The following is a 380,534-nucleotide window of genomic DNA, read 5'->3' as shown; positions in this document are numbered from 1 at the left end:
AAGGAACGGACGCTTCCTTTGTACTCACCCTCTCGGGCTTTCCTCCGGGCTTCCCTTCGGTATTTCGTGTTTCCGACTCTATCAGATCTTTCCGATCCGATTTCCTCGGTGCTTTCCGGTCCCTTTTGTTTTCACTCCGGGGGCCTTTCGGCGGTTCCGACTTTATCAGATGATCTGAGTCGGTTTTCCCGCCTCCCGGAGAAGGTTCCTGGCGCACGGCGGCGCTGGAGCTTCCCGTTCTGGCGGAGCCGTAAACGTACTGGAGCGGGGCGCCCCGATGCAAATCGAGGGGCCCCGCTCCGGTGTGGCGCAGGTCGGACGATCAGACCTCTACGACGACCGGGAGGATCATCGGGCGCCGGCGATACGTGTCGGAGACCCACTTGCCGACGCTGCGGCGGATCAGCTGCTGGAGCTGGTGGGGTTCGACGACGCCGTCCTGGAACGACTTGTTGAGGGCCTGGTCGATCTTCGGAAGCACCGCGTCGAACGCGGAGTCGTCGATGCCGGAGCCTCGGGCGTGGACGTGCGGGCCGCCCACGATCTTGCCGGTCGAGGAGTCGACCACGACGAAGACCGAGATGATGCCCTCCTCGCCCAGGATGCGGCGGTCCTTGAGGGAGGTCTCGGTGACGTCGCCGACCGAGAGGCCGTCGACGTACACGTAACCCGCCTGGACCTTGCCGGTGATCCGGGCGCGGCCGTCGACCAGGTCGACGACGACGCCGTCCTCGGCGATGACGATGTGGTCCTTGGGGATACCCGTCATCGCGCCGAGCTCGGCGTTGGCGCGCAGGTGGCGCCATTCGCCGTGGACCGGCATGAGGTTCTTCGGGCGGCAGATGTTGTAGAAGTACAGCAGCTCGCCGGCCGAGGCGTGGCCCGAGACGTGGACCTTGGCGTTGCCCTTGTGGACGACGTGCGCGCCCCAGCGGGTCAGGCCGTTGATCACGCGGTAGACCGCGTTCTCGTTGCCCGGGATCAGGGAGGACGCCAGGATCACGGTGTCGCCGGGGACGATCCGGATCTGGTGGTCGCGGTTGGCCATGCGGGACAGGGCCGCCATCGGCTCGCCCTGGGAACCCGTGCAGACCAGCACGACCTCGTCGTCCGGCAGGTCGTCGAGGGTCTTCACGTCCACGACGAGGCCGGCCGGGACCCGGAGGTAGCCCAGGTCACGGGCGATGCCCATGTTGCGGACCATCGAGCGGCCGACGAAGGCGACCCTGCGGCCGTACTCGTGGGCGGCGTCGAGGATCTGCTGGATGCGGTGCACGTGGCTGGCGAAGCTGGCCACGATGATGCGCTTCTGGGCGTTCGCGAAGACCGTGCGCAGGACGTTGGAGATGTCCTTCTCCGGCGGCACGAAGCCCGGGACCTCGGCGTTCGTCGAGTCGGACAGCAGGAGGTCGATGCCCTCCTCGCTGAGCCGCGCGAACGCGTGCAGGTCGGTGAGGCGGCCGTCCAGCGGGAGCTGGTCCATCTTGAAGTCGCCGGTGGCGACGGCCATGCCCGCGGGGGTGCGGATGGCGACCGCGAGCGCGTCCGGGATGGAGTGGTTGACCGCGATGAACTCGCAGTCGAACGAGCCCAGGACCTCGCGGTCGCCCTCCTTCACCTCAAGGGTGTAGGGGCGGATGCGGTGCTCCTGGAGCTTGGCCTCGATCAGCGCGAGGGTCAGCTTGGAGCCGATCAGCGGGATGTCCGGCTTGAGCCGGAGCAGGTAGGGGACGGCACCGATGTGGTCCTCGTGGCCGTGCGTGAGCACGATGCCTTCGATGTCGTCGAGACGGTCCCGGATGATGGTGAAGTCCGGCAGGATCAGGTCGACGCCGGGCTGCTCCTCCTCGGGGAAGAGGACGCCGCAGTCGACGATGAGCAGACGGCCGTCGAACTCGAAGACCGTCATGTTCCGGCCGATTTCGCCGAGCCCGCCGAGCGGGATGACGCGCAGGGCGCCCTTCGGCAGCTTCGGCGGGGCGCCGAGTTCAGGATGCGGATGACTCAAAAGACTCTCCTCACCACGCACGCCACGTACCTCTTGGCACGTGGCGCGCATGACATTCGTGCACTTGCTGTTGTCAGTGTTCAGTTGTGAAGTCCGTTGTCAGAGCTCTACCCCACCGGCGGCCAGGTCGACCTTGAGCTGCTCGGTCTCCTGGGGGGAGAGCTCCACGAGCGGCAGCCGCAGCGGGCCGGCCGGGAGGCCCCGGAGGGCGAGGGCGGCCTTGGTGGTCATGACGCCCTGGGTGCGGAACATGCCGGTGTAGACCGGCAGCAGCCTCTGGTGGATCTCGGTGGCCTTCTGTACCTCGCCGCCCAGGTGGGCGTCGAGGAGGGCCCGGAGCTCCGGGGTGACGACGTGGCCCACGACGGAGACGAAGCCGCAGGCTCCGACGGAGAGCAGGGGGAGGTTGAGCATGTCGTCGCCGGAGTACCAGGCGAGGCCGGAGCGGGCGATGGCCCAGCTGGCGCGGCCGAGATCGCCCTTGGCGTCCTTGTTGGCGACGATGCGCGGGTGCTCCGCGAGCCGGACGAGCGTCTCGGTGTCGATCGGGACGCCGCTGCGGCCGGGGATGTCGTACAGCATCACCGGGAGCTCGGTGGAGTCGGCGATGGCCGAGAAGTGCTGGTACAGGCCCTCCTGCGAGGGCTTGTTGTAGTACGGCGTGACGGCGAGCAGACCGTGTGCGCCGTCACGCTCGGCGGTGCGGGCGAGTTCGATCGAGTGGTGGGTGTCGTTGGTGCCGATGCCGGCCACGATGTGGGCGCGGTCGCCGACCGCCTCCAGTACCGCTCGTACCAGCTCCGATTTCTCCGCGTCGCTGGTGGTGGGGGACTCGCCGGTGGTGCCGTTGACGACGAGGCCGTCGTTGCCTGCGTCCACCAGGTGGGTGGCCAGTCGCCGGGCACCGTCGAGGTCGAGTGCGCCGTCCGCCGTGAAGGGCGTGACCATGGCGGTGAGGACCCGCCCGAAGGGGGTCTGCGGAGTGGAGATCGGAGCCATGGGTAACACGCTACTCGCTGCTCAGCACCGGGTGCCCCTGAGGGGCACAGGAGAAAGGGAGCCCGGCGCTGCCTGCTCGGGGGTTCAGGCAGCGCCGGGTCCGTTTGATCAGCCTAGATGAACTTCGTGAAACGTCGCAATACGGACACTTCACACGGGTGGTTCGGACATGTGTGCCCTACGGGGCCACACGGCCGTTCTTGTTGAAGGCCGCATGGGTCAGCGGCATCAGCCGGGCCCAGTGCTCCTCCATCTTCTCGCCGACCATCTCGATCTCCCGCTGCGGGAAGGACGGGACCGCGGCGAGCTCGTGCTGGGTGCGCAGCCCGAGGAAGTGCATCAGCGAGCGCGCGTTGCACGTGGCGTACATCGAGGAGAAGAGGCCGACGGGAAGGACCGAGCGGGCGACCTCGCGGGCGACGCCGGCGGCCAGCATCTCCTGGTAGGTGGCGTACGCCTGACGGTACGAGTCCTCCATCGTGCGGCTGACCAGGTCGTGCTGCTCCTGGGTGCCGTCGACGAAGACGTACTTGCCGGGGCGGCCCTCCTGGACGAGCTTGCGGGAGGTGTCCGGGACGTAGAAGACCGGCTGGAGCTCCCTGTAGCGGCCCGATTCCTCGTTGTACGACCAGCCGACGCGGTGCCGCATGAACTCGCGGAACACGAAGATCGGGGCGCTGATGAAGAACGTCATCGAGTTGTGCTCGAAGGGGCTGCCGTGACGGTCCCGCATCAGGTAGTTGATGAGGCCCTTCGAGCGCTCCGGGTCCTTCTGGAGCTCTTCGAGGGACTGCTCGCCCGCCGTGGAGACCCGGGCCGCCCAGAGGACGTCGGAGTCGGCCGCCGCGCTCTTGACCAGATCAACGGTGACGTCGCTCCGGAAGTCGATCTTCACGTTCTCGGTGGGGCTGTCGGTCACCAGCGGTCCTTCCAATCGGCTGTTGCAGTCGCCCACTCTAACGACGTCCTACCGGGGGATGAGATTCGGCTGCTTTGGTGAAATAGGGCACCAAAACCTCGGTTCTGTCGTCTGTACCTATGACGCATGACAACGACCCGAGGAGAGTGGCCCTGATGTTCAGCCGGAAAGAGGCCGTACCGTTCGCGTTCGTCGCGGAGGCCGACCACTTTCGCAGTAACGTCACTCCACCACCCCGGGAGCGGCTGAACGCCTCACAGATCGTGGGCCGTACCCTGCTCGGACTGACCGTCGTGGCCGGTCTCGTCGGGTCTCTGATCTTCGGGATGCCGTCCCTGCAGTCGGGTGACTCCGCCACTCGTCAGCAGCAGTCCGAAGCCTCCGACAACCGCTGAGGTAGCCTCACCGGGCACTGCCCCTTCGAGCGTGCTTGTGAGTGAGGACCTGTCGTGCCCCTGCCCTTTCTGACGGCCGACCGTGCTTTTGACACGACCGACCACGTCGCCCTGCCGTTCGACGACCACGACCAGTGGCGTCGTCCCTACCGGCCGGGTTCCTGGCGGGTCGGCGCGGCGGCACTCGCCCTGCTGCTCGCCTCGTTCGTGCTGCTCGCCGCGGTGGTCATCGCCGCCGCCGGAGCGTTCGACGGCGCGGGCGCCACCCTGGGCATCGCCGTGCTCGTCATCCTGGCCGCCCTGCGCATGCTGCGCATGGGCACCTGGGTGAGCCGCGCCGGGGTGCGCCGCGTGGCCTTCTTCTCGACCGCCACCGTGCCGTGGGCGAAGGTGACGGCCGTACGGACCGTGCAGCAGCCGGTGCGCTGGCTGGGACTCCCCCGTACCGTCCAGGGCCAGGCCCTGGTGCTCGGCCGGCAGAGTGGTGAGCAGCTGCTGCTGCTCACCGACCACAACGCCGACTTCCTCTCCCGCGTCGAGGCCTTCGACCGGGCGTCCGACACGGTCGAGGCGTGGAACGCCGAATACGGCGTCGCCCCCGCCGCTACACGCTGACCGGACGCCCCTCGTGGAGCGCGATGGCCCGCTGCATCGCCTTGCGGGCCCGGGGGGTGTCGCGGGCGTCGTGGTACGCGACCGCGAGCCGGAACCAGCAGCGCCAGTCGTCCGGCGAGTCCTCCGTCTCGGCCTTGCGCCGGGCGAAGACCTCGTCGGCCGAGTCGCGGTCGATACGGCCGCCCTCGGTGCGCTTCAGTTCGTCGACGGGCAGGCCGCCCTCCGCCTCGAGCTCGGTGGCGAGGCGGCCCGCCTGTCGTGCGAACCGGGTGTTCTGCCAGAGGAACCAGCCGCCGACGCCGGGCAGCAGGAACGCCACCGCGCCCATGCCCATGGCGGCCGGTTCACCCGTGAGGAGCAGTAGGACGCCCTCCATGGCCACCACCCCGAAGACGAGGACGAGCACCGTGGCCAGGAAGACGTACGTGATCTTTCCGCCCATGGCCGTCAGCCCAGGTCCAGGAAGTGCTCCAGGCCGAAGGTGAGGCCGGGAGTGCTGGTCACGCGGCGGGCGCCCAGGAGGATGCCCGGCATGAAGCTGGAGTGGTGCAGCGAGTCGTGGCGGACCGTGAGGGTCTCGCCCTCGCCGCCGAGCAGCACCTCCTGGTGGGCCAGGAGGCCCGACAGGCGTACCGAGTGGACCCGGACGCCGTCGACGTCCGCGCCGCGCGCGCCTTCCAGGCCGCTCGCGGTGGCGTCCGGCTGGGCGCCGAGACCGGCCTCGGCGCGGGCGGCCGCGATCAGCTGGGCCGTACGGGTCGCGGTGCCGGAGGGGGCGTCCACCTTGTGCGGGTGGTGCAGCTCGACGACCTCGACCGACTCGAAGTACGGGGCCGCGAGCTGGGCGAACCTCATGGTGAGGACCGCGCCGATGGAGAAGTTCGGAGCGATGAGGACGCCGGTCTCCGGGGAGGCGGCGAGCCAGGTCCGCAGCTGCGCGAGGCGCTCCTCGGTCCAGCCGGTGGTGCCGACGACCGCGTGGATGCCGTGGCGCACGCAGAAGTCGAGGTTCTCCATGACCGAGGCGGGGGTGGTCAGCTCGACGACGGCCTGGGCACCCGACTCGGTGAGCGTCTCCAGCTTGTCGCCCCGCCCGAGGGCGGCGACCAGTTCCATGTCCTCGGCGGCCTCGACGGCCTTCACGGCCTCGGAGCCGATACGGCCCTGTGCACCGAGGACCGCCACGCGCAGCTTGCTCATTGCTCTGAATTCCTTAGGGATCGGGGTCAGGAGACCGCTTGGTGGAGGCGGTCCGCCTGCTTGTCCTTCAGCGGGCCGATCACCGAGAGCGAGGGCCGCTGGTCCAGTACATCGCGGGCGACCTCCCGGACCTCGTCCGGGGTGACGGCCGCGATCCGGTCCAGCATGTCGTCGACCGACATCTGGGTGCCCCAGCACAGCTCGCTCTTGCCGATGCGGTTCATCAGGGCGCCGGTGTCCTCGAGGCCCAGCACGGTCGAACCGGAGAGCTGGCCGACGGCGCGCGCGATCTCGTCGTCGGTGAGACCGTCCGACGCGACCTTGTGGAGCTCGTCCCGGCAGATCTTGAGGACGTCGTGCACCTGGCCGGGCCGGCAGCCCGCGTACACCCCGAAGAGGCCGCAGTCGGCGAAGCCCGAGGTGTACGAGTACACGCTGTAGGCCAGGCCGCGCTTCTCGCGGACCTCCTGGAAGAGACGGGAGGACATACCGCCGCCGAGGGCGGTGTTCAGTACGCCGAGGGCCCAGCGGCGCTCGTCCGTGCGGGCCAGACCCGGCATGCCGAGGACCACGTGGGCCTGCTCGGTCTTGCGGTTCAGGAGCTCGACACGGCCCGCCGTGCGCAGGGTGCGCAGGCCGTCGCGCGGGGCGACCGGGACGGCGTCGGTACGGGTGAGGGCGCCGGCCTTCTCGAAGGCGCGGCGGACCTGGCGTACCACCGTGGCGTGATCGACGTTGCCGGCCGCGGCCACGACCAGGTGGGTCGGGTCGTAGTGCTTCTTGTAGAAGCGGGCGATCTGGCCGCGGCTGAGGGCGTTGACCGTGTCGACGGTGCCGAGGACCGGGCGGCCCAGCGGGGTGTCGCCGAACATGGTCTGCGCGAACAGCTCGTGCACGACGTCACCGGGGTCGTCCTCGGTCATCGCGATCTCTTCGAGGATGACACCGCGCTCGGCGTCCACGTCCTCGTCGAGGATGAGCGAGCCCGTGAGCATGTCGCAGACGACGTCGATCGCCAGCGGCAGGTCGGTGTCGAGGACCCGGGCGTAGTAGCAGGTGTACTCCTTCGCCGTGAAGGCGTTCATCTCGCCGCCGACCGCGTCGATCGCGGCGGAGATGTCGAGGGCGGACCGCTTGTGGGTGCCCTTGAAGAGGAGGTGCTCCAGGTAGTGGGTCGCGCCGTTGAGCGCCGGCGTCTCGTCGCGGGATCCGACGTGCGCCCAGATGCCGAAGGTGGCGGAGCGCACGGAGGGGAGGGTCTCGGTGACGATCCGGAGGCCGCCGGGGAGGGTCGTCCGGCGGACCGTGCCGATGCCGTCCTTGCCCGGGAGAAGCGTTTGGGTACGGGCGACGGCCCGCCCCTCCGAAGAGGGGCGGGCCGTCGCGCGGGAACTACGGGACGTCACTTGGCAGCGTCGTCCTTGTCACCCTCGGCAGCGTCCTCGTCCGCGATCACGGGGATCAGGGACAGCTTGCCGCGCTGGTCGATCTCGGCGATCTCGACCTGGACCTTGGAGCCGATCGCGAGCACGTCCTCGACGTTCTCCACACGCTTGCCACCGGCGAGCTTGCGGATCTGCGAGATGTGCAGCAGGCCGTCCTTGCCGGGCATGAGGGAGACGAAGGCACCGAAGGTGGTGGTCTTGACGACCGTACCCAGGTACCGCTCGCCGACCTCCGGCATGGTCGGGTTGGCGATCGCGTTGATCGTGGCGCGGGCGGCCTCGGCCTGCGAGCCCTGCTGGGCACCGATGTAGATGGTGCCGTCGTCCTCGATCGTGATGTCGGCGCCGGTGTCCTCCTGGATCTGGTTGATCATCTTGCCCTTGGGGCCGATGACCTCACCGATCTTGTCCACCGGGATCTTGACGGTGATGATGCGCGGCGCGTTCGGGGACATCTCGTCCGGAACGTCGATCGCCTCGTTCATCACGTCGAGGATGTGCAGACGCGCGTCGCGGGCCTGCTTCAGCGCGGCGGCCAGGACCGAGGCGGGGATGCCGTCGAGCTTGGTGTCGAGCTGGAGCGCGGTCACGAACTGCTTCGTACCGGCGACCTTGAAGTCCATGTCGCCGAAGGCGTCCTCCGCACCGAGGATGTCGGTGAGGGCGACGTAGTGCGTCTGGCCGTCGATCTCCTCGGAGATCAGACCCATGGCGATACCGGCGACGGCGGCCTTCAGCGGCACACCGGCGTTCAGCAGCGACATGGTGGAGGCGCAGACCGAACCCATGGACGTCGAACCGTTGGAGCCGAGGGCCTCGGACACCTGGCGGATCGCGTAGGGGAACTCCTCGCGCGTCGGCAGCACCGGCACGATGGCGCGCTCGGCGAGCGCGCCGTGGCCGATCTCGCGGCGCTTGGGCGAGCCCACGCGGCCGGTCTCACCGACGGAGTACGGCGGGAAGTTGTAGTTGTGCATGTAGCGCTTGCGGGTCACCGGGGAGAGGGTGTCCAGCTGCTGCTCCATACGGAGCATGTTGAGGGTGGTGACGCCCAGGATCTGGGTCTCGCCACGCTCGAACAGCGCCGAACCGTGCACGCGCGGGATGGCCTCGACCTCGGCCGCGAGCGTACGGATGTCCGTCAGGCCACGGCCGTCGATGCGGACCTTGTCCTTGATGACGCGCTCGCGGACCAGCTTCTTGGTCAGCGCGCGGTAGGCGCCCGAGATCTCCTTCTCGCGGCCTTCGAAGGCCGGGAGGAGCTTCTCGGCGGCGAGCTCCTTGATGCGGTCGAGCTCGGCCTCGCGCTCCTGCTTGCCGGCGATGGTGAGCGCCTTGGTGAGCTCACCCTTGACGGCGGCGGTGAGCGCCTCGAGGACGTCGTCCTGGTAGTCCAGGAAGACCGGGAACTCGCCGGTGGGCTTGGCGGCCTTGGCGGCGAGGTCCGACTGGGCCTTGCAGAGGGCCTTGATGAAGGGCTTCGCGGCCTCGAGACCGGCGGCGACGATCTCCTCGGTCGGCGCCTCGGCGCCGTCCTTGACGAGGTCGATGGTCTTCTCGGTGGCCTCGGCCTCGACCATCATGATCGCGACGTCGCCGTCCTCCAGGACGCGACCGGCGACGACCATGTCGAAGACGGCGTCCTCGAGCTCGGTGTGCGTCGGGAACGCGACCCACTGGCCCTTGATCAGGGCGACGCGTGTGGCGCCGATGGGGCCGGAGAAGGGCAGGCCCGCCAGGATCGTGGAAGCGGAGGCGGCGTTGATCGCGACCACGTCGTACAGGTGGTCGGGGTTGAGCGCCATGATCGTCTCGACGATCTGGATCTCGTTGCGCAGGCCCTTCTTGAAGGAGGGGCGCAGCGGCCTGTCGATCAGGCGGCAGGTGAGGATCGCGTCCTCGGAGGGGCGGCCCTCCCGGCGGAAGAAGGAGCCGGGGATCTTGCCGGCCGCGTACTGCCGCTCCTCGACGTCCACCGTGAGGGGGAAGAAGTCGAGCTGGTCCTTGGGGCGCTTCGAGGCGGTGGTCGCCGAGAGGACCATCGTGTCGTCGTCCAGGTAGGCGACGGCGGAGCCGGCGGCCTGCTTGGCCAGACGGCCGGTCTCGAAGCGGATGGTGCGGGTACCGAAGGTGCCATTGTCGATGACGGCCTCGGCGTAGTGGGTCTCGTTCTCCACTAGCGGTTTCTCCTACGTGTTCGTCTTTGCGTCCGGGGCCCGTGTGGCCGGGGACGGTGTTCGACGGTGGCGGAGAGGCGCGCCTCGGGTGCGGGCCGGTCTTCGATCGAAGCACCCGGTGATTCGTCCGGGGGCCACTACCGAGGACCGGCGGCTGGCCGGCGGCTTCTCGCTCGTCGTATGGGGTTGTGCGACCAGACTAAGCCGGTGCGCACACTTTGTGCACGTACGGCAAAGGGAGCGGCCCCCTGAAAGTGGGAACCGCTCCCTCCACGGCGTCTTACTTGGCGCCGCCGGCCGCACCGCGGCGGATGCCGAGGCGGTCGACCAGCGCACGGAAGCGCTGGATGTCCTTCTTGGCCAGGTACTGCAGCAGGCGGCGGCGCTGGCCGACCAGGATCAGCAGACCACGGCGGGAGTGGTGGTCGTGCTTGTGCTGCTTGAGGTGCTCGGTCAGGTCCGAGATGCGGCGGGAAAGCATGGCGACCTGGACCTCGGGGGAGCCGGTGTCGCCCTCCTTGGTGCCGAACTCGGTCATGATCTGCTTCTTGACAGCGGCGTCGAGAGCCACGCGGATCTCCTCTTGGTCTTCGTGCGCCCACGAGTGCCCCTGGTCTAGGTCTCAGGGGAAGCTTCCGTGACTCGATGGGCGAAGGTCCGATGGGCGCAGCTTCCAGGTGCTTCCGAGTGATCTCGGGCGCATTCCGGGAGCGCGTACACAAACGGCCGTCACACAGCGTACCAGCTCGACGGAGCGCGTCCGGTTGTGGCCCCCGCGCTCCGCCGGACGGCTCCCTACTTGCTGGTGAGCGAGCGGACCGTGGTGAAGATGTCGAGGACGGCGAGGCAGAGCGGGACGAGGGAGAGCAGGACGAAGCCCTCGGCCAGGTCGAGGAGGCGGCCCCAGAACGGGGAGAGGCCCTTCCTCGGGATGATCAGGCCGATCGCGGTGATCAGCGCGGCGCCGGCGGCGACGGACGCGGTGAGCCAGATCGTCCGGATGTCCAGGCCGCCCCGGTCCCCGTACATGAGGAAGTCCTTGACCAGGTCGGCCGGCGGGTTGAGGGAGAGGCCGAGGACGAGCAGCGCGATGGCGGCGATTCCGGCGACGAGGACGCAGGCGACCTGCGAGGTGTAGCGGAAGAGGCGGGCGCGCAGCAGCATCGCCAGGCCGGCGGCGAGGGCGAGGAGCTGGCCCCAGACGTTTCCGGCGAAGCCGAGGACGGCGGCGGAGCCGACGACCACGGCCGCGCAGCCGCCGACCAGACCGAGGAGCATCTCGTGGCCGCGGCGGGCCTGGAGCGCGATGCGCTCGCCGTCGACGGGCTGGGCGTCCTCGCCGGCCGGCTGCTGCGGGTCGCCGAGGAACTCGTCGTCGGCGGCGCTGCGCGGGGCGGCGTAGCCGATGGGGAGCCGGGCGAAGCGGGCGGAGAGGCCGGGCAGGAAGGCGACGAGGCCGATGGCGACGGGGGCGCAGACGGCGGCCGTCTCGGTGGCGGTGGTCTCGGTGAGGATCGCCAGGAACGTCGCCAGGGTGCCGACGGTGGCGAGGAAGGTGGCCGCGACGAAGGGCGCGTCACCGCTGGGGGTGAGCGCGACCAGCGCCACGGAGGCGACGAGGACGGTGACGCAGCCGAGCAGGAACTGCAGACGGCCGGGGCCCTGACCGAGGTCGGGGCCGACGATGCCGGAGCCGGCGATGAGCAGCAGCGGCAGCGCGCCGAGGCCGAGGGCTACGGCGGTCGCCCGGTCTCCGTACACCCGGGCCCTTACTCCGGCGAAGGCCGTGAGGAGGAAGCCGGCGGCACCCGCGATGATCCCGGGCAGGCTGTGCATGTCGTGGCGGACCGGGTCGGCGAACCAGAGGACGAAGCCCATCAGGACGAGGAGCAGCACGCCGCCGAGGAGTCCGGCGCCGCGCAGCAGCTCGTCGCTCCACAGGTGCCGGTCGCGGGTGACGGCGGAGGCGACGGCGTCGGACACGTCGTCGTAGACGGCCGGCGGCAGGGACTGGGCGAAGGGGCGCAGGGAGAGCACCTCGCCGTCGAGGACCTGCTGGGCCGCGAGGGTGCGTGCCCCGTCGAGGACGGATCCGTCCCGGCGGACCAGGTGGTATCCCGTGGGCGTACCGGCGGCCTGTGTCTGTCCGGTGAGCCGCAGGATCTCCGGGTAGACGTCGGCGACGGCGATGTCCTCCGGGAGCGCGACGTCGATGCGGCTGTCCGGCGCCACGACGGTGACGCGGCAGAAACCGGTCGCTGCGGTCGTACTCACGTGTCTGGACCCCCTGATTCGCGGTTGCGCACGATGCGCGCGCCACCCTACCGGGGACGGCCGGTGGGAGCTGCAAGTAGGATCGCCGTCCCATGGGGGAAGTCCGAACGCCCGGCTGCCGACAGGGGTGCCGAGCGGATGCTCCCGCCACGAGCCCGCCTCCAACGAGGGATTGATGCGCCGGTGAGCCAGATCGTCGTCAAACGCCCGCCGAGGTCTCTTCCGCCGGAAGTGCCCGGTGAGGAACTGATCCTGGAGTCTCCGCCGGAACTCCCGCGGGGACAACAGGAGTCGGCGTTGATGCAGCTCCTGCCGATGCTCGGCATGGGCTCCTCGGTCGTCTTCTTCTTCATGACACCGTCACCGATCATGCGGATCATGGGCACGCTGATGCTCGCTTCGACGCTCGCGATGGCCGTCGCCCAGTTCGTCAGATTCCGTCGCGGTACGCAGGGGCAAATGTCCGATGTCCGCCGCGACTACCTCAAATACCTCGCGCAGACCCGGCGTACGGTCCGCCGCACGGCCCGCAAGCAGCGGGACGCGCAGCTGTATCTGCACCCCTCCCCCGAGCAGTTGTGGTCGGTGGTCGCCGAGGGCTCGCGGATGTGGGAGCGCCGGGTCGGCGACCACGACTTCGGGCAGGCTCGGATAGGGCTCGGGGCCCAGCAGTTGGCGACGCCGCTCGTGGCGCCGGACACGGCTCCGGTGGACGAGCTGGAGCCGCTGTGTGCGGGTGCGATGCAGCAGTTCCTCGCGGTGCACGGGACCCTGGACGGGCTGCCGATGGCGGTCTCGATGCGGGCGTTCTACCACGTGACGGTGTCGGGTGAGCCGGAGTCGGCGCAGGCGGCGGCGCGTGCCCTGGTGGCGCAGCTGGTGACCCTGCACTCCCCCGACGACCTGATGCTGGCGGTGGTCGCGGCGCGGCCCGCGCAGGAGCGCTGGGACTGGACGAAGTGGCTGCCGCACACCCAGGTGCCGGGGCAGGTCGACGGGGCGGGCACGAAGCGTCTGTTCGGCGACGACCTCGGTGAGCTGGAGCAGTTGGTCCGCTCGAAGCTGGACGGGCGGCCGCGTTTCTCCCGGGAGAACCAGCCGGTGCTCGACCAGCCGCATGTGGTCGTGGTCCTGGACTCCGATTCCACCCGCGGTGGTCTGGTGCCGCCGGACTCGCTGCTCGCGGCGGCCGAGGGTCTTCAGGGCGTGACGATCGTGGAGGTGGTCTCCGGCGAGCTGGAGGAGCCGCGCGGTGGTCTTTCCGTGGTGGTGCGGCCGGGACGGCTGCGACTGGAGTCGGGAGGCGGCTTCGCGTACGAAGGACTGCCGGACGGCATCTCGCTGCCGGCGGCGGAGGCGCTCGCCCGCCAGCTGGCGCCGCTGCGGATGGGCGGCGGGGACGACGACGAGCCGCTGCTCGCCAATCTGGACTTCACGGATCTGCTGAACCTGGGCGACGCCGCCTCGGTGGACGTGGCCCGTACCTGGCGGCCGCGGTCGGTGGCCGAGCGGCTTCGGGTGCCGATCGGTGTCGGCGAGGACGGCCAGCCGGTCATGCTCGACCTGAAGGAGGCCGCGCAGGAGGGTATGGGCCCGCACGGTCTGTGCGTGGGCGCCACGGGTTCCGGCAAGTCGGAGCTGCTGCGGACGCTGGTGCTCGGTCTCGCGGTGACGCACTCCTCGGAGACGCTGAACTTCGTCCTCGCGGACTTCAAGGGCGGCGCGACCTTCGCGGGCATGTCGCAGATGCCGCACGTGGCGGCGGTCATCACCAACCTCTCCGACGACCTGACGCTCGTCGACCGCATGGGCGACGCGATCCGCGGTGAGCTCCAGCGGCGCCAGGAGCTGCTGCGGTCCGCGGGCAACTACGCGAACATCCACGACTACGAGAAGGCACGTGCGGCGGGTGCTCCGCTCGAACCGCTGGCCTCGCTCGTCCTTGTGATCGACGAGTTCTCCGAACTCCTCACCGCCAAGCCGGACTTCATCGACATGTTCATCCAGATCGGCCGCATCGGCCGTTCCCTGGGTGTGCATCTGCTGCTCGCCTCGCAGCGTCTGGAGGAGGGCAAGCTCCGCGGCCTCGACACGTACCTCTCGTACCGGATCGGTCTGCGGACCTTCTCGGCGGCGGAGTCGCGGACGGCGATCGGTGTGCCGGACGCGTACCACCTGCCGTCGGTGCCCGGTTCGGGCTATCTGAAGTTCGGTACGGACGAGATGACCCGCTTCAAGGCGGCGTACGTCTCGGGCACCTACCGGACGGGCGGGCCGCGTCTGGAGATCGGCCAGATGCCGGTGGAGCGGCGTCCCGCCGTGTTCACGGCCGCGCCGGTGCCGGTGGTGTACGCGGCGCCGGACCCGGCGTACCTCACGGCGCAGCGCGCGGAGGAGGACGACGCTCTCGCGGACACCGTCCTCGACGTGATCGTGCGCCGTCTGGAGGGTCAGGGGGTGCCGGCGCACCAGGTGTGGCTGCCGCCGCTCGACCAGGCGCCGTCTCTCGACCAGCTGCTGCCGGGGCTCGCGCAGACCGCGGACCGGGGGCTCACGGCGACGGAGTACACGCGTCAGGGCGGGCTCACGGTGCCGCTCGGCCTCATCGACAAGCCGTTCGAGCAGCGGCGCGAGGTGCTGTACCGGGACTTCTCCGGCGCGGCGGGCCACATGATGGTGGTCGGCGGTCCGCAGTCCGGCAAGTCGACGATGATGCGGACGCTGATCTCGTCGTTCGCGCTCACCCACACCCCGGCCGAGGTCCAGTTCTACTGTCTGGACTTCGGTGGCGGCAGCATGGTGGCGCTCGCCGATCTGCCGCACGTCGGCGGAGTGGCGTCCCGGCTCGACCCGGAGCGGGTGCGGCGTACGGTCGCCGAGGTGATGGGCGTGCTGAACCGGCGGGAGGAGTTCTTCCGCTCGCACTCCATCGACTCCATCGCGACCTACCGGCGCAAGCGCGCCGCGGGCGAACTGCCGGGCGAGGCCTGGGGCGACGTGTTCCTGGTCGTCGACGGCTGGGGCGGTTTCCGCAACGACTACGACATGCTGGAGCCGGTCGTCGCCGACATCGCGGCGCGCGGTCTGGGCTACGGCATCCACGTGGTGATCACCGCCGCCCGGTACATGGAGGTACGGGCGGCCCTCAAGGACCAGATGCTGGGCCGGCTCGAACTGCGGCTCGGTGACGTCATGGACTCCGAGTTCGACCGCAAGGTCGCGGCGAACGTGCCGGCCGGGGTGCCCGGACGCGGTCAGGTGGCGGAGAAGCTGCACTTCATGGGGGCCCTGCCGCGGATCGACGGGTCGAGTTCGGCCGCGGACCTGTCGGACGGCACGACGGCGTTCGTACGGTCGGTGCAGGCGTCCTGGACGGGGGCCCCGGCTCCCGCGGTGCGGCTGCTGCCGCGCAAGCTGCCGGCGGAGCGGCTGCCGAAGGGCTTCGAGTACCCGCAGCACGGCATCGCGATCGGTATCGACGAGGCGAACCTGGAGCCGGTGTTCGTCGACTTCGAGTCGGACCCGTTCTTCCTGATCTTCGGTGAGAGCGAGTCCGGCAAGACGGCGCTGCTCAGGCTCATCGCCAAGCAGCTGTGCGAGCGGTACACGCCGGAGCAGGCGCGGATCGTGGTGGGCGACTACCGGCGGACGATGCTGGAGGCGGTGGCTCCCTCGCACCTCCTGGAGTACGCGCCGATGGCCTCCGCGATGCAGATGCACATGGAGGCCATCAACACGGTGATGACGAAGCGGGCGCCGAAGCCCGACATCACTCCGCAGCAGCTGCGGGACCGCAGCTGGTGGACGGGTCCGCAACTGTTCGTCCTGGTGGACGACTTCGAGCTGGTGGCCACCAACTCGGGGAATCCGCTGGCGGTCCTGGTGGAGAACCTGCCGTTCGCGCGGGACGTCGGCATCCGGTTCATCGTGGCGCGCAGCGCCGCGGGTGCGTCCCGGGCGATGTACGAGCCGTTCATGCAGCGCACGAAGGAGATGGGCGCGCAGGGCGTGATCCTCTCCGGCGATCCGCAGGAGGGCGACATCCTGGGCAGCGTCCGGGCGCGGCCGATGCCGCCGGGCCGGGGCACGTTCGTGTCGCGGAAGCGGGGCACGCCGCTGGTGCAGCTGGGCTGGCTGCCGGAACAGCACTGACGGAGCGGGTACGACGGGTGGGTTCATTCCCGCCGATCGGGTACGGCGGTCCCACTACTGTGGGAGGGACCGCCGTACCACCGCGAAGGGAACGCGCCGATGACCGACGCAGGCACCAGCACGAGCAGCACCGACAGCGCCGCGGACACGGCCGTGGAGAGTGCCGTGGGCAGCGCCGCCGTGGGCAGCAGCGTGGACAGCGCTCCGGACAGCGCTCCGGCCAGTGCTCCTGCCGCCGAGAAGGAGCGCCAGAAGGAGCAGCTGTACGCGCTCGACATCTCCGGCGTCGCGTGGGAGGGCGCTCCGGGGACGAGCCCGGACGAGGAGCGGGTCGAGATCGCCCGGCTGCCCGAGGGCGCGGTGGCGATGCGTTCGTCCCTCGACAAGGACACGGTGCTGCGTTACACGAAGGCCGAGTGGGACGCGTTCGTCCTCGGCGCCCGGGACGGCGAGTTCGACCTGCGGTAGGCGCCGGACACGCGAGAGGGGGTGGCCCGTCGGGAAACGGGCCACCCCCTCACGTACGTCCGCGGGATGTCACATGCGGAACCGGGCGGCGTTGCCCCGGTCGGTGTCCTGGTAGCCGACGACCGACTCGTCGAGGAGCTGGGCGATGCGCGCCAGGTCCTGGTTCATGCCGGCCATGTCGCGGGTCAGGCGGTCCTGGGTCTCGCGGTACGCGATCTTGGCCTCACCCTCCCAGTTGTTGGCGACCCGGTTGACCTCGGCCATGAGGTCGTCGAGCTTCTGGGTGAGCGTGCTGGAGGTCAGGCGGGTGTCGGCCGCCGCCTGCGTCACGGTGTCGTAATTGACCGCAGTGGTCATGGTGTTGACTCCTGGAGTGAGAGTGGCGCGGAGGACTGGTCGAGTGGCTCAGACGCCGAGGATGGCGCTCTGGTTGCCGCCGCCGGCACCGTCGCCACCACTCGTGTCCATCGAGCGGAAGGACCGCAGACGGTCCTCCTCCTCGCGCGAGAACCCGTCGGCGCTCATGCGCATCATCTCTTCGAGATTCGCGAGCTCCTGGCGCATGCTGCGCAGACGCTGGTTCAGGTCGTTCTGGACCCGGTCGTACTCCTTGCTCGCAGCGCCCTGCCAGCCCGCCTGAACGCGGTCCACCACACCGTTGAGGGAGGTGATGCGGGACTGGAGCTCGTCGGAGAAGTCCTGGATCCGGCCGGCGAGCTTGACTTGTTCGGCACTGGTTACGTTCAGGTCTTTCGACATCTTGCCCCTTCTTCCTTCGGTGACGTCGACGGCTGAGCCGTCGGGCCATCCGGTCGTGATGCGGACGGGAATCTTCTGATGCCGCCCCCGTGCTGGGATCGCACTCTCGTACGCCCAGCGGTCACTTTAGCCATTGACGGCGGCAGTTCCAACTGCAAAGGACGGTCCGGATACTTGACCGTCGCGCGGGTCAACGAACCGCCCCTCGACGGCGGCTGTCGCGGATCACGACGGCGACCCCGGCGACCACGGCCACCAGGACGACACCGATCCCCAACGTGTAGGTGGCGAGCCGTTCGGAGCGCTCCTGGGGCGTCTCCGACAGCGTCAGACGGGCCGGCTCGGGTGCCGGCGGCTTGGGCGGCCCCGGGTCGGCCGAGGGTGCGGAGGGTGCCGTCCCCGGGGCGTCCGAGAGCGCCCGCACCGGGTCGACGACTCCCCAACCGACGTAGTTGTCGCGTCCGTTGACGGAGCGGACGGCGGTCTGCTGGATCCGGGCGACGATCTGGGCCGCGGTCCAGTCCTTGTGCTCGGCGCGGAGCAGGGCGGCGACACCGGCGACGTACGGCGCGGAGAAGCTGGTGCCGTTGTCGACGCACTGGCCTCCGCCGGGGACCGTGGAGACGATGTCGACGCCGGGGGCGGCGACGCCCACGAAGGTGCCGGCCTGGGAGAACACGGCGCGCTCGTTGTTCCGGTCGGAGGAGGCGACGGCGAGGACGCCGGGGAAGGCGGCCGGGAAGGTCGTCTTGAGGGCGCCGTCCATGCCGTCGTTGCCTGCGGAGGCGACGACGACGACGTCCTTCTTGATCGCCTCGGCCACCGCCCTGCCCATGGGCGAGTCCGGGCCCAGCGGCTGGGTGGTGTCCTGGGAGATGTTGATGACGTGCGCGCCCTTGGCGACCGCCCACTTGATGGCCTCCGCCATCGTGTCGGACTTGCCGCTGTTCTTCTCGTCGTTCTGCCGGATCGGGATGATCGTCGCCTCGGGCGCGAGGCCGACGAAGCCGGTGCCCTTGCGGGGGCGGGCGGCGATGATCCCGGCGACCTTGGTGCCGTGGCCGACCTGGTCGACGGTGCCGTCGGTCTTGCCGCGCTGCTCGTCGCCGAGGCCGGGGTTGTCCTTGTCGGGCTTGAGGTAGTCCTTGCCCGCCTTGGCGTCGACGGCGTCACTCAGCTGCGGGTTGACGTCGTCGACGCCCGTGTCGATGACGGCGACCCGGACCCCCTTGCCCTTGGTGTCCTGCCACAGCTCGTCGAGGAGGACCCGCTGGAGCGGCCAGGGGGTCTCCTCGATCTGCTTCTTCATGGGGAAGGTGCATTCGCCGCTGCCGTCGAGGACGGGGCCGTCACGGTGCTCCGGGGCGGCGGCCCCGGCGGCCGAGGCCGCGCCCGGGGCCGCGAGAAGAGCGGTGAGGGTGCCCGCGGCGAGGAGGGCCGCCGTACGGGACGTCGTGCGGTACGTCGTCGTCACCGGTGCCACCCCCTAGGAACCCTGCGGCTGGGCCGCGCTGTTGGAGTCGAGTCGGGGCCCCTTCGACAGGAACTCCGACCATTCGATCGGGACGAGGGCCGGTACGACCTTCTCGTAGCCGAGACGCTTCTGGGCGTCGCTGGGTTGCGGGCGTCCGTCGGTCGGCTTCGCCTTGTCCCCCGCGCCGATCTCGGAGCGGGCGGCGTCGCTGTCGCCGTTGGCCTGGACCGCGTAGCGGAGTCCCGTGTCGGTGACGAGGAACAGCGAGCCGTCGGGCGCCTTCTGCTTGCCCTGGATCTGGGTGTAGAGCAGACCGGTGCCGGGGGTGACGTACGTGCTGCTGCCGCCCGCCGAGATGTCGGCGGGGTACTTGGTGCCGGCCCAGGTGGTGAGGGTCGTCTCGCCCTTCTCGCCGACGTTGGTGAGCACGCTGCACACCGTGTCACGGGCGTCCGCGCCGGCGAGCCCGTTGACCTGCTTGGACTGCGTCCTCGGCCACTTCGCCGTGCCGTGGAAGACGGTGGGGTCCGGGACGAAGGAGGACGCGTCGGCGGGGGTGGCCTTGCCGTCCATGTCGAGCTCACGGGTCTGCGGGGCGTTGATGAGCAGCCAGGCGGTGAACGGCGTGACCGGCTGCACCTTGCCGGGCAGCACGACGTAGTGCTGCGGCCCGGAGCCGGTCTGGGCGAGGAGGACGTTGCCGATCCGGCTCTCGGTCTCCGTCAGCGTGGCACCGGGGATCCGGGTGGAGCGGCCGACCTCGCCGCCCTCGATGCGCGGGAAGTCGACCTCGTCGCCGGTCTTCAGGGTGGCGAGCCAGTCGTCGGTGACCGGCTGCGGTTCCTTGCCGAGGCCGACGAGGACGGTGAGCAGTCCGGTGGAGTCGGCCTTCACCGGGTACTTGGTGCCGGTGTGGTCGACGAGGAACTGGGCGGCGCCCTTCTGTCCCTTGACGTACAGGACCTCCCCGTCGGTGAGCCGGCCGGCGCCCTCGGTGAGTCTCACGTCCCGCTCGGCGAAGAGGAACGTCGCCTTCTGGACGCTGGCGCCCGTACCGCCGCCGGGCTGCTCGCAGACGGCCCAGCGCTTGGCCTTGCCCGCGTCGTCCGCGGTGGGCAGCCGGTCGGGGGCGTACGGGATGCCGATGATCGGGCCGCGCGGCAGTTTGCCCTCGTCGAGCGTCTTGTCGGCGACCTGGACGACCTGGAACTGGTCCGGGTTGAGGAGGAGTCGTGCGGAGGCGAGGTTGAGGACCGGGTGGAGCAGGGTCTTCTTGTCCTTGCCCTGGCCCGTCTCCAGGACCACGTACCGGGTCGTCGACTGCTTGCCGATGATGACCCGAGTGCCGGGAGTGTCCCAGCCCTTGGGGGCCTGCGGCTTGAACATGCCCCAGGCGCCGAAGCCGGCGACGACGAGCGCGGCGACGATCAGCCCCGGAAGGACCGCGCGCAGCGGCTTCGGTGCCCCCTCCTCCGTACCGGAGGGCGAGGGTTGGAGGAATGCCGCCACCGTGCGCTTCTTCGCAAAGGTGTACGCGTTGAGCTCGTCCCGCCGCGATGCCATGAGTCCCCATTCTCGTCAGGCGCGATCTTCGCGCGGGAGCCGGGGAGGTGACACCCGGGCCCCGGCCGTCGGACCGGCCCCCTACTATGCCTGCTGTCCCGTGGGGTTCGTGGGGCGGGTAGGGTGATCCGGCCGTCAAAGCCCTGGCGAGCCAGGGTGATCGGGACGAATTGAGGGGGATTCTCCATCATGGCTTCCGCGACGCGGACGCGGCCAGCCGCGGCAACCGCCTCCGCACCCCCGTCCACGGGACCCGTTTCCTCGGTCTCACCGAGGCTCCAGGCACGCCCGGGACACTTCGGTTCGTTCCAATTGCAACAACTCGTACTGATCGAGGTGGCGGCGGCACTGCTCGTCGGCGCCTGGGCCGTCGAGCGGATGCTGTTGGTACCCGCGGGCGTGGTCGCCGTCGTGCTCGTCCTGCTGGCGGTCGTCCGCCGGCACCACCGTTCCCTGCCCGAGTGGCTGGGGACCTTCCTCGCGCTGCGGGCCCGCTCCCGCCGGGCGTCCTCGTTCACGGTGCCGGAGGGCACCGAGCCGGGGCTCGCGCCGGTCGTGGAGTGCGATCCGGCGCTGCGCACCTACGCGTACAGCGACCGCGACCGGCGCCCGGTCGGCATGGTCGGCGACGGCACCTTCCTGACCGCGGTCCTGCGGGTCGAGTCGGACGGCACGGCGCTGCGTGCCGACCGCGCGGCGCGGCCGCTGCCCGTCGGGCTGGTCCGGGACGTCCTGAGCGTGGACGGCATCCGGCTGGAGTCGGCGCAGATCGTGCAGCACACGCAGCCGGCGCCCGCGCCGCACCTGCCCGCGCAGTCGATGGCCGCGCGCAACTACGGTCCGCTCCAGGCGCAGACGGGTTCGCCCGCGGTCCGGATCACCTGGATCGCGCTCAAGCTCGATCCGGAGCTGTGTCCGGAGGCGGTCGCCGCGCGCGGCGGCGGCATGGCGGGCGCGCAGAAGTGTGTGGTGCGGGCGGCGGACCAGTTGGCGAGCCGGCTCGCGGGCGCCGGGTTCCGGGCGAACGTGCTGACGGAGCAGGAGCTCGTCTCGGCGCTCGCCACCTCGACCTGCGCGAGCCCGATGGCGATAGCGCAGGCGGGCCGGGGGCAGCCGCAGGTGCGCAGGACCCAGGAGACCGCGCGGACCTGGCGGGTGGACGACCGGCGGCACACGACGTACTGGGTGGGGCGGTGGCCCCAGCTGGGCGGCCAGGGCGGCGCGGGGGCCTCGATGCCTCAGCTGGTCGCGCTGCTGACCTCGCTGCCCGCGCTCGCGACGACGTTCAGTCTGACGCTGAGCGGCGGTGACCGGCAGGAGGTCACGGTGGCCGGACATGTACGGATCACCGGGCGCAGCGACGAGGAACTGGTGGCCGCGCGGCACGAACTGGAGCGCGCGGCACGCGGGGTGAGGACGGGCCTTGTGAGACTCGACCGTGAACAGGTGCCCGGCATCCTGGCGACGCTTCCGCTGGGGGGTGCGCGCTGATGTCCCACTCCGCCCCCTCCTTCGGTACGCCGGCCCGTTCCGGCGGCTCCGGCAGGTCCGCCTCCCGGGGCACGGGTTCCCGGGGTACGGGCCGGGCCGCGAAGCCCCGGTTCGGTTTCGGGCTCGTCGGGCCGCGCCGCGACCGGCACTCCGTACCCCTCGACCAACTCGAAGCGCTGTCCCTGCCGGTGGGCGACGACGGCATGGTGATCGGTGTCGACGCCGAGAGCCGGCCCGCCGTGCTCGGCATCAACCGGCCCGTCCCGTACGACGTGACGCTCATCGGCGGTCTGTGGACCGCGCAGGTGCTGGCCCTGCGGGCGGCGGCGACGGGCGCGCGGGTGGCGGTCGAGACCGGCCGTGCGCAGGCCTGGACGGCGCTCGCGCAGGCCGCGGGCGGCGGACAGCCGTGCATCGCGCTGCACGACGTGGGGCGGGTGCCGCCGCAGGGCGCGTCCGCGGGCAGTCCGGTGGTCGTGGTGCGCGACTGCGGCATCCGGCCGCCGCGCGGCCGGGTCGTGTCGGCGCCCTGGCAGTCGGTGGTGACGCTGCTGCCCTATCTGAGCCCGGTCGCGCCCCGGCTCCTGGAGAAGTCCTCCCTGGTCGGCGTGCAGCGGGTGTCTCCCGACGAGGCCGCGCAGATCGGCCGCATCATGAGCCTGCCGCGCCATGAGTACGAGGCGCTGTCCACGCTCGCGGACGGGGTGACCCTGTGGTGCACGCCGAGCGACCGCCAGTTCGTGATGACGCAGGGGACCGACGCCGAGACCGGATTGTTGGGCGCTGCGCGCAGGATGGACTGAACGGCACGAAGTCGTTCAAGTACGTCCGTTTTTGCATCGTTTTGGACGGTCTGGTTTCTCACTCTGTGGCGCGGCCGGGTCACTTGAGGACCGGACCGTGTCACGGGGGCAGGCGCGGAGGGGCTGTCGGGCCTGCCCGGGGGTTGCTCGCGCCGTTTAGGGTGGAAGGGCCCCGCCCACAACGGCACAAGGGTGCTCGACCACACCAGGAGGCAAAGTGAACGGCGATCGCGACGAGATCCACGGGGGCTGGAGTCCGCCCGCCGACGATCAGTCCGACGCGGATCCCGCCGAGATGACGGGTGAGTTCACCATCGACTACACCCCGCCGGCCTGGTACACGCAGAACGCGTCGGGCGGTGCGGGGGCGGGCGGTGCCACTCCCCCGCCGCCGAGCGGAGCGCCGGTCCCCGTACCGGGCCTCCCCGCGGGCAGCGGCTTCGAGCCCAGCTGGAACACGCCGGCGGCGGGTTCGCCGGCCGGTGCGCCGCCGGTGGGCGGACCCGGTGCGGGTGCGCCTCCGACGGCCGGGCCCGGTGCGGGTGTTCCTCCGGTCGCGGGGGCCGGGGTCCACGGTTCCGCGCTGCCTCCGGTGGGTGTGCCTCCCGTGGGTGTGCCTCCCGTGGCGGGGCCGCCGGTCGGTGCTCCTCCCGTTGCCACCCCGCCCGCCGTCGCACCTCCGGCTTTCGCTCCTCCCGCGGCCGTGCCTCCGGCCGCCATGCCTCCCGTCTCCGGTACTCCTGCGGCCGGTATTCCTACCGCCGGTACTCCTGCCGCCGGTACTCCTGCCGCCGCGGCCGACGGTTCGCTGCCGGGTGCCTTCCCCCCGCCGTCTCCGCTGCCGGGCACATCCGTGCCGCCGACCACGGCCTCGCCCGAGATGTCCGCGCCGCCGACGCCGTTCGGCGGCGGCGACGTCGAGAGCGGCGCGACCATGCGCTTCTCCCCCGCCGCACTCCAGCGAGAGATCGCCGAGCGCGCGGCGGAGGCCTCCGCCGCCCCGACGGCACCGGACGCGGCCGAGGCCGTGAACGCCCCCGCGAGCACGGGACCCGTGCCGCTCCCCGGGACTCCGGAGACCGGCGCGACGGACCCGGGCCCGGAGCAGGCCGACCGTACGGCTCCGGCCGGGTCCGCCGCCGAGGAGCCGAGCGAGGCCGGGACCGCCGAGTCCGTCGACCCCGCCGAGGGTGCGGACGGCAACGCGTCGGTGGAGGCCGGGACTCCCGACGACACCGCGGCGGAAGCCGCGGGCGCCGTCCCCGCGGAAACGCCCGCGGACGCCCCGACGGCCCACGACGAGGCGGCCGCCGCGTCGACCGCCGACGGCTCCGCGCGTGCGGACGAGCCGCACTCCCCCCACGCCACGGACACCCCGGCCGCCGACGCGACCCCCGGGACGGTCACCGACTCCGTTCCCGTGGACGGCGCCGACGACCCCGCGGGCGCGGAGGCCCCCTTCGCCGCGGCCGAGGCCGTGTCGGAGCCCGTGGCTCCCGCCCCCTACCCGCCGGCCGACACCCCGCAGGCCTTCGGCCCCGGTGCGCCCGCCGCCCCGTACCCCGGTGCCGCTCCCGCGCCCGCTCCCGGTCAGCCCTTCCCGGCCGCCGGGCCGCAGGCCGGGGCGGGACTGCCGCCGCTTCCGCCGTCGTTCCAGCCGGCCGCCCCCGGACCCGCCCAGCAGTGGCCCGCCCAGCCGGCGCCGGGTGCCCAGCCGGTGCCCCAGGCCGCACCGCTGCCGCCCGCCGCCGCCTGGCCGCCGCCCACTGCTCCGGGTACGCCCGGCCCCGTACCGCCGCAGGCCCAGCCGCAGCCCCAGGCCCCCGGTGCCTACGGCTATCCGCAGGCTCCGCACGCGCCGCAGACACCGCACGTGCCGCAGGCCCAGCCGCAGCCCGGGGCTCCCGGCGCGTACGGCTATCCGCACGCCCAGCCGCAGCCCCAGCAGCCCGGCGCGTACGGCTATCCGCAGCCCCCGCAGGCGGCCCGGGCCCCGCAGCCCCAGCCCTCGGCGCCCGCGCCGCAGGGCGGTTACGGCTTCCCGCAGCCCGGGACGCCGCCGCGGCAGGACGGTTACGGCTACCCCCAGCAGCCCGGCGCCCCCGCCGGCGTGCCGCCGCAGGCCCAGGCTCCGGGCGGGTACGGCTACCCGCACCCCGCCGCCGTGCCCCCGCAGGGGCCCGCCCCCCAGCAGCCGTACGAGGCGCAGCCGCCCGTCGATCCGCGGACCGGGGCCGCCTGGCCCTCGCCCGTGACGCACGATCAGCGGGAGCGGTCCGTGCCGGGCGCCCCGCTCGGGTACAACGCGGCGGTCGAGCTCTCCTCCGACCGGCTCCTGCGGAACAACAAGCAGAAGCCCAAGTCCAGCCGGACGCCCGGCGGTCCCGGCGCCCGCTTCAAGCTGGGCGGGAAGAAGGAGGAGGCGGAGCGGCAGCGCAAGCTGGAGCTGATCCGGACGCCGGTCCTCTCCTGCTACCGGATCGCGGTCATCTCGCTCAAGGGCGGTGTCGGCAAGACCACGACGACCACCGCGCTCGGGGCGACCCTGGCGACCGAGCGGCAGGACAAGATCCTGGCGATCGACGCCAACCCGGACGCCGGCACCCTGGGCCGCCGGGTGCGGCGCGAGACCGGGGCGACCATCCGTGACCTGGTGCAGGCGATCCCGTACCTGCACTCGTACATGGACATCCGCCGGTTCACCTCGCAGGCGCCGTCCGGTCTGGAGATCCTCGCCAACGACGTGGACCCGGCCGTCTCGACGACGTTCAACGACGAGGACTACCGGCGGGCGATCGACGTCCTGGGCAAGCAGTACCCGATCATCCTCACGGACTCCGGTACGGGTCTGCTGTACAGCGCCATGCGCGGGGTGCTCGACCTCGCCGACCAGCTGATCATCATCTCCACGCCCTCCGTGGACGGTGCGTCCAGCGCGTCGACGACGCTGGACTGGCTCTCCGCGCACGGCTACGCGGACCTGGTGCAGCGCTCGATCACCGTCATCTCCGGGGTCCGCGAGACCGGCAAGATGATCAAGGTCGAGGACATCGTGCAGCACTTCCAGACCCGCTGCCGCGGTGTCGTGGTCGTGCCCTTCGACGAGCACCTGTCGGCGGGTGCCGAGGTGGACCTCGACATGATGCGGCCGAAGACCCGGGAGGCGTACTTCCACCTCTCGGCGATGGTGGCCGAGGACTTCGTACGGGCGCAGCAGGTCCAGGGCCTGTGGACCGGCGACGGCCAGGGCGCGATGCCGCCGCACATGGCCCCGCCGATGCCCGGCGGCCAGCAGATGCCGGGGCAGCCGATGCCCGGTCAGCCGCTGCCGGGGCAGTTCGCGCCCGGTCAGCCCGTACCGGGTCAGCCGTACGGCGGCCAGCCCGCGCCCGGCCGGCAGGTCCCCGGGCAGCCGTACCCGCCGCAGCAGCCCTATGGGCAGCAGCCGGCGCCCGGACAGCCGTACGGGGCCCAGCCCGCGCCCGGTCAGCCGATGCCGGGTCAGCCGTACGGCGGTCAGCCCGCGCCCGGTCAGCCCGCGCCGGGTCAGCCGTACGGAGCACAGCCCGCCCCCGGACAGCCGTACGGCGCGCCTCCCGGCCAGCCCGGCATGCCGCAGGGCTGGCAGCAGCCGCAGCCCGGTCAGCCGCTGCCCCCGCACGCGGATCCCCAGGATCCCGGCCAGGGTCAGGGCCAGGCGTACGACCAGGGACAGGGGCAGGTGCCGCCGCCCGACTGGCACCGCCAGCAGCCTCCGCAGGCTCCGCCAGCCCCTCAGCAGTAAGGCGTCACAGGAGTAGACCAATGAGGCCCCGCACCGGCTCCCCGGTGCGGGGCCTCCTGGCGTTCCCGCAGCCCACAAGGGGTTTGAGGGATCGTTGACGACGGCAGACCACCGCTGATAAACCTTCGCTTCACTCACCGTCAGCCCAAGATCCACGACAGATCCCCCGACGCGAGGTCACGTCCCATGGTCATGGTCACGAAGGCTCCACCCCGTCCCGCCCCCGCCGCCCACAGAGCGCTCCGCCTGCTGCTCGCCTCCGGTGTCACCGCCGTCTCCCTCGTGGCCGTCCCCAGTACCGCCGCCGCGGAGGACGACAAGTCCGCCGGGAACACGCTCACCGTCGCCGTCTCGCAGAGCATCGACTCGCTGAGCCCGTTCCTCGCCCAGAAGCTCACCTCGACCAGCATCCACCGGCTGGCCTACGAGTACCTCACCAACTACGACGCCAAGGACGCCCGCACGGTCCCGGGCCTGGCGACCGCGTGGAGCCCCTCGGCGGACAAGCTGACGTGGACGTACACGATCCGTGAGAACTCGACCTGGTCCGACGGGAAGCCGGCCACCGCCGAGGACGCGGCCTGGACCTTCAACAAGATGATGACCGACCCGAACGCCGCCACCGCCAACGGCAGCTTCACGGCCAACTTCGACAAGGTCACCGCCCCCGACCCTCGGACGCTCGTCATCCGGCTGAAGAAGCCTCAGGCGACGATGACGGCGCTGGACGTGCCGATCGTGCCGAAGCACGTCTGGGAGAAGGTCGGCGACTTCTCCAAGTTCAACAACGACAAGCAGTTCCCCATCGTGGGCAACGGACCCTTCGTCATCACCGACTTCAAGGTCGACCAGTACATCAAGCTCAAGCCGAACAAGAAGTTCTGGCGGGGCGCCCCGAAGTTCGACGAGCTGGTCTTCAAGTACTACAAGGACGGGGACGCCGCCGTCGCCGCCCTCCAGAAGGGCGAGGTGTCCTTCGTACCGAACCTGACACCCGCCCAGGCCGCCGCGCTGGGGGCCCAGAAGAACATCAAGGTCAACGACGCCCCCGGCCGGCGCTTCTACGCCCTGGCCACCAACCCCGGCGCGAAGGCCCAGGACGGCAAGACCTTCGGCAACGGCCACAAGGCACTGCTCGACCCCGAGGTGCGCAAGGCGCTCTTCCTCGCCGTCGACCGCACCACCCTCGTCGACAAGGTCTTCCAGGGCCACGCGGTCGAGGGCGAGGGCTACATCCCGCCCCGCTTCGGCTCGTACTTCTGGAAGCCCGAGGGCGGGCAGAAGCGGACGTACGACCCCGCCGCGGCGGAGAAGATCCTGGACGCCGCCGGCTACCGGAAGAACGCCGACGGCAAGCGGACCGGCAAGGACGGCAGGCCGCTGGACTTCCGGATCCTCTGTCACGCCACCGACCCGAACGACAAGGCGGTCGGCAAGTACCTCCAGGAGTGGTGGGGCAAGCTGGGCATCGGCCTGAAGGTCGAATGCCTGGACAGCGTCTCGGACCCCTGGGTCAAGGGGGACTACGACCTCGCGTTCGACGGCTGGTCGGTCAACCCCGACCCGGACTACGTCCTGTCGATCCACACCTGCGGCACGCTCCCGGAGACGCCGAAGGACTCCGGCGCCACCGACAACTTCATCTGCGACCAGCAGTTCGACGGCCTCTACGCGCAGCAGGCGGTGGAGTACGACGCCGCCAAGCGGGCGGATCTGGTGAAGCGGATGCAGTCCCGGCTGTACGACACGGGGTACATGAACATCATGGCCTACCCGAACGCCCTGGAGGCGTACCGCACGGACCAGATCCGGTCCATCACCACCATGCCCGAGGCCGCCGGCAATCTCTGGGGCCAGGACGGCTACTGGAGCTGGTGGTCCGCCGTGCCCGCGGCATCCGCGTCCGACAGCGACAGCTCCGGCTCCTCGACGAACATCTGGCTGATCCTCGGCCCCGCCGCACTGGTCCTCGTCGCGGTGGGCGTCTGGACCGCCCGCCGCCGTCGCTCCACCGCCGACGACCGCGAGTAGTCGTGACGACGGCAAGCACCCCCGCCGACGTGGCGCGGGCCGAGAAGGCCCCCGCCACGGACGGCGCACCCCGCACCGGTTCCTCCCTCGGCTATCTCCGCCACGCGGCGGGGAAGCTGGGCGGCGCGCTCGTCTCGCTCTTCGCCGTCCTCGTCACCAGCTTCTTCCTCTTCCGGATCATCCCCGGGGACCCGGTGAAGGCGATGACGCACGGCATCCCGACCTCGGCGGAACAACTCGCCACGCTGCGCCGCCAGTTCGGGCTCGACCTGCCCCTGTGGCAACAGTTCGCCGACTACTGCGCCAAGGCCCTGAGCGGTGATCTCGGCACCTCGTTCCAGTTCCGCGCGCCCGTCGGGGAGCTGATCGCGGAGAAGCTTCCCGCGACCCTGCTGCTCACCGGCGTCGCCGTGGTGATCTACTCGGCGCTCGGGCTCTGGCTCGGCACCCGCTCGGCCTGGCGCCACGGCGGCCTCGGCGACAGGCTGAACACCGGGCTCGCGCTGACCCTGTGGTCGGTGCCCTCCTTCTGGCTCGGCCTGCTGCTCATCATCGTGTTCTCCGTCGGCATGGGCCCGATCCCGGGACTCTTCCCCACCGGCGGCATGGAGTCGGGCACGGGCGAGACCGGCTTCGCCTACGTCCTCGACGTCGCCCACCATCTCGTCCTGCCCGTCGTCACGCTCGTGGCCGTCGGATACGCGCAGACCCTGCTGGTGATGCGCTCCTCGCTCCTCGACGAGATGGGCGGCGACTATCTGACGACGGCGCGGGCGAAGGGGCTCCGCGACGACGACGTACGCCGCCGGCACGCCGTGCCGAACGCACTCCTGCCGACCGTCACCATGATCTTCATCAACCTGGGCCATGTGGCGGCCGGATCGATCCTGGTGGAGACGGTGTTCTCCTGGCCCGGCCTCGGCGGACTGTTCTACCAGGCGCTGAGCGTGCCCGACCTGCCACTCGTCCAGGGGCTGTTCGTGGTCTTCGCCGGAGCGATGATCCTGATGAACCTGATCGCCGACCTCCTCTATCCGCTGCTCGACCCCCGGGTGGGCCGATGACCTCGACCAAGCCGCCGGCCTCCTCGGGGACCACCGCCCCCTCCGAGCCCGCACCCTCCTCGAAGCCGACGCCCTCCTCGGCGTCGTCACTGGCATGGGCGCGCCGCCGGAACACGGTGGCGCGCTTCTGGCAGGCGTACCGCGGCCATCGCGCCGGGCTCCTCGGCCTCGCCGGACTCGCCCTCATCGCGCTGCTCGCCCTCACCGCCCCGTGGACCGTCGGCGCCGACGTGCAGTCGGTGACCCAGGCCCCGGGTACGGCCCTGGAGCCGCCGAGCGCCGAGTTCCCGCTGGGCACCGACCAGTTCGGCCGCTCGCTGCTCGGCCTGCTGATCTGGGGGGCGCGGATCTCGCTGCTCGTCGGTCTGCTCGCGGCGACCCTCTCGGTCGCCATCGGCACCCTGGTGGGCATCATCGCCGGTCACTACGGCGGCTGGTTCTCGACCGTCGTCATGCGGATCACCGACTGGTTCCTGGTGATGCCGACGCTGGCCCTCGCGATCGTCCTCGCCACCGTCATGTCCCGGTCGATGTGGACGGTGGTCCTGGCCATCGGCGTGACCTCCTGGCCGACCACCGCCCGCCTGGTGCGGGCCCAGACCATCGCGGTCGAGTCCCGCCCGTACATCGAGCGGGCGACCGCGCTCGGCGGCGGCCACGGGCACGTCATGAGCAAGCACGTGCTGCCGAACGTGATGCCGCTGGTGCTCGCCCAGACCACGCTCGGCATCTCGACCGCCATCCTCACCGAGGCGACGCTCGCCTTCCTCGGGCTCGGCGACCCGACGGTCGTCTCCTGGGGCGGCATGCTCCAGGACGCCCGTGACGCGGGCGCGGTCTCCTCGGGGCACTGGTGGTATCTGGCCCCGCCCGGCATCGCCATCGCCCTGGTCGCGCTGGCGTTCACACTCTGCGGCCGGGCCGTCGAGTCCGTGCTCAACCCGAAGCTGGGGGTGGGGCGATGAGCCTCCTGGAAGTACGGGACCTGAGGGTGACGTACGGGTCGGGCCCGGCCGCCGTGCCCGCCGTACGCGGGGTCGACCTGACCCTGGAGACGGGCACCAAGCTGGGCGTGGCCGGCGAGTCCGGCTGCGGCAAGTCCACGCTCGCGCTCGCCCTGCTGCGGCTCCTTCCGGCCTCGGCGCGGATCGAGGGGCGGATCCTGCTCGACGGCGACGACGTCCTCGCCATGAAGTGGGGAGCCCTGCGGGCCGTGCGCTGGGCGGGCGCGTCGATCGTCTTCCAGGGCGCGATGCACTCGCTCAACGCGGTGCACCGGATCGGGGACCAGATCGCCGAGCCGCTGCTCGTGCACGGCCGGGCGACCCCGGCGGCGGCCCGCAGACGGGCCGGGGAGCTGCTCGAACACGTCGGTCTGCCCGCCGCGCGGGCGGCCGCCTATCCGCACGAGCTGTCCGGCGGGCAGCGCCAGCGCGTGATGATCGCGATGGCGCTCGCCTGCGATCCCCGGCTGATCGTCGCGGACGAGCCGACGACCGCGCTCGACGTGATGATCCAGGCGCAGATCCTGCGGCTGATCGAGCGGCTCGTCGCCGAGCAGTCCATCAGCCTCCTGATGATCAGCCACGATCTCGCGGTCCTCGCCGACACCTGCGACCGGCTCGCCGTGATGTACGCGGGGCGGGTCGTCGAGGAGGGACCGGCGCGGGCGGTCTACGAGGCGGCCGAGCACCCCTACGGGCGGGCGCTGTCCTCGGCGTTCCCGCGCGTCGGGGACCCGGCCTCCCGGCGGGCCCCGCGCGGTCTGCCGGGCGACCCGCCGGACCCGGCGGACCTGCCCGGCGGCTGCACCTTCCACCCCCGCTGCCCGGTGGCGGTGGCGGCCTGCTCGGAACTCGACCAGGAACTGCGGCAGGCGGGCGCGGGCCACCGGGCCGCCTGCGTCCATGTAGGTCATGCGGAACAGGTGGGACACGTGGGGAGTGCGTCATGAGTACGGAGACGTCCGCGGGTACGAGGACGTCCGCGGGGTCGCTGCTTTCGGCGCGCGGACTGCACGTCACCTTCCCCGGGCGGCGGGGCGCACCGCCCGCGCGCGCCGTGGACGGGGTGGACCTCGACATCGGCGCGGGCGAGATCGTGGCCCTCGTCGGGGAGTCGGGCTGCGGCAAGACGACCCTGGCCCGCTCGCTCCTCGGCCTCGTCCGGCCCACCGCCGGGACGGTCGCCTTCGACGGGCAGCCGCTCGGCTACTCCGCCGGGGCCCTGAAGGCCTACCGGAAGCGCGCCCAGCTGGTCCTCCAGGACCCGAGCGGCTCGCTGAACCCCCGGCACACCGTGTACGACGCGGTGGCGGAGGGGCTGCGGATCCACGGATACGCGGGCGACGAGCGGGAGGCGGTCGCCGGGGCCCTCACCCGGGCCGGGCTGCGGCCCCCGGAGCGGTTCTTCCTGCGCTACCCGCACGAACTGTCCGGTGGGCAGCGGCAGCGGGTGGTGATCGCGGGCGCGCTGGTCCTGGAGCCCGAACTCATCGTCGCCGACGAGCCGGTGGCCTCCCTCGACGCGTCCGTACGCGGCGAGATCCTGGCGCTGCTGCTGCGGCTGAGGGACGAACTCGGGCTGTCCGCCCTGGTGGTGACGCACGACCTGGGACTCGCGTGGAACATCGCGGACCGGGTGGCGGTGATGTACCTGGGCCGGGTCGTGGAGACCGGCACGGTGGAGTCCGTCCTGACCCGGCCCCGACACCCGTACACACAGGCGCTGTTGTCGGTGCTCCCGGAGTCCGGAGGTGCTCCGGTGGTGCTGACCGGTGAGCCCCCGGACCCGTCCCGCATCCCGTCCGGCTGCCGCTTCCACGCCCGCTGCCAGGTCCTCGCCTCGGGCGAGGCGGCGGCGGTCGCGGACCGCTGCCGCGGCGAGAGCCTGCCGGTCCTGGGCGGCGGGGAACAGGAGGTGGCCTGCCACTGGGTGACGCGGCAGGCGCTGGTCTGAGCCGGCCGGCCTCCGAGCCGTACGGGGCAGAGGCGGCGTGCCTCTGAGCCGGCCGGCTCGGGGAGGGGCGTGCTGGTGGACGTACCGGTGGAGTCCGGCTCCGCCGGTGAGCGGAGCGGCGGATCAGACGGCCGGGGGGTTCTCCCGGTCGTACGTCTCCGTCAGCTCCCGACAGCGCTTCACATCGCCGGCCATCGCCTCGAGCAGGTCGTCCAGGGTGTCGAACTTGAGCATCCCGCGGACGTACTCCAGGAACTCGACGGCCACGTGCAGCCCGTACAGATCGAGCCCCTCGCGGTCGATCGCGTACGCCTCGACCGTCCGCTCCGTGCCGTTGAACTGCGGGTTCGTGCCGACCGAGATGGCCGCCGGCATCCGCTCCCCCGCGGCCGTCAGCCAGCCGGCGTAGACGCCGTCCGCCGGGATCGCGGTGTGCGGCAGGGTCTCGACGTTGGCCGTCGGGAAGCCCAGCTCGCGGCCGCGCTGCGCGCCGCGGACCACGATGCCCTCGACCTGGTGCGGACGGCCGAGGATCTCGGACGCCCCGGCCAGGTCGCCCTCGGCGACGAGCCGCCGGGTGAGGGTGGAGGAGAAGGGCTGACCGCCGCCCGCCGAACCGCTGACGAACAGGTCGATGACCTCGACCTCGTAGTCGTAGGTGGCGCCGAGCTCGGACAGGAACGCGACATTGCCCGCGGCCCGGTGCCCGAAGCGGAAGTTGGGGCCCTCGATGACGGCCTTCGCGTGCAGCTTGTCGACGAGCACCTTGACGATGAAGTCCGCCGGGGACAGCTGGGAGAACTCGGCGGTGAACGGCAGGACGAGCACCGCGTCGACTCCGAGGCCGGCCATCAGTTCGGCACGCCGGTGGTGCGGGGCGAGCAGCGGCGGATGGCTGCCCGGCCGGACGACCTCCGAGGGGTGCGGGTCGAAGGTGACCACCACGGCCGGGACGCCGAGTTCCCGGGCCCGCTCGACGGCACGCCCGATGATCAGCTGGTGCCCGCGGTGCACCCCGTCGTAGGAGCCGATGGTGACGACGCTGCGCCCCCAGTCCTGGGGGATGTCCTCCAAGCCACGCCAGCGCTGCACTGTGACCGCTCCTCGTCCGCCTGTTCGCCGATTACGCAGGTCTAAGACTGCCATGCCCACGGCCGTCGGTTCGCATCGGCATGGAAGTGCCGTGGCTCCGCATCGCCCGGAGGGTCTCCGGACCGAGCAGCGGCGCCCAGTCCCCGGGGGCGGCGACCGTCCAGCCGACGAGCAGCGCGGCGAAGACGGGCCGGTCGCGGACGAGCCCCGCCAGTGCGGGATCGAGCCGCCCCGCGCCCTCGGGGGTACGGGCCCACAGGGCGCCGACCCGGTGCGCGAGCTGCCTGGTGCGCGGCTCGCTGCGCCGCCCGGCGCCCTCGGCGGCGGCCGTCAGCAGGGCGTCCAGGACGGTGAACTCCCCCGTCTCGGACTCGTACCGCTCGTGCTCCAGGAGGACGTCGAGCAGCTCGGCCCGCAGATGGCGGGAGGCTCCGGTGCCGGGGGCCGCGAGGACGGGGGCGAGGGCCCGGCGCACCTGTGCGGGGCGGCCCCGGATCAGGCCCGTGACCAGTGGGAAGAGCACGGACCTGGCGGCCGGACCGTCCTCGAACCGCCGGTCGACGAAGACGGCCACATGGCCGGCGCCCTCGGGGTGGCGGGCGATGTATTCGCGGACGAGGGCGGTGACGCGGCGGGCGAGCGCGGGCGTGTCGACCTCGGCGAGCGCCCGCAGGGCGGCGGCCGGAACCTCGCCCGTGCCGTGCAGCCGGGCCCCGAAGGCGGCGAGCACCGGCCCGGGGTCGGCCGCCAGGGCCTCGGCGAGGGCGGCCGCGGGCACCCGGGGCTCGGCCAGGGCGCGGGGCAGATGGCGGGCGCGGGTGTGCGGGTCGCGGATCAGCAGGCCGAGGGCGGCGCCGTGGAGGGGCTGGTCGCCGGGGCGGGCGAGCAGGGCGAGGGCGGCGAAGCGGAGGAGTTCCCGGTCGGCGGCGCCGGTGGCGTGTCCCGCGACCAGATGCCCGTACGTGGCGGCCGCGACGCGCCGCTCGGGGCGCCCGTCGTCATGGGCCCAGCGGTCGACGGCCCGGCAGACGGCGGTGGGCTCGTCCTCGGCGAGGGCGGCGAGGAGGCCGTCGGCGAGCGGGTGGGCGGTGGCGACGAGCGCCTCGCACAGGTCGTCGACGGCGAGCGCCCGATGGGTGTGGAGCAGCGCCTGGGCGGCGGTGCCGACGGTGGCGTGCGGGGCGGCGGGGAGGGGACGGTCGTCCACGAACCAGCGGCAGAGCAGCGGCTGGACTCCCCTGGGGTCGGCGGCGAGGAGGCCGGCGACGGCGTCGAGCGACCGGTCGTCGCCGGATTCCGGGCCGGCCTGCGGGTCGGCCGATGGGCCGGCCGGCGGATCAGCCGATGGATCGGCCGGCGGGTCGGCCGGCACGAGCCGCCGCAGCAGATCGATCCGCTCGTCCTCCCCGAGCGGGAGCCCCAGCCAGAACTCCGGTCCGAATCCGGCGAAGACGGGGTGACGTCCGGCGCGGGCCCCGATGCGGTCGGCGAGCAGCCTGAGCACGGGCAGATACGGCCGGGGGTCCCCCAGCCGCCGCACGCTCTCCCCGAACAGCCGGGCGGCCCACCAGGGCCCGTCGCCCGGGTCCCCGCCCTCCCGCTCGGCGAAGCCGTCGAGGGCCTCGGCGAGCGCGGCCAAGCGGGGGCCGAGGGCGGCCGGTCCGCGCTCGCGGTGGAGCAGCAGGAGTGCCTGGAGCACCGGGCCGATGCGGTGGCGCGGGACGGGCGGCGGCGCTTCGGCCGGGGTCCGCTGCCGGGGGACGCCGGGCACGGTGCCGGACGCGGGGGGCGCGGGGGGATCGGAGGCGGCGGCCGGGGAGCCGAAGGGGATCGCGGGGGACCCGCCCTGGCCCGCCGGAGGGCGGTCTCCGGACGCCGCCGGAGGGCGGTCTCCGGCCTCCGTGCCGAGCAGGGCCCGGAGCGCGCCGTCCAGGTCCAGGTGGGCCGCCTGCACCCAGTCGGCCAGTTCCTCGTGGGCGAAGCGGTAGCCGGAGCCCGCGGGGACGAGCAGCCCTTCGGTGAGGACGGCCGAGGCCCAGCCCTCCCGCCAGGGGAAGAGCTCCTCGAAGGAGGCCCGGTCGAGGACCCCGTGTCCCGGGCCGAGACAGCGGCGGGCCGCCTCGTGGACCTGGCCGGTCACCCGGGCGGCGAGCCGGCGTACGGCGGCCCCCCGGACGAGGGGCCGGGAGCCCGCGGCGATCCGGACGGCCGTCCGCAGACACATCAGGTCCAGATAGGCGGTGAAGATCTCCTCGCGCCCCGGCCGGCCCGGCACGTCCCCCGGCAGCGCGGTCCGGACCTCGGCGAGCAGCCGCAGGGCGAGCGGGTGGCGGGCGTCGGCCTCGGCGAGGTCCGTCTCCCCGAACCCGTACCCCTCCCGTACGGCCCGTGCCTCCGTCTCCGAGTACGGCCCGAGGACGAGGGCGGCGGGCAGCCGGGCGCCGGGGCCGGTCGCCGGCCGGTGCAGGGCGCCCGGGCCGTAGAGGGCGCCGGCGAGTTCCCAGTGCTCGGGGCGGCAGGCGGTGACGAGGAGGGCGTGGTGGGCGCGGAGCCAGCCCTCGGTGGCCGTCGTCCACTCGGCGAGCCGGTGGGCGAGGAGCGGTGGCATCTCCTCGGGGCCGTCGAGGACGACGAGCAGCGGGCGGCCCGCCGTGTGGGCGAGGGCGGCGGCCCGTTCCGGGGTGGCGGTGGTGGTGTCGCCGAGGGCCCCGGAGGCCGCGACGATCCGGCCCGCCTGGTGCAGGGCGCGGCCGACGGCGTCGGCGAGCGAGCCGTCCTCGGCGCGGAGGTCGGCGCCGCGCAGCCGGACGGTGGGGGCGGGTGCGACACCCCGGGCTCGGCGGGCGCAGAGGGCGGCGAGGGCCGTGGTGCGGCCGGTGCCGGGGGCGCCGACGAGGGCGAGGACCGGCACGTCTCCGGCGGTGAAGCGGGCGAACTCCCGGACACACTCGGGGCGTTCGACGGGCTCGGGCCAGGGGTCGGGTTCGGCTGCGGGGCCGGTGGAGGTGGCGGCGAGCTCCAGGATTCCGGCGAGGTTGAGGTCGGGTCCGTAGGCGGGGACGGTGGCCGCGTTGCGCCGCAGGAGGGCGGAGAGGGGGCCGTCGGGCCGCAACGGCACCGCGTATCCGGCGGCCTGGCCGGCGCCGTGCAGGGCGGTGCCGAGGACGGCGAGGACGGTGCCGGTGGTGGTGTCGAGGACGGGGCCGCCGGCGGCGTGTCCGCCGAGACGGAGGGCTTCGGCGCCCTCGGTGCCGATGGCGAGTTCGAGGGCGTCGCCGAGAGAGTGGAAGCGGTCGGTGGCGGTGTAGGTGACGGCGGCGGGGCCGAGGACGCGGGCCTCGCGCCAGCCGTGGGCGGCGATCCGTACGTATGTGCCGGGTTCGACCTCGGTCCGGGTCGCGACCGGCAGCGGGCGGACGCCGAGCCCTTCGGTCCGTACGAGCGCGAGGCCGCGCTCCGGCAGGGCGGTGACGGCCTCGGCCTCGGCGAGCCAGGTCCTCTCGCCGGGGGCGTGCAGGACGACACGGCTGAGCCCGTCGACGGCTTCGTGACTGGTGACGACCGTTCCGTGGTGGTCGGCGAGGAATCCGGTGCCGCGAGGCCGGCCCGCCAGATCGCAGATCCGTACCAGCGTCGCCAGGTCCCCGCGTCCCATGGAGTCGACGGTAGGTGTCCGGTGATCAGGCGAAGAACCAGGAAGGCAAACGCGCCCCCTGGCACTCCCCCGTTCACTCCGAGCGCCTCCCTGATCGGGTGATTCTTCGGCGTTCCGCCGGACAGGCTCTCGCAGGGGGAGACAAGTGGGGGCGGGCACGCGCGCGGGCCCGCCCCGAACTTTCGCCGGGAACCGTCCGGATCAGCCGAAGACGGCGAGGCTCTTGGCCTTGCCCCGCTGGTCCTCCACGAGCGCGAGCAGCGTCCCCTCGGGACCGAAGACCGCGACCGGACCCGCCGGGTACTCCGGCATCTCCAGGCGGACGCCGTTGAGCAGCAGCTTGGCCCGCTTCTCGTCGACGTCCCACCGGGGGAACGCCGCCGAGGCCGCGTCGGCGACCGGCATGACCGTGAGCTCCGCCTGGAGCTGGTCGAGCGTCTTCGCCGAGTCCAGCTTGTACGGACCGACCCGGGTGCGGCGCAGCGCCGTCAGATGGCCGCCCACGCCGAGTCCCGCGCCGAGGTCCCGGGCGAGCGCCCGGATGTACGTACCGGAGGAGCAGACGACGGAGACGACCAGGTCGACGACGGGGGTGCCGTCCTCGGCGGTCGCCTCACGGACGTCGTACACCTGGAAGGAGGAGACGGTCACCGGGCGGGCCGGGATCTCGAACTCCTCACCGCCGCGCACGCGCGCGTACGACCGCTTGCCGTCGATCTTGATCGCGGAGACCTTCGACGGCACCTGCATGATGGCGCCGGTCAGCTCGGCGACGCCCGCGTCGATGCCCTCGCGGGTCACCCCTGAGGCGTCGACGGAGGCCGTGATCTCGCCCTCGGCGTCGTCGGTGACCGTCGTCTGCCCCAGGCGGATGGTGCCCAGGTACTCCTTCTCGGTCAGCGCGAGGTGACCGAGCAGCTTGGTCGCCCGCTCCACACCGAGGACGAGGACGCCGGTGGCCATGGGGTCGAGCGTGCCGGCGTGGCCCACCCGGCGGGTCTTCGCGATCCCGCGCATCTTGGCCACGACGTCGTGCGAAGTGAAGCCCGACGGCTTGTCGACGATGACAAGGCCGTCGGGCGTGGTTGCTGCGTTGCTCATTCGGCGGCTTCGTCCTCGCCCGGCTTCTTGTAGGGGTCGGCCTCGCCCGCGAAGGCGGCGCCCGAGGACGCCTCCCGCACCTGGGCGTCCGAGGCCCGCGCCTTGTCGAGGAGGTCCTCGATCGTCTTGGCGTTCTCCGGGAGGGCGTCGGCCACGAAGGCCAGGGTCGGGGTGAACTTGGTCCCCGCCGCGCGGCCCACGGCCGAACGGAGGATGCCCTTGGCGCTCTCCAGGCCCGCCGCGGCACTCGCCCGCTCCTCGTCGTCGCCGTAGACCGTGTAGAAGACCGTGGCCTCCCGCAGGTCGCCGGTGACACGGGTGTCCGTGATGGTCACGTGCGTGCCCAGGCGGGGGTCCTTGATGCCGCGCTGCAGCTTCTCGGCGACCACCTCCTGGATGAGGTCTGCCAGCTTCTTCGCCCGCGCGTTGTCGGCCACTGGTCCTTCTCCTTCTTTGCCTTGCTCAAATCAGTCTTCATCAGTGTGGAGCCTGCGGCGCACCGAAAGCAGCTCCACCTCGGGACGCGCGGCGACGAGCCGCTCGCACCGGTCCAGTACGTCGCTGAGGTGCCCCGGCTCCCCCGACACCATCGCGACGCCGATCTCGGCCCGCCGATGGAGGTTCTGGCCGCCGACCTCCGCCACGCTCACCGCGAATTTGCGCTGGAGCTCGGCCAGGATCGGCTTGACGACGGAGCGTTTCTCCTTCAACGAACGTACGTCGCCGAGGAGCAGATCGAAGGACAGTGTCCCCACATACATGTATGTCCGGATGTCCCGCCGGTTCGGGTTCGGTGTGCCCGCCGACCACTCGGCGGGGACACCGAAACCGTACACGCAACGGCCGGGGCCGATCGACGGAATACTTTCCGCCGACCGGCCCCGGCTCACTGCTGCGATCGGACGCGATCAGGCGCGCGGCTTCTCGCGCATCTCGTACGTCGCGATGACGTCGTCGATCTTGATGTCGTTGAAGTTTCCGAGGTTGATACCGCCCTCGAAGCCTTCGCGGATCTCGGTGACGTCGTCCTTGAAGCGGCGCAGACCGTGGATCGTGAGGTCCTCGGCGATGACCTTGCCGTCGCGGACGAGACGCGCCTTGGTGTTGCGCTTGACCTCGCCGGAGCGGATGAGGACACCGGCGATGTTGCCCAGCTTGGACGAGCGGAAGACCTCGCGGATCTCCGCCGTACCGAGCTCGACCTCTTCGTACTCCGGCTTGAGGAGGCCCTTGAGCGCCGCCTCGATCTCCTCGATCGCCTGGTAGATGACCGAGTAGTACCGGACGTCGACGCCCTCGCGCTCCGCCATCTGCGCGGCACGGCCGGCCGCACGGACGTTGTAGCCGATGACGATGGCGTCGGAGCCCATGGCCAGGTCGATGTCCGACTCGGTGACCGCACCCACACCGCGGTGCAGGACACGGATGTCGACCTCTTCGCCGACGTCGAGCTGGAGCAGCGAGGCCTCGAGAGCCTCGACCGCACCGGACGCGTCGCCCTTGATGATGAGGTTGAGTTCCTGGACGAGACCGGCCTTGAGCACCTTGTCGAGGTCCTCGAGGGACACCCGGCGGACGCGCTTGGCGAAGGCGGCGTTGCGCTCACGCGCAGCGCGCTTCTCGGCGATCTGACGGGCCGTACGGTCCTCGTCGACAACCAGGAGGTTGTCGCCGGCACCCGGCACGTTGGTGAGACCGAGCACCAGGACGGGAGTCGACGGGGTCGCCTCCTCGACGTTGTTGCCCTTGTCGTCGAGCATCGCCCGGACACGGCCGTACGCGTCGCCGACCACCACGGTGTCGCCGATGCGCAGCGTTCCGCGCTGGACCAGGACGGTCGAGACGGCACCGCGACCGCGGTCGAGGTGGGACTCGATCGCAATACCCTGCGCGTCCTGGTTCGGGTTGGCCCGCAGGTCGAGCGAGGCGTCCGCGGTGAGGACCACGGCCTCCAGCAGGGAGTCGATGTGCAGACCCTGCTTGGCGGAGATGTCGACGAACATCGTGTCGCCGCCGTACTCCTCGGCCACCAGACCGAACTCGGTCAGCTGACCGCGGACCTTGGTCGGGTCCGCGCCCTCGACGTCGATCTTGTTGACCGCGACGACGATCGGGACGCCGGCGGCCTTGGCGTGGTTGAGCGCCTCGATCGTCTGCGGCATGACGCCGTCGTTGGCCGCGACCACGAGGATCGCGATGTCGGTCGACTTCGCACCACGGGCACGCATGGCGGTGAACGCCTCGTGACCCGGGGTGTCGATGAAGGTGATGCGACGCTCTTCGCCGTTGACCTCGGTACCCACCTGGTAGGCACCGATGTGCTGGGTGATGCCGCCGGCCTCGCCCGCGACGACGTTCGTCTTGCGGATCGCGTCGAGAAGTCGGGTCTTACCGTGGTCGACGTGACCCATGACGGTGACGACCGGCGGACGGGAGACCAGAGCCTCTTCGCCGCCCTCGTCCTCGCCGAACTCGATGTCGAAGGACTCGAGGAGCTCGCGGTCCTCTTCCTCCGGCGAGACGATCTGAACGGTGTAGTTCATCTCGTCGCCGAGCATCGACAGCGTGTCGTCGGACACGGACTGCGTGGCCGTGACCATCTCGCCGAGGTTCATCATCACCGCGACGAGCGACGCCGGGTTGGCGCCGATCTTCTCGGCGAAGTCGGTGAGGGACGCACCGCGCGACAGGCGAATGGTCTCGCCGTGGCCGCGAGGCAGCATCACGCCGCCCACGGACGGGGCCTGCATGGCCTCGTACTCCTGGCGCCTCTGACGCTTCGACTTGCGACCGCGACGCGCGGGACCGCCGGGACGACCGAAGGCGCCCTGCGTGCCACCACGGCCACCCGGACCGCCGGGACGGCCACCGAAGCCACCGGGACGACCGCCGAAGCCGCCGCCACCGCCGCCGGGACCACCCGGACGACCGCCGCCGCCACCGGGACCACCGGGACGACCGGCGAAGCCGCCGCCGCCACCGCCGGGACCGGCCGGACGACCGGCGAAGCCGGGACGACCGCCGCCACCGCCACCGCCGGGACCACCCGGACGGCCGCCGGGGCCACCGGGACCGCGGCCACCGCCGCCGCCAGGACCGGGACGCGGGCCGGCAGCGGGACGCTGCGGCATCATGCCCGGGTTCGGACGGTTACCGCCGGGCGCGCCGCCCGGACGGGGAGCCTGCGGGCGAGGCATGCCACCGGGGGTCGGACGAGCGCCGCCCTGACCCTGCGGACGCGGAGCGCCACCGGGGCCACCCTGCGGACGCGGGGCGCCCGGAGCGGCACCGGAGCCGCCGGGACGGGGAGCGCCGCCACCCGGACGCGGCGACTGCGGCCGCGCCATTCCGGTGGAGCCACCCGAGGTGAAGGGGTTGTTGCCCGGACGGGGACCGGCCGGACGGGCACCGCCCGGACGCGGAGCGCCCTGGCCCTGCGGACGCGGGGCACCCTGGCCCTGCGGACGCGGCGCGCCCTGACCCGGACGGGCCGGACGCTCGCCGGCGGGACGAGGTGCCTGGGCGCCGCCGGAGGGGCGCTGACCGGCGGCGGGAGCCGACGGGGGCGCGGTGAACTCGGGGGCGGCCGGAGCCGGGGTGACCGGCTTGGGCGCGGGCTTCGGGCCCGGGCGGGGGCCCGAGGCGGCCGGAGCCTGAGAGGGGGTGCTGCTCGCGGCGGGCGCGGCCGGAGTGACCGGGGCCGGCGCCGCAGGCGCGGCGGGGGCCGGCTTGGGGGCCGGGGCGCCGGGCTTCGGGGCAGCGGGACGAGCCGCGGCGGCCGGAGACGGCGCCGCGGGGGAGGGCGCCGCCTTGCGGGGCGCGCCGGGCTTGGCAGCGGTCTTGCCGGCGTTGCCGCCGGGACCCTGCAAAGCGTCAGTCAACTTGCGCACGACCGGCGCCTCGATCGTCGAGGACGCCGAACGGACGAATTCACCGAGTTCTTGGAGCTTGGCCATGACGACCTTGCTCTCCACACCGAACTCCTTGGCGAGTTCGTATACCCGGACCTTAGCCACTTTGCTCCTTTGTGAGGTCCGGGTTACCGCCGGACCGTCGCTACTTCATGGGCGTACTCATCGCGTACTCATCGAGTGCTCATCGCAATCTCGACCTACTTCCAACTCGCGAGGTACCTGACCGCACGGTGTTCCGTGCCGTACTTCTTGTTCACTGCGGTGCCGGCTGTTCGACGTGATGACGTAGTTCCGCTGTTTCGAGCGGGCCCTGGACCTTGAAGGCCCTCGGGAACGCTCGGCGGCGGACCGCCAGATCGAGACAAGCCACGACGGGGTGCAGGTACGCACCCCGGCCGGGCAGCGTACCGCGATGATCAGGAACGCACTCGTCCTTGCTCACCACGATCCGCAGCAGATCGCTCTTGGCCGCTCGCTCCCGGCACCCCACACAGGTTCGCTCAGGGCACGCGCAGGCATGCGTCCGGCCAGACACGATTAAGTCTACCTCCCCGTACCGACCTCACCTGTTTGGGGCAAGAATCGAACAGCTGTTGGCCAAAAACGGTCTCAGTCCTCGGGACCGTTCAGCTCCGTGTCCGGGCGGATGTCGATCCGCCAGCCGGTGAGGCGCGCGGCCAGGCGGGCGTTCTGGCCCTCCTTGCCGATCGCCAGCGACAGCTGGTAGTCCGGCACCGTCACCCGCGCGGAGCGGGCGGCCATGTCGACGACCTCGACCCTGGAGACCCGGGCCGGGGAGAGCGCGTTCGCCACCATCTCGGCCGGGTCGTCCGACCAGTCGACGATGTCGATCTTCTCGCCGAGGAGCTCCGCCATCACGTTGCGGACACGGCTGCCCATCGGGCCGATGCAGGCGCCCTTGGGGTTCAGGCCCGAACGGGTGGACCGGACGGCGATCTTGGTGCGGTGACCGGCCTCACGGGCGATCGCCGCGATCTCGACCGAACCGTCGGCGATCTCCGGCACCTCGAGGGCGAAGAGCTTCTTCACCAGATTGGGGTGGGTACGCGAAAGGGTGACGGACGGACCGCGCACACCCTTCGCCACCCGGACGACGTACGTCCGCAGCCGCAGACCGTGCGTGTAGTCCTCGCCCGGCACCTGCTCCTGCACCGGGAGAATGGCCTCCAGCTTGTCGTCCAGCCGGACCAGGACGTTCTTCGGGTCCTTGCCCTGCTGCACCACACCGGCGACGACATCGCCCTCACGGCGCGCGTACTCACCGAAGGTCACATCGTTCTCGGCGTCGCGAAGACGCTGCTGGATCACCTGGCGGGCGGTGCTCGCGGCGATCCGGCCGAAGTCCGACGGGGTGTCGTCGAAGTCCTTGGGCTCCTGGCCCTCCTCCAGCTCGGAGGGGTCTTCCTTCGCCCACACCGTCACGTGACCGGTGTGCCGGTCCAGCTCCACGCGCGCGTGGCGGCGGGCGTCGGGAGTGCGGTGGTACGCGATGAGGAGGGCCGACTCGATCGCCTCGACCAGCAGGTCGAAGGAGATCTCCTTCTCATTCGCCAAGCCCTTGAGCAGCTTCACGTCGATGTCCACGGCTACGCCTCCTCTTCCTTCTTGTCCTTGCGGTTGAACTCGATCTCGACACGCGCCTTGACGATGTCGGCGAACTCGACCCGGCGGGCGGTGGGCTTGCGCCCCTTCACGCCCGGCACTTCGAGGTCGAGGCCGTTCTCGTCCACGGCGAGAATCCGTGCGACCAGTTCTTCGGTCTCGGCGAACTGCAGCTTGACCAGACGACCGGTGGCGCGCACGTAGTGGCGGTACTGGGTCAGGGGGCGGTCGGCGCCGGGAGAGCTGACTTCGAGGACGTACTCGCCCTCGCCCATCGCGTCGGTCTCGTCGAGCTTCTCGGAGATCGCGCGGCTCAGCTCGGCACAGGCGTCCAGCTCCACGCCCTCGTCCGAATCGACGACGATCCTCACCAGTCCACGACGGCCGGCCCGGGACACCTCGATCTCTTCCAGATCCAGGTCCTTCGCGTGGACCAGCGGCTCCACGAGTCCGCGCAGCCTGTCGCTCTGGGTGGTGCTCATCCGGGTGACTCCTCGGCCGCGTGTGCTGTTGTGGGTTCGCCGCGTGTTCGTCGCGTGTCAGACCAAAGGGTATCCGGTCCCGGAGGGTGTTGCCGTCCACCGCCCCGGGGGCCGCGGGTACGCTCGCCTGCGGTGATCCGGACGATCTTCGACGACGTACCACGGCCGAGGGAGAGAGTGTGACGACGACGGGCAGGCGCGCACTCCTGACGGCGGGGATCTCGGCCGCCGCCGCGGCGGCACTGTCGGGCTGCACCTCCGAGGAGCCCGCCCCGAGGAAGCCCTCCGCCGCCGAACGGGAGGCCGAACGGGTGGCCCGCGCCGAGGCGGCCCTGCGGCTGCGCTCCGTGACCGCCTCCAGGACCCTGCTGGAACGTTACGACGCCGCCCTCGCCGCGCACCCGGCCCTCGGCCCCCGGCTGAGCCCGCTGCGGCGCTCGGTGGCGGCGCACACCGAGGCCCTCGGCGAGGGCGGTACGACGGTACGGCCCGCCACGGCCGCCCCCACCGACCCGGCCGCCCCGGCCAAGGCCTCCGCGAAGCCCACGGTCTCCCCCGCGCCCGTGCCGGCGCCGGTGGCCACCGACCCCCGGGCGGCCCTCAAGGAGCTCGCGACGGCCGAACGCACCGCCTCCGACGCGCACACCGCCGCGCTGCTCACCGCCCCGCCCGAATACGCCCGGCTGCTCGCCTCCGTGGCCGCCGCCGGCGCCGCGCACGCCTATCTGCTGACCGAAGGAGCACGGGCATGAGCGCCCTCGACGCGACCCAGGCCGCACTGGCCGCCGAGCACGCCGCGGTGTACGGGTACGGGGTCGTCGGCGGCCGGATCGGTACGGAACGACGGGCCGAGGCCACCGCCGCGTACGAGGCCCACCGGGCACGCCGGGACGCGCTGCGCCGGACCGTACGCGACCTCGGCGGCACACCGGTGGCGGCGGCGGCCGCGTACGAGCTGCCGTTCCGGGTCGCGGACCCGGCCGGCGCCGTACGACTCGCCGCCGTCCTGGAGGACCGGGTGGCCGGGGTCTACTCCGACCTCGTCCGGGCCTCCGAGGGTCCCCGGCGGCGCGAGGCGGCCGCCGCGCTCAGGGAGGCGGCGGTACGCGCCGTCCGCTGGCGCGGCAGCGACGTAACCTTTCCTGGGCTCGCCGAGCGGGTGTGAGTCCGGCCCCGACCGAAGGAACAACGTACGCATGGGTTTCGAACCGCCGCAGCGACTGGTCAGGACGCTCGGTGAGACGTACGGGGACGCCGTCGCGGCCGAGTGGCTCGGAAAGCTGCCCGAGCTCGCCGGACAGGTGCTGGACCACGCGTCCCTGGAGACCGAACGGGTGATGGCACCCGGCGGACGGAGCAGCCTGGTCGTGCTCGTCCGCCGGCCCGACGGCTCCCCCGCCGCGCTCAAGATCGCTCCCCCGTTCGCCCGGCCGGACCGGGAACGGGACGCGCTCGCGCACTGGAACGGCTGGGGCGCGGTCCAGCTCCTCGACACCGCCGAGGAGGACGCGCTCGTCCTCGAACGGCTGCACCCCGAGGTCTCCCTCCGCTCCCTGCCGGAGGCGAAGGCGCTCCTGGAAGCGGCGGGAACCGTACGCAAACTGTGGGTCGAGCCCGCGCCGGAACACGACTTCGAGACGGTGACCGAGCGGACGGCCCGGCAGACCGAGGCCATGGCCCCCCACCTGTCCGATGCGGCGACCGCCGAGCTGACGGCGGCGGCGCTCGCCGCCCGCGAGGAGCTCGTGACCGCCTCCGCCGAGTCGCTGCTGCTGCACGGGAACTTCCGGCAGGGCAAGGTGCTCGCCGGTGACCGGGCGCCCTGGCTGGCCGTCGGCCCGGAACCGCTGGTCGGCGAGCGGGCCTACGACCTGGCCCGGCTGGTACGGGACCGGGTCGAGGACCTGGTCGCCGCCTCCTCGGGCGCCTCGGCGGCCCGGCGGCGGGTCAACAAACTGGCGGACTCCCTGGACCTGGACCGGGAGCGGCTGCGCGGCTGGACCCTGTTCCGCGCGGTCGAATCGGGGACACGGGCGCTGACGGCGGGGCGCCGGCAGGATGCCGAGCTGCTCCTGGAGTTCGCGAGCTGGCTGTAAGGGAATACCCTTTTTGTACCGTTCGGCTCAAGTGCAGGGGGCCGTGATGATCGAAGAACTGCTGATGGCGGCGGCCGGCGCGGCCGCGGCGACCGCCGTGTACGCGGGCGCGGCGGCACGCGTCGTGAAGCAGTACGAGCGAGGCGTCGTCTTCCGCTTCGGGCGGCTGCGCGACGACGTGCGATCGCCTGGATTCACGATGATCGTGCCGGTCGTCGAGCGCCTGCACAAAGTGAACATGCAGATCGTCACCATGCCCGTTCCCGCGCAGGAGGGCATCACCCGGGACAACGTGACGGTACGGGTCGACGCGGTCGTGTACTTCAAGGTGGTCGACGCGGCGGACGCGCTGGTGCGGGTCGAGGACTACAAGTTCGCGGTCTCCCAGATGGCGCAGACCTCACTGCGGTCCATCATCGGCAAGAGCGACCTCGACGACCTGCTGTCCAACCGCGAGAAGCTCAACCAGGGACTCGAGCTCATGCTCGACAGCCCGGCGATGGGCTGGGGCGTCGCCATCGACCGCGTCGAGATCAAGGACGTCTCCCTGCCCGAGACCATGAAGCGGTCGATGGCCCGGCAGGCGGAGGCGGACCGTGAACGCCGGGCACGGGTCATCAACGCGGACGCGGAACTCCAGGCGTCGAAGAAGCTGGCGGAGGCGGCGGAGGTCATGTCCGACCAGCCCGCGGCGCTTCAGCTGAGGCTGCTGCAGACGGTGGTCGCGGTGGCGGCGGAGAAGAACTCGACGCTGGTGCTGCCGTTCCCGGTGGAACTGCTGCGGTTCCTGGAACGCTCGACGGCGGGGCCGGTCGCCGGGGCGGGCGCCGACGCCGGCGCCGGCGTCGCGAAGGAGGCGCCTGTGGTGACGACTCCGGTCAGCAACGCGTACCTCAAGGGGGCGGCGCACGCGGCGGAGGGGGTGGAGCCGGTGGAGGACCTGGCGGGCGCGTCGGTCGAACCGACACCACAGGAGGACGGCGCCTGACCCGCCCCGGGCCGCGGGCGCCCGTGTTCCGCCGCGCCACCCCGTTGTGGGCGTTGGTTCCGCTGAGACGGAACCGGAGGTCACAACGGGCGACGTCGCCACCCCGTTGTGGGCAGCTGTTCCGCCGGGCCGGAACGGGCGGACACGACGTGCGTCGTCGCCACCCCGTTGTGGGCAACTGTTCCGCTGGGGCGGAACGGGCGGACACGACGTGCGTCGTCGCCACCCCGTTGTGGGCAACTGTTCCGCTGGGGCGGAACGGGTGGGCACAACGGAACGTCGCCCCTTGCCGGGCCCAGGCTTCCGCGCCGTAACCCGCACCCGGGGTGCGCCGCACTGTTGCTGCGGGTCCAGGCACAAGGGGCGGACGCGCCGCCAAGCGCGCGTCCCGTGTGCCCACCCGTCCCGCCCCAGCGGGACGATCGCCCACACGGGCAGTGGGTGAGCGGCCGGAGCCGGCGGGCGTGCCCCGCACGGGCGGTGGTCCGAGGCGCGAGCCCCGTGGGCGGGCCCGAACGGCGGCGGGCGGGGGCAACGCGCGCGTGCGCACGCGGTGGCGGGCAAGGGCAGCGCGGGCGTGCCCACGCGGTGGTGGGCCTGGCCGACGTGGGCGGGCCTACACGGCGGTGGCTCCGGCGGGGCAGGCTGCCGTGCCCGCACGGCGGGGGCCGGGGCAACGTGCGCGTGCGCACACGACGGTGGCCCGGGCGGGCGGGCCCGCACGGCGGTGGGCCGGGCGCGTGGGCGGGCCCGGGCGGCGGTGGGGCGGAGTGTGCATGAGCAGCCGCACAGGCGGACTGGCCGCGCGGCCCGCACAGGCGGGAGGGTCGTGCAGGCCGCGCGGGCGGCGTCGTGGTGGGTGCGAGGGGGTGGCCCCGCACCCGCGCGGGGTCAGGCGGTGAGGCGGGTGATCGCCTCGTCGACCGTCATCTCCTCGCGCTCGCCCGTCCGGCGGTCCTTCAGCTCCACGACGCCCTCGCCCGAGCGGCGGCCCGCGACCAGGATCTTCGGGACGCCCATGAGCTCCGCGTCGGTGAACTTGACGCCCGGGGAGACACCCGCGCGGTCGTCGACCAGGACGCGGAGGCCGGCGGCGGACAGCTTGTCGGAGACCTCCAGGGCCAGTTCCGTCTGGAGGGCCTTGCCGGCGGCGACGACGTGGACGTCGGCCGGGGCGACCTCGGCCGGCCAGCAGAGGCCCTTGTCGTCGGCGGTCTGCTCGGCGAGCGCGGCGACGGCGCGCGAGACGCCGATGCCGTACGAGCCCATGGTGACGCGGACGGGCTTGCCGTTCTGGCCGAGGACGTCGAGCTTGAGGGCGTCCGCGTACTTGCGGCCCAGCTGGAAGATGTGGCCGATCTCGATGGCACGGTCCAGCTTCAGGCCGGTGCCGCACTTGGGGCACGGGTCGCCTTCCTGGACGACCACGACGTCGACGTACTCGGAGACCTCGAAGTCACGGCCCGCGACGACGTTCTTCGCGTGCGTGCCGTTCTTGTTGGCGCCCGTGATCCACGCGGTGCCGGGGGCCACGCGCGGGTCGGCGATGTAGGTGACCTTCTCCAGGCCCTGGGGGCCGACGTAGCCGCGGACGAGGTCCGCGCGCTCGGCGAAGTCGGTCTCGGTGACCATTTCGACGGTCGCGGGGGCGAAGTGCTCCTCGACCTTGCCCAGGTCGACCTCGCGGTCGCCGGGGACGCCGACGGCGACGATCTCGCCGTCGACCTTCACCAGGAGGTTCTTGAGCGTGGCGGAGGCCGGGACGCCGAGGGAGGCGGCGAGGGTCTCGATGGTCGGGGTGTCGGGGGTGGGGATCTCCTCGGCGGCCGGGACGGCGGAGCCGTCGACCGTCTGCAGCTCGTAGGAGATCGCCTCGGTGTTCGCCGCGAAGTCGCAGTTCGGGCAGTCGGCGAAGGTGTCCTCGCCGGCCTCGGCCGGGGCGAGGAACTCCTCGGACTTCGAGCCGCCCATGGCGCCGGCGGTGGCGGCGACGATGCGGTAGTCGAGGCCGAGGCGCTCGAAGACGCGCTGGTAGGCCTGGCGGTGCAGGGCGTAGGACTGGGCGAGGCCCTCGTCCTCCGTGTCGAAGGAGTACGAGTCCTTCATCAGGAACTCGCGGCCGCGCAGGATGCCGGCGCGGGGGCGGGCCTCGTCGCGGAACTTGTTCTGGATCTGGTAGAGGATGACCGGCAGGTCCTTGTAGGACGAGCACTGGTCCTTGACGAGGAGGGTGAAGATCTCCTCGTGCGTCGGGCCGAGGAGGTAGTCGCCGCCCTTGCGGTCCTGGAGGCGGAAGAGCTCGGCGCCGTACTCGTCCCAGCGGCCGGTCGCCTCGTAGGGCTCACGCGGCAGCAGCGCGGGGAGGGTGACCTCCTGGGCGCCGATGGCGTCCATCTCCTCGCGGACGATGCGCTCGATGTTGGTGAGGACCTTCTTGCCCAGGGGCAGCCAGCTCCAGATGCCGGCGGCGGTGCGGCGCACGTATCCGGCGCGGACGAGGAGCTTGTGACTGAGGACCTCGGCGTCGGCCGGGTCGTCGCGCAGCGTCTTCGCCATCAACTGGGACATGCGCTGGACCGGTGCGTTGGCCATGGTTCTCGTACTCCTGCCGGGACTGACGGTGATGGCCCCGAGGTTAGCCGGGTGGCCCCTGGTCGGAGAAATCAGTTCCGGCGCTTGAGCGGCAGGGGTGCGCCCATCACGGCGTACGGGCGGACGGCGCTCGGGAAGTGCACCTGGCGGGCGAGGTCCTCGTAGCCGAGGGAGCGGTAGAGGCCGCGGGCCGGGCTTTCGGTGTCGATCGCGGAGAGGATCGAGCGTGGTTCGGCGGCCCCGTCGGTGATGGTGGTGATCAGTTCGCGGCCCAGGCCGCGGCCCTGGTGGGCGGGGTGGACGTGGAGTTCGGTGATCACGAAGGAGTCCTCGAGCCAGTCGGCGGTGCCGGTGGCGCGCAGGTACGACTCGACGACGGTGGACCACCAGTGGGTGCGGTCGTTGGGCATCCCGTACACGAATCCGACGAGCTTCCCCTCGGGGGTGGTGGCCCCGTAGGCACGGGCGCCGGGGCTCAGCAGGTGGCGCAGCACGATGTGGCGGCGTACGGCGATCTCGTCGTCGTCCAGGCCGAAGGCGAGCGCCTGCACGGCGAGCGCCTCGTCCACCCGGGCGGCGAGATTGACCGGTCCGATCATGACTTCTGCGTCATCCATGCGGCGCACCCTACAAGCGGCCGGGGCCTCAGAACAGCACGCTCATGAAGGCGCCGGTCTCCTGGAAGCCGACGCGGCGGTAGGAGGCCCTCGCCGGGGTGTTGTAGTCGTTCACGTACAGGCTGACGAGGGGTGCGATGTCGGCCAGGGCGTACTGGAGGACGGCGGCCATGCCCGTCTCGGAGAGGCCCTTGCCGCGGTGCTCGGGGGCGACCCAGACGCCCTGGATCTGGCAGGCCTGGCGGGTGGCGGCGCCGATCTCGGCCTTGAAGACGACCTTGCCGTCCTGGATGCGGGCGAAGGAGCGGCCGCTGCCGACGAGTTCGGCGACCCGGGCCTGGTAGAGCAGTCCGCCGTCGTTGGCGAGCGGGGAGACGCCGACCTCCTCGGTGAACATGGCCACGCAGGCGGGCATGATCACGTCCATCTCGTCCTTGCGGACGCGGCGCACCAGCGGATCGGGCGTGACGGTGGTGGAGGGCCCCTCGGCGACCATCAGCGGCTGGCGGGCGCGGACGTCGCGCGCGGGGCCCCAGCTGGGCTCCAGGAGCCGCCACAGCTCGGTGGTGGGCTCGGCGGGGCCGACGATCGAGGAACAGCGGCGGCCGATCCTGCGGGCCCGGTCGGCGAAGGCGCGGACGGCCTCGGGCGTCGCGCAGAGGGGCACGAGGTTGGCGCCGGAGTAGCAGAGGGACCGCAGCCGGCCCTCGCTGTACCAGCCCCACATCTCGCCGCCGAGGCGCCAGGGGTCGAGTCCGGCGACCTGGACGCGGGCGGTCACGAAGGCGTTCTCGACGGGGGCGCTCTCCAGAACGGCGAGGGCGGCGCCGAGGTCGGCGGGTTCGAGGACCCGGGTGGCGGGGTGTGTCAGCACGAAGGGGGCCTCACCGTACGGTTCTGCGTGGTCCCCGCACTTTACCTCTCTCGCCTGTGGCGGGGCCCTGCACGCACGCGAAGCCCCTCCGCCCGTCGGGGCGGAGGGGCTTCGGCGTCGGGGTGCGGGGCTCAGCCGGCGACGGCGACGGACGGTTCGCCGCTGGCGACGCCGTCCTTCTCCATCTGCTCGGCGATCTTCAGCGCCTCTTCGATGAGGGTCTCGACGATCTTCGACTCGGGGACGGTCTTGATGACCTCGCCCTTCACGAAGATCTGGCCCTTGCCGTTGCCGGAGGCGACGCCGAGGTCGGCCTCGCGGGCCTCGCCCGGGCCGTTGACGACGCAGCCCATGACGGCCACGCGCAGCGGGACGGTCATGCCGTCGAGGCCGGCGGTGACCTCCTCCGCGAGCTTGTAGACGTCGACCTGGGCGCGGCCGCAGGACGGGCAGGAGACGATCTCCAGGCGGCGCTGGCGGAGGTTCAGCGACTCCAGGATCTGGATGCCGACCTTGATCTCCTCGGCCGGCGGCGCGGAGAGCGAGACGCGGATGGTGTCGCCGATGCCCTGGGCGAGGAGCGCGCCGAAGGCGACGGCCGACTTGATGGTGCCCTGGAAGGCGGGGCCCGCCTCGGTGACGCCGAGGTGCAGCGGGTAGTCGCACTGGGCGGCGAGCTGGCGGTAGGCCTCGACCATGACGACCGGGTCGTTGTGCTTGACCGAGATCTTGATGTCGCGGAAGCCGTGCTCCTCGAAGAGGCCGGCCTCCCAGAGGGCGGACTCGACGAGCGCCTCGGGGGTGGCCTTGCCGTACTTCTTCAGCAGACGGGCGTCGAGCGAGCCGGCGTTGACGCCGATGCGGATCGGGGTCCCGGCGTCGGAGGCCGCCTTGGCGATCTCCTTGACCTTGTCGTCGAACTGCTTGATGTTGCCCGGGTTGACGCGGACGGCGGCGCAGCCGGCGTCGATCGCGGCGAAGACGTACTTCGGCTGGAAGTGGATGTCGGCGATGACCGGGATCTGCGACTTCCGCGCGATGACCGCGAGGGCGTCGGCGTCGTCCTGGGTGGGGCAGGCCACGCGGACGATCTGGCAGCCGGAGGCCGTCAGCTCGGCGATCTGCTGCAGCGTGGCGCCGATGTCGGACGTGCGGGTGGTGGTCATCGACTGCACGGAGACGGGTGCGTCACCGCCGACGGCCACGGTGCCGACCTGGATCTTCCGGCTCTTGCGCCGCTCGGCGAGCCGGGTCGGGACGGTCGGGATACCGAGAGAAATCGCGGTCATCTTTTGTGCAACCTCAAGGTTGTGCGTCGGCGGGCTCAGGTCTCCGAGGTTACCGCCCCGGGCGCGGGAGGCCGGACACCGATGGGTCCGGCCCCCCTGTGGGCTACGTGATCTTCACCGGGTTGACGAGGTCGGCGGCGAGGACGAGCAGCGTGAAACAGACGAAGACTCCGGCCACCACGTACGCGGCGGGCATCAGCTTCGCCACGTCGAAGGGGCCCGGGTCGGGGCGCTTGAAGATCCGGGCCGTGTGACGGCGTACGGACTCCCACAGGGCGCCCGCGATGTGACCGCCGTCGAGCGGCAGCAGCGGGAGCATGTTGAACAGGAACAGCGACACGTTGAACCCGACGAGCAGGTTCATGAACATCACGAGGATCGTCGAGGGCGGGGCCTCGACGGTCATCAGCTCGCCGGTGATGCGGGCGGCTCCGACGACGCCGACCGGGGAGTCGTCGGCGCGCTCGCCGTCCCCGAAGGTGGCGTCCCACAGGCCGGGGATCTTGCCGGGGAGGGCGATGACCGAGTGGACGCCGTTCTCCAGCAGGTCGCCCATGCGGTCGGTGGTCTCGACGAAGGTGAGGGGCGCGACCTCGGTCTTGGAGGCGAAGCCGAGGTAGCCGGCGGGTCCGTAGTCGAGCGGCTGGACGACCTTGCCGTCCTTGTCCTTCTTCGGCACCTCGTTGGAGACGAGGGTGGGGTGCAGCTCGACCCGCTGCCCGGCCCGCTCGACGGTGACCGTCGCCGGGCCGATGGTGGCGCGGATGCGGTCCGAGAGGGTGTCCCAGTCGCTCACCGGCGTGCCGTTGAAGGCGACGATCTTGTCGCCTTCCTTCAGGCCGGCCTTGAACGCCGGGGAGACGGGGTCGCCCGCCGCGCACTTCTCGCGCTTCTCGCTCTGCTTGATGACGCACTTCTGGACGCCGGCCACCTGCGTCGTCTGGCCCTGGATGCCCAGCGTCATCATCGAGCCGAAGAACAGCGCCACCGCCAGGACCAGGTTCATGAACGGTCCGGCGAACATCACGATCACGCGCTTCCACGGCTTGCGCGTGTAGAAGAGCCGGGTCTCGTCGCCGGGCTTGAGCTCCTCGTACGAGGCCTCCCGGGCGTCCTCGATCATCGACCGCCAGGGCGAGGTGGAGCGGGCCTCGATCTTGCCGTCCTCGCCGGGCGGGAACATGCCGATCATGCGGATGTAGCCGCCGGCCGGGATGGCCTTGATGCCGTACTCGGTCTCGCCGCGCTTCCTCGACCAGATCGTGGGACCGAAGCCGACCATGTACTGCGGCACGCGGATGCCGAAGAGCTTGGCCGTGGAGAGGTGGCCCAGCTCGTGCCACGCGATGGAGACGAGAAGGCCGAAGGCGAACAGCACGATGCCCAGGATGTACAGGACCACTTCGTTCATGCGCGGGCCTCCGCTGTTGCCTTCGCTGCGAGCTCTCGGGCCCGGGCGCGCGCCCAGGTCTCCGCTTCGAGGACGTCCGGCACGGTGAGAGAGGTTCCCGTGGCGGGAACGCCGTGCTCCGTGACGACCGCTGTGACCGTATCCATGATTCCGTTGAACGGCAGCCGTCCGGCGAGAAACGCCTCGACGCACTCCTCGTTCGCCGCGTTGAAGACGGCGGGGGCGGTGCCGCCCAGTTCGCCGACGTGCCGGGCCAGGCCGACCGACGGGAAGGCCTCGGTGTCGAGCGGGAAGAACTCCCAGGTGGAGGCCTTGGTCCAGTCGAAGGCGGGGGCCGCGTCCGGGACCCGCTCGGGCCAGCCGATGCCGATGGCGATCGGGCCGCCCATGTCGGGCGGGGTGGCCTGGGCGAGCGTGGAGCCGTCCGTGAACTCGACCATCGAGTGCACGTACGACTGCGGGTGGACGACGACCTCGATGCGGTCGAAGGGGATGTCGTAGAGGAGGTGCGCCTCGATGACCTCCAGGCCCTTGTTCACCAGGGTGGCGCTGTTCACCGTGATCACCGGGCCCATGGCCCAGGTCGGGTGGGCGAGCGCGTCCTCGCGGGTGACGCCGGCGAGCTCCGCGCGCGTACGGCCGCGGAAGGGGCCGCCGGACGCGGTGACGACCAGCTTGCGGACGTCGGCGCGGGTGCCCGCGGCGAGCGCCTGGAAGAGGGCGGCGTGCTCGGAGTCCACCGGGATGATCTGACCCGGCTTCGCGAGCGCCTTCACCAGCGGGCCGCCGACGATCAGCGACTCCTTGTTGGCGAGGGCGAGGGTCCGGCCGGCTTCGAGGGCGGCCAGGGTGGGTGCGAGGCCGATGGAGCCGGTGATGCCGTTGAGAACGGTGTGGCACGGCGAGGCGGCGAGCTGGGTGGCCGCGTCGGGGCCGGTGAGGAGCTCGGGCAGCGGCTCGGAGCCGTACAGCGCCTTCAGCGCGTCACGCAGCTCCGGCAGCACCTCCTCGCGGGCCACGGCGACCGCGGCGACCTTCAGCTTGTGCGCCTGCTCGGCGAGCAGCGCGACCCGGCCGCCCGAGGCGGCCAGGGCGGTGACCCGGAAGCGGTCGGGGTTGCGCAGCACCAGGTCGATGGCCTGGGTGCCGATGGACCCGGTCGAGCCGAGGACGACGATGTCCCGGCGTCCTTCGGAGACGTCGAAGGCGATATGGGGATCGGCGAGAGGAGAGGGGCGGTCGCTCATGCCCCCCATTCTTGCCGCAAACGCTGTGCGGTCTTCACGGGGGCGGTCTTCACGGGGTGTGGACGAACGTGTCGAAGACCCGGTGGAAGTCGGGGAACGTCTTCTTCACACAGCCGGGGTCGTCGAAGGTGATGCCGGGGGTGCGCAGGGCGGTGACCGCGAAGGACATGACGATCCGGTGGTCGCCGTGGGTGGCGATCTCCACCGGCCCGCTGGGGGTGCCCGGGTGGATCTCGATCCAGTCGGGGCCGGTCAGGACGGTGATGCCGAGGCGGCGCAGGTTCTCGGCGCAGGCGTCGAGGCGGTCGCACTCCTTGACCCGGGTGTTGGCGACGTCCTCGATGCGGACGGGCCCGTCGGCGAAGGGCGCGATCGCGGCGAGGGTCGGCATCGTGTCGGAGATGTCCCGCATGTTGACCGTGAGGCCGCGCAGGGTGCCGGTGGAACGGACGGTGGTGCCCGTCCCGGTGATCTCGACGTCGGCGCCCATCCGGCGCAGTACGTCGACGAAGCCCAGGTCGCCCTGGAGGGCACCGGTACCGAGGCCGGGGACGGTGACCGAGCGGCCGGGTTCCAGGGCGGCCGCCGCGAAGAAGTAGCTGGCGGTGGAGGCGTCGGGCTCGATGCCGTACGTCCGGGCCCGGTAGCCGGTCGGGGCGACCCGGTACGTACGCCCCTCCTGGCGGATCTCGGCGCCGAAGCTCCGCATCATCGCCAGGGTGATCTCGACGTACGGCTCCGAGACCAGGTCGGTGACGGTGATGTCGAGGCCCTCGGCCGTGAGCGGGCCCAGCATGAGCAGGGCCGTCAGGTACTGGGACGACTGCCCGGCGTCGAGGCTGAGCGCGCCGCCCTTCACGCCGTGCGCGTGGACGGCGAGCGGGTGGTGGCCCTCCTTCTCGCCGTGCCGCAGGTCGACGCCGAGGGTGCGCAGGGCCTCCGTCAGCGGGGCGAGGGGGCGCCGGCGCATCTGCGCGGAGGCGTCGAAACGGAAGGTGCCGTGGCCCGCGGCGGCGAGGGTGGGCAGGAAGCGGGCGGTGGTGGCGCCGTCACGGCAGTAGACCTCGGCGGTGTCCGCGCCGGGGCCGGCGGGGCGGCCCTCGATGTGCCAGGCGCCGGGCTCGCGGCGGACGGCGTATCCGAGGGCGGTGAGGCCCTCCGCGAAGCCCTCGGTGTCGTCGGAGACGAGGGGCCTGAGGAGGGTGGTGGTGCCCTCGGCCGCCGCGGCGAGGAAGAGCGCGCGGGCGGTGACGGACTTGGAGCCGGGGATGTCGATGACGGTCACGGGTCCATGGTGCCGGGCTTTCCCCTCCGGGCGGCCGGCGTTCCGCATGGCGGAACGCCGGGTCCGTGCCGGGTCCGTGCCGGGTCCGTGCCGGGTCCGTCCGCGCCGGGCCGCTCGGCTCGTCCCGTGGGCCCGCGCCGTCGGCCCGTCCCGTCGGCCCATCCTGTCGGCCCGTCCCGTCGGCCCGTCCCGTCGGCCCGTCGGCTCGGCCCGTCGGTTCACCCCGTACGTCCCTCGTCCCGCCCGCCCCTCACCCCGAGGTCGTCGGTACGACCGCCACCCCGGTCAGGAACCTGAATTCACCGCCGGAGGAGAGCACCTGCTGCTCCCCCGTCGCCGGGTTCACCCGGAACAGGGTCCCCACGCCGCTCAGGGCCTCGTTGTCGGTGAGCAGCAGGCTGCCGTCGGCCTCGACCGCGAGCGCGCGCGGGCCGACGAAGCCGCCGCCGGAGGCCACGGTGGTCTGGGCCCCGCTGACCGGATCCACCCTGATCACGCCGCCGCCGAAGCCGGCGAAGGCATTGGCGTCGGCGATCAGGATGCCGCCGTCGCCGGCCACGGCCAGTCCGATCGGGCTGCGCAGTTCGCCTCCCGAGGTCACCGTCGTCCGTGCCCCGGTGACCGGGTCGACCCGGACCGTGTGGTCCGGGTCGACCCGGACCACACGGGACGAGAGGTCCTCGCCGCCCACCATGGCCTGTTCGACGACGAGGATCGTGCCGTCCGGGGCCGTGCACAGCTTCACGGGCCGCGGCGGGGTGTCGCCCTCGCCGTCGCCCCGGGACAGGACGGTCTGCTCGCCCGTGGCGGGGTCGACGCGGAGCACCGCGCCGGAACCTCCGGAGAAGGCGTCGGCGATCAGGATGCGGCCGTCGGCCTCGACGGCCACGTCGGCCGGCGCGGCGAACCTTCCGCCCGACGTCACCTCGGTCTGTGTCCCGGTGCCCGCGGGCAGCCGCAGCAGGGCCCCGGTCCCGGGGAAGAACCGGTCCTTGCTGACCAGGACGCTGCCATCGGCCTCCAGGGCGATCCCGCTCGCCCCCTGGAGGTCGCCCGCCACGGAGAGCATGTGCTGCTCCCCGGTCGCCGGGTCGACGCGGAACACCGCGCCGGCGCAGCCGAAGGCCCGGGAGTCGCTGAGCAGGATCGTGCCGGCGGGGAGGCGGTCCTGGGCGGCCATGGCGGCTCCTCGGAAGTGCGGAAGGGGAGGGGGGACGGGCCCCGCCACTGCGGGGCCGGTGAGCGGGGGGCCGGTGAGCGGGGGCCGGTGAGCGGGGGGCCGGTGAGCGGGGCATCCCCCGGGCGGGGCAGGACACCCCCTAGGACGGGCGGCTCTCGATCGGGTCGCCCAGCCGGACCTCGGCCCATTTGGCCGGAGTCCCCTCCCGCGCCTCGACGCACAGGTAGAGGCGGCAGGTCACGGTGTCGTCGCTGAGGGCGGCGAGCTGTCCGAGCCGTCCCGCCTCGGGCAGCCGGGCGGTGGTCTCCGGGGGTTCGGCCCGCAGCGGCACGAGCTCGATCTGCGCGGCCTTCGCGGAACCGAAGAGTCCGCCGACCTCCGCCGCGGACTCGGCGCGGAGACCGACGTCGCCCTGGCTCTGGGCCATGACTCCGGGGCCGTCCTTGCTCTCCCCCACGACTCCCGCGCCGGTCGCCTTCGACACCCCGTGAACGCCTTCGCTGAAGAGCGTCTCGCCCCGCACACCGGTCTCCCCGCGGCCGCGCACACCGCACTGGGTCCCTCTGCCGATCACGCCGATCTCGCCGAAACCGGCCACTCCCGGGGAGTGCGCGCCGGCGTCGCCGACGCCGAGGACGCCCGCGCGTGTCTCCCGTTCCTTGGCCTCGTCCCGGGGGGCCGGCCGGGCGTATCCGGCGACTCCGGTCACCCCCAGTCCGACCAGGCCACTGGTGTCGTCCGGGGCCGTCTCGGCCATCGCGTCGGTGTCCGCCATCGTGGGTCTCCTGGTGTCCCGGTGTTCGTGGAGTTGCTCCACCGACGCCAGGAGCGGCCCCGGACGGCGACCACCGGAGCTGCTCCAAGCGGCCGAGCGACGCGCCGGGCGGTCAGGGGACGCGGCGGTGGACGTCCTCCTCGGTCGAGGGGCCGGGGGTGGCGTCCGCGATCCAGGGGCCGTCGTCGCCCGGGTCGACGATGCCCTCCTCCAGCCAGGTGTAGCGGCCGGCGAGGACCCCGTCGACGACCCGTCGGTCGAGGTCGTCGGTGTTGGACCAGAGGCGCCCGAAGAGCTCCTCGATCCGCAGCCGGGCCTGGTGGCAGAAGGCGTCCGCGAGCTGGTGCGCCTCACGGCCGTGGTCGCCGGTGGTACGGAGCAGTTCGGCCCGCACGCAGGCGGCGCTCATCGCGAAGAGCTCGGCGCCGATGTCGACGATCCGGCCGAGGAAGGCCTGCTTGAGCTCCATCCGGCCCTGCCAGCGGGACATCGCGTAGAAGGTGGAGCGGGCGAGCTTGCGGGAGGTCCGCTCGACGTACCGGAGGTGGACGGCGAGGCCGCCGAACTCCCCGTACGCCCCCGGCCGCTGCCCTGGTCCCGTGACGAGTCCGGGCAGCCAGCGGGCGTAGAAGCCGCCGGCCCGCGCGCCGGCCTTCGCCTTCTCGGAGAGGGACTTCCCGGGGTCGATGAGGTCCCCGGCGACGGAGAGGTGGGCGTCGACGGCCTCGCGGGCGATCAGCAGATGCATGATCTCGGTCGAGCCCTCGAAGATCCGGTTGATCCGGAGATCGCGCAGGACCTGCTCGGCGGGGACCGCGCGTTCGCCGCGGGCGGCGAGCGAGTCGGCGGTCTCGTAGCCGCGGCCGCCCCGGATCTGGACGAGCTCGTCGGCGATGAGCCAGGCCATCTCGGAGCCGTACAGCTTGGCGAGGGCGGCCTCGATGCGGATGTCGTTGCGGTCCTCGTCGGCCATCTGGGAGGCCAGGTCGACGACCGCCTCCAGGGCGAAGGTGGTGGCCGCGATGAAGGAGATCTTGGTGCCGACGGCCTCGTGCCGGGCGACCGGCCCGCCCCACTGCTCACGGACGCCCGCCCATTCACGGGCGATCCTCAGGCACCACTTCCCCGCTCCGGCGCACACCGCCGGGAGCGAGAGACGGCCGGTGTTGAGGGTGGTGAGGGCGATCTTGAGGCCGGCGCCCTCGGCGCCGATCCGGTTCGCCGCGGGCACCCGTACGGAGTGGAGGCGGGTGACGCCGTTCTCCAGGCCGCGCAGGCCCATGAAGGCGTTGCGGTGCTCGACGGTGATGCCGGGCGAGTCGGCTTCGACGACGAAGGCGGTGATGCCGCCGGGGTGGCCTTCCGAGACCGGGACGCGGGCCATGACGACGAGGAGGTCGGCGACGACGCCGTTGGTGGTCCAGAGCTTCACACCGTCGAGGACGTACGCGTCCCCGTCCGGTACGGCGGTGGTGGCGAGGCGCGCCGGGTCGGAGCCGACGTCGGGCTCGGTGAGCAGGAAGGCGGAGATGTCGGTACGGGCGAGCCGGGGCAGGAAGGCGTCCTTCTGCTCCTGGGTGCCGAAGATTTTCAGCGGCTGCGGTACGCCGATCGACTGATGCGCCGAGAGCAGGGCGCCGACGGCGGGGCTGGCGGAGCCGACGAGAGCGAGGGCGCGGTTGTAGTACAGCTGGGTGAGGCCGAGGCCGCCGTACTTCCGGTCGATCTTCATCCCCAGCGCGCCGAGCTCCTTCAGCCCGGTGAGCGTCTCGTCGGGGATGCGGGCCTCGCGTTCGATGCGGGCGCCGTCGATCCGGGTCTCGCAGAAGTCGCGGAGGGACGCCAGAAAGGCCTCGCCGCGCCGGGCGTCCTCCTCGGCGGGGAGCGGGTGGGGATGGACGAGGTCCAGCCGGAACCGGCCGAGGAAGAGTTCCTTGGCGAAGCTGGGCTTGTGCCAGTCACGCTCACGTGCGGCCTCGGCGGTCTGCCGGGCCTCGTGCGCGGTGACCTTGGGCCGCTGGGTGGGGGCGGACATGGACACCTCCTCGGTCTCTGTGTCCGTCGTACCCGATTTCCGGAGGTCCGGACAGGCGAAAGGCGGCCCGAACCCCCGCACAGTGGGTTCGGACCGCCTGGTCCGTGAGGCGTGCGCCCGAGGGCGTCGCGCGGCGGTACGCCTTAGAGGGCGAGGCCCGTCAGGACGAGCACGCGCTCGTAGGTGTAGTCGTCCATCGCGTACTTGACGCCCTCGCGGCCGACGCCGGAACGCTTGGCGCCGCCGTACGGCATCTGGTCGGCGCGGTACGAGGGGACGTCGCCGACGATCACGCCGCCGACCTCCAGGGCGCGGTGGGCGCGGAAGGCGGCCTGCAGGTCGTGGGTGAAGACACCCGCCTGGAGGCCGAAGTCCGAGTCGTTGACCGCGGCGAAGGCCTCGGCCTCGCCGTCCACCCGGGTGATGGTCAGGACCGGGCCGAAGACCTCGGCGCGGGCCAGGGTGACGTCCGCCGGGAGGTCGGTGAGCACGGTCGGGGCGTAGGTCGCGCCCTCGCGCTTGCCGCCCGCGAGGAGCTTGGCGCCGGCGGCGACGGCCTCGTCCACCCAGGCCTCGACGCGCTGGGCGGCGGCCTCGTCGACCAGCGGGCCGACGTCGGTGGCGGCGTCGGACGGGTCACCGGTGACCTGGGCCTCGACGGCGGCGACGATCTTCGGCAGCAGGCGGTCGTGGACGGAGGAGTCGACGATCACGCGCTGGACGGAGATGCAGGACTGGCCGCCCTGGTAGTTGGAGAAGGTGGCGATACGGCTCGCCGCCCAGTCCAGGTCCTCCTCGGAGGACCAGTCGGGGAGGACGACGGCGGCGGCGTTGCCGCCGAGCTCCAGGGTGCAGTGCTTGTGGGGCACCGACTGCTGGATGGCGTAGCCGACCTTGTCGGAGCCGGTGAACGAGATGACCGGGAGGCGCTCGTCCTTGACGAGGGCGGGCATCCGGTCGTTCGGCACGGTCAGGATCGACCAGGAGCCGGCCGGCAGGTCGGTCTCGGCCAGGATCTCGCCCAGGATCAGGGAGGAGATCGGGGTCGACGGGGCCGGCTTGAGGATGATCGGGGCGCCGACGGCGATGGCCGGGGCGACCTTGTGGGCGCTGAGGTTCAGCGGGAAGTTGAAGGGCGCGATGCCGAGGACGACACCCGTGGGGATGCGGCGGGTGAGGGCGAGGCGGCCCGCGCCGCCGGCCTCGGTGTCCAGGCGCTGGGCCTCGCCGGCGTTCCAGCGGCGGGCCTCCTCGGCGGCGAAACGGAAGACGGAGACGGCACGGCCGACCTCACCGCGGGCCCACTTGATGGGCTTGCCGTTCTCGGCGGAGATCACCAGGGCGATCTCCTCGGTGCGCTCGGCGAGCCGCTTCGACACGTGGTCGAGGGCGGCGGCTCGCACGTGCGCCGGGGTCGCGGCGAACTCGTCGACGACGGCGTGCGCGGCGGCGACGGCCTCCTCGACCTGGGCCTCGGTGGGCACGCTGACCTTGCCGACCAGACGTCCGTCGAAGGAGTTCGTGACGTCGAAGGTGGCCTCGCCGGTGGCCTCGCGGCCGGCGAGCCAGAAGGCGTGGGTGGTCGTCATTGCGTCCCGGCCCTTTCCGTTTCGGGGAGCGAGCGATTGCTCTCGTGACACGTTAGGGCCGGGAGGCCGAAGCGGCGTTTGTCCGGTGTGGAGTGGTGGGGGCGAGCCCCTGTCCGCTTTGGCCGAAGGAGCCCCGGGTACGGCCTTCCGTCACCAGCGCTCGTACGCCGAGAAGGGCCCCACTGGCCGCACCTCGTCACCCCGGCGCGCGATGACGACCCGGTCCCCGTACAGGAGCGGGTCCGCGAGCAGGGGAGAGTTGATCAACCGCGCCGTTCGGTCGAGACGATGAGACAGACACCGCCGACGACGATCGCGCCGCCGAGCACGATCGGCCACGACAGGGCCTCGTTCAGGACGAGGGCCCCGAGGGCGACCGCGACGACGGGGTTCACGTACGCGTACGTCGCGACGAGCGACAGCGGGGCGGCCTGGAGGAGCCAGGCGTACGCGGTGAAGGCGATCAGGGAGCCGAAGACGATCAGATAGGCGAGCGCGCCCCAGGAGCGGCCCGAGATGTCGCCCAGGTCGAGGCCGTGCTGCTCGCCCCGGACCAGGCCGATGGCGAGGCCGGCCAGACCGCCCACGATCATCTCGTACGCGCTGGCCGTGAAGGGGTTGGCGGGCATCGGGAGACGCGCGGAGGAGAACGAGCCGATGGACCACAGCAGCGTCGCGACCACCACGAGGACGACGCCGATCACCTTCACGTCACCGCTGAGCCCCGGCAGGGTGAGCACCGCGAGCCCCACGAGACCCAGGAGCACACCGGCGATCCCGCCGACGGTCGGCCGCTGCCCGGTGGTGGCCTTCAGGATCACGACCCAGGCGGGGACGACGGAGATGAGCAGGGCGGCCAGGCCGGACGGGATGGAGGTCTCGGCGAGGACGACGAGCCCGTTGCCGCCGGGTATCAGGAGCAGACCGACGAGGACGGCCGAGCCGAGCTGCCGGCGGGTGACCTTGAGGGCCGCGGGGCCCTGGCGCCAGGCGATGATCCCGGTGAGGAGCAGGCCGGCGGTGATGAAGCGGGCGCCGGAGGAGAGGAACGGCGGCATCGTCTCGACGGCGATCCGGATGCCGAGGTACGTGGAACCCCACACGACGTAGACGATGCCGAGCGCGGCCCACACCGCTCCGGTGATCCGGCGGGCGGGCACGACGGGGGTGACGGCGACGGGGGTGATGAGCTCGGAGGCGCTCCGGGGCGCCTCGGGGGCCGGATCGACGGCGGGGCTTGTCATGAGCAGGAGAGTAAGGAGTCGGAGGCCCGACGACCAAGAAAACTGCCCGCGTTCGGGCAGGCGGGAGCGGTTGGGCGGCCGTGCGGAGTCCCTTCCGGGGAATGGCAGGATGTGCGCACCGCAGCGGACCACGACCACCGCTCCGTACAACCAGGGGGAATCACATGATGAAGCTCGCCTTGATCGGCGTTCTCGTGCTCGTCGTCGGAGGATGCGTGTGCGTGGTGTGGGCCTCGCGCGGCGGACCCCGGTGGGTCCGCGCGGTCGCCGCCGTCACGCTGGAGCTCGCGAAGGCGGTCGGGAAGAGCAACCGCCGGAGCACGGGATCCGGCAACAACGGCAACAACGGCGACACCGGCGGGGACAGCGGCGGCAGCTGACGGCGGACGGGGCGGGCGTCCGACGAGGGCGAGCGTCCGACAAGGGCTGACGTCCGCCAAGGGCGAGCGGCGCCGACGGACGTCGGCCGGTGCCCGGCACCAGCACCGGCACCAGCACCAGCACCAGCACCGGGCGACGGCGTGCGCGCGGAGACCGGCCGCTACTCCGTGCCCTCCGCCGTCGCCTTCAACGCCAGCCACAACTCCATCCGTACGTCCGGGTCGTCGAGCGAGCGGCCGAGGATCTCCTCCACCCGCCGCATCCGGTAGCGCAGGGTGTGCCGGTGGACGCCCAGGTCGGCCGCCGCCGCGTCCCACTGGCCGTGCCGGCCGAGCCAGGCCCGCAGCGAGGCCACCAGGTCGCCCCGGCCCGTCGCGTCGTGGTCCCGGAGGGCGCGGAGCATCCCGTCGGCGAAGGCGCGGACGGCGTCGTCGGCGAGGAGCGGCAGGACCGAGCCCGCCGCCAGGTCCTCGTGCTCCACGAGCGCCTTCCCCCGCCGTCTGGCCACCGAGATCGCCTGCTCCGCCTGCTTGTACGCGGCGGCGGCCACGATCGGCCCGGCGGGGGCCGAGAGTCCGATGGTCACACCGGCGTCCTCCGCGTCCCGCTCCGCGTACGTCTCGCAGGCGGCGACGACCGCGCCGCCGTCCGCGGCGAGGACGACGAGCCGCTGCTCGCTCTCGGGGACGGCGAGCACCGCCTCGCCCGCCCGGGCCGCCGCCGCCTCCAGGGCCTCGGCGAGGATCGGCAGGGCCGGTTCGGCGGCGGTGTCGCCACCGGCGGGTTCGGCGACGAGCAGCCGGAAGGGGGCGTCGAGCAGCCCCCCGTACACATCGCCCGCCACCGCGCGCGCGTGGTCCGGCTGGCCCGCGAGCATCATCCGCAGGACCGCCGCGCCGAGCCGCTGTTCGGCCGCCTGGAGCGAACGGGACCGTTCCGTCGTGAGGGTGAGCAGGGCGATCGCCGAGTGGACGGCGTACCGCTCGGCCGTCCCGAGGGGCGCGCCCGTGCCGACCGCGAGGGCGCCCCGGACCCGGCGCCCGGTGCCGAGCGACTGGAGTTCGACGCGGTCGTCCGTACCGCCGACGACGGCGCTCGCGGGGGTGGGCCGGTCGCGCAGCCGCTCCACGTCGGGGGTGAGCCGGGCGGCCCGGCGCGCCGCCCAGTCGGGCGAGACGGCGACGACCGTGCCGGAGGTGTCGTAGAGCGCGGCCCAGCCGTCGACGTGCGCGGCGAGCCGGGCGACGACGGCCTCGGGTCCCTCGGCGAGCGCGGCCCTGGTGAGCTCGCGCTGCGCCTCGAAACCGGCGGTGACGGCGCGGTACTGGTCGGCGGAGATGGCGGCCGACACGGCCTTGCTGATGGCGAGGAACGGGGTCCGGCGCGGCACTTCGAGGAGCGGCAGGTGCTCCTCGCGGGCCGCCTCGAGGAGGGCGGCCGGGATCTCCTCGTAGTTGACGCCCACGGCGAAGCCGAGCCCGACGACTCCCGCGCCGAGCAGCCGCCGTACGTAGCGGCGCATCGCCTCCAGGTCCTCCGCGTCGAGCGTGAGCGCGGTGGTGAGGAGGAGTTCGCCGCCCTCCATGTAGGGGACGGGGTCGGTGAGCTCGCTGACGTGCGCCCAGCGGACAGGCGTGTCCAGGCGGTCCTCACCGGCCCGGACGACGAGCTTCAGGGAGGAGTGCTGGACGAGCGAGGCGAGGGTGGGCGGCATTGGGGACCGTCGGACCTTTGGGCGAGGGGGCGCCACTCAGCCGAGCGGCGCCCCCGATTGTGCCAGGGCGGATGGCCGCCCGCTCAGCCGCGCGGGCCGCGCCGGGGCCGTTGGGACGCCCGCTCGCCCTCGCGAGCCGAACACGAGCCGAGCGGGAGCCGAGCAGGAGCCGAACGCGAGCCGAGCGGAGGCGCCCGTCGGCGGCACGGGTCGGGCGGGCGGCCCGGGCGGGTCAGCCGCGCAGGTCGACGAGCAGGGGCGGTGTGTGCTCGCCGCGCACATGGGTGAGGGAGAGGACGGCGTGCCCCGGCGGCACGGCGTGGGCGAGGTCGGAGGCCGACCAGCGCTGCCGCTCCACCTCCCGGACGGTGACGGCCTCGGTGGTCACGGCCTTGCCGGTCACCAGTTTGCGCAGGGCGTGGAAGGCCCGGGTCATCGGCTGGTCGGCGAAGACGGTGTGGTGGGCCACCTCGGTGGTCTCCACCCGTTCGGTGCCCCACGCCTCGGCGAAGGCGCGGCCGTCCCAGGTGGGCAGCCCCGCGAACGCCATCCGGCAGCCGACCACCGCGAGGAGCGGCCCGTGCAGCGCCTCGGGCACCTCCGCGAGGGTACGGAGGGCGAGCACGACGGCCGCCTTCTGCGGGCGCAGCCGCTGGAGCGCCCGTACGGTCCCGGGCGTGAGCGCGCTCGCCGCGTCGTCGAGCACCAGGAACGCGGCGTGGCCGCGGCCGGTCCGGTCCCGGGTGACGGACTGGAACTGGGCGAGGAGCAGCCGGTTCAGGAGCCGCGCGGCCTCCTCGTGGCCGCCCTCCGGCAGGCTGATCCTCACCCGCATCGGGTGCTGGGCGACGGCCGCGAGGGAGAAGGGCCGGGTGTCCCGGCCGCCGCCGAAGAACTCGGCGAAGACGGGCCGGTCGAGGGCGGCGAGCCGGTCGGCGAGCACCGGGCCCAGATCGGTCGCGGTGCCGACCTGGCGGATCCGGGAGTCCAGCTCGCGGCGCATGGCCTGCGCTCCGTCGGCCGGCAGCAGGTCGAGCAGGTCCCGGAGGGTCTCGGCGTGGGCTTCGAGCAGCTCGCGCAGGACCGGGACGGTCGGGAAGCGGCCGTAGGCGGTCCGGTACGGGCCGAGGAGCTGTGCGAGGACGGTGGCGGCGCGCCGGGTCTCCACGCCCTCCAGGTCGCCGACGAGTCCTTCGGCGAGGAAGCCGGCGGCCTCGTCGGGGTCGGTGGCCCCGGCGTACAGGTCGAGGTCGTACCGGGAGGCGGGGTCGCCGAGCCGGACGACGACGTCGTACGCCTCTTCGGCACCGAGCGGGGCCGAGGCGGCGCCGACGGCGACGACGGCGCAGGTGCCGGTGAGCGCCTGGAGGGTGAGCGCCTCGACGACGGGCGCGACGAGCGCGCGGGTCTTGCCGGCGCCGGAGGGGCCGACCGCGAGGAGGGAGGTGCCGAGGAGTCCGGGGTCGAGCGCGAGCCCGGCGCCGTGGTAGGCGTCCGGGGTGCGCTCGGCGGGCACGTACCGGCCGATCCTGACCTGGTCCACGAGCAGGTCGTGGGTGGCCGAGCGGCGGGGCAGGTCACGGGCGCCGGACGGGTGGGCGCCCGCGGCGGCGCCCTGCTCGACCAGCTTGTCGACGAGGGCGGCGCGGCGTGCGGCGTCCCGTTCGGTGTCGCGCCAGGCGCGGCGGAGGCGGGCGCAGTCGACGTCGTTCATGCGGCCGGTGACCAGTTCGCCGTGGAGCACCTCGGCCGCGCGGTGCACGCCCGCCTCCCGCAGCTCGGGCCACTGGGAACGGGGGACGCCCGGTGCGGCGGCGGGGGCCGGTGCGGTGGCACCGGTGGCGGAGCGGGTGCGCCGGGCGCGGTAGAGGTCGGGCCATCCGCCGACGCGGGCGAAGGGCCACACCACGAGCGCGGTGACGGCCGCGTAGAGCGGATAGACGAGGAAGGGCGATTCCAGGACGTCGTAGCCGCCCCCGACGAGGGAGACGAGGGAGAGCACGGGCGAGGCGACGGGCAGCGGGTCCCAGCCGAGTCCGAAGGCCTCCGGCCAGACGAACGCCAGGGCGATGAGGGCTCCGGCGCCCGCGAGCGCGGCGCGGACGGGTGCGCGGAACCGGCCGAGGTAGTGGCGGACGATCCTGCCCCAGGCGCCGAGCGCGGCGATCGCGCAGATGAGCCCGACGAAGACGGCGCCGCCGAAGACGTCGTGCGCCGCGACCCCGTGCCAGTCCCGTGGTGCGGTGGTGCCGTGATACCACCAGTCGCCGGGGGTGAGGGTCTGGAGCACGGCGTACATGTACGGGAGCGTGCCGCGCCGGTAGGCGGACCAGATGAGCAGGCCGACGGCCACGGGGATCAGCATCCCGGCGACCGTGGCGGGCGCGAGGCGCGCGGGCGTGCCGGGCGGCGGCGGGACGTGCCGGAACCGCCAGATGCCGAGACCGGCCTCGGTGCGCGGGGCGTCCAGCCACTCGACGACGGGGTGGCGTGCCCCGGGGGCGTCGGCGGGCCGCGGCGGGACCACCGGGGCGGAGGCCGGGGCCGGGGCCGGGGTGTGCGCGGGAACGGGCGGTACGGGCGGGAGCCCGGCGGACGGACCGGTGGGCGGACCCGTGGGCGGACCGGCGGACGCGCCCCCGGCGGCCGGTCGCCCGGCCCGGCCGGCGGACGGCGGAGCGGCCGGTGGACGCCCCGGCGACGGCGGTCCCGCCGGGCGCGGCACCGGCGGGAACTCCTTCGCGGGCGGCGGTACGGGGGGTGGTGCCGCACCGCCGAACGGGTCGCGCGACTCGTACGTGCCGTCGGTCTCCATGAACCCCTGCCCCCTGAACAGCCAGGTCGCCGTCTCTGTGCCACCGTCAATCTAGTGGGCCGGGGACGCCCCGGAGGGGTTTCACCCACCCGTGTGCCCGCGTACCCGCGGACGCGGGCACGAGACGCTCCCGAGGCGCGTAACCGGGCCCGTCATATCCATCCCGGACAACGACACACCCACCACCACTCCCGATCGGCGCATGCCTCCGCGCCTCCCCCGCACCTAGCCTGCGGAGGAAACCCGCAAGTGCGTCCAGAACACCCCAGGAGTCCCGCATGAACGCTGTCCCGCAGGAGCGGCGCATCGTCACCGCCATCCCCGGTCCGAAGTCGCAGGAGCTTCAGGCCCGCCGTCTCGACACGGTCGCCGGTGGCGTGGGCTCCACGCTCCCCGTCTTCACGAAGCGGGCCGGCGGCGGCATCATCGAGGACGTCGACGGCAACCGTCTGATCGACTTCGGCTCCGGCATCGCCGTGACCTCGGTCGGCGCCTCCGCCGAGGCCGTCGTGCGCCGCGCCTCCGCGCAGCTCCAGGACTTCACCCACACCTGTTTCATGGTGACGCCGTACGAGGGTTACGTGGAGGTCTGCGAGGCGCTCGCCGAGCTGACCCCGGGCGACCACGCCAAGAAGTCCGCGCTGTTCAACTCCGGCGCCGAGGCCGTCGAGAACGCGGTCAAGATCGCCCGTTCGTACACCAAGCGCCAGGCCGTCGTCGTCTTCGACCACGGCTACCACGGCCGTACGAACCTCACGATGGCCCTGACGTCGAAGAACATGCCGTACAAGCAGGGCTTCGGTCCGTTCGCGCCCGAGGTCTACCGCGTGCCGGTGGCCTACGGCTACCGCTGGCCCACCGGTGCCGAGAACTGCGGCCCCGAGGCCGCCGCCCAGGCGATCGACAACATCAACAAGCAGATCGGCGCCGACAACGTCGCCGCGATCATCATCGAGCCGGTCCTCGGCGAGGGCGGCTTCATCGAGCCGGCCAAGGGCTTCCTGCCGGCGATCGTGAAGTTCGCCAACGACAACGGCATCGTCTTCGTCGCCGACGAGATCCAGTCCGGCTTCTGCCGTACCGGCCAGTGGTTCGCGTGCGAGGACGAGGGCATCGTCCCGGACCTCATCACCACCGCCAAGGGCATCGCGGGCGGTCTGCCGCTCGCCGCCGTCACCGGCCACGCCGAGATCATGGACTCCGTCCACGGCGGCGGTCTGGGCGGCACCTACGGCGGCAACCCGGTGGCCTGCGCCGCCGCGCTGGGCTCCATCGAGACGATGAAGGAGCTCGACCTCAACGCCAAGGCCAAGCGCATCGAGGAGGTCATGAAGGCCCGCCTCACCGCCATGCAGGAGAAGTTCCCCGCCATCGGCGAGATCCGCGGCCGCGGCGCCATGATCGCCATCGAGCTGGTCAGGGACCCGGTGACGAAGGAGCCGTACGCGGAGGCCGCCGCCGCGCTGGCGAAGGCCTGCCACGCCGAGGGCGTGCTGGTCCTGACCTGTGGCACCTACGGCAACGTGCTGCGCTTCCTGCCGCCGCTGGTCATGGGCGAGGACCTGCTGAACGAGGGCCTCGACGTCATCGAGAACGCGTTCGCCCAGATCTGATCAGGTGTTGATCGATGCCCGGTCGGACCTTGGTCGGAATCCAATCAAGGTCTGACCGGAATCCGACGACGGTCCGATCGGGGTCCCTCGGGAGCGGGTCCGGACCCGGTCTCCGACCGGATCGTGGATCTGACACTCCGTGTGAAGACTCTGTGGGGGGCCGATGGCGGGATGGGTTTCCGGCTGTCGGTCCCCTCTTCTCTGACGTACGGTTTCTGCAGATGAGAGAAACACCCCGGGCGGAGCCTCCCCAGCCCCGCCCACACCGTGCCGTCGCGCACACCACCGGGGCCTCGTGCTCCGGGCCTCCTCACCGATCGGACGGCCGCCCGCCCCACACCCCCCGGGGCGCGCGGCGACCCGATCTCCTCGGCCGCCCTGGAACCACCCCCCCTGTTCCAGGGCGGCCGGCTCTCTTCTCGGCGCTCGTCGCCCTCGTCGTCGTGACCTGGCAGGTGCTCGTCCACGGCCCCTTGGCCAGGCTCGACGAGCGGGTGTCCCGGGCCCTGGTGGACACGGTCCCCCGGCCCCTCACGGAACTCGCCTCCGACCTCGGCAACATGACCGTCGCCCTCCCCGTCCTCGGCTGCGCGATGGCGTACGCGGTATGGCGCGGCCGGCGCGCCGCCGCCCTGTGCGCGGGCCTCGCGATGGCCCTGGTACCACTCCTGGTGATTCCCCTGAAGGAGTGGACGGCCCGCCCCGGCCCCCTGGAGCCCTGGGCCCACGGCTACTACCCCTCGGGCCACACGGCCACCGCCGCCGTCGCCTACTTCGGCGCGGCCATCCTGGTCTCGAACCGACTGATCCCCGTCGCCGCCGTACTGACGGCGGTGACGGGGACCGGGCTGATCCTGCGGGGCTACCACTGGCCGCTGGACGTCGTGGCCTCGCTCGCCCTCTGTCTCCCTCTGCTGCGGTGGCCGGTCCTGGCGGCGCGGTACGGTCGTCCGGGCCGCGCGGCGGGCGCGCGGGAGTGAGACTCCGGGGGGACACGGATGGCGGGTACGCGGTTCTCGGTCACGTTCGACGGGCGCGCCCACGAACTGAGGCCGTCGGGCGGGCAGATCATCCTCCCGGCCCAGGGTTCCAAGATCCATCATGATCCCGGCTGCGCCCATCTGACGGACTCCGGGGACCTCGACCGGTACGCCGACAAGGACGGTCTGACCTGGCGTCGGCTGCTCGACGCCGAGGACCCGGTGGGCTGGTCCGCGTCCGTAGCCCTGCTGAACGGCCGGAACAGGCCTCTGAAGGGCGTCTGCTCCTGCGCCCTGCGGCCCGTCGCGAACGACCACGCCGACGGTCTGCCCTACTGGCCCCTCGACGAGGCCCTCGACGCGTTCGACGTCGAGCGGCACAGGGACGCCCTCGACGCCGCGGACCGCCGGGCCGAGGAGATCCGACGCGAGTTCCCCCTCGAAGCGTGGCCCGGCCTGGAGCTGGATCGCTACGCCCTCGGCGTCCACAAGATCCGTCCCGATCTCCCCCCGCCGTACTGCCACGCGCTGGAGTACGGCAGCGGCGAGCTGGGCAGCATCACCGGCGGCTCCGCCATGAAGCACCTGATCTACCGCCGGGACGACGGCCGCTGGTGGCACGACTCCGGCTACCCGGACCCGGCCACCGCCTGGAGCGCGGTACGGCAGGGCATCGTCGACGCCGTGACGGCGGCCCACGACGGCAGGGTCGGGGACATCGACGACATCGTCGCCGTCCGGGCGGCGAACACGCTGATCGCCAAGACCCTGCGGATCTACGCACCGGACGCGATCGTCCCTGTGTACGCGGACAGCTACACCCGGCACTACATCGCGATGCTCTCGGACGACGTGCCGGCGCGGATGCGCCCCTTCGCCCGCAAGGAGTACCTGCGGTGGCTGGTGAGGCAGCACCCCCGGCTGAAGGACTGGCCGACCCCGCTCGTCTACCGCTTCCTGGCGTGGTGGGCTCCGCCGCGGGTGGCGCCCCGCGTGTTCGCCATGGGCGTCCACCCCGACGCCGGCCTCGGGCCGGAAGGTCTCGCGGAGGGCTACGCGGCCGTCGGCTTCGACGCACTCGGCGATCTGCACGACTTCGCCGACAAGGAGGAGTTCGCCAGGGCCGTACGCGACCGGTTCCCGGCACAGGACGCGCGGGACGCGGCCGACGTCTGGCGGCTTCTGGAGATGCGGCCCGGCGACCGCGTCCTCGGGCACTCCGCCGGCGACCGGATCCTCGCGGTCGGCCGCGTCACCGGGGACGGCTACTGCTGGCGGCCCGAGCGGCCGGACCGCCGGCACACCGTCTCGGTGGAGTGGGACCCGTCCCACCAGGTGGCCCTCGACCGCCCGGTACCGGGATGGAGGCCGGACCGGATCGCCGAGGTCAAGCCCGCGTTCTGGACGAAGATCAAGCAGTTGCGCGCCGAACAGCTGAAGCGCGGGGCCCTGGAGGAACCGGACGCCGAGCCCGTCGAGGACACCCCCGCCCTCCAGCCGCTCGACCCCGAACTGCGGCGCGTCGACGACGCGCTGACCCGCCGGGGCCAGGCGATCCTGTACGGCCCGCCGGGCACCGGGAAGACCTACCAGGCCCTGCGCTACGCCGTGCAGCGGCTCGGCGCGCTCTCCGACGACCTCCCCGGCCTCACCCCCTGGGCCGAGCCGGAGAGCGCCGAGTACCGCGCGACCCTGAAGGCGCTCCAGGACGCCGGCCGGCTCACCCTCGTCACCTTCCACCCCAGTTACGGGTACGAGGACTTCGTCGAGGGCCTGAGGCCGGTGAAGGGACAGACGGGGCTGGCCCTGGAACCCCGCGCGGGTGTCTTCAAGCGCGTCTGCGAGCAGGCGGCGGAGGATCCCGACCACACGTACCTCGTGATCGTCGACGAGTTCAACCGGGGCAACGTGCCGAAGGTCCTCGGCGAACTGATCACCGTCCTGGAGAAGGACAAGCGCGGGCTGTCCGTCACGCTCCCGCTGAGCGAGCGGCCGTTCGCCGTCCCGCGCAACGTGCTGCTGCTCGGCACCATGAACACCGCCGACCGGTCCATCCGGATGCTCGACTCCGCGATACGCCGTCGCTTCGCGTTCGTGGAGCTGCTCCCCGACGCGAGGCCCCTGCACGGCTTCAACGTCGACCAGCTCGACCTGGGCGTGTTCCTGGAGGCGCTCAACGCGCGGGTCCGCAGGACACTGGACCGGGAGAAGCAGATCGGCCACGCCTTCCTGCTGCCCGGGGGAGAACCGGTGGCGACGGCGCAGGAGCTGGCCGCGATCGTCCGGGACGAGATCATGCCGCTGCTCCAGGAGTACGCGTACGACGACTACGGGCTGCTGACCTCGTTCCTCGGTGAGGCCGTCGTCGATCCCGTGAACCACTGTCTGCGCGAGCTCGACGACGAGAAGCTCGTGTCCGCGCTGTACTCCGAGCTCCAGGTCGACGCCGATGCCGACCCCGCGTGAGCACGGACGGTCCGTCCCCCGGGAGAACGCGCGGTACGTCCTGCGCGAGTACGGGCAGCACGTCCTCCCCGGCATCCGTCTGACCGACGCCGACCGGCGGCTCCTGGAGGACCGCGCGCTCGACGGACGGCTGCGCGTGCGGGAACTGACGGGTGACCGGCTGGAGGTGACCGCAGGACCGTACGTCGGCGTCGTCCGGCTCGACGCCTGCGAGCTGCGCGTGCTGCCGAAGTACCTCGGCGGGGACCTCGACGTGCTGCGGATGCTCGACTACGCCTGGGGCGGCACGGGCGCCGCCCTTCCGCTGGGGCAGGACTTCACCGGCGGCACCCCCCATCTGCGGGATCTCGTCGCGCTGATGGTGACCGAGCACGCCGAGCGGCTGCTTCGTCACGGCGTCCGCGGCGACTACCTCACACGGGAGGACGATCTGCCCGTCGTGCGCGGCCGGCTGCTGCCCGACCGGCAGCTGATCCGCCACCACGGCCGGCTGGACCGGCTGGCCTGCCGGTTCGACGAGCACGACGCCGACATCGTCGACAACCGGCTGTGCGCCCACGCCGTCGAGCGGGCGGCGCGCACGGCGCGCTCCCCCGAGGTGCGGAGCCGGGCTCGGCGCGCGGCGGCACGCTTCGCGGGGTACGCGCCGGGTCCGTTGGGAGACCTGCGGTCGGCGGTCTCCCAGCTGGTCTATCACCGGCAGAACGAGCACTACCGGCCCGCCCACCTCTGGGCGCGGCTGCTGCTCTCGGGCGGCGGGATCCAGGATCTGTTCACCGCGGGACCGCTGGCGTCCCGGGCCTTCCTCGTCGACATGAACCAGCTGTTCGAGGCCTTCGTGACCCGGCTGCTGCGGGAGGGTGCGGCAGCCGCCGGGGTGCGCGCCGACGCGCAGTCGCGGCAGCGGCGGGTGCTCTTCGACGAGGTGACGGGGGCGCCGTACTCCGAGGTGCGTCCTGACGTGCTGATCTCGGGGACCCGGGACGGCGCTCCGTTCCGGCTGCCCGTGGACGTGAAGTACAAGCTGTACGACCGGCGGAAGCTCTCCACGCAGGACCTGTACCAGGCGTTTCTCTACGCCCACGCGCTGTCGGGCAGTCCGGGGCGGTGTTCGCTGGTCCATCCGGGGGACGCGGGTGCGTCCGGGGCGACGGTGTCCGTGCGGGGTGCGGACGGCGGGGTGTCCGCGGTCGTACGGGCGGTGCCGGTGGATCTGCGGGCGGTCCTCGGCGAACTGGCCGGGCCGGAACCCGTGAAGGCTCCGGCCCGGCTGTTCGGCGAGGTACTGGGCTGACCGGTGGTTCCGGTCGGCGGCTCTACGGGAAGTACGCGTCGAAGTTCTGCGAGAACTGCCACTGGTTGTAGCGGTCCCAGTTGATCGACCAGGTCATCAGGCCGCGCAGGGCGGGCCAGGTGCCGTGGGTCTGGTAGGAGCCGCAGTTGACCTTCTTCGTCAGGCAGTCCAGGGCCTTGTTCACCTCGGCGGGGGCCGTGTGGCCGTTGCCCGCCTGGGTGGAGGCCGGGAGGCCGATCGCGACCTGGTCGGCGCGGAGGGCCGGGAAGAAGCGCTCGGTGTTGCCGGCGACGGGGAAGCCGGTGAGGAGCATGTCGGTCATGGCGATGTGGAAGTCGGCGCCGCCCATGGAGTGGTACTGGTTGTCCAGGCCCATGATGGAGCCCGAGTTGTAGTCCTGGACGTGCAGCAGGGTGAGGTCGTCGCGCAGGGCGTGGATGACCGGCAGGTAGGCGCCGGCGCGCGGGTCCTGGCCGCCCCAGGGGCCGGAGCCGTAGTACTGGTAGCCGAGCTGGACGAAGAAGGTCTCGGGGGCCATCGTCAGGACGAAGTTCTGGCCGTACTTGGCCTTGAGCGTCTTCACGGCGGAGATCAGGTTGACGATGACCGGGCTCGTCGGGCTCCGGAAGTCGTTGTCGCCGGTCTGGAGCGACAGCGAGTGGCCCTCGAAGTCGATGTCGAGGCCGTCGAGGCCGTACTCGTCGATGATCTTCGAGACGGAGGAGACGAAGGTGTCACGGGCGGCCGTGGTGGAGAGCTGGACCTGGCCGTTCTGGCCGCCGATGGAGATCAGGACCTTCTTGCCGGCGGCCTGCTTGGCCTTGATCGCGGCCTTGAACTCGGCGACGGACTCCACGTTCGGGCACTCGGTGGCCGGGCAGAGGCTGAAGCGGATGTCACCGGAGGTCACCGAGGTCGGCTCGCCGAAGGCGAGGTTGATGACGTCCCAGGAGGCGGGGACGTCGGCCATCCGGGTGTAGCCGGAGCCGTTGGCGAAGCTGGCGTGGAGGTAGCCGACGAGGGCGTGGGCGGGCAGCCCGGGGTTGCCGCCCCCGCCGCCGCTGGTCGTCGTCGCGCTCACGGTGGCCGACTTCGCGGACTCGCCGGCGCTGTTCACGGCGCTGACCTGGAAGGTGTACGCGGTGGAGGCGGTGAGTCCGGTGACGGTGGCCGAGGTGCCGCCGACCGTCTGGACCTTGGTGGTTCCCCGGTAGACGTTGTACGAGGTGGCGCCGGAGACGGCGGACCAGGTCAGCGGCACGGAGGTGGAGGTCGGGGAGCCCGCCGCGAGGCCGGCGGGGGCGGCCGGGAGCTGTACCGGGTCGCCGCCGGGGCCGACGAGGGAGAGGTCGTCGGCCTGGTAGGCGGGGGTGCCGTACCAGCCGTGGGTGTAGAGGGTGACCGAGGTGGTCGAGGCGCCCGTCGTGAACGAGGTGCTGAGCTTCTGCCAGTCGGGGGCGGAGCCGGTCCAGGTGGAGACGTCGGTGGTGCCGGTGCCGGAGGCGCCGAGGTAGACGTAGCTGCCGCGCACCCAGCCGCTGAGCGTGTAGGCGGAGTTGGGCTTGACGGTGACGGTCTGCGAGCAGCGGGCGTTGTCGCTGCCGGCGGGGGTCGCCTGGAGCGCCTTCGTCCCGCTGTGGACGGGCGAGGTGACGGCGGTGCCACTGCCCGCCGTGCAGGTCCAGCCGTCGAGGCCGGCCTCGAAGCCGCCGTTGCGGGCGAGTTCGGCGTCGGCGGCCTGGGCGGCGGGGCCGAGTGCGGCGAGTCCTCCGGCGGCGAGGACACCCGCGAGGAGCAGGGTGAGAGGTCTGGCGCGGTCCACAACTGCCTCCGGGGATGGGGGAATCGAGGTGGGAGCGCGGCTCAGCATGGTCCAGACCAATCAAGTGGTCAAGACCTCTGTCCCCAGCGTCCGCACGGCGGACGAAGCGATCCGCCCACCGTACGGACCACGCCCCTACACCGCTCCTCCCGCGCGCCCGATCCGCCCCGCCGCCTCGTGCATCGCCAGCTCCAGGAGGGCGGCGTCGGTGAGGGTGCCCACGCCGTCCGGCGCCACCAGCCAGCGCACCCCGCCGGTCACCCGGCCCGGGTACGGGACCACGATCCAGGTCCCGGCCCCCGCGCCGCGCACCCCGGTTCCGAGCCAGCGGGTCGCGGTGCCGGGCGGGACGAAGAAGCCCATCCTGGCGTCGCCGAAGTCGGCGAGGACCGGACCCGGCCGGTCCACCAGGCGGGTCAGCACGTCGAGGGTGGGGTACCCGAGCTCCGCCGGCAGGATCAGGACGTCCCAGCGCCTGCCGGCGGGCAGCAGCGCGACCCCGTGCGGGTTGCGCTCCCACTCCCACCGGCAGGCGTCGGGATCGGGCGCGACCGAAGCCAGCCACTCCACCGCGCCCTTGGCGCCCGAGGCCCCCGTACCAGTCATCGCAACGGTCTCCTTCCGTGTGGACACGGTGTCCGTACGGAGAGAGCGATTCGGGCGGCCGCTCTTACGCGGTTTCAGCTATCGATCAGTTGTGATGTAGGTCACACAAGGGACTCGTGGGGACTCAGCTGTCGAAGCCCAGCCCCATCCGGTCCATCGCCTTCAGCCACAGATTGCGCCGGCCGCCGTTCTCGTCGGCGCGCGCCATCGCCCACTTGGTGATGCCGATGCCGGCCCAGGCGATCGGCTCGGGCGGGAAGGGCAGCGGCTTGTGGCGGACCATCTCCAACTCGGTGCGCTCGGTGCGCTCCCCCGCCAGCAGGTCGAGCATCACGTCGCCGCCGAAGCGGGTGGCGCCGACGCCCAGGCCGGTGAACCCGGCCGCGTAGGCCACCTTGCCCTGGTACGCCGTACCGAAGAAGGCCGAGAAGCGGGAGCAGGTGTCGATGGCGCCGCCCCAGGCGTGGCTGAAGCGCAGCCCCTCCAGCTGCGGGAAGCAGTGGAAGAAGTGCTCGGCGAGCTTGAGGTACGTCTCCGGGCGGTGGTCCATCTCGGCGCTGACCTTGCCGCCGAAGGGGTAGATCGCGTCGTAGCCGCCCCAGAGGATGCGGTGGTCGGCGGTGATCCGGAAGTAGTGGAACTGGTTGGCCGAGTCGCCGAGGCCCTGCCGGTTCTTCCAGCCGACCGAGGCGAGCTGCTCGGGGCTGAGCGGCTCGGTCATCAGGGCGTAGTCGTAGACCGGGACGGTGTACGCGCGGACGCGCTTGACCAGCGACGGGAAGACATTGGTGCCGAGGGCGACCCGGCGGGCGACGACCTTGCCGTACGGGGTGCGCACGCCCATGCCGGCGCCGACGGAGACCAGCTCGAGCCCCGGGGTGTTCTCGAAGATGCGGACACCGAGGTCCTGGCAGGCCCGCTTCAGGCCCCAGGCCAGCTTGGCGGGGTTGAGCATGGCGACGCCGCGGCGGTCCCAGAGGCCGCCGAGGAAGGTCGGCGAGTCGACCTCGGCGCGTACGGCGTCGCGGTCGAGGAGTTCGAGACCGTCCGCGAGGCCGAGCCGGTCGATCTCCGCGTACATCTCGTGGAGTTCCTCGAGCTGGTGCGGCTCGGTGGCCACGTCGATCTCGCCGGTGCGCTCGAAGTCGCAGTCCAGGGAGTAGCGGGCGACCGCCTCCTCGATGCCGTCGAGGTTGCGCTCGCCGAGCTCCTCCAGCTTCGGCAGCTCGCCCGGCCAGCGGGCGAGTCCGTTGCCGAAGCCGTGGGTGAGGGAGGCGGCGCAGAAGCCTCCGTTGCGGCCCGAGGCGGCCCAGCCCACCTCGCGGCCTTCGATCAGTACGACATCCCGGGCGGGGTCGCGCTCCTTGGCGAGGAGCGCGGTCCACAGTCCGCTGTAGCCGCCGCCGACGACGAGAAGATCGCACTTCTCGGTGCCGGTGAGGGCGGGCAGGGCGCCGGGCTTGCCCGGGTCTTCCAGCCAGAAGGGGACGGGCTGGGCGTCGGAGAGAGATTGTGCAGCGAGACGCATGGCGACTGGGGCCATGGTTTCCAACTCCTTCGGTGCCTGGGCTGCGTTCTGCTCAGGCTGTTGCTGTTTTCTTGCGCCGGTTCGTAATGATTTGACCGGCCACGACCACCAGTACCGCAAGGGCGAACATCGCGGTGCCGATGACGTTGATCTGAACGGGGGTTCCGCGCTGTGCCGAGCCCCAGACGAACATGGGGAAGGTGACGGTGGAGCCCGCGTTGAAGTTGGTGATGATGAAGTCGTCGAACGAGAGGGCGAAGGCGAGCAGGGCGCCGGCGGCGATGCCGGGCGCCGCGATCGGCAGGGTCACCCGCAGGAAGGTCTGCGTCGGTCCCGCGTAGAGATCGCGGGCCGCCTCCTCCAGACGCGGGTCCATCGACATGACCCGGGCCTTCACCGCCGTCACGACGAACGACAGACAGAACATGATGTGGGCGATCAGGACCGTCCAGAAGCCGAGCTCGATACCCATGTTGAGGAAGAGGGTGAGCAGCGAGGCGGCCATGACGACCTCGGGCATCGCCATCGGCAGGAAGATCAGCGAGTTGATCGCGCCGCGCGCCCGGAAGCGGTAGCGGACGAGCGCGAAGGCGATCATCGTGCCGAGGACGACGGCGCCGACGGTGGCCCAGGCGGCGAGCTGGAGCGAGAGGGAGAGCGACTCGCACATGTCGGCGACGCCGCAGGGGTCCTTCCAGGCGTCGAGGGAGAACTCCTGCCAGGAGTAGTTGAAGCGGCCCTTCGGCTTGTTGAAGGAGAACGCCATGACGACGAGGTTCGGCAGGATCATGTACGCGAGCGTCAGCAGGCCCGCGATGACGACGAGGTTCCGGCGTATCCAGCGCATCAGACCAGGTCCTCCGTTCCCGCTCGGCGGATGTAGACGGTGACCATGACCAGCACGATCGCCATGAGGATGAAGGAGAGCGCGGCCGCCGTCGGGTAGTCGAGGACCCGCAGGAACTGCGACTGGATGACGTTGCCGACCATCTTGGTGTCGGTGGAGCCCAGCAGTTCGGCGTTGACGTAGTCGCCGCTCGCCGGGATGAAGGTGAGCAGGGTGCCGGAGACGACGCCGGGCATCGACAGCGGGAAGGTCACCTTGCGGAAGGTGGTGGCCGGGGAGGCGTACAGGTCCTGCGCGGCCTCGTGGAGCCGGCCGTCGATCCGCTCCAGGGAGGTGTAGAGGGGCAGGATCATGAAGGGCAGGAAGTTGTACGTGAGACCGCAGACGACCGCCATCGGGGTGGCGAGGACGCGGTCGCCCTCGGTCCAGCCGATCCAGCTGGTCACGTCGAGGACGTGCAGCGCGTTCAGCGCGTCGACGACGAGGCTGTCGTCGGCGAGGATCGTCTTCCACGCCAGCGTCCGGATGAGGAAGCTGGTGAAGAAGGGCGCGATGACGAGGACGAGGAGCAGGTTGCGCCAGCGGCCCGCCTTGAAGGCGATCAGGTACGCGAGCGGGTAGCCGAGCAGCAGGCAGAGCAGGGTCGCGGTCCCGGCGTAGAGCAGGGAGCGGACGAACTGCGGCCAGTACTCGACGAAGGCGTCCCAGTAGGTCTGGAAGTGCCAGGTGACCTGGAAGCCCGCTTCGAGGGAGCCGGTCTGGACCGAGGTCGAGGCCTGGTAGACCAGCGGCAGCGCGAAGAAGACGAGCAGCCAGATGATGCCGGGCAGCAGCAGCCAGTACGGGACGAGCCGCTTACGGGTGGAGGGCTTGCGCAGAACCGGTTCCTCGGTCGGCGGCGCGTCCTTCACTAGGGTCGCGGTCATGCGGCGTCCTCCACCGTCTCCACGCCCGCGTCGATGTCCTGCGCCGCGTCGAGTCCGAAGGTGTGCGCCGGGTTCCAGTGCAGGACGACCTCGGCGCCGGGAACGAGCCGGGTGTCCCTCTCTATGTTCTGCTCGTACACCTGAAGCTCCGCGCCCGCCGGCGAGTTCACCACGTACTGGGTGGAGACGCCGATGAACGAGGAGTCGACGATCCGGCCGGTGACCCGGTTACGGCCGTCGGCTATCGATCCCGCGTCGTCCTTGTGCGTCAGCGAGATCTTCTCGGGGCGGACGCCCACGAGGACCTTGCCGCCCTGGCGGACGGCGGAGGTACAGCGGTCGCCGGGGACGCGGAGCTTGCCGCCGCCCGCCGTGACCAGCACGTCCGCGCTGCCGGAGCCCGTCTCCAGGACCTCGGCCTCGATGAGGTTGGAGGTGCCGAGGAAGTTGGCGACGAAGGTGGTCCGCGGGTTCTCGTAGAGGTCGGCGGGGTTGCCGAGCTGCTCGACGCGGCCGCCGTTCATCACCGCGACCTGGTCGGCCATCGTCATGGCCTCCTCCTGGTCGTGGGTGACGTGCACGAAGGTGATGCCGACCTCGGTCTGGATCCGCTTGAGCTCCAGCTGCATCTGACGGCGCAGCTTGAGGTCGAGGGCGCCGAGCGGCTCGTCGAGGAGCAGCACCTGCGGGTGGTTGATGAGCGCCCGGGCGACGGCGACGCGCTGCTGCTGGCCGCCGGAGAGCTGGTGCGGCTTGTGCCGGGCCTTGTCGCCGAGCTGGACGAGCTCCAGCATGTCGTCGACCTGCTTCTTCACCGACTTGATGCCGCGGCGGCGCAGTCCGAAGGCGATGTTCTCGGTGATGTCCATGTGCGGGAAGAGCGCGTACGACTGGAAGACCGTGTTGACCGGCCGCTTGTACGGCGGAAGGTCGGTGACGTCCTTGTCGCCGAGGAAGACGGTGCCGGTGCTGGGGTCCTCCAGGCCGGCGATCATGCGCAGGGTGGTCGTCTTGCCGCAGCCCGAGGCGCCGAGGAGGGCGAAGAAGGAGCCCTGCGGAACGGTCAGGTCCAGCGGGTGGACGGCGGTGAAGGAGCCGTAGGCCTTGCTGATCCCGGTGAGACGGACGTCGCCGCCGCCAGTGTTCTTTCCGGTGTGAGCAGTCTTGTCAGTCATGGGTTGTGGTCCCAGGGGAGTGAGAGAGGTGGACGACGGGGCCTCAGGCGCCGATGAGCTTGGCGAACTTCTCCTCGTACGCCGTCTCCTCCGCGCTGGTGAGCGAGCGGAAGGCGCGCGACTTCTTGGCCATGGCCTTGTCCGGGAGGATCAGCGTGTTGTTCGCGAGCTCGGGGTCGATCTTGGCGAGCTCGTCCTTCACTCCGTCGACGGGGCACACGTAGTTGATGTACGCGGCGAGCTGGGCGGCGACGGGAAGCTCGTAGTAGTGGTCGATCAGCCGCTCGGCGTTCGTCTTGTGCCGGGCCTGGGCGGGGACGAGCAGGTTGTCGCTGGAGGTGATGTAACCGGCGGACGGGATGGAGAACCTGATGTCCGGGTTGTCCGCCTGGAGCTGGATGATGTCGCCGGCCCAGGCGAGGCAGGCGGCGATGTCGCCCTTGTCCAGGTCGGAGGTGTAGTCGTTGCCCGTGAAGCGGCGGATCTGCTTCTTGTCGACGCCCTTCCGGAGGCGTCCGATCGCCGCGTCGTAGTCGGCGTCGGTGAACTTCCCCGGGTCCTTGCCCATGTCGAGCAGGGTCATGCCGACGGAGTCGCGCATCTCGGTGAGGAAGCCGACCCGGCCCTTGAGCGAGGGGTCGTCCAGGAGCTGGGTGACCGAGTCGACCTTCTTCCCGCCGGTCGCCTTCACGTTGTACGCGATGACGGTGGAGATGCCGGTCCACGGGTACGAGTAGGCGCGGCCCGGGTCCCAGTCGGGGCTGCGGAACTGGGCGGAGAGGTTCGCGTACGCGTGGGGGAGGTTGGCGGCGTCGAGCTTCTGCGCCCAGCCGAGCCGGATGATGCGGGCCGCGAGCCAGTCGGTGACGCAGATCAGGTCGCGGCCGGTGTCCTGGCCGGCCGCGAGCTGCGGCTTGACCTTGCCGAAGAACTCGACGTTGTCGTTGATGTCCTCGGTGTACTTGACCTTGATCCCGGTGCGCCGCGTGAACGCCTCCAGGCTCGGGCGGGACTTCTCGTCCTCGCTGACGTCCATGTACTCGGTCCAGTTGGAGAAGGAGAGGCTCTTCTCCTTCGCCGAGACGTCCGTGGAGGCGGGTCCCTGGCCCTCCCGCTTCGCCGGCGGGATGCCGCAGGCGCTCAGCGCCGCCAGGCCGCCGACGGTGAGCGCGCCGACGCCGCCCGCGCGCAGCATCGAACGACGGCTGAGGGCGCCCCGGCCGCTCGTCAGGCTGCGACGTATCGCGGCCGTCTGCGCGGCGGAGAGGCTTTCGGGCTCGTACTGCTCCATGCGCTGTGCCCTTTCGGGATGGTGAGTGCGCCGCCGGTCGGGCGGCAGATGGCTATCGGTCCCCGAAGATCGTGCGGTGCCAGTCCTTCGCGGCGACCGCGGTGTTGTCGTACATCACGTGCTTGACCTGCGTGTACTCCTCGAAGGAGTAGGCGGACATGTCCTTCCCGTACCCCGATGCCTTGGTGCCGCCGTGGGGCATCTCGCTGATGATCGGGATGTGGTCGTTGACCCAGACGCAGCCGGCCTTGATCTCCCGGGTGGCGCGGCCGGCCCGGTAGACGTCGCGGCTCCAGGCCGAGGCGGCCAGGCCGTAGGGGGTGTCGTTGGCGAGCCGGATGCCCTCGTCGTCGCTGTCGAAGGGCAGGGCCACCAGGACCGGGCCGAAGATCTCCGACTGCACGACCTCGCTGTCCTGCGCGGCGCCGGTGATCAGGGTCGGACGGTAGTACGCACCGTCGGCGAGCTCTCCTCCCGGGGCTTCGCCGCCGGTGACGACGGTGGCGTAGCCGCGGGCGCGCTCCACGAAGGCGGCGACGCTGTCGCGGTGGCGGTGGCTGACGAGCGGACCGAGGTCGGTGGTCGGCGCGAAGGGGTCGCCGAGCCGGACGGTCTCCATCAGCTCGGCCACGCGCGCGACGAAGGCGTCGAAGAGCGGCCGCTGGACGTACGCGCGGGTGGCGGCGGTGCAGTCCTGGCCGCTGTTGATGAGGGAGGCGGCGACGGCGCCGTGGGCGGCGGCCTCCAGGTCGGCGTCGTCGAAGACCACGAAGGGTGCCTTGCCGCCGAGTTCGAGGTGGAGGCGCTTCACGGTGGCGGTGGCGATCTCGGCGACGCGCTTGCCGACGGGGGTGGAGCCGGTGAAGGAGGTCATGACGACGTCGGGGTGGCCGACGAGGTGTTCGCCGACGGTCCGCCCGGCGCCGTTGACGATGTTGACGACGCCGTCGGGGATGCCGGCCTCCTTCGCCGCCTGCGCGAACATCAGGGAGGTCAGCGGGGTGAGCTCGGCGGGCTTGAGGACGATCGTGTTGCCGGCGGCGATGGCCGGGAGGATCTTCCAGGCGGCCATCTGGAGCGGGTAGTTCCAGGGGGCGATGGAGCCGACGACGCCGATCGGCTCGCGCCGGACGTACGAGGTGTGGTCGCCGCTGTACTCGCCGGCCGACTGGCCCTGGAGGTGGCGGGCCGCGCCCGCGAAGAAGGCGGCGTTGTCGACGGTGCCCGGTACGTCGAACTCGGTGGTGAGCTTGAGCGGCTTGCCGCACTGGAGGGACTCGACGCGGGCGAAGTCCTCGGCCCACTCGGCGAGGACTCCGGCGAAGCGGTGCAGGGCGTCGGAGCGCTCGCCCGGGGTGGCGGCGGCCCAGCCGGGGAAGGCGGCCTTGGCGGCGGCGACGGCCTCGTCGACGTCGGCCGTGGAGGCGAGCGTGTAGGTGTACACGGCCTTCCCGGTCGCCGGGTCGATCACGCTGTGTTCCTGACCGGAGGTTCCGGCCCGGAGCCGCCCGCCGATGTACTGTGCGCCGTCCGCGAAGCGGTCCGTCACCTGGAAGCGGTTGCCCATGACGCTCTCCGTTGTCCCAGCTCGATTTGAGTGCCGATCCTGACATGACGACAGTGGTGCAACAAGTGATTCCGTTGTTGCCTTTTGGTTACGCGACGGAATCGGTCGACCATGTGTCGAGGCGCCCCGAAAATCTCCGTACGGAGTGTCCGTGGCGGATGCCACACTCGCATGCATGAGCGAGATCGAAGCCCTGACACAGCAGGTCAACAGGGGTGACAGGGTGAAGTGGCTGCACTTCTGGGGGCACCGGCCGCACCCGGACGGACGCCTCACGGCGAGCTGCCTCAGCCAGTGGTGGCAGGCCCCGTTCGTGGTCGACGGCGTCTCGTACGCGACGGCCGAGCACTGGATGATGGCGGCCAAGGCGCGCCTCTTCGGGGACGCGGAGGCCGAGCGGGCGGCGCTGACCGCCCGTACCCCGGCGGAGGCCAAGAAGGCCGGCCGGCTGGTGCGGAACTTCGACCAGACGGTGTGGGCGCGGGAGCGCTTCGGGATCGTCGTCGAGGGCAGCGTCCACAAGTTCTCCTCGGACGAGGCCCTGCGCGGCTACCTCCTGGGCACCGGCACCCGCGTCCTGGTGGAGGCCAGCCCGCTGGACCGGATCTGGGGCATCGGCCTCGCGGCCGACGACCCGCGCGCCCACGACCCCGCCCGCTGGCTCGGCGAGAACCTCCTGGGCTTCGCCCTGATGGAGGCCCGGGAGCGGCTGCTGCGGGGCGAGTGAGAAGCACGAGGGCCCCGCACCTCATGGGACATGAGGTGCGGGGCCCTTCGGCCGTGTGCCGCTCAGCGGCCGCTCTCGACCACCAGGCTCGACGCGAACGGGTCCTCGTCGTACCCGGAGTCGTCGAAGGAGGTGGAGTCCTGGGAGATCGCCCAGATCATGAAGCCCAGGAAGACGGCGCTGATCAGGGTGCCGATCGCACCGAGCACGATGCCCGCGATCGCCATGCCCCGGTTGGTCGCCTCGCCCCGGCCCGCCTTCTTCAGGCCGATGATGCCGAAGATCAGCGCCAGGATGCCGAGGATCGCGCCCAGGCCGTACAGGCAGAAGCCCGCCACCGCGATGATGCCGAGCACCATCGAGGTCGTCCCCATGCCGTTGGACGGGGACTGCGGGTAGCCGGTCTGGCCGGCATAGCCGCCGCCGTACGACGGATAGCCGGGGTAGCCGTACCCGGAGGCCGCCGGCGGCGGGGTCGCGGCCGTCGGATAGCCGTACCCGCCGGAGGTGTCCGCCGCGGGGTAGCCGTACGCGCCGGGCGTGGCCGCCGGGCCGCCGGGGGCGACCGGGGGCGGCGGCACCGCGCCGCCGGGCTCCGCGAGCGGCACGGACGTGACGGTCTGCTGGTCGTGCACCGGCGACGGCGTCACCGGCTTGCTGAGTTCCACCCCGTCGCGGTTCGGCGGAGCCCACGGGTCCGTCGGGTCGTACCCGTCCCGCGACTGGTCTCGATTGTCAGACATGGGCCTCCCCCATCATGGTCCCGCCATGCTACGGCCTCCCCCCTGAGGGGGAACCTTCCGGCCTACGATGATCCGATGACCGATCTCCATCCCTTCATCGCGGGCCTCCCCAAGGCCGAGCTGCACGTCCACCACGTCGGTTCGGCCTCGCCCCGGATCGTCGCCGAGCTCGCGGCCCGGCACCCCGACTCCAAGGTCCCCACGGACCCGGAGGCGCTGACCGACTACTTCTCGTTCACCGACTTCGCGCACTTCATCGACGTCTACCTGTCGGTCGTCGACCTGGTCCGCACCCCCGAGGACGTCCGGCTGCTGACCTTCGAGGTCGCCCGTGACATGGCCCGGCAGAACATCCGGTACGCCGAGCTGACCATCACCCCCTACTCCTCCACCCGCCGGGGCATCGACGAGCACGCCTTCATGGCGGCGATCGAGGACGCCCGCAAGTCGGCCGAGGCCGAGTTCGGCACCGTCCTGCGCTGGTGCTTCGACATCCCGGGCGAGGCCGGCCTCGTCTCCGCCGAGGAGACCGCCCGGCTCGCCACCACCGACGGGCTGCGCCCCGACGGACTGGTCTCCTTCGGCCTCGGCGGCCCGGAGATCGGCGTGCCTCGTCCCCAGTTCAAGCCGTTCTTCGACCGCGCCAGGGCGGCCGGTCTGCACTCCGTCCCGCACGCGGGCGAGACGACCGGCCCGCAGACGATCTGGGACGCGATCAACGACCTGGGCGCCGAGCGGATCGGCCACGGCACCAGCTCGGTCCAGGACCCGGCGCTCCTCGCGCACCTGGCGGAGCACCGCATCGCCCTGGAGGTCTGCCCGACCTCGAACATCGCCACCCGCGCCGTCGCCACCCTGGACGAGCACCCGCTCCGGCGGATGGTGGACGCCGGCGTCCTCGTCACGATCAACAGCGACGACCCGCCGATGTTCGGCACCGACCTCAACAACGAGTACGCGGTCGCCGCCCGACTCCTCGGTCTCGACGAGCGCGGTGTCGCCGGCCTCGCCAAGAACGCGGTGGAGGCCTCCTTCCTCGACGCGGCCGGGAAGGCCCGGATCGCCGCCGAGATCGACACGTACACCGACAACTGGCTCGCCCGCTGACGACGGCGAGAATGGGGGCCATGGACTCCGACACCGCCATGGACCCCCTCGCCGCCGTGCGGACCGCCGCGGAAACCACAGCGGAAGCCGCGGACAGCACGGCCCTCGTCACCGTCGTGGGCCATCGCGGCGACCCGTACCGCGTCCGCGAGAACACGCTCCGCTCGATCGCCTCGGCGATCGAGCGGGGGGCGGACGCCGTCGAGATCGACGTCCGGCTGACGAAGGACGGAGTGCCCGTCCTCCTCCACGACGACACCCTGAAACGCCTCTGGGGCCACGACCGGCCCCTCTCCACGCTCTCGCACGAGCAGGTCCGCGAGCTCACGTACGACGGCGTCCCGACCCTGCGCGAGGCGCTGCTCACGGCCGGGGAGAACCGGCTGATGCTGGATCTGCCGGGCGGCGACGAGGACTCGGTCCGCACCATCGTCCGTACGGTCCGCGAGTGCGGCGCCGGGGAGCGGGTGTACTACTGCGCAGGCGCCGTCGCCATGCTCCAGGTGCGCGCCGCCGACCCCGCCGCCGAGATCGCCCTGACATGGACCTCGCTCGCCCCGCCCCGGCCGGTGCTGCTCGACGCGGTGCGCCCGCGATGGCTCAACTACCGCTTCGGTCTGGTGAGTCGGGAGCTGACCGAGCGGGTGCACCGGGACGGACTGCTCGTCTCGGCCTGGACCGCGGACACCTCGCGCACCATGCGTAAGCTGATCAAGAACGGGGTCGACTCGGTCACCACGAACAGGGTCGACGCACTCGCCTCCGTCCTGCGAAAGGCTCGCCCATGAACGACCGGATCCGGACCGACATCGCCCACAACGCCCGGGTGTGGAACTACTGGCTGGGCGGCAAGGACAACTACCCGGTCGACCGCGCGGTCGGCGACCAGGTCACGGGCTTCTACCCGAGCATCGGCGAAGTGGCGCGCGCCGACCGGGCGTTCCTCGGCCGCGCCGTGACCCATCTGGCCGCCGAGCGGGGCGTACGCCAGTTCCTCGACATCGGTACGGGCCTGCCGACCGCCGACAACACCCACGAGGTGGCGCAGCGGTCCGCGCCCGACGCCCGGATCGTCTACGTCGACAACGACCCCATCGTCCTCACCCACGCCCGCGCCCTCCTGACCAGCGCGCCGGAGGGGATCACCGAGTACGTGGACGCCGACGCGCACGACCCGGAGAAGATCCTGGCGGCGGCCGACGCGACGCTCGACCTCTCCCGGCCGGTCGCGGTCATGATGCTCGGCATCCTCAACTTCGTCCTGGACACCGAAGCGGCCCGGACGATCGTCCGCACCCTGATGGACGCCGTCCCCTCCGGCAGCTATCTGGTGCTGACCCACCCCACCCTGGAGCCGGAGCTCGGCGGCGAGGGCAACAAGGCCGCGATGGCCTTCTGGAACGAGAACGCGACCCCGCCGATCACCGCCCGCAGCCGGGACGAGTTCCTCTCCTTCTTCGAGGGCCTCGACCTCCTGGAGCCGGGCGTCGTCTCCTGCTCCCGCTGGCGCACCACCGCCGAAGAGGCCTATGTGGTCGCGCAGTTCGGCGCGGTGGGCCGCAAGCCGTAATGGACGCACGGGGGGAGATACGCGCCCGGTGGGAGCGGGCGCGGAACTGGGGCGCGGCGAACCCGTGGGCCGTGGACCTCGGCATCGCGCTGCTCGTCCAGGCGGCGATGACCATGCCGTTCGTGGTGCCGCGCCCGCCCGAGATCGAACCGGCGACCTGGAGCGCGTACGGGCTGACGACCCTCACCGTGCTGCCGCTCGTCTGGCGGCGACGCGCGCCGCTCACCGTGCTGCTGGCGATCATGGCGGCGAGCGCACTGTACAAACTGGCCCTGGAGGGGCCGGGACAGCCCCTGCCGTACACCGGGCTCGTCGGCGTCTACACGATCGCGCTCCTCTCCCCGGCGTGGAAGCGGCTCGTGACGGCGGGGCTGCTGCTGGTCGCGGTACCGGCCTCCGTCTGGCTCAACACCCAGTCCGCGCGTGAACTGACCTTCTCGCTCTTCGTGTTCGGCGCCGCCTATGTCTTCGGCCGGCTCCAGGACGCCCGGCAGCGCGCCCACCGCATCGAGGCCGAACGGGCCGCCGCGCGCGAACGGGCCAGGATCGCGCGGGAGATGCACGACATCCTGTCGCACGCCGTCAGCCTGATGATCGTGCAGGCGGAGGCGGGGCCGGTGGCGGTACGGACGGCGCCGGAGCGCGCGGAGGCCGCGTTCGAGGCGATCTCGGAGACGGGCCGCGAGGCGATGACCCAGCTCCGGCAGATGCTGGGGCTGCTGCGGGACGGCTCCGAGGGCGCGCCGCCGCGCGAGCCCCAGCCGGGCATCTCCGGGATCCCCGAACTGGTGGAGCGGGTGAAGGCCGGCGGTCTGCTGGTGGAGTACACGACGGAGGGCGGGGTACGGGCGCTGCCCGCGGCGACCGGCGCGAGCGCCTACCGGATCGTCCAGGAGGCGCTGACGAACGTCGTCAGACACGCGGGCGCCCACAGGGCCGACGTGCGGCTCACCCACGCGGACGGCGTCCTGCGGGTCACGGTGACGGACGACGGCCGCGGCCCCAGGACGGCCGGCTCCAGGACGGCCGGCCCCGGGACGGCGGGCGCCGGGGCCACCGGCTCCGGCGGGCACGGCCTGACCGGCATCAGGGAGCGGGCCGCCGCCCACGGCGGGACGGCGACGACCGGCACGGGACCGGACGGCCGGGGGTTCGAGGTGCGGGTCCTGCTCCCCGTACCCTCCACGGCGGAGGTGGGGAGATGACGACGATCCGGGTGGTGGTCGCGGACGACCAGGAACTGGTCCGCAGCGGCTTCGCGATGATCCTCGACGCGCAGCCGGACATCGAGGTGGTGGCGGAGGCCGGGGACGGGGCGGAGGCGATCGAGGCGGTGCGCCGGCACGCCCCCGACGTGGCGCTGCTCGACGTCCGGATGCCGGGGACCGACGGCATCGAGGCCTGCCGGGTGATCGGCGCGGAGTCCGGCTGCCGGACGGTGATCCTGACGACCTTCGACACCGACGCGTATGTGTACGAGGCGCTGCACGCGGGCGCGAGCGGTTTCCTCCTCAAGGACGTGCGCCGGGACGACCTGGTGCACGCGGTACGGGTGGTGGCGGCCGGCGACTCACTGCTCGCCCCGTCCGTGGCCCGCCGGCTGGTGGAGCAGTACACCGCGGGCGGCCCCCGCCGGACGGCCCCCGACCCCCGGCTCGACGTGCTGACCGGCCGGGAGCGGGAGACGCTGCTGCTGCTCGCCCGGGGCCTTTCCAACGCCGAGATCGCGGCGGAGCTGGTGGTCAGCGACCACACGGTGAAGACCCACGTCGGGAACGTCCTGGCCAAGCTGGGCCTGCGCGACCGCATCCAGGCGGTGATCTGCGCGTACGAGACGGGGCTGGTCGCGGCGGGCTCTCCCCCGCCCGGGGGAGCCGAGGGGCGGGGTTCCTCCCCCGCGTCGGCGAGGAACTGACCCGCGGAAGACCACCGGTGCGGGCGATCCGCCGATCGCCGCAGGTCAGCAGGATGGAGCCATCGAGAACAACGGCTCACACCACCGGAGTTGACCATGAGGAAGTCCACCCGCACGCTGCTCGCCGCGGCCCTGGTGCTCGGCGTCGCAGCGGGCCCGGCCCTGACCCCGGCCTTCGCGACGGCCCCGGCGGCCCCGGCCGCCGCCTCCACGGCGCCGTCGGCGGACTCGGCCCTGGAGAAGGTGATCGCGGGTCTCCCCCGCGCCGACGCCACGGCCGCGCTCGTCCGGGTCGGCGGCACCGAGGGTTCCTGGCAGGGCAGCGCGGGCGTCCACGACCTGGAGTCCGGTGCGCCGGCGGACCCGGCCGCCCGCTTCCGGGCCGGTTCCGTGACGAAGGTGTTCACGGCGGCGACCGTCCTCCAGCTCGCGGCCGAGGGCCGGATCGACCTGGACCGCACCGCCCGCTCGTACCTGCCGGAGCTGATCCCGGGCCGCTACGGCCGGGTGACCGTCCGCCAGCTCCTGAACCACACCCACGGCATCCCGGCCGCCGACATGCCGGGCGAGACGGTGGAGGAGTGGTACGCCCACCGCTTCGACATCCACGACCCGCGGGAGATGGTCCGGTCGGCGACCGCGAAGCCGCGCGAGTTCCGGCCCGGTACCCGCCAGCACTACCTCAACATCGGGTACACGATCGCCGGACTGATCGTGGAGCGGGTCACGGGCGACACGTACGAGCACCAGGTGGAACGCCGGATCCTGCGCCCGCTGGGCCTGCGGAACACGTACTTCCCCCGGCAGGCCGCCGAGATCACCGGGCCGTACAACCACGGCTATCAGACGATGCGGCTCGACGACGGCACGACCGGTCTGCGTGACGCCTCCGTGTGGCGGGCGACGGACGGCTGGGCGGCGGGGGACATCGTCTCGACCACCGTCGACCTGGAGCGCTTAGTCCGGGCGCTGTTCGCGGGCCGGGTGGTGCGCGGACCGCTCCTGGAGGAGATGTTCACGCTGCCGAAGGTGCCGGACGCGCAGAGCGGCGCCCCGGCCGCGTACTCCGTCGGCCTGTCGATGAAGCGGCTCGGCGGGCGTGAGGTGTGGGGCAAGACCGGCGGCCGCTGGGGGTACAACACGGCCGTCGCCTCGACCCGCGACGGCGCGCGCACGCTCGTCTACAGCGTGAACTCCACCGACGCGAAGGGCCAGGACATGAACCCGACGGCGCTGAAGCTCATGGTGGCCACGTACGGCCTCCCGGAGTGACCCGCGAGGCCGCGGGAGGCGGTTACGCGGGTACGGCCTCCCGGGTCGCCGTCGCCGTGACGGCCTCCAGGCGCTTGATCATCCGGCGTACGTGGAGCAGCGGCAGGATCCCGACGACGCCGAAGGACATGTCGATGACCGACCACCAGAAGGGGATGCCCCGGAGGGGTCCGCAGATCAGGGCGAGCGGGATGACGCCGACGCAGGCGATCATGCCGAACTCGACGACCCAGATGTTGCGGGCGGGGTCGCGGTACACACCGTGGAAGGCGACCGCGATGACGAGGTGGGCGAAGGCGAGCCAGTCGGTTCCGTAGAGGACGTACGGAGCCTCGCTGTCGGTGGTCTCCAGCCCTTCCCGGACCCGGTGGATCCATTCGGCGAGCCCGGGGAGCAGGTCGGCGACGGGGGCGGCCCGGCCGGTCAGCGCGGAGTCGAGGAGGCGGAGTTCGGTGACGAGCGGGAAGGCGGTGATCCCGCTCAGCACCAGACAGACGACGAAGACGATCAGCCAGACGCGGATGCGCTTGAGAAGGGCTCTCGGCCCGTTCGTGTCGCTCATGGGGCCAGCGTACGCCTGTCTTGAACGCGTTCAGAAACAGGGTGCCAGCCGTCGCGCCACCGCGTGCGCGAGGACGGTGGCGCCCGCCGCGACCCCCAGTCCCGCGACCACGTCCAGGAGCCCGGAGGGGCGGAGCACCCCCGCGCGCCGCAGCCGGCCGCGCGCCCAGAGGGTGAAGGGAACGACGACGAGCGGGGAGGTGACGGAGCCGGGAGTCACCCCCCGCACGGCGGCGGCCTGGGCGAGATGGACGAGGCCGTGCAGTCCGAATCCGTTCAACGCCCCCTGGTAGAAGGCGGACCGGCCGCCGGACCGGGCCCCGGCCACGGCGGCGGCGCCGACGACGGCCGCCATCACCCCGACGGCGAGGGTGAACTCGCGCTCGTCGACGGACTCGGCGGCCCGCCACACCGCCTCCGGCACCCCGGGGAACCGCTCGCGCAGCAGGGGCACGTTCTCCCGCAGCCAGCGCGGCCCGAAGGCCAGTTCCTCGACGTCGTGGACGGCCCAGGCGAGGAACAGCCCGTAGGTGGCGAGCGCGTCGACGCCCGCGCTCTCGTTCGTCTGCACATTCGATGTGGTCACGTCCGGCTCAACTCACAGCCCCACGATCGCGTTCCACCTCTTCGTGAACCCCTGCCGCTCCCGGGCCGTGATGTCCCGGGCGATGGCGAGCCGCTCCCGCATGGCGCCGTCCGGGAAGATCAACGGGTCCTCGGCGAGAGCCACGAGCTCCTCGTCGCCGGAGTCCGCGAGGACCTGCTGGGCGGCGGGCACCGGGCAGACGTAGTTGACCCAGGCGGCGAGCTCGGCCGCGACCTCGGGCTCGTAGTAGTAGTCGACGAGCTTCTCGGCGTTGGTCTTGTGGTGCGCGAGGTTGGGGATCATGAGGGACTCGGCCCACAGCTCGGCGCCCTCCTCGGGGACGACGAACTCGATGTCCGGGTTGTCGGCCTGGAGTTGGATGACATCGCCTGAGTACGCCTGACAGGCCAGCACATCGCCGGTCGACAGGTCCTTGATGTAGTCGTTGCCGGTGAAGCGGCGGATGTGCCGCTTCCTCACGAGACCCTCGACCTGCTCGCACAGGGCGTGGAAGTCGTCGCCGGTCCACCGGGTGACGTCGACGCCCCTGCCCATCATGAGCAGCGCGAAGGACTCGTCGAGCCCGGACAGCAGGGTGACCTTGCCGCGCAGGTCGTCGGCCCACAGCTCCTTGGTGGAGCGCAGTTCCCGGCCGAGCTTCCTGCGGTTGTACGCGATGCCGGTGATCCCGGACTGCCAGGGGACGCTGTGCAGCCGGCCCGGGTCGAAGGCGGGCGACCTCAGCTGCGGGTTGAGGTGTTCGGCGACGTGCGGCTGGGCGGCGCGGTCCATCTCCTGGACCCAGCCGAGGCGGACGAAGCGGGCGGCCATCCAGTCGCTGACGACGATCAGGTCGCGTCCGGTCTCCTGGTGGTTCATCAGGGACGGGCTGATCTTGCCGAAGAACTCGTCGTTGTCGTTGATCTCCTCGGTGTACCGGACGGAGATCCCGGTGCGCTTCCGGAAGGCGTCGAGGGTGGGGCGCTTCCTGGCGTCCTCGTCATCGGTGTCGATGTAGAGCGGCCAGTTGGCGAAGTCGAGCGTCCGGTCCCGGGCGGAGAGGTCGCGGCCCGCCCGGTCGCCCTCGTCGACGTACGCGGCGGGGACCCCGCAACCGGCGGCGAGCAGGGTCGCGGCCCCGGCACCGCCGATGCCGCGGAGCAGGGACCGGCGGGACATGGTGTTCCTGGCTGTCGCTCTCACCCGTGCAGCATCCCGGCCCGCCACCACCTGCGGCAATGGACGGTCCGTCGAGCGACACGGCGCGGCCCCGACACCCTGTCGACCGGGGTGCCGGGGCCGTGTGGCGCGTGCGGGCCGAGGATCAGCCGAGGGAGGTCATGACGTGCTTGATGCGCGTGTAGTCCTCGAAGCCGTAGGCGGAGAGGTCCTTGCCGTAGCCGGACTTCTTGTAGCCGCCGTGGGGCATCTCGGCGACCAGCGGGATGTGGGTGTTGATCCACACGCAGCCGAAGTCGAGCGCCTTGGACATGCGCATCGCGCGGGCGTGGTCCTTGGTCCAGACGGAGGAGGCGAGGGCGTACTCGACGCCGTTCGCGTACTCCAGCGCCTGGGCCTCGTCCGTGAAGGACTGGACGGTGATGACCGGGCCGAAGACCTCGTTCTGGACGATCTCGTCGTCCTGGTTGAGTCCGGAGACGACGGTCGGGGCGTAGAAGTAGCCCTTGTCACCGACGCGGTGACCGCCGGCCTCGACCTTGGCGTGGGCCGGGAGGCGGTCGATGAAGCCGGTGACCTGCTTCAGCTGGTTGGCGTTGTTGAGCGGGCCGTACAGCACGTCCTCGTCGTCCGGCTGGCCGGTCTTGGTCGCGGCGGCGGCCTTGGCGAGGGCGGCGACGAACTCGTCGTGGATGGACGAGTGGACGAGTACGCGGGTGGCGGCCGTACAGTCCTGGCCGGCGTTGAAGAAGCCGGCGACGGAGATGTCCTCGACGGCCTTGTCGATGTCGGTGTCCTCGAAGACGACGACCGGCGCCTTGCCGCCCAGCTCCAGGTGGACGCGCTTGACGTCCTTGGCCGCCGACTCGGCGACCTGCATGCCGGCGCGGACGGAGCCGGTGATGGAGGCCATGGCGGGGGTCGGGTGCTCGACCATCGCCTTGCCCGTCTCGCGGTCGCCGCAGACGACGTTGAAGACGCCCTTGGGGACGATCTGTCCGATGATCTCGGCCATCAGGACGGTCGACGCGGGGGTCGTGTCCGAGGGCTTGAGGACGACGGTGTTGCCCGCGGCGAGCGCCGGGGCGAACTTCCACACGGCCATCATCATCGGGTAGTTCCACGGCGCGACCTGGGCGCAGACGCCCACGGGCTCGCGGCGGACGATGGAGGTCATGCCCTCCATGTACTCGCCGGCCGAACGGCCTTCGAGCAGCCGGGCGGCACCCGCGAAGAAGCGGATCTGGTCCACCATCGGCGGGATCTCCTCGCTCGCGGTGAGGGCGACCGGCTTGCCGGTGTTCTCGACCTCGGCGGCGATCAGGTCCTCGGCGCGCTCCTCGAAGGCGTCCGCGATCTTGAGGAGTACCTTCTGGCGCTCGGACGGCGTGCTGTCACGCCAGGCGGGGAAGGCGGCCGCGGCGGCCTCCATGGCGGCGTCGACGTCGTCCTGGCCGGAGAGCGGGGAGGTGGCGTACACCTCGCCGGTCGCCGGGTTGACCACGTCGATGGTGCGGCCGTCGGCCGCGTCGCGGAACTCCCCGTTGATGTAGTTACGCAGCCGGCGCAGCTCGGTGGTCACTTGCCACCCCTCCTGTCACGTTCTGTCTTCGCACGTCCTTGTGCGGCGTCCCGATGGGCGAGACACCTCAGCCTAGTCGCTCGACTGACGCTTTCAACAGGCCCACCCCCCTCCAACTTCGGATTCCGCGAGATTCGAGCCCCTCGGCAACGAATTACATCGATCCGGGGTTGCAAGACTGACATTCTCGGTGCACAGTGAAGCCGTGGCCAGTCGAAGCGCAGACTCCAGAACCGGAACCGGTTCGTCCCCGACGATCGACGCCGTCTCCCTGGCGATCATCGAACAGCTCCAGGAGGACGGTCGCCGTCCCTACGCGGCGATCGGCAAGGCCGTAGGCCTCTCCGAAGCCGCCGTACGGCAGCGCGTCCAGAAGCTGCTCGATCAGGGCGTCATGCAGATCGTCGCCGTCACCGACCCGCTCACCGTGGGTTTCCGACGGCAGGCGATGGTCGGCATCAACGTCGAGGGGGACCTGGATCCGGTTGCGGAAGCCCTGACAGCCATGGCCGAATGCGAGTACGTGGTGATGACCGCGGGCTCCTTCGACCTCATGGTGGAAATCGTCTGCGAGGACGACGACCACCTGCTGGATGTGATCAACAGGCGCATCCGCACCCTCCCCGGCGTGCGCTCCACCGAGAGCTTCGTCTACCTCAAGCTCAAGAAGCAGACCTATATGTGGGGAACTCGATAATCGTGACCCAGTCCCGAAGTGACATGTCAAAGTCCGCGTACGACCACCTGTGGATGCACTTCACCCGCATGTCGTCGTACGAGAACTCGCCCGTTCCCACCATCGTGCGTGGTGAGGGCACCTACATCTTCGACGACAAGGGCAAGCGCTACCTCGACGGTCTCGCGGGTCTCTTCGTCGTCAACGCCGGACACGGCCGCGAGGAGCTGGCCGAGGTCGCGTACAAGCAGGCCAAGGAGCTCGCGTTCTTCCCCGTGTGGTCGTACGCGCACCCCAAGGCCGTCGAGCTCGCCGAGCGTCTCGCGGACTACGCCCCGGGCGACCTGAACAAGGTCTTCTTCACCACCGGTGGCGGAGAGGCCGTCGAGACCGCCTGGAAGCTGGCCAAGCAGTACTTCAAGCTGCAGGGCAAGCCCACCAAGTACAAGGTCATCTCGCGTGCGGTCGCCTACCACGGCACCCCGCAGGGCGCCCTGTCCATCACCGGCCTGCCGGCCCTGAAGGCCCCCTTCGAGCCGCTGGTCCCCGGCGCGCACAAGGTGCCGAACACCAACATCTACCGCGCCCCGATCTACGGCGACGACCCCGAGGCCTTCGGCCGCTGGGCCGCCGACCAGATCGAGCAGGAGATCCTCTTCGAGGGCGCCGACACCGTCGCCGCCGTCTTCCTGGAGCCGGTGCAGAACGCCGGCGGCTGCTTCCCGCCGCCGCCCGGCTACTTCCAGCGCGTCCGCGAGATCTGCGACCAGTACGACGTCCTGCTCGTCTCCGACGAGACGATCTGCGCCTTCGGCCGGCTCGGCACGATGTTCGCCTGTGACAAGTTCGGCTACGTGCCCGACATGATCACCTGCGCCAAGGGCATGACCTCGGGCTACTCCCCGATCGGCGCCTGCATCGTCTCCGACCGCATCGCGGAGCCCTTCTACAAGGGCGACAACACCTTCCTCCACGGCTACACCTTCGGTGGCCACCCGGTGTCGTCGGCGGTCGCGATCGCCAACCTCGACATCTTCGACAAGGAAGGCCTGAACCAGCACGTCCTCGACCAGGAGGGCAACTTCTTCAACACCCTGAAGAAGCTGCACGACCTCCCGATCGTCGGCGACGTCCGCGGCAACGGCTTCTTCTACGGCATCGAGCTCGTCAAGGACAAGGTCACCAAGGAGTCCTTCACGGACGAGGAGACCGAGCGCGTCCTGTACGGCTTCCTCTCCAAGGCGCTCTTCGAGAACGGCCTGTACTGCCGTGCCGACGACCGTGGCGACCCGGTCATCCAGCTGGCCCCGCCGCTCATCGCCGACCAGGGCACCTTCGACGAGATCGAAGGCATCCTGCGCTCGGTGCTGACCGAGGCGTGGACCAAGCTCTGATCGTCCCCGCCGCCGTCCCCGCCCTCACGGGAGACGGCGACGGACCCCACGCCACCCTCATGGCGTGACCCCGGCCCGGGTGTGCGGCCATCCGAGTGGATGGCCGCGCCCCGGGCCGTGTGCTGTCCGTACAAACGGATCTGAATCCTTACGGTGCCCAGTGACCGACAGGCCCGTCCCTTCGTTCCCCCGGACGGGGGAACTCAGATCGGATCCGACATCGAGGTGTACGCGATGGCCCCACCGGACAACGACGTGCTCTGGGCGCGTTCCCTGCACTGCGCCCTGGGCGGTTCGGACGCCCTCAGCGGCGTCTCCCTCGGCATCCGCGAGAGCGAGATCCTCGCCCTCGTCGGACCGCGCGGCAGCGGCAAGACCACCCTCATGCGCTGCCTGTCCGGCCAGCTCCTCGCCCAGCAGGGCGAAGTCTGGTTCAACAGCAGCCCCGTCCACACCCTCGGCCCCGCCGAACGCGAACGGCTCCGCCGCGACCGCTTCGGCTGGATCGACCCCGAGCCCGGACTCGTCCCCGAGCTCACCGGCTGGGAGAACACCGCCCTGCCCCTGCTGCTGCGCGGCGTCTCCCACCGGGCCGCGAAGACCGCCGCCCTGGAATGGCTGGAACGCCTCGACATCGGCGGCTGCGCCCGCAGTCGCCCGCACGCCCTCACCCACTCCCAGCGCCAGCGCATCGCCATCGCCCGCGCCCTGGTCACCACCCCGTCGGTGCTCTTCGCCGACGAACCCACCGCGACCCTGCACCGGGCCGACGGCGCACAGGTCCTGCGCACCCTGACGGCCGCCGCCCGCTCCCACGGCATCACCGTGCTCCTCGCCACCCACGACGCCGAGGTCGCGGCGTTCGCCGACCGCACGGTCGCCCTGCTCGACGGACGCCGGGTCGGCACCGTACCCCCGGCGTCAGGGGCGGAGGGCGTCGCCGCGTGCTCGCTCTCCGTCTAGCCCGCGGGGCCCACCCCCTCGTCCTCACGCGCCGGCTCCTCGTCGCCGCCGCGGCCGCGGGGGTGGGCTTCCTCCTGCTCTGCACCCTCGGTTACGCCGTCGGGCATCCCGACCGGTCCTCGGCGTCCGTCCTGCGACTCCTCTGGTGCGCCCTGCCGCTCGCCGCCACCGTCCAGTTCGCCGTCGCGGTGGCCCGCACCGACCCCAGCACCCGCCCGCGCCCCGGACTCTCGGCGATCGGCCTCGGCCCCGCCCGGCTCACCGCGATCGCCGCCGCCTCGACCGCCGTCGCCTGCACCCTCGGCTCCATGGTCGCGCTGCTGTTCTATCTGCACCTGCGCGGCGACATCACGGGACTGCCCTTCGACGGGGCCGCCGCCGAGCTCCTCGCCGCCGACCAGCCGATCCCGCTCGCCGCCGCCCTCACCCTGCTCGCCGTGCTCCCGGTCGCCGCCGCCACCGCCGCCGGCCTCGCCCTACGCCCCCGCACCGCGCCCGCCGAACCGCAGGGCGCGGAGAAGCCCGTGCCGTCCGGACTGCCGTGGGGCATCGCCCTGGTCGCGGTCGGCCTGGCGATCGAGACATACGCGGGCCGCAGCGGCGCCGCCGACGGACTCCCGCTGCCCGGCCGCTTCGACGGCAACCCGGCGGGCGTCCTGGCCGGCTGGGTCCTCACCGCCCTCGGCCTCGCCATGGCGGGCCCGGGCATCACCCACGGCTGCGGCCGGCTCCTCCAGGCCGTCCGGCCGGGCGCCGTCCGGCTGCTCGCCGGCCGCGTCCTGATGGACGAGTCGCGCCGTATCGGCCGCCCCCTCGGCGTGGTCAGCGCGGTGATCTCCGGAATCCTCGCCGCCGCGGCCCTGTACGACGCGGACACCGGCTCCGACGCCTTCGGCCCGCTCACCGGCCTCGGCGCGGCCCTCATCCTGGCCTGCACGACGGCCACCCTGCTGACCGCCGCGCTGGAATCGAAGCAGGGCCGCGCCCACACCACCGAGGCACTCCTCCGCATCGGCGCCCCGCCGACGGTGCTCCGCTCGGCGGCCCTGATGCGCGCGGGCGTCCTGCTCGCCGTCTTCCTCCCGCTGACCTGGCTGGTCGCGCGACTGGCGGCACTGCCGCTGACGGGCTGACACCGCGGCCCGCGGCCCGCGGGGGCGGCACCACCGGTGCCGCCCCTATCGTGGGCCCATGGCGACGCTTCCACCGGCACACCGGCCGCCCGGACCCCGCGGGCACGGGCGCGAGATCCACACGCTCGACGAGTTCGACGAGGCGCTCGCCCGGCCGGGCTCGCTCGCCGGACACCGGGTGCAGTCGGTCGACCTCACCGGCCGGACCTTCGCCCTCCTCACCGCGGTCACCACCGAAGCCGTCTTCCTCGGCTGCCCCATGGAGCCCGAGGCCGCGGCCAAGGTCCGCGCCGACGGGGCGCTCGTCTTCCCGCCCGTGCCCGACCTGCCCTTCGACCCGTACCGGGCCGCGCTCTACTCCCCCGGGGAACTGTTCGACGGGATCATGGACCAGGGATACGAGACGACGCCGGACGCCCTCGCCCACGAGTGGTTCGGCCGGACCACGGCCGACGGCGACATCCTCGCCTCGATGCTCCGCTCGATCCACGACGACGCCATCTCCGACGCCCTCGACGAACTCCTCGACGGCGCCCGGGTCGTCGGCGTCATGGGCGGGCACGCCATGGGCCGGGGCACGGAGGCGTACGCGGGCGCCGCCCGCCTCGGCCGATCGCTGGCGCGCGCCGGCCTCACCGTGGCGAGCGGCGGCGGCCCCGGCGCGATGGAGGCCGCGAACCTCGGCGCGTACCTGGCGCCGCTCCCCGACGAATCCCTGACCGAGGCCCTCACCCTGCTCGCCGACGTCCCGTCGTTCGAACCGTCGGTGACGGAGTGGGCCCGCGCGGCCTTCACGGTACGGGCCCGGCTGCCCCACGGCGGCGACTCGATCGGCATCCCCACCTGGTTCTACGGCCATGAGCCGCCGAACGCCTTCGCCGGCCACATCGGCAAGTACTTCGCCAACGCCACCCGGGAGGACGGCCTGCTCGCCCGCTGCACCGCGGGCGTCGTCTTCCTGCCGGGCGCGGCGGGCACGGTCCAGGAGATCTTCGACAACGCGACCCCGAACTACTACGGCTCGCGGGGCACCCCGACCCCGATGGTCCTGGTCGACCGCGCCCACTGGACCGAACACCTCCCGGCCTGGCCCCTCCTGAAGTCCCTCGCCGGAAACCGTCCGATGGCCGCCCGGATCGCACTGGTCGACTCGATCGACGAGGCCCCCGACGCCCTGGAACGCCTGACGAAGGAGTGACCCCGGCGCCTCCCGTCTCCCCCGCGCGGCGGAGCGGGACCCGACCACGGGCCGACGACCACCGGGGCCCTCCCCCGGGAGGCTCGGACCTTGACGCCGAAGAGACTCCTGGCCGACGGCCCGTCCCGGACCGACGGACCCCCCTGGGCCGACCGGCCCTCCTGGACGGGTCGCGCCGCCCTCCTCTGGTCACTCCTGTACGCGGCGGGCGCGGCCCTCGCCGCCCTCACCGGGCCCGCGTTCGGCTACGCGCTCCTCACCAAGGGGACGGGCACCGCCGCCGAGGCGACCGCGGCGGTGCTGTACGGGACCGCCGCCGTCCTCGCGTACGCACTGCTCCGCCGCCCGGCCGCGAGGTGGCTGTCCACGGCGGCGTGGGCGGTCGTCGCACTCTGCCTGACCTCGGGTTTCGCCGCCCTCCTCAGCCCCCTCCATCTGCTGTTCCTCCTGTCCCGCAACCAGCCGCCGATCGACTGGGCCGCTCTGGCGAACCAGGGTCTCGCCGTCCTCGGCGCGGTCCTCTGGGGCAACGCGGCCCTCGCCCACCGCCGAAGGGCGCGCGGCACCTGCCTCCACTGCGGCGGACGCGCCCCCGCCGCGTCGGCGCGGGAGAGCGGCACCCGGGCGGGCCCGGTCGCCGTCGCCGCCCTCGTCCCGTACGCCACGCTGAAGACGGCCTGGGCGCTCGGCGTGACCCCCGGATTCACCGGCACCGGCCGCCCCGGCGCCGACCCGGAGTACACGAGCGACCTGGGCCTCCGGCTGTACGACCACGGGGTCGACGTCACCGCGGTCCTCGCCGTCCTCGGCATGGTCCTCGCGCTCGCGCTGACCCGCCCCTGGGGGCGCCGGCTGCCCCGGCTGCCGCTGCTCGCGCTCGGCTGGGCCGGGGCGGGCGCGCTCGCACCGTTCGGGGCGTTCCTGGCCGCGACCGGCGTACTGGTCTGGACGGGGGCGGTCGACCTGGACCTCGCCGACCACGCCCCCTGGGTGTTCGCCGTCGCCTACGGCGGCTTCTCCTGCTACGGCCTGGCCCTGGGCCGCGCCACCCTCCTGTACCAGCGGGCGGCGCGCGGGGCCTGCGACCGCTGCCGGTGAGGCTCCCGGGTCACTTCCGCCAGTAGATGTGGTGCGTGACCGCACCGCCCGGGCTGGGCACGACGTCGCGGTGGAACCGGTCGAGCAGCTCGTCGGGCGACTCCCAGAGCCGTACCCCCGCGCCGAGCTTCACCGGCGCCACCGCGACGTGCAGGGCGTCGACCAGGCCGGCGTCGAGGAACTCCCGGATGACGGTGGCCCCGCCTCCGAGCCGGACGTCCTTGCCGTCCGCCGCCTCCTTCGCCCGCGCGAGAACGCTCGCCGGCTCGTCGTCGACGAAGTGGAACGTGGTGTCGGAGAGCGTGAACGACGGGCGCGGATGATGGGTCATGACGAACACCGGCGTGTGGAACGGAGGCTCGTCACCCCACCAGCCCTGCCACTCGTGGTCCTGCCAGGGTCCCCGCTGGGGCCCGAACTTGTTGCGGCCCATGATCTCGGCACCGATGTTGTGGGAGAAGTCCCGGGTGAAGTAGTCGTCGAGACCGCGGCTGCCACCGGGCTCGGTCCGGTTGGGCCAGCTCGCCGTGGCACCCGCCCAGGAGAACATGGCCCCGGGATCCGCGTGCCCGAAGGGATGTTCGAGGCTCTGCCCCTCACCGGTACCGAAACCGTCGGACGAGACCATGAAGTTCTGGACTCTGAGCAGCTGCTCGCCCATGACTTTCCTCCTGTGCGTGAGACAACGAGACGACGGAACACCACCAAGGAGACTCCCCCGGAGGGAAAAACTCATCGCACCCACCACGAGGCGCCGCTACGGCGTGTCGTCACCCAGCACGACCACGTCCTCCGCCCGGAAGGCCACCCCCACCTCGGCGCCCACTTCCGGCACCTCCCGCAGCGGAAGCTCGGCGTCCAGCACCGGCCCGTCCGCCGGACGGAGCCGTACCGCCACATGGCTGCCCCGGAAGGTCCGCGACTCCACCGTCCACGCCGGCCCCCCTTCCGCGGGCACCGGCCGCACCCCGCCCGGCCGGACGAGAAGCCGCCGCTCGCCCTGCGGCGAGTCCTCGGGCACCGGGACCTTCCCCCACACCGTGTCCGCGACGACCCCGGTCACCCGCGCCGCCACCACGTTGTCGAAGCCGAGGAAACGGGCCACGAACTCCGACGCCGGCCGCGACCACACCTCGACGGGCGCACCCGCCTGGGCGATGCGCCCGTCCCGCATGACCACCACCCGGTCGGCGAGCGCGAACGCCTCGCCCTGATCGTGGGTCACCGCGAGAACCGTCGTACCGAGCCGCCCGAAAAGCTGCCGCAGCTCCACCACCAGCCGCTCCCGCAGCCCCCGGTCGAGCTGGCCGAGAGGCTCGTCCAGCATCAGCAGCCGCGGCCGGGGCGCCAGCGCCCTGGCCAGCGCCACCCGCTGCTGCTCACCCCCGGAGAGCGCGGCGACGGACCGCGCCTGCGCCCCCGGCAGACCCACGAGGTCGAGCAGCTCCCGCACCCGCTCGGTCCGCTCGGCCTTCCCCTCACCCCGCATCCGCAGCCCGAAGGCGACATTGCCGCCGACGTCCCGCTGCGGGAACAGCTGATGGTCCTGGAACATCAGACCGACGCCCCGCCGGTGCACCGGCACCCCGCTCTGGTCGGCGCCGCCGAGCAGCACCCGCCCACTGTCGAGGACCTGGAGCCCGGCCACCGCCCGCAGCAGCGTCGACTTGCCGCTGCCGCTCGGCCCGAGCACACACACGATCTCGTGCTCCTCGACCTCCAGGTCCACGGCGTCCAGCACCGCCCGCTCCCCGAACCGCACGGTCGCCCCGTCGAGCCTCAGCATCAGAACTCCCCCGAGGTGCGCTCGGTCCGGAGCCGTTCGAGCAGCAGCAGGGACACCGCGCACACCACCATCAGAATCGTCGAGAGGGCCATCGCCTGGCCGTAGTTGAGTTCACCGGGCCGGCCCAGCAGCCGGGCCACCGCCACCGGCAGCGTCGGACTGTCGGGCCGGGCGATGAACACCGTCGCACCGAACTCGCCCAGTGAGACGGCGAACGCGAACCCGGCGGCGATCAGCAGCGCCCGCCGCACCAGCGGCAGATCCACCTCCCGCCAGGCCCGCCACGGCGACGCCCCGAGCACGGCCGCCGCCTCCCGCAGCCGCTCGTCCACCGCCCGCAGCACCGGCAGCATCGTCCGCACCACGAACGGCACACCCACCAGGGCCTGCGCGAGCGGTACGAGGATCCAGCTCGCCCGCAGATCGAACGGCGGCTCGTCGAGCGTGATGAGAAAACCGAAACCGACGGTCACCGCGGACACCCCGAGCGGCAGCATCAACAGCGCGTCGAAGCCCCGCACGAGCCGGCCCGCCCGCCGGGTCAGCGCCGCCGCCGCGAGCCCGCCGATGACCAGGGCGATCAGCGTGGCGACGACCGCGTACCGGAGCGAGTTGCCGATCGTGTCCAGCAGCGGAACGAGGAACGTGCCGGAGGGATCCGGGGTCTGCAGCGCCCGGTAGTAGTCGAGCCCGTACCCGTGGGAGGTGGCGAAGGACCGCTCGACGAGCACCCCGAGCGGCAGCACGATCAGCAGGGCGACGGACACCAGGACGACCGCGAACAGCGCCCACTGGCCGACGCCCCGGGGCCGGCGCGCGGTCTCCTCCGGCGCGACCAGCTTCAGCGCGGTCTCCCGCCGGCGCACGGTCCTGGCGTGCACGGCGAGTACGACGCCGACCGCGACGAACTGCACCATCGTGAGCACGGCGGCCGTCGTCAGATCGAAGCGGACGACGGTCTGCCGGTAGATCTCCGTCTCCAGGGTGGAGTACGTGGAACCGCCGAGGATCTGGACGACGGCGAAGGAACTCGCCGTGAACAGGAACACCATCAGCGCCGCCGCGGCCACGGACGGGGCGAGCGCCGGCAGGGTCACGGTCCGCCACGCCCTCCAACGGGACGCCCCGAGGACCCGGGCGGCCTCCTCCTGACGCGGATCGAGCTGCGCCCACAGCCCTCCGACGGTCCGGACCACCACGGCGTAGTTGAAGAACACATGGGCGATCAGGATCGCCCAGACCGTGTTGTCGAGCCGCACGCCCCACAGCCCGTCGAGGAGCCCGCCGCGCCCGACCAGCGCGAGGAAGGCCGTACCCACCATGACGGTCGGCATCACGAACGGGACGGTGACGACGGCCCGCAGCAGCCCCTTGCCGCGAAAGTCGAAGCGCGCGAAGACGAACGCCCCGGGCAGCGCGATCAGCAGCGTCAGCCCGGTGGAGGCGAGCGCCTGCCAGAACGTGAACCACAGGACGTCGAGGATCTCCGGCCGGCTCAGCGTCTCGCCGAACCGGCCGAACTGCCACGCCCCGTCGACCCGCAGCCCGCGCTCGACGATCGAGACGACGGGCCAGGCGAAGAAGAGCGCGAAGAAGACGACGGGCACGACCATCAGGCCGAGCCGCGCCGCGCTTCCCCCGCGGTCGGGGACTACTTCAGAACGAGCGACGACCACTGCTGGATCCACGGGTCACGCTTCTCTGCGATCTTCTCGGGCGCCATGGTCTCCGGCTTGTCGACGACCACACCGTGCTTGGTGAACAGCTCCGGCAGCGCCGCGTCCTTCGCCACCGGGTTGACGAACATCTGCAGCGGCATGTCCTCCTGGAACTTCTTCGAGATCAGGAAGTCGATCAGCGCCTTGCCGCCCTCGGGGTTCTTCGCCCCGTTCAGCAGGCCCGCGAACTCCGTCTGCCGGAAGCAGGTGCCCGTGGAGACCCCGGTGGGCGCCACCTTCGGCTGCGGCTCGCCGTACAGCACCTCCACCGGCGGGCTGGAGGCGTACGACACGACCAGCGGCCGGTCGCCCTTCGCCTGCTTGCCACCGGCCGAACCGGAGAACTCCTGGTTGTACGCCAGCTCCCAGCTGTCGACGGTCTTCACACCGTTCGCCCTGAGCTTCGTCCAGTACGCCTGCCAGCCGTCGTCGCCGTACTTCGCGGCCGTACCGAGCAGGAAGCCGAGACCCGGGGAGGACCGCTCCGGGTTCTCGACCACGAGCAGGTCCTTGTACGCGGGCTTCGCCAGGTCGTCGAAGGTCACCGGCGGCGCCAGCTTCTTGTCGGCGAAGTACTTCTTGTCGTAGTTGACGCAGATGTCACCCGAGTCGATCGGCGTGACCCGGTGCTCCTTGTCCAGCTGGTACGCGGCCGGGACCCGGTCCAGGCCCTTCGCCTCGTACGGCACGAAGATGCCGTTGTCGAGGGCGCGGGACAGCAGGGTGTTGTCGACACCGAAGAAGACATCGCCCTGCGGAGAGCCCTTGGTCAGGATCTCCTTGTTGACGGCCTCGCCCGCGTCGCCGCTCTTCAGGACCTTGACGGTGAAACCCGTCTGCTTCGTGAACGCGGCCAGCACCTCCTTGGAGGCGTTGAACGAGTCGTGACTCACGAGGGTCACGGTCTTCGGCGCGGGCGCGCCGGACTTGCCGGCCGCCTCACGGACGTCGTCCGTGCCGCAGGCGGCAAGGGTGGTGACGCCCAGCGCCGCGACGAGCGCGGCGGCGGCGGCCTTCTTGATGCTCACCGGATTGGTGCTCACTGAGATTCCTCCTGGGTATGACCAGGAAGAGACGCGGCCCTGCCCACGACCGGCGAACCGGGCGCGGGCAGGGCGCAACAGCTTGAGTTAACGACCGAACTTCCTACCCAGAATGACCTGGGCAAGGTTCAGAGGGTCTGCGGTCCTACGGTGACCGCACTCTCAGCGCTGTGGCGCTCCCCTGTCGGAATATGGAGATGTGTTCGAGCTCAGACTACAAGGTCAGCGCTCGGCGGCCGCCAGCTGTCCACAGGCACCGTCGATCTCCTGACCTCGGGTGTCCCGCACGGTCACCGGCACGCCATGGCGCGCGATGGCCTCCACGAAGGCCTTCTCGTCCTCCGGACGAGACGCCGTCCACTTCGAACCCGGCGTCGGGTTCAGCGGGATCAGGTTGACGTGCACCCGACGGCCCTTGAGCAGCCGGCCGAGCAGGTCACCCCGCCACGCCTGGTCGTTGATGTCCCGGATGAGGGCGTACTCGATGGAGATCCGGCGCCCGGACTTCTCCGCGTACTCCCAGGCCGCGTCGAGAACCTCACGCACCTTCCAGCGCGTGTTCACCGGCACCAGCGTGTCCCGCAGCTCGTCGTCGGGAGCGTGCAGCGAGACCGCGAGGCGGCACTTGAAGCCCTCGTCGGCGAACCGCAGCATCGCCGGCACCAGACCCACCGTGGACACGGTGATCCCGCGCTGCGAGAGCCCCAGACCGTCCGGCTCGGGGTCGGTCAGCCGACGGATCGAGCCGACGACCCGCTTGTAGTTCGCGAGCGGCTCCCCCATGCCCATGAACACGATGTTGGAGAGCCGCGCCGGTCCTCCGGGCACCTCCCCGTCCCGCAGGGACCGCATACCGTCCACGATCTGGTGCACGATCTCGGCGGTCGACAGGTTCCGGTCGAGCCCCGCCTGCCCCGTCGCGCAGAACGGGCAGTTCATCCCGCAGCCGGCCTGCGAGGAGATGCACATGGTCACCCGGTCCGGGTAGCGCATGAGCACCGACTCGACGAGCGTGCCGTCGTGCAGCCGCCACAGGGTCTTACGGGTGGTGTCGTCGTCGCACGAGATGTGCCGCACCACGGACATCAGATCGGGCAGCAGCTCCCCGGCCAGCTTCTCCCGCGAGGCGGCCGGAATGTCCGTCCACTCGGCGGGATCGTGCGCGTACCGCGCGAAGTAGTGGGTGGACAGCTGCTTGGCGCGGAAGGGCTTCTCGCCGATCGCGGCGACGGCCTCCTTCCGCTCGGCGGGCGTGAGGTCGGCCAGGTGCCGCGGCGGCTTCTTGGCTCCGCGGGGGGCGACGAAAGTGAGTTCTCCGGGCTTGGGCATGGTGCTACCAGTGTCGCAGACAGTTCCCGGTCCCCAGGGCTTCCGGCCCCCGGCCCTGATCGCCCCGGGGGCCCCGGGGCCGTCTCCGACGGCCCTCGCACGGCCCGCACCGGTCCGCTCTCACGTGATCAGGCTCACCGCGGGGCATCGAGCCCGCTCCCCTCCCGCCCACCCGCCCGCGAGGGACGAGCGCGGTGTCGTCAGCCCATCCATCCCCGTCCAGCCCTGACACGGAATCCCCCGCCCCGCCCGACCGACTACGCCGCGCGCCAGGCCCGGGCGCTCAGCCGGCCGGCTCTCACGGCGGAGGCTGCTGGAGCGTGCTCCTCGTTTGCCGCGCCTGCCGTGATTGGTTGACGCTCTCGATGACTCGTTCCGGCGGATTGATCTGGCGGAGGAGTTCCTCGTGCTCGGTGTTCAGAATGTCGAAAAGCCGAGAAACGGACTCCTTGGTCACCTCCAGCGCTCTCGCATCCTTTTCGGGTTCGGCAGAGAAGTGCAACTCGAGTAGGCTCAGTTCCCATTCGCTGATCTCTCGCCGAATTGCCACCCTCTGGGCGCGATACGTCCACCACCCCTCATGCCACCCCCAGAACAGCTTCAAGGCGGTGGAGAGGGAGATGGTCACGCTGACGGTCGCCAGGAGCCACGTCTTCGTCTGGGTCTCCTGGTAGATGAAGAGCAGGGGAAGTACGACACTGAGGCAGATTTCGACCGTTCCGAAAACGCGGAACCAGATTCCGGACGCCCGAGCCAGGAAGTTCGATCTGCTGTGATGCGTCGTCAGCAGTCGATGCACGACTTCCGAGCATTCCTTGAATTCGTCAGTGACTGTCTGGTGCCATATGTAGACAGGCTCGCGCCCTCTGAAAATGCCCATGGGTCCCCCTCGCTGCGGCGGCTAGATGCTAGCGCCCCCGCTCCCCGCTCGTCGGGCCGTCCGCACATCTCGCCATGCGGTGCCGCGACAGGGAGAACCGCCTCGCCTCGCGAGAGGTGGGTGTACGTGGAGGGTGCCGCCGGCAGCCGCTCGGCAGGCCGCGGGCATCGCCGTCTCAGCGTGCGGGCATCGCCGTCCTCAGGGTGCGGGGGAGCGGGGCTGGGTCCGGGGGATCCGGCGGGTGAAGAAGAGCGCCACGACGGACGCGCCGGCGAGGATCGCGAGGGCGGCCTTCAGGCCGTCGAGCCGGGCGGCCTCGTTCGCTTCCAGGGCCGCCTGCGTCACCTCCTCGCTGGTGCCCGCCTCGTCGAGGGCGGTCGTCAGCTGGGCGTCCGAGAGGAACGGGACACCGCTCTGCAGCTCGACGACGGCCTGGCTCTTGACCTCGGCCGGGATCGCCTCGTTCCGCTCCACGGCGCCCAGGAACGAGGAGGTGAGCGCGGCGATCATCAGCGAGCCCGCGAGCGCCGTGCCCATGGAGGAGCCGAGGTTGGTGACGGCGTTCTGGATGCCGCCGACCTCCGCGCTCTGCCGGTCAGGGACCGCGGACACCGTGACCGATCCGAGCTGGGACGCCAGTGCCCCCATGCCGAGCCCGATCAGCAGCAGCGGGACGGTGACGATCTCCGCTCCGGCCTCCGCGTCCAGCGCGGCCATCAGGATGACCGCGCCGGCGAGCAGCGCCACCACCCCGAGCCGTACCACCCGCCGCGGCGAGACGTCGGGGAGGAAGCGCGGGATCAGGACCGCGGCGGCCAGCAGCGTCAGCGAGAGCGGCAGGATCCGCGCGCCGGTCTGCAGGGCGGACAGGCCCAGGGCCACGGAGAGGTAGAGCGGGACGACGAAGAAGACGCCCATCTGCACGAGGTACTGGAAGAAGAACATCGTCAGCCCGCCGGTGAGCTGCTTGTTCTGCAGCATGGCCGGGTGGACGAGCGGCTCCCTGCCCCGCTTGACGAGCCGGGCCTCCCAGTGGAGGAACAGATAGATCAGAAGCAGTCCCGCCATCATCAGCCACACGGTCATCGACACCCCGAGCCATGCGGGCGCGTCGGACTTCGGCTGCACCCAGCCCCATTCGTCCGAGCGCAGCACGCCGTAGACGAAGACCCCGAGCCCGGCGGCGGACAGGACGGCGCCCACCAGATCGATGCGCGGGCGTTCCTCGTCGACGGTGTCGGTGATGCGGCGGGCGAACACCAGGATGACGAGTACCACCAGGACCTCGCCGGCGAAGACCCAGCGCCAGGAGAAGTAGGTCGTGGCGACACCGCCGATGAGCGGCCCGAGCCCGATGGCCACGGCGCCCGCCGCCGCCACGATGCCGTACGCCGCGGCACGGCGTTCGGTGGGGAAGTTGCCGGCCACCAGCGCCACGATCGACGGCAGGATGAGCGCCGCCCCGATGCCTTCGAGGAAGGACCAGCCGAGCAGCAGTACGGGAAGGTTCGGCGCGAGCGCGGTGGTCAGTGAGCCACAGCCGTAGATCACACAGCCGATCATGAACGCGCGCCTGCGGCCGATCAGCACCCCGACCTTGCCCCCGGGGATCATGAACATCGCCATGACCAGCGTGTAGGCGGTGATGGCTCCCTGGATCCCGGTCACCGTCGTGCCCACGTCGTCGGCCACGGTCGCGATCGCGACGTTCATGACGGAGCTGTCGAGGGCCATCAGGAACTGGCCCGCCGCGAGCGTCAGCAGGACGAGACGTGCCCCTGCGGGTGCGCCACCGGCGCCTACCTTGGGTGTCATGACCGCATTGTCCCCAGATCCGGTGCTTTCGGCTCGGCGATCGCGCGCATATGCGTCAGGGCCCGCCACCCCGAAGGGTGACGGGCCCTGACGGCTCACACCTACGGATCAGGCGGAACCGACGAAGATCACGAACAGCAGCCACACGACCGGCGCGGTCGGCAGCAGCGAATCCAGCCGGTCCATGATGCCGCCGTGGCCCGGCAGCAACGTGCCCATGTCCTTGATGCCCAGGTCACGCTTGATCATCGACTCACCCAGGTCGCCGAGCGTCGCACTCGCCGCCACCGCGAGACCCAGCAGCAGACCCTGCCACCAGATCCCGTCGTCGATCATGAACTGCATGCACAGCGCACCCGCCGCCATCGCGAAGGCCACCGCCCCGAACAGACCCTCGCGGGTCTTCCCCGGGCTGATCCTCGGCGCCAGCTTGTGCTTGCCGAAGCGCCAGCCGATCGCGTACGCCCCGGTGTCGCTGACCACCGTCAGCAGCAGGAACGTCAGCACCCGCCGCGGGCCGTCGTCGGCGGTGAGCATCATCGCGACGAACGTCGCCAGGAACGGCACGTAGAACGCCGCGAACACACCCGCCGTGACGTCCTTCAGATAGCCCTCGGGAGGCTCCGTCATCCGCCAGACGAGCACCGCGAGCGCCGTCAGCGCCATCGCCACCCAGGCACCCTCGGCACCCCGGACGTAACCGGCGACGACCATCGCCGCACCGCCGACCGCGAGCGGCACCAGCGGAGCCTTGATCGCCTTGCGCTCCTGGAGACGGGAGGTCAGCTCCCAGAGCCCGACCACCACGGCGACCGCGATCACCCCGACGAACGCCGGCTTCCAGATGAACAGCGACGCGATGATCACGGCACCGAGACCGACCCCGACCCCTATGGCCGCGCCCAGGTCACGCCCCGCGCTCTTCTTCTGCCGGGGCGCCGGCGGCGGAGGCGGGGTGGGGCTGGACATGGGCTCCTGCGGGTGCTCGTGCGGCGTCTCGTCACGGAACAGGGGACCGCTCGGGTGAGCGGCCCCCCGGCCGTGACCGTCCTGGAATCCGCCGGCGGGAACGTCGGGCACGATGGGCATGGGCCGAGTCTGCGCCGCCTGATGCCGATCGTATGCGGGACCCGCCGGGGCGGGCCCCTGGTCGGGTCCCCCACGGCCGGAACCGGCCGGGGCCCCCCAGGAAGAGTCGTTCATCAGACCTCGAGCAGCTCGGCTTCCTTGTGCTTCAGCAGCTCGTCCACCTGCGAGACGTACTTCGCGGTGGTGTCGTCGAGCTCCTTCTCGGCGCGGCGGCCCTCGTCCTCGCCGACCTCGCCGTCCTTGACGAGCTTGTCGATGGTCTCCTTGGCCTTGCGGCGGACCGAGCGGATCGAGATCTTCGAGTCCTCGGCCTTGCCCTTGGCGACCTTGATGTACTCCCGGCGGCGCTCCTCCGTCAGCTCGGGGAACACCACCCGGATGATGTTGCCGTCGTTGCTCGGGTTGACGCCGAGGTCCGAGTCACGGATCGCCTGCTCGATGTTGCGCAGCGCGCTCTTGTCGAACGGGGTCACCACTGCCATCCGAGGCTCCGGGACGGAGAAGGACGCCAGCTGGTTGATGGGGGTGATGGCACCGTAGTAGTCCGCCACGATCTTGTTGAACATCGCCGGGTGCGCACGGCCGGTGCGGATCGCGGCGAAGTCCTCCTTGGCGACCACGACGGCCTTCTCCATCTTCTCCTCGGCCTCGAGGAGGGTCTCTTCGATCACCACATGCTCCTGCGTGTCGTCGCGTTGTGTCCTGCACGGTGTACGACCGGCAGGGCTCTGTCCATCCCCTTGCGGGGCGGTTCCCCGGTTCGGGTCAGGCCCGGGTGCCCTGGTCGCTCACGAGCGTGCCGATCTTCTCACCCTTCACCGCGCGCGCGATATTGCCCTCGGTGAGCAGTTCGAAGACGAGGATCGGGAGGTTGTTGTCCCGGCACAGGGTGATGGCGGTGGCGTCGGCGACCTTGAGGTCGCGGGACAGCACCTCGCTGTACTCCAGTGCGTCGAACTTGACCGCGTCTGGGTTGGCCTTCGGGTCGGAGTCGTAGACGCCGTCCACGCCGTTCTTGCCCATCAGCAGGGCTTCGGCGTCGATCTCCAGTGCGCGCTGGGCGGCGGTGGTGTCCGTGGAGAAGTACGGCATGCCCATGCCCGCACCGAAGATGACCACACGGCCCTTCTCCAGGTGACGCACGGCGCGCAGCGGAATGTACGGCTCGGCGACCTGGCCCATGGTGATGGCGGTCTGGACGCGGGAGTCGATGCCCTCCTTCTCCAGGAAGTCCTGGAGGGCGAGGCAGTTCATCACGGTGCCGAGCATGCCCATGTAGTCGGAGCGGGCCCGGTCCATGCCGCGCTGCTGGAGCTCGGCGCCGCGGAAGAAGTTGCCGCCGCCGATCACCACCGCGATCTCCGAGCCGTCGCGGACGACGGCCGCGATCTCACGCGCGATGGCGTGCACGACGTTGGGGTCGACACCCAGGCCGGTACCGCCGGAGAAGGCTTCCCCGGACAGCTTCAGCATGTAGCGGCCGGCCTTGTTGCCGTTGTTGTCGCCCTGTACGGCGTCCTGGTTCATGGAGATCTCCTCGTGCACATACGAAGGAGGCCATTGCCTTGGGTCCTCGCGGTATCCCGTACGGCAATGGCCTCCTCGTCAGATCTGCGGTCGTCCTGCGCGTGCGCGGACGACTGCCTCAGACCCTACCGGGGTCCGGTGTCCGTCGCTGTTCGCGTACGGACTCAGATGCCGACCTTGATGCGGGTGAAGCGCTTCAGGGTGACACCGGCCTCGTCCAGGATCTGCTGGACGGACTTCTTGTTGTCAAGGGCGTACGGCTGACCGAGCAGCGTCGCGTCCTTGAAGAAGCCGTTCACGCGACCCTCGACGATCTTCGGGAGCGCGGCCTCGGGCTTGCCCTCGGCGCGGGTGGTCTCCTCGGCGACGCGACGCTCGGTCTCGACGACCTCGGCCGGAACGTCCTCACGGGTGAGGTACTTCGGCGCGAAGGCGGCGATGTGCTGCGCGATGCCCTTGGCGACGTCGGCGTCGGCCTTGTCGAACTCGACGAGGACACCGATCTGCGGCGGGAGGTCCGGCATCGTGCGGTGCATGTACGCGTAGACGAAGCCGTCCGTGTACTGCGCGAAGCGGTCCAGGACGATCTTCTCGCCGAGGTTGGCGTTGGCCTCGTCGACGTACGCCTGCACGGTCTTGCCGGCCTCGATCTCGGAGGCGAGCAGCGCGGCGAGGTCGGCCGGAGCGGTCGCGGCGACGTGCGCGGCGAGGGCGTTGGCGACGGCGCTGAACTTCTCACCCTTGGCGACGAAGTCCGTCTCGCACTTCAGCTCGACGAGGACACCGGAGGTGTTGTCGTCGGCGATGAGGGAGACCACGGCGCCGTTCTCGGCAGAGCGGCCCTCGCGCTTGGCGACGCCCTTCTGGCCCTTGATGCGCAGGGCCTCGACGGCCTTGTCGACGTCGCCGTCGGCCTCGTCCAGGGCCTTCTTGCAGTCCATCATGCCGGCGCCGGTGAGCTCGCGGAGCTTCTTGACGTCAGCGGCGGTGTAGTTCGCCATGAGTCTGTTTCTCTCTCGAAGTCTGAAAGATCGGGCGGGTCCACGGGTGGACGGCGGGGGCTTCGTGGGCCCCCGCCGTCGTCACCCGAAGGTCCTGAAGGGTCAGGCCTGCTCGGCGTCCGCGTCCGCGGCCGGAGCCTCGGCCTCGACGACCTCGGTGGCCTCGGTGGCCTCGGCGACGACCTCGGTGACCTCGGCAGCCTCGGCGTCCGCGACCTTCTCGGTCTCGGCGGAGGTCTGGACCTCGGCGTCGTCGGCCTTCTTCTCACCCTCGAGCAGGTCGCGCTCCCACTCGGCGAGGGGCTCGCCGGCGGCCTTCTCGCCCGGCTTCGAGTCGCCGGTCGCGGCACCGGAGCGGGCGATGAGGCCCTCGGCGACGGCGTCGGCGATCACGCGGGTGAGCAGGGTGACGGAGCGGATCGCGTCGTCGTTGCCCGGGATCTTGTAGTCGACCTCGTCGGGGTCACAGTTGGTGTCGAGGATCGCGACGACCGGGATCTTCAGCTTGCGCGCCTCGCCGACGGCGATGTGCTCCTTCTTGGTGTCCACGATCCAGACGGCGCTGGGCACCTTGGACATCTCGCGGATACCACCGAGGGTCTTCTCCAGCTTGGCCTTCTCGCGCGAGAGCACGAGAAGCTCCTTCTTGGTGAGACCGGAAGCGGCGACGTCGTCGAAGTCGATCTGCTCGAGCTCCTTGAGGCGCTGCAGACGCTTGTAGACGGTGGAGAAGTTGGTGAGCATGCCACCGAGCCAACGCTGGTTGACGTACGGCATGCCGACACGCGTCGCCTGCTCGGCGATGGCCTCCTGGGCCTGCTTCTTCGTACCGACGAACATGATGGAGCCGCCGTGGGCGACGGTCTCCTTGACGAACTCGAAGGCGCGGTCGATGTACGACAGCGACTGGAGCAGGTCGATGATGTAGATGCCGTTGCGCTCCGTGAAGATGAAGCGCTTCATCTTCGGGTTCCAACGACGGGTCTGGTGACCGAAGTGGACGCCGCTCTCCAGCAGCTCCCGCATCGTGACGACGGCCATGGCCATCTCCTTGGGTTCTCGGTTTTGTGTTCCTGACGCCCCGACGCGCCATGCCCGCAAGGGACCGAAAGGCGCTGCCACGACCGGTGAGGGGAGTGGCGGGGCGTGCGAAGTCGACCCGGTGACCCGGGTCGCCATAGAAAGTGTACGGGACCCCGGGAGCGGCGGGTGACGGCACTGTCCACAACCCGCGAGTACTCCACAGAAACCCTCCCCCACCCCTATGAACAGGACAGCCCGGAGAGCCTTCTCCCATGCACCTGACGACACTGATCCTGACCCTCGGCCTGCTGTGGCCCGTGGGCCCGCCACCCCCGGAGATCCTCCGCGGCTGGCATCCCCCGCCCGGCCCCTACGCCGCCGGCCACCGCGGCATCGACCTCGCGGCCCCACCGGGCACCCAGGTCCTCGCCCCCACCGCGGGAACCGTCACCTTCGCGGGCCCCGTCGGCGGCCGAGGAACCCTCACCCTCACGCTCCCGGGCACGGGCACTCCCCCATTCCGCACCACCTTCACCCCGGTGACCCCCCTGGTGACCGCCGGCACCCGGGTCCACGCGGGCACCCCCCTCGCCCGGGTCGCCCCAGGAACCCACTGCCCGGAGAGCTGCCTCCACTGGGGCCTCCTCAGAGGCGACCACTACCTGAACCCCCTGCTCCTCACCGAACGCGCCCCGTCACGCCTCCTGCCCCTCGGAAGCTGACGAACCGAGCGGACGGACGGACCGGGCTCCGCGGCAGGGCGATCAGGTCGGGGAGCCGTTGACGCCGTGGAGGGCCATCGTGACCGCCGCCTCGGCGATCGCCGTCGGGTCCTCGGCCGCGCCGAGCTCGATGCGGCGGACGGCGGCGTCGACGACGCCCTGGAGGAGCATGGCGCCCAGGCGGGGCTGGGGCTGGCCCAGGGCGGCGAGCGCTTCGACGATCATGGCGACGAGGCCGCCGTGGGCGGCGCGGATCTTCTCGCGGGCGCCGTCGTCGAGCTCGCTCGCCGAGATGGCGACGACCGCGCGGTGGCGCCGGTCGCCGACCAGCTCCAGTTGCTTGCGGACATAGGCCTCGACCTTGCCCTGGGGGGTCTCCGCCCGGTCCATGGCGACCTCGACCTCGGCGGCCCAGACGGGGAAGTCGACGGCGCACAGCTCTTCGACGACGGCCGCGCGCGATCGGAAGTACTCGTACACCGAGGAGCGGGCGAGGCCCGTGCGCTCGGCGAGTGCGGGGAAGGTCAGCGCCTCCGTACCGCCCTCGGACAGCAGGGAACGCGCGGCGTCCAGGAGGGCGCCGCGCTGCATCGTCCGGTGCTCGGCCACCGAGGCCGCTCGAATCCTGGGCACGGCTCCACTGTACGACCGGCTCGCGCCGGTCAGCGTCCGACGTCGGCCAGCTTGGCGCGGAGCTGGAGAACGGACTTGGTGTGGATCTGGCTGACGCGGCTCTCGGTGACGCCGAGGACGTGGCCGATCTCGGCGAGGGTGAGGCCCTCGTAGTAGTAGAGCGTGACGACGGTCTTCTCCCGCTCGGGGAGGGTGTTGATGGCGCGGGCGAGCAGCCGGCGCAGCTCGCGGTCCTCGGCGACCTCGACGGGGTTGTCGGCGGCCGTGTCCTCCAGGGTGTCCATGAGGCTGAGCCGGTCACCGCCCTCGCCGCCGACATGCAGCAGCTCTTCGAGGGCGACGACGTTCGCCAGGGACAACTGGCTGAAAACCGCGTGCAGTTCCTCCAGCGTGATCTCCATCTCGGCGGCGACCTCGGTCTCGGAGGGGGTGCGCCGGAGCTGGGCTTCGAGGGTGGCGTAGGCGCGCTCGACGTTGCGTGCCTTCTGGCGGACGGAGCGCGGGATCCAGTCGAGGGCGCGGAGTTCGTCGATCATGGCGCCGCGGATGCGGGTGATGGCGTACGTCTCGAATTTGATGGCGCGCTCGACGTCGAACTTCTCGATGGCGTCGATGAGGCCGAAGACGCCGGAGGAGACGAAGTCGGCCTGTTCCACATTGGACGGCAGCCCGACGCTGACGCGTCCGGCGACGTATTTGACGAGGGGCGAGTAGTGCAGGATCAGCTGCTCCCGCAGCCGCTCGTCGCCGGTGTCCTTGTACGACCGCCACAGTTCGTCGAGGGAGGTCGGTGCGGGTGGTCGCACGGCGCCCCGGGCTGCTGGGGGCACCACAGCGCGGTCAGACCCGGAGGTGTGCTGGGGCATGCGTTGCCTTGAGCCGTTCTGCTGTCGGGTGTGTCGGTGTGGGTGTCCTGGACGGAATCCTGGTGAGCGTAGCGTGAGTGCGCGGTCGCGGTGCGCGAACATCGGTGGATCGCGCCGCTCCGGGTGGACGCCGTCGGCCACATCTTCGAACCCGGGCCGTGGCGCATCTCGGCCCCTCGGGTGCGGCCGAGAGAACTCGATTGTTCATCGGCTTCAGCCTTTCACCCGAATGCTCCAGGTCAAGTACCGCCTCGCCGCGCGTTCGACGTGGGCGTTGTCGTGTTCGTCAACTGCCAGCCCTCCCCGCGTCGTTCGGCGAAGCCGAGGGAGTGGAGTTCGTACAGCTTGGCGAGGGTGTCGTCGGGGGTGGTGCCGGCACGGTGGGCGATGACGGTGGTCGGAGTGGGGCCGCGGGCGGGGATCGCTTCGAGGACGTGTGCCGTGGCGGGGGCGAGGAGGTCGCGGGGAAGGACGGGTCCTCGGCGCGTCGGAGCGAGCTGACCCATGTCGCCGATGAGTTCGACGACCTCGTCGGCGTCGGTGACGAGGGTGGCGTCGCCGCGGAGGAGTTCGTGGACACCCGCGGAGAGTGTGCTGGTGACGGGGCCGGGGACGCCCATGGTGTGGCGGCCGAGGCGGGCGGCGGCGCGGGCGGTGACGAGGGAGCCGCTGCGGTGCTGGGCTTCGATCACGACGGTGCCTCGGGTGAGGGCCGCGATGACGCGGTTTCGGAGGATGAAGCGGCTGGGGGTGGGGTGGCTGTCGGGTGGCAGCTCCCCTACGACGAGGCCTTGTTCGGCGATGCGTCGGATGAGTTGGTCGTGGCCGCGGGGGTACGGGGTGTCGACGCCGCAGGCGAGGACGGCGACGGTGGCTCCGCCGGCGGCGAGTGCGCCGCGGTGGGCGGCGCCGTCGATGCCGTACGCGGCGCCGGAGACGACGACCCAGCCGTGGCGGGCGAGGCCGGTGGCGAGGTCGGTGGCGGTGTGGGCGCCGTAGGGGGTGCAGGCGCGGGCGCCGACGAGGGCGACGGAGCGGAGGGCCCAGGTGCGGAGGTCCGCGGGGCCTCGGACCCAGAGGCCGAGGGGGCGGGCATCTTCGAGGTCGTCGAGTTGACGGGGCCATTCGGTGTCGCCGGGGATGAGGAAGCGGCCGCCGAGGTCGTGGATGGTGGTGAGGTCGCGGGTGGGGTCGGCGGCGGCGGCGCGGAGTCGCCAGGAGGCGACGCGCTTGTGTCCGGTGCCGGGGAAGGGGTCGGTGCCGGTGCCGGGGAGGCGATCGGTGCCGGTGCCGGTGCCGGGGAGGCGATCGGTGCCGGTGCCGCTGTCGTCATGGCGGGTGGTGCGGAGGAGGCGGTCGAGGAAGCCGGTGGCTCCGTAGCGCTGGAGCCAGCGGCCGGCGTGTTCGTCGCCTGGTTCGACGGTTCGGCTGAGGGCGGCGCGGGCCAGCCGCTCGTCCGAGGAGGCGGAAGCGGGCGTGGAGGCGGGGGTGGTCATGCGCGCTCTCCCGCCGCGACGGGCACTCCGCGTGTGATGCCGGTGCGTAGTTCGAGGGCGAGCGCGATGTCCTGACTGTCGGGTCGGTCGTGTCCGGCGAGGTCGGCGGCGGTCCAGGCGACGCGGAGGACGCGGTCGAGGCCGCGGGCGGTGAGGAGGCCGCGTTCGATGTCGCGTTCGGCGGCGGCGAGGGCCCCGGGTGCGGCGCGGTAGCGGGTACGGAGTTCGTGGCCGGGGATGTCGCTGTTGACGTTCCAGGGGGTGTCGGCGAGGCGGGCGGCGGCGCGGGCGCGGGCTTCGCGGACGCGGGCGGCGACGGCCGCCGTGGTTTCGCCGCGGCCGCCCTGGCCGAGGAGGTCGGCGCGGGTGACGGGTTCGGCTTCCACGCGGAGGTCGACGCGGTCGAGGAGGGGTCCGGAGAGGCGTGCCTGGTAGCGGCGGACGAGTGCGGCGGGGCATTCGCAGCCGGCGCCGTTCCGGGTGTGCTGTCCGCAGGGGCAGGGGTTGGCGGCGAGGGCGAGGAGGAAGCGGGCGGGGAGGCGGACGACTCCGGCGGCGCGGGCGATGACGACGTGTCCGGATTCGAGGGGTTGGCGGAGGGCGTCGAGGGCCTTTCCGGAGAATTCGGGCGCTTCGTCGAGGAAGAGGATGCCGCGGTGTGCGAGGGAGACGGCGCCGGGCCTGGGGAGGCCGTTCCCGCCGCCGACGAGGGATTGCATGGTGGCGGAGTGGTGGGGCGCGCAGTAGGGGGCGCGGCGGACGAGGGGTTCGCCGGGCGGGAGGAGGCCGGCGACGGAGTGGACGGCGGTGACTTCGAGGGATTCCTGTCGGGTGAGGGGCGGGAGGATGCCGGGGAGCCGTTCGGCGAGCATGGTTTTGCCCGCGCCGGGTGGGCCGGAGAGCAGGAGGTGGTGGCTGCCGGCGGCGGCTACTTCCAGGGCGCGGCGGGCACGGTGCTGGCCGGCGACGTCGGCGAGGTCGGGTCCTTCGGCGGGGTCGACGGGGTCGGGGCCGAGTCCGGTGCCGAGGCCGGCGCCGGGGATGAGGAGTCCGGCGAGCATGGCGTCGGGTCGGCCGGGTTCGGTGGGTTCTTCTTCGGGGACGGGTTCGTCGGTGAGGACGGCGATGAGTTGGCGGAGGCTGCGGACGCCGAGGACGGAGACTCCGGGGACGAGGGCGGCTTCGCCGGCGGTCTGTTCGGGGACGACGACGTGGCGGTATCCGGCGTCGGCGGCGGCGAGGACGGCGGGCAGGATGCCGCGGACGGGGCGGGCGCGTCCGTCGAGGCCGAGTTCGCCGATGAGGACGAGGTCGGCGATGGCGCGGGGGTCGATGCGTTCGGCGGCGCCGAGCACGGCGGCTGCGACGGCGAGGTCGAATCCCGAGCCGCTCTTGGGGACGGATGCGGGGCTGAGTCCGACGGTGAGTTTCTTCTGGGGCCATTCGGCGCCGGAGTTGACGACGGCGGCGCGGACCCGGTCGCGGCTTTCGGTGAGGCTTTTGTCGGGGAGGCCGACGAGGGTGAAGGCGGCGACGCCGGGTTCGAGGTCGGCCTGGACTTCGACGACGACGCCTTCGACGCCGACGAGGGCGACGGAGCAGGTGCGGGCGAATCCCATCTCAGGCCACCCCTTGGGCGTGGGTGAGGACGGGGGCGCCGCGGTTCGGCAGGACGATGCCGACGAGGTCGATGCGGACGCCGCCGGGTGGGGCGGGGGTGTCGTGGTGGTCGAGCCAGCAGGCGGCGAGGCGGCGGAGCCGGTCGGTCTTGCGGGGTGTGACGGCGGCCATCGGGTGTTCGTAGGCGCCGTGGCGTCGGGTTTTGACCTCGCAGATGACGAGGGTGTCGCCGTGGCGGGCGACGATGTCGATCTCGCCGGTGCGGCCGCAGCGCCAGTTGCGGGCGAGGATGTGCATGCCGGTCGCGGTGAGCAGGCGGGTGGCGAGCTCTTCTCCGTACCGTCCGAGTGCTTGGGTCTTGTTCATGCGGTACCACCTCCGTCGCCGACTGTGACGGAGGCGGGTGGGCCGCGTGCGGCGCTGTGGACGGGCGAGGGGGTGTGGAAAACCCGCTCACTCCTGGGGGTGAGCGGGCGTCCTCGGGGTGAGGTGGTTCAGCTGCCGGGGAGTTCGAGGTCGCTCTTGTTGAGCTCCTCGATGTTCACGTCCTTGAAGGTGAGGACGCGTACCTGCTTGACGAACCTGGCCGGCCTGTACATGTCCCAGACCCAGGCGTCGGCCATGCTGACCTCGAAGAAGACCTCGCCCTGCACCGAGTGCACCTGCATCTCGTAGTCGTTGGTGAGGTAGAAGCGCCGCTCGGTCTCGATCACGTATTTGAACAGACCGACGACATCGCGGTACTCCCGGTAGAGCTTCAGCTCCATCTCGGTCTCGTACTTCTCGAGGTCCTCGGCGCTCATGGCATGTTCCCCTTCAGCCGTGCGTCCCCCTATTGTGCGCCTGCCGAACGCGCCCCTAAACGATTTCCGGGGCGAGAACCACCGGTGCACTCGGAGGTCCCTCGTCGAGCAGCGTGCGCAGCAGCCCGGCGAGTCTGGTCGGGTACACCGTCTCACGGGCCGCCGACAGTTCGGCGGAGGTCCACCATCTCAGGCCCGCGAGGCTGCGGTTCTCCAGTTCGGTGAGGGCCTGGGGGCGGGGTGCGGCCTCGGTGCGGCGGGTGCGGGCGAGGTAGTACCACTCGTCCTGGTCCCAGCGGCGTCCGTCGAAGGGGAAGGAGCAGTACCGCGTCCAGAGCACGGGGCCGAGGTCGATGTCGGTGATGCCGGTCTCCTCGGCGAGTTCGCGCCGCGCCGCCTCTTCGCGGGTCTCGTCGCCCTCCAGGCCGCCGCCGGGGGTGAACCACCAGGTCCGGCCGGGGTCGTCGGGCTCGTAACCGTGCAGGAGGAGGATGCGGTCGTCGGGGTCGAGCAGCACGATCCGGGCGACCCGGCGCGGTTCGGGCCCTGCTGCGGAGTCCGTCATGTGCGCGCCTTCTCCTTCGCCTTCTCCCCCGTCCGCGTTCCCGCCGCGGGCCGCCTGGTGAAGAGCCGTGTCACCGGCCCGTACGCGGCTCCGGCCAGGACGAGCAGGGCTCCCGCTCCGATCGCGGTGAGGAGGGGTCGTACGGGGCCGGGCTCCGAGATCCCGCCGGGGAGTCCGGCGAAGCCCGTCGGGGGCTCCAGGAGGCCCTTGACGGGCCAGACGACGGCGTCGACCCTGGCGACGACGCTGGAGCGGGGCACGGTGCCCTGTCCGGCTTCCTGCATATGGGTCCGGGAGTCGAGGGAGGTGTGCCGGTCGTCGCCGAGGAGGAAGAGGTTGCCCTCGGGGACGGTGACGGAGAACTCGGTGCCGGAGGCGATGATCCGGCCGCTGGGTCCCGGTCGCAGGTACGGCTCGTCGACGGGCTCGCCGTTGACGGTGAGGTGTCCGTTCCGGTCGCAGCAGGCGACGGTGTCGCCGCCGACGGCGGCGACCCGCTTGACCATGGGTGCGTCGCCCCAGAGCCGGTCGGTGAAGACGACGACGTCTCCGCGCCGCACCTGGTCGCCGTCGACGCGCTGGGCGAGGATCTTGGACCCGACGTCGAGGGTGGGGGTCATGGAGTCGGTGGGGACGGAGTAGGGCTGGTAGAGCAGGGCTCCCCAGACGAAGCCGCCGAGGAAGAGCACACAGCCGACGGCCACGGCCAGCCCCGACAGCGCACTGCCGAGGCGGCCGCGGCCGCTGTTGGTCCGTATGTTTCCGCTCATGTGCGCACCCCGTAGGTCTGTCGGCGGACCGTTGGTCTGTCGAAGGTCCGGGACGGCACCCTACCCGCGGGTCACTACTCGGCGGTATGGCGTGCGGCGACCTTCTTGCGGCGCCACAGGACCAGCGGGAGTGCTCCGGCGAGGCCGGCCGCGCCGAGGGGGGCGGCACTCATGGCCTTGTTGAGCGCGGGGTTGTCGAAGATGTCGGGCACGGGGAGGGTGGCCCAGCGGGTGACGGGCCAGGCGATGACGACGGCGCGGCCGACGACCTCGTCGTTGGAGACGGTGCCGCCACCGGGGAGCTGCTGGTGGAAGCGGGAGTCCAGGGAGTTCTGGCGGTTGTCGCCCATGACCCAGATGCGGCCCTCGGGGACCTTGATGGGGCCGAAGGAGTCCTGGCAGGGGACGGAGCCGGGGTAGAGGTACGAGGTCTCGTCCAGGGCGACGCCGTTGAGGGTGACCTTGCCGCCCTCCTTGCAGGAGACGGTGTCGCCGCCGACGGCGATGACCCGCTTGATGAGGTCCTTCTCCTCGGCGGACGGCATGAGGCCGATGAAGCTGAGGAACTTCTGCACGACGTTCGGTGTGGGCGCCGTCTGGCCTTCGAGCCAGCCGCCCGGGTCGTGGAAGACGACGACCTCGCCGCGCTCGGGCTCGGAGCCGAACCAGGGGGTCAGCTTGTCGACGAGGACCCGGTCGCCCTTCTGGAGGGTGTTCATCATCGATTCCGAGGGGATCGAGAACGCCTGCACCAGGAAGGTCTTGATCAGCAGGGCGAGGACGAGCGCGATGCCGACGAGGAGAGGCAGTTCCTTCCAGAAGGAACGCGGCTTCTTGGGGGTCCGGCTGGAGCCGACCACCCCTTCGTCGGCGCCATCGCCCGGCGTACCGCTGCCGGGCGGGTTCGCCTGCTGGTCACCCGTCACGTCGTCACCCGTCGTGTCATCGCCGAAGGCCCCGCCGGCCCTCTTGTCGGGCTCATCGTGTCCGGATCGTGCGCCGACGGCCAAATCCCCCACATCCACTCCTCAGTCCGTGCGATCGCCTGCCCCGGAACAGGGACAGGCCCACCACTCCCATAACGAGCAGAAGTTCCGCAGGGGTCGGGAGTCCGGGGAATCCGTTCAGATTCCGCTGGGACACACTATGCGACAGACCGAGTGCGGACTCGGAACTCGCACTGCCGTCCGGTACGGCGGCGAAGGTCTCGCGTTCCTCCAGGCCACGCCAGTGTCCGATCGGCCAGGCGATCACCACGGCGCGCCCCACGATCTGCTCCTCGGAGACGGTTCCGTGGTCCTTCTCGTCGAGGTGGAAGCGGGAGTCCGCGGAGTCGGAGCGGTGGTCGCCGAGGACGAAGATCCGGCCCTGCGGGACCTTCACCTCGAAGGGGATGGTGGACGGCTGGTTCCCGGGGTACAGGTAGGGCTCGGTCAGGGGTACGCCGTTGACGGTGAGCCGGCCGTCCTCGCCGCAGCAGCGGACGGTGTCGCCGCCGACGGCGACGACGCGCTTGATGAGGTCGCGGTCGTCGGCGGAGGGCAGCAGTCCGATGAAGGTGAGGGCCTGTTTGGCCTGCTTGATGCCGACGGGGTCGTCGGCGGGCGGGGTGACGTCCTGCTGGAGCCAGTTGCCGGGGTCCTTGAAGACGACGACGTCGCCGCGCCGGGGCCGGGAGCCGAACCAGGGGGTGAGCTTGTCGACGAGGACCCGGTCGGAGATGCGGATCGTCTGTTCCATGGAGCCGGACGGGATGACGAACGCCTGGACGAGGAAGGTCTTGAGGACGAGCGCGATGAGGACGGCCACCGTGATCAGGACGGGGATCTCGCGGATCGCGGAGCGCTGTCGGCGCCGTTTGACCTTGCGGGCGAGTCTGCGCCGCTCGGCCCGGCCCGGGAGGGGCGCGGTCTGGCCGGGTCCCTGCTCGGAGGTGTGGCCGGTGCCGCCGGGCGGTCGTCCTCGGCTACCCATGGGGCCCTGCCCCGTGTCCGCCGGCCGGCGCGGCCGGTACGGCGTCGAAGGCGTCGGTCTCCTGGACGGTGGTCCAGCGGCCGAAGGGCCAGGCGATCCAGTCGGCACGGCCGACGACCTTGTCGACCGGGACCATGCCGCCGCCGGGGTTGCCGAGGTGGTCGCGGCTGTCGCTGGACTGGCTGCGGTGGTCGCCCATGACCCAGAGCCGGTCCTGCGGGACGACGATGTCGAAGGGCACGCTCGACGGCTGGTCGCCGAGCATCACGTACCGCTCCTCGACGGGGACGCCGTTGACGGTGAGCCGGCCGTTCTTGTCGCAGCAGATCACCCGGTCGCCGCCGATGCCGACGACCCGCTTCACGAAGTCGGTCTCGTCGGGTTCGGCGAGACCGAGAGCGGCCGCGCCGTCGTGGAGGAGACCGGTGACGGGGTTGTCCTGGGGCTGTTCCCGTACGAAGGAGCCGGTGCCGTCGAAGACGACGACGTCGCCCCGGCCCGGCTCGCTGCCGAAACGGTACGCCAGCTTGTTGACGAGGATCCGGTCGCCGACCTGGAGCGTGGGCTCCATGGAGCCGCTCGGGATCAGGAAGGGCTGCAGTACGAAGTGGCTCAGGAGCAGCAGGAACGCCACGCAGGCGCCGCCGACGAGGGCGGTGCGCCGCCAGGAGGGCGTACTCCTGGCGTCCTCGGAAACGCGCGCGGAGCGCGACCCGTCCTCCGCGTGGGAAGAGGGGTCGCGCTCCGTGTGCTGTGCTTCGGTGTCCATCGGGGGCAGAGCCTATCCGGCCTGCCTGTGCGAGGGCTCGGAAGCGTCGAGCGTGCCGGGAGCCGAAGCTCAGCGGTCGCGCTTCTCCTTGATCTTGGCGGCCTTGCCGCGCAGCTCACGGAGGTAGTAGAGCTTGGCGCGACGGACGTCACCGCGGGTCACGAGCTCGATCTTCTCGAAGATCGGGCTGTTCACCGGGAAGGTGCGCTCGACACCGACGGAGAACGAGACCTTGCGGACCGTGAAGGTCTCGCTGACGCCCGAACCCTGGCGGCGGATGACGACACCCTTGAACTGCTGGATACGGGAGCGGCTGCCCTCGATGACGCGCACGTGGACGTTCACGGTGTCGCCGGGACGGAAGGCGGGGAGGTCGGAGCGGAGCGAACCCGCGTTGACCTGGTCGAGCAGGGAGGCCATGGAGGTCTCTTTCCTCGCTGATGCCACAGGTCATCAGCGGTACGTTCGAGGATGATTCGGATCGCCGTCCGCTCCTGGCGGCGTCTTCCCCCTGTGGCAGGGGCGCGCGCCGGACGGACGACAGCGGCCTATTCTTCCACGCCGTGGACCCGGTGCCAAAATCGGCCGCCGGGTTCGGGCGCCCAGCCCATCATGGAGAGGATCTCGCGGTCCTTCTTGTCGAAGGCCGCCGGGTCGCAGCGCTCGATGAGATCGGGCCGGTGGGCGGCGGTGCGCCGGAAGGCCTCGTCGCGTCGCCAGCGGGCGATCCTGCCGTGGTGGCCGCTGAGGAGGACGTCGGGGATGCCCCGGCCGCGCCACTCGGGGGGCTTGGTGTAGACGGGGCCTTCCAGGAGGTTGGCCATGGCGCCGGGGGCGAAGGAGTCGTCCCGGTGGGACTCGGCGTTGCCGAGGACGCCGGGCAGGAGGCGGGCGACGGCCTCGGTGACGACGAGGACGGCGGCCTCTCCGCCGGCGAGGACGTAGTCCCCGATGGAGACCTCGTAGACCGGCATCCGGGTGGCGTACTCGTCCACGACCCGGCGGTCGATGCCCTCGTAGCGGGCCGGGGTGAAGATCAGCCAGGGCCGCTCGGAGAGCTCGACGGCCAGTTCCTGGGTGAAGGGGCGGCCGCTGGGGGTGGGGACGACGAGGACGGGGCCGTGGGCGCCGCCCTCGTAGCCGTCGGCGAGCGTCTGGTCGAGCGCGTCGCCCCAGGGGTCGGTCTTCATGACCATGCCGGGGCCGCCGCCGTAGGGGGTGTCGTCGACGGTGTTGTGCCGGTCGTACGTCCATTCCCGCAGGTCGTGGACGTGGACGTCGAGCTGTCCGCGGGCGCGGGCCTTGCCGACCAGGGAGACGTTCAGCGGTTCGAGGTACTCGGGGAAGATCGTGACGACGTCGAGCCTCATGCCGTCTCCTCGCCGGTCTTCTCGCCGGTCCTGTCGGCGCCGCCTTCGCCCGAGTCCTCGCCGGACTCCTCGTCGGACTCCTCGCCGGACTCCTCGTCCGAGTCCTCGCCGGACTCGTCGCGGGAGGAGGCGATCTCGGCGCGGTCGTCGATCAGGCCGGGCGGCGGGTCGATGACGGCCCGCTGCTCCTCCAGGTCGATCTCGGTGACGATCTCCCCGACGAACGGGATCATCAGCTCGGTGCCGTCGGGGCACTCGACGATGAAGAGGTCCTGGGACGGCAGGTGGGAGATCTCCGTGATGCGGCCGATCTCGGTGCCGTCGGCGAGGACCACGTCCAGGTCGATGAGCTGGTGGTCGTAGTACTCGTCCTCCTCCTCGGGCATCTCCGTGGGGTCGACCTCGGCGATGAGGAGGGTGTTGCGCAGGGCCTCGGCGCCGGTGCGGTCACGGACGCCCTCGAAGCGCAGCAGCAGCTTGCCGCTGTGCACCCGGCCGGTCTCGATGGTCAGCGGCCCGGCGGAGGCCGGGTCCGTGCGCAGGACGGCGCCGGGGCCGAGCCTGAGCTCGGGCTCGTCCGTCCGCACCTCGACGGTGACCTCGCCCTTGATGCCGTGGGCGCGGCCGATCCGCGCGACTACCAACTGCACTGCTCCACACTCTCCTGTCACACGGTTCGTACGACGCGAACGACAACGGGCCGGGGTGGGCTGGTAAGCCCTCCCCGGCCCGTGCCGGCACTACTAAGGTGATGCTGCCGGCCTGCTCAGCGGACCTGGTCCACGTCGACGAGGTCGACCCGGATGCCACGTCCGCCGATGGCGCCCACGACGGTGCGCAGCGCGCGTGCGGTGCGGCCGTTGCGGCCGATCACCTTACCGAGGTCGTCGGGGTGGACCCGGACCTCCAGCACGCGGCCACGACGCAGGGTGCGCGAGGCGACCTGCACGTCGTCGGGGTTGTCGACGATGCCCTTCACGAGGTGCTCGAGAGCCTCCTCGAGCATGATCAGGCCTCGGTCGACTCGGTGGACGCGGCCTCGGCCTCGTCCGCCTTCTTGTCGGCCTTCTTGGCCTTCGGGGTGATGGCCTCACCCTTGGCGTCGTCGCCCTCGAGGGCCTTGGCGAACTCGTCGAACGTGGCGCGCTTGGCTTCCTTCGTCGCCGGGACGAGCAGGGCCTTCTCGGGGGCCGGGAGGCCCTTGGCCTTCTGCCAGTCACCGGTGAGCTTCAGGATGGCGAGAACCGGCTCGGTCGGCTGGGCGCCGACGGACAGCCAGTACTGCGCACGCTCGGAGTCGACCTCGATACGCGACGGGTTGTACGTCGGGTGGTAGAGGCCGATCTCCTCGATCGCGCGACCGTCCCGACGGGTGCGGGAGTCGGCGACGACGATGCGGTAGTGGGGCTGGCGGATCTTGCCGAGGCGCTTGAGCTTGATCTTGACTGCCACTGGAGTGGTGTCTCCTGGTCTTGACGTGGTTGGGCACTTTGAGATGCCACGTGGGGTTGCGGTACTCGGATGCCCGATGGACGCGTCAGCCGGAGGAGAGAGGGGTCCTGTGCGACTGTCGAGTACAGCTAGCCATTGTGCCACACACCGCGAGGTCAGCTCGCGGCGCCCACGGTCTCCGGGATGCGGAAGGGCTTGCCGCAGCCTCCGCAGACGATCGGGGCCTGGGCCAGGACCGACGGGACCACGCGCACGTTCCGCCCGCAGTCGCAGACGGCCTTGACGCGGACGCCGCCGCCCGAGGAGCCGTGCCGGGCGGCCGGTCCGCGGAAGGAGCGCTTGGTGTCGGCCGCGGTGGCCACCGTGTGGGCCTTGAGGGCGCGCTGGAGCCGCTCGATGGTGGGGCGGTAGCGCCGCCTCGCCTCGGGGTTGAGCGTGACCAGGGAGAAGCCGCTGCTGGCGTGTGGCTCCTCGGGGTGATCGAGGCCCATCTCCTCGGCGATCGCGAGGAATCTGCGGTTGTGATAGCGGCCGGCGCGGGAGGTGTCGCGGACACCCCGGGCGGCGGCGATGCCGTGGACTGCCTCGTGGAGCAGTCGTTCGAAGGAGAGTTCGGCGCCGCAGGCGGACGAGGACTCTCCGATCAGGGACTCGGGCGCGGCAAGATCGGGCAGCTCGGGGTGGTGCCGCTGAATGTCGGCCCACGCCTGTGCCAGCTCTGCGGCGAGAACAGGTGGTGTCGTGCTCACGTCGCGTACAACGAGCCGAAGTGCCCCCGGGTTCCATTCCGGGGCATCCCAAATATTTTGCACGTACCCGTCAGTTGCCGTTGATGTGTCGTGACGAGGGCCAGTGCGCCGATCTGCGGAGAAGTCACGCGGGCGGCGTCAAGCTGGTGCGTAGTAGCGCATACGCCCCGGCGTGCGGCGGTGGTGCGCGCGCTCTCCTGAGGGGGACGTCCGCCGATCCGGGCGGGAAGCGTGGCAGGGACACTACCGGGTCGGGGCGCACGGTCGCGCACACATCCCTCTCCGGGGCGAATCGGTGCGGTGCGAGCACTGGACGCGACCCGGGATGCGCAGTTCCCTGACTACGGGGGGCTGTCGTCCGAGCACGGATTGGGGCACTTTTCCATGACACCTACGCTCGTCCCGCACCACCCCGCGCGCGACTGGGCCGAGATCCAGGAACGGATGCTCGTCCCGCTCTACGAGGCGGTGTACGACCGTCTCGGTGTGGGCGCCGGGACCCGGGTCCTGGGCCTCCGCTGCGGCTCCGGCCTGGCCCTTCTCATGGCGGCGGCGCGCGGCGCCCGGGTGGCCGGCGCGGACCGTGACCACGCGCGCGTGGAACTCGCCAGGGAGCGGCTCCCGGAGGACGTGACGGTCACGGAGGAACCCCCGGAGGGTGTCCCGTACGACGTGGTCACGGCCTTCCACACGACGGACGGGCTTCTCCCCGAGCTGGCGGCGTTCACCCGGACGGCGCAGTCGGGCACGGTGGTCGTGCTCGCCGGGTGGGGGCCGCCGGAACGGTGCTCCACGGAGCCGGTGCTGCGGGTCGGCGCGCGTCTCGCGGACCGCCGGCCGCCGCTGCGGACGGACCTGGACGGTCTGGTGGCCGGTGCGGGGCTGCGGGTGGACGGTTCGGGGCGGGTCGCCTGCCCCTTCGGGTACGCGAACGAGGGCAGCGCGGTACGCGGGCTGCTGTCGACGGGTGTCTTCGACGAGGCCGTACGGGCGACCGAGCTCTCCCAGGTGGAGAAGGAGATCGAGGAGGCGCTCGCCCCGTACGTGCGCGCGGACGGCACGGTGTGGATGCCGAACGTCTTCCGGTACGTCGTCGCCCGGGTGCGGTAGGAGTTCGTCAGGTGCGGCCGGTGCGGCGGGTGCGGCGGGGGCCGTAGGGGTGCGGCGGGGGCCGCAGGAGCGCGTCAGGTGCGGCCGCCGGCGCGGCGGGTGCCCGCTCAGTCCTCGCGGCCCGCGCGGGTGATGCCCGCCGCTCGGTAGGCGGCGGCCTCCTCCAGGGTCTCGTTCTCCAGGAGCGCGGCGGCCAGTGCGTCCAGCTGGTCGCGGTGCTCGCGGAGCTGGCGCAGGGCGCGCTCGTAGCACTCGTCGACGATGCGGCGCATCTCGGCGTCGACGGTGTCGAGGGTCGCGGGGGCCGCCGAGAGCCCGTACGCCTGCTGGGCGTCGCTCGGGATGGCGGTGAGGCGGCCGACGCGCTCGCTCATGCCCCAGCGTCCCGCCATGCCCCGGGCGATGTTGGTGACCTGCTCCAGGTCGCTCTCGGCGCCGGTGGTGATCACGCCGAACACGACCTGTTCGGCGGCCATGCCGCCGAGGGCGCCGATGATCCGGCCGCGCAGATAGTCCTCGGTGTAGGCGTACTTGTCGGAGTCCGGGGTGGAGAGGGTGACGCCGAGGGCGCGGCCGCGCGGCACGATGGTGATCTTGCGGACGGGGTCGGCGCCGGGCTGGAGCATGCCGAGGAGGGCGTGGCCGCTCTCGTGGTAGGCGGTGCGGCGGCGTTCCTCCGCGGGCATCACGAGGGGGCGTTCCGCGCCGAGCTGGACCTTCTCCAGGGCGTCGGAGAGGTCGGAACGGGTGACGGCCCGCTGGTCGCGTTTGACCGCGAGGAGGGCGGCCTCGTTGGCGAGGTTGGCGAGTTCGGCGCCGGTCATGCCGGGGGTGGTGCGGGCGACGTGTGCCAGGTCGACGTCCTTGGCGAGCGGGATCTCCCGGGTGTGGATCTTGAGGATGGCCTCGCGGCCGCCTCGGTCGGGCGGGTTGACGTGCACGATCCGGTCGAAGCGGCCGGGGCGGGTGAGGGCGGGGTCGAGGACGTCGGCGCGGTTGGTGGCGGCGAGGACGATGACCCCTTCGGAGCCGGTGAAGCCGTCCATCTCGGTGAGGATCTGGTTGAGGGTCTGTTCGCGTTCGTCGTGCCCGCCCATGCCGGAGCCGCCGCCGCGGGCCCGGCCGATGGTGTCGATCTCGTCGATGAAGATGATCGCGGGGGCGACCTTGCGGGCCTCGGCGAAGAGTTCGCGCACCCGGGAGGCGCCGACGCCCACGATCATCTCGATGAACCCGGAGGCGGAGGCGGAGAAGAACGGCACTCCGGCCTCGCCGGCGACGGCGCGGGCGAGGAGGGTCTTGCCGGTGCCGGGCGGGCCGGCGAGGAGCACGCCGCGGGGCATCTTGGCGCCCATCTCGCGGTAGGCCTGCGGGTTCTTGAGGAAGTCGACGACGTCGTTGAGCTCGCCCTCGACCTCGTCGATGCCGGCCACGTCGGCGAAGGTGGTGCGCTGGGCGCCGGCCTCCAGCTCGACGGGTTTGGGCGGGGCCTTGCGGCCGAGCATGCCGCCCGCGCCGCCCATGCCGGAGCTCATGCGGCGGGCGATGAACACCCACAGCAGGACGAGCAGCAGCATCGGCGCGAGCGAGATGAGGAGGTTGGCGAGGAAGCTGCGCTCCTGGACGACCGGCTCGGCGGTGACGACGACGTTCTGCTTGGTCAGCTGCGCCCACAGGTCGTCGTCGGCGAAGGCGGGGCGCTGGGTGGTGAACTTGGTGTAGTCGCCGTCGCCGTCGGGGACGGGCTGTTTGTTCTTGAGCTGCCCCTGGATCGCGTCGCCCTTGGAGTAGATCTTGGTGACGTTCCCGGCGGCGACCTGCTTGTCGAACTCGGTGTACGAGATCGTCGGCCCGTCGCCCTCGTTGAAGAACGACAGGACGATGTTGGCGATGAGGTACACGACGAGCGCGGTGAGGATGAGACCGCCCCAGCCGCCCGGCATCTTCCGCTTCGGTGACGGGGGCGGCGGTGCCCCTTCCGAGCGCCAGGGCTGGTCGGTCCGGTCGCGCGGCGGTACGGGGTTGGCCACAGGGCTCTCCTCGGGGCGGCTGTGGCCCCAGTATCGAAGAGCGGGACGAACCCGGCATCGCGGACGGTGCGCAGGGGTGAGAAGGGGCCCGGGGCGGTTTCGCACCGCCCCGGGCCCCTCCACACGCGGCCGGCCGGATCGGCATCGAGCCGGCCGACGACGTCTTCGGCCCGATGCCGAAGGCCGACCGAGGTCAGCTCATGAACTTCTTGAACTCGTCGGGCAGCTCGAAGTCCTTCGGGGCCTGCCCGGGCGCCGGGAGGCCGAAGGCGCCGCCCTGCTGCGCCTGGTCGCGGCGCTCGGCGGCGGCCTGCTCCTCGGCCTTGCGCTTCATCGGGTTGCCGCTCTTGCGCTTGCCCTTGGCCTGCTTGATCTGCTTCTTCTGACGGCCGGGGCCGCCACCCATGCCCGGCATGCCCGGCATGCCGGGGAGGCCGCCGCCCTGGGCCATGCGGGACATCATCTTGCGGGCCTCGAAGAACCGCTCGACCAGACCCTTGACCGCGCTGACCTCGACGCCCGAACCCTTGGCGATACGGGCGCGGCGGGAGCCGTTGATGACGGTCGGGTCGTGGCGCTCGGCCGGGGTCATCGACTTGATGATCGCGGCCGTGCGGTCGACGTCCCGCTCGTCGATGTTGGCGATCTGCTCCTTCATCTGGCCCATGCCGGGGAGCATGCCGAGCAGCTTCGAGATGGAGCCCATCTTGCGGACCTGCTCCATCTGCGCCAGGAAGTCGTCGAGCGTGAACTCCTGGCCCTTCTTCGACGCGAGCTTGGAGGCCATCTTGGCGGCCTCTTCCTCGTCGAAGGTCTGCTGCGCCTTCTCGATGAGGGAGAGCATGTCGCCCATGCCGAGGATGCGGGACGCCATGCGGTCCGGGTGGAACGCGTCGAACTCGTCCAGCTTCTCGCCGTTGGAGGCGAACATGATCTGCTTGCCGGTGACGTGCGCGATGGAGAGCGCGGCACCACCGCGCGCGTCGCCGTCGAGCTTGGAGAGCACGACGCCGTCGAAGCCGACGCCGTCGCGGAAGGCCTCGGCGGTGTTGACCGCGTCCTGGCCGATCATGGCGTCGACGACGAAGAGGACCTCGTCGGGGCTGACGGCGTCGCGGATGTCCGCGGCCTGCTGCATCAGCTCCTGGTCGATGCCGAGGCGGCCGGCGGTGTCGACGACGACGACGTCGAACATCTTGGTGCGGGCGTACTCGATCGAGTCCTTCGCGACCTGGACCGGGTCGCCGACGCCGTTGCCCGGCTGGGGGCCGTAGAAGGCGACGCCCGCGCGCTCGGCGACCACGCCGAGCTGGGTGACGGCGTTGGGGCGCTGGAGGTCGCAGGCGACGAGCAGCGGGGAGTGGCCCTGGCTCTTGAGCCAGAGGCCGAGCTTTCCGGCGAGGGTGGTCTTACCGGCACCCTGGAGACCGGCGAGCATGATCACGGTCGGGGCGGTCTTGGCGAACCGCAGGCGTCGGGTCTCGCCGCCGAGGATGCCGATGAGCTCCTCGTTGACGATCTTGATGACCTGCTGGGCCGGGTTCAGGGCCTGGGAGACCTCGATCCCGGAGGCGCGCTCCTTGACCTGCTTGATGAAGGACCGGACGACCGGCAGGGCGACATCCGCTTCGAGCAGCGCGATACGGATTTCGCGCGCGGTGGCGTCGATGTCCGCCTCGGACAGACGGCCCTTGCCGCGGAGGTTCTTGAAGGTCGCTGCAAGGCGGTCGGAGAGGGTATCGAACACGGCGGTCGCGGATCCTCGGTGTCGGGGGCGGTCGGACTGCCCTCCAGGGTATCGGGCCGCTCGAAGTGTGTGCCCCCGCCCGCCGAATCCGGCGCGCGGGGGCGTGTGGACCGGGGCATCGGTCCGGGAGATCAGCGGAGCGCCGACTCCAGGGTCCGGGCCAGGTCGATCGCCTCCTCGTCGGGGAGGAGGGAGCCGTCGGGCCGGGTCACGTACAGGGTGTCGACGGCGTTCGCGCCGAGTGTCGACACATGTGCGCTGCGCACCCGGACCTCGGCGCCCTCAAGCGCGCGGCCGATGCGGTGGAGGAGGCCGGGGGCGTCCTGGGCGCGGACTTCGATGACGGTGGCGAGGCGTGAGTCGGCGGCGGCGACGGTGACGCGGGGCGGCGGGGCGGTGAGGCCGCGGCGGCGGGGGTAGGCGGCCTCGCGTTCGGCGAGGCGGGCGGGGATGTCGAGGGAGCCGTCGAGGGCGCGGACGAGGTCGGCGCGGAGGCGGGCGGCCTCGGGCAGGGAGCCGTACTCGGCGGCGACCCGCCAGTCGAGGACGAGGACGGGTCCGGAGCCGGTGCCGAGTCCGGTGGGGAGCTCGACGGCGCGGAGGTCGGCGGCGCGGACGGTGAGCCGGTGCAGGGCGAGGACTCCGGCGACGGCGGGGAGGACTCCGGGCTGGTCGGGCAGGGCGATGACGAGTTCCACGCCGACGGGTTCGGAGCCGTCGGCGTCGGCCTCGGGTTCCACGGGCTGTTCGGTCCGGGTGTGGAGGGCGAGGACGGGTTCGCCGGTGCGCAGGGCCTCGATGGCGAGGCGTTCCTGTTCGGCGCTGGGGGCGGCGGCCTCGGGGTCGGGCGGGGTTTCGCCGGCGAGGACTCCGGCGACGCGTTTGACGAGGTCGGCGACGAGTGAGGCGCGCCAGGAGGACCAGGCCGCGGGTCCGGTGGCGAGGGCGTCGGCCTCGGTGAGGGCGTGCAGGAGTTCCAGGGTGCCGACGGTGCCGACGGCGGTGGCGACGGCACGGACGGTGGCGGGGTCGTCGAGGTCGCGGCGGGTGGCGGTCTCGACGAGGAGCAGGTGGTGGCGGACGGCGGTGGCGAGGGTGGCGACGTCGGTGCGGTCGAAGCCGATGCGGGTGGCGAGGTCGCGGGCGATGGTCTCGCCGGCGACGGAGTGGTCGCCGGGCCAGCCCTTGCCGATGTCGTGGAGGAGGGCGGCGACGAGGAGGAGGTCGGGGCGGCCGACGCGGCGGGTGAGCGAGGAGGCGCGGACGGCGGTCTCGACGAGGTGGCGGTCGACGGTCCAGGTGTGGACGGGGTTGCGCTGGGGGCGGCAGCGGACGCGTTCCCAGTCGGGGAGGAGCTGGGTGACGATCCCCTCGGCTTCGAGGGCTTCCCAGACGGGGACGGTGGCCTCGCCGGCGCCGAGGAGGGTGACGAGCTCCTCGCGGGCCTCGGCGGGCCAGGGCACGGGGAGGGGTTTGGCGGTGGCGGCGAGGCGGCGTACGGCGTGGAGGGAGATCGGCAGGGCGGACTGGGCGGCCGCGGCGGCGGCCCGCAGGGGCAGGACGGGGTCGCGTTCGGGCCGTGCGGTGCGGGCGAGGACGACTTCGCCGTCCATCTCGACGACGCCTTCGGCGAGCGGGGTGCGTTCCACGGGTGGTTTTCCGGCGCCGGCGCGGCCGCCGGAGCGACCGCCGAGGAGGGTGCGGAGGCGGGGCCGGGCGGAGCGGGCCTTGAGGACGCGGTTGACCTCGCGCCAGGTGACGTCGGTGGCGTACGAGATGGTCCGGGCGGCCTCGTAGACCTCGCGGAGCAGGGTGTCGGCGTCGAGGAGGCCGAGTTCGCGGGCGACGGCGTCCTGTTCCTGGAGGGCGAGGCGGTCGGTGGCGCGGCCGGTGGTGAGGTGGAGGGCGTCGCGGGCGTCGAGGAGGCGTCGGCGGGCGCCGTCGAGGCCTTCGCGGGGTGCGTCGGCGAGCCAGGAGGCGGCGACGGCGCGGAGGGCCTGGGCGTCGCGGAGTCCGCCTCTGGCCTCCTTGAGGTCGGGTTCGAGGAGGAACTGCAGTTCGCCCATGCGTTCGGCGCGTTCCCGGCAGAGTTCGTCGAGTTCGGGCAGCCGTCCGGGGGCCTGGTTGCGCCAGTCGGCGAGGACGGTGGTGCGGAGGGCGGCGACGAGTCCGTGGTCTCCGGCGACGGGCCGGGCGTCGAGGAGCCCGAGGTGGACCTTGAGGTCCTCGGTGGCGGTGGCGCGGGCTTCGGCGGGGGTGCGGACGGAGTGGTCGAGGGCGAGCCCGAGGTCCCAGACGGGGTACCAGATCCGGTCGGCGAGGGCGGCGATCGCGGCCTTGTCGGCGCTGCCGTCGTGGAGCAGGAGGAGGTCGAGGTCGCTGCGGGGGGAGAGTTCGCCGCGGCCGTAGCCGCCGACGGCGACGAGGGCGACTCCTCGGGGTGGCGCGGCGGCCGTGAAGAGTCCGGACAGCCAGTCGTCGGTGAGCCGGGAGAGGGCGGTACGGCGCGGCGGCCCGGACCGCTCCTTCTCGTGGAGGAGGAGCAGCCGGGCCGCCGCGTAACCGCCGGGTCCCGATTCTTCGGTCTCTTCGCTGACTTCGAGGCTCGTCACCCGGCGGCTCCTTCGTGTGCTTACAGTGCGTCCGGACCGCGCTCGCCGGTGCGGACCCTTACGGCGGTCTCGACCGGCACGCTCCACACCTTGCCGTCTCCGATCTTGCCGGTTCGGGCGGCCTTCACGACGACGTCGATGAGCTGTTCGGCGTCCTCGTCCTCGACGAGGACCTCGATGCGGATCTTGGGGACCAGGTCGACGGTGTACTCGGCGCCCCGGTAGACCTCGGTGTGGCCGCGCTGGCGGCCGTAGCCGCTGGCTTCGGTGACGGTGAGGCCCTGGACGCCGAACGCCTGGAGGGCCTCCTTGATCTCGTCGAGCCGGTGCGGCTTCACGACCGCGGTGATGAGCTTCATGCGTCCACCTTCTTGTTCTCCGTGACGGCCGGGGCGGGGGCGGCGGTGGAGCGCGAGGACGCGCCGCCGCCGGCTCCGCTGAAGTCGTACGCGGTCTCGGCGTGCTCGACCTGGTCGATGCCGGAGACCTCGTCGTCCTCGCTGACCCTCATGCCCATCGTCTTGTCGATGATCAGCGCGAGGATCGCGGAGGCGATCAGAGAGTAGGCGAGGACGGCGAAGACGCCGACGGCCTGCTTGCCGAGCTGGTCGAGGCCGCCGCCGTAGAAGAGGCCCTTGGCGTCGGACTGGACGCCGCCGGTGGCGAAGAGGCCGACGAGGAGGGAGCCGAGGACACCGCCGACGAGGTGGACGCCGATGACGTCGAGGGAGTCGTCGTAGCCGAACTTGTACTTGAGGCCGACGGCCATGGCGCAGAGCAGGCCGGCGATGACGCCGATGGCGATCGCGCCGAGGGGGCTGACGGCGCCGCCGGACGGGGTGATGGCGACGAGGCCGGCGACGGCGCCGGAGGCGGCGCCGAGGGTGGTGAAGGAGCCGTGGCGGATCTTCTCGTAGGCGAGCCAGGCGAGCATGGCGGCGGCGGTGGCGACCTGGGTGTTGACGAACATCACGGCGCCGACGCCGTCGTCGTTGCCGAGCCACGAGCCGGCGTTGAAGCCGAACCAGCCGAACCAGAGGAGACCGGCGCCGAGCATCACCAGGGGGAGGCTGTGCGGGCGCATCGGGTCCTTCTTGAAGCCGACGCGCTTGCCGATGACGAGGATCACGCCGAGGGCCGCGGCACCGGCGTTGATGTGGACCGCCGTGCCGCCGGCGAAGTCGATGACGCCCATCTCGAAGAGCCAGCCGCCCGCGCCCCAGACCCAGTGGGCGACGGGGAAGTAGACGACGGTGACCCAGAGGGTGATGAAGAGGGCCCAGGCGGTGAACTTGACGCGGTCGGCGAGGGCGCCGCTGATGAGGGCCGGGGTGAGGATGGCGAACATCAGCTGGAAGACGGCGAAGACGTACACCGGGATGGTGTAGCCGTCCCACAGTTCGGTGACGCCGATGCCGCTGAGACCGACGTAGTCGGAGGACCAGCCGATGATCGAGCCGACGTCGGTGCCGAAGGCGAGGCTGAAGCCGAAGAGCACCCAGAGGATCGTGACGATCCCGAGGCTGATGAAGCTCATCATCAGCATGTTGAGGGTGGACTTGACGCGGACCATGCCTCCGTAGAAGAAGGCGAGTGCCGGGGTCATCAGCATGACCAGGGCGGAGCAGATGAGCATGAACCCGGTGTTGGCGGCAGACAGCTCGGGGGCGTCTGCTGCCAGGGTCGTGATGGCTGGTGCCATCGGCGTCTCCTCGTCGTCGGATGCGGCCTGTGCGGGGGCGGGGCCGGAGAGCGGTTCGGCCGTGAGGGGTGGCCGGTTATGCGCCAGAGATTCGCGCAGCGCGGTTTCCGTCGATGCCGCACGATGTTTCGGAGCCGTGACGAAGGGGTGGGGCGTGTTACGCGACCGTGAACGGCTGTGTCACGGCGAGGTGACGCCGGGGCCGTGTGCACAAGGGAAACCGACCGCGCCGGGCGTCCGTGTGACCTTGCGGCGGGGGAGCCGAGTCGGGCAGTACGGGACGTCCGGCGCGGCCGGAGTACGGGGGCGTGGGGGCGCCGGGTGGGGTCAGACCGCTTCGGCGGCCTCGGGCAGGAGCTGGGTGAGCCGGTCGGTGAGCTGGACGACCTCGGCGACGTCGCTGTAGTTGCGGGCGGCGTGGTCGACGGTCTTGCGGAGTCGGGTGTTGACCCGCTCGGACCGGATGCTCCGGGCGACGCCGAGGGCCTTCTCGGCGAGGACGACGGACTGCTCGGGCTCGCGCTTGAGGAGGTGGACGGTGGCCATGCCGATGAGGTTGAGGGCGTACGACCGCTGGTGGTCGGCGTCCTTCTCGAAGAGTTCGACGGCCCGCTCCATGACGGGCTCGGCGAGCGAGGCGTAGGTCGGGGAGCGTCCGGCGACGTAGGCGAGGTCGCGGTAGGAGTGGGAGTTCTCGCCGTTGAGCTCGGCCTCGGAGAAGAAGCCGATCCAGTCGGGCTCGGGCTCGCCGTCGAGGCCGACGTCGGAGAAGGTGTCCTCGGCCATCCGAACGGCCCGCTTGCACTTGGAGGGCTGGCCCATGTTGGCGTAGGCGCGGGCTTCCATCGCATACAGCATGGCCTGGGTGCGGGCGGTGGCGCAGTCCCGACTGCCGTACTGGGCGAGATGGATGAGTTCGAGGGCGTCGTCGGGCCGGCCGAGGTGGATCATCTGGCGGCTCATCGAGGACAGGATGTACGAGCCGAGGGGCTTGTCGCCGGCTTCCTTGGCGGCGTGCAGGGCGAGCACGAAGTACTTCTGGGCGGTGGGCTGGAGGCCCACGTCGTAGCTCATCCAGCCGGCGAGTTCGGCGAGTTCGGCGGCGCAGGTGAAGAGGCGCCTTGCGGTGGCGGCGGGCTGGGGTTCCTGGAGGAGGTCGGTGACCTCGTGGAGTTGTCCGACGACGGCCTTGCGGCGCAGTCCGCCGCCGCACTGGGCGTCCCACTTACGGAACATGGCGGTGGTGGATTCGAGGAGGTCGAGCTCGATCTCGGAGAGCCGGTTGGGGCGGCGGGCGTCGGCGAGCGTGTCGGGGCGCTCGATGTCGCCGACGGGGGTGGGGACGAGCCAGCGCTGCATCGGTTCGATGAGGGCGGGTCCCGCGGCGAGCGACAGGGACGAGCCGAGGAAGCCGCGGCGGGCGAGCATCAGGTCGCTGCGGGAGAACTCGCTGAGCAGGGCGACGGTCTGCGGTCCGGCCCAGGGCAGGTCGACGCCGGAGACGGAGGGCGACTGGTGGGCGGTGCGCAGACCGAGGTCCTCGACGGCGACGACGGAGCCGAAGCGCTCGGAGAACAGCTCGGAGAGGATGCGCGGGATGGGTTCGCGCGGCTGCTCGCCGTCGAGCCAGCGGCGTACGCGCGAGGTGTCGGTGGAGATGTGGTGGGCGCCCATCTGGCGCGCCCGCCGGTTCACCTGACGTGCGAGTTCGCCCTTGGACCAGCCGCTGCGCACGAACCACGAGCCCAGCTGCTCGTTCGGGCGCTTGCCGGCAGTCGTACCGTCTGCGCCGTTGCCGCCCACTGGAACGCCCCCATCCACCTGATTGCCTGTCGTGCGAACCCCTATCAGAATGCCGTGTCTCGCGGCAGGCGTCCGGAGTTCGCACTCCTTCGAACTGGAAACCGGGTTGCCTCCGGCATACCCGCGTGCGCAAGCGGCCCCGGGGTTCGAGTACCGAAAGTAATCCTACGATCACCCGTCCACGAGGGCGATTCAAGAAGCGCCACCATTCGCCACCCCTTCGAATGAACTCGCCGCCCTCGGAACACGATTCACTTGACATGCGACGAACCGGAGTCGGCGGACGGATGCGCGGAGAGGCGCGCGCTCCGGCCCGCACCACCCCCAGCACGACCGCACGCCACATGGGGCGACGGATTCGTGACGAAGGGTGACGACGGTGCTCCGGGTCGTAACCACCGGCGCGCTCGACCCGTTGGAGGGGGCATGGGTTTCACGATCGGCGGCATTCGTGAGATGCGGTCCGGCGCACGCCGCCGCGTACGCACCACGGAGTGCACCGCGGTGGCGGAGTACACAGGACTGTGGGGCTGGGACGTGGTCCCCGGGGCTCGGGCCGTCTCCGGCCAGTGCTCGTGCGGGGATCCGGCGTGTACGGCCCCGGGAGCGCACCCCCTCTCCTTCGCGGAACCGGTCCCGGCGGGCGCCGGCCTCGACGACGCGACCAAGGCGTGGGCGGAGTACCCCGGCGCGGCGCTGATGCTGCCGGTGGGCAGGGCCTTCGACGTGATCGAGGTCGCCGAGGCGGCGGGCCGGCGGGCGCTCGTGCGCCTGGAGCGCATGGGGCTGCCGCTGGGGCCGGTGTGCGCGACACCGACCGGCCGGGCGCGGTTCTTCGTGGCGCCCGGGGCGGCGGCGGAGCTGCCGCAGCTGCTCTACCGGATGGGCTGGGACGACGCCGATCTGGACCTGCACTGTCTGGGGCCGGGGAGTCACATCACCGCTCCCCCGTCGGATCTGGGCGGGCTGGGGCCGGTGCGCTGGCTGCGGCCGCCGACCCTGGACACGGCGGGCGCACCGCCGCAGGCGCGGCTGCTGCTCGGCACCCTGGCGTACATCTGCCACCGCACCCACTTCTGAGACCCCGCTACGTGGAAGGGCCCTCGCCACCTGGTGGCGAGGGCCCTTCCACGTAGCGTACGAGGCGTCAGTCGCCGATCAGGGCGTCGACGAAGGCGCCCGGCTCGAAGGGGGCCAGGTCGTCCGGGCCCTCGCCCAGGCCGATCAGCTTGACCGGGACGCCCAGCTCGCGCTGGACGGCGACGACGATGCCGCCCTTGGCGGTGCCGTCGAGCTTGGTCAGCACGATGCCGGTGATGTCGACGACCTCGGCGAAGACCCGGGCCTGGGTCAGGCCGTTCTGGCCGGTGGTGGCGTCGAGGACGAGCAGGATCTCGTCGAGCGGGCCGTGCTTCTCGACGACCCGCTTGACCTTGCCGAGCTCGTCCATGAGGCCGGTCTTGGTGTGGAGCCGGCCCGCGGTGTCGATGAGGACGACGTCGGCGCCCTCCGCGATGCCCTCCTTGACCGCGTCGAAGGCGATCGACGCCGGGTCGCCGCCCTCCGGGCCGCGGACGGTGCGGGCGCCGACGCGCTCGCCCCAGGTCTGTAGCTGGTCGGCGGCGGCGGCACGGAAGGTGTCGGCCGCGCCGAGGACGACGGACTTGCCATCGGCGACGAGGACGCGGGCCAGCTTGCCGGTGGTGGTGGTCTTGCCGGTGCCGTTGACCCCGACGACCATGACCACGCCCGGGACGTCCGCCGGGCTGTCGGTCCTCACCGTGCGGTCGAGGTCGGGGCCGAGGAGCGCGACGAGCTCCTCGCGGAGCAGACCGCGCAGCTCCTCGGGGGTGCGGGTGCCGAGGACCCGGACCCGCTCGCGCAGCCGCTCGACGAGCTCCTGGGTGGGAGCGACGCCCACGTCGGCCGTGAGAAGGGTCTCCTCGATCTCCTCCCAGGTGTCCTCGTCGAGGTGCTCGCGGGACAGGAGCGTGAGCAGCCCCTTGCCGAGCGAGTTCTGCGAGCGGGCGAGCCGGGCCCGGAGCCGTACGAGACGGCCGGCGGTGGGCTCCGGGATCTCGATCTCGGGAGCGACGGGCTCGGCGACGACGGGGTCCTCGACGGCGGCCGGCGTCTCGACGGCCTCCTCGGCGGGGAGTTCGACCTCCTCGACCGTGCGGCGTGGTTCCTCCCGCGGCGTCTCCGCCTCCTCGCCGACATGCGGTTCGGCGGGCGGAGCGGTGATGGTCGGCGTGGTGGACGGCGGCTCGGCCGGCGGCAGCTGCTTCTTCTTGCGGCCGCTGATCACGAGCCCGCTCGTCACGGCGACCGCGACGACCAGAGCGATGACTACAGCAAGGATGAGTTCCATAACCTGACCAGTATCGGCCAAGAAGCGTCCGGAGACGGAGCACGTACGCTGGGTGGGTTCCCCCCACATCTGTACGGAGTACCCCCATGCCCCACGACGCCTCCGAAGCCGCAGGCGCGACGCACGACGGCGCCATGGAGACCCGAGGTCTCGAACCCGTCCCCGACGCCGAGCGGACCGGCCGGGTCCGCGAGCTGTTCCCGACCTGGGTCGCCGCCAACATCAGTGTGCTGCTGCTCACGATGGGCGCGGGCCTGATCGTCTTCAACGGACTGAACTTCTGGCAGGTCCTGACCGTGGCGATCGCCGCGCCCGTGCTGTCGTACGGGATCGTCGGTCTGATCTCGATCGCGGGGAAGCGGGGCGGCGCGCCCGGGATGGCGCTGTCGCGGGCCGTCTTCGGCCAGCGCGGAAACCTTTTTCCCGGGGCGTTGATCTGGGTGGCCCGCTGGGGCTGGGAGACCATCAACGCGGTGACCGGCGCCTACGCGGTGCTGACCGTCCTCGACCTGCTCTTCGGCGTGAAGTCGAACACCCTCCTCATCGTGGTGACGCTGCTGCTCTTCGTCACCTGCACGTTCCTGGTCTCGGGGCTCGGGATCAACGCGCTGCGGCTGTGCAGCAAGTGGTCCACCTACCTCTTCGGCGCCTTCTCGGTGCTCGTCCTCGTCTATCTGGTGGCGAACACGGAGTGGTCGGCGGTCTTCGACAAGCCGGCCGGTTCGACGGCCATGATGGTCGCGGGCATCGGCACGATCGCGGCCGGCGGCATCAGCTGGGTCCCCTCGGGCCCGGACTTCACCCGCTATCTGCCCCGTACGGCCTCGTCGAGGGCGATGGTCGGCTCGACGGTCGGCGGCGCCGGGATCGTGGTCCTGCCGATGGTGCTCATGGGTGCGGTGATGGCGGTGTCCACGCCGGACCTGGCCTCGGCGCAGGACCCGGTCTCCTTCATCGGCGAGCTGCTGCCGATGTGGATCTCGGTGCCGTACCTGGTGATCGCCCTGCTCGGGATGCTGCTGATCAACTCGATGTCGATGTACTCGGCCGGGTTCACCGCGCAGACCCTGGGCATCAAGGTGTCGCGTGCGGCGGCGGTCAGCGTGAACGCGGTGATCAGCCTGGTCTTCGGCTTCCTGCTGATGGTGGTGGCGACCAGCTTCATCGGTTCGTTCATCTCCTTCCTGACGCTGCTCGCGGTGGCGTTCTCGGCCTGGATCGGCGTCTTCGGCGTGGACATGCTGCGGCGGCGGTCGTACGACGCGGTGGCGCTGATGGACACCACCCGGACCAGTGCGTACTGGTACCGGGGCGGATTCGCCTGGCAGGCGATGACGGCGTGGGCGGTCGCCCTGCTCGTGGGGCTGCTGTTCACGAAGGTCGACTGGTTCTCCGGTCCGCTCGCCTCCTCGTGGATCGGCGAGAACGGTCTGGGCTGGGCGGCGACGATCGTGGTGGCGGGCGTGCTGTACGCCGTACTGCCGCGGACGCCCGGGAAGGCTCCGGTGGAGCCGGCCGGGGTGCGCGAGACCGTTTCCGTCTGACCGTTCTCATCTGACGCTGCGTCAGATACTGTCCCCCCTTCGCCGGCATCCCACTCGCGGAGGGGGACTTCCCATGCCCTTCACAGTCGTACGGTTCAACCTCGTCGACCCGCACGCGACCCCCGAATCCCTCTCGGCCCGCTACCGGGCCGCCGTCGGGATGGCCGCCCACGCCGACCGGCACGGGGTCGACACCGTGCAGACCGAGGAGCACCACGGGGTCGCGAACAACTGGCTGCCCTCCCCCTTCGCCTTCGCGGGCGCGGTCTTCGGCGCCACGGAGCGGATCGCGGTGACGGTGTCGGCGATCATCGGGCCGCTGCACGACCCGCTGCGGCTCGCCGAGGACATCGCGGTCCTCGACCTGCTGAGCGGCGGACGCCTGGTGACCGTGGCGGGGATCGGCTACCGGCCGGAGGAGTACGAGGAGCGCGGGGTCGACTGGGGGCGGCGCGGCAAGCTCCAGGACCTGCTCCTGGAGACCCTGCTCACGGCCTGGACCGGGGAGCCGTTCACCTATCGGGGCCGGACCGTACGGGTCACCCCGCGGCCCTTCACCCAGCCGCATCCGATGCTCCTGGTCGGGGGTTCCTCACGGGCGGCGGCGCGGCGGGCGGCCCGGCTCGGGCTGCCGTTCTTCCCGAGCGCGCATCTGCCGGAGCTGGAGACGTACTACCGGGAGCGGTGCGCGGAGTACGGCACGGAGGGCTGGACGATGATGCCGGCCGAGGTGACCCCTCTGCTGCACCTCTCGGAGGACCCGGACCGGACCTGGGCGGAGTACGGGGAGCACTTCCTGCACGAGGCGCGGACGTACGCCTCCTGGCAGTCGAAGGACATCCGCTCGGCGGTGCGGTCGGCGGCGACGACGGTGGCGGAGCTGCGGGCGGAGGGGGTGTACCGGGTCGTGACCCCGGACGAGTGCCTGACGCTCGGTCTGGAGAGTCTGGTGCTGCATCCGCTGTGCGGCGGGATGCCGGTCGAGGAGGGGTGGCGGAGCCTGCGGCTGTTCTGCGAGGACGTACTGCCCCGGCTGGAGGCGTGAGGGCGTCCGGTCACGGCGCACCGCCGAGAGGCCCCGGGTGACGGCGTACTGCCCCGGCTCAAGGCGTGAGGCCTCGGGCCGGGGCAGTTCCGTGGGTGAGGAGAGGGGCAGCGGGGATTAGCCCATCTCCTCCAACGCCTTGCCCTTGGTCTCCTTGACGTACCTGAGCACGAAGGGGATCGAGAGCACGGCGAAGACCGTGTAGATGATGTAGGTCCCGGAGAGGTTCCAGTCCGCGAGGGACGGGAAGCTGGCGGTGATGGCCCAGTTGGCGATCCACTGGGCGGAGGCGGCGACGCCGAGGGCGGCGGCGCGGATCCGGTTGGGGAACATCTCGCCGAGGAAGACCCAGACCACCACGCCCCACGAGAGGGCGAAGAAGAGCACGAAGACATGGGCGGCGACGAGGGCGACGACGCCCTGGGTCTCGGGCAGTTTGCCGTCGACGAGGTCGGCGGAGAAGGCCCAGGCCTCGACGGCGAGGGCGATCGCCATGCCGACGGAGCCGACGAGGGCGAGCGGCTTGCGGCCGACCCGGTCGACCAGGACCATCGCGATCACGGTGCCGATGATGTTGATGATCGACGTGGTGAACGAGTAGAAGAACGAGCTCGACGGGTCGATGCCGACGGACTGCCAGAGGGTCGAGGAGTAGTAGAACGCGACGTTGATGCCGACGAGCTGCTGGAAGACCGAGAGTCCGATGCCGACCCAGACGATGGGCAGCAGCTTGAAGCGGGAGCCCGCGGTCATCAGGTCCTTGAAGGTGGACTTGTGCTCGCTGCGCATGGCCTTGTCGATCTCGGCGACGCGGTGGTCGAGGTCGACGCCCTTGCCCTCGACCTCGGCGAGCACCTCCTTGGCCCGGTCGATCCTGCCCACGGAGATCAGGAAGCGGGGGGACTCCGGGATCGCGAAGGAGAGCATGCCGTAGAGGAGCGCGGGCACGACCATCACGCCGAGCATCCACTGCCAGGCTTCCAGGCCGCCGATCTCGCCGCGCTGGTCGCCGTCGGCGAGCTGGAGGATGCCGTAGTTGACCAGCTGGGAGATGGCGATGCCGATGACGATCGCGGCCTGCTGGAAGGAGCCGAGGCGGCCGCGGTAGGCGGCGGGGGCGACCTCGGCGATGTACGCGGGGCCGATGACGGAGGCCATGCCGATGGCGAAGCCGCCGATGATCCGCCAGAGGGCCAGGTCCCAGAGGGCGAAGGGCAGTGCGGAGCCCACGGCGCTGACGGCGAAGAGCACCGCGGAGATCTGCATGCAGCGGATGCGGCCGATGCGGTCGGCGATCCGCCCCGCGGTGGCGGCGCCGATGGCACAGCCGATGAGGGCGATGGCGATGACCTGGGCGAGGGTGCCGGAGCCGATGTCGTAGCGGTCGCGGATCGCCTCGACGGCACCGTTGATGACGGAGCTGTCGTAGCCGAAGAGGAAGCCGCCCATCGCGGCGGAGGCCGTGATGAAGATGACGTGGCCGAGGTGGTCGGGGTGAGCCGCCCGGCCTTCGGACGGCGGCGGGGGCGCCTGCGCGGTGCTGGTCACATGGACTCCTACGGGCTCCGGCGGGTTAGCCGGAACGGTGGGGGGCAAGCCCTTCCAGTGGCGCACAACTTCACGCCGCCCACCACGTGAAGGTAAAAGCAACGTTGCAGAGACTATGCCTTCAAGTTTCGAAGTCAAGAGGCGATGTCATGTGACTTAATCAGCACTACGAGATGGATTGAGTTCAATACTTGAACAAGATGCTGCTCAGCGGAGACGCTGACTGATGACCTTCGAGACGCCGTCACCCTGCATGGACACTCCGTACAGCGCGTCCGCGACCTCCATCGTCCGCTTCTGGTGGGTGATCACGATCAGCTGCGAGGACTCCTGGAGTTCCCGCATGAGCCGGATCAGCCGCTGGAGGTTGGTGTCGTCGAGCGCCGCCTCGACCTCGTCCATCACATAGAACGGGCTGGGGCGCGCCTTGAAGATCGAGACGAGCAGCGCCACGGCCGTGAGGGAGCGCTCGCCGCCGGAGAGCAGCGACAGCCGCTTGACCTTCTTGCCGGGCGGACGGGCCTCCACCTCGACACCGGTGGTGAGCATGTTGTCGGGGTCGGTCAGGACCAGCCGGCCCTCGCCGCCCGGGAAGAGCCGCGAGAAGACTCCCTCGAACTCCCGGGCCGTGTCCCGGTACGCCTCGGTGAAGACCTGCTCGACCCTCAGGTCGACCTCCTTCACGACCTGAAGCAGATCGGTCCGGGTCTTCTTCAGGTCCTCCAGCTGCTCGGAGAGGAAGCGGTGCCGCTCCTCCAGGGCCGCGAACTCCTCCAGGGCCAGCGGGTTGACCTTGCCGAGCTGGTGGTACGCCCGTTCGGCGGCCCTGAGACGCTTCTCCTGCTCCGAACGGATGAAGGGGCGCGGCTCGTCGGCTCCCGCGTCCTCCCCCTCGACGGCGGGCGAGGGCGGTACGAGCTGCTCCGGACCGTACTCGGCGACCAGCGCGGCCGCCTCCACACCGAACTCCTCCAGGGCCTTCGCCTCCAGCTGCTCGATCCTCAGGCGCTTCTCGGCGCCGAGCACCTCGCCCCGGTGGACGGAGTCGGTCAGCTTGTCGAGCTCGGACTTGAGATCCCGGCCCCGGTTCCGGGCGGCCGTCAGGCCCTCCTCCCGGTCGGCCCTGGCCGACTGGGCCGCGACCCGCTCCCGCTCGGCGCGGACGAGGGAGACCTCGACATGGGCCAGGAGTCCGCGGGCTCCGGCGGCGACCGCTCCCGCCACCCGCTCCTCGTGGCGCAGCCGTGCCCTGCGCCGCTCGGCACGCGCGCGTGCCTCCCGTTCGGCGCGGGCGGCCCGGTCGAGCGAGTCGGCCCGCCCGGCGAGTGCCTTGACCCGCTCCTCGTGGGTGCGGACCTGGAGTCGTGCCTCCATCTCGGTCTGGCGCGCGTTGGAGCCGTCGATCGCGAGCCGGTCCCGGGTGGCGGTGTCGGGCTCCTCGTCCCCGCCCTCCCCGAAGGCGGCCGCCTCCTGGGCCACGAGCAGCCGCTCGGCCAGCTCCTCCGCCTCGGCGGTCGCCCGCTCCAGGGCCTCCTGGGCGCGGGCGGCGGCCGCCGCGGTCCGCTCGGCCTCCCCCGCCGCTCCCCTGGCCTGTCCGGCGAGCCTCCCGAGCTGCTGGGCGACGGTGGACTTCTCGCGTTCGGCGGTACGGCGTCGGGTGTCGAGTTCCTCGACGAGCGCGGCGGCGGTACGGCGACGGTCGTCGGCCTCGGCCTGCGCGGTCGCCGACTCCTCGCATCGTACGGCCAGTTCGTCGAGCTCGGCGGCGGCCTCGGCGACCGAGGCCTGGACTTCGAGGAGGCTCGGCGCCCCGGCGGAGCCGCCCTGGGCGAAGTGCGCCCCGAGCAGGTCGCCCTCGGCGGTGACGGCGGTCAGCGCGGGCCGGGTCCTGACCAGTTCGGCGGCCTCGTCCAGGTCGCCGACGACCACGACACCGGCGAGCAACCGGCGGACGGCGCCCATGAGTTCACCGGGTCCCCGCACGAGGTCGGCGGCGTAGGCGTGTCCCCCGGCGGCGGGGAACCTCGCCTCGTGGGAGGGGTCGGGTTCCGGGGCTCCGGCCAGGAGGAGCGAGGCGCGGCCCGCGTCCTGCTTGCGCAGCAGGCGAAGGGCCTCGGCGGCGGCGGAGGGCCCGGAGGCGGCGACCGCGTCGGCGGCGGCGCCGAGGGCCGCGGCGACGGGGATCTCGTACCCCGGGGTGACGGTGAGGAGTTCGGCCGCGGGGCCGAGGAGTCCGCTGAGTCCGGCGGTGAGCAGCGCGCCCGTGCCGTCCTTGCGGCGCAGTCCGAGGGCGAGGGTCTCGTGCCGGGCCCGGGTCGCGGCGCGGCGGCGTTCGGCGGTGGCGGCGGCCTCGCGGGCGGCGCTCAGCGCGGTCTCCGCCTCGGCCAGTTCGCGGCGGGCGGCCTCGTACCGCTCGCCCTGTTCGGTGTCCGCCGCGTCGAGGCCGTCCACCTCCGCCTTGAGCTGCTCGTACTCCTCCTGGGCGGTGACCGCCCGCTCCCCCGCCTCGTCGCGGGCGGCGGCGAGCCGGTCGATCTCGGCCTGGGCGGAGGAGGCCCGCGAGCGGGCGGCGTTGACCTGGCCGTGGAGGCGGGCGAGTCCCTCGCGCCGGTCGGCGAGGGCGCGGGCGAGGTCCTTGAGGCGGCGTTCCTCGGCCGCCAGCGCCTGTTCGAGCTCGGCGCGGTGGGCGACGGTGTCCTCCAGGGCGCGTTCGGCCGCCTCCAGGGCGGCTTCCAGCTCCGCCTCCTGTTCGCGGACGCGGGACGCCTCGCGCTCCAGGTCCTCGGGGTCGCGGCCGCGGCGCTCCTCGGCGGGCGCGGCGGCGGCGCTCTTCACGCGCGCGTCGGCCAGGGAGACCGTGCCGCGGACGCGTTCGGCGAGCTGGGAGAGGGCGTACCAGTTCTGCCGGGCCCGTTCGAGGCGGGGCACCAGGGCGCGGGCCTCCGCGTCGAGCTCGGCCTCGCGGGCGAGTGCGGCCCGGAGCTCGTTCTCGGTGGCCTGTTTGCGGGCGAGGAGGGCGGCCTCGTCGGCGACCTCGGCGGTCAGGGCCCGCTGGAGGTGGGCGAGGTCGTCGGCGAGGAGGCGGAGCCGCGCGTCGCGCAGGTCGGCCTGGATGACGACGGCGCGGCGGGCGACGGCGGCCTGCCGGCCGAGGGGCTTGAGCTGGCGGCGCAGTTCGTCGGTGAGGTCCTGCACGCGCGCGAGGTTGGCCTGCATCGCGTCCAGCTTCCGCAGCGCCTTCTCCTTGCGCTTGCGGTGCTTGAGGACGCCGGCGGCCTCCTCGATGAAGGCGCGGCGGCCCATCGGGTCGGCGTGCAGCACGGAGTCGAGCTGGCCCTGCCCGACGATGACGTGCATCTCGCGTCCGATGCCGGAGTCGGAGAGCAGGTCCTGGAAGTCGAGCAGCCGGCAGGTGTCGCCGTTGATCTGGTACTCGCTGCTGCCGCCGCGGAACATGATCCGGGTGAGGGTGACCTCGGCGTAGTCGATGGGCAGCGCGCCGTCGGAGTTGTCGATGGTGAGGGAGACCTCGGCACGGCCGAGCGGCGGGCGCCCGGTCGTGCCGGCGAAGATGACGTCCTCCATCTTGCCGCCGCGCAGCGACTTGGCGCCCTGCTCGCCCATGACCCAGGACAGGGCGTCCACCACATTGGACTTGCCCGATCCGTTCGGGCCCACGACACAGGTGATTCCTGGTTCGAACCGCAGGGTCGTGGCCGAGGCGAACGATTTGAATCCGCGGAGGGTCAGGGCCTTGAGGTGCACCCCGGGGACTCTACCGGGGCGTGTGCGTTTCACCCGCGAAGGTGCAGGGCAGATCCTCGGATGAGGAGGGGTGGGACGTGGGGGAAACGGCGGGTGAAAGAAAGAAGGGACGCCGAAGCGCCCCTTGCATGTCGGGCTCAGCCGGCATGAGTGTCCAGGCCGGCCGTGCCGGCGAGAGTGTTTCCCACCTGGCCCCGCGGGGCTGGGTTGTCAGGTGAGCGCAGGCTCCGCCTGGGGTACGTCGAGGTCGATGCTGTTCAGCAGTGACTCTCCCTGGTGCTGAGCGGCGGCAGCGGCAAGCGAGTCGTTCTCGGACTGGATCCGTACCAGCTCGGATTCCAGGTCCTGGACGCGCTGCTGAAGCCGTCGCATCTCGGCGAGGAGTCGCGGGTCGGAGCCGCCGACGTAACCGAGAAGCGCCTTTGCCATGATGGATGGTCCTCCACAATGAGTGACCGACCGAAGCGGTTGGGTCGTGAGGGATTTCGCACCCGCGGTGCTCGGCAGTACTGCTTGTCGTGCCGGTTCCACTGCCAAACAGCTAAGGTGCGCGGGGATTCCAGAGTCTCACCAAAAAGTTTGACGGTCAACACGATCACGCCCCGTTTGAAGGGGCGACCGAGGAGTCCAGGGCCGCTCAGGGGGCGGCGGGGCCTCGCAGACTCGGTGCCTCAGGGCGGCGCGATCTTCCTTACCGGGCAGCCTTCCACGACGGGCGCTTCTTGGCAACCACCAGGAGGTTTCCCCTCCGCACGCCTGTTACCGCGTGTCCGTTCGACGCCTCTCCCGGTCACCGGAAGAGGGTTCGGAGCGTGATCGTCAGCGGATGGCGAAGCCGTCGTAGCCGCCGCGCGGGGTGGCCCAGATCTCAGTGACGCCGTCCACGCGCCCGGGAGTGTCGGCGGAGTGGAGCCAGGCGAGCAGACGGTGGCAATTCTCACGCGCCCCTTCGGCCACGATCTGCACCCGGCCGTCGTCGAGGTTCAGGGCGAAGCCCACCAGGCCTCCGATCTCCAGTGCGTTTGCCCTGGTGAACCAGCGGAAGCCCACTCCCTGTACCCGGCCGCGTACCCAGGCGGTCATCCGTACGTCGTCGCTCATGCCTGCACGCTAACGGGCGGATTGCCAGATCAGCACATCGCCCCCGGCTCTCATGGACTACAGTCCCGACCGAACACGCCTCACCCGTTCGGGCGCGCGCTGTTCGACTGACGGTCCGCAAAGGTACCGACAGCAAAGATCAGCAAAGGCCAGCAGGACCAGCAGAGGAAGGCAGACCAGATGGGACGCCACCGTCGCGCCGGAGCCGCACCCGCCGCAGAAGACTACGCGGACGGCACGGACCGCCGGCAGCGGGGTACCCGCCGCAAGCGGCGCGGTGCACCCGTGCGCACCGGCCTGCTCGGAGCCTCCGCGGCCGTCGCGCTCGGCGCCGTCGCCGTCGCCTCCGGCCTGCTCCCCGGCGGGGACACGTTCACGGTCGGCAGCGCCGGCGCGAGCGAGCGCCCGAGCCAGTCCCGGCAGGCCCCGGAACTGACGACGCAGGGCGGGTCCACGGAGACCCCGGCCGACGGCTCGGGCACCACGCGGACGAAGGCCGGCACGGGTACGGGCACCGGCAAGGCGGCCTCGCCGTCGGCCACCCCGTCCAAGAAGCCGACCCCGAAGGCCACCCCGAAGGCCACCCCGAAGGCGAAGCCCAAGGTGACGCCCAAGGCCACGCCGACCCCGACGAAGGCCGCGAGCACCAGGCCCGCGCCCCCGAGGGTCACGGCCGCGCCCTCCACGAAGGCCCCCGCGCCGAAGCCGGACCCCACGACCGAGGCGCCGGTCGAGACGACCTCGGCCCCCTCCACCGCCGACCGCGGCGTGGCCGCCGAGGCGGAGGTCCTCCGCCTGGTCAACGCCGAGCGCGCCAAGGTGGGCTGCACGCCGGTCAGCGCGGACGCGCGGCTCGCGGCGCTGGCCGGTGCGTTCAGCTCGGACATGGCGGCCCGCGGCTTCTTCGACCACACGGACCCGGACGGGAACACTCCGTGGGCACGCGCGGAGAAGGCGGGCGTCCCGGGCCTGGGCGGCGAGAACATCGCCCGCGGTCAGGCGGACGCGGCGGCGGTGATGGAGTCCTGGATGAACAGCGACGGTCACCGCGCCAACATCCTGAACTGCGACTTCACCACGCTCGGTGTCGGCGTCCACTTCGGTGACGGCGGCCCCTGGTGGACCCAGGACTTCGGCCGCTGAGCCGGTAGAAGAGCCTGATACGCGGCTGGACGTCCGAAAGGGCCCCGTCACCTTCCCGGTGACGGGGCCCTTTCGCGTACGGACGGAGCCGCCGTGCACGAACGGCGCCGCCGTGGACGGAGGGCGCCGGGCGTACGGAGGCGTCAGACGGCGGCCTTGCCGGCCGCGAAGGTGCGGGCCGTCAGGGCGACGCGGCGGCCGAGGTGTTCGGCGGTGGCGACATCCGCCTTGTGGACGCCCTCGGGGCCGACGTCGCTGAACGTCTGGGCGCCGGCGCCGGAGAAGAAGCCGAGACGGTTGAGGTCGTTCTCGGAGGAGTCGCTGGTGTTCCAGCCGGGCTTGAGGCCGAGGTTGACCCAGGTCATGCCGTGCTGACCGGCGAGGGTCTGGAAGAACTGCAGGGTGTGGAGCTTGTCGCCGCTCTTGGAGCCGGAGTTGGTGAAGCCGGCGGCGAGCTTGTCCAGCCAGGCGTCGGCGAACCAGCGCTTCGAGGTGGCCTCGGCGAACTGGTGGAAGGCGCCGGAGGCGGTGCCCATGTAGGTCGGGGAGCCGAAGACGATCGCGTCGGAGGAGTCGAGCAGCTCCCACTCGGCCTCGGTGATTCCGTCGACCTTGATCAGGTGGACGGTGGCGCCCGCGTCGGCGGCGCCGTCCCGGACGGCCTCGGCCAGGACGGCGGTGTGGCCGTAGCCGGAGTGGTAGGCGATGGAGACGACGGGGGTGGTCACAAGGGGCTCCTCGAACGGGTCTGGGGGGACGACCAGAAGTAGAACACTAACTTTTCGACAGCGCAACCCTGAAGTTAGCGCCATCCTGGCAGTGAGCGCTGCGCGGGAGTACGGTGGACGGCATGACTGACGACCTCGCCTACGACGTGTTCGCGCGGGCCTGTCCCTCGCGCGGCACGCTGGAGCATGTGACGGGCCGATGGGGCAGCCTGACGCTGGGCGCCCTGTACGACGGGACGTTCCGCTTCAACGAGCTGCGGCGCCGGGTCGACGGCGTGAGCGAGAAGATGCTGTCCCAGACCCTGCACGCCCTGGAGCGCGACGGCCTCGTCCATCGCGAGGCGCAGCCCACCAACCCGCCGCGGGTCGACTACCGGCTCACCCCGCTCGGCCGCGAGATCGCGGAGCGGCTGATCGGTCTGATCGAGCTGGTGGAGGGCCGGATGCCGCAGGTCGAGGCGGCCCGGGAGCATTACGACGCGGAGCGCGAGGCCCCGGTCTGCGCCTGAGCGTCAGGCGCTCGCGCGCGGCGGGCGCTGACAGCGCGGGCAGAAATAGCTGGAGCGGTTCATCCACGCCCGGCGCCGCATCGGCGTACCGCACCGGTGGCATGGCTCGTCCTCGCGCCCGTAGGCGTCAAGCGAGCGGTCGAAGTAGCCGGACTCGCCGTTGACGTTCACGTAGAGGCTGTCGAAGCTGGTGCCGCCGACCTCCAGGGCCGCGTTCATCACGTCCCGGACGTGCCCGAGGAGTTCCGCCGAGCGCGGTCGGGTCAGGGTGGCGGTCGGCCGGTCGTAGTGGAGCCGGGACCGCCAGAGCGCCTCGTCGGCGTAGATGTTGCCGACGCCGCTGATCAGCGACTGGTCCAGCAGAGCCCGCTTGACCGTCGTACGGCGCAGCCGCAGCGCGCTCTGGAAGGCGGCGTCGTCGAACTCGGGGTCCAGCGGGTCACGGGCGATGTGCCCGATGACGTCCGGCAGCCCGTCGGGGGTCTGGTCGTGGAGCGAGAGTCCGCCGAAGGTGCGCTGGTCGACGAATCGGAGCTCGGTGCCGGCGGTGTCGTCGAAGCGGACACGGATCCGCAGGTGCTTCTCGTCCGCGGCGTCCTCCGGCTGGACGAGCAGCTGCCCGCTCATCCCGAGGTGCCCGAGGACGGAGGTGCCGGTGTCGGCCAGCGGCAGCCAGAGGTACTTGCCGCGCCGCCGCGCCACCTCGAACCGCTGCCCCTTCAGCCGGGCCGCGAAGTCCGCGCCGCCCGCCGGATGGCGCCGTACGGCCCTCGGGTGCAGCACCTCGACCTCGGTCACGGTCCGTCCGGCGACCCAGCGTTCCAGTCCGCGGCGGACGACCTCGACCTCGGGCAGCTCGGGCACGGGACTCCTCCGGACGACGTCTTCTTCGGCGCTTCAACCCTACCGGGGGCGGGTCCGCGAAGAGGACGGGAATAGACGAGAACCCCGCCCTGGGGCGGGGTTCTCGGGAAGCGGGGAGGACGACCGTCAGGCCGACGCCCGGTCGGCGGTCGTGGAGGGGTCGGTGACCTCTCCCGTTCCCGCCTCGGCCGCGGCTTTCGCCGCCGCCGCGCGCTCGTCCGCGGCCGCGCGAATCTCGCGCCACGCGGACTCCGCCGCCTGCTGTTCCGCTTCCTTCTTGCTGCGGCCGGTGCCGGTGCCGTACGAGACACCACCGACGCGGGCGGCAGCAGTAAAGGTCTTCTCGTGGTCCGGGCCCTCTTCGGAGACGAGGTACTCCGGCACACCCAGGCCCTCGGCCGCGGTGAGTTCCTGGAGACTGGTCTTCCAGTCCAGGCCGGCACCGAGGTTCGAGGACTTCTCGATCAGCGGGTCGAAGAGCCGGTGCACCAGCTCACCCGCCGCGTCGAGACCCTGGTCGAGATAGACCGCGCCGATCACCGCTTCAAGGGTGTCGGCGAGGATGGACGCCTTGTCCCGGCCCCCCGTGCCCTCTTCGCCCCGGCCGAGCCGGATGAAGGAGCCGAGTTCGAGTTCGCGCCCCACGTCCGCCAGCGCACGTGAGTTGACCACCGCGGCCCGCAGTTTGGCCAGCTGGCCTTCCGGCAGGTCGGGGTGGGTCCGGTACAGCGTGTCCGTGACCACCAGGCCGAGCACGGAGTCCCCGAGGAACTCCAGACGCTCGTTGGTGGGCAGACCGCCGTTCTCGTACGCGTACGAACGGTGGGTCAGCGCACGCACCAGAAGGGCGGACTCGAGCTGATAGCCGAGCCGCCCTTCCAGAAGCGTGTGGGACGAGGCATGGTCCGTCTTGTCGTCCGTCTTGCGGGACTCAGACATTGCGCCTCTCACCAGCCCAATCAGACCGAGAGGACCTGGCGCTTGTTGTAGGTGCCGCAGCTCGGGCACGCGATGTGCTGCAGCTTCGGCTCCTGGCAACGCTCACACGAAACCAGGGTGGGGACCGCAGCCTTCCACTGCGACCGGCGGTGGCGCGTGTTGCTGCGCGACATCTTCCGCTTCGGAACAGCCACGGCTACTTCTCCTGCTTCTCGGCGGCGCTTCGGACGTCCCCGTCAGAGGCTTTGCCGCTCATGTTGTCCTTCTCATCGGTTCCCAGCGAACCGGCGAGTCCCTGCAGTGCCGCCCAACGAATGTCGACGGCGTCGTGGTGGTGGTCCGGGTTCTCGTTCAGGTTGGTTCCACACTCGGAACACAGACCCGCACAGTCCTCCCGGCACACCGGCTGCATCGGCAGTGCGAGCACCACCGCATCACGCAGCATGGGTTCGAGGTCGAACATGCCGTCCTCGAGGGGGATCATGTCCTCGTCAGCCTCGGCTTCGTCGTCCGCGGCCGCCTTGGAGCGGCCCCGGTCGTCGGAGTCGGGGTACGAGAACATCTCCTGGAAATCCACGTCGAGCGACAGCTCGACGGGCTCCAGACACCTTACGCACTCCCCCTCGGCCGATGCACGGGCGGTGCCTGTGACAAGCACCCCTTCCATGACCGACTCAAGACGGAGATCGATTTCCACCGGAGAGCCCTCGGGCACTCCGATCACTCCTTCGACGCCCAGGTCCCTGGGGGACTCGACCGAACGCGAGATCCGCTGGAGGGCACCAGGACGCCGCCCCAGCTCGTGTGTGTCGAACACGAGGGGGTTGCGGTGGTCGAGGCGCGTGCTCAGGGCTCTTCCTGCTTTCGAATCGTTCTGCGTCGTGGGGAGGCTGCCAGACGTGGGCAGCAAGGATCGCGGACATACGCGCGACCGAAGAGCCAGGATACTGGACGCTTCACTCAGGGCCCAATCCGGGCCTTGAGGACCATACGGCCCCCGTACTACTGCCCCTGCTCGTAGCGGCGCAGCTGCTCCAGGTCGATCATGCCCGTGTCGAAGAAGCTGGTCTCGTCGAGCGCGGCGGCCTGCTGCTGCTGGTGGACGGGCTGCTGCTGGTACGCGTACGGGTCCTGCTGCTGGTAGCCGTAGGGGTCGGGCTGCTGCGGCTGCTGGTACGCGTACGGGTCGGGCTGCTGCTGGACCTGCTGGTAGGCGGCGTACGGGTCCGGCTGCTGCTGCACCTGCTGGTAGGCCGCGTACGGGTCGGGCTGCTGCTGCGCCTGCTGCTGGGCCGGGATCTGGACCGGCTCCGGGTCGGAGAGCTCCGCGAGTCCGGCCAGGTAGTCGGAGTCGCTGGTGTGCACGGTGCCGCCGAGACCCTCCTGGGCGGCCATGTGCTCGCCCAGGGCGTCGCTCGCGATCCGGCCGTGCAGCTTCTGCCGGCCCCGGCCGACGGCTTCCAGGGTCTTGCTGAGCACCGCCTCGAAGGCGCCGAGCTTGGCGTCGACGTACTCGTCGGCCCGGTGGATCAGCGTCTGCGGGTCGGCGCTGTACTCGGGGGCGTCCTCGTCGGCGTAGCCGTTCTGGTCGAGGCCGGGACCGCGGCCGAGGAGCTTCTCGCGTCCCCGGTCGACGGATCCGATGGTCTTGTTGAGGACGACCTCGAAGTTGGCGAGCTTGGAGTCGACGTAGTCGTCGGCCTCGGCGCGGACCTCCTCGGCCTCGCGGCGGGCCTCGGAGAGGATCCGGTCGGCCTCCTCCTGCGACTGCCGGGCGACCTGGGTGTCGGAGACGATCGAGCCGCGCTCGGCGTGGGCGGCATCGATGATCCGCTCGGCCTCCTGGCGGGCCTGCTCGACCATGTGCTCGCGGCCGCCGATCAGCTCCTGGGCCTGGGCCAGGGAGCCGGGCAGGGCCTGCCGTACCTCTTCGAGCAGGGCGAGCAGCTCGGCCCGGTTGACCACGCAGGATGCCGACATGGGCATGGAGCGGGCGCCCTGCACGGTCGCGACGATCTCGTCGAGCTTCTTCTGTACGTCCACCGGGTGCTCGCCACTCTCTACAGCTGGATGGAGACGGACGGGACGACTGTAAGGGCAGTCGGCGCCCGTCCGACACCAGGTGACGGAGCGTCAGCGGCGGTGGCCGCGCGTCACTTCCGCGCGAGGCGCTCGGTGAGCCGGGGAAGGACCGTCGGCGGTACCAGGTGGGAGACGTCGCCGCCCCAGGTGGCGACCTCCTTGACCAGCGAGGAGGACAGGAAGCTGTAGGTCGGGTTGGTGGGGACGAACAGCGTCTCCACGCCCGTGAGGCCGTTGTTCATCTGGGCCATCTGCAGCTCGTAGTCGAAGTCGCTGACGGCGCGCAGCCCCTTGACGATGGCGGGGATGTCGCGCTGCTTGCAGAAGTCGACGAGCAGCCCGTGGAAGGACTCCACCTCGACGTTGCCGAAGTCGGCGGTCACCTCGCGGATCAGCTCGATCCGCTCGTCGACGGTGAACAGGCCCTTCTTCGACTGGTTGATCATCACCGCGACGTGTACGACGTCGTACAGCTTGGAGGCGCGGGCGATGATGTCGAGGTGTCCGTTGGTGATGGGGTCGAATGACCCCGGACAGACGGCGCGGCGCAACTTGGGTCCCTCGCTCTCCGGTCCGGTCATCGTGCGTCTTCGCACGTAGAGGCGGCGCGACCGTACCAAAACGTTCCCTCGCCGTAACGACGGGCCCGCATGGGCTCGAATCCGGCCGGCCAGCCGAATTCGCCGCCTCTGGTGCTGCGCTCCACGGTGACGAGGGCATCCTCGCTCAGCCAGCCCCCGGAGCGCAGTGTGAGGAGAATCTCGCGGAGCTCCTCGTCCGAGACGGCGTACGGCGGGTCGAGGAAGACCAGGTCGTACGGGTCGGAGGGCGCCGGGCCCGTCACGATCTGCTCCGCTTTGCCGGTACGGAGTTCGGCGCCGGGAAGGCCGAGCGAGGCGATGTTCTCGCGGATGGTCCTCGCGGCGCGCGGTTCCGCCTCGACGAGGAGGGCGTGGGCGGCTCCCCGGGAGAGTGCTTCGAGGCCGACGGCGCCGGAGCCCGCGTACAGGTCGGCGACCCTTGCCCCGTCGAGGGTGCCGAGGAACGCTCCCCATGTGGAGAAGAGGCCCTCGCGCGCCCGGTCGGAGGTGGGTCGGGTGCCGGTGCCGGGCGGCACTGCCAGGCGGCGCCCGCCGGCGGTGCCGGCGATCACGCGAGTCATCGGTGTCCTCGTCCTGCGTCGTCCAGTGCGTACGTCTCAGGATATGACCGCGGTCCACACCGCGCGGTCAGCCCTTCTCCAGGTACTCCTCGCGGTCCTTGTCGAGCAGGGCGTCGAGCGCGGTGCGCAGCCCGGGGTGGGCGGTGAGGTCGGGGTCGGCGAGGACGACGGCGGTGGCCTCCTCGCGGGCGGCGGCGATGACCTCCTCGTCGTCGATGACGGTGAGGACCCGCAGGGAGGAGCGGACGCCGGACTGGGCCTGGCCGAGGACGTCGCCCTCGCGTCGCTGTTCGAGGTCGATCCGGGAGAGCTCGAAGCCGTCGAGGGTGGCGGCGACGGCGGCGAGGCGCTGGCGGGCGGGGGTCGCCTCGGGCATCTCGCTGACGAGGAGGCAGAGGCCGGGGGCGGAGCCGCGGCCGACGCGGCCGCGGAGCTGGTGGAGCTGGGAGACACCGAAGCGGTCGGCGTCCATGATCACCATGGCGGTGGCGTTGGGGACGTTGACGCCGACCTCGATGACGGTGGTGGCGACGAGGACGTCGAGCTCGCCGGCGGCGAAGCGGCGCATGACGTCGTCCTTGTCGTCGGGGTGCATCCGGCCGTGCAGGACGGCGATGCGGAGCCCGTCGAGGGGACCGGCGCCGAGCTTCTCTGCGATGTCGAGGACGGCGAGCGGCGGGCGCTTCTCGGCCTCGTCGGCGGCGGACGGCTTGGCCTTCTTCTTCTGGTCCTCCTCGTCGCCGATGCGCGGGCAGACCACGTACGCCTGGTGCCCCTTCCCGACCTCCTCGCGGACCCGCTCCCACGCGCGCGCGAGGAAGTGCGGCTTGTCGGCGGCGGGGACGACATGGCTGGCGATCGGGGAGCGTCCGGCGGGGAGCTGGTCGAGGACGGAGGTCTCCAGATCGCCGAAGACGGTCATGGCGACGGTGCGCGGGATGGGCGTGGCGGTCATCACCAGGAGGTGCGGGGGCTGCTTGCCCTTGCCCCTGAGGGCGTCGCGCTGCTCGACGCCGAAGCGGTGCTGCTCGTCGACGACGACCAGGCCCAGATCGTGGAACTGGACCTTGTCCTCGATCAGCGCGTGGGTGCCGATGACGAGGCCGGCCTCCCCGGTGACCAGGTCGAGCAGGGCCTGCCGGCGGGCGGCGACGCCCATGGATCCGGTGAGCAGGACGACCTTGGTGGCCCGCTCGGCTCCCCCGAGCATCCCTCCCTCGGCGAGCTCGCCCATCATCTCGGTGACCGAGCGGTGGTGCTGCTGGGCGAGGACCTCGGTGGGAGCGAGCATCGCGGCCTGGCCCCCGGAGTCGACGACCGCGAGCATGGCGCGCAGCGCGACCATAGTCTTGCCCGAACCGACCTCGCCCTGGAGGAGGCGGTGCATGGGGTGTTCGGTGGCGAGGTCGTCGAAGATCTCCTTGGAGACCTTCTTCTGGCCGTCGGTGAGGGTGAAGGGCAGCTTGGCGTCGAAGGCGTCGAGGATGCCGTCGGGGGCGGGTCGCCGGGCGACGGCGGGGAGTTGGGTGTCGGCGTGCCGGCGGCGGGCGAGGGCGACCTGGAGGACGAAGGCCTCGTCCCACTTGAGGCGCTCGCGTGCGGTGGCGATGTCGGCCTTGGTGCGGGGCCGGTGGATGAGCCGCAGGGCGTCGGGGAGCTCGGCGAGGCCGCGGCCCTCGCGCAGGGCGTCGGGGAGCGGGTCGACGGCGTCGACGGCGCTGGGCAGGACGGCGTCGACGGCCTTGGCGATCTTCCAGGACTCCAGCTTGGTGGTGGCCGGGTAGATCGGGATGAGGGCCCCGGCCCAGGTGTCCACGGCCTCCTCGCTGTCGCCGCGGAGGAGTTCGTACGACGGATGGGCGAGCTGGAGGCGCCGGTTGAAGAGCGAGACCTTGCCGGCGAACATCGCCCGGGTGCCGGGCAGCAGGTCGTGGTGCGGCTTGTGCACGCCCTTGCCGAAGAAGACCAGCTGGAGGCGGCCGCTGCCGTCGGTGATGGTCACTTCGAGGCGCTGGCCGCGCCCCTTGGAGCCGTTGAAGGTGAGCACACGGGCGTCGGCGACCTGCGCGACCACCGTGACGTGCTCGTCGAGCGGCAGGTCGGCGAGGGTGGTCAGCTCCCCGCGCTCGGCGTACCGGCGGGGGTAGTGGTGGAGCAGGTCACCGACCGTGTGCAGATCGAGTGCCTCGGCCATGACCTTGGCGGTGGCGGGGCCGAGGGACTTCTTGAGTGGTTCGTCGAGCGCGGGCACGCGTTCCATTGCACACCACCGGACCGACAGTCGCGTCCAGGTGGTGGACGACGCGGCCCGTACCGGCCTCCCGGCGGGGGTTCACTCCACGCCGATGAGGAGCGGCGGGGCGCCCGCGCCCGCGTGGTACGTGGTGGTGTCGACGGCCAGGTAGCCGCGCCGGACGTGGGCCTCCAGGTCGGTGGCGAGCGCGGGCGGGGTGTCGTCGGCGACGACCAGGGTGACGAGTTCGCCGCCCGCGGAGAGCATCCGGTCGAGGACGGTGCGGGCGGTCTCGGTGAGGTCCTTGCCGATGACGGCGACGTCGCCCTCGATGAGGCCGAGGACGTCTCCGGCCTGGCAGACGCCGGCGGAGGTGAAGGACTGGCGTTCGGCGACGGCGAGTTCGGCGTAGCGGGTGGCTCCGGCGGCGGCCGTCATGGCGACGACGTCCTCGTCGAAGCGCCGGTCGGGTTCGTGGACGGCGAGGGCGGCGATGCCCTGGACGGCGGCCCGGGTCGGGATGAGGGCGACGCGGATGCCCTCGGCCCTGGCGCGTTCGGCGGCGGCCGTCGCGGTCTGCCGCAGGTCGGTGTCGTTGGGCAGGAGCACGACCTCGCGGGCGTGGGCCCGGCGGATCGCGTCGAGGAGTTCGTCCCCGGCGGGCTGTTCGCCGGGCCGGGTCCGTACGGTCGTCGCTCCCGCCTCGGCGCAGAGTCCGGCGAGGCCCTCGCCGGGGACGACGGCGACGACCGCGCGCTGGGCGCGCTCCCCGCGCCCGGAGACGGTGGTCGCCTCGGCGGCGAAGTGGGTGATCCGGATGCGGTGGGGCCGGCCGGCCTCGACGCCGGCCTCGACGGCGGCGCCCGCGTCGTCGACGTGGACGTGGACGTTCCACAGCCCGTCGCCGCCGACGACGACGAGGGACTCCCCCAGGGCGTCGAGCCGGCCGGTCAGCAGCTCGACGGCGGCGTCCTCGGCCTCCAGGAGGTAGATCACCTCGTAGGCGGGTCCGTCCTCGGTGGGGCAGTGCTCGCGGGGGGCGGGCGCGGCCGGTGTGGTTCCGGCGGGGGGCGGGGTCTGTCCGGTCACGGTTTCGAGGAGGGCGCCGAGGACGGTGACGAGGCCCCTGCCGCCCGCGTCGACGACTCCGGCGCGTTCGAGGACGTCGAGCTGGCCCGGGGTGGCGCCGAGGGCGGTCCTGGCCCCTTCGTGGGCGTTCCTGGCCACGTCGACGAGTCCGCCGCCGGCGGCGCAGGCCGTGGCCGCCGCGGAGGCGACGGTGAGGATGGTGCCCTCCACGGGGTGGGCGACGGCGCGTCGCGCGGCGGCGGCGGCCTCGGTGAGGGCGCGGGCGAGGTGAGCACCGTCACCCCCCTCGGCGAGGACGCCCGCCATGCCGCGCAGCAGCTGGGAGAGGATCGTTCCGGAGTTGCCGCGGGCGCCGAGCAGGGCGCCGTGCGCCATGGCCCGTACGGTCTCGGCGGTGTCGGGCGCGGAGGCCGCGAAGACGGCCTCGACGGCCTGGTGGGCGGCTTCCGCCGTCAGGTACAGATTGGTGCCGGTGTCCCCGTCCGCCACGGGATAGACGTTGATCGCGTCGATCTCCTCGCGCTCCCGGCCGAGGGCGTCCAGTGTCCGCGCGCACCAGGACCTGACCGCTTCGGCGTCGAGCTCGACGAGCTCCTCGAAGGGCTGAAGGGCTCGCGACAACGGGGGGTCCTCCTTCGGCGGTGAGTTCACCGCAGGGTAGACCCGGGGTGTCCCGCTCGTGACCTGGGCCCGGGGCGAGATCCGCCCAGACCATGGTAGTTTCGTTCCACCGATGCAGGCGTTGTATGCTGCTTCGGTTGCCCGGTTCCACGCCGGGCCATCCCCCGGCAAGCCACTTCAGACTCCTGATTCCGGTGCGCCGGATTTCACTGTAATTCTGAAGCTTTTGGAGTGACCCGTGGCTGCCAACTGCGACGTCTGCGGCAAGGGGCCGGGCTTCGGCAACAACATTTCGCACTCGCACCGCCGTACGCCCCGTCGCTGGAACCCGAACATCCAGCGTGTGCGTGCCGTGGTCGGTCGGACGCCGAAGCGGCTCAACGTCTGCACCTCGTGCATCAAGGCCGGCAAGGTCTCGCGCTAATTGCGACGCGTGTCATGTCGTAGCGCAGCCCCTGCGGTTGCCTTGAAAGGCCGGTTCACCTAGGTGAACCGGCCTTTTGCCTTGCCCGGAGGCATTTCCGCCCCGCCCGTGGACGGCCGAGTCGCCGAAGGCCCGGGTCGCAGGCCCCCGGAGACCCTCAGCCCCTGAACCGCCAGCCGTGGTCGACCGGACCGATGCCCGTACCGAGGGCGAATCCGGCGGCGATGGCCCCGGTCACGTACTCCTTGGCCTCCCGTACCGCCTCCGGCACCGTGAGCCCCTTGGCGAGCCCGGACGCGACCGCGGAGGCGAGCGTGCAGCCCGTCCCGTGGGTGTGCCGGTTGTCGTGGCGGGGGGCGCGCAGCCAGTGCTCCTCGGAGCCGTCCGTGAGCAGGTCCACGGCCTCCCGGCCGGTGGGCAGGTGCCCGCCCTTGATCAGGACCCAGCGCGGCCCGTACGACAGGACCGCCTCGGCCGCGACCCGCATGTCCGCCTCGTGGACGACGTGGACGCCCGTGAGCTGTGTCACCTCGTCCAGGTTCGGGGTGGCGACGGTGGCCCGGGGCAGCAGCCTCGTGCGTACGGAGTCGAGCGCGCTCTCGGCGAGCAGGGAGTCGCCGTGCTTGGAGACGCCGACCGGGTCGACGACGACCGGGGCCCCGGTGTCCGCGAGGAGGCCGGCGACGGTCTCCACGAGCGCCGCCGAGGCCAGCATGCCGGTCTTCACCGCCTGGACGCCGATGTCGTCGACGACGGCCCGGTACTGGGCCCGTACGGCCTCCTCGGGCAGCTCCCAGACGCCCTGGACGCCCCTCGAGTTCTGGGCGGTGACGGCGGTGAGCACGCTCATGCCGTGGACGCCCAGTGCGAGCATCGTCTTCAGGTCGGCCTGGATGCCGGCGCCGCCGCCGGAGTCCGATCCGGCGACGGTCAGCACCAGCGGGGGGCCGGAGGTCACTCCGTCTCCCCGAAGTGGTCCCAGCCGCCCACGCTGTGCCAGGGCGCGCCGTCGACGGTGACCTGCGGCAGCGCGGAGGGGTTGAGGACCTCGCCGATGACCTTCCAGCGGGCGGGGAGCTTCACGTCGGGCGGGAAGGTGGCCACGATGGCGTGGTCCTCTCCCCCGGTGAGCACCCACTGCATGGGGTCCACGCCGACGGCCTGGCCGATGTCGTTCATCTGGGTCGGGATGTCGATGAGGCCGGAGCGCAGGTCGATCCGGACCTTGCTGGCCTCGGCGATGTGCCCGAGGTCGGCGATGAGGCCGTCGCTGACGTCGCACATGGCGGTGGCGCCGAGACCGGCCGCCGCGGGGCCCGCGTGGTACGGCGGTTCGGGCCTGCGGTGGGCCTCGACGAAGGCCCGGGGGGAGCGGAAGCCCCGGGAGAGGACCGCGTATCCGGCGGCGGACCAGCCGAGCCAGCCGGTGTAGGCGACCACGTCGCCCGGCTGGGCGCCGCCGCGGGTGACCGGGTCGTGGTTGCGGAGGTCGCCGAGGGCGGTGATGGAGACCATGATCGTGTCGCCGCGGACGACGTCGCCGCCGACCACCGCCGCGCCCGCGACCTGACATTCGTCGCGCAGGCCGTCCATGAGTTCGGTGGGCCAGGTGACGGGGAGTTCGGCGGGGACGACGAGGCCGAGGAGGAGCGCGGTGGGGACCGCGCCCATGGCGGCGATGTCGGCGAGGTTCTGTGCCGCGGCCTTGCGGCCGACGTCGTACGCCGTCGACCAGTCGCGGCGGAAGTGACGTCCTTCGAGGAGGATGTCCGTGCTGGCCACCACGCGCCGGTCGGGGGCGGAGACGACCGCGGCGTCGTCGCCCGGCCCGATCCGTACCGCCGGGGTGGAGGTGAGCCGGGACGTGAGCTCCCTGATGAGCCCGAACTCGCCCAGCTCTCCGACTGTGCCCTTCACCGCGCCTCACCTCGTGTCTTCGTGCCGGCCGGCGGGCGGCGGCGCGTCTGTTCGCGCCGCGGGTCGCGGGCCGTCACCGTGCTGGGTACCGTCAAGTAGACCGTCAACTTCTGTCCTGCGTACGCCACCCCGCGAGCGCCTCGGGACACGCAGGTCTCCCCGCGGCCCGCGGCGACGCGGTACCGTGGCGTCCCTTTCTCCCACAAGATCCTCGTGGTCGCCCTGGAGGTTCCGTGGTTCAGGCGTACATCCTTATTCAGACCGAGGTGGGCAAGGCGTCGATCGTCGCCGACACCATCTCCAAGATCCCGGGGGTGCTCCAGGCGGAAGACGTGACCGGTCCGTACGACGTCATCGTGCGCGCGCAGGCCGACACGGTCGACGAGCTCGGCCGCATGGTGGTCGCCAAGGTCCAGCAAGTGGACGGCATCACGCGCACCCTCACCTGCCCGGTCGTTCATCTGTAGCCCCCGTCTACGCTTGGCCGGTGAAGTCTTCCCACCGGCCCTTCGGCCTGCCCGCCGCCGTCGCGGCAGCTGTTCTGCTGCTGGCCGCCGCCGGCTGCTCCTCGTCGGACGCCGCGGCGTCCGTCGTGGTTCCCAGCCCCCCGGCGGCGGAGGCCGCCTTCTGCCAGGCCCTGGCGAAGGAGCTTCCCGACACCGTGGCGGGGCTGGAACGGAGTGACCCGGAGCCCGGCTCCGAGCTGACCGCCGGTTGGGGTGACGGTGCGATCGTACTGCGCTGCGGGGTGCCCCGGCCCGAAAAGATGAGCGATCCCAAGGCTCAGGGCATCGAGGCGAACGGCGTGAACTGGATGCTGGAGCGCCCCGGGGACAGCGGGCCCCGTTTCACCTCGACGTACCGGAAGACGTACGTCGAGGTGACGCTCGACGAGCGGTACGCGCACGACATGACGCCGCTCGCGGATCTCGCCGCACCCGTGCGGAAGACCGTGCCGCCCAGCCTCTGAGAGGCGGCGGCACGGTCTTTCGGGTTCCGGTCCGGTCAGCGCAGGCCCGTGGAGCGGTTCAGGGCGGCCTGGATGAGCCGGTCGACCAGCTCGGGGTAGCTCACGCCGCTCTCCTGCCACATGCGCGGGTACATGGAGATGGGTGTGAAGCCCGGCATCGTGTTGACCTCGTTGATGACGAAGTCGCCCTCCTCGGTGAGGAAGAAGTCGGCGCGGACCAGGCCCTCGCAGGAGATCGCCTCGTACGCGGCGACGGCCAGGCGCTGGATCTCGGCGGTGGCCTCGTCCCCGATCGGGGCGGGCACGATACCGGAGGCCGAGTCGATGTACTTGGCCTCGAAGTCGTAGAAGTCGTGGTCGGTGACCGGCGGGATCTCGGCCGGCACGCTGGCGCGCGGACCGTCCTCGAACTCCAGGACACCGCACTCGATCTCGCGGCCGCGCAGCAGCGACTCGACGAGGATCTTGGGGTCGTGGCGACGGGCCTCCTCGATGGCCTCGTCGAGGCCGGAGAGGTCATCGACCTTGGTGATGCCCATGGAGGAGCCGCCGCGGGCCGGCTTCACGAAGAGCGGCCAGCCGTGTTCGGCGGCGAACTCGACGATCTTCTTGCGGGCGGCGGCCGGGTTCTGCTCCCACTCGCGCGGCCGGACGACCTCGTACGGGCCGACCGGGAGGCCGAAGGAGACGAAGACGCGCTTCATGTACTCCTTGTCCTGGCCGACGGCGGAGGCGAGGACGCCCGCGCCGACGTAGGGGACGCCGGAGAGCTCCAGGAGGCCCTGGAGGGTGCCGTCCTCGCCGTACGGGCCGTGGAGCATGGGGAAGACGACGTCGACCTCGCCGAGGGCCTTCGGCACGGTGCCGGGCTCGGTGAGGACGACCTCGCGGTTGGCCGGGTCGACGGAGAGGACGACACCGCCCTCCTCGGACTCGGCCAGGTCGGCGACGTTCGGCAGGGCGCGGTCGGCGATGGCCATGCGCTCGGGGGCGTCGGCGGTGAGCGCCCAGCGCCCGTCCGTCGTGATGCCGATGGGCAGCACGTCGTACTTGTCCCGGTCGATGGCGCTCAGGACGGCGCCCGCCGTGACGACGGAGATGGCGTGCTCGGAGCTGCGTCCGCCGAAGACGACGGCCACGCGCGGCTTGCGGGGGCTCTGGGTGTTCTCGCTCATATCGCGATGAGCGTACCTTGCGACTCCCGAACGGCTTTGCGCCCCGCTCCCCTCGCGCGCGTCCGGCTCAGCGGTGCGCGGGAGGTGCGGGGCGGGCCCGGTGCCGGTCGGCGACGCTCAGCGGCGCTCGGCCTTGGCGCTGCGCGACATCAGTTCCTTGAGGGCGACGATCGGCGGCTTTCCGTCGTGGACGATCGAGACGACGGTCTCGGTGATGGGCATGTCGACGCCGTGACGGCGGCCCAGATCGAGCACGGACTCGCAGGACTTGACGCCCTCGGCGGTCTGCTTGGTGGCCGCGATGGTCTCCTGGAGGGTCATCCCGCGGCCGAGGTTGGTGCCGAAGGTGTTGTTCCGGGAGAGCGGCGAGGAGCAGGTGGCGACGAGGTCGCCGAGACCCGCGAGACCGGAGAAGGTCAGCGGGTCGGCGCCCATGGCGAGGCCGAGCCGGGTGGTCTCGGCGAGGCCCCGGGTGATGAGCGTGGCCTTGGAGTTGTCGCCGAGGCCCATGCCGTTGGCGATGCCCACGGCGAGGCCGATGACGTTCTTGACCGCTCCGCCGAGCTCGCAGCCCACCACGTCGGTGTTGGTGTAGGGGCGGAAGTACGGGGTCATGCAGGCGGTCTGGATCCGCTGGGCGACCGTCTCGTCGACGCAGGCGACGACGGCGGCGGCGGGCTGCCGGGCGGCGATCTCCTTGGCCAGGTTGGGGCCGGTGAGGACGGCCACGCGCTCGGCGGGCACGTCGGCGACCTCGGTGACGACCTCGCTCATCCGCTTGGCGGTGCCGAGTTCGACGCCCTTCATGAGGGAGACGAGGACGGTGTCGGGCGCGAGCATCGGCGCCCAGGCGGCGAGGTTGCCGCGGAGGGTCTGGGAGGGCACGACGAGGACGGTGAAGTCGGCGGCGTGGGCGGCCTCCGCGGGGTCGGCGGTGGCCGTGATCGCCGCGGGGAGTTCGACGCCGGGCAGATAGTCGGGGTTGACCCGGGTGGCGTTGATCTCCTTGGCGAGTTCGGCGCGGCGGCCCCAGAGGCTCACCTCGCAGCCCGCGTCGGCGAGCACCATCGCGAAGGCGGTGCCCCAGGATCCGTTGCCGAAGACTGCTGCCTTGGTCACTTGGTGCCCCCTTCGGCGGCCTTGCGCCGCTGCTCCAGGCGCGCCCTGCGGTGGTCGTACGGTTCGGCGGGCGCCCGCTCGCCGCGGATCTGCTCCAGGATGGCGGTGACGGCGGCCATGATGACCTCGGTGGCCTCGCGGAGCACCTCGGGCGTGGGCTCGAGTCCGTAGAAGCGGGAGAGGTCGACGGGCGGACCGGCCTGCACGGTCAGCGTCTTGCGGGGGAACAGGCTGAGCTTGTTCTCCTTGGCGTACGGCGGCATCGCCAGGTTGGCGCCCCACTGGGCCACCGGGATGACGGGGGCCCGGGTGAGCAGCGCGACGCGCGCGGCACCCGTCTTGCCCGCCATGGGCCACTGGTCGGGGTCCCGGGTCAGGGTGCCCTCGGGGTAGAAGGCGACGCACTCGCCGCGCTCGATGGCGTCGACGGCGGCGCGGAACGCGTCGAGCGCGTTGGTCGTCTCCCGGTAGACGGGGATCTGTCCGGTGCCGCGGAGCATCATGCCGACGAAGGGGGCCTTGAAGAGGCCCGCCTTGGCGAGAAGGCGCGGGACCCGGCCGGTGTTGTACTGGTAGTGCGCGTAGGACAGCGGGTCCAGGTAGGAGTTGTGGTTGACCGCGGTGATGAAACCGCCGTCGGCCGGAATGTGCTCCATACCGCGCCAGTCCCGCTTGAACAGAACCACCAGGGGGGGTTTGGCGATGACCGCCGCGAGGCGGTACCAGAAGCCGATTCTGCGGCGGGGCACTCGGACACCTTTCTCCGGGGCTGGCTGGCAGGGGGTCAAGTGTCGCCCCATGCTCCTGCTCTGTCGAGTGACACCGTACGCCCCGGGCCCTTCGGCGGACCGCATGGGCGGGACAGAATAGGCCCCGATGAAGACACTGCGCCCGATGCACACGGCCGTGGACGACGGCTGGTCCCTGGTCGTGCCCCTGAAGCCGCTCGCCCTGGCGAAGAGCAGGCTGGCAGCGGCGGCCGGGGCCCGGTTGCGCCCCCGGCTCGCGCTGGCGTTCGCCGAGGACACGGTCGGGGCGGTGCTGAACTGCGTGCTGGTACGGGATGTGGCGGTCGTCACGGACGATGCCACCGCCTCGGAGGCGCTCGCGGCCCTGGGCGCGCGGATCGTGCCGGACACCCCGGCGGCGGGGCTCAACGCGGCGCTCGCGCACGGGGTCCGTGCCGTGCGGTCCCTGCGGCCGTACGCGCGGGTGGCCGCGCTCAACGCGGACCTGCCGGCGCTTCGGCCGGAGGAGCTGACCCGGGTCCTGGACGTGGCGGGGAAATTTCCGAGGGCTTTTCTCGCGGATGCCGCCGAAATAGGTACGACATTCCTCTCGGCGGGTCCGGGGGTGGAATTGGAACCGGCATTCGGGGGCGCGTCGCGGCTCCGGCATTTGTCTTCGGGAGCGGTGGAAATCAGGCTGGCCGGGGTGGATTCCGTACGCCGGGACGTGGACACCGGTGAGGATCTGGCGGCGGCCCGGGAGCTGGGGCTCGGCCCGCGGACGGCCGCCCGGTGGCTGCCGGCGGCCGGATAGGCTGCGGTCCATGCAGGCGACCGCGTTCACGTACGACTCCGAGACCCGCAGCGGCAGTGTGCTGCTCGACGACGGCACCCCCGTGGAGTTCGGGGCGGAGGCCTTCGAGGCGGGTGGGCTGCGGCTGCTGCGGCCGGGGCAGCGGGTACGGATCGAGGCGGAGCCGGGCACGTCCGGGGCGGACCTGCGGATCACCCTGGTGACACTCCAGACCTTCTGATCCCGGGACCCCTGACGCGGGCCCCCGGTGACGCGGGCTTCTCCCGACCCGGTGCTCCTGTCCCGCGGCTCCCGACCCGGTGCTCCTGACCTGCGGTCTTTCGCGCCCTCCGGACTTCCGGCCGCCCCGCGGCCCAGCCGTCACCGGTCCCGGACGCGCCGCGGGCCGGGCTCCCTGGGGGAAGCCCGGCCCGGCGGGTGTCTACCGCTCGTCCTACTTCTTGGCGGCGGTCTTCTTGGCGGTCGTCTTGCGCGCCGTCGTCTTCTTGGCGGGCGCCTTCGTCGCCGTGGCCTTCTTCGCGGCCGGCGCGGTCTTCTTGGCCGTGACCTTGGTCGTCTTCTTCGCGGCGGCCGTGGTGGTCTTCTTGGCGGCGGCGGAGGTCTTCTTCGCCGCGGCCGTGGTGGCCTTCTTCGCGGGGGTCGCCTTCTTGGCGGCCGCGGTGGTGGTCTTCTTCGCGGGGGTCGCCTTCTTCGCGGCGGCCGTCGTGACCTTCTTCGCCGGGGTCGCCTTCTTCGCGGCGGCCCTCTTGGCAGTGGCCTTCTTGGCGGCGGCCTTCTTCACGGTCGCCGAGGCGGCCCCACCGGTCAGGCTGCCCTTGGGCGCCTTCTTGACGGAGACCTCGCCTCCCTTGGGGAGCTTCTTCGAGCCGCTGACCAGGTCCTTGAAGCCCTGACCGGCGCGGAAGCGGGGGACCGAGGTCTTCTTGACCCGCACCCGCTCACCCGTCTGCGGGTTGCGGGCGTAGCGGGCCGGACGGTCGACCTTCTCGAACGAGCCGAAACCCGTCACCGAGACCCGGTCGCCCGCGACCACGGCACGCACGATGGCGTCGAGCACGTGGTCGACGGCTTCGGCGGCCTGCTGGCGACCGCCCATCTTGTCGGCAATCGCTTCTACGAGCTGCGCCTTGTTCACGTCTTCCCCTTCGGAGACATTGCCAGAACGAAAGTGTTCAAGCTTTTTCGCACGTTAGGCATGTATATACCGCAAATCAAACACGAAACGGGCTAATCACCCTAGTGCCGCAACGCGGAAGATCCGCTACGGAGTTCTTGGTGTCAGTCGTCCTCTGGGAATCGGCCCTCGTCGAGGTCCTTCATCAACCGGTCCAGACGCGTTGCCGCGTCCTTGAGATCGTGCTTCGCCGCGGCCGTCACGACCAGCAGCTTCCGGGACAGCGCCATCCTTACGCCCTCCGGGACTTGCAGTGAGCGCACTCTTGTGTGCGCTTCCTTCAATCGGGCGGCGACTGACTCGTAGAGCTCGAGTTGGCTGTCGCGTTCCATGCACCGATTGTGCCATCTAGGGCGAGTTGTCGCCCGACAGGGTCTCAACAAGCGACTGCGCCCCCCACCGGGCGGTGGGGGGCGCAGTCTTGGAAAAGCGCTGCTCAGACCGTAATTGTACGGGGCTTGTGAGCCGGTCGTGCCGCCTCGTAGGCCGCGATGTCGCCTTCGTTCTGAAGGGTGAGGCTGATGTCGTCGAGTCCGTTCAGGAGCCGCCAGCGGGCGTTCTCGTCGAGCTCGAAGTCGGCGTCGATCCCGGCGGCCAGCACCTTCCGCTGCTCCAGGTCGACGGTGATCTCGGCGGTGGGGTCGGCCTCGGTCAGCTCCCAGAGCGCGTCCACCGTCTCCTGCGGCAGCACCACGGTGAGCAGGCCGTTCTTCAGCGAGTTGCCGCGGAAGATGTCGGCGAAGCGGGCGGAGATCACCGTCTGGAAGCCGTAGTTCTGGAGCGCCCAGACGGCGTGCTCACGGGAGGAACCGGTGCCGAAGTCGGGGCCGGCGACCAGGACGGAGGCACCCTGCCGCTCGGGGCGGTTGAGGATGAACTCGGAGTCCTTGCGCCAGGCCTCGAAGAGCCCGTCCTCGAAGCCGTCGCGGGTGACCTTCTTCAGCCAGTGCGCGGGGATGATCTGGTCCGTGTCGACGTTGCTGCGGCGCAGCGGGACGGCCCGGCCGGTGTGCGTGGTGAAAGCTTCCATGGTTCCTCAGACCCCCGCGGTGGTGGCGACGTCGGACAGATCGGCCGGGGAGGCCAGATGGCCCAGAACGGCGGTGGCGGCGGCGACCTGGGGCGAGACCAGGTGGGTCCGGCCGCCCTTGCCCTGCCGGCCCTCGAAGTTGCGGTTGGAGGTGGACGCGGAGCGCTCACCGGGCGCCAGTTGGTCGGGGTTCATGCCCAGGCACATCGAGCAGCCCGCGTGCCGCCATTCGGCGCCGGCCTCCTTGAAGACCTTGTCCAGACCCTCTTCGACGGCCTGCAGGGCGACCCGGACCGAGCCGGGGACGACCAGCATGCGGACGCCGTCGGCGACCCGGCGGCCCTCCAGCAGACCGGCGGCGTTGCGCAGGTCCTCGATGCGGCCGTTGGTGCAGGAGCCTACGAAGACGGTGTCGACCTTGATGTCGCGCAGCGGCTGTCCGGCGGTCAACCCCATGTACTCCAGGGCCTTTTCGGCGGCCAGGCGCTCCGAAGCGTCTTCGTACGAAGCCGGGTCGGGGACGTTCGCCGAAAGCGGCGCGCCCTGGCCGGGGTTGGTCCCCCAGGTGACGAACGGTGCCAGCGAGGCGGCGTCGATGACGACCTCGGCGTCGAAGACGGCGTCCTCGTCGGACTTCAGGGTCTTCCAGTACGCGACGGCGGCGTCCCAGTCCTCGCCCTCGGGGGCGTGGGCGCGGCCCTCCAGGTAGGCGAAGGTGGTCTCGTCGGGGGCGATCATGCCCGCGCGGGCGCCGGCCTCGATCGACATGTTGCAGATGGTCATCCGGGCTTCCATCGAGAGCTGCTCGATGGCGGAGCCGCGGTACTCCAGGATGTAGCCCTGGCCGCCGCCGGTGCCGATCTTGGTGATGATCGCCAGGATCAGGTCCTTGGCGGTGACGTCCTCGGGCAGTTCGCCGTCGATCGTGATCGCCATGGTCTTGGGGCGGGCCAGCGGCAGCGTCTGGGTGGCGAGCACGTGCTCGACCTGGCTGGTGCCGATGCCGAACGCCAGCGCGCCGAAGGCGCCGTGCGTGGAGGTGTGCGAGTCGCCGCAGACGACGGTGGTGCCGGGCTGGGTCAGGCCCAGCTGCGGTCCCACGACGTGGACGACGCCCTGCTCGACGTCGCCCAGCGGGTGCAGCCGCACGCCGAACTCAGCACAGTTCTTCCGGAGGGTCTCCAGCTGCGCGCGGGAGACCGGGTCGGCGATCGGCTTGTCGATGTCGAGGGTCGGGGTGTTGTGGTCCTCGGTGGCGATGGTGAGGTCGAGGCGCCGCACCTGCCGGCCGTTCTGGCGCAGGCCGTCGAAGGCCTGGGGGCTGGTCACCTCGTGCAGCAGGTGCAGATCGATGAAGAGGAGGTCGGGCTCGCCCTCGGCGCGCCGGACGACATGGTCGTCCCAGACCTTCTCCGCGAGTGTCCTACCCATCGCTTTCCCTCCGGCCGACGTCTACGCCGACACAACTAGAGACCCGTTTCGCGGGCCGTTGTGCGGCCGCCCCACCAGAGTGACAAGTTCCGCAGGAAATTGAACTTGCGTTTCACAGAGTGAGACGCGAATATCGTTGCATGGACAACTCTAGCGGCGTAGGCGTTCTCGACAAGGCAGCCCTTGTCCTGAGCGCCCTGGAGTCCGGTCCGGCCACCCTCGCAGGACTGGTCGCGGCGACGGGACTCGCACGACCCACGGCACACCGACTGGCCGTGGCACTGGAACACCACCGGATGGTGGCGCGCGACATGCAGGGCCGGTTCATCCTCGGACCGCGTCTCGCGGAGCTCGCCGCCGCGGCCGGCGAGGACCGCCTGCTCGCGACCGCGGGCCCGGTACTGACACATGTGCGCGATGTCACCGGCGAGAGCGCCCAGCTCTACCGGCGCCAGGGCGACATGCGCATCTGCGTGGCGGCGGCCGAGCGTCTCTCGGGCCTCCGGGACACGGTCCCGGTCGGCTCGACGCTGACGATGAAGGCCGGCTCGTCGGCGCAGATCCTGATGGCCTGGGAGGAGCCCGAGCGGCTTCACCGAGGCCTCCAGGGCGCCCGCTTCACGGCGACGGCCCTGTCGGGCGTCCGGCGCCGCGGCTGGGCCCAGTCGATCGGTGAGCGGGAGCCGGGCGTCGCGTCCGTCTCCGCGCCCGTACGCGGCCCGTCGAACCGCGTGGTGGCCGCCGTGTCGGTCTCCGGCCCGATCGAGCGTCTGACGCGCCACCCGGGCCGTATGCACGCCCAGGCGGTCATCGACGCCGCGGCCCGTCTCTCCGAGGCTCTCCGCCGCACCGGCTGACGTTCTCCCTGCCCTCTGTTCGTACCGGCCCACCGCTTCAACGCCGCAGCGGTGGGCCGGAGTTGTGTCCAGGACGCCGAACAGCGAAGAAGCCCTCCCCCGAAGGGAAGGGCTTCTTCTCTCTGTACCCCCGACCGGATTCGAACCGGCGCTACCGCCTTGAGAGGGCGGCGTGCTAGGCCGCTACACAACGGGGGCCTTGCGGATCAGATCCGCGGTGCAGATGAGCTCTGCGAGCTGGCCTACCTGGACTCGAACCAAGAATGACGGTACCAGAAACCGTAGTGTTGCCAATTACACCATAGGCCATGGTGGTTACACCGTACCCCCGACCGGATTCGAACCGGCGCTACCGCCTTGAGAGGGCGGCGTGCTAGGCCGCTACACAACGGGGGCCCTAGCGATCCCACCCGGCCGAAACCGGGTGATGTCACCGTAGATCCACCGGGAGCTACCCAAGTGACCTACAGGATGGATCAGTACCCCCGACCGGATTCGAACCGGCGCTACCGCCTTGAGAGGGCGGCGTGCTAGGCCGCTACACAACGGGGGCTTTGTGGATGCCATCCACGATTTGCAGATAAAGCTCTGCGAGCTGGCCTACCTGGACTCGAACCAAGACTAACGGAACCAGAAACCGTCGTGCTGCCAATTACACCATAGGCCACCGGGGCAATGTCCCCCACCAGGGAGGATCTTGCTCGGCTTGCGCTTTCCGGGTTCTTGCCTTTCGGCTTGTTCCCCTCGGCGCAGGAAGAACATTACCCGAAGGTGGACGGTGCTCCAAAACGGGTATGCCCGCCGAGCAGGGCCGGGAGCTGGCGGAGGTCCGTGATCCGGTTCAGCTCGGGCCTGCCGCCGGTGTCCGCGCGGTCCAGCCAGATGCCCCGCAGCCCCGCCTCCACCGCTCCCCTGGCGTCGATGTCCGGCTGGTCCCCCACGTACGCGACCTCGCCCGGACGCAGGTCAAGGGCGGCACAGGCGGCGTGGAAGGCCTCGGGGGCCGGTTTGGCCACCCCGAGCTCCGCGGCACAGAGAACGGCCTCGAAGCGGTCCCGTACGCCGAGGACCCGGAGCTTGCGCTCCTGGTTGTGGAGGCTGGAGTTCGACAGGATCCCGTGACGATAGTCATCGGCCAGCAGGTCGAGAACGGGGACGGTGTCGGGGAAGAGCTCCCAGGCCGCCTCGTAGTGGGAGAGGTACCGCTCGAACCAGCGGTCGGCCTCGGCCGCGGTGAGCGCGGGCTCCACCAGGAAGTCCCGGACCCGCTCCTGCCGCTGTTCCTGGAAATCCACCCCGCCGGCCTCGAAGATGCGCCAGTGGATCGCCGTGAGCTCCCGCCAACGACGGAGGGCCTGGTCGACGGAGTCGAATCCGTCCACCAGGCCCTCGGCCGTCAGGTGCGCGCTCATGCCGACATGGTCGGCGCGGGCGTAGTCGAAGATCGTGTCGTCGACGTCCCACAGCACCGCGCGGATGGTCATGGCTCGACCGTACCGCGCGGGAGGGGTCAGCCGGCGAGCTTCGCCAGAGCCGCGTCGACGCGGGTCAGGGTCTTCTCCTTGCCCAGGATCTCCAGGGACTCGAAGAGCGGCAGGCCGACCGTGCGGCCGGTGACGGCGACACGGACCGGGGCCTGGGCCTTGCCGAGCTTGAGGCCGTGGGCCTCGCCGGCGGCCAGCACCGCGTTCTTGAGGGACTCGGGGTCGCTCCAGTCGGCGGCCTCGAGCTTCTCGCGGGCGGTGGTGAGGAGGGCCGCGGGCTCGCCCTTCATCGCCTTGTCCCACGAGGGCCGGTCGAAGACCGGCTCGGAGAGGAAGAGGAAGTCCACGTTGGCCGTGATGTCCGAGAGGACGGTCACACGGGTCTGGGCGTGCGGCGCGATGGCCTCCCAGGCGGCGCGGTCGAAGTCCTCGGGCGCCCAGTTGGCGAACGGGGCCCGCAGCCAGGGCTCGCAGGACTCGGCGAAGGCCTTCACGTCCAGCATCCGGATGTGGTCGGCGTTGATCGACTCGGCCTTCTTGAGGTCGAAGCGCGCCGGGTTGGCGTTGACGTCGGCGATGTCGAACTTCGCCACCATCTCGGGGATGGTGAAGATGTCCTGGTCGGCCGAGAACGACCAGCCGAGGAGCGAGAGGTAGTTCAGCAGGCCCTCGGGGAGGAAGCCGCGCTCCCGGTAGAGGTTGAGGGAGGCCTCGGGGTCGCGCTTGGAGAGCTTCTTGTTGCCCTCGCCCATCACGTACGGCAGGTGGCCGAAGGAGGGGATCTCCTTGGCGACGCCCAGCTCGATCAGCGCCTTGTAGAGCGCGACCTGGCGGGGGGTGGAGGAGAGCAGGTCCTCGCCGCGCAGGACGTGGGTGATCTCCATCAGGGCGTCGTCGACCGGGTTGACGAGGGTGTAGAGCGGGGCGCCGTTGGCCCGGAGGATGCCGTAGTCCGGCACGTTCTCCGGGGTGAAGGTGAGCTCGCCGCGGACCAGGTCGGTGAAGGTGATGGGCTCGTCGGGCATCCGGAAGCGGACGATCGACGCGCGGCCCTCGGCCTCGTACGCGGCCTTCTGCTCGTCGGTGAGGTCGCGGCAGTGGCCGTCGTAGCCGGAGGGGCGGCCGGCGGCGCGGGCGGCGGCGCGGCGCTCGTCGAGCTCCTCGGTGGTGCAGTAGCAGGGGTACGCGTACCCGCCGGCGAGCAGCTTGTCGGCGACGTCCTTGTAGATGTCCATCCGCTGCGACTGCCGGTACGGGGCGTGCGGGCCGCCGGTCTCCGGGCCCTCGTCCCAGTCGAGGCCGAGCCACTTCAGGGAGTCGAGCAGCTGGTTGTACGACTCCTCGGAGTCGCGCGCAGCGTCGGTGTCCTCGATGCGGAAGACCATGGTGCCCTCGTTGTGCCGGGCGAAGGCCCAGTTGAAGAGAGCGGTGCGGACCAGGCCCACGTGGGGGTTGCCGGTCGGCGAGGGACAGAAACGGACGCGGATGTTCGCGTTAGCCACGCTTGATCACCTTATTGGTGAGAGTGCCGATGCCTTCGATGGTGACGGCGACCTCGTCGCCGACGTTGAGGGGGCCGACCCCGGCGGGAGTGCCGGTGAGGATGACGTCGCCGGGGAGCAGCGTCATGGCCTCGGTGATGTGGACGACCAGGTCCTCGATGGAGCGGATCATGTCGCTCGTGCGGCCCAGCTGGCGCTGTTCGCCGTTGACCGTGGCCTGGACGGTCAGGTCGCTCGCGGCGCCGACGCTCAGGCCGGTCTCCACCCAGGGGCCGAGGGGGCAGGAGGTGTCGAAGCCCTTGGCCCGGGCCCACTGCTTCTCGCGCTTCTGGGCGTCGCGGGCGGTGACGTCATTGGCGCAGGTGTAGCCGAAGATGACGTCCTTGACGCGCTCGCGGGGCACCTCGCGGCACATACGGCCGATGACCACGGCCAGTTCGGCCTCGTGGTGCAGCTCGTTGGAGAAGGAGGGGTACTCGATGGCGTCGCCGGGGCCGATCACCGAGGTGGTGGGCTTGAAGAAGGCGACGGGGACGTCGGGCACCTCGTTGCCGAGTTCGGCGGCGTGCTCCGCGTAGTTGCGGCCGATGGCCACGACCTTGTTGGGGAGCACGGGCGGCAGGAGCCGTACCTTGCTCAGCGGGACCTTGGTGCCGCTGAGCTCGAAGTCGGTGTACGGGATGCCCTTGATGATGTCGAGGACGAGGCCGCCGGACTCGACGGTTCCCTCGCCCTCGACGGCGCCGAAGGCCACATTGCCGTCGATGGAGAATCTGGCGATGCGCACGAGTGCTTTCGCCCCTCACTTGATGCTGGCTGGAGTCTGACGCTCCAGGCTAACGCGGCGCGAGGGCGGCCGACCGGCGATATCGCCGCGTCCCATGACACGGATCACGCAGGTGGGGTCGGGGGTGGGTCAGCGGGTCGCGGAGGCGTACGGCTCGGGCCGGTACGGGGCCGGCGGCTGCATGAGGACGGTGCGGCGCGGGTTGGCCGTCTTCGCCGGCAGCTCGAGCGCGTACTCGGGCAGCGCGGGCCGGCCGAGGTCTGCGGCGTCCGTGAGGTGGACGAGGGTGGAACGGCGGGGGTTGGCCGTGGTGCCGGGCGTCGTCGTCTTCATCGCGGTGATCTGACCTTGTTCCGGAACGGGCGCCGCGTTCGGGCGCGAGGGGGTGTAAAGCGTCAGGCTAAACATGCGATTCCCTTCGAATGCATGGCTAAGGCATCAAGCGCCGTGTGAGTTTGCTCACCACCAGCGGCACATTCCAGGCATTACGGACTGCCACGCGTGGTCACGGAAAGGGACATTCCGCCACTGAATGCTCTATTCCGCTCCTGATCATCGCGACTGGGACACACGGGTACGCGCGGCCATTGGACCGGAATAGTCCGAATCATCCACGATCATCTTCTACATGCGGTGACACTCTGCGCACGGGTTGTCATGGCTCTCACGGCGCGACACGCGGCCCTTGTTGGAGATCCGGCACTGTGCTGGAATTCCACGCACCGCCGCGGGATTCAAGCCGGCACGCAGGGGGCGCAACGCAGCGCCGGCCCAGTGGCGGGAAAGGGGGAAATGCGCCGGTCACCGACGACCACCTGGGGTGCTCTCCACGCTCCCCGTTCGACGCCGACACCGTCCTCTCCGTTCATCCGGAAGGACGCCTGGTCCAGAGGTTGCGACGCTAGTGCAGGGACGTTTCAAGAGGGATGGCTCGGGGTCTCCCCAGGCCCGTCAGGGCCGCGCGGATGCTCCGGCGGAGCAGGAACCGCGCGCCGGGACCGACCGCGGTCCCTCGGCCTCGCACACCCCGAACCAGAATCAGGGACCGTCCGGCGAGGGCGGTGACGGCGGCAGGCGCACAAGCGCCGCGGCCGCGTCCGCCGAGCCGTCCGACGCACCCCCCAAGCCCCGGGCCGAGAACGAGGTCGGGCCGCGAATAGCCCTGCGCAACTGGCGCATCTCCACGCGTCTGGTCGCGCTCCTCACCCTCCCCGTGGTGGCCGCGACCACCCTGGGCGGCATCCGCATCAGCGAGTCGCTCCAGGACATGGAGCAGCTCGACCACATGCAGCTGCTCACCAAGCTGACGCGAGAGGCCACCGACCTCGCGCAGGCCCTCCAGTCCGAGCGCGACCTCTCCGCGGGTCCGCTCGCCAACGGCCGCCCGGTCAGCGACTACCAGGTCGCCAACCCGCGCCGTAAGACGGACCGCGAGTACAAGGCCTTCCTCGAGGCGACCGAGGCCATCCCGGCCACCGAGGGCGACGAGGCGCTGCGCAGCATCCGGCAGAACGTCAGCCAGATCGCCTCGCAGGTCATCCAGCTCAACACGATCCGAGGCAACGCCTACAAGAAGGGCGTCTCCAACTCGGTGACGGTCGAGGCCTACAGCCGCCTCATCCGCTCGCTGCTCAGCCTGTCCCAGGACATGGCCCAGGCGACCAGCAACCCCGAGATGATCAAGCGGACCCGGGCGCTCGCCGCGTTCTCGTCCGCCAAGGAGTACGCCTCCATCCAGCAGGCGATCATCGCGGCGGCGCTGCCCGCGAGCGACAAGACCTCCGGCAAGATCCAGCAGGGTGACCGCCTCTACGGCGAGGCCGCGCTGAACTCCGAGGGCGTCGAGCTCAAGTCCTTCCAGGCGATCTACGAGTCGACCGGTGGTGACGCCACCGACCGGACCGCCTCCCTCAACAGCGGCAACCCGTCGATCACCGCCGCCGAGAAGTACGCCGAGCGCGTCCTCAACATGGACGACGCCATGCAGGGCGGCCCCAAGCGCGGCCACCTGAACTTCACCGACGAGTACGGCACCAAGATCACCGCCATGAACCGCATCGAGCGCGGTCTGCTCGGCGACATGGAGACCATGGCCCGTGAGCTGCGGCAGGAGTCGCAGCGCGAGGCCATCGTCAACGGTGCGCTGATCCTCCTCGTCCTCGGCGTCTCGCTCGTCGGCGCCTTCGTCGTGGCCCGGTCCATGATCCGCTCGCTGCGCCGGCTCCAGGACACCGCGACCAAGGTCGCCCAGGAACGCCTGCCCGAGCTCGTCAAGCAGCTCTCCGAGTCCGACCCGCAGGACGTCGACACCTCCGTCGAGTCCGTCGGTGTGCACTCCCGGGACGAGATCGGCCAGGTGGCCGCGGCCTTCGACGACGTGCACCGCGAGGCCGTCCGTCTCGCCGCCGAGCAGGCCCTCCTCCGGGGCAACGTCAACGCGATGTTCACCAACCTCTCGCGCCGTTCCCAGGGCCTCATCCAGCGTCAGCTCTCGCTCATCTCCGAACTGGAGTCGCGCGAGGCCGACCCGGACCAGCTGTCCTCGCTCTTCAAGCTCGACCACCTCGCGACGCGTATGCGCCGTAACGGTGAGAACCTCCTCGTCCTCGCCGGTGAGGAGCCGGGCCGCCGCTGGACCCGCCCGGTCCCGCTGGTCGACGTGCTCCGTGCCGCCGCCTCCGAGGTGGAGCAGTACGAGCGCATCGAACTGGCCGCGGTCCCGGCGACCGAGGTCGCCGGCCGGGTCGTCAACGACCTCGTCCACCTCCTCGCCGAGCTGCTGGAGAACGCCACCTCGTTCTCCTCCCCGCAGACCAAGGTCCGGGTCACCGGTCACGCGCTGCCCGACGGCCGTGTCCTCGTCGAGATCCACGACACCGGCATCGGCCTCTCCCCCGAGGACCTCGCCGCGATCAACGAGCGGCTCGCCTCGCCGCCCACCGTGGACGTCTCGGTCTCCCGCCGCATGGGTCTCTTCGTGGTCGGCCGCCTGTCCCTGCGACACGGCATCCGCATCCAGCTGCGCCCCTCCGACTCGGGCGGCACCACCGCGCTCGTCATGCTGCCGGTCGACGTCGCCCAGGGCGGCAAGAAGCCTCCGATGCCCAAGCCGGGTGCCGGTGGCCAGGGCGCGATGCCGGGTGCCTCCGCCCCGGGCGGCCGGCTCCCCGGCGGTCCCGGCGCGGCCGGCGGCCCCGGCGGTGGACGTCCGGGCCAGGGCGGTGCTCCGTCGGCGACGGGCGGTCTGCTCGGTGCCGGTGCGCCGCGCGGTCAGGTCGGTACGAGCGGTCCCCGGGCCGCGCTGCCCGCCCGTGACGGTGCCCCGCAGGGCTCCCCGCAGTCCCGGACCCCGCAGCCGCAGAACGCGCAGCTCGACCGGACCGGTCAGCTGCCGCAGATCCCCCAGTCCCCGCAGGCCCCTCAGGCCCCGCAGAGCAACGACCCGCTGCGGCCGGGCCCCGGTGGCGGTCTCATCGGCGGCGCCGCGAGCGCCATCCCGTCCCGTACGGACGTGTGGGGCAGCCAGGGCGGCCAGGCCGGACCCGGCGTGCCGCAGCAGGGCCAGCAGGGCCAGGCCCCGGCGGCCGGCCAGGCCGGTGGGTACGAGTTCCCGCGCGCCGAGCTGCCGGGGGGCAACCCCCAGCAGCAGCGCCCGCAGGCCGCGAGCTGGGGCAACGACCAGGCGCAGCAGCAGCCGGTCCGGCGCCCGCAGCAGGAGATGTCCCCGCTGGACGCCCCGCGCGGTCACGAGGACCCGGAGACGACGGGCCGGTTCGCGGCTCCGGCGGCCCCGCAGGGCCCCGGTTCCACGGGTCAGTTCCCGCGTCCCGACTTCGGTGCGCCGCAGCAGCCGCAGGGCGGTGCCCCGCAGCAGCAGGCTCCGCAGGCGTACCAGGGCGGATCGCAGGACCCGGCGTCGACGGCGCAGTTCCCGCGCCCGGACTTCGGTGCCCCGCAGGGCCCCGGTTCCACGGGTCAGTTCCCGCGTCCCGACTTCGGTGCGCCGCAGCAGCCGCAGGGCCATGCCCCGCAGCACGCCCCGCAGCCCCAGGCCCCGCAGCAGTACCAGGGCGGCCAGCAGCAGTTCGGCCGTCAGCCCTACGTACCGCAGGCGCAGCAGCAGGCCCAGCAGCAGGCCCAGGCCCCGCAGCAGCCGGCGCCGCGTCAGCGCACCGGTGGCGGCAACGGCGACTTCGGCGCTCAGCGTCCGGGCGCCGAGCCGGGCCGGCAGCAGCCGCAGCTCCAGCAGCCCCGCCGTCCGGAGGCTCTGCCGCCGGCCGGCGCGGGCGACGGTCGTACCCCGCTGTACGACACGCTGGAGACCAACTGGTTCCACCAGGAGCAGGCGCAGGAGCAGCAGCAGGCGCAGGCCCCGGCCGCGCAGCCGTCCGCTCCGGCTCCCCGTCCGGCCGGTGACCCGGCCGACGGGCGCCAGAACGGCGGGGCCGCCTGGCGGACCTCGCCCAACGACGAGCTGGTGCGCCAGGCCGAGCGGGTGCGCAAGCCCGCGGCCGGCGGTGTCACCACCTCAGGTCTTCCCCGGCGAGTGCCGAAGGCCAACCTCGTACCCGGGACCGCACAGGAGCAGGCCCACACGGCCGGCCCCCAGGTCTCGCGTGCACCCGACGACGTCCGCGGCCGGCTGACCAATCTGCGCCGCGGCATCCAGCAGGGCCGACAGGCGGGCAACTCGACCACGGGTAGCATCCACCTCGGTCCGAACCATCAGCAGGAGCGTTAGTTGAACGCGATGAGCCAGGCGGCGCAGAATCTGAACTGGTTGATCACCAACTTCGTGGACAACACCCCTGGGGTGTCGCACACGGTGGTGGTCTCCGCCGACGGACTCCTGCTGGCCATGTCCGAAGGATTCCCCCGCGACCGTGCCGACCAGCTGGCGGCGGTCGCGTCCGGACTGACCTCGCTGACCGCGGGTGCGTCCCGGATCTTCGAGGGGGGCCCCGTCGCGCAGACCGTGGTGGAGATGGAGCGCGGCTTCCTCTTCCTCATGCAGGTCTCCGACGGATCCTCGTTGGCCGTGCTCGCCCACCCCGAGTGCGACATCGGCCTCGTGGGCTACGAGATGGCGCTGCTGGTCGACCGGGCCGGCAGCGTCCTCACCCCGGATCTCCGCGCGGAGCTCCAGGGCAGCCTGCTCCACTAGCCGGTTCGCTTTCCGGACAACCCCACGTACGACCGATCGACAGGGCGGTACGCCCCTCCGTACCGCCCTGGCACTGTTATCCGTCCGGCCGCCCCACCCGGCCCCCCACCGGCCCCATCAGACAGCAGATCGTTTGCCGTCACGCCCGGAGGATTCATGACCCCGCCCCCCGCCTCTCACGATCCGTACGGCAATTCAGTCGACGAGTACGGACATGAGGGCGACCAGCCGCTGGTGCGTCCGTACGCGATGACCGGCGGCCGGACCCGGCCGCGCTACCAGCTCGCCATCGAGGCGCTGGTCAGCACCACGGCCGACCCGGCGCACCTCGCCACGCTCCTTCCGGAGCACCAGCGGATCTGCCACCTGTGCCGCGAGGTCAAGTCGGTGGCCGAGGTGTCGGCCCTGCTGTCGATGCCCCTCGGCGTCGCCCGCATCCTCGTCGCCGACCTGGCGGAGGCCGGCATGGTGGCGATCCACCAGCCGGGCAACGGAGAGACCGGCGGCACGCCGGACGTGACTCTGCTCGAAAGGGTGCTCAGTGGACTTCGCAAGCTCTGACGGTGGTGCGGCTCGTTCGACCACCAGCGCGAAGATCGTGGTGGCGGGTGGCTTCGGCGTGGGCAAGACCACGTTCGTCGGCGCCGTCTCCGAGATCAACCCGCTGCGCACCGAGGCCGTGATGACCTCCGCCTCGGCGGGGATCGACGACCTCACGCACACCGGTGGCAAGACGACGACGACCGTGGCCATGGACTTCGGCCGCATCACGCTGGACCAGGACCTGATCCTGTACCTCTTCGGTACGCCGGGTCAGGACCGCTTCTGGTTCATGTGGGACGACCTCGTCCGCGGTGCCATCGGCGCCGTCGTGCTGGTCGACACCCGCCGTCTCGCCGACTGCTTCCCCGCGGTCGACTACTTCGAGAACTCGGGCCTGCCGTTCGTCATCGCCCTCAACGGCTTCGACGGCAGCCAGCCCTACCAGCCCGAAGAGGTGCGCGAGGCGCTGCAGATCGGGCCCGACACCCCCATCATCACCACCGACGCCCGCCACCGCGCCGACGCCAAGAGCGCCCTCATCACGCTCGTCGAGCACGCCCTCATGGCCCGGCTCAAGTAATCGGACCTCCAGGGCGGTTGTCATATGCCGCTGCCAGGGGCGGTCTGTGTCGTTCGACACGGCCGCCCGTGCGTTCATAACGTTTCGACAGAGAATTGGGGCGCCTCGGACACCCGACGCATCCGATCGGTGTCACTGCGCTCACATGAGCCCCGCCATTTGGCGGGGCTCGCTCTTTATGCCCGTTTTATGCAAGGCCTGGACCACTGAAAGAGGTCGCTTCCCACTGTTTGGAAGGGACACCCTTCACGTGCTGCAATTCATGAACTCCCGAGTAGTACGGCCCTGAACGAAACACCGGCACAACGTAGGTGCCGACGCCGAGAGGTTGTTGGTCGAGTGCGAAGCAAGGAACGCTCCGCGGAGCAGGAGACGCGGGGCAACTTCACGCCGCCGTCGCGCACAGTCGTGTCACCCGCGGACGTGCCCGTCACGCCGCCGCCCGCAGCGGCGGCGGGCAAGGGAAGCTCCAGCAAGCTGTCGCCCCGCAACTGGCGGGTGCCCACCCGGCTGAACGCGATCCTCCTCATACCCGTGCTGGTCGGCCTCGTCATGGGCGGCTTCCAGGTGAAGGGCGCGATCGACACCTGGCAGGAGGCTCAGGACGCCGAGAAGACGGCGCTCATCGTGCGCGCCGCCTCGGAGTACAGCACCGCCCTCCTCAACGAGCGGGACCTCACCGCGGCTCCGCTCCTCGCGGCCAAGACCGCCGAGGACCGCAAGAGCGACGAGGTCACGCAGGCGTACGCCGCGACCGACGCCGCCCGGATCAAGTTCGACGAGGCCGCCAAGAACCTGCCCTCGGGCCAGGGGCTCGAGCGTCGCCTCCGTCTCTTCCGGGACGAGGAGCCGAAGCTCGACGCCCTGCGCAAGGCCGCGTACACGCGCTCCCTCGACCCGGTGAACACCCAGCTCGGGTACACCGGCGTCCAGCACTACCTCACCGAGTTCTCCAACGAGCTCGGCCTCGGCACCGGCAACGTCACCGCCTACGGCCGCAGCGTCTACGCCGTCCAGCTGGCCAAGGGCGCCGAGTCCCTCCAGCGCTCCATCGGCACCCAGCTCCTGGTCCGGCCCAGCCGCACCGAGGCCGTCTTCGCCCAGCAGTCCGTGGCGTTCAACTCGTACAACTACCTGGAGCAGATCGCCCTCGGCGAGTTCGCCTCCGGTGGTATGCCCGAGGACGTCGAGCTGATGAAGAAGGTCATGGCCGGCAAGGCCGCCGAGGGCGCCAAGCAGATGCAGGCCGCAGGCGTCGAGCTGCCCAAGGGCAAGGACGGCTCCGTCTACTCCGGCTCCGCCTCCGCGATCGGCACCGCCAAGGACCCCGAGGCCCTCACGGCGCTCAAGGCCAAGGGCGTCACCGCCGAGACCTGGATGGCCGTCGCCACCGCCAAGTTCGACGGCTACTCCCAGGTCGAGAAGGCGCTCGTCGACAAGGCCGTGGACGAGGCCGCGAAGATCTCCGACGAGGCCAAGACGGACGCCTGGGTCATCGGCGGCATCGTCGTCGTCGCCCTGCTCGCCGCCTTCATCCTGGCCGGGATGATGGCCCGCCAGATGAGCCGCTCGATGCAGCAGCTGCGCACCGCCGCCTTCGGCATCGCCGAGCAGCGCCTGCCGATGCTGGTCGACCAGCTCTCCCGTACCGAGCCCGGCCGTGTCGACACCCGCGTCCAGCCGATCCCGATCGACACGCAGGACGAGATCGGCGAGGTCGCCCGCGCCTTCGACCAGGTCCACCGCGAGGCCGTGCGGCTCGCCGCCGAGCAGGCCATGCTCCGGGGCAACGTCAACGCGATCTTCACCAACCTCTCGCGCCGCAACCAGTCGCTGATCGAGGGCCAGCTGACCCTCATCACCGACCTGGAGAACAACGAGGCCGACCCGGACCAGCTGGAGAACCTCTTCCGCCTGGACCACCTGGCGACCCGTATGCGCCGCAACGGCGAGAACCTCCTGGTCCTCGCCGGCGAGGAGCCCGGCCGCCGCTGGGACCAGCCGGTCCCGCTGGTCGACGTCATGCGCGCCGCCTCCTCCGAGGTGGAGCAGTACGAGCGCATCGAGCTGGCCGGCGTGCCCGAGGCCGAGATCCACGGCCAGGCCGTGACCAACCTCGTGCACCTGCTCGCCGAGCTCCTGGAGAACGCCACCACGTTCTCCTCCCCGCAGACCAAGGTCCGCGTCACCGCGACCCGTCTCCCCGACGGCCGCGTGATGGTCGAGATCCACGACAAGGGCATCGGCCTCACCGCCGAGGACTTCGCGGACATCAACCACAAGCTGGCGAACCCGCCGACCGTGGACGCCGCCGTCTCGCAGCGCATGGGCCTCTTCGTGGTCGGCCGGCTCGCCGACCGCCACGGCATCCGGGTCCAGCTGCGCCCCTCGGGCGAGCAGGCCGGGACGACCTCGCTGGTCATGCTGCCGGACGCGATCACCCACGGTGGTGGCGGCGAGCAGCCGCTCCAGGACGACTTCACGGTCTCCCAGATCATTCCGCAGCAACAGCAGCAGAGCGCCTTCGAGAGCGCCCCGCCGCAGCAGCAGCCGATGCTGACCGCCGCCGACCTCGGCTTCGACGACTCGCGCTACGAGCAGCCGGCCGAGGAGGAGCCTCAGCTCGACCCGGTCGACCGCTCGCTGAAGCGCGAGGGGCGGCGTGCCGCCCTGGAGGCCCAGGCGACCGGCGACCGGCCGCTCTTCCGCGACGAGGCGGAGCAGTCCGAGGAGTACGGACAGGGTCAGGAGTACGACCGGGGCCAGGGCCAGGAATACGCCCAGGCTCAGGAGTACGGACAGCAGCAGGCCCAGGAGTACCCGGCGGAGCAGTACGCCCCGGCGCAGGAGTACGGACAGCAGCAGCCCCAGCAGCCGCAGGGATACGGCCAGGAGTACGCGGCCGGCTACCCGCAGCAGCAGGACGGCTACGCGTACCCGCAGCAGGGCTACGAGGCCTACCCCCAGCAGGGCTATGCGGAAGCTTCGTACGAGGCCCCGGAAGTCGAACACCAGCAGTACGGCAACACGTTCGACCCCCAGTCCCACCAGGCAGACTGGCAGGATCAGAGCGCGTACCAGGGTGGCTACCAGCAGCAGTACGGAGCGGAATCGGAATCTGCTCCGGGCGCTCCCGAACAGGCCCCCGACCGCGTAGGCTTCGACCGTCCGGGTCCGACCCCGAGTGCCGCCCCGGACGCCGGTCACGCGCTGACCGACGCCGGTCTGCCGCGCCGCGGCAGCGTCGCCTCACCGAACCAGCAGGCGCCGCAGCAGCAGGCACCGCAGCCGGCGAAGCCCGCGCAGCCGGCGCAGGAGCCGCAGCAGAACGAAGCCGACGGTCCCGACGAATGGCGCTCGACCAACGACGAGCGCTGGCAGCGGGCCGGGAAGCTCAAGGACCCGAAGGCGGGCGGGGTCACCTCGTCCGGTCTCCCCCGCCGGGTCCCCAAGGCCAACCTGGTCGAGGGCACGGCTGAGCAGACCCCGCAGGGCGGACCCCAGGTCTCCCGCGCACCCGAGGACGTACGGGGCAGGTTGAGCAACCTGCGCCGAGGCGTCCAGCAGGGACGCAGCGCGGGTACGGACACGAACGGATCGGGCCTCGGCCCGGGCAGTACCTACAACCAGGAGCGTTAGTGTGAGCATGAGCCAGGCGGCGCAGAATCTGAACTGGTTGATCACCAACTTCGTGGACAACACCCCTGGGGTGTCCCACACGGTGGTGGTCTCCGCCGACGGACTCCTGCTGGCGATGTCCGAGGGATTCCCTCGCGACCGCGCCGACCAGCTGGCGGCCGTCGCCTCCGGACTGACCTCGCTGACCGCGGGCGCGTCCCGGATCTTCGAGGGCGGTGCGGTCAATCAGACCGTGGTGGAGATGGAGCGCGGCTTCCTCTTCATCATGTCGGTCTCCGACGGATCCTCGCTGGCCGTACTCGCGCACCCGGAGGCCGACATCGGTCTCGTGGGCTACGAGATGGCACTGCTCGTGGACCGCGCGGGCACCGTACTGACTCCTGACCTCCGGGCGGAGCTTCAGGGAAGTCTTCTCAACTAACAGACAGACAGTGCGTTTCGCGCCACCGCCCCGTAAGGTGCGGTGGCGCGGTTCCAAGGGACATGGACCGCGAGGCAGTCGGAGGAGGAGACGTGGGTACACCACCGGGCTCAAGCCCCTACAACGGATATGACGCGCACCAGGCGCCGCTCGGCGACACCGCGCAGAACCGGTACAACTTTCCCTCCACCCCCAGCAGACACGGTGCGTCGCAGCCCTACCGGCAGCCTCAGGGCCCGTCCGCGGGTGGGTACGGCTCCTCGCGCGCCCAGTCCGCCGCCGGCTCCAGCAGCTCCGGCGGGCACAACCCGCTGGTGCGTCCCTACGCCATGACCGGTGGCCGGACCCGGCCGCGCTACCAGCTCGCCATCGAGGCACTGGTCAGCACCACGGCCGACCCGTCCCGGCTGCAGGGGCAGTTGCCCGAGCACCAGCGGATCTGCCACCTGTGCTTCGAGATCAAGTCGGTCGCGGAGATCTCGGCCCTTCTCTCCATCCCCCTCGGCGTCGCCCGAATCCTCGTCGCCGACCTGGCCGAGGCCGGACTCGTCGCCATCCACCAGCCGGGCGGCGACGAAGCCGCCGGCGGCCAGCCAGACGTGACACTGCTCGAAAGGGTGCTCAGTGGACTTCGCAAGCTCTAGCGGCGGCGCGGCCCGTTCAACCACCAGCGCGAAGATCGTGGTGGCGGGTGGCTTCGGCGTGGGCAAGACCACGTTCGTCGGCGCCGTCTCGGAGATCAACCCGCTGCGTACCGAAGCCGTCATGACCTCCGCCTCCGCGGGCATCGACGACCTCACGCACACCGGCGACAAGACGACGACGACCGTCGCCATGGACTTCGGCCGCATCACCCTGGACCAGGATCTGATCCTGTACCTCTTCGGTACACCGGGCCAGGACCGCTTCTGGTTCATGTGGGACGACCTCGTCCGCGGCGCCATCGGCGCCGTGGTCCTCGTCGACACCCGCCGTCTCGCCGACTGCTTCCCCGCGGTCGACTACTTCGAGAACAGCGGCCTCCCCTTCGTCATCGCCCTCAACGGCTTCGACGGCAGCCAGCCCTACCAGCCCGAAGAGGTGCGCGAGGCGCTGCAGATCGGGCCCGACACCCCCATCATCACCACCGACGCCCGCCACCGCGCCGACGCCAAGAGCGCCCTCATCACGCTCGTCGAGCACGCCCTCATGGCCCGACTGCGGTAGCTGTCCCCGGCGTTGCGTTCCGAAGGCCGCGTTCCCTCTCCGGGAAACGCGGCCTTCGCCGTATCGGACATACGGCCGTCGCCCCGAAACCGCCACCCGGGCCGTGCGCGTCCACTACGTTGTCGGAGGGACCTCGGGGGAGGGAAGCATGAGCTCGTACGGCGGTGGGGACCGGATCGGACCCTTCGACGTGGTGCGCGTCCTCGGCAACGGCGGGATGGGCAAGGTCTACCTCTGCCGGACTCGCGCCGGACAGCAGGTCGCGGTCAAGGTGATCCGCGGGGAGCTGGCCGGGATACACGAGATCAGGGAGCGGTTCGCCCGCGAGGTGAACGCCCTGCGCGACGTCCACAGCCCCTACACCGTCCCGGTCTACTCCGCGGAGACGGTGACCCCGCCCCTCTGGCTCGCCACCCGCTACCTCGCGGGACCCACCCTGGACGCCCGGGTGGTCGCCGAAGGCCCGCTGTCCGGGCGGCAGGTGGCCGAGCTCGGCGCCATGCTCGCGGAGGCGCTCTCCGAGGTGCACGCGCGCGGGGTGATCCACCGTGACGTCAAACCGAGCAACATCATCCTGGAGGGCGGCGAACCCCGTCTCATCGACTTCGGGATCGCCCGTACGGCAGCGGGGACGAAGGGGCTCACCCTCCCCGGCACCGCTCTCGGCACCCACGGCTACATGGCGCCCGAGCAGTTCCTCGGGCGGGAACCGAGCCCCTCCGTCGACATGTTCGCGTTCGGCGCCGTCCTCGCCTACGCGGCGACCGGCCGGCCGCCGTTCGGCACCGGTCAGCCCGCGAGCGTACGGATCTTCCAGGGCAGGCCGCCCCGGCTGGGCGGTGTCCCGGCGCCGCTCGCCGAGGTGATCACCGCCTGCCTGGCCATCGCGCCGACCGACCGGCCGCTGCCCTCCCAGGTCCTGGCCGTGCTCGGCGGCCTGCTCGGGGGCGAGCCCGCCTCCGCCGGTTCCTCCTCCGCCTCCGCCGGCTCCTCCTCGGCCTTCTCCTCCTCCGCCGCCGCCTCCGAGCTGCCCCGGCAGCGCACGGTGCCGGTGCCCGATCCTCCGCACCGCTGCCATGTGCCGGCGGCCCCGGGGGCCGGTGACCCGTGTGCGTTACGCCCGTTCGCCACCCGGCTCCTCCACGCTGGGCTGACTCTTTCCCTCGTCCGGAAGGCGGTCCTGCACGATGGCCACTGAGCACACCGCACCTCTCGCACCCGCCGCGCCCCCCGGGCACGTCGTCGAACTGCGGGACGGCTGGGAGTCCCTGGTACGGGAGTGGGCGCGCCGGCGCGGCGAACCCGTCGCCCGCGAGGACGGCGCCCTGTACCTGGAGACCACGGTGGGCGGCCCCACCGGCCCCCGGCTCACCGTGGACGTCAGCCGTGCGGCCGGTTCGCTCGTGGTGGCCGTCACCGACGGGACGCTGGTGCCCCCCGACCGGCTCGCGCCGACCGCGGCGGCCGCGACCGCCTGGAACTCCCGCGAGGTGACGCCCTCGGCGATCCTCGGGGACGAGCGCAGCGAGGCGCCCCTGCTGTCGGCCGTCCTCGCCCTGCCGCTGGCCGCCCATCTGTCGGCCGACGGGTTCGCCTCGACCCTGGACACGCTGCTCGTCGCGGCGCTACGGCTGCTGCGCGAGTGCCACGACCTCGGTTTCGTCCTGCGGAGCACCGATGACCTCACCACGCGGGAGTGACCGGATGGAATGGGCCGCCGTCCTGCTGACGGTCACGGGGTTACCCATGCTGGCGACACTCGCCATCATGTGGGCCAGCACGGGGTCCTGGCGGCCCGGCGGGGGCCGCGGGCCCGAGCGCGAGCCGGAGCGCGGACGCGAGACGGAGCCCGGGCGCGAGCCCGAGGCGCCGTCCGCACCCGACCGGGGCCTCGGGCCTGACAAGGGCCGGGCGTCCGACAAGGGCCGTGGGTCCGACAGGGGCCGTGGGCCTGACAAGGTCCGTGGGCCTGAAGGGGGCCGTGGGCCCGACGGGGGCCGTAAGACGGGCTCTCGGCGGAACTCCGGGCGTACGGCTCCGGGAACGGTGTCCCCCGAGCACCACGGCTCCGACCGGGCCGGGGAGCCGGGGCCCCGCCTCCCCTCGCCGCCGCCCGCACGCCTGCGGGACCATCTGGAGCGGCTGAGCGGCCCCGGGCGCGCGCTCCTGGGCGGCGCCGCCTTCCTCCTGCCGCACGGCACCGGGAGGGCCCCGGGCGAGGACCCGTCCGCCTCCGCGCCGGCCGAGACGGCGTACGCGGGCCACGGCGCCGACAACTCCCCGCCCCCCGCCGAACCGCCCCCGGAGCGGCATCCCGAGCCGGGCCCGGAGCCCCACCACCCTCCCTACGCCGCGCCGCCGTTCAACGAGCCGCCGCGCTCCGACCCCCGCCGCGCGGCCCCCGCCGGAACCCCGGGTGCCGCAGGCGCGCCTCGCGGGGTGCCGCCCCGCGCCGCACCGACCCCCTCGCCGCCCGCCTCGCCCCACCGCCGGCCCCCCGAGGAACCGTCCGCCCTGCCTCGGGCCGGCGACGTGCCCCGGCGCGCGCTCCCCGCCGCCGCACCGGACCTCGGCACCGTGGCGCTCGGCGGGGGTCCGCGGTTCGTCGTGCCCGCCGCGACGTGGCTGCGACCCGACGGCTATGTCGAGTGGGAGGGCGCCCTGTGCCGCGCCCACTGGCAGGGCCCGGCGTCGGCGTATCCGCGCCCCGGTGACCTGGTCCGCGTCACGGTGACGCCGGACTCGGAACCTCCGGTGCTCCAGGCCCGCCCGCTCCACTGAACGTCCCCCACATCCGTACCGCTCGCACCACAGCTCCCCCCACGTCTGCCCATCCGTCCCCGTAGCTCCACGGAGTAGCCGTGTTTCCCACGCCTCAGCCCGACGAAGCCCCGCTCCCCGTGCCGTACATGGGCTTCGAGTTCGACAGTGCCCAGCGGCTGCCGCTCCTGCTCTGCCTGGACGCCTCCAGCTCCCTGAGCCAGCACGGTGCCATCACCTCGCTCAACTCCGCCCTCACCGAATGGGCGACGAGCCTCGCCGACGACATGGCGCTCAGCGCCGCCGTCGACGTCGCCGTCATCACGTTCGGCGGGAAGGAGGGCATCACCGTCTGGCAGGGGTGCACCCCGCTCGGCACCACCGCGCCCGAGTGGCCCCACAGTCCGTTCGTACCGGCCCACGAGTTCCGGCCACCGGTGCTCCAGGCCCTCGGGGTGACGCTGCTCGACCGGGCGCTGCGGCTGGCGATGGACGTCGTCGCCGACTACAAGGCGGGACTCCGCGCCGAGGGCCTGACCTACTACCGCCCGCAGATCTGCGTGGTCACGGACGGGCTGCCCAGCGACGAGGCGGGGCGCTTCTCGTACGCGTACCGCGACCTCCTGCCCGAACTGCGCAAGGCGGAGGAGGAGCGTCGCTTCCGGCTGTTCGCGGTGGGGGTCGGCGAGCGGCACACGGGCGCGGAGGGGGTGCTCCAGGAGCTGGCGCCGCACTACAACGCCTGGCTCGACGGGTTCCCGTTCGCGGAGCTGCTCACCGCGATGTCGCACAGTGCCAAGGCCACTCAGGGCGGTGCGGCGGAGGCCGAGTTCCAGGAGATCTTCGCCCGGCTGAAGCGCCGGCGCGGGGGCGGGCAGGTTCCGGCGTGAGGGCGGCGGACGGTCCTTCGACGGGCTGGCGGGTGCACGGCACGAGTGCGACGGGCTACCGGCATCTGCGGGAGCGGACGCCCTGCCAGGACGCGTACGCGTACAACGAGACCGCCTCGGGACTGGTCCTGGCGGTGGCGGACGGTGCCGGGAGCGCGCCGTACTCCCGGGAGGGTGCCCGCCAGGCCGTCCGGCTCGCGATGGAGGCGTTCCCGCCGACGGCCACGCCGTGGGAGCGGCTTCCGGACGCCCGCGCGCGCAAGGAGGAGCTGACCGAGGCGTTCCGTCAGGTGCGGAGCGCGTTCCTGCGGTGGTGCCAGGGATCGCCGGGCCCGTACGCCACCACGCTGACGGTGGTGGTCCTCGCCCGGGGCTGGCTCGGGCAGCTGACGGTCGGTGACGGTCTGGTCCTCGTCCGGACCGGGACGGGCGGGGGCACGGATACGGGCGCGGGCACGGGCTCCGTCGGGGGTACCGGCTCCACCGGGGGTACGGACTCCGGTGGGGGTACGGGCTCCGGCGGGTTTTCGGGCTCCGGTGCCGGTGCTCCCCCGCACTCCGTCCCGTGCTCACCCTCGTACCATCTGCTGCCCCGCGCGCACACCGGCAGCGAGTACGCGAACGAGACCGTGTTCGTGGGCTCGCCCACCGCTCTCGCGCAGCTCCGGGTGGACTGTGTCCGCGACGAGGGTGTGGAGGGGGTCCTGCTGTCCACGGACGGTCTGACGCACGCCCTGCTCCGGCGGGCCCCCTCCGGGCCCCCGCTGCCGCACGACGCCTTCCTCGGCCATCTCTTCGACCGGCTGGCCCGGCCCGACTACCACCCCGCCGAGGAGGAGCGGCGGCTCAAGGACTTCCTCGGCTCCGACCAGATCACCCGGGTGACCGGGGACGACAAGACTCTCCTGTGGGCGATACGGACATGACTGAGGCTGACTCGAACGACGGCACCGGCGACGCCGGCCGCCCCCACGACCCCGTCCTGGTGCTCGGGGACGGCACCCGCGTCACCCGTGGCCCCAAGCCACTGGGGACCGGCGGGCAGGGCAGTGTGTGGGCCCTCGACGAACGCGCCGACCTCGCGGCCAAGATCTACAACAGCACGCCCGACGCCGCCCAGGTGCGCCGGCTCGCGGCGATGCTGCGGGCCGACCCGCTCGCCGGGGAACCGCTCGCGCCCGGCCAGCCCCCGATGCTGGTGTGGCCGGTCGACGTGGTCGAGGCCGGCGGACGGCCGGTGGGCTACGGGATGCCTTTCCTGGACCCGGCGGTGCACACCCCGCTGAGCGGACTGCTCCAGAAGCACGTGCGGCTGGGCAGGTTCGAGGGCAGGGCGCACTGGAAGTTCCTGCTCGGGGTGGCGTCGAACCTCGCGTACATGACGGCGGAGCTGCACCAGCAGAGCTTCGTCGTGGGCGATCTCTCGAGCGCCAACGCGGTCGTGGACCCGAACGGGTACGTCACCTTCCTGGACTGCGACTCCTTCGCCTTCACCGACGCGCTGACCGGCGAGTCCTTCGGCAGCGAGGTGTTCACCGACGACTACGCGGGTCCCGAGCGGCACAGCGGGGAGGCGCCCACCCGGCACTCGGACGACTTCGCCCTCGCCGTACTCGTCTACCAGCTGCTCACCGCCGGGAACCACCCGTTCGACGGGGCTCCGCTGCACGGCCCGGACGAGTCGACCCGCAAGGACAACATCCAGGCCGGTACGTCCTTCCTCGTCCACCCGGGACGGGTGCGGACCCCGGCGCGGCTGCTCCCCAGCGAGGTGCTGCCACCCCGGGTGGTGGAGCTCGCGCGGCGGGCGTTCGGCCCGGGGATCGGCGATCCCCGGCGGCGGCCCTCGTCGGCGGCCTGGCTGGAGGCGCTGGACGAGGCGCGGTCGGCCGTCGTCCAGTGCGGCGAGGTGGCAAACCACCACCACAGCGGCCATCTGGGCTCCTGCCCGTGGTGCGGGCGCCGGGAGGCCGGACAGTCGGACCCGTTCGTCGCGGGGCCGGCCCGGCAGTCGGCGACCGGTCGGGCGACCGGGGCGTCGACGGGTGCGGCGAGCAGGCCCGGTACGAGTGCGTCGAGCGGGTCGGCGTCCCGGACCGGAACGTCGGGCGCGGCATCGCGGTCCGGCCCCGCCGCGTCGGTTTCGCGGCCGGGCCCGTCCGGGTCGTCCGGACCGTCCCGACCGGCGCCCTCCGCCAAGCCGTCGGTGCCGTCGCAGCCCTCCGCTCCCCCGCCGAGCACACCGAGCACACCCACCGCGCCGAAGCCCTCCGGCACCACGGGCACGGGAGGCACCACAGGCAAGGGAGGCGCCACGGGCAAGGGGGGCACGGGAGGCACCGCGGGGCCGACCGGCACCACCGGGTCCGGCGGGAAGTCGAGCCCCCCGCCCGCGCCGCTCACCAAGGGCGAGATCGCGCTCGGCTGCGCGGCCGTCCTGATCCTCGTCGGCATCGTGGGCGCCGTGGTCTGGGGCATCGTCGTGCTCGTCCAGTCGCTCCTCGCCTAGCCGCCCGGACGGAAGACACGAAGGAGGGCCGGGACCCGGTGTCACCGGGTTCCGGCCCTCCTTCGGAGATCAGCGCCAGCTGTGCGGGGCGCGGAAGCCGTGCTCGCGCTCGAGGCGGCGCCAGCCGGCCGCCGTGCGGGTGTGGCCGGTCGCCGGGTCCTCGTCGGACCGGGAGGCGGCGCGGGCGAGGAGCACCGCGGTGATGGCGGCGAGTTCCTCGGGGTCGGCGTGGCCCTTCTCGACACGGAGAAGATTGGCAGGGGTGGTCACGTGGATGACTCCTCTTACTGAGGCGGGTTGCCGTGCTTGCGGGACGGCAGGTCGGCGTGCTTGGTGCGGAGCATCGCGAGGGACCGGATGAGCACCTGCCGGGTGTCGGCGGGGTCGATGACGTCGTCGACCAGGCCACGCTCCGCGGCGTAGTACGGGTGCATCAGCTCGGCCTTGTACTCCTTGACCATGCGGGCTCGCATGGCCTCGGGGTCCTCTGCCTCCGCGATCTGCTTGCGGAAGATCACGTTGGCGGCGCCTTCGGCGCCCATGACCGCGATTTCGTTGGTGGGCCAGGCGTACGTGAGGTCGGCGCCGATCGACTGGGAGTCCATGACGATGTACGCGCCGCCGTAGGCCTTGCGCAGGATCAGTGAGATCCGGGGCACGGTCGCGTTGCAGTAGGCGTAGAGCAGCTTGGCGCCGTGCCGGATGATTCCACCGTGCTCCTGATCGACGCCGGGCAGGAAGCCGGGTACGTCCAGAAGGGTGATGATCGGGATGTTGAAGGCGTCGCACATCTGCACGAAGCGCGCGGCCTTCTCGGAGGCCTCGATGTCGAGGACACCGGCCAGGGTCTGGGGCTGGTTGGCGACGATGCCGACGACCTGGCCGTCGAGCCGGGCGAGGGCGCAGATGATGTTGCGGGCCCAGCGCTCGTGGATCTCCAGGTAGTCGCCGTCGTCGACGAGCTCCTCGATGACCTTGTGCATGTCGTACGGGCGGTTGCCGTCGGCGGGCACCAGGTCGAGCAGGACGTCGGAGCGGCGGTCGGCCGGGTCCTCGGAGGCGACGGTCGGCGGGTTCTCGCGGTTGTTCTGCGGGAGCATCGACAGGAGGTAGCGGACCTCCGCGATGCAGGTCTCCTCGTCGTCGTACGCGAAGTGGGAGACGCCGGAGACGCCCGCGTGGACGTCGGCGCCGCCGAGGCCGTTCTGGGTGATCTCCTCACCGGTGACCGCCTTGACGACGTCCGGGCCGGTGATGAACATCTGCGAGGTCTCGCGGACCATGAACACGAAGTCCGTGAGGGCCGGCGAGTAGGCCGCGCCACCGGCGCACGGGCCGAGCATCACCGAGATCTGCGGGATGACGCCCGAGGCGCGGGTGTTGCGCTGGAAGATGCCGCCGTAGCCGGCGAGCGCCGAGACGCCCTCCTGGATGCGGGCGCCCGCGCCGTCGTTCAGGGAGACCAGCGGAGCACCGGCCGCGATGGCCATGTCCATGATCTTGTGGATCTTCGTCGCGTGCGCCTCGCCGAGGGCACCGCCGAAGATGCGGAAGTCGTGTGCGTAGACGAAGACGGTCCGGCCCTCGACCGTGCCCCATCCGGTGATCACACCGTCGGTGTACGGCTTCTTCGCCTCCAGGCCGAAGCCCTGGGCGCGGTGTCGGCGCAGCTGCTCGACCTCGCTGAAGGAACCAGGGTCGAGCAGCAGCTCGATGCGCTCGCGCGCCGTCAGCTTGCCCTTTGCGTGCTGGGCCTCGGTCGCGCGCTCACTCGGGCCACGGAGAGCCTGCTCGCGCAGGACGTGCAGCTCGGCCACTCGGCCACGGGCGTCAGCGGGCTCGCTCGGGATCTGGTCCACAACGGTCATGTACCGACCCTACGAAGTCGGACAAGAAAACCCCGCCGTCCACTCCGTACAGTCTCCCGTGTCGATTCCTGGTGGGGCTGGACAGAACTCCTCCCTGCCCAGCCCGAGTCAACAGCCAGGTACCCCTCGTGTTTGTAGGGGTTGGACATAGACCTCTGTGGATCTAGGTGAGGACCTCACAACGGTGGGTCGTCCCCTGCGTACCGGGCGTGATCCGCAGGCGCAGCGAACGGCCGGTGGAGAGCACCTCCACCGAGGGGTCGTGGGAGAGCACCCGGCGGACCGGGCCGTCCCAGACCACCTCCAGGGGCTGCCCCGTGCGGAGCGGTTCGGAGACCCTCAGGTCGAGCACGGAGCGGCGGCGCCGGACGAGGACGCTCGCGGGGGCGGTGGTCGTGAGGCGTCCCACCGTACCGGCCTGCCAGAGGTTCGCGGCGGTCAGCCCGAGGGACGGGACGGCTATGGCCTGTCGCTCGGCGGTGTTGTCGAGAACGCTCAGCCAGCCGGGGTCGGCGGCGCGGGCCGCGAGGGTCCGCCGGGAGGCGCCCGGCATGAGGAGGTACGTGTACGCGGCGGCGACCGGGTCCGTGCCGTGGTCGAGCCAGAGGGTCTGGTAGCGGCGGCTGCGGCGCTCCGTGGAGCTGGTGGTGTTGATGTCGCTCCAGGCCCCGGTGCGGTCCTCGCGCAGGGTGCGGAGGTCTCCGGCCCCCTGGGGGAAGATCCAGCCGCCGTGGCCGTCGAGGTGTGCCCAACGCGCGCCGGTGGTGAGGGCCTGGGTGCCGGACTCGCCGAGGAGGCGGTTGTCCACGACCGTCTCGACGGGCACGCCGTCGGTGGCGGTGATGCCGGCGCCGAGGCAGATGACGGCGTCCGCCGCGCAGAACCAGGACTTGCGGGCCTCCAGGGTGGAGCCGAGGCCCTTCAGGTGCTGGCCGACGGCCGCGTACTCGCCGTCGGTGGCGCCACCGACCCAGCGGACGGCCGGCTTGGGCGCGCCCCACTCGCCGCCGGCCCGGTCGGCGAGCCGCTTGGTGGAGACGGTGGTGCCGGGGAGGCGGTACGGGTCGACGGTGGGCCAGAACCAGTCGGTGTACTGGTCGCCGAGGTCCGGGGTCCACCAGGAGAGCATTCCGGCGCCGGTGTGCCAGCCGCGCGGGTTCTCGCCGTTGCCGCACTCGTAGTACGAGATCCGGTCCGAGGCCATGGCGATGTTGGCGGCCCAGCCGGGGCGGCGGTGGACGGCCCGGTCCATGGCGGTGAAGAGGCGGTGGCCGGTGGGTTCGGGGGCGGCCGGGACGGGGGCGGCGGCCACGGCGTGGAGCCGGGCGAGGTCGGCGACCCCGAACTGGCGGGCGGCCAGGATCGGGGAGACTGTGTCGCGCTGGATCCACCCCTTCACGCGCGCGTGCCAGCGGTCCCGCTCGGCGGCGGAGGCCCCGCCCGCGAGGAGGGCCATGGCCGCGATGACGCCCTGGCCGTGGAAGTGGTCGGAGCGCATGACCTTGCGGTCGTCGTTCTTGAGGTAGCCGCGGCTGATGGCGCGTCCGTTGACGCTGTCCATCATCAGGCCGTCGTAGATGAGGGGCGCGTAGGCCTTCTCGACGCTGTCGAGGACGATCTGCCGGTTCGGGTCGGTGACGGCCCAGCTGGATCCGGCGAGGAGGGTGAAGAGCCGGCCGAGTCCGTCGAGCATGACCTGTCCGTAGGTGCCGGAGTAGGCGATCCAGGTGTGCTGGACGAAGGAGCCGTCGGCGTAGAGGCCGTCGCCCCGGGTGACGTACGGGAAGACGGGCGAGAGGGCGTCGCGGGCGAGGGCGATCTTGGCGGGGTTCGCGCCGAGGACTCCGCGCAGGGCGACGGAGCGGCACAGGTCGACGCGGTTGGCGCCGGTGGAGGTGCCGGTGTAGTCGGCGAGGACCGCGTCGGGCACGAAGTGGTCGACGGCGGCGCAGGCGGCGGCGATCCGCTCGGCGCCGAGGTGCGGGTGGAGCGCGGCCACGATGTCCATGAGGAGGCGGGGGCTGCCGATCTGCCATTCCCACCAGTTGCCGTAGCGGGGCGCGCCCGCCCTGTAGACGGTGGCGGAGAGGTGGTCGAGGCCGCGCAGGACGTCGGCGAGGAGGGACGGGTCGCCGGTGAGGCCGGTGCCGGGCTGGGCGTACGCCTGGGTCATGGTCCACAGGCGGCTGTAGCTCTGGGTGATGCCGGCCGGCGGGTCGAAGGGGGCGTCGGGCCAGAGGGAGGTGGGGGTGGGGTTCAGGCCGGCGCGGAAGGTGCGGGCGAGCGTGCCCGTCTCGGCGAGGCGGGAGGCGTAGGGCTCGGTCGCGGCGTCGAAGCCGGTGCCGAGCTGGAGGTCGAGCCAGCGGAGCCGCAGTGTCTCGAACTCGTCCTCCGCCGCGTGGGCGGCGGAGGGGAGCGCGAGGGCCGCGGCCGCGGCGGATGCGGTGATCAGGAAGGTGCGGCGGGACCAGGCGGGGACGGACACGGGAGCCTCCCGGGGGGAAGTGGTGGAGACCGTTCGGCGCCTGGTGTAGCACCGGATTTCCGACGCAATCAATGAGCACGGCACGGCCCGGCGAAAGCGCTTTCCGCCGGGCCGGGCACGATCAGCCTCCGCAGTGGAAGCGGGCGGCGCCCCAGTCGGCGTGGTCGTTGCCGTTGCTGTCGCCGCCGTCGTCGACCACCAGGTCGACATAGGAGGCGCCGGTGACGTCGGCGGTGAGCGGCCAGGCCGCGTCCGCGGCCTTGAGGACCGGGGACGCGACCTTCTCCGTACCGTCCGCGAGAACGCTGAACCGGACGCTGCCCCGGCTGGTCTGGACGTCGTCCACGCCGACCTCGGCGGTGAGGGAGGTGCAGCGGCCGCCCAGGTAGTAGCGGACCTTGGCGGGCGCGTGGCTGCCGAGGCCCTTGGCGTACGTCACTCCGCCGATCCGCAGCGGGGAGCCGTCGCCGGTGCCGGTCTCGCCGTTGGAGAGGTCGCGTTCGACGGGGCCCCAGCCGTTGGTGGACGAGGTCCAGTCGAGGTCGCTGGCCCAGCTGTCGGCGGTGGGCGGCGGGGGCAGGGTGCGGACGGTGGTGGCGGCGGTGAGCTTCCGCTCCCCTCCCCCGAGGGCGTAGGTGACGGCGGCTCCGAGGGTGTACGGCTGGTAGGCCGCGTCCGCCGGGGGTGTCACCTGCCAGGTGGCGGTGGTCCGCCCGCCCGCCGTGACCGTGCCGAGGGCGACGGGCGTCGCCGGTTCGGCGGTCCAGCCCGCCGGCAGGGCGAGGGTGGCGAGGGCGCCGGTGACGTCGGCGGCCTCGTCGTTTCCGAAGGTGGCCGTGACCCGGTTCGGGCGGCCGGGCTCCAGGGTCTCGGGCGCGGCGATCGTGAGCGTGCCGCAGGCGGCGCGCTCGGCGGCCGGGCCGAGGTCGGTGACGGTGAAGGCGTCGAGGACGAAGTCGGCGCCGTCCGGGGCGTCGCCGCGCTTGCGCAGGCCCGTCCAGGTGTCGCCGCAGCCGGCGGTGACGGTCTCGGAGAACAGCCCGCTGCCCCTCTGCTGTCCGATCGGGGTGCGGCGGGTCTCCACGGAGGTCCCGTTCGCCCGGTCGTAGCCGGTGACCCACTCGTAGGCGCCCGCGTGGCTGGACTGATGGGCGTACTCGACGCGGTAGCTGTGGCCGTCCTTCATCGGGACGGTCCAGGGCGCGGTCCGGTAGACGAGTCCGCTGTTCTCGTCGTGGGACTTGAGGGACTCGGCGCCGCCGATGACGTCGTCGATCGGCTTCCCGTTCCAGCCGGCCTGGGTGTAGGGGGCGTGGAGCTGGGCGATGTGGGTGCGCGGGTCGGTCGTACCGCCCGCGTCGCCCTTGAGGAAGGGACCCCAGCCCTGGTCGACGGCCTCGAAGTCCTCGTACACCACGGTCCCGGCCTTGACGGCGGGGGCGTTGGCGACGATCCGGACGTCGTCGATCCGGACGGTGGCGGCGCTGCCCGCGGCGGCCTCGATCTTCAGGGTCGTGCCGCCGTGCGGCGCGGTGAAGGTGACCTTGGCGCGCTGGAAGCGGGTGCCGTTCCAGTCGGAGGCGGCGACCCGGTCCTGGAGCGGGGACCGCTCGACGGTGACGGCCCGTCCGCCGACGGAGAGGGTGGTGGGCCGGGTCGCGCCGGGCTCGACCTCGATCAGGGCGGAGGCGGTGTACCGCCTGCCGGGGACGAGTCCGGTGATCCGCTGACGGACCGAGGCGGTGGCGGTGCCGGAGAGTTCGGCGCTGTTGCGGCCCTGGTCGTCGGTGTCGCGGGCGACGGTGCCGGCCGTGGTCCAGCCGGTGAGCCGCGCGTCGTTGAAGCCGGGGTCCTCGACCGGGGTGCCCTGGCCCCATCGCGGGGCGGGCTGCCGGGGTGCGCGGTCGGGGTGGAGGACGTAGGGCTGTCCGGCGACGGCGTCGAGGGTGATCTTCCCGTCGGCGGGCCGCACGGTGGCGGTCTTCACGCGCCCGTTGTCGGTGAGCTTGTAGACGGAGTACGAGCCGGCGCCGGCCGGGACGGCCCAACTGGTCTTTCCACCGGCCTTGTTGTAGTGGTAGAGCTTCTTTCCGCCGTCCCACGGGAGCAGGTACGTCTCGCCGTCGAGGACCTTGCGGCCGTCGTCGTAGAAGGTGCGCGCGCCGTTCTCGACGGTGCCGCGGACCCCGCCGGTGAAGGTGAGGTCGTTGCCGTTCCAGCGGGTGATCTTCTGCTGCTGGAGGTACTTGGCGGGGAGGTTCCGCTGCCAGATGTTGGCGGTGAAGGCGTTCCAGTCGGTCTCGCCGGTCCAGCCCTCGAAGTCGACGAGGGCGGTCTGGCCGAGCACCGGGTGGTTGTTCCAGACGTCCTTCTCGCCGTTGCGGATGAAGCGGACGATCTGCGAGTTGAGGCCCTTGTTGGTGGCGCCGCCGTAGTCGAGGTCGTTGGCCCAGTGGGACCAGAGGGATGCCCGCTCGAACTTCTCGGACCACTCGGTGGCGACGTTCCAGCCCTGCTTCTGGACGGCCCTCATCGTCTCGTCGGCGATCCAGCCGTGGGTGTAGTAGACGTCGATGTAGAGGGTGGAGAGGTTGCGGTCGGTCTCGTCGCGGAGCTGCTGGAAGCGGCGGGCGAGGTCACCGCTGTTGATGTCCCGGCGCTGGTCGATGTAGTAGCTCTGGTTGAGCCAGTTCCAGCCGGGCTTGGTCTTGTCGACGAGCGTCTCGCTGAAGTTCTTCGCCTCGGGGTACGACTCGGTGGCGTTGACGTGGACGCCGAAGTCCGCGCCCCACTTCCGTCCCTCCTTGAGGAGGACGTTGAGGTCGGTGAGGCCGCCGGCCCGCTTGTTGTAGTTGCCGCCGTAGTCGGGGTGGGCGGAGTCGTGGCCCTCGGAGCCGTACCCCTTGAGCAGCGCGAACTGGCCGAGTCCGTCGGTGGAGAGCGAGATCCGCTTGACGTCGTCGAGGGTGCGCAGGAAGGGGTGGGTGGCCTGGGAGGCGAAGTTGAACGGGATGTGGGCGACGACCCGGTCGGGGGTGTCCTCGCTGCCGGGGGCCTTGATCCCGATCGTCCGGAAGGCGACGGCGCCGTCCTGCCAGTCGGTGGCGCCGTCGGCGTTGGCGTCGGGGGTGACGACGACCTTGGCCCAGGGCAGGCCGTCGCCGCTCGCGGGCTTCGGCGCGCCCTCGCCGCGGTAGGTCCACTGGCCGGACCAGACGCCGACGCGGGTCTCGGTGCCGCTCCTGCGGGCCTGGTGCCAGAAGCGGGCGCCGTCCCTGGCGGACGCGCCGGAGGGCTTGTCGTAGCTGGAGTTGGACTCGACGGCGGCGGCGAGTCGACCGGTGTTGACGAGGGCGTAGCTCGCGCCGACCGGGTTCGCCTCGGCGGCGCTCGCGTCGGTGACCTGCGCGAAGACATCGGCGGTACGGGTGGAGTCCGGGTCGAGCCGGGTGAAGGCGGTCGCGGCGCCGGCGTCCGAGGAGCCCACGGAGACCAGGTCGTGGCCGGGTATGTCGAGGGTGCCGATCCGGAAGGCCTCGGTGTCGCGGACGGCGGTCACCTTGAAGGTGGTGGTCCGTCCTTCGACGCTCAGGCGGGCGTCGATCTCGACGCCGGGCAGCTCGGGGAAGGTGAGGGTGTACGCGGCGGCGGTGGCGGTCAGTACGGGGGCACCCTTGGCCTGGACGGTACGGGCGGTTCCGTTGAGGACGACCTGGGTGACCGGGGCGGTGCTGCCGAGGAGCCTGGCGCCGGTCGTGCGGTCGGTGTACGAGAGGACGCGGGGGAAGTCCTCGGCGACGGCGACGGCGAGGCGGGCGGAGGCGATGACGGGGGCGGCGGTCGCGGCTCCGTCGAGGGGGGCTCCGGTGGACGGGGCCCGGCTCTCGGCGCCCTCGGCCAGGGCGGGCCCGGCCAGGGCGAACACGGCGGAGGAAGCGACGGCGAGCGCACAGGCCGTACGGACTCTTCGCGAAGAGGGGAGGGACATGCGGACTAGTTGGCCCCGCCCCGGCGGCACCGTCAACGAGATCGCGTCCCGCGGACCCCTCCAGTCCAAGAACCCCCTTCGGTTAGTCCAAGTGACCACCGAAGAGGGCTCTTCGGGACGGGTACGGCCGGGTCAGCAGCCGCCGCAGTTGTAGAAGGTCACGTCCCAGTGGTTGCCCTCGTCGGCGTAGACGTTGCCCGCGCCGGACTTCCACTGCGGGGCGCCGTCACCGCGTACCCCGATGTAGGTGAAGGTGTTCTTCACGTAGTTGGTGACGCAGGTGGCCTTGCCGAAGTCGAGCTTGTAGCCGTTCCAGTGGGAGTAGGTGCCGCTCGCGTGGCCCGTCTCGGTACCGCCGGTGATGTTGAGGGCGCAGCCGCTGGCGCTCTTGAGGGTCTGGGCGCCCTGGGCGGTGGCGAGGTTGAGCTGGTCGAAGGAGGTGCAGGTCGCGTTGTTGCGGTCGGAGCAGCCGCCGGAGGAGGACCAGGTGATCCCGGAGGACCGGAACATCGAGGTCGCGGTGGCGTGGCTGATCTTGGTGACCGCCTGGGCCTCGCCGGCGGCGGTGAGGACGCCGACGCCGGGCGCGAAGAGGGCGCCGAGGACGAGGGCCAGGGCGGTGAGGACGGAGCGGAGCTTCATCGGTAGTGCCTCCTGCTGGTGACCGTGATGGTTGGGGACGGCGGTGCAGGTGGTGCGGATGGCTCGGGTGGAACCGGTGGTTCGGGTAGCTCGGGTGGAACCGGTGGTTCGGGCGGCTCGGGTGGAACCGGCGGTTCAGGGGAGATGGTGCCGTAGTTCTACGCGCGTCCGGAAGAGGGCGTCGGCGCCGGAATGACGCCGTCCGGGTGAACATCTTCCAGAGATGTTGAAACTTGAACGGAATGCGTCTACAGTCATTCTCGTTGAAGGTTCAACAAGTGCCGGTCAACACCACACCCCGATCAAGGAGCTGTCAGTCATGGGATTCTTCAACCGCAAGAGCAACGACTCCGCCGTCGCCACCGCCACCCTGCCCGTGGACCCGGCCCTGGCCGCCCTGACCGGCGAATACACCATCGACCCGGCCCACAGCAGCATCGGCTTCACCGTCCGTCACGCCATGGTCACCAACGTCCGCGGCAGCTTCGCCGAGCACGAGGGCGCGCTGAAGCTGGACGGTGCGAACCCCGGCGCCTCCTCCGCCTCGATCGACGTGAAGATCGCCTCCGTCGACACGGGCATCGGCGACCGCGACGGCCACCTGCGCAGCGGCGACTTCTTCGACGCCGAGCAGTTCCCGCTGATGAGCTTCCGCTCGACGGCGGCCGAGCAGCTGGGCGGCGACAAGTACCGGATCACGGGCGAGCTGACCATCAAGGACGTCACCAAGCCGCTCGCCATCGACCTGGAGTTCAACGGCGCCGCGACGGACGTCTACGGCAACGAGCGCGTCGGCTTCGAGGGCTCCGCCGAGATCCTCCGCTCCGCGTGGGGCCTGACCTGGAACGCGGCCCTGGAGACGGGTGGCGTGATGGTCAGCGACAAGGTCAAGCTGAACTTCGACATCTCCGCGATCAAGAACGCCGCCTGACCCGGACCCCGTCCGACCCGGACACACGAGCGCGCCCGCCCTCCGCAGCAGCGGAAGGCGGGCGCTCGGCGTTGCGGCGGGCCTGGGGTCTGTCGTCACATTCCCGTCGTCGCCCGCGGGGCAGACGGGAATTCGACGACAGGCCCTAGCCCAGACGCGCGGCCGCCGCGGCCACCGCCGGGATCAGCCGGTCGTTCTCGACGGCGCCGGGGCCTCCGCCGAAGGCGAAGCGGCGGCGGGTGTAGCTGTACGCGAGGCCGGTCGCCGGGTCGGCGAAGGCCTGGGAGCCCGGGGCTCCGCTGTGGCCGACGGCGGCCGGAGTCAGAGCCGGGTAACGGGTGGCCGACGGGACGAAGCCGAGACCGAACGCGTTCTTCTCGCCGGTCACCAGGTCCGTGCCGGAGGAGTGGATCCGGGCGACCTCGGCCAGGGTGTCCGGCTTCAGGAGCGGGGCCCGGCCCTCGAACTCGCCGGCGATCGCCGCGTACATCCGGGAGAGGCCGCGCGCGGAGCCGATGCCGCCGCCGGAGAGCGGGGCCAGCTCCCGTACCGTCCGGGAGTTGGCGTACCCGACGTCGTCGAACGGCGGGTCCGCGTGGAGGTTGAACGCGATGGCCATGAGGCTGTCCGGGGGGATCGGGTTCTCCGCGAGGAGTGCCTGCTCGGCGGGGGTGGGGAGCATCGGCAGGGCCGTACGGAAGCGGGGCTCCAGCTCCTCGGGCAGGCCCAGGTAGTAGTCGAGCGCGTACGGGGCGCGGACCCGCTCCTCGAACACCTCCCGGATCGTCCGGCCGGTGGCCCGCAGGACCACCTCGCCGACGAGGGCGCCGATGACGAGGGCGTGGTAGCCGTGGGCGGTGTCCGGCTCCCAGAAGGGGCGCTGTCCGGCGAGCCGGGCGGCGATCGCCCGGTCGTCGGCGAGCTCGTCGGCGCCGAGGCCGCCGTCCGCGCCGATCACGCCGGAGCGGTGGGCGAGGAGCTGGCGCAGGGTCAGCCTCCCCTTGCCCTCGGCGGCGAACTCGGGCCACCAGGAGGCGACTTCGCGGTCCAGTTCGAGGGCGCCGTCCTGGACGAGGAGGGCGGTGACCAGGGCCATGGCGCCCTTGGAGGAGGAGTAGAGGCCGAGGAGCGAGTCCCCGTCGACACCCTCGCCGCCCCACAGGTCCACGACGAGGCGGCCGCGGTGGTGGACGGCGAGCTGGGCTCCGCCGTCGCGGGCCTCGTTCGCCACGACGGTGGCGAACTCCTCCCGCACGGACTCGAATCCGGGTTCCACCGTGCCGTGGACGTGACCGTGGTCGCGGTCGTGCTCGTGGCCGTGGGCGTGATCGTGGTCGTGGCGCCGGGCGTCACTCATCGTGCTGCTCCCCCTGAAAGTACGTGCCTTGCTCAGACGGTGGAACGCTCGAGGGGGCGAATCCCTTCCCGGGCGGCGTCTTCGGAGCTGGTCGCGAAGAGGAGTCCGGCGGCGAGCAGGACCACGGCGCCGGTCGCGGCGTGGATGCCGAGCGCGGCGGCGTATCCGCCCCCGTGGGAGAGGACGGCGAGCGCGTCGCCGAAGGGGACGATCGCGAGGAGGAGCATGACCCAGGCCAGCGGGCGGCGCTTTCCGAGGGCGAGCAGGGTGAGCACGATCGCGCCGTTGGCGAAGTCGCGGGCCGCCTTGACCCCGAAGTATCCGGCGGCGTCGCCCGCGGGCCAGGAGGGGATGCCGAAGCCGGCGGCGGCGGTCTCGGGGGCGAGCGTGAAGTTGATGCCGAACCAGAGGCAGGCGAGTCCGAGGAGCGCGGACAGGACGGTGGCGAGGCGGTGTGTGCGCACGGTGTTCACGGGTCCCCCAAGGGCATTGTTCTAGCGGCGCTAGGACTGATAGCTACGTTAGACCTTCCATTGCTAGCCTGTCTAGCGCCGCTAGAATTCTGCTAACCCGCACAGCGGCGCCGAGAGGACGAGGACGCCCGAACCCGCTGGTCCACGGCGTTGTCAGTGGCGGCGACTAGCGTCGGCGACATGGAATTCCGTATCGACAGCGGCGTGTTGACCGATGCCGTGGCCTGGGCCGCGCGCGTCCTGCCGGCCCGCTCCCCCATGCCCGTCCTCGGCGGCCTGCTCCTGGAGGCGGCGGACGGCCGGCTGCGGGTCTCCGGACTCGACCACGAGGCCTCGGCCCGGGTCGAGGTCGAGGCCGACACGGACGCCGGGGGACGGGCCCTGGTCCTGGGGCGGCGACTGCTCGACATCTGCAAGGTGCTCCCACGGGGGCACACGGAGATCGCCGTGGAGGGCGCCCGCCTCTCCGTGACCTCGGGCGACGCCCGCTTCGGCCTCTCCCTGCTGCCGCTGGACGACTACCCCGCCCCGCCGGAGCTGCCCGAGATCCGCGGCCTGGTGGATGGGGACGCGTTCGCGGCGGCGGTCGGCCAGGTGGCGGTGGCGGCGGGCCGGGACGACTCCCTGCCGGTGCTGACCGGGATACGGCTCGCGCTCGACGGCACGACGATGACGCTCGCCGCCACCGACCGCTACCGCTACGCCGTCCGCACCCTGGAGTGGAAGCCCGGCGCCGACGACGCCGGGGAGCCCGCCGACGTGGTCGTCCCGGCCCGGCGGCTCACCGAGATCGCCCGCTCCCTCGCGGGCACCGGCCCGGCCCGGCTCGCCCTGGACGGCGGCTCGATCGGCTTCGAGAACGGCGGCCTGCGCACCACCACCCGACTGCTCGACGGACGCCTCCCCCGCCACGACAAGCTCTTCGCCCTGGGCGACCACGCCCTGGCGGCCACCGACCGGGCCCCGCTGACCGAGGCCGTGAAACGGGTCGCGGTCGTCGCCGAGGGCGACAGCCCCGTCCAGCTGACGTTCACCCCCACCGCGATCCATCTCCAGGCGGGGTACGAGGACGACATCGCCTCCCAGCGCCTCCCGGCCCGCCTCACCGGCCCGGACAGCCTGACGGTCGCCTTCAACCCCGGCTATCTCCTCGACGCCCTGAACTCCCTGGACTCCCCCGAGGTCCACTTCCGTCTCCTGGGTCCGGGCCAGCGGGCCCTGCTCACCGACGGCCCGGAAGGCACCCACCGCCACCTGCTGATGTCGGTGAAACCGCTGGTCTGAGGCACCGGCGAGAACCGGTCAGAACCCACCGCCGCCGAAGTCGCCGCCGCCGCCGAAGTCACCGCCCCCGAAGCCCCCTCCGTCACCGCCGCCGAAACCGCCGCCGAAGTCGCCGGAGTCGAAGTCGGCGCCTGAGAAGTCACCGCCCCCGAAGTCGTCGCCGCCGTACTCGGCGGCGTAGGCCGGGGTGGAGAGCATCGAGCCGAGGACGGTGCCCATCAGGAGGCCGGGAAGCATGCCGCCGCCGAAGTAGCCGCCGGCCCAGGGTCCGTAGGCGGGGCCCGCCTCCCAGTAGGGGCGGCGGACACCGTCCGCGTCGACCGTGCGGGCCATCGGGTCGAGGCCGTCGTCGAGGCGGGACGCGTCGGCGGCGCAGACCGGGACCTGGCGGGCGGTGCCGCCGCCCGGGGTCCAGGTGCGGTCCTCGGTGGAGGGGCCGTGGCGCGGGTCGAAGAAGCAGGGGGCGCGGCGCTCGGGGAGCGGGCGGGACTCGCGGCGGGCGGCGAGGACGGCGAGGGAGTAGCGGCCCTCCTCCAGGGCCTCGGTGACCGGGCGGACGTCGTGGGGGCGGGCGGCGGAGGCCATCCGGGACTTGGCCGTGTCGTACGAGTCGAGGGCGCGTTCGTAGTCGCCGCGCATCGCGTCGTCGGCGCCGGCCTCGACGGGGTGGAAGTCGAGGCGTTCGAGCTCTTCGCCGAAGGCGGTGATGTCCTCGTCGACGACGACCCTGAGCTTGTCGAGGGCGGCGCGTTCCTCGGCCTCCTTGCGGAGCCGGTTGCGGCGGACGACCGCGTAGGCGCCCGCGCTTCCGGCCACCACGAGGGCACCGAGGGTCACGAGTCCGGCGACGGGGACGCCCGAGTCGGTGCCGACGGAGCCCCAGCCGGCGGGGGCGGAGCCGCGCAGGGCGGGCAGGGCCTGGTCGACGAAGTTGTTGAGTTCGGTGGCCGCGTCGACGCCCGGCTGGCGTACGGAGGTGACGAGGTTCCGCACGGCCCGCTCGGAGATCACGGAGGCGTCGGCCTTGGCGTCGAAGGCATTGCCGAGGCGGATCGCGTACAGGCCGGTGATACCGGTCTGGGTGCGCAGGTTCTGGAAGAGGTTCTCCGGCGGGAACTGCGCGTTCGCGGGCAGGACGGCCACGAAGAGCGGCTTGTCCGCGTCCTTGATCTTCTGGGCGAGGGCGTCGGCGTCGGCCTGGGAGAGCTGGTCGGCGGCGCCCGGATCGACGTAGACCGGGCCCTGCTTCAGGGCGGCGGCCGCGTCGGGGATCCCCGTGGCCCTGGCGCCCGCGGAGGGCGCCAGGACCAGGAGCAGCAGCAGTATCAGCCCGCCGAGGGCCGACAGAAGAGTGAGCGGCCTGGTCCTCATGGTTCGACGCTACCCGAACCAGGCCGAACTAGACATAGAGGGCTATTCGGCGGGCTCGATGCCGGCCCGCAGCACCCCGTAGGTGAAGGCGTCCTCCAGGGCCTGCCAGGAGGCGGCGATGACGTTCTCGCCGACGCCGACGGTGGACCACTCGCCGTTGCCGTCGCTGGTGGTAATCAGGACGCGGGTGGTGGACTCGGTGCCGTGGCGGCCCTCCAGGATGCGGACCTTGTAGTCGACGAGCTCGAACTTGGCGAGCTGCGGGTAGATCCGCTCCAGGGCGAGGCGCATCGCGCGGTCGAGGGCGTTGACGGGGCCGTTGCCCTCGGCGGTGGCGACGATCCGCTCGCCCTTGGCCCAGAGCTTGACGGTGGCCTCGTTGGCGTGGGTGCCGTCGGGCCGGTCCTCGACGATCGCCCGCCAGGACTCGGTACGGAAGTAGCGGCGGGCCCGGCCCTCGGCCTCCTCGCGCAGCAGGAGTTCGAAGGAGGCGTCGGCGGCCTCGTAGGTGTAGCCCTGGAGCTCGCGCTCCTTGACCCGCTCGACGACCCGGGCGACGAGCGCGCGGTCGTCGCCGAGGTCGACACCGAGCTCCTTGCCCTTGAGCTCGATGGAGGCGCGGCCCGCCATGTCGGAGACCAGCATCCGCATGGTGTTGCCGACCAGCTCGGGATCGATGTGCTGGTAGAGGTCGGGGTCGACCTTGATCGCGGAGGCGTGGAGCCCGGCCTTGTGCGCGAAGGCGGAGACACCGACGTACGGCTGGTGGGTGGAGGGCGTGAGGTTGACGACCTCGGCGATGGCGTGCGAGATCCGGGTCATCTCGGCCAGCGCGCCCTCGGGCAGCACCTTCTTGCCGTACTTCAGCTCCAGGGCCGCGACGACGGGGAACAGATTGGCGTTGCCGACCCGCTCGCCGTAGCCGTTGGCGGTGCACTGGACGTGGGTGGCGCCGGCGTCGACGGCGGCCAGGGTGTTGGCGACGGCGCAGCCGGTGTCGTCCTGGGCGTGGATGCCCAGGCGGGCGCCGGTGTCGGCGAGGACGGTGGCGACGACGGCCTGGATCTGCGCGGGGAGCATGCCGCCGTTGGTGTCGCAGAGGATCACGACATCGGCGCCGGCCTCGGACGCGGCGCGGACGACGGCCTTGGCGTAGTCGGGGTCGGCCTTGTAGCCGTCGAAGAAGTGCTCGCAGTCGACGAAGACACGGCGGCCCTGGGCGACCAGGTGGGAGACGGTGTCGCGGACCATCTCCAGGTTCTCGTCCAGAGTGGTGCGCAGCGCCAGCTCGACATGGCGGTCGTGCGACTTGGCGACCAGGGTGACGACCGGGGCGCCGGAGTCCAGCAGGGCCTTGACCTGCGGGTCCTCGGCGGCGTTGCCGCCCGGCCTGCGGGTCGCGCCGAAGGCGACGAGCTGTGCGTTCTTGAACGCGATCTCCTGCCGGGCGCGGGCGAAGAACTCCGTGTCGCGCGGGTTGGCCCCCGGCCAGCCGCCCTCGATGAAGCCCACACCGAACTCGTCCAGGTGCCGGGCGATGGTCAGCTTGTCCGCGACGGTGAGGTTGATGCCTTCACGCTGCGCCCCGTCGCGCAGCGTCGTGTCGAAGACATGGAAGCTGTCGTCGAGGCGCGAGCTCTCGGCGTTCTCCGTGGTCATGACTGTGATGGCTCCTGTCGGATGTGGCTCCGGAAGGTCTGGATCCACTTGCCCCCATTCTCACGCGTCGTCCGTTTCCGGCGGGGGTGGGGCCGGAAAACGAAAAAACCCCTCGCGGGTGCGAGAGGTCTGCGCGCGGGTCTGGGGCACGGTGTCCACTGCCGCGGGGATCGTGCCGCGATTCAGTGGCCACTGGGGACCGGCGCGCTGCTGCCGATAATCATCGTGGTAGCGAGCACGCCGGAATTCTGACACAGGTGACGGTCCTGCGGGACGGGGATCTCACGATACGGGCAGCCGTTCGGGAGACCTTCCCGGCGTCACGACACCGGGAGCCGGTCCCGCTTCGGTCCGGGCGCGCCCGCGCCGCCCGTGCCGACCCGGCCCAGGTCGATGTCGCGAGTCTCCCGCATCGCGAGGTAGACGACCAGGGAGACGGCCGCGCAGCCCGCCACGTACCAGTAGAAGCCCGACTCGATGCCGGCGTCCTTGAACCACAGGGCCACGTACTCGGCGGTGCCGCCGAAGAGGGCGTTGGCGACGGCGTACGGCAGGGCGACACCGAGGGCGCGGATGCCGGTGGGGAAGAGCTCGGCCTTCACGCAAGCGTTGATGGAGGTGTAGCCGGTGATGACGAGGAGCGCGAGGAGGGAGAGTCCGAGGGCCGGCCAGAAGGAGCCCGCGTGCTTCAGCATCGTGAGGATCGGCACGGTGAGGAGCGTGGAGCCCACCGCGAAGGTGATGAGCAGGGGGCGGCGGCCGATGCGGTCGGAGAGCCGGCCGGCCAGCGGCTGGAGGCAGGCGAAGACGATGAGGGCGCAGAAGGAGACCAGGGTCGCGGTCTGCTTGGGCAGGCCCGCGGAGTTGGAGAGGTACTTGGTGAGGTAGGTCGTGTACGTGTAGTAGGCCACCGTCCCGCCCATGGTGAGGGCGACGACGAGGAAGGCCTCGCGGCGGTGCGCCCACAGCGCCTTCAGGGTGCCCTTCTGTTCGCCCGCGACCCCCGCGTCGGCGGTCTCCTCGTACACCTCGGTCTCCAGCATGGTGCGGCGCAGATAGAAGACGACGGCCGCGCCGAGGGCGCCGATGACGAACGGGATGCGCCAGCCCCAGCTGTGCAGGGCCTCACTGGTCAGCGTGGACTGGAGGACGAGCAGCAGGCCGAGTCCGAGGACCTGGCCGGCGGTCATCGAGACGTACTGGAAGCTGGAGGCGAAACCGCGGTGCTCCGGGGCCGAGGCCTCGGTGAGGTAGGTGGCGCTGGCGGCGTACTCGCCGCCGACCGAGAGCCCCTGGAGGAGGCGGGCGACCAGGAGGACGGCGGCGCCGCCGTATCCGGCGACGGAGTAGGTGGGCGCGACCGCGATGAGCAGGGCGGAGGCGGACATCAGGGTGACGGTGAGGGTGAGGGCGGCCTTGCGCCCCTTGCGGTCGCCCACCCGGCCGAGGAGCCAGCCGCCGACGGGCCGCATGAAGAAGCCGACGGCGAAGATGCCGGCGGTGTTCATGAGTTTGGCGGTGTCGTTGCCCTCGGGGAAGAAGGCCCCCGCGAAGTAGGTGGCGAAGCTCGCGTACACGAACCAGTCGAACCACTCGACCATGTTGCCCGCGGAGCCGACCCAGATCTTCTTCCAGTGCTCTCGTCCCATGGGCAGGAACCGTGCCGGACGCGGCCCGCGGGCAACAAGGCCGCGGCGGGCAACGATCGCGTGTACTTGCGTGCGTTGCGGTCGTGGCGGCGGATTCCCGCCCGTCCGGCTACGGCCGCGGCAGCAGATCCTGCTCGATGAACTCCCTTACGTGCTGCAGGACTTGCTGCCGTCCGGTGCCGGGCACGCCCACCGCGACATGCACGCTGAAGCCGTCCAGGAGAGCCCTCGTACGGGTGGCGAAGCGGTCCGGGTCGACCGTCCGGAACTCGCCACGCGAGATCCCTTCGGCCAGGATCGCGACGAGGTCCCGGTGCCAGGCGCCCTCGATGGCGGCCTGGCGGGCGCGGGCCTCGGCATCGGCGTTCTGGGACCGGTTCCAGACCTCCAGCCACAGGATCCAGTGCGGATCGCGGGGCCCGTCGGGCACGTACACGTCGACATAGCCGTCGAGCCGCTCGCGCGCGGTCCCCGGCCGGGACAGCAGCGCGCTGCGCTCGGCGCCGAGGCGCCCCTCGCTCCACTCCAGGGTCTGGAGCAGCAGCTCGTCCTTGGTGCGGAAGTAGTAGAGCAGGTGCCCGCTGCTCATCCCGACCTGCCGCCCGAGCCCGGCCATGGTGAGCCCGTCGAGCCCGCGCTCGGCGATCGTGTCCATGGCCGCGGCGAGGACGTCCTCGCGCGGCGGGGCGGCCTGGTTGCGCCGGCGTCGCAGGGAGGCCGGGGCGGCGGGGCCGGAGGGGTCGGAGGGGTCCATACGGGTCACTCGTACGTTCTACCTCATCCCCTCCCGGCCTCAGACCTTCGGCTGCTGCTGCGTGATGCAGTGGATGCCGCCTCCACCTGCGAAGATCGTCCGCGCGTCGACGAGGACGACCTCGCGCTCCGGGAAGAGGCGGCGGAAGATCTCGGCGGCGAGTTCGTCGTGGGGGTCGTCGAAGGCGCAGAGGACCACGCCGCCGTTGCACAGGTAGTGGTTGATGTACGAGTAGTCGACCCACTCCCCCTCCTCGTCCGTGAGGACGGTGGGTGCGGGGATCTCGACGACCTCCAGGGGCCGGCCCTGGGCGTCGGTCTGGCCGCGCAGGATGTTCACGTACATCCTGGACCGCTCGTAGTCGGGGTGGGCCGGGTCCTGCTGGCTGTGGACGAGGACCGTGCCGGGGCGGGCGAAGGCGGCGACGATGTCGACGTGGCCCTGGGTGCCGTAGAGGCCGTAGTCGCCGGCGAGGCCGTTGGGGAGCCAGATCGCCTTGGTCGTGCCGAGCTTGGCGTGGATCTCGTTCTCGACCTGCTCACGGGTCCACTCGGGGTTGCGTCCGGCGCCGAGCTGGACGGTGTCGGTCAGCAGGACGGTGCCCTCGCCGTCGACGTGGAGGGCGCCGCCCTCGTTGACGAGGGGGGAGGACAGGACCGGGACGCCGGCCGCGTCCGCCACATGGCGGGCGATCTTCGAGTCGTGCTCCCAGCGGGCCCAGTCCTGGCCGCCCCAGCCGTTGAACACCCAGTCCACGGCTGCCAGTCCGGTGCCGTCGGTGACGAAGGTCGGGCCGATGTCCCGCATCCAGGCGTCGTCGAGGTCGCGCTCGACCAGCTCGACATCGGGCCCGACGAGGGCGCGCGCGGACTCCGTGTCGCCGGGCGCGACGACCATCGTCACCGGCTCGAAGCGGCGTACGGCGCGGGCCACCGAGGCCCAGGCCTCTCGGCCCTCGGCGAGCTCGTCCTCGTTGGTGAAGGTGGGGTTGGGGCTGGGCCAGGCCATCCAGGTGCGCTCGTGCGGCATCCACTCGGCGGGCATGCGGTAGGTCATGGTGACGGGTCCTAGAGGAAGTAGAGACGGTTGAGGGAGACGGAGTCGGCCGCCTCGGAGCGGATCGGTGCGCCGTCGAGCGAGACGAGGCCGGTGGCGCCGTCGACCTGGACGTCTCCGGTGCGGGAGTTGAGCCGCAGGTCGGCGGGGCCGATGCCGCGCGTGCCGCGCACGGCGACGCGGCGTCGGCGGGTCGGCATCCGGTCGGCGCCGAGGTCGACGGCGGCCCGGGCGACGAACGCGACGGAGAGGTCGGCGGCGGTGGCGCCGTGCGCGCCGAACAGCGGTCCGAGGACCAGCGGTTCGCAGGTGTCGGTGGCGGCGTTGGGATCACCCACGGCCCCCCACGCGGGGAAGCCGGACTTCAGCACCAGCTGCGGCTTGGCGCCGAAGAACTGCGGCTTCCACAGCACGATGTCGGCCAGCTTGCCGACCTCGATCGAGCCGATCTCGTGGGCGAGGCCGTGGGCGATCGCCGGGTTGATGGTGAGCTTGGCCAGGTAGCGCAGCACGCGCGCGTTGTCGTCGTGCGCGCCGTCGCCCTCCATGGGTCCGAGCTCGGCCTTCATCTTCCCGGCCATGGCGAAGGTCCGCCGTACGGTCTCGCCGGCCCTTCCCATCCCCTGGGCGTCGGAGGAGGTGATCCCGATCGCGCCGAGGTCGTGGAGGACGTCCTCCGCCCCCATCGTCCCGGCACGGATCCGGTCGCGCGCCATGGCGGCGTCGCCGGGCAGGTCGGTCTTGAGGTCGTGGACGGAGACGATCATCCCGTAGTGCTCGGCGACGGCGTCGCGGCCGAAGGGGAGCGTGGGGTTGGTGGAGGAGCCGATGACGTTCGGGACGCCCGCCATCTTCAGGACGTTGGGTACGTGCCCGCCGCCGCAGCCCTCGATGTGGAAGGCGTGGATGGTGCGGCCGTCCAGGACGCGCAGGGTGTCCTCGACCGACAGGCACTCGTTGAGGCCGTCGCTGTGCAGGGCGACCTGCACATCGTGCTCCTCGGCGACCCGCAGGGCGGTGTCCAGGGCGCGGGTGTGGGCGCCCATGTCCTCGTGCACCTTGAAGCCCGAGGCGCCGCCCTCCGCGAGCGCCTCCACCAGCGGCGCCGGGTCCGAGGACGAGCCCCGGGCCAGGAAGCCGATGTTCACCGGCCAGGCGTCGAAGGCGTTGAACGCGTGACGCAGCGCCCACGGCGAGTTCACCCCGACACCCCACACCGGGCCGAACTCCTGGCCGATGACGGTGGTGACACCGCTGGAGAGCGACGCCTCCATGATCCGGGGGGAGAGCAGGTGGACGTGGGTGTCGACGGCTCCGGCGGTGGCGATCATGCCCTCGCCGGAGACGATCGAGGTGCCGGTGCCGACGACGACGTCGACGCCGTCCAGGGTGTCGGGGTTGCCGGCCCGCCCGATGGCGTGGATCCGGCCCTCGCGGATGCCGACGGACACCTTGCGGATGCCGAGGACGGCGTCGATCACGAGGACGTTGCTGATCACGACGTCGCAGGTCTCGCGGACGGCGGCGGCCTTGAGGTGCAGTCCGTCGCGGGCCGTCTTGCCGAAACCGGCCAGGAACTCGTCACCCGGCCGCTGCGAGTCCTCCTCGACCCGGACGACGAGACCGGAGTCGCCGAGGACGACTCGGTCGCCGGCGCGGGGGCCGTGCACGGATGCGTACTCGTACGGGTCCATCAGTTCTCGTCTCCGCTCTCGACGACGCTCTCGACGCCCAGGTAGCCGCAGGCCGCCGCGCGCCGCAGGGCCTCCTCCTTCGCGCCGGGCGCGTCCAGCGGGCCGTCGACCAGGCCCGCGAAGCCGATGGCGACGCGCGCGCCGCCGATCGGCACGAGCCCGACCTCCGCCGCGCCGCCCGGGTCGAAGCGGAAGGAGGCGCCGGCCGGGATGGCGAGCCGCATGCCGTAGGCGGCGGCGCGGTCGAAGTCGAGGCGCGGATTGACCTCGAAGAAGTGGAAGTGGGAGGTGACGCTCACGGGGACGGTCGCCGTGTTCCGTACGGGGAGGGTGAGCGCGGGCTCGGACTCGGGGTGTCCGGGGCCGGGCAGCAGCGCACCGGGCGCGGCCTCGCCCAGGCCGCCGCCGCCGATCGGGGCGGAGACGACCGCGAGCCGTGAGCCGTCGTCGAAGACGGCCTCGACATGGACCTCGGTGACCACGTCGGCGACGCCGGGGAGGACGTCGTCGGGGCCGAGGACCGAGCGGGCGGCCTCGATCGCCTCGGCGAGTCGCTTGCCGTCGCGGGCCGCCTCGCAGACCGTGTCCGCGATGAGGGCGGTCGCCTCGGGGACATTGAGCCGCAGGCCCCGGGCCCGGCGGGCACGGGCGAGCTCGGCGGCACCGAAGAGCAGCAGCCGGTCGCGTTCCGTGGGGGTCAGTCGCACGTCCGAAACACCTCCTGTTTGAGCGTCACTCTAAATGTTGAGACGCACTTCTCCAAGCATTGACGCGAGGCACTGCCACAGGTCACATTGAGCGCCACTCTAAATCTCTTGCCGCTACCACCCCCAGGAGGCCCCATGCCGATCGAACAGCGCGGAGTCGACACCGTCCCCGAGGCCGAACGCACCAGCGGCCCCCGGGATCTCGTCGCGATCCTGCTCGGGTCCAACCTCTGCCTGGGGGTGATCGTCTTCGGCTGGCTCCCCGTCTCGTTCGGCCTCGGCCTCTGGGCCTCGGTGACCTCCGTCGTCACCGGCACGCTCGTCGGAGTCGCCGTCACCGCACCCCTGGCGCTCGTGTCGCTGCGCACCGCCACCAACCTCTCCACCTCCTCCGGCGCCTTCTTCGGCGTACGGGGCCGGCTCGTCGGCTCGGTGGTCGGCCTGCTGCTCTCGCTCGGCTACACCGCGCTGACCCTCTGGATCGGCGGCGACGTCATGGTGGGGACGCTCGCCCGGCTCACCGGCCTGCCGACCGGCGGCACCTCGCACGCCGTCGTCTACGCGGTGCTCGCCGCCTGCACGGCGGTCGCCGCGGTGTACGGCTACCGGCTGCTCCTCAAGCTGAGCAAGGCCCTCGCCGTCGGCATGACCCTGCTCCTAGCCCTCGGACTCGTCGCCTACGCCGGGGACTTCACGACCGCGGCGGTGCCCGACACCCCGTACCTCCTCGGCTCCTTCTGGCCGACCTGGCTGTTCTCCGCCGTGGCCGCGGGCCTCAGCGGACCGGTCGCCTTCATCACCCTGCTCGGCGACTACACCCGGTACGTCTCCCCCGAGCGGCACAGCACCCGGACCGTCTGGCGGGCCACCTGTCTCGGCCTGGTCGTCGGGCTGCTGATCCCCCAGCTCTTCGGTACGTTCACGGCGCTCGCCGCCCGTGGGGGACTCGACTACGCGGGACCGCTCGTCGCCGCCTCACCCGCCTGGTACCTGGTCCCGCTGCTGATCGCGGCCACCGCCGGATCCGCCGGCAACGCCGGGCTGATGCTGTACTCGATGGGGCTCGACCTGGACGCGATCCTGCCGAAGGCCACCCGCGCGCGTGCCACCCTCGTCGTCGCGGCGGTGGCGACGGCCTTCGTCTTCCTCGGCCACTTCGCCTCGGACGCGCAGTCGGCGATGACCTCGTTCGTGCTGCTGCTCACGGCCATCGGCACCCCGTGGGCGGTGATCACCCTGATCGGCCATGTGCGCTGCGGAGGCACGTACGACCCGGAGGCCCTCCAGGTCTACAACCGGCGCTCGCGCGGCGGGATCTACTGGTTCTCGGCGGGCTGGCACCCGCGCGCCACCGCCTCGTGGGCGATCGGCGCGGCGGTCGGCCTGGCCTCGGTGTCGACGCCGCTCTACGAGGGGCCGCTGCTCGCCCTGACGGGCGGGATCGACTGCAGCTTCGTGCTGTCGGGGCTCGTGGGCGGTGCGCTGTACGCGGCCCTGACACCGAACAGGGCCTCCGAGACCGCGACGGTCCCGGAAGCCCTGGCACAGGCGGAGTAGCGACCGGCCCGGCTCACCCGGCCGGGCCGACCCGTACGACTAGCCCAGCTCGTGCATCCAGCCGTGGACGTCCTCGGCCCGGCCCGTCTGGACGGCCAGCAGCGCGTCGCGCAGCTTCATCGTGATCTCACCGGGCTCGCCGCCCGACTGCTTCCACTCGCCCCGCTCGGACTTGACCGTGCCGACCGGGGTGATCACGGCGGCCGTGCCGCAGGCGAAGACCTCGGTCAGGGAGCCGTTCGCGCTGTCGGCCTGCCACTGGTCGATGGAGACGCGGCCCTCCTCCGGCTCCAGACCGAGGTCCGCCGCCAGCTTGAGCAGCGAGTCACGGGTGATGCCGGCGAGCAGCGAACCGGTGAGGGTGGGGGTGACCAGCTTGTTCCCGTACACGAAGTACAGGTTCATGCCGCCGAGTTCCTCGACCCACTTGTGCTCCACGGCGTCGAGGTAGGCGACCTGGTCGCAGCCCTGCTGGGCGGCCTCGGCCTGGGCCAGCAGCGAGGCCGCGTAGTTGCCGCCGGTCTTGGCGTCGCCGACGCCGCCGGGGACCGCGCGGACGCGGTTCTCCGAGAGCCAGATGGAGACGGGCTTCACGCCGCCGGGGAAGTACGGGCCGGCCGGGGAGGCGATGACGACGAAGAGGTACTCGTTGGCCGGGCGGACGCCCAGGCCGACCTCGGTCGCGATCATGAACGGGCGCAGGTAGAGCGAGGCCTCGCCGCCGTGCTCCGGGACCCACGCCTTGTCGTGCCGGACGAGCACGTCACAGGCCTCGACGAAGGTCTCGACCGGCAGCTCGGGCATGGCGAGCCGGCGGGCGGAGGCCTGGAAGCGGCGGGCGTTGGCGTCGGGGCGGAAGCTGGCGACCGAGCCGTCGGGGCGGCGGTAGGCCTTCAGGCCCTCGAAGATCTCCTGCGCGTAGTGCAGGACGTTGGTGGCCGGGTCGAGGGCGAGCGGGCCGTACGGCACGAGCTGGGCGTCGTGCCAGCCGCGGCCCTCGGTCCACCGGATGGTGACCATGTGGTCGGTGAAGTGGCGGCCGAATCCCGGGTTGGCCAGGATCGCCTCGCGCTCCGCGGCGGACAGCGGGCTGGAGGAGGGCTTGAGCTCGATCGTGGGCGTCGTCATGAGTGCGTGTCCTTCACCGGTTGTGTGGGTAGGACCGCGCGCGCACGCCTGCTCTCGGAGACTGCTGTCCCTGACGAGGTGGACGTCCGAGCATGCCCGCATGCCGCGGCCCCACGTTCGATTATCGCTCGCGGGGACCGGTGCGGGAAACGGGTGAACGCGGTCCGGGGTTCCTTGGGTGCGCCCGGGGCCGCGCATGGAGCAGCCGCCGGGCGCTGTGCGACCCGGCGGCTGCTGTCAGAAGTCAGTCGGCGCGGGTCAGCTCGCTACTCGCGCGGCGAGCGCGTCGCCGATCTCGTCCGTCGTACGGACCCGGTCCCCACGCTCGACGAGGTCGGCGGCGACGGCCTCCTCGACCCGCACGGCCTCGGCCTCGTAGCCGAGGTGACGCAGCAGGAGCGCGACGGAGAGGACGGTGGCCGAGGGGTCGGCCTTGCCCTGGCCCGCGATGTCCGGCGCGGAGCCGTGGACCGGCTCGAACATCGACGGGAACTCGCCGCTCGGGTTGATGTTGCCGGAGGCGGCGACGCCGATGCCACCGGAGACGGCAGCGGCGAGGTCGGTGATGATGTCGCCGAAGAGGTTGTCGGTGACGATCACGTCGAAGCGGGCCGGGTCGGTGACGAGGAAGATCGTCGCGGCGTCGACGTGCAGGTAGTCGGTGGTGACCTCGGGGAACTCGGCCGCGACCTTGTGGAAGATGTCCGTCCACAGGTGGCCGGCGAAGGTCAGCACGTTGTTCTTGTGGACCAGCGTCAGCTTCTTGCGCGGGCGGGCCTGGGCGCGGGCGAAGGCGTCCCGGACGACCCGCTCGACACCGAAGGCGGTGTTGACCGAGACCTCGGTGGCGACCTCGTGCGGGGTGCCCTTGCGGATGGTGCCGCCGTTGCCCGTGTACGGACCCTCGGTGCCCTCGCGGACCACGACGAAGTCGATCGCGGGCTGCCCGGCGAGCGGGGTGGCCACGCCGGGGAGCAGCTTCGAGGGACGCAGGTTCACGTGGTGGTCGAAGGCGAAGCGGAGCTTCAGCAGGAAGCCGCGCTCCAGCACGCCGGACGGCACCGACGGGTCGCCGATGGCGCCGAGCAGGATGGCGTCGTGCTTCTTGAGGGAGTCGAGATCGGCGTCGGTGAGGGTCTCACCGGTGGCGTGGTAGCGCTTGGCGCCGAAGTCGTACTCCTCGGTCTCCAGCTTCACGTCCTGGGGAAGGACGGCCGCGAGGATCTTGAGGCCCTGGGCCACGACCTCCTGGCCGATGCCGTCGCCGGGAATGACTGCGAGATTGATGCTGTGAGACATGTCGGCACCCTACTCTTCGTCCCATCGTCTGACATGCGACGTCCACCATGTGGACGAAGCGCCATCCGGGTGAACGTGTGTCAGTGGCCGGTGGAGCCGCCGTTGTCACGGCGGTCGAGGGCGCGCTGGAGGGCGGCGGCGGCGTTCTGCCTGGCCTCGTCGCTGGGACGGTTGGCGGAGTGGCGGACGCGGCGGGCGGTCTGAGTTGCCATGAGGGATCGACTCCTTGAGATCAGTGGTGATCCGAAGTGCGGAGATCAGTGGTGATCGAAGGTGCCGGCAGGGGCGGGGAGCGCCGCCGCAGGGGTTGCCTGCACAGGGGCGTCGCGCTCTCGACCGCCATTCGCTGATGAAGCGAGACGTTCGGCTTCTACAAAGCTAGGGCAGGCCACCGCATCTGTCTCCACAATTACTCGGACTTCCTACTATCTGAGACGGCCCGGAACCGGGTGTCACCTCACGACACCTACGGCTCTCCTATCTAGTTTGCGTTCCTACCTAGCTGGTGCTCCAATACACCCATGGCCGCAGACCGCAGATCCAGCTGGCTCAAGGGAGTCCTCGACCTGCTCGTCCTCTCCCGCCTGACCGACGGGGAGAGCTACGGGTACGAGATCGCCAAGGCACTCGCCGAGGCGGGACTCGGCGAGATCAAGGGCGGGACGCTCTATCCCGTACTGAACCGCCTGGAGGAAGCCGGTCTGGTGGAGGCCGAGTTCCGGGCCGCCGAGCGCGGACCGGGACGCCGCTACTACCGGCTCACCGCGCGAGGGCGCGAGCACCTCGCCACCGAGAGCCGCGACTGGCTGCGCTTCCACCGCGCCGTCGAGACCACGCTCCACCCAGGGGGAACCACGACATGACCACGGAATCCGACCGCTACTTCAGCGAGCTCACCGGCACACTGCGCGCCGCCGGCGTACCGGACGCGCAGATCACCGCCACCGTCGAGGACCTCCGCGGACACCTCGCCGAGACGGGGACGGACCCGCGGGAGGAGTTCGGGCCGGCCACCGCCTTCGCCGCCCAGCTCGGCGGGCTCGTCCCGCCGCCCGGGGAGCCGGACGAGCGGGCCGAGTCCTGGACCTGGACCGCCGACCTCTTCAACGACCGCCGGATGCTCACCGTCCACGGCGACCAGGGCTGGGAGGTGGAGTCCCTGGACTCCCTCGGCCGGTTCGTCTGCCGCCGCTCCGCGACGGCGACGCTGCGCTGGGAGTACCGCCGCGAGATCATCGGAGCCGGGCGCCGCGCCAAGGTCCTGGCCGAGCTGGAGCCCGAGGGCTGGGAGCTGTGCGGCGAGTGGCTCGTGTACGGCTACTTCAAGAGGCCGCGCGCGGCGACGGCGGGCCCGGCGGGCACCCTGGAGACCCGGCAGGCGGCCCCGCACCGGCGGCTGTTCCTGAGCCGTCGCGGCAAGGTGGCGCTCGCGGTGTGGTGCGTCCTGGTCGGCGGCGCGATGGCGGCGTGCTTCATCGGGACGCTCGGCACGGGCGGGCTCGCGATCACCATCGCCCTCGCCTCGATGTTCTTCGCCCTCCTCACCTCCCACCTGGAGACCGAGAAGGGGCGGGTGAATCAGGACCGCTCCGATTCCTGACCCTCCCTCACAGCACGTCGCCGTCCCGCCAGTCGAAGATCAGCGGGGCGGCGGCGTCGGGCAGCGCGCCGCCGGCGGCCGGGCGCAGACGCGTGGAGCCCTCCTCGTCCGCGAGCCGGACGACCCCCTCGGGCCCGAGCACCTCGATCCGCCCCTCCCAGACCCGCCGGCCGCGCGCCCGGCAGAGCGCGGCCCCGTCGTCGGACGCGGACAGCGCCGCGAAGGCGTGGGTGCCATCGGCCACCCGCTCCAGGGCGGCCATCACCTGCCCGCCGAGGGCGTGGTCCCAGTCGTCCTCGGAGAACTCGCCGTCGAAGGCGGCGTCGAGCAGCGCGCGTACGGAGCGGAGCCGCTCGGCCCCGAGTTCATGGGTGGGCGCGGTCCTCACGGTCATGACCTCAGGCTCCCACAGGACACTTCTAACCACTCATAAAGCATTGACAGGTTAGAGAACTCCTGATTGAGTCATGCCATAACCAGTCACGCAGACTTGAGGGGTTAGAAATGACGACGACCGTGCTGCCGATCCACCACCGCACCGTCAAGGTCCGCGGCCACGAGATCGCCTACCGCGAGGCGGGCCCGGCCGACGCCCCCGTACTCCTGCTGCTGCACGGCTTCCCCACCAGCTCGCACATGTTCCGCGACCTGATCCCGCTGCTCGCCGACCGCTACCGGCTGGTCGCCCCCGACCACCTGGGCTTCGGCCGCAGCTCCGCCCCCTCGGCCGCCGACTTCGACTACACCTTCGCCGGGCTGGCCGAGCTCACCGGCGAGTTCACCGAGGCCCTGGGCCTCGACCGGTTCGCGCTCTACATCCAGGACTACGGCTCCCCCATCGGCCTGCGGCTCGCCCTCGCCCACCCCGAGCGGATCACCGCGATCATCAGCCAGAACGGCAACGCCTACGAGGAGGGCCTCGGCGCCGAGGCCTGGGCGCCGGTCCTCGCCCTGATCGCCGAGCGCACCCCCGAGACCGAGGAGCCGGTCCGCGCGATCCGCTCCCTCGACGGCATCCGCTGGCAGTACGAGACGGGTGTTCCCGCCGAGTACCGCGACCTGCTCAACCCCGACGCCTGGCACCACGACGCCGGCCTCATGGCCCGCGAGGGCCAGGACGGGATCCAGCTCGGCCTGATCGCCGACTACGGCAGCAACTTCGACCTCTACCCGGCCTTCCAGGAGTACTTCCGCACCAGCCGGGTCCCGCTCCTCGCCGTCTGGGGCGAGGGCGACCAGGTCTTCGTCCCGGCGGGCGCCGAAGCCTTCCGCCGCGACCTCCCGGAGGCCGAGATCCACCTCCTCCCGACGGGCCACTTCGCCCTGGAGACCCACGCGCCGGCGATCGCCGGACTGATCGGCGACTTCCTGAAGCGGACCCTGGCCTGACCCGAAGGCCCGGCCCGACCCGAAGACCCGGCCCGAAGGCCCGGCCCGGCCGCGAATCCGGCCGGCCGGGACACCCCGCCCTGTCGCCGCCCGCCCGTCCCGTCAACGCGGACGGGCGGGCGGCGTCTGATCGACGAGAACGGCCGTCGTGCGGTCGAGGAGCTCGCACAGGGCGGCGTGCTCGGCCGGCGTGAACGCGTCCGTGAGCGCCCTCTCCAGGACGATCACCTCCTCGTACGCACGGCCCAGCACCGCCAGGCCCTCCTCGGTCGGCGTGACGATCTGCACCTTGGCGTGCACGGGCGACGGGTCGCGGCGAACGAGCCCCTTGCCCTCCATGTTGGTCAGGACACTGGCCATGCTCTGCTGGGTCACCCCGCAGGCGCGTGCCGCCTGGGCCGCGGACATGCCTCCCTCGCGCGAGAGCGTCAGCAGCACGGTGTACTGCGTCATGGTCAGCCCGTGCCCGCGCAGGACGGCTTCGTGGTGCGCCATCAGCGCCTGTTCCGCACGCCTGATCCGGCTGCAGAGGTACTCCTCGACCGGCATGTCCGCCATGCCCTCACTCCCTCGCTCCGCTCCGCGGCACCCATTTACACAGAATCCTGTGTTGACTCAGGTACCTGTCACATCTACCGTTTCCCCGTGACGACATGACACAGGATACTGAGTCAGCACAGGAGGCTGCATTCATGAGGGCGATCGTTCTCGACAGCGACGACCACTACCGGATCACCGAACTCGACGAGCCGTCTCCCGGCCCCGGCGAGGTCGCCGTCCGGGTGGCCTACAGCGGTGTCCAATGGGGCGACACGATGGTCAAGGACGGCCTCTTCCCCGTACCGCGCCCCTTCGTCCCCGGCTTCGAGGCGTCCGGGCACATCGTCGCGGTCGGCCCGGACGTGGACGGGAGCCGGGTCGGGGAGGCCGTCACGGCGCTCGCCACCGGCGGCGCGCACGCCGAGGTGGTCGTCGTGCCCGCCGTCCTCGCGCTCGCCGTCGGCGCGACCCCCCTGCGGACGGCCGCGGGCTTCGGCTGGGGCACGCCGACCGCGTACGACCTCGTCCACACCGTCGCCCGCGTGCGAGCCGGCGAGCACGTGCTGATCCACGGCGCCGCCGGCGGGGTCGGCGTGCTCGCCGCCCAGTTCGCCCGGCTGGCCGGCGCCGGCCGGATCGTCGGGGTGGTCGGCAGTGACCTCAGGGCCGCGTACGCGAAGGAGTTCGGCTACGACCGGATCCTGCTGCGCGAGGAGTTCCCGGCCGGGCTCGGCGACGAGCGCTTCGACGTGGTCCTCGACCCGGTCGGCGGCCCGACCCGGCAGGCCGGCCTGCGCGCACTCGCACCGCACGGCCGCCTGGTGGCGTACGGCGGCGTCGGCGGCCACGCCCCCGTCCTCGCCGACACCGACGACCTCCTCGGGGACGGCCGATCGCTGATGACCTACAACAGCAGCCTGCTGAGCCGGACCCACCCCGAGCGCCTCGCCGACTCCGCCCGCCGGGCCCTCGGCCTGCTGGCCGAGGGACGGATCCGGGTGGACATCACCGCCGAGTACGACCCGGCGGAGCTCGGCGTCGCGGTACGGCGGCTGCGCGAGGGCGCCACCCACGGCAAGAGCGTGCTCCGCGTCGCCGGACGGCTCGACGCGGGCCGATCCTCCCGGACCCGGACATGAGAACCGCCCCCGTCCTCGGTTGGGGGACCGAGGAGGGGGGCGGTGCCGGGGGGCCTCTCTGTCAGAGGCGGGCCTCCGTGGCGGAGGCGGGTGGGCGTCAGCCCATGTGCGGGTAGCCGTACTCGGTCGGCGGGACCAGCGTCTCCTTGATGGCGCGGGTCAGCGTCCAGCGCATCAGGTTCTGCGGGGCGCCGGCCTTGTCGTTCGTACCCGAGGCACGGCCGCCGCCGAAGGGCTGCTGGCCGACGACGGCGCCGGTCGACTTGTCGTTGATGTAGAAGTTGCCCGCGGCGAAGCGGAGCTTCTCCATCGTGTGAGCGGCCGCCGCACGGTCGCCGGAGATGACCGCGCCGGTGAGGGCGTAGTCCGAGACCGACTCCATCTGGGTCAGCATCGCGTCGTAGTTCTCGTCCTCGTAGACGTGGATCGCGAGGATCGGACCGAAGTACTCGGCCTTGAAGACCTCGTTCTCCGGGTCGGTGCAGGCGATGACCGTCGGACGGACGAAGTAGCCCACCGAGTCGTCGTACGTGCCACCGGCGACGATCGTGCAGGTCGGGTCGGCCGCGGCACGGTCGATCGCGGCCTTGTTCTTGGCGAACGAGCGCTCGTCGATGACCGCGCCGATGAAGTTCGACAGGTCGGTGACGTCACCCATGGTGATGCCGTCGACCTCGGCCGCGAACTCCTCCTTGAAGCCGTCGTTCCAGATGGAGGCCGGGACGTACGCACGCGAGGACGCGGAGCACTTCTGGCCCTGGAACTCGAAGGAGCCGCGGGTCAGCGCGGTCTTCAGGATGCCGCGGTCGGCGCTGGGGTGCGCGACGACGAAGTCCTTGCCGCCGGTCTCGCCGACGATCCGCGGGTACGCGCGGTACTTCTCGATGTTGGTGCCGACCGTCTTCCACAGGTGCTGGAAGGTCTTGGTCGAACCGGTGAAGTGGATACCGGCCAGGTCGGGGTGGTTCAGGGCCACCTCGGAGACGGCGATGCCGTCGCCGGTCACCAGGTTGATGACACCCTTCGGCAGGCCGGCCTCCTCCAGGAGCTCCATGAGGAGCACGGCGGAGTGGGTCTGCGTCGGGGACGGCTTCCAGACCACCACGTTGCCCATGAGGGCGGGGGCGGTGGGCAGGTTGCCCGCGATGGCCGTGAAGTTGAACGGCGTGATCGCGTAGACGAAGCCCTCCAGCGGGCGGTGGTCCAGACGGTTCCACACACCCGGGGAGTTCGCCGGCGGCTGCTCGGCCAGGATCTGGCGGGCGTACGCCACGTTGAAGCGCCAGAAGTCGACGAGCTCGCACGGGGTGTCGATCTCGGCCTGCTGGGCGGTCTTCGACTGGCCGAGCATGGTCGACGCGGCCAGCGTCTCGCGCCACGGGCCGGCGAGCAGCTCGGCGGCGCGCAGGATGATCGCGGCACGGTCGTCGAAGGCCATCGCGCGCCAGGCCGGGGCCGCGGCCAGGGCCGCGTCGACGGCGTCCTGGGCGTCCTGCTCGGTGGCGCCGCGGAAGGTACCGATGACGGCCTTGTGGTTGTGCGGCTGGACGACCTTGAACTCCTCGCCGCCGCCGAGGCGCTTCACGCCGCCGATGGTCATCGGCAGCTCACGCGGGTTCTCGGACAGCTCCTTGAGCTTGGTCTCGAGGCGGGCGCGCTCGGGGGAGCCGGGGGCGTAGCTGTGCACCGGCTCGTTGACCGGAGCGGGGACCTGGGTGACAGCGTCCATGGGTCGCGTAACTCCTTCTGAGGGGTGTGGGCTCAGCCCTTGGTGAGGATGGATCGGACGAAGAAGAGGAGGTTGGCCGGCTTCTCCGCCAGACGGCGCATGAAGTAGCCGTACCAGTCGGTGCCGTAGGCGGTGTACACGCGCATGCGGTGTCCCTCCGCGGCGAGCCGGTGCTGCTCCTCGCTCCGGATGCCGTACAGCATCTGGAACTCGTACTCGTCCAGCTTGCGCCCGGCGCGGCGCGCCAGCTCCTGGCCGATGGAGATGAGGCGCGGGTCGTGGGAGCCGATCATCGGGTAGCCCTCGCCGTCCATGAGGATCTTCATGATCCGGACGTAGGCCTTGTCGATCTCGGACTTGTCCTGGATCGCGACGGACTCGGGCTCCTTGTAGGCGCCCTTCACGATCCGGACGCGGGAGCCGTTCGCGGCGAGGCGGCGGGCGTCGTCCTCGGTGCGGAACAGGTACGCCTGGATGACACAGCCGGTCTGCGGGTGGTCCTTCCGCAGCTCCTCGTGGATGGCGAACATCGAGTCGAGGGTGGTGTGGTCCTCGGCGTCCAGGGTGACCGTGGTGCCGATCTCGGCGGCGGCCGCGACGACCGGGCGGACGTTCGCGAGGGCCAGCTCGTGACCGTCCTCCAGGGACTGGCCGAACATCGACAGCTTGACGGACATCTCGGCGCGCTCGCCGAGGCCCAGCTCCTTGAGACGGCCGATGAGCTCCAGGTACGCGTCCCGGGCGGCGTACGACTGCTCGACGGTGGTGATGTCCTCACCGACGACGTCGAGGGTGACCTCCAGGCCGCGCTCGCTCAGCTCCTGGACGATCGGGACGACGTCGTCGACCGACTCTCCGGCGATGAAGCGGGCGACGACCTGCTTGGTCCCGGGGGCGGCCGACACGAAACGGCGCATCTTGTCGCTGCGCGACGCGGCGAGGATCACGGGACCCAGCACGGGGACCTCCAGAAGGACAGGGTGACGAAGGGTGCCGTACCCGATCTTTCGTAAGAAACGGGTAACAGCACGAGGAACCACCGTGAAACCTATGGATCGCTCCGATCGTCCGCCATCTACACCTGTCACGCATCCGTGCCCGGCATCTCATACATATGTCTGAGAGGGTGCGAGAATGGCGCTGTGAAGGGCGATTACCAAGACCTGGTGGACGAGATCTCCGCGCTGCTCGGCGCGCCGGCGACGCTGGAGAACCGCGATTTCGGCCTGATCGCCTTCGGCGCCCACGACAGTGACGACGACACGGCGATGGACCCCGTCCGGACGCGGTCGATCCTGACCCGGAAGTCGACCCCGGCGGTCCGCGCCTGGTTCGAGGGCTTCGGCATCACCCGGGCGACGGGTCCGGTCCGCATCCCGGCCGCTCCGGACGCCGGGGTCTTCCGGGACCGCCTCTGCCTGCCCGTACGCCATCGGGGTGTCGTCCTCGGATACGTCTGGCTCCTCGACGCGGAGCCCGGCCCCACGCCCGACCAGCTCACGGCCGCGATGGAGGTCGCCACCCGGATCGGCGGCCTCCTCGCCGACGAGGAGCGCGCGGACACCGATCTCTCGCGCGAGTTCGCCGCGGTCCTGACCGCCGGCCGCGGCTGGCAGAGCGACATGGCCGTCGCGGCGCTCCGGGCGGCCCTGGGCCCCAGCGCGGACGGTCTGCACACCGTCGTCTGCGTGACCCCGTGGAAGGGCGAGGCCCCCTCGATCCGGTCGGTCCCCGGCGGGGCGGCGGTCGCCACGCTCCCCGAGAGCGAGTCCCTCGCCGTCCTCGTACGGCTGCGCACGGCCGAGGACCTCTCCCCCGCCCACACGGCCGCCGACCGGCTGCGCGCCGCCCACCCGGCCGGCATCGCGAACCCCCGCCGCGGCCTCACGGAACTCCCGGCGGCCTGGCGCGAAGCCAACACGGCGGCCCGCGCCGCCACGGCCCAGCCGACCCTCGGCCCGGTCGCGGAGTGGGCCGGGATCGGCCCGTACCGCCTGCTCGCGGCGCTCTACCACCCCGAGATCGACCCGGCCGTCGCCCCGCTGATCGCCCCCGCCCACGCCGAACTGGCCCGCACCGCCGAGGTGTTCCTCGACAACGCGGGTCAGGCGGGCCGCACCGCGGCGGCCCTGGGCATCCACCGTCAGACCCTCTACTACCGGCTGTCCCGGGTCGAGCAGCTCACGGGCCTGGACCTGGACGACGGCGAGGACCGCCTGCTGCTCCACATGTCCCTGAAGTCGGCCCGGCTCTGAACGCCCGCCGGGGCGGGCGGGTGCCCCGAGCGACGAGGTCCGGCACGGGGTGATGACGGCAGGTCAGCCCTGCTCCCCCATCAGTACCTTGAGCCCCTCCGTGAGGTCGTCCGCCGTGGGCGCGGTGTCCGGGTCGACCATCCACTGGATCATCACGCCGGCCACCAGCGCCTGGCAGAGCAGTCCCGCCACCCGGGCCTTCTCCGGGTCCGCCTCCGGGTCGATGCCGAGGAAGCCCTCGGCCATGCCGAGCCGGCCCTCCCGCTGCGGCTCCTTGATCGCCTCGCGCAGCTTCTCGTCGTCGTCGAGCCGGGTGACGATCTCGGTCTGGAGCTTCCAGACGGGCCGGCTGGCCTCGGCCGCGCCGATGACCTGCTCCCAGACGGCGCGGAAGCGGGCGTACGGATCGGCCGGCAGCTCCCGCTTCCGCTCACCGCTTCCCGCGGGTCCGACCCGCTCGCCCCACTCCTCGGTGAGGGCCAGGAAGGCCTGCTGGAGCAGGGCGTCCTTGGAGCCGTAGTGGTAGCCGATGGAGGCGAGGTTGGTGCCCGACTCGGCGACGATGTCACGGGCCGTGGTGCGCCCGTACCCCTTCTCCAGGAGGCAGCGCTTGGCGCCTTCGAGCAGGTCTTCCTTGTGTCCCATGACAGCACTGTACCCGGCCAATAGACACTTGTGTAAGACGAGCGTCTATCGACCGGGTACGAGGTCGTGCGGGGCCGTACGGGGTCCTGCGGGCGTGCGTCAGATCAGGTTGACCGAACGGGCCGACGTGGCACCGATCTCCGCCGCGATCTCCGCGAGCACCGGGGCCGGGAGCGTGTCGTCCACGGTGAGCACGACGAGCGCCTCGCCGCCCTCCTCCGCGCGGGAGACCTGCATACCGGCGATGTTCAGACCGGCCTCACCGAGGATCCGGCCGACGGTGCCGACGACACCCGGACGGTCCTCGTAGCGCAGCACCACCATGTGGTCGGCGAGCGCCAGGTCCACGTCGTAGTCGCCGACCGCGACGATCTTCTGAAGGTGCTTGGGGCCCGCGAGCGTGCCGGAGACCGCGACCTCCTCGCCGCTCGACAGCGTGCCGCGCACCGTGACCACATTGCGGTGGTCCGGCGACTCGGAGCTCGTGGTCAGCCGCACCTCGACACCGCGCTCCTGCGCGAACAGCGGGGCGTTGACGTACGACACGGTCTCGTCGACCACGTCCTCGAACACACCCTTGAGCGCGGAGAGTTCGAGCACCTTCACATCGTGCTGGGTGATCTCGCCGTACACCTCGACGTCGAGACGGGCCGCGACCTCGCCCGCGAGGGCGGTGAAGATGCGGCCGAGCTTCTCGGCGAGCGGCAGACCCGGCTTGACGTCCTCCGCGATGACACCGCCCTGGACGTTGACCGCGTCCGGGACGAGCTCACCGGCGAGCGCCAGACGCACCGAACGGGCGACCGCGATACCGGCCTTCTCCTGGGCCTCGTCCGTGGACGCGCCGAGGTGCGGGGTGCAGACGACCTGGTCGAGCTCGAAGAGCGGGGAGTCCGTGCAGGGCTCCTTCGCGTACACGTCGAGGCCCGCGCCGGCGACCCGGCCCTCCTTGAGGGCGGTGAAGAGCGCCGCCTCGTCCACGATCCCGCCGCGCGCGGCGTTGACGATACGGACGGAGGGCTTGACCTTGTGCAGCGCCTCGTCGCCGATGAGACCGAGGGTCTCCGGGGTCTTCGGCAGGTGGACGGTGATGAAGTCGGCGACCTCGAGGAGCTCGTCCAGGGCCAGCAGCTTCACCCCCATCTGGGCGGCGCGGGCGGGCTGCACGTAGGGGTCGTACGCGACGATCTTCATGCCGAACGCGGACATGCGCTGGGCGACCAGGACACCGATGCGGCCGAGGCCGACGACACCGAGCGTCTTCTCGCTGAGCTCGACGCCCGTGTACCTGGAGCGCTGCCACTCGCCGTTCTTCAGCGCCGTGTTGGCCTGCGGGATGTTGCGTGCGGTGGCGACGAGCAGACCGCACGCGAGCTCCGCGGCGGTGACGATGTTCGACGTCGGGGCGTTGACGACCATGACGCCGGCCTTGGTGGCGGCGGAGACGTCCACGTTGTCCAGACCGACACCGGCGCGGGCGACGACCCGCAGCTTCTTGGCGGCGGCGATGGCCTCGGCGTCGACCTTGGTCGCGGAACGGACCAGGATCGCGTCCACGTCGGCGATGGCGGGCAGCAGTTCGGCGCGGTCCGCGCCGTTGCAGTGCCGGATCTCGAAGTCCGGGCCCAGGGCGTCGACGGTGGCGGGCGACAGCTCTTCAGCGATGAGTACGACGGGTTTCGAGCTCACGTGAGTCCTCACAGATCCAGTGCGGACGGCCGTCCCGACGGCCGCAGGCGGTGGAGGGGGCTTGCCGCGTGAAAGCGCACGACGCTGTGGGCCTGAACGCGAATGTTGTTGAGCAGTGTAGTGGTGTACCGGCGCCGTTCATGCGCCTCGTTGGAAGGATCACCCGTCCGTGGTTGGACGGGGTGTCCAACGATGTGGACAGGGGCCGGACACACCGTCCGGCCCCTGTCCCGAAGGCTTACGCCTCCTCGTCGTTCACCCAGCTCATGAGCTTGCGCAGCTCCTTGCCGGTGGTCTCCAGGAGGTGGTTCTCGTCCTGGGTCTTGTACTCGTTGTACTTCTTCAGACCGCCGTGGTACTCGGCCATCCACTCCTTGGCGAAGGTGCCGTCCTGGATCTCCGCGAGGACCTTCTTCATCTCGGCCTTGGTGGCGTCCGTGATGATCCGCGGGCCGGTGACGTAGTCGCCCCACTCGGCGGTCTCGGAGACCGACCAGCGCATCTTCTCCAGGCCGCCCTCGTACATGAGGTCGACGATGAGCTTCAGCTCGTGGAGGCACTCGAAGTACGCGATCTCCGGCTGGTAGCCGGCCTCGGTCAGGGTCTCGAAGCCCGCCTTGACCAGCGCCGCGGTGCCACCGCAGAGAACGGCCTGCTCGCCGAAGAGGTCGGTCTCGGTCTCCTCGGTGAAGGTCGTCTTGATGACGCCGGCGCGGGTGCCGCCGATGCCCTTGGCGTACGAGAGCGCCAGCGCGAAGGCGCTGCCGGTCGCGTCCTGCTCGACGGCCGCGATGCACGGAACGCCGCGGCCCTCCTCGTACTGACGACGGACCAGGTGGCCCGGGCCCTTCGGGGCGACCAGGGCGACGTCGATGCCCTCGGGCACCTTGATGAAGCCGTAACGGACGTTCAGACCGTGACCGAAGAAGAGCGCGTCGCCCTCCTTCAGGTTGTCCTTGATGGACTCCTCGTAGACCTGGGCCTGGATCGGGTCCGGGGTCAGGATCATGATGAGGTCGGCCTCGGCCGCCGCCTCGGCGACGGAGACGACGCGCAGGCCCTGCTCCTCGGCCTTGGCCTTGGACTTCGAACCCTCCTGCAGACCGACGCGGACGTCGACACCGGAGTCACGGAGCGACAGCGCGTGGGCGTGGCCCTGGCTGCCGTAACCGATCACCGCGACCTTGCGGCCCTGGATGATGGACAGGTCGGCGTCGTCGTCGTAGAACAGCTCGGCCACTGGGAATCTCCTTGAGGTGCTGGTGTTGCGTCCCACCGTACGGCGGGGAGCGGGAGGAAGGTTTTCGGGTCTCGTCAGTCGGACCGGCGGATGGACCGCCGGTTGACCTCCGATGACTCTGAGGCGCGCGGTGACGCTCAGGCGCTGCGGTCGAGGGCCCGCAGGGACCGGTCCGTGATGGACCGGGAACCACGCCCTATGGCGATCGTGCCGGACTGCACGAGCTCCTTGATGCCGAACTGCTCCAGCATCTTGAGCATCGCGTCGAGCTTGTCACTCGAACCGGTGGCCTCGATGGTGACCGCCTCGGGCGAGACGTCCACGGTCTTGGCGCGGAACAGCTGGACGATCTCGACGATCTGGGAGCGGGTCTCGTTGTCGGCGCGGACCTTCACCAGGACGAGCTCGCGCTGGATCGCGGCGCTGGGCTCGAGTTCGACGATCTTCAGGACGTTGACCAGCTTGTTGAGCTGCTTGGTCACCTGCTCCAGGGGCAGGTCCTCGACACTGACCACGATGGTGATCCGGGAGATGTCGGGGTGCTCGGTGATGCCCACGGCGAGGGAGTCGATGTTGAAGCCGCGGCGCGAGAACAGGGCGGCGATCCGGGCGAGGATGCCGGGCGTGTTCTCGACGAGAACGGAGAGCGTGTGCTTGGTGGACATGGTCTGGGTCTCTTCCTTTTCGCTCTGCTTCGTTCCGCGCTTCAGTCGTCTTCGCCGTCGCCGAAGTCGGGGCGGACGCCCCGGGCGGCCATGACCTCGTCGTTGGAGGTGCCGGCGGCGACCATCGGCCAGACCTGGGCGTCCTCGTGGACGATGAAGTCGATGACGACGGGACGGTCGTTGATGGCGTTGGCCTCGGCGATGACCTTGTCCAGGTCGGCCGGGTCCTCACAGCGCAGGGCGACACAGCCCATGGCCTCGGAGAGCTTGACGAAGTCGGGGACGCGGGTGCCCTTGTTCGCCTGGATGTCGTCCGGGCCGGAGTGCAGGACGGTGTTCGAGTAGCGCTGGTTGTAGAAGAGGGTCTGCCACTGACGGACCATCCCGAGGGCGCCGTTGTTGATGATGGCGACCTTGATCGGGATGTTGTTCAGGGCGCAGGTGGTGAGCTCCTGATTGGTCATCTGGAAGCAGCCGTCGCCGTCGATCGCCCAGACCGGGCGGTCCGGCATGCCGGCCTTGGCACCCATCGCGGCGGGGACCGCGTACCCCATCGTGCCGAGGCCGCCGGAGTTCAGCCAGGTGGCCGGGCGCTCGTAGTCGATGAAGTGGGCGGCCCACATCTGGTGCTGACCGACGCCCGCGGCGAAGATCGTGTCGTCGGGGACGAGCTGGCCGATCCGCTGGATGACCTGCTGCGGCGAGAGGCTGCCGTCCTCCGGCAGGTCGTAGCCGAGCGGGTAGGTCTCGCGCCAGCGGCTCAGGTCGCTCCACCAGGCGGTGTAGTCGCCCTTGTTGCCCTCGCTGTGCTCGGCCTGGACGGCCTGGATCAAGTCGGCGATGACCTCGCGGGCGTCACCGACGATCGGGACGTCGGCGATGCGGTTCTTGCCGATCTCGGCCGGGTCGATGTCCGCGTGGACGATCTTGGCGTACGGGGCGAAGCTGTCGAGCTTGCCGGTGACGCGGTCGTCGAAGCGGGCGCCGAGGGCGACGATCAGGTCGGACTTCTGCAGCGCGGTGACGGCGGTGACCGCGCCGTGCATGCCGGGCATGCCCACGTGCAGCGGGTGGCTGTCCGGGAACGCGCCGAGCGCCATCAGGGTCGTGGTGACCGGGGCGCCGGTGAGCTCGGCGAGGATCTTCAGCTCGGCGGTGGCGCCGGCCTTGATGACGCCGCCGCCGACGTACAGGACGGGGCGCTTGGCCGCGCTGATCAGCTTGGCGGCCTCGCGGATCTGCTTGGCGTGCGGCTTGGTCACCGGGCGGTAGCCGGGCAGGTCGGTCTGTGGCGGCCAGCTGAAGGTGGTCTTCGCCTGCAGGGCGTCCTTGGAGATGTCGACCAGGACCGGGCCGGGGCGGCCGGTGGAGGCGATGTGGAAGGCCTCGGCGATCGTCCGCGGGATGTCGTCGGCCTTGGTGACCAGGAAGTTGTGCTTGGTGATCGGCATCGTGATGCCGCAGATGTCCGCCTCCTGGAAGGCGTCCGTGCCGATGGCCTTCGAGGCGACCTGGCCGGTGATCGCGACGAGCGGGACCGAGTCCATGTGCGCGTCGGCGATCGGGGTGACGAGGTTGGTCGCACCGGGCCCCGAGGTCACCATGCAGACGCCGACCTTGCCGGTCGCCTGGGCGTAGCCGGTGGCCGCGTGGCCCGCGCCCTGCTCGTGGCGGACCAGGATGTGGCGCACCTTCTTCGAGTCCATCAGCGGGTCGTAGGCCGGGAGGATGCAGCCACCGGGGAGACCGAAGATGGTGTCCGCGCCCACCTCTTCGAGAGAACGGATGAGGGACTGCGCACCCGTGACGTGCTCGACGGTGGTAGCGGGCTGCGCGCCGCTACGGGGCCGCGGCTGCGGATGGTGCCCGGTGGCCTGGTCGGTCATCAGCATCTCTTCTCGAAGCAGAGGGTTTTTGCGAGGTGTTTTGCGTGGTTTTGCGGCGACTTTGGAATGAGCCGGTGCAACAAAAAACCCCTCGTGCCGTGAGGCAAGCGAGGGGAGCGCGTCGGGTGCGTTTCAAGCGGGGCCTACGGTGGCCCTGCTTCAGCCGACGCGCTTTCCAAGTACGAGAATTCGGGTGCGCATGGCACTGACCCTCCCTCTCGGGCCTCACCACTGTCAAGTGGGTGGGACGGGCGTCTCATTATTTGAGCGGAACGGGGGACGGTTTCCGGCACGGACGGGGACCGCGCCGGGCAGCGGGTACTCGTCCCGCACCAGGGCCCTGCGCAGCCGGTATTCGTCGAGCGGGCCCGAGAAGGCCATGCCCTGCGCGTGACTGCAGCCCATCGCCCGCAGCGCGACGACCTGCTCGGGTACGTCGACACCCTCGGCGACGGTCTGCATGCCGAGCTCTCCGGCGATACGGAGCACCCCGCGGGTGATCTTGCGGAGCCGGGCCGACTCGACCACTCCCTCGACGAGCCCTCGGTCCAGCTTCAGTATGTCGACGGGGAGCCTCCGGAGCGCGTTGATCGCCACATGGCCGCTGCCGAATCCGTCGAGCGCGATCCGCACCCCGAGACGGCGCAGGGTGACCAGGCGCTGCTCCAGCTCGTCGAGCGAGATCCGGGGGTCGCTGTCGGCGATCTCGACGATCAGCGAACCGGACGGCAGCCCGTGCCGGGTGAGCAGCGACTCGACCGAGCCGAGGGGCAGCGAGCGGTCCAGGAGGCGGCCGGCCGAGAGCCGGATGGACACGGGCGCGCGGTGGCCGATTCCCGCCCGCTCGGCGGCCTGCTCCACGGCCTCCTCCAGAAGCCAGCGGCCGAGCTCCGCGGTCCGCTCGGAGTCGTCGGTCACCCGGAGGTACTCGGCGGGCGTGAAGAGGATGCCCTGGGTGGAGCGCCAGCGCGCCTGGGCGCTGACGGCGGAGATCCGGCCGGTGGCGAGGTCGACGACCGGCTGGTGGAGCAGGGCGAACTCGCCGTCGTGGAGGGCGGTGCGCAGCCGGGCGGCCAGCTCGGTCCGGCGCACCACCTCGGCCTGCATCTGGGGCGCGTAGAGCTCGACCCGGTCCTTGCCGGCCGCCTTGGCGCGGTACATGGCGAGGTCGGCGTTGCGCAGGAGGTCGCCCGCCTCGATGCCGGGTTCGGCGAAGGCCACGCCGATCGAGGCGGCGACCCGCACCTCCTGGCCGCCGTCGACGCGGTAGGGCCGGGAGAGGGTGAGCCGGAGCCGGTCGGCGATCTCCTGGACCTGCTTCCGCCGGGCCGCCTGGTCGCGGCCGCCGTCGCCGAGGATGAGGGCGGCGAACTCGTCGCCGCCGAGCCGGGCGGCCGTGTCCCCGGCCCGTACGGAGTCGTGGAGGCGGCGCGCGGCCTGGACGAGCAGGTCGTCCCCCGCCTGGTGGCCGAGGCGGTCGTTGACGCCCTTGAAGCCGTCGAGGTCGATGAAGAGCACGGCGGTGCCGGGGTCGGAGGCGCGACGGCCGCCGAGCGCCTGCCGGACCCGCCGGGTGAAGAGCGCCCGGTTGGGCAGGTCGGTGAGCGGGTCGTGCTCGGCGTTGTGCTGCAACTGGGCCTGAAGCCGGACGCGTTCGGTGACGTCCCTGCTGTTGAAGATCAGGCCGCCCTGGTGCCGGTTGACCGTCGACTCGACGTTGAGCCAGTCGCCGCGGCCGGAGCGGAAGCGGCACTCGATCCGGGTGGTGGGCTCCTCGGCGGGCGAGACGGCAAGGAAGCGCCGTACCTCGTGGACGACGCCGCCGAGATCCTCGGGATGGATGAGCGAGGCGAGCTCGGAGCCGATCAGCTCCTCGGCGTCCCGCCCGTACACCCCGGAGGCGGCCGGGCTGACGTAGCGGAGCACTCCGGTGGGCGCGGCGATCATGATGACGTCACTGGATCCCTGCACGAGTGACCTGAAGTGGTTCTCCTTCTGGGCCAGTTCGTGGGTGAGGGCGATGTTGTCGAGGAGCATGATGCCCTGGCGTACGACGAGGGCGAGGACCACCGTGCAGCCGGTGAGGACGACGACGCGGTCGACCCTGCGTCCCTCGACGACGTTGTAGAGGATCCCGAGGGTGCAGACCGCGGCGGCGAGGTACGGGGTGAGGGCGGCGAGCGAGCCGGCGACCGGACGGCTGTGCAGCCGGGGCCCGCGCGCGGGGGCGGGGCTCTCCGGGAGGCGGCGCACCCCCCACGGGGCGTAGGCGAGCAGCAGGGAGCCGGCGAACCAGCCGGCGTCGAGCAGCTGGCCCGAGGCGTAGTTCTCGCGGAGCAGCGGCGAGGTGAACAGCGCGTCGCACAGGACGGTCAGGGCGAGGGCGGCGATCGCCGTGTTGGTCGCCGAGCGGTTCGCCTGGGAGCGCCGGAAGTGCAGGACGAGGACCATGCTCACGAGGACGATGTCGAGCAGGGGGTACGCGAGCGACAGCGCCGCCTGGGCGACGGGCTCCTCCTGGAAGTGGGCCGTGCGCGCGAGGGCGAGGCTCCAGGAGAGCGTGAGCAGGGAGCCGCCGATGAGCCAGGCGTCGAGCCCCAGGCAGACCCAGCCGGCCCGGGTCACGGGCTTCTTGGCCAGGACGAGAAGCCCGACGATGGCGGGCGGCGCGAAGAGTAAGAAGAAGAGGTCGGCGACGGAGGAGTCCGGCACCTCCGTGCGGAGCACGACCTCGTACCAGCCCCACACGGCGTTGCCCGCGGAGGCCATGAACGAGGAGAAGGCGAAGAGCAGCCAGGCGGGGCGGGCGCTGCCGCGGTGGGCGCGGGCGTAGAGGAAGCAGGAGACCGCGGCGGTGAGGGCGGCGACGCTGAGTCCGAAGTCGCCCATGAAGAGCGCGAGTTCCGGTGATCCCCAGCCGAGCGAGGCGCCGGTCGTGTAGCCCGCGCAGATCAGCCCCAGGGCGATCTGCGCGAGGATCGCGCCGATGCCGGGGCGGCAGGGGTCCGGGGGGCCGGAGTCGCCACCGCCGGTGCCGACGGGCCGGCGCGCGAGGACCGCCCCGGGCGCGGTCACCGGACCCTCCGGCGCCGCACCGCCGCACCCGGCCGCGTCGTGCGGACGCGCCGGCGGTTCGTCGGGGCTGCCGGGGGCGTGCCCGTCGCAGTCGTGGGGACCCGCGGGATCCCGTACGACAGGGGCGGCCGGCTCCGGCACGGCGCCGCCGCAGGCCTCGCAGGCGCTGTGGGCCGCGGCGGCGCGGGTGGCCGGGGTGGCGGCAGCTCTCGGGCCCGGTGGTTCGGCACCGTGACCCTCGGCTCCGCGGTCCGGCCCCGGGTCCGGCCCGGGGTGCCGTCCGGCGACCGGCCCTGAACGCGGTCCGCCGTGCGGTCCGGCGACCGGCCCGCCCTGCGGCAGGCCGGCCGGTCCGGTGTCCGGCGGTTCGGCGGCGGCGCGGGGCGCGCGGTGTGGCGCAGCCTGGTCCGGCACGGAACGTGCGAGGCCGGCGGCGAGGCGCGGAGGGATCGCCGCCGGCGGCGTCGCCGCGTCGGATCGTCGGTCCTCCGGCCGTGCTTCACCCGTCGCCCCCCTCGAAATCTGATGACCCGTCACTTCGCTCCCCAGCGTCAGCCCGTACTCGACGCAGTCCCCCGCTCCGGGACGATACACCAGGACCGTCACTCAGGGACAGGGTCGCAGTACTCTGCGTGACGGCCGGGGGCTTGCACGCGGCGCGTGTCGGGGGCGCGTACCACCCGACCGGCCCACCGCGGCCCCACCCGGACGGCGGCTCAGCCGGTGGTGAGCAGGACGTTGGCCAGCTCCTCGCCCGCCGCGAACCGCCGCAGCTGCCCCGCGACCAGCCGCTTCGCACGGGGCATGAAGGCCGAAGTGGAACCTCCCACATGCGGACTGATCAGGACACCGGGAGCGTGCCACAACGGGTGCCCGGACGGCAGCGGTTCCGGGTCGGTGACATCGAGCGCCGCCGTGATCCTGCCGCTCTCGACCTCCTTGAGCAGGGCCGCCGTGTCGACGACCGGACCTCGGGCGACGTTCACCAGGAGCGCCCCGTCCTTCATCCGGCCGAGGAAGCCGGCGTCGACGAGATGCCTGGTCGCGGGGGTGAGCGGGGTGGAGAGCACGACCACGTCCGCATCCGGAAGCAGCGCGGGCAGCTCTGTCAGGGCCTGGACCGGGCCGCGCGCTGTGGTGCGCGCGGAGCGTGCGACGCGCGCCACCCGCGCGCACTCGAAGGGCGCGAGCCGGTCCTCGATGGCGGCACCGATCGACCCGTACCCGACGATCAGCACCGACTTGTCCGCGAGGGCCGGGTAGAAGCCGGCCCGCCACTCCTCGGCGTCCTGGCCGCGCACGAAGCCGGGGATGCCGCGCAGCGAGGCCAGGATCAACGCGAGCGTGAGCTCGGCGGTGCTCGCCTCGTGGACGCCCTTCGCGTTGCAGACCTCGACGCCCGGGGGCAGCGAGCCGATGCCGGGCGTGACGTGGTCGATGCCCGCCGACAGGGTCTGCACGGCCCGGATCGAGGTCATCGCGGCCAGTGGCCGGACGGCGATCTCGGAGCCCTTCATGTACGGCACGACGTAGAAGACGCAGCGCGCCGGATCGGCCGGGAATTCCGGTCCGCCGTCCCAGAAGCGGTAGTTCAGGCCCGACGCTCCCGGTTCGGGGAGATCGTCGATCTCCTCCGCGGGAATCGGAAGCCACACGTCAGCGGTCGTGTCCTCGAATCTCATGAGCGGGAGGCTATGCGAAGAATCCCGTGCGCCATTGGTTACTTTGGGGGACGGCACAGGGAGGGGTACCGGCAGGTGGAGCGCAGGACTATCGGGGCGACGGCGCTCGACGTGGGTGCGATCGGCCTGGGGTGCATGCCGATGAACTGGGCGTACAGCCGTTCGGAACAGCGGGGGGACCGCTCGCTGCGGACCGTGCACGCGGCACTGGACGCCGGGGTGAGCCTGCTCGACACCGCCGACATGTACGGACCGTTCACCAACGAGCTTCTGTTGGGGCGGGTGTTGAAGGAGCGACGGGCGGAGGTCTTCGTCTCGACGAAGTGCGGACTGCTCGTCGGCGACGGCGGCGAGCGTCGGCACGTGGTCGCCAACGGCAGGCCGGGGTACGTGCGTCGGGCCTGCGACGCCTCCCTCCGCCGGCTCCAGACCGATGTGATCGACCTGTACCAACTGCACCGGGCGGACCCCGAGGTGCCGGTCGAGGAGACCTGGGGCGCGATGGCCGAGCTGGTCTCGGCGGGCAAGGTGCGGGCGCTCGGGCTGTGCGCCGTCGGCGCCCGGTCGGCCCGCAGGGGTGCGACGGGCGTCGGCCGTGACGGATATGAGGGAACGATCCGCCAACTGGAGCGGATCCAGCAGGTCTTCCCGGTGGCCGCGGTGGAGGCCGAGCTGTCGGTGTGGTCCCAGGAGGCGCTGGTGCGGCTGCTGCCGTGGTGCGCGGCGCGGGGCGTCGGCTTCCTGGCGGCGATGCCGCTGGGCAACGGCTTCCTGACCGGCACGCTGACCCCGGGCGGCGGCTTCGAACCGGACGATCCGCGGGCCCGGCACCCCCGCTTCACGGCGGAGATGATGGCGGCGAACCAGCCGCTGGTCGTGGGGCTGCGGCGGGTGGCCGCGCGGCACGGGGCGGACGTCACCCCTGCGCAGGTGGCGCTCGCGTGGGTGCTCGGCCGGGGGGCGCACGTCGTACCGGTGCCGGGGGCGAAGCGGGAGCGCTGGGCGGTGGAGAACGCCCGGGCGGCGGGGCTGCGGCTGACGGCCGGGGACCTGGCGGAGATCCGGGCGCTTCCGGCGCCCCGGGGTTCGTGGGACTGAGGTCCCGCGGGACCGCCGGGACGAGGTCGGCGCGGCGGTCGGGAACCTGATCGCGGCGGGCGGTGTATCAAGGGTGAAGGGATGCCGCTCGACTCGTCGAAGGGGACCGTGCCATGAGCCGTCCTGCTGTTGTGAAGGCCCTGTGGGGCGCCGCTGTGCTGGTCCTGGTGGCGGGCTGCTCCTCGGGGGGTACGGAGGACCGGCCGGGTACGGCTCCGCCGACGCCGGCATCGGCATCGGCATCGGCGACCGGCTCGGCGAGCCCGTCCGGGTCCGGCACCGCCTCCGCCGGTGGGCGGGTGACGGTGACGGGCACGCTCACCGAGGGGCTGAAGTCGCCCTGGGGACTCGCCGAACTGCCCGGTGGGGATCTGCTGGTCTCCTCGCGGGACGAGCGGACGATCACCCTGGTCGACGGGCGGACCGGGGCGAAGACCTCGCTGGGCGAGGTGCCGGGGGTGGTCCCGGGCGGTGAGGGCGGGCTGCTGGGGCTCGCGGTGCGGGACGGCTGGGTGTACGCGTACCTGACGGCGGAGTCGGACAACCGCATCGTGCGCATGCGGTACGGGGGCGCGGACGGCGACCTGCTCGGCGTGCCGCAGCCGGTGCTGACCGGCATCCCGAGGGGGGTCGTGCACAACGGCGGCCGGATCGCGTTCGGGCCGGACGGGATGCTGTACGCGGGGACGGGCGAGACGGGCCGGACCGGTCTGGCCCAGGACCGGGAGTCGCTCGGCGGGAAGATCCTTCGGATGACGCCCGAGGGGAAGCCCGCGCCGGGCAATCCCGTCGCCGGTTCGGTGGTCTATTCGTACGGGCACCGCAATGTGCAGGGCATCGCCTGGGACGCGGAGGGCCGCCTGTGGGCGGCCGAGTTCGGGCAGAACACCTGGGACGAGCTGAATCTGGTCGAGCGCGGGAAGAACTACGGCTGGCCGGAGGTCGAGGGGCGGGCCGGCGAGGCCCGCTTCGTGGACCCGGTGGCCCAGTGGCCGACCTCGGAGGCCTCCCCCAGCGGGATCGCGTACGCGCGGGGCGCGATCTGGATGGCCGGGCTGAGAGGCGAGCGGCTGTGGCGGGTGCCGCTCTCCGGCGCGGAACGCTCCGGGGACCCCGAGGCGTTCCTCACACAGGAGTACGGACGCCTGCGCACGGTCCTCGCGGGGGGCGGCGGGCGGCTCTGGCTGGTGACCAGCGAAACCGACACCCGGGGAACCCCCGGGCCAGGGGACGACAGGATCCTCCGGCTGGAGGTGAGCTGAAGGAGCTGGTGACCGTGTTCGACCCCTTGGCGGAGCTGTTCGCCCCCGGCCGCAGGCACACCGAGGAGGAGCTGCGCAGGCAGGCCCTGACCAGGGAGGACCCGGGCGACGCCGACCCCTCGCGCGGCCCGATAGACCTGACCTCGGGCCGGGTGACGATACGGGTCCCCCGCCCGGCGGCGGGGGATCCCGGGGAGTCGGGTCGGTCAGAGGGAGGCGTCGAGGAGGTGGAGGCGGTGGGCCAGGGCCGCGGCCTCGCCCCGGCCGGCGACGCCGAGCTTGGCGAGGATGTTGGAGACGTGGACGCTGGCCGTCTTGGGTGAGATGAAGAGTTCCTCGGCGATCTGACGGTTGGTGCGGCCGGCCGCGACCAGGCCCAGGACGTCCTGCTCCCGGGGGGTCAGGCCGAAGGTGTCGTCCCCGGGCTCCGCCGGGGCCGGGACCTGCTTCTCCGGGGCCAGGGAGAGACGGGCTCGGGCGGCGAGGAGTTCCACGTCCTCGCGGAGCGGGCGGGCGCCGAGGCGGACGGCGGTGGCGAGGGCCTCGCGGAGCAGGGCCGTGGCCTCCTCGCGGCGGCCGCCCTCGACGAGCAGGGCGTCGGCGAGGCGGTGGTGGGCGCGGGCCAGCTGGGCGGGGCGTTCCAGCGGTGCGTAGGCGGCGACGACCTCGGCCCAGCGGGCGGAGCTCTCGCGGCCCTCGGCGCGGGCGAGCTCCTCGGAGACCTGTCGGCCGTGGGCGATCCAGACGGGGGCCGGGGTCGCGAGGCCCCGGATGCTGCGGCGGATCGCGTCGAGCGCCTCGGCGCGGCCCTCGTCGGCCGCGGGCAGCCCACGGCTGTCCGCCTCGGCGGTGGCGGCGGTGAGGACGAGGGGCCAGCCGTAGCGGTGGGTGCCGGGCGGGAAGCCGGCCTGTTCGGCGGCGGCGAGCTGGGCCCGGACGTCCTCGACGCGCCCCTCTGCGGCGGCCACGGCGATCTCCACCTGGGCCATGGGCAGGGTGTACTGCGGGATCGGGTCGCGGGTGCCGTAGACGGCGCGGGCGTCGGCGAGGTGGCGGCCGGCCGCGTCGAGTTCGCCGCGGGCGGCGGCGAGCTGGGCGAGGCGGAGGGAGGCCGAGCCGCGGGGCTTGGTGCTGGTCGCCGAGCGGAGCAGCCGTTCGGCGATCTCCCGGGTCTCGTCCCAGTGGCCGAGGGAGAAGAGGGATTCGGCCCGGTTGGCCTCGACCCAGCCGACGCTGTCGACGAGTCCGTAGGAGCGGGCGAGGCGGATCCCGGTGCCGGCGAGTTCGACGGCCTCGCGGGAGCGGCCGAGGGACTCCAGGGAGGAGGAGATGTTGATGTGGGCGCGGGCGGCTTCGGTGAACTGGCCGAGGGCCGTGGTCCGTTCCCGTACCTCGTGCATCTCGGTGAGTCCGGCCTCGACGTCGCCGGCGGAGACCATGAGGGTGCCGAGGGTGAGGCGGGCGTTGAGTTCGATCGACTCGGCCTTGACGTGCCGGGCGTACTCGACGGCGCGTTCGGCGGCGGTGAGGGCGTCGGGACCGGGGTTGCGGAGCATGCCCCAGCCGGCGGCGCCGACGAGGACCACGGCGTGGACGGCGGAGGGCGGGAGACCCTTGACGAGTTCCTGGGCGCGGGCGATCTCCTCCCAGCCGTCGCCGCGGCCGAGGTTGGACTGGAGGCGGGCCTTCTCGGTCCAGAACCAGGCGGCCCGCAGGGGGTCCTGGGCGTCCGCGCCGTCGAGGAGGCGCAGCGCCATCTTGCCGATCTTCAGGGCGCGTTCGCGGTCGCCGCTGAGCCGGGCGGCGACGGCGGCCTCGGCGAGCAGATCGAGATAGGTGAGGGCGGCGGTCTCGGGGTCGCAGCCGCAGGGCGGGTAGGCCTCGGCGTAGTCCATGGGGCGCAGTGAGCCGCGGATCTCGGCGGGGGCCTCGTCCCAGAGTTCCATGGCCCGTTCGAGGAGGCGGAGCTGCTCGGCGTAGGCATGGCGCTTGCGGGTGGCGACGGAGGCGCGGAGGACGGCGGGCAGGGCCTTGGCCGGGTCGTGCGCGTGGTACCAGTAGGTCGCGAGCCGGTTGGCGCGCTCGTCGGCGCGGACGAGCGCGGGGTCGGCCTCCAGGGCTTCGGCGTAGCGCCGGTTGAGGCGGGAGCGTTCGCCGGGGAGCAGGTCGTCGCTGACGGCCTCGCGGACCAGGGAGTGGCGGAAGCGGTAGCCGTCGCCGTCGGGGACGGCGAGGAGCAGGTTGGCGCCGACGGCGGCCCGCAGCGCCTCGATGAGTTCGTCCTCGCCGAGCCGGGCGACGGCGGCGAGCAGGCCGTACTCGACGGTGGAGCCGCCCTCGGCCACGATCCGGGCTACCCGCTGGGCGTCCTCGGAGAGCATCTCGACCCGGACGAGCAGCAGGTCGCGCAGGGAGTCGCTGAGCTGTCCGGGGGCGCAGCCGGCTTCGTGGGAGACGACGAGTTCCTCGACGAAGAAGGCGTTGCCGTCGGAGCGTTCGAAGACCTCCTCGACGAGGCCGGGGTCGGGTTCGGCGGCCAGGATGCCGGTGAGCTGGCGGTGCACCTCGGCGCGGGTGAAGCGGGCGAGTTCGATGCGGCGGATGGTGCGGAGCCGGTCGAGTTCGGCGAGGAGGGGGCGCAGCGGGTGGCGGCGGTGGATGTCGTCGGCGCGGTAGCTGGCGACGACCACGATCCGGCCGCGGCGGAGGGTGCGGAGGAGGTAGGTGAGGAGGTGCCGGGTGGAGGCGTCGGCCCAGTGGAGGTCTTCCAGGACGAGCACGATCGTGCGGTCGGCGGCGAGCCGTTCCAGGAGCCGGAGGGTCAGTTCGAAGAGGCGGGCGGTGGAGTCCTCGTCGGCGGTGTCGTGGCCGCCGGGGTCGCCCAGTTCGGGCAGCAGCCGGGCGAGTTCGGCCTCCTGGCCGTCGGCGGCGGCGGTGAGTTCGTCGGGGAGCCGGCGGCGGAGCGAGCGCAGGGCGGTGGCGAAGGGGGCGAAGGGGAGCCCGTCGGCTCCGAGCTCGACGCAGCCGCCGAGCGCGACGACGGCGCCCCGGTCGCAGGCCGTGTCGAGGAACTCCTCGATGAGCCGGGTCTTGCCCACCCCCGCCTCGCCGCCGATGAGCAGCGCCTGGGGCTCTCCCGCGGTCGCGCGGGAGAGCGCCTCGGTGAGGGCGGTGAGTTCGCCGGCGCGGCCGACGAACACGGGACTGACTGACCTGGTCTCCACGGCGCCGAGCATCGCACAGCCGTCCATGCCGTCGCTCATAAGGGGGTCACGCGGCCCGGACGAAGCGGCCGCGTCCGCCGCCGCTCACCCGCCCCTCCGCGTCCTGGCTGCCGCTCCGGCGGCCGAGGCGGCGCAGGCCCCGGACGGAGCCGGCCGACTCGGCGGCCTCGTGGGACAGACGCGCGGCGGCGGCCTCACGGACGAGCTGGGCGTGGTTCATGCGGTGGAGTTCGTACTCGAACATCGGGATGCTCCCTGGACTCTCGGTTTCGGTATCGCTCCTTGCGATGCCTCTACTCTCGTTTCCCAGGGGGTTCGGCCACATCGGGCGAGTGCCGCATGTTCGGGGTACGGGGGTCCTTAGACGGGTCCCGGGGGGGCCTTAGGCGGGGTCAGGATCCGGCGGTCGGGAGACTGAGGAACAGGTCGAAGTAGGTACCGGCCGACAGGAGCAGCCCGAGGCCGCCGAGGACGGCACCGGCGACGGCGACCGCGCGGACCCAGGTGGGGCGCCCGGGGAGGATGAGCACGAGGACGGCGACGAACAGGGCGACGAGCGAGAAGATGCCGTTCACCAGGGCGGTGCTGTGCCAGGCGTCGCCGTAGATCTCGGAGATCTGCTGGGCGGGGGTGCCGCCCCCGGAGGTCTTGATCTGTCCGAGGAGGGTCTCGCGCTCGGAGACGACCTTGCCGGTCCAGGTGCCGGTGAGTGCGACGGCCCCGAGGGCGGCGGAGACCAGGGCCGCGGCGGCGCCGCCGATGCCGGCGGAGGCGGGGGCCGCCGCCGCGGACAGCTCGTCGTCCTCGTCGTCCTCGTCGTCGGCGAGCTCGTCGGCCAGGTCGCCGGCCGGGGCGTCGTCCTGCTTGTCGAGCACGACCGCGGTCGTGTCCTCGGCGGGCGTGGCCTCGGCGGTCTCCGCGCTCTCCGCGCTCTCGCCGGTCTTCTCTGTCGTCGTCTTGGTGTCCATGCGGCGCACGCTAGGCGCCCCGTATGAGAACCGTATGAGGAAACGGGGTCACGAGGCCTTCGCCGCGCGCCACTCGGGGGCGAGGACGGCCCAGACCTCCGTGTCCGTGCGGGTGCCGCGGTGCGGGTAGTTCTCCCGCAGCACGCCTTCGCGCGTCATGCCGAGGCGCCGGGCGACGGCGGTGCTCGCCCCGTTCTCCGTGGAGGCGTGCCATTCGACGCGGTGGATGCCGCGCTCCTCGATCGCCCAGTCGATGATGACCCGGCAGGCCCGGGTGACGAGGCCCTTGCCGACGGCGGAGGGCTCCAGCCAGCAGCCCGCCTCGGCGGTCCCGTACGTCACGTCCATGGTCCGGAAGAGGACGCCGCCGACGAGGGTGTCCCCGCTCCAGATGCCATAGACGCGTCCGGCGTCGTTCGCGGCCTTCTCCGCGTACGAGCGGAGGAAGGAGCGGGCGGAGTCGAGGTCCGCGGCGAAGTCCGGGAGGGCGATGTGCTCCCCGATGAACGCGCGTCCCCGGTCCATGTGGGCGAGGAACTCCTCCGCCTGCCAGGGCTCCAGGGGCCTCAGCTCGGCGCCGTCGTCACCCAGCGATATCGCGAACATCGTCGTCCCTCTCCTCCAGGACCGCGGCCCCCGCCACCGCCGTCACGCGCTGAGCGGGTATTTTCCCACGCGCGTCGGCGGCCTCGCGGCACTCGGGAGCTTCGATGCTGATCCGCGGCAGCAGGCGGTCGAGCCACTTCGGCAGCCACCAGTTCGCCCCGCCGAGCAGATGCATGAGGGCGGGGACGAGGAGCGTCCGCAGGACGAAGGCGTCGAGGGCGACGGCCGCGGCGAGCGCGATGCCGAACATCGCGATGACCCGGTCGCCGGAGAGCACGAAGGCGAGGAAGACCGCGATCATGATCACGGCGGCGGAGTTGATCACACGGCTGGTCTCGGCGAGACCGACCCGGACCGCCCGGCGGTTGTCGCCGGTCTCCAGCCACTCCTCGTACATCCGGCTGACCAGGAAGACCTGGTAGTCCATGGAGAGCCCGAAGAGGACGGAGACCATGATCACGGGGAGGAAGGGTTCGATCGGCCCGGCGCTGCCGAGACCGAGGAGCTCGCTGCCCCAGCCCCACTGGAAGATCGCGACGACGACGCCGAAGGCACCGGCGACGGCCGCGACGTTCATGGCGGCGGCCTTGAGCGGAATGCCGATCGAGCGGAAGGCGAGCAGGAGCAGCAGACAGCCGAGGGCGATGACGACACCGACGAAGAGCGGCAGCTTGCCGATGATGATCTCGGCGAAGTCGTCGTACGAGGCGGTGACGCCGCCCACGTGCACCTGCAGGGAGCTGCCGGCCTCGGCCTCCGGGAGGACGTCCGCGCGGAGCCGGTCGACGAGCTCGCTGGTGGCCCTGGACTGCGGCGATGACTCGGGGACGACGGTGAGGAAGGCGGTGTCGCCGGAGCTGTTGTACGTGACCGGGGAGACGGACGCGACGCCGTGGGTGGCGGAGAGCGCTTCGGGCAGCCGGTCGAGGGCGACCCGGTCGTCGGCGCCGTCCAGCCCGGCGACCAGGGTGAGGGGGCCGTTCGTCCCCGGGCCGAAGCCGTCGGCGATCAGGTCGTAGGCCTGTCGCGTGGTCGAGGTGGCCGGGCCGTTGCCCTGGTCGGAGGTGCCGAGGTGGAGCGAGAGGGTGGGCAGCGCGAGGACGCCCATGACGACGGCGGCGACGACCCCGAGGAGCTTCGGGTGCCGCTCGACGAAGGCGGACCAGCGGGCGGCGAAGCCGGTGGGCAGCTCGGGCTGCGGGCCGTGCTCGGCGAGGGCCCGGCGTTCGCGCCGGGAGAGCGCCCGCATGCCGATGAACGAGAGCAGCGCCGGCAGGAGGGTGACGGAGGCCGCGACGGTGAGGACGACGGTGAGGGAGGCGGCGATGGCGACGCCGTTGAGGAAGCTGAGCCGCAGGATCAGCATGCCGAGCAGGGCGATGCAGACGGTGGCCCCGGCGAAGACGACGGCACGGCCGGTGGTGGCGACGGCGGTCTCGGCCGCCTCGGCGACGGACAGGCCGCGTTTCAGGCCTCTGCGGTGCCGGGTGACGATGAAGAGGGCGTAGTCGATGCCGACGCCGAGGCCGACGAGCATGCCGAGCATCGGGGCGAAGTCGGCGACGGTCATCAGATGGCCGAGGAGCACGATCCCGGAGTACGCGATGCCGACGCTGACGAGCGCGGTCGCGATGGGGAGCACGGAGGCGGCGAGGGAGCCGAAGGCGAGGAAGAGGACGACGGCCGCGACGGCGACGCCGACGACTTCGGCGATGTGGCCGCCGGGGGCCTCGGTGAGGGCGACGGCGCTGCCGCCGAGTTCGACCTGGAGACCGTCGGCTTCGTTCGCCGCGGCCTTCGCCGTGTCGACCAGGGCGTGCGCCTGGGCCTCGGGGATGTCGTCGGCCTGCTCGTGGAAGGTGACGGTGGCGTAGGCGGTGTGCCCGTCCTCGCTGACCTGGCCCTGCGTGTCGCCGTAGGGCGAGGTCACGGCGGCGATGCCGGGCAGGTCGGCGGCCTTGTCGAGCATCGTGGTCATCCGCCGCTCGACGGCGTCGGCGCGGACGCTGCCCCGGTCGGTGTGCCAGACGATGGTGTCGCTGTCGCCGCCGAGGCCGTCGAAGCCGCGCTCCAGGAGGGCGGTGGCACGGCCGGACTCGGTGCCGGGGACCTCGTAGTCGTTGGAGTACGCGCTACCGGCGACGACCGCCGCGGTGCCGACCCCCGCGAGGGCGACGAGCCACAGCAGGACGGCGACGAGGCGGTGCTTGATGCACCACCGTGCAATGGCGGCCAAAGGACGTGCTCCCTGGGTGGTTCGTGGATCTTCACCGGGAACAGCCCGAGAAAGAACTCATGACCTACGTGGGGCCACTGTGGCAGTCAAACGTGATCGTTTGTCCCTTTCGTGTCGATGCTCACAGAGGTGCCCGGAAGATCGGGACCGGCGTCCCGAACCCCCGGGCAGAACGGCTCACCGCGGTTGCTCAGCCGGAGACGCTGGCGCGGCCGTTCTCGATGTGCCCCATGAGCCGGCGGCGGAAGCCGGCGGGTGCGGTCACCTCGATGTCGTACCAGCCGTGCGCGTCCGCGGCGGAGTGGACGACGGTACGGGTCCTGCCGGGCTTCACCGTGACGGTGCGGGTCCAGTCGGCGAGGTCGTCCTCGTCCACGTACCCCAGCGGCCGGACCGTGAAGGAGACGGCGGCCGATCCGGTGTTCCGTACGGTGAGGTGCAGGTCACGGTCGTGATGATCGATCCGGGAGGCGAGCTCGGCGCCGCCCGTCGCGGGGCCCTCGCACTCGCGGCGGAAGCCGTTGGGGCCGGTGATCGTGAAGCGGTAACGATCACCCGGAACGGGGACGGTCCACTCCCCCGTACCCCTGACGTCCTGGTGCAGCGGGAGGTCGGACTCGCCCGCGTACGGGTAGAGCGCGAAGTGCGCGCTCGCCTTCCCCTTGTTGACGAGCGCCACGCGGACGGTGCCGTTCTCGACGGTCGCGGAGGCGTCCGGCTGGTACGGCAGGGGGCGGGCGCGACGGACACCCGGCTCCTGGACGGGCATCCGCTGCACGGCCGGGGGCTGCGGCCGCCAGCGGCCGCTGAAGGGCGGGATCGGGCCCGGCTGCTCGACGTCGGGCTGCCGGCGGCCCCGCTTGAAGTCGAAGGCTGAGGTGAGGTCGCCGGTGACGGTCCGGCGCCAGGGGGTGATGTTGGGTTCCCGGACGCCCGTGAGCTTCTCCAGGAGACGGATCACCGAGGTGTGGTCGAAGGTCTCGGAGCAGACGTAGCCGCCGACCGACCAGGGGGAGACGACGAGCAGCGGGACCCGGATGCCGAGACCGGTCGGCCGGCCCTTCCAGCGCTCGTCCGTGTTGTCGGCCGGCGGGACCGGCGGCGGCACGTGGTCGAAGAAGCCGTCGTTCTCGTCGTAGTTGATCAGGACGACGGTGTGGCGCCAGACGTCCGGGTGCGCGCCGAGGGCGTCGAGCACCTTGTAGACGAGGGTCGCGGAGGCGATCGGCGAGGAGGAGCCGGGGTGCTCCGAGTCGATCGCGGACGGCACGAGGTAGGAGACCTCGGGGAGGGTGCCGGCGGCGACGTCGGCGCGGAAGGCGTCGGCGAGGGTGCCGCTCTCGACGCGGCGCAGTCCGCGTTCGAAGAGGGAGCGCTCGGCTGCGCCGAGGGTGGCCACGCCCTCCTCCAGGAGTCCGAGCAGGCGGGCGCGCTCGGTGGTGTCGTCGGTGTCGCGGACGGCGGCGTAGAAGGACTCCATGAAGGTGTGCCCGCCGGTCGCGGCGAGTGCCTTGCGGGCGATCTTCTTGAAGCTGGTGAAGAACTCGATGTTGTTGTCGGTGAAGTTCTCCCACTCGGTGTACGTCTTCCAGCTGCGTCCGGCGGCTTCGAGGCGCTCGGCGTAGGTGGGCCAGCCGTAGCCGGGGTGGGTGTCCTCGGCGTACGCGGCGTTGGTGACGGCCCGGCTTCCGTCGGCCTCGAAGCCGGTCCAGCCGGACCAGAGGTGGTTGCGGTTGGGGCTCGTCGAGGTGTGGACGGACGAGTGGTAGGCGTCGCAGACGGTGAAGGTGTCGGCGAGCTCGTAGTGCAGGGGGATGTCCCGCCGGTCGTAGTACGCCATGGTGGCGGCGGTCTTGGCCGAGACCCAGCCGTCCATCCAGCCGCCGCGCCAGGCCTTGGCGCCGCCGCCCCAGGAGTGGTCGAGGTCCCCGATGTACTGGAGGTCCTTCTGCTGGGTCTCGGCGGCGCCGCGGATCGGGAAGGGCAGCACGGTCCGGCCGAGGGCGGCCGGCTGCTCGAACACCGTCTTGCCGGTGGGAAGTTCGACGGCATTGCGGTCGCCGAATCCGCGGACGCCGCGGAGGGTGCCGAAGTAGTGATCGAAGGAACGGTTCTCCTGCATCAGGATCACTACGTGCCGGACCGCCGACATCCCGCCGGCCGGGGGCTCCGCGGCCATCGCGGCCTGCAACGACGGCGGCAGCAGCGAGCCTGCGGCGGCGACACCGAGGGCGCCGCCGCCCAGTGCGAGGAGCCTTCTGCGGGACATCTCGGATGACAAGACCGACCTCCAGTCGACGACCAATGGTTCGCCTTCGAGCCATTGGGTGGTACGCCGGGGACGGTAGTGAGGCGGGATGACGCCGAGAAGACCCGGCGGGGGCGCGGTGGTGAACGTCCAAGAGAACGTGACGGGAGTCCAAGCGATTTCCGGCCGGTCACCGCCGGCTCTGCTCCAGGAGGGCCAGGATCTCGGCGGTCGTCGCGGTCTCGCCGAGGCGGGGGAAGATCCGCTCGACGCTGTCGCGGTGGGCCTCGGCCACCGTGTCGGTCATCGCGTCCGTGGCCAGGACCACGTGGTAACCGTGTTCGAAGGCAGCCCGGGCCGTGGTCTCGACACCGATGCTGGTGGAGATGCCGACGAGCACCAGCTGGGTGACCCCGAGGGCGGCGAGCCGCTCGTGCAGGTCCGTGGCGTGGAAGGCCCCCCAGCGCCGCTTGGTGACCCGGAGGTCGTCCGGGCGGGCACCCAGCTCGGGCATGAGGTCGGACCAGCCCGCCGACGGCTCCTCCTCCCCCTCGTCCGCCGCGGCCGCGGACTCGTCCGTACGGCCCGGGGCACCGCCCGTGACGTTCACGAGGACGACCGGCAGGCCGTACCGCCGGAAGGCCTCGGCGAGGGCCACCGAGCGCTCCACCACCTCCCCGAGCGGGTGCGCCGTGTCGCGCTCCCACATCCCCTTCTGGAGGTCGATCACGACCAGGGCGGGTGTCGGGTCGACGGTGGTCACGGGCATCGCGGGGGCCTCTTCCGTACGGCGGGAAACGCGGTCCCGCCTCATGATAGGGAGCGCCTGGACACGTCACCGGGGCAATTCCGGTGACCTCGCCGCGCGTTGACCGCGGAGCGCCGGAGCGGCAAGCTGACCTTCTGTCAATCACTGTGCCCTGGGGGAACTTTGAGCAACACGGCACACCACATCGGCCCCGACGCGACTCCCGACCGGTACCGGCTGCTGCGGTCCATCGGACGGGGCGGCGAGGCCGTGCTCTATCTCGCGGAGATCGAGCTCGCCGGCGGCACCGAACCCGTCGTCGTGAAGGTCCTCGACTCGAAGACGACGATCACACCCGAGGTCTTCGAGCGGATCAGCCAGAAGTGGAACGAGCAGGCCGAACTGCTGCGCTTCGTCCACCGGCCCGGTGTCGTCGGCGTACGGGAGCACTTCCAGGGGCCGCCGATCCACCGGCCCGGCGAGTCCGGGACCATCACCGGCCGGGCCCTGGTCCTCGTCATGAACCACGTCGACGGCCTGGACCTGCGCGACTGGCGGGCCGAGCGCACCCTCACCACGCCGGGCGAGCGGCGCGAGGTGATGCGGACGCTGGAGCAGCTCGCGGACGTCCTCGACTGGCTGCACTCCGGCAAGGCCACCCCGTCCGGGCGCACGGTCGTCCACGGCGACCTCTCGCCGGGCAACGTCATGGTCGACGAGCACGGGCAGGCGACCCTCGTCGACTTCGGCCTCAGCAAGCTGACCGCCGACCACCAGACCGCCGAGGTGTGGTTCACCCCCGGCTACGCGGCTCCGGAGATCTTCGAGGGCAAGCGCACCCCGGGCACCGACCGGTACGCCTTCGGCGCCATCGCGTACTTCCTGCTGAGCGGCCAGTCCCCGCCGACCGCCCCGGAACAGCTGGTGTCCGCGCTCGGGGCGCTGCCGCAGATCGCGGGGCTGCCGGCGGAGCAGCGCGAGCGGGTGCTGAGCATCGCCGCGGCCGACGCGGGCCGGCGGCCGCTCTCCCTGTCGTCCTGGGTGAAGGACGTACGGCACGGGGTGGTGTCCACGACGACCTCGCGCCCGGCGACGGTGGAGGACGCCGTCCCGGCCGCCCCGTCGGTCGCGCCGATGAAGCCCCTGGCGCCGCCGCTGCCCTCGGCACCGCCCCCGGCCGCCGCGGCCCCGCCGGTGGCCCCGCCGCCGGCCTCACCGCCGGTCGTGGCCCCGCAGCCGATCGCCCCGCCGCCCGTCGTGGCCCCGCCGCCGGCCGCCCCCCAGCCCGTCGTCACCCCGCAGCCGGTCGTGGCTCAGCAGCCCGTGGCGGCCCCTCAGCCCGTCGTACCGCGGCCGTCCGCCGAGCCGCCCACCGTCGCGACGCCCGGATTCGGCCCGCCGACGCCTCCCCCCGTCTCCGCCGCGGCCGAGACCGCCCCTCCCCGGGCGCCCGAGCCGCGCCGCCGCCGCAAGGGCCCGCTCATCGGGGCCGTGGCCGGGGTCCTGGTGGTCGCCGCACTCGCGGTGATCGGTGTCCGACTGCTCGGTGACAAGGAGGACGACGGCGGCAAGAACACCACCGCCGGCGGTCCGGCCACCGCCACCTCCGCGCCCGCCACGACCGAGCCCACCACCGAGGCCCCGACGGACGAGCCGACGGAGGAGCCCTCGACCGAGGCCCCCGCCGAGGAGGCCACGGCCCCCTCGGAGTCGGCGAGCCCGACGGACGACCCCGGCTCCGTACGGGACTCGCCCACGGCCGACCTGACCGCGCTCGCCTCCGTCAGCGAACCCGACGACTTCGTCATCGGCGCCGCCAAGATCGACACCAGGGAGTACGGGGCGGCCCTGATCGGCGACTGCTACAGCGGCGCGTACGTGGAGTACGACCTCAACCGCGAGTGGAAGACCTTCGAGTTCACCGCCGGGATCGACGACGGCTCGAAGATCGAGTCCGCCCGGGTCATCGTCTCCGTGGACGACCAGCCCGCCCTCTTCAACGAGACGGTGGAGCTGGGCAGGCCGATCATCAAGAGCCTGAGTGTCAAGGGCGCCCTGCGGCTGCGCCTCAAGGTCGAGTCGACCTGCACCGACACCGGCAACGCGGTCATCGCCGCCCCGCTCCTCAAGCGGTAGCCAGGACACACGGAACGGCCCCGCACCGGAACTCCGGTGCGGGGCCGTTCACATGCCGTACGAGCGAGCGCCGTACGAGAAGGTGCCGTACGAGAAGAGGCTCAGCCCTCGCTGACGCCCAGCTTCTCCAGGATCAGGTCCTTCACGCGCGCCGCGTCCGCCTGGCCGCGGGTGGCCTTCATGACCGCGCCGACCAGGGCGCCGACCGCCGCGACCTTGCCGCCGCGGATCTTGTCGGCGATGGCCGCGTTGCCCGCGATGGCCTCCTCGACCGCCGCGCCGAGCGCGCCGTCGTCGGAGACGACCTTCAGACCGCGCTTCTCGACGACCTCGTCCGGGGTGCCCTCGCCGGCGAGAACGCCCTCGATGACCTGACGGGCCAGCTTGTCGTTGAGATCACCGGCGGCGACCAGGGCGGAGACCCGGGCCACGTCCGCCGGGGTGATCGCCAGCTCCTCCAGCGACACGCCCTGCTCGTTGGCGTTGCGGGCGAGCTCGCCCATCCACCACTTGCGGGCCGAGGCCGCGTCCGCGCCCGCCTCGATCGTGGCGACGATCGCGTCGACCGCGCCCGCGTTGAGGATGGACTGCATGTCCAGCTCGGACACGCCCCACTCCTCGCGCAGCCGGTTGCGGCGCACCCGCGGCAGCTCGGGCAGCGTGCCCCGCAGCTCCTCCACCCAGGCACGGGCCGGGGCGACGGGGACGAGGTCGGGCTCCGGGAAGTACCGGTAGTCCTCGGCGTTGTCCTTGATGCGGCCGGCCGTGGTGGAGCCGTCGTCCTCGTGGAAGTGACGGGTCTCCTGCACGATCGAGCCGCCGGAGGACAGCACCGCGGCGTGGCGCTGGATCTCGAAGCGGGCCGCGCGCTCCACCGAACGGAGCGAGTTGACGTTCTTCGTCTCCGAGCGGGTGCCGAAGGTCTCCCGGCCGTGCGGGCGCAGCGACAGGTTCACGTCGCAGCGCATCTGGCCCTTGTCCATGCGCGCGTCGGAGACACCGAGGGCGCGGATCAGCTCGCGCAGCTCGGCGACGTACGCCTTGGCGACCTCGGGGGCCCGCTCGCCCGCGCCCTCGATCGGCTTGGTGACGATCTCGATGAGCGGGATGCCGGCCCGGTTGTAGTCGAGCAGGGAGTGGGACGCGCCGTGGATACGGCCGGTGGCGCCGCCGACGTGCAGCGACTTGCCGGTGTCCTCCTCCATGTGGGCGCGCTCGATCTCCACGCGGAAGATCTCGCCGTCCTCCAGCTGGACGTCCAGGTAGCCGTTGAAGGCGATCGGCTCGTCGTACTGGGAGGTCTGGAAGTTCTTCGGCATGTCCGGATAGAAGTAGTTCTTCCGGGCGAAGCGGCACCACTCGGCGATCTCGCAGTGCAGCGCGAGGCCGATCTTGATGGCGGACTCGACGCCGATCGCGTTGACGACCGGGAGCGAGCCGGGCAGGCCGAGACAGGTGGGGCAGGTCTGCGAGTTGGGCTCGGCGCCCAGCTCGGTCGAGCAGCCGCAGAACATCTTCGTCCTGGTGCCGAGCTCGACATGGACCTCCAGGCCCATGACGGGGTCGTACTCGGCGAGCGCCGCTTCGTACGACAGCAGTTCAGTGACAGTCACGAGAATTCCCTCTGATGCCTTCGGCCTCAGCCGAACAGGACGTCGTCGTCACCGATGCGCTTCAGCTCGCGAACGAGGAGAGCGACACCGGTGGCGATGGCGGCGGCGGAGACGACGGCGTCGATCAGCTTGAGCGTGTCGTGCTCGCTGCGGGCCGAACGGGCGCGCTTGACGACACCCATCAGGCCGAACGCGGTGGTGCCGATGGACAGGTACGTGCCGGTCTTGGACTTCTTGAAGCCCTTGGCCTTCTGCAGTGCACTGGTACTCACAGCGACGGAGCCTCCTCGAGCAGCGGGTGCCCCCACTTTTCCACGAAGGCGGCCTCGACGGCGGCGCCGACCTTGTACAGCCGGTCGTCCTTCATGGCGGGAGCGATGATCTGCAGACCGACCGGCAGACCGTCCTCGGGCGCCAGGCCGCAGGGCAGCGACATGGCGGCGTTGCCGGCCAGGTTGGTCGGGATGGTGCACAGGTCCGCGAGGTACATGGCCATCGGGTCGTCGGCGCGCTCGCCGATCGGGAAGGCGGTGGTGGGGGTCGTCGGGGAGACGATCACGTCCACCTCCTCGAAGGCCTTCTCGAACTCGCGGGTGATCAGGGTCCGGACCTTCTGGGCCGAGCCGTAGTACGCGTCGTAGTAACCGGAGCTGAGCGCGTACGTACCGAGGATGATGCGGCGCTTGACCTCGTCGCCGAAGCCGGCCTCACGGGTGAGGGCGGTGACGTCCTCGGCGGACCGCGTGCCGTCGTCGCCGACCCGCAGGCCGTACCGCATGGCGTCGAAGCGGGCCAGGTTCGAGGAGCACTCGGACGGCGCGATCAGGTAGTACGCCGAGAGGGCGAGGTCGAAGGTCGGGCAGTCCAGCTCGACGATCTCGGCGCCCAGCGACTTCAGCAGCTCGACGGACTCGTCGAAGCGCTGCACGACACCGGCCTGGTAGCCCTCGCCGCGGAACTGCTTGACGACACCGACGCGCATACCGGCGACGGAGCCGTTGCGGGCGGCCTCGACGACCGGCGGGACCGGGGCGTCGATCGAGGTCGAGTCGAGCGGGTCGTGCCCGGCGATCGCCTCGTGGAGGAGGGCCGCGTCCAGGACCGTACGGGCGCAGGGGCCGCCCTGGTCGAGGGAGGACGAGAAGGCCACCATGCCGTAGCGGGAGACACCGCCGTAGGTCGGCTTGACGCCGACGGTGCCGGTGACGGCGGCGGGCTGGCGGATGGAACCGCCGGTGTCCGTGCCGATCGCGAGGGGCGCCTCGTACGCGGCGAGGGCGGCGGACGAGCCACCGCCGGAGCCGCCGGGGATCCGGGTCAGGTCCCAGGGGTTGCCGGTCGGACCGTACGCGCTGTTCTCCGTCGAGGAGCCCATCGCGAACTCGTCCATGTTGGTCTTGCCGAGGATGACGACGTCGGCGGCCTTCAGGTTCTTGACCAGGGTCGCGTCGTACGGCGGGATCCAGCCCTCGAGGATCTTCGAGCCCACGGTCGTCGGCATGCCGGCGGTGGTGAAGATGTCCTTGAGCGCGAGCGGCACACCGGCGAGCGGGCCGAGCTTCTCGCCCCGGGCGCGCTTCTCGTCGACGGCACGGGCCTGGGCGAGCGCGCCCTCACGGTCGACGTGCAGGAAGGCGTGGACCTTCTCGTCGACGGCCTCGATGCGGGCGAGGTGCGCCTCTGTGACCTCGACGGCGGTCAGTTCGCCGGCGGCGATCTTCCCGGCGATCTCGGCCGCGGTGAGCTTGATGATGATGTTGTCCGTCATGACTGTTAGTCCTCCCCCAGGATCTGCGGCACCTTGAAACGCTGCTGCTCCTGGGCCGGGGCGCCGGAGAGCGCCTGCGCGGGGGTGAGCGACGGACGGACCTCGTCCGCGCGCATGACATTGGTCAGCGGCAGCGGGTGGGAGGTCGGCGGTACGTCTTGGTCGGCGACCTCGGAGACGCGGGCGACCGCGCCGATGATGTCGTCGAGCTGGCCGGCGAAGTGATCGAGTTCTTCGCCCTTCAGCTCCAGACGCGCCAGCCGTGCGAGGTGGGCGACCTCCTCGCGCGTGATGCCAGGCATGCGGATCCTCACGGGGTGAGCTTGATGGTGTGGGCCCATCCTATGGGGCCGGTGCCGCTGCCCGTGAAACGGTTTGCCCGGGGTCGCCGTCCCGGGTGGACGGGCCCTACTGAACGACCTGGCCGGAGGGGTGGTCGAGGTCCACCTGGGCGGCGATGTCGGCGGGTCGGCGCCAGCCGTGCTCGCCGCGGGCCAGCAGCCAGGCGGTGGCCTCGCCGGGCGGCATGGCGGCGGCGACCAGCCAGCCCTGGACGGCGTCGCAGCCCAGGTCGCGCAGGCGCTCCCAGGTCTCGTCGTCCTCGACGCCCTCGGCGACGACGAGAAGTCCGAGGGAGTGGGCGAGGTCGACGGTGCAGCGGACGATCTCGGCGTCCTCGGTGTCGACGGCCAGCCGGGCGACGAAGGAGCGGTCGATCTTCAGTTCGCTGACGGGGAGCCGGCGCAGATGGACGAGGGAGGAGTAGCCGGTGCCGAAGTCGTCGAGGGACATCTTGACGCCGTGGCCGGTGAGGCCGTTGAGCGTGTCGGCGGCCCGCTGGGGGTCCTCCAGGAGCACGTGCTCCGTTATCTCCAGCTGGAGCGCGCCGGCCGGGACGCCGTGGCGGGCGAGCCGGGCGGCGACGGCGCCCGCGAAGCCGGGGGTGTGGACGTCGCGCGGCGAGACGTTGACGGCGACCGGGACGTTGAGCCCCTGGGCGCGCCAGCGGGCGACCTGGGCGAGGGCGGTCTCCAGGACGTACTCGGTGAGGTGGGGCATCAGGCCGGAGGACTCGGCGATGGCGATGAACTCGTCCGGCGGGACCTTGCCGCGCTCGGGGTGGACCCAGCGGACGAGCGCCTCCAGGCCCGCGACCTGGCCGTCGAACTGGACCTTGGGCTGGTAGTGGAGTTCGACCTCGCCGGCGTCGAGGGCGCGGCGCAGGTCGCCGAGGAGGCCGAGCCGGTCGGGGGTGTTGGAGTCGCGCTTGGACTCGTAGACCTCGACGCCGGTGCGGTCCCGCTTGGCCTGGTACATGGCGACGTCGGCGCGGCGCAGCAGGCCCTCGGCGTCGAGGGCGTGGTCGGGGAAGACGGCGACGCCGGCGCTGGCCTCCAGGACGAGGGTGAGTCCGTCGAGGTCGAGCGGGGAGGAGAGCTCGGCGACGAGATGGCGGGCGACCCGCTGGGCGCTGGTGGTGGAGTCGGCGGTGGGCAGCAGGACGGCGAACTCGTCGCCGCCGAGCCGGGCGGCCTCGGCGCCGCGGGGCAGGGCGAGGCGGAGCCGTTCGGCGATCTGGAGGAGCAGCCGGTCGCCCGCGAGATGTCCGAGGGTGTCGTTGACCGATCGGAAGCGGTCGAGGTCGATCAGGACGAGGGCGGCGCGGGCTCCTTCGCCCTCGGCCTCCTCCAGGGCCGTCCAGGCCCGTTCGAGGAGCCACTGGCGGTTGGGGAGCCCCGTCAGCGGGTCGCGCAGCTGTTCCTCGGCGCGGGCGCGGGCGATCCACAGGGTGGAGTCGAGGGCGATGAGGGGGACGGCGAAGAGCGGCAGCAGGAGGGGCATGCTGGCGGCGACGACGCAGATCAGCGGGGCGATGCCGAGCAGGGCGACGGCGACGAGGCCCTGCCGCAGGAGGGCGGTGCGGGCGACGGTGGGCAGCCCGCGGCCCTGGGGGGCGAGCGTGTACCACAGGAGGAGGCGGGTCACCACGAGGTAGGCGGCCGCGGCGAGCACGACTTCCGGGAGGTCCCCGATCGTCCAGTCGAGGGGCTGCCAGGGCTGCTCGACGGTGGGTACGTCTCCGAAGAGGGCGAGGACGAGGGCGGCGGCGGCGACTCCGAGGACGTCGGCGGCGCCGTGCAGCAGGCCCTGTCGCCAGCGGTGCCGGCGGGCGGCGCCGACCAGGGTGACGACGGTCATCGAGACGAGTCCGGCGGGCACCCAGCCGTAGAGCAGGAGGACGGCGAGGGTGAGGGCGGCGCCCGAACCGGTGCCGCCCCACCAGCGGTCGCGGCCGAGGGCGACCAGATGGCCGACGATGAGGCCGGTGAGGACGGCGAGGGACCAGCCGGTGACCTCGCCGGGGAAGAGTCCGCGGCCGGTGCTCAGGGCTTGCTGGAGCCCGACGACGAGCACGACGGCGGCGATGCCCACCACGGCTGCGGGCAGCCGGGAGGTGAAGCCCAGGGGGGCCGCACGGCCCTGTGGCCGTGGGACCGGGGCGGCGCTCTCGGTCGGTTCCATTCCCGTCCCTCTCACAGGCGGCGGTGCCGTCGGTGTGCCATGGGCCGCGTGGCCGCGGCCGTCCGTCATGCGGTCGCCGTCGGGCGGCCGTTACACGTGCCACGGGGGCCGATGTCCTGACGCCGCGACGGGCAGAGCCCCCGCGCGGCCGTGCAGGACAAGACGCACTGTCACCACACTAGGCCGCCGGGGGCTCCGACGGGCAGCGCTCTCCCTGTCTTGCCCGAATGCGACCCGGCCACCCGTAACGATCTGGTATGCGCCGAACGGGTGAGCCGGAGAGGCCTGTCGCGAGGGGCGGAGGGGCCCGTCGCGAGGGGCGGAGGGACGCTACTCGACGACCGGCACAGCAGCCTCCCGAGCTGCCTCGGGCCCCTGTTCGAGCAGGACCGTGAAGCCTTCCTCGTCCAGAACCGGAACCTTCAGCTGCATCGCCTTGTCGTACTTCGAACCAGGGTTTTCACCGACCACCACAAAGGCGGTCTTCTTCGAAACGGAACCGGTCACCTTCGCTCCGAGGCTCTGGAGCGACTCTTTTGCGCCATCCCTGGTGAACTTCTCCAGGGTGCCGGTCACCACGACCGTGAGCCCCTCCAGCGGACGCGGCCCCACGTCCTCCCCGGCGCCCTCCTCCTCCAGAGTGACCCCGGCCTCGCGCCACTTGCGCACGATCTCGCGGTGCCACTCCTCGGAGAACCACTGCTTCACCGCGGTCGCGATGATGCCGCCGACCCCGTCGACGGCCGCCAGCTCCTCCTCGCTCGCCTGCTCGATCCGCTCCAGGGAACGGAACTCACGGGCCAGCGCCTCGGCCGCGACCGGCCCGACGTGCCGGATGGAGAGCCCGTTGATGAAGCGGGCCAGCGGACGCGTCTTCGCCGCCGCGATGTTGTCCAGCATCGCCAGGGCGTTCTTCTTCGGCTCGCCCTTCTGGTTGGCGAAGACCGTGACGATCTTCTCCTCGCCGGTCTTCGGGTCCCGCCGGGGCAGTCCGCTGTCCGGGTCGAGGACATACGCCTTGATCGGCAGCAGCCGCTCGATGGTCAGGTCGAAGAGGTCGCCCTCGTCCACCAGCGGCGGCTCGGCCGGCTCCAGCGGACGGGTGAGCGCCGCCGCGGCCACCGCGCCGAAGTTCTCGATGTCCAGACACTGGCGCCCGGCGAGGAAGAACAGCCGCTCGCGCAGCTGGGCCGGGCAGGTCCGGGCGTTCGGACAGCGGAGGTCGATGTCGCCCTCCTTCATCGGCTTCAGCGGCGTCCCGCACTCCGGGCACTCGGCGGGCATCACGAACTCCCGCTCGCTGCCGTCCCGCAGGTCGGCCACCGGCCCGAGGATCTCCGGGATGACGTCGCCCGCCTTGCGCAGCACGACGGTGTCGCCGATCAGCACGCCCTTGGCCTTCACCACCTCCTGGTTGTGGAGGGTGGCGAACTCGACCTCGGAGCCGGCCACGGTCACCGGCTCCACCTGCGCGTACGGGGTGACCCGCCCGGTCCTGCCGACGCCGACCTTGATGTCGATCAGCCTGGTGTTGACCTCCTCCGGCGCGTACTTCCAGGCGATCGCCCAGCGCGGGGCGCGCGCGGTGGAGCCCAGCCGGCCCTGGAGCGGGATCTCGTCGAGCTTGACGACGACGCCGTCGATCTCGTGCTCCACGGAGTGACGGTTCTCCCCGAAGTACGCGATGAACTCCCGCACCTCCGCGAGCGAACCGACCACCCTGTTGTGCCGGGCCGTGGGCAGGCCCCACTCGCGCAGCAGCTCGTAGGCGTGGGAGAGGCAGTCGATGTCGAAGCCCTCGCGGGCGCCGATGCCGTGGACGACCATGTGGAGCGGCCGGGAGGCGGTGACCTTGGGGTCCTTCTGGCGGAGCGAACCCGCGGCCGCGTTCCGCGGATTGGCGAAGGGCTTGTCACCGGCCTCCACCAGGCGGGCGTTGAGCCCCTGGAAGGCCTCCATAGGGAAGTAGACCTCGCCGCGGATCTCCACCAGCTCCGGGATCCGCTCGCCGTGCAGCCGCTCCGGGATGTCGGCGATCGTCCGCACGTTGGGCGTGATGTCCTCGCCGGTGCGGCCGTCGCCGCGGGTGGCGGCCCGGGTCAGCCGCCCGTGCTCGTACGTGAGGTTGACCGCGAGGCCGTCGACCTTGAGCTCGCACAGATAGTGGAAGTCGGGGGTGCCGACGTCCCGCGCGACCCGCTCGGCCCAGGTGGCCAGCTCCTCGTCGTCGAAGGCGTTGTCGAGGGAGAGCATCCGCTCGCGGTGCTCCACGGCGGTGAACTCGGTCTCGTACTGTCCCGCGACCTTCTGGGTCGGCGAGTCCGGCGTCCGCAGCTCCGGGTACTCCTCCTCCAGCGCCTCCAGGGCGCGCAGGAGCCGGTCGAAGTCGCCGTCGCTGATGACCGGCTGGTCCTTCACGTAGTACCGGAAGCGGTGCGCCTCGACCCGCTCGGCCAGGTCGGCGTGCTTCTCCCGTGCCTCGGCGGGCAGGGCCCCCTGTTCGACTGCCACCTTCGTCCGTCCTCCCGTGCCTCGAAACCCGGTCACTCTGGGTTGTCCGCGAGCGATCTCGCCGCCCGGGCGCAGTGGGCGAGCGCCGCGCGGGCGTAGGCGGGCGAAGCGCCCGCGAGCCCGCACGTGGGAGTGACGACCACGGACTCCGCGAGAGTCCCCGGATTCAGCCCCAGCCTGCGCCACAGCGTCCTGATACCCATGACGCTACCGCCAGGGTCCGACAACGGGCCGTCAGTGGACGCCACCACACCGGCGAAGAGCTTCGTACCGGCCTCCACGGCCTCACCGATCGACTCCTCGTCACGCTCGGTGAGCAGGGAGAAGTCGAACGAGACGCCCGCGACACCGGCCCGCCGGAGCAGCGCGAACGGCACGTCAGGGGCGCAGGAGTGGACGACCACCGGCCCCTCGTGGACCGCGATCACCTCCCGCAGGGCGCTCTCCACCACCTGCCGGTCGACGGCCCGGTAGGTGCGGTAGCCACTGGCGGTACGGACGTGGCCGCTCAGGACCGCGGTGAGCGAGGGCTCGTCGAGCTGGAGGACGACCCGCGCTCCCGGAATCCGCTTGCGCAGGTCCGCGAGGTGCCCGCGGAGCCCCTCGGCGAGGGAGCCGGCCAGGTCGCGGCAGGCGCCCGCGTCCCCGAGGGCCGCCTCGCCGCCGCGGAGTTCCAGGGCGGCGGCGAGTGTCCAGGGACCCACGGCCTGTACCTTGAGCGGCCCCTCGTACCCCTGGGTGAACTCCTCCAGGGCGTCCAGGTCCTCGCCCATCCAGGAGCGGGCCCGCTTGGTGTCCCGGCCGGGCCGGTCGCTGATCCGCCAGCCGCTCGGCTCCACGTGCGCGTAGAAGTCGACGAGCATCCCGATGGTCCGGCCGATCATGTCGGCGCCGGGGCCGCGGGCGGGCAGCTCCGCGAGGAACGGGAAGTCCTCGAAGGACCCGGTGACGGTCTTCGCGGCCTCCCGGGCGTCGCCGCCCGGCAGGGAGCCGACGCCGGTGGCGGGCCCCCAGAGCGTCGCTTCGCTCCTGTCCGTGTCGCTCATCCCTAGCGCCCCGGGCGAACGGTGAGGTCGTTGATCTCCGCGTCGCGCGGGAGGTCGACGGCGGTGAGGATCGCCGTCGCGACCGACTCGGGGTCGATCCACTTCGACGGGTCGTACTCCTTGCCCTCCTGGGAGTGGACCTTGGCCTGCATGGGGCTCGCGGTGCGGCCCGGGTAGACCGAGGTCACCCGCACGCCGTTGCCGTGCTCCTCGTGGCGCAGGGAGTCGGCGAGGGCCTTGAGTCCGTGCTTGGAGGCGGCGTACGCGCCCCACTCGGCGTGCGCGTTGAGCCCGGCGCCCGAGTTCACGAAGACGACGTGGCCCTGGGAGACCCGCAGCTGCGGCAGGAGGTGCCGGGTGAGCTCGGCGGGGGCGATCAGGTTGACGTTGAGCTGGTGGTGCCAGGTCTTCGGGGTGAGGTCCCCGATCGGCCCGAGGTCGACGACACCCGCGATGTGCAGCAGGCTGTCCACCCGCTCCGGCATGGTCTGGTGCGAGAACGCCCAGGAGAGCCGGTCCGGGTCGGCGAGGTCCCCGACGAGCGTCCGGGCGCCGGGGAACTGCGCGGCGAGCTCCTTGGCCCGCCCCGCGTCGCGCGCGTGCAGCACGAGTTCGTCCCCGCGCGCGTGGAGGCGGCGCGCGACGGCCGCGCCGATGCCGGAACCGGCTCCGGTGATCACATGTGTAGCCATGGTCACCATGCTCGCATCAGCGGGAGGCGATGCTCTCCTCCAGGTGGGCGAGGGCCGTCGGGGCGTCGTCGGCGAAGAAGACGAGGCCGGCGAGGGGCACCGGGAGGAAGCCCTCCTCGTCCATGCGGCGGAACTGGGCCTTCAGACCGTCGTAGAAGCCCGCCGTGTTGAGGAGGACCACCGGCTTGGTGTGCTTGCCGTGCTTCTTCAGTTCCAGGATCTCGGTGGCCTCGTCGAGGGTGCCGGTGCCGCCGACCATGACCACGACGGCGTCGGACTTGGCGAGGAGGAGTGCCTTGCGCTCGGCCAGGTCCTTGGCGACGACCATCTGGTCGGCGTTCGGGCGGGCCTTGTGGGCGAGGAAGTCGACGGAGACACCCACGAGTCGGCCGCCGGCCTCCTCGACGCCGTCCGCGACGACCTTCATCAGCCCGCTGTCGGAGCCGCCCCAGACCAGGGTGTGACCGGCCTTGCCGAGGAGCCGGGCGAAGTCCCGGGCGGGGGTCGTGTAGCGCTCGTCGAGGTCGGCCGCCGAGAGGAAGACACAGATGTTCATGGCCCCACCGTAGGTCGTGACCAGCGGATTCCGCCCCGCCCGAGGATTTCTCCGGGAAATCCCGCCGTACGCCGATGAGTTCCGGTGGCGGGTCCGGTCTCACCTGCCATGGACGAGGTGAGCACCACGCCGGGCAGGGTTCGGGGACGGGTCACGTCAGGGGACGGGACACCGATCGCGTACGAGCGGTACGGGGAGGGCCCGCCGCTCGTCCTGGTGAGCGGCGCCCTGGGGACGGCCGCGGGCGGACGTCCGCTGGGCCGGCTCCTCGCCCGCCGCTTCTCGGTCGTGGCGTACGACCGGAGGGGGCGCGGCGGCAGCGGCGACACGGGGCCGTACGCGGTGGAGCGGGAGATCGAGGATCTGGCCGCGGTGGTCGGGGAGGCGGGTGCCGGGGCGGCCCTGTACGGGGAGGGGACGGGCGGCGTGCTCGCGCTCGCCGCGGTGGCGGCCGGGCTGGAGGTGGGGGCGGTGTCGGCGTACGAGCCGCCCTACTCGGCGGAGGCCGCGGAGCGGTGGCGGCAGGTGGCGGCGCTGCTCGACCGGGGACGCCCGCTCGCGGCGCTCGATCGGTTCCTCGCGGACTCGGCGTCGCCGCCCGCGAAGCCGAGGGCCGGGGTCACGGAACTGCGGCCCGGCGCCGCGGAGCTGGCGCACACCCTGGCGTACGACCTCGCGGTCCTCGGCGAGGGGACGGTGCCGGAGCGGCTGCTCGCCCGGGTCCACGCGCGCGTACTGGTGGTCGACGGGGGCGCGAGCCCGGCGGGGACCCGGCAGGCGGCTCGCGCTCTGACGGCGGCCCTCCCCCGGGCCCGGCACCGCACCCTGACGGGCCAGACGCCCGAGGTGGCCCCGCACGTCCTCGCCCCGGTCCTGGAGGAGTTCCTCACGGAGGACCGGGAGACCATGGAGGCGGCCTGAGACACGGGGCCGGGGCCGGGAGGCGCCGGGGCCGGGGGCCGAGAGGCCCCGAAGCCGGGGCGAGAGACGCCGGGGCCGGGGCCGGGGCGGCACGGGCGGCCGAGGACGGCGGGTGTCACCGGCCGGGGACGGTTACGCCGTCGCCGTCGCGCGGCGGGACGTCGTCGCGATCGTGGCCGATCCCACCACGCGCGTGCCGTCGTACAGCACGATCGCCTGGCCGGGAGCGACTCCGCGGACGGGCTCGTCGAAGGAGACGGACAGCTCGCCGTCCTCCAGCGACGCCGTCACCTCGGTCTCGCCGCCGTGGGCGCGGAGCTGGGCCGTGTAGCGGCCCTCGCCCTCCGGGGCGGCGCCGCACCAGCGGGGCTTGATCGCGGTGAGGCCGGTGACGTCGAGCGCCTCGACGGGGCCGACCGTGACCGTGTTGTTCACCGGCGAGATGTCCAGGACGTAGCGCGGCTTGCCGTCCGCGGCCGGGTGGCCGATCCGCAGGCCCTTGCGCTGGCCGATGGTGAAGCCGTACGCGCCGTCGTGGCTGCCGACCTTCGTCCCCGCCTCGTCGACGATGTCGCCCTCCGCCTTGCCCAGCCGGGAGGCGAGGAAGCCCTGGGTGTCGCCGTCGGCGATGAAGCAGATGTCGTGGCTGTCGGGCTTCTTCGCGACCGCGAGCCCGCGGCGCTCCGCCTCCGCCCGGATCTCGTCCTTGGTGGTGAGCGTGTCGCCCAGCGGGAACATCGCGTGCGCGAGCTGCTTCTCGTCGAGCACGCCGAGCACGTACGACTGGTCCTTGGCCATGTCGGAGGCCCGGTGCAGCTCACGGGTGCCGTCCTCGTTCAGGACGACCGTCGCGTAGTGGCCGGTGCAGACCGCGTCGAAGCCGAGGGCGAGCGCCTTGTCCAGCAGCGCCGCGAACTTGATCTTCTCGTTGCAGCGCAGGCACGGGTTGGGGGTGCGGCCGGCCTCGTACTCCGCGACGAAGTCGTCCACGACGTCCTCGCGGAACCGCTCGGCGAGGTCCCACACGTAGAACGGGATGCCGATGACGTCGGCCGCCCGGCGCGCGTCGCGGGAGTCCTCGATCGTGCAACAGCCACGCGCTCCCGTACGGAAGGACTGCGGGTTCGCGGAGAGGGCCAGGTGCACGCCGGTGACGTCGTGGCCCGCCTCGGCGGCACGGGCGGCGGCGACGGCGGAGTCCACTCCGCCGGACATGGCGGCGAGGACGCGAAGGGGGCGCGGGGGCGGAGTCTGAGTCATAGCGCTACCAGGGTACGGGGCGCCGGGAACCAGAGTCGCGGTAGTAAGCGTTCTCGGTGGCATGGGGAGCAGGGCGAAGGGTTCGGACAGGCGGGTGGGGCGGCGCGCGGTGCTGCTGGGCGGCGGGGTCGCCGTCCTGGGCACGGCGGCGCTGGCCAGGGACGAGCTGGCGCGCGCCTGGTGGCGGTTGCCGGGGATGGAGAAGAAGCGGGTCGAGGGTGAGCTCGACCACCGGGCCGCCGAGTGGACCTCGGCGTCACGGGCGAACTGGCGGCGGGCCGACCGGCCGGACGACTACCGGATCGACCGGGTCGTGATCCATGTCGTCCAGGGCAGCTACGCGACCGCGCTGAAGGTCTTCAAGGACCCGGGGCACGGGGCCGCCGCGCACTACGTCGTCCGCAAGGACGGGCATGTGGCGCAGATGATCCGGGAGCTCGACGTCGCCTTCCACGCCGGGAACCGTGACATGAACGAGCGGAGCATCGGCATCGAGCACGAGGGCTTCGTCGACAGGCCGCAGGACTTCACGGCGGCGATGTACGCGGGATCGGCGCGGCTGACGGCCGACATATGCGCCCGGTACGCGATACCCGTGGACCGGGAGCACATCATCGGGCACGTGGAGGTCGAGGGGACCGACCACACCGATCCCGGTCCGCACTGGGACTGGGACCGCTATCTGCGGCTGGTACGGGAGGCGTCCAAGGCGCGCGCGTGAGCGCCCCGACGTGAGCGCCCCGGTGCACGTGCGCTCGCCTGAGGGCACCGGTGTGCGTGCGCCGCTCCGGTGGGGGCCCGGGGCCCGGTGGTCCGGGTCCGGTTCAGCTGAGGCCCGCGGTCCTGGCCCGCTCCACGGCCGGGCCGATCGCCTCCGCGACCGCCGCGACGTCCTCCTTGGTGGAGGTGTGTCCCAGCGAGAAGCGCAGGGTGCCCCTGGCCAGGTCAGGATCGGTGCCGGTGGCCAGCAGGACATGGCTCGGCTGGGCGATGCCGGCGGTGCAGGCGGAACCGGTGGAGCAGGCGATCCCCGCGGCGTCGAGCAGCAGGAGCAGCGAGTCTCCCTCGCAGCCGGGGAAGGTGAAGTGGGCGTTGGCGGGGAGCCGCTCGACGGGGTCGCCGCCGAGGATCGCGTCGGGGACGAGGGCCCGGACGGTCGTCACGAGCTCGTCGCGGAGCGCGCCGATCTCACGGGCGAAGTCCTCGCGCCGCTCCGTGGCGAGCCTGGCGGCGACCGCGAAGGCGGCGACGGCCGGCACGTCGAGGGTGCCGGAGCGGACGTGCCGCTCCTGGCCGCCGCCGTGCAGCACGGGTACGGGGGTGTGCTCGCGGCCCAGGAGCAGGGCGCCGATGCCGTAGGGGCCACCGATCTTGTGACCGGACACGGTCATCGCGGCGAGTCCCGAGGCGGCGAAGTCCACCGGGACCTGACCGACGGCCTGCACGGCGTCGGCGTGCAGCGGTACGCCGAACTCGGCTGCCACGTCGGCGAGTTCACGGACCGGCAGAACGGTGCCGATCTCGTTGTTCGCCCACATGACGGTGGCGAGGGCGACGGACTCGGGGTCCCGGGCGATCGCCTCGCGCAGGGCCTCGGGGTGCACCCGGCCGTAGCGGTCGACCGGGAGGTACTCGACGTCGGCGCCCTCGTGGGTGGCGAGCCAGTCCACGGCGTCGAGCACGGCGTGGTGCTCCACCGGGCTGGCGAGGACGCGGGTACGGCGGGGGTCGGCGTCGCGGCGGGCCCAGTAGAGGCCCTTCACGGCGAGGTTGTCGGCCTCGGTGCCGCCGGAGGTGAAGACGACCTCGCTCGGCCGCGCGCCGAGCGCGGCGGCGAGCGTCTCGCGCCCTTCCTCGACGGTCCGCCGGGCCCGCCGTCCGGCGGCGTGCAGGGAGGAGGCGTTGCCCGTGACGGCGAGGTGGGCGGTCATCGCCTCGATCGCCTCGGGCAGCATGGGCGTGGTCGCGGCGTGGTCGAGGTAAGCCATGGTGGGTCGATTCTACGAGCCCGTGACGGCTGCCTCGGCGGGTGGCCGGTTTACGCGCCCGGCGCCGGCGGGTCCCGGGCCGCGCCGAGGCGCGTGAGGGGGGCGTGACCGGCCGGGGTGGCGGGGGCCTGGGCCGGCCACGACGGCCCGAGTTCCCGGGTCGGCCCGGGGGGTGGCCGGGGCCGGGACGCCGGAGGCCGGGGCCGGACGTGACGGGCCGGGCGGGGCCGAGGGGTGACGCCAGGGCCCGACGTGACAGGCCTCGCCCCGGGGCGACCCGGGGCGCGGTCTTCGGGTCAGTCGCGGGGCGCGCGGGCCAGCTGGCGGGACTGGGCCACCAGACGGTCGGCGCTGTCCCAGACCTCCGCGTCCTCCTCCAGGAAGCCGCCGGCCAGGTTGCGGGTGGTGATGGAGACCCGCAGCGGGCCGGGGGCCGGGCGGCAGCGGATGTGGGTGGTGAGCTCGACCGTCGGGGTCCACCCCTTGAGGCCCAGCTCGAAGGAGGTCGGCGGCAGCGCGTCGACCGTCAGGAGCAGCGACAGCGCGTCGGGCTCACGCCCGTCCGCGAGACCGAACCACGCCCGCATCTCACCCTTCCCCGACGGCGCGCCGATCGCCCAGCCGACACAGGACGGGTCGAGCCGCAGGTCGAGCCGGTCGGCGATCGCCGAGGAGCCGGGGATCTGCGGGGTCGGGCCGTCCGAGGCGGAGAAGCAGTTCTCGATGGCGGCCATCGCCGGGGGCGTCGCGGTCGTGCGGACGTCGTCGGGGAGCGCGTCGAGGCTGCCGTACGAGGCGAGGACCCGGATCCGCTCGACCTCGGTGCCGTCCTCCGCGTACTGGAAGAGCGAGGCCTGGCCGGTGGAGAGCGTCCGGCCCGTGCGGACGGTCTCCGTCCTGATCACCGCGGGGCCCGGCACGGACGGCGTGAGGTAGTGCGCCGAGATCGTGAACGGGTCGGGGTGCGGGAGGTGCTCGCCGAGGGCGCGGCCGAGCAGAGCGAGGAGATAGCCGCCGTTGACCGCGTGGATGATCGTCCAGCCGGCCGACAGGTCGGCGTCGTAGACACCGGGCTCCCGGAGGATGACGGCGGTGTCGCGGTCGAACTCGCTCGTCGCGAGCGTGGTCTCGATGCTCGTGCTCATGGTTTCGACGGTACCCCAGAAAGCTACTGAGCGGTAGCTTTTTCTGGTGCCTCGCGGGCCGTGGACCGCCGGTTCCAGGCACGGGGCGCGCGCCAGTGGTAGCGCATCGCGAGCAGCCGGAGGGCGAAGGCGGTGAGGACCGCGGCGCCGCTGGTCCACCCGTTGAGCATGTCGAAACGGATGCAGAGCGCGACCATCGCGGCGCCGACGATCGCCGGGACGGCGTACAGGTCCCGGTCCCAGCGCAGCAGCGACGGCACCTCGTTGGCGAGCACGTCCCGCAGGACACCCCCGCCGACGGCCGTCGCGAGACCCAGCGCGGCGGAGGAGGTGAGGCCGAGACCGTAGTCGTACGCCTTCGTCGTCCCGGTCACACAGAAGAGGCCCAGACCGGCGGCGTCGAACACGTTGACCGCGGTCTGGGTGCGCTCGACCTCCGGGTGGAGGAAGAAGACCAGTCCCGCGGCGATCAACGGCATGAGGAAGTAGCCGAGATCGGAGAAGGCGGCGGGCGGCACGGCGCCGATGATCAGGTCGCGGAAGAGACCACCGCCGAGGGCCGTGACCTCGGCGAGGACGGCGATGCCGAAGACGTCGAAGTTCTTGCGGACGGCCAGCAGGGCGCCGGAGATGGCGAAGACGAAGATGCCGACGAGGTCGAGGGCGTGTTGGACGGAGGGGGTGAACAGGTCGTGGAGCACCGGCCAATTGTGCCGGTAGTTCCGGCGGCGGCTGCGGGGGCTCCCCGGCTCCGGAGCTCCGGCCCCCGGGGCGACCGGCGGCGCGGGGGCCGGGGGCGCGCTGGGCGGGGGCGCGCTGCGGCCGGGGCGTGGTGCGGCCGGGGCGTGGTGCGGCCGGGGCGTGGTGCCTGCGGACGTCCGCCGCTCCGGGCGGGCCGCCCTTCGGGCGGGGGACTCCCCCACCCCACCCCTTCCCGAAACCCTGACGGGACCGGGGGCTCCGCCCCCGAACCCCCGGCGCGGCACGGGCCGGAGGGACGTCCGGCGAGAGGCGTACAAGGTCGGGGGGCTTCGTCCCCGGCCCCGTACGCGAAGAGGCCCCCGGTGCCCTACGGCACCGGGGGCCTCCCCGTGGTCACACCTTCGGCGCGTCGCCCTCGGCGGCGGCCGCCTCGGGCGCCTCCGCCTCGGCCGGCGTGTCCGCCTCGGCCTTGGCCGGCGCCTCCGCCTCGGCCTTGGCCGGCGCCTCCGCCTTGACCTTGGCCTTGGCCTCGGTCGGCGTCTCCGCCTTGGCCTCGGTCGGCGTCTCCGCCTCGGCCTCGGTCGGCGTCTCCGCCTCGGCCTCAGCCGACGGCTCCGGCTCCGTCGGCGGGACCGGTGTCTCGGGCTCCGGGGACTTCGTGATCTCGATCGACTGCCTGGCGGCCGGGATCGTCAGGGACTCCGTGTTCTCCGGGTGGTGGCAGGCCACCCGCTGGCCCGGGCGGAGTTCCACGAGCGGGGGCTCCTGGGTCTTGCAGACCTCCGTGGCCTTCCAGCAGCGGGTGTGGAAGCGGCAGCCGGGGGGCGGGGCGATCGGGGACGGGACGTCGCCGGTGAGGAGGATGCGGTCGCTCTTCGCGCCCCGGCGGCGGGGGTCCGGGATCGGCACCGCGGACATCAGGGCCCGGGTGTACGGGTGCATCGGGTTCTCGTAGAGCGACTTGCGGTCCGCGAGTTCCACGATCTTGCCCAGGTACATGACCGCGATGCGGTCCGAGACGTGCCGGATGACCGACAGGTCGTGGGCGATGATCACGTACGTGAGGCCGAGCTCGTCCTGGAGGTCGTCCAGAAGGTTGACCACCTGGGCCTGGATGGAGACGTCCAGGGCGGAGACCGGCTCGTCCGCGACGACGAGCTTGGGCTTGAGGGCGAGCGCGCGGGCGATGCCGATGCGCTGGCGCTGGCCGCCGGAGAACTCGTGCGGGTAGCGGTTGTAGTGCTCGGGGTTGAGGCCGACCAGGCCCAGCAGACGCTGGACCTCCTTCCTGACCCCGCCCTCGGGCACGACGCCCTGGAGCTTGAAGGGGGCCGAGACGATCGTGCCGACGGTGTGCCTCGGGTTCAGCGAGCCGTACGGGTCCTGGAAGATCATCTGGATGTCGCGGCGGAAGGGCCGCATGCCCGAGACGCCGAGGTGCGAGATGTCCTTGCCCTGGAACTCGACCGTGCCGTCGGTCGGTTCGAGGAGCCGGGTGATGAGCCGGCCCATCGTGGACTTGCCGCAGCCGGACTCGCCGACGACGCCGAGGGTCTCACCGGGCAGGACCTCGAAGTCGATCCCGTCGACCGCCTTGACGGCGCCGGTCTGGCGCTGGAGAAGCCCCTTCCGGATGGGGAAGTGCTTCTTCAGGCCGGTGACCTTGAGCAGAGGTTCCATGTTGTCGCTCACAGTTTCGGCGCAATCTCTTCGGTCCAGATGCGGGTCCGCTCCTCCTGCGGCATGTGGCAGGCCGAGAAGTGGCGGTCCCCGGCCAGGGCCAGCTCCGGCCGCTGGGTACGCGTGATGCCGCCCTTGGGGACGTCCGCGTACGGGCAGCGGGGGTTGAAGGCGCAGCCGCTCGGGATGTTGATGAGGCTGGGCGGGTTGCCCTTGACCGGGATGAGCCGCTCGGTCTGATCGCGGTCGATCCTCGGCATCGAGCCGAGCAGGCCCCAGGTGTAGGGGTGCTGCGGCTCGTAGAAGACGGACTCGGCCGGTCCGCGTTCGACACAGCGCCCGCCGTACATGACGAGGATGTCGTCGGCGAGCTCGGCGACCACGCCGAGGTCGTGGGTGATGATGACGACCGCGGAGCCGAACTCCTTCTGGAGGTCCCGCATCAGGTCGAGGATCTGGGCCTGCACGGTGACGTCGAGCGCGGTGGTCGGCTCGTCGGCGATGAGCAGCGCGGGGTTGTTGACGAGCGCCATGGCGATCATCGCGCGCTGGCGCATACCGCCGGAGAACTCGTGCGGGTAGTTGTCGAACCGCTTGGCGGGCTCGGGGATGCCGACCCGGTCGAGGAGTTCGACGGCCCGCTTGCGCGCCGTCTTCTTGTCGACGGCGTTGTGGACGCGGTACGCCTCCACGATCTGGTGGCCGACCGTGTAGTACGGGTGCATCGCGGACAGCGGGTCCTGGAAGATCATCGCCATCTCGCGGCCGCGCAGCCTGCGGACCTCGTCCGGGTCGGCCGAGAGCAGCTCGCGCCCGTTCAGCCAGATCTCGCCGGAGATGCGGGCCTTCTGCCGGCCGTACTGGCCGACGGTGTGGAGGCCCATGATGCCGAGCGAGGTGACCGACTTGCCGGAGCCGGACTCGCCCACGATGCCGAGGGTCTTGCCCTTCTCCAGCTGGAAGCTGAGACCGTCGACCGACTTGACCAGACCGTCGTCGGTCGGGAAGTGGATCTTCAGGTCGCGCACGTCGAGGAAGGCGTCGGAGGGGGCGGACCCGGTGGCGACGGGTTCCGCCACCGCCGCGCCGGTCTTCGTCAGCTTGTCCGTCATGCGAGCCTCACTCGGGGGTCGATCACGGCGTACAGCAGGTCCACGACGAGGTTGGCGACGACGACGCAGGCCGCGGTGATGAGGGTGACGGCCAGGATCAGCGGCAGGTCACGCTCGCTCACGCCCTTGATGGCGAGTCCGCCGAGGCCGTGGAGGCTGAACGCGGTCTCGGTCAGGATCGCGCCGCCGATGAGGGCGCCGAGGTCCATGCCGAAGATGGTCAGGATGGGGGTCATGGTGGAGCGCATGGCGTGCTTGCCGAGCACGACCGACTCCGGGAGGCCCTTGGCCCGTGCGGTGCGGATGTAGTCCTCGCCGAGGACCTCCAGCATGGTGGCGCGGGTGAGCCGCGCGTACATCGCCGCGTACAGGAAGGCGAGGGTCACCCAGGGCAGCAGCAGTCCACCGAACCAGCCGCCGAAGGACTCGGTGATCGGCACGTACGAGGCGTTGAGCCAGCCCAGTTGGGTGCGGAAGACGAGCATCGCCAGCATGGCGGTGAAGAAGATGGGCAGCGAGACACCGGCGAGCGCGGTGATCATGGCCGCGCGGTCGATGATCGTGCCCCGCTTGAGCGCCGAGACGACTCCCGTGGAGACACCCAGGACCAGCCACAGCACGGCGGCGCCGATGACCATGGACAGGGTGACGGGGAAGGCGTCGACCAGCATCGACCAGACGTCCTGCTCGGTGCGGAACGAGTAGCCGAAACAGGGCATCGCGCAGTGGATGGTGTCGCCACCACCGGTGTAGTCACGACCGACGAAGATGCCGGAGACGAAGTGCCAGAACTGCACCAGGATCGGCTCGTCCAGACCGAGCTTCTGTCGGATGGCCTCGATGGAAGCCGGATCCGCCTGCTTGCCGACGAACATCGCGGCAGGGTCGCTGCCGGTCATCTTGGGGATGAGGAAGAAGATGCTGAGTGTCACCAGAGTGACGACGAGCAGCATCACGACGACTGCGAAGAGTCGCCGGACTATGTATGCAAGCATGCGGTCGGCCGGTCGGCGGCCGGGGATCCCGATCGGGATCCCCGGCCGCCGCCCTCGGCCATCACCTGCCCTTCGGACCTGGCGGCGGGTGGTGCGCCGGTGGAGCGGGTCGGATTACTTGACGACGCCGAGCGACGCGTAGTCGTAGCGGCCGTTGTAGGCGTCGGCGGTGTAGACGTTGGTCAGCCGGGATCCGCGCCAGATGATGTTCTTCTCGTGGGTGAAGGGCAGGTAGACCGCGGCCTCCGAGACCTTCGTGTTGATCTGCTTGTAGAGCTCGCCGGCCTTGACCGGGTCGGTCTCCTTCAGCGCCTGGTCGAACAGGCCGTTGACGGCCTTGTCGTTCAGCTCCGAGAAGTTGTTGTTGCCGCTCTGCAGGATGAAGCGACCGTCGACCAGCGGCTGGAGGAAGCCCTGACCGGTCGGGAAGTCGGCGCCCCAGCCCATGATGATGATGCCGTAGCCCTTCTCCTTGACCACCTTCGGCGAACCGATGATGCCGGAGGTCTGGGCGCCGTCGAACTGGTCGATCTGGGCGTCGATGCCGACGGCCTTCAGCGACTGCTGGAGGGACTCGGCGGTCGCGATCTCGATCTTCTTGTTGTTGCGGACCGCGATCGTGGTCTTGAAGCCGTTCGGCTTGCCGCAGTTCTTCAGGGCTTCCTTCGCCTTGGCGAGGTCCGGCGCGCCGCCGAGCTTGCCGTACGGGTCGGCCTTCGCGTCGGCACCCTTGAGCGCCGGCGGCAGCATGTTGGAGGCGATGTCGCCACCGGCCTGCGGGCCGCCACGGGCGGTCTGCAGCGACTTGGAGTCGGCCGCGTAGATGATGGCCTTGCGGCACTCGATGTTGGGGATGACCGTCTGCGGGAAGACCGCGTAGCGGATGAAGCCCGTCTGCGGGTTGTCGACGTTGCCCTTGTGCTGCTGGAGCACCTTCTGGCGGGCGGAGGCGCCGACGCCCGTCGCGTTGATGTCGAGGTCGTACTCGCCCTCGACCAGACGGTTGTCCATGTCGTCGGCGTTCGTGGTGAACGTGACGCTGATCTTGTCCGGGAGCGCCTTGCGGACGGTGTCCGTCTTGGCGTCCCACTTGTCGTTGCGGACAAGCTTCATGGACTTGTTCGGCGTGTACGACTCCCACTTGTACGGGCCGGAGGAGAACACGTTCAGGCCGTACTTGGCCTTGGTGTCCTTGTCCTGGCGGACCGGGGAGGCGGCGGGCATGGCCAGCATCTGCAGGAAGTCACCGTTGGCGACCGGCAGCTTGAAGATGATGGTCTTGTCGTCCGGGGTCTCGATCGCCTTGAGGCCGAGCTTGTCCGCGGAGGTGTCCTTGTACGGGCCCTTGTACTCGCCCTTGGGGTCGAGGACCTGCTGGAGGTAGATCGGGCCGCCGGAGATGACGTCCTGGGCCCAGATGCGCTCGATGCCGTACTTGATGTCCTTCGAGGTGATCGGCTTGCCGTCCTGCCAGGTCACCCCGTCCTTCAGCGTGAAGGTGTAGGTCAGGCCGTCGGCCGAGACCTTGCCGGCGTCGGTGGCGAGGTCCGGGACCAGCTCGGTGGAGGCGGCGCCCGGCTCGCTCTTGAAGGTGACCAGCTGGCGCGTGTAGTAGCGCTGGAAGTCCCAGACGAAGCCGTAGTAGCCGCGCTGCGGGTCCCACGAGTCGGCCTCCTGCGAGCCGATGAACTTCAGCTCGCCGCCCTTCTTGTCCGAGGCGTTGGCGACCTTGTTCACACCGGCGTTGAAGCCGGGCGCACCGCCCTTGCCCTTGTCGCCGCCGCCGCTCTCGCCGCCGCCGCCACAGGCGGTGGTGACGACCATCGTGGCCGCCGCGAGCAGCGCGCCCGCGGCGATTCTGCGCCTCTGAGAGCTCATCAGAGTCATGGGTCTCGCAACCTCCGGAATAGTGGCGGCCGATACGGCGGTCCGCCATGTGGGGATGAGCCTCCTGTCGACAGCGGCAGGGGCGGGTCTTGCGGATCGTCGGCGAACGGTCAGCGGGAGCCCTTCGGGTCGAGCGCGTCACGCACGCCGTCGCCGAAGAGGTTGAACGCCAGAACGGTGATGAAGATCGCGAAGCCGGGGATCACCATGAACAGGGGATCCGACTCGTAGGTGGTGATGGCCGTCGACAGCATCTGTCCCCAGGAAGCGGTGGGAGGCTTCACGCCCGCGCCGAGGAAGCTGAGCGCCGCTTCGGTGAGGATGTTGGTGGGGATCATGAGGGTCGCGTAGACCGTGATCGGGGCGATCAGGTTGGGCAGCAGCTCGCGGCGGAGGATGTAGAGGCGGCCGGCGCCGAGGCTCTGGGCGGCCTCGACGTACTCGCGGTTGCGCAGCGAGAGGGTCTGGCCCCGGACGATGCGGCCCACGTACGGCCAGCCGAAGAAGCCGATGACGAGCACCAGGGCGGCGATGCGGACGCCCGAGCCGTCGAGGCCGAGGAGTTCGTTCGGCAGGACGGAGACCAGGGCGATCGTGAAGAGCAGCTGCGGGAAGGCGAGCATCACGTCCATGACCCGGCTGAGTGCCGCGTCGATCCAGCCGCCGAAGTAGCCGGCGATGATGCCGAGGACCGTGCCGAGGACGACGGCGAAGACCGCCGCGAGGAAGGCGACGAGCAGCGAGATCCGGGCGCCGTAGACGATGCGGCTGAAGACGTCCCGGCCGTTGACGGGCTCGACCCCGAAGAGGAAGTCGGAGCTCACGCCGCCCCAGGAGCCGATCGGGGTGCCGAAGAGCGGGTCGATCTGGTCCTCGTGGAACTCGTCCGGCGGGTGGCCGAGGAGTCCGACGATCAGGGGCGCGAAGAGCGCGACCAGGACGAGGAAGACGACGACGAAGGCGCCCGCGAGGGCCAGTTTGTCGCGCTTGAGCCGGGTCCAGGCGATCTGCCAGGGCGAGCGGCCCTCGATCGCCTTGGGGGTGCCGGAGGTGTCCGGAATGCCTGGTGCGCCGGGCGCGGCATCAGCGGTGGCGGTCGACTCGCCCGCACTCGCCTCGTGCAGTGGTGCCGTCATCGTGGTGAGGACCCCTCTCGGCCGCGGGTAGCCGGCCCTTGCCCGCCGCGGGTAGCGGCTCGGTGGAACAACCTGCTGGGCACCTGCTCGAAAGGAGCCGAACACCCGGTGTTCCGGGGAGTCTTCAATGCGCTTGCGATCACCCGCCAGCCCTGACGAGGAATGTTTGCTCAAACGTGATGCGGTGCTGCGACTTCCGTTATCCGGACGTCGCGATCACCTGAGCGGACCATCTCGGGGCCTCTTCCCCCTAATCGGACATGTCCCTCAACTGGGTCTTCGGGGGGCTGAATTGGGGCGAACGAAGGCCTCCGGAGCGAACTCCGGAGGCCGGTGGGACAGGATGCGAGAGGAGGTGCGTCTCAGTATCCGGACGGAGCCGGGGGCGGGTAGCCGTACCCGGGAACGGCCGCGGCACCGCGTCCCGCGTGTGCCTCGCGGTCGTAGAACGGGCGCCCGTTCGCCCGCAGCCAGAGGGCCACCGGGTCGTAGGCGTCGGAGAGGGCGACCGTCGAGACGGGCAGCCCGTCGGGTACGGCTCCGATGGACTGGCGCATCATCGCCCGGACCGTGTCGACGGCCGAGGCGGACGTGTCGTACAGATCGAGGCCGATGACGAGGTACGGCGAGCCGAGCGCGGGCTGCACCCAGCCGCGGCGCAGGGCCCGGACGGCGGGGGTGCGGTGCGCGTTCTGCGTGAGCAGGGCGTAGAACTGCGGCATCTCCAGGGTGGGCTCGGTGACCCGCAGCGGCCCGGCGGGCATCCGGTCGAGGCCGGTGGCGATCCGGCGCAGGTCGGCCCAGGGGATGCCGACGCCGCCGCCGGGAGCGTGCGGATTGAGCCAGACGCCCCACCGGTCCGGGTAGAGGGCGCGGGCGATCTCCCGGCCGGTGACGAGCTCGTGGGCGCGGTGCCAGCCGGAGGCGGAGAGTTCCTGGGCGGAGGTGACGCAGGGCGCGTAGCCGAAGCCGTCGACCTCCATGTTCCCGTACTGGGCGTCGGACGAGCCCGGCGAGCCGTGCCAGAGCAGCATCCAGAGCTCGCCGTCGGCGAGGGCGTGCAGCAGCTGTTCGTACGCGTCGTAGCGTCCGGGTGCCACCTGGCGCAGCATGTGCTCGACCTGTCCGGCCGCAGCGGTGCCTGACGCGCTCACCCTGGGTCCCGCCCCTCTTCCGTCACCACGTCTGTTCCGACGTCCGTCCTGCCGGCGTCCGTCGTACCGACGCCCGTCCTGCCGACGCCTGTCATGCCGACGTCTGTCCTGCTGTCGAGAAGTTCAGCTTAAACAGGCCGTCCGTCACACGGCGGCGCGCTGGTAGAAGGGGCGCACCCGTTCCAGCATCCAGTCGCCGACCGGGTCCTGCGCCATGTCGAGCAGGATGAGGTTGACGGGCCAGGCGACCTCGACCCGGCCGAGGGCGCGGCCGAGGGCGTCCAGGGGCGCGTTGCGGTCGACTCCGTCCCAGGCGGCGAGCTGCACGCCGATGAAGAGGGCGGGTTCGGTGCCCTCGACGCTGGCGAGGGCGCGGCGGGCGGTGACGACGACGCCGGTGGCCTCGAACTCGGCGGAGGCGGCGGCGAGGAAGTCGACGGGGTCGTCCTGCCAGTCGGGCTCGAAGAGCCGGACGCGGCCGCCGGTGGCGGGGCCGTCGAGCGGGGTGCGGCCGGCGCGGCAGAGTTCGGCGACGGCGGGCGGGGGCAGCGGGACGCCGACGGTGCCGCCGGGGTTCACGGCGATGCCGAGCTGCGGGGGCAGGCCGCGGGCGAATTCGCGGGCGGGGGCGACGGTGAAGGACATGTGACTGCCGACACAGGCGAGGAACTGCTGTTCGGAGCTGAAGACGGGGACGAAGGCCGCGCCGTCGATCTCCATGGTGGGGATGTCGAGGTCGGGGCTGTCGGGTCCGCCGCCGTTGGGCAGGGGCACCCAGACCGGGCTGCGGCCGAGTACCTCGACCAGCCGGCCACCGGCCGAGGGGTTGCCGAGTGAGGCGGCAAGGACCTCTTCGAGCTCATTGCCCGGCCACGTCACGTCCACGGTCGCGTTTCCCCTTCTCGCACGGCCTGCCGTACCGGCCGCCCGGCAGCACCCTAACGCCGCCCCGGCGCCGCCGTGGCCAGAAGACAAGGGTACGAGCGCCCGGCGCGGGGCCCCCGAGGAGGTGGTCTCTTCCCGCCGTCTCTCAGGAAGCCTCGCGGAATCCGATCTTCCGCAAGGTGTCCGCCGCGTCCCGGTCGAGCAGGGTCACGGAGGCGCATCCGTGCGGCAGACGGCCCGACTCGGCGGCCGCGACGAGCCGGCCGACGGCCCGGCGGTGCCGGGCGAAGGCATAGGACGAGACACCCCGGCCGCGGCAGCGCTGGCCCTGGCGGGCGATGTGGGGGGAGACGTCGAGCAGGACCAGGTGCAGGGCCCGGCCGCGGCGGCGGGCCTCACGGGCGAGCCAGCCCCGCACCCAGGACTGGGTGCCGCAGTCGTGCACGATCACCCCGGCGCCGGAGCGCAGGGCGCGGCGCAGCCCGGCGTAGTGCGCGAGCCGGGCCAGCGGCCGGTAGACGGCGTACGGCAGGAAGCGGGGCATCCGGGCCTCCCAGCGCTCGCGGGTGTCCTGGGAGTCGATGCCGGTGCCTTCGACGGCGCGCTTCATGAGGGTGGACTTGCCGCTGCCGGGCAGCCCGGAGACGACCACCAGGTCGCCGGCGGCGAAGCTGAGGGCGCGGGGGCCCCGGCCGCCGCGCTCGCGCAGGTCGCGCAGGAGCCGGCCGCGGCCCCGGGTTCTCGCGCGGGCCCGCTGGGACGGTATGCCGGTACTCGGCGCGTACGCGCCGGTGTGCTCGGACCTCATCGCTTCTCCCCCTGCCGGGCCTGAGAAGACCCTTGCCCACAAAGTGTAAAGAAACGGTAATGAGACACAAGCGATGTGCCCCGCCGAGCTCGCGTGCAATGATGTGCGCGCCAGGCGCGCACAGTCGCCACACAATCGCATACCGGCCGCTCGAATCCGCGCGGGAGAGTTCCGGACCACCGTGTCCGGACGCCGAAGGAGCAAGACCCTCCCTTGAATCTCTCAGGCCCCGTACCGCGCGGATGAGGCAGATCTGAAAAGCGGGACACCCTGCGGTGTCCCCACCCAAGGTGCAAGCCGATCTCTCGGAGACGAGATGCTCTCGGTGAACCTCTCAGGTTCCATGACAGATGGGGAGGACGTCCTCGCCCGTCATGTGTTTCGTCACCGAACCGCCCTTGGGACCCGGGAGCCACCCCATGAGCACTGCCCCCCGTCTGACCGCCCTCGATGCGCTGCATCGTTCGCTGGGCGCGACCATGACCGACTTCGCGGGCTGGGACATGCCGCTGCGCTACGCCAGCGAGCGGGACGAGCACCTCGCCGTCCGGACCAGGGCGGGCCTCTTCGACCTCTCCCACATGGGCGAGATCACCGTCACCGGTCCGCAGGCCGTCGAGCTCCTCGACCACGCGCTTGTCGGCAACATCTCCACGGTGGGTGTGGGCCGTGCCCGCTACACGATGATCTGCCAGGAGGACGGCGGCATCCTCGACGACCTGATCGTCTACCGCCTCGGCGAGACGGAGTACATGGTCGTCGCCAACGCCTCCAACGCGCAGATCGTCCTCGACGCGCTCGTGGCCCGCTCCGAGGGCTTCGACGCCGAGGTGCGCGACGACCGTGACGCGTACGCCCTGATCGCGGTCCAGGGCCCGGAGTCCCCCGGCATCCTGAAGTCGCTCACCGACGCCGACCTGGACGGACTGAAGTACTACGCCGGTCTGCCCGGCACGGTCGCGGGTGTGCCGGCGCTGATCGCCCGTACCGGCTACACCGGCGAGGACGGCTTCGAGCTGTTCCTGAAGCCCGAGCACGCCGAGGGCGTCTGGAAGGCGCTGACCGAGGCGGGCGCCCCGGTCGGGCTCATCCCCTGCGGCCTGTCCTGCCGCGACACGCTCCGCCTGGAGGCGGGCATGCCGCTGTACGGCCACGAGCTGACCACCGCCCTCACCCCCTTCGACGCCGGCCTCGGCCGCGTCGTGAAGTTCGAGAAGACGACCAACGAGGGTCGCTTCGTCGGCCGTGAGGCGCTGGAGAAGGCCGCCGAGCGCGCCGAGACCGCCCCGCCGCGCAAGCTCGTCGGCCTGGTCGCCGAGGGCCGCCGGGTCCCGCGCGCCGGCTTCTCGGTGGTCAAGGACGGCGTGGTGATCGGCGAGGTCACCTCCGGCGCCCCGTCCCCGACGCTCGGAAAGCCGATCGCGATCGCGTACGTGGACGCGGCGCACGCCACGCCCGGCACCCAGGGTGTAGGTGTGGACATCCGAGGCACCCACGAGCCCTACGAGGTCGTCGCGCTGCCGTTCTACAAGCGCCAGAAGTGACGTATCCGTCTCACTTCGCGTCTCACCCCGCAAGACCCACGTTCATCAGCACTCCCCCGATCCAGGAGAATCAGGCCATGAGCAACCCCCAGCAGCTGCGCTACACCAAGGAGCACGAGTGGCTGTCGGACGCCGAGGAGGGCGTCTCGACCGTCGGCATCACGGAGTTCGCCGCCAACGCGCTCGGTGACGTCGTCTACGCCCAGCTCCCCGAGGTCGGCTCCACGGTCACCGCGGGCGAGACCTGCGGCGAGCTGGAGTCGACGAAGTCCGTGAGCGACCTGTACTCCCCCGTCACGGGTGAGGTCGTCGCCGCCAACCAGGACGTGGTGGACGACCCGTCGCTGGTGAACACGGCTCCGTTCGAGGGTGGCTGGCTGTTCAAGGTGCGCGTCGCGGGTGAGCCGGACGAGCTGCTCTCCGCCGACGAGTACACCGCGTTCTCCGGGAACTGAGACCGGGCCCGAGACCCCTTAGGGATCGATTCATGTCGCTTCTGAACACTCCCCTCCACGAGCTGGACCCGGACGTCGCCGCAGCCGTCGACGCCGAGCTCCGCCGTCAGCAGTCCACCCTCGAGATGATCGCCTCGGAGAACTTCGCTCCGGTCGCCGTCATGGAGGCGCAGGGCTCCGTCCTCACCAACAAGTACGCCGAGGGCTACCCGGGCCGCCGCTACTACGGTGGCTGCGAGCACGTCGACGTCGCCGAGCAGATCGCGATCGACCGGGTCAAGGACCTGTTCGGCGCCGAGTACGCCAACGTCCAGCCGCACTCCGGTGCCTCCGCGAACCAGGCCGCCCTCTTCGCGATCGCCCAGCCCGGCGACACGATCCTGGGTCTGGACCTGGCCCACGGCGGTCACCTCACCCACGGCATGCGCCTGAACTTCTCGGGCAAGCAGTTCAACGTGGTCGCGTACCACGTGGACGAGGCCGGCCTGGTCGACATGGCCGAGGTCGAGCGCCTCGCCAAGGAGCACCGCCCGAAGGTGATCATCGCGGGCTGGTCCGCCTACCCGCGCCAGCTGGACTTCGCCGAGTTCCGCCGGATCGCCGACGAGGTCGAGGCGTACCTGTGGGTCGACATGGCCCACTTCGCGGGCCTGGTCGCGGCCGGTCTGCACCCGAACCCGGTCGAGCACGCGGACGTGGTGACCTCCACCACGCACAAGACGCTCGGCGGCCCCCGCGGCGGCATCATCCTGGCGAAGAAGGCGTTCGCCAAGAAGCTGAACTCCTCGGTCTTCCCCGGTTTCCAGGGCGGCCCGCTGGAGCACGTGATCGCGGCCAAGGCCGTCTCCTTCAAGGTCGCGGCCTCGGAGGAGTTCAAGGAGCGCCAGCAGCGCACCCTGGACGGCGCCCGCCTCCTGGCCGAGCGCCTGGTCCGGGACGACGTCACCGAGCACGGTGTCTCCGTCCTGTCCGGCGGCACGGACGTCCACCTGGTCCTGGTGGACCTGCGGAACTCCGAGCTCGACGGCCAGCAGGCCGAGGACCGTCTCCACGAGGTCGGCATCACGGTCAACCGGAACGCCGTTCCGAACGACCCGCGCCCGCCGATGGTCACCTCGGGTCTGCGCATCGGTACGCCGGCGCTCGCCACCCGCGGTTTCGGGACCGAGGACTTCACCGAGGTCGCCGACATCATCGCGGAGACCCTGAAGCCCGGCTTCGACGCCGAGAAGGCCGAATCGCTGAAGGCCCGGGTGACGGCGCTCGCCGACAAGCACCCGCTGTACCCCGGCCTGTAGTAATTTCGTACCCTTTCGTTCGTACGGACCTTCGGGGCACCGCGCACACTGGACAGTGAGCGCGGTGCCCCACCCCATGTCCCCGCGCTGTACCGCACGCCCTTCTCCGCGCTTTTCTGCTCCACCCCGGCAGACAACGGCGTCTAGCCCCCACAAGGAGTCCTCCCGTGGCCATCTCGGTCTTCGACCTGTTCTCGATCGGCATCGGCCCGTCGAGCTCCCACACGGTGGGGCCGATGCGCGCGGCCCGGATGTTCGCCCGCCGCCTGAAGAACGAGGGCCTGCTCGCCCACACCGCGACCGTACGGGCGGAGCTGTACGGCTCCCTCGGCGCGACCGGCCACGGCCACGGCACCCCGAAGGCGGTCCTGCTCGGTCTCGAGGGCAGCTCGCCGCGCACGGTGAACGTCGAGACGGCGGACGACGAGGTCGAGCGGATCAAGTCCAGCGGCCGGATCAACCTGCTCGGCGCGCACGAGATCCCCTTCGACTTCGACGCCGACCTGATCCTGCACCGGCGCAAGGCGCTGCCGTACCACGCCAACGGGATGACGATCTTCGCGTACGACGCGGAGGGCGGCCCGGTCCTGGAGAAGACGTACTACTCGGTCGGCGGCGGCTTCGTCGTCGACGAGGACGCGGTCCAGGGCGAGAACCCGATCGTCCCCGAGGACACCGTCCTGAAGTACCCCTTCCGCACCGGTGACGAGCTGCTCCGGCTGGCGAAGGAGACCGGCCTGTCGATCTCCGCGCTGATGCTGGAGAACGAGAAGGCCTGGCGCACCGAGGACGAGATCCGCGCGGGCCTCCTGGAGATCTGGCGGGTCATGCAGGCCTGTGTCTCGCGCGGCATGTCCCGCGAGGGCATCCTGCCCGGCGGTCTGAAGGTCCGCCGGCGCGCCGCGAACCTGGCCCGCAAGCTGCGCTCCGAGGGCGACCCGAAGATGCACGCCATGGAGTGGATCACCCTCTACGCGATGGCCGTGAACGAGGAGAACGCGGCGGGCGGCCGGGTGGTCACCGCCCCGACGAACGGCGCGGCCGGCATCATCCCCGCCGTCCTGCACTACTACATGAACTTCGTGCCCGGCGCCGACGACGAGGGCATCGTCCGCTTCATGCTGGCGGCGGGCGCGGTCGGCATGCTCTTCAAGGAGAACGCCTCCATCTCCGGCGCCGAGGTCGGCTGCCAGGGCGAGGTCGGCTCGGCCTGCTCGATGGCGGCCGGCGCGCTGGCCGAGGTCCTCGGCGGCACCCCGGAGCAGGTCGAGAACGCGGCCGAGATCGGCATGGAGCACAACCTGGGCCTGACCTGCGACCCGGTCGGCGGCCTGGTCCAGATCCCGTGCATCGAGCGCAACGGCATGGCGGCGGTCAAGGCCGTCACGGCGGCCAAGATGTCCATGCGCGGCGACGGCAGCCACCTGGTCTCCCTCGACAAGGTCATCAAGACCATGAAGGAGACCGGCGCGGACATGAGCGTGAAGTACAAGGAGACCGCCCGCGGCGGTCTCGCGGTGAACATCATCGAGTGCTGAGGCCGTAGGCCCCGCACCGCACGGCTCCGCTCCGTCCGGGAAGCGTCACCGGACGGATCGTTCCCGCGCCCCGGACGGGCGGCGACCCAGGGTTGCGCCACCCGTCCGGGCGGGCGGCTCAGGCCTTGCTGAGGTGGGACCAGAACTCGTCCCAGGACAGCCGGCCGTCGCCGTTGTCGTCGCGCTGCTTGATGAGGGCCTCGGCGACCGTCTCGGTGACGTGGAAGTCACCCAGCTGCGCCATGACGCTCTTGTACTCCGCGGCGGTGATGAAGCCGTCGCCGTCCACGTCGAACCGGTTGAATGCCGTGCGTGCCGAGTCGATGTCCGCCACTGCGTCCGCCCCTTCTTGGTGCTTCTCTGACGGGGGTCAGATTAGCTGGCCCGGAAGGGCGCGCTGTGCGCGGTCCGGCCACCCCGGCCCTCTCCGGCCGTCAGCGGAAGATCCCCGTGTGTCCCAGCGAGTAGCGGCCCGGCTGCGGATAGACCGCGAGGCCGTGGGGTCCGCCGCCGACCGGGATGCGGGCCAGCTGCTTGCCGCTCGTGGTGTCGATCGCGTAGACCTCGGAGTCGTAGCGGCCGGAGAGCCAGAGCACCTTGCCGTCGGCGGAGACGCCACCCATGTCCGGGGAGCCGCCGTCGGGCAGCCGCCACTTCTTCGTCAGCCGGTTCTTCTCGAAGTCGAAGACGGAGATGGAGCCCTCGCCCCGGTTGGGGATGTACATCTCCCGCGAGTCCCGGCTGATGTAGAGGCCGTGGCAGCCCTTGCCGGTGGGCAGCAGGGTCGGGGTGGTGAACTTCTCGCCGTCCAGGATCCATACGCCGTGGGCCATCATGTCGGCGATGTAGAAGGTCTTGCCGTCCGGGGAGATCTTCACGTCCTGCGGCATGGCGCCCTCGAAGGGCAGCTTCTGCTTGCCGATCACCTCCATCTTCTCGGTGTCGACCTTGAGCAGTTCGCCGGAGAACTCGCAGGAGACGACGAAGTAGCGCCCGTCGGCGGAGAAGTCGGCGTGGTTGACGCCGTAGCAGCTGACCGGGACGGTCTTCCGCCGTTCCATGGTGTGGGGGTCGCGGAAGACGAGTTCGCGGTCGAGCGAGGCCATCACGATCGCGTACTTGCCGTTGGGCGTGAAGTAGAGGTTGTACGGGTCGTGGACCTCGACGGGCTTGCCCGCGACACCGGTGGCGGGATCGATCGGGGTGAGGGTGTGGCCCCGGTTGTTGTTGACCCAGAGGGTCTTCATGTCCCAGGACGGCACGACGTGCTGGGGCTGGATGCCGACGGGGATGGTCTCGACGACCTGGTAGGTGGCCGGGTCGATGACGGAGACGGTGTTGGAGTTGGTGTTGGGGACGTAGACCCGGGAGGGGAAGTTCTTGACGACCGGGGAGAGCCGGTTGGGCCGGTCCGCCGCGTAGACGTCCTTCGGGTCGAGGACCGGCGGCATCCCGGGAAGCCCGGCGGGCGCCGCGGCCGGCTCGGGTGCTGCGGGGGCGGCCTTCTTCACGGGGGCGGCTCCGTCGCCCGGGTCCCCGCCGCCGCAGCCGGCGAGTGTGACGAGGAGGGCGGCGGCGAGGAGGGCGCTCGTCCTCGCCGTGACGTGTCTCTGCGTGCGGTGGGCCATCAGGTCAGCAGCTCCGTGGTGGTGACCGCGCGCAGTCCGCGGCGGTCGAGGTCGGCGAGGAGGAGGGGCAGCGCGACGGCGGTGTCCGGGTAGCCGAAGTGCAGGCTGACGACGGAGCCCGCGCGGACCGGCCCGGTGACGTTGCGGACGACGGCGGCGGCGCCGGGCGAGGTGAAGTCGAGGGAGTCGACGTCGTACGAGAGGACGTGCGGGTATCCGGCGCGGCGGGCGGCGCGCAGGACGGTGGGGGCGGCGTGCTGGGTGCGGGAGGGCCGGAACCAGGTGCCGATGGAGCCGGTGAGCCGGCGCAGCCGGGTGGCGCAGGCCTCGATCTCGGCGAGGGCCTCGGCCTCGGTCATGGCGTTGACGTCGATGTGGCGCTGGGTGTGGTTGCCGAGGTCGTGTCCGCCGTCGAGGATCCGGCGGGCCAGGTCGGGGTGGGCGTCGAGCCAGCTGCCGACGGCGAGGACGGTGACGCGGGCGCCGGCCTTCTCGGCCTGGCCGAGGAGTGTGCGGGCGAGGGCGGGGTCGCCCTGGCCGTGGAAGGTGAGGGCGACCCGGGGCCGGTCGCGGGGGCCGTGGGTGATCTCGGCGGGGCGGCCGGGGAGGCGCCGGGGGGCGGGGGCCGCACGGGGTGCGGGGGCGGGGCGTCTCGGGGCGGGGGCGGCGGGGCGGGGGGCCGTGCCGCAGGCGGTGGCGAGGGCTCCCGCGAGGGCGGCGGCCGTTCCGGCCCGGAGGGCTCCGCGGCGGTCGATCGGCTTCACCCGACCATTTAAAGGCGATAGCGCACGATTTATTACGATTAGGCCAATCCAGGACGTTTACGGGCCCGCACAAGGCGTCCAGCATGCGGACGACCACCGGAAACACGCCACGAACCGCATAGTCATTCACTGTTTGCAAGGTGAGTGCCGCACGTCACCAACGATTCACCATTAAAGTGTCCGCTTTTGACCCACCTTGCCCCACTAGGGACTTTTGGCAGGAGAGCCCCCTGTCTGCCATAGTCGGAGTCACCGACCCCCATTGACCCGGGCCAGGTCGACATAGCTGCCGTGGATACACCCCCCCGTCCACGGCGCATCACACGGAAGCCCCCACGTGCCCCACCACGGCACACGGGGGCTTCCGTGCGTCCGGGGGACGACAGGAAGCCGCTCGGGTGCGGGCGGGAGCCGCTCGGATGCGGGCGGCGCGGACATCAGGGGCGGTCGGCGACCCGCATCTCGAACCAGGTCGTCTTGCCTCGCGGCGCCAGGTCCACGCCCCAGCGGTCCGAGAGCTTGTCGACCAGGAAGAGTCCCCGGCCGCTCGTGTCGAGCTCGTGCACCGGCATCAGACAGGGCAGCCCGCGGGAGGGGTCGCGGACCTCGACCCGGATCCAGCCGCGCCGCCGCTGGAGCCGCAGCGCGAAGACCCGGGCGCCGGTGTGCCGGACCGCGTTCCCGACGAGCTCCGAGACGAGGAGCACCGCGTGCTCGGCGATCTGCGGGCCGAGTGCCCACTGCCGCAGCACGACATGCTGGGTGAGCCGGCGGGCCACCCACGCGGATTCGGGCCGGGACGGCAGCCGGACATCCTCCTCGGCCGGGTTGCCGTACAACTCCACTGCGTCGGCGGCCTGTTCGTCGTCCGCGGCCGGTGACCACCGCGCTGCGGCGGCGCTTGCGCGCTGCCACGGTTGTTCCCTACCCTCCAGGCCCGCCATGCCCCCATCATGGCCGCACGGAGCCGTTCGCGGGGGCCGTTCCGACGGAATCGGCCCCTACGAAGCGAGGTCTGTCACGTCAGGCGAACTTCGCCTTCCCGGGGCCCTCCTCGACGAAGCTCCGCATCCCCGTCTCGCGGTCCTCGGTCGCGAACAGCGCGGCGAACCAGGTGCGCTCGATGGCGAGGCCGGTGTCGATGTCGGCCTCCAGACCCTGGTCGATCGCCTCCTTCGCGGCCCGCAGGGCGACAGCGGGGCCCTGCGCCAGCCTGGCGGCCCAGGCGTGCGCCTGCTCGTACACCTCGGCGGCCGGGACGACCCGGTCGACCAGACCCAGCGTCAGGGCCTCGTCCGCCTTGACCATCCGGCCGGTGAAGATGAGGTCCTTGGCCTTGGAGGGGCCGACGAGCCGGGAGAGCCGCTGGGTGCCGCCGGCGCCCGGGATCAGGCCGAGCAGGATCTCCGGCTGGCCGAGCTTGGCGTTGTCGCCGGCGATCCGGTAGTCGGCGCAGAGCGCGAGCTCGCAGCCGCCGCCGAGGGCGTAGCCGGTGATCGCGGCGACGACCGGCTTGGGGATGCGGGCGACGGCGGTGAAGGCGTCCTGGAGGGCGCGGGAGCGCTTGACCATGGCCACGTGGTCCATGACCTGCATCTCCTTGATGTCCGCGCCGGCCGCGAACACCTTCTCGCCGCCGTAGAGGACCACGGCCCGCACGTCGTCGCGGTCGGTCGCCTCCTGGGCCAGCTCGCGCAGCCGGTCCTGGGTGGCGATGTCCAGGGCGTTCATCGGGGGGCGGTCGAGGCGGATCGTGCCGACGCCTTCGGCGACTTCGAGGTTCACAGTCATGGAAGGAAGGTTAGTGGCCGTTAACGCCGAGGGGCCCGGTGCTGTTGCTCACAGCACCGGGCCCCTCGGACGAGCGGTGGACTACTTGATCCACTCCGACCAGTCCATGTTCCAGCCGTTGAGGCCGTTGTCCGGCTTGATCTGCTTGTCCTTGGAGTTCTTCACGATGACCACGTCGCCGATGATCGAGCGGTCGAAGAACCAGGCCGCCGGCTTGGAGCTGTCGCCCGCGCCCCGCGCGTCCTGGAGGCCGACGCAGCCGTGGCTGACGTTGGACGAGCCGAACGTGCCGGCCGAGGCCCAGTAGTTGCCGTGCACGAAGGTGCCCGAGGTGGACAGACGCATCGCGTGCGGCACGTCCTTGATGTCGTACTCGCCGCCGAAGCCGACCGTGGCCCCGTTCATCCGGGTCACCTTGTACTTCTCGCTGATGACCATCTGACCGTTGTACGTGGTCGTGGACGGCGCGCCCGCGGTGATCGGGATCGTCTTGATGACGGTGCCGTCGCGCTCGACCTTCATCGTCTTGGCGCTGGCGTCGACGGTGGAGACCTGACGGCGGCCGATGGTGAAGGTGACCGTCTTCTTCTGCTTGCCGTAGACGCCCGGGCGGCCCTCGACGCCGTCCAGGTTGAGGTGCACGGTCACCTTGGTGCCGGCGGCCCAGTAGTTCTCCGGGCGGAAGTCGAGGCGGTCGTTGCCGAACCAGTGGCCCTCGATCCGCACGGCCGGCTCGGCCGTCACCTTGATGGCCTTCTCGACGGCCTCGGGGTCGGTGATGCCCCGGGTGAAGTTGATCGACACCGGCATGCCGACGCCGACGGTCGAACCGTCCTCGGGCGTGTAGTGGCCGACGAAGGTGTTCTTCGGGACCAGGGTCGTGAAGGTGGTGTCCTTCGCCGACTCACGGCCCTCGGCGTCCTTGGCGATCGCGTGGACCTTGTACTGCGTGGCCGCGGCCAGGTGGGCGGTGGGAGACCAGCTGGCGCCGTCCGCCGCGATCCTGCCGTCGACCGCGGTGCCCTTGGAGTCGGCGACCGTGACCGTGGTCAGCTTGCCCTGCGCCGCGGTGACCTTGAGGACCCCGCTGGTGGCGACCGAGTCGGCGCCGTCCTTCGGAAGGATCGTCACGACCGCCTGGGAGGCCGCGTTCTCCTGCTTGCCGCCGCCCTGGGCGGCCGGTCCCTGTCCCCCCGTACCGCCGCCGGCCGACTCACCGCCGCCGCAGGCGGTCAGCACCAGGAGCAGTGCTCCCGCCGCCAGGGCCTGCAGCTTGACGCCCCCGCGTCGGCCGCGCCGCCCCGTCGTCCCTACCGATGCCCCCGATATCGGCTGCCCGTTCACTGTGGTCGTCTCCCCTCACACGGCCTGGCACTGCCACGGCCCCACCCCCGTGCGCATTCACTCGCGCACACGGCGCTAGATAATCACACCGCAGGACACGAAAGATCCTCGTGAATGTCACCGTTCCGTCCCGATCGACCTGCTAAGAGAACAGACGTGCCGGGCGGTGCGGAGGAGACGAACGGGTCAGTGGAGTGCGGAGCCGGCCTTCCACTCGTTCCACTCCATGTTCCAGCCTCCGAGGCCGTTGTCGGGAGCGACCTCACGGTCACGGGAGTTGACCACCTCCACCACGTCGCCGATGAGCGTCCGCTCGAAGAACCAGCCGGCCGGCGACTCGGCGCTGCCGCCCTTGTCGTCCCGCAGGCCGACACAGCCGTGACTGACGTTGGCGGAGCCGAAGGTCTCGGGCGAGGCCCAGTAGTTGCCGTGCAGGAAGGTCCCGGAGTCGGTGAGACGCATGGCGTGCGGCACGTCCTTGATGTCGTACTCGCCGCCGAAGCCGACCGTCCGGCCGTCCATCCGCGTCACGTCGTACAGCTCGGTGACGACCATCTTCCCGTTGTACGTGGTGGTCTTCGGCGCTCCCGCGGTGATCGGGACGGTGGTCAGGACCTCGCCGTTCCTCCTGACCTCCATGGTGTGCGCGGCGGCGTCCACCAGGGAGACCTGGGAGCGGCCGACGGTGAAGCCGACCGTCTTGCGCTGGATGCCGTACACACCCGGAGCGCCCTCGACGTCCCGCAGGCCGAGTTCGACGGTGACCCGTGTGCCCGGCCGCCAGTACCCGGCGGGGCGGAAGTCGAGCCGTTCCTTGCCGAACCAGTGGCCGACCACCTCGACCGGCGGCACCGAGGTGATCCGGATGGCCCGCTCGACCTCGGCGCGGTTCTCGATCGGCATGTTGAAGCCGAAGGAGACGATCATGCCGGTGCCGACCGTGGAGCGGTTCTCCGGTTTGAAGTAGCCGATGAACCGGCTCCCGGGCACGACGGTGGTGAAGGTGGTGTGCCGGGCGGAGCGGCGGCCGTGCCCGTCGAGCGCGACCGCGTCCACGCTGTACTTCGCGGCCAGCGCGAGCCGGGCCTCCGGCCGGGGCCGCCAGCGCAGTCCGTCGTCGGAGATCCGCCCGGCGACCTCGGTCCGCAGACCGTCCTCCACCTGGACGACGGTCACCCGTTCGAGCCGCCCGCTGTCCACCCTCACCTCGACCGGCCCCTCGGCCGGCACCCCGCGCCTGCCGTCCTCCGGGCTCACCCGGATGACGTCGCCGGGGGCCCGCGCCTTGCCCGGCAGGGAGATGTCGATGCCCTCTCCGCCGTCCGACGCCGTGCAGCCCACGAGGCCCGCCATCAGTCCCGCCACCACGAGGGCGTACCTCGCTCGCTTCCATACAAGTGTCACGCTCGGCCCAACGACAGCCACCCTCCAGGGGAAACGTGCGTACGGGTCATGTTGGGAGCCGGGCCGTACGGGCAGAACAGGGGGAGAACCACGCGCGGGTGCGGCGGCCGGGACGCCGCCGCTCCCCCGGGTGCGGGCCCGACGAGCCGCGGGAGGCCGGAACGGTGGCGAGCGCAGCCGAGCAGCAGGCGGTACCGAAACATGCCCCGGAGCGGGCCGGGCCACCGGTGTGGCCGGGTGCGCCGACACCACTCGGCGCCCGCTGCCGGGTGGGGCCCGACGGGGTCGCGGGCACCAACTTCGCCCTCTGGGCGGGCGGGGCGGAGGCCGTGGAGCTGTGCCTCTTCGACCCCGACGGGACGGAACGGCGGCTGCCGCTGACCGAACTGACCCATGAGATCTGGCACGGCTTCGTGCCCGGGATCGGGCCCGGCCGGCGGTACGGCTACCGGGTGCACGGGCGCTGGGACCCGTGGACGGGTGCCCGCTGGAACCCGGCGAAGCTGCTCCTCGACCCGTACGCGCGGGCCGTCGACGGCGACTTCACCCTGCCCTCCGAGGTGTACGGGCACGTCCGCGACTGGCCGCAGCAGCATGTGGCCGACACCGTCCGCGACGAACGGGACTCCGCCCCGCACGTCCCGAAGGGGGTCGTCGTCCAGGACGACGACGACTGGTCCGACGACCGCAGGCCCAAGACGCCCTGGCAGGACTCGGTCATCTACGAGCTGCACGTCAAGGGCTTCACCCGGCTCCACCCGGGCATCCCCGAACACCTGCGGGGCACCTACGCGGGGCTGGCCCACCCGGCCGCGATCGAGCACCTCGTACGGCTCGGGGTGACGGCCGTCGAGCTGCTCCCGGTGCACCAGTTCGCCCACGAGGACCATCTCCTCCGCCGGGGGCTGCGCAACCACTGGGGCTACAACTCGATCGGCTACTTCGCCCCGCACGCCGGCTACTCCTCCTCGGGGACGACCGGGCAGCAGGTCGGCGAGTTCAAGCGGATGGTGCGGGCGCTGCACGCGGCCGGCATCGAGGTCATCCTCGACGTCGTCTACAACCACACCGCCGAGGCGGGCGAGCTCGGCCCCACGCTCTCCCTGAAGGGCATCGACAACCGCGGCTACTACCGGCTCCAGTCCGACGCCCGCCGGTACGCCGACTACACGGGCTGCGGGAACACCCTGCACGTCGTCCAGCCCCAGGTGCTGCGGCTCATCACCGACTCGCTGCGCTACTGGGTCACGGAGATGGGCGTCGACGGCTTCCGCTTCGACCTGGCGGCGGCCCTCGCCCGCTCGATGCACGACGTCGACATGCTCTCCCCGTTCCTGGCCGTGATCGCCCAGGACCCGGTGCTCCGCCGGGTCAAACTCATCGCCGAACCCTGGGACGTGGGCAACGGCGGCTATCAGGTGGGCTCCTTCCCACCCCTGTGGACCGAGTGGAACGACCGCTACCGGGACGCCGTACGGGACTTCTGGCGCGGTGCGCTGCCCGACGTACGGGATCTCGGCTACCGGCTCTCCGGCTCCAGCGACCTGTACGCCTGGGGCGGGCGCCGGCCCTACGCCTCCGTCAACTTCGTCACCGCGCACGACGGCTTCACCCTGCGGGACCTCGTCACGTACGAGCGCAAGCACAACGAGGCCAACGGCGAGGGCAACCGGGACGGCACCCACGACAACCGCTCCTGGAACTGCGGGGCGGAGGGCGAGACCGACGATCCCGGAATCAACGCGCTGCGGCTGCGCCAGCAGCGCAACCTCCTCACCACCCTGCTCCTCTCCACCGGCGTCCCGATGCTCGTCGCCGGCGACGAGATGGGCCGGACCCAGGGCGGCAACAACAACGCCTACTGCCAGGACAACGAGATCGGCTGGCTCGACTGGACCCTCCCGGACGACCCCGGCCGGGCCCAGCTGCTCGCCCTGACCCGGCGGCTCCTCGCCCTGCGCCACCACCACCCGGTGCTGCGCCGCCGCGCCTTCTTCTCCGGCCGCCCCCAGGGCGCGGACGGGCTGCGCGACCTGGCCTGGTTCACCGCCGAGGGCACCGAGATGACGGAGCCCGACTGGTACGCGCCCACGGCCACGCTCGGCCTCTATCTGTCGGGCCGCGACATACCGGGCCGGGACGAGCGGGGCGAGCAGATCACCGACGACAGCTTCCTCGCCGTCCTCCACGCGGGCCCGCGGCCCCTCGACTTCCGCCTCCCGGGCCCCCCGTGGGCGGAGACGTACGAACTGGTCGTCGACACGGCGGGGGAGGACCAGTCGGTGACGCCGGGAACGGTCCACCGGGGCGGCGGAACCCTCACCGTGGGGGCCCGGTCGATGGTCCTGCTGCGGGTCGGGGGGTGAGCCCCGGCCCGGCCACCGCGGCGCGACGGCGGTGGCCGGGGCGGGCGGGTGCTCCCCCTGCGGACCGGGGCGCGGCCCGCACGGGTACCCCGTGCCGCGGACCGTCCGAACATCCCCCGTATGACGCTCCGCGTGTTCGAACAGTGTCGGTCAGGCCGTCGGCGGTGTCCTTGACTCCCGGCGCACGGATCGTTGACTCTGCGCGCACTCCCGGTGCCCGCTCGGGCTGTGACCGTGGGCCGTCCGGAAGGCCCGGCTGAGACCGCGTGGCGACGGAAGCACCAGCGGGCGGCGCGGGGGCGGTCGCGGTTGCGGTCGCGGCGGGGATCGCGGCCGGAAAACCGGATGAGACGTGTCAGTGGTGAACCGTATGGTCGGACCTGATGCCCGAGAAACCTGTCGCCCCAGAGCCCCCCAGTCCCGACGCCCCCGGCACCCTCGGCACTCCCGACGCCGCCGGCACTCCCGGCCGTTCGACGGTGCGGGTGCTGCTCCGCCTCTGGCCGTACGTGCGGCCCGTGCGGGGGCGGCTGTTCACGGCCGCGACCGTCGCGATCGTCGCCTCCTGTCTGTCGCTCGTCATCCCGCTCGTACTGAAGTGGCTGGTGGACGGGCCCGTCGCGGACCGGGATCCGGGCGGGGTGTGGCTGGGCGCCCTCTACCTGCTGCTGCTCGGCATCGCGGAGGCGGTGCTCTTCGGCTACCGGCGCTGGCTGGTGGCGCGGCCGCTGTCCGGGGTCGAGGCGCGGATGCGGGCCGACCTGTACGGCAGGCTCCAGCGCCTCCCGATCGCCTTCCACGACCGGTGGGCGTCGGGTCAGCTGCTCTCGCGCGGCACGACCGACCTCATGCTGGTCCGGATGTTCCTGGCCTTCCCGCTGACGTTCCTCCTGGTCAACGGTGTGACGATCCTCGCGGGTTATGTCCTGCTGCTCGCCCAGGACTGGTCCCTCGGTCTCGTCCTGCTGACCCCGGTCGTCCCCCTGGTCGTCGTCTGCTCGATGTTCGAGGGCCGGTACGGGGTGATCGCGCGCCGCGCCCAGGACCAGGTGGGCGATCTGACGACGGTCGTCGAGGAGAGCGTCCTCGGCATCCGGATCGTCAAGGGCTTCGGCCGTCACCGCAGCCAGGCGAAGGCCTTCCGTGAACTCTCCGGGCGGCTGCGCGGCACGGAACTCGCCAAGGCACGGCTGCTCGCGGCGATCTGGGCGGTCATCACCGTCGTGCCGGAACTGGCCATCGGCGCCGCCCTCGTCCTCGGCACGATCCAGGTGGCGGACGGGGGCCTGTCGGCGGGCACGCTCGTCGCGTTCCTCTCGACGGCGCTGGCGCTGCGCTGGCCGGTGGAGTCGATCGGCTTCCTGCTCGCGATGAGCCAGGAGGCGGCGACCGCTACGGAACGGTATTTCGAGGTGATGGACGCCGACGAGGAGCCGGACACCCCCTCCGGAGACGACGCCCCGCGGAACGGTCCCGACGGGGTCCGGTTCGAGGGCGTGTCGTTCCGCTACCCGGACGCCCCCGACGGTTCCCCGCCCGTCCTCGACGGGATCGACCTCCACATCCGTCCCGGCGAGACCCTGGCCCTGGTCGGCGGCACGGGCTCCGGCAAGACCACGCTCACCGCGCTCGTACCGAGGCTCCACGAGGCGTCGGGCGGCCGCATCCTCCTCGACGGCGAGGACGTCGCCGGGATGGAACGGGAGCGGCTGCGGTCCCTGGTCTCGATGGCCTTCGAGGAGCCCACCCTCTTCTCCGCCAGCGTCGGGGAGAACGTCCTGATGGGGGCCGACGGGACGGCGGGCGAGCCGGAACTGCGGCGCGCCCTCGGGGTGGCGCAGGCGGACGGCTTCGTCGACCGGCTGCCCCAGGGCACCGGGACCCAGGTCGGCGAGCAGGGCCTGAGCCTCTCCGGCGGCCAGCGCCAGCGGCTCGCCCTGGCCCGTGCGGTCGTCGGCCGCCCCCGCTTCCTGGTCCTGGACGATCCCCTCTCCGCTCTCGACGTCCACACGGAGGCCCGGGTCGAGGCGGCCCTGCGGGAGGTCCTGCGGGAGACGACGGCACTGGTGGTGGCGCACCGCCCGTCGACGGTGATGCTGGCCGACCGGGTGGCCCTGCTGTCCGAGGGCCGGATCGCGGCCGTGGGAACGCATCAGGAACTGCTGCGGACCAGCGAGGAGTACGCCTGGCTGATGTCCGGCGAAGGCAAGGACGAGCGATGACAGAGACGACGACACTCACCGAGCGGCAGGCCCCGGCCGAAGCGGCTCCGGCCGGGGACCCCTTCGACCGCGACGACCTCCCGGCACCGCCCGGGGCGACGGGCGCCCTGCTCCGCTCGCTCCTGGCCACCCACCGGGCGCGGGTCGCGGTCGCCGCACTCGTCCTCCTCGTCAAGGAGGGAGCCGTCCAGGCGGGCCCGCTCCTGGTCGCGTACGCCATCGACCGCGGCGTCCCCGCCTTCCGCGCGGGCGACCACGGACCGGTGGTCGCGGTGGCGCTCGGCTATCTCCTGTGCGCCGTGCTCTCGGGCCTCCTCCAGTACGTCTTCGTCCGCGGGGCCGCCCGCGTCAACCAGGATGTCCTCCTCGACCTGCGCGGCCGTATCTTCCGGCACGCCCAGATCCTGAGCGTCGACTTCCACGAGCGCTACACCTCGGGCCGGCTGATCTCCCGCTCGACCACGGACGTCGAGTCCCTCAGGGAGCTCCTCTCGGAGGGACTCCAGGAACTGATCGGCGTCATCCTCTCCTTCGTCTCGATCGCGGCCATCCTCCTCTGGCTGGACCTGGGCATCGGCGCGGTGGCGGTGGCGTCCTTCGTCCCCCTCCACCTCCTCGTGAGCCTCTACAGAAGGCGCGCCGGGGCGGTGTACGCGGAGCGTTCCACGGCCATCGCGGGCGTGATCGTGAAGTTCGCGGAGACGATGAACGGCATCCGTCCGGTGCGGGCGTTCCGCCGGGAGCAGGTCAACGACGCCGAGTTCGCGGCGCTCAACCACCGGCACGAGCGCAGCAACGGCGACGCCCTCCTGGAGATGGCCCGGTACGTGGTCGGCTCGCGTCTCGTCGCGAACACGGCCGTCGCCGGCATGTGCCTGTGGGGCGCCCACCGGGTGGCCTCGGGCTCCCTGGAACTGGGCGTCCTGGCGGCGGCGGTCCTGTACATGCGCCGTCTGTACGACCCGATCGACCGCCTGGGCATGTTCCTCAACTCGTACGAGTCGGCGGCCGCGTCCCTCGCCAAGATCGCGGGCCTGCTGGCCCAGGAGCCGGGAGTCCCGGAGACGGCCGCCCCCAGGACCCTCCCGGCCCGCACGGGCTCCCCGGGCCGCGAAGTGGTCTTCGACGCGGTCCGCTTCGCGTACCGGACGGGCGGCGAGGTCCTGCCCACCCTGGACCTGACGATCCCGGCCGGTCAGACGGTCGCCGTCGTGGGTGCGACGGGCGCGGGCAAGTCGACCCTCGCGAAGCTCCTGGCCCGGTTCTACGACCCCACGGACGGCGCGGTGCGGCTGGACGGCGTGGACCTGCGCGACCTGTCCACCCCGGAACTCCGGCGCGGCGTCGTGATGGTCACGCAGGAGGCGTTCCTCTTCTCCGGAACGGTCGCCGAGAACATCGCGATCGGCCGCCCGGAGGCGACCCGCGAGGAGATCGAGGATGCGGCCCGCGCCATCGGGGCGCACGAGTTCATCACCGGTCTCCCGGACGGCTACGACACGGACGTACGCAAGCGCGGCGGCCGTATCTCGGCCGGCCAGCGCCAGCTGGTGGCCTTCGCGCGGGCGCTGCTCGCGGACCCGGCGGTCCTGATCCTCGACGAGGCGACGAGTTCCCTCGACGTACCGGGCGAGCGGGCGGTGCAGCGGGCGATGGACACGGTCCTGGCGGGCCGTACGGCGGTGGTCATCGCCCACCGTCTGTCCACGGTCGAGGTCGCGGACCGGGTCCTGGTGATGGAGTCGGGCCGTGTCGTCGAGGACGGCACGCCCTCGGCGCTGGTCACCGGGGAGGGCCGCTACGCGGGCCTGCACCGGGCCTGGCGCGAGAGCCTGGTGGGCTGAGGGGGCGCCCCCGCCCGTCGGCACCCGGGAGCGCCCGGCGGGTCTCACCCCCGCCGGGCGGCCGCCGACCGCAGCAGGGAGAACGCCAGCACCGCCGAACCGAGCATCAGCACGGCGGCCCCGACGGCGACCGCCCCCATGGCGTCCACGAACGCGTCCCGGGCGTCGTCCAGCACCGAGGGCCCGAAGGCCAGCGCACCCCCCAGCGTCTCCCGGGCCGCGGCCGGGGCGGACGCGGGCATCCCCCCGGTGTAGACGGCCGCCCCCACGGATCCCAGCACGGCCATGCCGAGCGCCCCGCCGAGTTCCTGTCCCGACTCCAGGACGGCGGCGGCGGATCCGGCCCGCTCGGGCGGCGCCGCTCCGAGGGCGAGTTCGTTGGCGAGGGTCATCGCGGAGACGAGTCCACCGGCGTACACGGAGCCGGCCACGAGCACGACCCACAGGGGTGTGGCGCGATCGACGCCGGCGAGCCACCAGAAGCCCGCGGCGGCGACGAGGAACCCGCCGCCCATGACGTGTCCGCGATCGAACCGCCGGGCGAGCCCCGCGGCGGCGGGCGCCGCGACGAGGACGCCGCCGGTCGGCACCAGGCTCCACAGCGCCGCCTCGAACGGGCTCTGCCCGAGGACGGACTGCAGGTACTGGGTGAGGAAGACGGCGAAGCCCACGGTCGCCGCCATGGCGAGCAGATTGACGAGCACCGACCCGCCGTAGGCCCGGTTCCGCAGCAGCTTCAGATCGACCATGGGGTGGGCGAGCCGCGCCTGCCGCCGGACGAAGACGACCGCGACGGCCGCCCCGACCACCACGCCGCTCACCGGCAGGACCGCCCACCCGTCCTTGGCGATCTCCTTGACGCCGTGGATGAGCGGCAGCAGGGCCCCCAGCGACAGCACGGCGCTGAGCACGTCGAACCTGCCGCCGACGGCCGCCCCTTCGCCCTTGGACTCGGGAAGCAGCAGCGGGCCGAGCACGAGGAGGAGCAGCATGGCCGGCAGGCTGACGAGGAAGACGGAGCCCCACCAGAAGTGCTCGACGAGCGCGCCGCTGACCACCGGTCCGAGGGCGATGCCGCTCGCCATCACCGAGGTCCACAGGGTGACGGCCTGGGCGCGCTGTGCCGGGTCCGGGAACAGCACACGGATCAGCGCGAGTGTGGCGGGCATCAGACAGGCTCCGGCGACACCGAGCAGCGCACGCGCGCCGATGAGCGCGCCGGGGCTCTGGGCGTAGGCCGCCGCGACCGAGGCGAGGCCGAAGAGGGCCGCGCCGCCGAGGAGGACCTTGCGTCGGCCGACGCGGTCGCCGAGCGCGCCCATGGTGACGAGGAGGCCGGCGAGGACGAAGCCGTAGGTGTCGAGGATCCAGAGCTGTTCGGTGGCTCCGGGCCGCAGGTCGGCGCTGACGGAGGGGATGGCGAAGTAGAGGACGGAGACGTCCATGGAGACGAGGAGCAGCGGCAGCATGAGGACGCCGAGCGCGGTCCATTCGCGCCGCCCGGCGCGGGCGGGGCCGGGACCGCCGCCGGGTGCGGCCGTCGACTCCGGGCTTGAGGTGAGTGTCATGGGAGGAGGGAAGCAGCGGTACGCGTACGGTGCCACTCCCGCCCTAGTGCACCGCCAACATCGTCCCCGCAGCGACTGTTCAGGGACGTGTACGCCGTTCTGGGCGCACTAGTACACTCCTCGCCCATGACACCCGCGACGCCCGAGCCGCCCTACCTCGCCATCGCCGCCGAGCTCCGCCGTCGGGTCCGGACGGGCGAGCTGTCCCCGGGGGACAGGCTCCCGTCCACCCGTGCGATCACGCGGGACTGGGGCGTGGCGATGGCCACGGCGACGAAGGCGCTCGCGGTGCTGCGCCAGGAGGGCCTGGCGCGCCCGGAGCCTGGGGTGGGCACGGTGGTCGTGTCACCGGGCGGGGCGACGCGGCGGCCGGGGGCCGCGCGGGGCCGGGGGTCGACCGGCGGAGGGGCGACGGTCCCGGCGGCCGCCTCCCTCACCCGGGAGCAGCTCGTCGCCGCCGCCCTCGAACTCGCGGACACGGAAGGCCTCAACGCCCTGACGATGCGCCGCGTCGCGACCGGCCTGGGGGTCTCGACGATGGCCCTGTACCGTCATGTGCCGGGCAAGGCGGAACTCGTCCGCCTGATGACGGACGCGGCCTGCGGGGAGGTCCCGCTGGGCCCCGTGCCGGCGCACTGGCGCACGGGGCTCGAACAGGGCGCCCGCTGGCTGCGCGCGGTGTACGCGCGGCACCGCTGGATGGCCCATGCGATGGCCTCGTTCACCCGGCCGGTCGCGACGCCGAACGCGATGGCGTACACGGAGTGGGTGCTCCGGGCGATGCGCGGCACGCCGCTGACCCACACCCAGAAGCTCCACACCCATCTGGTGATCTTCGCGTACGTCCAGGGCCTGTCGATGGCGGACGACCTGGAGGAGCAGGCGCGGCAGGATTCGGGCATCTCCGACGACGAGTGGATGGAACAGAACGAGCCACGATTCGACGCGATCCAATCGGCGGGCTCGTACCCCGAGTTGACCTCCGTCACCAGTGAGGGCGGCTTCGGTCTCGATCTGCGGACGCTCTTCGAATTCGGGCTCGGGCGAACACTGGACGGCATCGCGTCCATGATCGACGAAACGTCCGGTTAACGAACACGGCCTTACGAGCAGCGGACGATTTCCGGCCAACTTGCCGACGCGCTCCTGACAGGTCCCCGTCATTCCTGTCACTCTCTCACCGGCTCTTCGCACCAACGTTCACCGCTTCATCCGAACGAGTTCCGCGTCACAAGAACGTGCTCCACAGCTCTGCTTGCTCCGCCCGGACGGGCCGACCCAGTCCGCCGGTACCCCCCTCGCAAGAAGGAGTCTGCGTGAGATCCACGCCCAGCCGTCGCGCCACCGCGACCGGCGCTCTGATCGCTGCCGCAGCCATGCTCACCGTGAGCGTCCAGACGGGTGCCGCCACCGCGGCCGACGCCCCCTGGAGCATCGCCCCGAAGGCCCAGCAGGGCACCTCGGCGAACCCCGGCAAGCTCCCGGCCGACCTCACCCCGGCCGAGCGCACCGCGCTCATCAAGGCCGCCGACGCCGACAAGGCCGCCACGGCCAAGTCCCTCGGCCTCGGCGCCCAGGAGAAGCTGGTCGTCCGCGACGTCGTGCAGGACCGCGACGGCACGACCCACACGCGCTACGAGCGGACCTACGCCGGACTGCCCGTCCTCGGCGGCGACATGGTCGTCGAAGAGAACAAGGCCGGCGCGACCCAGAGCATCTCCAAGGCTTCCCGCGCGGAGCTGAAGAACGTCGACACCAGCGCCAGCGTGGCCCCGGCCGCCGCCGAGAAGCAGGCCGTCGGCCTCGCCCAGGCGGACGGCTCCGACAAGGCCGCCGCCAACCGCGCCCCGCGCAAGGTCGTGTGGCTGGCCCAGGGTTCCCCCGTCCTCGCGTACGAGACCGTCGTCGGCGGCCTCCAGCACGACGGCACCCCGAACGAGCTGCACGTCGTCAGCGACGCCAAGACCGGCAAGAAGCTGTACGAGTGGCAGGCCATCGAGACCGGCACCGGCAACACGCAGTACAGCGGCCAGGTGACCCTCGGCACCGCGCCCTCGTACACGCTGACCGACACCGGCCGCGGCAGCCACAAGACGTACAACCTCAACGGTGGTACGTCCGGCACCGGGACGCTGTTCAGCAACACCACCGACGTGTGGGGCAACGGCACGGCGTCGAACAAGGAGACGGCCGGCGCCGACGCGCACTACGGTGCCGCGCTCACGTGGGACTACTACAAGAACGTGCACGGCCGCACCGGCATCAAGGGTGACGGCGTCGGCGCGTACTCGCGGGTCCACTACGGCAACGCGTACGTCAACGCCTTCTGGTCCGACTCCTGCTTCTGCATGACGTACGGAGACGGCACGGGCAACACCAAGCCGCTGACGTCCATAGACGTGGCCGCGCACGAGATGACGCACGGCGTCACCTCCAACACCGCCGGTCTGCAGTACAGCGGCGAGTCCGGCGGCCTCAACGAGGCCACCTCGGACATCTTCGCGGCGGCCGTCGAGTTCTACGCCAACAACGCCAGCGACCCGGGCGACTACCTCGTCGGCGAGAAGATCGACATCCGCGGCAACGGCACCCCGCTCCGCTACATGGACAAGCCGAGCAAGGACGGCTCGTCCAAGGACGCCTGGTACTCGGGCCTCGGCGGCATCGACGTCCACTACTCCTCGGGCCCGGCGAACCACTGGTACTACCTGCTCTCCGAGGGCAGCGGCGCGAAGACCGTCAACGGCGTCAACTACGACTCGCCGACCTCCGACGGCCTCCCCGTCACCGGCATCGGCCGGGACAAGGCCTCGCTGATCTGGTTCAAGGCGCTCACCACGAAGTTCGGCACCACCACGAACTACGCGGGTGCCCGCACCGGTACCGTCGACGTCGCCAAGGCGCTCTACGGTGCCACCAGCCCCGAGGTCGCGGCCGTCGAGAACGCCTGGGCCGCCATCAACGTCGGTGCCCGCTCCGGTGGCGGCACCCCCGGCGGCACGGTCTTCGAGAACACCGCCGACGTGTCCATCCCGGACAACGGCGCCGCGGTGACCTCCACGGTCAACGTCACCGGTGTCACCGGCAACGCCCCGAGCAACCTCGCCGTCGGCGTGGACATCGTCCACACCTACCGCGGTGACCTCATCGTGGACCTCGTCGCCCCCGACGGCTCGGTCTACAGCCTGTCCAACCGCTCCGGCGGCAGCGCCGACAACATCGTCCAGACCTTCACCGTGAACGCCTCCTCCGAGGTCGCGAACGGCGCCTGGAAGCTCCGCGTCCAGGACAAGGCCTCGATCGACACCGGCTACATCAACAGCTTCAAGCTGACCTTCCCGTAACCCCGCACGCGGGAGAGCGAGTAGGCCGGTAACCCCGGAACACAAGTGCCGGACGCCCGGAGGGAACCTTCCCTCCGGGCGTCCGCGCGTCCGCACGAGGCTCCGTAGGCTGGAGCCCATGATCAAGGTGCTGCTGGCCGACGACGAGACGATGATCAGGGCCGGAGTGCGGGCCATCCTCGCCACCGACCCCGGGATCGAGGTGGTCGCCGAGGCGGGCGACGGCCACGAGGCCGTCGAACTCGCCCGCGAACACCGGCCCGACGTCGTCCTCCTCGACATCCGGATGCCCCGGCTCGACGGACTGGGCGCGGCCGAGGAACTGCGCACGGCCGTGCCGGACGCGGCCGTCGTCATGCTCACCACCTTCTCCGAGGACACGTTCGTCGCGCGGGCCCTCGGCAGCGGTGTCAGCGGCTTCCTGCTCAAGTCCGGGGACCCGCGCGAGCTGATCGCCGGGGTCAGGGCCGTCGCCGGGGGCGGCGCCGCGCTCTCCCCCACCGTCGCCCGCCGGGTCATCGACACCCTCGGCGGCGAGCGCTTCACCCGCGCGGCCGCGGCGCGGACCCGCCTCGAACCGCTCACCGGCCGGGAACGGGAGGTCGTCGCACTCCTCGGCGCCGGACTCTCCAACCAGGAGATCGCCGAGCGGCTGTACGTCGTCGAGGGCACCGTCAAGGCGCATGTGAGTGCCGTGCTGGGCCGGCTGGGTCTGCGCAACCGGGTCCAGCTCGCGGTCCTCGCGTACGAGGCGGGCCTGGTCCCCGATGCGTGAGCGCGCCTTCGACCTGCTCCTGTGGCTGCTGCTCTGCGTCCCCGTCCTGCTGAAGTCGGACCCGAACGACGGGGGCAGCTGGCTCCAGGTCGCCGTCGGCGTGGTGGTCCTCGCCGGCTGCGTCGCGGTCAGCCGGCGGTGGCCGCTGGTATCGCTCGCGGCCACGGTCGCGGCGAGCCTGCCGGCCACCCTCGAACTGTTCACCCCCTCGTACGGCCTGGCCCTGATCGCCTTCGGCTACCTCGCGGGACGGCGCCAGGAGCACACCCGGGCGGCGCTCTGGCTCTTCGGGGCGATCGCGGTGACGGGCCTGGTCCTCACCTGGATCACCCGCACGTCGCTCGGGCAGTGGTTCACCCTGCTGCTCGCGCTCGCGCTCGCCGTCGTCGCGCCCTGGCTGATCGGCCGTTACGTACGCCAGTACGACCGCCTCGTGCGGAGCGGCTGGGACCTGGCGGACCGGATGGAACGCGAGCAGGCGGCGGCCGCCGACCGGGAGCGGCTGCGGGAGCGTTCCCGGATCGCGGGCGACATGCACGACTCCCTCGGCCACGACCTGGCCCTGATAGCGATCCGGGCGGGGGCCCTGGAGGTCTCCCCGGAGCTCGGCCCCGACCAGCAGCGGGCCGCCGGCGAACTGCGCCGGGCGGCGGCGGACGCGACGGCCAGACTGCGGGACATCATCGGTGTCCTGCGCGAGGAGGACGAGGCCGCCCCGACGAGCCCGCCCGGCGAGACCGTCGAGGAACTGACCTCACGCGCCCGCGCGTCGGGCCTCGCGGTCACCCTGACCACGGTGCCGGTGCCCACCCTGCCGGACATGTCGGGGCTGGCGCTGCACCGGGTCGTCCAGGAGGGCCTCACCAACGCGGCCAAGCACGCACCGGGAGCGGCCGTCTCGGTCGCGGTCACCCGGGACGCGACGAACCTGCGGGCCGAGGTGATCAGCGGCCCGGGCACCTCCGGCCCCTCGGAGAGCTCCGGCTCCGGCGGAAAGGGCCTCGTCGGACTCGACGAACGGGTCCGGCTCGCGGGCGGCACCCTCACCCACCGGACCACCGAGGACGGCGGGTTCGCCCTGACCGCCGTCCTGCCCCGGAAGGCTCCCGCGCCGCTGCCCGCCGCACCCACCTCGGCCCACGCACTGGACCGGGCCCGCCGCGAGGTCCGCAAGGACCTGGCGCGGGCGGTCTGGATCCCGCTCGCGCTCCTCGCGGCCCTCGGCCTGCTGATGACCGGGGTCGCCCTGTGGACGCAGGCCCAGTCGTACCTGGAGCCGGAGGACTACGCCCGGATGCGGCTCGGACAGACGCTCACGGAGATCGCCGAGAACACCGACGACTGGCCCGGCCATCCGCTGGACGCCGCACCGCGGGTGGCCCCGCCCGAACCGGCGGGCATGGACGAATGCCGGTACTACCGGTCGGCGATGCTCGCCGCGATCCCGGTGTACCGGCTGTGCTTCGTCGACGGGCACCTCGCCGCCAAGGCCGAGGTGCCGTGACCGACGCGTCGGCGGGGACTACCGGAGCAGCACCCCCGCTCCCTCCCCCGTCGTCTCCTCCGGCAGGGCCACCAGGCCCAGTTCCGCCGGGTGGGCGAGGAGGGGGTGGGCGGGGCGGACCCGGATCGTGCAGCCGAAGGTGCCGGTGCGGTCGAGTTCCAGGGTCCCCGCGTACGGCTGCCGGCCCTCCAGATCGGGGCCGCCCGTCGGCTTCAGCGGGACGGCGCGGGGGTCGGCGAGGGTGTCGTCGGCGTCGACCCGGCCGGTGACGGCCTGCACCTCGACGTCGTCGGGGGCGAGCGCGCCGAGGGCGACCCGGACCCGGACGACCGGGGTGGCGCCGAGCTCCGCGTCCGCGAGGTCGTCCGCGAGGTCGTCGCCGACCTCGACGTGGTCGACGGTCACCTTGGGCCAGGCCTCCCGGACCCTGGCCTTCCAGGCGGCGAGGTCCCGCGCCCGCCCGGGGGTGAGCGCCCGGCGGGCGGCCGCCGCGGGGACGTACAGCCGCTCGACGTACTCGCGGACCATCCGGTCGGCGAGCACCTTCGGGCCGAGGTCGGTGAGGGTGCGCCGGACCATGGCGATCCAGCCGGCCGGTACGCCGTCGGCGCCCCGGTCGTAGAAGCGGGGGGCGACCCGGCGTTCGATCAGCTCGTAGAGGGCGGCGGCCTCCAGGTCGTCGCGGCGGTCCTCGTCGGCGGCGGCGGCCCCGTCGGCGGTGGGGATGGCCCAGCCGAAGTCGGGCTCGAACCACTCGTCCCACCAGCCGTCGAGGACGGACAGGTTGAGGCAGCCGTTGAGGGCGGCCTTCATGCCGCTGGTGCCGCAGGCCTCCAGCGGGCGGAGCGGGTTGTTGAGCCAGACGTCGCAGCCGGGGTAGAGGCCGCGGGCCATCTCCATGCCGTAGTCGGGCAGGAAGACGATCCGGTGCCGGACCCGCGGGTCGTCGGCGAACCGGACGAGCTCCTGCACGAGCCGCTTCCCGCCGTCGTCGGCGGGGTGCGCCTTGCCGGCGACGACGAGCTGCACGGGCCGCTCGGGGTGGAGCAGCAGCGCCCGCAGCCGGTCCTTGTCCCTCAGCATGAGGGTGAGCCGCTTGTACGAGGGGACGCGGCGGGCGAAGCCGATGGTGAGGACGTCGGGGTCGAGGACGGAGTCGGTCCAGCCGAGTTCGGCGGCCGCGGCCCCGCGCTGCCGCCAGGAGGCCCGCAGCCGCTCCCGTACGTCGGTCACGAGCCGTTCGCGGAGGGTGCGGCGCAGCTCCCACAGCTCGCGGTCGGCGGGGTCGGGGCCGAGCCGGCCGACCTCGGGGGCGACCCAGGTGGGGGCGTGGACGCCGTTGGTGATGGAGGTGATCGGCACCTCGTCGGCGTCGAAGCCCGGCCAGAGTCCGGCGAACATGGCCCGGCTGACGGCCCCGTGGAGGGTGGAGACGCCGTTGGCGCGCTGGGCGAGGCGCAGGCCCATGGCGGCCATGTTGAAGACGCCGGGTTCGCCGCCCAGGGGGGTCTCGTCGCCGAGGGCGAGGACCCGTCCGGTGTCGACGCCGGGGAGCGCGCCGTCCTCGCCGAGGTGGCGGGCGACCAGGCCGCGGTCGAAGCGGTCGATGCCCGCGGGGACGGGGGTGTGGGTGGTGAAGACGGTACCGGCGCGGACCGTCTCCAGGGCGCTGTCGAAGTCGAGCCCCTCGCCCTGGAGTTCGCGGATGCGTTCGAGACCGAGGAAGCCGGCGTGGCCCTCGTTGCTGTGGAAGACCTCGGGGTCGGGGGTGCCGGTGAGCCGGGTGTACGTACGGACGGCACGGACTCCGCCGATGCCGAGCAGCATCTCCTGGAGGAGCCGGTGCTCGCTGCCGCCGCCGTACAGCCGGTCGGTGACGCCCCGTTCGCCGGGGGCGTTCTCCTCGACGTCGGAGTCGAGCATGAGGAGCGGGACGCGGCCGACCCGGGCGATCCAGAGGTGGGCGTGCAGGCTGCGGCCGCCGGGCAGGGCGAGGGTGATCCTGGCGGGGGTGCCGTCGGCCTCGCGGAGCAGGGTCACCGGCAGCTCGCCGGGGTCGAGGACCGGGTACTGCTCCTGCTGCCAGCCGTCGCGGCCGAGGGACTGGCGGAAGTAGCCGTGCCGGTAGAGCAGGCCGACGCCGATGAGCGGGACGCCGAGGTCGCTGGCGGACTTGAGGTGGTCGCCGGCGAGGATGCCGAGGCCGCCGGAGTACTGGGGCAGGGCCGCGGCGACGCCGAACTCGGGCGAGAAGTAGGCGAGGGCGGCGGGCGGCGGGCCGGGCTGCCGCTGGTACCAGCGGGGGGCGTTCAGATACGTGTCGAGGTCCTCGGCGGCGACGCGGAGCCGGCCGAGGAACTCCCGGTCGGCGGCGAGCGCGGCGAGCCGGGGGGCTTCGAGGGCGCCGAGGATCCGGACGGGGTCGGCGCCGGACGTGCCCTCGGGGGCGAGGGAGTCGAAGAGGGCGCGGGTGGGCTCGTGCCAGGACCAGCGCAGGTTGTGCGCGAGGTCGGCGAGGGGTCGAAGGGTGTCGGGGAGGACGGGACGCACGGTGAATCGACGGATTGCCTTCACGTGTTCCACCTTCGCAGGCGAGTACGGAGCGGAGTGGACGCACCACGCTGTGCGTCCGTCGTTCCGCTCCGACGTTAGGGCACGACGCCCCGCCGGACCACGGCGCGCGGGGAGCGGTGGGGCGCGTGTCAGCCGATGACCGGGAGCGGCACCTCGTACGGGGAGCCCTGGTTCACGGTCGTCGGGTCGAAGGCTCCGGTGGCGGCGTACCGGCAGGCGATGGCGGCGAGTTCCTCGGCGGGGATGACGTCGTGGATGTCGGTGAAGCCGTGCGGGGCGCGGGCGTGCGCGAGGTTGATGACGATCTCGGGGCCGAGCTCCCGGTTGGCCCGCTGAAGGGCGGTGGTGACGGGGCGGCGTTCTCGTTCGTACGCGGCGAGGCCCTCGGCCGGGTCGGGGTGCCGGGCGAGGGCGTGGGCGAGGGCGCGGGCGTCGACGATCGACTGGGTCGCCCCGTTGGAGCCGATCGGGTACATGGCATGGGCGGCGTCGCCGATGAGGGTGGTGCGGCCGTGGGTCCAGCGGTCCAGGGGCTCGCGGTCGACCATCGGGTACTCGTACGCGGAGTCGGCGGCGCGCAGGATGTCGGGGACGCTGACGCCGTCGAAATCCCAGCCCTCGTAGAACGGGAGGAACGACTCGACGGGGACGGGCCGGTTCCAGTCGCCCAGGAAGCCCTCCTCCCCCGGCACCGCCGCGGTCCGGCAGGTGCGCTCGGCCGGCCGGGCGAGCGCCCAGTTCACCAGGACCTCCCTGCCGGGCCCGGTGGGCCGGCCCATCGGGTACACGACGGCCTTCTGCCGGTCGTCGCCGGCGATGAGCATGAACGAGCCCACCGCCCGCGCCGGCATCCGGGACACCCCCCGCCACACCAGCGTCCCGTTCCACTGCGGCCCGCCCTCCCCCGGGTGCAGCGCCGCCCGCACCGCGGACCGGATGCCGTCCGCGCCGATCAGCACGTCCGGTTCGAGCGAGGCGCGGCCCTTCACGGCGCCCTCCCGGTGTTCGAGCCGCAGCCGGGGCCGGCCGCCCGTCGGCAGTTCGAGACCGGTCACCCGGACCCCGGTGACCAGGGCGGCGGGTCCGAGCCTGGCCCGTACCGCCCCCGCCAGGACCTGCTGGAGGTGCCCGCGGTGGACCGACAGCTGCGGCCAGCGGTAGCCGGCGCCCAGACCGCGCGGTTCCCGGGATATGAGTCCGCCCGAGCGGTGGTAGTAGCGCAGTTCGCGGGTGCGCAGGGCACCCGCCTCCAGGGCGTCGAGCAGACCGAGGGCGTCCAGTTCGCGGACGGCGTTCGGCATCAGGTTGAGTCCGGCGCCGACCGGCCGGATCGCGGCCGCCGCCTCGACGACCGTCACCCGCTCGAACCCGGCGGCGTGCAGGGCGAGGGCGGCGGTGAGGCCGGCGACACCGCCACCGGCGATCACGATGTGCGGGCTCTGCCCGTAGTCGGGGGCGGGGCCGCGGCCGTACGGGGAGGGGGTGGGGCCGTACGAGGAGGGGGTGTGGGGGGACATGTCGACTGCTCCTTCGGCGCCGCTACGCGGCGGACGGCCCGACGGGGGCCCCTGCGGGACGGCGCCGCACGGTCGCGCGGCGCACCATGGTCTCGTTCTCCCTGGTCAGGTCCAGGATCGAGCGCAGCAGCGCGACCGGGGCCCCGCCGCTGCCCTCCTCGTACAGCCGTACCTCGTCGCTGTACGCCTTGCGGGCGATGCCGAGGTGCCGGGCGCGGAAGGTCTTCAGGAGGCGCAGCACCCGTCCCAGTGCCTCGGCCGAGGCGGTGAGCGAGGGCGGCAGCCGGTCGGCGCCCTCCCAGCTCACCGCGGCCGACAGCTTGCTCACCGCCGAGACCCCGCCCCGGTGCCGGGCGTGGAAGGCGCGCCAGGCCGGCAGCGCGTACGGCACCGACTCCGCCAGGAAGCCCTCGTAGGCGGGGTCCGAGCGGTCGCACTGCCACAGCGTCAGATCGACCAGCCAGAGCGGCACCTGGGCCGCGGCCGGGCCCAGATAGTCGCGGCCCGCCACCTCGACCTCCTCGAAGTAGGGGCGCAGGGTGAGCGCGAAGTACTCCGGGGAGACCCGCGCCACGGTGAGGTCGATGGAGTCGACCACCGTCCGCACATGACGGGCCACCCGGTCGAGGGCGGCCGCGAAGCCCGGGTCGTACGGTTCGAGGCGGGCGACCCGCCCGCAGTCGTCGAGGGCGGCGACGAGGCCGGGGAAGACCATCCGTACCGCGTCCTGGAGGAGGGCCTCGGTGGGGTGGCCGGTGTACGAGCGGCGGCGCGAGCCCGGCGGGTTCCAGGTCGTGTAGTGGTGGACGGTGTCCCGGGGCACCATGTCGGTGCGGCGGCCGAGGAGTTCGAGGACGGGCAGCGCCTCCGGTACGGCGGCCAGCGGCTGCACGCCGTGGCGCTTCAGCGAACCCAGCAGGATGCCGAGGTCCCGCATCGCGGCGCAGGCGGCGCCGACGCTCCACTGCGCGGCCCGGTCGGGGTCGGGCACCAGGGCGCGCAGCGCGACGGTGAGCGCGGCCACGTCGGCGTCCGTGTTCATCGCGGGTACCGCGGCGAGCAGGGCGTCGGCGCCGAGCGGGTCGGCGGCGCGTATGTCCTCGGTGCGGTGACGCGGGTCGCCGAGCAGCAAGACGTGGGCTCCTTTTTCCGGGGCTCGGTTCGCCGAAGACACACGGCTCACCCGCCGGGGTGGATGGGGCGGCGTTCTCTGGTGTGTGCGGGTCAGCGCAGGCCGGACACCCGGTCCTTCGGCGCGGGGGACGGTTCGGGCGGGTGGAGGCGCAGGGAGGCGAGGGCGGCCGCGGCCGCGAGGGCGGCGCCGGTGAGCAGGGCGGCGCGGTACCCGGCCGTCTCCGCGACCGCGCGGGCCGCGTCCATGCCGTCGGTACGGGTGGTGGCGACGGCCACCAGGACGGCGAGGCCGAGGACGGAGCCGAACTGCTGGCTGGTGTTGACGAGTCCGGAGGCGAGTCCGGTCTCCCCGGGCGCGGCCTCGGCGGTCGCGGCCACGTTCGTGGTGACCACGACCAGCGGCAGGGCGGCGCCGAGGAGAAGGCTGGGGGCGAGGACGGTGGAGGCGAAGCCGCCGTCCGGGGTGAGCGCGAGGGCGAGCCACAGCGTCCCGGCGCACAGCAGCGCGAAGCCCAGGGTCGCCGTCCGGTGCAGACCGATCCGGAAGATGAGCCGGCCGGTCTGCGGGGCGACCGCGACGACCACGAGCGAGAGCGGCAGCAGGCCGAGGCCGCCGCCGAGGGGCCCGTACCCGATGACGTTCTGGAGGTAGAGGCTGACCAGGAAGAACATCGGGAAGAGCGTCGTCTGGGCGAGCGCGGCCAGGAGGTTGGAGAGCCGGAGCGCGGGGCGGGTGAGGACCTCGGGCGGGACGAGGGGCGCGGCGGCCCGGCTCTCGACGGCGGCGAAGGCGAGGAGCAGCGCGAGGCCCGCGCCCCCGGCGCCGAGGGTGCGGGCGGAGAGCCATCCCGCCTCGGCCGCGCCGACGAGCGCGTAGGCGAGGAGTCCGAGTCCGGCGGTCGCGGCGCACGCCCCGGCGAGGTCGAAGCCGCCGTCGCGGGGGCGTCCGGTGCCGTGGTCGAGGAGGCGGAGCGCGAGGACGGCGAGGACGGCGGCGAACAGCACGTTCAGCCAGAACGTGGAGCGCCAGCCGAGGAGGTCGGTGACGACGCCGCCGAGGACCGTGCCGAGGACGCCGCCGAGCCCGCCCATCGCGGCGAACGCGCCGAGCGCCCGGTGCCGGGCGGGGCCGTCGGGGAAGAGCAGGAGCAGCAGGGCGAAGGCGGCGGCCGCGGCGAGGGCGGCGCCGGCGCCCTGGGCGGCACGGGCGGCGACGAGGGCGTCGGCGCCGGGGGCGAGACCACCGGCGGCGGAGGCGACGGCCAGCAGGCCGAGGCCGCCGAGGAAGACCCGCCGGTGGCCGAGGAGGTCGGCGATCCGGCCGCCGAGGAGGAGGAGTCCGCCGAAGGCGATGAGGTAGGCGTTGGCCACCCAGGAGAGACCCGCGGAGCCGGAGCCGAGGTCCTCGCCGATGGACGGCAGCGCGACGTTGACGATCGCGGTGTCCATGATCAGCAGCAGTTGGGTGGAGGCGAGCAGGGCGAGCGCGCCGCGCCGCGGCCCCGGTGGTGCGGTCACCGGGTCGTCCCCAGTCCGTAGCCGTCGAGACACGCCTGGGCGAGGCTCTCGCACTCCCCGGCGGCGCCGGCCCAGGTCTGCATGGTCAGGTAGACGTGCGGGGCGCCGTGGTAGAGGCGCTCGTACTGCTCGTGGCGTCCGGCGAACTCGGAACCGAGGGCGTCCCAGGCGAGCTTGAGGAGTTTGACGCGGTCCTCGGCGGGGTGTCCGGGCGTGCCGAAGTAGCGGCGGACCAGCGGCCCGAGTTCGGGGTGGAGGAGGTCCCGGCCGCTCGCGGGGAGCTGGACGAGGGCCCCGCCCGCGAGGAGCCTGATGTCCTGGACGGCGCGCGGGTAGAGCTCGCCGGCCATGATCCGCTGGGCGAAGGAGATCTCCTGCCCGGGGCGGACGCCGCCGCGCCCGCCGTCGACCTGCTCGAACGAGGCCTCGGCGGCCAGGACGAAGGCCTTGGCCTGGGCGACCATGCCGAGGAGCCGGCCGAGGGCCTGGGTGACGGGCGGCAGTTTCTCGGTGCCGTGGGAGCGGCTGATGAGGATCGCGAGTCCGGTGAGGAACTCCAGCTTGGTCCAGAAGCGGGTGGCGGACTGGTGGACGAAGTTCAGATAGGCGGGGGTCTGCCACCAGACGGCGCCGGTGGTGGCCGGGTCGCGGTAGGTGAGGACCCGTTCCCAGGGCACGAAGACGTCCTCGCAGACCAGCATCGCGTCGTTCTCGTCGTACCGGGAGGAGAGCGGGTGGTCGAAGACGGACCGGGAGCGTTCCTCGTAGGAGGTGCGGGAGATCAGTCTGATCCCGGGGGTGTCGGGCCGGACGGAGAAGGTGACCGCGTGCTCGGTGTCGTCGGCGGCGAGGGGTTCGATGGTGCCGACGAGGATCTCGTCGGCGAAGACCGCGCCGGTGCCGACGGTCTTGGCGCCGCGGACGACGATCCCGCCGTCGTGTTCGGCGACGACCCGCAGGGCGAGGTCGTCCCCGTCCTGTCCCGGGGCCGGGTTGCCGAGGGTGAAGGCGGTGTGCAGGTCGCCCTCGGCGAGCCTGCGGTGGAAGGCGAGGGCGTGTTCGGCGCCGTCGAAGGCGGCGCCGGTGAAGACGGCGGGCGCGGCGGCGAACCCGGCCGCGCCGGCGGCCATGTAGTCGGGGGTGCGGCCGAGGAAGCCGTAGCTGGCCTCGGCGGTGGTCCGGAAGGCCCGGCGGCGGGCGACGAGGTCCTCGTACGAGCGGGGCACGGCGTACGCGCGGCGCACCCCGTCCCGGACGAGGACGGGGTGGTGGACGGGGTCGTCGGCGAGGTCGTAGAGCCCGGCGAAGGAGGCCGCGGTGGACCGGAAGGCGGGGTGGGCGGTGACATCCTTGACCCGTTCTCCGTCGAGCCAGATCTCGCGCCCGTCGCGCAGCCCCTCCAGATACTCCTGCCCGGACCTCGTCACCGGTGTGTCGCCTCTCCTCGGGTGTCACGGCACTGCCGGTCCCGAGACTGTCCGGCACGGCCCGTCCGGACAATGAACGTCCGTCCAGGGGTCCTTAAGAACCGTCCAGGTGCTCCCGAAGATGTCAGGTCGGTCGACCTGGAACCGCTCCGCGGCCGGACCGGGAGCCGACAGGCCGCCGGACCGGGCCGCCCGGCGGCCCTCCCGGAGCCGTCCGACCGCCCGGCCTTCGGCCGCTCAGGCGGCCCGGACGGCTCCCGCGCGGTATTCCCCGGGGGTCACGCCGAACCACTTCCGGAAGGCGAGATGGAAGCCGACGGCGCTCTGGTAGCCGACCCGGGCGGGCACGGCGGACTGGGGCAGCGAGGTCTCGGTCAGCAGCCGCCCCGCCTCCTGCATCCGGCGGGCGGCGAGATACCGGGCGGGCGATTCGCCGACCAGGTCGCGGAAGGCGGCGGTGAACGCGGAGCGGGACATGCCGACCTCCCGGGCGAGGGAGTCGATCGTCCACGGTTCGGCGAACCGGGTCGCCATCATGACGACGGCCCGGCTGATCCCCGGATGCCTGAGCAGGGGCAGCGAGGCCGGGTTCCCGGCGAGTTCGCGGAGCAGCGGGCGGAGCGCGAGGACGAGGGCCATCTCGAAGGCGCGCAGGGTGATGAGCCGGTCGCCCGGCCCGACGGGCCGGTCGGGGGCGGCGAGCAGCCGGAGGGTGTCGCGGAGCAGCGGCTCGCGGTCGACCTGGGGGCCGTCGAGGACAAGGGCCCAGGGCAGCGAGGTGTAGAGGCCGGTGGCGGCGCTGGCGTCGTAGTGGAGTCCGGCGCAGAGCAGCCGGCTCTCGGGTCCGCTGCCTTCGATGACGATCTCGCCGGAGGTGCCGGGCTGCCGCTCGGGCAGGACGGCCTTGAGCGGGACTCCCTGGCGTTCGGGCCGGTCGGCGAGGCGGTGCGCGGCGCCGGTGGGGAAGACGACGAGGTCGCCGGCGTGCAGTTCGAGGGGTGGTTCGTCGTCGGTGGTGATCCAGCAGTCTCCCTCGACGACGTAGTGGAGGACGGCGCAGCTGCGTTCGGCGTCGCCCTCGATGGCCCAGGGGGCGCGGACGTGCCAGCGGCTGTCGAAGACTCCGGTGAGCCGGAGGGGTTTGAGCAGTTCGCTCAGCAGGTCGTCGTGCTCGTCGTGCGGATCGTGCCGGTCGCGCGGATCGCGCGTGCCCCGCTGATCGCGCTGATGGTGACGGTCGGTTCCCACGGTTTCCATGGACGATCCTTCAACTTCCGCCCCGGTTTGTTAATTGAACGGCCGAAGCCGTCGCGGCGAGCCTGGAGAGACGCCGACACGACAGCAGCGACAGCCTATCGAAGGGCCTCAGACACACATGTCCAGTGAGATTCCGATGCGGGTGGCGGTCGTGGGCGCGACCGGGTTCCAGGGGGGCGCCGTGGCGCGTCTGCTCGCCGAGCGGCACCACCGGGTGCGGGCCCTGACCCGGCGCCCCTCGGCCGACCGTCCGCCGCTGCCGGGGGCCTTCTTCCTCGCCGGCGACCTGGGGCGGGCCGAGGACGTCCGGCGGCTCTTCGAGGGGACGACGCACGGCTTCGTGACGATGCCCCTGGTGTACGAGAGCGAGCGGGTGGAGGCGTACGCGCTGAACGTCGCGGCGGCGGCCCTGGACGCGGGGCTCACCCGGCTGGTGTTCAACGCCAACACCCGGATACCGCTGGGGTCGACGGACGTCGCCGCCTTCGAGACGCGGCGGCTCGCGGAACGGGTGCTGCGGGACAGCGGGGTGCCGCTGGTGGTGATCCGGCCGCCGGTGTACCTGGACAACCTGTTCTCGCCGTGGAACGGTCCGGCCCTGGTCGACGAGGGCGTGCTCGCCTATCCGCTGCCGGCGTCCGCGCGGACGGCGTGGCTCTCGCACCGGGGTCTGGCGGAGGCGGCGCTCGCGGCGCTGACCCGGGAGGGCCTGGAGGGCCGGACCTTCGACGTCGGCGGTGAACGCTCGCTGACGGGCGGCGAGCTGGCGTCGGCCTTCGGCCGGGGGCTCGGCCGGTCCGTGCGGTACGAGGAGCTGGATCCGGCCGCTTTCGAGCGCGGCCTCGGCCGTCTCCTCGGCCCGGAGACGGCGGCGGGGGTGGCCGGGATCTACCACTACATGGCGACGGGCGCCGATCCGCTGCTGATGGCGGACGACGACGGGGTCTCGACGGAGGTCCTCGCACTCGAACCGGCCCCGGTGGAGGAATGGGTGGCCCGCCAGCCCTGGCAGGTCTGGTCCTCCGACACGTCCCCGCTGCGCTGACCGCGGGCCCCGGGCCGGGGAATCGCCCGCGGCCGGAATAAACAGCCTCCGCCCCACAAAGGCGGGGGTTGTTTGTTGTCCGGGTCCTGTGCTTGCCGGTACGGCTACGCCCTAGTAGTTAACAAAGCGCCGGGATTGCCCACCCGGGGACCGTGGGAAGGCTCCTGCGGTACCCCCCTAACCCCTCCCCCCCGTGACCCTTGTTCATCCCTGTGGACCCGCCATCCGGGTGAACGCGGACAGGAGCGGCCATGCCCTCGACCCGTCGGCCGTCGACGGAGCTAGAAAGAGCGCACAACCACCACCCGCACCCCCGTAAACCGTCAGGTGATGCTGTGAATCCGCTCATGGGACGCATTCCCGTACTGGACGTACGCCCGCTGGTCGACTGTGGCCGGCGCCCCGCCAAAGCGGTGGCCGGAGAGTCCTTCGAGGTGACGGCGACCGTCTTCCGCGAGGGCCACGACGCGGTCGCCGCCAATGTCGTGCTGCACGGCCCCTCGGGCCGCCCCGGCCCCTGGACCCCGATGCGCGAACTGGCGCCGGGGACGGACCGGTGGGGGGCCGAGGTCACCCCGGACGCCGAGGGCCTCTGGACGTACACCGTCGAGGCGTGGAGCGACCCGGTGGCCACCTGGCGCCATACGGCGAAGATCAAGATCCCGGCCGGGATCGACTCCGAACTCGTCCTCGCCGAGGGCGCCGAGCTCCACGAGCGGGCCGCGAAGGGCGTCCCGAAGAAGGGCGGCGGCCGGGAGGCCGTGCTCGCCGCCGCGGACGCGATGCGCGATGTGTCGCGGCCGGCGGCCGTCCGTCTCGCGGCGGCGCTCACCCCCCGGGTGGTCGACTCCCTCGACCGCCACCCGCTGCGCGAACTCCTCTCGGCCTCCCCCGCGTTGCCGCTCCAGGTGGAGCGGGAGCGGGCCCTGTTCGGCTCCTGGTACGAGTTCTTCCCGCGCTCGGAGGGGGTCCGGAAGGTCAAGGGCCGTACGGTCCCGGGGAACTTCCGTACCGCCGCCGAGCGGCTGCCGGCGGTGGCGGCGATGGGCTTCGACGTGGTCTATCTGCCGCCGGTGCACCCGATCGGCGAGACCCACCGCAAGGGCCCCAACAACTCCCTGTCGGCGTCGCCGAACGACGTGGGCGTGCCGTGGGCGATCGGCTCGCCGGAGGGCGGGCACGACGCGCTCCATCCGGACCTGGGGACCTTCGAGGACTTCGACGCCTTCGTGGCGCGGGCCCGGGAGCTGCGGCTGGAGATCGCGCTGGACTTCGCGCTCCAGTGCTCCCCGGACCACCCGTGGGTGGAGAAGCACCCGGAGTGGTTCCATCACCGCCCGGACGGTTCGATCGCGTACGCGGAGAACCCGCCGAAGAAGTACCAGGACATCTATCCGATCGCCTTCGACGCCGACATGGACGGCATCGTCGCGGAGACCGTGCGGGTGCTGCGGCACTGGATGGACCACGGGGTACGGATCTTCCGCGTCGACAACCCGCACACCAAGCCGGTGGTGTTCTGGGAGCGGGTGATCGGCGAGATCAACCGGGCGGATCCGGATGTGATCTTCCTGGCGGAGGCCTTCACCCGGCCGTCGATGATGCGGACGCTCGGCGCGATCGGCTTCCAGCAGTCGTACACGTACTTCACCTGGCGGAACACCAAGGAGGAGCTCACGGAGTACCTGACGGAGCTGTCCGGTGAGACGGCGGCGCAGATGCGGCCGAACTTCTTCGTGAACACCCCGGACATCCTGCACGCCTATCTGCAGGAGGGGGGCCGGCCCGCGTTCGAGGCGCGGGCGGTGCTCGCGGCGACGCTCTCGCCGTCCTGGGGCATGTACGCCGGGTACGAGCTGTGCGAGGGCACCGCGCTGCGGGACGGCAGCGAGGAGTACCTCGACTCGGAGAAGTACCAACTCCGTCCGCGCGACTGGGAGTCGGCGGAGCGGGCGGGGACCACGATCACTCCGCTGATCACCGCCCTGAACCGGATCAGGCGCCGGCACCCGGCCCTGCGCCGGCTACGGAATCTGTCGTTCCATGACACCGACAATCCCCAGGTGATCGCATACAGCAAGCGATCGGGTTCGAACATTGTTCTGGTTGTCGTCAACCTTGACCCGCACCACACCCAGGAGGCGACGCTCTCGTTGGACATGCCGGAACTCGGCCTCGACTGGCACGAGACCGTTCCGGTGCGCGACGAGCTCACCGGCGACACCTATCACTGGGGCAGGGCCAGTTACGTGCGTCTGGAGCCGGGTGTCACACCCGCGCACGTCCTCGTCCTGCGACCGTCCCCGCAGACCGGAGGGTCACCCACATCATGACCGTCAACGAGCCCGTCCCCGACACCTTCGAGGACACCCCCGCCAAGGACCGCGATCCCGACTGGTTCAAGCGGGCCGTCTTCTACGAGGTCCTCGTCCGTTCCTTCCAGGACAGCAACGGGGACGGCGTCGGCGACCTGAAGGGCATCACGTCCAAACTGGACTACCTCCAGTGGCTGGGCGTGGACTGCCTCTGGCTGCCGCCGTTCTTCAAGTCCCCGCTACGGGACGGCGGCTACGACGTCGCCGACTACACCTCGGTACTTCCCGAGTTCGGCGACCTCGCCGACTTCGTGGAGTTCGTCGACGCGGCCCACCAACGCGGGATGCGCGTGGTCATCGACTTCGTCATGAACCACACGAGCGACCAGCACGAGTGGTTCCAGGAGTCGCGACGCGACCCGGAGGGGCCGTACGGCGACTACTACGTCTGGGCCGACGACGACAAGCAGTACGCCGACGCCCGGATCATCTTCGTCGACACCGAGTCCTCCAACTGGACCTTCGACCCGGTCCGCAAGCAGTACTACTGGCACCGGTTCTTCTCGCACCAGCCCGACCTCAACTACGAGAACCCGGCGGTGCAGGAGGAGATCCTGTCCGCGCTGAAGTTCTGGCTGGACCTGGGGATCGACGGCTTCCGGCTCGACGCCGTGCCGTACCTGTACCAGCAGGAGGGCACCAACTGCGAGAACCTCCCCGCGACCCACGGCTTCCTCAAGCGGGTCCGCAAGGAGATCGACGACCACTACCCGGACACGGTGCTGCTCGCCGAGGCCAACCAGTGGCCGGAGGACGTCGTCGACTACTTCGGCGACTTCCGCTCCGGCGGCGACGAGTGCCACATGGCCTTCCACTTCCCGGTCATGCCGAGGATCTTCATGGCCGTACGGCGCGAGTCGCGCTACCCGGTCTCCGAGATCCTGGCGAAGACCCCGGAGATCCCCTCCGGCTGCCAGTGGGGCATCTTCCTGCGCAACCACGACGAGCTCACCCTCGAAATGGTCACGGACGAAGAGCGCGACTACATGTACGCCGAGTACGCCAAGGACCCGCGGATGCGGGCCAACATCGGCATCCGGCGCCGCCTCGCCCCGCTCCTCGACAACGACCGCAACCAGATGGAGCTGTTCACCGCACTGCTCTTCTCGCTGCCGGGCTCACCGGTGCTCTACTACGGCGACGAGATCGGCATGGGCGACAACATCTGGCTGGGTGACCGGGACGGGGTGCGGACCCCGATGCAGTGGACGCCCGACCGGAACGCGGGCTTCTCCTCCTGCGACCCCGGACGGCTCTACCTGCCGACCATCATGGACCCGGTCCACGGCTACCAGGTGACCAATGTCGAGGCGGGGATGGCGTCACCGTCCTCGCTGCTGCACTGGACGAAGCGGATGATCGAGATCCGAAAGCAGAACCGCGCCTTCGGCACGGGGACGTACACCGAACTCCCGGCGTCCAACCCGGCGGTGCTCGCCTTCCTCCGCGAGGACGGCGACGATCTGGTGCTCTGCGTGAACAACTTCTCCCGGTTCGCGCAGCCGACCGAGCTCGACCTGCGCCGCTTCGACGGCACCCAGCCGGTGGAGCTGATCGGCGGGGTGACATTCCCGGCCATCGGCCAGCTCCCCTACCTCCTGACCCTTGCGGGACACGGCTTCTACTGGTTCCGTCTCAAGAAGGGCTGACCGACGGTCAGTTCGGATTCGTCCGAGGTGGGGCGGTTTCCTCCCGTCCCACTCTGGGCACTGTGAACCACACACGATTCAGGTCCATACGGGCCTTATAGCCGGGCCCATACGGATCTTCCCCCTCCGACACGTCCCGCACATCCGGACAGCCCCAGCCGCCATCCGGGACACTCTGCGCATTTGAACGCATACGAAAGCCAACTGCGCGCCCCGGGGAAAGGACGCGATGCCATGCCGGAGACCGCATCCACCACCCGGGCCCCGGACGCCCTCCTTCCGTCCCTCGCCCCCCTGCTCCACGAATGGCTGCCACGGCAGCGCTGGTTCGCGGGCAAGGGCCGCAGGGTCATCGGATTCACGCTGGAAGCGGCCACCGAGCTGCTGCCCCTGGACGGCCCGGGACCCGGTCTCCTCCATCTGCTCGTACGGGTCGAACAGCCGGGACGCCCGGCAGGAACACCCGCCGACTGCTACCAACTGCTCCTCGGCGTACGGACCCAGCTCCCGCCCCGCCTCGCCCCCGCCCTGATCGGACGGATCAGGCAGGGGCCGCTCGCCGGACGCGCCGTGTACGAAGGGCTGCGCGACCCGCGGCTCGCCGGCCTCCTCTACGAACGACTGCGCACCCCGGGCCGGACCGGCCCCCTGCGCTTCCACGCCACGACGGCACTCCCGCCCGCGCTGGCCCCCCGCATGCTCGACGCCGAACAGTCCAACTCATCCCTGGTCTACGGAGATTCGTTCATCCTGAAGATCTTCCGACGGGTCAGCCCGGGCGCCAACCCCGACCTGGAGCTGCCCCTCGCCCTCGCCGGAGCCGGCTGCGCCCGCGTGCCGGCCCCGGTCGCCTGGTTCGAGTCCGGGGCCTCCACCCTCGGCGTGCTCCAGCCCTACCTCCGCAACTCCCGCGACGGATGGCGCCTCGCGCTCGACGCGCTCGCCGACGGACGGGAGTTCACCGCCGAGGCACGAGCCCTGGGCCGGGCCACCGCCGAAGTCCACCTGGCCCTGGCCGAGGCACTGCCGACCCGGAGACTCCAACGGGCCGAGACCGAGCAACTGGCCGCGGCGATGGACCGGCGGCTGCACGCGGCCGCCCAGGCGGTCCCGGCGCTCATGCCGTACGTCCCCGGCCTCCGCGCGGTCTTCGCGGCGGCGAGCGGCGCGGACGGCGGGAGCGCGGTCCAGCGCATCCACGGTGATCTGCACCTCGGCCAGACCCTGCGGGGCTCCGACGGCGGCTGGGCCGTCATCGACTTCGAGGGCGAGCCGGCGAAACCGCTCGACGAGCGGCGGAGCCCCCAGCCCACGGTCCGCGACGTCGCCGGAATGCTCCGCTCCTTCGACTACGCGGCCCGCACGCACCGGCCCTGGAACGCGGACTGGGCCGCGCGGTGCCGGGCGGCCTACTGCACGGGGTACGCGGAGGCGGCGGGGGCGGACCCCCGGACGGATCCCGCGCTCCTGCGCGCCTACGAGACGGACAAGGCGGTCTACGAGGTCGTGTACGAGGCCCGCCATCGTCCGGACTGGCTCCCGGTCCCGATGTCCGCGATCGAACGCCTCTCGGCCACCCGATGAACCCACCCCACCCCACCACGGACCGAGCCCCACCACGCCCCGCACCCGGGCGCCGCCCACTCCCGCACGAGCGCTGCCCCCGCCCACCCCGGTGCGGGCACGCGCCCGCTGCCCCGCCCGCATGGCGCTGCCCCACCCACCCCGATGCGGGCACGCGCCCACTGCTCCGCCCGCATGGCGCTGCCCCACCCACCCCGATGCGGGCACGTGCACGCTGCCCCGCCCACCCCCGTGTGGGCAATCGTCCCGCTGGGGCGGGACGGGTGGGCACACGGGACGGCGCCCTTGGCGGCGCGTCCGCCCCCTGCGCCCGAACCCGCACCAACACTGCGACGCGCATCCGGTGCGGGTCACGGCAAGGAAGCCTGGGCCCGGCAAAGGGCGACGTTCCGTTGTGCCCACCCGTTCCGCCCTGGGGGTCCCCCCGGACGGAGTCTGGGGGAGGAACGAATGCCCACAACGAGGTGGGCGACCTCCGCCTACCCCCGTTCAGCGCAGTGCCGGGTCGGCCCCCGGTACCCCCGCCTGCGGGAACCCCACCCGCCCCCGTTCGGCCGAGTGTCCCGCCCCCGTACCCCGACGTTGCGCATCCGTACCCCCGTACCCCCGTACCCCATGAGGAGGCATCCCGGTGACCGCCCGCCCCGCAGGCAAGTCGGCCCGCAGCACCACCAAGTCCACCAAGGCCCCCAAGGCCCCCGCGCCACCCCGGAAGGCGCCCCCGCTCGATCCGGGTGACCGGGCCCGGCTGCTCGCCGGGGAGCACCACGATCCGCACGGGGTGCTCGGCGCGCATCCGGTGCGGGGCGGTGTGGTGGTCCGGGTGCTGCGCCCGTGGGCGAAGGAGGTCACCGTCCTCAGCAAGGGCAGGCGCGTCCCGCTCCAGGACGACGGCGACGGGCTCTTCTCCGCGCTGCTGCCCCTCCTCCGCAAGGTCCCGCCGTACGAGCTGCGGGTCCGTTACGACGGGCCCGACGAGCTGGCCGTGCACGACCCGTACCGCTTCCTGCCCTCGCTCGGCGACCTCGATCTGCATCTGATCGGCGAGGGCCGGCACGAGGAGCTGTGGACGGCGCTCGGTTCCCGGGTCATGACCCACGAGGGCGTGTCCGGCACCCGTTTCGCGGTCTGGGCGCCGAACGCGCGGGGCGTGCGGGTCACCGGTGACTTCACGCACTGGGACGGCACGGGGCTGCCGATGCGCTCGCTCGGTTCGACGGGCGTGTGGGAGCTGTTCGTGCCGGGGGTCGGCGAGGGCGCGCTCTACAAGTACGACATCACGCGGCCGGACGGGACGCACACGGTCCGCGCGGACCCGATGGCCCGCCGTACGGAGTGCCCGCCGAACACCGCCTCGATCGTCACGGAGTCGCACTACACCTGGGACGACGAGGAGTGGATGGCGCGGCGCGGGGAGCGGCCGCCCCACGAGGCGCCGCTCTCGGTGTACGAGGTCCACCTGCCCTCCTGGCGGCCGGGGCTCACGTACCGGCAGCTGGCCGAGCAGCTGCCCGCGTACGTCCGGGACCTCGGTTTCACGCATGTGGAGCTGATGCCGGTCACCGAGCATCCGTTCGGCGGCTCGTGGGGCTACCAGGTGACCGGGTTCTACGCGCCGACGGCCCGGATGGGCACTCCGGACGACTTCAGGTTCCTGGTCGACGCGCTGCACGCGGCGGGGATCGGGGTCCTGATGGACTGGGTCCCGGCGCACTTCCCGAAGGACGACTGGGCGCTGGCGGAGTTCGACGGGCGTCCGCTGTACGAGCACGAGGACCCGCGCCGCTCGCACCATCCCGACTGGGGAACACTGGAGTTCGACTACGGCCGCAAGGAGGTGCGGAACTTCCTGGTGGCGAACGCCGTGTACTGGTGCCAGGAGTTCCACATCGACGGGCTGCGGGTGGACGCGGTGGCCTCGATGCTCTATCTGGACTACTCGCGGGAGCACGGCGAGTGGCTGCCGAACGAGTTCGGGGGCCGGGAGAACCTGGACGCGGTGGCCTTCCTCCAGGAGATGAACGCGACCGTGTACCGGCGCTGCCCGGGGATCGTGACCTTCGCGGAGGAGTCGACCGCCTGGGACGGGGTGACGCGGGCGACGGACCAGGTGGGGCCGGGTGGTTTCGGCGGTCTGGGCTTCGGCATGAAGTGGAACATGGGCTGGATGCACGACTCGCTGGAGTACGTGCAGAAGGAGCCGGTGCACCGCAAGTACCACCACCACGAGATGACCTTCTCGATGGTGTACGCGTACAGCGAGAACTACATCCTGCCGATCTCCCACGACGAGGTGGTGCACGGCAAGCGGGCCCTGGTGTCGAAGATGCCGGGCGACTGGTGGCAGCAGCGTGCCAACCACCGCGCCTATCTGGGCTTCATGTGGGCCCATCCGGGCAAGCAACTGCTCTACATGGGGCAGGAGTTCGCGCAGGGCGCCGAGTGGTCGGCGGATCACGGTCCGGACTGGTGGCTGCTGGATCCGGCGTACGGGGCGGAGCCGGACCATCGGGGGGTGCGGGATCTCGTCCGGGACCTGAACACGGTGTACCAGGCGACGCCCTCGCTCTGGGAGCGGGACACCGCCCCGGAGGGTTTCCAGTGGGTGGCCGGGGACGCGGCCGAGGACAACGTCTTCGCCTTCCTGCGTTTCGACGCCTTCGGCTCGCCGCTGCTGGCGGTGTCGAACTTCTCGCCGGTCGTGCGGCACGACTACCGGCTCGGTGTGCCGGAGGCGGTGGTGGCGTGGGCGGAGGTCCTGAACACGGACGCCGGCCGGTACGGCGGCGGGGACGTGGTGGGGCGGGATCCGGTCAAGACGGAGTCGGTTCCGTACCACGGCCGTGCGGCCAGTGTCCGGATGACGCTGCCGCCCCTGGCGACGGTCTGGCTGCGGCCCGCCTGAGCCCCGAGGGGGCGCGCGAGCGCCCTCCGTGGGCCTAGCCGGACACTACCCGCCGGTAAAGGACTCTACCTGTCCGATAATTGACGCTCGTTCAGTTGATGGTTCACCTGTTCGGGCATCCCGCTCATTGTTCGGCTATCTTCGCTCTCCGGATCAGGCCGACAGGTCCAGATGAGTGGGGACACCATGCAGGACACCGTGGAGCGGCCCCTGTCGCCGCAGCTGTGCCATCGGGTGCGCAGCGAGGACACCTTCCCCGTCGAGTGGCGACCGCTCGACGGGAAGGAGCGGTTCGCGGTCCGGGCCGCCTGGCCGACGGACCATCCGTTCTTCACCCCGGTCCGCCGGGGTGCGGAGCTGTGTCACGACCCGCTGCTGGTCGTCGAGACGCTGCGGCAGTCCACGATGGCCCTGCTGCACGCGGCCCACGGGCTGCCGCTGGACCGGCACATCCTGCTGAGCGAGATCTCCCTGTCCTGCGACCCGGCGGGCCTCGCCGTCGCCGGCGAGGAGGTGGGCATCGAGGTCCGGTTCGCCGAACTCCATTCCCGGGCCGGCCAGTTGTCCGAGATGCGGGTGGAGTGGACCGTGCGGCGGGCGGCGCGGGTGGTCGCGACCGGCGCCGCCCGCGCCCGGTTCGCCGGTCCCGCCGCCTACCGCAGGCTGCGCCGCGGGCACGTCGAGGCCGGTGCCGTACACCCGGGACCCTGGACCCGCCGGGCCCCGGCGCCGCTCACCGGGCGGGGCAGGCCCGAGGACGTCCTGCTCGCCCCGAGCGGCGAGGAGGGGGTGTGGGAGCTGGTCGTCGACACCGGTCACCCCACCCTCTTCCAGCGCCCCAACGACCACATACCGGGGATGCTCTTCCTCGAAGCGGCCCGGCAGGCCGCCTCCGCCGCGGTCTGGCCCCGCCCCTATCTTCCGGCCGCCCTGCGGGTCGTCTTCGACCGGTACGCCGAGTTCGACGGCGGCCCCTGCCTGCTCCGGGCGCAGCCCGGGAGCACGGCGGGGGCGTTCGAGATCGTCGGGCACCAGGACGGTGAGAGGCTCTTCACCTGCGGGCTGCGAAGCGGATGATCCCGAGCCGCTGCGTCGCCCGGGTCAGCGCCACGTACAGGTCGTTCGTCCCGTGCGCGGAACCGGCGACGATGCCCTCCGGGTCGACGACCAGGACCGTGTCGAACTCCAGGCCCTTCGCCTGCCGGGGGTCGAGCAGGACCACCGGCCTCGCGAGGTCGGGAGCCGGTCCGTAGGCGGCGTCCGGCAGGGCGGCGCGCAGGCCCGGGTGCAGCTCCGGCGGGGCGATGACGGCGATCCGGCCCTCGTCGCGCAGCTCGGTCGCCACCGCGTCGGCGGCCTCCTTCACCGGGTCGTCGACCGTCCGGTCCCAGGGCTCCACACCGGTGGACCGCACCGAGCTCGGCGGTTCGAAGCCCGGGTCGTCGACCCGTCGCGCCGCGGCCGCGACCGCCATGATCTCGGCGGGCGTCCGGTAGTTGACGCCGAGCCGCACCAGTTCCCAGCGGTCCTCCACGTACGGGGCGAGGATCCCCTCCCAGGCGCCGACGCCCGCCGGGTCGCCGGTCTGGGCGGGGTCGCCGACCAGGGTCATGGAGCGGTTGGGACTGCGGCGCATGAGGAGCCGCCAGGCCATCGCGGAGAGCTCCTGCGCCTCGTCCACGATGATGTGCCCGAAGGCCCAGGCACGGTCGGCCGCCGCACGCTCGGCCGCGGTGCGGTGGTCGGCCTCCTCGTGGCGCTCGGCGAAGCGTTCGGCGTCGATGATGTCGTGGGCCGAGAGGACCTCGGAGGCGTCCTTGTCCTGCTCCTCCTTGTCCTCGAACTCGTAGGTGCGGGAGGCGTAGGAGACGTCGAGGACGCCCTGCGCGTACTGGATCTGCTTCTGGCGTTCGGCCTCCTCGGCGGCGCGGGCGGCCGAGTCGTCCTCGCCGAGGAGTTCGGCGGCCTCGTCGAGGAGCGGCACGTCGGCGGGGGTCCAGGGGCCGCCGACGCGCCGGATCTCCGCGGCGTCCGCGGCGGCGAGGTGGGTGGGCTCGGTCAGGTAGTCGGCGAGGAGGTCCTGCGGGGTGAGCGCGGGCCAGAGGGTGTCGATCGCCGTGTACACCTCGGGGTTGGCGGCGATGCCCTTGGCGAGCAGGGCGATGTCGTCGGGGCCGAGGAAGTTGGGGCCGCCGTAGGGGTCGGCGCCGATCCGGTCGGCGAGCTGTTCGGCGAGCGCGTCCAGGATCCGGAAGACGAAGTAGGGGCGGGCCAGGTTGTGCGGGAGCGCGGTCTCGCGGGCCTTGTGGCGGGCCTCCAGGGCCATGTCCCAGTCGATGACGAGGTCGCCGTCGTCGTGCGGGACGATCAGCGGTTCGCCGCGTTCGGGGACCCGCTGGCGGTCGCGTACGGCGGCGGCGAGCGCCCCGGCCATGGCGGCGGAACCCTTGACGGCGGCGGCGCGGGGGGTGTCGGTGCCGGTGGCGCGGACGCCGGGGAACAGCTCGGCGGGGGTGGCGAGAAGGACGCCGGTCTCGCCGAGCGAGGGCAGCACGTTGCCGATGTAGCCGAGGAAGGCCGGGTTGGGGCCGACGATGAGGACGGCCCGCTTGGCGAGCTGCTCGCGGTGCGCGTAGAGGAGGTAGGCGGCCCGGTGGAGGGCGACCGCCGTCTTGCCGGTGCCGGGTCCGCCCTCGACGACGAGGACCCCGCGGTGCGGGGAGCGGATGATGGCGTCCTGCTCGGCCTGGATGGTCTGCACGATGTCGTGCATCCGGCCGGTGCGGGCGGCGTCGAGCGAGGCGAGCAGCACCTCGTCGGCGTCGCGGCTCTCGTGCCCGGTGCGGGTGGCGTCGGCGAGGTCGAGGACCTCGTCGTGGAGGGCGGTCACGGTGCGGCCGAGGGTGCTGATGTGGCGTCGGCGGGAGAGCCCCATCGGCTCGTACCCGGTGGCGAGGTAGAAGGGGCGGGCGATCTCGGCGCGCCAGTCGACGACGAGCGGGGTGCGGTTCGGGTCGTCCTCGCGGATGCCGAGGCGGCCGATGTGGTGGTCGCGCCCGTCCTTGAAGACGAGGCGCCCGAAACAGAGCCCGCTCTCACCGGCGTTGAACGCGGCGAGCAGTCCGGACTGCTCGGCGACCAGCACGTCGCGTTCGAGCCGCCCCTGGTTGCCGCCGGCCCCGGGGGTGCGCAGGGCCTGCTCGACGGCGGCCTCGGCCTGGTCCCTCAGGTCGTCGAGGCGTGTGTAGAGATCGGTGATGAATTGCTGCTCTTTCCGAAATTCCTCGGTTGACAATTCGACTCCCGGCGCGATACAGTGCGTTTATTGAACTTCTCTGCGTCCGTGGCGTTTCCGGACACGGAATCCAACAATATACGCGAAGAAATACCCCGACTGTCAATTGTAGTCGGGGTATTTCTGTATGCCCTGCCGAAGTGCCGGGCGCGGCCGTGGCCCGGCGGCTAGCCGAGCACGTCCTCCAGCTCCGCCAGGAGACGGCGCTTGGGACGGGCGCCCACGAGGGACTTCACCGGCTCGCCCGCCCGGAACACCATGAGCGTCGGCGTCGCGAGCACCCCGTACCTCAGGGTGGTCTCCGGGTTCCGGTCCACGTCGATCTCGACGATCCGGAGCCGCTCCGCCTCCTCCGACGCGATCGCGCCGAGCACCGGGTTCAGCTGCCGGCAGGGGCCGCACCACTCCGCGGTGAACTTCACCAGGACCGGCAGCCCGGCGCCCAGCACCTCCGTGCCGAAGTCCGCGTCCGTGACCTGGGCCACACCCTCCGCGTACGTCTTCATCCCCGTCGTCCCTCCGTCGTCTCCGCTGTTTCCGTGTCCCACTCCGCACCGAGCTCGCACCGGGGCTCCGGGCCGAGCGGGAGCTCCGCCTCGGCCCGCAGCAGCTGGGCGCCCACCTCGGCGCGCACCGTCCGGAGCTGTTCGATCAGCCCGTCAAGCTCCGCGACCTTCCGCCGGTAGACGGCGATCGACGCGGGACAGGCGTCCCCCGCCGGGTGCCCCGCCCGCAGACAGTCGACGAACGGCCGCGTCTCCTCCAGCTCGAACCCGAAGTCCTGCAGGGTCCTGATCTGCTGGAGGAGCCGCAGGTCGGCCTCGTCGTACGTGCGGTGCCCCTGCTCCGTGCGCCGGGCGGTCAGGAGTCCCCGGGACTCGTAGTACCGCAGAGTCCGCGTGGTGGTTCCGGCCCGCTCGGCCAGCTCTCCGATGCGCATGTCCCCGACCGTAGGCCTTGACCCCGACGTCAAGGCAAGAGGTCAGGCGCGGGCGGGCGGCAGCAGCGGTCGCCGCTCGACCGGCGAGGAGAGCACGATCGAGGTCGTGGTCCTGCCGAGCGCCGAGGTCTGCTCCAGGATCTCTTCCAGGTGGATGGTGTCGGTGACGGCGACCTTGAGGATCCAGCAGTCCTCGCCGACCACGTGGTGCACCTCCAGGACCTCGGGGCGGGCGGTCAGCTCCAGGGTCCGCGGGTGCTTCAGGGTGTAGCCGCCGTGCGGGTTCACCCTGATGAAGGCCTGGATGCCGTAGCCGAGACGGGCCGGGGAGACATGGGCGCCGTAGCCGGTGACCGCCCCGCCCGTCTCCAGGCGGCGGACCCGCTCGGTGACGGCGGCGGGGCTGAGCCGCACCCGGCGGCCGAGCTCGCTGAGCTTGATGCGGCCGTCGCTCTGCAGCAGGTCCAGGATCTGCCGGTCGATGGGGTCGAAAGCGGCCGCCGAGGTTTCGTCGGTGACGGAACGCGAATGCCGTGGTTCCTTCGGTACGGCGGCCGGGACTCCCATGTTCTCCCCTTCAGACGGCGACGGATCAACGTAACACTTGTCCGGTGAGACAAGGGAGTTGGGAATGACGGACGTTCTGGTCATCGGCGGAAATCGCTATTTCGGCAAGCGCCTTATCGCCCTGCTGCGGGAATCCGGGCATCGGGTCACCCTCCTCAATCGGGGTTCTTCCGGTGCCCCGGAGGGAATCGAGCAGCTCGTCGCCGACCGCGACGACGAGGCCGCGCTGGAATCCGTTCTCGCGGGCCGTTCCTTCGATGTCGTCGTGGACCAGGTCTGCTACACCCCGCGCCAGGCGGAGATCGCCCTGCGCGTGTTCGGCACCCGCACCCGGCGCTATGTCATGACGTCGACGGTGGAGGTGTACGAGTACCAGGACTCGGCCGCACCGGTCGCCGAGGGAGCCCTCGACCTGGGCTCGGTCGCCGTCGACACGGGCCCGGCCTGGGACGACCCGGAATTCCGCGAGGCCCACTACGGGGAGGGGAAGCGGCAGGCGGAGGCGGTCTTCGCGGCCGGGTCGCCGTTCGCGTGGGCGTCGGTACGGGTGGCCCATGTGCTCGGCGGCGCCGACGACTTCACCGGCCGGCTCGACCACTACGCGCGGCGCGTCAGAGCGGGCGAGCCGATCGCCGTACCGGTGGTGAACCGTCCCGCGACCTATGTGTACGTCGAGGAGATCGCCGCGTTTCTCGCCTGGGCGGCCGGGGCCGAATTCACCGGACCCGTGAACGCCCATTCCCACGGGGCGCTGACCACCGCGGAGATCTGCGCCGAGGTGGAGAAGCGGGTGGGCGGCCGGACGGTCTTCCGGGAGGTGGAGGCCGGCGAGGTGTCGCCGTTCTCCTTCGACCGCTCGTACGCCATGGACAACTCCCGTGCGACCGGCCTCGGCTATTCCTTCTCGCATTCCGGCGAATGGCTCGCGCGGGCGGTGGCCGAGACCGTCGGGGACACCTCGGGCGCGGTCGGCGGGGAGGTGCGCCGATGAGGTTCCGGATGCTGGGGGACGTACGCGTCGGGGCGGTCGGGCTCGGCACGATGCCGCTCTCCGTCGAGGGCCGGCCGGACGCGGCGAGGGCCGTGGCCACCGTGCACGCGGCCCTCGACGCGGGGGTGACCCTGCTCGACACCGCCGACTCCTACCATCCGCCGGACGGCACGCCCGGCGAGGGCGAGCTGCTCGTGGCCCGGGCCCTGGCCTCGTACGGGGGCCGCGTGGACGAGGTCCTCGTGGCGACGAAGGGCGGCCGGGGCCGCACGGCGGACGGCGGCTGGACCGTGGACGGCCGGCCGGCGCATCTGCGGCGGGCCGCGGAGGCCTCGGCGCGGCGGCTCGGGTCCGTACCGATCGGCCTCTACCAGCTGCACAAGCCCGACCCGGCCGTCCCGTACGCCGAATCCCTGGGAGCGATACGGGAGTTGCTGGACGCGGGGACGGTCCGGCTGGCCGGGATCTCCAACGTCGACACCGCGCAGATCCGGCTGGCCCGCGAGATCCTGGGCGACCGGCTGGTCTCCGTACAGAACCGCTACTCGCCGGCGGTGCGCACGAGCGGGCCGGAGCTGCGGCTCTGCGCCGAGCTCGGCCTCGCCTTCCTCCCGTGGAGCCCGCTGGGCGGGATCTCGCGCAGCTCCCTGGACGGCGCCTCCGCCCAGGAGGAGGACCCCTCGTTCGGGGCCTTCCACCGGGTGGCGCGGGCGCGCGGGGTCAGCCCGCAGCGGGTGGCGCTGGCCTGGCTGCTCGCCCGTTCGGAGACCGTTCTGCCGATCCCGGGCGCGAGCCGGCCGGAGTCGGTGCGGGACTCCGCGGCCGCGTCCGCACTGCTGCTCACGGACGAGGAGCTGGGGGAACTGGACGGCCGCTGAGGAGCCGCCCGCCGCACGAGCAGGGGAGCCGGACGGCCGCCGAGGAGCCACCCGCCGCACGAGCAGGGGAGCCGGACGGCCGCCGAGGAGCCACCGAGCGGCCGCCGAGGAGCCTCCCGCGAACGAAGAAGGGCGACCCCGGCGGGGGCCGCCCTTCTCCCGGTGCCCGGATCCGGCTCAAGACCCGGGACCCGGACTTCAGACGCCCGCGCGCGCCTTCTCCTCGCCCTCCCCGGCCCGCTGGTCCGGGACCGGGGTCGGCGCGTGGTCGTCGATGAGGGTCTTCTCGTCGAAGGGGACCCGGCCCGCGAGGACCTCAGTCACGCGCGCCTTGTCGATCTCCTTCGTCCACGTGCCGACGAGCACCGTGGCGACGGCGTTGCCCGCGAAGTTGGTGAGGGCGCGCGCCTCGCTCATGAAGCGGTCGATGCCGACGATCAGGCCCACTCCGTCGACCAGCTCGGGGCGGTGCGACTGGAGGCCGCCCGCGAGGGTGGCGAGACCGGCGCCGGTGACGCCCGCGGCCCCCTTCGAGGCGATGATCATGAAGACGAGGAGCGAGATCTGCTCGCCCACCGAGAGCGGGTCGCCCATCGCCTCGGCGACGAAGAGCGACGCCATCGTGAGGTAGATCGCGGTGCCGTCGAGGTTGAAGGAGTAGCCGGTCGGCACGGTGATGCCGACGACCGGCTTGCTGACACCGAGGTGCTCCATCTTCGCGATGAGGCGGGGCAGCGCCGACTCCGACGACGAGGTGGAGAGGATCAGCAGGAACTCGCGGCCCAGGTACTTCAGGAGGGCCCAGATGTTGATCCCCGCGACCAGCCTGAGGAGCGCCCCGAGGACGACGAAGACGAAGAGTCCGCAGGTCAGATAGAAGCCGATCATGATGACGGCGAGGGACTTGAGCGCGTCGACGCCGGTCGCGCCGACGACGGCGGCGATCGCGCCGAACGCGCCGACGGGGGCCGCCCACATGATCATGCCGAGGATGCGGAAGACGAGGCGCTGGATGTGCCCGATGCCACGCAGGACCGGTTCGCCCGCCGCGCCCATGGCCTGGAGCGCGAAGCCGGCGAGCAGGGCGACGAGGAGCGTCTGGAGGACCTCTCCCTCGGTGAAGGCGGAGACGAGGGTCTTGGGGATGATCCCGAGCAGGAAGTCCGGCGTGGACTCGCTCGCCCCCTCGGCCTGCTTGGCGCCGGCCTCGGCCAGCTCCTTGGTGAGGTGGAGCCCGGAGCCGGGCTCCAGGAGGTTGCCGACGACCAGGCCGATCGCGAGTGCGACGGTCGACATGACCATGAAGTAGCCGAGGGCGAGACCGCCGACCGCGCCGACCTTGGCGGCCTTCCGGACCGATCCGACGCCGAGCACGATCGTGCAGAAGATGATCGGCGAGATCATCATCTTGATCAGATTGACGAAGCCGGTGCCCAGCGGCTTGAGCTCGACGGCGACGCCGGGGGCCAGGAAGCCGACCGCGATGCCGAGCAGTACGGCTCCGATGACTGCCAGATACAGATAGTGGGTACGGTCCCGTCGTGCGGCCACGGGGTCCTCCTCGTGCTGATGGGTGTCCACGTCCCGGTGGACTCCGCGACTATCCATCAGCCTGTGACCGGGGTCACGGTTGCGTACGTTTCGTTCACGACCGGGACGACGGCGGGGCGGGCACGGAGGGAACGATTCGGGAACGCGATGCCCCCGCGCAAATTCCGCCGTGCACACTTACCCGCATGCGTCTCCCCCTCCCCCGCCCCCGCAGCCTGGCCGGCCAGCTCTTCGCCATGCAGGTCGTGCTCGTGGCCGTCGTCGTGGCGGGGTGCGCGGTCTTCGCGTACGTCACGGACCGGGCGCAGGCCGAGGAGACCGCACGCCGCCAGGCCACCGCGACCGCCGCCGCCGTCGCCGACTCCCCCTCCGTGGTCGCCGCGGCCCGCTCCGCCGACCCCACGGCGGTCCTCCAGCCGTACGCCGAGTCGCTGCGCCGCCACGCGGGCGTCGCCTTCGTGGTGATCATGGCCCCGGACGGCACCCGCTGGACCCATCCCGAACCCGAGCAGATCGGCCGGACCTACCTCGGCCACATCGAGCAGGCCGCGGCGGGCCGGACGTACTCCGAGACCCACCTCGGGGTGCTCGGCCCCTCCGTGCGGACCGTGGCGCCCGTCTTCGACGGCGGGCGGGTCGTCGCCCTGGTCAGCGCGGGCATCACCATCGACAAGATCAGCGAGCAGGTACGGGAGCAGGTGACCGCCCTGCTCGGCATGGCGGGCGCGGCGCTCGCGCTCGGCGGAGCGGGCACGTACGTGGTCAACGCACGGCTGCGCCGACACACCCACGGCATGAACGCGACCCAGCTGAGCCGGATGCACGACTACCACGAGGCCGCGCTGCACGCGGTCCGCGAAGGGCTCGTGATGCTCGACGGCCGGCGCCGGATCGCCCTCATCAACGACGGCGCGCGGGAACTGCTCGGCCTGGACGAGGGGGTCGTCGGCCGTCCGGCGGCCGAGCTCGGCCTCCCCGCCACGCTGACGGGCGCGCTGCTGTCCTCGGAGCCGCGCGTGGACGAGACGCATCTGACGGCCGACCGGGTCCTGGTGGTCAACACCCGCCCGGTGGTGGGCGGGGAACACCGCGGCACGGTCGCCACACTCCGGGACCGGACCGAACTCCAGACACTTTCCGGTGAGTTGGACTCCGAGCGGGGATTCACCGAGGCGCTCCGCTCACAGGCCCACGAGGCGGCGAACCGGCTGCACACGGTCGTCTCCCTCATCGAACTGGGCCGGGTGACCGAGGCGGTGGAGTTCGCGACGGCGGAACTGGAACTCGCGCAGGCCCTCACCGACCGGGTCGTGGACGCCGTCGGGGAACCGGTGCTCGCGGCGCTGCTGCTCGGCAAGGCGGCCCAGGCCAACGAGCGGGGCGTGGAGCTGGTCCTCACCGAGGACAGCCGGATCGACGACGGACTGGTCCCGGCGACCCTGCCGTCCCGGGACCTGGTGACCATCCTCGGCAATCTCGTCGACAACGCGGTCGAGGCGGTGAGCGGCACCCCGCAGGCGCGCGTCACGGTCACCGTCGCGGCCCGCACCGGCGACGGCGAACTGCTGCTCCGCGTCGGCGACAGCGGCCCCGGTGTCCGCCCCGCCGACCGGGACGCGGTCCTGGGCCGGGGCTGGACCACCCGGGGCCCCGGCCGCGGCATCGGCCTGGCGCTGGTCGGCCAGGCCGTCTCGCGCGCCTCGGGCACGCTCGACGTGACGGACGCGGAGGAGGGCGGCGCGCAGTTCACCGTACGGCTGCCGCTGCCGGCGCGGACGCCCCCGCCGGTGACCGCCGGCTCCTCCTCCCCCTCGGAGGTGTCCGCGTGAGCGCGCTCCCCCTCCGGGTCCTCGTCGTCGAGGACGACCCCGTCGCCGCCGACGCCCACGCCCTCTACGCGGGGCGGGTCGAGGGCTTCACCGTCGTCGGGGTCGCCCACTCGCGGGCCGCCGCCGTGCGACTGCTCGACCGGACGCCCGTCGACCTGATCCTGCTGGACCTCTACCTTCCCGACGGTCACGGCCTCCAGCTGCTGCGCGCCCTGCGCGCCGCCGGGCACTCCGCCGACGTCATCGCCGTGACCTCCGCCCGCGACCTGGCCATCGTCCGCGAGGGCGTCTCCCTCGGCGTCGTCCAGTACGTCCTGAAGCCCTTCGCCTTCGCGACCCTCCGGGACCGGCTCGCCCGGTACGCCGAGTTCCGGGCGAGCGCCGGGGAGGCCTCCGGGCAGGACGAGGTCGACCGGGCGCTCGCCACCCTCCGGGCCCCGCACCCCGCCACCCTGCCCAAGGGGCTGAGCTCGCCCACCCTGGAGGCGGTCACCCAGGCCCTCCGGTCCACACCGGCCGGGCTGACCGCCGCCGAGGCGGGCACGGCCGTGGGGATCTCCCGGATCACCGCACGCCGCTATCTGGAGCACCTGGTGACCGGGGGCCGGGCCGTGCGCGCCCCCCAGTACGGCCAGATCGGGCGGCCCGAGCTCCAGTACCGCTGGCTCGACGGCCCGGCCCGGGGTCACTGATCGACGCGGCGGGCGCCTGCACCGAAGGGCACCACGGCGCGGGGCCCGACACCCAGGGCCGACACCGAAGAGCCCGGCGGCGCGGGGTCCGGCGGCGAGGAAATCGGCTCCGCGACGATCGCCCCCTTGCGTCACCGCCCGTGATCGGTGATCGTTTCCGAAGGCCACGGCACCCGGTCACTGATCGTTTCCCAGGCGACCACGCCCGGTTACTGATCGGTTCCCACGTTCCTACGACTTCGCGCCTTGGGGGAACGCACCGTAGCCCCCTGTCACCCTCCGCACCTACCGTGACCGAGTGCACCAACCCTCCCCACCCTTCAACGCCCTGGCCGCGCGCCGCCTCCGTGAGGCCCTCGGCATGACCCCCGGTCATGTCGCGTACGGCCTGCGCGCGCAGTACGGCCTCTTCGTCACCCCCGACACCGTCGTCGCCTGGGAACGCGGCCGCGCCGTCCCCGGCGAACAGGAGCTCACCGCCCTCGCCGGCGTCCTGTGGTGCTCACCCGCCGAGCTGATCGCCGCCGCCTCCACCCTCCGCGAGCACCGGATGGCGCGCGGACTCGCCGCCGAGGAACTGGCCCGGCGCGTCGGCGTCGCGACCGCCGCGTACCAGCGGATGGAGGACGAGGGCCGCTGGCGCGGCACCGAACGCCAGACGGCCACCCTCGCGGAAGTCCTCGGCCTCGGCCCGCGCGCCCTGATCACCGCGACCGGCGGCGACGAGCGGCTCGCCGAGCTGCTCCGCAGCGCCGCCACCACCCGCTGGCAGGCGTATGTGAAACCGGCCGTGAAGATGGTGCCGCTGCCCCGGCAGACCCTGGAGTCCGCCCTGCAACGGCTGCACACGGACTACCACTCCCGGATGGCGGCGACCAGCAGCTGGGGCGCCTCGGCCGCGACCGGCGACGAGGGGCGCGCGTATCTCGAAGAGATCACCGGCCACTTCTGGGCGACCGTCGGCTCCTAGATCATCCCGGCCCGGCGACGCCGTAGATTGAGCGGGTGAGACGACACATAGCCTTCGAACGACTCCACAACTTCCGTGATCTGGGCGGCTATCGGACCTCCGACGGAGGGACCGTGCGGTGGGAGACCCTCTACCGCTCCGACTCCCTCGCCAAGCTCGCCGACGCGGGCCCCGCCGACCTGGAGGCCTTCCGCGCGCTGAACGTGGCCACGGTGATCGACCTGCGCTATCCGTGGGAGATCGCCGCCAAGGGCCGTCTGCCGGAGACCGAGGACGTCGCCTGGCACAACCTCTCCATCGAGCACCGCCCCTACGACCAGGCGGAGATCGACCCGGACCTCGACCCCTGGCGCTACCTCGCCGACCGGTTCGCCGAGGTCGCCGAGGACGGCGCGGCGGAACTCCGCACGGCCCTGGAGGTCATCGCCGCCGCCGACGGACCGCTCGTCTTCCACTGCGCGTCCGGGAAGGACCGTACGGGCCTGCTCGCGGCCGTCGTCCTCGCCCTCGTGGGAGTCCCCGACGATGAGATCCTCGCTGACTTCGCCCTCACCGAACTGGCCACGGAGCGGCTGATCGCCGACTGGCGGGCGACGCACCCGGGCCGCGAACTGCGCTGGCCGGGCTACGGCCGGGCACCCGCCGACATCATCCGGCTCTTCCTGGCCGACCTGCGCGCGCGGTACGGCTCCGTGGACGCGTACGTCACGGGCCATGTCGGCCTCGACCCGTCGGTGGTGACGGCACTCAAGGCCCGGCTGGTGGAATCGTCCGCCTCCTAGGCGGTACTTCCGCCCTCACCGCGCCGGTCGAACGAGAAGAGCTGGCCGGTCGCGTCCGGCAGACAGGGCGCCTGCGCGAGCCGTGCCCAGGCAGCCGTGCGGTCACCGACGACGGTGACGCAGCTGCCGCGCGTGGCCGAGCCGACCGGCACGATCCGGTAGCCCCGGACGGGGCCTTCGGGAGTGCCGTACGGCTCCAGGGCGAAGGTCTCGACCCGGCTGGGGTCCCCGCACTCGGAGTCCTCGTACGCGGCGTCGGGTATCCGGCCGCCGGAGGGTATGCCGGAGCAGCCGGGGCCGAAGTCGCGATGGTCGGAGACGATCCTCCACCGGCCGGCGCCCACCGCCGCGAGGGAGTAGAGCGGGACGCCCGCCTCGGCGCACGGCACCTGATGGACCTGTCCGGTCCGGGTGCCCCGCCGCTCACCGAGACAGAGGTCGGTGCCGGTCACCCGGATGCGGACGTCCCCGGCGGCGGGGGCGGTGGCGGTCTTCGCGGGCGCGGTGGTCGCGGGGGCGGTGGTACGGGGCGGCTGCCCGGCCGGACCGGTGCGGCCGTCCCGCAGGAAGGCGACGACGCTCACCCCGGCGAGGACGAGCCCGGTCACGGCGACGGCGGCGACGACCGCGCGCCGTATCCGGGACGGCGTCCCCGGCCGGGGACGCGACGGACCGCCCGGCGGCGCCGCGGAGACGACCGGCCAGGAGGGCGCGGGGTCCGGCGCCTCGGCCGTATGCGCGGAGCCGAAGGGTTCGGCCGGCGCGTACGCCCCCCGTCCCGCCAGCCTCCTCCGTACCGCCCGCCACTCCTCCAGCCCGGTCTCCTCGACCCCGCACGCGCGGACGAAGACGGTCAGCAGTTCCTCGCGGGGCAGGGTGGGACGGGCCAGCATGTTCGCCACGGTGGAGCGGGGCAGGACGTCCCCGCGCGCCTCCGCCCGGGCCGAGAGCTCGCGGAAGGTCAGGCCGGACCAGTCCTTCAGGGCCTGGAGACGCGCGAGGAACTCGGCGGGGGTCCGCGCCTCCCGCGGGTCAGGGGTGGTGTGCCGCCCCGGTGCCATCCGCGCCTCTTCCCTTCCGCCGGACCGCGTCGGGACATGTCCGGGACAGGCCCCAAGCCTTGTTGATCCCGTGCTCCGGCTCAAGAGTGGAACCCGGCAATTCCAGGGGTGACGCCCGGGCACGGCGGAGTGGCCCCGACCGTCCACGGGGGGACGGTCGGGGCCACTCGGGTGGGTCCGGCTCCCGGGGGATTCCGGGACGGGCCGGGACGGAGGTCCCGGCGCCGGGGCCGAGGGGCCGGGCCCCTCGGGTGCCCTAGAAGACCGACTCGGCCTCGCGGATGCGGTCCTCGGGGACCGTCTTGAGGCGGGTCACGGCGTCGGCGAGCGGCACCATCTCGACATCGGTGCCCCGCAGCGCCGTCATCCTGCCGAACTCCCCGCGGTGCGCGGCCTCCACCGCGTGCCAGCCGAAGCGGGTGGCGAGCACCCGGTCGTACGCGGTCGGCGTGCCACCGCGCTGGACGTGGCCGAGAATGACCGGGCGGGCCTCCTTGCCGAGGCGCCGCTCCAGCTCGACGGCGAGCTGGTTGCCGATGCCCTGGAAGCGCTCGTGGCCGAACTGGTCGATCTCGCCCTTCCCGTAGTCCATCGAGCCCTCGACCGGGTGGGCGCCCTCGGCGACGCAGATGACGGCGAACTTCTTGCCGCGGGCGAAGCGCTCCTCGACCATCTTGACGAGGTCGTCGATCTGGAAGGGCCGCTCGGGGAGGCAGATGCCGTGCGCGCCGCCGGCCATGCCCGACTCCAGCGCGATCCACCCTGCGTGGCGGCCCATCACCTCGACGACCATCACCCGCTGGTGGGACTCGGCGGTCGTCTTGAGGCGGTCCATCGCCTCGGTGGCGACGCCGACGGCGGTGTCGAAGCCGAAGGTGCGGTCCGTGGCGGAGATGTCGTTGTCGATCGTCTTCGGGACGCCGACGACGGGCATGCCGGCCTCGGAGAGCATCCGGGCGGCGGTCAGGGTGCCTTCGCCGCCGATCGGGATGAGGACGTCGATGCCGTGCTGGCGGGCCAGGTCGGGGGCGGACTCGGCGGCCTCGCGCAGCCGGTTCCGCTCCAGGCGGGCGGAGCCGAGGATGGTGCCGCCGCGGGCCAGGATGCCACTGACGGCGTTGAGGTCGAGGGGGCGGTAGTGGCCGTCGAGGAGGCCCTTGAACCCGTCCTCGAAGCCGATGACTTCGTCGTCGTGGCCGGTCAGCGCCCGGTGCACGACCGACCGGATCACTGCGTTCAGGCCAGGGCAGTCGCCGCCTGCGGTGAGAACTCCGATGCGCATCGTGCTGTGTCTCCTGCTCGGTCGCGTTCCGTTGTGAGCCAGAGCGATTCTCACACGCCCGCCGGGAGGGGCGCGCTCGCGACCGCTCCGCGCGTCCCTCCCGGCGGCCCCGCCGAGGCCTTTCGTCCCGGGCTTCCGGGCCCTTCGTCCGGCGGGCGGCCTAACTATCGGCGGGGGTATTGTCAAGGGGGTAATGCCGCCCTATCGGGGCTTTCTGAGCACAGCCGGTTGACGACCGTGTCGCCCGGCGGACGGACTGCGAGCCTGCCGCGAGGGCACCGCTCGCCCCGGCTCCGTGAGTCCCGTTTTCCGCAGGACTGGACAGGAGACCACGGCGTGACGCGCAGCGTGTACGTGACCGGGATCGACCGCGGTGACGGCCGCCAGGTCGTCGAGCTGGGAGTCATGGAGCTCCTCACCCGACAGGTGGACCGGGTGGGGGTGTTCCGGCCGCTGGTGCACGACGGTCCCGACCGGCTCTTCGATCTGCTGCGCACCCGCTACCGGCTCTCGCAGGACGCCTCCACGGTCTACGGCATGGACTACCACGAGGCCTCCGCGCTCCAGGCCGAGCGCGGTACGGACGAACTGGTCTCGCGGCTGGTCGACCGCTTCCACGCGGTCGCCCGCGACTACGAGGTCGTCCTCGTCCTCGGCACCGACTTCGCCGCCACCCAGCTCCCCGACGAACTGGCGCTCAACGCCCGGCTCGCCAACGAGTTCGGCGCCTCCGTCATCCCGGTGGTCGGCGGCAAGGGCCAGCCGGCCGAGTCCGTGCGCTCCGAGGCGCGCAACGCCTTCCGGGCGTACGACGGACTCGGCTGCGACGTGCTGGCGATGATCGTCAACCGGGTGGCGGGCGAGGACCGCGAGGTCATCGCGGAGCGGCTGGCCGCCCGGCTGCCCGTGCCCTGCTACGTCCTGCCGGACGAGCCGGCGCTCGCCGCGCCCACCGTCTCCCAGATCAAGCACGCGCTCGGCGCCTCCGTGGTCCTCGGCGACGAGGCGGGCCTCGCGCGCGACGCCCTCGACTTCGTCTTCGGCGGCGCCATGCTGCCGAACTTCCTCAACGCGCTGACCCCCGGCTGTCTGGTCGTCACCCCCGGGGACCGGGCCGACCTGGTCGTCGGCGCGCTGGCCGCGCACTCGGCCGGCACCCCGCCGATCGCCGGGGTGCTGCTCACCCTGAACGAGCGGCCCAGCGAGGAGATCCTGACCCTGGCGTCCCGCCTCGCGCCCGGCACCCCGGTCATCTCCGTACCGGGCAACAGCTTCCCGACCGCCACCGAACTCTTCGCCCTCGAGGGCAAGCTGAACGCGGCCACCCCGCGCAAGGCCGAGACGGCGCTCGGCCTGTTCGAACGGCACGTGGACACGGCCGACCTGCTCAAGCGGGTCTCGGTGGCCCGCAGCGGCCGGGTCACCCCGATGATGTTCGAGCACGAGCTCATCGAACAGGCGCGCACCGACCGGCGCCGGGTGGTGCTCCCCGAGGGCACCGAGGAGCGGGTGCTGCGCGCCGCCGACGTACTGCTGCGCCGTGACGTCTGCGACCTGACGCTCCTCGGTGACGTCGAGACCATCCGCAAGAAGGCCGCCGACCTGGGCATCACGCTCGCCGGCACCCAGCTGATCGACCCGCAGACCTCGGAGCTGCGCGACTCCTTCGCCGAGAAGTACGCGGCGCTCCGCGCCCACAAGGGCGTCACCGTCGAGCTCGCGTACGACGTCGTCTCGGACGTCAACTACTTCGGCACGCTGATGGTCCAGGAGGGCCTGGCCGACGGCATGGTCTCCGGTTCCGTGCACTCCACGGCCGCGACGATCCGTCCCGCCTTCGAGATCATCAAGACGAAGCCGGACGCCTCGATCGTCTCCTCGGTCTTCTTCATGTGCCTGGCCGACAAGGTCCTCGTGTACGGCGACTGCGCGGTCAACCCGGACCCGAACGCCGAGCAGCTCGCGGACATCGCCGTCCAGTCGGCGGCCACCGCGGCCCGCTTCGGTGTCGAGCCGCGGACAGCGATGCTCTCGTACTCCACCGGCACCTCGGGCTCGGGCGCCGACGTCGACAAGGTGCGGGAGGCGACCAAGCTGGTCCGCGAGGCGCACCCGGAGCTGCGGATCGAGGGGCCCATCCAGTACGACGCCGCCGTCGAGCCCTCGGTCGCGGCGACGAAGCTGCCGGGCTCGGAGGTGGCGGGGCAGGCGACCGTCCTGATCTTCCCGGACCTCAACACCGGCAACAACACCTACAAGGCCGTGCAGCGTTCGGCCGGCGCCGTGGCCGTCGGCCCGGTGCTGCAGGGTCTGCGCAAGCCCGTGAACGACCTCTCGCGCGGCGCGCTCGTCAGCGACATCGTCAACACGGTCGCCATCACGGCGATCCAGTCCCAGGTCCCCGCCCAGGGTCAGGAGTTCCCCGCATGACCGACCCCACCACCGACCCGACCACCGCGGCCGCCCGTGCCGCCGCCCACGCCGCCGCCTCCGTCCCGGCCGCCGGCCCCTCCCGTGTCCTGGTGCTGAACTCCGGCTCCTCCTCGGTGAAGTACCAGCTGCTCGACATGCGGGACGACAGCCGCCTCGCCCAGGGGCTCGTGGAGCGCATCGGCGAGGAGACCTCGCGGCTCGTGCACACCCCGCTCCAGGGCGGCGGAGGCGAGAGGCGCGAGAAGAGCGGCCCGATCCCGGACCACGCGGCCGCGCTGAAGGCGGTCGCCGAGGAGCTGGCGGCGGACGGACTCGGTCTGGACTCCCCCGAGCTGGCCGCGATCGGTCACCGGGTGGTGCACGGCGGGCTGCGGTTCACCGAGCCGACGGTCATCGACGACGAGGTGCTCGCCGAGATCGAGCGGCTGGTGCCGGTGGCGCCGCTGCACAATCCGGCGAACCTCACGGGCATCCGTACGTCGACGGCGCTCCGCCCCGACCTGCCGCAGGTCGCGGTCTTCGACACCGCCTTCCACACGACGATGCCGGAGTCGGCGGCGCGGTACGCGATCGACGTGGAGACCGCCGACGCGTACCGGATCCGGCGGTACGGCTTCCACGGCACCTCGCACGCGTACGTCTCGCGGGAGACGGCGAGGCTGCTCGGCCGGGAGCCGGAGGAGGTGAACGTGATCGTGCTGCACCTGGGCAACGGGGCCTCGGCCTCGGCGGTGAAGGGCGGCCGGTGCGTGGACACCTCGATGGGCCTGACGCCCCTGGAGGGGCTGGTCATGGGCACCCGCTCCGGTGACATCGACCCGGCGGTCACCTTCCACCTCAAGCGGGTGGCGGGCATGTCGGCCGACGAGATCGACGTACTGCTCAACAAGAAGTCCGGCCTGGTGGGCCTCTGCGGCGACAACGACATGCGGGAGATCCGTCGCCGGATCGACGAGGGCGACGAGCGTGCGGCGCTCGCCTTCGACATCTACATCCACCGTCTGAAGAAGTACATCGGCGCGTACTACGCGGTGCTCGGCCGGGTGGACGCGGTGGCGTTCACGGCGGGGGTCGGGGAGAACGCGGCCCCGGTGCGGGAGGCTGCGATCGCGGGCCTGGAGGAGCTGGGTCTCGCGGTGGACGCGGACCTCAACGCCGTCCGCGCCGACGAGGCACGGCTGATCTCGCCGAACTACGCGCGGGTCGCGGTCGCCGTGGTGCCGACGGACGAAGAGCTGGAAATCGCCCGCCAGACCTTCGCTCTGGTGCGCGAGGGAGCGCTCGGAGGAGTGAACGCCTGAGCGCCCCCGCGCCCATTTGTACTTTCCACCAGACGGAATATTCCGCAGTGAAACAAACCGATAGGATCCGCCTCATGCGCCGTTCCAAAATCGTCTGCACGCTGGGCCCCGCCGTCGACTCGTATGAGCAGCTGAAGGCTCTCATCGAGGCCGGCATGAACGTGGCCCGATTCAACTTCAGCCACGGATCCCAGGCAGAGCACCAGGAGCGGTACGACCGCGTCCGGCAGGTCTCCGCCGACACCGGCCGCGCCGTCGGCGTCCTCGCCGACCTCCAGGGCCCCAAGATCCGTCTCGAGACCTTCGCCGAGGGCCCGGTCGAGCTGGTGCGCGGTGACGAGTTCACCATCACCACCGAGGACGTCCCCGGCGACAAGTCCATCTGCGGCACCACCTACAAGGGCCTGCCCGGAGATGTCTCCAAGGGCGACCAGGTCCTGATCAACGACGGCAACGTCGAGCTCCGCGTCGTCGAGGTCGAGGGCCCCCGGGTCAAGACGATCGTCGTCGAGGGCGGCGTCATCTCCGACCACAAGGGCATCAACCTGCCCGGCGCGGCGGTCAACGTCCCCGCCCTGTCGGAGAAGGACGTCGACGACCTCCGCTTCGCGCTCCGCATGGGCTGCGACATGGTCGCGCTCTCCTTCGTCCGCGACGCCGACGACGTCAAGGACGTCCACAAGGTGATGGACGAGGAGGGCCGCCGGGTCCCCGTCATCGCCAAGGTGGAGAAGCCGCAGGCCGTCGAGAACATGGAGGCCGTCGTCGCGGCCTTCGACGCGGTCATGGTGGCCCGTGGCGACCTCGCCGTCGAGTACCCGCTCGAAAAGGTCCCGATGGTGCAGAAGCGCCTCGTGGAGATGTGCCGCCGCAACGCCAAGCCGGTCATCGTCGCGACCCAGATGATGGAGTCGATGATCACCAACTCCCGTCCGACCCGCGCCGAGGCGAGCGATGTCGCCAACGCGATCCTGGACGGCGCGGACGCGGTCATGCTGTCGGCCGAGTCCTCGGTCGGCGCGTACCCGATCGAGACCGTGAAGACGATGTCGAAGATCGTCACCGCGGCCGAGGAGGAGCTCCTCTCCAAGGGCCTCCAGCCCCTGGTCCCGGGCAAGAAGCCGCGCACCCAGGGCGGCTCGGTCGCCCGCGCGGCCTGCGAGATCGCCGACTTCCTGGGCGGCAAGGCACTGGTCGCCTTCACCCAGTCCGGCGACACCGCCCGCCGCCTCTCGCGCTACCGCGTCCAGCAGCCGATCCTCGCCTTCACGACGGACGAGAACACCCGCAACCAGCTCACCCTGAGCTGGGGCGTCGAGTCCTTCGTCGTCCCGCACGTGGACAACACGGACGCGATGGTCGACCTCGTGGACGCCGAGCTCCTGAAGCTCCAGCGCTACGGCGCCGGCGACACCATGATCATCACCGCCGGTTCGCCCCCCGGCGTCCCCGGCACCACGAACATGGTCCGCGTCCACCACCTCGGCGGCGGCGAGCACGCCTGATCCACGACGAAGCCCCCGTCCGCTGCGGACGGGGGCTTCGTCGTACCTGGTACGAGGATCAGCTGGGCTCGATCGTGTTGCGGAGGCCCGGGACCTTGAGGGTGCCGCCGAGCTGGCCGGCCTGGATCACCGTCACGTTCGTGAAGAAGGCGAAGGGGACGTCCAGCGGGGGCGGGGTCTCGGGGGCGAAGGTGACCGGGATGAGGCCGAAGAGGTTGCCCTTCAGCGACTCGGTGTACATCGTCACCGTGCCGTTGCGGATGGTCGACGTCGAGCCCCGGTCGGAGCGGACGTGGGCCGTGCGGCCCTCCGAGTGGACCGTCAGCTGGTGCAGGTCCTTGATGTCGACCTCGGACGAGGTGAACTTCAGGACCTTCTTGATCTTGCCGCTGCCGGTCTTGACCTCGACGATGCCGTGGTACTTGAGGCCCTTCAGGGTGAGCAGCGAGCTCTCCAGGCGCCACGGGTCGTCCGGCAGCAGCGGGAGTCCCGCCTCCAGGTCGGCCGCGGCGAGTGCCTCGGGGTCGGCCTCGGGGCAGGGGAACCGCGGCTTGGCGCCGTCGGGTATGGACTCGTCCTTCTTGGCGTCCAGGCCCTTCGCGCTCTCGGGCAGTTCCTCGACCTTCGCGCCCGCCTTCTCGGCGGCCTTCTCGATCTCCGCCTTCGCCTTGTCGGCGGCCGGGTCGGCCGTCGCCTTCGGGGCGGTGGTCTCCGGCGCGGTGGTGGGGGCCGGGTCGTCGGCGGTCGCCGGCTTCGCGGCGGGGGCCGTCGTCGTCTTCGGCGCGGGTGCCTGGGTCGTCGGGGCCGCCGTGGTCGGCGTCGCCGTCGGTGTCGCGTCCGGGCCGTCGAACAGGTCCTTGAGCGCGTCGCCCACGCCCAGCGGGTCCAGCGGGTTCTTCGACTTCGTCGGCGTGGGTGTGGCCGTCGGGGTCGGCGTCGCGGTGGGCGCGGCGGTGGTCTCCGCCTGCTCCCGCGTCTGCTGGGTGGTGGCTCCCCGGGTCTCCGTCGCGGTCGGCGTCGGTGTCCCGGTGGCGGTCGGCGTGGCGGTGGCGGTCGGGATGCTCGTGGCGGTCGACGAAGGCGTCGAGGACGGGGTCGGCTTCGTGGTCTCGGCCGGCTTCGTCGTCTCCTCCGGCGTGGGCTCGTCCGAGCGGGTCACGCAGGGGCCGGGCGCGAAGGGGATGTCCTTGTCGTCGGCGAGGGCGAGCTTGGGCGTGAGGCCCATGCCCACGAACACCGCGGTCGGCATGGCGGCCAGTGCCATCGCCTTGCCCGCGGGGCCCTGGATCCTGTTCAGCAGCGACTTGCGCGGGGCCGCGTGCCGCGGGCCCTCCTTCGCGAGCGCCGACTGAGTCTCGTCACCCCGCACTGTTCCTCCCGCCCTTGGCGTCGATCGTCGATTCGGTCACGTGCTGCACGCCCTCGCGCTGCTCCGGGACACCGGCCGCGACGACGACCTCGGTCTCGGGGTCGAAGGCGGCGCCGGCCTCGTGCGAGGCCTCCGGCTGACCGTCGTGCTCCGCGTCGGCGTCTGCCTCGGCGGACTCCTCGGCCGGCGGGGCGGGCGCCCACGCGGCGGACATGCCGCCACCGATGAGGGCGAACAGGAACCCGATGACCAGGCCGCCGAAGTTGGAGACCGGGATGGAGACGAGCGCCAGGACGATCGTCGCGACACCCGCGAACACCCGGACGACGGGCTGGAACCACATCGTCAGACCGAGCGTGATGAGCAGGACGCCGATGATCAGCGCGCCGGCTCCGGCGGTCGTCTGCATGGCGAGGGTGACATTGCCGAGCCGCATGTCCCCGTACGGAAGGTAGGCGATCGGCACGCCGCCGATCATGGTGAGCAGTCCCGCCCAGAAGGGCCGGGTCTGCCGCCAGACCTTGAACCGGTTCTCCTTTTCGGGGACTTCGCGGGAGGCGGGGATCTCGGCGCTCATGGAACAGCTCCCTGGAAGCGGTGTTGCTGAGAAGTTGGAGAAGAGAAGGAACCTGCCGGGTGGGACCGCACAGGACGGTCCCACCCTCAGGACGGGCCGGTCGTGGTGGACCGGTCAGTCCTAGTAGCACTCCTTCGAGGTGCCCCGGCTGAGGGACAGGTGCAGGTCGGGAAGCTTGAAGGTGCCGGCCGTGGTGGCCCAGGCCTTCTGCTGCACGTTGTTCAGCGTCGCCTGCTCGGCGCGCTGGCCGAAGCCGTACGGGTTGGCCTTGGTGTTCGGCTGGATGCCCGGCTTGCCCGGGACCTCCTTGCCGTTGACCTTGTTGAGGTCACCCGCGGCGATGCCGATGTCGATGTTGGTGAACTCGGCGTCGGCCTTGAGCTCGGAGACATCGAGGTAGATGCCCTTCGCGTAGACCTTGTCCTCGGCCTTGCCGCTCTTGACGGCGTCGGTACCGGCCTCCAGGCGGAGGGTGACGTCGCCGATGAACGGCACCTTCGGCGTCACGACCGACTGGCACATGTTGGTGATCCAGGCCTCGGAGAAGCCGGACACCGCCACCGGGGCGGCGAAGTCCTTGCCCTCGAGGTCCTTACCGGCGTCGACGCTGCCGTACTGGACGAAGTCCGTACCGACAAGGCTGTTGGCCGAGACCTTGAACTCCTGGCCGGAGATGCTGAAGGACGCGGCGAGCGCGCCCTGGGCCAGGCCGACACCGATCGCGGCCGTCGCGGCCACACTCGGGACCATGACGACGGCGAACCGCTTCCATCTGGTCCCGCCACGAACCTGGGACTTCATGAGAATTCCTCCTTCTCGGACGTACATCTCCGGAAGGGCCGGGGGCCCGTCCTGGGATGGGAGAAGAGCTACGTCCTCGGGAAGGAGAGCGCCGAGGCATCAGGCGGCGCGATGCGCGTCCGAATCACCGGCGATCACCCCCGAGCGACAACCATGGGCCGCGCCTTGGCGCGCGACCTGATGTGGACAGGCCCCGTTCGGTGAGAGCGGGAACCCCCCTGCCCATGACCGGTGCCGGAACACCGGTCCGCCCGGTGGGGACCCTCGCCGCGATCCCGGTTGGTTGCCGGGTGGTGCGGTTCGGACCGAGCGTCGCCGATCGTGGTCCATTCCCGGCCCCCGCACAAGGGGGTTCGTTACTGGCTAGTAACGGGTGGATAACCACGCCATGGCGGGGCGGGGCCGAACGGGCACTCTGGGTGCGTTCGGGTGACATCCAATATCAGCAGATCGCCGGAAGAATGCGGACAGACTCACAGGTTCGATTTACTGCAAGTAACAGCGGCCGCGATTACCAAGTTTTGGTAAAACGCGGCCGCCTTCTGTCGCTCTGTCGCCAAATCGCCGGGCGATGCGGCACCCTCCGGCGGGGTCGGAGCCCGCCCCGCGGGAGGATCAGAACACGAGGATCAGAACAGCACCCGGGCCAGGGCCTGCCGGGCCGCCGTGACCCGCGGGTCGTCGACGCCGATCACCTCGAAGAGCTCCAGGAGCCGCAGCCGCGCCGCGTCCCGGTCCTCGCCCGCCGTGCGGCGCACGGTCTCCACGAGGCGCCCGAAGGCGTCCTGTACATGACCGCCCACCAGATCGAGGTCGGCGGCGGCGATCTGCGCGGTGACATCGGCCGGACCGTCCGCGGCGGCCTTGCGGACCGCGGCCGGGTCCAGGTCCTGCACCCGGGCGAGCAGCTCGGCCTGGGCCAGACCGAGCTTGGCCTCCGGGTGGGCCGGGTCGTCGGCGAGCACGTTCTTGTACGCCTGGACGGCGCCGACCAGGTCGCCCGCGTCGAGCGCGGACATGGCCGCTTCGAGCAGCGCGTCGTACGGGCCGACGGGGCGCGGGGCCCGCTCCGCGCCGGCATCGGCGCCTTCGGCGTCCGCGTCGACGGCGATGCCGGTGAGACCGAAGCGCTCCTCGCCGACCTGGATCAGCTGGTCGAGGGTCTCGCGGATCTGGGCCTCGGGCACGGCGCCCTGGAAGAGCGGCAGCGCCTGACCGGCGACCACCGCGAAAACGGCCGGAATTCCCTGGATGCCGAACTGCTGCATCAGCATCTGGTTGGCGTCGACGTCGATCTTCGCGAGGAGGAAGCGGCCGTTGTACTCGACGGCGAGCCGCTCCAGGAGGGGGCCGAGCTGCTTGCACGGCTCACACCACTCGGCCCAGAAGTCGAGGACGACCGGGACCTCGGCGGATCGCTGGAGCACATCGCGCTCGAAGCCCGCCTCGTCGACGTCGATCACCAGGGCCGACGGGGGCACCGCGGCGGAGCCACCCTGCCGGGCGGCTTCGGCGCGCGCCTGCTCCGCCTTCGTCTTGGCCTCTCCGGCCGCCTTCACCGCGGCAAGGTCGACGACGCCGCTCATGGACATGTTTCGGGGCTGCATGCGTACATCCTCCCCCTTCCGCGCGCGTAACCGGTAAGCCATGGCTGAACCGTGCCGTCCTCAGGTCTCCCGCCGGTGTGCGAGACATGGGGGCGACACGGTTCTTCTTCGTCTTCGGTTCCACACCGGATCCCCACCCGGCGTGTGGTTGTACACCGGGTCCCCACCCGGCACTGTGGTTGTCGCTCAGGCCGCTCAATGCCTTTCGCTACAGGTCGTAGCGTAACTGCCCGGGGCGAGCCGCGGGGAGTGCGCGGGCCCGATCCGCACGGTGAACTGCCTCACACGCCGCCCCTCTGGCGCCGTACCTACCGGCGGGTATGGTCGACGTCCATGTGTAGCCGCACCAACCCCCGCAGCAGCCGTACCGGGCGCCCCCGCTCCACCGAGGCCGACACGGCCATCCTGGAGGCGACCCGCGCGGCCCTGGTCGAGCTGGGCTGGTCCAAGCTCACGATGGGGGACGTCGCCGGCCGGGCCGGGGTCGCGAAGACGACCCTGTACCGCCGCTGGGCCAACAAGAGCGAGCTCGTGGTGGACGCCGTCGCCGTCCTCTTCGATGAACTCGAACTGCCCGACCTCGGTTCCCTCCAGGCCGACATCGAGCATGTGGTGCTGCAGTTCGCGGCGCTCCTCGAACGCCCCGAGACCAAGACGGCCCTGATGGCGGTGGTGGCCGAGTCGACCCGTGACGAACCGCTGCGCGAGCGCATACGGGCCTCGATCGTCGACCGGCAGAAGCGGCTGGTCCTGGAGGGCCGGATGCGGGCGCAGCGGCGCGGTGAACTCCCGGCGGACCGCGACCCGGTCGCGGTGGACGCCACCGACGACCTGATCTTCGACGTGATCGCGGGTGCGGTCGTGCACCGCGCCCTGGTCAGCGCGGAACCGGTCGACGAGCCGTGGGTGGCCCGCCTCTCGGCCCTTCTGGTGGGCGGGCTGAGCGCGGCGGCGGCGCGCGGCTGAGGACCTCGTGAAGAAGGGGCGGTACGGGAGTTCCCGTACCACCCCTCTCGTATGACAGGGGATCAGAAGCCCGGGGGCTCCGTGTAGACGCCCCACTCGTCGCGCAGCGCGTCGCAGATCTCGCCGAGGGTGGCCTCGGCCCGGACGGCCTCCAGCATCGGGGCGATCATGTTCGAACCGTCCCGGGCGGCGGCCAGCATGGCGTCGATGGAGGCGCGGACCTTGGCGTCGTCACGGCGCTCCTTGCGCTCGCCGAGGACCCGGACCTGCTCCCACTCGACCTCGTGGCTGACCCGCAGGATCTCCAGGTCGCCGGTGACGGAGCCGTGGTGGACGTTGACGCCGACGACCCGCTTGTCGCCCTTCTCCAGGGACCGCTGGTACTGGAAGGCGGACTCGGCGATCTCGCCGGTGAACCAGCCGTCCTCGATGCCGCGCAGGATGCCGGAGGTGATCGGACCGATCGGGTGCGAGCCGTCCGGGTGGGCGCGGCGGCCGCGCTCCTTGATCTGGTCGAAGATCTTCTCGGCGTCGGCCTCGATGCGGTCGGTGAGCTGCTCGACGTACCAGGAGCCGCCGAGCGGGTCGGCGACGTTGGCGACGCCGGTCTCCTCCATGAGCACCTGCTGGGTGCGGAGCGCGATCTCGGCGGCCTGCGCGCTGGGGAGCGCGAGGGTCTCGTCGAGGGCGTTGGTGTGGAGGGAGTTGGTGCCGCCGAGGACGGCGGAGAGGGCCTCCACGGCGGTCCGTACGACGTTGTTGTACGGCTGCTGGGCGGTGAGGGAGACACCGGCGGTCTGGGTGTGGAAGCGGAGCCACTGCGCCTTGTCGGTCTTGGCGCCGTACACCTCCTTCATCCAGCGCGCCCAGATCCGGCGGGCGGCGCGGAACTTGGCGATCTCCTCGAAGAAGTCGAGGTGCGCGTCGAAGAAGAAGGAGAGGCCGGGGGCGAAGACATCCACGTCCATGCCGCGGCTGAGGCCGAGCTCGACGTAGCCGAAGCCGTCGGCGAGGGTGTACGCGAGCTCCTGCGCGGCCGTCGCCCCGGCCTCGCGGATGTGGTAGCCGGAGACGGAGAGCGGCTTGTACGCGGGGATGCCCTGCGCGCAGTGCTCCATCAGGTCGCCGATGAGACGCAGGTGGGGCTCGGGCTGGAAGAGCCACTCCTTCTGCGCGATGTACTCCTTGAAGATGTCGGTCTGGAGCGTGCCGTTGAGCACGGCCGGGTCGACACCCTGGCGCTCGGCGGCGACCAGGTACATGCAGAAGACCGGCACGGCGGGGCCGGAGATGGTCATCGAGGTGGTGACGTCGCCGAGCGGGATGTCCTTGAAGAGGACCTCCATGTCGGCGGCGGAGTCGATGGCGACACCGCAGTGGCCCACCTCGCCGAGTGCCTTCGGGTCGTCGGAGTCGCGGCCCATGAGGGTGGGCATGTCGAAGGCGACGGAGAGGCCGCCGCCGCCGGCGGCCAGGATCATCTTGTACCGCTCGTTGGTCTGCTCGGCGTTGCCGAAGCCGGCGAACTGGCGGATGGTCCAGGTCCGGCCCCGGTAGCCGGTCGGGTGGAGTCCCCGGGTGTAGGGGTACTCGCCGGGCCAGCCGATGCGCTCGAACCCCTCGTAGGTGTCACCGGGCCGGGGGCCGTAGACGGGCTCGACGGCATCGCCGGAGAGCGTGGTGAAGTCGGCGTCCCGCTTGCGGGCCTTGTCGTAACGGGCCTGCCAGCGACGGCGGCCTTCCTCGATCGCGTCAGCGTCCATGCTTCGAATTTACTAGGACGTCCTAGTAAATGTCGATGGCGAACCTCCGCACATGTGTGCGGAGGCGGGGGGGTCAGGCCTTGACCGGCTCCGGCCGGGCTCCGCCGATGAGCGGAAGCGTCTCGGCGACGACCTTCCGTTCGACGAAGAACGCGGCGAACGGGATGGTGCCGGAGAGCAGCACCCAGAGCAGCTTCCCGAACGGCCACCTGGCCTTGGAGCCCAGGTCGAAGGCGAAGACCAGGTAGATGATGTAGAGGACACCATGGGCCTGGGAGACCGCGAAGGTCACGTCCTCGCCCATGTCGAACCCGTACTTGAAGATCATGCAGGTGCACAGCACAAGCAGCATGACGGCGGTGATGTACGCCATGACGCGGTAACGGGTCAGCACGCTGGATTTCATGCCGTCGAGCGTAACGGCACGTTCCGGGCGATCTTCGCGCGGGTCAGCTCTCGTCGAAATCCTGCGCGCTCACCCTCAGCGGGCGCAGCATCGCGAAGATCTCGCCGCACTCCTCGGCGTCGTACGCGCCGAGCCCGAACTCCATCTCCATCAGGTCGCGGGTCGCGGCCTCGACCACCTCGCGGCCCTTCTCCGTGATCGTCGCCAGGGTGCCGCGGCCGTCGTTGGGGTTGGGGCGCTTGGCGACCAGACCCGACTTCACCAGCCGGTCCACCGTGTTCGTCACCGAGGTGGGGTGCACCATCAGCCGCTCGCCGATCTTGGACATCGGCAGCTCGCCGGCCTTCGAGAAGGTGAGCAGCACCAGGGCCTCGTACCGCGCGAAGGTCAGCCCGTACGGCTTGACGACGGCGTCGACCTCCGCGAGGAGGATCTGATGCGCGCGCATGATCGAGGTGATCGCGGCCATCGAGGGGACCGGGCCCCAGCGCTTCTGCCAGAGTTCGTCGGCGCGGGCGATGGGGTCGAAGGGGAGACTGAGCGGCTTCGGCACGCGTCGACCTTACCCATGGGGAACATGGCGGTCAGCCCCGTCTCGTCCCTCGGTCGCCCCGGCCGCCCTCAGCTCCGCCGCGGCGGCGAGGAGACAGAGCGTGCCGAGGACTCCGGTGCCCGCGACGACCAGGTGCACGGGAGCGAACTCGGCCGCGATCCCCGCCCCGGCCATGCCGATCCCCTGGACGGTCATCATGCCCGCCGTCATCAGGGTCATCGCCCTCCCCCGCCGCTCCTCCGGCACCGCGGCGACGAACCAGGCGTCGAGCCCCAGGGTGTACGCGCCGGTGGCACCCGCCAGGAAGAGCGCCACGGCCGCCAGGGCGACGCCGGGCTCGGGGGCGTACAGGAGGTAGGGCAGGACACCGGTCACGGCGAGCGGCAGCACGATCCGCGAGCGGGTCGCCGCGCTCAGGAACGACCCGGCGAACAGCTCCCCCGCGATGGTGCCGACGGGCAGCGCGCACATGAGCAGACCGAGTGCGGCGGTGGAGACGCCGATCCGGTCGGCGTACGGGGCGGCGAGCGCCTCCGGTACGACGGCGAAGAGGGGCGGCACCCAGAACATCAGCATCAGGGCACGGACCCGGCGGTCGCGCAGGACGGCCCAGGTGCCGGAGAGCCCGCTCCCCGGGGTCTTCCCGGCGGCGCGGGCGGGGCGGCGGGCGGTGCCGAGCCGGAGCAGCAGCGCGGAGACGAGGAAGGTGGTGGCGGTGACGACGAGCGCGCCGCGCGGCGGGACGGCGGTGAGCAGGACGCCGCCGACGGCGAAGCCGGTGAGGAGGGCGCTCTGGGAGACGATCCGCAGGAGCGAGCGGCCGAGGACGAAGAGGTCGCCCTCCCCGAGGATGTCGGCCAGGGTCGCCATGCGGGTGCCGTTGAAGACGGGCGAGACGACGGCGATGGCGCAGCGCAGGACGAGCAGGACCGCGACGGGGGTGGCGGGGACGACCATGAGCGCGACGCAGCCGGCGCAGACGAGGTCGCAGACGACCAGGATGCGGCGGGGCGGGAGCCGGTCGGTGAGGCCGGCGAGGAGGGTGCCGCCGACGAGGTAGGGGAGGAAGCCGAGGGCGAAGGTGAGGGAGGAGAGGAGCGGGGAGCGGGTGAGGTCGTAGACGAGCACGGTGAGCGCGAGCTCGCTGACGACGACCCCGAGCAGCGAGAACAGATGCGCCACGAAGACGACCCGGAACTCCCGGACCCGGAAGACGGCGCGGTAGCCGGGACTGTCGGGGGCGGAGGCCGGGGCCGTCGGGGCGGAGGCGGAGACCGGCGCCGGGGCCTGGGCCTGGGCAGAAGCCGGGGCGGAGACCAGGGCCGGGGCCGGGGTGGAGGCGGAAGCCGGGGTGGAGGCCGGGGCCGGGGTGGAGGCAAGGGCGGTCGGCTCCGGTTCGGTTCCGGGCAGCGTCGTGGCAGAGCGGTCGTGCGTCGGCATGCCCGCAGCGTGCCGCCGGGACCGGGGTCCGCCCTAGACTTTCGGCTCCGGACGAATCTTCCGAAGGGAGCCGGGGCCCGTGCCGTACCACCTGCGCTTCGGCGAGTCCGATCCGCTGCGGATCCGGTTCGCCGTCTCCCCGCTCTGGGAGACGCACTCCGCGGTGCGGGTCCTCGCGCGGCCCGGCAAGCAGGGCTACCACCTGCCGTGGCTGCGGCGGATCGCGGGCGCCGCGCGCGAGCTCGATCTCGGGCCGCTGCACCTGCTGATGCCGCTGCGCGGGCACAGCCCCGACTTCCTCTATCCGCCGCCGCTCGGCCCGGCCGCCGCCTTCGAGGACGAGATCGCCGCCGTACGGGAGACCGATCCCGCGCTCGTCCTCGACGACTTCCGGCGGGCGCTCGCCGATACGCCGGGGGCCGCCGACACCGTGGAGGGGCGACGGCTGCTCGCCGATCCCGCCGGGGCGGTGGGGCGGCTCGCGGATCTGCTGCGGGCGGCCTGGGAGGCGCTGATCGCACCCGAGTGGCCCCGGCTGCGGGCGCTCCTGGAGGCGGACGTGGCGTACCACTCGCGGCGGCTCGCGGAGGGCGGTCTGGAACGGCTGCTCGCCGAGCTGCACCCGGCCTTCGACTGGGCCTCGGAGACGGCGACGCTCCGGGTGGACTACCGCGGCGAGCACGACCGCCCGCTGGACGGGCAGGGGCTCGTCCTGATGCCGTCGGTGTTCACCTGGCCGGACGTGGTGAGCGGTTTCGATCCGCCGTGGCAGCCGACGGTGGTGTATCCGGCGCGCGGGATCGGCGGCCTGTGGGCCGAGCCCCGGGACCGCACGCCGGAGGCGCTCGGTCGGCTCCTCGGGCCGGTGCGGGCGGACGTCCTGTGCGCCCTGGCCGAGCCGATGGGGACCACGGCGCTGGCCCATCTCCTCGGCCGGTCGCCCTCCACGGTCTCCGCGCATCTGTCGGTGCTGCGGGACGCGGGGCTGCTGACCTCGCGGCGGTACGGGCACCAGGTGCTGTACGAGCGGACCCCGCTGGGGATCGCGGTGTCGCAGCCTGGAACGGATTGACCGGCATGTCACGATGGCCCGGATTGTCGCCTTGTCGGCATGAGCCGACGCAGCCGCACCCGCCGTACCCGACCCTGGGGGCCGGATGTCCCGCCGCACCGTCACCGCCGTCGCCCTGGCCCTCGTCTCCGCACTGCTGCTGACCGGCTGCGGCGAGGACGAACGCCCGGAGGGCCCCGTCGGCCCGCCGTCCACGCGCGACGAGGCGGCGAGCGGGTCCCCCTTCTGGGTCGACCCGGAGAGTGACGCCGCCAGGCAGGTCCGCCGGTACGAGGAGCAGGGCAGGACCGAGGACGCCCGGGTCCTGAAGCGGATCGCGGACCGCCCGGTCGCGGACTGGCCGGCCGGTGACGATCCCGTACCGGAGATCACCCGCGCGGTCCGGGGCGCGGCGGCGGAGAACCGTACGGCCGTCTTCGTCGCGTACAACATCCCGCACCGCGACTGCGGGATGTACTCGGCGGGCGGCTCGCACGACGCGCAGGCCTACCGGAGCTGGATCGACTCCTTCGCCACCGCGCTCGGGGACGCCTCCGCGATCGTCGTCCTGGAGCCGGACGCGGTGCCGCACATCGTGGACGGCTGCACGCCGGCCCGGTACCACGACGAGCGGTTCGGGCTGCTGGCCGGGGCGATCGACCGGCTCAAGCGGCAGCCCGGCACCCGGGTCTACCTGGACGCGGGCAATCCGGCCTGGATCGACGATCCGGGCAGGCTGGTCGAGCCGCTGCGCCGGGCGGGTCTCGCCCGGGCGGACGGCTTCTCGCTCAACGTCTCCAACTTCCAGACGAACGACACGGTGCGGCACTTCGGCGCCTCGCTCTCCGGGCTGCTCGGCGGCGCCCGCTTCACGGTGGACACCAGCCGCAACGGCGCCGGTCCCCTCCCGGGCGACGGGGCGGAGGCCTGGTGCAATCCGCCGGGCCGGTCCCTCGGCGTACCGCCGACGGACCGGACCGGGGACGACCTGGTCGACGCCTACCTCTGGGTCAAGCGCCCCGGCGACTCGGACGGCCCGTGCCGGGGCGGCCCTGCGGCCGGGACCTGGTGGCCGGAGTACGCCCTGGGCCTGGCCCGCAGGGCGAAGGGCTAGCCGGGCCCGGCCGGCCGCCGCGGGTCAGCCGCCCACCTGGATCCACCTCGCCTCGGACGGGATCCCGTCGGCGTCGGTGACGAAGAGCATGTACCAGCCGGGCGGGACGAGGGTCCGGTCCTGCGGTACGTCGACGGTGACCGTCATCCCGTCCCGGCCCTTCGTCAGACCGAGCTCGACCGAGCGCTGTTCGACGTCCGTGGTGTGGGTGACGGCGCTGGGGCGCATGAGGCGGGCCTGGGCGATCCGGCCGGCGTCCTTCGTCTTGAAGGTGGCGCGGCCGTTCTGGTCGAGTTCCCGCGGCCCCTCCCCCAGGGCGGGCCGGTCGGCTCCGGCCCTGTGGAGGGAGGGCGGGGTGAAGACCTCGATGCGCTGCTCGAAGGTGCCGAGCTTGGTGTTGTCCTTGTCGTCGAAGAGCGGGTCCGAGCCGAAGGTGGCGACCCGTCCGTCGGGCAGCAGCAGCGCCTCCGAGTGGTAGTTGCGGCCGACGGTGGGTTCCGCGGCCTCGGTGAAGGCGTTGGCCTTCGGGTCGTAGAACTGCGCCTTGAGGATGTCGCTGCCGCTGCGGCCCCGGTAGTCCGCGGAGCCGCCGGTGGTGAAGACGGTGTCGTCGGGCATCAGGACGCTGCTGAGGTAGCGGGTGCCCTGCGGGAGTGCCGGGCCGTCGGTGAAGACGGGGTTGTCCTCGGAGACGTCGATGATCGAGGTGCGGGCGGTGGACTTGGACGACTCGCCGACCCCGCCGCCGCCCAGGACCATGATCTTCTGGTGCTGGGCGGGGGGCAGGATCAGGGAGGCCGAGGTCTCCAGCCGGTCGGGGTCGGTGAGTCCGCCGAGCTTGGTGAAGGAGTTCTTCTCCAGGTCCCACAGGCCGGGTGCGCGGCCCTTCTCGGCGGGGCCGTAGCCGGCGTTGGAGCCGGTGTAGAGGAGCTTGCCGCCCTGGGTGAGGAAGAGGGAGGGGTAGGTGGGGAAGTACCGGAAGGGGCCCTTGGACCACTTCTTGGTCGCGGGGTCGTAGATCTCGTTGTCGCCGGGGACGACGTCGCCGACGTCGTTGAGCCCGGAGACGGCGAGGACCTTGCCGTCGTCGAGGGTGACGAGGGTGGGGTACCAGCGGGCGTCCTTCATGGGGGCGACCGGGATGTACTTCTCGGCCCTCGGGTCGAACTCGTAGGCGCCCTTGATGCCCTGGAAGTCCTGCTTCTCGGTGGTGAGCTTCTGCGCGAGGCCGTAGACGTCGTCGGCCGCCTCGCCCTTGAGCCCGACGACCTCGTACTGCGCGGCCTCGGTGGTGAGGGCCTGCGGGCCCTCCTTCCTCGCCTCGACGAAGACCCGGGCCTCGGCGGCGGTGACCTTGGTCCGCCACGGCTTCATCTGGCCGCTCTCGAAGTACGAGATCTCGAACCGGCGCGTGGCCCTGGGGACGGTGACGTCGAATCTGGAGACGTACTCGATCCCGGACGGGGAGCGGAAGACGGTGCCCTTCTTGAGGGTGACCGCCTTGTCGGGGCTCTCGTTCTTGACCCTCATGCCGCCGCCGGCCCGCTTGACCTCGCCGTCGAGGATCTCGTAGCGGGCGGTGCCGCCGGCGACGAGCAGCCGTCCGTCGGGGAGCTGGGTGTGGCCGGAGCAGAAGAAGTCCACGGGGGTGGGGATCTTCTTGAAGGTGTTCTTCGCCGGGTCCCAGAGGATGGTCTCGAAGGTCCCCGCGTCGAAGTTCTTCTGGCTGTTGCCGGAGCCGGCGATCAGCAGGACCTTGCCGGTGTGCAGCAGGGCCGCGTGGATGGCGTTGACGCGGAATCCGTCGGGGACGGCGACCTCGGCCCAGGAGCCGAACTTCCGCTGGTAGCCGGGCTGGGCGATCTTGTACGCGTGGTATCTCTCCTCGGCGAAGGAGACGGCGGCGGGGGCGTTGAGCGCCGCCAGGACCAGCACCGCGCCGCTGCCGAGCAGGGTCTTCCTGAACTTCTTCGACGGACGGTGGGCCATGGCTCAGTTCCCTCCGGTCGTCGTGGGGGCCGGTGCGGCGGGCGCGGGCGGGACCGGGGTGTCCCCGCGCGCCTGGACCCCTTCACGGGCGTCGGCGGCACCGCGGGCCCGGACGCGGGCACGGGCGTGCTCGCGGACGCGCAGCGCGCGCCTGCCCCTGAGGGTCGTGAAGGCCCAGAGGGAGACCGGGGCGAGGGCGATGACCAGGGCCAGGAGGGCCCAGGTGCGCATGGCCGCGTGGGTGTGCCCGAAGTGGACCGAGGCGGCGAGCGAGGCGAGGAGGACGACCGCCCAGCAGAGGTGGGTACGGAAGGTGAGGACCCGGTCGGGGCTGGCCGCGCCGCCCTTGGGGGTCACGACGAAGCGGCCGCGGGTGCGCAGGACCGCCGAGCCGAGGGACGCGAGGTAGACCGGGGCGGAGAGCGCGGACATCGCCATGCCGGCGAGGCCGCCGGAGCCCTCGGGCTCGTGGGGCGAGACGTTGTGGCGCCGGTTCCAGAGGTAGAGGCCGATCTGGAGGGCGACGGCGTCGCTGTAGATCATCAGCCACACCGAGGTGGAGACCTGGGTGCCGGAGGCGCCGAACCAGAGGTACAGGACGCCGCTGAGGATGCCCAGGAACCAGTTGACCGCCGTCATCGGGTAGTAGACGAGCATCAGGCTGTAGTTGAGGAAGCGGCCCGGCGGAGTGCGGAAGGGCGCCTTCCAGTACTGCTTGAGGATCGTCTCGTACGTGCCCCGGGACCAGCGGTGCTGCTGGCTGAAGAAGTCCGTCCAGGAGGCCGGGCCCTCGCCCACCGCGAGGACGTCGGGGGTGTAGACGGAGCGCCAGTAGCGGCCGGTGCCCGGGTTCTTCCTGCGGTGCAGCTCGAAGCCGGTGGCCATGTCCTCGGTGACGGAGTCGTACAGGCCGCCGACCTGTTTGAGGGCGGAGATCCGGACGACGTTGTTCGTGCCGACGAACATGGGCGCGTGGTAGCGGTTGCCGGCGCGCTGGATGAGGGCGTGGAAGAGGAACTGCTGCGACTCCGCGGCCTTGGTGACGATGTTGGTGTAGTTGCCGTACACCTGTGGTCCGACGACGAAGGCGATGTCGGGGTCGCGGAGGTAGCCGAGCATCCGCTCCAGGAAGTTGGGGAGCGGGACGTGGTCGGTGTCGACGGAGGCGAAGTAGTCGTAGTCGTCACCGTGCATGGCGAGCCAGGCGTTGTAGTTGCCGTGCTTGGTCCTCGCCCGGTGCACGCCCTTCCCGCGGTTCCACTCGGGGACGCCCGCGCGGGTGAAGTGGCGGACCCCGAGCTCGGCGCAGAGCGCCTTGGCCTCGGCGGAGTCGCCCTCGTCGAGGAGCCAGACGTCGAGGAGTCCGTCGTGCCGCAGCGCGGTGGCCCCCGTGAGGGTGCCGCGGACCATGGAGAGCGGTTCCTTGCCCGGGACGTACGTGGTGAGGAAGGCGACCCGGGTGCCCTTCTCGGCGTACACGGGTATCGGGTCGCGGGCGACCATGGTGGCGTGGGCGATCGCCGTGACGTTCACCAGCATGAAGAGGCAGATGAGACCGATCGACACGAGCATCACGGTGTCGAGGTGGACGAGCCAGGGTTCGCCGCCCTCGCGCACGGTCCAGTGGCCGGGCCAGACGAGATAGGCGAGGAGCAGCGCCGAGAGTATCGGCGCGAGGCTCATCAGGAGGACGGCTCGTATGCGGTGCGGCTCCTTCGAGAGCAGACTCCGGTACCGCACTTGGTAGGCCACCGGGTCCGGGTCCGTGAGCGGACCGGCGAGTCGGCTGTAGGTGTCGTAGTCGTAGCCTTCCGGCCGCACGGTGCCTCCAGCTGCCCTCGAACCTGTCGATACCCCAACGAAACGGGCAAACGATCGGTGTGTCGACTGGAGTAGTCCGAGTGGGCGGTCTTACCGGGCGCGGCCGCTCTGCCGCCGCAGTGTGTACGTGACGGCCTTTCGGGCGACCGGGTTCAGCTCCTCGACGGCGGCCATCAGGGCGCCGAGCTGCTCCAGCGCGCCGAAGGCCGCCTCCGCACCCGCGGGGTCGACCCCCTCGTACAGTTCGAGACCGATGAAGGAGGCTCCCACCGCGCGGGCGAGGCCCGCGGGGTCGGTGAACTCGGCGAACGGGGTCCCCGCGAGGACCCGGACGAGCACCTGCTCGATCTCCGTGATCCACAGGTCGAGCCCGGCGGCGGTGGCGGGAACGAGCCGGGGGTGCGCCTGCGCCCCCGCGAGCAGCTGCCCGAGGAAGGCCACGTGCCCGGCCTCCCGCTCCTCCTCGTGCAGCGCCCGGCCGAAGGCGAGCAGCTCGCCGAGACTCCCGACGGAGCCCAGCCGCTCGCGGTGACGGGCGACCCGCTGCTCGGCGCCGTGACGGCAGGCCGCGGCGAGCAGCTCGTCGACGGAGCCGAAGTGATAGAAGACGAGGGCCTGGTTGACCCCGGCGGTGGTCGCGATGGCGCGGGCGGAGGCCTTGGCGATGCCCTGCTCGACGAGGGTGCGCAGGGCGCCTTCGAGCAGCTTCTCCCGGGTCTCCCGGCTCCTGGCGTCGTGCGCCGTCGCGCCGTCCGCCGCCTTCCGGCCCTTCACGTCCCCGCCCATGGCCACGTCACCGCTCACGCCCGTACCTCCTCGCGCACCGGGCGCAGCCCGGCGCGCACCCCGTGAGAGCGTAGGTCCAGGTACTCGGCGGCGAAGGTGCCCTCGTATCCGAAGAGGGGACCGAAGTGCCGGTTCTCCACCGCCACGTTGATACGGAAGCGGCCGGTGCGCTCGTCGAAGGACTCGCGCACCTCGGCCCGGCCGCCGACGATTTCCGGGACGCGGACGTCCAACGGGCCCTCGCGGAAGCGGTGTTCGCCGGAGCGGATGAGGGGGGAGCCGTCCGGCTCGGCGGACATGTGCAGCTCGCTCGCGAGGTGCTGGTGTGTGCCGAGGTAGTCGAGGACGCAGCCGCGCTCGGGGCTGTGGACCATGGTGGCGTCGAAGCGCCGGGGCCCGCCGGGCAGGGCGAAGGTGCGCACGAAGGTGACGGTCTCCCGCCCGTACGAGTCCGCGTAGGGCACGTTCTCGATGGTGAAGGGGACGTCCCGGCCGGTGCGGGGCAGCAGGATGTTCCGCAGTCCGCCGACCGCGAGGAACGGCTTCACGAGGGCCCGGCCGTGCCAGATCCGGTCCATGACGCCCCGCCCGACGCACAGCTCGCCGCCGGCGAGCCCCACCGAGAAGCGCCGCCGGAGCTCCGGGTGCAGCCGCTCGAAGGCCGCGTCCCCCATGGCCGTGCGGAAGATCGAGGTCACGGCTGCTCCAGGACGGCGAGGTCGCGGGGCCCGGGGGCGGGCTCAAGAGTGGCGAGGAGCCGGGGCTCCCGGGTGCGGGCGGGCGGGGTGCGCAGACAGCGCCGGGCCGCGGGGGTACGCGACGAGGGCGGTACGAGCACGGCGGCGGCGAGGCCGAGGACGGTGAGGGGTACGGCGCCGAGCGAGACGAGCCCGAGCGGCAGGGCGGTGGCCGCGAGGGGCGCGGCCACCAGGAGGACCCGGGCGAGGAGTTCGAGGAGCCCGTGGGCGAGGGAGCGCCCGGGGGTGATGCCCCGCTCGCACCAGAGCCGCAGCCGGTCGAAGGACCAGGCGGTGGCCCAGCCCATGAGGGGCCGGAAGGCGAGCCGGTCGGCGACGCGGCCGAAGCGCCCCCAGCGGGGGCGGTAGTCGTAGCCGGTGAGGAAGCGGACGCCGTCCGGGGTGGGCACGTAGCGCCAGTAGCCGCTGCCCTCGGCGAGGAGCGAGAGCGGGTGGGGCGAGGAGAACCGGAGGGCGGAGACCCGGTCGCCGCCGGCCCGGTGGCGCTCCCCCGCGGAGACACCGGTGCCGGCGACGGCCAGGAAGGGCAGGACGCGTGTCGCGTACCGGAAGCGCCGGGGTTCGCCCTCGGCGCGCGGAAGGTGGGTGATCTCCGTGAACCGCAGGTCCCACCGCTGGTGGCGGTCGGGCTCCTGCGTGTACTCCCAGAGCGTCTCCAGGTCCGCGCGGACCCGTGTCTCGATGTAGAGACCCATGGGCGTTCTCCCCGCTCGTACGGCATTTTGAGCGACTGCTCAAACTTGCCCCGCGGCTGAAAGATAGCCGATTTTGAGCGATCGCTCAAGACGGGTCTCCGGGCACGAGGAAGCCCCGGCCCGATGCGCGACGGGCGCGACGAAGCCCCCTGTCCCGACACGGGACAGGGGGCTTCAGGGGGCCTGGGGCTTCAGGGGCCTGGGGCTTCCGGGGGCGGGGGCGCTCAGGCCTCCAGGTGCCGCTCCACGGTGGCCACCTTGCTGTGCAGCCCGTCCGTCACACCCGGGCGGATGTCGGCCTTCATGACCACCGAGACGCGCGGCGCGCGGGCCTCCACGGCGGCGACGGCGCGCTTCACGACGTCCATGACCTCGTCCCACTCGCCCTCGATCGAGGTGAACATGGCGTCGGTGCGGTTCGGGAGCCCCGACTCGCGGACGATCCTGACGGCGTCGGCGACGTACTCGCCGACCTCCTCCCCCACACCCAGCGGGGTCACCGAGAACGCGACGATCATGCCTTCACCGCGCTCTCCGCGCGGGCGCGGGAGGCGATGACCGCGTCCTCGGCCTCGCGCTTGAGCCGCCGCTCGGCGTAGAAGCCGCCCAGGGGCACCACAGAGCACAGGAAGTAGACGGCGGCCGTGCCGAAGCTCCACTTGGTGCGGTTCCAGGCGTCCAGCCAGAAGAGGACGTAGAGGATGAACAGCACACCGTGGATCGCGCCCATGACCGGCACCGCGTTGAACTCCGTCGTCCGCTTGAGCACCGAGCAGACCAGCAGGAGCAGGAACGAGACGGCCTCCGGCGCGGAGACGAGCCGGAGCCGGTGGAGGGAGGAAGCGGTCTTGATGTCCACGGAGGGGGTCACCTTCGTTCGATCTTGTGAACGGATGCACAAGGGCCCGTCCATTGTGCACGCCGACTTTGCTGTCTCTTTAGGCGGGTCCCCAGTACCGTCTGCGCGTGGCAACGTTCCGACTCCAAGGCAGCAAAGTGCTCGCCGTCTCCATGACCGGCGACTCCGTCAAGGCGAAGAACGGCTCGATGGTCGCCTACGACGGCCAGATGGCGTTCAAGAAGATGAGCGGCGGCGGTGAGGGCCTGCGCGGCATGGTCACCCGCCGGCTCACGGGTGAGCAGATGGAGGTGATGGAGGTACGCGGCCAGGGAACCTGCTGGTTCGCCGACCGGGCCTCCGAGATCAACCTCGTCTCCCTGCACGGCGACAAGCTCTGGGTCGAGGCGAGCAATCTGCTCTGCACCGACGCCGGCCTGCGCACCGGCACCACCTTCACGGGCATGCGCGGCGGGGCCACCGGCAACGGCCTCTTCACCACGACCGTCGAGGGCACCGGGCAGGCCGCGATCATGTCCGACGGCCCGGCGGTGGTGCTGCGGGTGACCCCGCAGTACCCGCTCCAGGTCGACCCCGGCGCGTACATCGCGCACCAGGGCAACCTCCAGCAGCACTTCCAGTCGGGTGTGACCTTCCGCACCCTGATGGGCGAGGGCGGCGGCGAGGCCTTCCAGATCCGCTTCGAGGGAGACGGCCTCGTGTACGTCCAGCCGAGCGAGCGGAACACGATCGGGGGCGACGTCTGATGCCGTTCCGCGAGATCAACTCGAAGATGGTCGAGGCGACCGTCATCCCCGGGCAGCGGATGTTCAGCCAGCGCGGCGCGATGCTCGCGTACCGCGGCGACGTCACTTTCACGCCGAACATGGCGGGCGGCCAGGGCGGTCTGATGTCGATGATCGGCCGCCGGGTGGCCGGCGAGGCGACCCCGCTGATGACCGTCGAGGGCAACGGCACGGTGATGTTCGGGCACGGCGGTCACCACATCCAGGTGATCGGCCTGACCGGCGACACCCTGTACGTGGAGGCCGACCGGCTGCTCGCCTTCGACGGCACCCTGGAGCAGGGCACGATGTTCATGGGCTCGCAGGGCGGGGTGATGGGCATGGTCCGCGGCCAGGTGACCGGCCAGGGCCTCTTCACCACCACCCTGAAGGGCCACGGCGCGGTGGCGGTCATGGCGCACGGCGGGGTCGTCGAGCTGCCGATCACCCCGGGCCGCCCGGTCCATGTGGACCCGCAGGCGTACGTGGCCCACCACGGCGACGTACGGAACAAGCTCTCCACCGCGCTCGGCTGGCGCGACATGGTGGGGCGCGGCTCGGGCGAGGCGTTCCAGCTGGAGCTGAGCGGCAGCGGCGCGGTGTACGTCCAGGCCTCGGAGGAGAAGCTGTGAGCACCCCGGTGATCCACGACCCGACGACGCTTCCGTCGGACGACAACGTGAACCCGTACACCTTCTGCGTGGAGCTCAAGGGCTCCCAGTGGTTCCTGCAGAAGGGCAAGATGATCGCCTACTACGGGCGGATCGAGTTCAACGGCATCGGGCACGGCAGGCTCGACCGGCTGGTCCGGACGTCCTTCCACTCGCCGCTGCACGCGAGCGACTGGGTGGTGGCCGAGGGCAGCGGGAAGATGCTGCTCGCGGACCGGGCCTTCGACGTGAACTCGTTCGACCTGGACCAGGGCAATCTGACGATCCGTTCCGGCAATCTGCTGGCCTACCAGCCGACCCTCGCGCTGAAGCAGTCGATCGTGCCGGGCTTCGTGACGCTGATCGGCACGGGCAAGTTCGTGGCCGCGTCGAACGGACCGGTGGTCTTCATGGAGCCCCCGATGCGGGTGGATCCGCAGGCCCTGGTCGGCTGGGCGGACTGCCCCTCCCCCTGCCACCACTACGACCACGGCTACATGACGGGCGTGATGGGCGGGGTCCGTGCCCTGACGGGCATCGGGGGGACCTCGGGCGAGGAGCACCAGTTCGAGTTCGTGGGAGCGGGTACCGTTCTGCTCCAGTCGACGGAGCTGCTGATGGCCGACCGGGCGATCGGCGCTCCTCCGGCGCAGGCGGGGGTGCCCGGCGGCCACGGGGCGCCCGCTTCCGGCCAGGGCATGCCCGGATCGGTACCGCGCCTTCCCGGCCAGCTCGGTGACCTCCAGCGTCGCTTCGGGCTGTGAGCGGTAGCCTGCGGAGTGTGACGTCCTCGAACGCGCGCTCCCAGACTTCGTCAAGTATTCAACTTCTTAGGTAGAATCCATATATGGAGACCGAGACCGCCACTCCGTGGCTCACCGACGCCGAACAGTGTGCGTGGCGCACATTCCTGGACGTCAACAGAATGCTGACGTACCAGCTGGAGAGGGACCTCCAGCCCTTCGGCCTGACGATGAACGACTACGAGATCCTGGTCAATCTCTCGGAGTCGGCGGAGCGGCGGCTGCGCATGAGCGATCTGGCCGCCGCCACCCTCCAGTCGAAGAGCCGGCTCTCCCACCAGATCACCCGGATGGAGAACGCCGGACTCGTCCGCCGGGAGAACTGCGAGTCCGACCGCCGCGGGCTGTACGCCGTCCTGACCGACCAGGGCATGGAGACCATGCAGAAGGTCGCCCCGCACCACGTCGAGTCGGTGCGCAAGCACTTCATCGACCAGATCGGCACGGACGCGCTCGGCGACCTCCGCGAGTCCCTGAAGCCGGTCGCGGAGCAGCTGCGCGGACGGCGCGGCAAGCCGTAGCCGCGGACGTACGGGTACGGGCTCCGCGGTCGGAGCCGTACCCGAAGGAGAAGGGCCTCCCCGGTCGTCCCGGGGAGGCCCTTCTCCGTCCGTGCGTGAGCCGTGCGCGGCTCAGTTGCCCGTGATGCTCGCGACCAGTTCGTCCGAGGCCGCGTACGGGTCGAGGCCGCCCGCCACGATCCGCTCCGCGAGCGCGTCGAGCCGCCGGTCGCCGTGCAGGTCCCCGATCCGCTCGCGCAGGGCCGTGACCGCGATGGTCTCGACCTCGCGGGCGGCACGGGCCCGGCGGCGCTCCGCCAGGACTCCGTGCTCCTCCATCCAGGCGCGGTGCTTCTCCAGGGCCTCCACGACCTCGTCGATGCCCTCGCCGCGCGCCGCGACCGTCTTGACGATCGGCGGCCGCCAGTCGCCGGCGCCCCGCGCCTCGCCCAGGCCCAGCATGTGGTTGAGCTCGCGGGCCGTGGCGTCCGCGCCGTCCCGGTCGGCCTTGTTCACCACGTACACGTCGCCGATCTCCAGGATGCCCGCCTTCGCGGCCTGGATCCCGTCGCCCATGCCCGGCGCGAGGAGGACGACCGAGGTGTCGGCCTGGGAGGCGATCTCGACCTCGGACTGGCCGACGCCGACCGTCTCCACGAGGATCACCTCGCAGCCGGCCGCGTCCAGGACGCGGATGGCCTGCGGGGCGGACCAGGCGAGGCCGCCGAGGTGGCCCCGGGTCGCCATCGAGCGGATGTAGACCCCGGGGTCGGAGGCGTGCTCCGACATCCGGACCCGGTCACCGAGCAGCGCCCCGCCACTGAAGGGCGACGAGGGGTCGACGGCCAGGACGCCGACCCGCTTGCCCGCCCGCCGGTAGGCGGAGACCAGCGCGGACGTCGACGTGGACTTGCCGACGCCGGGCGAGCCCGTCAGACCCACCACGTACGCGCCGCCGGTCAGCGGCGCGAGCGCCGCCATCACCTCGCGCAGCTGCGGGGACGCCCCCTCCACCAGCGAGATCAGCCGGGCCACGGCCCGCGGCCTGCCCTCCCGTGCCTGGGCGACGAGTTCGGGGACGTCCACCATCTGCGCTGCTCCTCGGTTGGGTGCTTACTTGCCGGACACGCGGACGATCAGCGCGTCGCCCTGACCGCCACCGCCGCAGAGGGCGGCCGCGCCGATGCCGCCGCCGCGCCGCTTGAGCTCCAGCGCCAGGTGCAGCACCACGCGGGCGCCGGACATGCCGATGGGGTGACCGAGAGCGATGGCGCCACCGTTGACGTTCACCTTCTCGGGGGTAACGCCGAGGTCCTTCATTGACTGGACGGCGACCGCGGCGAAGGCCTCGTTGATCTCGATGAGGTCGAGGTCGTCGACGGTCAGGCCCTCCTTCTTGAGGGCGTGCAGGATCGCGTTGGACGGCTGCGACTGGAGCGAGTTGTCCGGGCCCGCGACATTGCCGTGGGCGCCGATCTCGGCGATCCACTCGAGGCCGAGCTCCTCGGCCTTGGCCTTGCTCATCACGACGACGGCGGCGGCACCGTCGGAGATCTGCGAGGAGGTGCCGGCGGTGATGGTGCCGTCCTTGGCGAAGGCGGGGCGGAGCTTGCCGAGGGACTCGGCGGTGGTCTCCGCGCGGATGCCCTCGTCCTTGGAGAAGACGACCGGCTCGCCCTTGCGCTGCGGGATCTCGACCGGGGTGATCTCGGCCTCGAAGATGCCGTTCTTCTGGGCGACGGCGGCACGCTGGTGCGAGAGGGCGGCGATCTCGTCCTGCTCGGGGCGGCGGATGCCGAGGCGGGTGTTGTGCTTCTCGGTGGACTCGCCCATGGCGATGTTCTCGAAGGCGTCCGTGAGGCCGTCGTACGCCATGGCGTCGAGCATCTCGATGGCGCCGTACTTGAAGCCCTCACGGGACTTCGGGAGCAGGTGCGGGGCGTTGGTCATCGACTCCTGGCCGCCGGCGACGACCACGTCGAACTCGCCGGCGCGGATCAGCTGGTCCGCCAGGGCGATGGCGTCGAGGCCCGAGAGACACACCTTGTTGATGGTGAGCGCGGGAACGTTCATCGGGATGCCGGCCTTGACGGCGGCCTGGCGGGCGGGGATCTGGCCGGCGCCCGCCTGCAGCACCTGGCCCATGATCACGTACTGCACCTGGTCGCCGCCGATGCCGGCCCGGTCGAGCGCGGCCTTGATGGCGAAGCCGCCGAGCTCCGCGCCCGAGAAGGACTTGAGCGAGCCGAGCAGGCGACCCATGGGCGTACGGGCGCCCGCGACGATCACTGAGGTGGTACCGGTCGTTCCAGACATGAGGCACGGCCCCTAGGGATGAGAAGTGAACGAGGGTTTACCGCCAATGTACTGAGCGGCGGCTCGCCCGGTCACCGGGCAGCCGGTGTGACGGCGCGCACGTTGCGTAACCACCTTCCCGGCGTTGCACTGGAGGCATGCTGACGCGAATCGACCACATCGGGATCGCCTGTTTCGACCTGGACAAGACTGTCGAGTTCTACCGTGCGACCTACGGTTTCGAGGTCTTCCACTCCGAGGTCAACGAGGAGCAGGGCGTCCGCGAGGCCATGCTCAAGATCAACGACACCTCCGACGGCGGGTCCTCGTACCTCCAGCTCCTGGAGCCGACCCGGGAGGACTCCGCGGTGGGCAAGTGGCTCGCCAAGAACGGCGAGGGTGTGCACCACATCGCCTTCGGCACGGCGGACGTCGACGGCGACGCCGAGGCCATCCGTTCCAAGGACATCCGGGTCCTCTACGACGAGCCGCGGATCGGCTCCATGGGCTCCCGGATCACCTTCCTCCACCCCAAGGACACCCACGGCGTACTCACGGAACTGGTCACCTCGGCCAAGCCGTCCACTGACCACTCCTCAGCGGAGCACTGACCTCCGGATTCCTGGCCCGGTAGAGTGGGCGGCTCCGGGCCGGGGCCGGTCGGGGCCACTCCACATGGCACCGAAGTCGGGATGTCGGGGTCGTCCGATCTGCCACGATTCCCCGGGGGTCCGTCCTCGGCCGTGAGGACGGTCGTCGGAGTTGCGACCAGGGTTGGGGTCTCCCCTGCTCGAAGAGCTCGGGGAAGGATGGACCGCGCAGTGCGGGGCTACGAACGCCAGGAGAGCCACCGAGCTGAAGACGACCATCTCGCCAGGTTCGAAGCCGAGATGGACCGGCTGAAGACCGAGCGCGAGAAGGCCGTCCAGCACGCCGAGGACCTCGGGTACCAGGTCGAGGTGTTGCGCGCCAAGCTCCACGAGGCGCGCCGCACCATCGCGTCCCGGCCCGCCTACGACAGCGCGGACATCGGCTATCAGGCCGAGCAACTGCTGCGGAACGCGCAGGCGCAGGCCGAGCAGCTGCGGCAGGACGCCGAGCGCGAGCTGCGCGAGGCCCGCGCCCAGACGCAGCGCATCCTCCAGGAGCACGCCGAGCACCAGTCCCGGCTCCAGGCCGAGCTGCACAACGAGGCCGTGCAGCGCCGCCAGCAGCTGGACCAGGAGCTCAACGAGCGCCGCCAGACCGTCGAGGCGCACGTCAACGAGAACGTCGCCTGGGCCGAGCAGCTGCGCGCCCGTACGGAGTCCCAGGCCCGCCGCCTGATGGAGGAGTCCCGCGCGGAGGCCGAGCAGTCGCTGGCCACCGCCCGCGCCGAGGCCACCCGGCTCGCCGAGGAGACCAGCCGCCGCGTCGGCACCGAGGCCGAGGCCGCCCGCGCCGAGGCCGAAGCGATTCTGCTGCGCGCCCGCAAGGACGCCGAGCGGCTCCTCGGCGCCGCCTCCAGCCAGGCGCAGGAGGCCACCAGCCACGCCGAGCAGCTCCGCTCCACCACCACCGCCGAGACCGACCAGGCCCGCCGCCAGGCCACCGAGCTCTCCCGCGCCGCCGAGCAGCGCATGCAGGAGGCCGAGGAGAAGCTCCGGGTCGCCCGTGCCGAGGCCGAGAAGGCCCTCACCGAGGCCAAGGAGTCGGCCGCCAGGCAGCTCGCCACCGCCGAGTCGGTCAACGAGCAGCGCACCCGGACCGCGAAGACGGAGATCGCCCGGCTCGTCGGCGAGGCCACCAAGGACGCCGAGGCGCTCAAGGCCGAGGCCGAGGAGAAGCTCCGCGAGGCGTCCGCCGAGGCGGAGAAGCTGGTCTCGGAGGCCTCGGACAAGGCCCGTACCGCCGCCGCCGAGGACTCCGCCGCCGCGCTCGCCAAGGCCGCGCGGAACGCCGAGGAGATCCTCACCAAGGCGTCCGACGACGCCCGGGAGACCACCCGCAAGGCCTCCGAGGAGGCCGAGCGGATCCGTCGCGAGGCCGAGGCCGAGATCGACCGGCTGCGCTCCCAGGCCGAGGAGCAGGCCGACGAGCTGCTCGGTTCGGCGAAGGACGACACCAAGGAGTACCGCGCCAAGACGGTCGAGCTGCAGGAGGAGGCGCGCAGGCTGCGCGGCGAGGCCGAGCAGCTGCGGGCCGAGGCGATCGCGGAGGGCGAGCGGATCCGCGGCGAGGCCCGCCGTGAGGCCGTCCAGCAGATCGAGGAGGCGGCCAGCACCGCCGAGGGGCTGCTCACCAAGGCCCGTACGGACGCCGAGGAGCTGCGGACCAAGGCCGGCGCCGAGAGCGAGCGGGTCAAGTCGGAGGCCGTCGAGCGCGCCCAGACGCTCCGGGCCCAGGCCGAGGAGACCCTGGAGCGCACCCGCGCCGAGGCGGAGCGGCTGCGCGTCGAGGCCGAGGAGCAGGCCGACGCGGTGAAGGGCGCGGCCGAGGAGGCCGCCGCCGGCATGCGCGCCGACGCCGAGCGGGCCGCCGAGGCCCGCCGTGCCGAGGCCGCCGACGAGCTGACCCGGCTGCACACCGACGCCGAGGCGAAGGTCGCGGCCGCCGGGAAGGAGCTCACCGACGCGCGCGCCGAGGGCGAACTGATCCGGCGGGAGGCCGCCGAGGAGACGGAGCGGCTGCGGACCGAGGCCGCCGAGCGCATCCGTACGCTCCAGGAGCAGGCCGAGCAGGAGGCCGAGCGACTGCGCGCCGAGGCCGCGTCGGACGCGTCCACCACGCGTACGGAGGCGGAGACCGCGGCGGTACGGCTGCGCAGGGAGGCCGGCGAGGAGGCCGAGCGGCTGCGGTCGGAGGCCCAGGAGACCGCCGACCGGGTACGGGCCGAGGCAGCGGCGGCCGCGGAGCGGGTCGCCGCCGAGGCGGCCGAGGCACTGGCCGCCGCGCAGGAGGAGGCCGTCCGGCGCCGTCGGGAGGCCGAGGAGACGCTCGAATCGGCCCGTTCCGAGGCCGGCCGGGAGCGCGAGCACGCCCGCGCGCAGTCCGAGGAGCTCCTCGCCGCCGCCCGCAAGCGCGTCGAGGACGCGCAGGTCGAGGCGCAGCGCCTGGTCGAGGAGGCGGACGCGCGGGCGACCGAGATGGTCACCGCGGCCGAGCAGACCGCCCAGGAGGTGCGGGACTCGGTGGCGGGTCTGCGGGAGCAGGCCGAGGAGGAGGTCGCCGGGCTGCGCAGCGCCGCCGAGCACGCGGCGGAGCGGACGCGGAGCGAGGCGCGGGAGGAGGCGGACCGGGTCCGCGCCGACGCGTACGAGGAGCGGGAGCGGGCCTCCGAGGACGCCGCCCGCACCCGGGCGCGTGCCCAGGAGGAGACGGAGGCCGCGAAGGCGCTGGCCGAGCGGACGGTCACGGACGCGATCTCCGAGTCGGAGAAGCTGCGGGCGGACACCGCCGAGTACGCGCAGCGGGTACGGACCGAGGTGACGGATTCACTCGCCTCGGCCGAGCAGGACGCGGCCCGCACCCGGGCCGACTCCCGCGAGGACGCGAACCGGATCCGTTCGGAGGCCGCCGAGCGCGCCGAGTCGCTGGTCGGCGAGGCCCGTACGGAGGCGGACCGGATCGCCGCCGAGGCGGAGCAGGTCCTGGACGAGGCCCGTCAGGCGGCGGACAAGCGCCGCAGCGACGCCGCCGAACAGGCCGACGCGCTGCTCGCGGAGGCGACGAGCGAGGCCGAACGGCTCACCCGCGAGACGGCCGCCGAGGCCGAGCGGCTCACCGCCGAGGCCGTCGAGCTCATGGAGACCACCGAGCAGGACGCCCGGCGGCTCCGCACCGAGGCCGAGCAGGTCAAGGTCGACGGAGAGGCGCACGCGGAGGCGCTGCGGGCGGCGGCCGTCGCCGACGGCGAGCAGGTCCTCGACGAGGCCCGCAAGGCCGCCGACAAGCGCCGCAGCGACGCCGCCGAACAGGCCGACGCACTCCTCGCCGAGGCGACGAGCGAGGCCGAACGGCTCACCCGCGAGACGGCCGCCGAGGCCGAGCGGCTCACCGCCGAGGCCGTCGAGCTCATGGAGACCACCGAGCAGGACGCCCGGCGGCTCCGCACCGAGGCCGAGCAGGTCAAGGTCGACGGAGAGGCGCACGCGCAGGCCCTGCGCAACGCGGCCCTCGCCGACGGCGAGCAGGTCCTCGACGAGGCCCGCAAGGCCGCCGACAAGCGCCGCAGCGACGCCGCCGAACAGGCCGACGCACTCCTCGCCGAGGCGACGAGCGAGGCCGAACGCCTCACCCGCGAGACGGCCGCCGAGGCCGAGCGCGTCAGGCGCGAGGCCGACGCCGAGGCCGAGCGGGTCACCCGCGAGGCGGGCGAGCTCGCCGACGCCGTCACGGCGGACGCACGCGCCGAGGCCGAGGCGACGGTGGGTTCCGCCCGGCAGGACGCCGAGCGGATCCGTACCGAGTCGGAGCGGCTCAGGGCCGATGCCGAGGCGGCGGCCGAGCAGATGCGCGCGGAGGCCCGCGAGGAGGCGGACCGGACGCTCGACGAGGCGCGGGAGGCCGCCGCCCGGAAGCGTTCGGACGCGGCCGAGCAGGCGGACCAGCTCATGGCCAAGGCCCAGGAGGAGGCGCTGCGCGCCACCACCGAGGCCGAGTCGCAGGCGGACACGATGGTCGGCGCGGCCCGCAAGGAGGCCGAGCGGATCGTCGCCGAGGCGACCGTCGAGGGCAACTCCCTGGTGGAGAAGGCCCGTACGGACGCCGACGAGCTCCTGGTCGGAGCGCGTGGCGACGCGACGGCCATAAGGGAGCGGGCCGAGGAACTGCGCGGCCGGATCGAGGGCGAGATCGAGGAGCTGCACGAGCGTGCGCGCCGCGAGAGCGCCGAGCAGATGAAGACGGCGGGCGAGCGGGTCGACAACCTGGTGAAGGCCGCGACGGAGCAGCGCACCGAGGCCGAGGAGAAGGCCAAGGAGCTGGTCTCCGAGGCGAGTTCGGAAGCGAGCAAGGTGCGTATCGCCGCGGTCCGCAAGGCCGAGGCACTCCTCAAGGAGGCCGAGCAGAAGAAGGCCTCGCTTGTCGCGGAGGCCGAGGGCATCAAGGCCGAGGCCGAGCGGATCAGGGCGGAGGCCCAGGCCGAGGCCGAGCAGACGGTCGAGGAGGGTCAGCGCGAGCTGGAGGTGCTCGTGCGACGCCGCAAGGACATCAATGCCGAGATCTCCCGTGTCCAGGACGTACTGGAGGCGTTGGAGTCTTTCGAGACGCCGTCGGCCGGGACGAAGTCCACCGGGGCGGTGGGAGCCAAGGCGGGTGCGTCGGCGGGCTCCACTCGTTCGAGTGGCAAGTCCCAGGACGGCTAGCCACTCAAAAGGCTGGACATTCTCCAGATCAATCGGGCATAGGCTCGATGACACGCCGCTTAGGCCCCTAGGATTCCCTCTAACACCTCACCGGTCTCATTCGACAGGAAACCCATGAGCGACACATCCTCCCCCTTCGGCTTCGAGCTCGTGCGGCGCGGTTACGACCGCGGTCAGGTGGACGACCGCATTACCAAGCTCGTTTCCGACCGCGACAGTGCCCTGTCCCGCATCACCTCCCTGGAGAAGCGCATCGAGGAGCTCCACCTCGAAACGCAGAACGCCCAGGCGCAGGTCACCGACGCCGAGCCGTCGTACGCGGGGCTCGGCGCCCGGGTCGAGAAGATCCTCCGGCTGGCCGAGGAGGAGGCGAAGGACCTGCGTGAGGAGGCCCGCCGCGCCGCCGAGCAGCACCGCGAGCTGGCCGAGTCGGCCGCCCAGCAGGTGCGCAACGACGCGGAGTCGTTCGCCGCGGAGCGCAAGTCGAAGGCCGAGGACGAGGGCGTCCGGATCGTCGAGAAGGCGCAGGGCGAGGCCAACACGCTGCGCGCCGAGGCGCAGAAGGACGCGCAGTCGAAGCGCGAGGAGGCGGACGCCCTCTTCGAGGAGACCCGCGCCAAGGCCGCCCAGGCCGCCGCGGACTTCGAGACCAACCTGGCGAAGCGCCGCGAGCAGTCGGAGCGGGACCTGGCCTCGCGTCAGGCCAAGGCCGAGAAGCGCCTCGCGGAGATCGAGCACCGCGCCGAGCAGCTCCGCCTCGAGGCCGAGAAGCTGCGCACGGACGCGGAGCGCCGGGCCCGTCAGACGGTGGAGACCGCGCAGCGCCAGGCCGAGGACATCGTGGCCGACGCGAACGCGAAGGCCGACCGGATCCGCAGCGAATCGGAGCGCGAGCTGGCGGCGCTGACGAACCGCCGGGACTCGATCAACGCGCAGCTGACCAACGTCCGCGAGATGCTGGCGACGCTGACCGGTGCCGCGGTGGCGGCGGCCGGCTCGCCGATCGACGACGAGCGTCCGGCCGGTGTTCCGGCCCAGCAGTCCCGCTGACGCCGTCCGGGCCGTTCCGGTCCGGTGGGCGCACGGCCGGTAACAAGTGCGTAGCGTTGCCCGAAACCCCCTGTCATTCCGGTGGCGGGGGGTTTTGCGCGCCCGTAGGTTGGTTCGCATGATCGAGCTTGAGGGCCTGACCAAGCGATTCGGGGCGAAGACCGCGGTCGACCATCTCTCCTTCCAGGTGCGTCCGGGGGTGATCACCGGCTTCCTCGGGCCCAACGGGGCGGGCAAGTCCACGACGATGCGGATGATGCTGGACCTGGACAACCCGACGAGCGGGACGGTCCGGATCGACGGCAAGCACTACCGGGAGCTCGAAGAGCCGCTGAAGTACATCGGCGCGCTGCTCGACGCCAAGGCGATGAACGGCGGCCGGTCGGCGTACAACAACCTGCTGTGTCTGGCGCAGTCGAACCGCATCCCGGAGCGCCGGGTGAGCGAGGTGCTGGACCTGGTGGGTCTGACGGCGGTCGCGAGGAAGAAGTCGAAGGGTTTCTCCCTCGGTATGGGGCAGCGGCTCGGCATCGCGTCCGCGCTGCTCGGTGATCCCGAGATCCTGATGTTCGACGAGCCCGTCAATGGTCTGGACCCCGAGGGAATTCACTGGATCCGCAATCTGATGAAGGCGTTGGCGGCCGAGGGCCGGACGATCTTCGTTTCCAGCCATCTGATGAGTGAAATGGCGCTGACGGCCGATCATCTGATCGTGATCGGCCAGGGAAGGCTGCTGGCCGACACATCGATGGCGGATTTCATCCAGCAGAATTCCCGGAGTTATGTGCGGCTGCGTTCGCCGCAGCAGGAGCGGCTCCGGGACGTGCTGCACGCCAATGGGTTCATCGCGGTCGAGGCGGGCAACGGCACCCTGGAGGTGGACGGGACGACGACCGAGAAGCTGGGCGAACTCGCGGCGGAGCACGCGGTCGTGCTGCACGAGCTGAGCTCCCAGCGCGCCTCCCTGGAGGAGGCCTTCATGCAGATGACGGCCGGTGCGGTCGAGTACCACGCGCACGGCACCGATGTACACGGTGGCGCCCCGGCGCCCGGCCCCCAGTGGGGCACGACCTCCCAGGGAGCCTGAACGATGGCAGCGGCATCCGCGGTCCTGCAGTCCGAGTGGACCAAGATCCGGACGGTGTCGTCGACCGTCTGGACACTGGCGAGCGCCTTCCTCGTCACGGTGGCGATGGGCGCGGCGCTGAGCGCCCTGGTGAACTCCACCTTCTCCGACCTGAACGAGGCGGAGCAGATCACCTTCGACCCGACCCTGATCAGCTTCTCCGGGATGGTCCTCGGCCAGCTGGCGATGGTGGTCTTCGGCGTCCTGGTGGTGGGGACCGAGTACTCCTCGGGCATGATCCGCACCTCGCTGGCGGCCGTGCCGCAGCGCGCGACCTTCCTCTTCTCGAAGATCGCGGTGGCGGGCGGCCTCGCCCTCCTGGTGGGGCTCGCGACGAGCTTCGTCTCCTTCTTCCTGGGGCAGGCGCTGCTCGGCGGTCACAGTGCCTCGATCGGTGACGACAACGTGCTGCGCGCGGTGTTCGGCGCCGGGCTCTACATGGGGCTGATCGCCCTGTTCTCCATGGGTGTGGCGGCGATGCTGCGCTCGTCGATGCTGTCGCTCGGCATCCTGGTGCCGTTCCTCCTCCTGGTCTCGAACATCCTCTCCGCGGTGCCGAAGGCCAAGGAGGTGGCCCGCTACTTCCCGGACCAGGCCGGCGCGAAGATCATGCAGGTCGTGCCGGACGCCATGAACTCGGAGGAGGCTCCGTACGGCCCGTGGGGCGGACTCGGGATCATGGTGCTCTGGGTGGCGGTCGCGCTGCTCGGCGGCTATCTGGTGCTGAAGAAGCGGGACGCCTGATCCGCCGGGGAGCGCCGGGTGCCCGAGGGCGTCCGGTGCTCCCGGGGCGGCCGGGTCCCCCAGGGAGAACCCTGACGTTCCCCCGGAGACCGCCCGGAGGCCGTCTCCACTTCGCCGGAACCGTCAACGGCTGGATAAGCTCCTAGCTCATACGGGGGGCTCGGCCGTCGGCCGCCACGCCCCGACATGGATGCGACCGACCTGTCGATGGGGCTGGAGAATGATCGAGGCAGTCGGCCTGACGAAGCGCTACGGCGCCAAGACGGCCGTGTACAACCTTTCCTTCCAGGTGCGGCCCGGTGTCGTCACCGGGTTCCTGGGGCCCAACGGGTCCGGCAAGTCGACCACGATGCGCATGATCCTGGGCCTCGACCGGCCCACCTCGGGACATGTCACGATCGGCGGCCACCCCTTCCGGCAGCTGCCGAACGCGCCCCGGCAGGTCGGCGCGCTGCTCGACGCCAAGGCCGTGCACGGCGGGCGGAGCGCGCGCAGCCATCTGCTGTCGCTCGCACAGCTCGCGGGCATCCCGGCGCAGCGCGTCGACGAGGTCCTCGGCGTGGTCGGCCTCCAGGACGTGGCCAAGCGGCGCTCCAAGGGCTTCTCGCTCGGCATGGGCCAGCGGCTCGGCATCGCGGCCGCGCTGCTCGGCGACCCGCAGGTGCTGCTCTTCGACGAACCGGTCAACGGCCTGGACCCGGAGGGCATCCTCTGGGTCCGCAACCTGATGAAGAAGCTGGCCTCCGAGGGGCGGACGGTCTTCGTCTCCAGCCACCTCATGAGCGAGATGGCCCTCACCGCCGACCATCTGATCGTGATCGGCCGCGGGCAGCTGCTCGCGGACATGAGCGTCACGGACTTCATCTCGGCGAACTCCGCCGACTTCGCCCGGGTGCGGACCCCCGGGACCGAGCCCGGACAGCGGGAGAAGCTGACGGCGGCGCTCATGGAGGCCGGCGGTCAGGTGATGTCCGAGCCGGACGGCGCGCTGCGGGTGACGGGCCTGCCCCTGCCGCGGATCAGCGATCTGGCGCACGACGCGGACGTCCGGCTCTGGGAGCTGTCCCCGCACCAGGCCTCCCTGGAGGAGGCGTACATGCGGATGACCCAGGGCGCCGTGGACTACCGCTCCACCGACGACCGGCTCGCGCACCTCCAGCCGCCGCAGCAGCCCGGCCACCCGGGGTACGGCATGCCGCCGCAGCCCGTGGTCCAGGACGTGCCGCAGCAGGGCTGGTACGCCCCGCCGCCGCCCGGACAGAACCCTTACGCCGGGGCACCCGGCCAGGCACCCGCGCCGGGCCCGTACGCCTCTCCGGCCGCTCCGCAGCCGGGTATCCCCCAGCCGAGCGACACCACCAAGGACGCCCGATGACCGCCCCCGCCCCGCACCACGCTCCGGCGCCGCACGCCTACGTCTCCCCCATCCCGGTCCGCAGGGCGAACCTCGGTGACGCCCTCGCCTCCGAGTGGACGAAGATCCGCTCGGTGCGTTCGACGCTGTGGACGCTGGGTGTCATGGTCCTGCTGATGCTGGTCATCGGCCTGGGGGTGGCGGCGATCGCCGCGAGCTCCGAGGCGAGTCTCGGTGACGAGTCCGCGCTCGGCTTCGGTTTCTTCGGGATGCTGCCGGCCTCG

Annotated in this window: 321 protein-coding genes, 5 tRNA genes and 2 riboswitches (1 of these 328 running past the window's edge); of the genes, 115 read left to right on the top strand and 211 right to left on the bottom strand. The window is 71.8% G+C overall.

All coding sequences use genetic code 11. The features are described 5' to 3' along the window. Positions 1 to 322: 322 nt before the first annotated feature. The 3 genes from ACH4MY_RS15285 to thyX all read right to left on the bottom strand — a co-directional run bounded on the left by ACH4MY_RS15285 (position 323) and on the right by thyX (position 3,926). Positions 323 to 2,008 carry a ribonuclease J gene (locus ACH4MY_RS15285; RefSeq protein ID WP_328489073.1) on the bottom strand — a complete coding sequence of 562 codons (1,686 nt, stop codon included), beginning with the start codon at positions 2,006 to 2,008 and terminating at the stop codon, positions 323 to 325. A 99-nt stretch (positions 2,009 to 2,107) separates the two neighbouring features. Then, positions 2,108 to 3,007, bottom strand: a complete 900-nt coding sequence (gene dapA / locus ACH4MY_RS15280; protein ID WP_398002693.1) for a 4-hydroxy-tetrahydrodipicolinate synthase — start codon at positions 3,005 to 3,007, stop codon at positions 2,108 to 2,110. Positions 3,008 to 3,185: 178 nt separating this feature from the next. Further along, positions 3,186 to 3,926, bottom strand: coding sequence for an FAD-dependent thymidylate synthase (gene thyX / locus ACH4MY_RS15275; RefSeq protein ID WP_398002690.1), 741 nt, complete (start codon positions 3,924 to 3,926; stop codon positions 3,186 to 3,188). Positions 3,927 to 4,081: 155 nt separating this feature from the next. Here thyX and ACH4MY_RS15270 point away from each other — a divergent pair, with 155 nt between their 5' ends. Both ACH4MY_RS15270 and ACH4MY_RS15265 read left to right on the top strand, forming a co-directional pair. Further along, positions 4,082 to 4,321: a hypothetical protein gene (locus tag ACH4MY_RS15270; RefSeq protein ID WP_398002688.1), complete on the top strand. Its 240-nt coding sequence runs from the start codon at positions 4,082 to 4,084 to the stop codon at positions 4,319 to 4,321. 54 nt (positions 4,322 to 4,375) lie between these two features. Next, entirely contained in the window at positions 4,376 to 4,936 is a 561-nt protein-coding gene (locus tag ACH4MY_RS15265) for a hypothetical protein (RefSeq protein ID WP_398002685.1), read from the top strand. On the opposite strand, the gene ACH4MY_RS15260 is transcribed toward ACH4MY_RS15265, so the two are convergent. The 6 genes from ACH4MY_RS15260 to eccD form a co-directional block, all read right to left on the bottom strand. Then, a complete protein-coding gene (locus ACH4MY_RS15260) occupies positions 4,926 to 5,378 on the bottom strand; it encodes a hypothetical protein (protein WP_398002683.1) in 453 nt (150 codons plus the stop codon). The genes ACH4MY_RS15265 and ACH4MY_RS15260 overlap by 11 nt on opposite strands. A 5-nt stretch (positions 5,379 to 5,383) precedes the next feature. Next, a complete protein-coding gene (dapB, locus tag ACH4MY_RS15255; RefSeq protein ID WP_398002681.1) occupies positions 5,384 to 6,136 on the bottom strand; it encodes a 4-hydroxy-tetrahydrodipicolinate reductase in 753 nt (250 codons plus the stop codon). Positions 6,137 to 6,162: 26 nt separating this feature from the next. Beyond that, positions 6,163 to 7,542, bottom strand: coding sequence for a M16 family metallopeptidase (locus tag ACH4MY_RS15250; RefSeq protein ID WP_398002679.1), 1,380 nt, complete (start codon positions 7,540 to 7,542; stop codon positions 6,163 to 6,165). Further along, positions 7,539 to 9,758 (bottom strand): polyribonucleotide nucleotidyltransferase, encoded by a 2,220-nt coding sequence (locus ACH4MY_RS15245; RefSeq protein ID WP_398002676.1) that lies wholly within the window; start codon positions 9,756 to 9,758, stop codon positions 7,539 to 7,541. Before ACH4MY_RS15245 ends, ACH4MY_RS15250 begins: the two co-directional genes overlap by 4 nt. A 280-nt stretch (positions 9,759 to 10,038) precedes the next feature. Further along, positions 10,039 to 10,329 (bottom strand): 30S ribosomal protein S15, encoded by a 291-nt coding sequence (rpsO, locus tag ACH4MY_RS15240; RefSeq protein WP_056565800.1) that lies wholly within the window; start codon positions 10,327 to 10,329, stop codon positions 10,039 to 10,041. Positions 10,330 to 10,553: 224 nt separating this feature from the next. Continuing rightward, a complete protein-coding gene (eccD, locus tag ACH4MY_RS15235) occupies positions 10,554 to 12,032 on the bottom strand; it encodes a type VII secretion integral membrane protein EccD (protein ID WP_398002674.1) in 1,479 nt (492 codons plus the stop codon). 183 nt (positions 12,033 to 12,215) lie between these two features. Here eccD and eccCa point away from each other — a divergent pair, with 183 nt between their 5' ends. Together eccCa and ACH4MY_RS15225 are read left to right on the top strand one after the other, a co-directional pair. Next, a complete protein-coding gene (gene eccCa, locus ACH4MY_RS15230; RefSeq protein WP_398002671.1) occupies positions 12,216 to 16,184 on the top strand; it encodes a type VII secretion protein EccCa in 3,969 nt (1,322 codons plus the stop codon). A gap of 192 nt (positions 16,185 to 16,376) precedes the next feature. Beyond that, complete coding sequence (locus tag ACH4MY_RS15225) at positions 16,377 to 16,652, top strand: DUF397 domain-containing protein (protein WP_398002748.1); 276 nt, start codon at positions 16,377 to 16,379, stop codon at positions 16,650 to 16,652. Positions 16,653 to 16,721: 69 nt separating this feature from the next. Here the strand turns inward: ACH4MY_RS15225 and ACH4MY_RS15220 are convergent, their stop codons facing one another. From ACH4MY_RS15220 to eccB, 4 genes are all read right to left on the bottom strand, one after another. Then, positions 16,722 to 17,009, bottom strand: coding sequence for a WXG100 family type VII secretion target (locus tag ACH4MY_RS15220; protein WP_386476698.1), 288 nt, complete (start codon positions 17,007 to 17,009; stop codon positions 16,722 to 16,724). A gap of 48 nt (positions 17,010 to 17,057) precedes the next feature. Next, the gene (locus ACH4MY_RS15215) at positions 17,058 to 17,411 is read right to left on the bottom strand and encodes a WXG100 family type VII secretion target (RefSeq protein ID WP_398002668.1); all 354 of its coding nucleotides are present in this window, start codon (positions 17,409 to 17,411) and stop codon (positions 17,058 to 17,060) included. A gap of 190 nt (positions 17,412 to 17,601) precedes the next feature. Next, positions 17,602 to 18,720 carry a type VII secretion-associated serine protease mycosin gene (gene mycP, locus ACH4MY_RS15210; RefSeq protein ID WP_398002745.1) on the bottom strand — a complete coding sequence of 373 codons (1,119 nt, stop codon included), beginning with the start codon at positions 18,718 to 18,720 and terminating at the stop codon, positions 17,602 to 17,604. Between the two features lie 177 nt (positions 18,721 to 18,897). Continuing rightward, on the bottom strand, positions 18,898 to 20,448 hold the full coding sequence (gene eccB / locus ACH4MY_RS15205) for a type VII secretion protein EccB (RefSeq protein WP_398002666.1): 1,551 nt from the start codon (positions 20,446 to 20,448) through the stop codon (positions 18,898 to 18,900). Between the two features lie 189 nt (positions 20,449 to 20,637). On the opposite strand from eccB, the gene eccE reads away from it, so the two are divergent. The 8 genes from eccE (at position 20,638) to ACH4MY_RS15165 (ending at position 32,579) form a co-directional block, all read left to right on the top strand. Next, positions 20,638 to 21,939, top strand: coding sequence for a type VII secretion protein EccE (gene eccE, locus ACH4MY_RS15200; protein WP_398002663.1), 1,302 nt, complete (start codon positions 20,638 to 20,640; stop codon positions 21,937 to 21,939). Next, positions 21,939 to 22,742 carry a hypothetical protein gene (locus ACH4MY_RS15195; protein WP_398002660.1) on the top strand — a complete coding sequence of 268 codons (804 nt, stop codon included), beginning with the start codon at positions 21,939 to 21,941 and terminating at the stop codon, positions 22,740 to 22,742. Before eccE ends, ACH4MY_RS15195 begins: the two co-directional genes overlap by 1 nt. Before the next feature lie 217 nt (positions 22,743 to 22,959). Then, the gene (locus ACH4MY_RS15190; RefSeq protein WP_398002658.1) at positions 22,960 to 26,526 is read left to right on the top strand and encodes an SCO5717 family growth-regulating ATPase; all 3,567 of its coding nucleotides are present in this window, start codon (positions 22,960 to 22,962) and stop codon (positions 26,524 to 26,526) included. 192 nt (positions 26,527 to 26,718) lie between these two features. Then, complete coding sequence (locus tag ACH4MY_RS15185; RefSeq protein WP_398002742.1) at positions 26,719 to 28,557, top strand: ABC transporter substrate-binding protein; 1,839 nt, start codon at positions 26,719 to 26,721, stop codon at positions 28,555 to 28,557. A 2-nt stretch (positions 28,558 to 28,559) separates the two neighbouring features. After that, a complete protein-coding gene (locus ACH4MY_RS15180; protein WP_398002655.1) occupies positions 28,560 to 29,621 on the top strand; it encodes an ABC transporter permease in 1,062 nt (353 codons plus the stop codon). Continuing rightward, complete coding sequence (locus tag ACH4MY_RS15175; RefSeq protein WP_398002652.1) at positions 29,618 to 30,586, top strand: ABC transporter permease; 969 nt, start codon at positions 29,618 to 29,620, stop codon at positions 30,584 to 30,586. Before ACH4MY_RS15180 ends, ACH4MY_RS15175 begins: the two co-directional genes overlap by 4 nt. Continuing rightward, positions 30,583 to 31,575 (top strand): ABC transporter ATP-binding protein, encoded by a 993-nt coding sequence (locus ACH4MY_RS15170; RefSeq protein ID WP_398002649.1) that lies wholly within the window; start codon positions 30,583 to 30,585, stop codon positions 31,573 to 31,575. The genes ACH4MY_RS15175 and ACH4MY_RS15170 overlap by 4 nt, the downstream gene beginning before the upstream one ends. Next, positions 31,572 to 32,579 (top strand): ABC transporter ATP-binding protein, encoded by a 1,008-nt coding sequence (locus tag ACH4MY_RS15165; RefSeq protein WP_398002646.1) that lies wholly within the window; start codon positions 31,572 to 31,574, stop codon positions 32,577 to 32,579. The genes ACH4MY_RS15170 and ACH4MY_RS15165 overlap by 4 nt, the downstream gene beginning before the upstream one ends. Before the next feature lie 123 nt (positions 32,580 to 32,702). On the opposite strand, the gene ACH4MY_RS15160 is transcribed toward ACH4MY_RS15165, so the two are convergent. The 9 genes from ACH4MY_RS15160 to rimP form a co-directional block, all read right to left on the bottom strand. Further along, a complete protein-coding gene (locus ACH4MY_RS15160) occupies positions 32,703 to 33,671 on the bottom strand; it encodes a bifunctional riboflavin kinase/FAD synthetase (RefSeq protein WP_398002643.1) in 969 nt (322 codons plus the stop codon). A gap of 31 nt (positions 33,672 to 33,702) precedes the next feature. Further along, positions 33,703 to 37,326, bottom strand: a complete 3,624-nt coding sequence (locus ACH4MY_RS15155) for a trypsin-like peptidase domain-containing protein (RefSeq protein ID WP_398002641.1) — start codon at positions 37,324 to 37,326, stop codon at positions 33,703 to 33,705. Positions 37,327 to 37,527: 201 nt separating this feature from the next. Further along, positions 37,528 to 38,427, bottom strand: coding sequence for a tRNA pseudouridine(55) synthase TruB (gene truB, locus ACH4MY_RS15150; protein WP_398002639.1), 900 nt, complete (start codon positions 38,425 to 38,427; stop codon positions 37,528 to 37,530). Beyond that, positions 38,424 to 38,864 (bottom strand): 30S ribosome-binding factor RbfA, encoded by a 441-nt coding sequence (gene rbfA, locus ACH4MY_RS15145; RefSeq protein WP_398002636.1) that lies wholly within the window; start codon positions 38,862 to 38,864, stop codon positions 38,424 to 38,426. Before rbfA ends, truB begins: the two co-directional genes overlap by 4 nt. 30 nt (positions 38,865 to 38,894) lie before the next feature. Continuing rightward, positions 38,895 to 39,188, bottom strand: coding sequence for a DUF503 domain-containing protein (locus ACH4MY_RS15140; protein WP_398002739.1), 294 nt, complete (start codon positions 39,186 to 39,188; stop codon positions 38,895 to 38,897). 147 nt (positions 39,189 to 39,335) lie between these two features. Further along, positions 39,336 to 42,443 (bottom strand): translation initiation factor IF-2, encoded by a 3,108-nt coding sequence (gene infB, locus ACH4MY_RS15135; RefSeq protein WP_398002633.1) that lies wholly within the window; start codon positions 42,441 to 42,443, stop codon positions 39,336 to 39,338. 151 nt (positions 42,444 to 42,594) lie between these two features. Then, positions 42,595 to 42,876, bottom strand: coding sequence for a YlxR family protein (locus ACH4MY_RS15130; protein ID WP_398002630.1), 282 nt, complete (start codon positions 42,874 to 42,876; stop codon positions 42,595 to 42,597). 74 nt (positions 42,877 to 42,950) lie between these two features. Further along, positions 42,951 to 43,946 carry a transcription termination factor NusA gene (gene nusA, locus ACH4MY_RS15125; RefSeq protein WP_398002627.1) on the bottom strand — a complete coding sequence of 332 codons (996 nt, stop codon included), beginning with the start codon at positions 43,944 to 43,946 and terminating at the stop codon, positions 42,951 to 42,953. A gap of 2 nt (positions 43,947 to 43,948) precedes the next feature. After that, positions 43,949 to 44,446 (bottom strand): ribosome maturation factor RimP, encoded by a 498-nt coding sequence (gene rimP, locus ACH4MY_RS15120; protein ID WP_398002625.1) that lies wholly within the window; start codon positions 44,444 to 44,446, stop codon positions 43,949 to 43,951. A 179-nt stretch (positions 44,447 to 44,625) separates the two neighbouring features. On the opposite strand from rimP, the gene ACH4MY_RS15115 reads away from it, so the two are divergent. From ACH4MY_RS15115 to ACH4MY_RS15100, 4 genes are read left to right on the top strand one after another with little or no spacing between them, the layout of a single operon-like run. Next, positions 44,626 to 45,198, top strand: coding sequence for a hypothetical protein (locus tag ACH4MY_RS15115; protein ID WP_398002622.1), 573 nt, complete (start codon positions 44,626 to 44,628; stop codon positions 45,196 to 45,198). After that, positions 45,195 to 45,611: a ferritin-like domain-containing protein gene (locus tag ACH4MY_RS15110; protein ID WP_398002620.1), complete on the top strand. Its 417-nt coding sequence runs from the start codon at positions 45,195 to 45,197 to the stop codon at positions 45,609 to 45,611. Before ACH4MY_RS15115 ends, ACH4MY_RS15110 begins: the two co-directional genes overlap by 4 nt. Before the next feature lie 31 nt (positions 45,612 to 45,642). Continuing rightward, positions 45,643 to 46,542 (top strand): aminoglycoside phosphotransferase family protein, encoded by a 900-nt coding sequence (locus tag ACH4MY_RS15105; RefSeq protein WP_398002617.1) that lies wholly within the window; start codon positions 45,643 to 45,645, stop codon positions 46,540 to 46,542. Between the two features lie 46 nt (positions 46,543 to 46,588). Further along, entirely contained in the window at positions 46,589 to 47,530 is a 942-nt protein-coding gene (locus ACH4MY_RS15100; protein ID WP_398002615.1) for a slipin family protein, read from the top strand. 891 nt (positions 47,531 to 48,421) lie between these two features. On the opposite strand, the gene ACH4MY_RS15095 is transcribed toward ACH4MY_RS15100, so the two are convergent. From ACH4MY_RS15095 to ACH4MY_RS15040, 12 genes are all read right to left on the bottom strand, one after another. Further along, positions 48,422 to 50,122 carry a proline--tRNA ligase gene (locus tag ACH4MY_RS15095; RefSeq protein WP_398002612.1) on the bottom strand — a complete coding sequence of 567 codons (1,701 nt, stop codon included), beginning with the start codon at positions 50,120 to 50,122 and terminating at the stop codon, positions 48,422 to 48,424. A 71-nt stretch (positions 50,123 to 50,193) separates the two neighbouring features. Next, positions 50,194 to 50,739 (bottom strand): GNAT family N-acetyltransferase, encoded by a 546-nt coding sequence (locus ACH4MY_RS15090; RefSeq protein ID WP_398002610.1) that lies wholly within the window; start codon positions 50,737 to 50,739, stop codon positions 50,194 to 50,196. Positions 50,740 to 50,767: 28 nt separating this feature from the next. Next, positions 50,768 to 51,613, bottom strand: coding sequence for a GNAT family N-acetyltransferase (locus ACH4MY_RS15085; protein ID WP_398002607.1), 846 nt, complete (start codon positions 51,611 to 51,613; stop codon positions 50,768 to 50,770). A gap of 131 nt (positions 51,614 to 51,744) precedes the next feature. Then, positions 51,745 to 52,902 (bottom strand): flavodoxin-dependent (E)-4-hydroxy-3-methylbut-2-enyl-diphosphate synthase, encoded by a 1,158-nt coding sequence (gene ispG / locus ACH4MY_RS15080; RefSeq protein WP_386476751.1) that lies wholly within the window; start codon positions 52,900 to 52,902, stop codon positions 51,745 to 51,747. Between the two features lie 103 nt (positions 52,903 to 53,005). Then, entirely contained in the window at positions 53,006 to 54,313 is a 1,308-nt protein-coding gene (locus ACH4MY_RS15075) for a M50 family metallopeptidase (protein ID WP_398002604.1), read from the bottom strand. Beyond that, positions 54,310 to 55,560: a 1-deoxy-D-xylulose-5-phosphate reductoisomerase gene (gene dxr, locus ACH4MY_RS15070; protein WP_398002601.1), complete on the bottom strand. Its 1,251-nt coding sequence runs from the start codon at positions 55,558 to 55,560 to the stop codon at positions 54,310 to 54,312. Before dxr ends, ACH4MY_RS15075 begins: the two co-directional genes overlap by 4 nt. A 49-nt stretch (positions 55,561 to 55,609) precedes the next feature. Next, a complete protein-coding gene (aroA, locus tag ACH4MY_RS15065; RefSeq protein WP_398002599.1) occupies positions 55,610 to 56,845 on the bottom strand; it encodes a 3-phosphoshikimate 1-carboxyvinyltransferase in 1,236 nt (411 codons plus the stop codon). A gap of 250 nt (positions 56,846 to 57,095) precedes the next feature. Beyond that, positions 57,096 to 58,025, bottom strand: coding sequence for a hypothetical protein (locus ACH4MY_RS15060; RefSeq protein WP_398002596.1), 930 nt, complete (start codon positions 58,023 to 58,025; stop codon positions 57,096 to 57,098). A 139-nt stretch (positions 58,026 to 58,164) separates the two neighbouring features. Next, positions 58,165 to 58,800, bottom strand: a complete 636-nt coding sequence (locus ACH4MY_RS15055) for a PE-PGRS family protein (RefSeq protein WP_398002594.1) — start codon at positions 58,798 to 58,800, stop codon at positions 58,165 to 58,167. Positions 58,801 to 58,912: 112 nt separating this feature from the next. Further along, positions 58,913 to 60,835 carry an acyl-CoA dehydrogenase family protein gene (locus ACH4MY_RS15050; RefSeq protein WP_398002592.1) on the bottom strand — a complete coding sequence of 641 codons (1,923 nt, stop codon included), beginning with the start codon at positions 60,833 to 60,835 and terminating at the stop codon, positions 58,913 to 58,915. Between the two features lie 143 nt (positions 60,836 to 60,978). Further along, a complete protein-coding gene (locus ACH4MY_RS15045; protein WP_398002589.1) occupies positions 60,979 to 62,424 on the bottom strand; it encodes an aldehyde dehydrogenase family protein in 1,446 nt (481 codons plus the stop codon). Between the two features lie 263 nt (positions 62,425 to 62,687). Beyond that, the gene (locus ACH4MY_RS15040) at positions 62,688 to 63,668 is read right to left on the bottom strand and encodes an EamA family transporter (protein WP_398002586.1); all 981 of its coding nucleotides are present in this window, start codon (positions 63,666 to 63,668) and stop codon (positions 62,688 to 62,690) included. Between the two features lie 164 nt (positions 63,669 to 63,832). Between ACH4MY_RS15040 and ACH4MY_RS15035 the strand changes: the two genes are divergently transcribed. Further along, positions 63,833 to 64,048: a hypothetical protein gene (locus ACH4MY_RS15035; protein WP_398002584.1), complete on the top strand. Its 216-nt coding sequence runs from the start codon at positions 63,833 to 63,835 to the stop codon at positions 64,046 to 64,048. Positions 64,049 to 64,209: 161 nt separating this feature from the next. On the opposite strand, the gene ACH4MY_RS15030 is transcribed toward ACH4MY_RS15035, so the two are convergent. Together ACH4MY_RS15030 and ACH4MY_RS15025 are read right to left on the bottom strand one after the other, a co-directional pair. Then, positions 64,210 to 65,763, bottom strand: a complete 1,554-nt coding sequence (locus tag ACH4MY_RS15030) for a PucR family transcriptional regulator (protein ID WP_398002581.1) — start codon at positions 65,761 to 65,763, stop codon at positions 64,210 to 64,212. A 232-nt stretch (positions 65,764 to 65,995) separates the two neighbouring features. Further along, positions 65,996 to 68,578 (bottom strand): ATP/GTP-binding protein, encoded by a 2,583-nt coding sequence (locus ACH4MY_RS15025; protein ID WP_398002579.1) that lies wholly within the window; start codon positions 68,576 to 68,578, stop codon positions 65,996 to 65,998. 278 nt (positions 68,579 to 68,856) lie between these two features. Here ACH4MY_RS15025 and gabT point away from each other — a divergent pair, with 278 nt between their 5' ends. The 4 genes from gabT (at position 68,857) to ACH4MY_RS15005 (ending at position 74,931) form a co-directional block, all read left to right on the top strand. Next, the gene (gabT, locus tag ACH4MY_RS15020; protein ID WP_398002576.1) at positions 68,857 to 70,191 is read left to right on the top strand and encodes a 4-aminobutyrate--2-oxoglutarate transaminase; all 1,335 of its coding nucleotides are present in this window, start codon (positions 68,857 to 68,859) and stop codon (positions 70,189 to 70,191) included. 443 nt (positions 70,192 to 70,634) lie between these two features. Beyond that, positions 70,635 to 71,171 (top strand): phosphatase PAP2 family protein, encoded by a 537-nt coding sequence (locus ACH4MY_RS15015; RefSeq protein WP_398002573.1) that lies wholly within the window; start codon positions 70,635 to 70,637, stop codon positions 71,169 to 71,171. 18 nt (positions 71,172 to 71,189) lie between these two features. Continuing rightward, positions 71,190 to 73,637, top strand: coding sequence for an McrB family protein (locus ACH4MY_RS15010; RefSeq protein WP_398002570.1), 2,448 nt, complete (start codon positions 71,190 to 71,192; stop codon positions 73,635 to 73,637). Next, a complete protein-coding gene (locus ACH4MY_RS15005; RefSeq protein WP_398002568.1) occupies positions 73,621 to 74,931 on the top strand; it encodes an McrC family protein in 1,311 nt (436 codons plus the stop codon). The genes ACH4MY_RS15010 and ACH4MY_RS15005 overlap by 17 nt, the downstream gene beginning before the upstream one ends. A gap of 22 nt (positions 74,932 to 74,953) precedes the next feature. Here the strand turns inward: ACH4MY_RS15005 and ACH4MY_RS15000 are convergent, their stop codons facing one another. From ACH4MY_RS15000 to ACH4MY_RS14965, 8 genes are all read right to left on the bottom strand, one after another. Next, on the bottom strand, positions 74,954 to 76,753 hold the full coding sequence (locus tag ACH4MY_RS15000; protein ID WP_398002566.1) for a chitinase: 1,800 nt from the start codon (positions 76,751 to 76,753) through the stop codon (positions 74,954 to 74,956). 135 nt (positions 76,754 to 76,888) lie between these two features. Beyond that, positions 76,889 to 77,359, bottom strand: a complete 471-nt coding sequence (locus ACH4MY_RS14995; RefSeq protein WP_398002563.1) for a hypothetical protein — start codon at positions 77,357 to 77,359, stop codon at positions 76,889 to 76,891. Between the two features lie 124 nt (positions 77,360 to 77,483). Further along, the gene (locus tag ACH4MY_RS14990; RefSeq protein ID WP_398002560.1) at positions 77,484 to 78,902 is read right to left on the bottom strand and encodes an NAD(P)/FAD-dependent oxidoreductase; all 1,419 of its coding nucleotides are present in this window, start codon (positions 78,900 to 78,902) and stop codon (positions 77,484 to 77,486) included. A 37-nt stretch (positions 78,903 to 78,939) separates the two neighbouring features. Next, positions 78,940 to 79,734 (bottom strand): ABC transporter permease, encoded by a 795-nt coding sequence (locus ACH4MY_RS14985; protein ID WP_328942287.1) that lies wholly within the window; start codon positions 79,732 to 79,734, stop codon positions 78,940 to 78,942. Further along, a complete protein-coding gene (locus ACH4MY_RS14980) occupies positions 79,734 to 80,660 on the bottom strand; it encodes an ABC transporter permease (protein WP_398002557.1) in 927 nt (308 codons plus the stop codon). Before ACH4MY_RS14980 ends, ACH4MY_RS14985 begins: the two co-directional genes overlap by 1 nt. Further along, positions 80,657 to 81,835 (bottom strand): ABC transporter ATP-binding protein, encoded by a 1,179-nt coding sequence (locus ACH4MY_RS14975; RefSeq protein ID WP_398002554.1) that lies wholly within the window; start codon positions 81,833 to 81,835, stop codon positions 80,657 to 80,659. The genes ACH4MY_RS14980 and ACH4MY_RS14975 overlap by 4 nt, the downstream gene beginning before the upstream one ends. 43 nt (positions 81,836 to 81,878) lie before the next feature. Further along, entirely contained in the window at positions 81,879 to 83,126 is a 1,248-nt protein-coding gene (locus ACH4MY_RS14970) for a PotD/PotF family extracellular solute-binding protein (RefSeq protein WP_398002551.1), read from the bottom strand. A 52-nt stretch (positions 83,127 to 83,178) separates the two neighbouring features. Then, the gene (locus tag ACH4MY_RS14965) at positions 83,179 to 84,693 is read right to left on the bottom strand and encodes a gamma-aminobutyraldehyde dehydrogenase (RefSeq protein ID WP_398002549.1); all 1,515 of its coding nucleotides are present in this window, start codon (positions 84,691 to 84,693) and stop codon (positions 83,179 to 83,181) included. Between the two features lie 175 nt (positions 84,694 to 84,868). On the opposite strand from ACH4MY_RS14965, the gene ACH4MY_RS14960 reads away from it, so the two are divergent. Continuing rightward, complete coding sequence (locus tag ACH4MY_RS14960; protein ID WP_398002547.1) at positions 84,869 to 85,420, top strand: NADAR family protein; 552 nt, start codon at positions 84,869 to 84,871, stop codon at positions 85,418 to 85,420. A gap of 62 nt (positions 85,421 to 85,482) precedes the next feature. On the opposite strand, the gene ACH4MY_RS14955 is transcribed toward ACH4MY_RS14960, so the two are convergent. After that, a complete protein-coding gene (locus tag ACH4MY_RS14955) occupies positions 85,483 to 86,163 on the bottom strand; it encodes a DUF4190 domain-containing protein (protein ID WP_398002544.1) in 681 nt (226 codons plus the stop codon). Between the two features lie 75 nt (positions 86,164 to 86,238). Between ACH4MY_RS14955 and ACH4MY_RS14950 the strand changes: the two genes are divergently transcribed. From ACH4MY_RS14950 to ACH4MY_RS14925, 6 genes are all read left to right on the top strand, one after another. Next, positions 86,239 to 87,270: an adenosine deaminase gene (locus ACH4MY_RS14950; protein WP_398002541.1), complete on the top strand. Its 1,032-nt coding sequence runs from the start codon at positions 86,239 to 86,241 to the stop codon at positions 87,268 to 87,270. Between the two features lie 20 nt (positions 87,271 to 87,290). Next, positions 87,291 to 88,058 carry a glycerophosphodiester phosphodiesterase gene (locus ACH4MY_RS14945; RefSeq protein WP_398002540.1) on the top strand — a complete coding sequence of 256 codons (768 nt, stop codon included), beginning with the start codon at positions 87,291 to 87,293 and terminating at the stop codon, positions 88,056 to 88,058. Beyond that, a complete protein-coding gene (locus ACH4MY_RS14940; protein ID WP_398002537.1) occupies positions 88,055 to 88,840 on the top strand; it encodes an SAM-dependent methyltransferase in 786 nt (261 codons plus the stop codon). The genes ACH4MY_RS14945 and ACH4MY_RS14940 overlap by 4 nt, the downstream gene beginning before the upstream one ends. Continuing rightward, a complete protein-coding gene (locus ACH4MY_RS14935) occupies positions 88,840 to 90,045 on the top strand; it encodes a sensor histidine kinase (protein WP_398002534.1) in 1,206 nt (401 codons plus the stop codon). The genes ACH4MY_RS14940 and ACH4MY_RS14935 overlap by 1 nt, the downstream gene beginning before the upstream one ends. After that, positions 90,042 to 90,755, top strand: coding sequence for a response regulator (locus tag ACH4MY_RS14930; protein WP_398002531.1), 714 nt, complete (start codon positions 90,042 to 90,044; stop codon positions 90,753 to 90,755). Before ACH4MY_RS14935 ends, ACH4MY_RS14930 begins: the two co-directional genes overlap by 4 nt. Positions 90,756 to 90,851: 96 nt before the next feature. After that, positions 90,852 to 92,027, top strand: coding sequence for a serine hydrolase domain-containing protein (locus ACH4MY_RS14925; protein WP_398002528.1), 1,176 nt, complete (start codon positions 90,852 to 90,854; stop codon positions 92,025 to 92,027). A 22-nt stretch (positions 92,028 to 92,049) separates the two neighbouring features. On the opposite strand, the gene ACH4MY_RS14920 is transcribed toward ACH4MY_RS14925, so the two are convergent. From ACH4MY_RS14920 to ACH4MY_RS14905, 4 genes are all read right to left on the bottom strand, one after another. Next, positions 92,050 to 92,589, bottom strand: a complete 540-nt coding sequence (locus ACH4MY_RS14920) for a hypothetical protein (RefSeq protein WP_398002525.1) — start codon at positions 92,587 to 92,589, stop codon at positions 92,050 to 92,052. Positions 92,590 to 92,619: 30 nt separating this feature from the next. Further along, a complete protein-coding gene (locus ACH4MY_RS14915; RefSeq protein WP_398002522.1) occupies positions 92,620 to 93,174 on the bottom strand; it encodes an HXXEE domain-containing protein in 555 nt (184 codons plus the stop codon). Positions 93,175 to 93,186: 12 nt separating this feature from the next. Then, entirely contained in the window at positions 93,187 to 94,353 is a 1,167-nt protein-coding gene (locus ACH4MY_RS14910) for a PotD/PotF family extracellular solute-binding protein (protein WP_398002520.1), read from the bottom strand. 145 nt (positions 94,354 to 94,498) lie between these two features. Beyond that, positions 94,499 to 95,935, bottom strand: coding sequence for a gamma-aminobutyraldehyde dehydrogenase (locus tag ACH4MY_RS14905; RefSeq protein WP_398002517.1), 1,437 nt, complete (start codon positions 95,933 to 95,935; stop codon positions 94,499 to 94,501). Between the two features lie 190 nt (positions 95,936 to 96,125). Between ACH4MY_RS14905 and ACH4MY_RS14900 the strand changes: the two genes are divergently transcribed. From ACH4MY_RS14900 to ACH4MY_RS14875, 6 genes are all read left to right on the top strand, one after another. Beyond that, on the top strand, positions 96,126 to 96,632 hold the full coding sequence (locus tag ACH4MY_RS14900; RefSeq protein WP_398002514.1) for an Lrp/AsnC family transcriptional regulator: 507 nt from the start codon (positions 96,126 to 96,128) through the stop codon (positions 96,630 to 96,632). A gap of 2 nt (positions 96,633 to 96,634) precedes the next feature. Then, positions 96,635 to 98,005 (top strand): aspartate aminotransferase family protein, encoded by a 1,371-nt coding sequence (locus ACH4MY_RS14895; RefSeq protein WP_398002511.1) that lies wholly within the window; start codon positions 96,635 to 96,637, stop codon positions 98,003 to 98,005. 234 nt (positions 98,006 to 98,239) lie between these two features. After that, positions 98,240 to 98,968 (top strand): ABC transporter ATP-binding protein, encoded by a 729-nt coding sequence (locus ACH4MY_RS14890; RefSeq protein WP_398002509.1) that lies wholly within the window; start codon positions 98,240 to 98,242, stop codon positions 98,966 to 98,968. Beyond that, positions 98,950 to 100,101, top strand: a complete 1,152-nt coding sequence (locus tag ACH4MY_RS14885) for a hypothetical protein (protein ID WP_398002506.1) — start codon at positions 98,950 to 98,952, stop codon at positions 100,099 to 100,101. Before ACH4MY_RS14890 ends, ACH4MY_RS14885 begins: the two co-directional genes overlap by 19 nt. Positions 100,102 to 100,159: 58 nt before the next feature. Further along, positions 100,160 to 101,299 (top strand): LOG family protein, encoded by a 1,140-nt coding sequence (locus ACH4MY_RS14880; RefSeq protein ID WP_398002504.1) that lies wholly within the window; start codon positions 100,160 to 100,162, stop codon positions 101,297 to 101,299. Positions 101,300 to 101,389: 90 nt separating this feature from the next. Next, positions 101,390 to 102,397 (top strand): hypothetical protein, encoded by a 1,008-nt coding sequence (locus ACH4MY_RS14875; protein WP_398002501.1) that lies wholly within the window; start codon positions 101,390 to 101,392, stop codon positions 102,395 to 102,397. A gap of 10 nt (positions 102,398 to 102,407) precedes the next feature. Here the strand turns inward: ACH4MY_RS14875 and ACH4MY_RS14870 are convergent, their stop codons facing one another. The 12 genes from ACH4MY_RS14870 to rpsB all read right to left on the bottom strand — a co-directional run bounded on the left by ACH4MY_RS14870 (position 102,408) and on the right by rpsB (position 115,626). Then, positions 102,408 to 103,058, bottom strand: a complete 651-nt coding sequence (locus ACH4MY_RS14870) for a dihydrofolate reductase family protein (RefSeq protein WP_398002498.1) — start codon at positions 103,056 to 103,058, stop codon at positions 102,408 to 102,410. Positions 103,059 to 103,154: 96 nt separating this feature from the next. Further along, positions 103,155 to 104,183 carry an ABC transporter ATP-binding protein gene (locus ACH4MY_RS14865; protein ID WP_398002495.1) on the bottom strand — a complete coding sequence of 343 codons (1,029 nt, stop codon included), beginning with the start codon at positions 104,181 to 104,183 and terminating at the stop codon, positions 103,155 to 103,157. Continuing rightward, entirely contained in the window at positions 104,183 to 105,796 is a 1,614-nt protein-coding gene (locus ACH4MY_RS14860) for an ABC transporter permease (protein WP_398002736.1), read from the bottom strand. Before ACH4MY_RS14860 ends, ACH4MY_RS14865 begins: the two co-directional genes overlap by 1 nt. Before the next feature lie 38 nt (positions 105,797 to 105,834). Beyond that, a complete protein-coding gene (locus ACH4MY_RS14855; RefSeq protein ID WP_398002733.1) occupies positions 105,835 to 106,929 on the bottom strand; it encodes a thiamine ABC transporter substrate binding subunit in 1,095 nt (364 codons plus the stop codon). Positions 106,930 to 107,026: 97 nt separating this feature from the next. Then, positions 107,027 to 107,137: riboswitch (TPP riboswitch) on the bottom strand. Between the two features lie 29 nt (positions 107,138 to 107,166). Beyond that, complete coding sequence (gene rlmN / locus ACH4MY_RS14850; protein ID WP_030322331.1) at positions 107,167 to 108,273, bottom strand: 23S rRNA (adenine(2503)-C(2))-methyltransferase RlmN; 1,107 nt, start codon at positions 108,271 to 108,273, stop codon at positions 107,167 to 107,169. Positions 108,274 to 108,571: 298 nt separating this feature from the next. Next, entirely contained in the window at positions 108,572 to 109,153 is a 582-nt protein-coding gene (locus tag ACH4MY_RS14845) for a hypothetical protein (RefSeq protein ID WP_398002491.1), read from the bottom strand. A gap of 198 nt (positions 109,154 to 109,351) precedes the next feature. After that, entirely contained in the window at positions 109,352 to 110,968 is a 1,617-nt protein-coding gene (locus ACH4MY_RS14840; protein ID WP_398002490.1) for an MFS transporter, read from the bottom strand. Between the two features lie 108 nt (positions 110,969 to 111,076). Beyond that, entirely contained in the window at positions 111,077 to 112,171 is a 1,095-nt protein-coding gene (locus ACH4MY_RS14835) for a phosphatidate cytidylyltransferase (RefSeq protein ID WP_398002487.1), read from the bottom strand. Beyond that, positions 112,171 to 112,728 carry a ribosome recycling factor gene (gene frr, locus ACH4MY_RS14830; protein WP_030322321.1) on the bottom strand — a complete coding sequence of 186 codons (558 nt, stop codon included), beginning with the start codon at positions 112,726 to 112,728 and terminating at the stop codon, positions 112,171 to 112,173. Before frr ends, ACH4MY_RS14835 begins: the two co-directional genes overlap by 1 nt. A 94-nt stretch (positions 112,729 to 112,822) precedes the next feature. After that, positions 112,823 to 113,584: a UMP kinase gene (gene pyrH / locus ACH4MY_RS14825; RefSeq protein ID WP_398002484.1), complete on the bottom strand. Its 762-nt coding sequence runs from the start codon at positions 113,582 to 113,584 to the stop codon at positions 112,823 to 112,825. Positions 113,585 to 113,748: 164 nt separating this feature from the next. Continuing rightward, a complete protein-coding gene (gene tsf, locus ACH4MY_RS14820) occupies positions 113,749 to 114,585 on the bottom strand; it encodes a translation elongation factor Ts (protein WP_398002481.1) in 837 nt (278 codons plus the stop codon). Positions 114,586 to 114,687: 102 nt separating this feature from the next. Beyond that, entirely contained in the window at positions 114,688 to 115,626 is a 939-nt protein-coding gene (rpsB, locus tag ACH4MY_RS14815) for a 30S ribosomal protein S2 (RefSeq protein ID WP_398002479.1), read from the bottom strand. Between the two features lie 254 nt (positions 115,627 to 115,880). Between rpsB and ACH4MY_RS14810 the strand changes: the two genes are divergently transcribed. Then, complete coding sequence (locus tag ACH4MY_RS14810) at positions 115,881 to 116,330, top strand: peptidoglycan DD-metalloendopeptidase family protein (protein WP_398002476.1); 450 nt, start codon at positions 115,881 to 115,883, stop codon at positions 116,328 to 116,330. Between the two features lie 42 nt (positions 116,331 to 116,372). On the opposite strand, the gene ACH4MY_RS14805 is transcribed toward ACH4MY_RS14810, so the two are convergent. The 17 genes from ACH4MY_RS14805 to ACH4MY_RS14725 all read right to left on the bottom strand — a co-directional run bounded on the left by ACH4MY_RS14805 (position 116,373) and on the right by ACH4MY_RS14725 (position 129,397). Continuing rightward, positions 116,373 to 116,939, bottom strand: a complete 567-nt coding sequence (locus tag ACH4MY_RS14805; RefSeq protein WP_398002731.1) for a TetR/AcrR family transcriptional regulator — start codon at positions 116,937 to 116,939, stop codon at positions 116,373 to 116,375. Positions 116,940 to 116,992: 53 nt separating this feature from the next. Next, positions 116,993 to 117,829 (bottom strand): RNA polymerase sigma factor WhiG, encoded by an 837-nt coding sequence (gene whiG, locus ACH4MY_RS14800; RefSeq protein ID WP_398002474.1) that lies wholly within the window; start codon positions 117,827 to 117,829, stop codon positions 116,993 to 116,995. Positions 117,830 to 118,068: 239 nt separating this feature from the next. Continuing rightward, on the bottom strand, positions 118,069 to 119,325 hold the full coding sequence (gene dprA, locus ACH4MY_RS14795) for a DNA-processing protein DprA (RefSeq protein WP_398002471.1): 1,257 nt from the start codon (positions 119,323 to 119,325) through the stop codon (positions 118,069 to 118,071). Further along, the gene (locus ACH4MY_RS14790; protein WP_398002469.1) at positions 119,322 to 120,944 is read right to left on the bottom strand and encodes a YifB family Mg chelatase-like AAA ATPase; all 1,623 of its coding nucleotides are present in this window, start codon (positions 120,942 to 120,944) and stop codon (positions 119,322 to 119,324) included. Before ACH4MY_RS14790 ends, dprA begins: the two co-directional genes overlap by 4 nt. Before the next feature lies 1 nt (position 120,945). Next, positions 120,946 to 121,311: a YraN family protein gene (locus ACH4MY_RS14785; RefSeq protein WP_398002466.1), complete on the bottom strand. Its 366-nt coding sequence runs from the start codon at positions 121,309 to 121,311 to the stop codon at positions 120,946 to 120,948. Positions 121,312 to 121,439: 128 nt separating this feature from the next. After that, positions 121,440 to 121,748 (bottom strand): DUF2469 domain-containing protein, encoded by a 309-nt coding sequence (locus ACH4MY_RS14780; protein WP_005311352.1) that lies wholly within the window; start codon positions 121,746 to 121,748, stop codon positions 121,440 to 121,442. Between the two features lie 55 nt (positions 121,749 to 121,803). Further along, the gene (locus ACH4MY_RS14775; RefSeq protein WP_398002464.1) at positions 121,804 to 122,313 is read right to left on the bottom strand and encodes an NUDIX hydrolase; all 510 of its coding nucleotides are present in this window, start codon (positions 122,311 to 122,313) and stop codon (positions 121,804 to 121,806) included. Then, positions 122,310 to 123,083, bottom strand: a complete 774-nt coding sequence (gene lepB, locus ACH4MY_RS14770) for a signal peptidase I (protein ID WP_398002461.1) — start codon at positions 123,081 to 123,083, stop codon at positions 122,310 to 122,312. The genes ACH4MY_RS14775 and lepB (ACH4MY_RS14770) overlap by 4 nt, the downstream gene beginning before the upstream one ends. A 74-nt stretch (positions 123,084 to 123,157) precedes the next feature. Continuing rightward, positions 123,158 to 124,093: a signal peptidase I gene (lepB, locus tag ACH4MY_RS14765; RefSeq protein ID WP_398002728.1), complete on the bottom strand. Its 936-nt coding sequence runs from the start codon at positions 124,091 to 124,093 to the stop codon at positions 123,158 to 123,160. Next, entirely contained in the window at positions 124,062 to 125,057 is a 996-nt protein-coding gene (lepB, locus tag ACH4MY_RS14760) for a signal peptidase I (RefSeq protein WP_398002458.1), read from the bottom strand. The genes lepB (ACH4MY_RS14765) and lepB (ACH4MY_RS14760) overlap by 32 nt, the downstream gene beginning before the upstream one ends. Further along, a complete protein-coding gene (lepB, locus tag ACH4MY_RS14755; protein ID WP_398002455.1) occupies positions 125,050 to 125,826 on the bottom strand; it encodes a signal peptidase I in 777 nt (258 codons plus the stop codon). The genes lepB (ACH4MY_RS14760) and lepB (ACH4MY_RS14755) overlap by 8 nt, the downstream gene beginning before the upstream one ends. Before the next feature lie 69 nt (positions 125,827 to 125,895). Continuing rightward, positions 125,896 to 126,246, bottom strand: a complete 351-nt coding sequence (gene rplS, locus ACH4MY_RS14750; protein ID WP_053644504.1) for a 50S ribosomal protein L19 — start codon at positions 126,244 to 126,246, stop codon at positions 125,896 to 125,898. 128 nt (positions 126,247 to 126,374) lie between these two features. Further along, positions 126,375 to 127,196, bottom strand: a complete 822-nt coding sequence (trmD, locus tag ACH4MY_RS14745; RefSeq protein WP_398002452.1) for a tRNA (guanosine(37)-N1)-methyltransferase TrmD — start codon at positions 127,194 to 127,196, stop codon at positions 126,375 to 126,377. Then, a complete protein-coding gene (rimM, locus tag ACH4MY_RS14740; RefSeq protein WP_398002449.1) occupies positions 127,193 to 127,846 on the bottom strand; it encodes a ribosome maturation factor RimM in 654 nt (217 codons plus the stop codon). The genes trmD and rimM overlap by 4 nt, the downstream gene beginning before the upstream one ends. A gap of 116 nt (positions 127,847 to 127,962) precedes the next feature. Beyond that, positions 127,963 to 128,202 carry an RNA-binding protein gene (locus ACH4MY_RS14735; protein WP_003980229.1) on the bottom strand — a complete coding sequence of 80 codons (240 nt, stop codon included), beginning with the start codon at positions 128,200 to 128,202 and terminating at the stop codon, positions 127,963 to 127,965. A 2-nt stretch (positions 128,203 to 128,204) separates the two neighbouring features. Continuing rightward, on the bottom strand, positions 128,205 to 128,648 hold the full coding sequence (gene rpsP / locus ACH4MY_RS14730; RefSeq protein WP_398002445.1) for a 30S ribosomal protein S16: 444 nt from the start codon (positions 128,646 to 128,648) through the stop codon (positions 128,205 to 128,207). 155 nt (positions 128,649 to 128,803) lie between these two features. Further along, positions 128,804 to 129,397, bottom strand: coding sequence for a hypothetical protein (locus tag ACH4MY_RS14725; protein WP_024755886.1), 594 nt, complete (start codon positions 129,395 to 129,397; stop codon positions 128,804 to 128,806). A 384-nt stretch (positions 129,398 to 129,781) separates the two neighbouring features. Between ACH4MY_RS14725 and ACH4MY_RS14720 the strand changes: the two genes are divergently transcribed. After that, positions 129,782 to 130,507: a methyltransferase type 11 gene (locus tag ACH4MY_RS14720; RefSeq protein WP_398002443.1), complete on the top strand. Its 726-nt coding sequence runs from the start codon at positions 129,782 to 129,784 to the stop codon at positions 130,505 to 130,507. A 107-nt stretch (positions 130,508 to 130,614) separates the two neighbouring features. Here the strand turns inward: ACH4MY_RS14720 and ftsH are convergent, their stop codons facing one another. From ftsH to ACH4MY_RS14690, 6 genes are all read right to left on the bottom strand, one after another. Beyond that, positions 130,615 to 132,537 (bottom strand): ATP-dependent zinc metalloprotease FtsH, encoded by a 1,923-nt coding sequence (ftsH, locus tag ACH4MY_RS14715; RefSeq protein ID WP_398002440.1) that lies wholly within the window; start codon positions 132,535 to 132,537, stop codon positions 130,615 to 130,617. A 193-nt stretch (positions 132,538 to 132,730) separates the two neighbouring features. After that, a complete protein-coding gene (gene ffh / locus ACH4MY_RS14710) occupies positions 132,731 to 134,284 on the bottom strand; it encodes a signal recognition particle protein (RefSeq protein WP_398002437.1) in 1,554 nt (517 codons plus the stop codon). Positions 134,285 to 134,415: 131 nt separating this feature from the next. Next, on the bottom strand, positions 134,416 to 136,896 hold the full coding sequence (locus ACH4MY_RS14705; RefSeq protein ID WP_398002434.1) for a [protein-PII] uridylyltransferase: 2,481 nt from the start codon (positions 136,894 to 136,896) through the stop codon (positions 134,416 to 134,418). 20 nt (positions 136,897 to 136,916) lie between these two features. Beyond that, on the bottom strand, positions 136,917 to 137,255 hold the full coding sequence (locus ACH4MY_RS14700; protein ID WP_069170469.1) for a P-II family nitrogen regulator: 339 nt from the start codon (positions 137,253 to 137,255) through the stop codon (positions 136,917 to 136,919). Next, positions 137,252 to 138,598, bottom strand: coding sequence for an ammonium transporter (locus tag ACH4MY_RS14695; RefSeq protein ID WP_398002431.1), 1,347 nt, complete (start codon positions 138,596 to 138,598; stop codon positions 137,252 to 137,254). The genes ACH4MY_RS14700 and ACH4MY_RS14695 overlap by 4 nt, the downstream gene beginning before the upstream one ends. 327 nt (positions 138,599 to 138,925) lie before the next feature. Then, positions 138,926 to 140,401, bottom strand: coding sequence for a hypothetical protein (locus ACH4MY_RS14690; RefSeq protein ID WP_398002428.1), 1,476 nt, complete (start codon positions 140,399 to 140,401; stop codon positions 138,926 to 138,928). Positions 140,402 to 140,827: 426 nt separating this feature from the next. On the opposite strand from ACH4MY_RS14690, the gene ACH4MY_RS14685 reads away from it, so the two are divergent. Next, a complete protein-coding gene (locus ACH4MY_RS14685) occupies positions 140,828 to 141,481 on the top strand; it encodes a bifunctional DNA primase/polymerase (RefSeq protein ID WP_398002425.1) in 654 nt (217 codons plus the stop codon). Positions 141,482 to 141,548: 67 nt separating this feature from the next. On the opposite strand, the gene ftsY is transcribed toward ACH4MY_RS14685, so the two are convergent. Further along, positions 141,549 to 142,772, bottom strand: coding sequence for a signal recognition particle-docking protein FtsY (ftsY, locus tag ACH4MY_RS14680; protein WP_398002422.1), 1,224 nt, complete (start codon positions 142,770 to 142,772; stop codon positions 141,549 to 141,551). An 86-nt stretch (positions 142,773 to 142,858) separates the two neighbouring features. Here ftsY and ACH4MY_RS14675 point away from each other — a divergent pair, with 86 nt between their 5' ends. Then, positions 142,859 to 144,316 (top strand): cytosine permease, encoded by a 1,458-nt coding sequence (locus tag ACH4MY_RS14675; RefSeq protein WP_398002419.1) that lies wholly within the window; start codon positions 142,859 to 142,861, stop codon positions 144,314 to 144,316. Positions 144,317 to 144,389: 73 nt separating this feature from the next. Next, a complete protein-coding gene (locus ACH4MY_RS14670; RefSeq protein ID WP_398002416.1) occupies positions 144,390 to 145,361 on the top strand; it encodes an LLM class flavin-dependent oxidoreductase in 972 nt (323 codons plus the stop codon). Positions 145,362 to 145,478: 117 nt separating this feature from the next. Here the strand turns inward: ACH4MY_RS14670 and ACH4MY_RS14665 are convergent, their stop codons facing one another. The 4 genes from ACH4MY_RS14665 to ACH4MY_RS14650 all read right to left on the bottom strand — a co-directional run bounded on the left by ACH4MY_RS14665 (position 145,479) and on the right by ACH4MY_RS14650 (position 151,775). Beyond that, entirely contained in the window at positions 145,479 to 146,909 is a 1,431-nt protein-coding gene (locus ACH4MY_RS14665; RefSeq protein WP_398002414.1) for a sugar porter family MFS transporter, read from the bottom strand. Between the two features lie 207 nt (positions 146,910 to 147,116). Beyond that, complete coding sequence (gene smc / locus ACH4MY_RS14660) at positions 147,117 to 150,674, bottom strand: chromosome segregation protein SMC (RefSeq protein ID WP_398002411.1); 3,558 nt, start codon at positions 150,672 to 150,674, stop codon at positions 147,117 to 147,119. 210 nt (positions 150,675 to 150,884) lie between these two features. After that, positions 150,885 to 151,103 carry a hypothetical protein gene (locus ACH4MY_RS14655; protein WP_015036455.1) on the bottom strand — a complete coding sequence of 73 codons (219 nt, stop codon included), beginning with the start codon at positions 151,101 to 151,103 and terminating at the stop codon, positions 150,885 to 150,887. 390 nt (positions 151,104 to 151,493) lie between these two features. Then, positions 151,494 to 151,775: an acylphosphatase gene (locus ACH4MY_RS14650; protein ID WP_398002408.1), complete on the bottom strand. Its 282-nt coding sequence runs from the start codon at positions 151,773 to 151,775 to the stop codon at positions 151,494 to 151,496. Positions 151,776 to 151,955: 180 nt separating this feature from the next. Between ACH4MY_RS14650 and ACH4MY_RS14645 the strand changes: the two genes are divergently transcribed. After that, complete coding sequence (locus ACH4MY_RS14645; protein ID WP_398002405.1) at positions 151,956 to 152,918, top strand: CAP domain-containing protein; 963 nt, start codon at positions 151,956 to 151,958, stop codon at positions 152,916 to 152,918. A 143-nt stretch (positions 152,919 to 153,061) separates the two neighbouring features. On the opposite strand, the gene ACH4MY_RS14640 is transcribed toward ACH4MY_RS14645, so the two are convergent. Further along, complete coding sequence (locus tag ACH4MY_RS14640) at positions 153,062 to 153,646, bottom strand: flavodoxin family protein (protein ID WP_398002402.1); 585 nt, start codon at positions 153,644 to 153,646, stop codon at positions 153,062 to 153,064. A gap of 122 nt (positions 153,647 to 153,768) precedes the next feature. Here ACH4MY_RS14640 and ACH4MY_RS14635 point away from each other — a divergent pair, with 122 nt between their 5' ends. Further along, complete coding sequence (locus tag ACH4MY_RS14635; RefSeq protein ID WP_398002399.1) at positions 153,769 to 154,155, top strand: winged helix-turn-helix transcriptional regulator; 387 nt, start codon at positions 153,769 to 153,771, stop codon at positions 154,153 to 154,155. A gap of 3 nt (positions 154,156 to 154,158) precedes the next feature. On the opposite strand, the gene mutM is transcribed toward ACH4MY_RS14635, so the two are convergent. From mutM to ACH4MY_RS14590, 9 genes are all read right to left on the bottom strand, one after another. Beyond that, the gene (mutM, locus tag ACH4MY_RS14630; protein WP_398002396.1) at positions 154,159 to 155,019 is read right to left on the bottom strand and encodes a bifunctional DNA-formamidopyrimidine glycosylase/DNA-(apurinic or apyrimidinic site) lyase; all 861 of its coding nucleotides are present in this window, start codon (positions 155,017 to 155,019) and stop codon (positions 154,159 to 154,161) included. Between the two features lie 126 nt (positions 155,020 to 155,145). Then, the gene (gene rnc, locus ACH4MY_RS14625; protein WP_398002394.1) at positions 155,146 to 155,958 is read right to left on the bottom strand and encodes a ribonuclease III; all 813 of its coding nucleotides are present in this window, start codon (positions 155,956 to 155,958) and stop codon (positions 155,146 to 155,148) included. A 20-nt stretch (positions 155,959 to 155,978) separates the two neighbouring features. Further along, positions 155,979 to 156,152 (bottom strand): 50S ribosomal protein L32, encoded by a 174-nt coding sequence (gene rpmF / locus ACH4MY_RS14620; RefSeq protein WP_015036448.1) that lies wholly within the window; start codon positions 156,150 to 156,152, stop codon positions 155,979 to 155,981. Positions 156,153 to 156,154: 2 nt separating this feature from the next. Further along, a complete protein-coding gene (locus ACH4MY_RS14615) occupies positions 156,155 to 156,808 on the bottom strand; it encodes a YceD family protein (RefSeq protein WP_398002725.1) in 654 nt (217 codons plus the stop codon). 152 nt (positions 156,809 to 156,960) lie between these two features. Next, positions 156,961 to 158,001 (bottom strand): ATP synthase F0 subunit B, encoded by a 1,041-nt coding sequence (locus ACH4MY_RS14610; RefSeq protein WP_398002390.1) that lies wholly within the window; start codon positions 157,999 to 158,001, stop codon positions 156,961 to 156,963. Positions 158,002 to 158,111: 110 nt separating this feature from the next. Continuing rightward, the gene (coaD, locus tag ACH4MY_RS14605; protein ID WP_398002723.1) at positions 158,112 to 158,591 is read right to left on the bottom strand and encodes a pantetheine-phosphate adenylyltransferase; all 480 of its coding nucleotides are present in this window, start codon (positions 158,589 to 158,591) and stop codon (positions 158,112 to 158,114) included. 26 nt (positions 158,592 to 158,617) lie between these two features. Continuing rightward, on the bottom strand, positions 158,618 to 159,202 hold the full coding sequence (rsmD, locus tag ACH4MY_RS14600; RefSeq protein WP_398002387.1) for a 16S rRNA (guanine(966)-N(2))-methyltransferase RsmD: 585 nt from the start codon (positions 159,200 to 159,202) through the stop codon (positions 158,618 to 158,620). 67 nt (positions 159,203 to 159,269) lie between these two features. Then, entirely contained in the window at positions 159,270 to 161,462 is a 2,193-nt protein-coding gene (recG, locus tag ACH4MY_RS14595) for an ATP-dependent DNA helicase RecG (protein ID WP_398002384.1), read from the bottom strand. Between the two features lie 72 nt (positions 161,463 to 161,534). Continuing rightward, positions 161,535 to 163,145, bottom strand: a complete 1,611-nt coding sequence (locus ACH4MY_RS14590; RefSeq protein ID WP_398002382.1) for a DAK2 domain-containing protein — start codon at positions 163,143 to 163,145, stop codon at positions 161,535 to 161,537. Positions 163,146 to 163,383: 238 nt separating this feature from the next. Between ACH4MY_RS14590 and rpmB the strand changes: the two genes are divergently transcribed. Continuing rightward, the gene (rpmB, locus tag ACH4MY_RS14585; RefSeq protein ID WP_015036441.1) at positions 163,384 to 163,569 is read left to right on the top strand and encodes a 50S ribosomal protein L28; all 186 of its coding nucleotides are present in this window, start codon (positions 163,384 to 163,386) and stop codon (positions 163,567 to 163,569) included. A gap of 157 nt (positions 163,570 to 163,726) precedes the next feature. Here rpmB and thiD read toward each other — a convergent pair whose 3' ends face one another. Together thiD and ACH4MY_RS14575 are read right to left on the bottom strand one after the other, a co-directional pair. Further along, the gene (gene thiD / locus ACH4MY_RS14580; RefSeq protein ID WP_398002379.1) at positions 163,727 to 164,527 is read right to left on the bottom strand and encodes a bifunctional hydroxymethylpyrimidine kinase/phosphomethylpyrimidine kinase; all 801 of its coding nucleotides are present in this window, start codon (positions 164,525 to 164,527) and stop codon (positions 163,727 to 163,729) included. Further along, positions 164,524 to 165,486: a thiamine-phosphate kinase gene (locus tag ACH4MY_RS14575; RefSeq protein ID WP_073819075.1), complete on the bottom strand. Its 963-nt coding sequence runs from the start codon at positions 165,484 to 165,486 to the stop codon at positions 164,524 to 164,526. The genes thiD and ACH4MY_RS14575 overlap by 4 nt, the downstream gene beginning before the upstream one ends. A gap of 233 nt (positions 165,487 to 165,719) precedes the next feature. Between ACH4MY_RS14575 and ACH4MY_RS14570 the strand changes: the two genes are divergently transcribed. Together ACH4MY_RS14570 and ACH4MY_RS14565 are read left to right on the top strand one after the other, a co-directional pair. Next, on the top strand, positions 165,720 to 165,953 hold the full coding sequence (locus ACH4MY_RS14570; RefSeq protein WP_073819077.1) for an Lrp/AsnC family transcriptional regulator: 234 nt from the start codon (positions 165,720 to 165,722) through the stop codon (positions 165,951 to 165,953). A gap of 20 nt (positions 165,954 to 165,973) precedes the next feature. Next, positions 165,974 to 166,456 (top strand): DUF3515 domain-containing protein, encoded by a 483-nt coding sequence (locus ACH4MY_RS14565; protein ID WP_398002375.1) that lies wholly within the window; start codon positions 165,974 to 165,976, stop codon positions 166,454 to 166,456. A gap of 35 nt (positions 166,457 to 166,491) precedes the next feature. Here the strand turns inward: ACH4MY_RS14565 and ACH4MY_RS14560 are convergent, their stop codons facing one another. The 3 genes from ACH4MY_RS14560 to ACH4MY_RS14550 all read right to left on the bottom strand — a co-directional run bounded on the left by ACH4MY_RS14560 (position 166,492) and on the right by ACH4MY_RS14550 (position 169,499). Beyond that, positions 166,492 to 167,631 (bottom strand): D-alanine--D-alanine ligase family protein, encoded by a 1,140-nt coding sequence (locus tag ACH4MY_RS14560; protein ID WP_398002373.1) that lies wholly within the window; start codon positions 167,629 to 167,631, stop codon positions 166,492 to 166,494. A 117-nt stretch (positions 167,632 to 167,748) separates the two neighbouring features. Beyond that, positions 167,749 to 168,750: an NAD(P)H-dependent glycerol-3-phosphate dehydrogenase gene (locus tag ACH4MY_RS14555; protein WP_398002370.1), complete on the bottom strand. Its 1,002-nt coding sequence runs from the start codon at positions 168,748 to 168,750 to the stop codon at positions 167,749 to 167,751. Further along, on the bottom strand, positions 168,747 to 169,499 hold the full coding sequence (locus tag ACH4MY_RS14550; protein WP_398002367.1) for a lysophospholipid acyltransferase family protein: 753 nt from the start codon (positions 169,497 to 169,499) through the stop codon (positions 168,747 to 168,749). The genes ACH4MY_RS14555 and ACH4MY_RS14550 overlap by 4 nt, the downstream gene beginning before the upstream one ends. Before the next feature lie 127 nt (positions 169,500 to 169,626). Between ACH4MY_RS14550 and cofC the strand changes: the two genes are divergently transcribed. Beyond that, complete coding sequence (gene cofC, locus ACH4MY_RS14545) at positions 169,627 to 170,292, top strand: 2-phospho-L-lactate guanylyltransferase (RefSeq protein WP_398002365.1); 666 nt, start codon at positions 169,627 to 169,629, stop codon at positions 170,290 to 170,292. 10 nt (positions 170,293 to 170,302) lie between these two features. Beyond that, a complete protein-coding gene (locus ACH4MY_RS14540) occupies positions 170,303 to 170,512 on the top strand; it encodes a hypothetical protein (protein WP_398002362.1) in 210 nt (69 codons plus the stop codon). A 213-nt stretch (positions 170,513 to 170,725) separates the two neighbouring features. On the opposite strand, the gene ACH4MY_RS14535 is transcribed toward ACH4MY_RS14540, so the two are convergent. The 4 genes from ACH4MY_RS14535 to leuC form a co-directional block, all read right to left on the bottom strand. Continuing rightward, a complete protein-coding gene (locus tag ACH4MY_RS14535) occupies positions 170,726 to 171,427 on the bottom strand; it encodes an HU family DNA-binding protein (protein WP_398002359.1) in 702 nt (233 codons plus the stop codon). Between the two features lie 143 nt (positions 171,428 to 171,570). Then, positions 171,571 to 171,798 carry a hypothetical protein gene (locus tag ACH4MY_RS14530; protein ID WP_030325570.1) on the bottom strand — a complete coding sequence of 76 codons (228 nt, stop codon included), beginning with the start codon at positions 171,796 to 171,798 and terminating at the stop codon, positions 171,571 to 171,573. Between the two features lie 104 nt (positions 171,799 to 171,902). Further along, complete coding sequence (gene leuD / locus ACH4MY_RS14525) at positions 171,903 to 172,496, bottom strand: 3-isopropylmalate dehydratase small subunit (protein ID WP_398002356.1); 594 nt, start codon at positions 172,494 to 172,496, stop codon at positions 171,903 to 171,905. A gap of 6 nt (positions 172,497 to 172,502) precedes the next feature. After that, complete coding sequence (leuC, locus tag ACH4MY_RS14520) at positions 172,503 to 173,927, bottom strand: 3-isopropylmalate dehydratase large subunit (protein ID WP_398002354.1); 1,425 nt, start codon at positions 173,925 to 173,927, stop codon at positions 172,503 to 172,505. 140 nt (positions 173,928 to 174,067) lie between these two features. On the opposite strand from leuC, the gene ndgR reads away from it, so the two are divergent. Next, a complete protein-coding gene (ndgR, locus tag ACH4MY_RS14515) occupies positions 174,068 to 174,784 on the top strand; it encodes an IclR family transcriptional regulator NdgR (protein ID WP_398002351.1) in 717 nt (238 codons plus the stop codon). A gap of 125 nt (positions 174,785 to 174,909) precedes the next feature. Here ndgR and ACH4MY_RS14510 read toward each other — a convergent pair. The 9 genes from ACH4MY_RS14510 to ACH4MY_RS14470 form a co-directional block, all read right to left on the bottom strand. Further along, positions 174,910 to 174,982 (bottom strand) — tRNA-Glu (locus ACH4MY_RS14510). A 39-nt stretch (positions 174,983 to 175,021) separates the two neighbouring features. Further along, positions 175,022 to 175,093, bottom strand: a tRNA-Gln gene (locus ACH4MY_RS14505). 14 nt (positions 175,094 to 175,107) lie between these two features. Next, positions 175,108 to 175,180, bottom strand: a tRNA-Glu gene (locus ACH4MY_RS14500). A gap of 84 nt (positions 175,181 to 175,264) precedes the next feature. Continuing rightward, positions 175,265 to 175,337 (bottom strand) — tRNA-Glu (locus tag ACH4MY_RS14495). Positions 175,338 to 175,379: 42 nt separating this feature from the next. Continuing rightward, positions 175,380 to 175,451 (bottom strand) — tRNA-Gln (locus ACH4MY_RS14490). A gap of 94 nt (positions 175,452 to 175,545) precedes the next feature. Beyond that, a complete protein-coding gene (locus ACH4MY_RS14485; RefSeq protein ID WP_398002348.1) occupies positions 175,546 to 176,268 on the bottom strand; it encodes an HAD family hydrolase in 723 nt (240 codons plus the stop codon). 26 nt (positions 176,269 to 176,294) lie between these two features. After that, positions 176,295 to 177,770, bottom strand: coding sequence for a glutamate--tRNA ligase (gltX, locus tag ACH4MY_RS14480; RefSeq protein ID WP_398002345.1), 1,476 nt, complete (start codon positions 177,768 to 177,770; stop codon positions 176,295 to 176,297). Then, positions 177,763 to 178,557: a fumarylacetoacetate hydrolase family protein gene (locus tag ACH4MY_RS14475; RefSeq protein ID WP_398002342.1), complete on the bottom strand. Its 795-nt coding sequence runs from the start codon at positions 178,555 to 178,557 to the stop codon at positions 177,763 to 177,765. Before ACH4MY_RS14475 ends, gltX begins: the two co-directional genes overlap by 8 nt. A gap of 129 nt (positions 178,558 to 178,686) precedes the next feature. Continuing rightward, the gene (locus tag ACH4MY_RS14470) at positions 178,687 to 178,890 is read right to left on the bottom strand and encodes a hypothetical protein (RefSeq protein WP_398002339.1); all 204 of its coding nucleotides are present in this window, start codon (positions 178,888 to 178,890) and stop codon (positions 178,687 to 178,689) included. A 571-nt stretch (positions 178,891 to 179,461) separates the two neighbouring features. On the opposite strand from ACH4MY_RS14470, the gene ACH4MY_RS14465 reads away from it, so the two are divergent. The 14 genes from ACH4MY_RS14465 (at position 179,462) to ACH4MY_RS14400 (ending at position 196,269) form a co-directional block, all read left to right on the top strand. After that, a complete protein-coding gene (locus ACH4MY_RS14465; RefSeq protein ID WP_398002337.1) occupies positions 179,462 to 183,298 on the top strand; it encodes a nitrate- and nitrite sensing domain-containing protein in 3,837 nt (1,278 codons plus the stop codon). Positions 183,299 to 183,307: 9 nt separating this feature from the next. After that, positions 183,308 to 183,721: a roadblock/LC7 domain-containing protein gene (locus ACH4MY_RS14460; protein WP_015036421.1), complete on the top strand. Its 414-nt coding sequence runs from the start codon at positions 183,308 to 183,310 to the stop codon at positions 183,719 to 183,721. A gap of 156 nt (positions 183,722 to 183,877) precedes the next feature. Next, positions 183,878 to 184,282, top strand: coding sequence for a DUF742 domain-containing protein (locus ACH4MY_RS14455; RefSeq protein ID WP_030206207.1), 405 nt, complete (start codon positions 183,878 to 183,880; stop codon positions 184,280 to 184,282). Further along, a complete protein-coding gene (locus tag ACH4MY_RS14450) occupies positions 184,263 to 184,844 on the top strand; it encodes an ATP/GTP-binding protein (RefSeq protein ID WP_189830884.1) in 582 nt (193 codons plus the stop codon). Before ACH4MY_RS14455 ends, ACH4MY_RS14450 begins: the two co-directional genes overlap by 20 nt. 552 nt (positions 184,845 to 185,396) lie before the next feature. Continuing rightward, positions 185,397 to 188,483 (top strand): nitrate- and nitrite sensing domain-containing protein, encoded by a 3,087-nt coding sequence (locus tag ACH4MY_RS14445; protein WP_398002720.1) that lies wholly within the window; start codon positions 185,397 to 185,399, stop codon positions 188,481 to 188,483. Between the two features lie 7 nt (positions 188,484 to 188,490). Beyond that, positions 188,491 to 188,904: a roadblock/LC7 domain-containing protein gene (locus ACH4MY_RS14440; RefSeq protein ID WP_056644956.1), complete on the top strand. Its 414-nt coding sequence runs from the start codon at positions 188,491 to 188,493 to the stop codon at positions 188,902 to 188,904. A 92-nt stretch (positions 188,905 to 188,996) separates the two neighbouring features. Then, the gene (locus ACH4MY_RS14435) at positions 188,997 to 189,548 is read left to right on the top strand and encodes a DUF742 domain-containing protein (RefSeq protein WP_398002334.1); all 552 of its coding nucleotides are present in this window, start codon (positions 188,997 to 188,999) and stop codon (positions 189,546 to 189,548) included. Further along, entirely contained in the window at positions 189,529 to 190,110 is a 582-nt protein-coding gene (locus ACH4MY_RS14430) for an ATP/GTP-binding protein (RefSeq protein WP_187623077.1), read from the top strand. The genes ACH4MY_RS14435 and ACH4MY_RS14430 overlap by 20 nt, the downstream gene beginning before the upstream one ends. A 148-nt stretch (positions 190,111 to 190,258) precedes the next feature. Continuing rightward, complete coding sequence (locus tag ACH4MY_RS14425) at positions 190,259 to 191,308, top strand: serine/threonine-protein kinase (protein WP_398002331.1); 1,050 nt, start codon at positions 190,259 to 190,261, stop codon at positions 191,306 to 191,308. Continuing rightward, complete coding sequence (locus ACH4MY_RS14420; protein WP_398002329.1) at positions 191,298 to 191,810, top strand: YbjN domain-containing protein; 513 nt, start codon at positions 191,298 to 191,300, stop codon at positions 191,808 to 191,810. The genes ACH4MY_RS14425 and ACH4MY_RS14420 overlap by 11 nt, the downstream gene beginning before the upstream one ends. A 346-nt stretch (positions 191,811 to 192,156) precedes the next feature. After that, positions 192,157 to 192,891: a hypothetical protein gene (locus ACH4MY_RS14415; RefSeq protein WP_398002326.1), complete on the top strand. Its 735-nt coding sequence runs from the start codon at positions 192,157 to 192,159 to the stop codon at positions 192,889 to 192,891. Between the two features lie 80 nt (positions 192,892 to 192,971). Next, a complete protein-coding gene (locus tag ACH4MY_RS14410; RefSeq protein WP_398002324.1) occupies positions 192,972 to 193,760 on the top strand; it encodes a hypothetical protein in 789 nt (262 codons plus the stop codon). Continuing rightward, complete coding sequence (locus tag ACH4MY_RS14405; protein WP_398002321.1) at positions 193,757 to 194,686, top strand: PP2C family serine/threonine-protein phosphatase; 930 nt, start codon at positions 193,757 to 193,759, stop codon at positions 194,684 to 194,686. Before ACH4MY_RS14410 ends, ACH4MY_RS14405 begins: the two co-directional genes overlap by 4 nt. Then, positions 194,683 to 196,269 (top strand): hypothetical protein, encoded by a 1,587-nt coding sequence (locus ACH4MY_RS14400; RefSeq protein WP_398002319.1) that lies wholly within the window; start codon positions 194,683 to 194,685, stop codon positions 196,267 to 196,269. Before ACH4MY_RS14405 ends, ACH4MY_RS14400 begins: the two co-directional genes overlap by 4 nt. Positions 196,270 to 196,338: 69 nt before the next feature. Here ACH4MY_RS14400 and ACH4MY_RS14395 read toward each other — a convergent pair whose 3' ends face one another. The 5 genes from ACH4MY_RS14395 to ACH4MY_RS14375 all read right to left on the bottom strand — a co-directional run bounded on the left by ACH4MY_RS14395 (position 196,339) and on the right by ACH4MY_RS14375 (position 205,252). Then, on the bottom strand, positions 196,339 to 196,539 hold the full coding sequence (locus ACH4MY_RS14395; protein WP_398002317.1) for an acyl-CoA carboxylase subunit epsilon: 201 nt from the start codon (positions 196,537 to 196,539) through the stop codon (positions 196,339 to 196,341). Between the two features lie 14 nt (positions 196,540 to 196,553). Then, positions 196,554 to 198,137 (bottom strand): acyl-CoA carboxylase subunit beta, encoded by a 1,584-nt coding sequence (locus ACH4MY_RS14390; protein WP_395363900.1) that lies wholly within the window; start codon positions 198,135 to 198,137, stop codon positions 196,554 to 196,556. A gap of 163 nt (positions 198,138 to 198,300) precedes the next feature. After that, complete coding sequence (locus ACH4MY_RS14385) at positions 198,301 to 200,622, bottom strand: polysaccharide lyase 8 family protein (RefSeq protein WP_398002313.1); 2,322 nt, start codon at positions 200,620 to 200,622, stop codon at positions 198,301 to 198,303. A gap of 121 nt (positions 200,623 to 200,743) precedes the next feature. Then, positions 200,744 to 204,610, bottom strand: coding sequence for an endo-alpha-N-acetylgalactosaminidase family protein (locus tag ACH4MY_RS14380; protein ID WP_398002310.1), 3,867 nt, complete (start codon positions 204,608 to 204,610; stop codon positions 200,744 to 200,746). A gap of 132 nt (positions 204,611 to 204,742) precedes the next feature. After that, positions 204,743 to 205,252, bottom strand: a complete 510-nt coding sequence (locus ACH4MY_RS14375; protein WP_398002307.1) for a hypothetical protein — start codon at positions 205,250 to 205,252, stop codon at positions 204,743 to 204,745. Positions 205,253 to 205,571: 319 nt separating this feature from the next. Between ACH4MY_RS14375 and ACH4MY_RS14370 the strand changes: the two genes are divergently transcribed. After that, entirely contained in the window at positions 205,572 to 206,183 is a 612-nt protein-coding gene (locus tag ACH4MY_RS14370) for a YceI family protein (protein WP_398002304.1), read from the top strand. A 145-nt stretch (positions 206,184 to 206,328) separates the two neighbouring features. Here the strand turns inward: ACH4MY_RS14370 and ACH4MY_RS14365 are convergent, their stop codons facing one another. Together ACH4MY_RS14365 and ACH4MY_RS14360 are read right to left on the bottom strand one after the other, a co-directional pair. Then, on the bottom strand, positions 206,329 to 207,540 hold the full coding sequence (locus tag ACH4MY_RS14365; RefSeq protein WP_398002301.1) for a serine hydrolase: 1,212 nt from the start codon (positions 207,538 to 207,540) through the stop codon (positions 206,329 to 206,331). Between the two features lie 32 nt (positions 207,541 to 207,572). Beyond that, a complete protein-coding gene (locus ACH4MY_RS14360) occupies positions 207,573 to 208,004 on the bottom strand; it encodes a DUF4267 domain-containing protein (protein WP_398002298.1) in 432 nt (143 codons plus the stop codon). A 189-nt stretch (positions 208,005 to 208,193) separates the two neighbouring features. On the opposite strand from ACH4MY_RS14360, the gene dnaN reads away from it, so the two are divergent. Further along, positions 208,194 to 209,297: a DNA polymerase III subunit beta gene (gene dnaN, locus ACH4MY_RS14355; RefSeq protein ID WP_398002296.1), complete on the top strand. Its 1,104-nt coding sequence runs from the start codon at positions 208,194 to 208,196 to the stop codon at positions 209,295 to 209,297. Positions 209,298 to 209,315: 18 nt separating this feature from the next. Here the strand turns inward: dnaN and ACH4MY_RS14350 are convergent, their stop codons facing one another. The 7 genes from ACH4MY_RS14350 to ureA form a co-directional block, all read right to left on the bottom strand. Next, positions 209,316 to 210,668: a hypothetical protein gene (locus ACH4MY_RS14350; protein ID WP_398002293.1), complete on the bottom strand. Its 1,353-nt coding sequence runs from the start codon at positions 210,666 to 210,668 to the stop codon at positions 209,316 to 209,318. Positions 210,669 to 210,710: 42 nt separating this feature from the next. Beyond that, the gene (gene cimA / locus ACH4MY_RS14345; RefSeq protein WP_398002290.1) at positions 210,711 to 212,327 is read right to left on the bottom strand and encodes a citramalate synthase; all 1,617 of its coding nucleotides are present in this window, start codon (positions 212,325 to 212,327) and stop codon (positions 210,711 to 210,713) included. Between the two features lie 320 nt (positions 212,328 to 212,647). Next, entirely contained in the window at positions 212,648 to 213,976 is a 1,329-nt protein-coding gene (locus ACH4MY_RS14340) for an MFS transporter (RefSeq protein WP_398002288.1), read from the bottom strand. A 109-nt stretch (positions 213,977 to 214,085) separates the two neighbouring features. Next, positions 214,086 to 214,631, bottom strand: a complete 546-nt coding sequence (locus tag ACH4MY_RS14335; protein ID WP_398002718.1) for a TetR/AcrR family transcriptional regulator — start codon at positions 214,629 to 214,631, stop codon at positions 214,086 to 214,088. 138 nt (positions 214,632 to 214,769) lie between these two features. Beyond that, positions 214,770 to 215,786 carry an agmatine/peptidylarginine deiminase gene (locus tag ACH4MY_RS14330; RefSeq protein WP_398002286.1) on the bottom strand — a complete coding sequence of 339 codons (1,017 nt, stop codon included), beginning with the start codon at positions 215,784 to 215,786 and terminating at the stop codon, positions 214,770 to 214,772. 11 nt (positions 215,787 to 215,797) lie between these two features. Then, positions 215,798 to 217,480 carry an urease subunit alpha gene (locus ACH4MY_RS14325; protein ID WP_398002283.1) on the bottom strand — a complete coding sequence of 561 codons (1,683 nt, stop codon included), beginning with the start codon at positions 217,478 to 217,480 and terminating at the stop codon, positions 215,798 to 215,800. Then, positions 217,480 to 218,187, bottom strand: a complete 708-nt coding sequence (gene ureA, locus ACH4MY_RS14320; RefSeq protein WP_398002280.1) for an urease subunit gamma — start codon at positions 218,185 to 218,187, stop codon at positions 217,480 to 217,482. The genes ACH4MY_RS14325 and ureA overlap by 1 nt, the downstream gene beginning before the upstream one ends. A 135-nt stretch (positions 218,188 to 218,322) precedes the next feature. Between ureA and ACH4MY_RS14315 the strand changes: the two genes are divergently transcribed. Then, positions 218,323 to 219,744, top strand: a complete 1,422-nt coding sequence (locus ACH4MY_RS14315; protein ID WP_398002277.1) for a cytosine permease — start codon at positions 218,323 to 218,325, stop codon at positions 219,742 to 219,744. Between the two features lie 39 nt (positions 219,745 to 219,783). On the opposite strand, the gene ACH4MY_RS14310 is transcribed toward ACH4MY_RS14315, so the two are convergent. The 3 genes from ACH4MY_RS14310 to ACH4MY_RS14300 all read right to left on the bottom strand — a co-directional run bounded on the left by ACH4MY_RS14310 (position 219,784) and on the right by ACH4MY_RS14300 (position 222,383). Further along, positions 219,784 to 220,872, bottom strand: a complete 1,089-nt coding sequence (locus tag ACH4MY_RS14310) for a branched-chain amino acid aminotransferase (RefSeq protein WP_398002275.1) — start codon at positions 220,870 to 220,872, stop codon at positions 219,784 to 219,786. Between the two features lie 258 nt (positions 220,873 to 221,130). Continuing rightward, positions 221,131 to 222,171 carry a 3-isopropylmalate dehydrogenase gene (locus ACH4MY_RS14305; RefSeq protein ID WP_398002272.1) on the bottom strand — a complete coding sequence of 347 codons (1,041 nt, stop codon included), beginning with the start codon at positions 222,169 to 222,171 and terminating at the stop codon, positions 221,131 to 221,133. An 80-nt stretch (positions 222,172 to 222,251) separates the two neighbouring features. Continuing rightward, the gene (locus ACH4MY_RS14300; protein ID WP_260461862.1) at positions 222,252 to 222,383 is read right to left on the bottom strand and encodes a hypothetical protein; all 132 of its coding nucleotides are present in this window, start codon (positions 222,381 to 222,383) and stop codon (positions 222,252 to 222,254) included. Positions 222,384 to 222,692: 309 nt separating this feature from the next. Between ACH4MY_RS14300 and ACH4MY_RS14295 the strand changes: the two genes are divergently transcribed. Next, entirely contained in the window at positions 222,693 to 223,034 is a 342-nt protein-coding gene (locus ACH4MY_RS14295) for a PadR family transcriptional regulator (RefSeq protein WP_398002269.1), read from the top strand. After that, the gene (locus ACH4MY_RS14290) at positions 223,031 to 223,771 is read left to right on the top strand and encodes a hypothetical protein (RefSeq protein WP_398002267.1); all 741 of its coding nucleotides are present in this window, start codon (positions 223,031 to 223,033) and stop codon (positions 223,769 to 223,771) included. Before ACH4MY_RS14295 ends, ACH4MY_RS14290 begins: the two co-directional genes overlap by 4 nt. Before the next feature lie 7 nt (positions 223,772 to 223,778). Here the strand turns inward: ACH4MY_RS14290 and ACH4MY_RS14285 are convergent, their stop codons facing one another. After that, a complete protein-coding gene (locus ACH4MY_RS14285) occupies positions 223,779 to 224,165 on the bottom strand; it encodes a hypothetical protein (RefSeq protein WP_398002264.1) in 387 nt (128 codons plus the stop codon). A 110-nt stretch (positions 224,166 to 224,275) separates the two neighbouring features. Between ACH4MY_RS14285 and ACH4MY_RS14280 the strand changes: the two genes are divergently transcribed. Next, on the top strand, positions 224,276 to 225,160 hold the full coding sequence (locus ACH4MY_RS14280; RefSeq protein ID WP_398002261.1) for an alpha/beta fold hydrolase: 885 nt from the start codon (positions 224,276 to 224,278) through the stop codon (positions 225,158 to 225,160). Between the two features lie 102 nt (positions 225,161 to 225,262). Here the strand turns inward: ACH4MY_RS14280 and ACH4MY_RS14275 are convergent, their stop codons facing one another. Then, entirely contained in the window at positions 225,263 to 225,718 is a 456-nt protein-coding gene (locus ACH4MY_RS14275; protein WP_398002258.1) for a MarR family winged helix-turn-helix transcriptional regulator, read from the bottom strand. Positions 225,719 to 225,852: 134 nt separating this feature from the next. On the opposite strand from ACH4MY_RS14275, the gene ACH4MY_RS14270 reads away from it, so the two are divergent. Next, on the top strand, positions 225,853 to 226,839 hold the full coding sequence (locus tag ACH4MY_RS14270) for a zinc-binding alcohol dehydrogenase family protein (protein WP_398002255.1): 987 nt from the start codon (positions 225,853 to 225,855) through the stop codon (positions 226,837 to 226,839). Between the two features lie 97 nt (positions 226,840 to 226,936). Here the strand turns inward: ACH4MY_RS14270 and pruA are convergent, their stop codons facing one another. Continuing rightward, positions 226,937 to 228,568: an L-glutamate gamma-semialdehyde dehydrogenase gene (pruA, locus tag ACH4MY_RS14265; protein ID WP_398002253.1), complete on the bottom strand. Its 1,632-nt coding sequence runs from the start codon at positions 228,566 to 228,568 to the stop codon at positions 226,937 to 226,939. A 32-nt stretch (positions 228,569 to 228,600) separates the two neighbouring features. Next, a complete protein-coding gene (locus tag ACH4MY_RS14260) occupies positions 228,601 to 229,527 on the bottom strand; it encodes a proline dehydrogenase family protein (RefSeq protein WP_398002252.1) in 927 nt (308 codons plus the stop codon). A 183-nt stretch (positions 229,528 to 229,710) separates the two neighbouring features. Between ACH4MY_RS14260 and ACH4MY_RS14255 the strand changes: the two genes are divergently transcribed. Continuing rightward, positions 229,711 to 230,823, top strand: a complete 1,113-nt coding sequence (locus ACH4MY_RS14255; RefSeq protein ID WP_398002249.1) for a PucR family transcriptional regulator — start codon at positions 229,711 to 229,713, stop codon at positions 230,821 to 230,823. 63 nt (positions 230,824 to 230,886) lie between these two features. On the opposite strand, the gene ACH4MY_RS14250 is transcribed toward ACH4MY_RS14255, so the two are convergent. From ACH4MY_RS14250 to ACH4MY_RS14220, 7 genes are all read right to left on the bottom strand, one after another. Beyond that, a complete protein-coding gene (locus ACH4MY_RS14250; RefSeq protein WP_398002247.1) occupies positions 230,887 to 231,468 on the bottom strand; it encodes a TetR/AcrR family transcriptional regulator in 582 nt (193 codons plus the stop codon). Positions 231,469 to 231,567: 99 nt separating this feature from the next. Next, positions 231,568 to 233,157 carry a phosphoglycerate dehydrogenase gene (gene serA, locus ACH4MY_RS14245; protein ID WP_398002245.1) on the bottom strand — a complete coding sequence of 530 codons (1,590 nt, stop codon included), beginning with the start codon at positions 233,155 to 233,157 and terminating at the stop codon, positions 231,568 to 231,570. A gap of 238 nt (positions 233,158 to 233,395) precedes the next feature. Beyond that, entirely contained in the window at positions 233,396 to 234,397 is a 1,002-nt protein-coding gene (gene ilvC / locus ACH4MY_RS14240; protein ID WP_266897005.1) for a ketol-acid reductoisomerase, read from the bottom strand. Between the two features lie 137 nt (positions 234,398 to 234,534). Next, positions 234,535 to 235,062, bottom strand: coding sequence for an acetolactate synthase small subunit (gene ilvN, locus ACH4MY_RS14235; protein ID WP_266897003.1), 528 nt, complete (start codon positions 235,060 to 235,062; stop codon positions 234,535 to 234,537). Between the two features lie 41 nt (positions 235,063 to 235,103). Further along, on the bottom strand, positions 235,104 to 236,954 hold the full coding sequence (locus ACH4MY_RS14230; protein WP_398002241.1) for an acetolactate synthase large subunit: 1,851 nt from the start codon (positions 236,952 to 236,954) through the stop codon (positions 235,104 to 235,106). A gap of 228 nt (positions 236,955 to 237,182) precedes the next feature. Then, on the bottom strand, positions 237,183 to 240,023 hold the full coding sequence (locus ACH4MY_RS14225; protein ID WP_398002238.1) for a putative bifunctional diguanylate cyclase/phosphodiesterase: 2,841 nt from the start codon (positions 240,021 to 240,023) through the stop codon (positions 237,183 to 237,185). Positions 240,024 to 240,739: 716 nt separating this feature from the next. After that, on the bottom strand, positions 240,740 to 241,705 hold the full coding sequence (locus ACH4MY_RS14220) for a 2-hydroxyacid dehydrogenase (RefSeq protein ID WP_398002236.1): 966 nt from the start codon (positions 241,703 to 241,705) through the stop codon (positions 240,740 to 240,742). Between the two features lie 75 nt (positions 241,706 to 241,780). Here ACH4MY_RS14220 and ACH4MY_RS14215 point away from each other — a divergent pair, with 75 nt between their 5' ends. The 3 genes from ACH4MY_RS14215 (at position 241,781) to ACH4MY_RS14205 (ending at position 244,388) form a co-directional block, all read left to right on the top strand. Continuing rightward, complete coding sequence (locus tag ACH4MY_RS14215) at positions 241,781 to 242,803, top strand: aldo/keto reductase (protein WP_398002233.1); 1,023 nt, start codon at positions 241,781 to 241,783, stop codon at positions 242,801 to 242,803. 113 nt (positions 242,804 to 242,916) lie between these two features. Continuing rightward, complete coding sequence (locus tag ACH4MY_RS14210) at positions 242,917 to 244,065, top strand: PQQ-dependent sugar dehydrogenase (RefSeq protein WP_398002230.1); 1,149 nt, start codon at positions 242,917 to 242,919, stop codon at positions 244,063 to 244,065. Between the two features lie 8 nt (positions 244,066 to 244,073). Then, positions 244,074 to 244,388 (top strand): DUF6191 domain-containing protein, encoded by a 315-nt coding sequence (locus tag ACH4MY_RS14205; RefSeq protein ID WP_398002227.1) that lies wholly within the window; start codon positions 244,074 to 244,076, stop codon positions 244,386 to 244,388. Here the strand turns inward: ACH4MY_RS14205 and ACH4MY_RS14200 are convergent. The 7 genes from ACH4MY_RS14200 to ACH4MY_RS14170 all read right to left on the bottom strand — a co-directional run bounded on the left by ACH4MY_RS14200 (position 244,272) and on the right by ACH4MY_RS14170 (position 254,116). Then, positions 244,272 to 247,328: an AAA family ATPase gene (locus ACH4MY_RS14200; protein WP_398002224.1), complete on the bottom strand. Its 3,057-nt coding sequence runs from the start codon at positions 247,326 to 247,328 to the stop codon at positions 244,272 to 244,274. The two genes, ACH4MY_RS14205 and ACH4MY_RS14200, sit on opposite strands and share 117 nt — an antisense overlap. 7 nt (positions 247,329 to 247,335) lie before the next feature. Further along, on the bottom strand, positions 247,336 to 247,533 hold the full coding sequence (locus ACH4MY_RS14195; protein WP_398002221.1) for a hypothetical protein: 198 nt from the start codon (positions 247,531 to 247,533) through the stop codon (positions 247,336 to 247,338). A 148-nt stretch (positions 247,534 to 247,681) separates the two neighbouring features. Next, positions 247,682 to 248,257, bottom strand: a complete 576-nt coding sequence (locus ACH4MY_RS14190) for a hypothetical protein (protein ID WP_398002218.1) — start codon at positions 248,255 to 248,257, stop codon at positions 247,682 to 247,684. A 48-nt stretch (positions 248,258 to 248,305) separates the two neighbouring features. Beyond that, positions 248,306 to 248,863: a GNAT family N-acetyltransferase gene (locus ACH4MY_RS14185; protein ID WP_398002216.1), complete on the bottom strand. Its 558-nt coding sequence runs from the start codon at positions 248,861 to 248,863 to the stop codon at positions 248,306 to 248,308. Then, positions 248,841 to 251,099, bottom strand: a complete 2,259-nt coding sequence (locus ACH4MY_RS14180) for an MMPL family transporter (protein WP_398002213.1) — start codon at positions 251,097 to 251,099, stop codon at positions 248,841 to 248,843. The genes ACH4MY_RS14185 and ACH4MY_RS14180 overlap by 23 nt, the downstream gene beginning before the upstream one ends. A gap of 190 nt (positions 251,100 to 251,289) precedes the next feature. Beyond that, entirely contained in the window at positions 251,290 to 253,380 is a 2,091-nt protein-coding gene (locus ACH4MY_RS14175; protein WP_398002210.1) for a phosphocholine-specific phospholipase C, read from the bottom strand. A 157-nt stretch (positions 253,381 to 253,537) separates the two neighbouring features. Beyond that, positions 253,538 to 254,116 (bottom strand): isochorismatase family protein, encoded by a 579-nt coding sequence (locus ACH4MY_RS14170; protein WP_398002208.1) that lies wholly within the window; start codon positions 254,114 to 254,116, stop codon positions 253,538 to 253,540. Positions 254,117 to 254,278: 162 nt separating this feature from the next. Between ACH4MY_RS14170 and ACH4MY_RS14165 the strand changes: the two genes are divergently transcribed. Next, a complete protein-coding gene (locus ACH4MY_RS14165; protein WP_398002205.1) occupies positions 254,279 to 256,231 on the top strand; it encodes a protein kinase in 1,953 nt (650 codons plus the stop codon). A gap of 101 nt (positions 256,232 to 256,332) precedes the next feature. Here the strand turns inward: ACH4MY_RS14165 and gatB are convergent, their stop codons facing one another. The 9 genes from gatB to ACH4MY_RS14120 form a co-directional block, all read right to left on the bottom strand. Next, positions 256,333 to 257,844, bottom strand: a complete 1,512-nt coding sequence (gene gatB / locus ACH4MY_RS14160; RefSeq protein WP_398002202.1) for an Asp-tRNA(Asn)/Glu-tRNA(Gln) amidotransferase subunit GatB — start codon at positions 257,842 to 257,844, stop codon at positions 256,333 to 256,335. A 26-nt stretch (positions 257,845 to 257,870) separates the two neighbouring features. Next, entirely contained in the window at positions 257,871 to 258,116 is a 246-nt protein-coding gene (locus tag ACH4MY_RS14155) for a hypothetical protein (RefSeq protein WP_266896975.1), read from the bottom strand. Beyond that, a complete protein-coding gene (gene gatA, locus ACH4MY_RS14150) occupies positions 258,113 to 259,612 on the bottom strand; it encodes an Asp-tRNA(Asn)/Glu-tRNA(Gln) amidotransferase subunit GatA (RefSeq protein ID WP_189830836.1) in 1,500 nt (499 codons plus the stop codon). Before gatA ends, ACH4MY_RS14155 begins: the two co-directional genes overlap by 4 nt. Positions 259,613 to 259,617: 5 nt before the next feature. After that, a complete protein-coding gene (gatC, locus tag ACH4MY_RS14145) occupies positions 259,618 to 259,914 on the bottom strand; it encodes an Asp-tRNA(Asn)/Glu-tRNA(Gln) amidotransferase subunit GatC (RefSeq protein ID WP_003966094.1) in 297 nt (98 codons plus the stop codon). A 106-nt stretch (positions 259,915 to 260,020) separates the two neighbouring features. Beyond that, the gene (locus ACH4MY_RS14140; RefSeq protein ID WP_398002199.1) at positions 260,021 to 262,135 is read right to left on the bottom strand and encodes a putative bifunctional diguanylate cyclase/phosphodiesterase; all 2,115 of its coding nucleotides are present in this window, start codon (positions 262,133 to 262,135) and stop codon (positions 260,021 to 260,023) included. Between the two features lie 330 nt (positions 262,136 to 262,465). Further along, on the bottom strand, positions 262,466 to 264,646 hold the full coding sequence (gene ligA, locus ACH4MY_RS14135; protein ID WP_398002196.1) for an NAD-dependent DNA ligase LigA: 2,181 nt from the start codon (positions 264,644 to 264,646) through the stop codon (positions 262,466 to 262,468). A 32-nt stretch (positions 264,647 to 264,678) separates the two neighbouring features. After that, positions 264,679 to 265,692 carry a methionine synthase gene (locus ACH4MY_RS14130; RefSeq protein ID WP_398002194.1) on the bottom strand — a complete coding sequence of 338 codons (1,014 nt, stop codon included), beginning with the start codon at positions 265,690 to 265,692 and terminating at the stop codon, positions 264,679 to 264,681. A gap of 2 nt (positions 265,693 to 265,694) precedes the next feature. After that, positions 265,695 to 266,393, bottom strand: coding sequence for an SDR family oxidoreductase (locus ACH4MY_RS14125; protein WP_398002191.1), 699 nt, complete (start codon positions 266,391 to 266,393; stop codon positions 265,695 to 265,697). Positions 266,394 to 266,400: 7 nt separating this feature from the next. Further along, entirely contained in the window at positions 266,401 to 266,940 is a 540-nt protein-coding gene (locus tag ACH4MY_RS14120; protein ID WP_398002188.1) for a TIGR00730 family Rossman fold protein, read from the bottom strand. A 108-nt stretch (positions 266,941 to 267,048) separates the two neighbouring features. On the opposite strand from ACH4MY_RS14120, the gene ACH4MY_RS14115 reads away from it, so the two are divergent. After that, a complete protein-coding gene (locus ACH4MY_RS14115) occupies positions 267,049 to 267,861 on the top strand; it encodes an alpha/beta fold hydrolase (protein WP_398002186.1) in 813 nt (270 codons plus the stop codon). Positions 267,862 to 267,993: 132 nt separating this feature from the next. On the opposite strand, the gene mnmA is transcribed toward ACH4MY_RS14115, so the two are convergent. Then, the gene (gene mnmA / locus ACH4MY_RS14110; RefSeq protein WP_398002183.1) at positions 267,994 to 269,121 is read right to left on the bottom strand and encodes a tRNA 2-thiouridine(34) synthase MnmA; all 1,128 of its coding nucleotides are present in this window, start codon (positions 269,119 to 269,121) and stop codon (positions 267,994 to 267,996) included. Positions 269,122 to 269,182: 61 nt separating this feature from the next. Here mnmA and ACH4MY_RS14105 point away from each other — a divergent pair, with 61 nt between their 5' ends. Further along, entirely contained in the window at positions 269,183 to 269,842 is a 660-nt protein-coding gene (locus ACH4MY_RS14105) for an N-acetylmuramoyl-L-alanine amidase (protein ID WP_398002180.1), read from the top strand. A gap of 103 nt (positions 269,843 to 269,945) precedes the next feature. On the opposite strand, the gene ACH4MY_RS14100 is transcribed toward ACH4MY_RS14105, so the two are convergent. The 11 genes from ACH4MY_RS14100 to ACH4MY_RS14050 form a co-directional block, all read right to left on the bottom strand. Beyond that, positions 269,946 to 271,109, bottom strand: a complete 1,164-nt coding sequence (locus tag ACH4MY_RS14100) for a cysteine desulfurase family protein (protein ID WP_398002177.1) — start codon at positions 271,107 to 271,109, stop codon at positions 269,946 to 269,948. Positions 271,110 to 271,405: 296 nt separating this feature from the next. Further along, positions 271,406 to 272,254: a thioesterase family protein gene (locus tag ACH4MY_RS14095; protein ID WP_398002174.1), complete on the bottom strand. Its 849-nt coding sequence runs from the start codon at positions 272,252 to 272,254 to the stop codon at positions 271,406 to 271,408. Between the two features lie 23 nt (positions 272,255 to 272,277). Next, positions 272,278 to 272,955, bottom strand: a complete 678-nt coding sequence (locus tag ACH4MY_RS14090; RefSeq protein WP_398002172.1) for a trimeric intracellular cation channel family protein — start codon at positions 272,953 to 272,955, stop codon at positions 272,278 to 272,280. Positions 272,956 to 273,349: 394 nt separating this feature from the next. Then, positions 273,350 to 274,636 (bottom strand): ABC transporter ATP-binding protein, encoded by a 1,287-nt coding sequence (locus ACH4MY_RS14085; protein WP_398002169.1) that lies wholly within the window; start codon positions 274,634 to 274,636, stop codon positions 273,350 to 273,352. Positions 274,637 to 274,644: 8 nt separating this feature from the next. Further along, on the bottom strand, positions 274,645 to 275,748 hold the full coding sequence (locus ACH4MY_RS14080; protein WP_398002168.1) for an ABC transporter ATP-binding protein: 1,104 nt from the start codon (positions 275,746 to 275,748) through the stop codon (positions 274,645 to 274,647). Next, the gene (locus ACH4MY_RS14075) at positions 275,745 to 276,743 is read right to left on the bottom strand and encodes an ABC transporter permease (protein WP_398002165.1); all 999 of its coding nucleotides are present in this window, start codon (positions 276,741 to 276,743) and stop codon (positions 275,745 to 275,747) included. Before ACH4MY_RS14075 ends, ACH4MY_RS14080 begins: the two co-directional genes overlap by 4 nt. A gap of 114 nt (positions 276,744 to 276,857) precedes the next feature. Further along, positions 276,858 to 278,630, bottom strand: coding sequence for an ABC transporter substrate-binding protein (locus ACH4MY_RS14070; protein ID WP_398002162.1), 1,773 nt, complete (start codon positions 278,628 to 278,630; stop codon positions 276,858 to 276,860). A 110-nt stretch (positions 278,631 to 278,740) separates the two neighbouring features. Continuing rightward, positions 278,741 to 279,766 carry an ABC transporter permease gene (locus ACH4MY_RS14065; protein ID WP_398002159.1) on the bottom strand — a complete coding sequence of 342 codons (1,026 nt, stop codon included), beginning with the start codon at positions 279,764 to 279,766 and terminating at the stop codon, positions 278,741 to 278,743. Between the two features lie 362 nt (positions 279,767 to 280,128). Further along, positions 280,129 to 280,920, bottom strand: coding sequence for an enhanced serine sensitivity protein SseB C-terminal domain-containing protein (locus ACH4MY_RS14060; protein WP_398002157.1), 792 nt, complete (start codon positions 280,918 to 280,920; stop codon positions 280,129 to 280,131). 144 nt (positions 280,921 to 281,064) lie between these two features. Beyond that, positions 281,065 to 281,805: an enhanced serine sensitivity protein SseB gene (locus ACH4MY_RS14055; RefSeq protein ID WP_398002154.1), complete on the bottom strand. Its 741-nt coding sequence runs from the start codon at positions 281,803 to 281,805 to the stop codon at positions 281,065 to 281,067. A 145-nt stretch (positions 281,806 to 281,950) separates the two neighbouring features. Continuing rightward, on the bottom strand, positions 281,951 to 282,613 hold the full coding sequence (locus ACH4MY_RS14050) for an AAA family ATPase (protein WP_398002151.1): 663 nt from the start codon (positions 282,611 to 282,613) through the stop codon (positions 281,951 to 281,953). Positions 282,614 to 282,764: 151 nt separating this feature from the next. Further along, positions 282,765 to 282,860: riboswitch (glycine riboswitch) on the top strand. A gap of 172 nt (positions 282,861 to 283,032) precedes the next feature. On the opposite strand from ACH4MY_RS14050, the gene gcvT reads away from it, so the two are divergent. The 4 genes from gcvT (at position 283,033) to ACH4MY_RS14030 (ending at position 287,448) form a co-directional block, all read left to right on the top strand. Beyond that, the gene (gcvT, locus tag ACH4MY_RS14045; RefSeq protein WP_398002149.1) at positions 283,033 to 284,157 is read left to right on the top strand and encodes a glycine cleavage system aminomethyltransferase GcvT; all 1,125 of its coding nucleotides are present in this window, start codon (positions 283,033 to 283,035) and stop codon (positions 284,155 to 284,157) included. A gap of 77 nt (positions 284,158 to 284,234) precedes the next feature. Further along, entirely contained in the window at positions 284,235 to 284,612 is a 378-nt protein-coding gene (gene gcvH / locus ACH4MY_RS14040; protein ID WP_398002146.1) for a glycine cleavage system protein GcvH, read from the top strand. A gap of 32 nt (positions 284,613 to 284,644) precedes the next feature. Next, positions 284,645 to 285,910, top strand: a complete 1,266-nt coding sequence (gene glyA / locus ACH4MY_RS14035) for a serine hydroxymethyltransferase (protein ID WP_398002143.1) — start codon at positions 284,645 to 284,647, stop codon at positions 285,908 to 285,910. Positions 285,911 to 286,077: 167 nt separating this feature from the next. Further along, positions 286,078 to 287,448, top strand: a complete 1,371-nt coding sequence (locus ACH4MY_RS14030; protein ID WP_398002140.1) for an L-serine ammonia-lyase — start codon at positions 286,078 to 286,080, stop codon at positions 287,446 to 287,448. 118 nt (positions 287,449 to 287,566) lie between these two features. Here the strand turns inward: ACH4MY_RS14030 and ACH4MY_RS14025 are convergent, their stop codons facing one another. The 7 genes from ACH4MY_RS14025 to ACH4MY_RS13995 form a co-directional block, all read right to left on the bottom strand. After that, positions 287,567 to 287,782, bottom strand: coding sequence for an EF-hand domain-containing protein (locus tag ACH4MY_RS14025; RefSeq protein ID WP_398002137.1), 216 nt, complete (start codon positions 287,780 to 287,782; stop codon positions 287,567 to 287,569). Positions 287,783 to 287,882: 100 nt separating this feature from the next. Next, positions 287,883 to 289,076, bottom strand: coding sequence for a YncE family protein (locus ACH4MY_RS14020; protein ID WP_398002135.1), 1,194 nt, complete (start codon positions 289,074 to 289,076; stop codon positions 287,883 to 287,885). Beyond that, complete coding sequence (locus ACH4MY_RS14015) at positions 289,076 to 289,840, bottom strand: polysaccharide deacetylase family protein (protein WP_398002132.1); 765 nt, start codon at positions 289,838 to 289,840, stop codon at positions 289,076 to 289,078. The genes ACH4MY_RS14020 and ACH4MY_RS14015 overlap by 1 nt, the downstream gene beginning before the upstream one ends. A 437-nt stretch (positions 289,841 to 290,277) precedes the next feature. Continuing rightward, the gene (locus ACH4MY_RS14010; protein ID WP_364282416.1) at positions 290,278 to 290,784 is read right to left on the bottom strand and encodes an ATP-binding protein; all 507 of its coding nucleotides are present in this window, start codon (positions 290,782 to 290,784) and stop codon (positions 290,278 to 290,280) included. 79 nt (positions 290,785 to 290,863) lie between these two features. Then, positions 290,864 to 291,631, bottom strand: coding sequence for an enoyl-CoA hydratase/isomerase family protein (locus ACH4MY_RS14005; RefSeq protein ID WP_398002129.1), 768 nt, complete (start codon positions 291,629 to 291,631; stop codon positions 290,864 to 290,866). An 81-nt stretch (positions 291,632 to 291,712) separates the two neighbouring features. Then, entirely contained in the window at positions 291,713 to 292,975 is a 1,263-nt protein-coding gene (locus ACH4MY_RS14000) for an Ig-like domain-containing protein (RefSeq protein WP_398002127.1), read from the bottom strand. A gap of 186 nt (positions 292,976 to 293,161) precedes the next feature. After that, the gene (locus tag ACH4MY_RS13995; RefSeq protein ID WP_398002715.1) at positions 293,162 to 294,328 is read right to left on the bottom strand and encodes an Ig-like domain-containing protein; all 1,167 of its coding nucleotides are present in this window, start codon (positions 294,326 to 294,328) and stop codon (positions 293,162 to 293,164) included. Positions 294,329 to 294,543: 215 nt separating this feature from the next. Here ACH4MY_RS13995 and glgX point away from each other — a divergent pair, with 215 nt between their 5' ends. The 3 genes from glgX to ACH4MY_RS13980 all read left to right on the top strand — a co-directional run bounded on the left by glgX (position 294,544) and on the right by ACH4MY_RS13980 (position 300,811). Next, positions 294,544 to 296,745, top strand: coding sequence for a glycogen debranching protein GlgX (gene glgX / locus ACH4MY_RS13990; protein WP_398002124.1), 2,202 nt, complete (start codon positions 294,544 to 294,546; stop codon positions 296,743 to 296,745). A gap of 383 nt (positions 296,746 to 297,128) precedes the next feature. Further along, complete coding sequence (locus tag ACH4MY_RS13985; RefSeq protein ID WP_398002122.1) at positions 297,129 to 298,967, top strand: ABC transporter ATP-binding protein; 1,839 nt, start codon at positions 297,129 to 297,131, stop codon at positions 298,965 to 298,967. Beyond that, positions 298,964 to 300,811, top strand: coding sequence for an ABC transporter ATP-binding protein (locus tag ACH4MY_RS13980; RefSeq protein WP_398002120.1), 1,848 nt, complete (start codon positions 298,964 to 298,966; stop codon positions 300,809 to 300,811). Before ACH4MY_RS13985 ends, ACH4MY_RS13980 begins: the two co-directional genes overlap by 4 nt. A 44-nt stretch (positions 300,812 to 300,855) precedes the next feature. Here ACH4MY_RS13980 and ACH4MY_RS13975 read toward each other — a convergent pair whose 3' ends face one another. Next, positions 300,856 to 302,379 (bottom strand): MFS transporter, encoded by a 1,524-nt coding sequence (locus tag ACH4MY_RS13975; RefSeq protein ID WP_398002118.1) that lies wholly within the window; start codon positions 302,377 to 302,379, stop codon positions 300,856 to 300,858. A 126-nt stretch (positions 302,380 to 302,505) separates the two neighbouring features. On the opposite strand from ACH4MY_RS13975, the gene ACH4MY_RS13970 reads away from it, so the two are divergent. The 4 genes from ACH4MY_RS13970 to ACH4MY_RS13955 all read left to right on the top strand — a co-directional run bounded on the left by ACH4MY_RS13970 (position 302,506) and on the right by ACH4MY_RS13955 (position 308,002). After that, on the top strand, positions 302,506 to 303,471 hold the full coding sequence (locus tag ACH4MY_RS13970) for a TetR/AcrR family transcriptional regulator C-terminal domain-containing protein (RefSeq protein ID WP_398002115.1): 966 nt from the start codon (positions 302,506 to 302,508) through the stop codon (positions 303,469 to 303,471). Between the two features lie 224 nt (positions 303,472 to 303,695). Next, complete coding sequence (locus ACH4MY_RS13965; RefSeq protein WP_398002112.1) at positions 303,696 to 305,723, top strand: M4 family metallopeptidase; 2,028 nt, start codon at positions 303,696 to 303,698, stop codon at positions 305,721 to 305,723. 118 nt (positions 305,724 to 305,841) lie between these two features. Continuing rightward, positions 305,842 to 306,498, top strand: coding sequence for a response regulator (locus ACH4MY_RS13960; protein WP_398002110.1), 657 nt, complete (start codon positions 305,842 to 305,844; stop codon positions 306,496 to 306,498). Beyond that, positions 306,491 to 308,002 (top strand): sensor histidine kinase, encoded by a 1,512-nt coding sequence (locus ACH4MY_RS13955; protein ID WP_398002108.1) that lies wholly within the window; start codon positions 306,491 to 306,493, stop codon positions 308,000 to 308,002. The genes ACH4MY_RS13960 and ACH4MY_RS13955 overlap by 8 nt, the downstream gene beginning before the upstream one ends. Before the next feature lie 18 nt (positions 308,003 to 308,020). Here the strand turns inward: ACH4MY_RS13955 and glgP are convergent, their stop codons facing one another. The 6 genes from glgP to ACH4MY_RS13925 form a co-directional block, all read right to left on the bottom strand. Next, entirely contained in the window at positions 308,021 to 310,576 is a 2,556-nt protein-coding gene (gene glgP, locus ACH4MY_RS13950) for an alpha-glucan family phosphorylase (RefSeq protein ID WP_398002106.1), read from the bottom strand. A 128-nt stretch (positions 310,577 to 310,704) separates the two neighbouring features. Continuing rightward, the gene (locus ACH4MY_RS13945; protein ID WP_398002103.1) at positions 310,705 to 312,093 is read right to left on the bottom strand and encodes an FAD-dependent monooxygenase; all 1,389 of its coding nucleotides are present in this window, start codon (positions 312,091 to 312,093) and stop codon (positions 310,705 to 310,707) included. Positions 312,094 to 312,115: 22 nt separating this feature from the next. Continuing rightward, positions 312,116 to 313,222, bottom strand: coding sequence for a monodechloroaminopyrrolnitrin synthase PrnB family protein (locus ACH4MY_RS13940; RefSeq protein WP_398002712.1), 1,107 nt, complete (start codon positions 313,220 to 313,222; stop codon positions 312,116 to 312,118). A 95-nt stretch (positions 313,223 to 313,317) separates the two neighbouring features. Further along, positions 313,318 to 314,745: an MFS transporter gene (locus ACH4MY_RS13935; RefSeq protein WP_398002101.1), complete on the bottom strand. Its 1,428-nt coding sequence runs from the start codon at positions 314,743 to 314,745 to the stop codon at positions 313,318 to 313,320. Continuing rightward, positions 314,742 to 316,172: a 4-hydroxyphenylacetate 3-hydroxylase family protein gene (locus ACH4MY_RS13930; RefSeq protein WP_398002100.1), complete on the bottom strand. Its 1,431-nt coding sequence runs from the start codon at positions 316,170 to 316,172 to the stop codon at positions 314,742 to 314,744. The genes ACH4MY_RS13935 and ACH4MY_RS13930 overlap by 4 nt, the downstream gene beginning before the upstream one ends. 237 nt (positions 316,173 to 316,409) lie before the next feature. Next, positions 316,410 to 317,429, bottom strand: a complete 1,020-nt coding sequence (locus ACH4MY_RS13925; RefSeq protein WP_398002097.1) for an AraC family transcriptional regulator — start codon at positions 317,427 to 317,429, stop codon at positions 316,410 to 316,412. 118 nt (positions 317,430 to 317,547) lie between these two features. Between ACH4MY_RS13925 and ACH4MY_RS13920 the strand changes: the two genes are divergently transcribed. The 6 genes from ACH4MY_RS13920 to ACH4MY_RS13895 all read left to right on the top strand — a co-directional run bounded on the left by ACH4MY_RS13920 (position 317,548) and on the right by ACH4MY_RS13895 (position 328,064). After that, entirely contained in the window at positions 317,548 to 318,474 is a 927-nt protein-coding gene (locus tag ACH4MY_RS13920; RefSeq protein WP_398002095.1) for an SDR family oxidoreductase, read from the top strand. 347 nt (positions 318,475 to 318,821) lie between these two features. Continuing rightward, on the top strand, positions 318,822 to 320,807 hold the full coding sequence (locus ACH4MY_RS13915; protein WP_398002093.1) for an alpha-1,4-glucan--maltose-1-phosphate maltosyltransferase: 1,986 nt from the start codon (positions 318,822 to 318,824) through the stop codon (positions 320,805 to 320,807). Next, on the top strand, positions 320,804 to 322,498 hold the full coding sequence (gene treS, locus ACH4MY_RS13910) for a maltose alpha-D-glucosyltransferase (protein WP_398002091.1): 1,695 nt from the start codon (positions 320,804 to 320,806) through the stop codon (positions 322,496 to 322,498). The genes ACH4MY_RS13915 and treS overlap by 4 nt, the downstream gene beginning before the upstream one ends. Positions 322,499 to 322,732: 234 nt before the next feature. After that, positions 322,733 to 324,082: a maltokinase gene (locus tag ACH4MY_RS13905; RefSeq protein ID WP_398002088.1), complete on the top strand. Its 1,350-nt coding sequence runs from the start codon at positions 322,733 to 322,735 to the stop codon at positions 324,080 to 324,082. 631 nt (positions 324,083 to 324,713) lie between these two features. After that, entirely contained in the window at positions 324,714 to 326,987 is a 2,274-nt protein-coding gene (gene glgB, locus ACH4MY_RS13900; RefSeq protein WP_398002085.1) for a 1,4-alpha-glucan branching enzyme, read from the top strand. A gap of 186 nt (positions 326,988 to 327,173) precedes the next feature. Beyond that, positions 327,174 to 328,064, top strand: a complete 891-nt coding sequence (locus tag ACH4MY_RS13895; protein WP_398002083.1) for a ScbA/BarX family gamma-butyrolactone biosynthesis protein — start codon at positions 327,174 to 327,176, stop codon at positions 328,062 to 328,064. Here the strand turns inward: ACH4MY_RS13895 and ACH4MY_RS13890 are convergent. The 4 genes from ACH4MY_RS13890 to ACH4MY_RS13875 form a co-directional block, all read right to left on the bottom strand. Next, on the bottom strand, positions 328,039 to 330,282 hold the full coding sequence (locus tag ACH4MY_RS13890; RefSeq protein ID WP_398002082.1) for a HelD family protein: 2,244 nt from the start codon (positions 330,280 to 330,282) through the stop codon (positions 328,039 to 328,041). The two genes, ACH4MY_RS13895 and ACH4MY_RS13890, sit on opposite strands and share 26 nt — an antisense overlap. A gap of 167 nt (positions 330,283 to 330,449) precedes the next feature. Further along, entirely contained in the window at positions 330,450 to 330,788 is a 339-nt protein-coding gene (locus ACH4MY_RS13885) for a thioredoxin family protein (protein WP_398002080.1), read from the bottom strand. Beyond that, complete coding sequence (locus tag ACH4MY_RS13880; protein WP_398002077.1) at positions 330,785 to 331,222, bottom strand: MerR family transcriptional regulator; 438 nt, start codon at positions 331,220 to 331,222, stop codon at positions 330,785 to 330,787. Before ACH4MY_RS13880 ends, ACH4MY_RS13885 begins: the two co-directional genes overlap by 4 nt. 42 nt (positions 331,223 to 331,264) lie before the next feature. Then, entirely contained in the window at positions 331,265 to 331,789 is a 525-nt protein-coding gene (locus ACH4MY_RS13875) for an Lrp/AsnC family transcriptional regulator (protein ID WP_398002074.1), read from the bottom strand. Between the two features lie 64 nt (positions 331,790 to 331,853). Between ACH4MY_RS13875 and ACH4MY_RS13870 the strand changes: the two genes are divergently transcribed. Both ACH4MY_RS13870 and ACH4MY_RS13865 read left to right on the top strand, forming a co-directional pair. Beyond that, on the top strand, positions 331,854 to 332,780 hold the full coding sequence (locus ACH4MY_RS13870) for an NAD-dependent epimerase/dehydratase family protein (protein ID WP_398002072.1): 927 nt from the start codon (positions 331,854 to 331,856) through the stop codon (positions 332,778 to 332,780). After that, entirely contained in the window at positions 332,777 to 333,658 is an 882-nt protein-coding gene (locus tag ACH4MY_RS13865; protein ID WP_398002069.1) for an aldo/keto reductase, read from the top strand. The genes ACH4MY_RS13870 and ACH4MY_RS13865 overlap by 4 nt, the downstream gene beginning before the upstream one ends. A gap of 198 nt (positions 333,659 to 333,856) precedes the next feature. On the opposite strand, the gene ACH4MY_RS13860 is transcribed toward ACH4MY_RS13865, so the two are convergent. Continuing rightward, entirely contained in the window at positions 333,857 to 335,266 is a 1,410-nt protein-coding gene (locus tag ACH4MY_RS13860) for a cation:dicarboxylate symporter family transporter (RefSeq protein ID WP_398002067.1), read from the bottom strand. A 128-nt stretch (positions 335,267 to 335,394) separates the two neighbouring features. Between ACH4MY_RS13860 and ACH4MY_RS13855 the strand changes: the two genes are divergently transcribed. The 4 genes from ACH4MY_RS13855 to ACH4MY_RS13840 all read left to right on the top strand — a co-directional run bounded on the left by ACH4MY_RS13855 (position 335,395) and on the right by ACH4MY_RS13840 (position 339,482). After that, complete coding sequence (locus tag ACH4MY_RS13855; protein ID WP_398002065.1) at positions 335,395 to 337,038, top strand: ATP-binding protein; 1,644 nt, start codon at positions 335,395 to 335,397, stop codon at positions 337,036 to 337,038. Continuing rightward, entirely contained in the window at positions 337,035 to 337,730 is a 696-nt protein-coding gene (locus tag ACH4MY_RS13850) for a response regulator (protein WP_398002063.1), read from the top strand. The genes ACH4MY_RS13855 and ACH4MY_RS13850 overlap by 4 nt, the downstream gene beginning before the upstream one ends. A gap of 361 nt (positions 337,731 to 338,091) precedes the next feature. Beyond that, positions 338,092 to 338,700 (top strand): helix-turn-helix domain-containing protein, encoded by a 609-nt coding sequence (locus ACH4MY_RS13845; RefSeq protein ID WP_398002710.1) that lies wholly within the window; start codon positions 338,092 to 338,094, stop codon positions 338,698 to 338,700. Between the two features lie 35 nt (positions 338,701 to 338,735). After that, complete coding sequence (locus ACH4MY_RS13840) at positions 338,736 to 339,482, top strand: tyrosine-protein phosphatase (protein ID WP_398002061.1); 747 nt, start codon at positions 338,736 to 338,738, stop codon at positions 339,480 to 339,482. On the opposite strand, the gene ACH4MY_RS13835 is transcribed toward ACH4MY_RS13840, so the two are convergent. Together ACH4MY_RS13835 and ACH4MY_RS13830 are read right to left on the bottom strand one after the other, a co-directional pair. Next, the gene (locus ACH4MY_RS13835) at positions 339,479 to 340,543 is read right to left on the bottom strand and encodes a hypothetical protein (protein ID WP_398002058.1); all 1,065 of its coding nucleotides are present in this window, start codon (positions 340,541 to 340,543) and stop codon (positions 339,479 to 339,481) included. The two genes, ACH4MY_RS13840 and ACH4MY_RS13835, sit on opposite strands and share 4 nt — an antisense overlap. Before the next feature lie 256 nt (positions 340,544 to 340,799). Beyond that, positions 340,800 to 341,825 carry an ATP-dependent 6-phosphofructokinase gene (locus ACH4MY_RS13830; protein WP_398002055.1) on the bottom strand — a complete coding sequence of 342 codons (1,026 nt, stop codon included), beginning with the start codon at positions 341,823 to 341,825 and terminating at the stop codon, positions 340,800 to 340,802. 336 nt (positions 341,826 to 342,161) lie between these two features. On the opposite strand from ACH4MY_RS13830, the gene pta reads away from it, so the two are divergent. The 3 genes from pta (at position 342,162) to pyk (ending at position 347,064) form a co-directional block, all read left to right on the top strand. Beyond that, positions 342,162 to 344,255: a phosphate acetyltransferase gene (gene pta / locus ACH4MY_RS13825; RefSeq protein ID WP_398002053.1), complete on the top strand. Its 2,094-nt coding sequence runs from the start codon at positions 342,162 to 342,164 to the stop codon at positions 344,253 to 344,255. After that, positions 344,252 to 345,559 carry an acetate kinase gene (locus tag ACH4MY_RS13820; protein WP_398002050.1) on the top strand — a complete coding sequence of 436 codons (1,308 nt, stop codon included), beginning with the start codon at positions 344,252 to 344,254 and terminating at the stop codon, positions 345,557 to 345,559. Before pta ends, ACH4MY_RS13820 begins: the two co-directional genes overlap by 4 nt. A gap of 74 nt (positions 345,560 to 345,633) precedes the next feature. Further along, positions 345,634 to 347,064, top strand: a complete 1,431-nt coding sequence (gene pyk, locus ACH4MY_RS13815; RefSeq protein WP_398002048.1) for a pyruvate kinase — start codon at positions 345,634 to 345,636, stop codon at positions 347,062 to 347,064. A gap of 58 nt (positions 347,065 to 347,122) precedes the next feature. On the opposite strand, the gene ACH4MY_RS13810 is transcribed toward pyk, so the two are convergent. The 4 genes from ACH4MY_RS13810 to ACH4MY_RS13795 all read right to left on the bottom strand — a co-directional run bounded on the left by ACH4MY_RS13810 (position 347,123) and on the right by ACH4MY_RS13795 (position 351,418). Then, positions 347,123 to 348,433: a hypothetical protein gene (locus tag ACH4MY_RS13810; RefSeq protein ID WP_398002045.1), complete on the bottom strand. Its 1,311-nt coding sequence runs from the start codon at positions 348,431 to 348,433 to the stop codon at positions 347,123 to 347,125. Then, positions 348,423 to 349,010 carry a DUF6114 domain-containing protein gene (locus ACH4MY_RS13805; protein ID WP_398002043.1) on the bottom strand — a complete coding sequence of 196 codons (588 nt, stop codon included), beginning with the start codon at positions 349,008 to 349,010 and terminating at the stop codon, positions 348,423 to 348,425. The genes ACH4MY_RS13810 and ACH4MY_RS13805 overlap by 11 nt, the downstream gene beginning before the upstream one ends. A gap of 120 nt (positions 349,011 to 349,130) precedes the next feature. Continuing rightward, a complete protein-coding gene (locus ACH4MY_RS13800; RefSeq protein ID WP_398002040.1) occupies positions 349,131 to 349,811 on the bottom strand; it encodes a DUF6230 family protein in 681 nt (226 codons plus the stop codon). Between the two features lie 629 nt (positions 349,812 to 350,440). Then, positions 350,441 to 351,418 (bottom strand): tetratricopeptide repeat protein, encoded by a 978-nt coding sequence (locus ACH4MY_RS13795; protein WP_398002038.1) that lies wholly within the window; start codon positions 351,416 to 351,418, stop codon positions 350,441 to 350,443. A 333-nt stretch (positions 351,419 to 351,751) separates the two neighbouring features. Between ACH4MY_RS13795 and ACH4MY_RS13790 the strand changes: the two genes are divergently transcribed. Next, entirely contained in the window at positions 351,752 to 352,384 is a 633-nt protein-coding gene (locus ACH4MY_RS13790; protein WP_398002035.1) for a TetR/AcrR family transcriptional regulator, read from the top strand. A 62-nt stretch (positions 352,385 to 352,446) separates the two neighbouring features. Here ACH4MY_RS13790 and ACH4MY_RS13785 read toward each other — a convergent pair whose 3' ends face one another. From ACH4MY_RS13785 to ACH4MY_RS13770, 4 genes are all read right to left on the bottom strand, one after another. Continuing rightward, positions 352,447 to 354,147 carry a methylmalonyl-CoA mutase gene (locus ACH4MY_RS13785; protein ID WP_398002032.1) on the bottom strand — a complete coding sequence of 567 codons (1,701 nt, stop codon included), beginning with the start codon at positions 354,145 to 354,147 and terminating at the stop codon, positions 352,447 to 352,449. Positions 354,148 to 354,220: 73 nt separating this feature from the next. Beyond that, a complete protein-coding gene (locus ACH4MY_RS13780; RefSeq protein WP_189830763.1) occupies positions 354,221 to 354,553 on the bottom strand; it encodes a DUF3817 domain-containing protein in 333 nt (110 codons plus the stop codon). Positions 354,554 to 354,596: 43 nt separating this feature from the next. Beyond that, complete coding sequence (locus ACH4MY_RS13775; protein WP_398002030.1) at positions 354,597 to 355,106, bottom strand: MarR family winged helix-turn-helix transcriptional regulator; 510 nt, start codon at positions 355,104 to 355,106, stop codon at positions 354,597 to 354,599. A gap of 9 nt (positions 355,107 to 355,115) precedes the next feature. Next, the gene (locus ACH4MY_RS13770) at positions 355,116 to 356,546 is read right to left on the bottom strand and encodes an MFS transporter (RefSeq protein ID WP_398002027.1); all 1,431 of its coding nucleotides are present in this window, start codon (positions 356,544 to 356,546) and stop codon (positions 355,116 to 355,118) included. 79 nt (positions 356,547 to 356,625) lie between these two features. Between ACH4MY_RS13770 and ACH4MY_RS13765 the strand changes: the two genes are divergently transcribed. Further along, positions 356,626 to 357,618 (top strand): DUF5937 family protein, encoded by a 993-nt coding sequence (locus ACH4MY_RS13765; RefSeq protein WP_398002024.1) that lies wholly within the window; start codon positions 356,626 to 356,628, stop codon positions 357,616 to 357,618. 85 nt (positions 357,619 to 357,703) lie between these two features. Next, on the top strand, positions 357,704 to 358,711 hold the full coding sequence (locus ACH4MY_RS13760; RefSeq protein ID WP_398002021.1) for a glycoside hydrolase family 6 protein: 1,008 nt from the start codon (positions 357,704 to 357,706) through the stop codon (positions 358,709 to 358,711). Positions 358,712 to 358,735: 24 nt separating this feature from the next. Here the strand turns inward: ACH4MY_RS13760 and ACH4MY_RS13755 are convergent, their stop codons facing one another. The 7 genes from ACH4MY_RS13755 to ACH4MY_RS13725 form a co-directional block, all read right to left on the bottom strand. After that, positions 358,736 to 360,700, bottom strand: coding sequence for a galactose oxidase-like domain-containing protein (locus ACH4MY_RS13755; protein WP_398002019.1), 1,965 nt, complete (start codon positions 360,698 to 360,700; stop codon positions 358,736 to 358,738). A gap of 3 nt (positions 360,701 to 360,703) precedes the next feature. After that, positions 360,704 to 362,521: a glycosyltransferase family 2 protein gene (locus ACH4MY_RS13750; protein WP_398002017.1), complete on the bottom strand. Its 1,818-nt coding sequence runs from the start codon at positions 362,519 to 362,521 to the stop codon at positions 360,704 to 360,706. Positions 362,522 to 362,611: 90 nt separating this feature from the next. Continuing rightward, complete coding sequence (locus tag ACH4MY_RS13745) at positions 362,612 to 363,307, bottom strand: TetR/AcrR family transcriptional regulator (RefSeq protein ID WP_398002707.1); 696 nt, start codon at positions 363,305 to 363,307, stop codon at positions 362,612 to 362,614. 14 nt (positions 363,308 to 363,321) lie between these two features. After that, entirely contained in the window at positions 363,322 to 364,005 is a 684-nt protein-coding gene (locus tag ACH4MY_RS13740; protein ID WP_398002015.1) for a DUF4166 domain-containing protein, read from the bottom strand. Further along, positions 364,002 to 364,760, bottom strand: coding sequence for a hypothetical protein (locus ACH4MY_RS13735; protein WP_398002012.1), 759 nt, complete (start codon positions 364,758 to 364,760; stop codon positions 364,002 to 364,004). The genes ACH4MY_RS13740 and ACH4MY_RS13735 overlap by 4 nt, the downstream gene beginning before the upstream one ends. 224 nt (positions 364,761 to 364,984) lie before the next feature. After that, on the bottom strand, positions 364,985 to 365,278 hold the full coding sequence (locus tag ACH4MY_RS13730) for an MTH1187 family thiamine-binding protein (protein ID WP_398002010.1): 294 nt from the start codon (positions 365,276 to 365,278) through the stop codon (positions 364,985 to 364,987). Further along, entirely contained in the window at positions 365,275 to 365,619 is a 345-nt protein-coding gene (locus ACH4MY_RS13725) for a DUF3817 domain-containing protein (RefSeq protein WP_398002008.1), read from the bottom strand. Before ACH4MY_RS13725 ends, ACH4MY_RS13730 begins: the two co-directional genes overlap by 4 nt. A gap of 107 nt (positions 365,620 to 365,726) precedes the next feature. Between ACH4MY_RS13725 and ACH4MY_RS13720 the strand changes: the two genes are divergently transcribed. From ACH4MY_RS13720 to ACH4MY_RS13705, 4 genes are all read left to right on the top strand, one after another. Continuing rightward, positions 365,727 to 366,365, top strand: a complete 639-nt coding sequence (locus ACH4MY_RS13720) for an AIM24 family protein (protein WP_189830754.1) — start codon at positions 365,727 to 365,729, stop codon at positions 366,363 to 366,365. After that, the gene (locus ACH4MY_RS13715; protein WP_398002006.1) at positions 366,365 to 367,015 is read left to right on the top strand and encodes an AIM24 family protein; all 651 of its coding nucleotides are present in this window, start codon (positions 366,365 to 366,367) and stop codon (positions 367,013 to 367,015) included. Before ACH4MY_RS13720 ends, ACH4MY_RS13715 begins: the two co-directional genes overlap by 1 nt. Next, positions 367,012 to 367,797 (top strand): AIM24 family protein, encoded by a 786-nt coding sequence (locus ACH4MY_RS13710; RefSeq protein WP_327164257.1) that lies wholly within the window; start codon positions 367,012 to 367,014, stop codon positions 367,795 to 367,797. Before ACH4MY_RS13715 ends, ACH4MY_RS13710 begins: the two co-directional genes overlap by 4 nt. An 83-nt stretch (positions 367,798 to 367,880) precedes the next feature. Beyond that, positions 367,881 to 368,357: a MarR family winged helix-turn-helix transcriptional regulator gene (locus ACH4MY_RS13705; RefSeq protein ID WP_398002004.1), complete on the top strand. Its 477-nt coding sequence runs from the start codon at positions 367,881 to 367,883 to the stop codon at positions 368,355 to 368,357. A 111-nt stretch (positions 368,358 to 368,468) separates the two neighbouring features. Here the strand turns inward: ACH4MY_RS13705 and meaB are convergent, their stop codons facing one another. After that, positions 368,469 to 369,425: a methylmalonyl Co-A mutase-associated GTPase MeaB gene (gene meaB / locus ACH4MY_RS13700; protein ID WP_398002002.1), complete on the bottom strand. Its 957-nt coding sequence runs from the start codon at positions 369,423 to 369,425 to the stop codon at positions 368,469 to 368,471. A 24-nt stretch (positions 369,426 to 369,449) separates the two neighbouring features. Then, positions 369,450 to 370,652 (bottom strand): acetyl-CoA C-acetyltransferase, encoded by a 1,203-nt coding sequence (locus ACH4MY_RS13695; RefSeq protein ID WP_398002000.1) that lies wholly within the window; start codon positions 370,650 to 370,652, stop codon positions 369,450 to 369,452. A 137-nt stretch (positions 370,653 to 370,789) separates the two neighbouring features. Between ACH4MY_RS13695 and mce the strand changes: the two genes are divergently transcribed. The 7 genes from mce to ACH4MY_RS13660 form a co-directional block, all read left to right on the top strand. Next, positions 370,790 to 371,242, top strand: coding sequence for a methylmalonyl-CoA epimerase (mce, locus tag ACH4MY_RS13690; protein WP_398001998.1), 453 nt, complete (start codon positions 370,790 to 370,792; stop codon positions 371,240 to 371,242). Between the two features lie 210 nt (positions 371,243 to 371,452). Further along, the gene (scy, locus tag ACH4MY_RS13685; RefSeq protein WP_398002704.1) at positions 371,453 to 375,976 is read left to right on the top strand and encodes a polarized growth protein Scy; all 4,524 of its coding nucleotides are present in this window, start codon (positions 371,453 to 371,455) and stop codon (positions 375,974 to 375,976) included. A gap of 114 nt (positions 375,977 to 376,090) precedes the next feature. Continuing rightward, the gene (locus ACH4MY_RS13680) at positions 376,091 to 377,026 is read left to right on the top strand and encodes a cellulose-binding protein (RefSeq protein ID WP_030321132.1); all 936 of its coding nucleotides are present in this window, start codon (positions 376,091 to 376,093) and stop codon (positions 377,024 to 377,026) included. A gap of 118 nt (positions 377,027 to 377,144) precedes the next feature. Beyond that, positions 377,145 to 378,113, top strand: coding sequence for an ABC transporter ATP-binding protein (locus tag ACH4MY_RS13675; RefSeq protein ID WP_398001996.1), 969 nt, complete (start codon positions 377,145 to 377,147; stop codon positions 378,111 to 378,113). Between the two features lie 3 nt (positions 378,114 to 378,116). Then, on the top strand, positions 378,117 to 378,896 hold the full coding sequence (locus ACH4MY_RS13670; RefSeq protein ID WP_398001994.1) for an ABC transporter permease: 780 nt from the start codon (positions 378,117 to 378,119) through the stop codon (positions 378,894 to 378,896). 220 nt (positions 378,897 to 379,116) lie between these two features. Then, complete coding sequence (locus ACH4MY_RS13665; RefSeq protein WP_398001992.1) at positions 379,117 to 380,271, top strand: ATP-binding cassette domain-containing protein; 1,155 nt, start codon at positions 379,117 to 379,119, stop codon at positions 380,269 to 380,271. Next, positions 380,268 to 380,534 carry the beginning of an ABC transporter permease gene (locus ACH4MY_RS13660; protein ID WP_398001991.1) on the top strand. It continues 570 nt past the right edge of the window, so only the first 267 of its 837 coding nucleotides appear in the window; it begins with the start codon at positions 380,268 to 380,270; the stop codon falls past the right edge of the window. Before ACH4MY_RS13665 ends, ACH4MY_RS13660 begins: the two co-directional genes overlap by 4 nt.

The sequence above is a fragment of the Streptomyces sp. NPDC017246 genome (assembly GCF_044331325.1).
Lineage (GTDB): Bacteria > Actinomycetota > Actinomycetes > Streptomycetales > Streptomycetaceae > Streptomyces.
The sequence above is the reverse complement of the archived record's forward strand: the minus strand, read 5'-3'. Positions and strand labels throughout refer to the sequence as shown.

What these genes read in the sequence shown, in the direction of transcription:
- ACH4MY_RS14840 (WP_398002490.1), bottom strand. Translation starts at nt 110,968, where the DNA reads ATGACACCCAAGGTAGGCGCCGGTGGCGCACCCGCAGGGGCACGTCTC.
- ACH4MY_RS14965 (WP_398002549.1), bottom strand. Translation starts at nt 84,693, where the DNA reads ATGGGCAACCGCTTCCAGGTGACGGACCGCTTCGCGGACGGCGCACAG.
- rlmN (WP_030322331.1), bottom strand. Translation starts at nt 108,273, where the DNA reads ATGCCCAAGCCCGGAGAACTCACTTTCGTCGCCCCCCGCGGAGCCAAG.
- ACH4MY_RS13895 (WP_398002083.1), top strand. Translation starts at nt 327,174, where the DNA reads ATGCAGGACACCGTGGAGCGGCCCCTGTCGCCGCAGCTGTGCCATCGG.
- ACH4MY_RS14095 (WP_398002174.1), bottom strand. Translation starts at nt 272,254, where the DNA reads ATGAGCACGAGCATCGAGACCACGCTCGCGACGAGCGAGTTCGACCGC.
- ACH4MY_RS14325 (WP_398002283.1), bottom strand. Translation starts at nt 217,480, where the DNA reads ATGGACCCGTACGAGTACGCATCCGTGCACGGCCCCCGCGCCGGCGAC.
- ACH4MY_RS14250 (WP_398002247.1), bottom strand. Translation starts at nt 231,468, where the DNA reads ATGGGACACAAGGAAGACCTGCTCGAAGGCGCCAAGCGCTGCCTCCTG.
- ACH4MY_RS13860 (WP_398002067.1), bottom strand. Translation starts at nt 335,266, where the DNA reads ATGGATAGTCGCGGAGTCCACCGGGACGTGGACACCCATCAGCACGAG.
- ACH4MY_RS13905 (WP_398002088.1), top strand. Translation starts at nt 322,733, where the DNA reads ATGCCGGAGACCGCATCCACCACCCGGGCCCCGGACGCCCTCCTTCCG.
- ACH4MY_RS14945 (WP_398002540.1), top strand. Translation starts at nt 87,291, where the DNA reads ATGGACTCCGACACCGCCATGGACCCCCTCGCCGCCGTGCGGACCGCC.
- ACH4MY_RS15050 (WP_398002592.1), bottom strand. Translation starts at nt 60,835, where the DNA reads ATGTCCGCCCCCACCCAGCGGCCCAAGGTCACCGCGCACGAGGCCCGG.
- ACH4MY_RS14390 (WP_395363900.1), bottom strand. Translation starts at nt 198,137, where the DNA reads ATGACCGTTGTGGACCAGATCCCGAGCGAGCCCGCTGACGCCCGTGGC.
- ACH4MY_RS14350 (WP_398002293.1), bottom strand. Translation starts at nt 210,668, where the DNA reads ATGAGGACCAGGCCGCTCACTCTTCTGTCGGCCCTCGGCGGGCTGATA.
- ACH4MY_RS15215 (WP_398002668.1), bottom strand. Translation starts at nt 17,411, where the DNA reads ATGTCGAAAGACCTGAACGTAACCAGTGCCGAACAAGTCAAGCTCGCC.
- dapB (WP_398002681.1), bottom strand. Translation starts at nt 6,136, where the DNA reads ATGAGCAAGCTGCGCGTGGCGGTCCTCGGTGCACAGGGCCGTATCGGC.
- ilvN (WP_266897003.1), bottom strand. Translation starts at nt 235,062, where the DNA reads ATGTCCACCAAGCACACGCTCTCCGTTCTCGTCGAGAACACGCCCGGC.
- treS (WP_398002091.1), top strand. Translation starts at nt 320,804, where the DNA reads ATGACCGTCAACGAGCCCGTCCCCGACACCTTCGAGGACACCCCCGCC.
- ACH4MY_RS14920 (WP_398002525.1), bottom strand. Translation starts at nt 92,589, where the DNA reads ATGAGCGACACGAACGGGCCGAGAGCCCTTCTCAAGCGCATCCGCGTC.
- ACH4MY_RS14270 (WP_398002255.1), top strand. Translation starts at nt 225,853, where the DNA reads ATGAGGGCGATCGTTCTCGACAGCGACGACCACTACCGGATCACCGAA.
- ACH4MY_RS13855 (WP_398002065.1), top strand. Translation starts at nt 335,395, where the DNA reads ATGCGTCTCCCCCTCCCCCGCCCCCGCAGCCTGGCCGGCCAGCTCTTC.
- ACH4MY_RS14685 (WP_398002425.1), top strand. Translation starts at nt 140,828, where the DNA reads ATGGGTTTCACGATCGGCGGCATTCGTGAGATGCGGTCCGGCGCACGC.
- ACH4MY_RS14645 (WP_398002405.1), top strand. Translation starts at nt 151,956, where the DNA reads ATGGGACGCCACCGTCGCGCCGGAGCCGCACCCGCCGCAGAAGACTAC.
- gcvH (WP_398002146.1), top strand. Translation starts at nt 284,235, where the DNA reads ATGAGCAACCCCCAGCAGCTGCGCTACACCAAGGAGCACGAGTGGCTG.
- ACH4MY_RS14650 (WP_398002408.1), bottom strand. Translation starts at nt 151,775, where the DNA reads ATGAGCGACGACGTACGGATGACCGCCTGGGTACGCGGCCGGGTACAG.
- ACH4MY_RS14955 (WP_398002544.1), bottom strand. Translation starts at nt 86,163, where the DNA reads ATGTCTGACAATCGAGACCAGTCGCGGGACGGGTACGACCCGACGGAC.
- ACH4MY_RS15095 (WP_398002612.1), bottom strand. Translation starts at nt 50,122, where the DNA reads ATGGCCAACGCACCGGTCCAGCGCATGTCCCAGTTGATGGCGAAGACG.
- dxr (WP_398002601.1), bottom strand. Translation starts at nt 55,560, where the DNA reads ATGAGCGACCGCCCCTCTCCTCTCGCCGATCCCCATATCGCCTTCGAC.
- truB (WP_398002639.1), bottom strand. Translation starts at nt 38,427, where the DNA reads ATGAGCAACGCAGCAACCACGCCCGACGGCCTTGTCATCGTCGACAAG.
- ACH4MY_RS14925 (WP_398002528.1), top strand. Translation starts at nt 90,852, where the DNA reads ATGAGGAAGTCCACCCGCACGCTGCTCGCCGCGGCCCTGGTGCTCGGC.
- ACH4MY_RS14080 (WP_398002168.1), bottom strand. Translation starts at nt 275,748, where the DNA reads ATGACGGACAAGCTGACGAAGACCGGCGCGGCGGTGGCGGAACCCGTC.
- ACH4MY_RS15025 (WP_398002579.1), bottom strand. Translation starts at nt 68,578, where the DNA reads ATGGAGACCGACGGCACGTACGAGTCGCGCGACCCGTTCGGCGGTGCG.
- ACH4MY_RS14130 (WP_398002194.1), bottom strand. Translation starts at nt 265,692, where the DNA reads ATGAGCGACACGGACAGGAGCGAAGCGACGCTCTGGGGGCCCGCCACC.
- ACH4MY_RS14460 (WP_015036421.1), top strand. Translation starts at nt 183,308, where the DNA reads ATGAGCCAGGCGGCGCAGAATCTGAACTGGTTGATCACCAACTTCGTG.
- eccB (WP_398002666.1), bottom strand. Translation starts at nt 20,448, where the DNA reads ATGGCATCGCGGCGGGACGAGCTCAACGCGTACACCTTTGCGAAGAAG.
- ftsY (WP_398002422.1), bottom strand. Translation starts at nt 142,772, where the DNA reads ATGGAACTCATCCTTGCTGTAGTCATCGCTCTGGTCGTCGCGGTCGCC.
- ACH4MY_RS14890 (WP_398002509.1), top strand. Translation starts at nt 98,240, where the DNA reads ATGGCCCCACCGGACAACGACGTGCTCTGGGCGCGTTCCCTGCACTGC.
- ACH4MY_RS14195 (WP_398002221.1), bottom strand. Translation starts at nt 247,533, where the DNA reads ATGTTCGAGTACGAACTCCACCGCATGAACCACGCCCAGCTCGTCCGT.
- ACH4MY_RS13885 (WP_398002080.1), bottom strand. Translation starts at nt 330,788, where the DNA reads ATGAAGACGTACGCGGAGGGTGTGGCCCAGGTCACGGACGCGGACTTC.
- ACH4MY_RS13970 (WP_398002115.1), top strand. Translation starts at nt 302,506, where the DNA reads ATGACACCCGCGACGCCCGAGCCGCCCTACCTCGCCATCGCCGCCGAG.
- pruA (WP_398002253.1), bottom strand. Translation starts at nt 228,568, where the DNA reads ATGGACGCTGTCACCCAGGTCCCCGCTCCGGTCAACGAGCCGGTGCAC.
- tsf (WP_398002481.1), bottom strand. Translation starts at nt 114,585, where the DNA reads ATGGCGAACTACACCGCCGCTGACGTCAAGAAGCTCCGCGAGCTCACC.
- ACH4MY_RS14670 (WP_398002416.1), top strand. Translation starts at nt 144,390, where the DNA reads ATGCCCTTCACAGTCGTACGGTTCAACCTCGTCGACCCGCACGCGACC.
- ACH4MY_RS14380 (WP_398002310.1), bottom strand. Translation starts at nt 204,610, where the DNA reads ATGTCCCTCCCCTCTTCGCGAAGAGTCCGTACGGCCTGTGCGCTCGCC.
- ACH4MY_RS15090 (WP_398002610.1), bottom strand. Translation starts at nt 50,739, where the DNA reads ATGGATGACGCAGAAGTCATGATCGGACCGGTCAATCTCGCCGCCCGG.
- ACH4MY_RS14985 (WP_328942287.1), bottom strand. Translation starts at nt 79,734, where the DNA reads ATGCGCTGGATACGCCGGAACCTCGTCGTCATCGCGGGCCTGCTGACG.
- gatC (WP_003966094.1), bottom strand. Translation starts at nt 259,914, where the DNA reads ATGCCTGGCATCACGCGCGAGGAGGTCGCCCACCTCGCACGGCTGGCG.
- rimP (WP_398002625.1), bottom strand. Translation starts at nt 44,446, where the DNA reads ATGAGCACCACCCAGAGCGACAGGCTGCGCGGACTCGTGGAGCCGCTG.
- ACH4MY_RS14170 (WP_398002208.1), bottom strand. Translation starts at nt 254,116, where the DNA reads ATGCCCGTGACCACCGTCGACCCGACACCCGCCCTGGTCGTGATCGAC.
- glyA (WP_398002143.1), top strand. Translation starts at nt 284,645, where the DNA reads ATGTCGCTTCTGAACACTCCCCTCCACGAGCTGGACCCGGACGTCGCC.
- ACH4MY_RS14185 (WP_398002216.1), bottom strand. Translation starts at nt 248,863, where the DNA reads ATGTTCGCGATATCGCTGGGTGACGACGGCGCCGAGCTGAGGCCCCTG.
- ACH4MY_RS15035 (WP_398002584.1), top strand. Translation starts at nt 63,833, where the DNA reads ATGATGAAGCTCGCCTTGATCGGCGTTCTCGTGCTCGTCGTCGGAGGA.
- ACH4MY_RS14305 (WP_398002272.1), bottom strand. Translation starts at nt 222,171, where the DNA reads ATGTCTCACAGCATCAATCTCGCAGTCATTCCCGGCGACGGCATCGGC.
- ACH4MY_RS13835 (WP_398002058.1), bottom strand. Translation starts at nt 340,543, where the DNA reads ATGGCACCGGGGCGGCACACCACCCCTGACCCGCGGGAGGCGCGGACC.
- ACH4MY_RS14980 (WP_398002557.1), bottom strand. Translation starts at nt 80,660, where the DNA reads ATGACCGCGACCCTAGTGAAGGACGCGCCGCCGACCGAGGAACCGGTT.
- ACH4MY_RS14275 (WP_398002258.1), bottom strand. Translation starts at nt 225,718, where the DNA reads ATGGCGGACATGCCGGTCGAGGAGTACCTCTGCAGCCGGATCAGGCGT.
- lepB (WP_398002458.1), bottom strand. Translation starts at nt 125,057, where the DNA reads ATGGGTAGCCGAGGACGACCGCCCGGCGGCACCGGCCACACCTCCGAG.
- ispG (WP_386476751.1), bottom strand. Translation starts at nt 52,902, where the DNA reads ATGACCGCGATTTCTCTCGGTATCCCGACCGTCCCGACCCGGCTCGCC.
- rplS (WP_053644504.1), bottom strand. Translation starts at nt 126,246, where the DNA reads ATGGCCTCCCTGCTCGACCAGGTCAACGCGGGTTCGCTCCGCTCCGAC.
- leuC (WP_398002354.1), bottom strand. Translation starts at nt 173,927, where the DNA reads ATGGGTAGGACACTCGCGGAGAAGGTCTGGGACGACCATGTCGTCCGG.
- ACH4MY_RS14280 (WP_398002261.1), top strand. Translation starts at nt 224,276, where the DNA reads ATGACGACGACCGTGCTGCCGATCCACCACCGCACCGTCAAGGTCCGC.
- ACH4MY_RS14190 (WP_398002218.1), bottom strand. Translation starts at nt 248,257, where the DNA reads ATGGACACCAAGACGACGACAGAGAAGACCGGCGAGAGCGCGGAGAGC.
- dnaN (WP_398002296.1), top strand. Translation starts at nt 208,194, where the DNA reads ATGGAATTCCGTATCGACAGCGGCGTGTTGACCGATGCCGTGGCCTGG.
- ACH4MY_RS13865 (WP_398002069.1), top strand. Translation starts at nt 332,777, where the DNA reads ATGAGGTTCCGGATGCTGGGGGACGTACGCGTCGGGGCGGTCGGGCTC.
- ACH4MY_RS14655 (WP_015036455.1), bottom strand. Translation starts at nt 151,103, where the DNA reads ATGGCAAAGGCGCTTCTCGGTTACGTCGGCGGCTCCGACCCGCGACTC.
- ACH4MY_RS15105 (WP_398002617.1), top strand. Translation starts at nt 45,643, where the DNA reads ATGGGTTTCGAACCGCCGCAGCGACTGGTCAGGACGCTCGGTGAGACG.
- gabT (WP_398002576.1), top strand. Translation starts at nt 68,857, where the DNA reads ATGAACGCTGTCCCGCAGGAGCGGCGCATCGTCACCGCCATCCCCGGT.
- ACH4MY_RS14960 (WP_398002547.1), top strand. Translation starts at nt 84,869, where the DNA reads ATGAGCGAGATCGAAGCCCTGACACAGCAGGTCAACAGGGGTGACAGG.
- ACH4MY_RS13780 (WP_189830763.1), bottom strand. Translation starts at nt 354,553, where the DNA reads ATGAAATCCAGCGTGCTGACCCGTTACCGCGTCATGGCGTACATCACC.
- ACH4MY_RS14085 (WP_398002169.1), bottom strand. Translation starts at nt 274,636, where the DNA reads ATGGAACCTCTGCTCAAGGTCACCGGCCTGAAGAAGCACTTCCCCATC.
- ACH4MY_RS15140 (WP_398002739.1), bottom strand. Translation starts at nt 39,188, where the DNA reads ATGTATGTGGGGACACTGTCCTTCGATCTGCTCCTCGGCGACGTACGT.
- ACH4MY_RS15045 (WP_398002589.1), bottom strand. Translation starts at nt 62,424, where the DNA reads ATGACGACCACCCACGCCTTCTGGCTCGCCGGCCGCGAGGCCACCGGC.
- ACH4MY_RS14445 (WP_398002720.1), top strand. Translation starts at nt 185,397, where the DNA reads ATGGGCGGCTTCCAGGTGAAGGGCGCGATCGACACCTGGCAGGAGGCT.
- ACH4MY_RS14290 (WP_398002267.1), top strand. Translation starts at nt 223,031, where the DNA reads ATGACCACGGAATCCGACCGCTACTTCAGCGAGCTCACCGGCACACTG.
- ACH4MY_RS14780 (WP_005311352.1), bottom strand. Translation starts at nt 121,748, where the DNA reads ATGAGCGCCGAGGACCTCGAGAAGTACGAGACCGAGATGGAGCTGAAG.
- ACH4MY_RS14230 (WP_398002241.1), bottom strand. Translation starts at nt 236,954, where the DNA reads ATGCTGATGACCGACCAGGCCACCGGGCACCATCCGCAGCCGCGGCCC.
- ACH4MY_RS14930 (WP_398002531.1), top strand. Translation starts at nt 90,042, where the DNA reads ATGACGACGATCCGGGTGGTGGTCGCGGACGACCAGGAACTGGTCCGC.
- ACH4MY_RS15100 (WP_398002615.1), top strand. Translation starts at nt 46,589, where the DNA reads ATGATCGAAGAACTGCTGATGGCGGCGGCCGGCGCGGCCGCGGCGACC.
- dapA (WP_398002693.1), bottom strand. Translation starts at nt 3,007, where the DNA reads ATGGCTCCGATCTCCACTCCGCAGACCCCCTTCGGGCGGGTCCTCACC.
- ACH4MY_RS14540 (WP_398002362.1), top strand. Translation starts at nt 170,303, where the DNA reads ATGCAGGCGACCGCGTTCACGTACGACTCCGAGACCCGCAGCGGCAGT.
- ACH4MY_RS15030 (WP_398002581.1), bottom strand. Translation starts at nt 65,763, where the DNA reads ATGCCGCCCACCCTCGCCTCGCTCGTCCAGCACTCCTCCCTGAAGCTC.
- ACH4MY_RS14105 (WP_398002180.1), top strand. Translation starts at nt 269,183, where the DNA reads ATGGGGAGCAGGGCGAAGGGTTCGGACAGGCGGGTGGGGCGGCGCGCG.
- ACH4MY_RS13695 (WP_398002000.1), bottom strand. Translation starts at nt 370,652, where the DNA reads ATGTCTGGAACGACCGGTACCACCTCAGTGATCGTCGCGGGCGCCCGT.
- ACH4MY_RS14880 (WP_398002504.1), top strand. Translation starts at nt 100,160, where the DNA reads ATGGCGACGCTTCCACCGGCACACCGGCCGCCCGGACCCCGCGGGCAC.
- ACH4MY_RS13915 (WP_398002093.1), top strand. Translation starts at nt 318,822, where the DNA reads ATGGGACGCATTCCCGTACTGGACGTACGCCCGCTGGTCGACTGTGGC.
- ACH4MY_RS14065 (WP_398002159.1), bottom strand. Translation starts at nt 279,766, where the DNA reads ATGACGGCACCACTGCACGAGGCGAGTGCGGGCGAGTCGACCGCCACC.
- ACH4MY_RS14310 (WP_398002275.1), bottom strand. Translation starts at nt 220,872, where the DNA reads ATGACGACGCCCACGATCGAGCTCAAGCCCTCCTCCAGCCCGCTGTCC.
- ACH4MY_RS13960 (WP_398002110.1), top strand. Translation starts at nt 305,842, where the DNA reads ATGATCAAGGTGCTGCTGGCCGACGACGAGACGATGATCAGGGCCGGA.
- ACH4MY_RS13880 (WP_398002077.1), bottom strand. Translation starts at nt 331,222, where the DNA reads ATGCGCATCGGAGAGCTGGCCGAGCGGGCCGGAACCACCACGCGGACT.
- ACH4MY_RS13820 (WP_398002050.1), top strand. Translation starts at nt 344,252, where the DNA reads ATGACCGACCCCACCACCGACCCGACCACCGCGGCCGCCCGTGCCGCC.
- ACH4MY_RS15075 (WP_398002604.1), bottom strand. Translation starts at nt 54,313, where the DNA reads ATGAACGAAGTGGTCCTGTACATCCTGGGCATCGTGCTGTTCGCCTTC.
- ACH4MY_RS13985 (WP_398002122.1), top strand. Translation starts at nt 297,129, where the DNA reads ATGCCCGAGAAACCTGTCGCCCCAGAGCCCCCCAGTCCCGACGCCCCC.
- ACH4MY_RS14220 (WP_398002236.1), bottom strand. Translation starts at nt 241,705, where the DNA reads ATGAGATTCGAGGACACGACCGCTGACGTGTGGCTTCCGATTCCCGCG.
- ACH4MY_RS13670 (WP_398001994.1), top strand. Translation starts at nt 378,117, where the DNA reads ATGGCAGCGGCATCCGCGGTCCTGCAGTCCGAGTGGACCAAGATCCGG.
- ACH4MY_RS13920 (WP_398002095.1), top strand. Translation starts at nt 317,548, where the DNA reads ATGTCCAGTGAGATTCCGATGCGGGTGGCGGTCGTGGGCGCGACCGGG.
- lepB (WP_398002455.1), bottom strand. Translation starts at nt 125,826, where the DNA reads ATGGACACCGAAGCACAGCACACGGAGCGCGACCCCTCTTCCCACGCG.
- ACH4MY_RS13805 (WP_398002043.1), bottom strand. Translation starts at nt 349,010, where the DNA reads ATGAGCGCCGAGATCCCCGCCTCCCGCGAAGTCCCCGAAAAGGAGAAC.
- rpsB (WP_398002479.1), bottom strand. Translation starts at nt 115,626, where the DNA reads ATGGCCGTCGTCACGATGCGGGAGCTGCTGGAGAGCGGCGTCCACTTC.
- ACH4MY_RS14330 (WP_398002286.1), bottom strand. Translation starts at nt 215,786, where the DNA reads ATGACCTACCGCATGCCCGCCGAGTGGATGCCGCACGAGCGCACCTGG.
- leuD (WP_398002356.1), bottom strand. Translation starts at nt 172,496, where the DNA reads ATGGAAGCTTTCACCACGCACACCGGCCGGGCCGTCCCGCTGCGCCGC.
- ACH4MY_RS13735 (WP_398002012.1), bottom strand. Translation starts at nt 364,760, where the DNA reads ATGGGTCTCTACATCGAGACACGGGTCCGCGCGGACCTGGAGACGCTC.
- meaB (WP_398002002.1), bottom strand. Translation starts at nt 369,425, where the DNA reads ATGGTGGACGTCCCCGAACTCGTCGCCCAGGCACGGGAGGGCAGGCCG.
- ACH4MY_RS13770 (WP_398002027.1), bottom strand. Translation starts at nt 356,546, where the DNA reads ATGCCGACGCACGACCGCTCTGCCACGACGCTGCCCGGAACCGAACCG.
- ACH4MY_RS14870 (WP_398002498.1), bottom strand. Translation starts at nt 103,058, where the DNA reads ATGGGCGAGCAGCTGCTCAGAGTCCAGAACTTCATGGTCTCGTCCGAC.
- ACH4MY_RS14125 (WP_398002191.1), bottom strand. Translation starts at nt 266,393, where the DNA reads ATGGTGACCATGGCTACACATGTGATCACCGGAGCCGGTTCCGGCATC.
- ACH4MY_RS15155 (WP_398002641.1), bottom strand. Translation starts at nt 37,326, where the DNA reads ATGGGACGCGGGGACCTGGCGACGCTGGTACGGATCTGCGATCTGGCG.
- ACH4MY_RS14560 (WP_398002373.1), bottom strand. Translation starts at nt 167,631, where the DNA reads ATGAGCGAGAACACCCAGAGCCCCCGCAAGCCGCGCGTGGCCGTCGTC.
- ACH4MY_RS13675 (WP_398001996.1), top strand. Translation starts at nt 377,145, where the DNA reads ATGATCGAGCTTGAGGGCCTGACCAAGCGATTCGGGGCGAAGACCGCG.
- ACH4MY_RS14370 (WP_398002304.1), top strand. Translation starts at nt 205,572, where the DNA reads ATGGGATTCTTCAACCGCAAGAGCAACGACTCCGCCGTCGCCACCGCC.
- gatA (WP_189830836.1), bottom strand. Translation starts at nt 259,612, where the DNA reads ATGACGGACAACATCATCATCAAGCTCACCGCGGCCGAGATCGCCGGG.
- ACH4MY_RS15170 (WP_398002649.1), top strand. Translation starts at nt 30,583, where the DNA reads ATGAGCCTCCTGGAAGTACGGGACCTGAGGGTGACGTACGGGTCGGGC.
- ACH4MY_RS14375 (WP_398002307.1), bottom strand. Translation starts at nt 205,252, where the DNA reads ATGAAGCTCCGCTCCGTCCTCACCGCCCTGGCCCTCGTCCTCGGCGCC.
- ACH4MY_RS14340 (WP_398002288.1), bottom strand. Translation starts at nt 213,976, where the DNA reads ATGGGACGAGAGCACTGGAAGAAGATCTGGGTCGGCTCCGCGGGCAAC.
- ACH4MY_RS14400 (WP_398002319.1), top strand. Translation starts at nt 194,683, where the DNA reads ATGACTGAGGCTGACTCGAACGACGGCACCGGCGACGCCGGCCGCCCC.
- ACH4MY_RS15055 (WP_398002594.1), bottom strand. Translation starts at nt 58,800, where the DNA reads ATGGCGGACACCGACGCGATGGCCGAGACGGCCCCGGACGACACCAGT.
- ACH4MY_RS14775 (WP_398002464.1), bottom strand. Translation starts at nt 122,313, where the DNA reads ATGACGGACTCCGCAGCAGGGCCCGAACCGCGCCGGGTCGCCCGGATC.
- ACH4MY_RS13760 (WP_398002021.1), top strand. Translation starts at nt 357,704, where the DNA reads ATGTCCCGCCGCACCGTCACCGCCGTCGCCCTGGCCCTCGTCTCCGCA.
- eccE (WP_398002663.1), top strand. Translation starts at nt 20,638, where the DNA reads ATGGCTTCCGCGACGCGGACGCGGCCAGCCGCGGCAACCGCCTCCGCA.
- ACH4MY_RS15185 (WP_398002742.1), top strand. Translation starts at nt 26,719, where the DNA reads ATGGTCACGAAGGCTCCACCCCGTCCCGCCCCCGCCGCCCACAGAGCG.
- ACH4MY_RS14675 (WP_398002419.1), top strand. Translation starts at nt 142,859, where the DNA reads ATGCCCCACGACGCCTCCGAAGCCGCAGGCGCGACGCACGACGGCGCC.
- ACH4MY_RS13975 (WP_398002118.1), bottom strand. Translation starts at nt 302,379, where the DNA reads ATGACACTCACCTCAAGCCCGGAGTCGACGGCCGCACCCGGCGGCGGT.
- ACH4MY_RS15010 (WP_398002570.1), top strand. Translation starts at nt 71,190, where the DNA reads ATGGCGGGTACGCGGTTCTCGGTCACGTTCGACGGGCGCGCCCACGAA.
- ACH4MY_RS13800 (WP_398002040.1), bottom strand. Translation starts at nt 349,811, where the DNA reads ATGAAGTCCCAGGTTCGTGGCGGGACCAGATGGAAGCGGTTCGCCGTC.
- ACH4MY_RS14845 (WP_398002491.1), bottom strand. Translation starts at nt 109,153, where the DNA reads ATGGGCATTTTCAGAGGGCGCGAGCCTGTCTACATATGGCACCAGACA.
- ACH4MY_RS14975 (WP_398002554.1), bottom strand. Translation starts at nt 81,835, where the DNA reads ATGACTGACAAGACTGCTCACACCGGAAAGAACACTGGCGGCGGCGAC.
- ACH4MY_RS14700 (WP_069170469.1), bottom strand. Translation starts at nt 137,255, where the DNA reads ATGAAGCTCATCACCGCGGTCGTGAAGCCGCACCGGCTCGACGAGATC.
- ACH4MY_RS13830 (WP_398002055.1), bottom strand. Translation starts at nt 341,825, where the DNA reads ATGCGCATCGGAGTTCTCACCGCAGGCGGCGACTGCCCTGGCCTGAAC.
- ACH4MY_RS13705 (WP_398002004.1), top strand. Translation starts at nt 367,881, where the DNA reads ATGGAGACCGAGACCGCCACTCCGTGGCTCACCGACGCCGAACAGTGT.
- ACH4MY_RS14695 (WP_398002431.1), bottom strand. Translation starts at nt 138,598, where the DNA reads ATGGCACCAGCCATCACGACCCTGGCAGCAGACGCCCCCGAGCTGTCT.
- ACH4MY_RS14865 (WP_398002495.1), bottom strand. Translation starts at nt 104,183, where the DNA reads ATGCTGAGGCTCGACGGGGCGACCGTGCGGTTCGGGGAGCGGGCGGTG.
- ACH4MY_RS14005 (WP_398002129.1), bottom strand. Translation starts at nt 291,631, where the DNA reads ATGACTGTGAACCTCGAAGTCGCCGAAGGCGTCGGCACGATCCGCCTC.
- ACH4MY_RS15165 (WP_398002646.1), top strand. Translation starts at nt 31,572, where the DNA reads ATGAGTACGGAGACGTCCGCGGGTACGAGGACGTCCGCGGGGTCGCTG.
- ACH4MY_RS14485 (WP_398002348.1), bottom strand. Translation starts at nt 176,268, where the DNA reads ATGACCATCCGCGCGGTGCTGTGGGACGTCGACGACACGATCTTCGAC.
- ACH4MY_RS14995 (WP_398002563.1), bottom strand. Translation starts at nt 77,359, where the DNA reads ATGACTGGTACGGGGGCCTCGGGCGCCAAGGGCGCGGTGGAGTGGCTG.
- ACH4MY_RS14335 (WP_398002718.1), bottom strand. Translation starts at nt 214,631, where the DNA reads ATGGACACGATCGCCGAGCGCGGGCTCGACGGGCTCACCATGGCCGGG.
- lepB (WP_398002461.1), bottom strand. Translation starts at nt 123,083, where the DNA reads ATGAGCGGAAACATACGGACCAACAGCGGCCGCGGCCGCCTCGGCAGT.
- ACH4MY_RS14455 (WP_030206207.1), top strand. Translation starts at nt 183,878, where the DNA reads ATGACCCCGCCCCCCGCCTCTCACGATCCGTACGGCAATTCAGTCGAC.
- ACH4MY_RS14420 (WP_398002329.1), top strand. Translation starts at nt 191,298, where the DNA reads ATGGCCACTGAGCACACCGCACCTCTCGCACCCGCCGCGCCCCCCGGG.
- gcvT (WP_398002149.1), top strand. Translation starts at nt 283,033, where the DNA reads ATGAGCACTGCCCCCCGTCTGACCGCCCTCGATGCGCTGCATCGTTCG.
- ACH4MY_RS14440 (WP_056644956.1), top strand. Translation starts at nt 188,491, where the DNA reads ATGAGCCAGGCGGCGCAGAATCTGAACTGGTTGATCACCAACTTCGTG.
- ACH4MY_RS14285 (WP_398002264.1), bottom strand. Translation starts at nt 224,165, where the DNA reads ATGACCGTGAGGACCGCGCCCACCCATGAACTCGGGGCCGAGCGGCTC.
- ACH4MY_RS14860 (WP_398002736.1), bottom strand. Translation starts at nt 105,796, where the DNA reads ATGGTCGTGCCCGTCGTCTTCTTCGCGCTCTTCTTCGCCTGGCCCGTC.
- ACH4MY_RS15060 (WP_398002596.1), bottom strand. Translation starts at nt 58,025, where the DNA reads ATGGCCGCCCAGGACCGCCTCCCCGCCGGCACGATCCTGCTCAGCGAC.
- ACH4MY_RS14210 (WP_398002230.1), top strand. Translation starts at nt 242,917, where the DNA reads ATGAGCCGTCCTGCTGTTGTGAAGGCCCTGTGGGGCGCCGCTGTGCTG.
- ACH4MY_RS14810 (WP_398002476.1), top strand. Translation starts at nt 115,881, where the DNA reads ATGCACCTGACGACACTGATCCTGACCCTCGGCCTGCTGTGGCCCGTG.
- cofC (WP_398002365.1), top strand. Translation starts at nt 169,627, where the DNA reads ATGAAGACACTGCGCCCGATGCACACGGCCGTGGACGACGGCTGGTCC.
- ACH4MY_RS14970 (WP_398002551.1), bottom strand. Translation starts at nt 83,126, where the DNA reads ATGGAGCAGTACGAGCCCGAAAGCCTCTCCGCCGCGCAGACGGCCGCG.
- ACH4MY_RS14075 (WP_398002165.1), bottom strand. Translation starts at nt 276,743, where the DNA reads ATGCTTGCATACATAGTCCGGCGACTCTTCGCAGTCGTCGTGATGCTG.
- ACH4MY_RS14990 (WP_398002560.1), bottom strand. Translation starts at nt 78,902, where the DNA reads ATGGCCCCAGTCGCCATGCGTCTCGCTGCACAATCTCTCTCCGACGCC.
- ACH4MY_RS13745 (WP_398002707.1), bottom strand. Translation starts at nt 363,307, where the DNA reads ATGGGCGGGGACGTGAAGGGCCGGAAGGCGGCGGACGGCGCGACGGCG.
- ACH4MY_RS13795 (WP_398002038.1), bottom strand. Translation starts at nt 351,418, where the DNA reads ATGCAGCCCCGAAACATGTCCATGAGCGGCGTCGTCGACCTTGCCGCG.
- ACH4MY_RS14365 (WP_398002301.1), bottom strand. Translation starts at nt 207,540, where the DNA reads ATGAGTGACGCCCGGCGCCACGACCACGATCACGCCCACGGCCACGAG.
- mnmA (WP_398002183.1), bottom strand. Translation starts at nt 269,121, where the DNA reads ATGACTCAGACTCCGCCCCCGCGCCCCCTTCGCGTCCTCGCCGCCATG.
- ACH4MY_RS15270 (WP_398002688.1), top strand. Translation starts at nt 4,082, where the DNA reads ATGTTCAGCCGGAAAGAGGCCGTACCGTTCGCGTTCGTCGCGGAGGCC.
- ACH4MY_RS15220 (WP_386476698.1), bottom strand. Translation starts at nt 17,009, where the DNA reads ATGACCACTGCGGTCAATTACGACACCGTGACGCAGGCGGCGGCCGAC.
- ACH4MY_RS14295 (WP_398002269.1), top strand. Translation starts at nt 222,693, where the DNA reads ATGGCCGCAGACCGCAGATCCAGCTGGCTCAAGGGAGTCCTCGACCTG.
- ACH4MY_RS14910 (WP_398002520.1), bottom strand. Translation starts at nt 94,353, where the DNA reads ATGTCCCGCCGGTCCCTGCTCCGCGGCATCGGCGGTGCCGGGGCCGCG.
- rnc (WP_398002394.1), bottom strand. Translation starts at nt 155,958, where the DNA reads ATGTCTGAGTCCCGCAAGACGGACGACAAGACGGACCATGCCTCGTCC.
- ACH4MY_RS13715 (WP_398002006.1), top strand. Translation starts at nt 366,365, where the DNA reads ATGCCGTTCCGCGAGATCAACTCGAAGATGGTCGAGGCGACCGTCATC.
- ACH4MY_RS13730 (WP_398002010.1), bottom strand. Translation starts at nt 365,278, where the DNA reads ATGATCGTCGCGTTCTCGGTGACCCCGCTGGGTGTGGGGGAGGAGGTC.
- ACH4MY_RS14425 (WP_398002331.1), top strand. Translation starts at nt 190,259, where the DNA reads ATGAGCTCGTACGGCGGTGGGGACCGGATCGGACCCTTCGACGTGGTG.
- ACH4MY_RS14785 (WP_398002466.1), bottom strand. Translation starts at nt 121,311, where the DNA reads ATGAACAAGACCCAAGCACTCGGACGGTACGGAGAAGAGCTCGCCACC.
- ACH4MY_RS14835 (WP_398002487.1), bottom strand. Translation starts at nt 112,171, where the DNA reads ATGAACGACTCTTCCTGGGGGGCCCCGGCCGGTTCCGGCCGTGGGGGA.
- ACH4MY_RS14120 (WP_398002188.1), bottom strand. Translation starts at nt 266,940, where the DNA reads ATGAACATCTGTGTCTTCCTCTCGGCGGCCGACCTCGACGAGCGCTAC.
- ACH4MY_RS14115 (WP_398002186.1), top strand. Translation starts at nt 267,049, where the DNA reads ATGGACGAGGTGAGCACCACGCCGGGCAGGGTTCGGGGACGGGTCACG.
- ACH4MY_RS14735 (WP_003980229.1), bottom strand. Translation starts at nt 128,202, where the DNA reads ATGCTCGAGGAGGCTCTCGAGCACCTCGTGAAGGGCATCGTCGACAAC.
- ACH4MY_RS14315 (WP_398002277.1), top strand. Translation starts at nt 218,323, where the DNA reads ATGCCGATCGAACAGCGCGGAGTCGACACCGTCCCCGAGGCCGAACGC.
- ACH4MY_RS13925 (WP_398002097.1), bottom strand. Translation starts at nt 317,429, where the DNA reads ATGGAAACCGTGGGAACCGACCGTCACCATCAGCGCGATCAGCGGGGC.
- ACH4MY_RS13680 (WP_030321132.1), top strand. Translation starts at nt 376,091, where the DNA reads ATGAGCGACACATCCTCCCCCTTCGGCTTCGAGCTCGTGCGGCGCGGT.
- ACH4MY_RS15040 (WP_398002586.1), bottom strand. Translation starts at nt 63,668, where the DNA reads ATGACAAGCCCCGCCGTCGATCCGGCCCCCGAGGCGCCCCGGAGCGCC.
- whiG (WP_398002474.1), bottom strand. Translation starts at nt 117,829, where the DNA reads ATGCCCCAGCACACCTCCGGGTCTGACCGCGCTGTGGTGCCCCCAGCA.
- rsmD (WP_398002387.1), bottom strand. Translation starts at nt 159,202, where the DNA reads ATGACTCGCGTGATCGCCGGCACCGCCGGCGGGCGCCGCCTGGCAGTG.
- ACH4MY_RS13995 (WP_398002715.1), bottom strand. Translation starts at nt 294,328, where the DNA reads ATGGCGGGCCTCGTGGGCTGCACGGCGTCGGACGGCGGAGAGGGCATC.
- ACH4MY_RS14530 (WP_030325570.1), bottom strand. Translation starts at nt 171,798, where the DNA reads ATGGAACGCGACAGCCAACTCGAGCTCTACGAGTCAGTCGCCGCCCGA.
- ACH4MY_RS13785 (WP_398002032.1), bottom strand. Translation starts at nt 354,147, where the DNA reads ATGGACGCTGACGCGATCGAGGAAGGCCGCCGTCGCTGGCAGGCCCGT.
- ACH4MY_RS14050 (WP_398002151.1), bottom strand. Translation starts at nt 282,613, where the DNA reads ATGAGGTCCGAGCACACCGGCGCGTACGCGCCGAGTACCGGCATACCG.
- pyrH (WP_398002484.1), bottom strand. Translation starts at nt 113,584, where the DNA reads ATGAACCAGGACGCCGTACAGGGCGACAACAACGGCAACAAGGCCGGC.
- trmD (WP_398002452.1), bottom strand. Translation starts at nt 127,196, where the DNA reads ATGAGGCTCGACGTCGTCACGATCTTCCCCGAGTACCTCGAACCGCTG.
- ACH4MY_RS13790 (WP_398002035.1), top strand. Translation starts at nt 351,752, where the DNA reads ATGTGTAGCCGCACCAACCCCCGCAGCAGCCGTACCGGGCGCCCCCGC.
- mycP (WP_398002745.1), bottom strand. Translation starts at nt 18,720, where the DNA reads ATGAAGAAGCAGATCGAGGAGACCCCCTGGCCGCTCCAGCGGGTCCTC.
- ACH4MY_RS14790 (WP_398002469.1), bottom strand. Translation starts at nt 120,944, where the DNA reads ATGGGATTCGCCCGCACCTGCTCCGTCGCCCTCGTCGGCGTCGAAGGC.
- ACH4MY_RS14935 (WP_398002534.1), top strand. Translation starts at nt 88,840, where the DNA reads ATGGACGCACGGGGGGAGATACGCGCCCGGTGGGAGCGGGCGCGGAAC.
- ACH4MY_RS13665 (WP_398001992.1), top strand. Translation starts at nt 379,117, where the DNA reads ATGATCGAGGCAGTCGGCCTGACGAAGCGCTACGGCGCCAAGACGGCC.
- ACH4MY_RS13870 (WP_398002072.1), top strand. Translation starts at nt 331,854, where the DNA reads ATGACGGACGTTCTGGTCATCGGCGGAAATCGCTATTTCGGCAAGCGC.
- ACH4MY_RS15260 (WP_398002683.1), bottom strand. Translation starts at nt 5,378, where the DNA reads ATGGGCGGAAAGATCACGTACGTCTTCCTGGCCACGGTGCTCGTCCTC.
- ACH4MY_RS15175 (WP_398002652.1), top strand. Translation starts at nt 29,618, where the DNA reads ATGACCTCGACCAAGCCGCCGGCCTCCTCGGGGACCACCGCCCCCTCC.
- ACH4MY_RS13980 (WP_398002120.1), top strand. Translation starts at nt 298,964, where the DNA reads ATGACAGAGACGACGACACTCACCGAGCGGCAGGCCCCGGCCGAAGCG.
- ACH4MY_RS14950 (WP_398002541.1), top strand. Translation starts at nt 86,239, where the DNA reads ATGACCGATCTCCATCCCTTCATCGCGGGCCTCCCCAAGGCCGAGCTG.
- mce (WP_398001998.1), top strand. Translation starts at nt 370,790, where the DNA reads ATGCTGACGCGAATCGACCACATCGGGATCGCCTGTTTCGACCTGGAC.
- ACH4MY_RS14300 (WP_260461862.1), bottom strand. Translation starts at nt 222,383, where the DNA reads ATGGCAACTCAGACCGCCCGCCGCGTCCGCCACTCCGCCAACCGTCCC.
- ACH4MY_RS14200 (WP_398002224.1), bottom strand. Translation starts at nt 247,328, where the DNA reads ATGAGCGACGGCATGGACGGCTGTGCGATGCTCGGCGCCGTGGAGACC.
- ACH4MY_RS14940 (WP_398002537.1), top strand. Translation starts at nt 88,055, where the DNA reads ATGAACGACCGGATCCGGACCGACATCGCCCACAACGCCCGGGTGTGG.
- ACH4MY_RS13945 (WP_398002103.1), bottom strand. Translation starts at nt 312,093, where the DNA reads ATGTCCCCCCACACCCCCTCCTCGTACGGCCCCACCCCCTCCCCGTAC.
- cimA (WP_398002290.1), bottom strand. Translation starts at nt 212,327, where the DNA reads ATGACCACGGAGAACGCCGAGAGCTCGCGCCTCGACGACAGCTTCCAT.
- ACH4MY_RS14720 (WP_398002443.1), top strand. Translation starts at nt 129,782, where the DNA reads ATGACACCTACGCTCGTCCCGCACCACCCCGCGCGCGACTGGGCCGAG.
- ACH4MY_RS13875 (WP_398002074.1), bottom strand. Translation starts at nt 331,789, where the DNA reads ATGGGAGTCCCGGCCGCCGTACCGAAGGAACCACGGCATTCGCGTTCC.
- ACH4MY_RS13845 (WP_398002710.1), top strand. Translation starts at nt 338,092, where the DNA reads ATGACCCCCGGTCATGTCGCGTACGGCCTGCGCGCGCAGTACGGCCTC.
- ndgR (WP_398002351.1), top strand. Translation starts at nt 174,068, where the DNA reads ATGGACAACTCTAGCGGCGTAGGCGTTCTCGACAAGGCAGCCCTTGTC.
- ACH4MY_RS14635 (WP_398002399.1), top strand. Translation starts at nt 153,769, where the DNA reads ATGACTGACGACCTCGCCTACGACGTGTTCGCGCGGGCCTGTCCCTCG.
- ACH4MY_RS15195 (WP_398002660.1), top strand. Translation starts at nt 21,939, where the DNA reads ATGTCCCACTCCGCCCCCTCCTTCGGTACGCCGGCCCGTTCCGGCGGC.
- ACH4MY_RS13755 (WP_398002019.1), bottom strand. Translation starts at nt 360,700, where the DNA reads ATGGCCCACCGTCCGTCGAAGAAGTTCAGGAAGACCCTGCTCGGCAGC.
- ACH4MY_RS14010 (WP_364282416.1), bottom strand. Translation starts at nt 290,784, where the DNA reads ATGGCGGGCCTGGAGGGTAGGGAACAACCGTGGCAGCGCGCAAGCGCC.
- ACH4MY_RS14070 (WP_398002162.1), bottom strand. Translation starts at nt 278,630, where the DNA reads ATGACTCTGATGAGCTCTCAGAGGCGCAGAATCGCCGCGGGCGCGCTG.
- ACH4MY_RS15005 (WP_398002568.1), top strand. Translation starts at nt 73,621, where the DNA reads ATGCCGACCCCGCGTGAGCACGGACGGTCCGTCCCCCGGGAGAACGCG.
- ACH4MY_RS14020 (WP_398002135.1), bottom strand. Translation starts at nt 289,076, where the DNA reads ATGGCCCACCGCACGCAGAGACACGTCACGGCGAGGACGAGCGCCCTC.
- recG (WP_398002384.1), bottom strand. Translation starts at nt 161,462, where the DNA reads ATGGAACGCGTGCCCGCGCTCGACGAACCACTCAAGAAGTCCCTCGGC.
- dprA (WP_398002471.1), bottom strand. Translation starts at nt 119,325, where the DNA reads ATGACCACCCCCGCCTCCACGCCCGCTTCCGCCTCCTCGGACGAGCGG.
- ACH4MY_RS14470 (WP_398002339.1), bottom strand. Translation starts at nt 178,890, where the DNA reads ATGAAGACGACGACGCCCGGCACCACGGCCAACCCCCGCCGTTCCACC.
- ACH4MY_RS14140 (WP_398002199.1), bottom strand. Translation starts at nt 262,135, where the DNA reads ATGGAACCGACCGAGAGCGCCGCCCCGGTCCCACGGCCACAGGGCCGT.
- ACH4MY_RS13955 (WP_398002108.1), top strand. Translation starts at nt 306,491, where the DNA reads ATGCGTGAGCGCGCCTTCGACCTGCTCCTGTGGCTGCTGCTCTGCGTC.
- pyk (WP_398002048.1), top strand. Translation starts at nt 345,634, where the DNA reads ATGCGCCGTTCCAAAATCGTCTGCACGCTGGGCCCCGCCGTCGACTCG.
- ACH4MY_RS15110 (WP_398002620.1), top strand. Translation starts at nt 45,195, where the DNA reads ATGAGCGCCCTCGACGCGACCCAGGCCGCACTGGCCGCCGAGCACGCC.
- ACH4MY_RS14100 (WP_398002177.1), bottom strand. Translation starts at nt 271,109, where the DNA reads ATGGCTTACCTCGACCACGCCGCGACCACGCCCATGCTGCCCGAGGCG.